This is a genomic window from Streptomyces sp. SCUT-3, from assembly GCF_014083985.1.
GTDB lineage: Bacteria > Actinomycetota > Actinomycetes > Streptomycetales > Streptomycetaceae > Streptomyces_H > Streptomyces_H thermolineatus.
The window spans coordinates 3262501-3716398 of record NZ_CP046907.1; the positions used below are offsets into that span (position 1 = coordinate 3262501).

418 protein-coding genes, 7 tRNA genes, 2 rRNA genes and 8 pseudogenes (1 of these 435 cut by a window edge) are annotated in these 453898 nt (G+C 73.4%); 291 read left to right on the plus strand and 144 right to left on the minus strand.

The annotated features are described in order from the left end of the window. The 8 genes from GQS52_RS14350 to GQS52_RS14385 all read left to right on the plus strand — a co-directional run. Positions 1-2901: ribosomal RNA gene (locus GQS52_RS14350) — 23S ribosomal RNA — on the plus strand (it extends 214 nt beyond the left edge of the window). 92 nt (positions 2902-2993) lie between these two features. Next, positions 2994-3110, plus strand: a 5S ribosomal RNA gene (gene rrf / locus GQS52_RS14355). A gap of 205 nt (positions 3111-3315) precedes the next feature. Next, on the plus strand, positions 3316-4488 hold the full coding sequence (locus GQS52_RS14360; RefSeq protein WP_182313817.1) for an acetoin utilization protein AcuC: 1173 nt from the start codon (positions 3316-3318) through the stop codon (positions 4486-4488). 169 nt (positions 4489-4657) lie between these two features. Then, positions 4658-5563 carry a phosphatase gene (locus tag GQS52_RS14365; RefSeq protein WP_259370778.1) on the plus strand — a complete coding sequence of 302 codons (906 nt, stop codon included), beginning with the start codon at positions 4658-4660 and terminating at the stop codon, positions 5561-5563. A gap of 129 nt (positions 5564-5692) precedes the next feature. Beyond that, positions 5693-5902, plus strand: coding sequence for a helix-turn-helix domain-containing protein (locus GQS52_RS14370; protein WP_182313818.1), 210 nt, complete (start codon positions 5693-5695; stop codon positions 5900-5902). 108 nt (positions 5903-6010) lie between these two features. Beyond that, positions 6011-6109 (plus strand): AURKAIP1/COX24 domain-containing protein, encoded by a 99-nt coding sequence (locus GQS52_RS14375; RefSeq protein ID WP_003948845.1) that lies wholly within the window; start codon positions 6011-6013, stop codon positions 6107-6109. 200 nt (positions 6110-6309) lie between these two features. Further along, entirely contained in the window at positions 6310-7359 is a 1050-nt protein-coding gene (locus GQS52_RS14380) for an NAD-dependent epimerase/dehydratase family protein (RefSeq protein ID WP_182313819.1), read from the plus strand. An 11-nt stretch (positions 7360-7370) separates the two neighbouring features. Beyond that, positions 7371-8603: a lysophospholipid acyltransferase family protein gene (locus GQS52_RS14385; RefSeq protein WP_182313820.1), complete on the plus strand. Its 1233-nt coding sequence runs from the start codon at positions 7371-7373 to the stop codon at positions 8601-8603. A gap of 53 nt (positions 8604-8656) precedes the next feature. On the opposite strand, the gene GQS52_RS14390 is transcribed toward GQS52_RS14385, so the two are convergent. The 3 genes from GQS52_RS14390 to GQS52_RS14400 form a co-directional block, all read right to left on the minus strand. Beyond that, positions 8657-9892: a DUF5667 domain-containing protein gene (locus GQS52_RS14390; RefSeq protein WP_182313821.1), complete on the minus strand. Its 1236-nt coding sequence runs from the start codon at positions 9890-9892 to the stop codon at positions 8657-8659. A gap of 231 nt (positions 9893-10123) precedes the next feature. After that, a complete protein-coding gene (locus GQS52_RS14395; RefSeq protein WP_182313822.1) occupies positions 10124-10927 on the minus strand; it encodes an ECF subfamily RNA polymerase sigma factor, BldN family in 804 nt (267 codons plus the stop codon). 285 nt (positions 10928-11212) lie between these two features. Then, the gene (locus GQS52_RS14400) at positions 11213-12115 is read right to left on the minus strand and encodes an HAD-IB family hydrolase (RefSeq protein ID WP_182313823.1); all 903 of its coding nucleotides are present in this window, start codon (positions 12113-12115) and stop codon (positions 11213-11215) included. Between the two features lie 182 nt (positions 12116-12297). Between GQS52_RS14400 and GQS52_RS14405 the strand changes: the two genes are divergently transcribed. From GQS52_RS14405 to hemB, 7 genes are all read left to right on the plus strand, one after another. Continuing rightward, positions 12298-12585, plus strand: a complete 288-nt coding sequence (locus GQS52_RS14405; RefSeq protein WP_182313824.1) for a glutaredoxin family protein — start codon at positions 12298-12300, stop codon at positions 12583-12585. Between the two features lie 150 nt (positions 12586-12735). Further along, the gene (locus GQS52_RS14410) at positions 12736-13503 is read left to right on the plus strand and encodes a 3'-5' exonuclease (RefSeq protein ID WP_259370779.1); all 768 of its coding nucleotides are present in this window, start codon (positions 12736-12738) and stop codon (positions 13501-13503) included. Positions 13504-13631: 128 nt separating this feature from the next. Beyond that, the gene (locus GQS52_RS14415) at positions 13632-14483 is read left to right on the plus strand and encodes a redox-sensing transcriptional repressor Rex (protein ID WP_182313825.1); all 852 of its coding nucleotides are present in this window, start codon (positions 13632-13634) and stop codon (positions 14481-14483) included. A gap of 103 nt (positions 14484-14586) precedes the next feature. Then, entirely contained in the window at positions 14587-15936 is a 1350-nt protein-coding gene (locus tag GQS52_RS14420; protein ID WP_182313826.1) for a glutamyl-tRNA reductase, read from the plus strand. Beyond that, entirely contained in the window at positions 15933-16913 is a 981-nt protein-coding gene (hemC, locus tag GQS52_RS14425; RefSeq protein WP_182313827.1) for a hydroxymethylbilane synthase, read from the plus strand. The genes GQS52_RS14420 and hemC overlap by 4 nt, the downstream gene beginning before the upstream one ends. A gap of 11 nt (positions 16914-16924) precedes the next feature. After that, positions 16925-18568, plus strand: coding sequence for a bifunctional uroporphyrinogen-III C-methyltransferase/uroporphyrinogen-III synthase (locus GQS52_RS14430; RefSeq protein ID WP_259370780.1), 1644 nt, complete (start codon positions 16925-16927; stop codon positions 18566-18568). Next, a complete protein-coding gene (gene hemB / locus GQS52_RS14435; protein ID WP_182313829.1) occupies positions 18565-19614 on the plus strand; it encodes a porphobilinogen synthase in 1050 nt (349 codons plus the stop codon). Before GQS52_RS14430 ends, hemB begins: the two co-directional genes overlap by 4 nt. Positions 19615-19801: 187 nt before the next feature. Here the strand turns inward: hemB and GQS52_RS14440 are convergent, their stop codons facing one another. Then, positions 19802-20494 carry a hypothetical protein gene (locus GQS52_RS14440; protein WP_182313830.1) on the minus strand — a complete coding sequence of 231 codons (693 nt, stop codon included), beginning with the start codon at positions 20492-20494 and terminating at the stop codon, positions 19802-19804. An 85-nt stretch (positions 20495-20579) separates the two neighbouring features. Continuing rightward, positions 20580-21437, minus strand: coding sequence for a hypothetical protein (locus tag GQS52_RS14445; protein ID WP_182313831.1), 858 nt, complete (start codon positions 21435-21437; stop codon positions 20580-20582). 111 nt (positions 21438-21548) lie between these two features. Here GQS52_RS14445 and GQS52_RS14450 point away from each other — a divergent pair, with 111 nt between their 5' ends. Next, a complete protein-coding gene (locus tag GQS52_RS14450) occupies positions 21549-22742 on the plus strand; it encodes an RtcB family protein (protein ID WP_182313832.1) in 1194 nt (397 codons plus the stop codon). An 84-nt stretch (positions 22743-22826) separates the two neighbouring features. Here GQS52_RS14450 and GQS52_RS14455 read toward each other — a convergent pair whose 3' ends face one another. Together GQS52_RS14455 and GQS52_RS14460 are read right to left on the minus strand one after the other, a co-directional pair. Then, positions 22827-23585: an SDR family oxidoreductase gene (locus tag GQS52_RS14455; protein WP_182313833.1), complete on the minus strand. Its 759-nt coding sequence runs from the start codon at positions 23583-23585 to the stop codon at positions 22827-22829. Positions 23586-23814: 229 nt separating this feature from the next. Next, complete coding sequence (locus tag GQS52_RS14460; RefSeq protein ID WP_182313834.1) at positions 23815-24459, minus strand: hypothetical protein; 645 nt, start codon at positions 24457-24459, stop codon at positions 23815-23817. Between the two features lie 398 nt (positions 24460-24857). On the opposite strand from GQS52_RS14460, the pseudogene GQS52_RS14465 reads away from it, so the two are divergent. Then, positions 24858-26068 (plus strand): annotated as a pseudogene (locus tag GQS52_RS14465) (dihydrofolate reductase family protein). Positions 26069-26147: 79 nt separating this feature from the next. Here GQS52_RS14465 and GQS52_RS14470 read toward each other — a convergent pair. After that, positions 26148-26582, minus strand: a complete 435-nt coding sequence (locus GQS52_RS14470; RefSeq protein WP_182313835.1) for a hypothetical protein — start codon at positions 26580-26582, stop codon at positions 26148-26150. Between the two features lie 312 nt (positions 26583-26894). Between GQS52_RS14470 and hemL the strand changes: the two genes are divergently transcribed. The 8 genes from hemL to GQS52_RS14510 all read left to right on the plus strand — a co-directional run bounded on the left by hemL (position 26895) and on the right by GQS52_RS14510 (position 34728). Then, a complete protein-coding gene (gene hemL / locus GQS52_RS14475; protein WP_182313836.1) occupies positions 26895-28202 on the plus strand; it encodes a glutamate-1-semialdehyde 2,1-aminomutase in 1308 nt (435 codons plus the stop codon). A gap of 169 nt (positions 28203-28371) precedes the next feature. After that, positions 28372-29019 carry a histidine phosphatase family protein gene (locus GQS52_RS14480; protein WP_182316450.1) on the plus strand — a complete coding sequence of 216 codons (648 nt, stop codon included), beginning with the start codon at positions 28372-28374 and terminating at the stop codon, positions 29017-29019. Positions 29020-29157: 138 nt separating this feature from the next. Next, the gene (locus GQS52_RS14485; protein ID WP_275946474.1) at positions 29158-29730 is read left to right on the plus strand and encodes a type 1 glutamine amidotransferase domain-containing protein; all 573 of its coding nucleotides are present in this window, start codon (positions 29158-29160) and stop codon (positions 29728-29730) included. A gap of 141 nt (positions 29731-29871) precedes the next feature. After that, positions 29872-30498, plus strand: coding sequence for a TlpA disulfide reductase family protein (locus GQS52_RS14490; protein WP_182313838.1), 627 nt, complete (start codon positions 29872-29874; stop codon positions 30496-30498). Beyond that, positions 30495-31265, plus strand: coding sequence for a cytochrome c biogenesis protein CcdA (locus tag GQS52_RS14495; RefSeq protein ID WP_182313839.1), 771 nt, complete (start codon positions 30495-30497; stop codon positions 31263-31265). The genes GQS52_RS14490 and GQS52_RS14495 overlap by 4 nt, the downstream gene beginning before the upstream one ends. A 4-nt stretch (positions 31266-31269) precedes the next feature. Continuing rightward, positions 31270-32952: a cytochrome c biogenesis protein ResB gene (locus GQS52_RS14500; RefSeq protein ID WP_182313840.1), complete on the plus strand. Its 1683-nt coding sequence runs from the start codon at positions 31270-31272 to the stop codon at positions 32950-32952. Beyond that, positions 32949-34034, plus strand: a complete 1086-nt coding sequence (gene ccsB / locus GQS52_RS14505) for a c-type cytochrome biogenesis protein CcsB (protein WP_259370781.1) — start codon at positions 32949-32951, stop codon at positions 34032-34034. The genes GQS52_RS14500 and ccsB overlap by 4 nt, the downstream gene beginning before the upstream one ends. A gap of 94 nt (positions 34035-34128) precedes the next feature. After that, positions 34129-34728 (plus strand): SRPBCC family protein, encoded by a 600-nt coding sequence (locus tag GQS52_RS14510; protein WP_182313841.1) that lies wholly within the window; start codon positions 34129-34131, stop codon positions 34726-34728. 64 nt (positions 34729-34792) lie between these two features. Here GQS52_RS14510 and GQS52_RS14515 read toward each other — a convergent pair whose 3' ends face one another. Continuing rightward, on the minus strand, positions 34793-35143 hold the full coding sequence (locus GQS52_RS14515) for a PLD nuclease N-terminal domain-containing protein (RefSeq protein WP_182313842.1): 351 nt from the start codon (positions 35141-35143) through the stop codon (positions 34793-34795). Between the two features lie 88 nt (positions 35144-35231). On the opposite strand from GQS52_RS14515, the gene GQS52_RS14520 reads away from it, so the two are divergent. Continuing rightward, positions 35232-36689, plus strand: coding sequence for a menaquinone biosynthesis decarboxylase (locus GQS52_RS14520; RefSeq protein WP_182313843.1), 1458 nt, complete (start codon positions 35232-35234; stop codon positions 36687-36689). Continuing rightward, on the plus strand, positions 36686-37654 hold the full coding sequence (gene mqnP, locus GQS52_RS14525) for a menaquinone biosynthesis prenyltransferase MqnP (RefSeq protein WP_182313844.1): 969 nt from the start codon (positions 36686-36688) through the stop codon (positions 37652-37654). Before GQS52_RS14520 ends, mqnP begins: the two co-directional genes overlap by 4 nt. 92 nt (positions 37655-37746) lie before the next feature. On the opposite strand, the gene GQS52_RS14530 is transcribed toward mqnP, so the two are convergent. Next, positions 37747-38298: a rhomboid family intramembrane serine protease gene (locus GQS52_RS14530; protein ID WP_182316452.1), complete on the minus strand. Its 552-nt coding sequence runs from the start codon at positions 38296-38298 to the stop codon at positions 37747-37749. 171 nt (positions 38299-38469) lie between these two features. Between GQS52_RS14530 and GQS52_RS14535 the strand changes: the two genes are divergently transcribed. From GQS52_RS14535 to GQS52_RS14560, 6 genes are all read left to right on the plus strand, one after another. Further along, complete coding sequence (locus GQS52_RS14535; RefSeq protein ID WP_182313845.1) at positions 38470-39222, plus strand: UbiX family flavin prenyltransferase; 753 nt, start codon at positions 38470-38472, stop codon at positions 39220-39222. Between the two features lie 94 nt (positions 39223-39316). Beyond that, the gene (locus GQS52_RS14540; RefSeq protein WP_182313846.1) at positions 39317-39772 is read left to right on the plus strand and encodes an Lrp/AsnC family transcriptional regulator; all 456 of its coding nucleotides are present in this window, start codon (positions 39317-39319) and stop codon (positions 39770-39772) included. A gap of 125 nt (positions 39773-39897) precedes the next feature. Next, positions 39898-41061 (plus strand): aminofutalosine synthase MqnE, encoded by a 1164-nt coding sequence (gene mqnE, locus GQS52_RS14545; protein WP_182313847.1) that lies wholly within the window; start codon positions 39898-39900, stop codon positions 41059-41061. A gap of 144 nt (positions 41062-41205) precedes the next feature. Next, positions 41206-41520 (plus strand): DUF4229 domain-containing protein, encoded by a 315-nt coding sequence (locus GQS52_RS14550; RefSeq protein ID WP_259370782.1) that lies wholly within the window; start codon positions 41206-41208, stop codon positions 41518-41520. Between the two features lie 235 nt (positions 41521-41755). Continuing rightward, positions 41756-43033, plus strand: a complete 1278-nt coding sequence (locus GQS52_RS14555) for a dicarboxylate/amino acid:cation symporter (RefSeq protein ID WP_182313848.1) — start codon at positions 41756-41758, stop codon at positions 43031-43033. A 187-nt stretch (positions 43034-43220) separates the two neighbouring features. Further along, positions 43221-43871, plus strand: coding sequence for a TetR/AcrR family transcriptional regulator (locus GQS52_RS14560; RefSeq protein WP_182316454.1), 651 nt, complete (start codon positions 43221-43223; stop codon positions 43869-43871). A gap of 158 nt (positions 43872-44029) precedes the next feature. On the opposite strand, the gene GQS52_RS14565 is transcribed toward GQS52_RS14560, so the two are convergent. Beyond that, the gene (locus GQS52_RS14565; RefSeq protein WP_182313849.1) at positions 44030-44233 is read right to left on the minus strand and encodes a cold-shock protein; all 204 of its coding nucleotides are present in this window, start codon (positions 44231-44233) and stop codon (positions 44030-44032) included. A 410-nt stretch (positions 44234-44643) separates the two neighbouring features. Between GQS52_RS14565 and GQS52_RS14570 the strand changes: the two genes are divergently transcribed. From GQS52_RS14570 to GQS52_RS14600, 7 genes are all read left to right on the plus strand, one after another. Then, complete coding sequence (locus tag GQS52_RS14570; protein WP_182313850.1) at positions 44644-45486, plus strand: menaquinone biosynthesis protein; 843 nt, start codon at positions 44644-44646, stop codon at positions 45484-45486. A 105-nt stretch (positions 45487-45591) separates the two neighbouring features. After that, positions 45592-46788: a cyclic dehypoxanthinyl futalosine synthase gene (mqnC, locus tag GQS52_RS14575; RefSeq protein WP_182313851.1), complete on the plus strand. Its 1197-nt coding sequence runs from the start codon at positions 45592-45594 to the stop codon at positions 46786-46788. A gap of 19 nt (positions 46789-46807) precedes the next feature. Then, complete coding sequence (locus tag GQS52_RS14580; protein WP_182313852.1) at positions 46808-47536, plus strand: hypothetical protein; 729 nt, start codon at positions 46808-46810, stop codon at positions 47534-47536. A gap of 111 nt (positions 47537-47647) precedes the next feature. Next, positions 47648-48340: a demethylmenaquinone methyltransferase gene (locus GQS52_RS14585; protein WP_182313853.1), complete on the plus strand. Its 693-nt coding sequence runs from the start codon at positions 47648-47650 to the stop codon at positions 48338-48340. 275 nt (positions 48341-48615) lie between these two features. Then, the gene (locus tag GQS52_RS14590) at positions 48616-49902 is read left to right on the plus strand and encodes a geranylgeranyl reductase family protein (protein WP_182313854.1); all 1287 of its coding nucleotides are present in this window, start codon (positions 48616-48618) and stop codon (positions 49900-49902) included. A 176-nt stretch (positions 49903-50078) separates the two neighbouring features. Beyond that, positions 50079-50651 carry a hypothetical protein gene (locus GQS52_RS14595; protein WP_182313855.1) on the plus strand — a complete coding sequence of 191 codons (573 nt, stop codon included), beginning with the start codon at positions 50079-50081 and terminating at the stop codon, positions 50649-50651. A 155-nt stretch (positions 50652-50806) separates the two neighbouring features. After that, positions 50807-52009, plus strand: a complete 1203-nt coding sequence (locus tag GQS52_RS14600; protein ID WP_182313856.1) for a PLP-dependent aminotransferase family protein — start codon at positions 50807-50809, stop codon at positions 52007-52009. Between the two features lie 281 nt (positions 52010-52290). Here GQS52_RS14600 and GQS52_RS14605 read toward each other — a convergent pair whose 3' ends face one another. Together GQS52_RS14605 and GQS52_RS14610 are read right to left on the minus strand one after the other, a co-directional pair. Continuing rightward, on the minus strand, positions 52291-52512 hold the full coding sequence (locus GQS52_RS14605) for a ferredoxin (RefSeq protein WP_182313857.1): 222 nt from the start codon (positions 52510-52512) through the stop codon (positions 52291-52293). Next, positions 52509-53708 carry a cytochrome P450 gene (locus tag GQS52_RS14610; protein WP_182313858.1) on the minus strand — a complete coding sequence of 400 codons (1200 nt, stop codon included), beginning with the start codon at positions 53706-53708 and terminating at the stop codon, positions 52509-52511. Before GQS52_RS14610 ends, GQS52_RS14605 begins: the two co-directional genes overlap by 4 nt. A 198-nt stretch (positions 53709-53906) precedes the next feature. Here GQS52_RS14610 and GQS52_RS14615 point away from each other — a divergent pair, with 198 nt between their 5' ends. Next, positions 53907-54584, plus strand: coding sequence for a helix-turn-helix domain-containing protein (locus tag GQS52_RS14615; protein WP_346268242.1), 678 nt, complete (start codon positions 53907-53909; stop codon positions 54582-54584). A gap of 229 nt (positions 54585-54813) precedes the next feature. Here GQS52_RS14615 and GQS52_RS14620 read toward each other — a convergent pair whose 3' ends face one another. Together GQS52_RS14620 and yidD are read right to left on the minus strand one after the other, a co-directional pair. Further along, positions 54814-55620, minus strand: a complete 807-nt coding sequence (locus GQS52_RS14620; protein WP_182313860.1) for a C40 family peptidase — start codon at positions 55618-55620, stop codon at positions 54814-54816. A 120-nt stretch (positions 55621-55740) separates the two neighbouring features. Then, positions 55741-56385: a membrane protein insertion efficiency factor YidD gene (yidD, locus tag GQS52_RS27080; protein WP_220472768.1), complete on the minus strand. Its 645-nt coding sequence runs from the start codon at positions 56383-56385 to the stop codon at positions 55741-55743. 406 nt (positions 56386-56791) lie between these two features. Here yidD and GQS52_RS14630 point away from each other — a divergent pair, with 406 nt between their 5' ends. From GQS52_RS14630 to nuoN, 14 genes are read left to right on the plus strand one after another with little or no spacing between them, the layout of a single operon-like run. After that, entirely contained in the window at positions 56792-57151 is a 360-nt protein-coding gene (locus tag GQS52_RS14630; RefSeq protein ID WP_182313861.1) for an NADH-quinone oxidoreductase subunit A, read from the plus strand. A 15-nt stretch (positions 57152-57166) separates the two neighbouring features. Then, positions 57167-57721 (plus strand): NADH-quinone oxidoreductase subunit B, encoded by a 555-nt coding sequence (locus GQS52_RS14635; protein ID WP_182313862.1) that lies wholly within the window; start codon positions 57167-57169, stop codon positions 57719-57721. Next, on the plus strand, positions 57718-58452 hold the full coding sequence (locus GQS52_RS14640; RefSeq protein WP_182313863.1) for an NADH-quinone oxidoreductase subunit C: 735 nt from the start codon (positions 57718-57720) through the stop codon (positions 58450-58452). The genes GQS52_RS14635 and GQS52_RS14640 overlap by 4 nt, the downstream gene beginning before the upstream one ends. Then, positions 58449-59783, plus strand: a complete 1335-nt coding sequence (locus GQS52_RS14645) for an NADH-quinone oxidoreductase subunit D (RefSeq protein WP_182313864.1) — start codon at positions 58449-58451, stop codon at positions 59781-59783. Before GQS52_RS14640 ends, GQS52_RS14645 begins: the two co-directional genes overlap by 4 nt. A gap of 17 nt (positions 59784-59800) precedes the next feature. Then, positions 59801-60679, plus strand: coding sequence for an NADH-quinone oxidoreductase subunit NuoE (gene nuoE / locus GQS52_RS14650; protein ID WP_182316456.1), 879 nt, complete (start codon positions 59801-59803; stop codon positions 60677-60679). Then, on the plus strand, positions 60676-62022 hold the full coding sequence (gene nuoF, locus GQS52_RS14655) for an NADH-quinone oxidoreductase subunit NuoF (RefSeq protein WP_182313865.1): 1347 nt from the start codon (positions 60676-60678) through the stop codon (positions 62020-62022). The genes nuoE and nuoF overlap by 4 nt, the downstream gene beginning before the upstream one ends. A gap of 2 nt (positions 62023-62024) precedes the next feature. Next, the gene (locus GQS52_RS14660) at positions 62025-64574 is read left to right on the plus strand and encodes an NADH-quinone oxidoreductase subunit G (protein WP_182313866.1); all 2550 of its coding nucleotides are present in this window, start codon (positions 62025-62027) and stop codon (positions 64572-64574) included. Next, on the plus strand, positions 64571-65926 hold the full coding sequence (gene nuoH, locus GQS52_RS14665) for an NADH-quinone oxidoreductase subunit NuoH (protein ID WP_182313867.1): 1356 nt from the start codon (positions 64571-64573) through the stop codon (positions 65924-65926). Before GQS52_RS14660 ends, nuoH begins: the two co-directional genes overlap by 4 nt. Further along, positions 65919-66536 (plus strand): NADH-quinone oxidoreductase subunit NuoI, encoded by a 618-nt coding sequence (gene nuoI, locus GQS52_RS14670; protein ID WP_182313868.1) that lies wholly within the window; start codon positions 65919-65921, stop codon positions 66534-66536. Before nuoH ends, nuoI begins: the two co-directional genes overlap by 8 nt. Before the next feature lie 47 nt (positions 66537-66583). Next, a complete protein-coding gene (locus GQS52_RS14675; RefSeq protein WP_182316457.1) occupies positions 66584-67510 on the plus strand; it encodes an NADH-quinone oxidoreductase subunit J in 927 nt (308 codons plus the stop codon). Next, complete coding sequence (gene nuoK, locus GQS52_RS14680) at positions 67507-67806, plus strand: NADH-quinone oxidoreductase subunit NuoK (RefSeq protein ID WP_182313869.1); 300 nt, start codon at positions 67507-67509, stop codon at positions 67804-67806. Before GQS52_RS14675 ends, nuoK (GQS52_RS14680) begins: the two co-directional genes overlap by 4 nt. 9 nt (positions 67807-67815) lie before the next feature. Next, positions 67816-69699, plus strand: a complete 1884-nt coding sequence (nuoL, locus tag GQS52_RS14685) for an NADH-quinone oxidoreductase subunit L (RefSeq protein WP_182313870.1) — start codon at positions 67816-67818, stop codon at positions 69697-69699. A 5-nt stretch (positions 69700-69704) separates the two neighbouring features. After that, positions 69705-71303: an NADH-quinone oxidoreductase subunit M gene (locus tag GQS52_RS14690; protein WP_182313871.1), complete on the plus strand. Its 1599-nt coding sequence runs from the start codon at positions 69705-69707 to the stop codon at positions 71301-71303. Next, entirely contained in the window at positions 71300-72958 is a 1659-nt protein-coding gene (gene nuoN, locus GQS52_RS14695) for an NADH-quinone oxidoreductase subunit NuoN (protein WP_182313872.1), read from the plus strand. The genes GQS52_RS14690 and nuoN overlap by 4 nt, the downstream gene beginning before the upstream one ends. A gap of 140 nt (positions 72959-73098) precedes the next feature. Here the strand turns inward: nuoN and GQS52_RS14700 are convergent, their stop codons facing one another. Beyond that, positions 73099-73512 carry a helix-turn-helix domain-containing protein gene (locus GQS52_RS14700; protein WP_182313873.1) on the minus strand — a complete coding sequence of 138 codons (414 nt, stop codon included), beginning with the start codon at positions 73510-73512 and terminating at the stop codon, positions 73099-73101. Between the two features lie 76 nt (positions 73513-73588). Between GQS52_RS14700 and GQS52_RS14705 the strand changes: the two genes are divergently transcribed. Further along, a complete protein-coding gene (locus tag GQS52_RS14705; protein WP_259370783.1) occupies positions 73589-74473 on the plus strand; it encodes an NAD(P)-binding domain-containing protein in 885 nt (294 codons plus the stop codon). A 181-nt stretch (positions 74474-74654) separates the two neighbouring features. On the opposite strand, the gene GQS52_RS14710 is transcribed toward GQS52_RS14705, so the two are convergent. Beyond that, positions 74655-75785 (minus strand): methyltransferase domain-containing protein, encoded by a 1131-nt coding sequence (locus GQS52_RS14710; RefSeq protein WP_182313875.1) that lies wholly within the window; start codon positions 75783-75785, stop codon positions 74655-74657. Beyond that, positions 75782-75961: a hypothetical protein gene (locus GQS52_RS14715; RefSeq protein ID WP_182313876.1), complete on the minus strand. Its 180-nt coding sequence runs from the start codon at positions 75959-75961 to the stop codon at positions 75782-75784. The genes GQS52_RS14710 and GQS52_RS14715 overlap by 4 nt, the downstream gene beginning before the upstream one ends. A 454-nt stretch (positions 75962-76415) precedes the next feature. On the opposite strand from GQS52_RS14715, the gene GQS52_RS14720 reads away from it, so the two are divergent. The 6 genes from GQS52_RS14720 to GQS52_RS14745 all read left to right on the plus strand — a co-directional run bounded on the left by GQS52_RS14720 (position 76416) and on the right by GQS52_RS14745 (position 82966). Continuing rightward, the gene (locus GQS52_RS14720) at positions 76416-77423 is read left to right on the plus strand and encodes a polyprenyl synthetase family protein (RefSeq protein WP_182316458.1); all 1008 of its coding nucleotides are present in this window, start codon (positions 76416-76418) and stop codon (positions 77421-77423) included. Positions 77424-77713: 290 nt separating this feature from the next. Then, positions 77714-79054 carry a DUF2092 domain-containing protein gene (locus GQS52_RS14725; protein ID WP_182313877.1) on the plus strand — a complete coding sequence of 447 codons (1341 nt, stop codon included), beginning with the start codon at positions 77714-77716 and terminating at the stop codon, positions 79052-79054. Between the two features lie 141 nt (positions 79055-79195). Continuing rightward, complete coding sequence (locus GQS52_RS14730) at positions 79196-79558, plus strand: type II toxin-antitoxin system RelE/ParE family toxin (RefSeq protein WP_182313878.1); 363 nt, start codon at positions 79196-79198, stop codon at positions 79556-79558. Then, positions 79555-79908 (plus strand): helix-turn-helix domain-containing protein, encoded by a 354-nt coding sequence (locus tag GQS52_RS14735; RefSeq protein WP_182313879.1) that lies wholly within the window; start codon positions 79555-79557, stop codon positions 79906-79908. Before GQS52_RS14730 ends, GQS52_RS14735 begins: the two co-directional genes overlap by 4 nt. A 279-nt stretch (positions 79909-80187) precedes the next feature. Next, positions 80188-81951 carry an ABC-F family ATP-binding cassette domain-containing protein gene (locus tag GQS52_RS14740; RefSeq protein ID WP_182313880.1) on the plus strand — a complete coding sequence of 588 codons (1764 nt, stop codon included), beginning with the start codon at positions 80188-80190 and terminating at the stop codon, positions 81949-81951. Between the two features lie 109 nt (positions 81952-82060). Then, entirely contained in the window at positions 82061-82966 is a 906-nt protein-coding gene (locus GQS52_RS14745; RefSeq protein ID WP_182313881.1) for a virginiamycin B lyase, read from the plus strand. A 92-nt stretch (positions 82967-83058) separates the two neighbouring features. Here GQS52_RS14745 and rarD read toward each other — a convergent pair whose 3' ends face one another. From rarD to GQS52_RS14765, 4 genes are all read right to left on the minus strand, one after another. Further along, positions 83059-84063 carry an EamA family transporter RarD gene (gene rarD / locus GQS52_RS14750; RefSeq protein WP_182313882.1) on the minus strand — a complete coding sequence of 335 codons (1005 nt, stop codon included), beginning with the start codon at positions 84061-84063 and terminating at the stop codon, positions 83059-83061. Between the two features lie 283 nt (positions 84064-84346). Further along, positions 84347-85450, minus strand: a complete 1104-nt coding sequence (locus GQS52_RS14755; RefSeq protein WP_182313883.1) for a 2-oxoacid:ferredoxin oxidoreductase subunit beta — start codon at positions 85448-85450, stop codon at positions 84347-84349. Then, positions 85443-87362 carry a 2-oxoacid:acceptor oxidoreductase subunit alpha gene (locus GQS52_RS14760; RefSeq protein ID WP_259370784.1) on the minus strand — a complete coding sequence of 640 codons (1920 nt, stop codon included), beginning with the start codon at positions 87360-87362 and terminating at the stop codon, positions 85443-85445. The genes GQS52_RS14755 and GQS52_RS14760 overlap by 8 nt, the downstream gene beginning before the upstream one ends. A 198-nt stretch (positions 87363-87560) precedes the next feature. Then, the gene (locus tag GQS52_RS14765; protein WP_182313884.1) at positions 87561-87998 is read right to left on the minus strand and encodes a hypothetical protein; all 438 of its coding nucleotides are present in this window, start codon (positions 87996-87998) and stop codon (positions 87561-87563) included. A gap of 404 nt (positions 87999-88402) precedes the next feature. Between GQS52_RS14765 and GQS52_RS14770 the strand changes: the two genes are divergently transcribed. The 12 genes from GQS52_RS14770 (at position 88403) to GQS52_RS14825 (ending at position 99792) form a co-directional block, all read left to right on the plus strand. Continuing rightward, positions 88403-88774, plus strand: a complete 372-nt coding sequence (locus GQS52_RS14770) for an NADH-quinone oxidoreductase subunit A (protein ID WP_182313885.1) — start codon at positions 88403-88405, stop codon at positions 88772-88774. Further along, positions 88765-89394 (plus strand): NADH-quinone oxidoreductase subunit B, encoded by a 630-nt coding sequence (locus GQS52_RS14775; RefSeq protein ID WP_182313886.1) that lies wholly within the window; start codon positions 88765-88767, stop codon positions 89392-89394. Before GQS52_RS14770 ends, GQS52_RS14775 begins: the two co-directional genes overlap by 10 nt. A 74-nt stretch (positions 89395-89468) precedes the next feature. Further along, positions 89469-90461, plus strand: coding sequence for an NADH-quinone oxidoreductase subunit C (locus GQS52_RS14780; RefSeq protein ID WP_182316460.1), 993 nt, complete (start codon positions 89469-89471; stop codon positions 90459-90461). After that, positions 90458-91420, plus strand: a complete 963-nt coding sequence (locus GQS52_RS14785; protein ID WP_182313887.1) for a complex I subunit 1 family protein — start codon at positions 90458-90460, stop codon at positions 91418-91420. The genes GQS52_RS14780 and GQS52_RS14785 overlap by 4 nt, the downstream gene beginning before the upstream one ends. A gap of 50 nt (positions 91421-91470) precedes the next feature. Then, positions 91471-92055: an NADH-quinone oxidoreductase subunit I gene (locus GQS52_RS14790; RefSeq protein ID WP_182316461.1), complete on the plus strand. Its 585-nt coding sequence runs from the start codon at positions 91471-91473 to the stop codon at positions 92053-92055. Further along, positions 92052-92642: an NADH-quinone oxidoreductase subunit J gene (locus tag GQS52_RS14795; RefSeq protein ID WP_182313888.1), complete on the plus strand. Its 591-nt coding sequence runs from the start codon at positions 92052-92054 to the stop codon at positions 92640-92642. The genes GQS52_RS14790 and GQS52_RS14795 overlap by 4 nt, the downstream gene beginning before the upstream one ends. Beyond that, on the plus strand, positions 92642-93037 hold the full coding sequence (gene nuoK, locus GQS52_RS14800) for an NADH-quinone oxidoreductase subunit NuoK (protein ID WP_182313889.1): 396 nt from the start codon (positions 92642-92644) through the stop codon (positions 93035-93037). Before GQS52_RS14795 ends, nuoK (GQS52_RS14800) begins: the two co-directional genes overlap by 1 nt. A gap of 5 nt (positions 93038-93042) precedes the next feature. Continuing rightward, complete coding sequence (locus GQS52_RS14805; protein WP_182316462.1) at positions 93043-95049, plus strand: NADH-quinone oxidoreductase subunit L; 2007 nt, start codon at positions 93043-93045, stop codon at positions 95047-95049. Between the two features lie 3 nt (positions 95050-95052). After that, entirely contained in the window at positions 95053-96777 is a 1725-nt protein-coding gene (locus tag GQS52_RS14810; protein ID WP_182313890.1) for an NADH-quinone oxidoreductase subunit M, read from the plus strand. Beyond that, positions 96777-98339 carry an NADH-quinone oxidoreductase subunit N gene (locus tag GQS52_RS14815; RefSeq protein ID WP_182313891.1) on the plus strand — a complete coding sequence of 521 codons (1563 nt, stop codon included), beginning with the start codon at positions 96777-96779 and terminating at the stop codon, positions 98337-98339. The genes GQS52_RS14810 and GQS52_RS14815 overlap by 1 nt, the downstream gene beginning before the upstream one ends. Positions 98340-98539: 200 nt before the next feature. Further along, a complete protein-coding gene (gene htpX, locus GQS52_RS14820) occupies positions 98540-99397 on the plus strand; it encodes a zinc metalloprotease HtpX (protein ID WP_182313892.1) in 858 nt (285 codons plus the stop codon). A 2-nt stretch (positions 99398-99399) separates the two neighbouring features. After that, positions 99400-99792, plus strand: a complete 393-nt coding sequence (locus tag GQS52_RS14825) for a YccF domain-containing protein (protein WP_182313893.1) — start codon at positions 99400-99402, stop codon at positions 99790-99792. A gap of 91 nt (positions 99793-99883) precedes the next feature. On the opposite strand, the gene GQS52_RS14830 is transcribed toward GQS52_RS14825, so the two are convergent. Both GQS52_RS14830 and GQS52_RS28410 read right to left on the minus strand, forming a co-directional pair. Then, on the minus strand, positions 99884-100198 hold the full coding sequence (locus GQS52_RS14830; protein WP_182313894.1) for a hypothetical protein: 315 nt from the start codon (positions 100196-100198) through the stop codon (positions 99884-99886). 152 nt (positions 100199-100350) lie between these two features. Continuing rightward, entirely contained in the window at positions 100351-100674 is a 324-nt protein-coding gene (locus GQS52_RS28410) for a hypothetical protein (RefSeq protein ID WP_182316767.1), read from the minus strand. 127 nt (positions 100675-100801) lie between these two features. Here GQS52_RS28410 and GQS52_RS14840 point away from each other — a divergent pair, with 127 nt between their 5' ends. After that, on the plus strand, positions 100802-101746 hold the full coding sequence (locus tag GQS52_RS14840) for a helix-turn-helix transcriptional regulator (RefSeq protein ID WP_182313895.1): 945 nt from the start codon (positions 100802-100804) through the stop codon (positions 101744-101746). Continuing rightward, a pseudogene (locus GQS52_RS27840) lies at positions 101718-101837 on the plus strand (DUF397 domain-containing protein); the annotation flags it as partial. The gene GQS52_RS14840 and the pseudogene GQS52_RS27840, both read left to right, overlap by 29 nt. Before the next feature lie 73 nt (positions 101838-101910). Here the strand turns inward: GQS52_RS27840 and GQS52_RS14845 are convergent. From GQS52_RS14845 to GQS52_RS14860, 4 genes are all read right to left on the minus strand, one after another. Then, on the minus strand, positions 101911-102837 hold the full coding sequence (locus tag GQS52_RS14845; protein WP_182313896.1) for a hypothetical protein: 927 nt from the start codon (positions 102835-102837) through the stop codon (positions 101911-101913). Continuing rightward, the gene (locus GQS52_RS14850; protein WP_182313897.1) at positions 102834-103181 is read right to left on the minus strand and encodes a PadR family transcriptional regulator; all 348 of its coding nucleotides are present in this window, start codon (positions 103179-103181) and stop codon (positions 102834-102836) included. The genes GQS52_RS14845 and GQS52_RS14850 overlap by 4 nt, the downstream gene beginning before the upstream one ends. Before the next feature lie 111 nt (positions 103182-103292). After that, a complete protein-coding gene (locus GQS52_RS14855; RefSeq protein WP_182313898.1) occupies positions 103293-103601 on the minus strand; it encodes a hypothetical protein in 309 nt (102 codons plus the stop codon). 170 nt (positions 103602-103771) lie between these two features. Continuing rightward, the gene (locus GQS52_RS14860; RefSeq protein WP_182313899.1) at positions 103772-104260 is read right to left on the minus strand and encodes a YajQ family cyclic di-GMP-binding protein; all 489 of its coding nucleotides are present in this window, start codon (positions 104258-104260) and stop codon (positions 103772-103774) included. Between the two features lie 177 nt (positions 104261-104437). Here GQS52_RS14860 and GQS52_RS14865 point away from each other — a divergent pair. The 3 genes from GQS52_RS14865 to GQS52_RS14875 all read left to right on the plus strand — a co-directional run bounded on the left by GQS52_RS14865 (position 104438) and on the right by GQS52_RS14875 (position 106385). Continuing rightward, positions 104438-104520: transfer RNA gene (locus GQS52_RS14865), tRNA-Tyr, on the plus strand. Positions 104521-104914: 394 nt separating this feature from the next. Beyond that, on the plus strand, positions 104915-105136 hold the full coding sequence (locus tag GQS52_RS14870; protein ID WP_182313900.1) for a hypothetical protein: 222 nt from the start codon (positions 104915-104917) through the stop codon (positions 105134-105136). A 553-nt stretch (positions 105137-105689) separates the two neighbouring features. Further along, a complete protein-coding gene (locus GQS52_RS14875; protein WP_182313901.1) occupies positions 105690-106385 on the plus strand; it encodes an ester cyclase in 696 nt (231 codons plus the stop codon). Here GQS52_RS14875 and GQS52_RS14880 read toward each other — a convergent pair. Beyond that, complete coding sequence (locus GQS52_RS14880; protein ID WP_182313902.1) at positions 106382-106693, minus strand: hypothetical protein; 312 nt, start codon at positions 106691-106693, stop codon at positions 106382-106384. The two genes, GQS52_RS14875 and GQS52_RS14880, sit on opposite strands and share 4 nt — an antisense overlap. A 227-nt stretch (positions 106694-106920) precedes the next feature. Between GQS52_RS14880 and GQS52_RS14885 the strand changes: the two genes are divergently transcribed. The 3 genes from GQS52_RS14885 to GQS52_RS14895 all read left to right on the plus strand — a co-directional run bounded on the left by GQS52_RS14885 (position 106921) and on the right by GQS52_RS14895 (position 109674). Then, entirely contained in the window at positions 106921-107490 is a 570-nt protein-coding gene (locus GQS52_RS14885) for a hypothetical protein (protein WP_182313903.1), read from the plus strand. 62 nt (positions 107491-107552) lie between these two features. After that, positions 107553-108041, plus strand: a complete 489-nt coding sequence (locus tag GQS52_RS14890; RefSeq protein WP_182313904.1) for an MSMEG_6728 family protein — start codon at positions 107553-107555, stop codon at positions 108039-108041. A gap of 121 nt (positions 108042-108162) precedes the next feature. Further along, positions 108163-109674: a substrate-binding domain-containing protein gene (locus GQS52_RS14895; RefSeq protein ID WP_182313905.1), complete on the plus strand. Its 1512-nt coding sequence runs from the start codon at positions 108163-108165 to the stop codon at positions 109672-109674. A 175-nt stretch (positions 109675-109849) separates the two neighbouring features. Here GQS52_RS14895 and GQS52_RS14900 read toward each other — a convergent pair whose 3' ends face one another. Together GQS52_RS14900 and GQS52_RS14905 are read right to left on the minus strand one after the other, a co-directional pair. Then, positions 109850-110521 (minus strand): NAD(P)H-binding protein, encoded by a 672-nt coding sequence (locus GQS52_RS14900; RefSeq protein ID WP_182313906.1) that lies wholly within the window; start codon positions 110519-110521, stop codon positions 109850-109852. 86 nt (positions 110522-110607) lie between these two features. After that, the gene (locus GQS52_RS14905) at positions 110608-111870 is read right to left on the minus strand and encodes a hydrolase (RefSeq protein WP_182313907.1); all 1263 of its coding nucleotides are present in this window, start codon (positions 111868-111870) and stop codon (positions 110608-110610) included. A 228-nt stretch (positions 111871-112098) separates the two neighbouring features. Here GQS52_RS14905 and GQS52_RS14910 point away from each other — a divergent pair. The 6 genes from GQS52_RS14910 (at position 112099) to GQS52_RS14935 (ending at position 114840) form a co-directional block, all read left to right on the plus strand. Next, positions 112099-112171, plus strand: a tRNA-Thr gene (locus GQS52_RS14910). Positions 112172-112216: 45 nt separating this feature from the next. After that, positions 112217-112289 (plus strand) — tRNA-Met (locus GQS52_RS14915). Between the two features lie 82 nt (positions 112290-112371). Continuing rightward, positions 112372-112536: a 50S ribosomal protein L33 gene (gene rpmG / locus GQS52_RS14920; RefSeq protein ID WP_006604855.1), complete on the plus strand. Its 165-nt coding sequence runs from the start codon at positions 112372-112374 to the stop codon at positions 112534-112536. 166 nt (positions 112537-112702) lie between these two features. Then, entirely contained in the window at positions 112703-113155 is a 453-nt protein-coding gene (locus tag GQS52_RS14925; protein ID WP_182313908.1) for a MaoC family dehydratase N-terminal domain-containing protein, read from the plus strand. A 2-nt stretch (positions 113156-113157) separates the two neighbouring features. After that, the gene (locus GQS52_RS14930) at positions 113158-113586 is read left to right on the plus strand and encodes a MaoC family dehydratase (protein WP_182313909.1); all 429 of its coding nucleotides are present in this window, start codon (positions 113158-113160) and stop codon (positions 113584-113586) included. Between the two features lie 144 nt (positions 113587-113730). Beyond that, positions 113731-114840: a UDP-N-acetylmuramate dehydrogenase gene (locus GQS52_RS14935; RefSeq protein WP_275946475.1), complete on the plus strand. Its 1110-nt coding sequence runs from the start codon at positions 113731-113733 to the stop codon at positions 114838-114840. Between the two features lie 164 nt (positions 114841-115004). Here GQS52_RS14935 and GQS52_RS14940 read toward each other — a convergent pair whose 3' ends face one another. Both GQS52_RS14940 and GQS52_RS14945 read right to left on the minus strand, forming a co-directional pair. Beyond that, positions 115005-116177, minus strand: coding sequence for an adenosine deaminase (locus GQS52_RS14940; protein WP_182313911.1), 1173 nt, complete (start codon positions 116175-116177; stop codon positions 115005-115007). 258 nt (positions 116178-116435) lie between these two features. Further along, the gene (locus tag GQS52_RS14945; RefSeq protein WP_182313912.1) at positions 116436-117674 is read right to left on the minus strand and encodes a pyridoxal phosphate-dependent aminotransferase; all 1239 of its coding nucleotides are present in this window, start codon (positions 117672-117674) and stop codon (positions 116436-116438) included. A 294-nt stretch (positions 117675-117968) separates the two neighbouring features. On the opposite strand from GQS52_RS14945, the gene GQS52_RS14950 reads away from it, so the two are divergent. From GQS52_RS14950 to panD, 15 genes are all read left to right on the plus strand, one after another. Further along, a tRNA-Trp gene (locus tag GQS52_RS14950) sits at positions 117969-118041 on the plus strand. A 104-nt stretch (positions 118042-118145) separates the two neighbouring features. After that, positions 118146-118445 carry a preprotein translocase subunit SecE gene (gene secE, locus GQS52_RS14955; RefSeq protein ID WP_182313913.1) on the plus strand — a complete coding sequence of 100 codons (300 nt, stop codon included), beginning with the start codon at positions 118146-118148 and terminating at the stop codon, positions 118443-118445. A gap of 43 nt (positions 118446-118488) precedes the next feature. Continuing rightward, complete coding sequence (nusG, locus tag GQS52_RS14960) at positions 118489-119301, plus strand: transcription termination/antitermination protein NusG (RefSeq protein WP_182313914.1); 813 nt, start codon at positions 118489-118491, stop codon at positions 119299-119301. A 164-nt stretch (positions 119302-119465) separates the two neighbouring features. Then, a complete protein-coding gene (rplK, locus tag GQS52_RS14965; protein WP_182313915.1) occupies positions 119466-119900 on the plus strand; it encodes a 50S ribosomal protein L11 in 435 nt (144 codons plus the stop codon). Between the two features lie 79 nt (positions 119901-119979). Continuing rightward, complete coding sequence (gene rplA / locus GQS52_RS14970) at positions 119980-120699, plus strand: 50S ribosomal protein L1 (protein ID WP_182313916.1); 720 nt, start codon at positions 119980-119982, stop codon at positions 120697-120699. Positions 120700-121228: 529 nt separating this feature from the next. Then, the gene (gene rplJ / locus GQS52_RS14975) at positions 121229-121789 is read left to right on the plus strand and encodes a 50S ribosomal protein L10 (protein ID WP_182313917.1); all 561 of its coding nucleotides are present in this window, start codon (positions 121229-121231) and stop codon (positions 121787-121789) included. An 87-nt stretch (positions 121790-121876) separates the two neighbouring features. Continuing rightward, the gene (gene rplL, locus GQS52_RS14980) at positions 121877-122266 is read left to right on the plus strand and encodes a 50S ribosomal protein L7/L12 (protein ID WP_182313918.1); all 390 of its coding nucleotides are present in this window, start codon (positions 121877-121879) and stop codon (positions 122264-122266) included. 574 nt (positions 122267-122840) lie between these two features. Then, a complete protein-coding gene (gene rpoB, locus GQS52_RS14985) occupies positions 122841-126323 on the plus strand; it encodes a DNA-directed RNA polymerase subunit beta (RefSeq protein WP_182313919.1) in 3483 nt (1160 codons plus the stop codon). 105 nt (positions 126324-126428) lie between these two features. Next, on the plus strand, positions 126429-130328 hold the full coding sequence (locus GQS52_RS14990; protein ID WP_182313920.1) for a DNA-directed RNA polymerase subunit beta': 3900 nt from the start codon (positions 126429-126431) through the stop codon (positions 130326-130328). 177 nt (positions 130329-130505) lie between these two features. Next, positions 130506-131021, plus strand: a complete 516-nt coding sequence (locus GQS52_RS14995; protein ID WP_259370785.1) for a DUF1707 and DUF4190 domain-containing protein — start codon at positions 130506-130508, stop codon at positions 131019-131021. Positions 131022-131281: 260 nt separating this feature from the next. Further along, entirely contained in the window at positions 131282-131653 is a 372-nt protein-coding gene (gene rpsL, locus GQS52_RS15000; protein ID WP_014144289.1) for a 30S ribosomal protein S12, read from the plus strand. Positions 131654-131655: 2 nt separating this feature from the next. Then, positions 131656-132126, plus strand: coding sequence for a 30S ribosomal protein S7 (gene rpsG / locus GQS52_RS15005; protein ID WP_182313921.1), 471 nt, complete (start codon positions 131656-131658; stop codon positions 132124-132126). Between the two features lie 42 nt (positions 132127-132168). Next, positions 132169-134292 (plus strand): elongation factor G, encoded by a 2124-nt coding sequence (gene fusA / locus GQS52_RS15010; protein WP_182313922.1) that lies wholly within the window; start codon positions 132169-132171, stop codon positions 134290-134292. 205 nt (positions 134293-134497) lie between these two features. After that, a complete protein-coding gene (gene tuf, locus GQS52_RS15015) occupies positions 134498-135691 on the plus strand; it encodes an elongation factor Tu (protein WP_182313923.1) in 1194 nt (397 codons plus the stop codon). A gap of 420 nt (positions 135692-136111) precedes the next feature. Next, positions 136112-136552 carry an aspartate 1-decarboxylase gene (panD, locus tag GQS52_RS15020; protein ID WP_182313924.1) on the plus strand — a complete coding sequence of 147 codons (441 nt, stop codon included), beginning with the start codon at positions 136112-136114 and terminating at the stop codon, positions 136550-136552. A 39-nt stretch (positions 136553-136591) separates the two neighbouring features. Here panD and GQS52_RS15025 read toward each other — a convergent pair whose 3' ends face one another. Then, complete coding sequence (locus GQS52_RS15025; RefSeq protein WP_182313925.1) at positions 136592-138520, minus strand: hypothetical protein; 1929 nt, start codon at positions 138518-138520, stop codon at positions 136592-136594. Between the two features lie 66 nt (positions 138521-138586). Beyond that, the gene (locus GQS52_RS15030; RefSeq protein WP_182313926.1) at positions 138587-140422 is read right to left on the minus strand and encodes a hypothetical protein; all 1836 of its coding nucleotides are present in this window, start codon (positions 140420-140422) and stop codon (positions 138587-138589) included. 438 nt (positions 140423-140860) lie between these two features. Between GQS52_RS15030 and rpsJ the strand changes: the two genes are divergently transcribed. From rpsJ to truA, 31 genes are all read left to right on the plus strand, one after another. Continuing rightward, on the plus strand, positions 140861-141169 hold the full coding sequence (gene rpsJ, locus GQS52_RS15035; RefSeq protein WP_182313927.1) for a 30S ribosomal protein S10: 309 nt from the start codon (positions 140861-140863) through the stop codon (positions 141167-141169). A 13-nt stretch (positions 141170-141182) separates the two neighbouring features. After that, on the plus strand, positions 141183-141827 hold the full coding sequence (gene rplC / locus GQS52_RS15040; protein WP_182313928.1) for a 50S ribosomal protein L3: 645 nt from the start codon (positions 141183-141185) through the stop codon (positions 141825-141827). Positions 141828-141831: 4 nt separating this feature from the next. Next, positions 141832-142503 carry a 50S ribosomal protein L4 gene (rplD, locus tag GQS52_RS15045; RefSeq protein ID WP_182313929.1) on the plus strand — a complete coding sequence of 224 codons (672 nt, stop codon included), beginning with the start codon at positions 141832-141834 and terminating at the stop codon, positions 142501-142503. Beyond that, positions 142503-142826, plus strand: coding sequence for a 50S ribosomal protein L23 (gene rplW / locus GQS52_RS15050; RefSeq protein WP_182313930.1), 324 nt, complete (start codon positions 142503-142505; stop codon positions 142824-142826). Before rplD ends, rplW begins: the two co-directional genes overlap by 1 nt. 39 nt (positions 142827-142865) lie before the next feature. Next, positions 142866-143702 carry a 50S ribosomal protein L2 gene (gene rplB, locus GQS52_RS15055; RefSeq protein ID WP_182313931.1) on the plus strand — a complete coding sequence of 279 codons (837 nt, stop codon included), beginning with the start codon at positions 142866-142868 and terminating at the stop codon, positions 143700-143702. A 12-nt stretch (positions 143703-143714) separates the two neighbouring features. Continuing rightward, complete coding sequence (gene rpsS / locus GQS52_RS15060) at positions 143715-143996, plus strand: 30S ribosomal protein S19 (protein WP_182313932.1); 282 nt, start codon at positions 143715-143717, stop codon at positions 143994-143996. 46 nt (positions 143997-144042) lie between these two features. Further along, positions 144043-144390, plus strand: coding sequence for a 50S ribosomal protein L22 (rplV, locus tag GQS52_RS15065; protein ID WP_182316464.1), 348 nt, complete (start codon positions 144043-144045; stop codon positions 144388-144390). After that, on the plus strand, positions 144390-145217 hold the full coding sequence (gene rpsC, locus GQS52_RS15070) for a 30S ribosomal protein S3 (RefSeq protein ID WP_182313933.1): 828 nt from the start codon (positions 144390-144392) through the stop codon (positions 145215-145217). The genes rplV and rpsC overlap by 1 nt, the downstream gene beginning before the upstream one ends. Positions 145218-145223: 6 nt before the next feature. Further along, positions 145224-145643: a 50S ribosomal protein L16 gene (rplP, locus tag GQS52_RS15075; protein ID WP_182313934.1), complete on the plus strand. Its 420-nt coding sequence runs from the start codon at positions 145224-145226 to the stop codon at positions 145641-145643. Further along, positions 145643-145867, plus strand: coding sequence for a 50S ribosomal protein L29 (rpmC, locus tag GQS52_RS15080; RefSeq protein ID WP_182313935.1), 225 nt, complete (start codon positions 145643-145645; stop codon positions 145865-145867). Before rplP ends, rpmC begins: the two co-directional genes overlap by 1 nt. After that, positions 145867-146151 (plus strand): 30S ribosomal protein S17, encoded by a 285-nt coding sequence (gene rpsQ, locus GQS52_RS15085; protein WP_182313936.1) that lies wholly within the window; start codon positions 145867-145869, stop codon positions 146149-146151. The genes rpmC and rpsQ overlap by 1 nt, the downstream gene beginning before the upstream one ends. 98 nt (positions 146152-146249) lie before the next feature. Next, positions 146250-146618 (plus strand): 50S ribosomal protein L14, encoded by a 369-nt coding sequence (rplN, locus tag GQS52_RS15090; protein WP_055718836.1) that lies wholly within the window; start codon positions 146250-146252, stop codon positions 146616-146618. Between the two features lie 3 nt (positions 146619-146621). After that, positions 146622-146945 carry a 50S ribosomal protein L24 gene (gene rplX, locus GQS52_RS15095; RefSeq protein WP_182313937.1) on the plus strand — a complete coding sequence of 108 codons (324 nt, stop codon included), beginning with the start codon at positions 146622-146624 and terminating at the stop codon, positions 146943-146945. Beyond that, positions 146945-147505 (plus strand): 50S ribosomal protein L5, encoded by a 561-nt coding sequence (gene rplE / locus GQS52_RS15100; protein WP_182313938.1) that lies wholly within the window; start codon positions 146945-146947, stop codon positions 147503-147505. Before rplX ends, rplE begins: the two co-directional genes overlap by 1 nt. Before the next feature lie 2 nt (positions 147506-147507). Then, positions 147508-147693 (plus strand): type Z 30S ribosomal protein S14, encoded by a 186-nt coding sequence (locus GQS52_RS15105; RefSeq protein WP_030368403.1) that lies wholly within the window; start codon positions 147508-147510, stop codon positions 147691-147693. A 207-nt stretch (positions 147694-147900) separates the two neighbouring features. Beyond that, entirely contained in the window at positions 147901-148299 is a 399-nt protein-coding gene (gene rpsH / locus GQS52_RS15110) for a 30S ribosomal protein S8 (protein WP_182313939.1), read from the plus strand. A 20-nt stretch (positions 148300-148319) separates the two neighbouring features. Continuing rightward, positions 148320-148859: a 50S ribosomal protein L6 gene (gene rplF, locus GQS52_RS15115; RefSeq protein WP_182313940.1), complete on the plus strand. Its 540-nt coding sequence runs from the start codon at positions 148320-148322 to the stop codon at positions 148857-148859. Between the two features lie 3 nt (positions 148860-148862). Next, positions 148863-149246, plus strand: coding sequence for a 50S ribosomal protein L18 (gene rplR / locus GQS52_RS15120; protein WP_182313941.1), 384 nt, complete (start codon positions 148863-148865; stop codon positions 149244-149246). A gap of 41 nt (positions 149247-149287) precedes the next feature. Further along, positions 149288-149893, plus strand: a complete 606-nt coding sequence (gene rpsE / locus GQS52_RS15125) for a 30S ribosomal protein S5 (protein ID WP_182313942.1) — start codon at positions 149288-149290, stop codon at positions 149891-149893. Beyond that, complete coding sequence (rpmD, locus tag GQS52_RS15130; RefSeq protein WP_182313943.1) at positions 149893-150075, plus strand: 50S ribosomal protein L30; 183 nt, start codon at positions 149893-149895, stop codon at positions 150073-150075. The genes rpsE and rpmD overlap by 1 nt, the downstream gene beginning before the upstream one ends. Before the next feature lie 2 nt (positions 150076-150077). Then, on the plus strand, positions 150078-150533 hold the full coding sequence (gene rplO, locus GQS52_RS15135; RefSeq protein WP_182313944.1) for a 50S ribosomal protein L15: 456 nt from the start codon (positions 150078-150080) through the stop codon (positions 150531-150533). Positions 150534-150851: 318 nt separating this feature from the next. Beyond that, positions 150852-152165: a preprotein translocase subunit SecY gene (gene secY, locus GQS52_RS15140; protein ID WP_182316465.1), complete on the plus strand. Its 1314-nt coding sequence runs from the start codon at positions 150852-150854 to the stop codon at positions 152163-152165. Next, positions 152165-152821, plus strand: coding sequence for an adenylate kinase (locus GQS52_RS15145; protein WP_182313945.1), 657 nt, complete (start codon positions 152165-152167; stop codon positions 152819-152821). The genes secY and GQS52_RS15145 overlap by 1 nt, the downstream gene beginning before the upstream one ends. Positions 152822-152942: 121 nt before the next feature. Beyond that, positions 152943-153776 carry a type I methionyl aminopeptidase gene (gene map, locus GQS52_RS15150; protein WP_182313946.1) on the plus strand — a complete coding sequence of 278 codons (834 nt, stop codon included), beginning with the start codon at positions 152943-152945 and terminating at the stop codon, positions 153774-153776. 190 nt (positions 153777-153966) lie between these two features. Next, a complete protein-coding gene (gene infA / locus GQS52_RS15155) occupies positions 153967-154188 on the plus strand; it encodes a translation initiation factor IF-1 (protein ID WP_003956442.1) in 222 nt (73 codons plus the stop codon). 59 nt (positions 154189-154247) lie between these two features. Continuing rightward, positions 154248-154361, plus strand: a complete 114-nt coding sequence (rpmJ, locus tag GQS52_RS15160; protein WP_003956441.1) for a 50S ribosomal protein L36 — start codon at positions 154248-154250, stop codon at positions 154359-154361. A 191-nt stretch (positions 154362-154552) separates the two neighbouring features. Further along, on the plus strand, positions 154553-154933 hold the full coding sequence (gene rpsM / locus GQS52_RS15165) for a 30S ribosomal protein S13 (RefSeq protein WP_182313947.1): 381 nt from the start codon (positions 154553-154555) through the stop codon (positions 154931-154933). A 65-nt stretch (positions 154934-154998) separates the two neighbouring features. Further along, the gene (gene rpsK, locus GQS52_RS15170; protein WP_014144338.1) at positions 154999-155403 is read left to right on the plus strand and encodes a 30S ribosomal protein S11; all 405 of its coding nucleotides are present in this window, start codon (positions 154999-155001) and stop codon (positions 155401-155403) included. A 132-nt stretch (positions 155404-155535) separates the two neighbouring features. After that, entirely contained in the window at positions 155536-156558 is a 1023-nt protein-coding gene (locus GQS52_RS15175) for a DNA-directed RNA polymerase subunit alpha (protein WP_182313948.1), read from the plus strand. 95 nt (positions 156559-156653) lie between these two features. Further along, positions 156654-157181 (plus strand): 50S ribosomal protein L17, encoded by a 528-nt coding sequence (gene rplQ, locus GQS52_RS15180; RefSeq protein WP_182313949.1) that lies wholly within the window; start codon positions 156654-156656, stop codon positions 157179-157181. Between the two features lie 101 nt (positions 157182-157282). Next, entirely contained in the window at positions 157283-158197 is a 915-nt protein-coding gene (gene truA / locus GQS52_RS15185; protein ID WP_182313950.1) for a tRNA pseudouridine(38-40) synthase TruA, read from the plus strand. Positions 158198-158266: 69 nt separating this feature from the next. Here the strand turns inward: truA and GQS52_RS15190 are convergent, their stop codons facing one another. The 3 genes from GQS52_RS15190 to GQS52_RS15200 all read right to left on the minus strand — a co-directional run bounded on the left by GQS52_RS15190 (position 158267) and on the right by GQS52_RS15200 (position 162511). Continuing rightward, a complete protein-coding gene (locus GQS52_RS15190; protein WP_182313951.1) occupies positions 158267-160333 on the minus strand; it encodes a neutral/alkaline ceramidase in 2067 nt (688 codons plus the stop codon). A gap of 254 nt (positions 160334-160587) precedes the next feature. Continuing rightward, positions 160588-161265: a TetR/AcrR family transcriptional regulator gene (locus GQS52_RS15195; RefSeq protein WP_182313952.1), complete on the minus strand. Its 678-nt coding sequence runs from the start codon at positions 161263-161265 to the stop codon at positions 160588-160590. Between the two features lie 109 nt (positions 161266-161374). Next, a complete protein-coding gene (locus tag GQS52_RS15200; protein WP_259370786.1) occupies positions 161375-162511 on the minus strand; it encodes a hypothetical protein in 1137 nt (378 codons plus the stop codon). Between the two features lie 87 nt (positions 162512-162598). On the opposite strand from GQS52_RS15200, the gene GQS52_RS15205 reads away from it, so the two are divergent. The 4 genes from GQS52_RS15205 (at position 162599) to glmM (ending at position 166972) form a co-directional block, all read left to right on the plus strand. After that, on the plus strand, positions 162599-164221 hold the full coding sequence (locus tag GQS52_RS15205; RefSeq protein WP_182313953.1) for an ATP-binding cassette domain-containing protein: 1623 nt from the start codon (positions 162599-162601) through the stop codon (positions 164219-164221). A 292-nt stretch (positions 164222-164513) separates the two neighbouring features. Next, complete coding sequence (rplM, locus tag GQS52_RS15210; RefSeq protein WP_182313954.1) at positions 164514-164957, plus strand: 50S ribosomal protein L13; 444 nt, start codon at positions 164514-164516, stop codon at positions 164955-164957. A 40-nt stretch (positions 164958-164997) separates the two neighbouring features. Continuing rightward, a complete protein-coding gene (gene rpsI, locus GQS52_RS15215; RefSeq protein ID WP_182313955.1) occupies positions 164998-165492 on the plus strand; it encodes a 30S ribosomal protein S9 in 495 nt (164 codons plus the stop codon). 124 nt (positions 165493-165616) lie between these two features. Continuing rightward, positions 165617-166972: a phosphoglucosamine mutase gene (glmM, locus tag GQS52_RS15220; protein ID WP_182313956.1), complete on the plus strand. Its 1356-nt coding sequence runs from the start codon at positions 165617-165619 to the stop codon at positions 166970-166972. 172 nt (positions 166973-167144) lie between these two features. Here glmM and GQS52_RS15225 read toward each other — a convergent pair whose 3' ends face one another. Together GQS52_RS15225 and GQS52_RS15230 are read right to left on the minus strand one after the other, a co-directional pair. Then, a complete protein-coding gene (locus GQS52_RS15225; protein WP_182313957.1) occupies positions 167145-168089 on the minus strand; it encodes a DUF389 domain-containing protein in 945 nt (314 codons plus the stop codon). 266 nt (positions 168090-168355) lie between these two features. Next, entirely contained in the window at positions 168356-169285 is a 930-nt protein-coding gene (locus GQS52_RS15230) for a DUF389 domain-containing protein (protein WP_182313958.1), read from the minus strand. A 70-nt stretch (positions 169286-169355) separates the two neighbouring features. Between GQS52_RS15230 and GQS52_RS15235 the strand changes: the two genes are divergently transcribed. Further along, entirely contained in the window at positions 169356-169937 is a 582-nt protein-coding gene (locus GQS52_RS15235; protein ID WP_182313959.1) for a hypothetical protein, read from the plus strand. A 67-nt stretch (positions 169938-170004) separates the two neighbouring features. On the opposite strand, the gene coaA is transcribed toward GQS52_RS15235, so the two are convergent. Next, on the minus strand, positions 170005-170991 hold the full coding sequence (gene coaA / locus GQS52_RS15240; protein WP_182316467.1) for a type I pantothenate kinase: 987 nt from the start codon (positions 170989-170991) through the stop codon (positions 170005-170007). Positions 170992-171172: 181 nt separating this feature from the next. On the opposite strand from coaA, the gene GQS52_RS15245 reads away from it, so the two are divergent. The 8 genes from GQS52_RS15245 to GQS52_RS15280 all read left to right on the plus strand — a co-directional run bounded on the left by GQS52_RS15245 (position 171173) and on the right by GQS52_RS15280 (position 179184). After that, positions 171173-171406 carry a hypothetical protein gene (locus GQS52_RS15245; RefSeq protein WP_182313960.1) on the plus strand — a complete coding sequence of 78 codons (234 nt, stop codon included), beginning with the start codon at positions 171173-171175 and terminating at the stop codon, positions 171404-171406. 140 nt (positions 171407-171546) lie between these two features. Continuing rightward, positions 171547-173394 (plus strand): glutamine--fructose-6-phosphate transaminase (isomerizing), encoded by a 1848-nt coding sequence (gene glmS, locus GQS52_RS15250; protein WP_182313961.1) that lies wholly within the window; start codon positions 171547-171549, stop codon positions 173392-173394. Beyond that, a complete protein-coding gene (locus GQS52_RS15255) occupies positions 173391-173759 on the plus strand; it encodes a holo-ACP synthase (RefSeq protein ID WP_182313962.1) in 369 nt (122 codons plus the stop codon). The genes glmS and GQS52_RS15255 overlap by 4 nt, the downstream gene beginning before the upstream one ends. A gap of 139 nt (positions 173760-173898) precedes the next feature. Then, positions 173899-175377, plus strand: coding sequence for an NAD(P)H-hydrate dehydratase (locus GQS52_RS15260; protein WP_182313963.1), 1479 nt, complete (start codon positions 173899-173901; stop codon positions 175375-175377). A 263-nt stretch (positions 175378-175640) separates the two neighbouring features. Further along, positions 175641-176813 carry an alanine racemase gene (gene alr / locus GQS52_RS15265; RefSeq protein ID WP_259370787.1) on the plus strand — a complete coding sequence of 391 codons (1173 nt, stop codon included), beginning with the start codon at positions 175641-175643 and terminating at the stop codon, positions 176811-176813. Next, entirely contained in the window at positions 176810-178114 is a 1305-nt protein-coding gene (locus GQS52_RS15270) for an alpha/beta hydrolase (RefSeq protein WP_182313964.1), read from the plus strand. Before alr ends, GQS52_RS15270 begins: the two co-directional genes overlap by 4 nt. A gap of 158 nt (positions 178115-178272) precedes the next feature. Then, positions 178273-178761 (plus strand): tRNA (adenosine(37)-N6)-threonylcarbamoyltransferase complex ATPase subunit type 1 TsaE, encoded by a 489-nt coding sequence (gene tsaE, locus GQS52_RS15275; protein WP_259371123.1) that lies wholly within the window; start codon positions 178273-178275, stop codon positions 178759-178761. A gap of 198 nt (positions 178762-178959) precedes the next feature. Beyond that, complete coding sequence (locus tag GQS52_RS15280; RefSeq protein WP_182313966.1) at positions 178960-179184, plus strand: hypothetical protein; 225 nt, start codon at positions 178960-178962, stop codon at positions 179182-179184. Between the two features lie 196 nt (positions 179185-179380). Here GQS52_RS15280 and GQS52_RS15285 read toward each other — a convergent pair whose 3' ends face one another. Then, complete coding sequence (locus GQS52_RS15285; protein ID WP_259370788.1) at positions 179381-179980, minus strand: L,D-transpeptidase; 600 nt, start codon at positions 179978-179980, stop codon at positions 179381-179383. Positions 179981-180086: 106 nt separating this feature from the next. Here GQS52_RS15285 and tsaB point away from each other — a divergent pair, with 106 nt between their 5' ends. The 4 genes from tsaB (at position 180087) to GQS52_RS15305 (ending at position 182740) form a co-directional block, all read left to right on the plus strand. Beyond that, positions 180087-180758: a tRNA (adenosine(37)-N6)-threonylcarbamoyltransferase complex dimerization subunit type 1 TsaB gene (tsaB, locus tag GQS52_RS15290; RefSeq protein WP_182313967.1), complete on the plus strand. Its 672-nt coding sequence runs from the start codon at positions 180087-180089 to the stop codon at positions 180756-180758. A gap of 62 nt (positions 180759-180820) precedes the next feature. Then, entirely contained in the window at positions 180821-181303 is a 483-nt protein-coding gene (gene rimI / locus GQS52_RS15295) for a ribosomal protein S18-alanine N-acetyltransferase (RefSeq protein WP_182316470.1), read from the plus strand. After that, complete coding sequence (tsaD, locus tag GQS52_RS15300) at positions 181296-182486, plus strand: tRNA (adenosine(37)-N6)-threonylcarbamoyltransferase complex transferase subunit TsaD (protein WP_182313968.1); 1191 nt, start codon at positions 181296-181298, stop codon at positions 182484-182486. The genes rimI and tsaD overlap by 8 nt, the downstream gene beginning before the upstream one ends. After that, on the plus strand, positions 182483-182740 hold the full coding sequence (locus tag GQS52_RS15305) for a hypothetical protein (RefSeq protein WP_182313969.1): 258 nt from the start codon (positions 182483-182485) through the stop codon (positions 182738-182740). Before tsaD ends, GQS52_RS15305 begins: the two co-directional genes overlap by 4 nt. A gap of 4 nt (positions 182741-182744) precedes the next feature. Here the strand turns inward: GQS52_RS15305 and GQS52_RS15310 are convergent, their stop codons facing one another. Further along, entirely contained in the window at positions 182745-184004 is a 1260-nt protein-coding gene (locus GQS52_RS15310) for a methyltransferase domain-containing protein (RefSeq protein WP_182313970.1), read from the minus strand. Between the two features lie 218 nt (positions 184005-184222). On the opposite strand from GQS52_RS15310, the gene groES reads away from it, so the two are divergent. Then, complete coding sequence (groES, locus tag GQS52_RS15315) at positions 184223-184531, plus strand: co-chaperone GroES (protein ID WP_182313971.1); 309 nt, start codon at positions 184223-184225, stop codon at positions 184529-184531. 112 nt (positions 184532-184643) lie between these two features. Next, positions 184644-186269, plus strand: coding sequence for a chaperonin GroEL (gene groL, locus GQS52_RS15320; RefSeq protein WP_182313972.1), 1626 nt, complete (start codon positions 184644-184646; stop codon positions 186267-186269). 162 nt (positions 186270-186431) lie between these two features. On the opposite strand, the gene GQS52_RS15325 is transcribed toward groL, so the two are convergent. Then, positions 186432-187082: an MOSC domain-containing protein gene (locus GQS52_RS15325; protein WP_182313973.1), complete on the minus strand. Its 651-nt coding sequence runs from the start codon at positions 187080-187082 to the stop codon at positions 186432-186434. Between the two features lie 242 nt (positions 187083-187324). After that, positions 187325-187633, minus strand: a complete 309-nt coding sequence (locus tag GQS52_RS15330; RefSeq protein ID WP_182313974.1) for a WhiB family transcriptional regulator — start codon at positions 187631-187633, stop codon at positions 187325-187327. 412 nt (positions 187634-188045) lie between these two features. On the opposite strand from GQS52_RS15330, the gene GQS52_RS15335 reads away from it, so the two are divergent. From GQS52_RS15335 to GQS52_RS15350, 4 genes are all read left to right on the plus strand, one after another. After that, the gene (locus GQS52_RS15335; protein WP_182313975.1) at positions 188046-188657 is read left to right on the plus strand and encodes a response regulator transcription factor; all 612 of its coding nucleotides are present in this window, start codon (positions 188046-188048) and stop codon (positions 188655-188657) included. Between the two features lie 272 nt (positions 188658-188929). Continuing rightward, on the plus strand, positions 188930-189538 hold the full coding sequence (locus GQS52_RS15340) for a sigma-70 family RNA polymerase sigma factor (protein ID WP_275946476.1): 609 nt from the start codon (positions 188930-188932) through the stop codon (positions 189536-189538). A gap of 237 nt (positions 189539-189775) precedes the next feature. After that, complete coding sequence (guaB, locus tag GQS52_RS15345) at positions 189776-191278, plus strand: IMP dehydrogenase (RefSeq protein ID WP_182313977.1); 1503 nt, start codon at positions 189776-189778, stop codon at positions 191276-191278. A 152-nt stretch (positions 191279-191430) separates the two neighbouring features. Then, complete coding sequence (locus GQS52_RS15350) at positions 191431-192555, plus strand: GuaB3 family IMP dehydrogenase-related protein (protein ID WP_182313978.1); 1125 nt, start codon at positions 191431-191433, stop codon at positions 192553-192555. A gap of 99 nt (positions 192556-192654) precedes the next feature. Here GQS52_RS15350 and GQS52_RS15355 read toward each other — a convergent pair whose 3' ends face one another. Further along, the gene (locus tag GQS52_RS15355; protein ID WP_182313979.1) at positions 192655-193911 is read right to left on the minus strand and encodes a nucleotide sugar dehydrogenase; all 1257 of its coding nucleotides are present in this window, start codon (positions 193909-193911) and stop codon (positions 192655-192657) included. Positions 193912-194159: 248 nt separating this feature from the next. Here GQS52_RS15355 and GQS52_RS15360 point away from each other — a divergent pair, with 248 nt between their 5' ends. From GQS52_RS15360 to GQS52_RS15390, 7 genes are all read left to right on the plus strand, one after another. Next, positions 194160-195866, plus strand: a complete 1707-nt coding sequence (locus GQS52_RS15360) for a glycerol-3-phosphate dehydrogenase/oxidase (RefSeq protein ID WP_182313980.1) — start codon at positions 194160-194162, stop codon at positions 195864-195866. An 89-nt stretch (positions 195867-195955) separates the two neighbouring features. Further along, positions 195956-197854, plus strand: a complete 1899-nt coding sequence (locus tag GQS52_RS15365; RefSeq protein WP_182313981.1) for a serine/threonine-protein kinase — start codon at positions 195956-195958, stop codon at positions 197852-197854. Positions 197855-198057: 203 nt separating this feature from the next. Then, positions 198058-200115 (plus strand): protein kinase, encoded by a 2058-nt coding sequence (locus GQS52_RS15370; RefSeq protein ID WP_182313982.1) that lies wholly within the window; start codon positions 198058-198060, stop codon positions 200113-200115. 110 nt (positions 200116-200225) lie between these two features. Next, positions 200226-201902, plus strand: a complete 1677-nt coding sequence (locus GQS52_RS15375; protein WP_182313983.1) for a serine/threonine-protein kinase — start codon at positions 200226-200228, stop codon at positions 201900-201902. Between the two features lie 166 nt (positions 201903-202068). Next, on the plus strand, positions 202069-203562 hold the full coding sequence (locus tag GQS52_RS15380; RefSeq protein ID WP_182313984.1) for an NAD(P)/FAD-dependent oxidoreductase: 1494 nt from the start codon (positions 202069-202071) through the stop codon (positions 203560-203562). Positions 203563-203696: 134 nt separating this feature from the next. Further along, on the plus strand, positions 203697-205322 hold the full coding sequence (locus tag GQS52_RS15385; protein ID WP_182313985.1) for a succinic semialdehyde dehydrogenase: 1626 nt from the start codon (positions 203697-203699) through the stop codon (positions 205320-205322). A gap of 159 nt (positions 205323-205481) precedes the next feature. Beyond that, the gene (locus GQS52_RS15390; RefSeq protein WP_182313986.1) at positions 205482-207329 is read left to right on the plus strand and encodes a GMC family oxidoreductase; all 1848 of its coding nucleotides are present in this window, start codon (positions 205482-205484) and stop codon (positions 207327-207329) included. Positions 207330-207528: 199 nt separating this feature from the next. Here GQS52_RS15390 and GQS52_RS15395 read toward each other — a convergent pair whose 3' ends face one another. Next, positions 207529-208584: a hypothetical protein gene (locus GQS52_RS15395; RefSeq protein WP_182313987.1), complete on the minus strand. Its 1056-nt coding sequence runs from the start codon at positions 208582-208584 to the stop codon at positions 207529-207531. 419 nt (positions 208585-209003) lie between these two features. Here GQS52_RS15395 and GQS52_RS15400 point away from each other — a divergent pair, with 419 nt between their 5' ends. Further along, positions 209004-209543 carry an NUDIX hydrolase gene (locus GQS52_RS15400; protein WP_182313988.1) on the plus strand — a complete coding sequence of 180 codons (540 nt, stop codon included), beginning with the start codon at positions 209004-209006 and terminating at the stop codon, positions 209541-209543. Here GQS52_RS15400 and GQS52_RS15405 read toward each other — a convergent pair. Continuing rightward, complete coding sequence (locus GQS52_RS15405) at positions 209540-210847, minus strand: hypothetical protein (protein WP_182313989.1); 1308 nt, start codon at positions 210845-210847, stop codon at positions 209540-209542. The two genes, GQS52_RS15400 and GQS52_RS15405, sit on opposite strands and share 4 nt — an antisense overlap. Before the next feature lie 327 nt (positions 210848-211174). Between GQS52_RS15405 and GQS52_RS15410 the strand changes: the two genes are divergently transcribed. The 3 genes from GQS52_RS15410 to GQS52_RS15420 all read left to right on the plus strand — a co-directional run bounded on the left by GQS52_RS15410 (position 211175) and on the right by GQS52_RS15420 (position 212622). After that, the gene (locus GQS52_RS15410) at positions 211175-211597 is read left to right on the plus strand and encodes an ATP-binding protein (protein WP_259370789.1); all 423 of its coding nucleotides are present in this window, start codon (positions 211175-211177) and stop codon (positions 211595-211597) included. Positions 211598-211946: 349 nt separating this feature from the next. Next, positions 211947-212225, plus strand: coding sequence for a type II toxin-antitoxin system prevent-host-death family antitoxin (locus GQS52_RS15415; RefSeq protein ID WP_182313990.1), 279 nt, complete (start codon positions 211947-211949; stop codon positions 212223-212225). After that, a complete protein-coding gene (locus GQS52_RS15420; RefSeq protein ID WP_259370790.1) occupies positions 212218-212622 on the plus strand; it encodes a type II toxin-antitoxin system VapC family toxin in 405 nt (134 codons plus the stop codon). The genes GQS52_RS15415 and GQS52_RS15420 overlap by 8 nt, the downstream gene beginning before the upstream one ends. An 80-nt stretch (positions 212623-212702) precedes the next feature. Here the strand turns inward: GQS52_RS15420 and GQS52_RS15425 are convergent, their stop codons facing one another. From GQS52_RS15425 to GQS52_RS15440, 4 genes are all read right to left on the minus strand, one after another. Then, a complete protein-coding gene (locus tag GQS52_RS15425; protein WP_182313991.1) occupies positions 212703-213695 on the minus strand; it encodes an iron-siderophore ABC transporter substrate-binding protein in 993 nt (330 codons plus the stop codon). A gap of 103 nt (positions 213696-213798) precedes the next feature. Next, positions 213799-214632, minus strand: coding sequence for an ABC transporter ATP-binding protein (locus tag GQS52_RS15430; RefSeq protein WP_182316473.1), 834 nt, complete (start codon positions 214630-214632; stop codon positions 213799-213801). A gap of 167 nt (positions 214633-214799) precedes the next feature. After that, positions 214800-215873, minus strand: a complete 1074-nt coding sequence (locus GQS52_RS15435) for an iron ABC transporter permease (protein ID WP_259371124.1) — start codon at positions 215871-215873, stop codon at positions 214800-214802. 92 nt (positions 215874-215965) lie between these two features. Next, positions 215966-217117: an iron ABC transporter permease gene (locus GQS52_RS15440; RefSeq protein ID WP_259370791.1), complete on the minus strand. Its 1152-nt coding sequence runs from the start codon at positions 217115-217117 to the stop codon at positions 215966-215968. Positions 217118-217262: 145 nt separating this feature from the next. On the opposite strand from GQS52_RS15440, the gene GQS52_RS15445 reads away from it, so the two are divergent. After that, the gene (locus GQS52_RS15445) at positions 217263-217916 is read left to right on the plus strand and encodes an HAD family hydrolase (RefSeq protein WP_182313993.1); all 654 of its coding nucleotides are present in this window, start codon (positions 217263-217265) and stop codon (positions 217914-217916) included. A gap of 18 nt (positions 217917-217934) precedes the next feature. On the opposite strand, the gene GQS52_RS15450 is transcribed toward GQS52_RS15445, so the two are convergent. Further along, a complete protein-coding gene (locus GQS52_RS15450) occupies positions 217935-218171 on the minus strand; it encodes a hypothetical protein (RefSeq protein ID WP_182313994.1) in 237 nt (78 codons plus the stop codon). A 153-nt stretch (positions 218172-218324) separates the two neighbouring features. Between GQS52_RS15450 and GQS52_RS28235 the strand changes: the two genes are divergently transcribed. Continuing rightward, a complete protein-coding gene (locus GQS52_RS28235; RefSeq protein WP_182313995.1) occupies positions 218325-218708 on the plus strand; it encodes a cold-shock protein in 384 nt (127 codons plus the stop codon). A gap of 114 nt (positions 218709-218822) precedes the next feature. Here the strand turns inward: GQS52_RS28235 and GQS52_RS15460 are convergent, their stop codons facing one another. Genes GQS52_RS15460 through GQS52_RS27850 form a run of 5 tightly spaced genes read right to left on the minus strand, consistent with a single transcriptional unit; the run spans position 218823 to position 223112 of the window. Further along, on the minus strand, positions 218823-219707 hold the full coding sequence (locus GQS52_RS15460) for a 1,4-dihydroxy-6-naphthoate synthase (protein WP_182313996.1): 885 nt from the start codon (positions 219705-219707) through the stop codon (positions 218823-218825). Beyond that, complete coding sequence (mqnB, locus tag GQS52_RS15465; protein ID WP_182313997.1) at positions 219704-220633, minus strand: futalosine hydrolase; 930 nt, start codon at positions 220631-220633, stop codon at positions 219704-219706. Before mqnB ends, GQS52_RS15460 begins: the two co-directional genes overlap by 4 nt. Before the next feature lie 26 nt (positions 220634-220659). Beyond that, positions 220660-221130, minus strand: coding sequence for a DUF2771 domain-containing protein (locus GQS52_RS15470; protein ID WP_182313998.1), 471 nt, complete (start codon positions 221128-221130; stop codon positions 220660-220662). A 27-nt stretch (positions 221131-221157) separates the two neighbouring features. Next, positions 221158-221616, minus strand: coding sequence for a hypothetical protein (locus tag GQS52_RS15475; RefSeq protein ID WP_259370792.1), 459 nt, complete (start codon positions 221614-221616; stop codon positions 221158-221160). Positions 221617-221624: 8 nt separating this feature from the next. Beyond that, positions 221625-223112, minus strand: coding sequence for an MFS transporter (locus GQS52_RS27850; RefSeq protein ID WP_259370793.1), 1488 nt, complete (start codon positions 223110-223112; stop codon positions 221625-221627). Between the two features lie 425 nt (positions 223113-223537). Between GQS52_RS27850 and GQS52_RS15485 the strand changes: the two genes are divergently transcribed. Together GQS52_RS15485 and GQS52_RS15490 are read left to right on the plus strand one after the other, a co-directional pair. Beyond that, positions 223538-224446, plus strand: coding sequence for a DUF3027 domain-containing protein (locus tag GQS52_RS15485; protein WP_182313999.1), 909 nt, complete (start codon positions 223538-223540; stop codon positions 224444-224446). Positions 224447-224710: 264 nt separating this feature from the next. Then, on the plus strand, positions 224711-227950 hold the full coding sequence (locus GQS52_RS15490; protein ID WP_182316475.1) for a molecular chaperone Hsp90: 3240 nt from the start codon (positions 224711-224713) through the stop codon (positions 227948-227950). Positions 227951-228231: 281 nt separating this feature from the next. Here the strand turns inward: GQS52_RS15490 and GQS52_RS15495 are convergent, their stop codons facing one another. Beyond that, positions 228232-228582 carry a DUF2530 domain-containing protein gene (locus tag GQS52_RS15495; RefSeq protein WP_330166936.1) on the minus strand — a complete coding sequence of 117 codons (351 nt, stop codon included), beginning with the start codon at positions 228580-228582 and terminating at the stop codon, positions 228232-228234. Between the two features lie 213 nt (positions 228583-228795). On the opposite strand from GQS52_RS15495, the gene GQS52_RS15500 reads away from it, so the two are divergent. Then, complete coding sequence (locus GQS52_RS15500; RefSeq protein ID WP_182314000.1) at positions 228796-230262, plus strand: NCS2 family permease; 1467 nt, start codon at positions 228796-228798, stop codon at positions 230260-230262. Here the strand turns inward: GQS52_RS15500 and GQS52_RS15505 are convergent. Next, positions 230255-230503 (minus strand): hypothetical protein, encoded by a 249-nt coding sequence (locus GQS52_RS15505; RefSeq protein ID WP_182314001.1) that lies wholly within the window; start codon positions 230501-230503, stop codon positions 230255-230257. The genes GQS52_RS15500 and GQS52_RS15505 overlap by 8 nt on opposite strands. Positions 230504-230642: 139 nt before the next feature. Between GQS52_RS15505 and GQS52_RS15510 the strand changes: the two genes are divergently transcribed. The 5 genes from GQS52_RS15510 (at position 230643) to GQS52_RS15530 (ending at position 235642) form a co-directional block, all read left to right on the plus strand. Next, on the plus strand, positions 230643-231077 hold the full coding sequence (locus tag GQS52_RS15510) for a MarR family transcriptional regulator (RefSeq protein ID WP_182314002.1): 435 nt from the start codon (positions 230643-230645) through the stop codon (positions 231075-231077). An 85-nt stretch (positions 231078-231162) separates the two neighbouring features. Then, entirely contained in the window at positions 231163-232599 is a 1437-nt protein-coding gene (locus GQS52_RS15515; RefSeq protein ID WP_259370794.1) for an MFS transporter, read from the plus strand. Next, complete coding sequence (gene thpR / locus GQS52_RS27855) at positions 232596-233336, plus strand: RNA 2',3'-cyclic phosphodiesterase (RefSeq protein ID WP_182314004.1); 741 nt, start codon at positions 232596-232598, stop codon at positions 233334-233336. Before GQS52_RS15515 ends, thpR begins: the two co-directional genes overlap by 4 nt. A gap of 501 nt (positions 233337-233837) precedes the next feature. Next, positions 233838-234410 (plus strand): cysteine dioxygenase family protein, encoded by a 573-nt coding sequence (locus GQS52_RS15525; protein ID WP_182314005.1) that lies wholly within the window; start codon positions 233838-233840, stop codon positions 234408-234410. After that, on the plus strand, positions 234410-235642 hold the full coding sequence (locus GQS52_RS15530) for a putative sulfate exporter family transporter (protein WP_182314006.1): 1233 nt from the start codon (positions 234410-234412) through the stop codon (positions 235640-235642). The genes GQS52_RS15525 and GQS52_RS15530 overlap by 1 nt, the downstream gene beginning before the upstream one ends. 133 nt (positions 235643-235775) lie before the next feature. Here the strand turns inward: GQS52_RS15530 and GQS52_RS15535 are convergent, their stop codons facing one another. Then, on the minus strand, positions 235776-236681 hold the full coding sequence (locus tag GQS52_RS15535; RefSeq protein ID WP_182314007.1) for a LysR family transcriptional regulator: 906 nt from the start codon (positions 236679-236681) through the stop codon (positions 235776-235778). Between the two features lie 135 nt (positions 236682-236816). Between GQS52_RS15535 and GQS52_RS15540 the strand changes: the two genes are divergently transcribed. After that, entirely contained in the window at positions 236817-237806 is a 990-nt protein-coding gene (locus tag GQS52_RS15540) for an aldo/keto reductase (RefSeq protein WP_182314008.1), read from the plus strand. Positions 237807-237933: 127 nt separating this feature from the next. Here the strand turns inward: GQS52_RS15540 and GQS52_RS15545 are convergent, their stop codons facing one another. Continuing rightward, a complete protein-coding gene (locus GQS52_RS15545) occupies positions 237934-238629 on the minus strand; it encodes a GDSL-type esterase/lipase family protein (protein ID WP_259371125.1) in 696 nt (231 codons plus the stop codon). Between the two features lie 118 nt (positions 238630-238747). On the opposite strand from GQS52_RS15545, the gene GQS52_RS15550 reads away from it, so the two are divergent. Beyond that, entirely contained in the window at positions 238748-239701 is a 954-nt protein-coding gene (locus GQS52_RS15550) for a hypothetical protein (protein WP_182314009.1), read from the plus strand. Positions 239702-239875: 174 nt separating this feature from the next. On the opposite strand, the gene serC is transcribed toward GQS52_RS15550, so the two are convergent. Together serC and GQS52_RS15560 are read right to left on the minus strand one after the other, a co-directional pair. Then, entirely contained in the window at positions 239876-240994 is a 1119-nt protein-coding gene (gene serC, locus GQS52_RS15555) for a phosphoserine transaminase (protein WP_182314010.1), read from the minus strand. Positions 240995-241227: 233 nt separating this feature from the next. Continuing rightward, on the minus strand, positions 241228-242328 hold the full coding sequence (locus GQS52_RS15560) for a citrate synthase 2 (protein WP_182314011.1): 1101 nt from the start codon (positions 242326-242328) through the stop codon (positions 241228-241230). Positions 242329-242711: 383 nt separating this feature from the next. Here GQS52_RS15560 and pdxH point away from each other — a divergent pair, with 383 nt between their 5' ends. Then, a complete protein-coding gene (gene pdxH / locus GQS52_RS15565) occupies positions 242712-243356 on the plus strand; it encodes a pyridoxamine 5'-phosphate oxidase (protein WP_182316478.1) in 645 nt (214 codons plus the stop codon). A 473-nt stretch (positions 243357-243829) separates the two neighbouring features. Further along, positions 243830-245263: a PAS domain-containing protein gene (locus GQS52_RS15570; protein ID WP_259370795.1), complete on the plus strand. Its 1434-nt coding sequence runs from the start codon at positions 243830-243832 to the stop codon at positions 245261-245263. A 140-nt stretch (positions 245264-245403) separates the two neighbouring features. On the opposite strand, the gene GQS52_RS15575 is transcribed toward GQS52_RS15570, so the two are convergent. Then, positions 245404-246153: an SIS domain-containing protein gene (locus GQS52_RS15575; RefSeq protein WP_182314012.1), complete on the minus strand. Its 750-nt coding sequence runs from the start codon at positions 246151-246153 to the stop codon at positions 245404-245406. Between the two features lie 164 nt (positions 246154-246317). On the opposite strand from GQS52_RS15575, the gene GQS52_RS15580 reads away from it, so the two are divergent. Then, positions 246318-247010, plus strand: coding sequence for a metal-dependent transcriptional regulator (locus GQS52_RS15580; RefSeq protein WP_182314013.1), 693 nt, complete (start codon positions 246318-246320; stop codon positions 247008-247010). Between the two features lie 385 nt (positions 247011-247395). Then, positions 247396-248301, plus strand: a complete 906-nt coding sequence (locus GQS52_RS15585) for an alpha/beta hydrolase (RefSeq protein WP_182314014.1) — start codon at positions 247396-247398, stop codon at positions 248299-248301. Between the two features lie 76 nt (positions 248302-248377). Here GQS52_RS15585 and GQS52_RS15590 read toward each other — a convergent pair whose 3' ends face one another. Then, on the minus strand, positions 248378-249031 hold the full coding sequence (locus GQS52_RS15590) for a bifunctional DNA primase/polymerase (protein WP_346268243.1): 654 nt from the start codon (positions 249029-249031) through the stop codon (positions 248378-248380). A gap of 225 nt (positions 249032-249256) precedes the next feature. On the opposite strand from GQS52_RS15590, the gene GQS52_RS15595 reads away from it, so the two are divergent. Together GQS52_RS15595 and GQS52_RS15600 are read left to right on the plus strand one after the other, a co-directional pair. Further along, entirely contained in the window at positions 249257-250639 is a 1383-nt protein-coding gene (locus GQS52_RS15595; RefSeq protein WP_182314016.1) for a transcriptional regulator, read from the plus strand. A gap of 165 nt (positions 250640-250804) precedes the next feature. After that, a complete protein-coding gene (locus GQS52_RS15600; protein ID WP_259370796.1) occupies positions 250805-252442 on the plus strand; it encodes a hypothetical protein in 1638 nt (545 codons plus the stop codon). A 118-nt stretch (positions 252443-252560) separates the two neighbouring features. On the opposite strand, the gene GQS52_RS28415 is transcribed toward GQS52_RS15600, so the two are convergent. Beyond that, positions 252561-253259 (minus strand): hypothetical protein, encoded by a 699-nt coding sequence (locus GQS52_RS28415; protein ID WP_346268244.1) that lies wholly within the window; start codon positions 253257-253259, stop codon positions 252561-252563. A gap of 169 nt (positions 253260-253428) precedes the next feature. After that, positions 253429-253815, minus strand: a pseudogene (locus tag GQS52_RS28420) (ABC transporter substrate-binding protein); the annotation flags it as partial. A gap of 170 nt (positions 253816-253985) precedes the next feature. On the opposite strand from GQS52_RS28420, the gene GQS52_RS15610 reads away from it, so the two are divergent. After that, positions 253986-254423 carry a hypothetical protein gene (locus GQS52_RS15610; RefSeq protein WP_259370797.1) on the plus strand — a complete coding sequence of 146 codons (438 nt, stop codon included), beginning with the start codon at positions 253986-253988 and terminating at the stop codon, positions 254421-254423. Between the two features lie 208 nt (positions 254424-254631). Beyond that, complete coding sequence (purU, locus tag GQS52_RS15615; RefSeq protein ID WP_182316481.1) at positions 254632-255495, plus strand: formyltetrahydrofolate deformylase; 864 nt, start codon at positions 254632-254634, stop codon at positions 255493-255495. Between the two features lie 82 nt (positions 255496-255577). Here purU and GQS52_RS15620 read toward each other — a convergent pair whose 3' ends face one another. Then, positions 255578-256684, minus strand: a complete 1107-nt coding sequence (locus GQS52_RS15620) for a maleylpyruvate isomerase family mycothiol-dependent enzyme (protein ID WP_182314018.1) — start codon at positions 256682-256684, stop codon at positions 255578-255580. Then, positions 256681-257244, minus strand: coding sequence for a sigma-70 family RNA polymerase sigma factor (locus GQS52_RS15625; protein WP_182314019.1), 564 nt, complete (start codon positions 257242-257244; stop codon positions 256681-256683). The genes GQS52_RS15620 and GQS52_RS15625 overlap by 4 nt, the downstream gene beginning before the upstream one ends. A 354-nt stretch (positions 257245-257598) precedes the next feature. On the opposite strand from GQS52_RS15625, the gene GQS52_RS15630 reads away from it, so the two are divergent. Together GQS52_RS15630 and GQS52_RS15635 are read left to right on the plus strand one after the other, a co-directional pair. Further along, on the plus strand, positions 257599-257973 hold the full coding sequence (locus tag GQS52_RS15630) for an STAS domain-containing protein (RefSeq protein ID WP_182314020.1): 375 nt from the start codon (positions 257599-257601) through the stop codon (positions 257971-257973). 475 nt (positions 257974-258448) lie between these two features. Next, entirely contained in the window at positions 258449-258937 is a 489-nt protein-coding gene (locus GQS52_RS15635) for an ATP-binding protein (RefSeq protein WP_182314021.1), read from the plus strand. Positions 258938-259370: 433 nt separating this feature from the next. On the opposite strand, the gene GQS52_RS15640 is transcribed toward GQS52_RS15635, so the two are convergent. From GQS52_RS15640 to GQS52_RS15650, 3 genes are all read right to left on the minus strand, one after another. Then, entirely contained in the window at positions 259371-260252 is an 882-nt protein-coding gene (locus GQS52_RS15640) for a CoA ester lyase (protein ID WP_259370798.1), read from the minus strand. Positions 260253-260256: 4 nt separating this feature from the next. Continuing rightward, the gene (locus GQS52_RS15645) at positions 260257-261321 is read right to left on the minus strand and encodes a CoA ester lyase (RefSeq protein WP_182314022.1); all 1065 of its coding nucleotides are present in this window, start codon (positions 261319-261321) and stop codon (positions 260257-260259) included. Between the two features lie 174 nt (positions 261322-261495). Beyond that, positions 261496-262149, minus strand: a complete 654-nt coding sequence (locus GQS52_RS15650; RefSeq protein WP_182314023.1) for a TetR family transcriptional regulator — start codon at positions 262147-262149, stop codon at positions 261496-261498. Between the two features lie 151 nt (positions 262150-262300). On the opposite strand from GQS52_RS15650, the gene GQS52_RS15655 reads away from it, so the two are divergent. The 3 genes from GQS52_RS15655 to GQS52_RS15665 all read left to right on the plus strand — a co-directional run bounded on the left by GQS52_RS15655 (position 262301) and on the right by GQS52_RS15665 (position 266626). Further along, entirely contained in the window at positions 262301-263092 is a 792-nt protein-coding gene (locus tag GQS52_RS15655) for a VOC family protein (RefSeq protein ID WP_182314024.1), read from the plus strand. Positions 263093-263303: 211 nt separating this feature from the next. Then, positions 263304-265805, plus strand: a complete 2502-nt coding sequence (locus tag GQS52_RS15660; RefSeq protein ID WP_182314025.1) for a PQQ-binding-like beta-propeller repeat protein — start codon at positions 263304-263306, stop codon at positions 265803-265805. A gap of 305 nt (positions 265806-266110) precedes the next feature. Further along, positions 266111-266626, plus strand: a complete 516-nt coding sequence (locus tag GQS52_RS15665) for a hypothetical protein (RefSeq protein WP_182314026.1) — start codon at positions 266111-266113, stop codon at positions 266624-266626. A 212-nt stretch (positions 266627-266838) separates the two neighbouring features. Here GQS52_RS15665 and GQS52_RS15670 read toward each other — a convergent pair whose 3' ends face one another. Then, on the minus strand, positions 266839-267003 hold the full coding sequence (locus tag GQS52_RS15670; protein WP_182314027.1) for a hypothetical protein: 165 nt from the start codon (positions 267001-267003) through the stop codon (positions 266839-266841). Positions 267004-267074: 71 nt separating this feature from the next. After that, positions 267075-270050 carry a BTAD domain-containing putative transcriptional regulator gene (locus tag GQS52_RS15675; RefSeq protein WP_182314028.1) on the minus strand — a complete coding sequence of 992 codons (2976 nt, stop codon included), beginning with the start codon at positions 270048-270050 and terminating at the stop codon, positions 267075-267077. A gap of 342 nt (positions 270051-270392) precedes the next feature. On the opposite strand from GQS52_RS15675, the gene GQS52_RS15680 reads away from it, so the two are divergent. The 6 genes from GQS52_RS15680 to GQS52_RS15705 all read left to right on the plus strand — a co-directional run bounded on the left by GQS52_RS15680 (position 270393) and on the right by GQS52_RS15705 (position 279830). Next, positions 270393-271022 (plus strand): hypothetical protein, encoded by a 630-nt coding sequence (locus GQS52_RS15680; RefSeq protein ID WP_182314029.1) that lies wholly within the window; start codon positions 270393-270395, stop codon positions 271020-271022. Positions 271023-271422: 400 nt separating this feature from the next. Beyond that, the gene (locus GQS52_RS15685; protein WP_182314030.1) at positions 271423-273060 is read left to right on the plus strand and encodes an APC family permease; all 1638 of its coding nucleotides are present in this window, start codon (positions 271423-271425) and stop codon (positions 273058-273060) included. A gap of 273 nt (positions 273061-273333) precedes the next feature. After that, positions 273334-275964: a bifunctional FO biosynthesis protein CofGH gene (locus GQS52_RS15690; RefSeq protein ID WP_182314031.1), complete on the plus strand. Its 2631-nt coding sequence runs from the start codon at positions 273334-273336 to the stop codon at positions 275962-275964. 207 nt (positions 275965-276171) lie between these two features. Further along, positions 276172-277269 carry an ADP-ribosylglycohydrolase family protein gene (locus tag GQS52_RS15695; protein WP_182316483.1) on the plus strand — a complete coding sequence of 366 codons (1098 nt, stop codon included), beginning with the start codon at positions 276172-276174 and terminating at the stop codon, positions 277267-277269. Positions 277270-277503: 234 nt separating this feature from the next. Next, positions 277504-278013 carry an NfeD family protein gene (locus GQS52_RS15700; RefSeq protein ID WP_182314032.1) on the plus strand — a complete coding sequence of 170 codons (510 nt, stop codon included), beginning with the start codon at positions 277504-277506 and terminating at the stop codon, positions 278011-278013. A 314-nt stretch (positions 278014-278327) separates the two neighbouring features. Beyond that, on the plus strand, positions 278328-279830 hold the full coding sequence (locus tag GQS52_RS15705; protein WP_182314033.1) for a flotillin family protein: 1503 nt from the start codon (positions 278328-278330) through the stop codon (positions 279828-279830). Between the two features lie 225 nt (positions 279831-280055). Here the strand turns inward: GQS52_RS15705 and GQS52_RS15710 are convergent, their stop codons facing one another. The 6 genes from GQS52_RS15710 to GQS52_RS27865 form a co-directional block, all read right to left on the minus strand. After that, the gene (locus GQS52_RS15710) at positions 280056-281156 is read right to left on the minus strand and encodes a helix-turn-helix domain-containing protein (RefSeq protein ID WP_259370799.1); all 1101 of its coding nucleotides are present in this window, start codon (positions 281154-281156) and stop codon (positions 280056-280058) included. Positions 281157-281451: 295 nt separating this feature from the next. Beyond that, positions 281452-281670, minus strand: a complete 219-nt coding sequence (locus tag GQS52_RS15715; RefSeq protein ID WP_182316485.1) for a DUF397 domain-containing protein — start codon at positions 281668-281670, stop codon at positions 281452-281454. 5 nt (positions 281671-281675) lie between these two features. Further along, positions 281676-281801, minus strand: coding sequence for a hypothetical protein (locus tag GQS52_RS27860; RefSeq protein ID WP_259370800.1), 126 nt, complete (start codon positions 281799-281801; stop codon positions 281676-281678). Positions 281802-282146: 345 nt separating this feature from the next. Then, entirely contained in the window at positions 282147-283004 is an 858-nt protein-coding gene (locus tag GQS52_RS15720; RefSeq protein ID WP_182314034.1) for a helix-turn-helix transcriptional regulator, read from the minus strand. A gap of 320 nt (positions 283005-283324) precedes the next feature. Further along, positions 283325-284053 (minus strand): GPP34 family phosphoprotein, encoded by a 729-nt coding sequence (locus GQS52_RS15725; protein ID WP_182314035.1) that lies wholly within the window; start codon positions 284051-284053, stop codon positions 283325-283327. A gap of 40 nt (positions 284054-284093) precedes the next feature. After that, positions 284094-284222 (minus strand): hypothetical protein, encoded by a 129-nt coding sequence (locus tag GQS52_RS27865; RefSeq protein WP_259370801.1) that lies wholly within the window; start codon positions 284220-284222, stop codon positions 284094-284096. A 66-nt stretch (positions 284223-284288) separates the two neighbouring features. Between GQS52_RS27865 and GQS52_RS15730 the strand changes: the two genes are divergently transcribed. Continuing rightward, a complete protein-coding gene (locus GQS52_RS15730; RefSeq protein WP_259370802.1) occupies positions 284289-286940 on the plus strand; it encodes a D-alanyl-D-alanine carboxypeptidase in 2652 nt (883 codons plus the stop codon). 456 nt (positions 286941-287396) lie between these two features. Here the strand turns inward: GQS52_RS15730 and GQS52_RS15735 are convergent, their stop codons facing one another. From GQS52_RS15735 to GQS52_RS15745, 3 genes are read right to left on the minus strand one after another with little or no spacing between them, the layout of a single operon-like run. Then, positions 287397-287681, minus strand: a complete 285-nt coding sequence (locus GQS52_RS15735; protein ID WP_182314037.1) for a hypothetical protein — start codon at positions 287679-287681, stop codon at positions 287397-287399. Between the two features lie 21 nt (positions 287682-287702). Next, positions 287703-288836, minus strand: a complete 1134-nt coding sequence (locus GQS52_RS15740) for a type VII secretion target (protein WP_182314038.1) — start codon at positions 288834-288836, stop codon at positions 287703-287705. Positions 288837-288886: 50 nt separating this feature from the next. Further along, complete coding sequence (locus tag GQS52_RS15745) at positions 288887-289300, minus strand: hypothetical protein (RefSeq protein WP_259370803.1); 414 nt, start codon at positions 289298-289300, stop codon at positions 288887-288889. Between the two features lie 427 nt (positions 289301-289727). Between GQS52_RS15745 and GQS52_RS15750 the strand changes: the two genes are divergently transcribed. After that, positions 289728-289800, plus strand: a tRNA-Arg gene (locus GQS52_RS15750). A 78-nt stretch (positions 289801-289878) separates the two neighbouring features. Here GQS52_RS15750 and GQS52_RS15755 read toward each other — a convergent pair. From GQS52_RS15755 to GQS52_RS15805, 11 genes are all read right to left on the minus strand, one after another. Beyond that, complete coding sequence (locus tag GQS52_RS15755; RefSeq protein ID WP_182314039.1) at positions 289879-291021, minus strand: site-specific integrase; 1143 nt, start codon at positions 291019-291021, stop codon at positions 289879-289881. Continuing rightward, positions 291021-291203: a helix-turn-helix domain-containing protein gene (locus tag GQS52_RS15760; RefSeq protein WP_182314040.1), complete on the minus strand. Its 183-nt coding sequence runs from the start codon at positions 291201-291203 to the stop codon at positions 291021-291023. Before GQS52_RS15760 ends, GQS52_RS15755 begins: the two co-directional genes overlap by 1 nt. Continuing rightward, a complete protein-coding gene (locus tag GQS52_RS15765; RefSeq protein WP_182316487.1) occupies positions 291196-292512 on the minus strand; it encodes a replication initiator in 1317 nt (438 codons plus the stop codon). Before GQS52_RS15765 ends, GQS52_RS15760 begins: the two co-directional genes overlap by 8 nt. 155 nt (positions 292513-292667) lie before the next feature. Then, positions 292668-292970 carry a hypothetical protein gene (locus GQS52_RS15770; protein WP_259370804.1) on the minus strand — a complete coding sequence of 101 codons (303 nt, stop codon included), beginning with the start codon at positions 292968-292970 and terminating at the stop codon, positions 292668-292670. Between the two features lie 25 nt (positions 292971-292995). Next, the gene (locus GQS52_RS15775) at positions 292996-293190 is read right to left on the minus strand and encodes a hypothetical protein (RefSeq protein ID WP_182314041.1); all 195 of its coding nucleotides are present in this window, start codon (positions 293188-293190) and stop codon (positions 292996-292998) included. Positions 293191-293205: 15 nt separating this feature from the next. Next, positions 293206-293397: a mobile element transfer protein gene (locus GQS52_RS15780; RefSeq protein WP_182314042.1), complete on the minus strand. Its 192-nt coding sequence runs from the start codon at positions 293395-293397 to the stop codon at positions 293206-293208. Positions 293398-293412: 15 nt separating this feature from the next. Next, on the minus strand, positions 293413-294156 hold the full coding sequence (locus GQS52_RS15785) for a DUF2637 domain-containing protein (protein ID WP_182314043.1): 744 nt from the start codon (positions 294154-294156) through the stop codon (positions 293413-293415). 19 nt (positions 294157-294175) lie between these two features. Continuing rightward, positions 294176-294385 carry a hypothetical protein gene (locus GQS52_RS15790; protein WP_182314044.1) on the minus strand — a complete coding sequence of 70 codons (210 nt, stop codon included), beginning with the start codon at positions 294383-294385 and terminating at the stop codon, positions 294176-294178. A gap of 80 nt (positions 294386-294465) precedes the next feature. After that, the gene (locus tag GQS52_RS15795) at positions 294466-295842 is read right to left on the minus strand and encodes an FtsK/SpoIIIE domain-containing protein (protein ID WP_182314045.1); all 1377 of its coding nucleotides are present in this window, start codon (positions 295840-295842) and stop codon (positions 294466-294468) included. Next, positions 295842-296198, minus strand: coding sequence for a hypothetical protein (locus tag GQS52_RS15800; protein WP_182314046.1), 357 nt, complete (start codon positions 296196-296198; stop codon positions 295842-295844). Before GQS52_RS15800 ends, GQS52_RS15795 begins: the two co-directional genes overlap by 1 nt. A 207-nt stretch (positions 296199-296405) precedes the next feature. Beyond that, positions 296406-297194: a GntR family transcriptional regulator gene (locus GQS52_RS15805; protein ID WP_182314047.1), complete on the minus strand. Its 789-nt coding sequence runs from the start codon at positions 297192-297194 to the stop codon at positions 296406-296408. A 107-nt stretch (positions 297195-297301) separates the two neighbouring features. On the opposite strand from GQS52_RS15805, the gene GQS52_RS15810 reads away from it, so the two are divergent. Next, a complete protein-coding gene (locus tag GQS52_RS15810; protein ID WP_182316489.1) occupies positions 297302-297709 on the plus strand; it encodes an NUDIX hydrolase in 408 nt (135 codons plus the stop codon). 46 nt (positions 297710-297755) lie between these two features. Continuing rightward, positions 297756-298196, plus strand: a complete 441-nt coding sequence (locus tag GQS52_RS15815) for an ATP-binding protein (RefSeq protein ID WP_182314048.1) — start codon at positions 297756-297758, stop codon at positions 298194-298196. Between the two features lie 952 nt (positions 298197-299148). On the opposite strand, the gene GQS52_RS15820 is transcribed toward GQS52_RS15815, so the two are convergent. Continuing rightward, positions 299149-299586: a hypothetical protein gene (locus GQS52_RS15820; RefSeq protein WP_182314049.1), complete on the minus strand. Its 438-nt coding sequence runs from the start codon at positions 299584-299586 to the stop codon at positions 299149-299151. A gap of 284 nt (positions 299587-299870) precedes the next feature. Between GQS52_RS15820 and GQS52_RS15825 the strand changes: the two genes are divergently transcribed. Together GQS52_RS15825 and GQS52_RS15830 are read left to right on the plus strand one after the other, a co-directional pair. After that, positions 299871-300659: an HNH endonuclease signature motif containing protein gene (locus GQS52_RS15825; protein ID WP_259370805.1), complete on the plus strand. Its 789-nt coding sequence runs from the start codon at positions 299871-299873 to the stop codon at positions 300657-300659. 190 nt (positions 300660-300849) lie between these two features. After that, entirely contained in the window at positions 300850-301641 is a 792-nt protein-coding gene (locus GQS52_RS15830; protein WP_182314051.1) for a hypothetical protein, read from the plus strand. A 94-nt stretch (positions 301642-301735) separates the two neighbouring features. Here GQS52_RS15830 and GQS52_RS15835 read toward each other — a convergent pair whose 3' ends face one another. Then, positions 301736-302437 (minus strand): hypothetical protein, encoded by a 702-nt coding sequence (locus GQS52_RS15835; protein WP_182314052.1) that lies wholly within the window; start codon positions 302435-302437, stop codon positions 301736-301738. Positions 302438-302822: 385 nt separating this feature from the next. Here GQS52_RS15835 and GQS52_RS15840 point away from each other — a divergent pair, with 385 nt between their 5' ends. Next, a complete protein-coding gene (locus GQS52_RS15840; protein ID WP_259370806.1) occupies positions 302823-303215 on the plus strand; it encodes a GIY-YIG nuclease family protein in 393 nt (130 codons plus the stop codon). Between the two features lie 349 nt (positions 303216-303564). Here the strand turns inward: GQS52_RS15840 and GQS52_RS15845 are convergent. From GQS52_RS15845 to GQS52_RS15855, 3 genes and pseudogenes are all read right to left on the minus strand, one after another. Then, positions 303565-304090, minus strand: a pseudogene (locus tag GQS52_RS15845) (UTRA domain-containing protein); the annotation flags it as partial. Between the two features lie 175 nt (positions 304091-304265). Continuing rightward, a complete protein-coding gene (locus tag GQS52_RS15850) occupies positions 304266-305096 on the minus strand; it encodes a nucleotidyltransferase domain-containing protein (protein ID WP_182314054.1) in 831 nt (276 codons plus the stop codon). Positions 305097-305376: 280 nt separating this feature from the next. Continuing rightward, positions 305377-306021: a LysE family translocator gene (locus GQS52_RS15855; RefSeq protein WP_182314055.1), complete on the minus strand. Its 645-nt coding sequence runs from the start codon at positions 306019-306021 to the stop codon at positions 305377-305379. Positions 306022-306455: 434 nt separating this feature from the next. On the opposite strand from GQS52_RS15855, the gene GQS52_RS15860 reads away from it, so the two are divergent. The 3 genes from GQS52_RS15860 to GQS52_RS15870 all read left to right on the plus strand — a co-directional run bounded on the left by GQS52_RS15860 (position 306456) and on the right by GQS52_RS15870 (position 309758). Then, a complete protein-coding gene (locus tag GQS52_RS15860; protein ID WP_182314056.1) occupies positions 306456-307559 on the plus strand; it encodes a hypothetical protein in 1104 nt (367 codons plus the stop codon). A gap of 357 nt (positions 307560-307916) precedes the next feature. After that, positions 307917-308837, plus strand: coding sequence for a hypothetical protein (locus tag GQS52_RS15865; RefSeq protein ID WP_182314057.1), 921 nt, complete (start codon positions 307917-307919; stop codon positions 308835-308837). A gap of 420 nt (positions 308838-309257) precedes the next feature. Beyond that, complete coding sequence (locus tag GQS52_RS15870) at positions 309258-309758, plus strand: lamin tail domain-containing protein (protein ID WP_182314058.1); 501 nt, start codon at positions 309258-309260, stop codon at positions 309756-309758. Here the strand turns inward: GQS52_RS15870 and GQS52_RS15875 are convergent. Next, positions 309737-310114: a helix-turn-helix domain-containing protein gene (locus GQS52_RS15875; protein WP_182314059.1), complete on the minus strand. Its 378-nt coding sequence runs from the start codon at positions 310112-310114 to the stop codon at positions 309737-309739. The two genes, GQS52_RS15870 and GQS52_RS15875, sit on opposite strands and share 22 nt — an antisense overlap. Positions 310115-310169: 55 nt before the next feature. After that, positions 310170-310565, minus strand: coding sequence for a DUF302 domain-containing protein (locus GQS52_RS15880; RefSeq protein ID WP_259370807.1), 396 nt, complete (start codon positions 310563-310565; stop codon positions 310170-310172). 388 nt (positions 310566-310953) lie between these two features. Here GQS52_RS15880 and GQS52_RS15885 point away from each other — a divergent pair, with 388 nt between their 5' ends. Continuing rightward, positions 310954-312174 (plus strand): FAD/NAD(P)-binding oxidoreductase, encoded by a 1221-nt coding sequence (locus GQS52_RS15885; RefSeq protein ID WP_182314061.1) that lies wholly within the window; start codon positions 310954-310956, stop codon positions 312172-312174. Positions 312175-312318: 144 nt separating this feature from the next. Here the strand turns inward: GQS52_RS15885 and GQS52_RS15890 are convergent, their stop codons facing one another. Then, complete coding sequence (locus tag GQS52_RS15890) at positions 312319-314616, minus strand: MMPL family transporter (protein WP_182314062.1); 2298 nt, start codon at positions 314614-314616, stop codon at positions 312319-312321. 283 nt (positions 314617-314899) lie between these two features. Between GQS52_RS15890 and GQS52_RS15895 the strand changes: the two genes are divergently transcribed. The 5 genes from GQS52_RS15895 (at position 314900) to GQS52_RS15915 (ending at position 319369) form a co-directional block, all read left to right on the plus strand. Continuing rightward, positions 314900-315502, plus strand: coding sequence for a TetR/AcrR family transcriptional regulator (locus GQS52_RS15895; protein WP_182314063.1), 603 nt, complete (start codon positions 314900-314902; stop codon positions 315500-315502). 349 nt (positions 315503-315851) lie between these two features. Continuing rightward, positions 315852-317237 (plus strand): MBL fold metallo-hydrolase, encoded by a 1386-nt coding sequence (locus GQS52_RS15900; protein WP_182314064.1) that lies wholly within the window; start codon positions 315852-315854, stop codon positions 317235-317237. Between the two features lie 198 nt (positions 317238-317435). Beyond that, positions 317436-318119: a peroxiredoxin gene (locus GQS52_RS15905; RefSeq protein ID WP_182314065.1), complete on the plus strand. Its 684-nt coding sequence runs from the start codon at positions 317436-317438 to the stop codon at positions 318117-318119. A gap of 135 nt (positions 318120-318254) precedes the next feature. Further along, a complete protein-coding gene (gene trxA, locus GQS52_RS15910) occupies positions 318255-318623 on the plus strand; it encodes a thioredoxin (RefSeq protein ID WP_182314066.1) in 369 nt (122 codons plus the stop codon). 101 nt (positions 318624-318724) lie between these two features. After that, positions 318725-319369, plus strand: a complete 645-nt coding sequence (locus tag GQS52_RS15915; RefSeq protein WP_182314067.1) for a class I SAM-dependent methyltransferase — start codon at positions 318725-318727, stop codon at positions 319367-319369. Positions 319370-319617: 248 nt separating this feature from the next. On the opposite strand, the gene GQS52_RS15920 is transcribed toward GQS52_RS15915, so the two are convergent. Both GQS52_RS15920 and GQS52_RS15925 read right to left on the minus strand, forming a co-directional pair. Further along, positions 319618-322110, minus strand: coding sequence for a SpoIIE family protein phosphatase (locus tag GQS52_RS15920; protein ID WP_182314068.1), 2493 nt, complete (start codon positions 322108-322110; stop codon positions 319618-319620). A gap of 377 nt (positions 322111-322487) precedes the next feature. After that, positions 322488-322868 (minus strand): hypothetical protein, encoded by a 381-nt coding sequence (locus GQS52_RS15925; protein ID WP_182314069.1) that lies wholly within the window; start codon positions 322866-322868, stop codon positions 322488-322490. A gap of 289 nt (positions 322869-323157) precedes the next feature. Here GQS52_RS15925 and GQS52_RS15930 point away from each other — a divergent pair, with 289 nt between their 5' ends. Together GQS52_RS15930 and GQS52_RS15935 are read left to right on the plus strand one after the other, a co-directional pair. Continuing rightward, positions 323158-323430 (plus strand): DUF1876 domain-containing protein, encoded by a 273-nt coding sequence (locus GQS52_RS15930; RefSeq protein WP_182316490.1) that lies wholly within the window; start codon positions 323158-323160, stop codon positions 323428-323430. 198 nt (positions 323431-323628) lie between these two features. After that, positions 323629-325098, plus strand: a complete 1470-nt coding sequence (locus GQS52_RS15935; protein WP_182314070.1) for an NAD(P)/FAD-dependent oxidoreductase — start codon at positions 323629-323631, stop codon at positions 325096-325098. 35 nt (positions 325099-325133) lie between these two features. Here the strand turns inward: GQS52_RS15935 and GQS52_RS15940 are convergent, their stop codons facing one another. Further along, positions 325134-325640 (minus strand): MarR family transcriptional regulator, encoded by a 507-nt coding sequence (locus GQS52_RS15940; RefSeq protein ID WP_259370808.1) that lies wholly within the window; start codon positions 325638-325640, stop codon positions 325134-325136. 51 nt (positions 325641-325691) lie between these two features. Further along, positions 325692-327470, minus strand: coding sequence for an FUSC family protein (locus GQS52_RS15945; protein WP_259370809.1), 1779 nt, complete (start codon positions 327468-327470; stop codon positions 325692-325694). Between the two features lie 114 nt (positions 327471-327584). On the opposite strand from GQS52_RS15945, the gene GQS52_RS15950 reads away from it, so the two are divergent. The 3 genes from GQS52_RS15950 to GQS52_RS15960 all read left to right on the plus strand — a co-directional run bounded on the left by GQS52_RS15950 (position 327585) and on the right by GQS52_RS15960 (position 329608). After that, entirely contained in the window at positions 327585-327917 is a 333-nt protein-coding gene (locus tag GQS52_RS15950; protein ID WP_182314071.1) for a DUF3140 domain-containing protein, read from the plus strand. 285 nt (positions 327918-328202) lie between these two features. Then, positions 328203-329180 (plus strand): sigma-70 family RNA polymerase sigma factor, encoded by a 978-nt coding sequence (locus tag GQS52_RS15955; RefSeq protein ID WP_182314072.1) that lies wholly within the window; start codon positions 328203-328205, stop codon positions 329178-329180. A gap of 257 nt (positions 329181-329437) precedes the next feature. After that, the gene (locus tag GQS52_RS15960) at positions 329438-329608 is read left to right on the plus strand and encodes a hypothetical protein (RefSeq protein ID WP_182314073.1); all 171 of its coding nucleotides are present in this window, start codon (positions 329438-329440) and stop codon (positions 329606-329608) included. Between the two features lie 37 nt (positions 329609-329645). Here GQS52_RS15960 and mscL read toward each other — a convergent pair whose 3' ends face one another. The 6 genes from mscL to GQS52_RS15990 all read right to left on the minus strand — a co-directional run bounded on the left by mscL (position 329646) and on the right by GQS52_RS15990 (position 335942). After that, entirely contained in the window at positions 329646-330137 is a 492-nt protein-coding gene (mscL, locus tag GQS52_RS15965; RefSeq protein ID WP_182314074.1) for a large conductance mechanosensitive channel protein MscL, read from the minus strand. Positions 330138-330187: 50 nt separating this feature from the next. Beyond that, on the minus strand, positions 330188-330886 hold the full coding sequence (cpaB, locus tag GQS52_RS15970) for a Flp pilus assembly protein CpaB (RefSeq protein ID WP_259370810.1): 699 nt from the start codon (positions 330884-330886) through the stop codon (positions 330188-330190). Between the two features lie 479 nt (positions 330887-331365). Further along, on the minus strand, positions 331366-332214 hold the full coding sequence (locus GQS52_RS15975) for an S-methyl-5'-thioadenosine phosphorylase (protein ID WP_182314075.1): 849 nt from the start codon (positions 332212-332214) through the stop codon (positions 331366-331368). Positions 332215-332295: 81 nt separating this feature from the next. After that, entirely contained in the window at positions 332296-332622 is a 327-nt protein-coding gene (locus tag GQS52_RS15980; protein ID WP_182314076.1) for an FmdB family zinc ribbon protein, read from the minus strand. A gap of 89 nt (positions 332623-332711) precedes the next feature. Beyond that, complete coding sequence (locus GQS52_RS15985; RefSeq protein WP_259371127.1) at positions 332712-333887, minus strand: MFS transporter; 1176 nt, start codon at positions 333885-333887, stop codon at positions 332712-332714. Between the two features lie 549 nt (positions 333888-334436). Next, positions 334437-335942 (minus strand): potassium/proton antiporter, encoded by a 1506-nt coding sequence (locus GQS52_RS15990; RefSeq protein ID WP_259371128.1) that lies wholly within the window; start codon positions 335940-335942, stop codon positions 334437-334439. Positions 335943-336082: 140 nt separating this feature from the next. On the opposite strand from GQS52_RS15990, the gene GQS52_RS15995 reads away from it, so the two are divergent. Beyond that, positions 336083-338956, plus strand: a complete 2874-nt coding sequence (locus GQS52_RS15995) for a penicillin acylase family protein (RefSeq protein WP_182314077.1) — start codon at positions 336083-336085, stop codon at positions 338954-338956. A 158-nt stretch (positions 338957-339114) separates the two neighbouring features. Here the strand turns inward: GQS52_RS15995 and GQS52_RS16000 are convergent, their stop codons facing one another. Beyond that, the gene (locus GQS52_RS16000) at positions 339115-339774 is read right to left on the minus strand and encodes a 5-formyltetrahydrofolate cyclo-ligase (protein ID WP_182314078.1); all 660 of its coding nucleotides are present in this window, start codon (positions 339772-339774) and stop codon (positions 339115-339117) included. A 76-nt stretch (positions 339775-339850) separates the two neighbouring features. Here GQS52_RS16000 and galU point away from each other — a divergent pair, with 76 nt between their 5' ends. The 9 genes from galU to GQS52_RS16045 all read left to right on the plus strand — a co-directional run bounded on the left by galU (position 339851) and on the right by GQS52_RS16045 (position 347465). After that, positions 339851-340759 carry a UTP--glucose-1-phosphate uridylyltransferase GalU gene (gene galU, locus GQS52_RS16005; protein ID WP_182314079.1) on the plus strand — a complete coding sequence of 303 codons (909 nt, stop codon included), beginning with the start codon at positions 339851-339853 and terminating at the stop codon, positions 340757-340759. Beyond that, complete coding sequence (gene glp / locus GQS52_RS16010) at positions 340756-342102, plus strand: gephyrin-like molybdotransferase Glp (protein WP_182314080.1); 1347 nt, start codon at positions 340756-340758, stop codon at positions 342100-342102. The genes galU and glp overlap by 4 nt, the downstream gene beginning before the upstream one ends. Before the next feature lie 176 nt (positions 342103-342278). Next, on the plus strand, positions 342279-342785 hold the full coding sequence (gene moaC / locus GQS52_RS16015; RefSeq protein WP_182314081.1) for a cyclic pyranopterin monophosphate synthase MoaC: 507 nt from the start codon (positions 342279-342281) through the stop codon (positions 342783-342785). 13 nt (positions 342786-342798) lie between these two features. Then, on the plus strand, positions 342799-343440 hold the full coding sequence (locus tag GQS52_RS16020; RefSeq protein WP_182314082.1) for a MogA/MoaB family molybdenum cofactor biosynthesis protein: 642 nt from the start codon (positions 342799-342801) through the stop codon (positions 343438-343440). Then, the gene (locus tag GQS52_RS16025; RefSeq protein ID WP_182316496.1) at positions 343437-344057 is read left to right on the plus strand and encodes a GNAT family protein; all 621 of its coding nucleotides are present in this window, start codon (positions 343437-343439) and stop codon (positions 344055-344057) included. Before GQS52_RS16020 ends, GQS52_RS16025 begins: the two co-directional genes overlap by 4 nt. A 152-nt stretch (positions 344058-344209) precedes the next feature. Continuing rightward, complete coding sequence (locus GQS52_RS16030) at positions 344210-345325, plus strand: hypothetical protein (RefSeq protein ID WP_182314083.1); 1116 nt, start codon at positions 344210-344212, stop codon at positions 345323-345325. Positions 345326-345401: 76 nt separating this feature from the next. After that, a tRNA-Ala gene (locus GQS52_RS16035) sits at positions 345402-345475 on the plus strand. A 340-nt stretch (positions 345476-345815) separates the two neighbouring features. Further along, on the plus strand, positions 345816-346763 hold the full coding sequence (locus GQS52_RS16040) for an aldo/keto reductase (protein WP_182314084.1): 948 nt from the start codon (positions 345816-345818) through the stop codon (positions 346761-346763). Positions 346764-346820: 57 nt separating this feature from the next. Then, positions 346821-347465, plus strand: coding sequence for an HAD family hydrolase (locus GQS52_RS16045; protein ID WP_182314085.1), 645 nt, complete (start codon positions 346821-346823; stop codon positions 347463-347465). Between the two features lie 54 nt (positions 347466-347519). On the opposite strand, the gene gntD is transcribed toward GQS52_RS16045, so the two are convergent. The 4 genes from gntD to GQS52_RS16065 are packed head-to-tail and all read right to left on the minus strand — an operon-like array spanning position 347520 to position 351606. After that, the gene (gene gntD, locus GQS52_RS16050; RefSeq protein WP_182314086.1) at positions 347520-348545 is read right to left on the minus strand and encodes a guanitoxin biosynthesis L-enduracididine beta-hydroxylase GntD; all 1026 of its coding nucleotides are present in this window, start codon (positions 348543-348545) and stop codon (positions 347520-347522) included. A gap of 51 nt (positions 348546-348596) precedes the next feature. Then, positions 348597-349280, minus strand: a complete 684-nt coding sequence (locus GQS52_RS16055; protein ID WP_182314087.1) for a cyclase family protein — start codon at positions 349278-349280, stop codon at positions 348597-348599. Further along, on the minus strand, positions 349280-350482 hold the full coding sequence (locus GQS52_RS16060) for an argininosuccinate synthase domain-containing protein (protein ID WP_182314088.1): 1203 nt from the start codon (positions 350480-350482) through the stop codon (positions 349280-349282). Before GQS52_RS16060 ends, GQS52_RS16055 begins: the two co-directional genes overlap by 1 nt. Then, the gene (locus tag GQS52_RS16065; RefSeq protein WP_182314089.1) at positions 350479-351606 is read right to left on the minus strand and encodes a TauD/TfdA family dioxygenase; all 1128 of its coding nucleotides are present in this window, start codon (positions 351604-351606) and stop codon (positions 350479-350481) included. Before GQS52_RS16065 ends, GQS52_RS16060 begins: the two co-directional genes overlap by 4 nt. 991 nt (positions 351607-352597) lie before the next feature. Here GQS52_RS16065 and GQS52_RS16070 point away from each other — a divergent pair. From GQS52_RS16070 to GQS52_RS16145, 15 genes and pseudogenes are all read left to right on the plus strand, one after another. After that, positions 352598-355711, plus strand: a complete 3114-nt coding sequence (locus tag GQS52_RS16070) for a non-ribosomal peptide synthetase (RefSeq protein ID WP_182314090.1) — start codon at positions 352598-352600, stop codon at positions 355709-355711. 366 nt (positions 355712-356077) lie between these two features. Next, entirely contained in the window at positions 356078-356293 is a 216-nt protein-coding gene (locus GQS52_RS16080) for a hypothetical protein (RefSeq protein WP_182316768.1), read from the plus strand. 123 nt (positions 356294-356416) lie between these two features. Next, a complete protein-coding gene (locus GQS52_RS16085) occupies positions 356417-357103 on the plus strand; it encodes an AMP-binding protein (protein ID WP_259370811.1) in 687 nt (228 codons plus the stop codon). Between the two features lie 730 nt (positions 357104-357833). Continuing rightward, entirely contained in the window at positions 357834-358526 is a 693-nt protein-coding gene (locus GQS52_RS16095) for an NAD-dependent epimerase/dehydratase family protein (RefSeq protein WP_182314093.1), read from the plus strand. Positions 358527-358529: 3 nt separating this feature from the next. Continuing rightward, positions 358530-359543 carry a hypothetical protein gene (locus GQS52_RS16100; RefSeq protein WP_182314094.1) on the plus strand — a complete coding sequence of 338 codons (1014 nt, stop codon included), beginning with the start codon at positions 358530-358532 and terminating at the stop codon, positions 359541-359543. Positions 359544-359735: 192 nt separating this feature from the next. Then, a pseudogene (locus GQS52_RS27870) lies at positions 359736-360437 on the plus strand (MBL fold metallo-hydrolase); the annotation flags it as partial. Between the two features lie 149 nt (positions 360438-360586). Beyond that, positions 360587-360775: a hypothetical protein gene (locus GQS52_RS27875; RefSeq protein ID WP_259371218.1), complete on the plus strand. Its 189-nt coding sequence runs from the start codon at positions 360587-360589 to the stop codon at positions 360773-360775. Further along, on the plus strand, positions 360772-361134 hold the full coding sequence (locus GQS52_RS27880; RefSeq protein WP_259371219.1) for a hypothetical protein: 363 nt from the start codon (positions 360772-360774) through the stop codon (positions 361132-361134). Before GQS52_RS27875 ends, GQS52_RS27880 begins: the two co-directional genes overlap by 4 nt. Further along, entirely contained in the window at positions 361131-361868 is a 738-nt protein-coding gene (locus GQS52_RS16110) for a hypothetical protein (protein WP_182314095.1), read from the plus strand. Before GQS52_RS27880 ends, GQS52_RS16110 begins: the two co-directional genes overlap by 4 nt. 391 nt (positions 361869-362259) lie before the next feature. Then, positions 362260-362403, plus strand: a complete 144-nt coding sequence (locus GQS52_RS16115; RefSeq protein WP_182314096.1) for a hypothetical protein — start codon at positions 362260-362262, stop codon at positions 362401-362403. A 30-nt stretch (positions 362404-362433) separates the two neighbouring features. Beyond that, a pseudogene (locus GQS52_RS16120) lies at positions 362434-363251 on the plus strand (TauD/TfdA family dioxygenase). Further along, positions 363248-363780: pseudogene (cpt, locus tag GQS52_RS16130) on the plus strand (chloramphenicol phosphotransferase CPT). Before GQS52_RS16120 ends, cpt begins: the two co-directional pseudogenes overlap by 4 nt. A gap of 97 nt (positions 363781-363877) precedes the next feature. Beyond that, positions 363878-364339, plus strand: coding sequence for an MFS transporter (locus GQS52_RS16135; RefSeq protein ID WP_182314097.1), 462 nt, complete (start codon positions 363878-363880; stop codon positions 364337-364339). Then, a complete protein-coding gene (locus GQS52_RS16140) occupies positions 364336-365019 on the plus strand; it encodes an MFS transporter (protein ID WP_182314098.1) in 684 nt (227 codons plus the stop codon). Before GQS52_RS16135 ends, GQS52_RS16140 begins: the two co-directional genes overlap by 4 nt. Next, a complete protein-coding gene (locus GQS52_RS16145; RefSeq protein ID WP_182314099.1) occupies positions 365016-365159 on the plus strand; it encodes a hypothetical protein in 144 nt (47 codons plus the stop codon). Before GQS52_RS16140 ends, GQS52_RS16145 begins: the two co-directional genes overlap by 4 nt. A gap of 694 nt (positions 365160-365853) precedes the next feature. Here the strand turns inward: GQS52_RS16145 and GQS52_RS16155 are convergent. Continuing rightward, positions 365854-366147 carry an NAD(P)-dependent oxidoreductase gene (locus GQS52_RS16155; RefSeq protein ID WP_182314100.1) on the minus strand — a complete coding sequence of 98 codons (294 nt, stop codon included), beginning with the start codon at positions 366145-366147 and terminating at the stop codon, positions 365854-365856. 1318 nt (positions 366148-367465) lie between these two features. Between GQS52_RS16155 and GQS52_RS16160 the strand changes: the two genes are divergently transcribed. From GQS52_RS16160 to GQS52_RS16175, 4 genes are all read left to right on the plus strand, one after another. After that, positions 367466-368338 (plus strand): ATP-grasp domain-containing protein, encoded by an 873-nt coding sequence (locus GQS52_RS16160; RefSeq protein WP_182314101.1) that lies wholly within the window; start codon positions 367466-367468, stop codon positions 368336-368338. Between the two features lie 174 nt (positions 368339-368512). Beyond that, the gene (locus tag GQS52_RS16165) at positions 368513-368725 is read left to right on the plus strand and encodes a hypothetical protein (RefSeq protein ID WP_182314102.1); all 213 of its coding nucleotides are present in this window, start codon (positions 368513-368515) and stop codon (positions 368723-368725) included. Positions 368726-368767: 42 nt separating this feature from the next. Beyond that, the gene (locus GQS52_RS16170; RefSeq protein WP_346268245.1) at positions 368768-370126 is read left to right on the plus strand and encodes a PLP-dependent aminotransferase family protein; all 1359 of its coding nucleotides are present in this window, start codon (positions 368768-368770) and stop codon (positions 370124-370126) included. An 86-nt stretch (positions 370127-370212) separates the two neighbouring features. Continuing rightward, positions 370213-371775: an APC family permease gene (locus GQS52_RS16175; RefSeq protein ID WP_182314103.1), complete on the plus strand. Its 1563-nt coding sequence runs from the start codon at positions 370213-370215 to the stop codon at positions 371773-371775. Between the two features lie 136 nt (positions 371776-371911). Here the strand turns inward: GQS52_RS16175 and lanKC are convergent, their stop codons facing one another. The 9 genes from lanKC to GQS52_RS16220 all read right to left on the minus strand — a co-directional run bounded on the left by lanKC (position 371912) and on the right by GQS52_RS16220 (position 383512). Then, positions 371912-374482 (minus strand): class III lanthionine synthetase LanKC, encoded by a 2571-nt coding sequence (lanKC, locus tag GQS52_RS16180; protein ID WP_259370812.1) that lies wholly within the window; start codon positions 374480-374482, stop codon positions 371912-371914. 31 nt (positions 374483-374513) lie between these two features. Next, complete coding sequence (locus GQS52_RS16185) at positions 374514-375854, minus strand: MFS transporter (RefSeq protein ID WP_182314104.1); 1341 nt, start codon at positions 375852-375854, stop codon at positions 374514-374516. A 125-nt stretch (positions 375855-375979) separates the two neighbouring features. Beyond that, a complete protein-coding gene (locus GQS52_RS16190) occupies positions 375980-376138 on the minus strand; it encodes a hypothetical protein (RefSeq protein WP_182314105.1) in 159 nt (52 codons plus the stop codon). A gap of 298 nt (positions 376139-376436) precedes the next feature. Further along, complete coding sequence (locus GQS52_RS16195; protein WP_259371129.1) at positions 376437-377045, minus strand: GAF domain-containing protein; 609 nt, start codon at positions 377043-377045, stop codon at positions 376437-376439. A gap of 89 nt (positions 377046-377134) precedes the next feature. After that, a complete protein-coding gene (locus GQS52_RS16200; RefSeq protein ID WP_182314107.1) occupies positions 377135-377980 on the minus strand; it encodes a S8 family serine peptidase in 846 nt (281 codons plus the stop codon). Continuing rightward, positions 377977-381273 (minus strand): adenylate/guanylate cyclase domain-containing protein, encoded by a 3297-nt coding sequence (locus tag GQS52_RS16205; protein WP_182314108.1) that lies wholly within the window; start codon positions 381271-381273, stop codon positions 377977-377979. The genes GQS52_RS16200 and GQS52_RS16205 overlap by 4 nt, the downstream gene beginning before the upstream one ends. A gap of 84 nt (positions 381274-381357) precedes the next feature. Continuing rightward, positions 381358-381561 (minus strand): aroma-sacti cluster domain-containing protein, encoded by a 204-nt coding sequence (locus tag GQS52_RS16210; protein WP_182314109.1) that lies wholly within the window; start codon positions 381559-381561, stop codon positions 381358-381360. Further along, positions 381558-382256 carry an iron-containing redox enzyme family protein gene (locus GQS52_RS16215; RefSeq protein WP_259371130.1) on the minus strand — a complete coding sequence of 233 codons (699 nt, stop codon included), beginning with the start codon at positions 382254-382256 and terminating at the stop codon, positions 381558-381560. Before GQS52_RS16215 ends, GQS52_RS16210 begins: the two co-directional genes overlap by 4 nt. Positions 382257-382381: 125 nt before the next feature. Then, positions 382382-383512, minus strand: a complete 1131-nt coding sequence (locus tag GQS52_RS16220) for a radical SAM protein (RefSeq protein ID WP_182314110.1) — start codon at positions 383510-383512, stop codon at positions 382382-382384. Between the two features lie 816 nt (positions 383513-384328). Between GQS52_RS16220 and GQS52_RS16225 the strand changes: the two genes are divergently transcribed. After that, a complete protein-coding gene (locus tag GQS52_RS16225; RefSeq protein WP_259370813.1) occupies positions 384329-386146 on the plus strand; it encodes a BTAD domain-containing putative transcriptional regulator in 1818 nt (605 codons plus the stop codon). Positions 386147-386190: 44 nt separating this feature from the next. On the opposite strand, the gene GQS52_RS16230 is transcribed toward GQS52_RS16225, so the two are convergent. Then, positions 386191-387222: a LuxR C-terminal-related transcriptional regulator gene (locus GQS52_RS16230; protein ID WP_182314112.1), complete on the minus strand. Its 1032-nt coding sequence runs from the start codon at positions 387220-387222 to the stop codon at positions 386191-386193. Between the two features lie 218 nt (positions 387223-387440). On the opposite strand from GQS52_RS16230, the gene GQS52_RS16235 reads away from it, so the two are divergent. The 3 genes from GQS52_RS16235 (at position 387441) to GQS52_RS16245 (ending at position 389302) form a co-directional block, all read left to right on the plus strand. Then, positions 387441-387644: a hypothetical protein gene (locus GQS52_RS16235; RefSeq protein ID WP_182314113.1), complete on the plus strand. Its 204-nt coding sequence runs from the start codon at positions 387441-387443 to the stop codon at positions 387642-387644. A 290-nt stretch (positions 387645-387934) separates the two neighbouring features. Continuing rightward, positions 387935-388933 (plus strand): GNAT family N-acetyltransferase, encoded by a 999-nt coding sequence (locus GQS52_RS16240; protein ID WP_259370814.1) that lies wholly within the window; start codon positions 387935-387937, stop codon positions 388931-388933. Between the two features lie 63 nt (positions 388934-388996). Then, positions 388997-389302: a helix-turn-helix domain-containing protein gene (locus tag GQS52_RS16245; protein ID WP_259370815.1), complete on the plus strand. Its 306-nt coding sequence runs from the start codon at positions 388997-388999 to the stop codon at positions 389300-389302. Between the two features lie 64 nt (positions 389303-389366). Here GQS52_RS16245 and GQS52_RS16250 read toward each other — a convergent pair whose 3' ends face one another. From GQS52_RS16250 to GQS52_RS16265, 4 genes are all read right to left on the minus strand, one after another. Then, positions 389367-390065 (minus strand): DUF305 domain-containing protein, encoded by a 699-nt coding sequence (locus GQS52_RS16250; protein ID WP_259371131.1) that lies wholly within the window; start codon positions 390063-390065, stop codon positions 389367-389369. 155 nt (positions 390066-390220) lie between these two features. Beyond that, the gene (locus GQS52_RS16255) at positions 390221-390859 is read right to left on the minus strand and encodes a DUF3105 domain-containing protein (RefSeq protein WP_182314114.1); all 639 of its coding nucleotides are present in this window, start codon (positions 390857-390859) and stop codon (positions 390221-390223) included. Positions 390860-391014: 155 nt separating this feature from the next. After that, positions 391015-391467 carry a hypothetical protein gene (locus GQS52_RS16260; RefSeq protein WP_182314115.1) on the minus strand — a complete coding sequence of 151 codons (453 nt, stop codon included), beginning with the start codon at positions 391465-391467 and terminating at the stop codon, positions 391015-391017. 78 nt (positions 391468-391545) lie between these two features. Beyond that, complete coding sequence (locus GQS52_RS16265) at positions 391546-392412, minus strand: MerR family transcriptional regulator (RefSeq protein ID WP_259370816.1); 867 nt, start codon at positions 392410-392412, stop codon at positions 391546-391548. Positions 392413-392632: 220 nt separating this feature from the next. Here GQS52_RS16265 and GQS52_RS16270 point away from each other — a divergent pair, with 220 nt between their 5' ends. The 4 genes from GQS52_RS16270 to GQS52_RS16285 all read left to right on the plus strand — a co-directional run bounded on the left by GQS52_RS16270 (position 392633) and on the right by GQS52_RS16285 (position 396449). Beyond that, on the plus strand, positions 392633-394192 hold the full coding sequence (locus tag GQS52_RS16270; RefSeq protein ID WP_182314116.1) for an NAD(P)/FAD-dependent oxidoreductase: 1560 nt from the start codon (positions 392633-392635) through the stop codon (positions 394190-394192). Further along, a complete protein-coding gene (locus GQS52_RS16275) occupies positions 394189-395178 on the plus strand; it encodes an alpha/beta hydrolase (RefSeq protein WP_182314117.1) in 990 nt (329 codons plus the stop codon). The genes GQS52_RS16270 and GQS52_RS16275 overlap by 4 nt, the downstream gene beginning before the upstream one ends. After that, positions 395175-396092, plus strand: coding sequence for an SDR family oxidoreductase (locus tag GQS52_RS16280; RefSeq protein WP_182314118.1), 918 nt, complete (start codon positions 395175-395177; stop codon positions 396090-396092). The genes GQS52_RS16275 and GQS52_RS16280 overlap by 4 nt, the downstream gene beginning before the upstream one ends. Positions 396093-396230: 138 nt before the next feature. Then, complete coding sequence (locus GQS52_RS16285) at positions 396231-396449, plus strand: hypothetical protein (protein WP_182314119.1); 219 nt, start codon at positions 396231-396233, stop codon at positions 396447-396449. Between the two features lie 119 nt (positions 396450-396568). Here GQS52_RS16285 and GQS52_RS16290 read toward each other — a convergent pair whose 3' ends face one another. Beyond that, on the minus strand, positions 396569-400003 hold the full coding sequence (locus GQS52_RS16290) for a S41 family peptidase (protein ID WP_259370817.1): 3435 nt from the start codon (positions 400001-400003) through the stop codon (positions 396569-396571). A gap of 157 nt (positions 400004-400160) precedes the next feature. Between GQS52_RS16290 and GQS52_RS16295 the strand changes: the two are divergent. From GQS52_RS16295 to GQS52_RS16320, 6 genes and pseudogenes are all read left to right on the plus strand, one after another. Next, positions 400161-401316: pseudogene (locus GQS52_RS16295) on the plus strand (energy-coupling factor ABC transporter permease). A 1-nt stretch (position 401317) separates the two neighbouring features. After that, entirely contained in the window at positions 401318-402082 is a 765-nt protein-coding gene (cbiQ, locus tag GQS52_RS16300) for a cobalt ECF transporter T component CbiQ (protein ID WP_182314121.1), read from the plus strand. Then, complete coding sequence (locus GQS52_RS16305; RefSeq protein WP_182314122.1) at positions 402067-402858, plus strand: ABC transporter ATP-binding protein; 792 nt, start codon at positions 402067-402069, stop codon at positions 402856-402858. The genes cbiQ and GQS52_RS16305 overlap by 16 nt, the downstream gene beginning before the upstream one ends. Positions 402859-403124: 266 nt before the next feature. Continuing rightward, positions 403125-404435, plus strand: coding sequence for a serine hydrolase domain-containing protein (locus tag GQS52_RS16310; RefSeq protein ID WP_182314123.1), 1311 nt, complete (start codon positions 403125-403127; stop codon positions 404433-404435). Positions 404436-404540: 105 nt separating this feature from the next. Further along, complete coding sequence (locus GQS52_RS16315; protein WP_182314124.1) at positions 404541-405323, plus strand: SDR family oxidoreductase; 783 nt, start codon at positions 404541-404543, stop codon at positions 405321-405323. A 141-nt stretch (positions 405324-405464) separates the two neighbouring features. Beyond that, positions 405465-405965, plus strand: coding sequence for a VOC family protein (locus GQS52_RS16320; RefSeq protein ID WP_182314125.1), 501 nt, complete (start codon positions 405465-405467; stop codon positions 405963-405965). 155 nt (positions 405966-406120) lie between these two features. Here GQS52_RS16320 and GQS52_RS16325 read toward each other — a convergent pair whose 3' ends face one another. Next, the gene (locus GQS52_RS16325) at positions 406121-407725 is read right to left on the minus strand and encodes a penicillin-binding transpeptidase domain-containing protein (RefSeq protein ID WP_182314126.1); all 1605 of its coding nucleotides are present in this window, start codon (positions 407723-407725) and stop codon (positions 406121-406123) included. 157 nt (positions 407726-407882) lie between these two features. Next, a complete protein-coding gene (locus GQS52_RS16330) occupies positions 407883-409532 on the minus strand; it encodes a phospholipid carrier-dependent glycosyltransferase (RefSeq protein WP_259371132.1) in 1650 nt (549 codons plus the stop codon). Between the two features lie 210 nt (positions 409533-409742). On the opposite strand from GQS52_RS16330, the gene rsmI reads away from it, so the two are divergent. From rsmI to GQS52_RS16370, 8 genes are all read left to right on the plus strand, one after another. Then, positions 409743-410597 carry a 16S rRNA (cytidine(1402)-2'-O)-methyltransferase gene (gene rsmI, locus GQS52_RS16335; protein WP_182314128.1) on the plus strand — a complete coding sequence of 285 codons (855 nt, stop codon included), beginning with the start codon at positions 409743-409745 and terminating at the stop codon, positions 410595-410597. Between the two features lie 338 nt (positions 410598-410935). Further along, on the plus strand, positions 410936-411442 hold the full coding sequence (locus tag GQS52_RS16340) for a hypothetical protein (RefSeq protein WP_182314129.1): 507 nt from the start codon (positions 410936-410938) through the stop codon (positions 411440-411442). Between the two features lie 138 nt (positions 411443-411580). After that, complete coding sequence (gene metG, locus GQS52_RS16345; RefSeq protein WP_182314130.1) at positions 411581-413197, plus strand: methionine--tRNA ligase; 1617 nt, start codon at positions 411581-411583, stop codon at positions 413195-413197. Further along, positions 413194-414069, plus strand: coding sequence for a TatD family hydrolase (locus tag GQS52_RS16350; protein ID WP_182314131.1), 876 nt, complete (start codon positions 413194-413196; stop codon positions 414067-414069). The genes metG and GQS52_RS16350 overlap by 4 nt, the downstream gene beginning before the upstream one ends. A gap of 381 nt (positions 414070-414450) precedes the next feature. Further along, positions 414451-415260 (plus strand): 16S rRNA (adenine(1518)-N(6)/adenine(1519)-N(6))-dimethyltransferase RsmA, encoded by an 810-nt coding sequence (gene rsmA / locus GQS52_RS16355; RefSeq protein ID WP_182316504.1) that lies wholly within the window; start codon positions 414451-414453, stop codon positions 415258-415260. 205 nt (positions 415261-415465) lie between these two features. Further along, entirely contained in the window at positions 415466-416437 is a 972-nt protein-coding gene (locus tag GQS52_RS16360) for a 4-(cytidine 5'-diphospho)-2-C-methyl-D-erythritol kinase (RefSeq protein ID WP_182314132.1), read from the plus strand. Between the two features lie 113 nt (positions 416438-416550). Further along, positions 416551-416982, plus strand: a complete 432-nt coding sequence (locus GQS52_RS16365) for a prevent-host-death family protein (RefSeq protein ID WP_259370818.1) — start codon at positions 416551-416553, stop codon at positions 416980-416982. Further along, positions 416979-417335, plus strand: a complete 357-nt coding sequence (locus GQS52_RS16370; protein ID WP_182314134.1) for a hypothetical protein — start codon at positions 416979-416981, stop codon at positions 417333-417335. The genes GQS52_RS16365 and GQS52_RS16370 overlap by 4 nt, the downstream gene beginning before the upstream one ends. 74 nt (positions 417336-417409) lie before the next feature. Here GQS52_RS16370 and GQS52_RS16375 read toward each other — a convergent pair whose 3' ends face one another. Next, positions 417410-417811, minus strand: coding sequence for a hypothetical protein (locus GQS52_RS16375; RefSeq protein WP_182314135.1), 402 nt, complete (start codon positions 417809-417811; stop codon positions 417410-417412). Positions 417812-417979: 168 nt separating this feature from the next. Between GQS52_RS16375 and GQS52_RS16380 the strand changes: the two genes are divergently transcribed. From GQS52_RS16380 to GQS52_RS16400, 5 genes are all read left to right on the plus strand, one after another. Next, entirely contained in the window at positions 417980-419773 is a 1794-nt protein-coding gene (locus tag GQS52_RS16380; RefSeq protein WP_182314136.1) for an ABC-F family ATP-binding cassette domain-containing protein, read from the plus strand. Between the two features lie 103 nt (positions 419774-419876). After that, the gene (locus GQS52_RS16385) at positions 419877-421847 is read left to right on the plus strand and encodes a PQQ-binding-like beta-propeller repeat protein (RefSeq protein WP_182314137.1); all 1971 of its coding nucleotides are present in this window, start codon (positions 419877-419879) and stop codon (positions 421845-421847) included. A gap of 293 nt (positions 421848-422140) precedes the next feature. Continuing rightward, a complete protein-coding gene (locus tag GQS52_RS16390) occupies positions 422141-422830 on the plus strand; it encodes a response regulator transcription factor (protein ID WP_182314138.1) in 690 nt (229 codons plus the stop codon). Positions 422831-423050: 220 nt separating this feature from the next. After that, positions 423051-424034, plus strand: coding sequence for a UDP-glucose 4-epimerase GalE (galE, locus tag GQS52_RS16395; protein WP_182314139.1), 984 nt, complete (start codon positions 423051-423053; stop codon positions 424032-424034). A 336-nt stretch (positions 424035-424370) separates the two neighbouring features. Then, positions 424371-425186 carry a response regulator transcription factor gene (locus tag GQS52_RS16400; protein ID WP_182314140.1) on the plus strand — a complete coding sequence of 272 codons (816 nt, stop codon included), beginning with the start codon at positions 424371-424373 and terminating at the stop codon, positions 425184-425186. A 71-nt stretch (positions 425187-425257) separates the two neighbouring features. On the opposite strand, the gene GQS52_RS16405 is transcribed toward GQS52_RS16400, so the two are convergent. Next, positions 425258-425755 carry a MarR family transcriptional regulator gene (locus tag GQS52_RS16405; RefSeq protein WP_182314141.1) on the minus strand — a complete coding sequence of 166 codons (498 nt, stop codon included), beginning with the start codon at positions 425753-425755 and terminating at the stop codon, positions 425258-425260. Between the two features lie 122 nt (positions 425756-425877). Here GQS52_RS16405 and GQS52_RS16410 point away from each other — a divergent pair, with 122 nt between their 5' ends. Next, on the plus strand, positions 425878-426693 hold the full coding sequence (locus GQS52_RS16410) for a trans-aconitate 2-methyltransferase (protein WP_182314142.1): 816 nt from the start codon (positions 425878-425880) through the stop codon (positions 426691-426693). Positions 426694-426887: 194 nt separating this feature from the next. On the opposite strand, the gene GQS52_RS16415 is transcribed toward GQS52_RS16410, so the two are convergent. Both GQS52_RS16415 and GQS52_RS16420 read right to left on the minus strand, forming a co-directional pair. Further along, positions 426888-427586, minus strand: a complete 699-nt coding sequence (locus GQS52_RS16415; protein WP_182316505.1) for a TetR/AcrR family transcriptional regulator — start codon at positions 427584-427586, stop codon at positions 426888-426890. Beyond that, positions 427586-428596: a fatty acid desaturase gene (locus tag GQS52_RS16420; protein WP_182314143.1), complete on the minus strand. Its 1011-nt coding sequence runs from the start codon at positions 428594-428596 to the stop codon at positions 427586-427588. Before GQS52_RS16420 ends, GQS52_RS16415 begins: the two co-directional genes overlap by 1 nt. A gap of 306 nt (positions 428597-428902) precedes the next feature. On the opposite strand from GQS52_RS16420, the gene GQS52_RS16425 reads away from it, so the two are divergent. From GQS52_RS16425 to GQS52_RS27885, 7 genes are all read left to right on the plus strand, one after another. Further along, positions 428903-428973: transfer RNA gene (locus GQS52_RS16425), tRNA-Gln, on the plus strand. A 115-nt stretch (positions 428974-429088) separates the two neighbouring features. Then, positions 429089-430537: a bifunctional UDP-N-acetylglucosamine diphosphorylase/glucosamine-1-phosphate N-acetyltransferase GlmU gene (gene glmU, locus GQS52_RS16430; protein ID WP_182314144.1), complete on the plus strand. Its 1449-nt coding sequence runs from the start codon at positions 429089-429091 to the stop codon at positions 430535-430537. A gap of 133 nt (positions 430538-430670) precedes the next feature. After that, positions 430671-431648 (plus strand): ribose-phosphate diphosphokinase, encoded by a 978-nt coding sequence (locus GQS52_RS16435; protein WP_182314145.1) that lies wholly within the window; start codon positions 430671-430673, stop codon positions 431646-431648. A 254-nt stretch (positions 431649-431902) separates the two neighbouring features. After that, the gene (locus GQS52_RS16440) at positions 431903-432490 is read left to right on the plus strand and encodes a 50S ribosomal protein L25/general stress protein Ctc (RefSeq protein ID WP_182314146.1); all 588 of its coding nucleotides are present in this window, start codon (positions 431903-431905) and stop codon (positions 432488-432490) included. Between the two features lie 103 nt (positions 432491-432593). After that, positions 432594-433181 carry an aminoacyl-tRNA hydrolase gene (gene pth / locus GQS52_RS16445; RefSeq protein WP_182314147.1) on the plus strand — a complete coding sequence of 196 codons (588 nt, stop codon included), beginning with the start codon at positions 432594-432596 and terminating at the stop codon, positions 433179-433181. 69 nt (positions 433182-433250) lie between these two features. Then, complete coding sequence (locus GQS52_RS16450) at positions 433251-433760, plus strand: hypothetical protein (RefSeq protein ID WP_182314148.1); 510 nt, start codon at positions 433251-433253, stop codon at positions 433758-433760. 226 nt (positions 433761-433986) lie between these two features. Next, entirely contained in the window at positions 433987-434967 is a 981-nt protein-coding gene (locus GQS52_RS27885) for an LPXTG cell wall anchor domain-containing protein (protein WP_259370819.1), read from the plus strand. 102 nt (positions 434968-435069) lie between these two features. Here the strand turns inward: GQS52_RS27885 and ppc are convergent, their stop codons facing one another. Beyond that, complete coding sequence (gene ppc / locus GQS52_RS16460; protein ID WP_259371133.1) at positions 435070-437763, minus strand: phosphoenolpyruvate carboxylase; 2694 nt, start codon at positions 437761-437763, stop codon at positions 435070-435072. A 312-nt stretch (positions 437764-438075) separates the two neighbouring features. Here ppc and GQS52_RS16465 point away from each other — a divergent pair, with 312 nt between their 5' ends. From GQS52_RS16465 to GQS52_RS16475, 3 genes are all read left to right on the plus strand, one after another. Continuing rightward, positions 438076-439737 carry a sensor histidine kinase gene (locus GQS52_RS16465; protein WP_182314150.1) on the plus strand — a complete coding sequence of 554 codons (1662 nt, stop codon included), beginning with the start codon at positions 438076-438078 and terminating at the stop codon, positions 439735-439737. A gap of 106 nt (positions 439738-439843) precedes the next feature. Then, complete coding sequence (locus tag GQS52_RS16470; RefSeq protein WP_182314151.1) at positions 439844-440950, plus strand: XRE family transcriptional regulator; 1107 nt, start codon at positions 439844-439846, stop codon at positions 440948-440950. Then, the gene (locus GQS52_RS16475) at positions 440947-441504 is read left to right on the plus strand and encodes a hypothetical protein (RefSeq protein ID WP_182314152.1); all 558 of its coding nucleotides are present in this window, start codon (positions 440947-440949) and stop codon (positions 441502-441504) included. The genes GQS52_RS16470 and GQS52_RS16475 overlap by 4 nt, the downstream gene beginning before the upstream one ends. A 102-nt stretch (positions 441505-441606) precedes the next feature. Here GQS52_RS16475 and GQS52_RS16480 read toward each other — a convergent pair whose 3' ends face one another. After that, the gene (locus GQS52_RS16480) at positions 441607-442113 is read right to left on the minus strand and encodes an SUKH-3 domain-containing protein (RefSeq protein ID WP_182314153.1); all 507 of its coding nucleotides are present in this window, start codon (positions 442111-442113) and stop codon (positions 441607-441609) included. Continuing rightward, complete coding sequence (locus GQS52_RS16485) at positions 442110-442655, minus strand: YwqJ-related putative deaminase (protein ID WP_259370820.1); 546 nt, start codon at positions 442653-442655, stop codon at positions 442110-442112. Before GQS52_RS16485 ends, GQS52_RS16480 begins: the two co-directional genes overlap by 4 nt. Before the next feature lie 313 nt (positions 442656-442968). Here GQS52_RS16485 and GQS52_RS16490 point away from each other — a divergent pair, with 313 nt between their 5' ends. The 3 genes from GQS52_RS16490 to GQS52_RS16500 all read left to right on the plus strand — a co-directional run bounded on the left by GQS52_RS16490 (position 442969) and on the right by GQS52_RS16500 (position 447937). Then, positions 442969-443955, plus strand: a complete 987-nt coding sequence (locus GQS52_RS16490; RefSeq protein WP_182314154.1) for an SMI1/KNR4 family protein — start codon at positions 442969-442971, stop codon at positions 443953-443955. Between the two features lie 5 nt (positions 443956-443960). Then, complete coding sequence (locus GQS52_RS16495) at positions 443961-446669, plus strand: SUKH-4 family immunity protein (RefSeq protein ID WP_182314155.1); 2709 nt, start codon at positions 443961-443963, stop codon at positions 446667-446669. Positions 446670-447049: 380 nt separating this feature from the next. Continuing rightward, the gene (locus tag GQS52_RS16500; RefSeq protein ID WP_182314156.1) at positions 447050-447937 is read left to right on the plus strand and encodes a cellulose-binding protein; all 888 of its coding nucleotides are present in this window, start codon (positions 447050-447052) and stop codon (positions 447935-447937) included. 154 nt (positions 447938-448091) lie between these two features. Here the strand turns inward: GQS52_RS16500 and GQS52_RS16505 are convergent, their stop codons facing one another. Next, positions 448092-449936, minus strand: a complete 1845-nt coding sequence (locus GQS52_RS16505) for an MFS transporter (RefSeq protein ID WP_259370821.1) — start codon at positions 449934-449936, stop codon at positions 448092-448094. Positions 449937-450253: 317 nt separating this feature from the next. Between GQS52_RS16505 and mfd the strand changes: the two genes are divergently transcribed. Further along, positions 450254-453820 (plus strand): transcription-repair coupling factor, encoded by a 3567-nt coding sequence (gene mfd, locus GQS52_RS16510; protein WP_182314157.1) that lies wholly within the window; start codon positions 450254-450256, stop codon positions 453818-453820. Positions 453821-453898: the final 78 nt, after the last annotated feature.

Sequence of the window (453898 nt, forward strand, 5' to 3'; positions counted from 1 at the left end):
CAGGAAGAGAAAACAACCGTGATTCCGGGAGTAGTGGCGAGCGAAACCGGATGAGGCCAAACCCGTTACGTGTGATACCCGGCAGGGGTTGCGTGGCGGGGGTTGTGGGAGTGTTCTTCAGTCGTCTGCCGGCGGCTGGGAGAGTCAGAAACCGTTGGTGTAGTCGAAGGGCATGCGAAAGGCCCGGCGTAGAGGGTAAGACCCCCGTAGACGAAACATCAGCGGCTCTCTTGAACGCCACCCAAGTAGCACGGGGCCCGAGAAATCCCGTGTGAATCTGGCGGGACCACCCGCTAAGCCTAAATATTCCCTGGTGACCGATAGCGGATAGTACCGTGAGGGAATGGTGAAAAGTACCGCGGGAGCGGAGTGAAATAGTACCTGAAACCGTGTGCCTACAAGCCGTGGGAGCGTCGGGACGAGCTTGCTCGTCCTCGTGACTGCGTGCCTTTTGAAGAATGAGCCTGCGAGTTTGCGGTGTGTTGCGAGGTTAACCCGTGTGGGGAAGCCGTAGCGAAAGCGAGTCCGAACAGGGCGATTGAGTAGCGCGCCCAAGACCCGAAGCGGAGTGATCTAGCCATGGGCAGGTTGAAGCGCGGGTAAGACCGTGTGGAGGACCGAACCCACCAGGGTTGAAAACCTGGGGGATGACCTGTGGTTAGGGGTGAAAGGCCAATCAAACTCCGTGATAGCTGGTTCTCCCCGAAATGCATTTAGGTGCAGCGTCGTGTGTTTCTTGCCGGAGGTAGAGCACTGGATAGGCGATGGGCCCTACCGGGTTACTGACCTTAGCCAAACTCCGAATGCCGGTAAGTGAGAGCGCGGCAGTGAGACTGTGGGGGATAAGCTCCATGGTCGAGAGGGAAACAGCCCAGAGCATCGACTAAGGCCCCTAAGCGTACGCTAAGTGGGAAAGGATGTGGAGTCGCAGAGACAACCAGGAGGTTGGCTTAGAAGCAGCCACCCTTGAAAGAGTGCGTAATAGCTCACTGGTCAAGTGATTCCGCGCCGACAATGTAGCGGGGCTCAAGCGTACCGCCGAAGTCGTGTCATTGCAGTACGTACCCCCAACGGGGACTGTGATGGGTAGGGGAGCGTCGTGTGCCGGGTGAAGCAGCGCCGGAAGGCAGTTGTGGACGGTTCACGAGTGAGAATGCAGGCATGAGTAGCGATACAAGAGTGGGAAACTCTTGCGCCGATTGACTAAGGGTTCCTGGGTCAAGTTGATCTGCCCAGGGTAAGTCGGGACCTAAGGCGAGGCCGACAGGCGTAGTCGATGGACAACGGGTTGATATTCCCGTACCCGCTTCGAAGCGCCCACGCTGAACCCTCTGATGCTAAGGCCGTGAAGCCGCCGGTGGTCTTCGGACCGCTGGTTGGTGGAGCCGCCGGCCCGAGGGGGTAGTAGGTGAGCGATGGGGTGACGCAGGAAGGTAGTCCAGCCCGGGCGGTGGTTGTCCCGGGGTAAGGGTGTAGCCCGGAGGATAGGCAAATCCGTCCTCCATGCAGGGTGAGACCTGATGCCGAGCCGATTGTGGTGAAGTGGATGATCCTATGCTGTCGAGAAAAGCCTCTAGCGAGCAGCGAAGCGGCCCGTACCCTAAACCGACTCAGGTGGTCAGGTAGAGAATACCGAGGCGTTCGGGTGAACCGTGGTTAAGGAACTCGGCAAAATGCCCCCGTAACTTCGGGAGAAGGGGGGCCACGGCCGGTGACGGGCTTTGCGCCCTGAGCTGGTGGTGGCCGCAGAGACCAGCGAGAAGCGACTGTTTACTAAAAACACAGGTCCGTGCGAAGCCGTAAGGCGATGTATACGGACTGACGCCTGCCCGGTGCTGGAACGTTAAGGGGACCGGTTAGCTCGTCTTCGGACGGGCGAAGCTGAGAACTTAAGCGCCAGTAAACGGCGGTGGTAACTATAACCATCCTAAGGTAGCGAAATTCCTTGTCGGGTAAGTTCCGACCTGCACGAATGGCGTAACGACTTCTCGACTGTCTCAACCACGGGCCCGGTGAAATTGCACTACGAGTAAAGATGCTCGTTTCGCGCAGCAGGACGGAAAGACCCCGGGACCTTCACTACAGCTTGATATTGGTGTTCGGTTCGGCTTGTGTAGGATAGGTGGGAGCCGGTGAAGCATGCACGCCAGTGCGTGTGGAGGCGTCGTTGAAATACCACTCTGGTCGTGCTGGATGTCTAACCTGGGTCCGTGATCCGGATCAGGGACAGTGTCTGGTGGGTAGTTTAACTGGGGCGGTTGCCTCCTAAAGGGTAACGGAGGCGCCCAAAGGTTCCCTCAGCCTGGTTGGCAATCAGGTGTTGAGTGTAAGTGCACAAGGGAGCTTGACTGTGAGACCGACGGGTCGAGCAGGTACGAAAGTAGGGACTAGTGATCCGGCGGTGGCTTGTGGAAGCGCCGTCGCTCAACGGATAAAAGGTACCCCGGGGATAACAGGCTGATCTTCCCCAAGAGTCCATATCGACGGGATGGTTTGGCACCTCGATGTCGGCTCGTCGCATCCTGGGGCTGGAGTCGGTCCCAAGGGTTGGGCTGTTCGCCCATTAAAGCGGTACGCGAGCTGGGTTTAGAACGTCGTGAGACAGTTCGGTCCCTATCCGCTGTGCGCGTAGGAGTCTTGAGAAGGGCTGTCCCTAGTACGAGAGGACCGGGACGGACGAACCTCTGGTGTGCCAGTTGTCCTGCCAAGGGCATGGCTGGTTGGCTACGTTCGGGAGGGATAACCGCTGAAAGCATCTAAGCGGGAAGCCTGCTTCGAGATGAGGGCTCCCACCCCGTGAGGGGGTAAGGCTCCCAGTAGACGACTGGGTTGATAGGCCAGATGTGGAAGCCGGGCAACCGGTGGAGCTGACTGGTACTAATAGGCCGAGGACTTGTCCATAGCTGCTCGCGTTCACTGTGTGGTTCTGAAGTAACGGCCGCCGAGCCCACCCCCGTGCGGGGTTGGTGTTCCGGCCGGCAGCTTCACAGCGTTTCGGTGGTTATAGCGTTAGGGAAACGCCCGGTCACATTCCGAACCCGGAAGCTAAGCCTTTCAGCGCCGATGGTACTGCAGGGGGGACCCTGTGGGAGAGTAGGACACCGCCGAACAAATTGTGCGAGAAGCCCCGTGCGGGGCCCCGTCGAGGGGCCACCGCCCGGGGCTTCTCTGCGTTGTGCGTTCCGCGTTTCGCGTGATTTCCGCGGCACTCCCGCGGGGAACGCCGGTGGTGGGGAGCGGGTGAAGGATGCATACCGGTGACCCGGCTCGTGCCCTCCTCGTCCACGGAGAGGGGCGACAGATACGGTGGCCTGCATGAGCGGCGGCGCAAGGCTTATGTGGGACGAAGCGGTGACGGGCTACGACTTCGGGCCCGGGCACCCGATGGACCCCCTGCGTCTCGCGCTGACCATGCGCCTGGTGGAGGCGTTCGGACTGACCGGGCGGATGGAGGTCGTCGCGGCCCCGCCGGCCGGGGACTCCACACTGCGCCTGGTCCACCAGGCAGAGTACGTGGAGGCGGTTCGCAGGGCCTCCGAGGACCCGGCGTCGGCCGACACGTCCAGGGGCCTGGGCACCGAGGACGACCCGGCGTTCGAGGGAATGCACGCGGTGTCCGCGCTCATCGCGGGACAGTCGGTGACGGCGGCGGAATCGGTGTGGAGCGGCCGGGTGCTGCACGCGGTGAACTTCGCGGGCGGCCTGCACCACGCGATGCCGGGGGCGGCGGCAGGGTTCTGCGTGTACAACGACGCGGCGCTGGCGATCGCCCGACTGCTGGAACTCGGAGCGGAGCGGGTCGCCTACATCGACGTCGACGTGCACCACGGCGACGGGGTCCAGCAGGCGTTCTGGGACGACCCGCGGGTGATGACCGTCTCGGTGCACGAGCACCCGCGCACGCTCTTCCCGCAGACCGGCTGGCCCGAGGAGAGCGGCGGGCCGGGAGCCGAGGGGAGCGCGGTGAACGTAGCGCTGCCGGCGGGCACCGGGGACGCCGGATGGCTGCGGGCCTTCCACGCGGTGGTGCCGGAACTGGTGGAGGCTTTCCGGCCGCAGGTGATCGTGAGCCAGCACGGTGCGGACACGCACTTCGAGGACCCGCTGGCGCACCTGGCGGTGAGCCTGGACGCGCAGCGACTGGTGGCCGAGGCCTGCCACGACCTGGCGCACCGTCACTCCGAGGGACGCTGGCTGGCATTGGGCGGGGGCGGCTACTCGGTGGTCGAGGTGGTGCCGAGGGCATGGACGCACCTGGTGGCGATCGTGGCGGGAAGCCCGATCGACCCGACGGCCGACACCCCCGACGAGTGGCGGCACGAGGTGTACCGCAGGACCAGGCAGATGGCCCCGCTGCGGATGACCGACGGTCGCACCCCGCAGTGGCAGGACTTCCACACGGGGGGCTACGACCCGGCGGACCGGCTCGACCAGGCGGTCCTGGCGACCCGGCGTGCGGTGTTCCCCATGCACGGGCTGCTGCCGTAGGACCGGCAGGGCCGCGTGACGGGACCGGACCGGGTCCGGGCCTCCGGGAACACCCCCTGGCTGCACGGAAGGTGCCCTGAGTGCGTCGGGCGGGTTCTGGGGGCCTCGTGCGGGTGAAGCGCGCGCCGTTCGAGGCTCCGGCCGTCGGGACGGGGGCCAGGATCGTGGTGTGTCGGATCGTCCCTGCCCCTCCGGTGGCCCCTCCGCCCGCCTGCGCGAGGAGCTTCGCGGTCGGCTGGAGGCCTCCGGGCTCGCGGGAGCGGTGTCCGCGCGCCGGGAGAAGAGCCTGCTCCGGTACCGCATGTTCGCCGACCGGGATCCGCGGGTGCTGTTGGGGCTGGAGCCGGAGGGGGAGTGGACGTCGGCCGAACTGCTGCGGCTGATGGCCGAGAAGTGCGGAGTCTCCGCCGACCCGGGCTGTACGACGGGCCGCGAGACGATCGATCCGGACCGTACGCTGGCCGCTCTGGACCGCTTCGCCGACCGGTTGGGACGGGCCGCGGAGCGGCGCGAGCCGGTGCTGTTCGGCACGGGGCACCCCGGCAACCTCCTTCCCTTCTACAGGGGACTGGCGGCGGCTCTCTCGGCTGCGGGCTGCCCGGTACTCGCTCCCGTGCGGCGCGGGCACATCGACCTGCCGACGCGGTTCGGGGTACGTCCGCACCACGTGGGCCACACGGGCCGGGTGGCCGTGGTCCGTTCCGGCCCGGGAGAGACGGGAGAGACGGGGGGAACGAGAGGCCCGGAAGACCCGGAAGGCCCGGAAGACCCGGGAGGGGGCGCCGGGGAGGTGCACACCCATTCGCCCCTCCCGGTCCGAGCCGTCCTGGACGCCGCAGCCGGCACCGGGGGTCTCCTGCCCGAGCTGGTGGTGGGAGATCACGGCTGGGTCTGCGGTGCAGGCCAACTGGGCCTGGACGCGGTCGGGTTGGCCGACGCCGACGACCCGGCGGTGTTCGTCGCCGAGGAGGAGGGGCGGGTCCTCGTCGCCGTCCCGCTTGATGACGGGGTACGGGCCCCTTACTACCGGCCACTTACTCGCTATGTACTCAATCGAGCGTGTCTGTCATGGTAGACGGCCGATCGCAACTCCTCTTCCCCACTCGTATCACCCGCACCTACTCTGGAGCGGAGCGCACGTGCACGCCGAAGTCACCGGAGGGGAAGCCGGTGCCCGTCATGTGCGGAAGGTTCAGGTGTTGTCATGGCTTCTGGTGAGAGGCCTCTCAGTGAGGTCGTTTTCCTGACTGTGGCCGAGGTGGCCGCGGTGATGCGAGTGTCCAAGATGACCGTGTACCGGTTGGTGCACAGCGGTCATCTGCCGGCGATCCGGGTGGGGAGGTCGTTTCGGGTGCCGGAGCAGGCGGTCCACGACTATCTCCGGGAGTCCTACGTGGGGGTGGAGACGGCTTGAGGGCCTCCGGATTACAACCGTCCGACATTGGCGGGTAGGCTGGGCGACCGTAGGTCGTGTGGGCTCGGACGCCCCGCACCGAGTTGTCAACGTGAGCGAGGGTACGTCGTGGGCTCTGTGATCAAGAAGCGCCGCAAGCGGATGGCCAAGAAGAAGCACCGCAAGCTGCTGAAGCGTACGCGCGTCCAGCGTCGCAACAAGAAGTAGCCGAGCAGCGCTCCGCACTTCCCTGCCCTCCCTCCGCCGTCCTGGACGGCGGAGGGAGGGCAGTTCTGTTCCCGTGGGCCGTCCGGGGGGCCCGGGCACCGGGTGTGCCGTCGTGGCACCGTGGAACGGGGCCCACCGGATACGGTGCAGGAGGGGACCGGTCCCCGCACCGCTTCTGTGAGGGGAAGGAAGGCGCGGATTTGGGCAAGGTCGTACTCGTCACCGGCGCGGCACGGCGGCTCTCCGGCCTGCTGGTACGCAGGATCGTGCACGAGCCGCAGGTCGACCGGGTGGTCGGCGTCGACGTCGTTCCCCCCGAGGAGCCGGTGGACGGCGCGGAGTTCGTGCAGGCCGACATCAAGCACCCGATGATCGCGAGGGTGCTCGCCGAGCACCGGGTCGACACGGTCGTGCACATGGACGTCACCGGGACACCTCTGGGGCGCTCCGGGGGCGGCAGGTCGTCGGTGAAGGAGACCAACGTCATCGGCACCATGCAGCTCCTCGGTGCCTGCCAGAAGTCCCCGACGGTGCGGCGCCTGGTGGTGAAGTCCACGACCAGCGTCTACGGCTCCGCCCCGCGGGACCCGGCGGTCTTCACCGAGACGATGCAGGCCAAGTCGCTGCCCAGTGGCGGCTTCGCCAAGGACGCGGTCGAGGTCGAGGGCTACGTGCGCGGATTCGCCCGCCGCCGGCCCGACGTGGCGGTCTGCGTGCTGCGGTTCGCGAACATCCTCGGGCCGCGCGCGGACACGCCGCTCGCCGAGTACTTCTCCCTCCCCGTCCTGCCGACGGTGTTCGGCTACGACCCCCGTCTGCAGTTCGTCCACGAGGACGACGTGATCGAAGTGCTGCGGCTGGCCCTGTCGGACGCCCGGCGCGGCACCATCGACAGCGGGACGTTCAACGTGGCGGGGGACGGGGTGCTGCTGCTGTCCCAGGCCGCCAGGCGGCTGGGCAGGCCCACCGTGCCGGTGCTGCTGCCCGCCGTGACGTGGATCGGATCGGCATTGCGCACCATGGGAATGACGGACTTCTCCCCGGAGCAGATCCGGATGCTGACCCACGGGCGGGTGGTGGACACCACGCAGCTGCGCGAGACGTTCGGCTTCACACCGCGCCACGACACCGCCGGGACGTTCCGGGACTTCGTCGCGGGGCAGGGGCCGGGGCTCCTGGAACCCGAGAGGCTCGCCCGCGCCGTCGACCGGCTGTCCGAGGCCCTGCCCGCAGGGAGCGTGAAGGAATGAGGAGAGAGCCCATGGCCGACGCCGAGGTCGTCCCGCTCGACGACGACACGCGTTCGCGGCGCGGAGCGGGGGCGAAGGTGCCGAGGGGGCGCAGGGGGAGCGGCCGCAGGAACGATTCCGAACAGCGGACGCCGGCGGCGTCCCTGGCTCCCGTCCCGGACGCGGGACCGGCCGCGGAACCGGCCGCAGGGCCGGAGGCGGACCGGGAGGCCGGGGCGCCGGTGCCCGGGGAGGCGGAGGGGCCGGTGGCGGCGGAGGAGACCCCGGGACCGGTACGGGGCGGGGAAGGGCCGCAGGAGCGGCCGGAAGGGGCGGACCGGGACCTGCCCGGCCTGCCCGACCCGGCGGCGGTACTCGCGGCGCTGGGCGACGCCCTGGGGGGCGCGGCGGACCGGCTGCTCGGCGGTCCGTGGGAGCGGAAGGTCGCCAACGGGCTGGCGTTCCTGCGCCGTCGGATCACCGGGGAGTACGAGGTCGACGACTTCGGCTACGACCGGGAGCTCACCGACCAGGTGCTGATGTCCCTGCTGCGCCCGGTGTTCGCCAAGTACTTCCGGGTGGAGGTCCGGGGGATCGAGAACATCCCGGCCGAGGGCGGCGCGCTGGTCGTCGCCAATCATTCCGGGACCCTGCCGCTGGACGCGCTGATGACCCAGGTGGCGGTGCACGACCACCACCCGGCGCACCGGCGGCTGCGGCTGCTGGCCGCGGACCTGGTCTTCGTGCTGCCGGTGGTCAACGAGTTGGCGCGCAAGGCCGGCCACACCCTCGCCTGCGCCGAGGACGCCCGACTGCTGCTGGAGCGCGGCGAGGTGGTGGGCGTCATGCCGGAGGGGTTCAAGGGGCTGGGGAAGCCGTTCTCGGAGCGGTACAAGCTGCAGCGGTTCGGCCGGGGCGGGTTCGTCTCGACGGCGCTGCGCACCCGGGTGCCGATCGTGCCGTGCTCGATCGTCGGGGCCGAGGAGATCTACCCGATGGTGGGCAACTCCAGGACGGCGGCCCGACTGCTCGGGCTCCCGTACTTCCCGGTGACGCCCACCTTCCCCTGGCTCGGTCCGCTGGGCATGGTTCCGCTCCCCACGAAGTGGACCATCCAGTTCGGGGAGCCGATCGCGACGGACACCCACCCGCCGGAGGCGGCCGAGGACCCGATGCTCGTCTTCAACCTGACCGACCAGGTGCGGGAGACCATCCAGCACACGCTCTACCGGCTGCTGATGCAGCGGCGCTCGGTCTTCTTCTGAGGAGACCGAGCGCCGCCGCGCCCCCGCGGGGACGTACTGCCGTTCCCGCGGGGCTAGTCGTCGCCCCCGCCGATGCCGAGGCCGGGGAGGAGGCCGGGGAGCAGCGGGGGAAGGGTGATCTCGGCGTCGGGTTCCTCGGTGTTCCCCCCGTCGGAGGGCTCGTCGCCGTCCTCGCCGGTCCCGGGGAGGGCGGGCGGGTCGAGGAGACCGCCGCCGGTGCCGCCGTCCTCCCCGTCGGGGGCCGCGGAGCCGCTGCTGTCCCCGCCGTCCGGTTCCCCGGTGCCGCTGCCGTTCGGGCCGTTCCCGCCGGGCGTGCCGGAGGGGTCGGTGCCGCTCGGGGAGGGTGTGCCGGCGTCGGGCGACTGCGGGGCGCCGCCGGTGCGGGTCGACGACCCGTCACCGGTGGAGGAGGGGGTGGGCAGCAGGCTCTGCAGCGGTGCGACGTCCCGCTCTATGGCGTCGAGGACCGAACTGACCTGGTCGCGGACGGGGGCGAGCCGGTCGGGCAGCCTGTCGCGGAGGTCTGCCCAGGCCCCGGACTGGACGGTGGAGAAGGCGGAGAGCGACTCGATGGGCTTGAGCGAGCCGTCGCGCCGGTAGGCGTCGCTGAGCAGCCGGTGCCCCTCGGCGGCCTCGTCGTGCATGTTCGTCAGGGTCCTGCCGACCTCCTGGACCGACTCGTCGTCGAGCTCGCCGACCCGTGCCCGGTCCATGAGGCGGCGGGCCTCCTGCATCCGGGTGGAGGCGAGGTCCAGGTGGAGCCTGCCGCGGTCGGTGCCGTCGTCGGCGAGGTCCAGGCGCAGGTCCTCCATGCCCCGTTTGAGGCCGTAGAGGGTGTCGCCGGGGAGCGCGTCCGTGCTGGCGACGGCCATTCCGCCGAAGGCGCTCGCGGCGACGCCCACGGACAGTCCGCCTGCGGCCAGCCTGCGGCCCCAGCGGGTGCGGGGCCGGTACCGGTGCAGGCCGGCCGGGCGCCGGACGTCCCGGCCGCCGCGTTGTTCGGGCACGGTTCCGTCGGACTCGAAGGCGCCCTCGGCGAAGGCCGCCTCCATCGCGGCCACCAGCCGGGCGCGCTGGACGGTCTTCACCTCGGCGGCCAGTTCGGGGGCCGGCACGCTGCCGAGTGCCTCGGCCAGGGCGACCATCCTGTCCCGTTCCGCCTCGGGGCCGTCGGTCGCGGCACGGGCGGGCGGCTCGGCCGCCTTCTCCTCCGCCCGGTCCGCACCGCGGTCCTCGAGGGCCCGGGCGAAGGCGGCCGCCCGCCGGTGCGCCGTTGCGTTCGTGATCACGGGCTGCACCTCCTCTCGTCGTCAGCTTCGACACGCCGGCACGCCCGCGCCGTTCCACACCTTGAGGACTTCCACTCGATCGAGTGACTCGAGGCGGTGCGTGACCGGCCTGCGGCAGGTGGGGACGGAGCAGGCCGGCGTGCGGGCGCAAGGGCTTGCACAGCAGGGAACGAGCAGGATGCCGCTCGGGTTACGCGGGCACGCCGGTCGTGACGCCGGGCGCCCGGCCGGTCACCGCGCATCGTCGGGGAGGAGTCTGGCCAGGGTGCGCACCGCCCGGTACTGGAGGGTCTTGATCGCTCCTTCGTTCTTCCCCATGATCCGGGCGGTCTCGGCGACCGAGAGGCCTTGGAGGAAGCGGAGGGTGACGCACTCCTGCTGCTGGGGGTTGAGCCTGCGCACGGCCTGGAGGAGGGACTGGTTCGACAGCAGTTCCAGGACGGAGTCCTCGGGACTGCGCTCCACCTCGTTGGCGTCGAGCATCTCGCCGGTGGTCACCTCGAGCCGGAAGCGGCTCGACTTGAAGTGGTCGGCGACCAGGTTGCGGGCGATGGTGACCAGCCAGGCGCCGAAGTCGCGGCCCTGCCAGGTGAACGTCCCGATCCTGCGGAGGGCGCGCAGGAATGTTTCGCTGGTCAGGTCCTCGGCCGTGGCCCGGCCGCCGACCCGGTAGTAGACGTAGCGGTAGACGGTGTCGGAGTAGTGGTCGTAGAGCTGACCGAACGCCTCGGCCTCACCCGACTGGGCGCGCTCGACGAGGTCCATCATCCGGCGGCTGTCGTCGTCGGTGCGCTGCTGCCGGCCGGTTCGCGCGGCGGCCGGGGCGGTCTGTGTGCGGGTGGCGGGTCCGTACGCGGTGCGGCGGGGTGCTGTGCCTGCCATCGCGTAGAGCGGGCCTGCGGGGACTGGTGCGGCGTAGGCGGGCATGGGCACGGCGAGCGCAGCGGCGTTGGGGACGACGGAACGCAGGTGCTCGCACACCAGCGCCCGCAGCGCAGCCAGGCCTGAGGCCTCAACCCCGACGTGTGGGTACACGGGACTCCCAGAGGCAGAACTTCACATCACGTGCAGTACGGGACCGATCACCCGTCGTGACGACAAGTGGGTACCGGCGTGCGTCTGAGGAGAATAACGCTTAGTGCAGGCGGTGCTACGGCTTGTTGTCGAAACTGTCGATTAGGTCGACCAACTCATTGATTGAGGATCGGTCAATCACCGAATGACAGAAGCTTTCTGACCGTTTGTGTGCTGTTCCTGCACGGGGTGAGGGTGTGTTGTGACCGGGGAGGCCGCCGGGGGCCGTCGGGGCGCCGGGGGAGGTCAGCGCCGGCGGCGCTGGAGGGCGACGGCCGCGGCGGCGCCGCCGGCGACCGCCCCCACCCCGGCCGCGGCCGGGATGCCGATCTTCGCCGCCTTGCGCCCGGTGCGGTAGTCGCGCAGCCTCCAGTCGTGCTCCCTGGCGTGCCGACGCAGCGCCGAGTCGGGGTTGACCGCGTAGGGGTGGCCGACCAGGGACAGCATGGGGATGTCGTTGGCGGAGTCGCTGTAGGCGGCGCAGCGGGACAGGTCCAGCCCCTCCGCCTGGGCGAGCGCCTTGACCGCCTCGGCCTTCGCCGGGCCGTGCAGGGGCTCGCCGACGAGCCGGCCGGTGTAGACGCCGTCGACCGACTCGGCGACGGTGCCCAGCGCCCCGGTCAGGCCCATCCGGCGGGCGATGATCGAGGCGGTCTCCACCGGGGCCGCGGTGACCAGCCAGACCCGCTGCCCGGCGTCCAGGTGGGCCTGGGCCAGGGCCCGGGTGCCGGGCCAGATCCGCCCGGCCATGTACTCGTCGTAGACCTCCTCGCCGATCGCCAGCAGCTCCTCGACGCGGTGGCCCTTGACGATGGACAGGGCGCTCTCGCGGGCGTCCTGCATGTGGCCCGCGTGCTCGGAGCCGGCCAGCCGGAACCAGGCCTGCTGCCAGGCGAACCTGGCCAGTTCGCGCTTCTGGAAGAACTTGCGCTTGTAGAGCCCGCGGCCCAGGTGGAAGATGGCCGCGCCCTGCATGACGGTGTTGTCCAGGTCGAAGAAGGCGGCGGCGCGCGAGTCCCCGACGACCGGGAACTGCTCCTCGGGCTCGGGCGCGGCGGCGAGCGCCGCCTCGGCGGCAGCCTCGCCCGCCAGTACGGTCCGGGCGGTCACGGACCGCTTCCGGGAAGTGAGCCTTCTCAGCACGGCCATGCGGTGAGCATAACCACTGCCGGAGACGATCCGGTGACGGCGCGGTTCCCCCCTGTGCACCGTCCGCGTGAACTCCTGCGGTCCCCCGGCCCCCCGGCCCCGGCCGGTCCGCCCGCCCGGGGGCGGGAGCGCGCCGGGCCCGGTCCGGGGCCGCGCCGCACCCGGCCCGGGGGGGCGGCACAATGGGCCGGGTGAGCCCATTGATCGGACGCCGCACCCGCAAGGACCCCGCCCGGCACGAGGTCACCCTGATCACCAGGCCCGGCTGCCACCTGTGCCACCGGGCGCGCGCCGTGGTGGAGAAGGTCACCGCCGAACTCGGGGTCCCCTGGAAGGAACTGGACATCACCCGGGACGAGGCGCTGTACGCCGAGTACTGGGAGAAGATCCCGGTGACCCTGGTCGACGGCGAGCAGCACGGCGTCTGGCGGGTCGACGAGGAGAAGCTGCGGGCCGCACTGGAGCGGTGACGCTTCGTCGCCGGGTGGTGACGGTCCGCCCCGGAGCGGCGGCGGCCCGTCCTGCGGCGGTGCACGCGGACTTATGCCAACCTTCGCCGTTCGATTACCATCGAGACGTTTTGTGTTGTCAGGGGGCGCGTCGGTGAGGGCGGTGAGCACGTGCTCCCCTGCGGCTATGCGGTCGTCGACCTGGAGGCCACCGGGCCCAGTCCGCGACGGCACCGCGTCCTCGAGGTCGCCGTCGTGCTGCTGGACGCGCAGTGCCGGACCGAGCGGGAGACCAGCACCCTCCTCGACCCCGAGGGGCCGGTGGGCCCCACCCACATCCACGGCATAGTCCGCGGCGACACCGCCGGGGCGCCGCGCTTCGCGCAGATCGCCGCCCGGCTCCTGGCGCTGCTGGCCGGCCGGATCCTGGTGGGGCACAACGTCGGCTGCGACCGGTCTTTCCTGGCCGCGGAGTTCGCGCGGCTGGGAACGGCCTTCCCCCGGGGGCCCGAGCTGTGCACGATGCGGCTCGCCCAGACCTACCTGCCCGCACTGCCGGGCCGCTCGCTGAGGGCCTGCTGCGCGGCCGCCGGCCTGGCGGACTTCCCCGCCCACACCGCGCTGGGCGACGCCCGGGCGACCGCGGCGCTGCTGGCGCACTACGCGGGCCGGCACCCGGCGCGGACGGCGGACGGGGCGTGGGCCGCGGTGCTCGCCGAGGCCGTCGGTGCCGCCCGCGCGGCGGGGGCCGCCGGGGCAGGGGGCCCGGACGGAGCAGCCGTACCCGTGCCGACGGGGGCGGCGCAGGGGTGCGGGCAGGGGGCCCGGGAGGTTCCGGCCGGGGTCTCGTGGCGGCCCCGGACGCCTGTCGTGCGGCCGGTTCACGTGGACGGCTCCGGTGGGGGAATGGTTCCCCGTGCCCGGTATGGGGGTGCGTGATGCCTGTCACTTCGCACGGACAAAGCGGACACCATCTTTGTGCACACGTTCACAAACGCATAGCCTGGCGTGAACGGGGCGACTCTCGGGCGAGCCGCCCGCAGCCCAGCTCTACCGGCAGGAGCATCGTGGCATCTGGCCGTTCTCACCGACCGGCGACACGCAGCCGAGGGATCCCCGAGGCCACCGTCGCCAGGCTTCCCCTGTACCTGCGGGCACTGACCGCGCTCTCCGAACGCTCGGTGCCGACGGTCTCCTCGGAGGAGCTCGCCGCGGCAGCCGGAGTGAACTCCGCGAAGCTGCGCAAGGACTTCTCCTACCTCGGCTCGTACGGAACCCGCGGTGTCGGCTACGACGTCGAGTACCTCGTCTACCAGATCTCCCGGGAGCTGGGCCTCACCCAGGACTGGCCGGTCGTCATCGTCGGCATCGGAAACCTGGGTGCGGCGCTCGCCAACTACGGCGGCTTCGCCTCCCGCGGCTTCCGGGTCGCGGCGCTGATAGACGCCGACCACGCGCTCACCGGCCGGAACGTCGCCGGGCTGCCGGTGCGCCACACGGACGAGCTCGAGGACATCATCCGGGACAACCAGGTCTCCATCGGTGTCATCGCCACCCCGGCCGGGGCGGCCCAGGAGGTCTGCGACCGGCTGGTCGCGGCCGGGGTCACCAGCATCCTCAACTTCGCGCCCACCGTGCTCTCCGTCCCCGACGGGGTCGACGTGCGGAAGGTGGACCTGTCGATCGAGCTGCAGATCCTCGCCTTCCACGAGCAGCGCAAGGCCGGCGAGGACCTCGGCGAGGCGGTCGCGGCCGCCTCGGCCGGGGAGGAGAAGGGCGGGCTGGCCCCGCGCGCCAAGACCGCCGCGGCCAAGGCGGCCGCGGCCAGGACCGCCGCGGCCAAGGCCGTGGCGGCGGCCGCGGGCAAGACCAAGCGGCCCGGACCCGACGGGGACGTGCCCGCTGTGATGCCGGCGTGAACGAGCGGACGGACTCCCCGGCGGCGTGCCGGGGAGAGGGAGAAGCGACGATGAAGGGGCGCGTGATGGGCGAGGGCCTCCTCGTACTGGGCGGAGGGCACGCATGAGCCTGCTCGTCGTCGGCCTCAGCCACCGCACCGCCCCGGTCAGCGTGCTCGAGCGCGCGTCCCTGACGGCGGACACCAAGGCCAAGCTCCTGCAGGACGCCGTCGCCGCCGAGCCCGCCTCCGAGGCGGCGGCGCTGGCGACCTGCAACCGCATCGAGCTCTACGCCGACGTGGACAAGTTCCACGCCGGCGTCGCCGAGCTGTCCACCCTGCTGGCCCAGCACAGCGGAGTGGGCCTGGAGGAGCTCACCCCCCACCTGTACGTGCACTACGAGGACCGGGCCGTCCACCACCTGTTCTCGGTCGCCTGCGGGCTGGACTCCATGGTCGTCGGCGAGGGCCAGATCCTGGCCCAGATCAAGGACGCGCTCGGCGGCGCGCAGGAGCTGAACACCGCCGGCCGGCTGATCAACGACCTCTTCCAGCAGGCCCTGCGGGTGGGCAAGCGGGCCCACACCGAGACCGGCATCGACCGGGCCGGGCAGTCCCTCGTCACCTTCGGCCTCGACCGGCTCGCCGCCGCCGTGGCGGGCGGACCCGCCGACGGCTGGATCCCCGGCCGCCGCGCCCTGGTCGTCGGCGCCGGCTCCATGAGCTCCCTGGCCGCCGCCACCCTGGCCCGCGCCGGGGTCGGCGAGCTGGTCGTCGCCAACCGCACCCCCGAGCGCGCCGAACGCCTCGCGGCGGCCACCGGCGGCCGCGCCGTGCCCTTCGCGGCCGTCCCCCGCGAGCTGGCCCGCGCCGACGTCGTGATCTCCTGCACCGGCGCCACCGGCCTGGTCCTGGACGGCACGGTGATCGCCCGCGCGGCCGCCGCCCGCGCCGCGGACGGCGCGAGCACCCCGCTCGGCCTGCTCGACCTGGCCATGCCCCGCGACATCGACGCCTCCGCGCACGCGGTCGACGGAGTGCACCTGGTCGACCTGGAGACCATCTCCGAGGCCGCCGCGGACGCCCCCATGGCCACCGACGTCGACGCGGCCAAGCGCATCGTCGCCGACGAGGTCACCGCCTTCGGCGCCGCCCAGCGCGCCGCCCGCATCACCCCCACCGTGGTGGCCCTGCGCACCATGGCGGCCGACGTCGTGGCCGGCGAGCTCGCCCGCCTCGACGGCCGCCTGCCGGGCCTGGACGACAAGTCGCGCGCCGAGATCACCCAGACCGTGCGCCGCGTCGTCGACAAGCTCCTGCACGCGCCCACCGTGCGGGTCAAGCAGCTGGCGGGCGAGCCCGGCGGCGCCGGGTACGCGGACGCGCTGCGCGAACTCTTCGACCTCGACCCGCAGACGGTCGCCGCCGTCAGCAGGGCCGACACCGGCGACGACCCGAACAGAGGGCGGGCATGATGACCGAGACAACAACAACCACCACCACGGGGACGCTGAGGCTCGGCACCCGCCGCAGCAAGCTCGCCATGGCGCAGTCCGGCCTCGTCGCACAGGCGGTCCGGGACGTGACCGGGCGCCCCGTCGAGCTGGTCGAGATCACCACCTACGGCGACACCTCGCGCGAGTCGCTCGCCAGCATCGGCGGCACCGGCGTGTTCGTGTCCGCCCTGCGCGACGCGCTGCTCGACGGTGCCGTCGACTTCGCCGTGCACTCGCTCAAGGACCTGCCCACCTACGGCGCCGAGGGCCTCGTCCTGGCCGCAGTCCCCGAGCGGGAGGACCCGCGCGACGCCCTCGTGGCCCGCGACGGCCTCACCTTCGAGCAGCTCCCCGACGGGGCCCGCGTCGGCACCGGCTCGCCGCGCCGCGCGGCGCAGCTCAACGCCTGGGCCCGCGCGCTGGGCCGCCGCATCGAGACCGTGTCCATCCGCGGCAACGTCGACACCCGGATCGGCTTCGTCCGCTCCGGGGAGCTCGACGCCGTGGTCCTGGCCGCGGCAGGACTGAACCGGCTCGGCCGGATCGGCGAGGCCACCGAGCTGATCAGCCCCGACGCATGCCTGCCCGCCCCCGGCCAGGGGGCACTGGCGGTGGAGTGCCGCGCCGACGCGCCGGAACTCGCCGCCCAGCTCGCCGTGCTCGACGACCCCCACACCCGGGCCGCCGTGACCGCCGAGCGTTCCCTGCTCGCCGCTCTGGAAGCCGGCTGCTCCGCCCCCGTGGGCGCGCTCGCCGACGTCCTGGCCGGCGGGCCTGCCACCGAGCTGCGCCTGCGTGGCGTCGTCGGCACCGTCGACGGCACCTCGCTGGTGCAGCTGTCCACCACCGGCCCCGTCCCGGCAACCGGCGGGGAGGCCGCGGCCCTCGGCCGCGAACTCGCCGCGGACATGCTTGCCAAGGGCGCGGCCGGTCTGATGGGGGAGCGAGCACTTTGAGCCCCACCGCCGTGAACGCGAAGCCCGAGCCGACCGCCCCGACCAGCCGACGGAACGACAGGGGGAACGTCGTCTTCCTCGGCGCAGGACCAGGAGACCCCGGCCTGCTGACGCTGCGCGCCGTCGAGGCGCTCGCGGACGCGGACGTCCTGGTCGCCGACCCGCAGATCGCCGACACCCTCCGCACCCACACCCGGGCAGGTGTGGACGTGACGGAACTTCCCGCACCCGACGAGGTGTTGGGCGCGACTTCCGCCACCGCCAAGCTTGTCACGTCCTTCGCGGCGGCCGGCAAGCGGGTCGTCCGCGCGGTGGCCGGCGACCCCGGCATGGACGGGACGGCGGCCGACGAGATGCTCGCCTGCGCCAGGGCGGGCGTGGCGTTCGAGGTCGTCCCCGGAGTGGCCAACGCCGTCGGCGTGCCCGCCTACGCGGGCGTCCCGCTGTGCGCCGGGGGCAAGGGGGTGCGGTTCCTCGACGCCGCCACCGCCACCGACCGCTGCTGGCACGACGCCGGGACCGACGACGCCACCCTGGTCGTCAGCACCACCCTGGAGGACACCGCCGCCGTCTGCGCCTCCCTGGTCGCGGCCGGCCGCAGGGCCGACACCCCGCTGACGGTCACCATTGCCGGCACCACCACCCGCCAGCGCACCTGGTCGGCCACCCTGGCCACGATCGCCGCCGAGCTCAAGGCCACCAAGGCCCTCCCCTCGCCGGCCGGCCCGCAGCCCGCCATAGCCGTGGTCGGGGAGCAGGCCGCCGGCCGCGACCAGCTGTCCTGGTTCGAGACCAAGCCGCTCTTCGGCTGGAAGGTCCTGGTGCCCCGCACCAAGGAGCAGGCCGCCTCCCTGTCGGACCAGCTGCGCTCCTACGGCGCCGTGCCGCACGAGGTCCCCACCATCGCCGTGGAGCCCCCGCGCACCCCGCAGCAGATGGAGCGGGCCGTCAAGGGCCTGGTCACCGGCCGCTACGAGTGGATCGCCTTCACCTCGGTCAACGCCGTGCGCGCGGTCCGGGAGAAGTTCGAGGAGTACGGACTCGACGCCCGCGCCTTCGCCGGTATCAAGGTCGCGGCCGTCGGCGAGCAGACCGCCAAGGCGCTCGTCCGGTTCGGCGTCAAGCCCGACCTGATGCCCAGCGGCGAGCAGTCCGCGGCCGGCCTGCTGGAGGACTGGCCGCCCTACGACCCGGTCTTCGACCCGATCGACCGCGTCTTCCTGCCGCGCGCCGACATCGCCACCGAGACCCTGGTGGCCGGCCTGATCGAGCTGGGCTGGGAGGTCGACGACGTCACCGCCTACCGGACCGTGCGCGCCTCGCCGCCGCCCGCCGAGACCCGCGAGGCCATCAAGGGCGGCGGCTTCGACGCGGTGCTGTTCACCTCGTCCAGCACCGTCCGCAACCTGGTGGGCATCGCCGGCAAGCCGCACAACATCACGGTGATCGCGTGCATCGGCCCGGCCACCGCGAAGACCGCGGAGGAGCACGGCCTGCGCGTGGACGTGATGGCACCCGAGCCGTCCGTGCACGCCCTGGCCGAGGCGCTCGCCGAGTTCGGCGCAGCGCGCCGGGCCGCCGCCGTCGAGGCGGGCGACCCGGTCACCCGGCCCAGCGAGCGGCGCGCCGGATCCAGGAGGAGGGCACGCGGATGAACACCGCACACGGACAGCACGAGCGGTACGGACAGCACGGGCAGTACGAGCAGGGCGGGCAGTACGGACGGTTCCCGGGTGCGCGGCCGCGCCGGCTGCGCACCACCCCCGCCGTGCGCCGCCTGGTCGCCGAGACCCGGCTGCACCCGGCCGACCTGATCCTCCCCGCGTTCCTGCGCGAGGGGATCTCCGAGCCGGTGCCGATCTCCTCCATGCCGGGCGTGTACCAGCACACCCGCGACACCCTGAAGAAGGCCGCGGCCGAGGCGGTGGCCGCGGGAGTCGGCGGGATCATGCTGTTCGGCGTCCCCGAGCACAAGGACGCCGTCGGCTCGGCCGGCACCGACCCCGACGGCATCCTCCAGGTCGCGATCCGCGACGTGCTCTCCGAGGTCGGCGACGACCTGGTGGTCATGTCCGACCTGTGCCTGGACGAGTACACCGACCACGGCCACTGCGGCGTCCTGGACGCGCGGGGACGGGTGGACAACGACGCCACCCTGGAGCGCTACGCCGAGATGGCCGTCGTCCAGGCCGAGGCCGGCGTCCACGTGGTCGGCCCCAGCGGCATGATGGACGGCCAGGTCGGCGTCGTCCGCCGCGCCCTGGACGGCGCGGGCCACCAGGACGTGGCCGTCCTCGCCTACACCGCCAAGTACGCCTCGGCGTTCTTCGGGCCCTTCCGGGAGGCCGTGGACTCCTCCCTCGAGGGCGACCGCAAGACCTACCAGCAGGACCCGGCCAACGCCCGAGAGTCGATGCGCGAACTCGCCCTCGACCTCGCCGAGGGCGCCGACATGGTGATGGTCAAGCCGGCCCTGCCGTACCTGGACGTCCTGCGGCGGGTCGCCGACGCCGTCGACGTCCCCGTGGCCGCCTACCAGGTCTCCGGCGAGTACGCGATGGTCGAGGCCGCCGCGGCCAACGGCTGGGTGGAGCGCGAGCGCGTGATCATGGAGACCCTCACCGGCGTCCGCCGGGCCGGTGCCGGGAACATCCTCACCTACTGGGCCACCGAGGCCGCGGGCCTGCTCGCCCGCGGCTGAGGCCGGGGCCGAGCGGCCGGAAGGCGCCGCACGGGCCCGCAACGGCCCGTGCGGCCCCGCAGCGGCGCACATGCGGTGCCGTCACGGCCCGCACGGCGCACACGGCGCGTACGAAGGGCCCGGTCCGGCGGGCGGCACCCGTGCCGCCCGCCGGACCGGGCCCTTCGCGCGACCGGCCCCGCCGGTCCTACTTCTTCGCGGCCTTGTCCACCGCGGCCACGGCCTCCCCGGCCGCCTTCGCGGCACCGTCCTCGACGGTCTTCGCCTTGGGGGTCTTGCCGTCCTCGAAGCCCGCGCCGTTGTAGTTGACGATCACGACGACGTTCGCGGTCCGCGCCACCACGGTGGCCCTGCGGTACTCCTCGCCGTCGTCCTTGGCCTTCCAGCTCAGCCGGACCGCCTGGTCCCCGAGGTCCTTCAGGTCCTTGCGCGCGGCGTCCTTCGCCTCCCCGGCGGACTGCTTCAGCTGGGAGGCGAACCGCTCCTTCGCCTGCTCCTCGGCGCTGCCGATGCCCTCCACGGACTCGAACCGCTGGTAGGTGACGTCCAGCCAGCGGTACTGGTAGCCGTCCAGGCCGTTCCAGGAGCAGGTGCCGCGGCTGGAGGTGTCACTGGACTTGGAGGCCTTTCCCGCGGCCTTCTCGGCCTCGGGGACCAGGTCCTCGACCGTGCCCTTCGACAGAGCCTTGCAGGGGTCGGGGATCGTGCTGTACTTCGCCGCCGCGAGCTTCGGCGGGGCGGAGGCCGCCCCGGCCGACTCCTTGGCGTCCTGAGCCGTCCCGGAGCCGCTGTCCGAGCCGGAAGAACAACCGGCGATGAGCAGCACCGGCACGGCTGCCAGCGCCGCGAGGCGGGCGGGGCGTCGGGCTATTCGCTGCATGGGTCCTTCACTTGTCGTTCGTGGCGGCAACGGGTTCCTGCCGCAGACGTAAGCGGACAGAATACGTCGTTCCCCCGTCGGGGAGTCAGTCGTCGAACTGCTCGACGAGTTCGGCGGCCACGCTCCGGGCCCGCAGCTGGAGCGCCCCGCCGGCCGGGACCACGCTCCTGTCCAGCGGCCATTGCGAGTACTCCACCGTCACCAGGACGTTGGAGGTGCGGAAGACGAGAGTTACGTCACGGTGCGTTCCGGTGCCGCGGGCGGTGAGCCGGTCGTGGACGAACGCGGCGTCCCCGATGCCGCCCAGGAGGCGGGAGGAGGTGCCGGGCGCGCCGGTGCCGTCCGCGGCGGGGCCGGAGGCGGACGGGGCCGCGGGGGAGTCCTCGTCCGCGGGGGAGTCCTCGTCCGCGGGGGAGTCCTCGGCGTCCGGCGTCCCGTCGTCCGTCCCGTCGCCCCCGGCCTTCGCCTCGCCGCTCCGGCCGGCCGGAGCGGCGGAGGGGAGGTCCGGGATGCCGGCCCCGGTGGCCAGCGCGAGGAACTCCTGCTGCGCCTGGTCGTCGTCGCTGACCGCCGTGTCGTAGGAGACGACGCGCTCGAAGTCGACGCTCAGGTAGTGGTCCGCGGCGGAGTCCCGCCCCGACCACTTGCAGCCCGCCCGGCGGTCGGTGTCGTAGGTGAGACGGGCCTCGCCGTCGTAGTCCTCGGCCCCGGGGACCAGCCGCTTCAGCAGGGAGGGCGCCACCGAACCGCAGGGCTCGGGCAGGGTGCTGTGCCTTCCGGGCGGCGCGGGGGCGGCCGACCGGCCTGCCCCGGCCCCGGCCGGGTCGTCCGTCCCCGCGTCGTCCTCGGCGCCGGAGGTGCAGGCGGTGAGGGAGGCGGCGAGTACGGCGGCGGCCAGGAATGGAGCCGCGACCGCTCGGCGCACGCCCCTCGTCTGCAGCACTGGCCGGCCCCTTTCGTCGTGCGCCGGGCGAAAACCCGTTGCTGTCGTTGATGGCTCCGTGAGGACAATGTCTACCGCAATCAACGAGCAGCAGTTCCACGGGGGCACTCCATGACGTACACCGAGGTACCCGGCGCCCGGGTGCCGATCCGCATGTGGACCGACCCGGCCGCGGTCGAGGGCCAGGCGATGCAGCAGCTGTACAACGTCTCCTCGCTGCCGTGGATCAGCGGACTGGCCGTCATGCCCGACGTCCACTACGGCAAGGGCGCCACCGTCGGCTCGGTCATCGCGATGCGCGACGCGGTCTGCCCGGCCGCGGTGGGCGTGGACATCGGCTGCGGGATGAGCGCGGTGAAGACCTCGCTGACCGCCAACGACCTGCCCGGCGACCTGTCCCGGCTGCGGTCGAAGATCGAGCAGGCGATACCGGTGGGCCGCGGCATGCACGCCGAACCGGTCGACCCGGGCCGCTTCCACGGCTTCCCGACGGCCGGCTGGGACGACTTCTGGTCCCGCTTCGACGGCCTCGCCGAGGCGGTCAGGTTCCGCCGCGAACGGGCCATTGCGCAGATGGGGACGCTCGGATCGGGCAACCACTTCGTCGAGTTCTGCCTCGACGAGGAGGGCTCGGTCTGGCTGATGCTGCACTCCGGCTCCCGCAACATCGGCAAGGAACTGGCGGAGCACCACATCGGCGTCGCGCAGAAGCTCCCCCACAACCAGGGCCTGGTCGACCGGGACCTGGCGGTCTTCGTCGCACAGACCCCGCAGATGGCCGCCTACCGCGACGACCTGTTCTGGGCGCAGGAGTACGCCCGGCTCAACCGCGCCGTGATGATGGCGCTCTTCCAGGACGTGGTGCGGCGCGAGTTCAAGAAGGCCAAGGTCACCTTCGACCCGGTCATCTCCTGCCACCACAACTACGTGGCGGAGGAGACCTACGAGGGCGTGGAGATGCTGGTCACCCGCAAGGGCGCGATCCGCGCCGGCCGCGGGGACCTGGGCATCATCCCCGGCTCGATGGGCACCGGCTCCTACATCGTGCGGGGCCTCGGCAACGAGGCGGCCTTCAACTCCGCCTCGCACGGGGCCGGCAGGAGGATGAGCCGCAACGCCGCGAAGAAGCGCTTCACCACGCGGGACCTGGAGGAGCAGACCAGGGGCGTGGAGTGCCGCAAGGACTCCGGTGTCGTGGACGAGATCCCCGGCGCCTACAAGCCCATCGAGAAGGTCATCGACCAGCAGAAGGACCTGGTCGAGGTCGTCGCGAAGCTCAAGCAGGTCGTCTGCGTCAAGGGCTGACCCCGGCGGGAGGTCCGGCCGGGGCGGGGGCCGGCCGGTGCGGGCCCCGGCCGGTGCGTGCCGCCCGGCCCTCCCGCCGCACCGTCAGGAACCCGCGGTGCGGTGGACCTTGTGCTGGGCGGCCTGGGCGCGGGGGCGGACGACCAGCAGGTCGACGTTGACGTGGGAGGGCCGGGTGACCGCCCACTCCACCGTGTCCGCCACGTCCTCGGCGGTCAGCGGCTCGGCCACGCCCGCGTACACGTCCGCGGCCTTCGACGCGTCCCCGCGGTAGCGGTTCACCGCGAACTCGTCGGTGCGCACCATCCCGGGGGCGATCTCGATCACCCGCACCGGCTCCCCGCACAGCTCCAGCCGCAGGGTCGCGGCGAGCGCGTGGGCGCCGTGCTTGGCCGCCACGTACCCGCCGCCGCCCTCGTAGGCGAGGTGCCCGGCGGTGGAGGACAGCACGACCACCGTGCCGTCGCCGGAGGCGGTCAGTGCGGGCAGCAGCGCCTGGGTGACGTGCAGCACGCCCAGCACGTTCACCTCGTACATCGCCCGCCAGTCCGCCGGGTCGGCCTCGGCGACCGTTTCGGCGCCGATCGCGCCCCCGGCGTTGTTCACCAGCACGTGGCACGTCCCGAGCCACGCGGCGAAGGCGTCGACGGCGTCCCGGTCGGTGACGTCCAGGGCGTACGCGTCGGCCCGGTGGCCGGCGGCGGTCAGCTCGGCGGCCAGGGCGTCGATGCGCTCCTTGCGGCGGGCCGTCAGCACCACGCGGTAGCCGGCCTGCGCCAGCTTGCGTGCGGTCGCGGCACCGATGCCGCTGCTGGCTCCGGTGACGACGGCAGTGCGGGACATGCGGTGCCCTCCTGGCGGTGGTGCGGACGACCCTTCGTCAGAGCAGGATAGGCGCCCGCCCCGCCCCCCGGGCCGGGGGTGGCCCCCGTCCGGTACCGGTCCGCCCCGCGACGGAGGCCGGGGGCTGCGCGCGGGGCTGCGCACCGCGGCCGGGTGCGGCGGTCGCGCACCGCACCGCAGCACACCGCGCGGCCCGGTGGCGTGCAGTGCCGACGGGGTGCCGGCGGGGTCAGCGGCCGAACAGCCCGCCCAGCAGGTCTTCGAGGAGGTCGGTGATCCCGGTCAGCAGGCCCGTTCCCCCCGGCGCGGCCGGCGGTTGCGGGGTCTGCGCCGGAGGAGCCGGGGCCGCGGGCGGCGCCGGGGCCGCGGGGGTCGTCGGTGTGCCGGTGGAGGGGGGCCGGGGCGCCGTCCCGCCGGCGGGCGGGGCCGGTGCCCGTCCCCGGTCCGGGGCGGGGGGCCGGTCGGCCGGCCCGGGGGGACGAGGCTCCGTGTGCTGCCGGTCCGCCCGCGCGGCCGACTCCTTCCCCAGCCCGTCCGGCGCCGTGGCGTCCTCCCGCACGGCCTTGCCCCCCGCCCCCGCGCTCCTCCCCCCGCGGGCGTCCTCCCGGGAGGCGGTGTCCGCGGTCGCGCCGGGATTCGGCCCGCCCGGTCCGGCGTCCGCCGGCCCGCCCGTCGACGCGGGGGCCGGGAGGACGGAGGGGGCGGCCGCGGCCTGCGGCACCGTCCCGTCGGCCGCGGGACCGGGCGCGGTGACGAGGGCCCACGCGGCGACGCCGGCCCCCAGGGAGACGCCCGCCGCGGTGAGCGCGGTGAAGCGGGTGCGGCGTGCGGATGCGGACGGGGATACGGGTATGGAGCGGCGGTGCCTGCCCACGTGACTGCCTTTCCGGGAACGGTGCTCCGTGACGCGCACAGCGGTCACTGTGAAGAATCGGAAAGTAGCCGAGCGTGTGCGCCCCCGTGGTGCGCTCCCGGAATCCGGGGACGCGCCGCGCCCCGGCGTGGTAGGCCGGGCCGTCCGGCGGGGCCGGCGGGTACCGGGCGGCCCGGTCCGCCGCGGCCGGGCGCCCCGGGCGGGGGGCGGCCGCGGTGGCGTACGGTCGTACCGGGCGTCCGGAGCGGGGCGGCGCCGCGGGGCACGTCGCCCCGGCCGGCACCGCGGGGCCCGGCAGCCGACCGCACGACTGCGACCGCACGGCCGCGGCAGCACGACCGCGGCAGCACGACCGCGACCGCACGACCGACCGAGGAACGGAACCCCCGAGGACCAGAATGGCCGAGCGCCCGTACGTCCTGCTCAGCGTCGCCACGTCCATCGACGGCTGCATCGACGACACCTCCGCCGACCGCCTGCTGCTGTCCAACGCCGAGGACTTCGACCGCGTCGACCAGGTCCGGGCCGAGTCCGACGCGATCCTCGTCGGCGGCAACACCCTGCGCCGCGACAACCCCCGCCTGCTGGTCAACAGCCCCGCGCGCCGGGCGGCCCGGGTCGCGGCGGGCAGGCCCGAGTACCCGCTGAAGGCCACCGTCACCGCGAGCGGTGACCTCGACCCCGGGCTGAACTTCTGGCACCACGGCGGCGAGAAGGTCGTCTACACCACCGACGCCGCCGCCCCGAAGCTCCGCGAGGCCCTGGACGGGCTGGCCGACGTCGTCGCCACCGGGCCCGCCGTCGACTTCCCGGCCGTGCTCGACGACCTCGCCGTGCGGGGGGTGGGGCGCCTCATGGTCGAGGGCGGCGGCAGCGTCCACACCCAGTTCCTCGCCCAGGGCCTGGCGGACGAGGTCCACCTCGCCGTGGCACCCGTCCTGGTCGGGAGGGCGGACGCGCCCCGCTTCCTCGGCCCCGCCGACTACCCGGGCGGCCCAACCCGCCGCCTGACCCTCCTCGAAGCCCGCACCGTCGGCGACGTGGTGCTCCTGCGCTACGCGCCCAAGGAGTCCTCGGCATGACCGACCCCACCCCGGCCGCCGTCCCCGGCCCGGCCTCCGGTTCCGCAACCGTTCCCGCTCCCGGCCCGGTGCCCGGCTCCGCCGGCGCGGACCGCCACTGGCTCCGGCTCGCCGTCGACCTGGCCCGGCTCTGCCCGCCCTCCGACACCGCCTTCTCCGTCGGCGCCGTGATCGTGGCCGCCGACGGAACCGAGCTCGCCCGCGGCCACAGCCGGGAGGGCGACCCGCACTTCCACGCCGAGGAGGCCGCCCTCGCCAAGCTCCCGCCCGGCGACCCCCGCCTCGCCGGCGCCACCCTCTACAGCTCCCTCGAGCCCTGCGCCGAGCGCCGTTCCCGGCCCCGCACCTGCACCCGGCTCGTCCTCGACGCCGGGATCCCCCGCGTGGTGATCGCCTGGCGCGAGCCGGACCTCTTCGTCACCGGCTGCCAGGGCACCCGGCTGCTCACCGGCGCCGGTGTCGAGGTGATCGAGATCCCCGAACTCGCCGACGGGGCGCGGGAACCCAACGCCCACCTCGCCGTCTGACCGAACCCCGGGCCGGGCGTCGGCCGGGCCGATGGCGGCCGGGCCGGGCGGACGTCGGCCGGGCCGGACGGGGGCCGGGTCAGGGCCAGACCAGGCAGTACAGCTGGTGGCCGTTCTCCCGGAGGCGGTGGGCGAACTGCTGCCACTCGTGCAGCATCTGGTAGATCACGAAGGCGTCGCGCGGTCCGCGACGGTCGGGCACGGTGGACCAGATGAACGCGGCGGCACCCAGCTCCTCCTCGCCGGCCCTGCGCAGCGGCTCCACGACGCTCGGCGGGAGCTTCACCACGGCGTAGTCGGGGTGCAGCACGACGAGTTCCAGCGGCGGCACCCTGGACGGAGGTATCCCCTCTATGCCGGTGAGCACCATGGCGGCCATGGTCTCCGGCTTGACCTTGGTGTACATGCCCTGGCCCAGCTCGTCCCCGCCGAGCTCCTCGGGACGCATCGTGGTCGGGACACGAGCGGCGCTGGCCCCGTCGGGCGCGCCGAAGTACTTGTAGGTCACCCCCACGCGGCCACTCCTGCTCCCACCCTCTTCGGTCCTTCTGCGACCGGTCTGCCTGCGCCTGCGCCGGGTGCGTCCCGCACCGGGGACGTCGTCGAACGGATCTCCCGCAGCGGGTTTCCCGGGGTAACGGGGTAGTGCGCGTCCGGGCTCCGAGTCGCCCGCCCCTTCGCCCAGCTCGTCACCGCGCTGCATTCCACTACCCGACCATCCGCAGACCCAACCGCGCAACCCGATCATCGTCTCAGATGAAGCACTTTGCGGGGACTGCGCAACGCCCGTCCGCACATCACGTTCGGGCTTTGAGAACATGGCGGTGTGACTTACCCGTATGAGGCTCCAGCTTCGCAGATTCTCTTCGACCGCGCGGCGGCCGTGACCCCCGGTGGCGTGAACTCTCCGGTGCGCGCCTTCCGCGCCGTGGGCGGTACGCCCCGGTTCATGGTGTCCGGCACCGGTCCGTACCTCACCGACGCCGACGGGCGCGAGTACGTGGACCTGGTGTGCTCCTGGGGGCCGATGATCCTCGGCCACGCCCACCCGCAGGTCACCGAGGCAGTCCACGCGGCGGTCTCCCGCGGCACCTCCTTCGGCACGCCCGGGCAGGGCGAGGTGGAGCTGGCCGAGGAGATCGTCTCCCGGATCGACCCGGTGGAGCAGGTGCGCCTGGTCAGCTCGGGCACCGAGGCGACGATGTCCGCCATCCGCCTGGCCCGCGGCTTCACCGGCCGCGCCAAGATCGTCAAATTCGCCGGCTGCTACCACGGCCACGTGGACGCCCTGCTGGCCGCCGCCGGGTCCGGTGTGGCCACTTTCGGCCTCCCCGACACCCCCGGCGTCACCGGGGCGCAGGCCGGCGACACGATCGTCCTGCCCTACAACGACCTGGAGGCGGTCGCCGAGGCGTTCCGCGCCAACGAGGGGCAGATCGCCTGCGTGATCACCGAGGCGTCCCCGGGCAACATGGGAGTCGTCCCGCCGCTGCCGGGCTTCAACGCCGGCCTGAAGGAGCTGTGCGAGGCCAACGGCGCGCTGTTCGTCTCCGACGAGGTCATGACCGGCTTCCGCGTCAGCCGGGCCGGCTGGTACGGGCTGGAGGGCGTGCGCCCGGACCTGATGACCTTCGGCAAGGTCATGGGCGGCGGCTTCCCCGCCGCGGCCTTCGGCGGCCGCGCCGACGTCATGGCGCACCTGGCCCCGGCCGGCCCGGTCTACCAGGCGGGCACGCTCTCCGGGAACCCGGTGGCCACCGCCGCCGGCCTGGCCCAGCTGCGGCTGTGCGACGACGCCGTCTACGCGACCGTCGACCGCGTGGCGGCCGAGGTGTCCTCGCTGGTCTCCGAGGCGCTGGCCAAGGAGGGCGTGGCGCACCGCGTCCAGACGGCGGGCAACATGTTCTCGGTGTTCTTCACCGAGGACGCGGTCACCGACTACGACGGGGCGCGGACGCAGGAGGCGTTCCGCTTCACGGAGTTCTTCCACTCGATGCTGGCGCAGGGCGTCTACCTGCCGCCGTCGGCGTTCGAGTCGTGGTTCGTCTCGTCCGCGCACGACGACGCCGCGGTCGAGCGGATCGCGGCCGCCCTGCCCGCCGCGGCCCGCGCGGCGGCCGGGGCCTCCCGGTGACGTCCGCAGCAGCGGCGGGAGCGGGGACGGGAACTGCGGCAGGAGCGGGGACGGCGGCGCGGGTTCGCGCCGCCGTCCGGCCGGGCACGAGCACCGACACGGTCATGACCAGGCACGTAAGTGAGGAGAAGCCCGGGTGAGTGAGCAGGACATCACGGTCGTCCACCTGATGCGGCACGGAGAGGTCGCCAACCCCGACGGCATCCTGTACGGGCGGCTGCCGGGCTACCACCTGTCCGACCTCGGCCGGGAGATGGCCGAGCGGGTCGCGGAGCACCTGGCGGGCCGGGACGTCGCGCACGTCGTGGCGTCCCCGCTGGAGCGGGCCCAGGAGACGGCCGCACCCATAGCCAGGGTGCACGGCCTGGAGACGGCCTCGGACGAGCGCCTCATAGAGGCGGCCAACGTCTTCCAGGGCAAGACCTTCGGCGTCGGGGACGGCTCCCTGCGCAGGCCGTCGCACTGGCGGCACCTGACCAACCCCTTCAAGCCGTCCTGGGGCGAGCCGTACGCCGAGCAGGTGGCGCGGATGAAGGCGGCACTGGACACCGCGCGGGACGCCGCGCGCGGGCGCGAGGCGGTGTGCGTCAGCCACCAGCTGCCGATCTGGATCCTGCGCTGCGCCGTCGAGCAGCGGCGGCTGTGGCACGACCCGCGCAGGCGGCAGTGCACCCTGGCCAGCCTGACCTCCTTCACCTACCAGGGCGACCGGATCGTCTCGGTCGGATACAGCGAGCCGGCGCGGGACCTGGTGCCGCCGCACCTGCTGGCCGGGGCCAAGCCGGTCAAGGGGCAGGCCAAGGGCTTCGGCGCCTGACGCCGGGGAGGGCCCCGGCCCTCCCGCCCGCCGGCCCTCCCCCCGCCGCGGCCCGCCGTCCGCGGCGGGCGGTGTCCGTTTCGTCCCGGGCGGCAGGGGAAGACGCGCGGTCGGAAGACGTCTCCGACCGTGAGGAACGTGAGAAACGTGGCCACTTCCCTGCAAGGCAAGACCGTCGCCTTCCTCGTCGCGCCCGAGGGGGTCGAGCAGGTCGAGCTCACCGGCCCCTGGCAGGCGGTCCTGGGCGCCGGGGGCGAGCCGAAGCTGGTCTCCGGCAAGTCCGGGCGCATCCAGGCCTTCCACCACTTGGACAAGGCGGACACCTTCCCCGTCGACACCACGTGGGAGGACGCCCGCGCCGCCGACTTCGACGCACTCGTCCTGCCCGGCGGCGTCGCCAACCCCGACTTCCTGCGGACGGACGAGAAGGCCGTCGCCTTCGCCAGGGGCTTCTTCGAGGAGGGCAAGCCGGTCGCCGCGATCTGCCACGCCGCCTGGACGCTGATCGAGGCCGACGTGGTGCGCGGCCGCACCCTCACCTCCTGGCCGAGCCTGCGGACCGACCTGCGCAACGCGGGCGCGACGTGGGTCGACGAGGAGGTCGAGGTCTGCACCGGCGGACCCAACACCCTGATCACCAGCCGCAGGCCCGACGACCTCAAGGCGTTCCAGGAGACCTTCGTCACGCAGTTCGCCGCAGCCGGTTCCTGAACCGGCGCCCCGCCGGGCGGACGGCCCCCGGCGGGGCGCTCCCGAAGCTCTTCCGGAGCTTCTCCGGAGCTCTTCCGGAGCCTTTCCGGGATCGACGGGGGGCGCCAGAGATCCCGTACGGGCGCATGCGAAACTTTTCACATGAGTTGGACGCAGGCACTCAGCCCCCGGCCGTTCCGCAGCGCCGCCGCACTCGCCGGTGCGGCCGCGCTCGTCCTCGCCCTCGCGAGCTGCTCCACGCCCTCGGACGACTCCCCCTCGGGGAGCTCCGGCAGCGGCGCGAACTTCGTCGAGGGCACCGGGGCGGTCACCAAGGTGCCCGTGGCCGAGCGGAAGAAGGCCCCGGACATCTCCGGCGAGACCGTCGACGGCGGTGAGCTGAGCCTGTCCGACTACAGGGGCAAGGTGGTCGTCCTCAACGTGTGGGGCTCGTGGTGCGCGCCCTGCCGGGCCGAGGCCAAGCACCTGGCCAAGGTCTCCGAGGACACCAAGGCCCAAGGGGTGCAGTTCGTCGGGCTCAACACCCGCGACATGGACACCGCCCAGCCGCGCGCCTTCGAACGCACCTACGGCATCGAGTACCCCAGCCTGTACGACCCGTACGGCAAGCAGATGCTGAAGTTCCCGAAGAACGCCCTGCCGCCGCAGACCATCCCCACCACGCTGATCATCGACCGCGAGGGCAGGATCGCCGTGCGCCTGCTCAAGGAAGTGGGCGAGGAGGAGCTCCGCAAGGCGCTCGACCCGGTGATCGCGGAGAAGGCATGAACCTCGCCGTCGACCTCGCCGCCACCGACCCCAACCAGACGGTCCTGACCGGGGCGCTGCTGCTCGCCGTGCCCGTCGCCGTGCTCGGCGGCCTGGTCTCCTTCTTCTCGCCCTGCGTGCTGCCGCTCGTGCCCGGCTACCTCTCCTACGTCACCGGCGTCTCGGGGATGGACATGGCCGACGCCAGGCGGGGCCGGATGGCGGCGGGGGCGTCGCTGTTCGTCCTCGGCTTCACCGCGGTCTTCGTCTCCGGCGGCGCGCTCTTCGGCGGCTTCGGCTCCACCCTGCAGGCGTACCGGGAGCCCATCTCCAAGGTGATGGGCGTCCTGGTGATCCTCATGGGGCTGGCCTTCATGGGACTGCTGAACGGCTTCGCGCAGCGCGAGTTCCGCTTCCACAACAGGCCCACGATGGGCCTGGCCGGGGCGCCGCTGCTCGGAGTGCTGTTCGGCATCGGCTGGACGCCCTGCATCGGCCCCACTCTCGTCGCGGTGAACTCGCTGGCCTTCAACGAGGCCAGCGCCGGGCGCGGCGCGCTGCTGACCGTCGCCTACTGTCTGGGACTGGGCCTACCGTTCCTGGTGGCGGCCCTGGCCTTCCGGCGGGCGCTGGGCGCGTTCTCCTGGGTCAAGCGCCACTACGCATGGGTCATGCGGATCGGCGGCGGGATGCTCGTCGCGGTCGGTGTGCTCCTGCTCACCGGCGTCTGGGACCGGATCGTCTACCAGATGCAGCTGTGGTCCGCGGACTTCACGATCGGAATCTGAGGACATGAGCACGACCAAGACCGACGCCGCCGAGGTCATGAGCAGCGCCCCGGCCGACGACACCGGCACCGGCGAAGGCCCCGGCGGCCCGCAGCTCGGCCCGGTCGGCTGGCTGCGCTGGCTGTGGCGGCAGCTCACCTCGATGCGGGTGGCCCTCGTCCTGCTCTTCCTGCTGTCCCTGGCGGCCGTCCCCGGCTCCCTGGTCCCGCAGGAGGGCTCGGACCCGGTCAAGGTCCAGGACTTCGTCGATCGGCACGAGACCCTCGGCCCGCTCTACGAGAAGATCGGGATGTTCCACGTCTACAGCTCGACGTGGTTCTCCGCCGTCTACATCCTGCTGTTCGTCTCCCTGATCGGCTGCATCGTCCCGCGCACCTGGCAGTTCGTGGGCGTCCTGCGGGCGCGGCCGCCGGCCGCCCCGCGGCGGCTGGAGCGGATGCCCGCCCACGCCCGGTGGAGCACCGACGCCCCCGCCGACGAGGTCCTGGCCGCCGCCCGCCGGATCCTGGGACGCCGCCGCTTCCGCACCGGGGCCTCCGACGGCTCCGTGGCCGCGGAGAAGGGCTACCTGCGCGAGGCCGGGAACCTGGTCTTCCACATCGCGCTGATCGTGATGCTGGTGGGCTTCGCCGCCGGGCAGCTGTACATGTCCGAGGGCACCAAGCTGGTCGTCGAGGGCGACGGTTTCGCCAACAACCTCACCCAGTACGACGACTTCAAGGACGGCAACCTCTTCGACCGCGACGACCTCGGGGGCTTCGGCTTCACCCTCGACGAGTTCACCGGCACCTACGAGCGCTCCGGCCCGCAGCGCGGCAGCGCCCGCGACTTCCGGGCGGACATCACCTACTGGGAGGCCGGGGGCGAGGAGAAGAAGGCCGTCGTCTCCTCCAACCACCCGCTGGAGGTCGCCGGCTACAAGGCCTACCTGACGGGCCACGGCTACGCCCCAGTGGTGACCGTCCGGGACGGGCAGGGCGACGTCGCCTACCGCGGCCCGGCGCCCTTCCTGCCGATGGACGGCAACGTCACCTCGCAGGGCGTCGTCAAGGTCACCGACTACGTCGGCAAGGACGGCGAGCGCGACCAGCTGGGCTTCTCCGGCATCTTCGTGCCCACCTTCGAGGGCGCGTCGGCGACCCGCGGCATGGTCTCGGCCTTCCCCGCCCTGGACAACCCCGTGCTCTTCCTGACCGCCTACCGCGGCGACCTGGGCGTGGACTCCGGGATCGCCCAGAACGTCTACCAGCTCGACAACGAGCGCATGGAGCAGTTCACCGACGCCGACGGCACCCCGCTGGCGCAGATGATGAAGCCCGGGGACACCATGGAGCTCCCCGACGGGGCCGGGTCGCTCACCTTCGAGCGCATCGACGAGTGGGCCACCTTCCAGGTCACCAGCAAGCCCGGGACCGATCTCGCCCTGGCCGGCGCGATCGCCGCGATCGCGGGCCTGAGCGGCTCCCTGTTCATCCAGCGGCGCCGCGTGTGGGTGCGCGCGACGCCGGACGGGCACGGCCGCACCGTCGTGGAGACGGCCGCCCTGGGCCGCAGCGAGTCCGCCCGGGTGGCGGAGGAGCTGGGCGACATCGCCGCACTGCTGCACAACGAGGCACCCGCCGTACCGGAACAGCAGCCTGAACAGCGGCCGGACACCGACCCGGACACCGACAAGGAGCGCGCGTGAACATCGCCGCCGCGGCCAACGAGAACATGGCCCAACTCAGCAACTACCTCGTGTACTCGGCCCTGGCCGTCTACACGCTCGCCTTCCTCGCGCACATCGCCGAGTGGGCGTTCGGCAGCCGGAGCCGGATCGCCAAGCAGTCCGCGGCGCTGACCGCGCAGGAGCAGGAGGCGAAGGCGTCCGCGGCCGCGCCCGCGGTCACCGTGCGCGCCGCCGGCGGCACCGCGACCCTGGAGCGGCCGAAGGTCGTCACCCGCAACCGCGGCCGGGACGTCGCCGACGGCCTCGGCGCGGCCGGCGAGGACGAGAAGGGCGAGCTCCTCGGCCGGATCGCGATCTCGCTGACCACCCTGGCCTTCCTGATCCACCTCGCCGGCGTGGTCACCCGCGGCCTGTCGGTGGAGCGCGCCCCCTGGGCCAACATGTACGAGTTCTCCACCACCTTCTCGATGGTGGCGGTGGGCGTCTACCTGGGCCTGCTGGCGGCGGGGAAGAAGGTCCGCTGGATCGGCCTGTTCCTGATCACCACCGTGCTGCTCGACCTCGGGCTGGCGCTGACCGTGCTGTACACCGAGTCCGACCAGCTGGTTCCGGCCCTGCAGTCGCCGTGGCTGATCGTCCACGTCGCCTGCGCGATCATCTGCGGCGCGTCCTTCTACGTCGGCGCCGTCTCCAGCCTGGCCTACCTGGTGCGCGACTCCTACGAGTCCCGCCTGGAGGCCGGCCGCACGATGCGCCTGTCGACCGTGTGGCGCCGCCTGCCCTCCGCCGCGACGCTCGACAAGCTCGCCTACCGGGTGAACGCGATCGTCTTCCCGCTGTGGACCTTCACCATCATCGCGGGCGCGATCTGGGCCGAGGCCGCCTGGGGCCGCTACTGGGGCTGGGACCCCAAGGAGACCTGGTCCTTCATCACCTGGGTCGTCTACGCCGCCTACCTGCACGCCCGCGCCACCGCCGGCTGGAAGGGCCGCAAGGCCGCCTACCTGGCGCTGATCGCCTTCGCCTGCTGGATCTTCAACTACTACGGGGTCAACATGTTCGTCACCGGCAGCCTGCACTCCTACGCCGGGGTCGAGTGACCCCTCCCGCCCCGGCCGGCCCCTCCCGCCCGCCCCGGCCGGGGCGGGCCCGGACCGGTGTGCGGACCGTCGTGCCCCGGGCCACAGTGGAGGTATGAACACTCCCGCGCACGGCACCGGCCCCGTCGGACACGACTTCGCGCAGGCCCCCGGCCGGGGCCCCGACTACGGCCGCTACGAGACACGCCCCGGCGGGGTGCACGTGCTGGGCTACGAGCGCAGCTTCGAGCACCCCGTCGAGCGCGTCTGGGCGGCGGTCACCGATCCCGAGCTGATGGGGGACTGGCTGGCCGAGGCGGAGGTCGACCTCCAGGAGGGCGGCACGGTAGAGCTGCGCTGGCTGGACACCGACAGCGAGGGCAGGCACACCGTGGCCACCGGCCGGATCACCGCCCTGGTCCCGCAGCGCCTGGTCGAGTACACGGTCAGCGTGCACGGCGTACTGCGCTTCGAACTGCGGCCCGAGGACGGCGGCACCCGGCTGAGCTTCACCTGCGAGATGCCCGGCTCCGACAGCTACCTGCGGGAACGCCTGGCGGGCTGGCACATGCACCTGGACCTGCTGGCCGACGCCCTGGGCGGCGGCACCGCCAGGCGGGCCCACTGGTTCCCGCAGCGCCTGCAGAAGCTGTTCGAGGTCTACGGGGCCGCGGGCCCGGCGTTCGAGCACCCCCGCGACCGCCGCGACCGCTGAGCCGCGCCCGGGACCCCCGGGACCCCCGGGACCCCCGGGACCCCCGGGAACCCCAGGCCCCCGGTCAGCCCTTGGCGCCGCCGGCCCCTCCGGTGCCCCCGGTGCCGTCCTCGTCGCTCTCCTGCTCCTCGTCCTTCTCCTTGCCCAGGGAGCGCAGGAACTCGGGGTTGTCGTCCGGGGCGATCCACTGCCGCTGCTCGCGCGGCCGGGCCCCGTAGGCGCGGGAGGAGGAACGCGGACGGCCGACGGCCAACCAGGCGACCGGGCCGATCAGGACCTGGCCGAACAGCAGGATGATGAAGACCCAGGCGAGCTTGGGCAGCTTGCGCACCTGGTCCTCGGGCGTGTTCAGGCAGTCGATGAACGTGTAGATCCACAGCGCCAGCACCAGCAGGAACGGCAGATACCTGAGCATGGAGGAAGGTGCCCCTCGACTAGCGGCGGAGGGTCGTGCAGCAACCCTGTCTCCCTCACAGGTTAGTCGGTGGCGGATACTGTCCCTCATGGCATACGACGATCTCCGCTCGTTCCTGCGCGCACTCGAGAGGGACGGCGACCTCAAGCGGATCAAGGCCGAGGTGGACCCCTACCTGGAGGTCGGTGAGATCGTCGACCGGGTGAACAAGGCCGGCGGTCCGGCCCTGCTCTTCGAGAACGTCAAGGGCTCGGACATGCCCCTGGCGATGAACGTCTTCGGCACCGACCGCCGCACCCTCAAGGCGCTCGGCCTGAAGTCCTACGACGACATCGGCGAGAAGATCGGCGCGCTGCTGAAGCCGGAGCTGCCGCAGGGCTTCACCGGCATGCGGGAGGCGTTCGGCAAGCTCGCCGGCATGGCGCACGTGCCACCCAAGAAGGTCAAGGGCGACCAGGCGCCCGTGCAGGAGGTCGTGCTCACCGGGGACCAGGTGGACCTGGACCGGCTGCCCGCGCTGTTCACCTGGCCGCAGGACGGCGGCGCGTTCTTCAACCTCGGCCTGACGCACACCAGGCACCCCGAGACCGGGGCGCGCAACCTGGGCCTGTACCGGCTGCAGCGCCACGACCGCCGCACCATCGGCATGCACTGGCAGATCCACAAGAACTCGCACAACCACTACCAGGTCGCCGCCCGGCGCGGCGAGCGGCTGCCCGTGGCGATCGCCTTCGGCTGCTCGCCGTCCGTCACCTACTCCTCGACGGCCCCGCTGCCCGACGGCATCGACGAGTACCTGTTCGCCGGCTTCCTGCAGGGCAGGCGGGTGGAGATGGTCGACTGCAAGACCGTGCCGCTGCAGGTCCCGGCCAACGCCGAGGTGGTCCTGGAGGGCTGGCTGGAGCCGGGCAGGATGCTCCCCGAGGGCCCCTTCGGCGACCACACCGGCTTCTACACCCCGCAGGAGCCGTTCCCCGCGCTGACGATCGACTGCGTCACGATGCGCCGCCGGCCGCTGCTGCAGTCCATCGTGGTCGGCCGGCCGCCGACCGAGGACGGGCCGCTGGGGAAGGCCACCGAACGGTTCTTCCTGCCCCTGCTGAAGATCATCGTCCCGGACATCGTCGACTACGACCTGCCCGAGGCCGGCGGCTTCCACAACTGCGCGATCGTCTCGATCGACAAGAAGTACCCCAAGCACGCGCAGAAGGTCATGCACGCCATCTGGGGCGCCCACATGATGTCGCTGACCAAGCTGATCATCGTGGTGGACTCCGACTGCGACGTGCACGACTACCACGAGGTGGCCTGGCGGGCGTTCGGCAACACCGACTACAGCCGCGACCTGACCGTCGTGGAGGGCCCGGTCGACCACCTCGACCACGCCTCCTACCAGCAGTTCTGGGGCGGCAAGGCCGGTATCGACGCGACCCGGAAGCTGCCCGAGGAGGGCTACACCCGCGACGGCGGCTGGCCGGAGATGGTGGTGTCCGACCCGGAGACCGCCGAGCGGGTCACCCGGCGCTGGAAGGAATACGGACTGTGAGCGGCGAGGCGGGCACCGGGACCGGGGCCGCGCCCGGGGCCGCGTCCGGGGCCGCGTCCGGGACCGGGGCGGCGCCCGGCACGGGCCCGGCGCGGGGGAAGGTCAAGGGCTTCCTGCGGGTGGTGATGATCGAGCACTCGGTCTTCGCCCTGCCCTTCGCCTACATCGCGTCCCTGACCGCGATGTTCCTGGCCGACTCCCGGGTCCACTGGACCGAGCTGCTGCTGGTCACCGTCGCCATGGTGGGCATGCGGACCTTCGCGATGGCGGCGAACCGGATCATCGACCGGGAGATCGACGCCCGCAACCCGCGCACCGCCGGCCGCGAACTGGTCACCGGCGCGGTGTCGGTGCGCACCGCCTGGACCGGCGCCCTGGCGGCGCTGGCCGTCTTCCTGGCCGCCGCGGCGCTGCTCAACCCGCTGTGCCTGATGCTGGCACCGCTCGCCGTGGTGCCGATGGTGGTCTACCCCTACGGCAAGCGGTTCACGAACTTCCCGCACGCGATCCTGGGCCTGGCCCAGGCGATCGGCCCGGTCGGCGCCTGGCTGGCGGTGACCGGGGCCTGGTCGTGGGAGGCGGTGGTCCTGGGGCTGGCGGTCGGCGTCTGGATCGGCGGTTTCGACCTGATCTTCGCCTGCCAGGACGTGGCCGCCGACCGGGCGCACGGCGTGAAGTCGGTGCCGGCCCGGTTCGGCATCGCGGCCGCCCTGTACGGCGCACGGGCCTGCCACGCGGTGACCATGGGCCTGCTGGCCTGGTACGGGCTGCTCACCGGGGCCGGCGCCCTGTGGTGGGCCGGGCTCGCGGTGGCGGCGGCGGCCTTCGTCTACGAGCACTCCATCGTGCGGCCGGGGGACCTCTCCCGGCTCAACCGGGCGTTCTTCACGGTCAACGGCGTGATCGGGATCGTGCTGTTCGTGTTCGCCCTGCTGGACCTGGTGGTGCGCGGCCTCGGCGTGTGAGCCGCGCCGGGCCGGGGCGTGCCGGGTGTGCCGGGTGTGCCGGGCCCGGTGCGGTCCGGAACCGGGAGGGCCGGGCCCGGGGCGGATACGGCTCAGCCGGCCACCGGTGCGGACGCCGGAGCGCCGACCGCCCGGCGGCGGAAGACGAAGGCCGCGAGCACCCCGCCGGCCAGGCCGAACAGGTGCCCCTGCCAGGAGACGCCCTCCGCGCTGGGCAGCACCCCCCACAGGATCGACCCGTACAGGACCGCGACCACGGCGCCGATCGCCACGTCCGTCGGCCGGCGGTCCACGAAGCCCCGCACGACCAGGTAGCCGAACAGGCCGAAGACCAGGCCGGAGGCGCCGGCGGTGTTGGTGCCGGCCGGGGCGATCAGCCACACGCCCAGCCCGCTGACCACGACGACCAGGCCCGCGATGCCGACGAACCGGCCGATCCCGCGCAGGGCGGTCAGGAAGCCCAGGACGAGCAGCGGGAGGCTGTTGGCCGCCACGTGCTCGAAGCCGAAATGGGTGAAGGCGGCCGGGACGACGTCGGCGAGCTCGTCGACGCGGCGCGGCACGATGCCGTAGCCGTCGAGGGAGTGCCCGGAGGCGGTGTCCACGGCCTCCAGGATCCACAGCAGCGCCACCATGCCGAGCATCAGCAGCCCCGCGGCCTTCGCCCCGCCGGGCCTCGTCGTCGTTCGGTGTGCCACGGCCAGTCCCCCGGTTCCGAGCGGTCGGTGCGCGCCCGCGCACTTCCTTACACCGTAGAGAACGCCCGCGGCATCTGTCCGGGTTCCGTCGGACACCTGCCGGGATAGGCTCGCGGAGTGGAGCAGCACGACCGGTCCGGCCCCCGAGGCCGGCACGAGCAGCACGAGCAGTCCGGACGGCACGGGGATCCCGGACGGCAGGAGCGGGACGGCCGCGGCGGCCGGGTCCGCCGTCCGTGGGTCGTCGGGGTCTCCGGCGCGTCCGGCACCCCCTACGCGGCCGCGACGCTGCGCGCGCTGCTGGACGCCGGCGAGGCGGTGGACCTGGTGGTCAGCCGGGCGGCCCGGCTGACCGTCCTGGACGAGACGGGAATCTCCTTCCGGGACGGGCACTGGCGCGACGACCTCGCCGGCTGGCTCGCCCGCGGCGCCGACGGCAAGGACCACTTCGCCCCGGACCTGTCCGACGTGCGGTACTGGCCCGCCGGGGACCTGGCGGCCGGCCCCTCCAGCGGCTCGTACCCGGCCAAGGGCATGATCGTCGTCCCCGCCAGCACCGCGTCGGTGGCCGGGATCGCGCTGGGCCTGTCCAAGGACCTGCTGCAGCGCGCGGCGAGCGTGACGCTCAAGGAGCGCAGGGCGCTGGTGGTCGCGGTCCGCGAGACCCCGCTGTCCGGGCCGACGCTGCGGCAGATGGTGGCGCTGGACGAGGCGGGCGCGGTGGTGCTGCCGGTCTCGCCCGGCTTCTACGCCGGCGCCTCGCACATCCAGGACCTGGTGGACTTCGTGGCCGGCCGGATCCTGGACGCGGTGGGGGTGCCGCACGCGCTGTACCGCAGGTGGGAGGGCGAACTCGGCGCCCACGGCTGATCCGTGGGCAGGGGAATGGTGGGCGGGACGGCCCGCTTGCCTTAGATTCTCTATCGGAATCCGGATTCGTGGTGAGAACGAAAGGCTCCAGCTCATGGACGCGGTGGACAGGCAGCTCATCCAGGCCCTGCGCGAGAACGGCCGGGCCTCCTACGCGGAGCTGGGCCGTCTGGTGGGACTCTCCGGTCCCAGCGTGACGGACCGCATCAACCGCCTCGAACAGGCCGGGGTGATCACCGGCTACCGGGCCACCGTCGACCCCGCCTCCCTCGGACTGGGCGTGACCGCCCTGGTCGGCCTGCAGCTGTCGGACGCCGCCGACCACGAGGAGGTCGCCGAGCGGCTGCGCGACCTAGACGAGATCGAGGACTGCTGGTTCATCGCCGGGGACGACTCCTACATGCTCAAGGTCCGCGTGGCGAACGTGGACGGCCTGGAGAACACGATCCGCAGGCTCACCGGCACCAAGGGCGTCTCCCGCACCCGTACCACCGTCGTGCTCTCCGCCAAGTGGGAGAGCCGGGTCGGGCCGCTGCCGGAGAACGTCTGACGGGACCGCCGGGCGGGTGCAGGACGGCCGCCGGGCGGGTGCCCGGGTGGGTGCCCGGAGGCCCGGGGGCGGAGGAGTACGCTCAAGGCTGCTGTACGCAGGAGGACGATGTGGAGGACGGGCGCATGGACGCTGGGCTCAAGCGCGAGCTGGAGGCAAAGGTCTTCGCCGGTGAGCGGCTGACCCGTGAGGACGGCATCGCCCTCTACGAGTCCGACGACCTGGCCTGGCTCGGCGGTCTGGCGCACCACGTGCGGACGCAGAAGAACGGCGACGCCGTCTACTTCAACGTCAACCGCCACCTGAACATGACGAACGTGTGCACCGCCTCGTGCGCCTACTGCTCGTTCCAGCGCAAGCCGGGCGAGAAGGACGCGTACACGATGCGCATCGAGGAGGCCGTCCGCCTCGCCAAGGCGATGGAGAACGAGAACCTCACCGAGCTGCACATCGTCAACGGCCTGCACCCCACCCTGCCGTGGCGCTACTACCCGCGCTCCCTCAAGGCCCTCAAGGAGGCGCTGCCGAACGTCTCCCTCAAGGCGTTCACCGCCACCGAGATCCACCACTTCGAGACGATCTCCGGCCTGTCCGCCTCGGAGATCCTCGACGAGCTGATCGAGGCCGGCCTGGAGTCGCTGACCGGCGGCGGCGCGGAGATCTTCGACTGGGAGGTGCGGCAGCACATCGTCGACCACCGCACCCACTGGGAGGACTGGTCGCGCATCCACCGCCTGGCGCACTCCAAGGGCCTCAAGACTCCGAGCACCATGCTCTACGGCCACATCGAGGAGCCGCGCCACCGCGTGGACCACGTGCTGCGGCTGCGCGAGCTGCAGGACGAGACCGGCGGCTTCCAGGTCTTCATCCCGCTGCGCTACCAGCACGACTTCGTCGACATGAAGGACGGCAAGGTCCGCAACCGGCTCCAGGCCCGCACCACCATGGCGACCGGCGCCGAGGCGCTGAAGGTCTTCGCCGTCTCCCGGCTGCTCTTCGACAACGTGCCGCACGTCAAGGCGTTCTGGGTCATGCACGGCCTGTCCACCACGCAGCTGGCGCTCAACCACGGCGCCGACGACATGGACGGCTCGGTCGTCGAGTACAAGATCACCCACGACGCGGACAGCTACGGCACCCCCGACAAGCTCACCCGCGAGGACCTGCTGGGGCTCATTCGCGACGCCGGCTTCCGCCCGGTGGAGCGCAACACCCGCTACGAGACGGTGCGCGAGTACCCGGGGCCGGACCCCGACCGCCGGGAGTCGCCGCAGCCCATGCGGGTCTGAACCGCCGCCCCTCCGGGGGCGCGACGCCGGCGCCGAGGGGCCCCGGCGGGCCCGGCGGGCCCGGCGGGACCCTCGCGCCGGGTACGTCCGGGCCCGTGTTTCACTTGAAGTGCCGAACCGCATCCCCAGGACGGAAGAGTCGAAGTGAGCAGCAAGTCGCACGCCGCCCTCCGCTACACCGCGATGCGCCTGGGCGTCTTCGTCCTGTGCTTCTTCGCCGTGTGGGCCCTGACCGCCTTCGGGATCCTCCCGGCCGGTGTCGGCGAGTCCAATTTCCTGTGGGTGATCCTCCTCGCCCTGGTGATCTCCGCACCCCTCAGCTACGTGCTGCTGCGCAGGCAGCGCGAGGAGATGTCGGTGCAGATCGCGGAGCGGATGGAGAACACCAAGCAGCGCATCGCCGCCAACCGCAGCCAGGAGGACGAGGCCGACGACGCCGCCAGGAACACCCGCGGCTGAGACCCGCATCACAGCGCAACTGCGCCCCGCCGTGGAATGAACGTCCACGAGCGGGGCGTTGGTGCTTTCCCGAAGGTGTGAACCACAGTCGGCCTTCGAACGCATCGGATTTCGCTGTTGCCGTGACAGACACCCTCTTCAGCGGCACGTCGGCGGACCCCCGCCACCCCCTGGAGGACCCGTGACACCGACCGCTCCCGAGCCCGGTCCGTCCGTACCGCGGACGCGCACACGCATGCCCCGGGTGCCCTTCTGGGCGCAGATCGTCGCCGGCCTCGTCCTGGGCGTCCTGCTCGGCTGGATCGCCCGGAGCAGCGACACGGCCTGGCTGACCACCGCCCTGGAGAAGACCGGCGGCATCTTCGTCCAGCTGCTGAAACTGGTCGTGGCCCCCCTGGTCTTCGCCGCCATCGTGGTGAGCATCACCAACCTGCGCAACGTCACCGACGCGGCCCGCCTCGCCACCCGCACCCTCCTGTGGTTCCTGGTCACCTCGCTGATCGCCGTGCTCATCGGCATCGGCCTGGGCCTGGCCACCGACCCGGGCGCCGGCACCGGCCTGACCCCGGCCGACGGCTCGAAGCCCGAGACCACCGGCTCATGGCTGGACTTCCTCACCGGCATCGTCCCCACCGACGTGATCACGCCGTTCACCGAGCTGAAGGTGCTGCAGATCGTCTTCATGGCCGCCGTCACCGGCGCCGCCCTGCTGAAGATCGGCGAGAAGGCCCGCCCCCTGCTCATCCTGGGCGAGTCCGTGCTGGAACTGCTGCAGAAGGCCCTGTGGTGGGTCATCCGGCTCGCCCCGCTCGGCACCCTCGGCCTGATCGGCAACGCGGTGGCCACCTACGGCTGGGACCTCGTGCGGCCCTACGCGACCTTCACCGTCGACGTCTACGTCGGCTGCGCCCTGGTGATGTTCGTCGTCTACCCGCTGCTGCTGGCCGTGTTCGCCCGGGTCAGCCCGCTGCAGTTCTTCAAGGGGGCCTGGCCGGCCATCCAGCTCGCCTTCGTGTCCCGTTCCTCGGTCGGCACCATGCCGCTCACCAAGCGGGTCACCGAGCGCCTCGGCGTTCCGGCCGAGTACGCCTCCTTCGCCGTGCCGTTCGGCTCCACCACCAAGATGGACGGCTGCGCCGCCGTCTACCCGGCGCTCGCGGCGATCTTCGTGGCCGAGGTCTTCGGCATCGACCTCGGCGTCGCCGACTACGTGCTCATCGCCTTCGTCTCGGTCGTCGGGTCCGCGGCCACCGCCGGCCTCACCGGCGCCACCGTGATGCTCACCCTGACCCTGTCCACGCTGGGCCTGCCGCTGGAGGGCGTCGGCCTGCTGATGGCCGTCGACCCGATCCTGGACATGATGCGCACCGCGACCAACGTCGCCGGCCAAGCGGCCGTGCCGGTCGTCGTCGCGGCCCGCGAGGGGATCCTGGACCGCGAGGCGTACGGCAGCGCCCACACCTCCCCGCTGGACGACGAGCCCGCGGGCGCGCCCGCCCCGCAGGCCGCCTGACGGCCCCCGGGCACTCCCCGCCCGGTCCCGCCCGGGCCCGCCCGCCGGCCCCGGTCCGCCCCCGCCGCGGGAGCGGACCGGGGCCGGGCCGCGGGACCCGTAAGCTGACACGACGTTGGACCGGCCTGCGGAGGTTGCGGAGTTGGGCGGTAGGAAGCGGGTGCCCCGGCACGTGCGCGAGCAGCAGATGCTCGACGCGGCGGTGCGCACCTTCGCGGAACGCGGCTACCGGGCCGCCTCCATGGACGACATTGCCGAGGCCGCGGGCGTCTCCAAACCGCTGGTGTACCTGTACCTGAACTCCAAGGAAGACCTGTTCACCGCCTGCATCCGCCGGGAGTCCGACGCCCTGGAGGCGGCCGTGCGGGCGGCGGTCGAACCCGGCGCGGCCCCCGACCGGCAACTGTGGAAAGGACTGCACGGGTTCTTCTCCCACGTCGCCGATCACCCGTACGGGTGGGCCGTCCTCCACCGGCAGGCCCGCACCCACGGTGAGCCGTTCGCCGCGGAGGTCCAGCTGCTGCGGGACAAGCTGGTCGACCTGGTGACCGGCCTGATAGCGGACGCCTTCAGCCGCGCCGCGGTGCCCGCCGCCGATCCCGCCCCCGATCCCGACTCCGCCGCCGATCCCGCCTCCGGCTCCGCCCCCGGGGGGCTGCCCGAGGAGGAGGTCGCCGCGCTGGCGCACGCCCTGGTCGGGGCGGCGGAGTCCCTGGCGATCCGGGAGAACGGCAGGCCCGGCCGGTCGGCCGAGGACGCCACGTCGACGCTGATGAACTTCGCCTGGGCCGGCCTGGACGGCCTCATGAACGGACGGCGCTGGTCGCCGGACCGCTGAGGACGGGGGAAGGCCGGAAAGGGCGGTGGAGTACCGGGGCGGGCGGGGCGCCGGCCGGGCAGTGACCGCCGGAAGGGCGCCGGAAGGTCGCCGGAAGGGCAGGAGCCCCCGTGCCGACGAGCGGCGCGGGGGCTCCTTGGTGAAGCGGTGAGGCGCGATCAGGCAGGCGTGACGTTCTCGGCCTGCGGGCCCTTCGGGCCCTGCGTGACGTCGAAGGTCACGGGCTGGTTCTCCTCGAGCGAGCGGAAGCCCGACGCGTTGATCGCGGAGTAGTGGACGAAGACATCGGGACCGCCGCCGTCCTGGGCGATGAAGCCGAAGCCCTTTTCGGCGTTGAACCACTTGACGGTTCCGGTAGCCATAACATTCTCCTTGGCACAGGGACGCCGGATATTCACCCTGTGCGAATATCCGGTTCGCTGCTGTTTCCGCCCTGCTCCAGAACCCCCGGGAAGAGCCTGAAAACACAAAACCCTGCGGTCACATGCTCCGCAGGGTTTGAGTACTGCAAGGGAAAGCAAACTGCAACTTGCTTCGAGCGTAGCACGGGGGATGATCGCGTGGAAGGGGAAAAAATCCGGCGCGCCGCACCGCCCGCGCCACCGCTCCGCCGACCGCCCGCCGGCCCTGCGGACGGACCGCGAACAGGCCCTGCGGGCCGCGGGGGAACGGACTTGGGGACGGCCGCGGGCCGCGGGGCGGGAACGTCCCCGGGCCGGCCCGCCGCCACCCGGGCCGCGGTCCGGGCCCGGGCAGGACTAGCCTGCCGGACGTGGACATTTCCTCGCCGCGGCCCCGGGTCGGCCACATCCAGTTCCTCAACTGCCTGCCCCTCTACTGGGGCCTCGCCAGGACGGGCACCCTGCTCGACCTGGACCTGACGAAGGACACCCCGGAGAAACTCAGCGAACAGCTCGTGCGGGGGGAGCTGGACATCGGGCCGATCACCCTCGTGGAGTACCTGCGCAACGCCGACAGCCTGGTGGCGCTGCCCGACATCGCCGTCGGCTGCGACGGCCCGGTGATGTCCTGCGTCGTCGTCAGCCAGGTGCCGCTGGACCGGCTGGACGGGGAGAAGGTGGCCCTGGGCTCCACCAGCCGCACCTCGGTCCGCCTCGCCCAGCTGCTGCTGGCCGAGCAGTACGGCGTCCGGCCGGACTACTACCGCTGCCCGCCCGACCTGGGGCTGATGATGCAGGAGGCGCAGGCTGCCGTCCTGATCGGCGACGCGGCCCTGCGCGCGTCCCTGCACGACGCCCCCCGCCTCGGCCTGGAGGTGCACGACCTGGGGCTGATGTGGAAGGAGTGGACCGGCCTGCCGTTCGTCTTCGCCCTGTGGGCGGTGCGCAGGGACTTCCTGGCCCGCGAGCCGGAGATCGTGCACGCGGTGCACAAGGCGTTCCTGGCCTCGCGCGACCTGTCCCTGGTGGAGGTGGCCAAGGTCGCCGAGCAGGCCGCGCGCTGGGAGGCGTTCGACGCCGCGCTGCTGGAGAAGTACTTCACGACCCTCGACTTCTCCCTGGGGGCGGAGCAGCTCAGGGGCATCGAGGAGTTCGCCCGCAGGGTGGGGGCCACGACGGGGTTCTCCCCGGAGGCGAAGGTGGAACTCCTGTAGGCGGAACGGCCCCGCCGGGCCCCGCCGGGGACCCGGAGAGGCCGAACGGCCCCTGGCGTACGCTGGAGCGGTCGTTGCCCCCTGTCCGGAAGGGACCCTCCCACGGTGCCCGAGAACGCCGACCTGCAGCCTGTCCTCGACCGCGCCGCGGCGGGCGGCCGCATCACCCCGGACGAGGCACTGGAGCTGTACCGCTCCGCCCCCCTGCACGCCCTGGGCGCGGCGGCGGACGCGGCCCGGCGCCTCCGCTACGCCGGCACCGAGCACATCGCGACGTACATCATCGAGCGGAACATCAACTACACCAACGTCTGCGTGACCGCCTGCCGGTTCTGCGCCTTCTACGCCCCGCCGAAGAGCGACAAGGGCTGGACGCGCGACCTCGACGACATCCTGCGCCGCTGCGCGGAGACCGTCGAACTGGGCGGCACCCAGATCATGTTCCAGGGCGGCCACCACCCGGACTTCGGCGTCGAGTACTACGAGGAGCACTTCTCCGCGATCAAGGAGCGCTTCCCGCAGCTGGTCATCCACTCCCTCGGCGCCTCCGAGGTCGAGCACATGGCCCGCATCTCCAAGGTGTCGGTGGAGGAGGCGATCAGCCGGATCCACGCGGCCGGCCTGGACTCCTTCGCCGGGGCCGGCGCCGAACTCCTCCCGGAGCGGGCCCGCAGGGCCATCGCCCCGCTGAAGGAGTCCGGCGAGCGCTGGCTGGAGATCATGGAGACCGCCCACCGCCTGGGCGTGGAGTCCACCTCCACCATGCTCATGGGCACCGGCGAGACCAACGCCGAGCGGATCGAGCACCTGCGGATGATCCGCGACGTGCAGGACCGCACCGGCGGCTTCCGCGCCTTCATCCCGTACACCTACCAGCCGGAGAACAACCACCTGAAGGGGCAGACGCAGGCCACGCAGTTCGAGTACCTGCGGATGATCGCGATCGCCCGCCTCTTCCTGGACAACGTGGCCCACATCCAGGGCTCGTGGCTGACCACCGGCAAGGAGATCGGCCAGCTCTCCCTGCACTACGGCGCCGACGACCTCGGCTCGGTGATGCTGGAGGAGAACGTCGTCTCCTCGGCCGGCGCGAAGCACCGCTCCAACCGGCTGGAGCTGCTCCACCTCATCCGCACCGCCGGACGGGTCCCCGCCCAGCGCTCGACCACCTACGAGCACCTGGTCGTGCACGACGACCCGGCGCACGACCCGGTCGACGACAAGGTCGTCTCCCACCTGTCCTCCACCGCGATCGAGGGCGGCACGGCCCACCCCGAGCTGAAGCTCGTCGACGCCGACTGACCCGCGCGGGAGCCGCCGCATGCTGACCGTCCACGCCGCCCCCGTCGTCCAGGCCTCCGCCACCGCCCTGCCCCTGCCGGACGGTGCGGTGGCCGTCGAGGACGGCAGGGTCGTCTCCGTCGGGCCGCTCGCCGACCTGACGGACCAGTACCCCGGGGCGCGGGTGCGCCACTGGCCCGGGGTCCTGCTGCCCGGACTCGTCAACCGCAGCGGGCACGCCCTGCTGGAGGAGGCCTACCACCCGGACCCGCGCGAGGCCGACGAGCTCGGCACCCTTCCCCTGCGCGGGGAGGCGCTGGCGGCCCTGGGGATGACCGAGGAGCGCTGGGGCGCCGGTGCCCGGCGCGGGCTCCAGCGGATGATGAGCCACGGCGCCACCGCCGTCTCCGGGCCCTTCCACCGCCCCGCCGTGCGTACGGCGGTGGCCCGTTCCGGCCTCGTCGTCGTCCCCCGGGAGGCACCGCCCGGCGTCCCCGCCCGCCTCCCGGCCCCCGGGGAGGGGCCGGCCGAACTCGCGCCGCTGGCCATGGGCCACCCGCGCTCCGTGCTGGGCGGGGCGCTCGCGCCCGGCGCCCGCGCCGACCTGGCGGTCTTCGACGTCCCCGTCGACCGCGACGCCGTCGTGCGCGCCGCGGAGGAGGGCCTCAACGCCCTGTGGGACGTGCTGAGCGAGTACGGTTCCGGCGCCCCGGCCCGCGCCGCCACGGCCACGGTCCTGGGCGGCCGCCTCGTCCACCGCCTGCGGTGAACCCGCCGCGGCCCGCCCCCGGTGCGCCGCGTCCCCGCCGCGGCCCGGCCGCCGCGCCTCCCTCGGACCCCTGAGCCCCGCGGCGCCCCCCGACGGTGAACAATGGGCAGCGTGACCCGAGCCTCCCTGGACAAGCAGCCGCAGGAAGTCGCCCAGATGTTCGACGGCGTGGCGGCCAAGTACGACCTCACCAACGACGTGCTGTCCCTGGGGCAGGCCCGGTTGTGGCGCAGGGCCGTCGCCCGGGCCGTGGACGCCCGCCCGGGCATGCGCGTCCTCGACCTCGGGGCCGGCACCGGCACCTCCTCCCTGCCCTTCGCCGAGGCCGGGGCGGACGTCGTCCCCTGCGACTTCTCCCTCGGCATGCTGCGCGAGGGCAAGCGCCGCAACCCCTGGCTGCCGCTGACCGCCGGCGACGCCACCCGCCTGCCCTTCGCCGACGACGCCTTCGACGCCGTCACCATCTCCTTCGCCCTGCGCAACGTCCACGACCCGGACGCCGCCCTGCGCGAGATGCTGCGGGTGACCAGGCCCGGCGGCCGGGTCGTGGTCTGCGAGTTCAGCCACCCCACCTGGGCGCCGTTCCGCACCGTCTACACCGAGTACCTGATGCGGGCCCTGCCGCCGGTGGCCACCGCCGTCAGCAGCAACCCCGACGCCTACGTCTACCTCGCCGAGTCGATCCGGGCCTGGCCGGACCAGCCCGCCTTCGCCCGCCGCATGCAGCAGGCCGGCTGGGGCAAGGTCGCCTGGCGGAACCTCACCGGCGGCGTCGTCGCCCTCCACCGCGCCACCGCACCCTGAACGGCCCTGCCCTGAACGGCCCTGCCGGGGGCGGGTGGTGACGCGGGCCGGGGCATGACGCGGGACCGTCCGTGACGCGGCGGGAGGGCCGTTCCGCCGGCGCGCGGACGGCCCTCCCGCCTCCCGTACGCCGCGAACACCCGACCGCGCGCCGCGAACACCCGTTCCCGAAGCCCCCGGTGGCCGCCCGACCGCCTCTCGGCAGGGGGTCGGCGGCCTCATAGACTCGACCAGCCGAACCCTGAACAGCCGAACCGCCCGACGGGAGAACCGCCGTGTCCGAGTCCCTCGCCTCCGACCGCAGCGCCGATGTGATCGTCGTCGGGGCCGGCCCCGCCGGTTCGGCGACCGCCTACCACCTGGCCAGGGCAGGGCTCGACGTCCTCCTCCTGGAGAAGACCGCCTTCCCGCGCGAGAAGGTGTGCGGCGACGGCCTGACCCCGCGCGCCACCAAGCAGCTCGTCGGCATGGGCATCGACATCTCCGAGGAGGCCGGCTGGCTGCGCAACAAGGGCCTGCGGATCATCGGCGGCGGGCACCGCATCCAGTTGGACTGGCCCGAGCTGTCGGCCTACCCGAACTACGGACTGGTGCGCCGCCGCGAGGACTTCGACGAGATGCTGGCCCGCCAGGCCCAGAAGGCCGGCGCCCGCCTGTACGAGCGGTGCAACGTCGGGTCCCCCATCCTGGACGACCGCACCGGGCGGATCATCGGCGTCGAGGCCAAGCTCGGCGAGGAGAAGGCCCCCGCCTCCTTCCACGCCCCGATCGTGGTCGCCGCCGACGGCAACTCCACCCGGCTCTCCCTCGGCATGGGCCTGCACCGCCGCGAGGACCGCCCGATGGGCGTCGCCGTGCGCACCTACTTCACCTCGCCCCGGCACGACGACGACTACCTCGAGTCCTGGCTGGAACTGTGGGACCGGCGCGGCCCCCAGGACCGCCTGCTGCCCGGCTACGGCTGGATCTTCGGCATGGGCGACGGCACCTCCAACGTCGGCCTGGGCATCCTCAACAGCAGCAGCGCCTTCAAGGAGCTGGACTGGCGCGAGGTCCTCAAGGCCTGGTGCGCCTCCATGCCGGAGGAGTGGGGCTACTCCGAGGAGAACATGACCGGCCCCATCCGCGGCGCCGCCCTGCCGATGGCCTTCAACCGGCAGCCGCACTACACCCGCGGCCTGCTGCTCGTCGGCGACGCCGGCGGCATGGTCAACCCGTTCAACGGCGAGGGCATCGCCTACGCGATGGAGTCCGGTGAGATCGCCGCCCGGGTCATCGTCCAGGCACACGCCCGCGCCACCGCCGCCCAGCGCGAACTGGCCCTCCAGAGCTACCCGCGGGTCCTCAAGGACACCTACGGCGGCTACTACACGCTCGGCCGGGCGTTCGTGAAGCTCATCGGCAACCCGACGGTCATGAAGATCGCCGCCCAGCGCGGCCTCTCCCACCCCCTGCTGATGAAGTTCACCCTCAAGATGCTCGCCAACCTCACCGACCCCACCGGCGGCGACGCCATGGACCGCATCATCAACGGCCTGGCCAAGGTCGCCCCCCGCGCCTGACGCCCTTCCCCCTGCCCCCGCCCTCCCGCGGCGGATCGGCACGGCCGCACCCCGCCGACCGGTACGCGGATCCCGGCAGTCGTCCGGACCGGACGACTGCCGGGACCTGACATGACCGCGGCGGCCCGCCCGTCCTTACGGTGAACCCGCATCCGTGGAGCACCCGGGAGGGGGACATGGCGGGGAAACACCGGCGGAGGAAACCGTGGCTGCGGTGGCGGCCGGTCTGGGACGAGCGGCTCACGACTCCCCGGCAGGACTGGCCCACAGCCCGCCTCTGGGGCATACGCGTCTGCCTCGCCCTCGTCGGCGCGGCGATGGCGCTGCTGGGGGTCTGCCTCGCGGCCCTCGGGGCGGTCGGCCTCACCGTGCTCGCCGGGGCCGCGGGCACACCGGGGACGCTGGAGGTGGCCGAGTGCGGGGAGAGGCATGAGGGCAGGGGCGGCACTTACGAGTGGTGCACGGGTCGCTTTGTCCCCGACGGGGGCGGGGCGGTCGACGAGGACGCCGAGGTGAACGTGGGCGGCGTCCGTACCGGGGACGTCCTCGCCGTCCGTCGCACTCCCCACGGCGACCACCTGTTGCCGGGCCCCGCCGTCGTCGGCGAGCTCGTGGTCCTGATTCTCGCCGGGGCGGTCGGCGGGATCGTTCCCGGTGCGGGGGCCGTCCGGCGGGCCGTCCGGGTGGGGTTCCAGGACCAGTGGCTGCCCTACCGGGAGCGGGAGGGGGCCGGAGGAGCAGCGGCCTGACGGAGGTCCGGACGGGGGAACGTGACGTCTTCGGCGGCGGGGAAGGGCCGGCCCGGGCCGCTGCGCGCAGCGCGGACCGCCCGGGAGACGGGCCGGGCGTATCACATCGCGGAAAACTACGTGGGTCGTACATCTTCCTTTCGTAAGGTGGAGGCATGACCCGTGCCGCCCTGCCCCCGATCGCCGCCCGCGCCGCCTCCGTCGGCTCCTCGCCCGTGCGCGACATCCTGGCGCTCACCGCCCGCCCCGAGGTGGTCTCGTTCGCGGGCGGCCTGCCCGCGCCCGAACTGTTCGACGCCGAGGGCATCAGGGCCGCCTACGACCGCGTCCTGGCCGAGGCCCCGGCACGGGCCCTGCAGTACTCGACCACCGAGGGCGACCCGCAACTGCGCGCGGCCGTGGCGGCCCGGCTGAGCGGGCGCGGCCTGCCCACCGCCGCCGGCGACCTGCTCGTCACCACCGGCTCCCAGCAGGCGCTCACCCTGGTCGCCCACACGCTCCTGGAACCCGGGGACACGGTGCTCGTCGAGGACCCCGGCTACCTCGCCTCGCTCCAGTGCTTCGCCGCCGCGGGCGCACGGGTGGTCCCGGTGCCTACCGACGACGACGGCCTCGAACCGGCGGCCCTGGAGGAGATCGCGGCCCGGGAACGCCCCAAGCTGCTCTACCTCGTGCCGACCTTCCAGAACCCCACCGGCCGCACGCTCCCCGCCGCTCGCCGCCGGGCGGTCGCAAAGGCCGCCGCCCGGCACGGCTTCCGGATCGTCGAGGACGACCCGTACGGCGAACTGCGCTACGACGGCGAGCCCGTGCCGTGGATCGCCGCGCTGCCGGAGGCGTCGGACCGCACGGTCCTGCTCGGCTCGTTCTCCAAGATCATGGCCCCGGGGCTGCGGCTCGGCTTCCTGCGGGCCCCCGCCGGGCTGCTCCGGGCCTGCGCGGTCGCCAAGCAGTCGGCCGACCTGCACACCTCGACCGTCGACCAGGCCGCCGCCGCCCGCTACCTGCGCGACCGGGACCTCGACGCGCACGTGGCGCGCGTCCGCACCGCCTACCGCGAGCGCCGCGACGCGCTGCTCGACGGCCTGCCGGACGCCCTGCCGCCCGGCAGCCGCTGGAACCGGCCGGAGGGCGGCATGTTCGTCTGGGTGCGGCTCCCCGACGGCCACGACGCGACACGGCTGCTGCCGGCCGCGGTCGCCCACGACGTGGCGTACGTGCCGGGCGCCCCCTTCTACGCCGGCGAACCGGACCCGGCGACCCTGCGCATGTCCTTCACCGCACACCCGCCGGAGGAGATCCGCGAGGGCCTGCGCCGCCTGGCGAAGGCGTTCGCCGAAGGGCCCTCGGAGGACTGACCGGCCGGGACGGTGACGGAACGGGCCGGGGGAGCGGGGGGAAACACGGAGGCGGTGCGGCGGGGCGATCGGCTGCCCGTGCCGGCGGCCCGCGAACGTGACCGTCCGCGGGACCGTCCCTGCGCCCACCGGCCGGGAGGCGCGGCGCCGGCCCCGCGGGAGCGTGACGTGCTTCGCGGAACCGTGACGTGCCCCGCGGGAGCGTGACGTGCGCCGCGCACGCGGGAGCCCCCGCCGACGCACGGCGGGGGCCTCCCGCCCCGGGTGCGGCCGCCCCGGCGTCAGGAGCCGCCGGACTCCGGCTCGTGGAGGGTGATCGCCCCGGAGGGGCAGAGACCGGCGGCCGTCCGCGCGGCCGCGCGACGGGCGGTGGACGGCTCGGTGCGCAGCAGGAGCACGCGGCCGTCGTCGGGGTCCTGGTCGAAGACCTCGGGGGCGGTCAGAGCGCACATCCCGGCGCCGATGCAGCGCTCACGGTCGACGCGCAGGCGCGTCGGCCTCATGCGTCCTCCTCGCCCCAGGCGACCGGCAGGCTCTTCACCCCGTAGATGTCCGCGGTCTCCGGGCGCAGGCCGACCTCTTCGGCCGGCACGGCCAGGCGCAGCGTGGGGAAGCGGTCGATCAGCGCGCGGAACGCGACCCGCATCTCCACGCGGGCCAGTTGCTGACCCAGGCACTGGTGGATGCCGTGGCCGAAGGCCAGGTGCCCGCCCTGCCGCCTCCGGAGGTCGAGCACGTGGGGATCGGCGAAGCGCTCGGGGTCGCGGTTGGCGGTGTTGTACGACAGGACGACCGTCGTGCCGGCCTCGATGGTCCGGCCGTCCAGCTCGACGTCCACCAGTGCCGTCCGCATGAACGTCTTGGCGACGCTCAGGTACCGCAGCAGTTCCTCCACGGCCCCGTCGACGAGCGCGGGATCGGCGCGCAGCGCGGCCAGTTGCCCCGGGTTCTGCAGCAGGGCGAAGGTGCCGAGGGCGAGCATGTTCGCGGTGGTGTCGAACCCGGCCGCCAGCAGGATCAGGCTGATCCCCTTCAGCTCCTCGTCGGTCAGATCGCTGTGGGTGAGGTCGCTGAGCACGTCGTCGGTGGGGTTCGCGCGCTTGGCGGCCACCAAGTCCGCGAGGTACTCCTGGGTCGCGGTGTAGGCCGCGATCAGCTCCTCCTCGCCCGTCTCCCCGCCGAGGAACGTCTCGATCTGCTCCTGGAAGGAGCCCCGGTCCCCGTACGGCACGCCGAGGAGCTCGCAGATGACGATGGCGGGGACGGGCCTGGCGAACGCGGTCACCAGGTCCGTCGGCGGCCCGGCCTCCTCCATGGCGTCCAGGCAGTCCGCGGTGACCTGCTCGACGCGCTCTGTGAGCAGGCGCATCCGCCGCACGGTGAACCTGCCCGCCAGGGGTTTGCGGTAGCGCCCGTGCTGCGGCTCGTCCATGAGGAGGAACTCGCCGGGCGGGGCCGGAGGAAGCTCGTGGTCGACCACGTTCAGGAGCTCTTTGCGCGAGCTGAACCGCGGGTCGGCCAGGACCGACCTGACGAGGTCGTACCCGGTGATCAGCCAGCCGGGCTTTCCGCCGGGGTGGGTGAAGCGGCTGACGGGGCCGTGCCGGCGGGCGTCGAGCAGCTCGGCCGGAGGGTCGAAGGGGCAGCCGGGCCGACGCGCCGTCGGCAGCGTCGTGACGGCGTGGAGGGATTCACCCATGGCCATTCCTCGTCTCGCGGCAGCATCTGTTTAACATATTTCGAAAGCTACGGTGCATTCATAATTTCGTCAATTGACTTCATGTTGTTTTCCCAGTTCAAGGGCGTTAAATTGATGCAATGGCGCTGGGTGCGAATGCAATAGTTCGTTGCAATGGATGACGACGAAGGCAATACTGGAGGCATGCCAGGAGGACGATTGACCCAGCAGGAGCGCCGGCGCATCGCGGCCGGACTCGCCGAGGGGCTCCCCTATGCCGAGATCGCCCGGCGGCTCGGCCGGCCGACCTCGACGGTCAGCCGGGAGGTCGGACGCAACGGCGGCCCCGGCGGCTACCGGCCCCAGCAGGCGCACCAGGAGACGCTCCGGCGGGCGCGGCGCGGCACACCGGCGCCCCCGCGCGCGGCCGGAACGCCGGACGGTGCGACGGGCGGTGCGACGGAGACGGAGGAGGAGATCGTCGAACTGGCGGTCAGGTCGGGGATGCCGAGGATGACGGCGCGCGTGCACGTCGCCCTGCTGCTGTCCGAGGACGGCAGCTGCACCGCGGCCGAGTTGACCCGCAGGCTGAAGGTCAGCCCGGCCTCCGTCTCCGTGGCCGTGAACTTCCTGGTCCAGCAGGGGTATGTCCGGCGCGAGCGCGATCCGCGGCGGCGCCGCGACATCTACGTGATCGACGACGACGCCTGGTACCACTCGATCGTGGTCAGCTCGCGGCAGACGCTCGACTCGGCGCGGGCCGCGATCACGGCGGCGGAGGAGTTCGGGCCCGACAGCCCCGTGGGGCAGCGGCTGGCCAGGGCGGGGACCTTCCTGGAGCGGGTCGTCCTGGACATGAGGGCGTCGGCCGACCGCTGGCGCACCCTCCTGGCGTGACGGCCCCCGTGTCCCTACCCCCCGGACGAAGGCGTGAACGACGGCGTGCACACGCGCAACGCGGGCAGGGGCGCGGCACTGGACCGGGAGAAGCCCCCGCCGCGGGAGGACGGGGACGGGCACCGGTGACGCCGCGGCCCTCGCCGGACCCGTCGCGCCCTCGCCGGACCCGTCGCGCCCTCGTCGGCGCGGAGTGGCCGACGAGGACGCGGTGTGCGCGGGGTGCGGGTCAGACGCGGCCGGCGAAGTCCGGGGGCCAGTCGTTCAGGTTCTGCTCCACGACGCCCTTGGAGGGGTTGGCGGCGTCGATGTACTTGCCGCCCCCGACGTAGACGGCGACGTGGTACGCGCTGCCCTGTCCGCCCCAGAAGATCAGGTCGCCGGGCTGGAGGGAGCCCAGCGGGACGGGGGTGACGGCGGAGGACTGGGCCTGCGAGGTGCGCGGCAGGTTGACGCCGACGGTCCGGTAGGCGGCCTGGACGAGGCCGGAGCAGTCGTAGGCGCCGGGGCCGGTGGCGCCCATGACGTAGGCCTTGCCGAGCTGGGCGCGCAGGAAGCCGAGGACGCCCGAGCCGGTGCCGGGCGAGGAGGCGGTGGCCAGGTCGGCGCGCCCGGAGCTGCGGGAGGCGGCGGCCTCGGCGGCGCGTTCGGCGGCGGCCTTGCGGGCCTCCTCCGCCTTGCGCTTCTCCTCGGCCTTCTTGAAGGCGGCGGCCTCCTCGCGGGCGGCCCGGTCGGCCTCCTGCGCGGCCGCGTCGGTCTCCAGGTCCTGCGCGGTGCGGGCGGTGGCCTCTGCCGCCCGGTACAGGCCGGTGGAGTCGAGGTCGATGACCGGGACGGAGGTGGGGGTGGTGTCGGGGGCCTCGGAGGCCTCCCCGACCACGGGCAGGGAGCCGGTGGAGGCGAGGGCGGAGGTGGGGGCGAGCACCGTGCTCAGTGCGAGCGTGCCGATGGCACCGCCGGCGACGCGGGGACGGGTACGCGCGCGCCGGCGGGACCTATGGGACTCGGCGGTCGGCAGGCCATGACGTGAAGACATGGCCATCTGCCTACCAGGAAAAAAGACTTGATGACAAAAAGAGTGGGATCTGCCACATGGACGCTCTGCATGTGCATTGCCCGGATTGAGTGACCTTCTGCAGGTCAGGCCGGGGGCGGCTCACGGAACCGGATCCGCACCGGATTCCGAGCCGGGACGGCAGCGGGAGATCCGCCGGACCGTCAGCAGTCCGCCCTTCAGGGCCCCGTGGCGCCTCAGCGCGACGACCCCGTACTGGGAGCAAGTGGGCGAAAAGCGGCAACGCGCCCCGTACCTGGGGCTGATGCGGAGCTGGTAGTAGCGGACGGCGGCGTGCAGCCGGCCCGCCAGGGGGCCGGTGGGCGCGCCGGGCTCGTGCCGGACCCGGCGGACCGTCCGGCCGAGGCCGAGCGCGGAGAGCGCCAGGGCGGCCAGCACGCGGAGCGAGAAGAGGCCGATCAGGCAGGGGTTGTCGCAACCGCACCCGTCGCACCCGTCGCAGCCGCTGCTCTTGTTGCGGTTTCCTCCGCCGCAGCCGCAGTTGCCGTCCGAGGACGACGACTTCCCGCCGCCGGACCCGGACCCGGAGCCGGACCCGGACCCGGACCCGCCGGAACTGGAGCCGGACCCGCCGGTCCGGTCGAGCAGTGCCTCCGCGGGGTCCTGGGCCTCCTCCGCCGCATCCAGTGCGTTCTCGCGCCGTTCCTTCCGGCGCCGGCGCTCCTCCTCCCGCCGGCGCCGCTGCTCCTCGGACTCGCCGCGGTCTCCCCCCGGATGCCCGGTCATGATCGTTCCCCCTCGTGCGCGGTTTCACGGACTGCCCGGAGCGACAGCCGTGCCCGCTCGGTATCACAACATCATCCGCAGATCCAATTTGTTGTGAAACATATTTCCTTGATAAAGGGACCACCGTTTTGACCTGCGGCGATGCGACTGCTTGTGACGTTTGGTGATCATGCGCGCACTTCTTGTATGAAGATCATTGCTCATGTGGCTTCATGATCGTTCGTCAGGTGTCGGAGATCACAAATATGGTGGTGCACCCGTGTCGCAGATCACAGAGCGAGGGGCATAGGATGCAGGCGGCTCGGGCTTGTGAACTGCCTCACATGTGCACGATCTTCGTGACGCGCGGGGCACGCCCGGGTGCGGACCGTCATGCAGTCATCGTCGACTGGAAGGAGCCGGGACGGTGAACGCCTACGCGCCCATCCTCGTGCTCGGAGGCCTCGGTGCCGGATTCGCGGTGTTCTCCGTGGTGATGGCGACGCTCGTCGGCCCCAAACGGTACAACCGGGCCAAGCTGGAGGCCTACGAGTGCGGCATCGAGCCGACGCCCCAGCCGGCCGGCGGAGGCCGTTTCCCGATCAAGTACTACCTGACGGCGATGCTCTTCATCGTCTTCGACATCGAGATCGTCTTCCTCTACCCCTGGGCCGTCTCCTTCGACGCCCTGGGGCTCTTCGGGCTCGTGGAGATGCTCCTCTTCGTGCTCACCGTCTTCGTCGCCTACGCCTACGTGTGGCGCCGCGGCGGTCTGGAATGGGACTAGGGGCGTGAACAGCTGATGGGTATCGAAGAGAAGCTGCCGAGCGGTTTCCTGCTGACCACCGTGGAACAGGCGGCGGGCTGGGTGCGCAAGTCCTCGGTCTTCCCCGCCACCTTCGGACTGGCCTGCTGCGCCATCGAGATGATGACCACCGGCGCCGGCCGCTACGACCTGGCGCGCTTCGGCATGGAGGTCTTCCGCGGCTCGCCGCGCCAGGCCGACCTGATGATCGTGGCCGGGCGGGTGAGCCAGAAGATGGCCCCGGTCCTGCGCCAGGTCTACGACCAGATGCCGAACCCCAAGTGGGTCATCTCCATGGGCGTGTGCGCCTCCTCGGGCGGCATGTTCAACAACTACGCGATCGTGCAGGGCGTCGACCACATCGTGCCGGTCGACATCTACCTCCCCGGCTGCCCGCCGCGTCCCGAGATGCTGCTGGACGCGATCCTCAAGCTCCACCGGAAGATCCAGGACACCAAGCTCGGGGTCAACCAGCAGGAGGCGGCCCGCGAGGCGGAGGAAGCGGCCCTCAAGGCCCTGCCCACCATCGAGATGAAGGGGCTCCTGAGGTGAGCGAGAGCAACGGGGTCAACCCCGACGAGGAGCTCAACGCCTCCAACCTCCCCGGGCAGCGCGGCGACGGCGGCGAGGTCGTCGACGTGCGCCGCGGCATGTTCGGCGCCCACGACGGCGGGGACACCACCGGCTACGGCGGCCTGGTCCGCCCGATCCGGATGCCCGGCGGGAGCAGCCGCCCCTACGGCGGCTGGTTCGACGAGGTCGCCGACGAGCTCGAGGGAGCCCTGGAGGAGCAGGACCTCCTCCCGGGGAACGCGATCGAGAAGACGGTCGTCGACCGCGGCGAACTGACCTTCCACATCGCCCGCGAGCACCTGGAGCGCGTCGCCCGCACCCTGCGCGACGACCCGGCCCTGCGCTTCGAGCTGTGCACCGGGGTCAGCGGGGTGCACTTCCCCAACGACACCGGCCGCGAACTGCACGCCGTCTACCACCTGCGGTCGATCACCCACAACAGGGTGCTGCGGCTGGAGGTCTCCGTCCCCGACGCCGACCCGCACGTCCCCTCGCTGGTGAAGGTCTACCCGACCAACGACTGGCACGAGCGGGAGACCTACGACTTCTTCGGGATCGTCTTCGACGGCCACCCCGCGCTCACCCGGATCATGATGCCGGACGACTGGTCCGGCCATCCGCAGCGCAAGGACTACCCGCTCGGCGGCATCCCCGTCGAGTACAAGGGCGCCCGGATCCCGGCTCCCGACCAGCGGAGGTCGTACTCGTGAGCAACCACACAGCCCCGCAGCAGGCGGCCGGGCGCGAGACCACCGAGGGCCGCGTCTTCACCGTCACCGGCGGCGACTGGGACGAGCTCGCCGCCGCCGTCGGCAAGGCCGACGACGAGCGGATCATCGTCAACATGGGCCCGCAGCACCCGTCCACCCACGGCGTGCTGCGGCTGATCCTGGAGATCGACGGCGAGAACGTCGTCGAGGCCCGCTGCGGCATCGGCTACCTGCACACCGGTATCGAGAAGAACCTCGAGTACCGCACGTGGACCCAGGGCACCACGCTCGTGACGCGCATGGACTACCTGACGCCGCTGTTCAACGAGACGGCGTACTGCCTGGCGGTCGAGCGGCTCCTGGGCATCGAGGACGACGTCCCGGACCGGGCCAACGTCATCCGCGTCATGATGATGGAGCTCAACCGGATCGCCTCCCACCTGGTGGCCATCGCCACCGGCGGCATGGAGCTGGGCGCCACCACGATCATGATCTACGGCTTCCGGGACCGCGAACTGATCCTGGACGTCTTCGAGCTGATCACCGGCCTGCGGATGAACCACGCCTACATCCGCCCCGGCGGCCTCGCCCAGGACCTGCCCTCCGGCGCCGTCGACCAGATCCGCGAGGCGGTGAAGACCTTCCGCAAGCGGCTCCCGGAGTACGACAAGCTCGCCACCGGCAACCCGATCTTCAAAGCCCGCCTGCAGGACGTCGGCCACCTCGACCTGGCCGGCTGCATGGCCCTGGGCGCCACCGGCCCCATCCTGCGCGCCGCCGGCCTCCCGCACGACCTGCGCAAGGCCCAGCCCTACTGCGGCTACGAGGACTACGAGTTCGAGGTCCCCACCGCCGACACCTGCGACTCCTACGGGCGGTTCCTGGTCCGCCTGGAGGAGATGAGGGAGTCGCTGAGGATCGTCGAGCAGTGCCTGGACCGGCTCGAGCCCGGCCCGGTCATGGTCGCCGACAAGAAGATCGCCTGGCCGGCCCAGCTCGCCCTCGGCCCCGACGGCCTGGGCAACTCCCTCGACCACATCAAGAAGATCATGGGCACCTCCATGGAGGCCCTGATCCACCACTTCAAGCTGGTCACCGAGGGCTTCCGGGTCCCGCCCGGCCAGGTGTACGCGGCCGTGGAGTCGGCCAAGGGGGAACTGGGCGTGCACGCCGTCAGCGACGGCGGCACCCGGCCCTTCCGGGTCCACTTCCGCGACCCGTCCTTCACCAACCTGCAGACCATGGCGGCGATGTGCGAGGGCGGCCAGGTCGCCGACGTCATCGTCGCCGTCGCCAGCATCGACCCCGTGATGGGAGGTGTGGACCGGTGACCGACACGGATCTGGGGATGCCGCAGCTCCCGGCCCCCGACTACCCCGCCGACGTGCGGGCGCGGCTGGACGCCGACGCCGCCGCGATCGTCGCCCGCTACCCCGGCTCCCGCTCCGCGCTGCTGCCGCTGCTGCACCTGGTGCAGTCCGAGGAGGGCCACGTCACCCGCACCGGCATCCGGTTCTGCGCCGAGACCCTCGGCCTGACCACCGCCGAGGTCACCGCGGTCGCCACCTTCTACACCATGTACCGGCGCAGGCCCGGCGGCGACTACCAGGTCGGGGTGTGCACCAACACCCTGTGCGCGGTCATGGGCGGCGACGCCATCCTCGAGACCCTGCAGGAGCACCTGGGCGTCGGCAACGGGGAGACCACCGACGACGGCAAGGTCACCCTCGAGCACATCGAGTGCAACGCGGCCTGCGACTACGCCCCCGTGGTGATGGTCAACTGGGAGTTCTTCGACAACCAGACCCCCGGCTCGGCCAAGCGGCTCGTCGACGACCTGCGCGCCGGCCGGCCCGTCGAACCCACCCGCGGCGCACCGCTGTGCACCTTCAAGGAGACAGCCCGCATCCTGGCCGGCTTCCCCGACGAGCGCCCCGGCGCCGTGGAGGCCACGGGCGGGGCCGGGCCCGCCTCCCTGGCCGGGCTGCGCCTGGCCAAGGGCGAGACAGGGGCCCACCGGGTCGTCCCCCAGCGGGGTGCCGGCGCGCCGGAGGCCGCCCCCCACGACGCACCGCCCCCCGGAGCCCCCGGCGAGGCACCCGCGACCCGTCCGAGCTCGCACGACGCGCCGCGGGCCACCGCCGACTCCGACCCGGCCAACCCCGCGGGACGGTCCCGGACGGCCGGCGGGTCCGGCGGGTCCGGCGGAGAGGAAGGGAAGCGATGACCGTGCAGTCCCCCGAGAAGCTCTTCTCACCCGTCCTGACCGCCTTCTGGGACCAGCCCGAGTCCTGGACCCTGGAGACCTACCGCAAGCACGACGGCTACGAGGGCCTGCGCAAGGCGCTGGCCATGGACCCGGACGACGTGATCGCCCTGGTCAAGGACGCCGGGCTGCGCGGACGAGGCGGCGCCGGCTTCCCCACCGGCATGAAGTGGCAGTTCATCCCGCAGGGCGACGGCAAGCCGCACTACCTCGTCGTCAACGCCGACGAGTCCGAGCCGGGCACCTGCAAGGACATCCCGCTGCTGTTCGCCAACCCGCACAGCCTGCTCGAGGGCATCGCGATCGCCTGCCACGCGATCCGCTCCTCCCACGCCTTCGTCTACCTGCGCGGCGAGGTCGTCCCCGTCCTGCGCCGGCTGCACGAGGCGGTGCGCGAGGCGTACGCGGCCGGGCTGTTCGGCAAGGACGCCCTCGGCCCCGGCAAGGACCTCGAGGTCACCGTCCACGCCGGCGCGGGCGCCTACATCTGCGGCGAGGAGACCGCCCTGCTGGACTCCCTGGAGGGCCGGCGCGGCCAGCCCCGCCTGCGGCCCCCGTTCCCCGCGGTCGAGGGCCTGTACGCCTGCCCGACCGTGGTCAACAACGTGGAGTCCATCGCCTCGGTGCCGGCGATCCTGCACCGCGGCAAGGAGTGGTTCCGCTCCATGGGCAGCGAGAAGTCCCCCGGCTTCACGCTCTACTCCCTCTCCGGCCACGTCGCGGCCCCCGGCCAGTACGAGGCGCCGCTGGGCATCACCCTGCGGCAGCTGCTGGACGCCACCGGCGGCATGCGCCCCGGCCACCGGCTGAAGTTCTGGACCCCCGGCGGCTCCTCCACCCCGCTGTTCACCGCCGAGCACCTCGACGTCCCCCTGGACTACGAGGGCGTGGCCGCCGCCGGCTCCATGCTCGGCACCAAGGCCCTGCAGTGCTTCGACGAGACCACCTGCGTGGTGCGCGCCGTCACCCGCTGGACCGAGTTCTACGCCCACGAGTCCTGCGGCAAGTGCACCCCCTGCCGGGAGGGCACCTACTGGCTCGTCCAGCTGATGCGCGACATCGAGGCCGGCAAGGGCAGGCCGTCCGACCTCGACAAGCTCCTCGACATCGCCGACAACATCAACGGCAAGGCCTTCTGCGCCCTGGGCGACGGCGCGGCCAGCCCCATCTTCTCCTCGCTGAAGCACTTCCGCGACGAGTACGAGGAGCACGTCACCCGAGGCGGCTGCCCCTTCGACCCGGCCCGGTCCACCGTCTGGGCCGACGACCACAACGCCACCGCCACCGAGGGGGTGCTCGCTTAACCATGACCGTCACCACACAGCCCCCCGCCGGAGGGCAGGCGCCGGTACCGCCCGAGGACCTGGTCACCGTCACCATCGACGGCGTCGAGGTCAGCGTGCCCAAGGGAACGCTCGTCATCCGGGCCGCCGAGCTCGTCGGGATCGAGATCCCGCGCTTCTGCGACCACCCGCTGCTCGACCCCGCCGGCGCCTGCCGGCAGTGCATCGTCGAGGTCGAGGGGCAGCGCAAGCCCATGGCCTCGTGCACCATCACCTGCACCGACGGCATGGTGGTGCGCACCCAGCTCACCTCGCCGGTCGCCGAGAAGGCGCAGCGCGGCGTGATGGAGCTGCTGCTCATCAACCACCCGCTGGACTGCCCGGTCTGCGACAAGGGCGGCGAGTGCCCCCTGCAGAACCAGGCCCTCTCCCACGGGCAGGCCGACAGCCGCTTCGACGGCACCAAGCGCACCTACCCCAAGCCGGTGCCGATCTCCACCCAGGTCCTGCTGGACCGCGAACGCTGCGTGCTGTGCGCGCGCTGCACCCGCTTCTCCCAGCAGATCGCCGGCGACCCGTTCATCGACATGGTCGAGCGCGGCGCGCTCCAGCAGATCGGCACCGGGGAGGGCGACCCGTTCCGGTCCTACTTCTCCGGCAACACCATCCAGATCTGCCCGGTCGGCGCCCTGACCTCGGCCGCCTACCGGTTCCGCGCCCGCCCCTTCGACCTGGTCTCCACACCGGGCGTGTGCGAGCACTGCGCCGGCGGCTGCGCCACCCGCACCGACCACCGGCGCGGCAAGGTCATGCGGCGCCTGGCCGCGAACGACCCCCAGGTCAACGAGGAATGGATCTGCGACAAGGGCCGCTTCGCGTTCCGCTACGCGCAGCAGCACGACCGGATCACCGCCCCCCTGGTCCGCGACCCGGCCACCGGCGAGCTGGAACCGGCCTCCTGGCCCGAGGCGCTGGAGCTCGCGGCCCGCGGGCTGACCGGCGCCGTCGGCGGCGCCGCGGTCCTGACCGGCGGCCGGCTCACCCTCGAGGACGCCTACGCCTACGCCAAGTTCGCCCGCGTCGTCCTGCGCACCAACGACGTCGACTTCCGCGCCCGGGCGCACAGCGCCGAGGAGGCCGACTTCCTCGCCGCCCGCGTCGCCGGCCGCGGCGTCGGGATCGACGGGCAGGGCGTGACCTTCACCGACCTGGAGAACGCCCCCGCCGTCCTCCTCGTCGGGCTGGAGGCCGAGGAGGAGGCCCCCGGCGTCTTCCTGCGCCTGCGCAAGGCTCACCGGAAGAAGCGGCAGGCCGCCTTCGCGATCGCACCCTTCGCCACCCGGGGCCTGACCAAGGCCGGCGGCACCCTGCTGCCCGCCGCCCCCGGCACCGAGCCCGAGTGGCTGGACGCCCTCGCCTCCGGCTTCGGCCTGGAGGGCGAGGGGGTCCGGGCCCACGAGGCGCTGCACGCCGGCGGCGCGGTCGTCCTGGTCGGGGAGCGGCTCGCCGCCGTCCCCGGCGCGCTCACCGCCGTGCTGCGGTTCGCCACCGCCTCCGGCGCGCGGATCGCCTGGATCCCCCGCCGCGCCGGGGAGCGCGGCGCCGTCGAGGCCGGCGCCCTGCCCGGCCTGCTGCCCGGCGGCCGCCCGGCCACCGACCCGCAGGCCCGCGCCGAGACCGCCGCGGCCTGGGGGATCGGCGCACTGCCGGTGCGCACCGGCCGCGACACCGGCCAGATCCTCGACGCCGCCGCCCGCGGCGAGGTGGGCGCGCTGCTCGTCGGCGGCGTCGACCCCGACGACCTGCCGGACCCGGCCCGGGCCCTGGAGGCACTGGAGTCGGTCGGCTTCCTGGTCAGCCTGGAGCAGCGGCCCTCGGCCGTCACGGAGCGCGCCGACGTCGTCCTGCCGGTCGCCGCGGTCGCCGAGAAGCCCGGCACCTTCCTCAACTGGGAGGGCCGCCCCCGCCCGTTCGAGGCCGCGCTCGGGCCCGACCGGTCACCCGGCCGGTACGTCCAGCCCGACCTGCGGGTGCTCGACATGCTCGCCGACGCGGCCGACGCCCACCTGGGCCTGCCCGACACCGACGCCGCCCGCCGGGAGCTGGAACGCCTCGGCGCCTGGACGGGCGGCCGCTGCGCCGACCCGTCCGAGCAGACCCGCCCCGTGCCGCGCCCCGCCAAGGGCGAGGCGGTCCTCGCCGGCCACCGGCTGCTGCTGGACGACGGCCGGCTCCAGGACGGCGACCCGCACCTGGCCGGCACCCGCCACCCGGCGGTGGTCCGGCTCTCCGCCGCCACCGCCGCGGAGAACGGGCTGGCCGACGGCGCGCCGGTGCGCGTCACCGGGCCCGCCGGCGGGGCCGTGCGGCTGCCGCTGGAGGTCACGCCGATGCCGGACCGGGTGGTCTGGCTGCCCCTGCGCTCCACCGGGCGCGGGGCCGCGGCCGAACTCGGCGTCCTGCCCGGCCAGGTGGTCCGCCTCACCGCCGACACCGCCGACACCGCCGACACCGCCGACACCGGCACCGCCGGCACCGGCACCGTCACCACCGCCCCGGAGGTGCAGGCATGAACACCCTCGCCGCCGACCTTTCGCTGTTCGGCCGCGACCCCTGGTGGCTCGTGGCCGTCAAGGCGGTCTTCGTCTTCGCCTTCCTGATGCTGACGGTCCTGTTCTCCATCGTGTGGGAGCGCAAGGTCGTCGCCTGGATGCAGCTGCGCATCGGCCCCAACCGGCACGGCCCCTGGGGCATGCTCCAGTCGCTCGCCGACGGCGTGAAGCTGATGCTCAAGGAGGACGTGGTCGTCAAGGGCGCCGACAAGGCGGTCTACGTCCTGGCGCCGATCGTCGCCGCGATCCCCGCCTTCATGGCCTTCGCCGTCATCCCGTTCGGCCCGGCCGGCCACGAGGTGTCGATCTTCGGCACCCGCACCACGATGCAGCTCACCGACCTGCCGGTGGGCATCCTGTACATCCTGGCCACCGCCTCGGTCGGCATCTACGGCATCGTGCTGGCCGGCTGGTCCTCCGGGTCCACCTACCCGCTGCTGGGCGGCCTGCGCTCCACCGCGCAGATGATCTCCTACGAGATCGCGATGGGCCTGTCCTTCGCCGCCGTCTTCCTCTACTCCGGCTCGATGTCCACCTCGGCCATCGTGGAGTCGCAGACCGACCGCTGGTACGTGCTGCTGCTTCCGGTGTCCTTCCTGGTCTACATCGTCGCCATGGTCGGCGAGACCAACCGGGCGCCCTTCGACCTCCCCGAGGCCGAGGGCGAGCTGGTCGGCGGCTTCAACACCGAGTACTCGTCGATCAAGTTCGCGATGTTCATGCTCGCCGAGTACGTCAACATGGTCACCGTCTCCGCGGTGGCCGTCACCCTCTTCCTCGGCGGCTGGCGGGCCCCCTGGCCGATCAGCGGGGTGTGGGAGGGCGCCAACCACGGCTGGTGGCCGATGCTGTGGTTCACCCTCAAGCTCCACCTGCTGCTGTTCTTCTTCATCTGGCTGCGCGGCACGCTCCCGCGCATGCGCTACGACCAGTTCATGAAGCTGGGGTGGAAGGTCCTCATCCCGGTCTCCATGGTCTGGCTGATGCTGGTCGCCACCGTGCGGGCCCTGCGCAACGCGAACCACGCCCTGCCGACCGTCGCCTTCTACGTCCTCGGGGGAGCGGCCGCGGTGCTGCTGCTCGCCGCCGTCGTGGACGTCTTCCGCGACCGGGCGGAGAAGCGGGCCGAGGCGGAGCGCGGAGCCGGACCGGAGCCGGAGTTCGATCCGATGGCCGGCGGCTTCCCCGTGCCGCCGCTGCCCGGGCAGAGCCTGCCACCGGTGCCCCGCCGGCGGTCCCGTTCGGAGCGGCAGCTGGTCGGCACGGCCGGCGACGCCGACACCACCGAAGGCAAGGAGAGCGACGATGCCTGAGTTCCTCGACCCGGTCGCGGGCTTCGGCGTGACCTTCAAGGCCATGTTCAAGAAGCGGCTGACCGAGCAGTACCCGGAGGAGAAGAAGCCCACCGCGCCCCGCTTCCACGGGCGCCACCAGCTCAACCGGCACCCCGACGGGCTGGAGAAGTGCGTCGGCTGCGAACTGTGCGCCTGGGCCTGCCCGGCGGACGCCATCTACGTCGAGGGCGCCGACAACACCGACGAGGAGCGCTACTCGCCCGGTGAGCGCTACGGCCGCGTCTACCAGATCAACTACCTGCGCTGCATCCTGTGCGGGCTGTGCGTCGAGGCCTGCCCGACCCGCGCGCTGACCATGACCAACGAGTACGAACTGGCCGACCGCACCCGCGAGTCGCTCATCTACACCAAGGAGGAGCTGCTCGTCGGCCTGGAGGACGGCATGGTCGCCGCGCCGCACGCGATGCACCCCGGCACCGACGAGACCGACTACTACCGGGGCCTGGTCACCGCGGCCGCCCCCGGCACGGTCACCCAGCCGCGCACCACGGGCGGGGAGCCCGAGGCCGAGGACGACGCCGTCGCCGCCCCGGTCCGCCCCGGAGCCGACGCGGAGGTGCACAAGTGAGCGCCCTCGCCACGGCCCACCTGGCCGCCGCGGGCCCCGCGGCCGACCTGGCCGCCGCGGCCTCCACCGGCGAGGCCGTCCAGTTCTGGGTCCTGGGCACCGTCGCCGTGATCGGCGCGCTGGGCACCGTGCTGATGAAGCGGTCCGTGCACAGCGCCCTGTGCCTGGCCGCCACGATGATCGTCCTGGCCGTCTTCTACCTGGCCCAGGGCGCCTACTTCCTCGGCATCGTGCAGATCGTCGTCTACACCGGCGCCGTGATGATGCTCTTCCTCTTCGTGCTGATGCTGGTCGGCGTCACCGCCGCCGACTCGCTGAAGGAGACGCTCAAGGGGCAGCGGTGGATGGCCGCGGCGTGCGGCCTCGGCTTCGGCGTCCTGCTGGTCGCCGGCATCGGCAACGCCTCCCTGGACACCTTCACCGGCCTCGGGGAGGCCAACGCCGGCGGCAACGTCGAGGGACTGGCCGCGCTGCTGTTCACCCGCTACGTCTGGGCGTTCGAGCTCACCGGCGCGCTGCTGATCACCGCGGCGGTCGGCGCGATGGTGCTCACCCACCGCGAGCGGACCGCCCCGCGGGCCACCCAGCGCGAGATGTCCGAGCGCCGCGTGCGCGAGGGCCTCCAGGTCACCCCGCTGCCCGCGCCCGGCGTCTACGCCCGGCACAACGCGGTCGACGTCCCCGGCCTGCTGCCCGACGGCTCGGTCTCCGAACTGACCGTCAACCCCACGCTGCGCGCCCGCGGCCAGATGCGCGACGTCTCCCGGGAGGCGGGCGCCGTCGCCGAGCTCGAGCGCCGCACCGAGACGGCGCTGGGGCACCGTCCCCGCGGCCCGGTGGGCCCCGCCGGGGCACCGCGCCCGGGAACGGCCCGCACCGCCGAGGTCGCCCGCACCGAGCCGGACCGCACCCAGGTCGCCGGCGCCGAGACGGCCCGCACCGGTGCCGAGCACGCAGAGGAGGGGGCCGAGTGAACCCGGTCAACTACCTGTACCTGTCCGCCCTGCTCTTCACCATCGGCGCCGCCGGGGTGCTGGTGCGGCGGAACGCCATCGTCGTCTTCATGTGCGTGGAGCTGATGCTCAACGCCTGCAACCTGGCGTTCGTCACCTTCTCCCGGATGCACGGCAACCTCGACGGCCAGGTCGTCGCCTTCTTCACCATGGTCGTCGCCGCCGCGGAGGTCGTCGTCGGCCTGGCGATCATCGTGGCCGTCTTCCGCACCCGCCACTCGGCCTCGGTCGACGACGCAAGCCTGATGAAGAGTTGAGGGGCTGACGTGAACAACCTCATCGGACTCCTGGTCGCGGCGCCGCTGCTGGGCGCGGCCGTGCTCCTGACCGGCGGCCGGCGGCTCGACCGCGTCGGCCACTGGATCGGCACGGCCCTGGCCGCCGCGTCCTTCGTCGTCGGAGCCGTCCTCTTCGCCGAGCTCCTCGGGCGCGACGGGGACGACCGGACGATGATCCAGCACCTGTACAGCTGGGTCCCGGTCGGCGGCTTCCAGGCCGACGTGGCGTTCCGGCTGGACCAGCTGTCGATCGTCTTCGTGCTGCTGATCACCGGGGTGGGCACGCTCATCCACCTCTACTCGGTCGGCTACATGGAGCACGACGAGCGCCGCCGCCGCTTCTTCGGCTACCTCAACCTCTTCCTCGCGGCCATGCTGCTGCTGGTCCTGGCCGACAACTACCTGCTGCTGTACTTCGGCTGGGAGGGCGTCGGCCTCGCCTCCTACCTGCTCATCGGCTTCTGGCAGCACAAGCCGAGCGCGGCCACCGCAGCGAAGAAGGCGTTCCTGGTCAACCGGGTCGGCGACATGGGCCTGGCCATCGGCATCTTCCTGATGTTCACCACCTTCGGGACCTTCGCCTTCGGCCCGGTCCTCGGCGGGGCGGAAGCCGCCTCCGAGGGCACGCTGACCGCGATCTCCCTGATGCTGCTGCTGGCCGCCTGCGGCAAGTCCGCCCAGGTGCCGCTGCAGTCCTGGCTCGGCGACGCCATGGAGGGCCCGACCCCGGTCTCCGCCCTCATCCACGCCGCCACCATGGTCACCGCCGGCGTCTACCTGATCGTCCGCTCCGGCGCGATCTTCAACGGCGCGCCCGACGCCCAGACGGTGGTCGCCGTCGTCGGCGCGGTCACCCTGCTGTTCGGTGCGATCGTCGGTTGCGCCAAGGACGACATCAAGAAGGCCCTGGCCGGCTCCACGATGTCGCAGATCGGCTACATGGTGATGGCCGCCGGCCTCGGCCCGGTCGGCTACGCCTTCGCGATCATGCACCTGGTCACCCACGGCTTCTTCAAGGCCGGCCTCTTCCTCGGCGCGGGCTCGGTCATGCACGGCATGAACGACGAGGTCGACATGCGCCGCTACGGCGGGCTGCGCAAGCTGATGCCGGTCACCTTCGCCACCTTCGGCCTCGGCTACCTGGCGATCATCGGCTTCCCCGGCCTGTCCGGCTTCTGGTCCAAGGACCGCATCATCGAGGCGGCCTTCGCCAAGGGCGGCACCGAGGGCTGGATCCTGGGCGCGGTCGCCCTCCTCGGCGCCGGCATCACCGCCTTCTACATGACCCGCGTGATGCTGATGACCTTCTTCGGCGAGAAGCGCTGGGACCCGGCCGAGGTCCACCCGCACGAGTCCCCGCGCACCATGACCGTGCCGATGGTCGTCCTGGCCTTCGGCTCGGTGTTCGCCGGCGGCCTGTTCAGCCTGAACTCCTCCTTCGTGAACTGGCTGGAGCCGGTCACCTCCTACGAGCACGGCCACCCGCCGGTCAGCGCCGCCGTCGTCACCGGCGCCACCGTCGTCGTCCTGTTGGTGGGCGTCGCACTGGCCTGGGCGGCCTACGGGCGCCGCCCCGTGCCCGTCACCGCGCCGCGCGGCTCGCTGCTCACCCGGGCCGCCCGCCGCGACCTGCTCCAGGACGACTTCAACCACGCGGTGCTGGTCAAGCCCGGCGAGTACCTCACCCGCGGCCTGGTCTACCTCGACCACACGGTCGTCGACGGCGCGGTCAACGGAACGGCGGCCGCGGTCGGCGGGCTGTCGGGCCGGATGCGCCGCCTGCAGAACGGCTACGTCCGCAGTTACGCGGTCTCGATGTTCGGCGGCACAGCGGTGCTGGTCGCCGCGACCCTGCTGATGAGGGCGGTCTGACAACGATGAGCTTCCCCCTGCTGACAGCGACCGCCCTGGTTCCGGCGGTCGGCGCGGTGGCCACGGCGGCCGTGCCCGCCGCCCGGCGCACCGCCGCCAAGTGGCTCGCCCTGGCCTTCTCCCTGGCCACCCTGGTCCTGGCCGGCGCGGTCCTGGCCCGCTTCGACCCGGGCGGCGACCGCTACCAGCTCACCGAGTCGCACGCCTGGATCAGCTCCTTCGGGGTGCGCTACGAACTGGGCGTCGACGGCATCGGCGCGGTCATGGTCGCCCTGACCGCCCTGCTGGTCCCGTTCGTGATGCTCGCCGGCTGGCACGACGCCGACCCCCTGGAGGAGCCCGAGCCCAACCGGCGCTGGCGCCCCACCCAGGGCTTCTTCGCCCTGGTCCTGCTGGTCGAGGCGATGGTGGTGATCTCCTTCGAGGCCACCGACGTCTTCCTCTTCTACGTCTTCTTCGAAGCCATGCTGATCCCGATGTACTTCCTCATCGGCGGCTTCGGGGACCGGGCCGGGGAGCGCGGGGAGGACGAGGCCGCCAAGCAGCGCAGCTACGCGGCGGTCAAGTTCCTGCTGTACAACCTCGCGGGCGGACTGGTCATGCTGGCCGCCGTCGTCGGCCTCTACGCCGTCACCGCCGGCCAGCTCGGCGAGGGCACCTTCTCCCTGGCACGGATCGCCGAGGCCCGCGCCGCCGGCGACCTGGCCTTCGACCCGACGGTGGAGAAGCTGCTGTTCCTCGGCTTCTTCCTCGCCTTCGCGGTGAAGGCCCCCCTGTGGCCGCTGCACACCTGGCTGCCCAACGCGATGGGGGAGTCCACCGCCCCGGTGGCCGTGCTGATCACCGCGGTGGTCGACAAGGTGGGCACCTTCGCGATGCTCCGCTTCTGCCTCCAGCTCTTCCCCGGGGCCAGCGAGTGGGCCACCCCGGTGGTCCTGGTGCTCGCCGTGGTCAGCATCCTCTACGGCGCCCTGCTGGCGGTCGGCCAGCGCGACATCAAGCGCCTGATCGCCTACGCCTCCGTCTCGCACTTCGGCTTCATCGTCCTGGGCATCTTCGCGATGACCAGCCAGGGCCAGACCGGCGCCACCCTCTACATGGTCAACCACGGCATCTCCACCGCCGCGCTGATGCTGGTGGCGGGCTTCCTGATCTCGCGGCGCGGCTCCCGGCTGATCGCCGACTTCGGCGGGGTGCAGAAGGTCGCCCCGGTCCTGGCCGGCACCTTCCTGATCGGCGGCCTGGCCACCCTGTCGCTGCCCGGACTCGCCCCGTTCGTCAGCGAGTTCCTCGTGCTGGTGGGCACCTTCAGCCGCTACCCGGTCCTGGGGATCGTCGCCACCTTCGGCATCGTCCTGGCCGCCCTGTACGTCCTGGTGCTCTACCAGCGCACCATGACCGGGCCGGTGCGGGACGGGGTGCGGGGCATGCCCGACCTGAGGGCCCGTGAACTGGCGGTGGTCGCCCCGCTGATCGCCCTGCTGCTGTTCCTCGGCGTCTTCCCCCGCCCGGTCACCGACATCGTCGACCCGGCCGTGCGGCAGACCCTGAGCGACGTCCACAAGACCGACCCGAAGCCCGATCTGACGGAGGCTGCCAAGTGAGCACGACGGCTGACGTCCACAGCCTGTGGACAGCGGCGGCGGACATCCACCTCGCCGCGGACGCCATCCAGGCCCCGAAGATCGAGTACGCCCAGCTGTCGCCGACGCTGATCGTCCTCGCCGCCGCGATCATCGGCGTCCTCGTCGAGGCGTTCGTGCCCCGCCGGGCCCGCCACGGCACCCAGCTCGCCCTGTCGGTGACCGGCCTGGCCGCGGCGTTCGCCGCCGTGGTCACCCTCGCCGCCGGCGGCCACGCCACCACGAAGGCGCAGCTCGCCGCCATGGGGGCCGTCGCCGTCGACGGCCCGGCGCTCTTCCTGCAGGGCACGATCCTGCTGGTCGGCATCCTCGGCGTCCTCACCTTCGCCGAACGCCGCCTGGAGCCCGCGGAGAAGGGCGGGACGCTCGACAGCTTCACCGCACAGGGCGCGGCCGTGCCCGGCAGCGAGGACGAGAAGCAGGCCGTGCGGGCCGGGTTCACCACCACCGAGGTCTTCCCCCTCGTCCTCTTCGCGATCGCGGGCATGCTGGTCTTCCCCGCCGCGGCCGACCTGCTGACCCTCTTCGTGGCCCTGGAGATCCTCTCCCTCCCGCTGTACCTGCTGTGCGCGCTGGCCCGGCGCCGCCGCCTCCTCTCCCAGGAGGCCGCGGTCAAGTACTTCCTGCTGGGCGCCTTCTCCTCCGCCTTCTTCCTGTTCGGCGTCGCCCTGCTCTACGGCTACGCCGGCACCCTCAACCTCGGCGGCATCGCCTCGGTGATCGAGGGCGGCGCGCAGCTGACCCCGGCCCTGGCCGACACCACCGGCAACGACGCGCTGCTGCTCATCGGCGGCGCCATGGTCGTCACCGGCCTGCTGTTCAAGGTCGGCGCCGTGCCGTTCCACTCCTGGACCCCGGACGTCTACCAGGGCGCCCCCACCCCGGTCACCGGCTTCATGGCCGCGGCCACCAAGGTCGCCGCGTTCGGCGCCCTGCTGCGCCTGCTGTACGTGGCCCTGCCCGGGCTGCGCTGGGACTGGCGGCCGGTGATGTGGGGCGTGGCCATCCTGACCATGGTCGTCGGCGCGGTCGTCGCGGTCACCCAGACCGACGTCAAGCGGCTGCTGGCCTACTCCTCCATCGCCCACGCCGGTTTCATCCTGGCCGGTGTCGTCGCCACCTCCCCCGAGGGCGTCTCCTCCGTCCTGTTCTACCTGGCGGCCTACTCCTTCGTGACGGTCGGCGCCTTCGCCGTGGTCACCCTGGTCAGGGACGCCGGCGGGGAGTCCACGCACCTGTCCGGCTGGGCCGGCCTGGGACGCCGCTCGCCGCTGGTGGCCGCGGTCTTCGCGGTGTTCCTCCTGGCCTTCGCGGGCATCCCGCTGACCTCCGGCTTCGCGGGCAAGTTCGCCGTCTTCAAGGCCGCCGCCGAGGGCGGCGCGGGCGTCCTGGTCGTGGTCGGCGTGATCGCCAGCGCGGTCGCCGCGTTCTTCTACATCCGCGTCATCGTGCTGATGTTCTTCAGCGAGCCGAAGGCCGAGGGCCCCACGGTGGCGGTGCCCAGCGTGCTGACCTCGACGGTCATCGCGGCCGGCGTCGTGGTGACCGTGGTCCTGGGGATCCTGCCGCAGTACTTCCTCGACCTGGCCGGCCAGGCGGGGGTCTTCGTCCGCTGACCGTGCCGGCCGCCCCGCCCGCGAAGGCGGGGGACAGCGGCCACCGACGTACGACCCCGGAGCGGGCGAGGGCCTTCCGGCCCGGTGCGGACAGTGACATCCGCGCCGGACCGGAAGGCCCTCGCCCGTCCCGGCCGCGCTCAGCGCGGGCGGCCGAGCGCCTCGTCGTGCCCGCCGCGCCCGTCGTGCCCGTCGTGCTCGTTGCGCCCGTCGTGCCCGCTCCGCCCGCCTTGCCTGCCGAGGAGGTGCTCCCTGCCCCACGCGCCCAGGGGGGCCAGCGCCTCGTTGAGGGAGACGCCCAGCGGGGTGAGGGCGTAGGTGACGCGGCGCACCGCTCCCTCGAGGGCCTCCTCCCGGGAGACGATGCCGTCGGCCTCCAGCTCGCGCAGGTGCGAGGTGAGGACCTTCTCGGTGACGCCGGGGATGCCGCGCCTCAACTCACCGAAGCGGCGGGGGCCTCCGCCCAGTTCCCACAGGACGAGCACCTTCCACTTGCCGCCGACCACGTCGATCGCCGCGTCGATGCCGCACACGTACGTGTCACGCCTGGTCATCCGCTCACCTTAGGGTAACCACCCACAAAACAGTGCGTAATTGATCATGGCTCGGTCCCGTACGAGCCTGATCGGCATGAACATTCCTTCCAAGACTCACGTCACCCTCCTCGGCCTCGGCGACATGGGCACCGCACTCGCCCGCGCCTGGCTCGCCGCAGAACACCCGCTGACCGTCTGGAACCGCACCCCGGAGAAGACCGGACCGCTGAGGGGCGAGGGCGCCCGCGCGGCGGCCACCCCGGCCGAGGCCGTGGCGTCGGCCACCGGCCCCGTCGTCCTCTGCCTGCTCGACGACGCCTCCGTGGGCGAGGTCCTGGACGGCGCCGACCTGAACGGCAAGGACGTGGTCAACCTGACCACGAGCACCCCCGCACAGGCCCGGCTGCGCGCCCGCTGGGCCGAGGAGCGCGGGGCCCGTTTCCTCGACGGCGGAATCATGGCCGTCCCCCCGATGATCGGCCGGCCCGGGACCGGCGGCTACGTCTTCTACAGCGGCGACCGCGAACTGTTCGAACGCCACCGCGGAGTACTGGAGGCCCCCGCCGGGGCGGAGTTCGTCGGCGAGGACCCCGGCCACGCGGCCCTGCACGACATCGCCCTGCTCAGCGCGATGACCGGCATGTTCGCCGGCATCACCCACGCCTTCGCCCTGGTGCGCCCGGAGAAGGACCTCGACCGGACCCGGTTCGCCACCCTCCTCGCCGAATGGCTCGGCGCCATGGCCGGCACCGCCCGTCAGATGGCCGCCCAACTGGTCAGCGGCGACTACACCGAGGGGGTCACCTCCAACCTCGCCATGATGACGGCGGCCAACGACGCCTTCCTGGCCACGGCGGAGGAGCAGTCCGTCGACCCCCGACTCCTCGCCCCCTACATGGAACTGATGAGCCGCCGGGTGGCCCAGGGCCACGGCGACGAGGGCCTGGCGGGCACGGTCGCGCTGCTCGGAGGCGAGTGACGCCCCACGCCCCGCCCGCACTCCCGCACGACGGCTCCCGCCCCACCGGGGACGGGAACCCGTCCCGCAGCGACGGGGAAGCCACTGCGCGGCCGGCGCTGCCGCTTCCCGGCCGCCGCACAGCCCCGGACACCACGCACGGGAAGCCCCTGGTGATCGGGGCCGATGCGGGACGCAGCCGTTACGGCAGACGCAAGGACGCGCCGGTGGGCTTGTCCAGCCACAGGGTCCGCTCGCCGTCCGGGGAGATGGTCAGCCCGTACCGTTCGGGCCCGGGCCGACCGTTCTCGGACCAGTGGGTGAGCATCGGCTCCCGCTCGTCCCACAGGTTCCGCGGGCCCTTGTGCTCCAGGTGGGCGGTGCCGTCCGGCCGGGGGCTGATGCAGGCCCACGAGTCGGTGACCGGGTCGACCAGGCCGTAGGTGTACTCCCCGGCGCCCTGGGTGAAGCAGACCTGGAGAACGTCCGGCTGCACGAGGAAGGTGAAGAACGGCACCATGGGGTCGGCGAGGTCGACCGGGAGCGTGATGCTGCGGGTGCGGCCGATGGCGGTGGCCAGGGTGCCGGCGTATTGGCAGGCTCGGGTCATCACCTGGCCGGGGGAGTGCCGGGCGCGCATGAACGCGGCCAGGGTCGGCATGAAGCGGCCGGTGGCGCTGCGGTCGGCGTGCACGGTCAGCCGGGCCAGGCCGCAGCCGACGTTGGAGACGATGACGCCGCCCGGCTCGACCTGGTGGCGCCAGGCGTCGGGGACGCCGATGCCGCAGGTCGCCAGGATCCTGTCGTAGGGGCCGTGCTCAGGGCACCCGGCGGTTCCGTCGCCGGTCACGAGGGTCGGCGTGTGGCCCAGGCCGTTCAGCCGGGCCCGGGCGGTGTCGACCAGGGCGGGGTCGATGTCCACCGAGACGACTTGGCCGCTGCCCAGTCGGTGGGAGAGGAGCGCGGCGTTGTACCCGGTGCCGACGCCGATCTCCAGCACCCGGTGCCCGTCGGCGACGTCCAGGGCCTCGAGCATGCGGGCCATCAGCCCGGGCTCGGTCGAGGAACTGGTGGCCGTGCCGCCCTCGTCCCACTGGGTGAGGAGGGCGCGGTCGCTGTAGACCGCGGGCAGCCAGTCGTCGTCACCGCAGCGAACCCGGCGCATGCTGTCGGGGCCGCGCACGTCGAACTCGGGGACGAACGCCTCCCGCGGCACCGCGGTGAACGCCTCGATCCACGAGGGGGTGCGCAGGGCGCCCGCGGTGGTGAGCCGGTCGACCATCTGCCGCCGCAGTTCCTCGGCCGGCGGGTGGGGTGGTGCTGTGGTGCTCATCGGCTTCTTCCTTCCAGCAGGTCGGCCAGTGCACGGGTGACGGGCTCTTGCAGGTCCGGGACGAAACCGAACTGCCCGTTGGGGTTCACGTCGACCAGGAACCACTCCCCGTCACCGTCAACGAGGAAGTCCAGCGCGGCGTAATGGAGTTTGAAGGTGTCCGCGAGACCGCGCACGCCTTGCGCGATCTTGTCCGGGACCCGGCACACCTTGTAGGTGAGCGAGTCGTAGTCGGCGCGGAAGCCGTTCCGGGACGCTTCGGACCCGGCGTGGACCCTGTCGGCGGTGCGGGGTCCTGGTGCCCGCCGGCCACCGACCGGCAGCCGCCCGGCCGCCGTACCCGTGACGGCTCCTGCCCGGTGCGCGCCCTTCGCGGGCGTGCGCCGGGGGGCGCGGCGCGGGCGGCGTGCGACCCTCCGGGGGTGCCGTAAGGTCTGAACTGATCCTGTACCTGTCAGAACGCCGGAGCCGTACGCCCACGTGGGAGGGGATGCGGCTCCTCCTCGGAGGCGGCCGGCCCGCCGCGGGGGCCGCGGACGCCCCCGCCGTGATCGACGAGCGACCGGATACCCTGCAACCGAGAAAGCACCACGCCGAGGCCGCGTGATCGAGCAGCGACAGGAGAACCCCGTGACCGTCGTCGGGCCCTTCGGGCTGAGCGTTCGGGACGAGTCCCTCGAGGCCGACGTGCGGGCCGGGATGGCCGCCGTCGAACAGGGGCTCCTCGAGGCCACGAAGAGCGACGTACCGTTCGTCACCGAGGCCGCCCGCCACCTGATGGCCGCCGGTGGCAAGCGGTTCCGCCCGCTGCTGGTACTGCTGGCCGCCCAGTTCGGCGACCCCGACGCCCCCGGCGTCGTCCCCTCGGCGGTGGTCGTGGAACTCACCCACCTGGCGACGCTCTACCACGACGACGTCATGGACGAGGCCGCCGTCCGCCGCGGGGTGCCCAGCGCCAACGCCCGCTGGGACAACTCGGTCGCCGTACTGACCGGCGACTTCCTGTTCTCCCGCGCCTCCAGCATCCTGGCCGGGCTGGGCCCCGACGCCGTCCGCGTGCAGGCCGACGCGTTCGAGCGACTGGTCACCGGGCAGATCCTGGAGACCGTCGGCCCGCAGGACGGCACCGACGCGATCGACCACTACCTCGACGTCATCGCGGGCAAGACCGGGTCGCTGATCGCCGTCTCCGGGCGCTTCGGCGCGATAATGGCCGGCGCCGACGGGAAGATCGTCGACACCCTCACCCAGTACGGCGAGCGGATCGGCACCGCCTTCCAGCTTGCCGACGACTACCTGGACATCGCCAGCGACAGCCACGAGTCGGGCAAGACCCCCGGCACCGACCTGCGCGAGGGCGTCGCCACCCTGCCGGTGCTCCACGTCCTGGCCTCCGAGGACCGCGGCGCCGACGACCGCCGCCTGCGTGAACTCCTCACCGGCCCGCCCCTGACCGACGACGCCCTGCACGCCGAGGCCCTGGCCCTGCTGCGGGTCCACCCGGCCATGGAGCAGGCCCGCCGCGACACCCTCCGCTTCGCCGACGAGGCCCGCGCCATCCTGGCACCCCTCCCCGACTGCCCGGCGAAGGAGGCCCTCGCGGGCCTGTGCGACTCCGTCGTCCACCGCGCCGGCTGACCCGGCGCCGCCGGTACCGCCCGGGCCTCCCCGCGCAGCCGGGGCCGTCCGGCCGGTTCGGCCGGTTCGGGTGGCCCGGCCGGTCCGGGCCCCCGCGCTCCTGGGGCAGGGGGCGTCTCGGGGTCGGTCATCCCCTGGTCGTACACGGAGTTGATGCCGCGGGCTGACGCCCCGGGCGGGTCCTGCTGATGGGATGGGAGACACCACCGGGAGAGCGTTCGGCATCGGACGCCCCCTCCCGGTGGGCCAGTTCACCCATGATGCCCGTCGCCCGACCCGGAGGTACCGCAATGGCTCCGACCCGACCGACCCGAGACCGGGAGCAGGCCCAGGACGGCGCACCGCGCCGCCGCGCCGCCCGCTACGCGGTCCCCGTCGCCCTCGCCGGAGTGGTGGCGGCGACCGTCGGCCTCGTCCCGGCGCTCGCCGCCGGTGACCCCGAACTCCCCGACATCACCGCGGAGAAGCTGCTCGCCAAGATGGCCGGCGCCGACGTGGAGACCGGCTCCGGCACGGTGCGCGTCACCGTCGACCTCGGCCTGCCCGCCGCCTTCGGCGGACTGGCCGGCTCGGCGGGCCCGTCCGCCGGGACGGACGGCGAGGGCGGCTCCGGGAGCACCCCCGGACCGGGGGAGAAGATCGGCGGGCTGCTGTCCGGCTCGCACACCCTGCGGGTGGCCGCCGACGGCCCCGAGCGGCAGCGGCTGACGATCGTCGAGGACGGCACCGAGTACAGCGTGATACGCAACGCCGACGACGTGTGGGCCCACGACGGCCGCAGCGGTCAGGCACTCCACACCACCCTCCCCGAGCACGAGCACGAGCACGAGCACGGCGCCGGCAAGGACGGCAAGGGCGGCAAGGACGGTGCCGGCAAGGGCGGCAGCGGGGAGGACGGCCTCCCCGGGGACCTCCCGGTCACCCCCGACGCCGCGGTGAAGAAGGCGCTGGAGGCCGTCGGCGACACCACCTCGGTCACCGTCGACGGCACCACCACGGTCGCCGACCGGGACGCCTACCAGCTGGTGGTCGAGCCGAAGCAGAAGAACTCCACCGTCGACTCGATCCGCGTCGCGGTCGACGCGGAGACCGGCGTGCCGCTCAACTTCCGCCTGATGCCCTCCGACGGAGGGAAGGCCGCGGTCGACATCGCCTTCACCAAGGTCTCCTTCGAGCGGCCCGCCGCCTCGCTCTTCGAGTTCGCCCCGCCGAAGGGCACGAAGGTCGAGGAGGCCGACCCCGAGAGCTTCGACGGGGACGCCCTGCTCCCGGACCTCGCCCCCGAGGAGCTCCTCCCCGGCCTCGGCTCCGCCGACGGTCCCGCGCCCGGCGCCGGGCCGAAGGTGCGGGGCGAGGGCTGGACGCAGATCGCCGAGCTGAAGCTCCCCGGCGGCCTGCCCGGCTCCTCCGCCGGGGACGGCGGGAAGAACACCGGTGCCCCCGGTGCCCCGGGCGGCTTCGACCCGCAGGCCCTGCTGGACAGCCTCGGCGAGAAGGTGAAGGGCGACTTCGGCACCGGCACGCTCTTCGGCAGCCGCCTGGTCAACGCCCTCGTCACCGAGGACGGCACCGTCTACGTCGGCGCCGTCACCCCCGCCGGCCTCACCGCCGCCGCGAACGCCGCCCACTGACCCCACCCGCCCCGCCCGGACCGGACCCGATCCGGCCCGGGCGGGGCTCTCTCCGCCTCACTGGCGCATCACCTCACTCTTTTCGGTGACGGTGCGAAGAGCCGACTCCGGATATACCCTGTGGGTTATACGTTGCCGGTTATGAGCTGGGAGATCATCCTCACGTCCGAGGTCCACGACTGGTTTCTCGGGCTTTCCGATCCCAGCGCGTCTCTTGTGAGGGACTCCGTCGAGTTGCTCGCGAGACAGGGGCCCGCGCTGGGACGGCCGGCTGTCGACCGGATCCACGGATCGCAACTTCACAACCTCAAGGAACTCAGGCCGGGATCGTCGGGGCGCAGCGAGATCCGCATCCTGTTCGTTTTCGACCCGACTCGCCGGGCAATTCTGCTCGTGGCGGGGGACAAAGCGGGGAACTGGCAGAGTTGGTACACCGAGGCCGTCAAACTCGCCGAAGAACGTTACGCCCGTTACCTCGACAGCCGGCCGGAGGAGATCGAATGAGCAAGCACTACCGGTGGCAGACGACGTTGGACGCACGCCGGGCCGCGGATCCCGGCATCGACGCTCCCGAACGGATCGCCGCCGCACGCGAGACGCGCGAGAAGGCGGTGCTGGGGCACCTGCTGGGCGAACTCCGCAAGGAGAGGGGACTCACCCAGGCGGACGTCGCAGCGGCCATGGGTGTCTCGCAGGTCCGAGTGTCCCGCATGGAAAACGGTGAGATCGACCGCATGCAGGTCGACTCGATCGCCTCCTACATTGCCGCGCTCGGCGGTCACCTCCGTCTGGTGGCCGACTTCGGCCCCACCAGCACGACCTTCGCCGACTACACGGACCGGCTCAGCGCCTGACCCGCCTCCACCGGACCGCTTCCCGCCCCGCCCGGACCGGACCCGATCCGGCCCGGGCGGGGCTCCGGCGTGTCGTGCCCTCGCGTGTCGTGACTGCGGGCGGTGCGCCGCGAATCCGGCGGTGTGCCGGAAAACCGGTTGCCCGTGCGGGCGCCCCGTGCCACCGTTCTTAGTGCAACTGTTGTCGCACCAAGGAGTGGCCGATGCTCTTCCGACGTGTTCCCCAGGCTCTGCGGCCCCAGACGGCCGCCCCGTCCTCGAACACCTCGGAGCGCCCGCATGCCCACTCAGATCACCGCACTCGACGTCACCAAGGCCTATGACGGCCGTCCCGTCCTCGAAGGGGTGACGTGCTCGCTCGCCGTCGGCGGGCGCACCGGCGTCATCGGCGAGAACGGATCCGGCAAGACCACCCTGCTGCGCCTGCTGGCCGGCCGCGAACGGCCCGACCACGGGCAGGTCGTCCTCACGGCCGAGGGCGGCACCGGCTACCTCGCCCAGGACGCGCACCTGCCGCCGCACGCCACCGTGCAGGAGGTCCTCGACGACGCCCTGGCCGACCTGCGGGCGATCGAAGCCCGGATGCGCCTCCTGGAGTCCGCGATGGCCGACGGGCCGGGCGGAGCCGATCGAGCGGGCAGGGCCGATGTGGCGGGCAGGACCGACGGGCCGGGCGGGTCCGGCGGGGGCGAGGCCGTCCTGTCCGAGTACGGCGACCTGCTGACGCTCTTCGAACTCCGCGGCGGCTACGACGCCGACGCCCGCACCGAACGCGCCCTGCACGGCCTCGGCCTGGCCGGGCTGCGCCGCGACCGCGCCGCGGGCACCCTCTCCGGCGGCGAGCAGGCCCGGCTGCGCCTGGCCGCCGTGCTCGTCGCGGCCCCCGAGGTGCTGCTGCTCGACGAGCCCACCAACCACCTCGACGACACCGCCCTGACCTGGCTGGAGGACCACCTGCGCTCCCGGCGCGGCACGACGGCGGTGGTCTCCCACGACCGGGTCTTCCTCGAACGCGTCGCCACCGACCTGCTGGAGGTCGACGCCGACCGCCGCCGGGTCGTCCGGTACGGCAACGGCTACGCGGGCTACCTCGCCGAGCGGGCGGCCGCCCGGCGCCGCCGGGTGCAGGAGTACGAGCGGTGGCGGGACGACGTCGACGCGGTTCGCGAGGCCGCGGCCACCACCGCCCGCCGGGTCGCTCCCGGCCGGGAGATGAAGGACCGCAACAAGATGGCCTACGGCCGGGCCGCGGGCCGGGTGCAGCAGTCCCTCGCGAGCCGGGTCCGCAACGCCGAGGAGCGTCTGCGCCGCCTGCTCGCGGACCCGGTGCCGCCCCCGCCCGAGCCGCTGCGCTTCGCCCCGCCCCTGCGCGCGGGAAGCGCGGCCCGTGCGGGCGGCGGGGACGGCGCGGACGGCGCGGTCCGCGCGGGTGGCGGGGTGCGGGGTGCGCTGCTCGACGCCGGCGGTGTCGCCGTCGCGGGCCGGCTCGCCCCCGTGAGCCTGACCGTCGCGGCGGGGGAGCGGCTGCTCGTCACCGGGCCGAACGGGGCCGGCAAGAGCACCCTGCTGCACGTCCTCGCCGGGGAGCTCGCCCCCGACGCCGGGACGGTCGCCCGCCGCGGGCGGATCGCCCACCTGCGCCAGGAGACCGCGCCCGGCCGGCCGGGGCAGACCCTGCTGGAGGCGTTCGCGCACGGCCGTCCCGGGCCGCCGCAGGAGCACGCCGAACGGCTGCTGTCCCTCGGGCTGTTCGACCGCGGACGGCTCGACGTGCCCGTGCGGGCCCTGTCCACCGGGCAGCGGCAGCGCCTCGCCCTGGCCCGGCTGGTCGACGAACCGGCCGACGTCCTGCTGCTGGACGAGCCGACCAACCACCTCTCCCTCGCCCTCGCCGAGGAACTGGAGGAGGCGCTGGAGCACTACGACGGCGCGCTCGTCCTCGTCAGCCACGACCGCCGCACCCTGCAGCGGTGGAAGGGCTCCCGCCTCGACCTGCGCGCCCCCGCCGGCTCCCCCGCGGAATCCCCCGCCGGGGGCCGGTGACCGGGTGCCCCGGCCCTCGCTCCGCCGTCCCACCGTCCTGCCGTCCCACCGTCCCACCGCCGGACTGCCGGGCCGCCGTGTCCGCCCGTCCGAACAGGAAGGAGACCCTGTGCACCGCACTTCGGCCCGAGAGGTCGGGCAGACCGTCGTCGCCGGCCCGGGGGAGGGGCCGTACTCCCTGACCGCCGGTCCCGACGGGGCCCTGTGGATCACCCTGGTCCACGCCGGGGAGATCGCCCGGCTGGCTCCCGGCGGCCGGCTCGACCGGTACCGGCTCGATTCCGCCGACTGCGGTCCGTCGGTGATCACCGCCGGCCCCGACGGGGCCCTGTGGTTCACCCGGGCCCGTGACCACCGCATCGGGCGGATCACCACCGACGGGCGGGCCGGGTCGTTCCCCCTGCCCACCCCGGGGTGCGGCCCGTTCGGGATCGCGCCCGGTCCCGACGGGGCCCTGTGGTTCACCCAGATGCACGCCGACCGGGTGGGCCGCATCACCACGGACGGCACGGTGACGGAGTTCCCGCTGCCCACGAGCGGCGCCTTGCCGTCGTTCGTCGCCGCGGGGCCCGACGGCGCGTTGTGGTTCACCCTGAACAGGGGCGGCGCGATCGGCCGGATCGCGCTCGACGGCGAGGTCGCCCTCCATCCCCTGCCCACCGCGGACGCGGCCCCGGTGGGCATCGCCTGCGGCGGGGACGGGGCCCTGTGGTTCGTCGAGATCGGGGCCGGTCAGGTCGGCCGCATCACGACGGACGGGCGTGTCGAGGAGTTCCCCCTCCCGGACCGGGCCTGCCGGCCCCACGCGATCGCAGCCGACGCCTCCGACGCCTCCGGCACCTGCTGGTTCACCGAGTGGGGCGGCAACCGGGTCGGCTCCGTCACGCCCGGCGGCCGCATTAAGGAGTACGACCTGCCGGCCTCCTCCTCGGAGCCGCACGGCGTCGTGGTGGGCCCGGACGGGACCGTCCATGTCGCGATGGAGAGCGGGGCGGTCGCGCACCTGCGGCCGTGAGGCGTCCCGCCCGGCCGTGTGGCGTCCCGCCCGGCCGTGCGGCGGCCGGTGCGAACCGCCCGCGCGGAGGCCGCTCCGGCGGGGTGTGCGGGTCAGCCGGTCCGGGGAGCCGGGCCGGCCTCGGCCCGCGCCTCGGCGGCGGTGGCGTCGGGCAGGAGCGCGGCGGCGGCCTCCGCCTCGGCCGCGGCGGCCTCCGCGCGGGCGGTGCGCAGGGCCGCCCGGCTGCGGCGGCCGGTGCGCAGCGCGTCCCAGGTCAGCAGGGCCAGGGCCAGCCACACCAGGGCGAAGCCGGCCCAGCGCTCGGGCGGCATGGCCTCGTGGAAGAGCAGGATTCCCAGCAGGAACTGGAACATCGGGGCGAGGTACTGCAGCAGTCCGATGGTGGTCAGCGGCACCCGCACGGCGGCCATGCCGAAGCAGACCAGGGGGATCGCGGTGACCAGGCCGCAGAGGACGAGCAGCAGGGTGTGCCCGGTGCCCTCGGTGGTGAACGTGCCGCTGCCGCGGGAGGAGAGCAGCAGCAGGAAGCCCAGGGCGGGCAGGAACTGGATCGCGGTCTCGGCGGCCAGGGACTCCAGCCCGCCCAGGTCGACCTTCTTCTTCACCAGCCCGTAGACGGCGAAGGAGAAGGCGAGGGTGAGGGCGATCCACGGCAGGCGCCCGTATCCGACGGTCAGGACCACGACGGCCGCCGCGCCGGTGCCGACCGCGGCCCACTGGGCGGGGCGGAGCCGCTCCCGCAGCAGCAGCACGCCGAAGGCGATGGTGACCAGGGGGTTGATGAAGTAGCCGAGCGAGGTCTCCACGACGTGCCCGCTGTTGACGCCCCAGATGTACAGGCCCCAGTTGACGGATATCACCGTGGCGGCGAGCGCGACGAGCCCCAGCCGCTTCGGCTGCCGCACCAGCTCGCGCACCCACGCCCAGCGGCGCAGCACCAGCAGGATGGCGGTGACGGCGGCGAGCGACCACACCATGCGGTGGGCGAGGATCTCGGCGGCGCCGGCGGGTTCGAGGAGCGGCCAGTAGAGGGGGAAGAGCCCCCACATGCCGTAGGCGGCGAAACCGAACCAGAAGCCCGAGCGCTGCTCGTTCAACGGACCCTCCCAGGTACGGCCCCCGCGCGGCGGCCTCGAATGCGGCTGGTGGCTGGTGCGGCTTCGGTGGCGACGGCCGCGGACCGTCCGAAGGTAACGCCCGGCGGCCCGTAAGTCATTCCCGTCCCCGGTTACGGTCCTGACTCGTGGGGGCGTGCGGGGTCGTACGGCCGCTCCGCGTCGCGGGGGCGCGCGGCCGCACGCCCCCGCGACGCGGAGCGGCCCGGGCGCCGCCCGGAGGCGGGGCCCGGGCCGCTCGGCGCGTTCCGGGAGGGGTCGGGCGTCAGCCGACGACCGTCCACGTGTCGTTGCCGGCGAGCAGGGCGCCCAGGTCGCCCTTGCCGCGCTGCTCCACGGCCCGCTCCAGCTGGTCGGCCATGTCCGCGTCGTACACCGGGCGCTCCACGTCGCGGAACACGCCGATCGGGGTGCGGTGCAGGGTGTCGGCGTCGGCGAGCCGGGACAGGGCGAACGCGGTGATCGGGGAGGCGGCGTGCGCGTCGTGCACCAGCACGCCGTCGGTGCCCTCCGCCGCCACGTCGACGACCTTCAGTTCGCCGGTGGCGGCGTCCCGCACCACGCCCTTGGAGCCCAGGCCGTCCTCGGCGGGGGCGCCGAAGCGGATCGGCTGCCCGTGCTCGAGGCGGATGACGGCCTCCTGGGCCTTCTCCTTGTCCTTGAGCGCGTCGAAGGCGCCGTCGTTGAAGATGTTGCAGTTCTGGTAGATCTCCACCAGCGCGGTGCCCGGGTGCTCGGCCGCCGCCCGCAGCACCGAGGTGAGGTGCTTGCGGTCGGAGTCCACCGTCCGCGCCACGAAGGACGCCTCGGCGCCCAGCGCCAGCGACACCGGGTTGAACGGCGCGTCCAGCGAGCCCATCGGCGTCGACTTGGTGATCTTGCCGACCTCGGAGGTCGGCGAGTACTGCCCCTTGGTCAGGCCGTAGATCCGGTTGTTGAACAGCAGGATCTTCAGGTTGACGTTGCGCCGCAGGGCGTGGATGAGGTGGTTGCCGCCGATGGACAGCGCGTCGCCGTCACCGGTGACCACCCACACCGACAGGTCCCGGCGGGAGGTGGACAGGCCCGTGGCGATCGCCGGGGCGCGTCCGTGGATCGAGTGCATCCCGTAGGTGTTCATGTAGTACGGGAAGCGGGAGGAGCAGCCGATCCCGGAGACGAAGACGATGTTCTCCTTCGCCAGCCCCAGCTCCGGCATGAAGCCCTGCACGGCGGCGAGGACCGCGTAGTCGCCGCACCCGGGGCACCAGCGCACCTCCTGGTCGGTCTTGAAGTCCTTCATCGACTGCTTGGAGCCGGACTTCGGGACCAGGGAGAGGGAGGGGAACCCTCCTGGCTGGGGGTGGTCGACGACGGGTGCCTCAGACATCGGCGCTCTCCTCGAGGATGGCGGCAGCGAGCTGCTCGGCCTTGAACGGCAGGCCGGTGACCTGCGTGTGGGAACGGGCGTCCACCAGGTACTTCGCCCGGAGCAGGGTGGCCAGCTGCCCCAGGTTCATCTCCGGCACGACCACCCGGTCGTAACGTGCCAGGACCTCGCCCAGATTCCCGGGGAAGGGGTTGAGGTGCCGCAGGTGGGCCTGGGCGACGGACCGGCCGGCGGCCCGCAGGCGGCGCACCGCGGCGGTGATCGGGCCGTAGGTCGAGCCCCAGCCGATCACCAGCACCTTCGCGTCGCCGTCGGGGTCGTCCACGGCCACGTCCGGCACCCGGACGCCGTCGATCTTGGCCTGGCGGGTGCGGACCATGAAGTCGTGGTTGGCCGGGTCGTAGGAGATGTTGCCGGTGCCGTCCTGCTTCTCGATGCCGCCGATCCGGTGCTCCAGGCCCGGGGTGCCGGGCACGGCCCACGGCCGCGCCAGGGTCTGCGGGTCGCGCAGGTAGGGCAGGAAGGACTCGGTGCCGTCGTCGGCGGTGTGGTTCGGGCCGGTGGCGAACTGCACCCGCAGGTCGGGCAGGTCGGCCGTCTCCGGGACCCGCCACGGCTCGGAGCCGTTGGCCAGGTAGCCGTCGGAGAGCAGGAAGACGGGGGTGCGGTGGGTGAGGGCGATCCGGGCCGCCTCCAGTGCCGCGTCGAAGCAGTCCGCCGGGGTGGACGGTGCCACGATCGGCACCGGGGCCTCGCCGTTGCGCCCGTACATCGCCTGCAGCAGGTCGGCCTGCTCGGTCTTGGTGGGCAGGCCGGTCGACGGCCCGCCGCGCTGGATGTCCACGATCAGCAGCGGGAGCTCCAGGGAGACCGCGAGCCCGATCGTCTCCGACTTCAGCGCCACGCCGGGGCCGGAGGTCGTGGTCACGGCCAGGGCGCCGCCGAAGGCCGCGCCCAGGGCCGCGCCGATGCCGGCGATCTCGTCCTCGGCCTGGAAGGTGCGCACGCCGAAGTTCTTGTGGCGGCTCAGCTCGTGCAGGATGTCCGAGGCCGGGGTGATCGGGTACGAGCCCAGGTACAGCGGCAGCTCCGCCTGGTGGGCGGCGGCGATCAGCCCGTAGGACAGGGCCAGGTTGCCGGAGATGTTGCGGTAGGTGCCGGCCGGGAACGCCTTGGCGGCCGGGGCGACCTCGTAGGAGACGGCGAAGTCCTCCGTCGTCTCGCCGAAGTTCCAGCCGGCCCGGAAGGCGGTCACGTTCGCCTCGGCGATCTCGGGCTTCTTGGCGAACTTCTTCCGCAGGAACTTCTCGGTGTTCTCGGTCGGCCGGTGGTACATCCACGACAGCAGTCCGAGGGCGAACATGTTCTTCGCCCGCTCGGCGTCGCGCCGCGCCAGCCCGGTGTCCTTGAGCGCCTCGATCGTCATCGAGGTCAGCGGCACCTTGTGGAGCCGGTAGGCCTCGAGCGAGTCGTCCTCCAGCGGGTTGGCCGCGTAGCCGACCTTGGCCAGCGCCCGCTTGGTGAACTCGTCGGTGTTGACGATGATCTCCGCGCCCCGCGGCAGGTCGGGCAGGTTGGCCTTGAGCGCCGCCGGGTTCATCGCCACCAGCACGTTGGGCGCGTCGCCGGGGGTGAGGATGTCGTGGTCGGCGAAGTGGAGCTGGAAGCTGGAGACGCCCGGCAGCGTCCCTGCGGGGGCGCGGATCTCGGCCGGGAAGTTGGGCAGCGTCGACAGGTCGTTGCCGAACGAGGCCGTCTCCGAGGTGAAGCGGTCTCCTGTCAGCTGCATGCCGTCACCCGAGTCCCCCGCGAACCGGATGATGACTCTGTCGAGCCGCTTCGTCTCCTTGACCGCGGCGCGCGTGCCTGCCTCCGCGGTCTGCGGCTCGGCGCTGTTGACCTGGCTGGTCACTGAACGGACCTCCCTCGACGGCGTGTCCCTCACTGCATCGTACGTTGGTGAGGGTGCCCTACTTGAGAGATCTCGTATGGTGGACCCGGATATGGACGCCTGTCGCCGGGGCCGCTCCGCGGGGGACGACGGCGGAGGGCCCGGGGACCGTTGCGGTCCCCGGGCCCCTCACAGTGCAGACGGCTCCGTCGCTCTTCCTCAGAAGTTGATGAAGATGCCGTCGAGGCGGTAGCCGAAGCTGCTGAAGTCGTACTTGTTGTAGTCGTACTTGTTCACGTCGTACTTGTCGACGTCGTAGTGGCGCTTGTCGTTCCGGTGACCCTCGTTCTTGTGGTCGTCCCTCCTGTCGTGCTTCTTGTAGTCGTCCTTGCCGTAGCCCTTGTCGTGGTCCCTGCCGTGGTCCCTGCCGTGGTCCTTGTGGTCGTAGCCCTTGTCGTGGTCCCTCTTGTGACCGTGGTGCCTGTGGTGGCCCTTGCACTTCTTGCCGTGCTTGTCGTGGTCCTTGTGGCCCCAGTCCTTGTCGTAGGAGCCGGAGTAGGAGGACGGCGAGGCTGCGGCGGTGCCGGCCAGCGGGGCGACGGCCGCGGCGGCGGCCAGGGAAGCGACGGCGACGGCCTGCGCGATGCGCTTGGACATGGGTGTTTCACCTCGTGTTCGAGCGGGTCCCCCCTGCGGCTCAAACGCTAGGAACGCCCCCTGCACCCCGCACTTCCGGCGGACCGCCGCCGGGCTCCCGGCGGGCGGCCGTTCGGACGCGTCCGCCCGTGCGCGGACCCCGTGCCGACGCCCCTCCGCGGCCGGGCTGACACACCGGCGGGTGAATCGCCTTCCGTGCACCCGTGTGTACCCCCGGTGAGGTCCGCGGACCCCGCGAGGGAGCCGGCACCGGGACGCCCGCGGGAGCCGGCACAGGGCCGCCCGCGCGGCGGGGGACCGGACGGGGCTGGTCCCGGGGGAGGGGGCAGGGCCTAGACTCCCCGGGTACAGATCGCACGGGGAACAGTGGGAAGACGTGCGAGCCGAGTGATCGAGGGGCTGACGTGCCTGAGTACTTCGACGGATACTCCGTCGTCGGCCTGGTCGCGGTGGTGGGCGTGCTCTTCGTCGCCGCCGCCTTCGCCGGCGGCCGGCTGCTGCGTCCGATGGTCCCCACCCCCGAGAAACTGCTGACCTACGAGTGCGGCGTGGACCCTGTGGGGGAAGGCTGGGCGCACACTCAGATCCGCTACTACGTCTACTCCTTCCTGTACGTGATCTTCGCGGTCGACGCGATCTTCCTCTTCCCCTGGGCGACGGTCTTCGCCGCCGACGGGTTCGGCGGGACGACACTGGCCGAGATGTTCGTCTTCATCGGCTTCCTCGCCGTCGGCCTGCTCTACGCCTGGAAGAAGGGTGTCCTGGAATGGACGTGAACCGGACCCCGCAGGCCGCCGGGGAGGCGGCCGAACCCCTGCTCCTGCCCGAGCCCCGCCGACTGGGCGCCCTGTCCCGGCTCGCCCCGGAACCGATGAAGGTGGTCCTCAACTGGGGCCGCCGCTACAGCCTGTGGGTCTTCAACTTCGGGCTCGCCTGCTGCGCCATCGAGTTCATCGCGGCCTCCATGTCCCGCCACGACTTCATGCGGCTCGGCGTCATCCCGTTCGCGCCGGGGCCGCGGCAGGCCGACCTGATGGTCGTCTCGGGCACCGTGACGGACAAGATGGCCCCGGCGGTCAAGAGGCTCTACGAGCAGATGCCCGAGCCGAAGTACGTCATCTCCTTCGGCGCCTGCTCCAACTGCGGCGGCCCCTACTGGGACTCCTACGCCGTCACCAAGGGCGTAGACCAGATCATCCCCGTCGACGTCTACGTCCCCGGCTGCCCGCCGCGCCCCGAGGCGCTGCTGCAGGGCATCCTCAAACTCCAGGACCGGATCGCCCGCGAATCCCTCGGCGACCGCTACGGCCGCGCGACGGGCCCCGCGCCCTCCCCGGCCGCGCTGCGCAGCGGGCTCGTCGCCGGCCCCGGGACACCGGAGGCGGAGAAGAAGTGACCGGCACCCCGCCCCCCTCGTCCTCCCCCTCTCCCTCCCCCGACCGGTTCCTCCTGCTGCCCGACGGCGCCGCGATGCTCTTCGGCGAGGGCGCCACCGCGACCGAGGCGTACGACCTGCTGACCGTCGACGTCCCCGCCGCGACGTGGACCGACGCCCTGCGCACCGCCCGCGACGAACTGGGCTGCACCTTCTTCGACTGGCTCAGCGCCGTCGACGAGCCCGGCGAGGGCTTCAAGGTCGCCGCCCACCTCGTCGCCCTGGGCGGGCCCGGGGCCGGGACGGCCGCGGGCCCCGCCGCCCCGCGGCGCCTGCTGCTGCGCACCACGGTCCCGCACGACGCCCCGTCCCTGCCGAGCGCGGTCGGCGTCTACGCCGGGGCGGCCTGGCACGAGCGCGAGACCCACGAGATGTTCGGCATCGGCTTCACCGGCCACCCCGGCCTCGCCCCGCTGCTGCTCCCCGAGGAGTTCGAGGGCCACCCGCTGCGCAAGGACTTCGTCCTGGCCGCCCGGGTGGCCAAGGCGTGGCCGGGCGCGAAGGAGCCGGGGGAGTCCGAGCACGCCGGGCCGAAGCGGCGCCAGATGCTGCCGCCGGGCGTCCCCGACCCCAACGAGTGGGGGCCGCTCAAGGGACAGCTCCCGCCGGCCCCGACGCGTGAGCGCGCCGCCCGAGGCACCCGCACGGCGGGTGCCGCCGGGGAACGGCCTCCCCGCCGCACCCGCAGCGCGAGTGAGGGCTCCGCGAGCCAGGCCGCGCCCGGCGGTGCGGCCCCGGCACGCCGCACCCGCAGCGCGAGTGAGGGCTCCGCGAGCCAGGCCGCGCCCGGCGGTGCGGCGGCCCCGGCCGAGCCCCCCGCCGCCCCGCGCAGGCGCGCCTCCGACGCCCCCTGGGCACAGCCCGCGGAGCCCGCCAAGTCCGCGGAGCCCGCCGAGCCCGCGGAACCCGCCGAGCCCGCCGAGCCCGCGGAACCCGCACAGCCCGCGGAGCCTGCCGAACCCGCACAGCCCGCCGACGGCCGGGCCGCCGGCGGGACCACCGACGAAACCCCGGAGGACGACGCGTGAACGACGTGCTCGACGTCGCCCTGCGCCTGGCCGCCGTCCTCGTGGCGTTCCTCGTCCTGCCGCTGGTCGTCGGCCAGGCCGAGCACAAGACCATGGCCCACATGCAGGGCCGGCTCGGCCCCATGCACGCGGGCGGCTTCCACGGCTGGGCGCAGCTCGTCGCCGACGGCGTGAAGTTCGCGCAGAAGGAGGACGTGGTCCCGGCCGGCGCCGACCGCAGGATCTTCCGGCTCGCGCCCGCCGTCGCGCTCCTGCCGTACCTGGTCGTGATGCTCGTCATCCCGGTCGGGCCCGGCGGCTTCGTCGGGCAGGTCGTGGACGCGGGCCTGTTCTTCGTCCTGGCCGTGATGGGTGTGGGCGTCCTCGGTTCGCTGATGGGCGGCTGGGCCTCGGCGAACAAGTACTCCCTCCTCGGCGGCCTCCGCACCGCGGCCCAGCTGATGTCGTACGAGCTGCCGATGCTGCTGGCCGCCGCCTCGGTGGCGATGGCCGCCGGCACGCTGTCGCTGCCCGGCATCGTGGAGGCGTACCAGTGGTGGTGGACGCCGTGGCAGCTCGTCGGCGGCCTGGTCTTCTTCACCGCCGGCCTCGCCGAGCTGCAGCGCCCGCCGTTCGACATGCCGGTGGCCGACTCCGAGATCATCTTCGGCGCGTACACCGAGTACACCGGGCTGCGGTTCGCGTTCTTCCTGCTCGCCGAGTACGCGGGCATCGTCGTCCTGTGCGGTCTGACCACCGTGCTGTTCCTCGGCGGCTGGCACGGCCCGTTCGCCGACACCCTCGGCTGGGTGTGGACGCTGCTCAAGACCGCGGCCCTGGCCTTCGTGGTCATCTGGCTGCGGGTCACCTACCCCCGGATGCGGGAGGACCAGCTGATGAAGCTCGCCTGGACCGTCCTGATCCCCCTCGCTCTCGCACAGATCGCGCTCACCGGCGTCGTCAAGGTGGTGTTCCTGTGAGCCTTCCCGGCCGCGGCCTGGCCAAGGGCCTGGCCGTCACCCTGCGCACGATGACCAGGAGGACGGTCACCCAGCAGTACCCGGAGACCCCGCCCGAACTGGTCCCGCGCTCGCGCGGGGTGATCGCGCTGTTCGAGGAGAACTGCACGGTCTGCATGCTGTGCGCCCGCGAGTGCCCGGACTGGTGCATCTACATCGACTCCCACAAGGAGACGGTGCCGGCGGCCGCCCCCGGCGGGCGGGAGCGCAGCCGCAACGTCCTGGACCGCTTCGCCATCGACTTCTCGCTGTGCATGTACTGCGGGATCTGCGTCGAGGTGTGCCCGTTCGACGCGCTGTTCTGGTCCCCGGAGTTCGAGTACGCCGAGGAGGACATCCGCGACCTCGTCCACGAGCGCGACAGGCTGCGCGAGTGGATGTGGACGGTGCCCGCCCCGCCGGCCCTCGACCCGCGGGCCGAGGAGCCCAAGGAGGTCGCCGCGGCCCGCAGGACCGCGGACAAGCTCGCCGCAGCCCAGGCCGCGGAGGCCGCGGAGGCCGCCCAGGCTGCCCAGGCCGAACGGACCGCGCAGGAGCAGGCCGCGCAGGGGCGGGACGCCGCCGGGCGGCCCCGTGACGGGGAGGCCGGCGCATGACGACCCCTCACGCCGCCGTCCTCGCCGCGTCCTCCGCGCCCGGGTTCCTCTCCCCCACCGGGGTGGAGGTCGTCTTCGTCCTCGTCGGCCTGGTCACCCTCGGCGCGGCCGTGGTCGCCGTGACCACCCGCCAGCTGGTGCACGCCGCCATGTGGCTGGTCCTCGCGCTCGGCGGCCTGGCCGTGGAGTACCTGCTGCTGACCGCGGAGTTCATCGCCTGGGTGCAGGTGCTGATCTACGTCGGCTCGGTCGTCGTCCTCATCCTGTTCGGCCTGATGCTCACGAAGGCGCCCATCGGCCGGTCCCCGGACGCCGACTCCGGCAACCGCCCGGCCGCCCTGGTCGCGGCGCTCGCCGCGGCCGCCGCCCTGGTCGCCCTCGTGGTCGACGCCTTCCGCACGGCCTGGATCGACCTGGAGGAGGTGCAGGGCTCCACCGAGGTGACCGGCGAGATCCTCTTCCGCCACTGGGTGCTGCCCTTCGAGGCCCTGTCGGTCCTGCTCCTGGCGGCCCTCGTCGGCGCCGTCGTCCTCTCCCGCCTCCGCCGGGCCGCCGCCGGCGACCGGCCCGACCGCCAGGGGGACTGATGCACCTCGCCTACCCCGCGGTGCTGGCAGCGCTGCTGTTCTGCACCGGCCTGTACGGGGTCCTGGCCCGCCGCAACGCGATCCTCGTCCTGATGTCGGTCGAGCTGATGCTCAACGCGGTCAACCTCAACCTCGTCGCCTTCGACGTGTGGCTGCGCGACACCCTCCACGCGGGCCAGGCGCTCACCCTGTTCACCGTCGCGATCGCCGCCGCCGAGATCGGCATCGGACTGTCCGTCGTGCTGCTGGTGTACCGCAACCGCGGCTTCGCCGACATCGACCGGCTGACCGACCTGGCCGACGACGACGCCCGCGCCCGCACCGGCGCCCCCGCATCCGTACCCGCCCCCGCCCCCGCCGCCGAGCGCCAGACCACGGGAGACGCCGCCGCGTGACCACCGTGAGCACCGTGACCCTCGCAGCCCTCGTCCCCCTGCTGCCGTTCCTCGGCGCGGTCGCCGGGCTGCTGCTCGGCCGCCGCGCCCCCGGGTTCGTCCGCCCGCTGGCCGTGCTGCCCACCGCGGCCGCCGCGCTCCTGGCGGCGGCCGTCGCCGTCCGCCAGGGCACCGGCGACCCCACCGACGCCGCCACCCGGCTCACCCCCACCGGCTCGGTGCCGGTCGACCTCGCCCTGCACCTGGACGGCTTCGCCGTCCTGATCGCCGCCGTCGTCGGCCTGGTCGCCACCTGCGTGCAGGTCTACTCCACCGGCTACCTGCGGGACGACCCCCGCTACCCCTCCTACGCGGCCCTGGTCTCCCTCTTCACCGCCGCCATGTTCCTGGTCGTCTACTCCGGCGACCTGATGGTGCTGCTGGTGGGCTGGGAGGTCATGGGCATCTGCTCGTACTTCCTGGTGGGCCACTACTGGGAGACCGAGCGGGCCCGCTCCGCCTCCCTCAAGGCGTTCCTGGTCACCAAGCTCGGCGACGTGCCGTTCCTCATCGGCATCCTCGCCCTCGCGGACGCCGCCGGGACCTTCCGCATCAACGGCATCCTCACCGCCGCGGGCAACGGCGACATCGCGCACCCCACCGTCGTCGGCCTGCTGCTGCTCGCCGGCGTCGCCGGCAAGTCCGCCCAGTTCCCGCTGCACACCTGGCTGCCCGACGCCATGGCCGGCCCCACCCCCGTCTCGGCGCTGATCCACGCCGCCACCATGGTCGCCGCCGGCATCTACGTCGTCGCCCGGCTGCTGCCGGTCTTCGCCCTCTCCGGCGCCGTCCTGGCCGTCCTGGCGACCATGGCCGCCGTCACCATGGTCGGCTCGGCCCTGTCCGCCCTCGCCCAGGACGACATCAAGCGGGTCCTCGCCTGGTCCACGATCGGCCAGCTCGGCTACATGGCCGGCGCCCTGGCCGTCACCGACCGCGGCGCCGCCGTCTTCCACCTCCTCAGCCACGCCGCCTTCAAGGCCCTGCTCTTCCTCGGCGCCGGCGTCCTCATCCACGCGGCCGGCACGAACTCCCTGGCAGCCATGTCCCGCATGTCCGGCCTGGGGAAGCGCGTCCCCGACGCCGCGTGGACGACGACCGTCGCCCTGGCGGCGCTGGCCGCCCTGCCGCCCTTCTCCGGCTTCTTCTCCAAGGAGTCCGTCCTGGCCGCCGCCGAGCACGCCGCCGGCGGCCGCACCGACGGCGTCCCGGTGCCCGTCGGCTGGACCGTCCTGGTCGCCGGCCTGGCCACCGCCCTGCTGACCGCCGGCTACGCCACCCGCCTGTGGCTGCTCGCCCTGCGCGGCTCCGGCCCCGCCGCCCCCGACCGCGGCCCGCAGCCGGCGTCCATGAACGCCGTCCTGTGGGTGCTGTTCGTGCCCACCGTCGGCCTCGGCGCCGCCGTCGGCCTGCTCCCCGGCTGGTTCGACGGCGACCCCCTCGCCCCGACCTGGACCACCTCGATCCTCGGCACCGGCCTCGTCCTCGTCGGGGCCCTCGTCACCTACGGCGCCTGGCAGACCGTGCGGGCCCGCGCCCGCCTCACCCCCCTCGGCGCGGTGGCCGTCCCCGGCATACCGGTCGCGGGCGCCGCCCGCGAAGACGAGCCGGCCGCCACGGAGATCACCGCCGTCGCCACCCACGAGCAGGTCTACGGCGACGCCGTCTCCGCCCCGGACCCGGCCGACCCCGGCCGCCTCCTCCTCGGCCCCCTGCACGGCCCGGCGTCCCACGGCTTCCACCTCGACGCCGCCTACCGCGCCCTGTTCGTCCGCCCCGTCCTCGCCGCCGCCGGCCTCGTCCGCTTCCTCGACCGCGAGGTCGTCGAGACCTACGTGCGCGGCGCCGGAGGCGGCCCGCGTCTGCTGGGCGCGGCCGTGCGCCGCGCCCAGACCGGCAACGTGCAGACCTACCTGACGGTGCTTCTGGCCGGAGCCGTCGCCCTCGCCGTCCTCGTCGCCGTCGGAGCCTGAGCCGTGAACGACACACTCCTGCAGTACGCCCTGATCGGCGCCGTCGTCCTCCCGCTGCTCGGGGCCGGGGCGGCCCTGCTGCCCGCACCCCCCGGGCTGCGCGGCCGCGACCCCGAGCAGGCCGTCCTGCGGCACGGCGTCACCGTCACCGGCGCCGTCCTGGCCCTGACCCTCCTCCTGGCCGCCGGCTTCGACCACGACGACCCCGCCCGCATGCAGGCCGTCACCGACGCCGACTGGATCCCCGCGCTGGGCGTCCGCCTCCACCTGGGCGTCGACGGCATCTCCCTGCCGCTGCTGGTGATGACCGCGCTGCTCACCTTCCTGTGCGCGCTGTACAGCTACTTCCGGATGCCCGCCGGGCCCAGCACCGCCGGCTTCGTCGCGCTGCTGCTCCTCCTGGAGGCCGGCACGCTGGCCACCTTCGCCGTGCTCGACCTGGTGCTGTTCTTCCTCGCCTTCGAGACGGTCCTGGTCCCGATGTACTTCCTGATCGCCCGCTGGGGCGAGAAGGGACGCGAGCGGGCGGCCTGGCGGTTCGTCCTGTTCACCGTCGCCGGCTCCGTGGTGATGCTCCTCGGCCTGCTGCTGGTCGGCGTCGAGGCCGGCACCTTCGACATGGTCCGCCTCGCCGAGCAGCACGGCGACGGGCTCAGCCGCACCGTGCAGGTCGTCGCGGTCGCGGCCATCGGCATCGGCCTGGCCGTCAAGGCCCCCATGTGGCCGCTGCACAGCTGGCTGCCCGACGCGCACACCGCCGCCCCCACGGTCGGCTCGGTGCTGCTGGCCGGCGTGCTGCTGAAGATGGGCACCTACGGCCTGGTCCGCATCGCCCTGCCGATCGCCCCCGACGGCGCCCACGTCCTCGCCCCCTACCTGGCGGCCTTCGCCACCGTCGGCATCGTCTACGGGTCGCTGGCCTGCCTGGCCCTGGCGCGCCCCGGCGCCCGCGGCGACCTCAAGAGGCTGATCGCCTACTCCTCCGTCGGCCACATGGGCTTCGTCCTCCTCGGCATTGCCACCCTCACCCCGACGGGCGTCAACGGCGCCCTGTTCGCCAACATCGCCCACGGACTCATCACCGGCCTGCTGTTCTTCCTGGTCGGCGCGGTCAAGGGCCGCCTGGGCACCGCCGACCTCGACGCCCTGGCCGGCACCACCGGCGCCGCCCTCTACGCCCGCGCCCCGCGCCTGGGCGCCCTGCTGGCCTTCGCCGCCGTCGCCTCCCTCGGCCTGCCCGGCCTGGCCGGCTTCTGGGGCGAGATGCTCGCCCTCTTCGGCGCCTTCGCCCCCGCGGAGGGGCTGCACCGCGGCGCCTACCTGACCTTCATGGCCCTCGCCGCCCTCGGCACCCTGCTGACCGCCGCCTACCTGCTGACGGTCGTCCGCCGCGTCTGCATGGGCGACCCCGCCGAACGGGCCGCCGAAGGGCGGCCGGCGGGCGGCGCGGGCACCCCCCACGGCGCGGGCACCGCCCACGGCGGAGGTGCCGCCGCGCCCGCCGGGACCCGGCCCGCGGCGGCCGCCGCCACCGCGCTCGCCCTCCCGCCCGCCGGCGGGCCCGCCCCCGGGACGGCGGTCGGCGCCGCCGCCCTCCCCGACGTGCGCGGGTACGAGTTCGCCGCCTGGGTCCCGCTGGTCGTCCTCACCGTCCTCGCGGGCCTGTGGCCCGCAGTGCTGCTGGGCCTGACCGACCCCGCCGTGCGCACCCTCCTCGGAGGCAGCTGATGACCCCGCTCGTCCAGTCCGTCGACTGGGTGGCGATCGCCCCGCCCACGATCACCGCGCTGGCCGGCCTCGCCGCCCTCGTCGCCGACCTGTTCCTCCCCGAGAGACGCAAGCCGCTCCTCGGCGGCATCGCGATCACCGGCCTGCTCCTGGCCGGCCTGGCCCTCCTGCCCCTCGCCGACGGCGACCGCTCCACCTTCTGCCTCACCACCGGCAGCGGGGCCTGCTCCTACGAGGCCGACGCCTTCACCCTGGTCATGCAGCTCCTCGTCCTCGGCGGAGCCCTGCTGACCGCGGTCCTGTCCCTGCACGCCACGCCCGCCCTGCCCGCGGGCGAGTACTGGTTCCTGCTGCTCTCCTCGGCGGCCGGCGCCGCACTGCTGCCCGCCTCCCGCGACCTGGCCACCCTCGTCGTCGCCCTCGAGGTCGTCTCGCTCCCGGCCTTCGCCCTGGTCGGGCTGCGCCGCGGGGACCGGCTGTCCTCCGAGGCGGCCCTGAAGTTCTTCCTCTCCTCGGTCACCGCGACCGCCGTCATGCTCCTCGGCATCAGCTTCGTCTACGCCGCCACCGGCAGCATGCACCTGACCGACGTCGCCGACGGGCTGCGGGAGACCCCCGGACAGCTGGCCGCCGTCGCCCGCACCGGCGTCGCCCTGACCCTGGTCGGCTTCGCCTTCAAGATCGCGGCTGTCCCGTTCCACTTCTGGGTCCCGGAGACCTACGTCGGGGCCCCGCTCCCGGTCGCCGCCTACCTGTCCGTGGTCGGCAAGGCCGCGGGGCTCTCCGGCCTGGCCGTCGTCACCGTGGTCGCCTTCCCGGCCCACTCGCACGTGTGGGGCCCGGTCCTGGCCGTGCTCGCCGCACTCACCATGACCGCCGGCAACGTCGCCGCGCTGCGCCAGGACCCCACCGGCGCGCACAGCGCGGTGCGGCTCCTCGCCTGGTCCTCGGTGGGCCAGGCCGGCTACCTGCTCGTCCCGCTCGCCGCAGCCGCGTACACCGGGACCGCCGGGGTGACGGTGGGCGCCGCCGTCGCCTACGCGCTGATGTACGCCGCCGTGAACCTGGGCGCCTTCGCCGTCGCCGCCGTCGTGGGCCGGGAGAGCACCGAGAACCGGATCACCGACTACCGCGCCCTGTACGCCCGCCGCCCGTTCGCCGCCCTGGCCCTGGGCTTCTTCCTGCTCTGCCTGGCCGGCCTGCCGCCGGGCGTGATCGGCCTGTTCGCCAAGGTCGTCGTCTTCTCCAGCGCCGTGGACGCGGGCCTGGGCTGGCTGGCCGCGGTGATGGCGCTCAACGTCGCCGTCGCCCTCGTCTACTACCTGAAGTGGACGGCCCTGCTCTTCGCCCGCCCGGCCGAGGCCGAGGGTGCTCCCGGGACACCCGGGGCGGCGCCCGCGGACCGGCCCGCCGCCCCGTCCCCGGTTCCGGCTCCGTCCCCGGTTCCGTCCCCGGTTCCGGTGAGCCTCACCGCGGCCGTCGCCCTCGCCGCAGTGGCTGCCGTCGCCCTCTCCGGCGCGCCCCAGGCCGTCATGCGCTTCGCCTCCGCCGCCCTCCTGTGAACCCGCGGGCCCCGGCCCGGCCCCGCGGCCGCCCGGGAGCCCGCCCGCGGCCCGCACCCGCGCCCGGCACGGGCCGCCCCCGCCCGCCCGGCCGCGCCGGCCCCTCCGGGGAACCCGCCCGCCCCGCACCGCGTTGACCCCAGCAGGAGGGTCCACCGGAAACGAGGGTTCCCCTGCACGTCAGTCATGGAGGGCGCACCGTGCACCGCCGGCACAACGGGCTCAGGACCGCCGTACTCCTCGGGGGACTGTCCGCAATCGTCATGGTCATCGGCAGTTTCTTCGGCCGGACCGGTCTGCTCGTGGCACTCGTGGCCGCCGTCGGCACCAACGCCTACGCGTACTGGTACAGCGACCGCATCGCGCTACGCGCGATGCGTGCCCGCCCGGTCGGCGAGTTCGAGGCCCCGGTGCTCTACCGGATCGTCCGCGAGCTCTCCACCGCCGCCCGCCGCCCCATGCCCCGCCTGTACATCTCGCCCACCGCCGCGCCCAACGCCTTCGCCACCGGCCGCAACGCGCGCAACGCCGCCGTGTGCTGCACCGAGGGCATCATGCGGCTGCTGGACGAGCGGGAGCTGCGCGGCGTCATCGGCCACGAGCTGGCCCACGTCCACAACCGCGACATCCTCGTCTCCTCCGTCGCCGGCGCCCTCGCCTCCGTGGTGATGTTCCTGGTGAACTTCGCCTGGCTGGTCCCCTTCGGCCGCTCGGACGACGACGACGGCCCCGGCCTGTTCGGCATGCTGCTGATCATGATCCTCGGCCCGCTCGCCGCCGCCCTCGTCCGGCTGGCCGTCAGCCGCTCCCGCGAGTACCGGGCCGACGCCGACGGGGCCCGGCTCACGGGCGACCCGCTCGCCCTGGCCGACGCCCTGCGCAAACTGGAGTACGGCACGCAGCGCGCGCCCCTGCCGCCCGAGCCCAGACTGGAGACGGCGAGCCACATGATGATCGCCAACCCCTTCCGGCAGGGCGACGGCACGACCCGGCTCTTCTCCACCCACCCGCCCATGGCCGAGCGCATAGCCCGGCTCCACGAAATGGCAGGTCGCTGACGATGAAGACCCTCCTGAACATCATCTGGCTCCTGCTCAGCGGCCTGTGGCTGGCCATCGGCTACGTGATCGCCGGGATCGTCTGCTGCGTCCTGGTCGTCACGATCCCGTGGGGCATCGCGAGCTTCCGCATCGCCTCCTACGCCCTGTGGCCCTTCGGGCGCACCACCGTCGTCCGCCGGGACGCCGGCACGGGCTCCCTGCTCGGCAACGTCGTCTGGATCGTCGTCGCCGGGATCTGGCTCGCGCTGGCCCACATCACCACCGGCATCGCCCTGTGCCTGACGATCATCGGCATCCCCCTGGGCATCGCCAACTTCAAGCTGGTCCCGGTCTCCCTGATGCCCCTCGGCCGCGAGATCGTCCCCACCGACGCCCCCTTCGCCACCCGCTGACCGCCCCCGCCACGCGGGCGCTTCCGCCTGGACCGCGCCACGCAACAGAGCCGACCGTGGTGGCAAAGCGTAGAAAACCTGTCCGTTTTGTTCATTTCTCTTTGCGGTTTGCCGCCGCGGTTCGTCTGCTCCGGAGGAGGGCGGGCGGGGGATGCGGTGTTCGTGGGAGGGGGCGGGGGGTGGGGGTGGGGGTGGGGGTAGCCCGCGGCACGTAGAGGGGGCGGGCGGTGACCGCGTACCGCACGCCGTCGTCCCCCACCGAGAACCGGTACCGCTCACCGCCGAGCAGCCGCTGCACGGCCTCCGCGCCCGCGCCCGCATCGCCCCGCCACGCCCGCACCGCCCGCCGGCAGGCCGGGTGCAGCTGCTCGGCCAGTTCGACGGCCCGGCCGTGCAGCCACGCCACCGCCGACCGCGCGGTCCGCTCCCGCCCCCACCCGAGCCACCACACACATCCGGCCCCCGGCGCGCGGGCGGTGCTCGTGCACCAGAATCCGCACGGCTCCGGCAGCGTCCCCGCCCCCGCGCAGGCGACGAGGAGCACCCTGCCCGCGCGGCTCACCGACCCCGCCGGCTTTCGGCGTTGGCCTCCCGCACCCGCGCCCGCAGCTCGTCCGCCCGGTCCGCGGGCCGGACCCTCCCCGGGTTCGCGTCCCACTCGCGTCCGCCGCCGAGGGGCCGCAGGTTCACCCTGCCGCCCACGTGGTCCATCACCACCCCCACGCGGTCCCGGGCCGTGTCCACGGCGAGGGTTCCGACCGGGAGCCGCCCCGCGCCGCCGGGCGCCGGGAGGCGCTCCCCGGCTTCCGTTCCGCGCCCCCGCGCCGCGCCCTCCGCCCCCTCCCGGGGGTCCGCTCCCGCGCCGTCCGTGATTCGTTCCATGTGGTGCCCGCCCTGGTCGTGCGACTGCTTCAATGACCTTCCGTGTCCACATGATTTCCCTCCGGAGTCGACTCCGGGAGGGGGAGACGGCTTACCGCGAGAGCCGTAAGCCGGAGGAAGTGAACCCTTGGCCAGCGAAATCGACCCCTCGGCATCGACGGCCGCCCTGTTCGGGGCCAGGCTCCGGCGGCTGCGCACGGCCGCAGGGCTGACGCAGGCGGAACTGGGGCGGGCCGTGCACGTGGTCAGCACCCGCATTACCCAGATCGAGCGCGCATCGGGCCACCGGCCGACCCGCGAACTCGCCCGGGCACTGGACGACGCCCTGGGCGCGGACAACCTGCTCGTGGACCTGTGGCCCCACGTCCACCGCGAGACGTTCCCGGACTGGTCGCGCGCGTTCATGGAACGCGAGGCGCGAGCCGTCGCCATCCGGTCCTACATGGCGCACACGGTTCACGGTCTCCTGCAGACCCCGGACTACGCCCGCTCTCTTCTGCGCCTCGGCCGCTCGCTCAAGGGCGAGGAGCAGCTGGAGGAACGCCTGGCGGCCCGCATGGCGCGGCAGGAGCGGCTCGGCTCACCGGACGGCCCCGCCCTGTGGGTCGTCCTGGACGAGGCGGTCCTCATGCGCCCGGTCGGCGGTGCGGCCGTCATGCGCGCCCAACTGGCCCGTCTGCTGCGCACGGCGACGGAACCGCGGATCACTGTCCAGGTCATGCCGTTCCGCCAGGGAGAGCATCGCGCCATGGGCGGCTCCCTCACCGTCCTGACGCTGCCGGACGGCTCGGAAGCGGCCTACACCGAGGGCGCGGACTCTGGTCAACTCGTAGAGGAACCAGGGGAGGTGAAGGCATATGCGGAAACGTACGATCTCCTGCGGTCCCACGCTCTTCCCCCTGACATGTCTCTCGACATGATCCGAACCGCGATGGAGGGAACCCACCGTGCCGCGCGTGTCCCGTCCCGTTCCGAACGCCGTCGTCTGGCGCAAGAGCAGCTACAGCAACCAGGAGGGTGGCGAGTGCGTCGAGGTCGCCCAGGGCCTCCCCGGCGTCGTCCCCGTCCGTGACAGCAAGGACCCTCAGGGCCCGGCCCTGCGCTTCTCCGCCGAAGCCTGGTCCGCGTTCGTGGCCGAGGTGAAGTCCGGCCGCCTGGGCTGACACGCCAGGGCCCGCGCCCCGACCGGCCGATGACAGGCCGGGCGGGGCGCGGGCCCGGGGCGTGAACCGTGCCTCAGCGCCGCACGGCCCGGTCCTCCGCCGCCGCGCCGGTCCGCGTACGGAATCGACGGACCGTGACCGCTGCGAGCGCGGCCGCGCCGCACAGCACTGCGGCCACCACGGCGAGGTCGTACGCGTACGCCTCGGCCGCGACGCGCCCCAGGTGCAGCGCCACCGCCACCAGCACGCCGGCCGCCCGGAAGCGGGCCGCGGCCCCCTCCTGGCGGAGTACTGCGAACAGGGCGGCCGCCAGCACCACCAGGGCCCACCACCCGCGGTCGGCGCCCGGCAGTCCGGGCACCCCGGCGTACATCGCCGCCCCGGGCACGAACATCGCCGTCGCCACGGCCGCAGTCGCCGCACGGTCCCGCCGGCCGGTCGGCGGGAGGTCGGGCGGGCAGCCCAGGACCACCAGCGCGACGGCCACGACCGCCGGCACCCGGAGCGCCCCGTTCACGTAGAGGTCGAGCGCCGCCAGGTGGTGGACGAGCAGCGCGACGGCGCCGGCCAGGAACAGCGCCCTGCCGCTCCGCCACCGTCCCGCCGCCGCGCAGACCGCCGCCACGGCCGTCGCGGCACCTGCGATCAGCAGGAGCAGCCGCGCTGGGTCCAGGAGCGGAACGGCCGCCCCGCCCCAGCCGCCGCGCGACTCCGCGGCGATCCGGACGACCGCGAGCGCCGCCCAGGCCGCGGAGCCGGCCACGGCGTAGGGCGCGGCGGCGGCCAGCAGCCGCCCGGCCGGGTCCGTGGACGTGACGCGCAGCCGCACCCGCAGGGCGTGCGCGGCGACGTCCGCGTCCTCCCGCAGACGGCCGACGGGCCCGGCCCCGGCGGTGGCCTCGGCGTGGATCGCGGCGATCTCGTCGCCGTGCGCCTGCCGGTACGCCGCCGGGTACAGCCGCAGCAACCGTGCGGTCCGTCCCCCGTCGGTGGAGGTCATGCCAGGGCTCCCTTCGGGTTCGGGACGAGGAGGGCGAGCCGGCGCTCGGCCTCTGCGGCGGTGGCGCGCAGCCGCTCGGCCTCCGCCGCCAGGACGGTGCGCCCGTCACAGGTCAGGGCGTAGCTGCGTCGCAGGCGGCCGTCGACGACCTCCTCCCGGTGGACTTCGATCAACCCCTGCTGCACCAGGCGTTCCAGCGCGCCGTAGAGGGTGCCGGTGCGCATCCGGACGCGGCCGCCGGAGATGGCGTCCACCTCCTGGACGATCGCGTAGCCGTGGCGCGGCCGGTCCGCCAGCGCGGTCAGGAGCAGCAGGGTCGGTTCCTGCAGAGGGCGTTCCGTCATGCCGGAACCATAGGACGCTGGGCGACATATGTCGAGCGACGACCTATGAGGGTGGAGAGAGCCGCGGCGGGGGAGCGGCACCCGCCTGCGGGCAAGGGGAAGGAGTGCGCCCTACCGGCCCTCGGCGGCGCCCCCGGAGGAGGTCCTGGCTGCGGCGCCGGCTGCCCGGCGACGATGCCCGGCCAGTTCGAACCCGGCGAGACACCAGCCGGCCAGGTTCAGGGGGAAGGCGAACCACTCCGCCGGCCAGGTGATACCGACCGACCGCAGCAGACTCAGCGCGGCCGCCGTCGCGAACAGGCATGCGGGCAGGGCCCTGCGGAACGCCGGCAGCCCGGCGATCCGCCACACCAGCACGGACAGCCGGACGTCGAGTGCGACCAGCCCCAGTAGCAGGACTGCGACCAGCAGGATCTCCACGGCACACCTCACAGGCCCGGGCGGGCCCCGATCGGCCGGTGGTGATCGTACCGGGGCGCCGGGCGGAGTGCCGGAACGGCCGGGGCCGGGGCGGGGGCGGGGTGCGGGGGAAACCCCGCCCCCGCCCCGGCGGGACTCGCCGTCGGCCGCCGGCCGCCGGCCGCCGAAGGTCAGCGGTAGTTGACGAACTGCACCGCGAAGTCGAGGTCCTTGCCCTTGAGCAGGGCGATGACGGCCTGGAGGTCGTCACGGCTCTTGGAGCTCACCCGGAGCTCCTCGCCCTGGATCTGCGCCTTGACGCCCTTGGGGCCCTCGTCGCGGATGATCTTCGAGACCTTCTTGGCGTTCTCCTGGGAGATGCCCTCCTGGATCGACGCGAAGATCTTGTACTCCTTGCCGGAGGCCTGCGGCTCCCCGGTGTCCAGCGCCTTCAGCGAGATCCCGCGCTTGACCAGCTTGGTCTCGAAGACGTCCAGGACGGCCTTGACCCGCTCCTCGGAGTTGGCCCGCATCTCGATCTTCTCGCCCGACCAGGCGATGGAGGCGCCCACGTTCTTGAAGTCGTAGCGCTGGGAGATCTCTCGCGCCGCCTGGTTGAGGGCGTTGTCGACCTCCTGCCGCTCGACCTTCGAGACGATGTCGAAACTGGAGTCGGCCATGTGAACTTGGCTCCTCGCTCGTAGTAGTCAGGGGCGGCCCGGGACACGGGACGCCGGAGCAAGCCTAGCCATCGCGGTCATGATCGACCTGTGATCAACAGGGTGGCGGAGCACCCCCCGGGATCGGGTATCGTTTACGTCGTTGCCACGGAGCACCACGCACCGAGCAGCGTCCCCGGCGGGTTGCCCGAGCGGCCAAAGGGAGCAGACTGTAAATCTGTCGGCTTACGCCTACGCAGGTTCGAACCCTGCACCCGCCACACCAGGGAAGCGCCCCTGACCAGCAGAAATGCGGTCAGGGGTGTTTCTTTTCGTGCCCGCGGGAGGGGTGGTCGCGCCCGCGTCGTCCCATCCGCGTCGTCCCACCCGGTGCCGCCCGGATCGAGGTCCGGAACGGCCTGCCGTCCGGCGCCGCGCCGTACCGTCCGGCTCGCCCCGTGCTTCCGGCCCGCGCCGGTCCTCGGCCGTGTCTCCCGCAGCCGCAGTCGCGGCACGCCCCGGCTCCGGCGGGTCGCGTCGCAGTCCCGGACCTGAGGCCGGATTTCGCCTCACCGGGTCTCGAAACACCAGGTCAGTGACGTGATTTGGTTGTTCCCGTCCCGATCTGTGCCGACGGCCACAGCGAATGCGGTACGCATGGGCTCATACTGAGCCATGACAAAGCCCGCGGCACCGAAGCGTCATCTGCCCACCAGCCCCTTCAAAGCCCCGGTCGCGCCGGCTCCCAAGCACTTCGCCGTGGGCGACCAGGTCACCCATGACGTGCACGGCCTCGGCCGGGTGATCGGCATCGAAGACGGAGTCGCGGTGCTTGTGGATTTCGGCCCGGCACAGATGCGGATCCTGAGCCCGTACGCCAAGATGACCAAGCTGTAGGACCGCTGTGCCCGGTCACGGCACACCAGGTCCCGTCAGGGACCTGTGACGAAAGGCAGACCCCTCATCGACTCGACGTCGCTGTTCTCCGCCCTGGAAGGGCAACCCCGCCGTTCCGCCGCGGTGTCACCGCCTCCGACGACGCAACCCTTCCGGGCCCCGGACTTCGGAGAGGACGAGTTCCTCTGGTCCGAGGACGAACAGGTACCCGCCCCGAGCGCGCGTGCGACGCGGCACAGGGCCGCCTAGCGCGGGTTCGAACCCGCCCCCGCCATGCTGGGGCAACGGCCCCTGACCGGTGCAAACGGTCAGGGGCCGTTCGCATGCCCGACAACCCCGGCGCCCCGGGATACCCCGGTGTTCCCCGCGGGACCGGGCACGATTCCCGGTAGGCCGGCGGAGCGGCTCCGGCCGCCGTGCCGTGCCGCGTGCGCGGGCCGCATGCGCGGGCCGCATGCGGGCCGGGCGGACGGCACCGGCCACCGGGACACGCCGCCCTTGCCGGGCATAGCCTGAAAGTGTCCTTTATTGCCCGGATTCTTCGGGAGGCGTCATGACGTTCGTCCAAGTCATCGACTGCAGGACCAACAAGGTCGACGAGTTGAACAAGCTGATGGACCACTGGGTCGAAGCGACCCGGGGCAAGCGGACGGCCACCCACTCCATGGTGGGCCGGGACCGCTCCGACCCCACGCACGTCGTCGAGATCGTGGAATTCCCCTCGTACGAGGAGGCGATGAGGAACTCGCACCTGCCTGAGACCGACCGGATCTTCCAGGAGCTGGTGGCGGCCTGCGACGAGGCGCCCAGGTTCACCGACCTCGAAGTCCTCCGCGACGAGCAGCTGAACAAGGCCGTGGTCCGTCGCTTCTTCGAGAAGGTCGCCAACGAGCGGGACCTCGACGCGGTGGACGACCTGTGCACCGCCGACTACAGGCACCACGACCCCTCCATGTCCTCGTACGACCTCGGGGCCGAGCAGGCCAAGCAGGAGTACCGGGAGTTCCTGGAGGCGTTCGAGCAGACCTTCACCGTCGAGAGCCTGACGGCCGAGGGGGACACGGTGTGCGCGCGGCTGACCTACGAGGGCCGCCACGTCGGGGCGTACCGGGGCATGCAGCCCACCGAGCGGGAGATCTCCAGCACCTGCCAGGCCACCTTCCGCCTCGAGGGAGGCAGGATCGCGGAGAGCTGGTGGAACTCGGACGACCTGGGTGTGATCAAGCAGTTGGGCGTCTACGCGAGCTAGCCCCGCGGCCCGGCGGTCCGGCAGGCGAGCCGCCGGACCGCCGGGTCGTCCGCGGCCGCCCGGAGCAGGTCGCGCGGTGACGCGTCGGGCGGGACGACGAGGCCGAAGGGCAGGTGGGCGTCGTCCGGACGGTCCGTCACCTGTCCGGCGCAGGCCAGCGGGTCGTGGGCGATGTGGGCGGCGGTCCGCAGGCAGTTCCACTCCAGCGGGCCGGCCCGGACCCGCCGGTCCCGGGAGGCGAGCGGGCCGAGTACCCGCAGCGACTCGGCCACTGCCCGGCCGACGTCCCGGTGGTCCACGGAAGGCATGCGAGAACTCTTCCGGCGGCGCGGGCCGTCGGCAACCCCGCCCGCGGGCACGCGCCTTGCCGCCGGGCGGCCCCTCGGGCACGCGCCGGACCGTCGGGGGAGTAGTCCGAATGGTTCCCTTTGATCAGCTGTGCAAGGGTTTGGGCGAGGCGGTGCGGAACGGGCGACGGCGGCCCGTCCGCAGCGGGCCCCGGGAACAACTTCTTGTCACCGTTCGGAGGATGGACATGAGTCGGAACACGGTTGCACGGGCGATGCACGACGTGGGGCTGGCCGCGTGGTTCGGCGGCTCGCTGATGGGCGCGGTCGGGCTGAACGGCGCCGCGGCGCGCGTGGGCGACCCCGAGCAGCGCGCGGGGATCGCCGCCGACGGCTGGGCGTGCTGGACACCGTGGAGCGCGGTCGCGATCGCCGTCCACCTGGTGGGCGCGAGCGGGCTGACGGGGGCCAACCGGCACCGGATCGTCGGGCAGCGGGGCGTGGCCGCCAACACCGCGGCCAAGGGCGCGCTGACGGCGGCCGCGCTGGTGGCCACGGCCGTCAGCAGGGTCAAGGGCAAGGTGGTCGAGAAGGGCGCCGAGGAGGGCGGAGGCTTCCCCGCCGAGGGCGTGACCGAGCCGGACGCGCTGACGCCCCGCCCGCAGGCCCAGTCGCAGCAGGCGCTGAAGGTGCTGCAGTGGACCGTGCCCGCGCTGACCGGCGGGCTGCTGGTGCTCTCGGCCCTCCACGGCGAGCAGCAGCGCCCCTCCGAGGTGGTGCGCGGCATGGCCCGCCGGGCGACGCACGTCCTGCACTGAGGCGCCGGGCGGAACGGTCCCGGACGACGACGGCGGCAGCGGGGGAGAAGGGGAGGCCGGGCGTGCAGACGTTCCTGCCGTACGCGGACTTCGCCGAGACGGCCCGGGTGCTCGACCCCGGGCGCCTGGGCAAGCAGCGCGTGGAGGCGCTGCAGGTGCTGCGCGGCCTGGTCGTCCCCGGCTACGGGTGGCGCCGCCACCCGGCGGTGCTGATGTGGACCGGGTACGAGGAGGCGCTGGTGCGCTACGGCCTGGACATCTGCGCCCGCTGGTGCGAGGAGGGGCGGCGGGACACCTGCGCCGCCACCCTGCGCGCCGACCTCGCCGCGCACGTCGGCCTCACCGAGGTGCGCGGCCGGGCCGCCCTCGCCCGCGCCGGCGAACTGCCGCCGTGGCTGGGGGACCCCGGCTTCCACCTCAGCCACCGGTCGTCGCTGGTCCGCAAGGCCCCGGAGCACTACCGCCGGTTCTTCCCCGACGTGCCGGACTCCCTGCCGTACGTGTGGCCCGTCTCCGACCGCCCGGGGCGCGTCCGGCCGAACGGGCGGTGAACTCCCGGCGCCTTCGATGAACCTTCAATTGCCGGTGGGCGAAGGGGGCTCCGCCCCGCGCCGGCCGCCGCTACCTTCCTCGCACCGAGCATCCGTTCGAGAAGTGGGGTCGGCCGCCGCAGTGGACACCGCCAACACGCTCCTGTCCTTCCTCACCGGGCTGGTGGGCCTCCTCACGGCCCTCCAGGCGTACGGGGGGCTGCGCAAGAAGATCGCCTTCCGGGTGCAGCTGGACGCACCCGTCGTCCCCCACGAGGCCCGCGGCCTGGTGAAGCTGTCGCTGCTGCAGGACGGCCAGGAACTGCCCCGCGTCTCGCAGGTCCTGCTCCGGGTGGAGAACACCAGCCTCTTCGACATCGAGCGGGGCGACTTCCAGGAGCGGCTGGGCTTCACCTTCCCCGGCCGGACGGTCGTCGGCGTCAGCGTGACGGAGGGAGCCTCCAGGGAAAGGGTCGGCCGGGAGCTGCACTTCTCCGGGGACCAGCTGTGGCTGCCCGAGATGCAGCTCAACCGGCGCGACCACATCAAGCTCCTCGTCCTCGTCACCGGCGAGGGGAACGAGGTGGAGGCCAGGGGCCACATCGCCGGGGGCACGGTGGTCCGTGACAACCGGCGCCGCGACTCGCGGCGCCGCTGGCCGCTGGCGGTCGGCGCCTGCCTGGTGGTCCTGTCCGTGGTGGCGCTGTTCGTGCCGGGGCTCGGCCGCGGCCGGACGGCGGAGGCGGCCGGGCCGTGCGCCGCGGGCCGCCTCAAGATCACCGGTTCCAGCGCGTTCAGCCAGGTGGCCGAGGAACTCGCCGAGGAGTACCGGGCCGTCTGCCCGGAGGCGCAGGTCGAGATCGAGCCCACCGGCAGCCTGGACGGGCTGCGCGGGCTCGAGGAGCTCGGCGGTTCGGACGCCGACCCCTCCGGCCGGATCTCCGTCTCCGACGGCCCGGCGGCATCCGGATTCCACCTCAACGGCCACCCGGTCGGGGTGGCCATCTTCAGCGTCGTGGTGAACCAGGGGACGGGCGTCCACGACCTCACCCTGGACCAGATACGGGGCGTCTACTCGGGGAAGTGGACGAACTGGAACCAGCTCGGCGGCAACAACCAGCGGATCTCGGTCGTCAGCCGGGGCTCGGAGTCGGGGACCCGCCGGGTGTTCGAGAACAAGGTGCTCGGCGGGGTGGAGCCCGCCGTCTCCTCGGACGACTGCGACCGGCGGGACCGCAGCCCGCGGGCCGCGGTGCTGCGCTGCGAGCGCGGCGGGACCGGGAAACTGCTCACGGAGATCAACGGCAACCCCGGGGCCGTCGGCTACACCGAGATGTCCTCCGCCCACCGGTACCCCAACGTCTCCCCGGTGCAGATCGAGGGCCGCGACCCGGCGATCGAGCCGATCAGGCAGGGCGCCTACCCCTACTGGACGGTGGAGTACTTCTACACCTACGGCACCCCGGAGGAGGACTCCCGGGCCGGGGCGTTCCTCGCCTGGACGAACACCGACACGGCCAAGAACATCCTGCGCAGCTACGGCTACGTCCCCTGCGTCGACCGCGACACCGACCTGACGGAGAGCCTGTGCCGGCCGGAGAGCGAGAAGCCCGACCCTGGACAGGAGGCGCAGGGGGCGCAGGGGGAGGAGTAGGCGCCGCGAAGGAGCAGCGCAGCGGTGCGCCCCGGCTGCACCGCCCCCGGCCCCCGGCGCGCCCCGGCCCCCGGCGCGCCCCGGCCCCCGGCGCGCCCCGGCCCCCGGCGCGCCCCGGCCCCCGGAGCGCCCCGGGTGCCGGCGGGGGCCGGCGTCCGGGGCGCTCCGCAGCGGGTCAGCCGCGTCCGGAGCCCGCGGCGGCCACGGCATCGGCCACCGGGACGTCGCCGCCGACCAGTTCCAGCGTCAGGCCCGCCGAGGCGCCCCCGTCGGCGAGCAGCGCGGCGAGCACCGCGGCCACGTCGTCGCGCGTGACCTCGCCGTACCCGGTGTGCCCGGCCAGCGCCACGCGGCCCGTCCCGGGGTCGTCGGTGAGCCGCCCCGGCCGCAGCACGGTCCAGTCCAGGCCCTCGCGGGCCCGCACGTCGGCGTCGGCCTCGCCCTTGGCCCGCAGGTAGGCGGCGAAGACGGCGTCGGTGCCGGCCGACGGGTCGGTGTCCGCTCCCATGGAGGAGACGATCACGTACCGCCGCACCCCGGCGCGTTCCGCCGCGTCGGCGAAGAGCACCGCCGCGCCGCGGTCCACGGTCTGCTTGCGTTCCGCCCCGCTGCCGGGCCCGGCCCCCGCGGCGAAGACGACGGCGTCCGCGCCCTCCAGGTGGCCGGCCACCTCCTCCACGGAGGCCTTCTCCAGGTCGCACACCACCGGTTCCGCACCGGCGGCGCGCAGGTCGTCGGCCTGGTCCGGGTTGCGGATGATCCCGGCCGCCTCGTCCCCGCGCCCGGCGAGCAGCCGCTCCAGCCGAAGCGCGATCTGTCCGTGTCCTCCAGCGATCACAATGCGCATGCTTCCGACGGTACGTGACGGTGCGTCCCGGGCGCGTGCCGAGACGTGGCGGGCCCCGCCCGGGCGGCGCCCGGCCGGGGCCGGCCTCAGTCGGCGGGCTCCTCTCCGGTGCGGACCTGCCTCGGCAGGTCCAGGCCGGTGGTGTCGGTGTACTCCCGGACCGCGCTGGTACGGCTGACCACCCGCCCCCGGTGGACGACGACCCTGCTGTACGCGGGCGCGAGAGCCTCCCCCAGGCCGGTGGCCCGGACGGCGAGCAGCTCCGCCGGGAAGCCCGCCTCCACCCGCACCCGCGGCAGTCCCATGACCTCCCTGGCGCGGGTCGACACCGCCTCGTAGGCCCGCGCGGGGTCCAGCCCGCCCCAGGAGGCCAGCAGGAACGCCGCCTCCAGCGGGTCGCCGCGCCCCACCGGGTTGGCCGGGTCGCGCACCGCGCCGCTGCCGGCCGCCACCCGCACGCCCGCCGCGTGCAGCAGCCGCACCGGCAGCAGCGGGCCGCCCACCCCGTGCTCGGTGCCGCCGCAGCCGCCCTGCGGAAGGCAGACGACCGAGACGCCCGCCGCGGCCAGCGCGTCCGCGGCCCGGGCCGCCTGCTCGCCCGTCATGCGGCCCAGCCCCCCGCACGGCCCCACCGTCACCCCGGGGCGCAGGCCGCCGGCCATCGCCGCCAGGCGGGAGAGGCGCCCGGGCTCCCCGGCGTCGGTGTGCAGGTCCACCGGGCAGCCGAACTCCGCCGCCACGCCCAGGACGGCCTCGGTGTACCCGGAGGGGTCGGGGTCCACGTCGGGGCAGCCGCCGACCACCGTCGCGCCCATCTTCAGCGCGTCGCGGAGCAGGGCCAGGCCCTCGGCGCCGGCCGAGCCGGTGAGCAGCCTGGGGACGGCCACGGCGGTGAGGTCGACCAGGCCGTGCAGCTTCCGCCGGGCCTGCAGGACGGCCTCCATGGTTCGCAGCCCCTTGACGTCGCCGATGCGCACGTGGGTGCGGACGGCGGTGGCGCCGTGGCCGAGCTGGAGCAGCGCGGCCTCGGTGACCCGCCGCTGCACGGCCGTGGCCGTCTCGGACGGCGGGCCGTCCCCGTGGGCGGTGAAGGCGCTGTCGAGGTGGGCGTGGGGCTCGGCCGGTGCGGGCAGGAGCAGGTAGCCCCGCAGCCCGACGAGTGCCTGCCGCCCCTCGGCGGCCAGGCTGCCGGCCGTGCCCACGGCTTCGATCCGGCCGCCCCCCAGCCGCACGTCGACGGTCCGCCCGTCGGCGAGCCGGGCGCCGGAGAGCACCAGGGTCCCGGTCTCGGGAAGGTCCTGCCCCGGGCTGCGTTCCGAGGGGTCGTCGGACCGCCGGCTGTCGGGCATCGCGCTCCTCCGGGTCGGTTCGTCGGGCGGCGCGCGGTGTCGCGCGTGATCACGCTGAGTGAGCCTAGGGCGCGGCGGCCCGGTCGGCGCGCAGGAGCCGATTAGTCGTACCAACGTGGTCCGGGGGCGGGCCGGGCGGCCCCGCCGGGCCCCTGCCGGGGAGCGGGCGGGGAGCGGGCGGAACGGATTTCACGTTCGGCGGGGAACCGTGTAATGTCTTCCTCGCTCGCCCCAATAGCTCAGTCGGCAGAGCGTCTCCATGGTAAGGAGAAGGTCTACGGTTCGATTCCGTATTGGGGCTCTGGTGGATCGTGATCCCGCCGAAAGGCGGGGGATCGCCCACCGTGGCGGTGTAGCTCAGTCGGTAGAGCAAGCGGCTCATAATCGCTGTGTCACCGGTTCAAGTCCGGTCACCGCTACCCCGCGTAGCCGATTGTGGGGTTACACTCCCGATCGGCTACTCTTGTCTGCGTTCATCGTCTTTTCCAGGAAGGCACTCCAGTGGCTGCCACCGACGTTCGCCCCAAGATCACGCTGGCCTGCGTGGAGTGCAAGGAGCGGAACTACATCACCAAGAAGAACCGGCGCAACGACCCGGACCGTCTTGAGATGAAGAAGCACTGCCCGCGCTGCAACTCGCACACGGCGCACCGCGAAACGCGCTGATCCAGGCCCTACTGTGAGGCCGTCCCCGTACCGGGGGCGGCCTTGCGGTGTTGCTCCGGCTCCGGATTCGCGCCGCGGCCCCGGGCCCGACCGCGCCGAGCCGCCCCCGCCACCCGCCGTCAGTACCCGCCGGTGACGAGCACCGGCCACGTCGAGGAGCGCAGCCATGCCGCTGGACCAGTCCTTCGTGGGGCGGAGCTACCCGCCCACCGCCCCCTACGAGGTGGGCCGGGAGAAGATCCGGGAGTTCGCCGAGGCCGTGGGGGATGCCAACCCCGCGTACACCGACGCGGAGGCGGCCAAGGCCCTCGGCCACCCGGACGTGATCGCCCCGCCCACCTTCCCGTTCGTCATCACCTACCGCGCCGCCGGACAGGTCGTCGCCGACCCCGAGCTGGGGCTGGACTACAGCCGGGTGGTGCACGGGGACCAGAGGTTCGCGTACACCCGCCCGGTGCGGGCCGGCGACCGCCTGTCGGTGACGGTGACCATCGACTCCATCAAGTCCCTGGCGGGCAACGACGTCCTCTCCGTCCGCGGGGAGGTCCACGACGACTCGGGCGAGCACGTGGTGACCGCGTACATGACGCTGGTCTCCCGCGCGCCGGAAGGGGAGTGACCATGGCCGCGAGGATCGCCTTCGACGACGTCGAGGTCGGCACCGAACTGCCCGCGCAGACGTTCCCGGTGACCCGCGCCGCACTGGTGCGGTACGCGGGCGCGTCCGGGGACTTCAACCCCATCCACTGGAACGAGCGGTTCGCCCGGCAGGTCGGACTGCCCGACGTGATCGCCCACGGCATGTTCACCATGGCCGAGGCGGTCCGCGTGGTCACCGACTGGACCGGCGACCCGGGCGCGGTCGTCGAGTACGGGGTGCGCTTCACCAAGCCGGTCGTGGTCCCGGACGACGACGCCGGCACCGCGGTCGAGGTCTCCGCCAAGGTCGCCGCCAAGCTGGAGGACGGCCTGGTCCGCGTGGACCTCCTGGCCACCTGCGGCGGGCAGAAGGTCCTGGGGATGTCCCGCGCCGTCGTCCGGCTGGCCTGACCCCGCCTGCCGAGGCCGCCGACCTGCCGAGGCCGCCGACCTGCCGAGGCCGCCGACCCGCCGAGGCCGCCGACCCGCCGAGGCCGCCGACCCGCCGAGGCCGGCGAGCCCGCGAGGCCGACGATCCGCCCCGCTGCCCGTCCGGTGCCGCGCACCGGGCGGGTAGCGCGGTGTGAGGGGGCCCGTACTCTTGAGCGCGTGCAGGAACTCCACGACGCCCCGCTCGCCCCGCTGACCACCTTCCGGCTCGGCGGCCCGGCCGCCCGCCTGATCACCGCCACCACCGACGACGAGGTCGTCGCCGCAGTCCGCGAGGCGGACGCGGCGGGCACCCCGCTGCTGGTCGTCGGCGGCGGCAGCAACCTCGTCGTCGGGGACGACGGCTTCCCCGGCACCGTCCTCAAGGTCGCCACCACCGGCTTCGAGCTCGACGGCACCTCCCTCGAGCTCGCCGCCGGCGAGGTGTGGACCGACGCCGTCGCCCGCACCGTCGAGGCCGGACTGGCCGGCGTCGAGTGCCTGTCCGGCATCCCTGGGTCGGCCGGCGCCACCCCGATCCAGAACGTGGGCGCCTACGGCCAGGAGGTCTCCTCCACCGTCACCGAGGTCGTCGCCTGGGACCGCAGGGAGGGCGAGAAGGTCGTCGTCGCCGGGGCCGACTGCGGCTTCGCCTACCGCCACAGCCGCTTCAAGGCCGACCCCTCCCGCTACGTCGTGCTGCGGGTCCGCTTCGGGCTGGAGGACGCCGACGGGATGTCCGCCCCGGTCCGGTACGCCGAGGTGGCGCGCGTCCTCGGCGTGGAGCCCGGCGACCGCGTCCCGGTCGCCACCGCCCGCGACACCGTCCTGAAGCTGCGCGCCGGCAAGGGCATGGTGCTCGACCCCCACGACCACGACACCTGGTCGGCCGGCTCCTTCTTCACCAACCCGATCCTCGAACCGGAGCAGTACGAGGCGTTCCTCGCCCGCGTCCGGGACCGCCTCGGCCCCGGGACGGTGCCGCCCGCCTACCCGGCGGGCGACGGCCGGACGAAGACCTCCGCGGCCTGGCTCATCGACCGGGCCGGCTTCACCCGGGGGTACGGCACCGGGCCGGCCCGCATCTCCACCAAGCACACCCTGGCGCTGACCAACCGCGGCGGCGCGACCACCGCGGACCTGCTGGCACTCGCCCGCGAGGTCCGCGACGGCGTCCGCGCCGCCTTCGGCGTGACCCTGGTCAACGAACCGGTGATGGTCGGCGTCACCCTGTGACGGAGCCCACCGGCCGCACCCCCCGATGACCCGCCCCCGGCGACCCGCTCCCGGCGACCGGCGTCCCCGTATGCAGGGCCGCCGGGAGGCCGGGCCGCCGGGAGGCCGGGCCCGGGTCCGTAGGGAGACGGAGCCCACCGGGGCGGGTCACTCGGGAGGGCGGGTCACAGGGAGGTGCCGTCCGCCGCCGTCACCCGGCCCGCGCGCGGGCCGCCGGTACGGCCGTCCGCGCGCTGCCCGGGCACCGGCTCCCCCGCGGACGCACCGGAGGCACCGCGCGCACCGGACGCCCCGGGCTCCCGTGCCAGCCAGTCGTCGATCCCGGTCAGCAGCCGGTCCCGCACGTCCTGCGGCGCCCTGGAGGCGCGCACCGACTGCCGCGCCAGCTCCGCCAGCTCCTCGTCGGTGAAGGCGTGGTGCTCCCGCGCCAGCCCGTACTGGGCGGCCAGGCGCGACCCGAACAGCAGCGGGTCGTCCGCGCCCAGGGCCATCGGCACCCCGGCGTCCCACAGGGTCCGCAGCGGCACGTCCCCCGGCTTCTCGTAGACGCCCAGGGCGACGTTGGAGGCCGGGCACACCTCGCAGGTGACCTGCGCCTCGGCCAGCCGCTCCAGCAGCCGCGGGTCCTCCGCCGCCCGCACGCCGTGCCCGATCCGGTCGGCGCCCAGGTCGTCCAGGCAGTCGTGCACGCTCGGCGCCCCCGCCAGCTCCCCGCCGTGCGGGGCGGCCAACAGCCCGGCGTCCCGGGCGATCGCGAACGCCCGGTCGAAGTCCCGCGCCATCCCGCGGCGCTCGTCGTTCGACAGCCCGAAGCCGATCACGCCGCGGTCGGCGTAGCGTGCCGCCAGGCGTGCCAGGGTGCGCGCCTCCAGCGGGTGCTTGGTCCGGTTCGCCGCGACCACCACGCCGATCCCCACCCCGGTGGCCCGCGAGGCGTCCTCCACCGCCTCCAGGACGGTCTCCAGCGCCGGGATCAGCCCGCCCAGCCGGGGCGCGTACGAGGTCGGGTCCACCTGGATCTCCAGCCAGCCCGAGCCGTCCGCCGCGTCCTCCTGGGCGGCCTCCAGCACCAGCCGCCGGATGTCCTCGGGGGTGCGCAGCACGGACCGCGCGACGTCGTACAGCCGCTGGAAGCGGAACCAGCCGCGCTCGTCGGTGGCCCGCAGCCGGGGGGGTTCCCCGGACGAGAGGGCCTCCGGCAGGTGCACGCCGTGGTGGTCGGCCAGCTCCAGCAGGGTGCCCGGGCGCATGGAGCCGGTGAAGTGCAGGTGAAGGTGGGCCTTGGGCAGCAGCCTCACATCGCGGTGGGGTCGTTCCATGAACGGATACTGCCGCATGCCGGCGGCGCGCGGGTACCGGCATGCCGTGCGGCGCCCGGTCCGCGGGCGGGCTCGGGGCCCCGGACCCCGGGTCCGGCGCCTTCCGGCGCGCCCGCCGCCCGCCGGGGCGGTGCCCGGCCCGCGGACGCGGCCCGGCGCGCCCGGCGCGTCCCCCCGGCGCGCGGCGCGCGGAACGGACGCGGAGGAGCCCCCGGCCGCGGCGGCCGGGGGCTCCCCGTGCGGCCCCCGGTCCCGGGGGCGGGGCGGACGGCGGGGTCAGTCCCGCGCCTCGCCCAGCAGCTTCTGCAGCCGCGACACGCCCTCGACCAGGTCCTCGTCGCCCAGCGCGTAGGACAGCCGCAGGTATCCCGGGGTGCCGAAGGCCTCGCCGGGCACCACCGCGACCTCGGCCTCCTCCAGGATCAGCTCGGCCAGCTCCACCGAGGTGGCCGGGCGGCGGCCCCGGATCTCCTTGCCCAGCAGGCCCTTCACCGACGGGTACGCGTAGAAGGCGCCCTCCGGCTCGGGGCACTGCACGCCGGGGATCTCGTTGAGCATCCGCACGATCGTCTTCCGCCGCCGGTCGAACGCGGTGCGCATCTCCGCGACCGCCTCCAGGTCCCCGGAGACCGCCGCGAGCGCCGCGGCCTGCGCCACGTTGCTGACGTTGGAGGTGGCGTGGGACTGCAGGTTGGTGGCGGCCTTGACCACGTCCTTGGGGCCGATCACCCAGCCCACCCGCCAGCCGGTCATCGCGTAGGTCTTGGCCACGCCGTTGACCACGATGCACTTGTCGGCCAGCTCGGGCACGAGCACCGGCATCGAGTGGAACGAGGCGTCGCCGTAGACCAGGTGCTCGTAGATCTCGTCGGTGAGCACCCACAGGCCGTGCTCGGCGGCCCAGCGGCCAACGGCCTCGATCTGCTCCCTGGAGTAGACCGCGCCGGTCGGGTTGGACGGGGAGACGAACAGCAGCACCTTGGTGTTCTCGGTGCGCGCGGCCTCCAGCTGCTCCACGGAGACGCGGTAGCCGGTGGTCTCGTCGGCGACCACCTCGACCGGCACGCCGCCGGCCAGCCGGATCGACTCCGGGTAGGTGGTCCAGTACGGGGCGGGCACGATGACCTCGTCGCCCGGGTCCAGGATCGCGGCGAAGGCCTCGTAGATGGCCTGCTTGCCGCCGTTGGTCACCAGCACCTGGGACGGCTCGATCTCGTAGCCGGAGTCGCGCCGGGTCTTCTCGACGATGGCGGCCTTCAGCTCGGGCAGGCCGCCGGCGGGGGTGTAGCGGTGGAACTTCGGGTTGCGGCACGCCTCGACCGCCGCCTCGACGATGTAGCCGGGGGTCGGGAAGTCCGGCTCGCCGGCACCGAAGCCGATGACGGGACGGCCGGCCGCCTTGAGCGCCTTCGCCTTGGCGTCCACGGCGAGCGTCGCGGACTCGGAGATGGCGCCGATGCGGGCCGAGACCCGGCGGTCGGTGGCTGACTTGGGGGAGGGGGTAGCAGCGCTCATGACTGCATCGTCCCAGACCCGGGCCCGCACGGCCGCAGGGGTTTGCGAAGAGTCCGGGGAAGGGCGGCGGGGGACCTCGGGGAGGCGGCGGAGGGAGGCTCCGGGGGCCTCCGGAGGGGCTTCCCGGGAGTCCTCCCGAGGGTCCTTCGGAGGGCTCGGGGAGATCTTGTGCAGCAACCTGTTCGACGGGCGGGCCCGGAACCACGTACACTCACACGTCGTTGGCCCCGACCAACAGCGTGGTGCCCGCGTACGGCGTGCGAGGGTGCGGATGCGGTAGGTTGGGGAAAGCAAAGGGTCGTAGCTCAATTGGTAGAGCACCGGTCTCCAAAACCGGCGGTTGGGGGTTCGAGTCCCTCCGGCCCTGCTACACGCATCTTCACCAGGGTGCGTGCACGTGTTCGACATGCACACCGCCGTGCGGCTGCCCCGGGCGCGGCACGGTCACGACCCGGATTCAGGTGAGGACGAGTGACGGAAGCCACGGGCTCCACCGCGACGCCTGAGAGTGGTCGGCCCGACGACGACCTCGAGCCGGACGCGCCCAGGAAGGCCCGCCGCGGCGGCAAGCGCAAGAAGAAGGGCCCGATGGCCCGCCTTGCCACCTTCTACCGCCAGATCGTCGCCGAGCTCCGCAAGGTCGTCTGGCCCACGCGCAGTGATCTGGTCACGTACACCACCGTGGTGATCGTCTTCGTTGTGATCATGATCGGCCTCGTGACTGTGATTGACTTGGGATTCAGCAAGGTCGTTTCGTACGTATTCGGCTGATCCCACTCGTTCCACCCCTTGAAGCCAGGAAGAAGCAGCCACCGTGTCTGACCCGAACCTGTACGACGACGCCGAGACCGTCGAGCAGACGGCCGAGGCCGCGGACGAGCAGGCGGCGGCTGTGGAGCCGGCGCAGGAGTCCCTCTCCACCGACGAGACCGGTCCGGAAGCGGCCGAGGACGTCGAGCAGGACGAGGACGCAGAGCAGGCCGAGGACGAGGGCGAGCAGGAAGAGGCGCCCGCCGCCGACCCGGTCGCGGAGTTCCGCGAGTCGCTGCGCAACAAGCCCGGCGAGTGGTACGTGATCCACACCTACGCCGGCTACGAGAACCGCGTGAAGTCCAACCTGGAGTCGCGCGCCGTCTCGCTCAACGTCGAGGACTACATCTTCCAGGCCGAGGTGCCGCAGGAGGAGGTCGTCCAGATCAAGAACGGCGACCGCCGCACCGTCCGCCAGAACAAGCTCCCCGGCTACGTGCTGGTCCGCATGGACCTGACGAACGAGTCCTGGGGCGTGGTGCGCAACACCCCCGGCGTCACCGGCTTCGTGGGCAACGCCTACGACCCGTACCCGCTGACCCTGGACGAGGTCGTCCGGATGCTCGCGCCCGAGGTCGAGGAGCAGGCCGCGGCCGCCGGCGAGGGCGGCGAGGCCGCACCGAAGCGCAAGGTCGAGGTCCAGGTACTGGACTTCGAGGTCGGCGACTCGGTCACCGTCACCGACGGCCCCTTCGCCACCCTCCAGGCGACGATCAACGAGATCAACGCCGACTCCAAGAAGGTCAAGGGTCTCGTGGAGATCTTCGGCCGGGAGACGCCGGTGGAGCTCTCCTTCGACCAGATCCAGAAGAACTGATCGAACCCCCTCTTCCGTCCAGGTCAGACAGGCTCCCGAGCCCTGTCTGACCTGCTCGGTTTCTGGCCGCACCGGTATACCCGTTATCGTTGTGCGGTATGCCTTCGTCCGGGAGAAATCCGGCGAGGGCGGAACACCTCTCGACACAGGACCCGGAGAGAGTCATGCCTCCCAAGAAGAAGAAGGTCACGGGGCTCATCAAGCTCCAGATCAACGCCGGCGCGGCCAACCCGGCCCCGCCGGTCGGCCCGGCGCTGGGCCAGCACGGCGTCAACATCATGGAGTTCTGCAAGGCCTACAACGCCGCGACCGAGTCGCAGCGCGGCATGGTCGTGCCGGTGGAGATCACGGTCTACGAGGACCGCTCCTTCACCTTCGTGACGAAGACCCCGCCGGCCGCCAAGCTGATCCTCAAGGCCGCGGGCGTGGACAAGGGCTCCGGCGAGCCGCACACCAAGAAGGTCGCGAAGATCACCCGCGACCAGGTGCGCGAGATCGCCACCACCAAGATGCCCGACCTGAACGCCAACGACCTGGACGCCGCGGAGAAGATCATCGCGGGTACCGCCCGGTCCATGGGCGTCACCGTCGAGGGCTGAACCAGCCCCGCAGGCATCCCGTGGCAGGGCCATGCGCGGCCCGGACCACGACTCCGACACGAAAAAACCTGGAGCAGTTGTGAAGCGCAGCAAGAGCCTCCGCGCCGCGGACGCCAAGATCGACCGGGCGCGTCTGTACGCCCCGCTCGAGGCCGTCCGCCTGGCCAAGGAGACCGCCACCACCAAGTTCGACTCCACCGTCGAGGTCGCCATGCGTCTGGGTGTGGACCCGCGCAAGGCCGACCAGATGGTCCGCGGCACCGTGAACCTCCCGCACGGCACCGGCAAGACCGCCCGGGTCCTGGTCTTCGCGACCGGTGACCGTGCTGCGGCCGCGGAGGCCGCCGGAGCCGACATCGTCGGCTCGGACGAACTGATCGACGAGGTCGCCAAGGGCCGTCTCGACTTCGACGCCGTCGTCGCGACCCCGGACCTCATGGGCAAGGTCGGCCGCCTGGGCCGCGTGCTCGGTCCGCGTGGCCTGATGCCGAACCCGAAGACCGGCACCGTGACCCCGGACGTGGCCAAGGCCGTGACCGAGATCAAGGGCGGCAAGATCGAGTTCCGCGTCGACAAGCACTCGAACCTGCACTTCATCGTGGGCAAGGTGTCCTTCGGTGAGCAGCAGCTCGTCGAGAACTACGCGGCGGCGCTGGAGGAGATCCTCCGTCTGAAGCCGTCCGCCGCCAAGGGCCGCTACATCAAGAAGGCCGTCATCTCCACCACGATGGGTCCGGGCGTGCAGATCGACCCGAACCGCACCCGCAACCTCCTCGTCGAGGAGGAGGCCGGCGTCTGACGACGCCGTCCCGCCGCAGGCATCACGGGCCGGGCTCGACTCCCCCAGGGGAGCCGGGCCCGGCCCCTTGCGTGTCCCCGGGGCGTTCCCGGCGCCCTCGTGCGCCCGACCGGCAGTCGGGTGCCCTTCCCGGGCCTTCCCGGGGACCCCGCGAAGGCCTCCCGAGGGCCTTCCGGGGCGCCGGGGGGCGGGCCGGGGACGGCCCGGCACGGGCGGATTTGCCTGTTCGCGGGTCGTCCGCCTACTCTTGCCGACGAAGCCAAAGACCGCTGGTCGTTGCTGGGTGCCCTCGGGCGCACAGTGGCCGAAGGATCCGTTTTACGCGGGCGACCTGCGCAGGTTCACAGAGGCACCTCCCGGAGCGCGTCCATCCAGGACGTTCCGGTCGAGCTCCAGCCCCGTGCGCCTGCGCCGGGGCGTTTCGTTTTTCCCGGCCCCTTCCTTGCGTGCCCGACGTGGGCGGTCCGGCGCACGCGGCCGATCGAAAGTTCGGTCGAGGATCGCATCACCCGGAAGGAGGCCGAGGCTCATGGCGAGGCCCGACAAGGCTACCGCGGTTGCCGAGCTGACGGACAAGTTCCGCAGCTCCAATGCCGCCGTGCTGACCGAGTACCGCGGTCTCACCGTGGCGCAGCTGAAGCAGCTGCGACGCTCGCTCGGTGAGAACGCCCAGTACGCCGTGGTGAAGAACACGCTGACCAAGATTGCGGCCAACGAGGCCGGGATCAACGAGCTCGACGACCTGTTCCAGGGTCCGTCGGCCGTCGCCTTCGTCACCGGTGACCCGGTCGAGGCGGCGAAGGGTCTGCGCGACTTCGCCAGGGAGAACCCGAATCTCGTCATCAAGGGCGGTGTCCTTGAGGGCAAGGCGCTGTCCGCCGACGAGATCAAGAAGCTCGCGGACCTCGAGTCCCGCGAGGTGCTGCTCGCCAAGCTGGCCGGTGGCATGAAGGCGTCCATGGCCAAGGCCGCGGCGACCTTCCAGGCCCCGCTCTCGAAGTTCGTCCGCACCGCGGACGCCCTTCGCAGCAAGGTCGAGCAGGGCGGTGCCGGTACGCCGGCTCCCGCCGAGGCCGAGTCCGCCGAGTAGTTCCCGCTCGCGCACCGGTCGCAGCGGGCCCGTACGCCCGCCGACATGTACATCCGGCACCAGCCGACTTAGTGGAAGGACGCCATCATGGCGAAGCTCAGCAACGACGAGCTGCTCGAGGTCTTCGGTGAGATGACCCTCATCGAGCTCTCCGAGTTCGTGAAGGCCTTCGAGGAGAAGTTCGACGTCGAGGCCGCCGCCCCCGTCGCCGTCGCCGCCGCCGGTGGCGCCGCCGGTGGCGCTGCCGCCGAGGCCGTCGAGGAGAAGGACGAGTTCGACGTCATCCTCACCGGCGCCGGCGAGAAGAAGATCCAGGTCATCAAGGAGGTCCGCGCGCTGACCTCCCTCGGCCTGAAGGAGGCCAAGGACCTGGTGGACAACACCCCGAAGCCGGTCCTGGAGAAGGTCAACAAGGAGGCCGCGGACAAGGCCAAGGCCGCCCTCGAGGGCGCCGGCGCCTCCGTCGAGGTCAAGTGACCCCTGCGCCGTCCACGGCGCACTGAGTCGCTGTGCGCCTCCTCAAGGCGCGCACACGGCCGAAGGCGGCCACCCTCAGGGGTGGCCGCCTTCGGCCGTTCGTGGGGGGCGTGGAGGCGCGTTGACGCATCCTTTGGGTATGGTGATCAGCGCCCGTCCGACGGCCGGCGGCTGCCGGCTGTGAGCTTCTCCCGCAGACGGGCCCTTGACGAACGGGACGCAGCGCGCAATTCTCAGGACGCGTCGTTACATCGGTTCACCGCCCCAGGCATGGATCGAGGCGGAAGTGGGAATGCCCACGTCAGCAACGCAGGCTCGGAACCGAGGCCCGGGCCGACAACAGGTAGAGGGGATGACGATTCGGACTCCGAATCCTTCATCTGGACATCAGTGTGCCGAGTGGCTACACTGACCCTTTGCGCTGCCTGTTAGCTGCTTCCAGGCCCGTCACCGGAAGCAAGCCCGAGCTCGGTTCATGGTCGGAAACCACCCCTCATCAGGGGATTTCCCTCTCCGTGTGCAGGGCGGGACCGGTACGCGCGTAGTGAGTCCGAGCCCTCGGAAGGACCCCCTCTTGGCCGCCTCGCGCAACGCCTCGACTGCCAATACGAACACCGGCGCAAGCACCGCCCCGCTGCGCATCTCCTTTGCGAAGATCAAGGAGCCCCTCGAGGTTCCGAACCTCCTCGCGCTGCAGACCGAGAGCTTCGACTGGCTGCTCGGCAACGACGCCTGGAAGAGCAGGGTCGAGTCGGCCCTGGAGAGCGGGCAGGACGTACCCACCAAGTCCGGCCTCGAGGAGATCTTCGAGGAGATCTCCCCGATCGAGGACTTCTCCGGGTCGATGTCGCTGACCTTCCGCGACCACCGCTTCGAGCCGCCCAAGAACTCCCTCGAGGAGTGCAAGGAGCGCGACTTCACCTACGCCGCGCCGCTCTTCGTCACGGCGGAGTTCACCAACAACGAGACCGGCGAGATCAAGTCCCAGACGGTCTTCATGGGCGACTTCCCGCTCATGACCAACAAGGGCACCTTCTGCATCAACGGCACCGAGCGCGTCGTCGTCTCGCAGCTGGTGCGCTCGCCGGGCGTCTACTTCGACAGCTCCATCGACAAGACCTCGGACAAGGACATCTTCTCCGCCAAGGTCATCCCCTCCCGGGGTGCCTGGCTGGAGCTCGAGGTCGACAAGCGCGACATGGTCGGCGTCCGCATCGACCGCAAGCGCAAGCAGTCCGTCACCGTCCTGCTCAAGGCGCTCGGCTGGACCACCGAGCAGATCCTCGAGGAGTTCGGCGAGTACGAGTCCATGCGCGCCACCCTGGAGAAGGACCACACCCAGGGCCAGGACGACGCGCTGCTCGACATCTACCGCAAGCTGCGCCCGGGCGAGCCCCCCACGCGCGAGGCCGCGCAGACGCTGCTGGAGAACCTCTACTTCAACCCCAAGCGCTACGACCTGGCCAAGGTCGGACGCTACAAGGTGAACAAGAAGCTCGGCATCGACATGCCGCTCGACTCGGGCGTGCTCACCGAGCCGGACATCATCGCCACCATCAAGTACCTGGTGCAGCTGCACGCCGGCGAGACCGAGGCGGTCTCCGCCGACGGCCAGCAGATCGTGGTCGAGGTCGACGACATCGACCACTTCGGCAACCGCCGCCTGCGCAACGTCGGCGAGCTCATCCAGAACCAGGTCCGCACCGGCCTGGCCCGCATGGAGCGCGTCGTCCGCGAGCGGATGACCACCCAGGACGTCGAGGCGATCACGCCGCAGACCCTGATCAACATCCGGCCGGTCGTCGCCTCCATCAAGGAGTTCTTCGGCACCAGCCAGCTGTCCCAGTTCATGGACCAGACCAACCCGCTGTCGGGTCTGACCCACAAGCGCCGCCTGTCGGCGCTGGGCCCGGGCGGTCTGAGCCGTGAGCGGGCCGGCTTCGAGGTCCGCGACGTCCACCCCTCGCACTACGGCCGCATGTGCCCGATCGAGACCCCCGAGGGTCCGAACATCGGTCTGATCGGCTCCCTGGCCTCCTACGGCCGGGTCAACGCGTTCGGCTTCGTCGAGACCCCGTACCGCAAGGTCGTCGACGGCGTCGTCACCGACCAGGTGGACTTCCTCACCGCCGACGAGGAGGACCGCTTCGTCATCGCGCAGGCCAACGCCCCGCTGACGGACGAGAGCACCTTCGAGGAGGACCGCGTCCTGGTCCGCCGCCGCGGCGGCGAGGTCGACTACGTCCCCGGCAGCGAGATCGACTACATGGACGTCTCGCCGCGCCAGATGGTGTCGGTCGCCACCGCCATGATCCCGTTCCTCGAGCACGACGACGCCAACCGCGCGCTCATGGGGTCGAACATGATGCGCCAGGCCGTTCCGCTGATCAAGGCGGAGGCCCCGCTGGTCGGCACCGGCATGGAGTACCGCTGCGCGGTCGACGCCGGCGACGTCATCAAGGCCGAGAAGGACGGCGTGGTCCAGGAGGTCTCCGCGGACTACATCACCGTCGCCAACGACGACGCCACCTACACCACGTACCGCGTCGCCAAGTTCTCCCGCTCCAACCAGGGCACCTCCTTCAACCAGAAGGTCGTCGTGGACGAGGGCGCCCGCGTGGTGGCCGGCCAGGTGCTCGCCGACGGCCCGTCCACAGAAGAGGGCGAGATGGCCCTCGGCAAGAACCTCCTGGTGGCGTTCATGCCGTGGGAGGGCCACAACTACGAGGACGCGATCATCCTGTCGCAGCGCCTCGTGCAGGACGACGTCCTCTCCTCGATCCACATCGAGGAGCACGAGGTCGACGCCCGCGACACCAAGCTGGGCCCCGAGGAGATCACCCGGGACATCCCGAACGTCTCCGAGGAGGTCCTCGCCGACCTCGACGAGCGCGGCATCATCCGCATCGGTGCCGAGGTCGTCGCCGGCGACATCCTGGTCGGCAAGGTCACCCCCAAGGGCGAGACCGAGCTGACCCCGGAGGAGCGCCTGCTGCGCGCGATCTTCGGCGAGAAGGCCCGCGAGGTCCGCGACACCTCCCTGAAGGTGCCGCACGGCGAGACCGGCAAGGTCATCGGCGTGCGCGTCTTCGACCGCGAGGAGGGCGACGAGCTTCCCCCGGGCGTGAACCAGCTGGTCCGCGTCTACGTCGCCCAGAAGCGCAAGATCACCGACGGTGACAAGCTCGCCGGCCGCCACGGCAACAAGGGCGTCATCTCCAAGATCCTGCCGGTCGAGGACATGCCGTTCCTGGAGGACGGCACCCCGGTCGACATCATCCTCAACCCGCTCGGCGTCCCGTCCCGCATGAACCCGGGACAGGTCCTGGAGATCCACCTCGGCTGGCTCGCCAGCCAGGGCTGGAAGGTCGAGGGCGACGAGGACTGGATGAAGCGCCTGCAGGCCATCGGCGCCGACGAGGTCGCCCCCGGCACCAACGTCGCCACCCCGGTGTTCGACGGCGCCCGCGAGGACGAGATCGCCGGCCTCTTCGAGGCCACGATCCCCAACCGCGACGGCGAGCGCATGGTCAAGTCGTCCGGCAAGGCGCAGCTGTTCGACGGCCGCTCCGGCGAGCCGTTCCCGGACCCGATCTCCGTCGGGTACATGTACATCCTCAAGCTGCACCACCTGGTCGACGACAAGCTCCACGCCCGCTCGACCGGCCCGTACTCGATGATCACCCAGCAGCCGCTCGGTGGTAAGGCGCAGTTCGGCGGCCAGCGCTTCGGCGAGATGGAGGTGTGGGCCCTCGAGGCCTACGGCGCCGCGTACGCCCTCCAGGAGCTGCTGACCATCAAGTCCGACGACGTCCTCGGCCGCGTGAAGGTCTACGAGGCCATCGTCAAGGGCGAGAACATCCCCGAGCCCGGCATCCCCGAGTCCTTCAAGGTGCTCATCAAGGAGATGCAGTCGCTCTGCCTGAACGTGGAGGTGCTGTCCAGCGACGGCATGTCCATCGAGATGCGCGACACCGACGAGGACGTCTTCCGTGCCGCGGAGGAACTCGGTATCGACCTGTCCCGGCGAGAGCCGAGCAGCGTCGAAGAGGTCTGACGGGTCGGCCCGGCCGGCCGCCCTCCCCGGGCGCCGGCCGGCCATCCCAGGACCCCACTCAGACCACTGATGTAGACACGAATTCCGAAAGGGATTGACGACATAGTGCTCGACGTCAACTTCTTCGACGAGCTGCGGATCGGCCTCGCCACCGCCGACGACATCCGCACCTGGTCGCACGGCGAGGTCAAGAAGCCGGAGACCATCAACTACCGCACCCTGAAGCCGGAAAAGGACGGGCTCTTCTGCGAGAAGATCTTCGGCCCCACCCGGGACTGGGAGTGCTACTGCGGCAAGTACAAGCGCGTCCGCTTCAAGGGCATCATCTGTGAGCGCTGCGGCGTCGAGGTGACCCGCGCCAAGGTGCGCCGCGAGCGGATGGGCCACATCGAGCTCGCCGCCCCGGTCACCCACATCTGGTACTTCAAGGGCGTCCCCTCGCGCCTGGGCTACCTGCTGGACCTGGCGCCCAAGGACCTCGAGAAGGTCATCTACTTCGCCGCCTACATGATCACGTGGGTGGACGAGGAGCGCCGCACCCGCGACCTGCCGTCCCTGGAGGCCCACGTCTCCGTGGAGCGCCAGCAGATCGAGCAGCGCCGCGACGCCGACCTCGAGGCCCGGGCCAAGAAGCTCGAGTCCGACCTGGGCGAGCTGGAGGCCGAGGGCGCCAAGGCCGACGTGCGCCGCAAGGTGCGCGAGGGCGCCGAGCGCGAGATGAAGCAGCTGCGCGACCGCGCCCAGCGCGAGCTGGACCGCCTCGACGAGGTGTGGAGCCGCTTCAAGAACCTCAAGGTCCAGGACCTCGAGGGCGACGAGCTGCTCTACCGCGAGCTGCGCGACCGCTTCGGCACCTACTTCTCGGGCGGCATGGGCGCCGCGGCGCTGCAGAAGCGCCTGGAGTCCTTCGACCTCGGGGAGGAGGCCGAGCGCCTCCGCGAGATCATCCGCACCGGCAAGGGCCAGAAGAAGACCCGCGCGCTCAAGCGCCTCAAGGTCGTCTCCGCCTTCCTGCAGACCCGCAACAGCCCCAACGGCATGGTGCTGGACTGCGTCCCGGTGATCCCGCCGGACCTGCGTCCGATGGTGCAGCTGGACGGTGGCCGCTTCGCGACCTCCGACCTGAACGACCTGTACCGCCGCGTCATCAACCGCAACAACCGCCTCAAGCGGCTCCTCGACCTCGGCGCGCCCGAGATCATCGTGAACAACGAGAAGAGGATGCTGCAGGAGGCCGTCGACGCCCTGTTCGACAACGGCCGCCGCGGCCGTCCGGTCACCGGACCGGGCAACCGCCCGCTGAAGTCGCTGTCCGACATGCTCAAGGGCAAGCAGGGCCGCTTCCGCCAGAACCTGCTGGGCAAGCGCGTCGACTACTCGGCCCGTTCCGTGATCGTCGTCGGCCCGCAGCTGAAGCTGCACCAGTGCGGTCTGCCGAAGGCCATGGCGCTGGAGCTCTTCAAGCCGTTCGTGATGAAGCGCCTGGTGGACCTCAACCACGCGCAGAACATCAAGTCGGCCAAGCGCATGGTCGAGCGCGCCCGCCCGGTGGTGTGGGACGTCCTCGAAGAGGTCATCGCCGAGCACCCCGTGCTGCTCAACCGCGCGCCCACCCTGCACCGCCTGGGCATCCAGGCCTTCGAGCCGCAGCTGGTCGAGGGCAAGGCCATCCAGATCCACCCGCTGGTCTGCACCGCGTTCAACGCGGACTTCGACGGCGACCAGATGGCCGTGCACCTGCCGCTGTCCGCGGAGGCCCAGGCCGAGGCCCGCATCCTGATGCTGTCCTCGAACAACATCCTCAAGCCGGCCGACGGCCGTCCGGTGACCATGCCGACCCAGGACATGGTGCTCGGCCTGTTCTTCCTGACGACCGAGCCGGAGGAGCGCGAGGTCAAGGGCGCCGGCCGTGTCTTCGGCTCGGTGGCCGAGGCCATCATGGCCTTCGACAACCGGGAGCTGTCGCTCCAGGCCAAGGTCGAGATCCGGTTCCCGGCGGGCACCGTGCCGCCGCGCGGCTGGACCCCGCCGGCCCCCGACGAGGACGGCGACGGCTGGCAGCCGGGCGACGCGTTCCGCCTGACCACCTCGCTGGGCCGGGCGCTCTTCAACGAGCTGCTGCCCGCGGACTACCCGTTCGTGGACTACTCGGTCGGCAAGAAGCAGCTCTCGGAGATCGTCAACGACCTCGCCGAGCGCTACCCGAAGGTCGTCGTGGCGGCCACGCTGGACAACCTCAAGGCGGCCGGCTTCCACTGGGCCACCCGCTCCGGCGTGACCGTGGCCGTCTCGGACATCGTCGTGCCCGAGGCCAAGAAGGGCATCATCGCCGGCTTCGAGGCCCAGGACGAGAAGGTCCAGAAGCAGTACGAGCGCGGCCTGATCACCAAGGACGAGCGTCAGCAGGAGCTCATCGCCATCTGGACCAAGGCGACCAACGAGGTCGCCGAGGCGATGAACGCCAACTTCCCGAAGACCAACCCCATCTTCATGATGGTGGACTCCGGTGCTCGCGGAAACATGATGCAGATGCGCCAGATCGCCGGTATGCGCGGCCTGGTGTCCAACGCCAAGAACGAGACCATCCCGCGTCCGATCAAGGCGTCGTTCCGCGAGGGCCTGTCCGTGCTGGAGTACTTCATCTCCACCCACGGCGCCCGCAAGGGTCTGGCGGACACCGCCCTGCGCACCGCGGACTCGGGTTACCTCACCCGTCGTCTGGTCGACGTCTCCCAGGACGTGATCATCCGCGAGGAGGACTGCGGCACCGACCGCGGCCTCAAGCTGGACATCGCGACCCGGGGCGCCGACGGCGTGCTGCGCAAGGCCGACGACGTCGAGACGAGCGTCTACGCCCGCATGCTGGCCGAGGACGTCGTCGTCGACGGCAAGGTCATCGCGCCGGCCAACGTCGACCTCGGCGACGTGCTCATCGACGAGCTGGTCCGCAACGGCGTCTCCCAGGTCAAGACCCGCTCGATCCTGACCTGCGAGTCCGCCGTCGGCACCTGCGCCATGTGCTACGGCCGCTCCCTGGCCACCGGCAAGCTGGTGGACATCGGCGAGGCCGTCGGCATCATCGCGGCCCAGTCCATCGGTGAGCCCGGCACCCAGCTGACGATGCGCACCTTCCACACCGGTGGTGTGGCCGGTGACGACATCACCCAGGGTCTGCCGCGTGTCGTCGAGCTCTTCGAGGCCCGCACCCCCAAGGGCGTGGCGCCGATCTCGGAGGCCGCGGGCCGGGTCCGCATCGAGGAGACCGAGAAGACCAAGAAGATCGTCGTCACCCCCGACGACGGTTCCGACGAGGTCTCCTACGCGATCTCCAAGCGCGCCCGCCTGCTGGTCGGCGAGGGCGACCACGTCGAGGTCGGCCAGAAGCTGACCGTGGGTGCGACCAACCCGCACGACGTGCTCCGCATCCTCGGCCAGCGCGCGGTCCAGGTCCACCTGGTCGGCGAGGTCCAGAAGGTCTACAACTCGCAGGGCGTGTCGATCCACGACAAGCACATCGAGATCATCATCCGGCAGATGCTCCGCCGCGTGACGATCATCGAGTCCGGCGACGCCGAGCTGCTGCCCGGCGAGCTGGTCGAGCGGGGCCGCTTCGAGAGCGAGAACCGTCGTGTGGTCGCCGAGGGCGGGCACCCCGCCTCCGGCCGTCCGCAGCTGATGGGTATCACCAAGGCCTCGCTGGCGACCGAGTCGTGGCTGTCGGCGGCGTCCTTCCAGGAGACCACCCGGGTGCTCACCGACGCGGCGATCCACGCCAAGTCGGACCCGCTGCTGGGCCTCAAGGAGAACGTCATCCTCGGTAAGCTCATCCCGGCCGGTACGGGTCTGCCCCGCTACCGCAACATCCGGGTGGAGCCCACCGAGGAGGCGAAGGCCGCGATGTACTCGGCCGTCGGCTACGACGACATCGACTACTCGCCCTTCGGTGCCGGCTCCGGCCAGGCGGTCCCGCTGGAGGACTACGACTACGGCCCGTACAACGGCTGACGTCGCAGGCCCGGCCCGAGGCCGCGGTGCAACGCAGGGCGGCCGCTCCCCGAGGGGAGCGGCCGCCCTGCGGCGTTCGCACACGGGCGGTGCCGATGGCGCGGCAACCGCCCTGCGGGCGGGCTGCGTCCAGCAGTATGGGAACACGCGGTTCTTTCACAGCGGGAGGTGCGCGGGATGTCGCTGCAGCCGTGGCAGGGCGGCCAGCCGGCCGGGATGAGAGCCGGACACATGGACCGCGAGCGGGCGGTGGACGTCCTCAAGGCCGCATACGCGGAGGGGCGGCTGTCGCCCCAGGAGTACGAGCAGCGGATCGGGCTGGCCTACGGGGCCACCACCTACGGGGATCTGGCACGCCTGGTGGCCGACGTGCCGCAGGGGCCCGTGCCGATGATGACGGGCTTCCCCCAGCAGCACCCCCTGGTGCCCCCGACCTTCCTGCCCGCCCCCAAGCCGCCCACCAACGGCATGGCCGTGGGGGCCCTGGTGTGCGGGGTGGCGACCTTCGTGACCTGGGGTGTCGCCGGCGTCCCCGCGGTGGTCCTGGGGCACATGGCCAAGGCGCAGGTCCGGCGCACGGGGGAGGAGGGGGAAGGCATGGCCACGGCCGGCCTGGTGCTCGGCTACCTCTCCTTCGCCTTCTGGGCGGTGGTGTTGTTCTTCGTCACGGTGGTCGCCGTCGGCAGCAGCTGAGGCCGCCGCCCGGGGTGTCCCCACGCGTGTGCATTTGTTTTGACCGCAGCCCATGCGCTAGGTACGCTCTGTCCTTGTGCCTGGGGTGTCCCCGGGTCTTCGCGCGTGCCTTTTACCGCGCGGGAATCCGACAATCCGCACTCTTCCGCTCGCCGGGAGTGAACCGGGACTCGCGACACGCCCGACCTCGGGGGTCGGAGTCGGCGGGGGACGCAGCAGGTTAGCTTTATCGAGATCGGCACACAGAAACCGGAGAAACGGTGCCTACGATCCAGCAGCTGGTCCGAAAGGGCCGGCAGGACAAGGTCGAGAAGAACAAGACGCCCGCACTGAAGGGGTCCCCCCAGCGTCGCGGCGTCTGCACGCGTGTGTACACCACCACCCCGAAGAAGCCGAACTCGGCCCTGCGCAAGGTGGCACGTGTCCGCCTGACCAGCGGGATCGAGGTCACCGCCTACATTCCGGGTGAGGGCCACAACCTGCAGGAGCACTCCATCGTGCTCGTGCGCGGCGGCCGTGTGAAGGACCTGCCGGGTGTTCGCTACAAGATCATCCGTGGTTCGCTCGACACCCAGGGTGTCAAGAACCGCAAGCAGGCCCGCAGCCGTTACGGCGCCAAGAAGGAGAAGTAAGAATGCCTCGTAAGGGCCCCGCCCCGAAGCGCCCGGTCATCATCGACCCGGTCTACAACTCCCCCCTGGTGACCTCGCTGGTCAACAAGATCCTGCTCAACGGCAAGCGCTCCACCGCCGAGCGGATCGTCTACGGCGCCCTCGAGGGCCTGCGCGAGAAGACGGGCAACGACCCGGTCGTCGTCCTCAAGCGCGCGCTCGAGAACGTGAAGCCGACCCTCGAGGTCCGCTCCCGCCGTGTCGGTGGCGCCACCTACCAGGTGCCGGTCGAGGTCCGCCCCGGCCGCTCCTCCACCCTCGCGCTGCGCTGGATCGTGGGCTACTCCCGCGCCCGCCGCGAGAAGACCATGACCGAGCGCCTGATGAACGAGCTGCTGGACGCCAGCAACGGTCTCGGTGCCTCCGTCAAGCGTCGCGAGGACACCCACAAGATGGCCGAGTCCAACAAGGCCTTCGCGCACTACCGCTGGTAGTCGAAGAAACCGCCGACGAGAACCGAGAGAAGACTGAGCCTTATGGCCACCACTTCGCTTGACCTGGCCAGGGTCCGCAACATCGGGATCATGGCCCACATCGACGCGGGCAAGACGACCACCACCGAGCGGATCCTGTTCTACACCGGCGTGAGCTACAAGATCGGTGAGACGCACGAGGGCTCCGCCACGATGGACTGGATGGAGCAGGAGCAGGAGCGCGGCATCACCATCACGTCCGCCGCGACGACCTGCCACTGGCCGCTCGAGAACGTCGACCACACCATCAACATCATCGACACCCCGGGGCACGTCGACTTCACCGTCGAGGTGGAGCGCTCCCTGCGCGTGCTCGACGGTGCCGTGACGGTGTTCGACGGCGTTGCCGGCGTGGAGCCGCAGTCCGAGACGGTGTGGCGTCAGGCCGACCGCTACGGCGTTCCGCGCATCTGCTTCGTCAACAAGCTCGACCGCACCGGTGCGGACTTCTTCCGCTGCGTCGACATGATCGTGGACCGCCTCGGCGCGACCCCGCTGGTCATGCAGCTGCCGATCGGCGCCGAGTCCGACTTCCAGGGCGTGGTCGACCTCGTCCGGATGAAGGCCCTCATCTGGTCCGCCGAGGCCGTCAAGGGCGAGATGTACGACATCGTCGACATCCCGGCCGACCTCGCCGAGACCGCCGAGGAATGGCGCGGCAAGCTCGTCGAGGCCGTCGCCGAGAACGACGAGGCCATGATGGAGCTGTACCTCGAGGGCGGCGAGCCCACCGAGGAGCAGCTGTACGAGGCCATCCGCCGCATCACCATCGCCTCCACCGGCGGCGAGGGCAACCCCACCGTCACCCCGGTCTTCTGCGGCACCGCGTTCAAGAACAAGGGCGTCCAGCCCCTGCTCGACGCGGTCGTGCGGTACCTGCCGTCGCCGCTGGACATCGAGGCGATCGAGGGTCACTCCCCGTCCGACGCCGAGCAGGTCGTCCGGCGCAAGCCGTCCGAGGACGAGCCGTTCGCGGGCCTCGCGTTCAAGATCATGAGCGACCCCCACCTGGGCAAGCTCACCTTCGTCCGCGTGTACTCCGGCCGCATGGACGCCGGCACCCAGGTGCTGAACTCCGTGAAGGGCAAGAAGGAGCGCATCGGCAAGATCTACCGGATGCACGCGAACAAGCGTGAGGAGATCGACAGCGTGGGCGCCGGCGACATCGTCGCCGTCATGGGTCTGAAGCAGACCACCACGGGCGAGACCCTCTGCGACTCCGCGTCCCCGGTGATCCTGGAGTCGATGGACTTCCCGGCCCCGGTGATCCAGGTCGCCATCGAGCCGAAGTCCAAGGGCGACCAGGAGAAGCTGGGTGTCGCCATCCAGCGCCTCTCCGAGGAGGACCCGTCCTTCCAGGTCCACACGGACGAGGAGACCGGCCAGACCATCATCGCGGGTATGGGCGAGCTGCACCTCGACGTGCTGGTCGACCGCATGAAGCGCGAGTTCAAGGTCGAGGCCAACGTCGGTAAGCCGCAGGTGGCCTACCGCGAGACGATCCGCAAGGCCGTCGAGCGCATCGACTACACGCACAAGAAGCAGACTGGTGGTTCCGGCCAGTTCGCCAAGGTGCAGATCGCGATCGAGCCCCTCGAGGGCGACGGCTACGAGTTCGAGAACAAGGTCACCGGTGGCCGTGTCCCGCGGGAGTACATCCCGTCCGTGGACGCCGGCTGCCAGGAGGCCATGGAGTTCGGCGTGCTGGCCGGCTACCCGCTGACCGGTGTCAAGGTGACGCTGCTCGACGGCGCCTACCACGAGGTCGACTCCTCCGAGCTCGCCTTCAAGATCGCCGGTTCGATGGCGTTCAAGGAGGGTGCTCGCAAGGCCAGCCCGGCTCTGCTCGAGCCGATGATGGCCGTCGAGGTCACCACGCCCGAGGACTACATGGGCGATGTCATCGGTGACATCAACTCCCGCCGTGGCCAGATCCAGGCCATGGAGGAGCGCAGCGGCGCCCGGGTCGTCAAGGGCCTGGTCCCGCTGTCGGAGATGTTCGGCTACGTCGGCGACCTGCGCAGCAAGACCTCCGGCCGGGCGAGCTACTCCATGCAGTTCGACTCCTACGCCGAGGTTCCGCGGAACGTCGCCGAGGAGATCATCGCCAAGGCCAAGGGCGAGTAACCCCGCGTTGCGGACCCCTTAGGCTTGACCGCAGGCAGCGGGGTGTCCCGCCGCTCCCGGCAAGGGAGTGGCGGGCCCCCGGGCCGGCACCCAATCCGCGGGTTGGACAGGTACGACACGTACAAGGCCCTTCGGGGTCCTCACCAACCCGGCAAGACCACCTGACGTCGCACGGCGTACAGATCCACTCCACAGGAGGACCCCAGTGGCGAAGGCGAAGTTCGAGCGGACTAAGCCGCACGTCAACATCGGCACCATCGGTCACATCGACCACGGTAAGACGACGCTCACGGCGGCGATCACCAAGGTGCTGCACGACAAGTACCCGGACCTGAACGAGGCCTCGGCCTTCGACCAGATCGACAAGGCTCCCGAGGAGCGTCAGCGCGGTATCACCATCTCGATCGCGCACGTCGAGTACCAGACGGAGAACCGTCACTACGCCCACGTCGACTGCCCGGGTCACGCGGACTACATCAAGAACATGATCACCGGTGCCGCCCAGATGGACGGCGCGATCCTCGTGGTCGCCGCGACCGACGGTCCGATGCCGCAGACCAAGGAGCACGTGCTCCTGGCCCGCCAGGTCGGCGTGCCGTACATCGTCGTCGCCCTGAACAAGGCCGACATGGTGGACGACGAGGAGATCCTGGAGCTCGTCGAGCTCGAGGTCCGTGAGCTCCTCTCCGAGTACGAGTTCCCGGGCGACGACGTTCCGGTCGTCAAGGTCTCCGCGCTCAAGGCTCTCGAGGGCGACCCGGAGTGGGCCGAGTCGGTCCTGAACCTGATGAACGCCGTCGACGAGGCGATCCCGACCCCGGAGCGCGACGTCGACAAGCCGTTCCTCATGCCGATCGAGGACGTCTTCACCATCACCGGTCGCGGTACGGTCGTCACCGGCCGCATCGAGCGTGGTGTCCTCAAGGTCAACGAGACCGTCGACATCATCGGCATCAAGACCGAGAAGACCACCACCACGGTCACCGGCATCGAGATGTTCCGCAAGCTCCTCGACGAGGGCCAGGCCGGTGAGAACGTCGGTCTGCTCCTCCGCGGCATCAAGCGCGAGGACGTGGAGCGCGGCCAGGTCATCATCAAGCCGGGCACCGTGACCCCGCACACCGAGTTCGAGGCCACGGCCTACATCCTGTCGAAGGACGAGGGTGGCCGCCACACCCCGTTCTTCAACAACTACCGTCCGCAGTTCTACTTCCGGACCACCGACGTGACCGGCGTCGTGACCCTCCCCGAGGGCACCGAGATGGTCATGCCGGGCGACAACACCCCCATGACCGTCCAGCTGATCCAGCCGGTCGCCATGGAGGAGGGCCTGAAGTTCGCCATCCGCGAGGGTGGCCGTACCGTGGGCGCCGGCCAGGTCACCAAGATCATCAAGTGATCTGAGCTCCTCGGAGCACCCGGTCCGGGGGCCCCGCGCCCCGTCCGCAAGGACGGCGGCGCGGGGCCCCCGGCTTTTTCCGTCCACGGGCGCCGTTCGCGGCGGGCCGGGGGAGCGTCCCGGACGTCAACGGCGTGCGGACGTCAACGGCGCGTGACCGTTCCACCCCTTCGTGGCGATCTTCGGCGTACCGGCGCGTTACCGTGGGTGCACGGTCGAGAATCTCGTCCATGGGAGACCGCCTCAAGCTCTCGGTGCCCTTCACCGTCGACATCGACCTGACGGAGATCGACCACCTCTGAGGAGCGGCCGGCGGCCTCCGAAGGAGGCTGTCCTCCTCGGGAGTGGTCCCTCTACCATGGTGCGGACGGCGCGTACCCCGACCGGGGGCGCGACCCTTTTCCCCGCAGGAGTGACGCCGTGCTGCGCACCATGTTCAAGTCCAAGATCCACCGTGCCACCGTGACCCAGGCCGACCTGCACTACGTCGGGTCCGTGACGGTCGACGCCGATCTGATGGACGCCGCCGACCTGCTGCCCGGCGAGCTGGTCCACATCGTCGACATCACCAACGGCGCCCGCCTGGAGACCTACGTCATCGAGGGCGAGCGCGGCTCCGGCGTCATCGGCATCAACGGCGCGGCCGCCCACCTGGTGCACCCCGGCGACCTGGTCATCCTGATCAGCTACGCGCAGGTCGACGACGCCGAGGCGCGCGCCCTCAGGCCCAGCGTGGTGCACGTGGACGCGGACAACCGGATCGTCGCCCTCGGCACCGACGCCTCCGAGCCGGTCCCCGGCAGCGACACCGAGCGCAGCCCCCAGGCCGTCGGGGCGGCCGCCGCGGCACCCGTCGGCTGACCCCTCTTCCGGCACGCCGACCCCCGGGCCGCTGCCCGCTCACAGCAGCAGCAGGGCCGCCGCCCACAGGACGTGGGGGACGCACAGGAGCGGGCCCAGGGGCATGCCGTGTTCGTGCGGACGGCTCTCCTCCGTGGGGCGCAGCCGCGGGCGGGCCCGCATCGCGTTGATCTGCCCGGCCGCCCGCACGTACGGGGGCTGCCGCCCCGGCCGGCTCCCGGACCGGGGGAGCACGAAGAGCCTCAGCACCCAGCGGGTGCCGTCGGTCCGGAGGATCCGCAGGCCGCCGTCGGCACGGGTGACGGCCCGCAACTGCTCCCAGGGCAGGTGCCGCACCCGCCAGGCGCCGGTCAGCCACAAGCCGGAGCGGTCGGCGGTGACGCGCCGGCCGAGGAGGGCGGCGGCAACGGTGATGAGGACGGGCAGGAGGAGGATCCCCAGGAGCTGCCGGCCGGGGCTCTCCGCCGCCGGGTCCTCGCACAGCGCCGTGGTCAGGAACCCCGAGCCCGCGAGGGGGAGCAGGGCCGCGCAGCGGGTGAGCCCGCCCGGCCCCCAGCGCACCGGGCCGGCCCCTCGGTCCGCAGGGGCGGTTCCGGACTCCGCGTGCTCCGCCGGGCCGGTGGGGGATTCCGGGGTCCGGCCGTCCGCGTCCGGTCCGGGAGCCGGGACGTGGCCGGGGTCGGGAGCGGGAGCGGGACCGGGGTCGGGGTCGGGGTCGGGGAGGAGTACCGGTTCGTCGCCCTCGGACGCGGGGCGGACGGGGCTGCCGGTGCGCGCCACGAGCGGCGCGCCGTCGGGACCTGTGGTGAGCAGGAGCAGTTCGCCGCCCTCGTGGGGGACGCCGTGGAGCACGGCCTCGCGCAGCCGGGTGTCCGTCGGCTCCTCGTTCTTCCTCGTCTCCCCCTCTTCTCCCTCCTCCTGGCCCGCGTCGCCGTCCGCGGGCACGGCGGTGCAGGAGAACAGGGGAGTGAGCCCTGCGGCGTCGTCGGCCGGGTGGATCCAGGTGTCGCCGTGGAGGTCGGTGCGCTGCAGCACCCGCAGCGCCGGGACCCGCGCGCCGTCCGGCACCGCGGCCCGGCGGCGGGCCAGGGCCCCCGCCGCGACGAGGGTCGCCCCCGGCACGCCTGCGGCGAGTGCGGACAACTGCAGGCCGAAGGAGCCGAAGACCCCGGCGAACAGGTCGTCCTCCGCTTCCCCCTCGGCCACGACGATCACCGCGACGTCCCTCGGCGCCGTTTCGAAGCCGCCGGCGGGGAACGGGTGGTAGCCGTCCCCGAACTCCGGGACAGGAAGGGGCGCGTGGGCGCCGGTTGTCAGGTCCGGTACCGCCGGCGCTGCTTCCTCCCGCTCCGCGGCGACGGTCAGGCCGGCGCCGGTCGCGGCGGCGGCGACCGCGCACAGGACGAGCCCGGCCCGCAGGGAACGGGCCCCGCGCCGCATCCGGTCCGGGGCGGTCTCCGGCAGGGGGTGCCGCGCATCGGCGCAGAGCCGCTCCACCAGGCGCCGCTGCCGTCGTCGTGCCACCAGGCGGCGGAGCGCCGCCGCCCAGCCGAGGGCGAGGGCGGCCACCACGGCCAGGGCGGCGAGGGACGCGGGCCGGGAGGCGTCGCCGTCCGGCCGGACCTGCTGCCAGGCGACGAGCGCGGCCAGTGCGGGCACCGACAGGAGGGTGAGCTCCGGCAGCAGGAAGTACCAGAGGAACTGGCCCAGGAGCAGGCCGAGCCGTGCCGTGTCGAGCCAGTCGGGCCCGCAGGGGGCGTAGGGCCCGTGGGCGTAGTCGTGGCAGGGCCCGGGCGGCTCCGCCGCGACCGTCCAGCAAAGGGCCGCGGACAGGGCCAGGATTGACCAGAGCGGCCGGGTCCACCGGGGCGGGCGCTCCCGGGTCCAGCGGCCGGCCTCCGAGGAGATCCAGGAGGGGACGCCGTCGGGTGCACGGCCGGGCGGCAGCGGGACGGGTGACTCGCTCACCGCAGGAGTATGACGCCGTGAAGGGCGGCGCGGCACCTCGGTCCGCCGCCGGGGCTCTCGTCGGGGTCAGACGAAGAACAGTGCCGCACCCCACAGGACGCAGGCGCCGAGCAGGAGCGGGCCGAGGGGCATGCCGTGGTCGAGCGGCGGGCTCTCCTCGGTGGGGCGCAGGTGCGGGTGGTCCCGCATCGCGTTGATCTCCGCCGCCGCCCGCGCGTGCGACGAATCCCTCCTCAACCGCCTGTCCAACCAGGGGATTCCGATGTCCGCCAGCCGCCAGTGGGAGCCGTCGGTCCGGTGGGCTTCGAGGCTTCCGTCGATGTGGGTGACGGCCCGGAGATCCTTCCAGGGCAGGTGCTCGACCTTCCAGGCGCCGGTCAGCCACAGCCCGGAACGGTCGGCGGTGACGCGCCAGCCGAGGAAGAGCGCGGCGGCGGTGAGCGCGGCGGGCAGCAGGAGCACCTGCGCGAGGTGCCACCCGAACCCGTCCGAGGCCAGGCGGCGGACGATGTTGGCGACCAGGAAGCCCGCGCCCGTGAGAGGCAGCAGCGCCAGGTACCTGGTGTGCCTCTCCGGTCCCCAGCGCACCGGGTGCGTGCCCGGCGGCATGGCGGCGGCGGCGCGGTCGGCGGCCTCCCGGTCCACGGACGGGCCGGGGCCGGCCCCCGCCCCTGCCTCGCCCTCGCTCCCGGGGCCGCGGACGAACACGGGCACGTCGTCCTCGTCCGCGAGGCGTATGCGGCTGTCGGTGCGGGCCACGAGCGGTTCGCCGTCCGGGCCGGCGACGACCACGGCCAGCTCGCCGCCCTCGTGGGGGGCGCCGTGGAGCAGGGCCTCGTGCATCCGGGTGTCGGGCTCCGCGTCCTTCCCGGGACCGGCGGGTTTGCAGGGGTCGACGGTGCAGGAGAACAGGGGGGTGAGCCCTTCGGCGTCACCGGCGGAGTAGACCCAGGTGTCGCCGTCGAGGTCCGTGCGCAGGAGGACGCGCAGCACCGGGACCTCCGTGTTCTCGAGCGCCCCGGCCCGGTGGCGGGCCAGGGCGCTCGCCGCCACGAGCGTCAGCCCCGGGAGGGCCGCGGCGAGCGCGAGCAGTTGCCGGCCGAAGGCGTCGTACGGCTCGGCGGCCAGTCGGCTCCAGTCGCCGTCGACGAGGACGGTCACCGTGCTGCCGACGGGGTGCTCCTCCGGGTAGGGGCTCGCGACGGTGAGCTCGCCGTCCGTCGTGCGCAGCCGCAGCGACTCCTCCCCGGAGCCGGTCACCTCCCCGCGCACCGCCGTGGCCGCCGCGGCCCGTTCGGCGTCGGCGGCGGTGCCGTTCAGGCCGGCGCCGACCGCGGCGGCGGCGACCGCGCAGAGCACGAGTCCGGTCCGGAGGCCGGCGGTTCCGCGTGGGAGCCGGCCCGGGGCGCCCTTCGGCAGCCGGTGCCGGGCGCCGGAGCAGAGGAGCTCCACCAGGTGCCGCTGCCGCTGCCGTGCCGCGAGCCGCTGCTGTGCCGCCGTCCAGCCGAGGGCGAGGGCCGCGACCACGGCGGAATTGGCGGTCCGTGAGGCGGTGCCGGGAGCGGTCAGGAGTTCGTTCCAGGTGACCAGCGCGGCCAGGAGCGGGGCCGAGACGAGGGTGGCCTCCGGCAGCCGGAAGTACCACAGCAACTGCGCCACGACCAGGCCGATCTGGACGGCGCCGAGCCAGTCCGGCCCGCAGGGGGCGTCGTCGCTGCAGGGTACGAGCGGCTCCGCGGCGACCGCCCAGGCGACGCTCAGCAGCAGGGCCAGGGCCGACCAGCCCGGCCGTGCCCACCCCGGCGGGCGCTCGCGGGCCCAGCGGGCGGCTTCGGGCCAGGTCCACGAGGGGGTGTCGTCGGGCGTGCGGCCGGGCGGCAACGGAACGGGTGTCTCGCTCACGCAAGGATTATGACGAGGCGAAGGACGGCGGGGTGCCCCCGACCGGTGTACGATCTCCGGCCGCCGATTGGCGTGGCCTCTGCCCCATATGGCACACTAGCCAAGTTGCTCGGTCGAGTGCCGATGCTGCGCGTCTCCCGTCGGGGGAACTGGAAGCGAGTCCCGCAGTACTCGTCACCTCTCATCAGGGGTGGAAGTACGGGAATCTTCCGGGAAGCGTACGCACGGGCCCGGCCAGGCGCCCGGTGGGTGTTTTCCCCCGATCCCCTGCGAGTAATCGCAACCGCGGTCACGTGTGCCGCACCCCCTCCCAGAGGGTTCCTCCTTGCGGAGAACTGTTGGAAGGGATGCGACACGCCCGACCTCGGGGGTCGGAGAAAAGCAGCCCCCACACGGGTACCAGAGCGTATTCACTACAGACAGGACTACGAAGTAGCCATGGCGGGACAGAAGATCCGCATCCGGCTCAAGGCCTACGACCACGAGGTGATCGACACCTCGGCGAAGAAGATCGTCGAGACCGTCACCCGTACTGGTGCGCAGGTCGCGGGCCCGGTGCCGCTGCCCACAGAGAAGAACGTGTACTGCGTCATCCGCTCGCCGCACAAGTACAAGGACTCGCGCGAGCACTTCGAGATGCGTACGCACAAGCGCCTCATCGACATCCTCGACCCCACGCCGAAGACGGTCGACTCGCTCATGCGTCTCGACCTGCCGGCCGGCGTCGACATCGAGATCAAGCTCTGAGGTGACGCGCGAGATGGCTAAGCAGATCAAGGGCGTCCTGGGCGAGAAGCTCGGCATGACCCAGGTGTGGGACGAGAACAACCGCGTCGTCCCGGTCACCGTGGTCAAGGCCGGTCCGTGCATCGTGACCCAGGTCCGCACCGCAGACACCGACGGCTACGAGGCCGTCCAGATCGCGTTCGGCGAGATCGACCCGCGCAAGGTGAACAAGCCCCTCAAGGGCCACTTCGCCAAGGCGGACGTCACCCCCCGCCGTCACCTGGTCGAGATCCGCACCGCGGACGCCAGCGAGTACACGCTGGGCCAGGAGATCACCGCCGAGGTGTTCGAGTCCGGTGTCAAGGTCGACGTGACCGGCACCAGCAAGGGCAAGGGCTTCGCCGGTGTGATGAAGCGCCACAACTTCCGCGGTCTGGGCGCCGGTCACGGCACCCAGCGCAAGCACCGCTCGCCGGGCTCCATCGGTGGCTGCGCCACCCCCGGCCGCGTGTTCAAGGGCCTCCGCATGGCTGGCCGCATGGGCAACGAGCGCGTGTCCGTCCAGAACCTGACCGTCCACGCCGTTGACGCGGACAAGGGCCTGCTGCTCATCAAGGGCGCCGTCCCCGGTCCGAACGGCGGCCTCGTCCTGGTCCGCACCGCGGCCAAGGGGGCTTGAGGTAATGAGCACCATTGACATCCTGTCGCCGGCCGGTGACAAGACCGGGACCGTCGAGCTCCCCGCGGAGATCTTCGACGTGCAGGTCAGCGTTCCGCTGATCCACCAGGTCGTCGTCGCCCAGCTGGCCGCTGCCCGCCAGGGCACGCACAAGACGAAGACCCGCGGCGAGGTCCGTGGCGGCGGCAAGAAGCCGTACCGCCAGAAGGGCACCGGCCGCGCCCGCCAGGGTTCGACCCGCGCCCCGCAGTTCGCCGGTGGTGGCGTCGTGCACGGTCCCGTGCCGCGCGACTACTCGCAGCGGACCCCGAAGAAGATGAAGGCCGCCGCCCTGCGCGGTGCCCTCTCGGACCGGGCCCGCCACAACCGCATCCACGTCGTCACCGGCGTGGTCGAGGGCGAGGTCTCCACCAAGGCCGCCAAGACCCTGTTCGGCAGGATCAGCGAGCGCAAGAACCTGCTCCTGGTCGCCGAGCGGACCGACGAGGCCGCGTGGCTGTCCGCCCGCAACCTGCCCCAGATCCACATCCTGGAGCCGGGACAGCTGAACACGTACGACGTGCTCGTCTCCGACGACGTGGTCTTCACCCAGGCCGCCCTCGAGCGCTTCGTGGCCGGACCGGCCGCGTCCGCCAAGGCCGTCGCCGAGGTTGAGCTCGAAGGGAGCGACGCCTGATGGCCACCGAGACGCTCACCAGCAAGACGATCACGGACCCCCGTGACATCCTGCTCAAGCCGGTGATCTCCGAGAAGAGCTACGCGCTTCTGGACGAGAACAAGTACACGTTCATCGTCGACCCGCGTGCCAACAAGACCCAGATCAAGCAGTCCGTCGAGGCGGTCTTCTCGGTCAAGGTCGTCGGTGTCAACACCATCAACCGCCAGGGCAAGCGCAAGCGCACCCGGACCGGTTTCGGTAAGCGCAAGGACACCAAGCGCGCCATCGTGACCCTCGCCGAGGGCGACCGTATCGACATCTTCGGCGGCCCGGTCTCCTGACGGAGGTCGAGTCGTCCGATATCGGACGAGGACTGAGAAATGGGTATCCGCAAGTACAAGCCGACGACCCCGGGCCGTCGTGGCTCCAGCGTCGCCGACTTCGTCGAGATCACGCGGTCCACGCCGGAGAAGTCGCTGGTCCGCCCGCTGCACAGCAAGGGCGGTCGTAACAACGCCGGTCGCGTGACCGTTCGCCACCAGGGTGGCGGGCACAAGCGCGCGTACCGCGTGATCGACTTCCGCCGTCACGACAAGGACGGCGTCCCGGCCAAGGTCGCTCACATCGAGTACGACCCGAACCGCACCGCACGCATCGCGCTGCTGCACTACGCGGACGGCGAGAAGCGTTACATCATCGCTCCGGCCAAGCTCTCCCAGGGCGACCGGGTCGAGAACGGCCCCGGCGCCGACATCAAGCCGGGCAACAACCTCCCGCTGCGCAACATCCCGGTGGGTACGGTCATCCACGCCATCGAGATGCGTCCCGGCGGCGGCGCGAAGATCGCCCGTTCCGCGGGCTCCTCCGTGCAGCTGCTGGCGAAGGAGGGCGCCTACGCCCACCTGCGCATGCCCTCCGGCGAGGTCCGTCTGGTCGACATCCGCTGCCGCGCCACCGTTGGCGAGGTCGGCAACGCCGAGCAGTCGAACATCAACTGGGGCAAGGCCGGCCGTATGCGCTGGAAGGGCGTTCGCCCGACCGTCCGCGGTGTCGCGATGAACCCTGTCGACCACCCGCACGGTGGTGGTGAGGGCAAGACCTCCGGTGGTCGCCACCCGGTTTCGCCGTGGGGCCAGAAGGAGGGCCGTACTCGCTCGCCGAAGAAGGCCAGCAACAAGTACATCGTCCGCCGCCGCAAGACGAACAAGAAGCGCTAGGAGCAGGTTTAGATGCCGCGCAGTCTCAAGAAGGGACCCTTCGTCGACGACCACCTGATCAAGAAGGTGGACACGCAGAACGAAGCCGGTACCCACAACGTCATCAAGACCTGGTCCCGCCGCTCCATGATCGTCCCGGCCATGCTCGGCCACACGATCGCGGTGCACGACGGCCGCAAGCACGTCCCGGTGTTCGTCACCGAGTCGATGGTCGGCCACAAGCTCGGCGAGTTCGCGCCGACCCGCACCTTCCGCGGCCACGAGAAGGACGACCGCAAGTCGCGTCGTCGCTGATCTGCGGAAATAGCGAAGACCTATGACTGACACCGAAGGGACAACCATGGAAGCCAGGGCCCAGGCGCGGTACATCCGCGTCACGCCCATGAAGGCCCGCCGCGTGGTGGACCTCATCCGTGGCATGAGCGCCACGGAGGCTCAGGCGGTCCTGCGATTCGCTCCGCAGGCCGCGAGCCAGCCGGTCGGCAAGGTGCTGGACAGCGCCATCGCCAACGCCGCGCACAACTACGACCACACCGACGTGGACTCGCTCTACGTCAGCGAGGCGTACGTCGACGAGGGCCCGACCCTGAAGCGGTTCCAGCCGCGCGCCCAGGGCCGTGCGTACCGGATCCGCAAGCGCACCAGCCACATCACCGTGGTCGTCGCCAGCAAGGAAGGGACCCGGTAATGGGCCAGAAGGTTAACCCGCACGGGTTCCGGCTCGGCATCACCACGGACTTCAAGTCCCGGTGGTACGCCGACAAGCTGTACAAGGACTACGTCAAGGAAGACGTCGCCATCCGCCGGATGATGACGACGGGCATGGAGCGGGCCGGCATCTCCAAGGTGGAGATCGAGCGCACCCGCGACCGCGTCCGCGTCGACATCCACACCGCCCGGCCGGGCATCGTCATCGGCCGTCGCGGCGCGGAGGCCGACCGCATCCGCGGCGACCTGGAGAAGCTCACCGGCAAGCAGGTGCAGCTGAACATCCTCGAGGTCAAGAACCCCGAGATGGACGCCCAGCTCGTGGCGCAGGCCGTCGCCGAGCAGCTCTCCTCCCGCGTCTCCTTCCGTCGTGCGATGCGCAAGTCGATGCAGAGCACGATGAAGGCCGGCGCCAAGGGCATCAAGATCCAGTGCGGCGGCCGTCTCGGCGGCGCCGAGATGTCCCGCTCGGAGTTCTACCGCGAGGGCCGTGTGCCGCTGCACACCCTGCGCGCGAACGTCGAGTACGGCTTCTTCGAGGCCAAGACCACCTTCGGCCGCATCGGCGTGAAGGTCTGGATCTACAAGGGCGACGTGAAGAACATCGCCGAGGTCCGCGCGGAGAACGCGGCTGCCCGTGCGGGCAACCGTCCCTCCCGCGGTGGCAGTGACCGTCCGCAGCGCCGTGGTGGCGAGCGCGGCGGCCGCGGCCGCAAGCCGCAGCAGGAGCGGACCGAGGCCCCCAAGGCCGAGGCCCCCGCCGCTGAGGCTCCGGCCGCTGCCGAGAGCACCGGAACGGAGGCCTGACCCGTCATGCTGATCCCCCGTAGGGTCAAGCACCGCAAGCAGCACCACCCCAAGCGCTCCGGCATGGCCAAGGGCGGCACCGAGGTGGCGTTCGGCGAGTACGGCATCCAGGCGGTGACCCCGGCGTACGTGACCAACCGCCAGATCGAGGCGGCGCGTATCGCCATCACCCGTCACATCCGCCGTGGCGGCAAGGTCTGGATCAACATCTACCCGGACCGCCCGCTGACCAAGAAGCCGGCCGAGACCCGCATGGGTTCCGGTAAGGGTTCCCCGGAGTGGTGGGTGGCCAACGTCAAGCCCGGACGCGTGATGTTCGAGCTGTCCTACCCGAACGAGAAGGTTGCCAAGGAGGCGCTGACCCGCGCCGCCCACAAGCTTCCGATGAAGTGCCGGATCGTCCGGCGCGAGGCAGGTGAGTCGTGATGGCGGCCGGTACCAAGGCGACCGAGCTGCGCGCACTCGGTGACGAGGAGCTCGTCGCCAAGCTGCGTGAGGCCAAGGAGGAGCTGTTCAACCTCCGCTTCCAGGCGGCGACCGGACAGCTCGAGAACCACGGCCGGCTGAAGGCCGTCCGCAAGGACATCGCCCGGATCTACACCCTGATGCGCGAGCGCGAGCTCGGCATCGAGACGGTGGAGAGCGCCTGATGAGCGAGAAGAATGTGACTGCAGCCAACAACGAGCGCGGCTTCCGCAAGACCCGCGAGGGCCTCGTCGTCAGCGACAAGATGGACAAGACCGTTGTGGTCGCCGTCGAGGACCGCGTCAAGCACGCCCTCTACGGCAAGGTCATCCGTCGCACCAACAAGCTCAAGGCGCACGACGAGCAGAACGCCGCGGGTGTCGGCGACCGCGTCCTCCTCATGGAGACCCGGCCGCTGTCCGCGACGAAGCGCTGGCGCGTCGTCGAGATCCTCGAGAAGGCCAAGTAACCACCTGAGGTTCCTCCTCAGGACTAGTTCCGCCAGGCTCGGCCGGGACGCACCGAGTGCGTCCCGGCCGGGAACCGGCAGACGATCAGGAGACAGACGTGATCCAGCAGGAGTCGCGACTTCGCGTCGCCGACAACACGGGTGCCAAGGAGATTCTCTGCATCCGTGTTCTCGGTGGCTCGGGTCGCCGCTACGCGGGCATCGGTGACGTCATCGTCGCCACCGTCAAGGACGCGATCCCCGGTGGCAACGTGAAGAAGGGCGACGTCGTCAAGGCGGTCGTCGTGCGCACCGTCAAGGAGCGCCGCCGCCCGGACGGCTCGTACATCCGCTTCGACGAGAACGCCGCCGTCATCCTCAAGAACGACGGCGACCCCCGCGGCACCCGTATCTTCGGCCCGGTGGGCCGCGAGCTGCGCGAGAAGAAGTTCATGAAGATCATCTCGCTCGCGCCGGAGGTGCTGTAACCGATGAAGATCAAGAAGGGCGACCTGGTCCAGGTCATCACCGGCAAGGACAAGGGCAAGCAGGGCAAGGTCATCCAGGCCTTCCCCGCCGACGACCGCGTCCTGGTCGAGGGTGTCAACCGGGTCAAGAAGCACACCAAGGCCGGCCAGTCCGCGGGTGGTTCCAAGACCGGCGGCATCGTGACCACCGAGGCCCCCATCCACGTGAGCAATGTTCAGCTCGTCGTGGAGAAGGACGGCAAGAAGGTCGTGACCCGCGTCGGCTACCGCTTCGACGACGAGGGCAACAAGATCCGCGTTGCCAAGCGGACCGGTGAGGACATCTGATGACTGCCACCACCACTTCGCCGCGGCTGAAGACCCGCTACCGCGAGGAGATCGCCGGCAAGCTGCGTGACGAGTTCGCCTACGAGAACGTCATGCAGATCCCCGGCCTGACCAAGATCGTGGTCAACATGGGTGTGGGCGACGCCGCCCGCGACTCCAAGCTGATCGAGGGCGCCATCCGCGACCTCGCCACGATCACCGGCCAGAAGCCGGCCGTGACCAAGGCCCGCAAGTCCATCGCGCAGTTCAAGCTGCGCGAGGGCCAGCCGATCGGTGCCCACGTCACCCTCCGCGGTGACCGCATGTGGGAGTTCCTGGACCGCCTGCTGTCGCTCGCGCTTCCGCGCATCCGCGACTTCCGCGGCCTGTCGCCGAAGCAGTTCGACGGCCGGGGCAACTACACCTTCGGTCTCACGGAGCAGGTCATGTTCCACGAGATCGACCAGGACAAGATCGACCGGGTCCGGGGCATGGACATCACCGTGGTCACCACGGCGACCAACGACGACGAGGGCCGCGCCCTCCTGCGTCACCTCGGCTTCCCGTTCAAGGAGAACTGACCGTGGCGAAGAAGTCTCTGATCGCTAAGGCTGCCCGCAAGCCCAAGTTCGGCGTGCGTGCGTACACGCGCTGCCAGCGCTGCGGCCGCCCGCACTCCGTCTACCGCAAGTTCGGCCTGTGCCGTGTGTGCCTCCGTGAGATGGCCCACCGCGGCGAGCTGCCGGGCGTGACCAAGAGCTCCTGGTAATCCTCCTCCCGGAGGACCCCAGGAACTCTCGGTAAGCAACTGGTCGGCGGGACCCGGCTCTTCTCTCGCGTAGAGTAGAAGGGTTGGGCCCCGCCGCCCATGACCGTCTTACTACGCCGTAGGTCCCCGCTTCGCACCTGCTCCGACTCTGCTCGGGGAGAGGGACGTCGCACCGGAAACCCCGGCGAGAGAGGCCCGAAGGCCATCATGACCATGACCGACCCGATCGCAGACATGCTCACGCGTCTGCGAAACGCCAACTCGGCTTACCACGACTCTGCCGTGATGCCGTTCAGCAAGATCAAGTCGCACATCGCGGAGATCCTCCAGCAGGAGGGCTACATCGCCGGCTGGAAGGTCGAGGACGCCGAGGTGGGCAAGAACCTCGTCATCGACCTGAAGTTCGGCCCGAACCGCGAGCGCTCGATCGCCGGTATCAAGCGCATCTCCAAGCCGGGCCTGCGGGTCTACGCAAAGTCCACCAACCTGCCGAAGGTGCTCGGCGGCCTGGGCGTGGCGATCATCTCCACGTCGCACGGTCTGCTCACCGACAAGCAGGCGAACAAGAAGGGCGTGGGCGGCGAAGTCCTCGCCTACGTCTGGTAACGGGAAACGGAGGTTTAGCCATGTCGCGTATTGGACGGCTGCCCATCACGGTTCCCGCCGGCGTGGACGTCACCATCGATGGCCGGACGGTTCAGGTGAAGGGCCCCAAGGGCACCCTCTCCCACACCGTTGCCGCGCCGATCGAGATCGCCAAGGGCGAGGACGGCACCCTGCAGGTGTCGCGCCCCAACGACGAGCGTCAGTCCAAGGCCCTGCACGGCCTGTCGCGGACGCTGGTGGCGAACATGATCACCGGCGTGACCACGGGCTACAGCAAGGCGCTCGAGATCAGCGGTGTCGGCTACCGCGTCCAGGCCAAGGGTTCCGCCCTTGAGTTCTCCCTGGGCTACAGCCACCCCGTGCTCGTCGAGGCCCCGGAGGGCATCACCTTCAAGGTCGACACCCCCACCAAGTTCAGCGTCGAGGGCATCGACAAGCAGAAGGTCGGCGAGGTCGCCGCGAACATCCGCAAGCTGCGCAAGCCCGACCCGTACAAGGCCAAGGGCGTGAAGTACGCGGGCGAGGTCATCCGCCGCAAGGTCGGAAAGGCTGGTAAGTAAGCCATGGCAGTCGGTGTGAAGATCGGCAAGGGCCACGCCTACAAGGCGAACGCCCGCAAGCGCCGTGCCATCCGCGTCCGCAAGCGGGTCTCCGGTACGCCGGTGCGTCCGCGTCTGGTCGTGACCCGCTCCAACCGTCACATGGTGGCGCAGGTCATCGACGACATCGCGGGCCACACGCTCGCCTCCGCCTCCACGCTGGACACGTCCATCCGTGGTGGCGAGGCCGACAAGACCGGGCAGGCCAAGGCGGTCGGCGCCCTGGTTGCCGAGCGGGCCAAGGCCGCCGGCATCGAGGCCGTCGTGTTCGACCGCGGGGGCAACCAGTACGCCGGGCGCATCGCCGCCCTGGCGGACGCCGCCCGCGAGGCCGGGCTCAAGTTCTGAGCCGCCGTAGCTAGCGGACGCAAACGAGAGAGGTAATTCCAATGGCTGGACCCCAGCGCCGCGGTGGCGGCGCCGGTGGCGGCGAGCGGCGGGACCGGAAGGACCGGCGGGACGGCGGCGCAGCTGCCGAGAAGACCGCTTACGTCGAGCGCGTTGTCGCGATCAACCGTGTCGCCAAGGTCGTGAAGGGTGGTCGTCGCTTCAGCTTCACCGCCCTGGTCGTCGTCGGTGACGGAGACGGCACCGTCGGTGTCGGTTACGGCAAGGCCAAGGAGGTGCCGGCCGCCATCGCCAAGGGTGTGGAGGAGGCCAAGAAGCACTTCTTCAAGGTCCCCCGTATCCAGGGCACCATTCCCCACCCGATCCAGGGTGAGGAGGCGGCCGGTGTCGTGCTGCTCAAGCCGGCTTCCCCCGGTACCGGTGTGATCGCCGGTGGCCCGGTGCGCGCCGTGCTCGAGTGCGCCGGCATCCACGACGTGCTCAGCAAGTCGCTCGGCTCGTCGAACCCGATCAACATCGTGCACGCCACGGTGGCGGCTCTCCGCGGGCTCCAGCGCCCGGAGGAGATCGCGGCCCGCCGCGGCCTGCCGCTCGAGGACGTCGCCCCGGCGGCTCTGCTCCGTGCGCGTGCAGGGGTGGGTGCGTAATGGCCCGCCTGAAGATCACGCAGACGAAGTCGTACATCGGCAGCAAGCAGAACCACCGTGACACCCTGCGTTCGCTCGGGCTCAAGCGCCTGAACGACGTGGTGGTCAAGGAGGACCGTCCCGAGATCCGCGGGATGGCCCAGACCGTGCGCCACCTCGTCACGGTCGAGGAGGTCGACTGATCATGGGTGCTGACAACCCGCTGAAGGTCCACAACCTCCGTCCGGCCCCGGGTGCCAAGACCGCCAAGACCCGTGTGGGTCGTGGTGAGGCGTCCAAGGGCAAGACGGCCGGCCGTGGTACCAAGGGCACCAAGGCCCGCTACCAGGTTCCGGAGCGCTTCGAGGGCGGGCAGATGCCCCTCCACATGCGCCTCCCGAAGCTCAAGGGCTTCAAGAACCCGTTCCGCACCGAGTACCAGGTCGTGAACCTGGACAAGCTCGCGGCCCTGTACCCCGAGGGTGGCGAGGTCACCGTCGCGGACCTGGTCGCCAAGGGCGCGGTGCGCAAGAACGAGCTCGTCAAGGTGCTCGGCACCGGCGAGATCTCCGTGGCGCTGCAGGTGACGGTCGACGCCGTCTCCGGCTCCGCCAAGGAGAAGATCACCGCCGCCGGCGGTTCGGTCACCGAGCTCGTCTGAGCCCCGGTGCCCGTCTGATCGCGAAGATCGCGAAGAGGGCCGGGAACCCCCGTTCAGGGGGTTCCCGGCCCTCTTCGTTCCCTCCTGGGGCGGCTGTCCGGCCGCAGGTGCACAGTTGAACGCTCCTTGACCCCGGTGGAGCACTCAGAAGCTTCTTACCGGTGGGCAGGCACTGTTAGAGTCCGTGGAGTCCACTTGTACGCTGGCGCGTCCTGTGCGCGGCGGCGGACGAGCGGAGTCCTTTATTCGTCCGGCCTACTGAGGGCCTTTGTCACACGACCAGCCCTCCCGCGCGCTGTGGGGGGCGCAGGAGGCACCGTGCTCACCGCGTTCGCCCGGGCGTTCAAAACGCCCGACCTGCGCAAGAAGCTGCTGTTCACGCTGGGCATCATGGTGCTGTTCCGGCTGGGAGCGCACATCCCCGTGCCCGGAGTCAGCTGGAGCGCCGTCAACGCGTGCGTGGAAGCAGCCAACACCTCCGGCCTCTTCGGCCTGGTGAACCTCTTCAGCGGCGGAGCCCTGCTCCAGCTGACGATCTTCGCCCTGGGCATCATGCCCTACATCACGGCCAGCATCATCCTCCAGCTGCTGACGGTGGTGATCCCGCGGCTGGAGGCCCTCAAGAAGGAGGGCCAGGCCGGCACCGCGAAGATCACCCAGTACACCCGCTACCTGACGGTCGCGCTCGCCGTGCTCCAGGCCACCGGCCTGGTGGCCACCGCCCGCAGCGGCACCCTCTTCCCGGGGTGCGCGCAGGCGTCGATGATCGTGCCCGACCAGTCGATCTTCACCACCATGGTCATGGTCGTCACCATGACCGCCGGCGCCGCCTGCCTGATGTGGCTGGGCGAGCTGATCACCGACCGCGGCATCGGCAACGGCATGTCGATCCTGATGTTCCTGTCCATCGCGGCCGGCTTCCCCGGCGCCCTGTGGGCCATCAAGCAGCAGGGCAAGATCATGGACGGCTGGTTCGACTTCGGCACCGTGATCGTCGTGGGCCTCGCCATGGTGGGCCTGGTGGTCTTCGTGGAGCAGGCCCAGCGCCGGGTTCCCGTCCAGTACGCGAAGAGGATGGTCGGACGCCGTTCCTACGGCGGTACGTCCACGTACATCCCGCTCAAGGTGAATCAGGCGGGTGTGATTCCCGTCATCTTCGCTTCTTCGCTGCTCTACATCCCGGCCTTGATCATCCAGTTCAGCGGGTCCCAGGAGTCCGGATGGGCGCAGTGGATTCAGGCTAATTTGGTACAGCCCAGCAGCCCGATTTACATCATTACGTACTTCCTGTTGATCGTTTTCTTCGCCTTCTTCTACGTGGCGATCTCGTTCAACCCCGAGGAAGTCGCGGACAACATGAAGAAGTATGGTGGTTTCATCCCGGGCATCCGGGCGGGTCGCCCCACTGCGGAGTACCTCAGCTACGTGCTCAACCGAATCACCTGGCCGGGGTCGCTGTACCTGGGACTGATTGCGCTCGTGCCCACGGTGGCGCTGGTGCTGTTCAACGCGGACCAGAACTTCCCGTTCGGTGGGACCAGCATCCTCATCATCGTGGGTGTCGGCCTGGAGACCGTGAAGCAGATCGAGAGTCAGCTCCAGCAGCGCAACTACGAAGGGTTCCTCCGCTGATGCGAATTGTCCTCGTCGGACCTCCTGGAGCAGGAAAGGGCACCCAGGCCCAGTTCCTCGCCAAGAACCTGTCGATCCCGCACATCTCCACAGGCGACCTCTTCCGCGCGAACATCAGCCAGGGCACCCCCCTCGGCCTGGAGGCGCAGAAGTACATCAAGGCGGGCGACCTGGTCCCCGACGAGGTCACCATCGGGATGGTCAAGGACCGCCTGGCCCGCCCCGACGCGCAGGAGGGCTTCCTCCTGGACGGCTTCCCGCGCAACATCGCGCAGGCACAGGTTCTGGACGCCATGCTCACCGAGCTCGGCGGCGGCCTGGACGCCGTCCTGGACCTGGAGGTCCCGGAGGACGAAGTCGTCAAGCGGATCGCCGGCCGGCGCACCTGCCGCAAGGACAGCAGCCACACCTTCCACGTCGTCTACACCCCCTCCAAGGTCGAGGACGTGTGCGACGTGTGCGGCGGCGAGCTGTACCAGCGCGAGGACGACAGCGAGGACACCGTCCGCAAGCGGCTGGAGGTCTACCACAACCTCACCGAGCCGCTGGTGGGCTACTACGAGAAGCAGGGCCTCCTGGTGACCGTCCCCGCCCTGGGGAAGGTCGACGAGGTGACCGCGCGGGCGATGGACGCACTGAGGTCCAAGAAGGCCTGACGGCGGACACGCGAAGCAAGCAGTGACGGCCGCGGCGCTCAGCGAGAGCGCCGCGGCCGTCACGTGCGGGGGGCCCGGACCGTTACGGTTGAGGCCGGGCCGCAAGAGATTGGGAAGAACGATGGTGGAGATCAAGACCCCCGAACAGATCGCCAGGATGCGCGAGGCCGGCCTCGTGGTGGCGCGGGCGCTCCAGGCCTGCCGCGAGGCGGTCGAGCCCGGGGTCACCACCAAGGACCTGGACGAGATCGCGGCGCGGGTGATCCGCGAGCACGGGGCGAAGTCCAACTTCCTCGGCTACGGCGGCTTCCCCGCGACGATCTGCACCTCGGTGAACGACGTGGTGGTGCACGGCATCCCCGGCGGTCAGGAGCTGCGGGACGGCGACATCGTCTCCATCGACTGCGGGGCGATCGTCGACGGCTGGCACGGCGACTCCGCGATCACCGTCTTCGTGGGCGAGGGCCACCCGCAGGAGCTGCACGACCTGAGCCGGGTCACCGAGGAGTCCATGTGGGCCGGCATCGCCGCGGTCCGCAAGGGCAACCGGCTGGTCGACATCAGCAAGGCGATCGAGGGCTACGTCCGCCGCCAGCCCCGGCCGGCGAACGGCCGCTACGGCATCGTCGAGGACTACGGGGGCCACGGCATCGGCAGCGCGATGCACATGGACCCGCACCTGCTGAACTACGTGGACCGCCGGCGCGGCCGCGGCCCGAAGCTGGTGCCCGGCTTCTGCATCGCCATCGAGCCCATGCTCAGCCTGGGCACCCCCCGCACCCACGTCCTCGAGGACGACTGGACGGTCAAGACCGACGACGGCACCTGGGCCAGCCACTGGGAGCACTCGGTCGCGCTGACCGAGGAGGGCCCCCTGGTGCTGACCGCCTTCGACGGCGGCCGGGCGAAGCTCGCCGAGTACGGGGTGCAGGCCGCCCCCGACCCCCTGGCGTGATCCACTCCACGACGGCCCCGCGCGACCGGCTCCGCGGGGCCGCGGGGCCGCACGCATGACGATCTTCCCTCTTGGGCATAACCTCCCGGATTCGTTTTTTCGGACGGGCTGACGTAGACTGACGCGTCGGTGCGCTCATGCCTGCGTGTGTGTGCGAACCGATCCAGGTAGCCGATTCGGAAGGCGAAGCGTGGCCAAGAAGCAAGGTGCCATCGAAATTGAGGGCACCGTGATCGAGTCTCTGCCGAACGCCATGTTCAAGGTGGAGCTCCAGAACGGTCACAAGGTCCTCGCGCACATCAGCGGCAAGATGCGTATGCACTACATCCGCATCCTTCCCGACGACCGGGTCGTGGTGGAGCTGTCTCCCTACGACCTCACGCGCGGCCGGATCGTCTACCGCTACAAGTAGATCTCGCTGTCGCACCGCCCCGGCGGTGTGCCGGCACGACCCGGAGAACCTCACATCCCATGAAGGTCAAGCCGAGCGTCAAGAAGATCTGCGACAAGTGCAAGGTGATCCGCCGCCACGGCCGGGTCATGGTCATCTGCGACAACCTGCGCCACAAGCAGCGCCAGGGCTGACGCACACCGACCTGCACTCCGCAGTTCTCCGCGCGACGCACCACACGTTCATACGCAGTCACCCGTCCCCCTGAGGGGGACGACACCCCCGGCGGAGGCCGGGGACCCGTCGGGACCCGGCCGCGCGGCCACCGGTCCCTGCGGGGGAGGTGCTGCGGAAGACCTCCGTACAGCCATCAGGAGCCACGTCAATGGCACGCATCGAAGGCGTTGATCTCCCGCGCGAGAAGCGCGTCGAGGTCGCCCTCACCTACGTCTTCGGCATCGGTCGCACCCGTGCTCAGGAGACCCTGAAGAACACCGGTGTGAACCCCGACACCCGCGTCCGCGACCTTGCCGAGGAAGACCTCGTCAAGATCCGCGAGTGGGTCAGCGCCAACTACAAGACCGAGGGTGACCTCCGTCGCGAGGTCCAGGCCGACATCCGCCGCAAGGTGGAGATCGGCTGCTACGCGGGTCTGCGGCACCGTCGCGGCCTGCCGGTCCGCGGCCAGCGCACCCACACCAACGCCCGCACCCGCAAGGGTCCGCGTCGCGCCATCGCCGGCAAGAAGAAGCCGGGCAAGAAGTAGTCCTCACCGGACGCTGCTAGCGGTCCGAGTTGCAGGACCGACCACCTCCACGGGAGTTTTCACATATGCCTCCGAAGGGCCGTCAGGCCGGCGCCAAGAAGGTGCGCCGCAAGGAGAAGAAGAACGTCGCTCACGGGCACGCCCACATCAAGAGCACGTTCAACAACACCATCGTCTCGATCACCGACCCCACGGGCAACGTGATCTCCTGGGCCTCGGCCGGACACGTGGGCTTCAAGGGCTCGCGCAAGTCCACGCCGTTCGCCGCGCAGATGGCCGCCGAGTCGGCCGCCCGCCGCGCGCAGGAGCACGGCATGCGCAAGGTCGACGTCTTCGTCAAGGGCCCCGGCTCCGGCCGCGAGACCGCGATCCGCTCCCTCCAGGCCACCGGCCTCGAGGTCGGCTCGATCCAGGACGTCACCCCGACGCCGCACAACGGCTGCCGTCCGCCGAAGCGCCGCCGCGTCTGATCCACCCGGACCCCGCCCCCGTTAGTACGGGCGGGGACCGTCACGGGCGGTCCGTGCCGCGAGGCCCGGGCCGCCCGTACCCTTGAATCCTCGGCGTCAAATAGCGGGCGTCGAAGAACCTGGAGGAACACCATGCTGATCGCTCAGCGTCCGTCGCTGACCGAAGAGGTCGTCGACGAATACCGCTCGCGGTTCGTCATCGAGCCGCTGGAGCCGGGCTTCGGCTACACCCTCGGCAACTCCCTGCGCCGCACCCTGCTGTCCTCGATCCCCGGTGCCGCCGTCACCAGCATCCGGATCGACGGCGTCCTGCACGAGTTCACCACCGTGCCGGGCGTCAAGGAGGACGTCACCGACCTCATCCTCAACATCAAGCAGCTGGTCGTCTCCTCGGAGCACGACGAGCCGGTCGTGATGTACCTGCGCAAGCAGGGCCCGGGTGTGGTCACCGCCGCCGACATCGCCCCGCCGGCCGGTGTCGAGGTGCACAACCCCGACCTCGTGCTCGCCACGCTGAACGCCAAGGGCAAGCTGGAGATGGAGCTGACCGTCGAGCGCGGTCGCGGCTACGTCTCCGCCGTCCAGAACAAGCAGCAGGGCCAGGAGATCGGCCGCATCCCGGTCGACTCCATCTACAGCCCGGTGCTCAAGGTCACCTACAAGGTCGAGGCGACCCGTGTCGAGCAGCGCACGGACTTCGACAAGCTGATCGTGGACGTCGAGACCAAGCAGGCCATGCGGCCCCGCGACGCCATGGCGTCCGCGGGCAAGACCCTGGTCGAGCTGTTCGGTCTGGCGCGCGAGCTCAACATCGACGCCGAGGGCATCGACATGGGCCCGTCCCCGACGGACGCCGCCCTGGCCGCCGACCTCGCGCTGCCGATCGAGGAGCTCGAGCTCACCGTCCGCTCCTACAACTGCCTCAAGCGCGAGGGCATCCACTCCGTGGGCGAGCTCGTGGCGCGCTCCGAGGCCGACCTGCTCGACATCCGCAACTTCGGTGCGAAGTCGATCGACGAGGTCAAGGCGAAGCTGGCCGGCATGGGCCTGGCCCTCAAGGACAGCCCGCCCGGATTCGACCCGACCGCCGCCGCCGACGCCTTCGGCGCCGACGACGACTCCGACTCCGGCTTCGTGGAGACCGAGCAGTACTGAGCCGGCAGGCTCGCACCATCTCCGGCAGGGCGCCCGCCCTGCCGGACTGACACCGGTACCTGACACGGCCGGTGCAGACACGGAGGAGAAACACCATGCCGAAGCCCACCAAGGGCGCCCGTCTGGGCGGCAGCGCCGCGCACGAGCGGCACATGCTGGCGAACCTCGCCAGGTCGCTGTTCGAGCACGGCCGGATCACCACCACCGAGGCCAAGGCGCGCCGTCTGCGCCCGGTCGCGGAGCGGCTGATCACCAAGGCGAAGAAGGGCGACATCCACAACCGTCGCCAGGTGCTGCAGACGATCACCGACAAGAGCATCGTCCACACGCTCTTCACGGAGATCGCCCCGCGGTACGAGAACCGCCCCGGCGGTTACACCCGCATCACCAAGATCGGCAACCGTCGTGGCGACAACGCCCCGATGGCGGTCATCGAGCTGGTCGAGGCCCTGACCGTGCAGCAGACCGCTGTCGGCGAGGCCGAGGCCGCCACCAAGCGCTCCGCCAAGGACGCCGAGGCCGCCAAGGCCGAGGAGACCGCGGAGGAGACGAAGGCCGAGGAGACCCCGGCCGAGGACGCCAAGGCCGAGGAGACCCCGGCCGAGGAGTCGAAGGACGCCTGAGCAGGCATTCCGGCTCACGGACGGGCCCGCCCCCAGACCTCTGGGAGCGGGCCCGTTCCGCATGACGCGGCACGGTGCCGTACGACGAGAGAGGTTCAACGGTGAGTGACGAGGTGGAGCCCGGCTTCGTGCGGGTCCGGCTGGACCTGTCCTACGACGGCACGGACTTCTCGGGGTGGGCGCGGCAGCGCGAGCGCCGCACGGTGCAGGGGGAGCTGGAGAGCGCCCTGCAGACGGTGATGAGGATGCCGGACCCGGTGGAGCTGACGGTCGCCGGCCGCACGGACGCCGGCGTGCACGCCCGGGGCCAGGTGGCCCACCTCGACCTGCCCGAGGAGGTCTGGGCGGCCCAGGAGGAGAAGCTGGTCCGCCGGCTGGCCGGCCGGCTGCCCCGGGACGTGCGGGTGTGGAAGGCGGAACGGGCCCCTGCGGGCTTCGACGCGCGCTTCTCCGCGGTGTGGCGCCGCTACGCCTACCGGGTCTGCGACCACCCCGGCGGCGTCGACCCGCTGCTGCGCGCCCACGTGCTGTGGGCCGACCGCCCCCTCGACCTGGACCTGATGAACCTGGCCGCCGCCGAGCTGCTGGGCGAGCACGACTTCGCCGCCTACTGCAAGAAGCGGGAGGGCGCGACCACCATCCGCACCCTGCTGGACCTGTACTGGGAGCGCACCGCGGACGGGGTCGCGGTGGCCACCGTGCGGGCCGACGCCTTCTGCCACAACATGGTCCGCGCCCTGGTCGGGGCGATGCTGCTGGTGGGCTACGGCAAGCGGCCGCCGGGGTTCCCCGGCGAGGTGCTGGCCGGCCGGGTGCGGAACTCCGCGGTCAACGTGGTGCGCCCGCACGGCCTGACCCTGGAGGAGGTCGGCTACCCGGCCGACGAGCTGCTGGCCGCCCGCAGCAGGGAGGCGCGCAACCGGCGCACCCTGCCCTGCCGCCCGGACCTGCCCCTCGCCCCGGACGCTGCCCCGGCCCCGGACAGGGCGCCGGCCCCGGGCACGGACGCCGGCTGACCGGCGGGGCGGGCACCGGGCCCGTCCCGCCGGTCAGCCGTTCCGCCGTCCCGTCGGCCGTCCCGCCGGTCAGCCGACCGTGAACGTCCGGCTGGTGCCGGTGAAGGCGGTGACGCGGCCGAGCAGGTCCTTGGCGTCGCCGTGGTGGACGATGCGGTAGGTGCCCGGTGCCGTGTCCTCGGGGACCGTCCAGGTGACGGTGGCCGTGGAGACGGCCGCGTACTCGCGCTTCCAGCGGTAGACGGTGGACCAGTCGTTGTCGGTGGCCACGGTCCGCCAGGCGCCGCCGGCGTACCGCTGGACCTCCAGGAACGTGTTCTCGGTGCGGAGGTTGTTCCGGGGGTGCCCGGTGTAGAAGACCGCCTCGGCCCGCTCGCCGCGCGCGTAGGACCCGGCGGGCTGGGTCTTGAGGTCGCCGAACTCCTTGCCCACCGGGGGCGCGTCCAGGACGACGCCGGGCTGCACGGTGAACTGCCGCCCGCCGAGCCGGGGCGGCTGCACGGCGCTGGGCGTCGGGGCGCCCTCCCGCAGTGCGGCGGCCAGGCGGCCGAGCTCCTGCTGGTAGGCGGGGAGGGTGTGGCGGCCGAAGTGGGTGGAGGCGCCCTCGTAGTGCTGGGCGTCGTACTCCTCGGGAGTGGTGACGTAGCCGGAGTAGGCGTTGGAGTAGCCGGCGAGGACGTGGTGGCGGGCGAGGCCGCCGAGTTCGCCGGCGACGGTGTCCAGGACCCGGTGGCCGGAGGCCGCGGTGAACTCGGCCGGGACGGCGGTGAGGGCGAGGGAGCCGATCCGCACGACCTGCAGCGGCAGGACCTGCGGGGACCAGGCCGGCTGCTGGCTGCCGGTGGCCAGGAAGACGGGCTTGGGCGCCTGGCAGCGGCGGACCTCGGCGGGTACGGGCGTGACCACGGCCCCGGCCACCAGGAGCAGGGGGTTGGCCTCCAGTTCGCCCTCGTCCACGATGTCCGGTCCGGGGCCGTCCTCGGCGCCCGCGGTGAAGCCCTGGCCGAGGGCGGCGGGGCAGGTGCGGTGCACGGCCCCGTCGGGGGTGTACCGGCCGGAGACCTCGACGCCGGAGAAGTCGACGTAGCGCTGCCGGGCGTCGATGGGCCCGGTGAGCACCTCGGTGGCGCCCTCGAAGAGCTCGCGGGCCTTGTCGGCCTGGAGGCCGCCGATGATCTCGGTGTTCCGGAACTCGTCGTCGGTGGGGCCGTGGGCGCCGCCGTCGCGCAGGTTCGGCGACATGTCGCCGGCGTTGGTCTGGGCGAAGGCGGCGACGAAGTCGCCCCGGTCCTTCCACTCGACGCCGTGCAGGTCGTGCTCGGTGCGGTACTGCGCGTAGCCCTTGTTGTCCGGGCTGATCAGGGTGTTCTCCGGGTTCATCGAGGTGGCGTGGCTGGCGAACCAGCTGACCATGCCGACGGGCCGGTCGCCCTGCTCGAAGCGCAGCACGGTCATGGCCGGGTCGACCGCGCCGGGGAAGCGGGCCTGCTCCTCGGCGGGGTTGCGCCGGAACGCCTCCGGCGAGCGGTTGACGCTGGCCCCGGTCAGCTCCCCGGTGGCGATCTTCACCGTGCCGGGCGCGAGGTCGGCGTCGGCCTCGGCGACGGCGTCGACGATGCCGGAGACGATCGCCTCGAAGGTCTTCTCCTGGTGGCCGAGGACCGTGAGGTTGTACAGCAGGTGGTGGGAGAAGCCGCCCGGCCCCGCGTGGGTGTGGGTGGCCGACAGGATGACGTTGGACGCGTCGTAGCGGGAGCCGAACCGGGCGGCGAGCCGGTCCATGACCTCCTGGTGGACGCCCTGCATGACCATGCCGAGGTCGGTGTTGACGAACACCGCCCGGCCGCCACCGGGCTGGGCCACGGCGAAGGCCCGGGCCCACTGGCGGGAGTGGATCCCGGAGGTCTTCTGCTCCAGGCGGGCATAGCCCATCATGCCGATCTCGGCGGCCTCGCCGGTGATGTCGGCGATCCCGGTGCCCACCAGGTAGCCGCCGCCCGCGGCGGGGGCGCCGTCGGCCGGGGTCTGGGCCCGGGCCGGGCCCAGGGGGAGGAGGGGGAGGAGGAGGCAGGCCAGCAGGGCCGTCCTGCCCGCGCGCCGGGCGCGGCGCTTCGTGGATCCGGTCGTGCGCAGCATGAGCAGCCCCAGGCGCGTCGAGGGCGGGAGGTGGCGGCCGGCGCGGGGAGGGCCGCGTCGGCCGCCCCAGCATGGGGCGGGGCCCGCGGCAGGGTCAATGGTCCCGACACCGGAAACCGAAAAGTGATTTCGGATCAGGAGCGCTGCGCGGCAAAGGAGTCGGGCGGCAGGACCGGCCCGGGCCCGGCCCCCGTGCCGGGTCCGCCGTGTTCGGACCCGCCGTGCCCAGGTCCCCGCGCCGGGTCCTCCGTGCTTCAGGCCCCCGCGCCGCGCGCGAGGATGCCCTGGGCCACCTGTCGCGCCTCCGCCAGCACGGCCGGGTCCCCCCGCTCGGGGTCGAGCTCGAACGCCAGCCTGACCAGGGCGTCCACCGCGGCCACCGCCACCAGCAGGGAGGTGCGCATCCGCTCGTCGGGTTCCGCGCCGAAGTGCCGGACGACCAGGTGGACGATGCGCTCGACGACGACCTCGTCGTTGCGGCGCCCGCCGGCGAGCAGCCGGTCGTCGGCCACGTCGCCGAAGCGCAGGGCGCGGAAGCCGGGTTCGGCCCGGGACATCCGCACGTACTCGTCGAAGCCGGCCGCGGCCGCCTCCCACCAGTGGTCGAACCGGGCGCCGGACAGCAGCCGGTCCAGCCGGTCCAGGAAGGCGTCCAGGTTGCGCACCGACGCGGCCCGGTAGACGGCGCGGCGGTCGGCGAAGAAGCTGTACAGGGTGGCCAGGCCGACCCCGGCCCGTCCGGCGATGCGCGTGGTCGTGGCCGCCTGGTAGCCCTCCTCGACGAGCAGGTCCACCGCCGCGTCCAGGATCCGCTCCACCCGCTCGACGCTGCGCCGCTGCTGCGGGGTGCGCCGCAGCGGGAGCGGGAGCCGGTCCCCGTCCGGCCGCCCGGCCCGCCCGGGCCCGGCCTCCCGGGGGTGTGGTGCGTTCAATCGCCCGTCCTCGTGCGCGGTTCCTGCGGAGGCGCTCCGCAGCGGTGGCCCGAAAGGCCTTTTCGGGTTTCCCGCTCCCGGCCCGCTCAGCTTTCCGCTCCCGGCCCGCTCAGCCCGTGCCGGCGTCGGCCGCGGCGGCGTCCCGGCCGCGCTGGACGATGCGGTTGAAGGTGAAGGTGTTGATGTCGGCGGCGGTCTGCCTGGCCCTGGTGTCGGAGGCCGGGACCGCCTGGCCGTCGGTGTAGCCGGAGACCGTGAAGTAGGCGTAGCGGCCGACCGCGTTGGTGGTCAGCCGGCAGGCGACGGCGCGGCAGAAGGTGGGGACGCCGCCCCCGGGCAGCGACTGGATGTTGCCCTTGGCCTGCGCCTTCACCTTCTGCGCGTCCGCCGCGCTGTCGAAGACGGCGACGCCGATCGTCACCGCGGTGCCGTTCGCGGTGTAGGTGGCGCGCAGCACCTGCTTGCAGCCGTTGTTCGCCAGGACCGCGCCGAGCGTCCCGGAGGCCGCGGAGGCGCAGCTGCCGGTGCTGCTCGTGGCGCCCTTGGCGTAGGGCCGGTCGCCCAGGGTGAGCTTCCTGCCCGGGAAGAGGGTCTCGGGGGTGAGGGGGGCGGTGTCCTTCGCGGCGCTGGAGATGAACTCCAGCGGGTCGGCCGGGGGCGGCGGGGTCACCGTGGGGAACTCGGGATCGGGCGGCAGGGACGCGCCGGGGAGGTCGGCGGGGGCGGAGGCCGACGGCTTCGCCTTCGGCTTCCCGTCGGTCTTGGAGGCCACCACGGCGGTGGCGACGATGCCGGCGATCGCGCCCGCCGCCAGGACGCCGCCGCAGACCATCAGCAGCGTGCGGCGCTTGCGGGCGCCCGCCTCGTTCTCCTCCGCCAGCGCGGACCAGTCCGGCTCGCCGGCCCCGGCACCGGTCCCGGGCAGGTCCGGCTGCTGCGACTGCTGCGGCTGCGGCTGCGGTGCCTGCGGCGGCGCCCAGCTGGGGTCGGGGGAGACCGGCTGCTGCGGCACGAAGGGCTGCTGGGAGGGGTCCTGACGCGCCGACGGGATGACCTGGCCGTGCAGCACGGGACGCTCGTGGCCGCCGCCCTGCCCGGGGTTCTGCGCCGGGCCCTGCGCGGGCACGGTCCCGTCGGGGCTCCACGCGGGCCCCTGGCCCTGCGCCTGCCCGTGCCACTGACCCTGACCCTGCCACTGCCCCTGGCCGGACCCGGGGGCGTGGGGCTGCTGCGGACCGTCGTTCATGGGCCGAATCCTATGGGAGGGAAGGGGGTTGCGGGACGGGGAAAACCGGTTGGGCGCAGGTCCGGGGAGGGGGGAGAATTCCGCGGCATGGGACATGTCGAGGTCGCGCATCTGGATTACTGCCTGCCGGACGGGCGGATGCTGCTCGCCGACGTCTCCTTCCGGGTGGGCGAGGGCGCGGTAGCGGCCCTGGTGGGCGCCAACGGCGCGGGCAAGTCGACGCTGATGCGCCTGGTCGCGGGCGAGCTGGCGCCGGACGCCGGCTCGGTGACCGTCGGCGGCGGGCTCGGCGTGATGTCGCAGCTGGTCGGGACGGTGCGGGGCGAGGCGTCGGTGCGCGACCTGCTGGTCTCGGTCGCCCCGCCGCGCGTTCGCGAGGCGGCGAAGGCCGTCGACGAGGCCGAGCTGATGATGATGGCCTCCGACGACGAGCCGGCCCAGCTCGCCTACGCGCAGGCCCTGTCCGACTGGGCGGAGGCCGGCGGCTACGAGGCCGAGACCCTGTGGGACAAGTGCACCACCGCGGCCCTGGGCGTCCCCTTCGAACGCGCGCAGTGGCGCGACCTGACCACGCTCTCCGGCGGCGAGCAGAAGCGGCTGGTGCTCGAGGCGCTGCTGCGCGGCCCGGACGAGGTCCTGCTGCTGGACGAGCCGGACAACTACCTGGACGTGCCCGGCAAGCGCTGGCTGGAGGAGCAGCTGCGGGCCACCCGCAAGACCGTGCTCCTGGTCTCCCACGACCGGGAGCTGCTGTCCCGCGCGGCGGAGCGGATCGTCAGCGTCGAGGCGGGCCCGGCCGGCTCCGACGTATGGGTGCACGGCGAGGGCTTCGCCACCTACCACCGGGCGCGCAGGGAGCGGTTCGCCCGCTTCGAGGAGCTGCGCCGCCGCTGGGACGAGGAGCACGCCCGACTGAAGAAGCTGGTGCTGACGCTGCGCCAGCAGGCCTCGATCAGCCCCGACATGGCCTCCCGCTACCGGGCCGCGCAGACCCGGCTGAAGCGGTTCGAGGACGCCGGGCCGCCCCCGGAGCCGCCGCGCGAGCAGGAGATCACCATGCGGCTGCGCGGCGGCCGCACCGGGATGCGCGCGGTGGTCTGCGAGGGCCTGGAGCTGACCGGGCTGATGAAGCCGTTCGACCTGGAGGTCTTCTACGGCGAGCGGGTCGCGGTGCTCGGCTCCAACGGCTCCGGCAAGTCGCACTTCCTGCGCCTCCTCGCCGGCGACCCCTCCGTCGCGCACGCCGGGCGGTGGAAGCTGGGCGCCCGGGTGGTGCCCGGCCACTTCGCGCAGACCCACGCCCACCCGGAGCTGGTCGGCCGGCCGCTGGTGGAGATCCTGTGGGCCGAGCACGCCAAGGACCGCGGCGCGGCGATGAGCGTGCTGCGCCGCTACGAGCTGGAGCGCCAGGGCGACCAGCCGTTCGAGAAGCTCTCGGGCGGCCAGCAGGCCCGCTTCCAGATCCTGCGGCTGGAGCTGGAGGGCGCCACCGCCCTGCTGCTGGACGAGCCCACCGACAACCTCGACCTGGAGAGCGCGGAGGCGCTGCAGGAGGGGCTGGAGCGGTTCGACGGGACGGTGCTCGCCGTCACCCACGACCGCTGGTTCGCCCGCTCCTTCGACCGCTTCCTGGTCTTCGGGCAGGACGGCACGGTCCGCGAGACCCCCGAGCCGGTCTGGGACGAGGGCCGCGTCGAGCGGCGCCGCTGACCGCTGACCACGGGTGGAGGGCGGCGGGCGGCGGGCGGCGGCGGAGCGGCTGCGGCAGTGGCCGCCGCCCCGGCGACGGGGCGTTTTGACCCCCGGAGCGCGCGGCGGGTATCCTGCGGGTTCGTTATGCGTATTGGCTTGCTCGTTCTCACGTGAGAGGCCGTTACGCCGGTCCACCGGGCCGATGACCAGCGGCGGGCACGGGTTGCGTCCCCGTGTGCCGCCTCGGCTGTCGTGATCGTCCGGGTGGCCTTGTCAGGACCCACTCACTGAAGAAGCGAAGGCTACGACCGTGCGTACGTACAGCCCCAAGCCCGGCGACGTCCAGCGCCAGTGGCACGTCATCGACGCGCAGGACGTTGTCCTGGGCCGCCTGGCCAGCCAGGCCGCGTCCCTCCTCCGGGGCAAGCACAAGCCGGTGTACGCGCCCCACGTCGACACTGGTGACTTCGTCATTGTCATCAACGCCGACAAGGTGCACCTGTCCGGCAACAAGCGGACCCAGAAGATGGCCTACCGCCACTCGGGCTACCCGGGTGGTCTGCGGTCCGTCCGCTACGACGACCTGCTGGCCAACAACCCGGAGAAGGCCATCGAGAAGGCCGTCAAGGGGATGCTCCCGAAGAACACCCTGGGCCGGCAGATGCTCTCCAAGCTGAAGGTGTACCGCGGTGCCGAGCACCCGCACGCCGCTCAGCAGCCGGTCCCGTTCGAGATCACCCAGGTCGCGCAGTAGTCCCGGCCGCACCCCAGAAGAAAAGGAACTGAGGAGAATCGTGGCCGAGACCACCGCTGAGACCCCCGTCGAGGTCGAGGAGACCTACGAAGAAGAGGGCCAGGAGAGCTACACCACCGAGTCGCTGATCGGCCGCTTCGGCGAGCCGCAGCCGGCCGCCGGCACCGGCCGCCGCAAGCGCTCCGTGGCGCGCGTCCGCATCGTGCCGGGCACCGGCAAGTGGAAGATCAACGGGCGCACGCTCGAGGACTACTTCCCGAACAAGGTGCACCAGCAGGAAGTCAACGAGCCCTTCAAGGTGCTCGAGCTCGACGGCCGCTACGACGTCATCGCCCGCATCGCGGGCGGCGGCGTCTCCGGCCAGGCCGGCGCCCTGCGCCTCGGCGTGGCCCGCGCCCTGAACGAGGCCGACGTGGACAACAACCGCGGCGCCCTCAAGAAGGCGGGCTTCCTGACCCGCGACGCCCGTGAGATCGAGCGCAAGAAGGCCGGTCTCAAGAAGGCCCGCAAGGCCCCGCAGTACAGCAAGCGCTAAATTACTGCTGCTGCACGCGCGTACGCCCCGGAGGCACTGTCTGTGCCCCCGGGGCGTTCGCTTTCCGGAACGGATTCCGCTCGGATTCACACGGTTTCCCAGGCACAACCTCGGAGGAAGCACAGTGGCACGACTCTTCGGAACGGACGGGGTGCGCGGCGTCGCCAACGCCGACCTGACCGCCGAGATGGCGCTCGGCCTCTCGGTCGCGGCGGCGCACGTACTCGGCGACGCGGGCACCGTGGGCCACCGGCCGGTCGCCGTGGTCGGACGCGATCCGCGGGCCTCGGGCGAGTTCCTCGAGGCCGCCGTGGTGGCGGGCCTGGCCAGTTCCGGGGTGGACGTCCTGCGGGTCGGTGTGCTGCCCACTCCGGCGGTGGCGTATCTCACCGGCGCGCTGGGCGCCGACCTCGGCGTGATGCTCTCCGCGAGCCACAACCCGATGCCCGACAACGGCATCAAGTTCATCGCCCGCGGAGGCCACAAGCTCGCCGACGACATCGAGGACCGCATCGAGGCGATGTACCGCGCCCACGCCTCCGGCGAGCCGTGGGAGCGCCCGACCGGCGCCGGCGTGGGCCGGGTCCGAGAGCACGACGAGGGCTTCGACCAGTACGTCGCCCACCTCGTCGGGGTGCTGCCGAACCGCCTCGACGGGCTGAAGGTCGTGATCGACGGGGCGCACGGCGCCGCCGCCCGGGTCTCCCCGGAGGCGTTCTCCCGGGCCGGCGCCGAGGTGGTCACGATCGGCACGTCCCCCGACGGGCTGAACATCAACGACGGCATAGGGTCCACCCACCTGGAGCAGCTCAAGGCGGCCGTCGTCGCGCACGGCGCCGACCTGGGCGTGGCCCACGACGGCGACGCGGACCGCTGCCTGGCCGTGGACGCCGAGGGCAACGAGGTCGACGGCGACCAGATCCTGGCCGTCCTGGCGCTGGGCATGCGCGAGGCCGGCGCGCTGCGCCGGAACACCGTGGTCGCCACCGTCATGTCCAACCTGGGCTTCAGGCTGGCGCTCGAGCGCGAGGGCATCGACCTGGTGCAGACCGCGGTCGGCGACCGCTACGTGCTGGAGGAGATGAAGGCCGGCGGCTACGCCCTCGGCGGCGAGCAGTCCGGCCACGTGATCATCCTCGACCACGCCACCACCGGCGACGGCACGCTCACCGGCCTGATGCTGGCCGCCCGGGTCGCCGCGACCGGCCGGTCCCTGAAGGACCTGGCGTCGGTGATGACCCGGCTGCCGCAGATACTCGTCAACGTCCGCGACGTCGACAAGAGCCGGGTGGCCGACTGCCGCGCCCTGGGCGAGGCGGTGGCCGAGGCCGAGCGCGAGCTCGGCTCCACCGGACGGGTGCTGCTGCGCTCCTCCGGCACCGAGCCGCTGGTGCGGGTCATGGTCGAGGCGGCCGACGCCGACCAGGCCCGCTCGGTCGCCGAGCGGCTCGCCGACGTGGTCAAGTCCGAACTGGGCTGACCGGGCCGGTGCGGCGGGCCCGCCCGGCCCGCCGCACCGCTGCCTGCGCTGCCAAACCGCTGCCCGTGCTGCCGCCCGCCCCGCCGTCTGTGCCTCGCGGCGGCGCAGGCCCGCCGTGGGGCTCGGCCTCCGTGGGGACTCGGCAGTTGTGGGGACTCGGCCGCCGTGGGGTTCAGCCGCCGTGGGGCCAGGCGGGCCCGCGCCGCCTCGTCAGGAGCCGCCTCCCGACGCCCAGGGTCAGCGTGCCCGCGGCCACGATGCCGGCCACGTTCACGAACAGCTGGAGCAGGGAGCCGCCCACCTGCTGGAGGTTGCCGAAGGCCAGCGCCACGGCCGTGTTGGCCGCGGCCGGCACGGTGGTCACCGAGATCGCCACTCCCGTCAGCGCCTCGGACTTCGACGAGGTCAGCGACAGCATCCCGGCGACGCCCGCGAGCAGGGCCACGGTGAGGGCGAGGTGGCCCGGTTCCCAGATGAAGGCGGTGCTGGTCCGTTCCGCCGTGCTCTCCGCCGCGGTGAACTGGCCGGTCGCCCGCATCAGCAGGCTGAAGAGGGTCGTCAGCAGCATCGCCGCGGGGAAGCCGACCGCCAGGGTGGCCAGGGACTGCCGGGCCAGCCGGCGGTCGCGCCCCGTCAGGCCCACGCACAGTCCGGCCAGCGGGCCGAAGTCCGGGCCGACCACCATGGCGCCCACGATCAGGGTGTCGCTCTGCAGCACGACGCCGCAGGCCCCCAGCATGACGGCCACCGCCATGAAGACGAGGAACACCGGGGTGAGGGCGGCCTTGTCCCGGACGCCCTCGACCACGGCCTCCCACACCACCGTGTCGGCGTTCTCGCCCGGCGCCTCCCTCTCGGCCTCCCGCGCGCTCCGGGACAGCACCAGCTCCAGGGTGTCGCCCGTGACGGCGCCCCGCTCGTCCACGCCGAGGCCGCGCAGGCCCTCCAGGAGCCCGTCGGCGACGCTGCGGGCCACGTCGCACATGACCACGTCGCCGGCCGGGTCGCGGGCCGCCCCGGGCAGCACGACCAGGTGGGCGGTGCCCGGCCGGCCCTCCAGCAGGGCGCACACCTCACCGGTGCGGTCGGCGGGCACGATCAGGCGCAGGTGCAGCATCCGGAGCCTCCCGGGCGTGCGGGGAACGGCCGCCGGGCCGGGCGTGGCCGACGGCTGTTCGTTCCGCGCCCGGTCCGGAGGGGACGGCGGGGCGGGCGCCCGCCCCGTACGGCCATCCTGGGCGCCCGTCCGCGGGACCGCGCGCGGGGCCGTCCGGCCGGACGCCCGGCAGCACCCGCCGGCCGTCGGGCCGGGGCGGCCGTCGGGCCGGGGCGGCCGTCGGGCCGGGGCGGCCGTGGGGGCCGCGGGGGGCCGCCCGCCGGGGGTCAGGCGTGCACGCGGCGCCTCGTCCAGAAGAACCTCTGGACGAGCAGTGTCAGCGTGCCCGCGATCACGATGCCGGCCAGGTTCACGGCGAGCTGGAGCGAGGAGCCCCACATCTGCCGGTGGTCGCCGAGGGTCAGCGCCACGGCGGCGTTCGCCGCGGCCGGGACGGTGGTCACCGAGATCGCCACCCCCACCAGGGCGCCGGACTTCGAGGAGGTCAGCGACAGCATCCCGGCGACGCCGGCGAGGAGTGCCACGACGAAGGAGAACGGGTCCGGGTCCCAGATGAACGAGGTGTTGGGCCGGTCCGCGTGGACCCGGGCGTCGGTGAACAGGTCCAGCCCGCCCATGAGCCAGCTGAAGGCGACCGTCAGGAGCATCGCCACGGGGAAGCCGACCAGCAGGGCCAGCACCGAGCGCCAGGCCAGGTCGGCGCGCCGCCGCACCAGGGCCACGCACAGTCCCGCCACCGGGCCGAACTCGGGGCCCACCACCATGGCGCCCACGATCAGGATCGCGCTGTCCAGCACCACGCCGCAGGCCGCCAGCATGGTGGCCACCGTGAGGAAGGCCAGGAACGTGGCGGTGAGGGTGGACTCCTCGTGGGTCTCCTCGACCAGGGACTCCCACACCACCGCGTCGGCGCCCTCCCCGGGCGCCTCGTCCTTCGCCTGCTCGGCCTGCCGGGAGAGCGAGAGGTCCACGCTGTCCACCGAGATGGAGCCGTGCTCGTCGAGGCCGAGGCCGCGCAGGTCGTCCAGCAGTTCGTCGGCGGCCTCGCGGGCGACGTCGCACGTGACCACGTCGCCGGGCGGGGTGCGGGCCGCCCCGGGCAGCACGACCAGGTGCGCGGTGCCCGCCCTCTCCTCCAGGAGGGCGCACACCTCCTCCGTGCGGGCGGAGGGCACGATCAGGCGCAGATGCAGCATCAAGGTCCTTCTGGTGCAAAGGAGATGAGGATGCCGGGCGAGCGCGGCCGGTGCAGCATAATCCAGTCGCATGACGAACACCGCGCAGCCAGGAGAAGGCGGATTCGGCCCGCCCGGGCCGGGACACCCCGGCGGAGGACCGGCTGCCTACGGCTACCCCGGCCCCTCGTACGGCTACCCCCAGCAGCCGCCCGCGGGGACTCCGGGGCCGGTGCACGGAGGCGCGTTCCCCCCGGGCGCACCGGCAGGCGCGGGAATGCCGACCGGTGGCGGAATGCCGGCCGGCGCGGGAATGCCGCTCGGCGGGGGCGTGCCGCTGATGACGATCGGGGACATCGCGGTGACGGCCGACACTGTCCTCACCCCGGCGGGCCCGATGCCGCTCAAGGGCGCGGTGTGGACCGCGACCGACATGTCCCGCACCGAGCAGAGCATGCCGGCCTACGCCGTGGTGCTCGCCATTGTCTTCTTCCTCTTCTGCCTGCTCGGCCTGTTCTTCCTGCTCATCAAGGAGACGAGGACCACCGGCCACGTCCAGGTGACGGTCAACAGCGGGGGCCGATTCCACTCGACGATGGTGCCGGTCAACTCGCCCTTCGCCGTCGCGGACGTGATGAACCGCGTCAACCACGTCCGCGCGATGAGCTTCTGACCCAGGCGCCGTCGGGCCGCCGGGCCACTTGACCGCCCGGCCGCCCGGCCGCCGGGCCGGCCCCGCGTCAAAGCTTGCGCAGGCTGAGCCGCCGCACCTTGTGGTCGGGGCCCTTGCGCAGGACCAGCCCGGCCCGGCCCCGGGTGGGCAGCACGTTCTCCACGAGGTTGGGCCGGTTGACGGTGCGCCACATCAGCCGCGCGTACTCCAGGGCCTCCTCCTCGGAGACCTGGGTGTGCCGGCGGAAGTAGGAGGAGGGGTCCTGGAAGGCGGTCTCGCGCAGCTTGCGGAACCGCGCCAGGTACCACTGCTCGATGTCCTCGGTGCGGGCGTCGACGTAGACGCTGAAGTCGAAGTAGTCGGCCAGTGCCACGCGGGTGCGGCCGTCCTTGCCGGGCAGGGCGGGCTGGAGGACGTTGAGCCCCTCGACGATCAGGACGTCGGGGCGGCGGACCACCAGGCGCTCGCCGGGCACGATGTCGTAGACCAGGTGCGAGTAGACCGGGGCGCTCACCTCGTCCTTGCCGGACTTGACGTCCGCGACGAACCGGGTCAGCGCCCGCCGGTCGTAGGACTCGGGGAAGCCCTTGCGGGACATCAGGCCGCGGCGTTCCAGTTCGGCGTTGGGCAGCAGGAAGCCGTCGGTGGTGACCAGTTCGACCCGCGGGTGCTCGGGCCAGCGGGCGAGCAGCGCCTGCAGCAGGCGGGCGGTGGTGGACTTGCCGACCGCGACGCTGCCCGCGACGCCTATGACGAACGGGGTGCCGGGCTGCGGACCCCGGCCCCGCCCGGTGTCGCCGAGGAAGGTGTTGAGCGCGCCGCGCAGGCCCGAGGACGCCCCCACGTAGAGGTTGAGCAGGCGCGACAGCGGCAGGTAGATGTCGCGGACCTCGTCCAGGTCGACGACGTCGCCCAGGCCCCGCAGCCGCTCGACCTCCTCGGCGGTCAGCGGCAGCGGGGTGCGTTCGCGCAGCGCGCTCCACTGGGCACGGGACAGGTCCACGTAGGGGGAGGCGGTCGCGGGCTCGGCGCGGCGGCGCGGCTCGGTCGTCATCGGCACGTGCCCATTGTGCGCATCCGTCCCGGTGCGGCCGGGTCCCGGGGCGCCGGGGGAGCCGGGGGCGGGGAGGGGCGGTTCGGCGACCGGGGCGTGCACGACCCTGTCCCCGGGCCGGGGGACGGGGCTACTGTCCGCCGGGGGGACCGCAGACGAGGAGTGCCACAAGGGGGTCCGCATGTCTTTCCTTACGGGATTGTTACGGAGAAGAGGACGGTTCTCCGCCTCCGACGAGGAGTTCGCGGGGCAGGTGTGCGGCGATCTCAGCGAGGACCTCCCGGACGACGACTTCGGCGAGAACCTCGACGACTGGCTGGAGATGTACCACGCCGGGAGCAAACCGCGCTGTGAGGAAATCGAGTACCTCAACCTGTTGCGCGAGGCCGCGGAACGCATAGCGCGAGGCCGCTGACCCCTTGCCGGAACCCGTCCGGCCGCCGGCTCCGCAAGGTCCGCCGGAGCGTTCTCCCCGGGTTTCCGGGGGGCTTTCGGGGTGCTTTCGGCCCTCATGGGTGGACAACGGCGGTCCCGGGGCCGCATAAGCTGGCACGCATGTGCGGAATCGTTGGTTACGTGGGCGCCCAGTCCGCCCTGGACGTCGTCATCGCCGGTCTGAAGCGGCTGGAGTACCGCGGCTACGACTCGGCGGGGGTCGCGGTGCTCGCGGACAGCGGGCTGGCCTCGGAGAAGAAGGCCGGCAAGCTGGCCAACCTGGAGAAGGCGCTGTCGGAGCGCCCGCTGCCGGCCGGCACCTGCGGCATCGGCCACACCCGGTGGGCCACCCACGGCGGGCCGACGGACGCCAACGCCCACCCCCACCTGGACAACGCGGGCCGGGTGGCGGTCGTGCACAACGGCATCATCGAGAACTTCGCGGCCCTGCGCGCCGAGCTCGCCGAGCGCGGCCACGAGCTCGCCTCGGAGACCGACACCGAGGTCGTCTCCCACCTGCTCGCCGAGAACTTCTCGGCCTGCGGGGACCTGGCCGAGGCCATGCGGCAGGTCTGCCGCCGCCTGGACGGCGCCTTCACCCTGGTGGCCGTGCACGCGGACGAGCCCGACGTGGTCGTCGGCGCCCGCCGCAACTCCCCCCTGGTCGTCGGCCGCGGCGAGGGGGAGAACTTCCTCGCCTCCGACGTCGCCGCCTTCATCGCCCACACCCGCGAGGCGATCGAGCTGGGCCAGGACCAGGTCGTCGAACTGCGCCGCGACGGCGTCACGGTGACCAACTTCGACGGCACCCCGGCGGACGTGCGCGAGTTCCACGTCGACTGGGACGCCTCGGCCGCCGAGAAGGGCGGCTACGACTACTTCATGCTCAAGGAGATCGCCGAGCAGCCCAAGGCGGTCGCCGACACCCTGCTCGGCCGGATCGACGCGAACGGCCGGCTCACCCTGGACGAGGTGCGCATCCCCGACGCGGTGCTGCGCGAGACCGACAAGATCGTCATCGTGGCCTGCGGCACGGCCTTCCACGCCGGCATGATCGCCAAGTACGCGATCGAGCACTGGACCCGCATCCCCTGCGAGGTCGAGCTGGCCAGCGAGTTCCGCTACCGGGACCCGATCCTCAACCCGCGCACCCTGGTCGTGGCCATCTCCCAGTCCGGCGAGACGATGGACACGCTGATGGCGCTGCGGCACGCCCGCGAGCAGGGCTCCAAGGTCCTCGCCATCTGCAACACCAACGGCTCCACCATCCCGCGCGAGTCGGACGCCGTGCTCTACACGCACGCCGGCCCCGAGGTCGCCGTCGCCTCCACCAAGGCGTTCCTGACCCAGCTGGTCGCCTGCTACCTGGTCGCCCTCTACCTCGGGCAGGTCCGCGGCACCAAGTGGGGCGACGAGATCACCTCCGTGATCCAGGAGCTGGCCGACATCTCCCGGCAGGTCGACCAGGTCCTGGAGACCATGGAGCCGGTGCGCGAGCTGGCCCGCTCCCTCAAGGACAAGAACACCGTCCTGTTCCTGGGCCGGCACGTCGGCTACCCGGTGGCGCTGGAGGGCGCGCTCAAGCTCAAGGAGCTCGCCTACATGCACGCCGAGGGCTTCGCCGCCGGCGAGCTCAAGCACGGCCCGATCGCGCTCATCGAGGACGACCTGCCGGTCGTCGTCGTGGTGCCCTCGCCGCGCGGCCGCTCCGTGCTGCACGACAAGATCGTCTCCAACATCCAGGAGATCCGGGCCCGCGGCGCCCGCACCATCGTGATCGCCGAGGAGGGCGACGAGGCGGTCGTCCCCTACGCCGACCACCTGATCCGCATCCCGGCCACCCCGGTGCTGCTCCAGCCGCTGGTCTCCACCGTCCCGCTGCAGGTCTTCGCCTGCGAACTGGCCACCGCCCGCGGCAACGAGGTGGACCAGCCGCGCAACCTCGCCAAGTCGGTGACGGTGGAGTGATCGTCGGGGTCGGCATCGACGTCGCGGAGACGGACCGCTTCGGCCTGTCCCTGGAACGCACCCCCGGGCTGGCCGAGCGGCTCTTCACCCACGACGAGCTGCACCTGCCCGGCGGCGCCCGGCGCGGCACCGCCTCGCTGGCCGCCCGGTTCGCCGCCAAGGAGGCCCTGGCCAAGGCGCTCGGCGCGCCCGCCGGCCTGCACTGGAAGGACGCCGAGGTCGTCACCGAGGACTCGGGCCGCCCCCGGCTCGAGGTGACCGGTACGGTGGCCGCGCGCGCGGCCGAACTCGGCGTGCGCACCTGGCACGTGTCGCTCAGTCACGACGCCGGCGTGGCCTCGGCCGTGGTGATCGCCGAGGGCTGACCGCCCGGGACGCACGGCCCGCCGGACCGCCCCGCCTGACCGCCCCGCGGCGCCGGGGCGGCCCGGCGGGCCGGGGCCGACCGGGCGGCAGCGGGTCGGGCGAGGGCTGATCCGCCGTCGGCGGGGGCAGGAGGAGTGCATGCGCAGCGCACACACGGTCCACGACGTCCGCGCCGCCGAGGCCGCGCTGATGGCCCGCCTGCCCGAGGGCGCGCTGATGCAGCGCGCCGCCACGGGGCTGGCCGCCGTCTGCGCCGGGGTGCTCGGCGGCGCCTACGGGACGCGGGTGGTGCTGCTCGTCGGCAGCGGCGCGAACGGCGGTGACGCCCTGTACGCCGGGGCCCGCCTCGCCCGGCGCGGGGCCTCGGTGACCGCCGTCCTGCTCTCCCCGGGCAAGGCGTACCCCGACGGGCTGGCCGCGCTGCGGTCGGCCGGCGGCCGTACGACCGGCGACCCGGCCGCCGGGGAGGAACTGGTGCGCCGGGCGGACCTGGTGGTCGACGGGATCGTCGGCATCGGCGGGCGCGGGGGGCTGCGTGGCGCGGCCGTGCCCCTGGCCCGCGCCGCGGCCGGCTCGGGCGCGGCGGTGGTCGCCGTCGACCTGCCCAGCGGGGTGGACGCCGACACCGGCGAGGTGGCAGGGGAGGCGGTGCGGGCCGACGTCACGGTCACCTTCGGCACCCACAAGCCGGGCCTGCTCGTCGACCCGGCTGCCGGGTTCGCCGGAACGGTCCACCTGGTCGACATCGGGCTGGGCCCCGACCTGCCCGGCCCCGCGGTGCAGGCGCTGCAGCACGCGGACGTGGCGGCCCTGCTGCCCGTCCCCGGCGCGCGCAGCGACAAGTACCGGCGCGGGGTGCTCGGCGTGGCGGCCGGGTCGGCCCGCTACCCCGGGGCGGCGGTGCTCGCCGTCGCGGGCGCGCTGCACGGCGGGGCCGGCGCCGTGCGCTACGCCGGGTCCGCCGCCCGGGAGGTGATCGCCCGCTTCCCCGAGACCCTGGTCAGCACGGGACGGCCCTCGCAGGCCGGCCGGGTGCAGGCGTGGGCGGTCGGACCGGGGGCGGGGGAGGACGCGTCGGCGCGGGTGGCGCTGGAGGACGCACTGGCCTCGGACGTGCCCGTGCTGGTCGACGCGGACGGACTCAGGCACCTGAAGGGGCTGGGACGCCCCGCGCGCGGGGCGCTCGCCGGGCGCACCGCCGAGGTACTGCTGACCCCGCACGCCGGGGAGGCGGCGGCGCTGCTGGACGTCGCCCGCGAGGACGTCGAGGCCCGGCGGCTGGAGCACGTGCGCCGACTGGCCGACGCCTACGGGGCGACGGTGCTGCTCAAGGGCTCGACCACACTGGTCGCCGCGCCGGGCGGCGGCCCGGTGCGGGCCAACCCGACCGGAACCGGCTGGCTGGCCACCGCCGGCAGCGGCGACGTGCTGTCGGGGCTGGCGGGCTCGCTGCTGGCGAGCGGACTGAGCGCGTTCGACGCCGGTTCGGCCGCCGCCTACCTGCACGGACTGGCCGGACGGCGGGCGGCCGGCCGCGACGGCGCCCCCTTCGGCGCCCACGAACTGGCCGGTGAACTCCCCGCCGCCTGGCGCGACGTGCGCGGCGCCGCGCACTGACCCCGCGCCCGCCCGGGCCTTCCGCCGCCCCGGACGGCCCGTGCAGCCTGTCGGCCCGACGGCCCCGTGCAGCCTGTCGGCCCGACGGCCCGTGCAGCCTGTCGGCCCGACGGCCCCGTGCAGCCCCGTGCGGCCCCGCGTCGCGACACGCCCCGGCGGCCCGTACCGGTGGCGGGAGGGGGGAGGGGCCGGCCGGCCCGGCGCGGCTTCCTGCCGGGCTCCCCTCCCGGGGCCCGCCGGGCCCCGGTGAGACACTGGCGGGGATGGAGACTTCGATGCGCGCCCGGGCCGAGGTGGATCTGGCCGCGGTACGGGACAACGTCCGGGCCCTGCGGGCCCGCGCCGGGAACGCCCAGCTCATGGCAGTGGTCAAGTCCGACGCCTACGGCCACGGCATGGTGCCCTGCGCGAGGGCCGCGGTGCAGGCCGGGGCCACCTGGCTGGGCACGGCCCTGCCCGAGGAGGCGCTGGCGCTGCGCGCCGCCGGCATCGGCCCCGGGCAGGCCCGAGTGCTGTGCTGGGTGTGGACCCCGGGCGGCCCGTGGCAGGAGGCGGTCGAGGCGGACGTCGACGTCTCGGTCAGCGCCCCATGGGCGCTGGAGGAGGCCGCCGCCGCGGCCCGCGCCGCGGGCCGGACGGCCAGGGTGCACCTCAAGGCCGACACCGGCCTGGGCCGGGCGGGCTGCCAGCCCGCCGACTGGCCCGAGCTGGTCGCGGCCGCCCGCGCCGCCGAGGCCGAGGGCACCGTGAAGGTGACCGGCCTGTGGTCCCACTTCGCCTGCGCCGACGAGCCCGGGCACCCCTCGATCGCCGCCCAGCTGGCGTCCTTCCGGGAGGCCGTGGAGCACGCGGAGCGGGCCGGGATCGACCCCGAGGTGCGCCACCACGCCAACTCCCCGGCCCTGCTGACCCTTCCCGAGTCGCACTTCGACCTGGTCCGCAGCGGCGTCTCGGTCTACGGCATCTCGCCGGTGCCGCAGATCGCCGGGCCGGCCGAGTTCGGGCTCCGCCCGGCCATGACGCTCAGCGCCTCCCTCTCCCTGGTCAAGAAGGTGCCCGGCGGGCACGGCGTCAGCTACGGACACCACTACACCACCCCGGGGGAGACGACCTTGGCGCTCGTGCCCGTCGGGTACGCCGACGGCGTCCCGCGCCACGCCTCCGGCACCGGCCCCGTGCTGGTGGCCGGGAAGTGGCGCACGGTCGCGGGGCGGGTGGCCATGGACCAGTTCGTGGTGGACCTGGGCGGGGACACCGCCGGGGCTGGCGAGCGGGCGGTGCTGTTCGGGCCCGGCGACGCGGGGGAGCCGACGGCCGAGGACTGGGCCCGCGCGGCGGGCACCATCGCCTACGAGATCGTCACCCGGATCGGCCGGCGGGTGCCCCGGGTGTACCTGGGGGAGCTCCCCGCGGACGGGGAAGCCCGGCCCCGATGACCGACCACGCAGCACGGGCAGCCGCAGGCGGCGCGGGCCGCCGCGCCGCCGACGCGGTGGGCCGCCGGTCCCGGGCGGGCGGCCTGGGCCCGGTCGTGGGCGTGGCGGCCGCGGGCGCCGCCGTCGGGGTGGCCCTGGAGCGCATGACGGTCGGCCGGTCGGTGCGCCGCAGGGCCCGGCTGGCACTGGACACAGCGGGGCCCTTCGGCACGTTGCGCGGCACGCCCGTGACGGTGACCGCCGAGGACGGCACCGAGCTGTACTGCGAGACGGAACCGGGCCCTGAACAGCGGGAGCGCCCGCGCCGCCGGTACCGCGACGGCCGGTGGCGCACGGGCCCGCTCCGCCCCCGCCGGCGGGCGGTCCCCGCCCCGCTGACCGTGGTGTTCTGCCACGGCTACTGCCTCACCCAGGACTCCTGGCACTTCCAGCGCGCCGCGCTGCGCGGCCGCGTGCGCGCCGTCTACTGGGACCAGCGCAGCCACGGCCGGTCCGGCCTGGGACGTGCCGGGGCCGCGGGCGAGCCGGTCGGCATCGACCGGCTGGGGCGCGACCTGAAGGCGGTCCTGGACGCGCTCGTCCCCGAGGGGCCCGTGGTCCTCGCCGGGCACTCCATGGGCGGCATGACGGTGATGGCGTTCGCCGACCAGTACCCGCAGTACGTGCGGGAGCGGGTCGCGGGCGTGATGCTGGTGGGCACCTCGGCGGGCAGGCTGGGCACGGTGACGCTGGGCCTGCCGGCCGTTGGCGCCCGCGCCCTGCACCGGGTCGTCCCCGGCCTCCTGCGGGCCCTGAGCACCCAGGTGGACCTGGTGGAGCGGGGCCGACGGGCGACCGCCGACCTGTTCGCGACCGTGGTCAAGCGCTACGCCTTCGGCTCGTACGTCGACCCGGTGGTGGCCCGGTTCGCCGAGCGGATGCTGGAGTCCACGCCCATCGACGTGGTCGCCGAGTTCTTCCCAGCCTTCACCCAGCACGAGAAGGCGGAGGCGCTGGCCGCCCTGGAGGGCGTGCCCACCCTGGTGCTGGCCGGCGACGGCGACCTGCTCACCCCGGCCGACCACAGCGCGGCGATAGCCGAGGCGCTGCCGGACGCCGTCCTGGTCGTGGTGGAGGACGCGGGGCACCTGGTGATGATGGAGCACCCCGGGACGGTCAACCGCGAGATGGCCGCCCTGCTGGTGCGGGCCGCCGAACGCGCCGGGGCGCCCCTGCCCGACGCCGTGCGCGAGTCGGCCCGCGGCCCGGAGGACGGGCCCGCCCGGCGGCCGAAGGGCGGTCCGCCGCCCGGCGCCGCGTAACATCCGAGGACATGGAACGACCGACCGGCCCCGCCGCCCCCGCCGCCGACCCGGCGGCCGACCGCCCCGTCACCGGTCCCACCGGCACCGGCCCCGCCGTCACCCGCCCGACAGGCACCGGGCCCACCGTCACCGTCACCGCGGACACCCCCGAGCGGATGCGCGAGCTGGGCCGCCGCACGGCCGCCCTGCTGCGCGCCGGCGACCTGGTGCTGCTCTCCGGCCACCTGGGTGCGGGCAAGACCACGTTCACCCGCGGCCTGGGCGAGGGCCTCGGCGTGCGCGGCGCAGTGACCTCCCCGACGTTCGTCATCGCCCGGGTCCACCCCTCCCTGCGGCAGGGTCCCCCGCTCGTGCACGTCGACGCCTACCGCCTCGGCGGCGGGCTGGAGGAGATGGAGGACCTCGACCTGGACGTCTCCCTGCCGGAGTCGGTGGTCGTCGTGGAGTGGGGCGAGGGCAAGGTCGAGGAGCTCTCCGAGGCGCGGCTGCAGATCGTCGTCGAGCGGCAGCTCGGAGGCGCCGACGGGGACGGGGACGCGGGCGCGGGTGAGGACGGGGACGACCCGCGACGGGTGACGTTCACCGGGATCGGCCCCCGCTGGGCGGACGTCCGCCTGGAGGACCTCGCGCCGGAAGGCGTGTAGCCCGTCCGGCCGCCGGCGCCGGGGCCGCCGCGAGCCGGGGCCGCCGGGCGGGACCGCGCCCGGTGCGCCGGGGGCCGGACGGCCCCCGCGCCCGGTTTTCCGACACGGTGTCGGAACGATGTTGCGTCCGGTGTGTCCGGCGTGTTCACATGGAGGCGAGTGTCAGGGAGACCCGACCCCCTGCGCCAGGAGGCACTCATGTCGGACCGGAACACGAACGACGCGGCCGGCGACCGGGCGCGCCACGAACGGTCCGAGGCCCCGGCGCCGCAGCGGCGCCCCGGGGACGACGGCCGCCCCCACCCGCATCCGTACGCCGACCCGCACGCGGCCTCCATGGAGGAGCTGCTGGCGTCCTGCGCCGCCGCGAACGCGGTCTCCACGCCCCCCGAAGCCCCCGACGACACCCACCGCGCCGCCTGAGGCCCTGCCCGGGGCCCTGCCCTGGGTCCGCTGTCGCGCCGCCCGGGAACGCGGGCGTCCGCGGGCCCGTCGGCACACTGGGGAGGGCGCACGCCGCGTGGCGCGCGCCCCTTCTGTGAAGGCCCGCTCCGGCCGGTGCCGGACCACCACGGCCGGCGTCGGACCACGGCGGCCGGTGCCGGACCGGACGGCCGCGTCAGACCACGACGACCGGCGTGCCGACCTCGGCGAACTCCCACAACGCCTTGCCGTCCGTGCGCTTCTCGCGGATCCCGCCGGTCTGCTGGCCGGGCGTCGGCGTGGGCAGCGAGCCGTCCACGGCCGCCGAGAAGCCGACGGCGGCCCCGTCCACCACGGCGAACCGGACGATGTGCTCCACCGGCACGCCGTCCGACCCCTGCACCTGCCCGCCGGGCGGGGACATCGAGGTCACGCGGTACTCGCCCGGGGCGGGGGTCAGCGGCGCCGGCACCACCGTGAACGTGCGCAGGGCCTTGTCGTCCGCGCCGACCAGCCAGACCCGGCCGTCGGCCGGCGAGTAGACGACCCGCTTCCCGGACCCGGACTGCGCGGGGACGGCGGGCGAGGCGGCCCCCGGCTCCCCGGAGCCGTCGCCGCCGGCCTCCGCGGTGGGCCGCGCCGACGCCGTGGGCGAGGCCGACGGCGACGCCGTGGCCTGCGGCTGCGCGGCCGCCTCCGGGGCGTTTTCCGCGGCCTGGACGGCCAGCGCGCCGACCCCCACCAGCGCCGCCACGGTGAGCGCCGCCACCTGCACCCCGGGCCTGATCCCTGCCACGTCCGCGCCACCCTCCGCCTGCGTCAGCTGTCGATGCCGCCCATCGTGCCAGGCCCGCGGGGGTCGTCCGGCACAGGGAGGCCCGGGCGGGTCGTAGGCTTGGCCCGTGCTGCTCCTCGCTTTCGACACCGCAACCCCGGCCGTCACCGTGGCCGTGCACGACGGAGAGCGGGTGCTCGCCCGGTCGACCGAGGTGGACGCCCGCCGCCACGGCGAACTGCTGCTGCCCGCCGTCGACCGGGTGCTCGCCGAGGCCGGTGCCGCGATCGCCGACGTCACCGGCGTGGTGGTCGGGGTCGGCCCCGGGCCGTACACCGGCCTGCGGGTGGGCCTGGTCACCGCAGCGGCCTTCGGCGACGCGCTGGACGTGCCCGTCCACGGCCTGTGCACGCTGGACGGCATCGCCCACGAGGCCGTGCGCTCCGGGCTCGTCGACGGCCCCTTCGCGGTCGCGACCGACGCCCGCCGCAAGGAGGTCTACTGGGCCCGGTACGCCGGGCCGGGCGCCCGCGAGGGCGAGCCGTCGGTCGACCGGCCCGCGGACGTCGCCGAGCGGGTCGCCGGCCTGCCGGCCGTCGGCGCGGGGGCGGCCCTGTACCCGGAGGTGTTCACCGGCCTGCTGCCCTCCGGCCCCGAGCACGTCTCCGCCGCCGCCCTGGCCTCGCTGGCCGCCGAACGGATCGCGTCCGGCGGGGAGTTCCTCCCCGTGCAGCCGATGTACCTGCGGCGGCCCGACGCGCAGGTCCCGGCCGGCTACAAGACGGTCCTGCCCCGGTGAGCACGGTGGGCACCACGACGGCGCCGGGCACGGCGCGCCCCCGGGACCCGGTGCTGCGCGAGATGCGCTGGTGGGACGTCGAGCCGGTGACGGAGCTGGAGCACGACCTCTTCCCCGACGACGCCTGGTCGCCGGGGATGTTCTGGTCCGAGCTGGCCGACGCCCGGCACCCGCGCGCCACCCGCCACTACGTCGTCGCCGAGGACCCGTCGACGGGCCGCGTCGTCGGCTACGCCGGGCTGGCCGTCGCCGGCGACACCGGTGACGTGCAGACCATCGCCGCCGCCCGCGACCGGTGGGGCACCGGACTGGGCCCCCGGCTCCTGAAGGAGCTGATCGCGGCGGCCACCGCCTTCGAGTGCGCCGAGGTGATGCTGGAGGTGCGGGTGGACAACCTCCGCGCCCAGCGCCTCTACGAGCGCTTCGGCTTCGAACCGATCGGCTTCCGCCGCGGCTACTACCAACCGGGCAACGTCGACGCACTCGTCATGCGCCTGGCAGACCCCGCCTCCGCACCCGTCCAAGGAACCACCACCCATGGCTGACGAACCCCTGGTCCTCGGCATCGAGACCTCCTGCGACGAGACCGGCGTGGGCATCGTGCGCGGTCACACCCTGCTGGCCGACGCCGTCGCCTCCAGCGTCGACGAGCACGCCCGCTTCGGCGGCGTGGTCCCGGAGGTCGCCAGCCGCGCCCACCTGGAGGCGATGGTCCCCACGATCCGGCGGGCCCTGAAGGAGGCCGGGGTCGCCGCCTCCGACCTGGACGGCATCGCGGTCACCGCGGGCCCCGGGCTCGCCGGGGCGCTGCTGGTCGGCGTGGCCGCCGCCAAGGCGTACGCCTACGCCCTCGGCAAGCCCCTCTACGGCGTCAACCACCTGGCCTCGCACATCTGCGTGGACCAGCTGGAGCACGGCGCGCTGCCCGAGCCGACGATGGCCCTGCTGGTCTCCGGCGGCCACTCCTCGCTGCTGCTCGCCCCCGACATCACCTCCGACGTCCGCCCGCTCGGCTCGACCATCGACGACGCCGCCGGGGAGGCGTTCGACAAGGTCGCCCGGGTCCTCGGCCTCGGGTTCCCCGGCGGCCCGGCGATCGACCGGCACGCCCGCGAGGGCGACCCGGACGCCATCCGCTTCCCCCGCGGCCTGACCGGCCCGAGGGACGCCGCCTACGACTTCTCCTTCTCCGGGCTGAAGACCGCCGTCGCCCGGTGGATCGAGGCCCGCCGCCGCGACGGGCAGGACGTGCCGGTCGCCGACGTCGCCGCCTCGTTCCAGGAGGCGGTGGCCGACGTGCTCACCCGCAAGGCGGTCAGGGCCTGCAAGGACAACGGCGTCGACCACCTGATGATCGGCGGCGGGGTGGCGGCCAACACCCGCCTGCGCGCGCTGGCCGAGGAGCGCTGCGCCGCCGCCGGCATCCGGCTGCGGGTGCCGCGGCCGAAGCTGTGCACCGACAACGGGGCGATGGTGGCGGCCCTCGGCGCGGAGATGGTCGCCCGCAACCGGCCCGCCTCCACCCTCGACCTGCCCGCCGACTCCTCCCTCCCGGTCACCGAGGTCTCCGTGCCCGGGCACACCCACGGCGCCGACGACACCCACGGCACCCCCGGCTCCCGCCCCCACGGCCAGGTCCGCCTGCCCGGGCACGGCCACGGGGGCCGCGGGCACACCCACGACCACGACCACGTCCACGAGCTGAGCAGGGAGAACCTGTACCCGTGACCGTCGCGCTGATGTGGGAGGCCCGGGCCGCGGAGGGCCGGGGCGGCGAGCTGCTCTCCTGGGCCCGGGCGCAGCGGCTGCCGCGCGAGCCCCTGCGCCGGGAGACCTTCGCCGCCCCCGCCGACCGGGTCCTCGTCGTCACCTGGTGGGACGGCGGCCACGACGCCGACGTCCCCGAACTGCCCGACGCCCCGGCCGGGCTGCTGCGCCGCCCGCCCCACCGCTGGCGCTTCGAGTCCGTCGCGGTGGACTGACCCCTCAGTCCGCCCCGGCGGGCCGGCCGACGAGCATCGTGGGGGCCCCCGCGACGCGGGTCAGCAGCACGGTCGCCGCGTTCGGCCCCTGCGGGCGCACCCGCCGCCGGACCTCCTCCGGCTCCACGGCCGAGCCGCGCTTCTTCACCGTCAGCACCCCGACGCCGCGCTCGCGCAGCAGGGCCTTGAGCCGCTTGAGGTTGAACGGCAGCACGTCGGTGATCTCGTACGCGCTCGCGTACGGGGTCGGCACCAGGGAGTCGGCCGTGACGTAGGCGATGGTCGGGTCGATCAGCCGGCCGCCGACCTGCCGGGCGACGTCGGCGACCAGGTGGGCGCGGACGACCGCGCCGTCCGGCTCGTACAGCCAGCGGCCGACCGGGCCCGGCTCGGGGTCGGGCAGGCCGGCGCCCAGCAGCGAGTGCCCGGCGCCCGGCAGTGGGTGCCCGGCGCCCGGCAGCGAGTGCCCGGCGTCCGGCAGTGGGTGCGCGGCGGGCAGGAGCGTGGCGCGGCGCGCCCCGGGGGCGGTGCCGAACCACAGCACGGCCTCCTTCACGTCCCCGCCGCAGGAGACCCACTCCGCCTCGGCCTCCTCGGGCACCGCCTCGTGCGGGATGCCCGGCGCGACCTTCAGCGCGGCGAACGGCGTCCTGCGGGCGGCCTCCACCGCCCAGGACAGCGGCGGCGAGTACGCCTCGGGGTCGAAGATCCTGCCCCGGCCGCCCCGCCCGCCGCGGCGCGCCGGGTCGACGAAGACCGCGTCGAAGCCGGAGGTGTCGACCTCGGTCACGTCCGCGCGGCGCACCTCGACCAGGCCGGACAGGCCCAGCGCGGCGGCGTTGGCCCGGGCCGCGGCGCAGGCCGCCGGGTCGCGGTCGACCGCCAGCACCTCGATCCCGGCGCGGGCCAGGGCGAGCGCGTCCCCGCCTATCCCGCCGCACAGGTCGGCCACCCGCCGCACCCCCAGCGCGGCGAACCGGCGGGCCCGGTACTCGGCCACGGCCGCGCGGGTGGACTGCTCTACGCCGTTCGGGGTGAAGTACATGCGCCGCGCGTCCTCGCCGAACTTCGCAGCGGCGCGCTGCCGCAGCCGGGCCTGGGCCAGCGCCGCGGAGACCAGGGGCGCCGGGTGGTCCCGGCGCAGCCGGGTGGCCAGGGCCAGCTCCTGCGCGGGGTCGTGGTCGCGCAGGACCTCCAGCAGTGCCTGCCCCTCCTCGGTCAGCAGGGCGGCGAGGTCGTCGGGGGAGTCGGCTGTCGCGGTCACCGGGCCATTCTCCCAGGGGCCGCGGGGCGCGTGCGCCGCGCCGACATTGGCACTCTAGTTGACGGAGTGCTAACGCCGTCCTAGTCTCGGCGTTGGCACTCGACACAGGGGAGTGCCAAAGAGCGACGGGGCGGATCCGGCACCCGCGACGACGGATCCACCAGGTCGCCACCCCTAATCAGACACCCCGTGAGCTCTCCGAAGGGGGAGGTCGGATCGTGACGACCGCCAGCACCAAGGTTGCCATCAAGCCGCTCGAGGACCGCATCGTGGTCCAGGCGCTCGAGGCCGAGCAGACCACGGCCTCCGGCCTGGTCATCCCGGACACCGCGAAGGAGAAGCCCCAGGAGGGCGTCGTCCTCGCCGTGGGCCCGGGCCGCTACGAGGACGGCCAGCGCCTGCCGCTCGACGTCTCCGTCGGCGACGTCGTGCTCTACAGCAAGTACGGCGGCACCGAGGTGAAGTACAACGGCGAGGAGTACCTCGTCCTCTCGGCTCGCGACGTCCTCGCGATCGTCGAGAAGTAATCCGGTACAGCACCGGAGATTTTTCTGACCGCGCCCCGGCGAGCCGTGTCGTTCCGACCCGGGGACCCGGGGCGCGGCCTGTTGAGGAAACCGACGAGGTAGGACTGCAGTCATGGCCAAGATCCTGAAGTTCGACGAGGACGCCCGCCGCGCGCTCGAGCGCGGCGTCAACAAGCTTGCCGACACCGTGAAGGTGACGATCGGCCCCAAGGGCCGCAACGTCGTCATCGACAAGAAGTTCGGCGCCCCCACCATCACCAACGACGGTGTGACCATCGCCCGCGAGGTCGAGATCGAGGACCCGTACGAGAACCTCGGCGCCCAGCTGGTGAAGGAGGTGGCGACCAAGACCAACGACATCGCGGGCGACGGCACCACCACCGCCACCGTGCTCGCCCAGGCGCTCGTGCGCGAGGGCCTGCGCAACGTCGCCGCCGGCGCCTCCCCGGCCGCCCTGAAGAAGGGCATCGACGCCGCGGTCGCCGCGGTCTCCGAGGACCTGCTGAAGACCGCCCGTCCGATCGACTCCAAGGAGGACATCGCCGCCGTCGCCGCGCTGTCCGCCCAGGACAAGCAGGTCGGCGAGCTGATCGCCGAGGCCATGGACAAGGTGGGCAAGGACGGCGTCATCTCCGTCGAGGAGTCCAACACCTTCGGCCTGGAGCTGGACTTCACCGAGGGCATGGCCTTCGACAAGGGCTACCTGTCCCCGTACATGGTGACCGACCAGGAGCGCATGGAGGCCGTCCTCGACGACCCCTACATCCTGATCCACCAGGGCAAGATCTCCTCGATCCAGGACATGCTGCCGCTGCTCGAGAAGATCATCCAGGGCGGCAGCAGCAAGCCGCTGCTGATCATCGCCGAGGACGTCGAGGGCGAGGCCCTGTCCACCCTCGTGGTCAACAAGATCCGCGGCACCTTCAACGCCGTCGCGGTGAAGGCCCCGGGCTTCGGCGACCGCCGCAAGGCCATGCTGGGCGACATCGCCACCCTCACCGGCGGCACCGTCGTCGCCGAGGAGGTCGGCCTCAAGCTCGACCAGGTCGGCCTGGACGTGCTCGGCACCGCCCGCCGCGTGACCGTCACCAAGGACGACACCACCATCGTCGACGGCAGCGGCGACAAGGCCGAGATCGAGGGCCGCGTCTCCCAGATCAAGGCCGAGATCGCCGCGACCGACTCCGACTGGGACCGCGAGAAGCTCCAGGAGCGCCTCGCCAAGCTGGCCGGCGGCGTGTGCGTCATCCGCGTCGGCGCCGCCACCGAGGTGGAGCTCAAGGAGCGCAAGCACCGCCTGGAGGACGCCATCTCCGCGACCCGCGCCGCGGTCGAGGAGGGCATCGTCTCCGGTGGCGGCTCCGCCCTGGTGCACGCCTCCAAGGTCCTCGCCGACAACCTGGGCAAGGAGGGCGACGAGGCCACCGGTGTCGCCGTCGTCCGCCGCGCGGTCGTCGAGCCGCTGCGCTGGATCGCCGAGAACGCCGGCCTGGAGGGCTACGTCATCACCTCCAAGGTCGCGGAGCTCGAGGTCGGCAACGGCTTCAACGCCGCCACCGGCGAGTACGGCGACCTGGTCAAGGCCGGCGTCATCGACCCGGTGAAGGTCACCCGCTCCGCCCTGGAGAACGCCGCCTCCATCGCCTCCCTGCTGCTCACCACCGAGACCCTGGTGGTCGAGAAGCCGGCCGAGGAGGAGCCCGCGGCCGCCGGCCACGGTCACGGCCACTCCCACTGACGCACCCCGTCGGTCTCCCGGGCCCGGAGCCCCCGAGCACCGGCCGCCGCCCGCACCCGTGCGGGCGGCGGCCGGTGCCGGAGGGCCCCGGGCCCGTCCCGTTCCCGGCGCCTTTCCCGGCCCCGCCGGCCCTCCCGGCCCCGCCGACGGACCGGGGGCCTGTCAGGAGGCCCGGCGCCGCACCCGGTCGGCGAGCCTGTCCGGCAGGGCGGACCCGGCCGCGGGCAGCAGGGGCAGCAGCTGCGGTTCCAGGGTGATCGCCCGGAAGGCCAGGGCCACGCTCACCCGGTGGTCCGGGCGGTGCTCGACCACCACCGGGTCGCCCGCGCGTATCTCGCCGGGCTCGACCACGCGCAGGTAGGCCCCCGGCGCCGCGGCCCGGGTGAACCGCCTGACCCACCCCTGCTCGCCCAGCCACCCCTGGAAGGTGCCGCAGGGGGTGCGGGGGCCGGAGACCTCCAGCAGGACCGAGTCCCCCACCCGCCAGCGTTCGCCGACGAGGGCGCCGTTGACGTCGACCCCCTCGGTCGTCAGGTTCTCCCCGAAGACCCCGTCGGGCAGATCCCGGTCCAGTTCCCGCTCCCAGCGGTCCAGGTCCTCGCGCGCATAGGCGTAGACGGCCTGGTCCCGGCCGCCGTGGTGCCTGGTGTCGTACGCCCGGTCGCCGGCCAGCCCGACCGCCCCGGCGTCCTCCGGGCCCGGGGCGGCCACCGCGACGGGGCCGTCCACCGGCTGCTTGTCGATCCCGGTGGCCGCCCGCCTCTGCCAGGGGTTCAGACGGGGCCTGCCGACATTGACCGAGAGCAGCTTCATCACGACTCCTCCTGCGCTGCGCGGACGCCCCGGTGCTGTCCGGGGAGGGCGTCCGGGGCCCGGGGGTGCGGGCCCCGGACGCCGGCGGGGACACCGCTGCGCCTGCCCCGCGTGCCGGGGCGGTAACGTCCGGGGCCCGGCGCGACGACGCCCGCGAGGCCCGGCCACCGTGTCGGGGCCGTCCTCCCGGGCGTCCGCACAGGAAGAAGAAACGTTTTTTCTCAGTGGTTACGGCAGCCGGGTCACGGCTGCCCGCCGGTGCCGACCAGCCGGTGCCGGGCCCGGCCGTACATCTCCTCGCGCTCGTCCTCCGTCATTCCGCCCCAGACTCCGTACGGCTCGCGCACCGCCAGTGCGTGGGCCGCACACTCGGCCCTCACGGGGCAGCGCATGCAGACCTCCTTGGCGGCGGCCTCGCGCGAACTCCGGGCGGCCCCGCGTTCTCCCTCGGGGTGGAAGAACAGCGAGCTGTCCACACCGCGGCAGGCCGCGATCAGTTGCCAGTCCCACAGGTCGGCGTTGGGCCCCGGGAGCCGGGAGAAGTCGGCCATCGCTCATCCCCTCGTAGTTGCCGAACTCGATAGAAATACTGTCTAAGCAGCTGTAAATATGACTCATTACCCCTCCATGGATCAACACCCCTCTCCACCACATACCGGGTCCAAACGGCTAAAAACAGACAAAAGCTTCACTTGTGAAGGGGTTCGTCGCAGAGGGTTGCCGGCGAGTGACGCGGCCCGGCGCGCGGCGAATCCGTTCCGTATCGGGACAATCACGTAGAGTGCTGGAGACGGCTGCCGTACCCGTAACTCTTTCGAGTGACCGTCGTTGAAGGTGCATGGGCGGCTGGCAGAACGAGCCCCGGGCACATGCCTGCCGGGTGTTCGCCGGGCCACCGCCGAGACGACGATTCGTAACAGCCAGGAGGCTCAACGTGACGCGGATCAGCTGCGGAGGGCGGTCATGACTTCCGTCCTCGTCTGCGACGACTCCCCGCTTGCCCGAGAGGCGCTCCGGCGCGCGGTCGCCACCGTGCCCGGCGTCGAGCGTGTGACGACCGCGACCAACGGCGAGGAAGTCCTCCGCCGCTGGAGCGCCGACAGGTCCGACCTGGTCCTGATGGACGTGCGCATGCCGGGCCTCGGAGGGGTCGAGACCGTCCGGCGGCTGCTGTCCGCCGACCCGGGCGCACGCATCATCATGCTCACCGTCGCCGAGGACCTGGACGGCGTCGCGCTGGCCGTGGCCGCCGGCGCCCGCGGTTACCTGCACAAGGACGCCTCGCGCGCCGAACTGCGGGCCACCGTCACCCAGGCCCTCGCCGACCCGACCTGGCGGCTGGCCCCGCGCCGGCTCCGGTCCGCCGAGATGGGCGCCGCCCCGACCCTGACCGCCCGCGAGATCCAGGTCCTGGAGGGGATGAGCCACGGCCGCAGCAACGCGGAGATCGGCCGCGAACTGTTCCTCTCCGAGGACACGGTCAAGACCCACGCCCGCCGGCTGTTCAAGAAGCTGGGAGCCTCGGACCGGGCGCACGCCGTGGCGCTCGGATTCCGCTGGGGCCTGGTCCGCTGAGGACGTGACCGCCCGCCGCGCGGTGCCCCGCGCCTCCCGCGGATCGCCGTCCCGCACCACCCGGTGCGGGCGGCGGTCGAACGGGGCTGCCCCCGGTTTCCGGCGCGAGGACGCATCCTTGATGCATGGATTACCTCGGGGACCGGCGGGCGGGGCGGACGGTGCATGACACGACGGCGGGGGAGGCCCCGCGCCGGCCTCCGCATAACGCTTCGGTGCACAAGTGCGCGAACGGTGGCGCGGACACCGGCGGGACAAGGCACCATGGACCGGTGCGCGACGACGAGAAACCGGCCATCGGCGCCCTGGTACGTCGCGCGGCCGACGGCGACGAGCAGGCCACCCACGACCTGCTCGCGCACGTCCACCCGCTGGCACTGCGGTACTGCCGCACCAGGCTCTCCCGGCTCCCGGGGGACGCCCGGCACTTCGTGGACGACCTGGCCCAGGAGGTCTGCCTGGCCGTCCTGTGCGCGCTGCCGCGCTACCGCGACGAGGGCCGCCCCTTCGACGCGTTCGTCCTCGCCATCGCCTCCCACAAGGTCGCCGACCTGCAGCGGGCCGCGATGCGCGGGGCCGGCACCGCCCTCCCGGCGGACGACCTGCCCGAGCAGCCGGACGACTCCCTCGGCCCCGAGGAGCGTGCCGTGCTCAGCAGCGACACGGCCTGGGCCAAGACGCTGCTCGCCAACCTCTCCGAGCACCAGCGCGAACTCGTGCTGCTGCGGGTGGCCGTCGGCCTGTCCGCGGAGGAGACCGGCCAGATGCTGGGGATGTCCCCCGGGGCGGTGCGGGTCGCCCAGCACCGCGCGCTCAACAGGCTGCGCGCACTGGCCGAGGGGACGGGAAGGGACTCCGGCCCCACCGACCTGACGGCCTGACCCCGTACCCGTACCCCGTGCCGGGCACCCGTACCGGGCCCCGCCCCGGAACCCGGGGACGGGAGCCCCGAACACGCCCCCGGGGAGCCGCGGACCGGACGGGCCCGCGCAGGACCGCTCAGGACCGCAGCGGGGCGGGGCGGGGTGGGACGCACGCCACCGGCCGAGCGTCCGGGTGTCTCCCGCAGGGCCAGTACCATGGACAAACCCGGCCGGGCAAGACCACATGGGAGTGTCATGACTGTCCACGCTGACGGAGTACCCGAGAAGTTCGCGATGCTCGGGCTCACCTACGACGACGTCCTGCTGCTGCCGGGCGCCTCCGAGGTGGTCCCGAACGCCGTGGACACCTCTTCACGGGTGTCGCGCAACGTGAGGGTCAACATCCCGCTGCTGTCCGCGGCCATGGACAAGGTCACCGAGGCGCGGATGGCCATCGCCATGGCCCGCCAGGGCGGCGTCGGCGTGCTGCACCGCAACCTGTCGATCGAGGACCAGGTCAACCAGGTCGACCTGGTCAAGCGGTCCGAGTCCGGCATGGTGACCGACCCGATCACCGTCCGCCCCGACGCGTCCCTCGCCGACGCCGACGCGCTGTGCGCCAAGTTCCGCATCAGCGGCGTCCCCGTCACCGACGGGACGGGGAAGCTGCTGGGCATCGTCACCAACCGCGACATGGCGTTCGAGCACGACCGCAGCCGCCGGGTGCGCGAGGTCATGACCCCGATGCCGCTGGTCACCGGCAAGGTCGGCATCTCCCGCGACGACGCGATGGAGCTGCTGCGCCGCCACAAGATCGAGAAGCTCCCGCTGGTCGACGACGAGGGCCGCCTCAAGGGCCTGATCACGGTCAAGGACTTCGTCAAGGCCGAGCAGTACCCCAACGCCGCCAAGGACGCCGAGGGCCGCCTGCTGGTCGGCGCCGCGGTCGGCGTCGGCGACGAGGCGTTCGAGCGCGCCCAGGCCCTGGTGGGGGCGGGCGTGGACTTCCTCGTGGTGGACAGCGCGCACGGCCACAGCCGCGGCATCCTCGACATGATCGCCAAGATCAAGGCCAACGCCAAGGTCGACGTGGTCGGCGGCAACGTCGCCACCCGCGACGGCGCCCAGGCCCTGATCGACGCGGGTGCGGACGGCGTCAAGGTCGGCGTCGGCCCGGGCTCGATCTGCACCACCCGGGTGGTCGCGGGCGTCGGCGCCCCGCAGGTCACCGCCATCTACGAGGCCGCGCAGGCGGCCGCCGCGGCGGGCGTCCCGGTGATCGGCGACGGCGGCCTGCAGTACTCCGGCGACATCGCCAAGGCCATCGCGGCCGGCGCGGACACCGTGATGCTCGGCAGCCTGCTGGCCGGCTGCGAGGAGAGCCCCGGGGAGCTGCTGCTGATCAACGGCAAGCAGTTCAAGAGCTACCGCGGCATGGGTTCGCTGGGCGCCATGCAGTCCCGCGGCCAGGGCAGGTCCTTCTCCAAGGACCGCTACTTCCAGGACAACGTGCTCTCCGAGGACAAGCTCGTCCCCGAGGGCATCGAGGGCCAGGTGCCCTACCGCGGCCCGCTGGCCGCCGTCGCCCACCAGCTCGTCGGCGGCCTGCGGTCGTCCATGGGCTACGTCGGCGCCGCCACCGTGGAGGAGCTGAAGGTCAAGGGCCGCTTCGTGCGCATCACCGCGGCGGGCCTGAAGGAGAGCCACCCGCACGACATCCAGGTGACCGTCGAGGCGCCGAACTACCAGGTGCGCTGAGGGACCGGCGCGCAGGTTCCGGTGCGGCCGCTGCCGCCCGGCGGGCCGTCCGGCACCGGACCCGGTGCGGGCGGGCCCGCCGGGCGGCAGCGGCGTGCCGGGACACGGTCGGGGATAATCGACGGCGAGCAGACCACGAAGAAGGGCCAACAGTGACTGAGATCGAGATCGGGCGGGGCAAGCGGGGGCGCAGGGCGTACGCGTTCGACGACATCGCCGTCGTCCCCAGCCGGCGGACCCGGGACCCCAAGGAGGTCTCGATCGCCTGGCAGATCGACGCCTACCGTTTCGAGCTGCCCTTCCTCGCCGCGCCGATGGACTCCGTGGTCTCCCCGGCCACCGCGATCGCCGTCGGCGAGCTGGGCGGCCTGGGCGTGCTCAACCTCGAGGGCCTGTGGACCCGGTACGAGGACCCCGAGCCGCTGCTCGCCGAGATCGCCGAGCTGGACGACGCGGCGGCCACCCGCCGCCTGCAGGAGATCTACTCCGCCCCGATCCAGGAGGAGCTGATCGGGCAGCGGATCAAGGAGGTGCGCGACGCGGGAGTGGTCACCGCGGCCGCCCTGTCGCCCCAGCGCACCGCCCAGTTCTCGAAGGCCGTGGTGGACGCCGGGGTGGACATCTTCGTCATCCGCGGCACCACCGTCTCCGCCGAGCACGTCTCCTCGGCCGCCGAGCCGCTCAACCTCAAGCAGTTCATCTACGAGCTGGACGTCCCGGTCATCGTCGGCGGCTGCGCCACCTACACCGCGGCGCTGCACCTGATGCGCACCGGCGCGGCCGGCGTGCTGGTGGGCTTCGGCGGCGGCGCCGCGCACACCACCCGCAACGTGCTGGGCATCCAGGTCCCGATGGCCACCGCGGTGGCCGACGTGGCCGCGGCGCGCCGCGACTACATGGACGAGTCTGGCGGCCGGTACGTGCACGTCATCGCGGACGGCGGTGTCGGCAACAGCGGCGACCTGGCCAAGGCGGTCGCCTGCGGTGCCGACGCGGTGATGATGGGCTCCCCGCTGGCCCGCGCGGAGGACGCGCCCGGCCGCGGCTTCCACTGGGGCATGGAGGCGGTGCACGAGGAGCTGCCGCGCGGCAAGCGCGTCAACCTGGGCACGGTCGGCACCACCGAGGAGGTGCTGCTCGGCCCCTCCCGCACCCCGGACGGCTCGATGAACCTCTTCGGCGCCCTGCGCCGGGCCATGGCGACCACCGGCTACTCCGAGCTCAAGGAGTTCCAGCGGGTCGAGGTCACCGTGGCGCCGGGCCGCCACAACGGCTGACGGCACCCGCCGCACCACGACAGGAGCCCCGGGGGGCGCCGGCGGGTACGCAGGCGCCCCCCGGGGCTCCTTCGCGCGGTGCGGGAACGCGGCGCGGGCTCACAGGCGGTGGGCGGCACCGGCCGGGGTGGCCCCGCGGGTGTCCAGCAGCAGGCGCGCCTTGGCGGCCAGGCCCTGGAGGTCGTAGGTGCGGTGGTGCTGCAGGAGGACGGTCAGGTCGGCCGCGGCGACGGCCTCGTGGAGGCTGTCGGCGCGGGGGACCGGCTGCCCCCGCAGGTGCCACTGCGGCACGTGGGGGTCGTGGTAGCTCAGGTGGGCGCCGAGCTCGGCGAGCCGGGTGCCGACGTCCACGGCGGGGGAGCGGTGCCGGTCGGGGTGGTCGGCCTTGTAGGTCACCCCGAGCAGGAGGATCCGGGCCCCGCGCACGGACTTGCCGTCCTCGTTCAGCAGGGCCGCGCTGCGCTGCACGACGTAGCGCGGCATCCGCTCGTTGACCTCCTGCGCCACCCCGACCATGCGCAGCGGGTGGCCGAGGGTGCGCACCCGGGGGGCGAGGTAGTCGGGGTCGACGGCGACGCCGTGGCCGCCGACGCCGGGGCCGGGGCGGAACGACTGGAAGCCGAACGGCTTGGTCTCGGCGCACCGGACCACGTCCCACAGGTCCACGCCGATGTCGTGGCAGAGCACGGCCATCTCGTTGACCAGGGCGATGTTGACGTGGCGGAAGTTGTTCTCCAGCAGGGTGACCGTCTCGGCCTCCCGGGTGCCGCGGGCGCGCACCACCTTCTCCACGAACCTGCCGTAGGCGGCCGCGGCGGCCTCGGTGCAGGCCGGGGTGGCCCCGCCGATCACCTTGGGGGTGTTGGCGACGTCGTACCGGCGGTTGCCGGGGTCCACCCGGCTGGGCGAGTAGGCCAGGTGGAACCCGCTTCCGCAGCGCAGCCCGGAGGTCTCCAGGAGCGGGCGCAGGAATTCCTCGGTCGTCCCCGGGTAGACGGGGGACTCCAGGACCACGGTGGTCCTGGGGCTCAGGTGCGCCGCCAGGGTGCGCGCGGCGGCCTCCAGCCGCCCGAGGTCGAGGACCCTGTCCTCGCCGGGAGGAGTGGGTACGCAGATGACGACGGTGCGCACCTTGCCGAGGACGGCCGGGTCGGTGGTGGCCCGGAAGCCGCCGGCCAGCATCCGGCGGACCTCGGCGCGGTCCAGGACGCCGGAGGGGGCGCGGCCGGAGTTGAGTTCGTCGACCGTGGCCCTGTCGGTGTCGTGGCCGATAACGTGGATGCCGCGGGCGGCGGCGGCCCGGGCGATCGGAAGTCCGGCGTGGCCGAGTCCCACGACGGCGAGGTCTGCAGGCACGGGCAGTGTCCTTCCTGCGTGTGCACGGGAGCGGACCGGGGTGCGGGGAGGCCCCGGGCGGCGCCATGTCAGGCTATCCGGACATAAGACTGATATGGAGTATTGAACCGCTACTGGGAAAGGGTGATCTTCATACCCTCTGCCCGGCCGATGGCCGACGTCCGACGGCCGGCCCGGGGGCGGGGTGGTTGCCCGCCCGGATCGCGGTCACCATCGGGGAGGGGAACGCAACTCTTCAGGAGGCACTCGTGAGGACGGCAACCCTGGGACCGGCCGAGCGCGGCACCGCGCTCGCCCGCATGGCGGAGCAGGAACTCGACATCCTCGTCGTGGGCGGCGGAGTCGTCGGCGCCGGGACGGCACTGGACGCGGCCACCCGCGGCCTGTCCACGGGCCTGGTGGAGGCCCGGGACTGGGCGTCGGGCACGTCCAGCCGGTCCAGCAAACTGATCCACGGCGGTCTCCGCTACCTGGAGATGCTGGACTTCGCCCTGGTGCGAGAGGCCCTCAAGGAACGCGGCCTGCTCGTCCAGCGGCTCGCCCCGCACCTGGTCAAACCGGTGCCCTTCCTCTACCCGCTGACCCACCGGGGCTGGGAGCGGTTCTACGTCGGCGCGGGCGTCACCCTCTACGACACGATGGGCCTGGCCGGCGGCAGTGCCCGCGGACTGCCCCACCACCGCCACCTGTCCCGTTCCCGCGCCCTCCAGGCGGCGCCCTGCCTGCGCAAGGACGCCATGGTCGGCGCGATCCAGTACTACGACGCGCAGGTCGACGACGCCCGCTTCGTCACCGAACTGGTGCGCACCGCCGCCTCCTACGGGGCGCACGCCGCCAACCGGGCGCGGGTCGTGGAGTTCCTCCGCGAGGGCGAACGGGTCGTCGGCGCCCGGGTGCAGGACCTCGAGCAGGGCGGCCTGACCGAGATCCGCGCCCGCCAGGTGGTCAACGCCACCGGGGTGTGGACCGACGACACCCAGAGCCTGATCGCCGAGCGCGGCCAGTTCCACGTGCGCGCGTCCAAGGGCATCCACCTGGTCGTCCCCAAGGACCGGATCCACTCCACCACCGGCCTGATCCTGCGCACCGAGAAGAGCGTCCTGTTCGTCATCCCCTGGGGGCGGCACTGGATCGTCGGCACCACCGACACCGACTGGAACCTGGACAAGGCCCACCCGGCGGCCTCCAGCGCCGACATCGACTACCTCCTCGACCACGTCAACTCCGTGCTCGCGGTGCCCCTGACGAGGGACGACGTGGAGGGCGTCTACGCCGGCCTGCGGCCCCTGCTGGCGGGCGAGTCCGACGCCACCTCCAAGCTCTCCCGCGAGCACACCGTGGCCCACCCCGTCCCGGGGATGGTCGTCGTCGCGGGCGGCAAGTACACCACCTACCGGGTGATGGCCAAGGACGCCGTCGACGAGGCCGTCCACGGCCTCGACCGCCGGGTCGCCGCCTGCTGCACCGAGAACGTCCCCCTGGCCGGGGCCGAGGGCTACCACGCCCTGTGGAACGCCCGCGCACGGATCGCCGCCCGCGCCGGACTGCACGTCGCACGCGTGGAGCACCTCCTCAACCGCTACGGCTCCGCCACCGAGGAGGTCCTCGAACTGATCGCCGCGGACCCGGGGTTGGGCGAGCCGCTGACCGGGGCCGACGACTACCTGCGGGCCGAGGCCGTCTACGCCGCCTCCCACGAGGGGGCCCGGCACCTCGACGACACGCTGACCCGCCGCACCCGCATCTCCATCGAGACCTTCGACCGCGGCACCCGCTGCGCCCGGGAGGTCGCCGAACTCATGGCGCCCGTCCTGGGCTGGGACGCGGGCCAGGTCGACAAGGAGGTCGAGCACTACAACAAGCGGGTGGAGGCCGAACGCGAGTCCCAGCGGCAGCCCGACGACCTGACCGCGGACGCGGCCAGGCTCGGCGCTCCGGATATCGTTCCTCTGTAACGGGCCGCCCGTCAGGGACCGCGCGGAGGGAAGCCGACGCGGCGTCATGTCGCGGTGCACGGCCGATTGCAGAGGGGCATAGGGGACTTATGGGCCAGGTGCAAGGCACGACCGGTCGGTTGCTCGCCGGGCGGTACCGGCTCGGCGAGGTCCTCGGCCGGGGCGGTATGGGAACGGTGTGGCGGGCGACCGACGAGGTCCTCGGACGGACCGTCGCCGTCAAGGAGTTGCGCTTCCCCGGCAACATCGACGAGGACGAGAAGCGCCGGCTGATCACCCGCACCCTGCGGGAGGCCAAGGCCACCGCGCGCATCCGCAGCGCCGGAGCGGTGACCGTGTTCGACGTGGTCGAGGAGGACGACCGGCCCTGGATCGTCATGGAGCTGGTCGAGGGCCGCTCGCTCTCCGACGCCATCCGCGAGGACGGCCCCGTCGGCCCGAAGCGGGCCGCCGAGATCGGCCTCGCCGTCCTCGACGTGCTGCGCGCCGCGCACGCCGAGGGCATCCTGCACCGCGACGTCAAACCCTCCAACGTGCTGATCGCCGACGACGGCCGGGTCGTCCTCACCGACTTCGGCATCGCCCAGGTCGAGGGCGACCCCTCGGTCACCTCCACCGGCATGCTGGTCGGCGCGCCCTCCTACATCTCCCCCGAGCGGGCCCGCGGCCGCAAACCCGGACCGCCCAGCGACCTGTGGTCCCTGGGCGCGCTGCTGTACGCCACCGTCGAGGGCCGGCCGCCCTACGACAAGGGCTCGGCCATCGCCACCCTGACCGCGGTGATGACCGAGCCGCTCGACCCGCCGAAGAACGCCGGCCCCCTCGCCGACGTCGTCGCCGGCCTGCTGATCAAGGATCCGGAGCAGCGCCTGGACGACACCGGGGTGCGCAAGCTGCTCACCGACGTGGCCACCGGCGTCGTGCCGGAGAAGGAGGCCGCCGAACCGACCCGGACGATGGTGCTGCCCCCGCAGAGGGACGCGGGCACGAAGCCCTCCGCCGCGGCCGCCGGGGCAGCGGCCGCCGGGGCCGGGGCTGCCGCCGGGGCGGCGGCCCGGGAGGGGGCGGAGCCGGGGGCGGGCGGGCGGCCGCAGTCCGCGGAGTCCCGGGAACGCCTGCGCAAGGCGCTCGCCTCGGTGCGCAGCGCGGCGTCCGCGCCCGCCGAGAACCCCGACGGCACCCTGCCGCCGGTCAGGGTCCGCGCGCCGCTGACCGACGTCGTCCCGCCGAAGGTGCTGGCGGCGGTCGCCGCCGTCCTGGTGCTCGCGCTGATCGGCGTGGTGGTGGCCGTCGCCGCGAGCGGTGACGACACCGCCGACAAGGGCGCCGCGCCCTCCGCCTCCGCCCCCGCGGACGGGAACGCGGCGGACGGGAAGGAGGACGGGACCTCCCCGTCCGGCGCCTCCCCCTCGGGCGGGGAGGCCTCGCCGAAGCCCGACGACTCCGCCGGTGGCAAGGACAAGGACGACGACGGCGGCAAGGACGACGGCGACGACAAGGACGGCGGGAACAGGGGCAAGGAGGGCGGCGGACTCCCCGACGGCTGGAAGAAGACGACCAACAGCCGGTTCAAGTTCTCCATCGCCATGCCGAAGGACTACAAGGAGCTGCGGATAGCGGGCCGGGGGTCCGGGCAGATCTACAGCCCCGACGGCCGCACCAAGCTCCAGGTCGACCACACCTCCACCCCGGGCGACGACGCCGAGGCGGCCTGGCGGTCCGGCGAGCGGGCGGTGGCGGCCTCCCGGAGCAACTACGACCGGCTGTTCATCAAGACCGTGGAGTGGCGCGGGTACCGGACCGTCGCCGACTGGGCGTTCACCTACACCGACGGCGGCACCACCTACCGGGTGCTCAACCGCGGTTTCGTCGTGGACGACAGCCACGGATACGCCGTCATGATCACCGCTCCGGCGTCCGAGTGGGACAGCAAGGAGAACAAGGAGGCGAGGAAGACGTTCTTCGCCACCTTCCAGGTCGCGGACTGACCGGCGGCTCCCCTCGGGCCCGTCCGGCGGATCCCCTCGGGCCCGGCCGGCGAAGCCTCCCGGGCCCGACCGGCAAAGCCCCTCACAACAGGGGCCCGGGCCACGTATCGTGGAACGTCGAGGACCGTCCGCGAACCGGCGGTCCGTCCGACCGACGGGCGGCGCAGCGGTCACGCAGGGGACCGGGCGCATGGGGAGGCGCTGTGGACGAGTACGCGGGGCGGGTGCTGGCCGGCCGTTACCGCCTGCCGCGACCTCCTTCGGACGGGTACGAGTTGGCGGAGACGCCGGCGTTCGACACCTACAGCGGCCAGGAGGTGATGGCCCGCCAGGTGCCGCTGCCCGAGGTCGTTCAGGCCGAACTGGTCGGCGCGGGCGCACCGGGCCGCGGCCCCTCCGCAGGCTCGGACGGCCCGGCCCGCCGGGCCCTGGAGGCGGCCGTGGCCGCCGCCCGCATACCCGACCACCCGCGCCTGGTACAGGTCTTCGACGTCTTCCTCGACGACGCGGGCCCCGGGGGCGGAAGCCTGTGGATCGTCTCCGAACTGGTCCGTGCCCGCCCGCTCGCCGCGTTCCTGGGCGCCGACCGGCTCTCCCCCTACCGCGCCGCCGAGATCGCGGCCGACGTCCTCACCGCCGCCCGCGTCCTGCACGCGCACGGCTGGACCCACCGCAACATCACCACCCGCACGGTGCTGGTCTGCGACGACGGCCGCGCCATGCTCGGCGGACTGGCCGAGAGCGCCGCCGAGGAGGCGCTGTGCGGCTTCGACCCCGTGCCCGAGGAGGTCCCGGCCGGCGGGCTGCCCGCGGACGGGACGGCGGCCGACGGGACGGCGGCGGACGGGCACCCCGAGGGGGCGTCCGTCGCACCCCGCGGCGGGCCGGACTCCGCCGCGGCCCACGAACGCGCCCGGCAGGCGCGGATCGGCGTGGTCGGCGCGGTCACCGAGCGCTGGGCCCCCGAGCAGGCCGGACCGATGCACGACAGCTGGCAGCTGGCCCCGCCCGTCGGTCCCGCGGCCGACCTGTGGGCACTGGGGGCCCTGCTCTTCCGCAGCGTCCAGGGCCACCCGCCCTTCCCGGAGCACAGCGCCGCGGAACTGGTGCAGGCCGTCTGCTCCGAGCCGCCCGCCTACGCCGAGGAGTGCGGGCCGCTGCGGCCTGTGGTGGAGTCCCTGCTGCGCGCCGACCCGGAGGAGCGCCCGGAGCCGGAGGAGCTCAGCGGCTGGCTGCGCTCCCTGATCCGCTCCGCCCCCGAACCCGACCTGGGGACGGCGCCCGTCTCGGTGCCCACCGACCCGCGCAGGCTGCCCGAGGTGCGCAGGCGCGGCGAACTGGTGCGCCGCCGACGGCTGTTCTCCCGGGGGGCGGGGACCGCGCAGCAGGGGCGGACCGGGCGGGAGCAGGAGCGGCACGACCGTCCCGCGGCCGTGTCCGCAGCCGCGGCCGCGGCCGCGCCGCCGCCCGCGGGCGTCCCCGACCTCGGGGTGGTGGGGGCCGTGCCCTCCGGGCAGGGCCGCCACGGCGGCCGGCACAGGAACTCCGGGCGGAACCCGAAGTCCCTCGGCCTGGTCCTGGTGTCCCTGGTCTTCCTGCTGGTCGCGGGCGCGCTGCTGGCCGCGGTGCTCTTCCTGCCCGGCAACGGGGGGACCGGCGCCGAGGCCGGGCCGTCCGTCTCGCAGAGCTCGGTGCCCGCCGCGGTCGAACCGCCCGCGGGCCGGGCCCCCTCCGGCGAGGAGGAGCAGGACGGCCGGGAGTCCTCCGGCGGCGGGACGCCGACGCGGACCGCCGACGCGGGCCCCGGAGCGGCCGACGGCTTCGCCTCGCACAAGGACCCCGAGGGCTTCGCCGTGGCCGTCCCCGACGGCTGGCGCCGCAGCGAGGCCGGCGGGGGACGGGTCCGGTTCGCCGACGGCGAGTACGAGATGCTCGTCGTCCCCGGCCGCGACAGCGCCGCCTCGTTCGGCGAGGACCCGCTGGCCTACCAGGTGGACAAGGAGAAGGAACTGGCCGCCTTCCGCTCGTCCTCCTGGTCCTCGGCCTCCGGGCTGCGGCGGCTGACCGTCGCCGGCGACCCGGCGGCCACGGGCACCTTCACCTGGCACGCCTCCGGCCGCGGGGAGCTGTACGTCCGCAACCTGGCGGTGCTCAGCGGCGGCAGGTACCACGTCGTCCTGGTGACCGGGCCGTCGGACCGGGGCGCCGAGGTCGACCGCTTCTTCGACGAGGCCGTCCGCACCTTCCGCCCCTCCGCCTGACGGGCCGCCTGCCTGACAGGCCGTCCGACGGCCCGCCGTCCGGTGCCCGCCCCCGGTGGTGCGGCGGACGGCCCGTCGGGCCCCGTCCCCGCGGTGACATGATGTGGCGCATGGCGAATGATGGGGGACGAACGGACCTGCCGACCAGTTACGGGCTCCAGCCGCCGCGCAGATCGCCGGAGGACCGGGCGGAGGCCGCCGCCGCAGCGGATCCCGCCGGGCCCGCGGCCGGCGCACCGGCCGCACCGCCCGCACCACCCGCCACGGCACCGCCCGCCGCCGCACGGCCCGCCGCCGCACGGCCCGCCGACGGCCGGGCCGGTGGCACCGGCCGGCTGGTCGGCGGCCGGTACCTGCTGCAGGAGCAGCTCGGGGCCGGCGGCATGGGCACCGTGTGGAAGGCACACGACCGGGTCGTGGACCGGCCGGTGGCGGTCAAGGAGCCGCGGGTCCCTGAGCACCTGGGCGAACGCGAGCGCGCCACCGCCTACCGGCGGATGCTGCGCGAGGCGCGGGCCGCCGCCCGCATCGACCACCCCGGCGTCGTCACCATCCACGACGTGGTCCTCGAGGACGGCCGGCCGTGGATCGTGATGGAACTGGTCCGCGGCCGCTCCCTGGCCGACGTGCTGGACGAGGGCACCCTCCCGCCGCAGGAGGCCGCCCGCATCGGCCTCGCCGTGCTGAACGCGCTCGCCGCCGCCCACGACGCCGGCGTCCTGCACCGGGACGTCAAACCGGCCAACGTGCTGATCGGCCGCCACGACCGCGTGGTGCTCACCGACTTCGGCATCGCGCAGGTCGAGGGCGAGGCGCCGCTCACCGAGACCGGGTCGTTCGTCGGCTCGCCGGAGTTCATCGCGCCCGAGCGGGTGCTGGGGCAGCGGCCGGGACCGGAGTCCGACCTGTGGTCGCTGGGCGTGGTGCTCTACGCGGCGGTCGAGGGCATGTCGCCGTTCCGCCGCCAGACCACCCCCGGCACCCTGCAGGCGGTGCTGTCGGCCGAGCCGCAGACCTCCGCCCACGCCGGCACGCTGGGGCTGCTGATCAACCGCATGCTCCACAAGAACCCGCAGTCCAGGCCCACCGTGATCGAGGTCCGGGCCGCGCTGAAGGCCGTCGCGCACCCCGAGCCGGCGGCCCCGGCCCCGGCCGCGGGGCGGGGCTCCGGGCCGGCCGCCGACCCCGGCCGCCCGGCCGTGCCGCGCCTCGGCCGCGGCGCACGCCTCGGCGTCCTGGGCGCGGCGGTCACCGCGGCCCTCGCCCTCGTCCTGGTGCTGGCCGACCCCTTCTCCGGCGTCCCCGACGGCTGGACGGAGCGCGACGAGACGAAGCTGGTCAACGCCGTCCTGGCGGTTCCGGCCGGGTACGAGCGCAACGCGGACAAGGCGAAGGTGACCTACACCGACCCCGACGGGGTCTTCGCCGTCTCCCTCGCACGCTCCGAGGGCGAGAAGCGAAGCCCGCTGGAGACCGCCAACGCCGACCTCACCTGGTACGAGGAGGGCGGTGAGACCGACTACCGGGACACGATGGAGGACGCCGAGGGCACGGTCGACAACCCCGTCTTCCAGGAGCGCGACGCGGCCCTGCTGGACGTCGCCTACACCAGCCGCGAGGAGGAGGACGAGGGCACCCGGTACCGGGAGCTGGCGCTGATCGTGGTCAACGGCAAGGGCGTCCAGTACCGGCTCGAGGTGTGGATGCCCGCGGCGAAGGACCAGGCCGCCGAGGGCGAGAGGATCTTCGAGACCGTCAAGGAGCACCTGGCCGTCCACGACCTGTGAGTTGCGGCCCGCGAGCCGCGGCCCGCGAGCCGTCCGGCCGTTCCGGCGCCTTCGGCGCCCGGTGTCCCCGCCCGGCGTCCCCGCCCTGCGTGCCTGCCCGGTGTCCCCGGCCCTCCGCGCGAGTACGGTGGAAGTACTGCCGTCGCCACCCGCACAGGGGGTCGCCATGACCGCGCAGACGCTCGTGGACGCAGTCGTCGTCGGGCTGGGGCCGGGCGGTGAGGAGACCGCCGGGCTGCTGGGCGAGGCGGGCTGGGACGTGGCCGGGGTCGAGGCGGGGCTGGTCGGCGGGGAGTGCCCGTACTGGGGGTGCGTGCCCTCCAAGACCATGGTCAGGGCGGCCGGGCTGCTGGCCGAGGGCCGCCGTATCCCCGGCATGGCCGGCACCGCGATGGTCCACCCCGAGTACGGGCCGGTGGCCCGAGCCGTCCGCAGGGCGACGGCCGGCTGGGACGACGCGGCGGCGGTGGAGCGCCTGACCGTCCGCGGTGTCCGCGTCCTGCGCGGCACGGGGCGGCTGACCGGCCGGGACGAGGTCACGGTGACCGGCCCCGACGGGCGCGAGAGCGTGCTGCGGGCCTCGCGGGCGATCGTGCTGGCGGTCGGCGGCGAGCCGGTCGTGCCCGCTGTGCCCGGCCTGACCGCGACGCCGTTCTGGACCAGTCGGGAGGCAGTGGAGGCGACCGCCGCCCCCGAGTCGCTGCTGGTGCTGGGCGGCGGGTCGGTCGGCCTGGAGATCGGGCAGGCGTTCGGCCGTTTCGGGACCGCGGTGGCCGTGGTCGAGGGCGCGCCCCGGCTGCTGCCGCGAGAGGAACCGGAGGCGGGCGACCTGCTGATGAGGGTGCTCACCGAGGACGGCCTGGAGGTGCACGCCGGGAACCCGCTCACGGGGGTCGACCACGGCCCGAAGGGCTTCACCGCCTGGTGCGAGCGGGGCGAGCGGCTGACCGCCGAGCGGCTGCTGGTGGCCGTCGGCCGGCGGGTGGACCCGAGCCGCCTGGGCGTGGGCGTGCTGGACGTCGACCCGGACGTCCCGGCGCTGCCGGTGGACGACCGGATGCGGGTGGTGCCGCCCGCACGGGGGGTCCCCGGGGTGTGGGCGGTGGGCGACGCCACGGGCCGGGGCGCCTACACGCACCTGGCCCTCCGCCAGGCGTCCGTGGCGGTCGGCGACATCCTGGGCGCCGCGGGCAGGGGCGCGGCCGACGACGAGGCCGGGGGCGCTCACGGGGAGGTCCCGGAAGCAATCCCGGGGACGGTTCCGGGGGCGGTCCCGGCTGCCGGGAGGAGCCGTGCCGAGTACCACGCCGTGCCGCGGGTGACCTTCACCGACCCCGAGATCGGCGCGGTCGGCCGGACCGAGGCGGAGGCGCGGGAGCGCGGCCTGCCGGTGCGCACGGGCTTCGCGGACGTGGCGACGAGCGCCCGCGGCCGGATCCACCGGGTCGGCAACGCCGGGTTCGTCAAGCTCGTCGCCGACACCGACGAGGGGGTGCTGGTGGGCGCGACCGCGGCCGGGCCGTGCGGCGGGGAGGTGCTGGGGGCGCTGACGGTCGCCGTGCACGCCCGCGTGCCGCTGGAGACGCTGCGCGCGACGGTGTGGGCCTACCCGACCTTCCATCGGGTGATCGGGGCCGCCCTGGAGGACCTCGGCCCCTGAGGCACCGCACTGACCTGGAGTTACCTCCGGTAGAACGAATGTGCCACTGATCACTGGCTGAATTGTGCCCGAGGCGTGAAAAGTAGTTACCGTCGGGTACCCAAGGACGGGGGCGCGGGCTTACCCTCCTCGGCATGACGGACTCGCCGGTCACCACCGCCCCGCCCACAGCCGACCCCGCCGCCGGCAACCCGGTCGCGCCCGCCGGCGCCCGCGGCCCCGCCGACGTGGTCACCCCCGAGCTGGTCGCACGGCTGGCCCGCGGCGTCACCGGCAGCGGCAGCACAGTGAGCCACTGCCCGTTCACCGGCGAGCGGCTGGCCGAGCTGCCCTCCTCGACCGCGGAGGACGTCGAGGAGGCGTTCCGCCGCGCCCGCGCGGCCCAGAAGGCGTGGGCGCGGGTGCCGGTGCGCCGCCGCGCCGCCGTCCTGCTGCGCTACCACGACCTGCTGCTGAAGCGGCAGGACGAGATCCTGGACCTCGTCCAGCTGGAGACCGGCAAGACCCGCCTGCACGCGCACGAGGAGGTCCTGGCCGTCGCCGTCGCCGCCCGGCACTACGGCCGCAAGGCCCCCGCCTACCTGCGGCCGCGCACCCTCACCGGCGCCGTCCCCGGCCTCACCAAGGCCCTCGTGCTGCGCCGCCCGCGCGGCGTCGTCGGACAGGTCGCCCCCTGGAACTACCCGCTGGAGCTGTCCGTCGGCGACGCCCTGCCCGCCTTCGCGGCCGGCAACGCCGTCGTCATGAAGCCCGACACCGAGACCGCCCTGACCGCCCTGTGGGCGCGCGAGCTCATGATCGAGGCCGGGCTCCCGGCGGACCTGTGGCAGATCGTCCTCGGCGACGGCCCGGCCGTCGGCCCCGAGGTCGTCGACCGCGGCGACTTCGTCTCCTTCACCGGCTCCACCCGCACCGGCCGCGACGTCGCGGTCCGCGCCGCCTCCCGCCTGGTCGGCGTCTCCCTCGAACTCGGCGGCAAGAACGCCATGCTGGTCCTCGCCGACGCCGACCTCGACCGCGCCGCCGAGGGCGCCGTCCGCGCCTGCTTCTCCTCCGCCGGCCAGCTGTGCATCTCCATCGAGCGGCTGTACGTCCACGAGTCGGTCGCCGACGCCTTCCTGGAGAAGTTCGTCGCCCGCACCCGGGCCATGAAGCTGGGCACCGCCCTCGCCTACGGCGCCGACCTCGGCTCCCTGGCCTCGCAGCGCCAGTTCGACGCCGTCGTCCGGCACGTGGAGGACGCCCGCGCCAAGGGCGCCACCGTCCTCACCGGCGGCCGCCCCCGCCCCGACGTCGGCCCGTACTTCTACGAGCCCACCGTCCTGGACGGCGTGCAGCCGGAGATGGACGTGTGCGCCCAGGAGACCTTCGGCCCGGTCGTCTCCGTCTACCGCTTCACCGACGAGGACGAGGCGGTCGAGCGCGCCAACGCCACCCCCTACGGCCTCAACTCCAGCGTGTGGACGAAGAACACCCGCCGCGGCCGCGCCGTCGCCGCCCGTCTGGACACCGGCACCGTCAACGTCAACGAGGGCTACGCCGCCGCCTACGGCAGCGCCGCCGCCCCCATGGGCGGCATGGGCGAGTCCGGCCTCGGCCGCCGCCACGGCTCCGAGGGCATCCTCAAGTACACCGAGGCCCAGAACGTCGCCACCCAGCGACTGCTGCCCATGGCCCCGTCCCTCGGCATGAGCCAGGACCAGTACACCGCCTTCATGAACACCGGCCTGCGCCTGATGAAGGCGATGCGCCTGCGCTGAGGCGCCCCGGCCCGGAACGGCAGGCCCCGGCACCGCCGGCCCGGAGTCCCTCCGCCCCGTCAACCCGGCACTACAGCGCCGCAGCACCACAGCGCCGCGGCACCACAGCACCACAGCGCCACCGTCCACGAGCACCCCGAAGGGGAGGGCTGGTCCACCGTGTCCCAGGACGCCTACGACTACGACGTGATCGTCATCGGTTCCGGTTTCGGAGGGTCCGTCTCGGCCCTCCGCCTGACGGAGAAGGGGTACCGGGTCGGTGTGCTCGAAGCGGGCCGGCGGTTCACCCGCGAAACCCTGCCGAAGAGCTCGTGGGACCTGCGCAACTACCTGTGGGCGCCGGCACTGGGCCTGTACGGCATCCAGCGCATCCACATGCTCAGCAACGTGATGGTGCTGGCCGGGGCCGGCGTCGGCGGCGGGTCGCTCAACTACGCCAACACCCTGTACGTGCCGCCGAAGCCGTTCTTCGAGGACCGGCAGTGGAAGGACATCACCGACTGGCAGGAGGAGCTGAAGCCCTTCTACGACCAGGCGCAGCGGATGCTGGGGGTGCGGCTCAACCCGACCCTCACCCCCTCCGACGTCCACCTCAGGGCCGCGGCCGAGAAGATGGGCGTGGGGGACACCTTCCACATGGCACCGGTGGGCGTGTTCTTCGGCGACGGCAAGGACGCCGACGGCGGCTGCCGGGCCGAACCCGGGACGGAGGCGGCCGACCCGTACTTCGGCGGCGCGGGCCCGGCCCGCCGCGCCTGCACCGAGTGCGGCGAGTGCATGACCGGCTGCCGCCACGGGGCGAAGAACACGCTCGTCGAGAACTACCTGTACCTGGCGGAGAAGGCCGGGGCGGTCATCCACCCCATGACCACCGTCCGCGGCCTGTCGGAGGACCCCGAGGGGGGCTACCGCGTCGAGACCGTGCCCACCGACAGGCGGCGCTCGGCGAAGCCGGCCGTGCTGCGCGCCCGGCAGGTCGTCGTGGCCGCGGGCACCTACGGCACGCAGACCCTGCTGCACACCATGCGCGACACCGGCCGCCTGCCCCGCATCTCCGCGAAGCTGGGCTTCCTCACCCGCACCAACTCCGAGGGCCTGGTCGGCGCCCAGACCACGGACCGCCGCTACGCCAGGAAGCACCCGGGGCAGAAGCCGGACTTCACCCGGGGCGTGGCGATCACGTCCTCGATCCACCCGGACGAGAACACCCACATCGAGCCGGTCCGCTACGGCAAGGGCTCCAACGCCATGGGCGCGCTGTCCGTCCTCCAGGTGCCCGGCGGCGGCCGGGCCCCCCGCTGGCTGGCCTTCCTCGGCACCTGCGTGCGCCACCCGGTGATGTTCGCCCGGTCGCTGTCCAACCGGCGCTGGTCGGAACGCACCATCATCGGACTGGTGATGCAGTCCCTGGACAACTCCCTGACCACCTACCGCAAGCCGAAGGGCCTGGGGAAGGGCCTGCTGACCTCCCGCCAGGGCCACGGCGCACCCAACCCCGACTGGATCCCCGAGGGCGCCGAGGGCGCCCGGCTGATGGCCGAGGACATCAACGGCTTCCCCGGCAGCAACGTCGGCGAGATCATCGGCACCCCGCTGACCGCGCACTTCCTGGGCGGATGCCCGATCGGCGCCACCGCCGACGAGGGCGTCATCGACCCCTACCACCGGCTGTACGGGCACCCCGGCATCCACGTCGTGGACGGCGCCGCCGTCTCGGCCAACCTCGGCGTCAACCCGTCCCTGACCATCACCGCGCAGGCCGAGCGCGCCATGTCGATGTGGCCGAACAAGGGCGAGGCCGACCCGCGCCCCGCCCAGAGCGAGGGCTACGTCCGCATCCCCGCGGTCGCCCCGCAGGCGCCGGTCGTGCCCGCGGGCGCCTTCGGCGAACTGCGCCTGCCCGTTGTCCTGCCCGTCCCGTCTGTGCCCCCGAAGACGGACGCCGTCCCGAAGGCGGACGCCGCCCCGGCGTCCGGTGCCGCCCCGGAGGCGGCCGCCACGGACTGACCGGCACCCGCTCGTGCGGCGGCCCAGCCGTACGAGCGGCCCGCTCCCCGGGAACCGGCCGGCCCCTGAGCCGTCCGGCTCCGGAACCGGATTGCCGTACGGGGCCGTGCCGGAGGGGGGGAAGGCCCCACCCGGCGTGACGCCCGTCCTTCCGGTACGGGACCGTCCAGGGCGTCGAACCGCGCGGGCCCGTTCTTCCTCACGGTGTGCGGGGGTGCGTGGCCTGCCAGTGGGCGGCCCGTGCGTCCAGGGCTTGAGCTGCGGCGGGGCCGCGGTGGCGGAAGACCGCGAGCCGTGAACGCATATCCTCCACCGCCTTGCGGGTGCGCGCGGAGTCGACGCCCTCCATCCGGTCGAGGGCCCCGCCCCAGTTCTCGCACGCCTCCTCGACGAGACCCCGTGCCGACTGCACCACGGCGAGGTCGGCCAGGGTCAGGGCGTGGATGCGCGGGTAGGCAACGGGGTCCCAGCAGCGGGCCGAACGCTGGAACTGCGCCTCGGCGGCGCGCAGGTCCCCGAGGGCCTGCAACGCCTTGCCCGCCTGGTTGGTCAACCGCGCCTCCGCCGGGCCGCCGAGGCCGGCCCACCGGGGCGCCCGGTCGGGGCGGGCCCTGTCCAGGAGGCGCTCCGCCCGGGCGATCGCCGCCACGGCGGGCCGCGTTTCGCCCCGGTGGGCGTGGGCGCGGGCGAGCGTGAGGTGCACCAGCGTCTCGGTTTCCGGGCCGACGCGGCCCCGCATCCGCCGATGGGCGGCTTCCGCCAGGGGGACGCACTCCGCGGCGCCGCCGTGGCCCGTGTCGAAGGCCTGATGGGCCAGGATGCGCAGCACGTACCCGGCGTGCGCGTCGGGGTCCGCGACCTCGGCGAGCCGGTAGGAGCGCAGGTAATAGCGCTGGGCAAGGCCGTCCTGTCCGGCGTCGTGCGCCTTCCACCCGGCCAGGTAGGCCAGCTCCGCCGCCGCACCGAACATGCTCCGGCGGGTGCCGGAGTCCGCGAACCTCCCCCGGCAGTAGGAGGCCACGTCGGACACGAGGTACTGGACGACGGCGGCCCTGCCGGTGGAGCCGCCGAGGCGTTCGTCCGCGCGGGAGAAGGCCGAGGTGACGTCCCGGACCACCTCGATCTCCGCGGCGCCGACCAGCGCGCCCCGGGCCGCACGGGAGGCACGCTCGGCCGCTTCCGCCCTCCGCTCGGGCGGAAGGGCCAGTGCGCCGACGGAGTAGGCGGCGGTGGTGAGGAAGCGGCGGCGTTCCAACTCGTCCCTCCTCCAGGTCAGGTACCGGGGCGGGGCCCGGACGCCGGTTCCGGTCGACGTCCTCGTGCGAGAGCGCGGACGTCGCGCACGAGAGTGAAGGCCGTGCTCAGAAAGATCATGGATCCCAGCCCGACCCAGAGGACAGATGCCCCGTCCCTGTACTCGAGAACGGCGAGAGCGAGGAACGCTGCACCGGTGAGGGCTCCGAAAGCTGAGATCAGGGCACTGATGAGGTTGGCCATTCGGACATCGTCAACGATTCCTGCGCCCGAGGGGGCGATTCGCGTGAGACGGCCCGGCTCCTGCTCCGCGGACGGCGGACGGACGCCGTGTCGCACACCTGCCGCAAACTGTTCGGGGCGGCCCGCGGGGATGCACGAACTGCCATGCTGAGTCCACGCGGAGAGGGGCTGAGCGACATGCGGTGGCAGGTTCACGGAGAGCGGCCGATCTACACCAACCCCTGGGTCAACCTGTGGCTCGTCGACATCCAGCAGCCGGACGGGCGCCGCTGGGAGCACCACGTCGTACGCATGCGGCACCTCGCGGTGGCGGCGGTCGTGGACGACCGGAAACGGGTGCTCATGATGTGGCGGCACCGATTCATCACGGACACGTGGGGCTGGGAACTGCCCATGGGCCTGATCGAGGCGGACGAGACGCCCGAGCAGGCTGCGGTCCGCGAGGTGGAGGAGGAGACGGGCTGGCGCGTCGAAAGCGTCAGGCCGCTGGTGTACGCGCAGCCGGCCAACGGGATCACGGACTCCGAGCACCACGTCTTCCGGGCGGACGCCGCCACGTACGTCGGTCCGCCGACGGAACAGAACGAGTCGGACAGGATCGAGTGGATTCCCCTGGCCGAGGTCCGGAACATGATCGACCGCAAGGAGATCGTCAGCAGCGGCTCGCTCGTGGGGCTGCTCTACCTGCTGCTCGACGAGGCGACCGGGGGAAGTTAGGCGAACACCTCCCGCATGCGGGCCTCGAACGCGATGACGGACGCCTCCCGCGCGTACGGTCGCAGGCGCCTGCCGAAGTCATGGACGTGCGCCGCCACCCGGGGCGAGTCCACGGTGGCTGTCAGGTCCAGCGCGAGTCCCGCGGTGGCGCAGGCCTGTTCGACCGCTCCCTGCTGGAGCTGGGTGGCGGCCAGCCAGAACGCATGGAAGGCGCGCCCGCGTTGCCTGGCCCGGCATTCCCGGTGCAGGCCCTGGGCGATGAGTGGTTCCGCCTTACGGTGTTCCCCGAGACGGGCGAGGGCGATTCCGGTGTCGACAACGAGTTTGGTCTCGTCGAAATAGCGAACCCACTCAGGTGCCCTTTCGCTGTCGGCCCTTTCGAAACAGCGGTGTGAACGGTCGACGGCCCGGTGGCAGGCGGCGGCGTCCTGCAGGGCGGCTTGGGCGAACGCCTCGCGCATGTGCAGCATGGCCATGATCAGGAGGGAGGAACCCGTCCCGCGCACGATGTCCTGTGCGGCACAGGCCAGTGCGGTGGCTTGCCGGGCGTCTCCTTCGTACGTCGCCAGGAGACTCATGCACGACAGGACGTTGGCGACGAACTGCCGGTCCCCCACCTCCTGCGCCAGGTGAAGGGACTGGGTGAAGTAGCTTCGGGCCGTGGAGTACTGACAGGAGTCGAAGTAGGCCCAGCCCGCGAGGCGCGCCAGTTCCGCGGCGATGCGCTCCAAGCCGGACCTGAGGCTTTCCGAGGTGGTGCGGGCGGCGAGATTTCGAACGTGGCGCAGATGGCCGACGACAGCGGGACGCAGACTTGCTCCGCCGTGCTCGTCGTCGCGACGCCAGTAGTCCTCGATGCACGACTGGACGGCGACCAGTGCGGAACGAGTGACAGGGCCGTCGTCCGCGTGGTTCAAGATCTCGTCCAGTTCCGCGGACCAGGTGTGGCCACGAGGCGGGACAGGGAAAGTTCCCCGGAATGAATCGTGTCCGGTCGGTGCGGAGCGGACCGGGGCCTCCCACGGACGCTGTGCCAGACCGAGCATCGCCCCGGGAATCCGCAGCCCGTCCGAGACGCGTTCGATGACATCGATGTGCAACAGGCGTCGCTGACCGGCCATGACCTCACCCACCCGACTGGGGGTCAGCTCGCACAGGGCGGCGATGCGCGACGGATAGATGCCCGCCTTTCGGCGCACGAGGGCGAAGACCTTGCCGAAGTCGCGGGTCCGGCACGCCTCGACCATTTCCGGGTCCTGCAGAAGAGCAACAGGCAGTTCACGGGGCACGTTCGGCCCGGGCACGGGGTGTCCCCCCTTCCACAAAACGCGCGTGAGGCAGACCGGCCGGTCGAACCGGGTCAAAGGTTACCCACGTTGGGTAATCACCTGGGCCTGAAATCAGCACCCCGGAGCACCGCATGCTGCTGGGCGTGCCGGTGTTGTCCGAACGCCGGCGCACCGACTCAGGCGCGAGGTGAGGACCTGCCGAGGGGCGGAGCGGCATTCCGTGCTTGTTCTGCCCCTTCGTGTCCGCACTTCATGGACGAGACCGAAAGGCGTGCCGTGAACACCATGGGCGAATTCCCCGGACAGGAGTTACCGGCTGCATGGCCGGGGCCGGGAGTCGACGTGGGACGAGCAGTGATGGAAGCAGGCCCGTTCCGGGGTTTCCTGCTGTCGTTCTCGGCGGCGCCCTCGGCTGTCCCTCCCGTGCGGGAGGCGGTGCGGGCCGTCGCGGAGACCTGGGGTCTCGGTGGTCTGGCCGACGCCGCGCAGTTGGCGGTGACCGAACTGGTGGCGAACGTGGCCCGGCACGCGGCGTCGCCCGACTGCTCCGTCCTGCTCCGGCCCGTGCGGGACGGGCTCTACGCCGAGGTGGGCGACACCGACCCGCGCCCGCCGGTGGTCCGCGAGCCGGACTGGGACAGCGAGAGCGGGCGGGGGATGTTCCTCCTCGCCCACACCGTGGACGCGTGGGGAGTCGTGCCGCGCCGACCGGTCGGCAAGTCGGTCTGGTTCGTGCTGCGGGGCCTTTCCGGGGAGGCGCGGTGAGTGTCGTGTCCCCGGTCCCCGGAGCCGGAGGAACCGGGCCCGGCTGGGTGCGGGGGGACTGTGCGTGGCGGTGCGGGCGCCCGGACGTTCCCGTCCTGTGGGTCGGCGACGTCGCCTCGTCCGGGATGCACGCACCGCTCCACATCTGCGGCGACTGCCTGCGGCAGCTCGACGCGATGGTGTGGGCCTGGGCCCGCCGCCGGGACGGCGTCCGCTGACGGGCGGGAGGGTGGCGGGGCTTCCCGCCGGGCCGTGTCGACCCTTCCGCCCGACAGTCCGTCCGGGAGCTTTCTCTCCGATTCCGTGCATTGATGTAGCACAATGAGACACGCGAGGCTACGCTGGATATATGAAGACCATCACCCAGCGCGAGTTCCGCAACAACTCCGCAGCTGTCATGGACGCGGTCGAAGCGGGTGAGACCTACCACATCACTCGCAACGGTGCTGAGGTGGCCGAACTGCGTCCCATAAGGCGCAGGCGTCGCCTGAGTGCGGAAGAACTGGTGGCGCGGCACCGCAGGATGCCCCGTGTGGACCACGCCGTCATGCGGCAGGAGGCGGACGATTTCTTCGGCGCGGACGACCGCGTCGGCGACGACGACCCCTGGGAGCGCAGCCGTGGCTGATCGCTGCCCGAGCGGTGTGCTCGACACCTGCGCATACATCGACCTGGACCTGCTCGACCCTGCGGTCCTGCCGATGGTCCCCGAGCTCACCGCCGTCACACTGGCCGAACTGCACCAAGGTGTCGCCATGGCCAAGGACCCTGCGGTCCGGGCCGCACGCATGGAGAAACTGGGCGCCGCCGTCGCCGATTTCGACCCTCTGCCGTTCGACGGTGAAGCGGCGGCCCGTTACGGAACACTCGTGACGCTTGTCCTCGCCGCGCAACGCGATCCCCGCCCGCGCAAGATGGACCTCATGATCGCGGCTGTCGCCTCCGTCAGGGGACTGCCCCTGTTCACCCGCAACGCCGATGATTTCAAGGGGCTGGAGAGCGCCGTGGTGGTCGTCGCGGTTTGACCGTGGCTGTCCCGGTCGGTCTTCGGGGAGGGGCGGCCGACCGGGGCAGCCGGGACGGGTGGGACGGGCCGGGCGGGCGGTCAGCCGGTGAGGTTGGCCTTGAGGCCGTCGAGGATCTTGTCGGCGGCGGTGTAGCCGATGCCCTGGTACCACAGCTCGTCCTCGACCTTGAAGACGTTGCCCTTCTTCACCGCGTCGAGGTCCTTCCACAGCGAACTGCCGACGGTCTCGGACTCCTTGGCCTTCTTCGCGTCGCCGTAGGTGGCGTAGAAGACGGCGTCGCCGTCGGCCTTGTCGATCTGCTCGGGGCTGACGTCGACCGAGAAGGTGTCCTTGTCGGCGATCGCGGGCCGGCCGACGCCGATGTCCTTCAGGATCGTGCCGATGTAGGTCTGGTTCGCGTACAGGCGGATGTCGGCGCCCTCGACGAAGCGCACCATGCTGACCTCGGTCTCCTTCGCCTTCTCCGGGCCCCCGAGGGCCTCGGTGACCCGGGCGGCGTGCTCGTCGTAGGCGGCGGCGACCTTCTTCGCCTCGGCGGTCTTCCCCAGCGCCTGCGCGTGGACCTGGAAGTTCTCCTTCCAGGGGTGGCCGGTGGTCTCGGTGAGCACGGTCGGGGCGATCGCGGACAGCTCGTCGTAGCGGTCGGCGTCGCGGGTCTCGTTGCTGAGGATCAGGTCGGGTTCGAGGGCGGCGACCGCCTCCAGGTCGGGGTTGGCTATCTCGCCGACGTTCTCGATGCCCTTGGTCTGCTGCGGCGTCAGGTAGCTCAGGAAACCGGACTCGGTGCCCGCGCCGGTGGCACCGACCGGCTTCACGCCCAGGGTGATCGCGGAGTCCAGTTCGGCGGTGTCCAGGACCACGACCCGCTTCGGGTTCTCGGGGACCTTCACCTCGCCCATGGCGGTCCTGACGGTGCGGGTGGCGGAGGAGCCGGCCCCGGAGTTCTCGCCGCCGGACGCGCCGGACGTGGAGCCGGATCCGCCGCCGCACGCGGTGGCGGTCAGGGCCACGACGGCCGCCAGGGCGACCTGGGCGGCGGCGAGGCGGCGGCGGGAACGGTGGGCGGTCATGGAGGACCTCCGTGGTCGGTGGGACGGTACGGGCGGTTCAGGCGGTACGTGCAGTACGGGGACGGAGCAGGGCGGAGGCGGAGCGGGGAGGGGTACGGGGCGGTCAGTCCGGCCCGGTCCGGGCGGAGCCGTCGCCGCCCGGGCCGTCCGGGCCGGCCGGGTGCTGCCAGGGGGCGCCGGGGACGACCATCGGGCCGCCGGTGACCGGGTCGGGGACGACCACGGACTCCAGGCCGAAGACCTCGCGCACCAGTTCCGCGGTGACGACGTCGCCGGGCGGGCCCTCGGCCACGATCCGCCCGCCCCTCATGGCCACCAGGTGGTCGGCGTACCGGGCGGCCTGGTTGAGGTCGTGCAGGACCGCGACGACGGTGCGGCCGCGCTCACGGTTGAGGCGGCGCACCAGGTCCAGGACCTCCACCTGGTGGGCGATGTCCAGGTAGGTGGTGGGCTCGTCGAGCAGCAGCAGGTCGGTCTCCTGGGCCAGGGCCATGGCGATCCAGACCCGCTGCCGCTGCCCGCCGGACAGTTCGTCGACCGGGCGGTCGGCCAGCTCCGCGGTGGCGGTGCGTTCCATGGCGTCGGCCACCGCGGCCTCGTCCGCCCCGGACCACTGCTGCCACCAGCGCTGGTGCGGCTGCCGCCCGCGCGCGACAAGGTCGGCCACGGTGATCCCGTCCGGTGCCACCGGGGCCTGCGGCAGCAGCCCGAGCGTCCGGGCGATCCGGCGCGTGGGCAGGCGCGCCAGTTCCTCGCCGTCCAGCAGGACCGCGCCGGAGACCGGCCTGAGGAGCCTGCCGAGGGCGCGCAGCAGTGTCGACTTGCCGCAGGCGTTGGGGCCGACGATCACGGTGACCCCGCCGTCCGGGACCCGCAGGTCCAGGCCGTCGACGACCGTGCGGTCCTCGTAGGCGAGGGTCAGGGAGCGCGCAGCCAGGCGGGTGTCCGCGGCAGGGGAGGGACGGACGGCGGGGCGGCCGCCCGCCCGGGACGCGCCCGTGCCGGGCGGCGTGCCCGTGCCGGGCGGCGTGCCCGTGCCGGGCCGGGCGTCCGTGCCGGGCCGGGCGTCCGTGCCGGGGGTGTCCGGGCGGGAGGGGACGGGGTTCACGAGGTGCCTCCGGTACGGCCGGTACGGCTGCCGCGTCCGCCGCGTCCGCCGCGTCCGCCGCGTCCGCCGCGTCCGCCGCGGACGATCAGCCACATCAGGTAAGGGGCGCCCACGGCGGCGGTGAGCACGCCGACCGGCAGCTCTGTCGGGGCGAACAGTGTGCGGGCCAGGGCGTCCGCGACGATCACGACCAGGGCGCCCGTCAGGGCCGAGCACAGCAGCGGGATCCCGGCGGTCCGGGTCAGGCGCCGGGCGACCTGCGGGGCGACCAGGGCCACGAAGTCCACCGGGCCGGCCGCGCCCGTGGCCGTGGAGGCCAGGACCACGCCGAGCAGCACCAGTCCGAGCCGCACCCGGTTCAGCCGCACGCCGAGGGCGGTGGCCGTGAGGTCGTCCAGGGCCACCGTGCGCTGCGCCCGCGCCGCCCACAGCAGGAACGGGAGGAGGGCCAGGAGGGTCCACAGCAGGGGCAGGGACTGCTCCCAGCCGCGGCCGTTGAGCGAGCCGGTCAGCCACACCTTCGCCTGTTGGGCGGTCAGCTGGTCGCCCTTGGTGAGGAACAGCTGGGTCAGTGAGGCGAGCGCCACCGAGAAGCCGATGCCGACCAGGACGAGGCGTGCGGCGTGCAGCCCGTCGCGCCAGGCGAAGACGTGGACCAGGGCGGCGGCCAGCAGCCCGCCCGCCACCGACAGCCACGGCAGCACCTGCCAGGAGCCGATGCCGAACGTGATCGCCGCGACCGTCACCGCGCCCGCGCCGTGGGAGATGCCGATGACGTCGGGGCTGGCCAGCGGGTTGCGGGCCACGGTCTGGATCAGCGCGCCGGCCGCGCCGAAGGCCAGGCCCACCAGCAGGCCGGTCACCAGGCGGGGCAGGCGCAGCGTGCCCACCACCAGCTCGTGCGGGCCCGGGCGGCCCGCCACGGCCGCGAGGACGTCGCCGGGAGGGATCCAGGTCCGGCCCGTGCCCAGCGCCACCACGCACGCGGCGGCCAGCAGCACCGCCAGCACCGCGGCCACCGCGGCCGACCGGCGGTGCACCAGGAAGGACGCCCCCGGCCCGCGGAACAGGGCGTACCCGGCGGGGCGGACCGCACGCGGCCCGCCTGCCGCGGCAGCCGCAGCGGGGGCGGGGGAGGCGGTGGGGGCGGGGGACGGGGTGCTCACGCCGCGACCACCGCCCTGCGCCGCACCGTCGCCACCAGGAACGGGACGCCGACGAGGGCGGTCATCACCCCGGCCGGGACCTCCGAGGGCGGGAAGACGATCCGCCCCACCACGTCGGACAGCAGCAGCATCACGGGCCCGAGGAGGAGGCAGGCGGCCAGCAGCCGCCGGTGGTCGGCGCCCACCAGGGCCCGGGCGACGTGCGGCACGGCCAGGCCGACGAAGGCGACCGGCCCGGCCGCGGCCACCGCGGCCCCGGTCAGCACCGTCGCCCCGGCCGCACCGGTGACCCGCACCACCGCCACGTTCTGCCCCAGCCCCCTGGCCGTGTCGTCGCCGAGCGCCAGCGCGTCCAGGCCGCGGGCCGCCACGAGCACCAGCACCGCCCCGGCGGCCAGGAACGGCAGGACCTGCGAGGCGACGTCCGTGCCGCGCCCGGAGAGCGCGCCGACCTGCCAGAAGCGGAACTCGTCGTTGACGGTGGCGTCGGTCGTCACGACGGCCGAGATCACGGCCACCGCGAACGCGTTGACCGCCGCGCCCGCCAGCGCCAGCTTCACCGGCGTCGCGCCGCCGCGCCCGCCGCGCCCGCCCGCCGCCACCGCGTACGCCACCACCGCGGCGGCCGCGGCACCGGCGAAGGCGAACCACACGTAGCCGGACAGGGTGTGCACCCCGAACAGGGCGATGGCCAGGACCACGCCGCACGAGGCGCCCTGGCCGAGGCCGAGGACGCCGGGCTCGGCGATCGGGTTGCGGGTGAGGCCCTGCAGCACCGCGCCGGCCAGGCCGAGCGCCGCGCCGACCATCAGGCCGATCACCGTGCGGGGCAGCCGCATCTCCAGCACGACCCGGGCCTCGGCACCGTCTCCGCCGTGCAGCAGGGCCCGCAGCACCTCGGCCGGCGGAATCGGCCGGCTCCCGACCGCGAGGCTGAGCAGCAGTGTGAGCAGCAGGGCGAGCAGCAGCACCGCCCATGCCGCGCCCGCCCGGAGGGGGCGGCGCCCGCGGGCACGGTCGTCGCCGGACGGTCTGCCGGGTGGGGCGCCGGACGGTCTGCCGGACGGGGTGCCCGGCGGGTCGGCGTGCGGACCGTCGTGCGAACGGCCGGACGGGCCGCCGTCGGACTCCGGGAGCATCGCGTCCATTTCCGTCGAGTGGCAGGGGCAGGGGCAGGCGGCAGGGGGCGGCGGCAGCCGTTCCACCGGCACCCGGTCAGCTTAGGCTTCCCTAATTATGCAGATGCGACGGAGGCGGGGGAGCGCGGATGCCGCACAAGGGACAATGGATGCCATGGCCAACGAATCAGTGACCCTCGGCGGTGCCCCGTTCACCGTCGGTTTCGACCTCGACATGACCCTCATCGACTCCCGCCCCGGCATCAGGGCGGTGTACGAGCGGCTGTCGCAGGAGTGCGGCCACTGGATCGACTGCGACCTCGTGGTCAGCCGCCTGGGGCCGCCGCTGGAGGACGAGCTGGCCAACTGGGTGCCGGCCGAGAAGGTCGCCCCGCTCGCCGACCGCTTCCGCGAGCTCTACCCGGACCTGGCGATAGCCCCCGCCCGGGCGCTGCCCGGCGCGGCCGAGGCGCTGGAGGCGGTGCGCTCGCACGGCGGCCGCGCCGTCGTGGTCACCGCGAAGTACGAGCCCAACGCCCGGCTGCACCTCAAGCACTTGGGCCTGGCCGCCGACGCGGTGCGCGGCTGGCTGTGGGCGGAGGCCAAGGGCGAGGCGCTGATCGAGTACGGCGCCTCCGTGTACGTCGGCGACCACGCGGGCGACGTCCGGGGCGCACGGATCGCGGGGGCGTACAGCGTCGCCGTCGCCACCGGACCGCTGGACGCCCACGGGCTGCGCGCGGCCGGCGCCGACGTGGTGCTGGAGGACCTGACGGCCTTCCCGGCCTGGCTGGACGGTCACGTGGCAGGCGGCGCCCTCGCGCGGTAGTGCGGTCGTGAGGCCGGGTCAGGACTCGCGGGCCCGGCGCCGCTGCACGTGCGCGGAACGCAGCAGCCCGGCCATGGCCATGGCGAAGCCCACGCCCATCAGCATGGAGACTAGGTAGGCCGCGGTCGGCAGCGGTTTCCAGCCCAGGAACAGGGGGGCCACGGTGACCACGGTGGCCACGGCGCCGACGAGGAAGACGACGGCGCCGGCCCTGACGAGGCCGTCGCCCGCATGTGCGGTGGTTTCGTTGCTCACCGCTCCAGGGTAGGCCGATGCACAGGGGCTGTCGGATCCGGCCAGGGCGCATCGCCACCGGTCCTCGGACCATTAGCCTGGTGGCAGCGGGTCACGGTGGCCCGCTGCAGTGTTGTTCAGAGCTGTTTTTCGATGACGAGGACGGGTCGGACGGTGCCTACCGGCAAGGTCAAGTGGTTCAACAGCGAGAAGGGCTTCGGCTTTCTCTCCCGCGACGACGGCGGTGACGTCTTCGTGCACTCGTCCGTTCTCCCGGCCGGCGTCGACGCGCTCAAGCCGGGCCAGCGCGTGGAGTTCGGGGTGGTCGCCGGCCAGCGCGGCGACCAGGCCCTGTCGGTTGTTTTGCTCGAGCCCACCCCGTCGGTCGCGGCCGCCCAGCGGGTCAAGCCGGACCAACTGGCCACGGTCACTCAGGACCTGACAACCCTCCTGGAGGGGTTGACGCCCATGCTCCAGCGCGGGCGCTACCCCGACCGGGCGCAGGGCAAGAAGATCGCCACGGCCCTGCGCTACGTCGCCGACCAGCTGGACGTCTGACCCCGGACACCCGGACACCCGGACGCCCCGGGCCGGATCCCCGCCCCGGGGCGTCCGGCCCGGGTTCCGGCGTGCCCGGGCCCGGACGCCCGGGTCCGCGCGTCCGCGGGGCCGCTATTCCGCCCCGGGGAAGGCCAGCGCGTCCCGGCCGAGCGCCGGGACCAGGCCCTCGGCCGCCGCACGGGTGAGCAGGCCGCGGACCGCCGCGTACCCCTCCTCGCCCAGGTCGGCCGTGAACTCGTTGACGTACAGGCCGATGTGCTGGTCGGCGACGGCCGGGTCCATCTCCTGGGCGTGCTCCAGCACGTAGGCGCGGGACGCCTCGGGGTCCGCCCACGCCTGCCGCACGGACTCGCGGATCGAGTCGGCGAGCAGCCGCAGCCGTTCCTCGCCCAGGGACCGCTTGGCGATGATCGCCCCCAGCGGGATCGGCAGGCCGGTCGCCTCCTCCCACGCCTCGCCCATGTCGGCCAGGCTGTGCAGGCCGTAGGAGGGGTAGGTGAACCGTGCCTCGTGGATGACCAGCCCGGCGTCCACCCGGCCGTCCCGCACGGCCGGCATGATCTCGTGGAACGGCAGGACCAGTATCCGGCCGACCCCGCCCGGCACCGCCTTCGCCGCCCACAGCCGGAAGAGGAGGTAGGCGGTGGAGCGTTCGCTCGGCACCGCCACCGTCGCCCCCGACAGGCTCTCGGCGGACCGCTCGTCCCGGGTCAGCACCAGGGGGCCGCAGCCGCGCCCCAGCGCCCCGCCGCACGGCAGCAGCGCGTACTCCCGCAGCACCCACGGCAGCACCGCGTACGAGACCTTCAGCACGTCGGACTCGCCGCGCTCCGCCATGCCGTTGGTGACGTCGATGTCCGCGAAGGTGACGGCCGGCTCCGGTGCGCCCGGCACCCGGCCGTGGGCCCACGCGTGGAAGACGAACGTGTCGTTGGGGCAGGGGGAGTAGGCGATCCGCAGGGGGGAGGGGGAGGGGGCGGGTACGGGGCTGCTCATGGAGCTGGGGCCTCCAGGGAGTCGAGAACGGACGAGAGCCCGCCGAAGGCGCCGGACAGGGCGGTCAGCGCGTCGCCGATCCGCCAGGCGGCGCGGTCCCGCGGGCCCACCGGGTTGGAGACCGCACGCACCTCCAGCACCGGGACGCCGTGCGCGGCGGCGGCCTCGGCCACGCCGAAGCCCTCCATGCCCTCCGCCGCGGCGCCGGGGTGACGCGCCGCCAGTTCGGCGGCCCGCTCGGCGGTCCCGGTGACCGTGGAGACGGTCAGCACCGGCCCGCACACGGCGCCCAGCGCCCCGGCGACGGCGGCCCGCAGTCCGGGCGGCGGGACGTGGGAGGACGTGCCGAAGCCCAGCTCGGACACGGGGACGAAGCCGGGGCCGGGAAGGGGCTCGGCAGGAGGCCCGGGAACGGGCGGGACCGGCACGGCGGCCTCCGGCACGGCGGCCTCCGGTGAGGGAGCCGGCAGGTCCGGGGTGTTCAGAGCGTCCGGGGCGTCCGGGCTGTCCGGCGCGGGAGCTGGGGCGCCGGTCCGGGCGGCGGGCGGAGGAGCCTGCGGGGGCGGGACTCGGGCGGGCGGGGTCTGCGCGCCCAGGTCGGCGGCGACGATCTCGTCCGCCACGACGACGGAGCCCAGGGGCGCGACGGGCAGGAAGCCCCCGGCGATCCCGGAGGCCACCACCAGGTCGTAGGGGTGCCCGGCCAGCTCCGCCGCGGTCAGCGCGGCGGAGGTCCCGGCCGCGGCGGCGGCCGGGCCGACCCCGGCCGCCAGCAGGTCCGCGCGGTGCCGCCCGTCCCTCAGGACCAGCAGGGAACGGCGGCCGGGCAGGGCCTCCTCCTCCGGAGCGTCCCGGAACCGGGCAGCCAGACCGGTGGCGGCGGAGTCGCGCTCCACCGCCACCGCGGTCACCACGAGCAGTCGCATCGTCGGGCAGGCCGTGGGTGAGGAGGTCAGTCCGTCTGCTTCAGCTTGAAGTTCCACACACCGCTGGTGGTGCCGGGCTTCTCACCCTGGGCGATGATGCTGACCGTTGCGGTCTTCGCACCCTGGCCGCCCTGTGCGGCCGCCTGGAAGAACGACTGCCCGGTGAAGTAGGTGTAGGTCTTCTCGATCGGCTTGTTGATGGCGGGCTGGTTGTTGATCGCGATGATCCAGCCCTGCTCGGCGATCTTCGGGTCGACGCCGAACCGCACCTCGGTCTCCGGGGAGACCTCGATGGTCTTGGCCGACCCGGCGTTCTGGCACTTCTTCTGCTCGTTGGTCCCGAGAGCCTCGCCCTCGTTGTAGCAGCTGGCTTCGAAGCTGATGGAGTCGGAGCCTGCGGTCACCGTGGTAATCGGGGACGGCTTCTCGCAGGCGGCGAGCGCGAACAGCCCGAGGGTCACGGCGCCGATGGCGGCAGCACGGCGGCGAATGGTCATGGACCCGAGGCTACCGGGCGGCCCGGCTCAGGCTGCGCGGGGGTACGGCGCGCCGCGCCGCGCGGCACGGACCAGGCCCCTGGTCGTCGCGGCCGCGGCCACCGCCACCAGGGCCGCGGCCACCGCCAGGCCCAGCGTCCCGTTCAGCGGCAGCACGATGCCCAGCCCGCCGCCGACCACCCAGGACAGCTGCAGAGCCGTCTCGGACCGGGCGAAGGCGGAGGTGCGGACCTCCTCCGGGACGTCCCGCTGGATCAGCGCGTCCAGGGAGAGCTTGGCCAGCGCCTGGGCGAGCCCGGCGACCGCCGCGACCACCGCCAGCGTCACCGCCCCGTAGAGGGCCGCCGCGGGCAGTGCGGCGGCCAGGGCCAGGCCGAGGACCGCGGTGATGATCGTCTCGGGGCCGCGGGCCCTCAGCCAGGCGCCCAGGGTCGTCCCCAGCGCGTTGCCCGCGGCGGCCGCGACGGCCACCAGGCCCAGCGCCACCGCGGCGCTCAGCCCCTCCGGCGGGCGCTCGCGCAGGAGGAAGGCCAGGAAGAGGGTGAGGAGGCCGGAGAAGGCGCGCAGGGCTGCGTTCGCCCGCAGCGCGTGCAGGACGGACGGGCCGACGGTCCGCAGCCCCGGCCGCCTCCGGGCCCGCCCGGAGACGGCGCCCGCCCCCGGGCCGCCCGCGACTCCGGCCCCCGCTGCCGGCCCGGCCGCGGCGGCGATCCCGGCGGCCGGAGGAAGGGGACAGAAAAAGGGGAGTGCCGATGCTCCGACCGGGGAACCGAGGGGGCCGGGGAGGCCGGGTGCGCGGCGTCGGTCCGAGGTGCCGGGTCGGCCGGGACGGTCGGGGTGGTCGGGTCGGTCGGAGTGGTCGAGGTGGCCAGGGCGGTCGGGTGTGCCGCCCCGGCGCCTCGGACCGTAGGACCGGCGCCGCCTTCGACGCCCTCGGCGCGGCCGGCACCGGTGGCGGCACCTGCGGCACCGCCGGCGGCGGCCGGAGACGTGTCCGGTGCCGTGCCCGCGGGCACGCACGCAGACGGTTTCGCAGCCTGCACCGGAGACGCCCCCGCCCCCGCCCCCGCGCCCGCCGCAGTGGCGGGTGCTGCGTCCGGGGAGCAGGACCCGGAGCCGGGTTCGGGATCGGAGCCGGGTTCGGGATCGGAACCGGGATCGGGCTCGGGGTCGGGATCGGGCTCGGGGTCGGAGCGGAGCAGGGCGCGTTCCTCGCCGCGTGCGGAGTCCACCGCGTGGGGGAGGGAGAACGCCAGCAGCGCCCCCGCCGAGAAGACGGCGAGAGCGCCGTACAGCGGCCAGGCCGGCCCCAGCAGGTGCAGCAGCGCGCCCACCGGTGCGGCCAGTCCCGTCGCCACCAGCCCGGCGAGCGTGACCCGGGAGTTCGCCCGCACCAGGGTGACCGCGGACGGCAGCAGGCGGGGCACCACGGCGCTGCGCACCACCCCGTACCCCTTGGACGCCACCAGGACGCCCAGCGCGGCCGGGTACAGCTCCAGTCCGGCGTCCTCGACGCTGCCCGCCATCGCCCAGGCCAGGACCGCCCTGGCCAGCATCGACACCGCCACTGCCGCCCGCCGGCCGTGCGGCAGCCGGTCCAGCAGCGGGCCGATCACCGGGGCGAGCAGGACGAACGGCGCCATGGTGACCACCAGGTACAGGGCCACCCTGCCCCGTGCCTCGCCGACCGGTACGGAGAAGAAGATGGTCCCCGCGAGTGCGGCGGCGATCAGCATGTCGCCCGCGGAGTTCACCGCGTGCAGTTCGATCAGCTTGCCCAGTCCGGACTCGCCCGCGCCCTGCGCGTGGGTCGCCCGTCTGATCCGGGAGCCGGTCGCCCGCAGGGGGAGGACGGCGGCCCGGCCCGCGCCCCGCACGGCGCCGCGGGCCGCGCGGGAGACCGCGCGGCCCGCCCTGCGCAGTGGCCCGGGGGCGTCGTCATCGCCCTTGCGGGACGTCGGGTCGGCTGCCACGCCGCCCATCCTGCCCCAGCTTGTGGTGATCGATGCGGATGGCGACCGGTACGGGTGGCGGGTCGTCACCCGCCGCGCGGCGAACGGGGTACGGGCGGACACCGGGCCGCGGGGCGGCGGGCCCGCGGGGAACCCGGGCGGGAGACGCACGGGGAGGGCGGGCCGGGCGCGGGCGGCACGCATGCGGCACGCGGGCGGCACGGGGTGTGCTGGGACACGGGCGCGGAAGGGCGAGCTTTCGCAGGCCCGGACGCGACGGGTAGCGTGCCAACCGCGCATCCCTGGAGACGTGCCCCCGTTCCTTCGCGCAGAATGGAGCCCATGAGGCGTGTCCCGCCTCCGGGTGTCGACGCGGTCCCGAGGTCCGCTCCACCCGCCGGGTGGGCGCGTCCGCGACACGGCGTAGGAGAGAATCGATTCTTGTGAGTGCTGCGATGCGAAGCCGTACCCCTGACCGCCTGTGCGCCGAGGCGGTCGACCTGGCCCGGTCGGTCGCGGAGGAGGCCGCGGGCCCCGAGGCCGTCGGCGAGCACCTCGGGGCGGTGGCCGAGGGAGACCGCGTCGTCACGCACTCCTTCGCCAGCAACGAGCCCGCGTACCGGGGATGGCGCTGGGCCGTGACCCTGACCCGTGCCTCGCGGGCGCGCCTGGTCACCGTCGACGAGGTCGTGCTCCTGCCGGGCTCCGGCGCCCTCCTGGCTCCCGAGTGGGTGCCGTGGAGCGAGCGGCTGCGCCCGGGGGACATGGGCCCCGGCGACCTGCTGCCCACCGACGCCGACGACCCGCGCCTGGAACCGGGGTGGACCGGCGAGGACGAGCCGCCCCCGAACTCCGCGCTCTCCGCCGCGGTCCCGGCCCCCGCGACCGGCACCGAGGACGAGGGCGCGGCCGAGGGCGAGGGCGAGCGGATCACCCCGCCCCCGGCCACCGGCAGCATCACCGCGGTCGCCCGGGAGATCGGCATGGACCGCCCGCGGGTGCTCTCCCGCTACGGCCTGGGCGTCGCGGCGGACCGCTGGGAGGAGGCGTACGGCCCGCGCACGCCCATGGCGCAGGCGGCCCCCGCCCAGTGCATCACCTGCGGCTTCCTCGTCCCGACCGCGGGATCGCTGCGGCAGGCGTTCGGAGTGTGCGCCAACGAGTTCTCGCCGGCCGACGGCCGCGTGGTCTCCCTGTCGTACGGGTGCGGAGGCCACTCCGAGGCCGCGGTCATGCCCAGGCCGCCGCAGCCGGCCCCGCCGGTGCTCGACGAGATGACGTCCGAGCCGATGCCGCTGCACCCCGAGCGGTCCGGCGGGTCGGTCGAGGACAGCACCCCGGCCGAGGAGCTCGGCCACAGCTGACCGTCCCGGGCCCCGTCCCGGGCCTCGCGCCGGGCCCCGCGCCGGGCCCCGCGCCGAGTGCGCTCCCGGCCGGGCCGGCTCCCGGGCCGGGAGCCGCGCCGACGGCCTTCCGGGGTTCCGGGGCCCGTCCGGGCGGTGCCCGCACGCCGGGTGCGCCCCCGGCCCGTTCCGCCGCGCCCCCGGCCCGCATCGGGTGCCCCCGTGTGGCGGTACCTTCGCCGGGCAGGGTTCCTTGGCGAGGGAGTGACGGCAGTGGGTGCGTCGATGGTGCGGGAGACGACCGGCGGAGCGGATCCGTTCGGCACGGCGAGGTTGCGCCGCGGGGTGCTGGACGCCTGGGCGGCCTCGCCCGCGCGGTTCCGCGAGGACGCCAACGCGGAGGAGGACCTGGCGCTCGGCGGCTACCGGGACCGGCTGGTGGTCGAGCTGGCCCAGAACGCGGCCGACGCCGCCGCCCGCGCGGGCGTGCCGGGCCGGCTGCGCCTGACGCTGCACCCTGCGGGGGACGGCACCCCCGCAGTCCTGGCGGCCGCCAACACCGGTGCCCCGCTGGACGCCGCGGGCGTCGAGTCGCTGTCCACCCTGCGCGCCTCCGCCAAGCGGGAGGAGCCGGACGCGGCCGTCGGCCGCTTCGGCGTCGGGTTCGCCGCCGTCCTGGCGGTCAGCGACGAGCCCGCGGTGGTCGGCCGTTCCGGCGGCGTGCGCTGGTCGCTCACCGAGGCCCGCGACCTCGCCGTGGAGGCGGCCGGGGCGACCGGGGCGGCAGGGGCGGCCGGGGCCGCTCCCGCGGCGCCCGGGGCGCCCGGGGCCTCCTCCGCCGGCCTCGCCGACGAGATCCGCCGCAGGGACGGCCACGTCCCGCTGCTGCGCCTGCCGCTGCCCGCCGAGGGCACGGCCCCGGACGGCTACGACACCGTGGTGGTCCTGCCGCTGCGCGACGCCGCCGCCGAGGACCTGACCGCGCGCCTGCTGGGCGAGGTGGACGACGCGCTGCTGCTGACCCTGCCCGGGCTGGCCGAGGTGGTCGTCGAGACCCCCGGCGCGGTCCGCGTGCTGACCCGGCGTGAGGAGGACGGCCTGGTCGTGGTCGAGGACAGCGCCGGCGCCGCGACGCGCTGGCGCGTCCGCACGGACGGCGGGCGTCTGGACGCGGCCCTGCTCGCCGACCGCCCCGTCGAGGAGCGCCTGCGCCCGGGGTGGTCGGTGACCTGGGCGGTGCCCGTCGAGGAGGGCACCGGCAGGCCCGGGCGCACCGCCACCGCGCCCGTCGTCCACGCGCCCACGCCGACCGACGAGCCGCTGGGCCTGCCCGCCCTGCTCGTCGCCTCCTTCCCGCTGGACACCACCCGGCGCCACGTGGCACCCGGCCCGCTGACCGACTTCCTCGTCGAGCGGGCCGCCGACGCCTACGCCGCCCTGCTGCGCGACTGGCGCCCCGTCACCACCGGCACGGTCGACCTGGTGCCCGGCCCCCTCGGCCGCGGTGAACTGGACGGGGCGCTGCGCCGGGCGGTGCTGGACCGCCTGCCGCGCGTGCCGTTCCTGGCGGGTGCGGCCCGCGCGCCCGAGGGCGAGGAGCCGGTCGCGCTGCGCCCCCGGGACGCCGAACTGGTCGAGGGCGCCTCGGACGCGACCGTGCGGGTGCTGGCGGAGGTCTTCCCCGGCCTGGTCCCCGGCGGCCTGGAGCGCCGGGCGGAGCTGCGCACGCTGGGCGTGGCCCGGGTGTCCCTGGGCGACGTGGTCGACCGCCTGGCCGGGACCGAGCGGTCCCCCGAGTGGTGGTACCGGCTCTACGAGGCCCTGGCCGGCACCGCGCCCGACCTGCTCGGCGGGCTGCCCGTGCCGCTGGCCGACGGGCGCACCGCGACCGGCCCGCGGCAGGTGCTGCTGCCGCTGCCGTTCGGCGGCGTGGACGGTACCGAGGGCATCGGCGCCCCGTCCCCGGCGGACCTGGCCCGGCTCGGCCTGAAGGTGGCGCACCCGGACGCGGTGCACCCGCTGCTGGAGAAGCTGGGCGCCGTCCCCGCCACGCCCCGCGCGGTGCTGACGACCCCGCAGGTGCGGGCCGCGGTCGCCGCGTCGCTCGACGACGACGAGGCCTGGTACGACGACGGGGACGAGGGCGGCCCCCTCGGCGCGGAGGAGCTGGCCGACCTGGTGCTGGGCCTGGTGCGCGCCGCGGGCCTGGCCCCCGGGGACGAGCCGTGGCTGGCCGCCCTGGCCCTGCCGGACGACGAGGGCGAGCTCGCGCCCGCCGGCGAGCTGCTGCTGCCGGGCAGCCCGTTCGAGCAGGTGGTGCGCGAGGGCGAGCTGGCCGCCTGCGACCCGGAACTGGTCGGGCGGTGGGGCGAGCAGCCCCTGACCGCGGTGGGCGTGATGGCCACCTTCGCCCTGGTGCGGGCGACCGACGTGGTGCTGGACCCGGACGACCTGGAGCCGCGCGAGGGCGACTGGGCCGAGCCCGACGACGTCGGGCTGCTGGACGCGGTCGACGTGTGGTGCGAGGACGTCCTCGACCAGCTCCCCGAGACCGACGTGCCGCCGGTGGCCACCGAGATCACGGCCGTGCGCGACCTGGACCTGGTCGACGACGACCGCTGGCCGCAGGCCCTGGCGCTGCTGGCGCAGCCGCCGCTGAGGGACGCCCTGGTCACCCCGGTGCGGGTGCTCCTCCCGGACGGCACCACCCGCTCCGTCCGCCCGTACACCGCGTGGTGGCTGCGCGACCACCCGGTGCTGGACGGCCGGCGCCCGGTCGGACTGCGCGCGGCCGGCGGCGACCCGAGGCTGGCCGGCCTCTACGACGAGGCGGGCGCGGACGCCGAGGTGCCGCTGCCGGACGAGCAGGTGCTGCGCTGCCTGGGCGTGCGCACCTCGGTGGAGGCGCTGCTGGACGAGCCGGGCGGCGCGGCCGAGCTGCTGGGCCGCCTCGCCGACCCCGGCCGCCCGGTGACCCCGGACCGGCTGCACGCCCTGTACGCGGCCCTGGCGGAACTGGACCCGCAGAAGGTGACGCTGCCGGACGAGCTGCGCGCGGTGGTGGACGGGCGGGCCGTGGTGGTGGACGCGGGCGAGGCGCTGCTCGCCGACGCCCCCGACCTGCTGCCGCTGGCCGGCGGCCGGCCGCTGCTGCCGGCGCCGCCCCGGCTGGCCGCGGAGCTGGCCGACCTGCTGCAGGTGCGCCGGCTGAGCGAGGAGTTCCCGGCCCGGGTGCTGGGCGACGGCGACGTGCACGAGGTGCCGGAGGCCGTGCGCGGCCTGCTGCCCGGGGCGCCGGAGACCTACACCGAGCACGAGGAGCTGCTGGTGGAGGACGGCGAGGGGGGCGAGGCGGAGCTGGACTGGCGGGTGGACGGTGCGGCGGTGCACGCGGCCACCCACGAGGGGGTCGCGGCGGGGCTGGCCTGGGCGGCGGGGCAGTGGCACCGGCGCTTCGAGGTGGCCGCGCTGCTCGCGGAGCCGGACCGGGCCGAGGAGCTGGCCCGGGCCCGCTGGTTCGACTGAGGCCGGGAGGCGGCCCCCCGGGGCGGAGAGGCCGGCCCGAACCCGGGAGGCCGGCCCGGGGTGCGGGAGGCGGTCCTGGGGCCGGGAGGGGCGGCCCGCGGAGCGTTCGAGAAGCCCCCTGTGGGCGCCTTGTGAAGATCCGGTAAAGGCCCTAAGGTCATCTTCCAGCGAACGATCCTGTGGGGGGATTGCACGCGGTAACGGCCCGAGGGCCGTCGGCACCGTCACGGCGCCGACGGCCCTCGCGTCGTTCCCGGCCCGTTCCCCGTCTTCCGGGGCGCTCAGGCGTTCCGTTCCCCCGGGGTCCCGTCAGTCGTCTTCGTCACGTCCGCGGGGGCTGCCGCGGCGGCCGGCCCGGCCGGGTCCGCGGGGGCGGGGCCGCGGTGGCGCAGGAGGGCGGCGCGGCGGTTGCGCGTGTACTTGATGCCGATCAGGCCGAGGCCGGCACCGGCCAGGCAGGTCCACACCCACCAGGTGTACCCGTGTTCCTGGAACCAGCCGTAGAAGGGGAGTTGGGCCAGGAACAGCAGGAACCACAAGACGGTGCCCCCGGTGACGACGGCGACGTCGTTCGCCTCCAGGGGCGGCGGGGCGGGGCGCTCGGGAGTGGTCAGCCGGGTCAGGTTCAGCACGCTCAAAGGGTACGACCACCGCCGGTCCGGCCGGCGGTCGCCCGGGCGGGGAGCCCTATACCGTCTACGCGCGGAGATAGGAGAAACGCCTTCGGCGTGTTCATACTGAATCTGTCCGGATCCACTCCACAGGCAGCCGAAAAGAGCCGCTGGAGTCGGTCCGATGTGCTGTTTCCGTCCGGCGATCCGTCGCCCGCACCACCGAGGAAACCCATGTCCACCTCGGCCACCGCCACGGTCGATTCCAAGCAGCCAGCGAAGATTCCGCCCAGGAACGGGCTGGACCGTTTCTTCAAGATCTCCGAACGGGGCTCCACCGTATCGCGGGAGATCCGCGGCGGTCTCGCCACGTTCTTCGCCATGGCGTACATCGTCGTGCTGAACCCGATCATCCTCAGCAGCGGGGTGGACAAGTACGGGCAGCAGCTGGACACCGGGCAGCTGATCACCGCCACCGCCCTGACCGCGGGCGTGAGCACGCTGCTCATGGGCGTCATAGGCAACGTGCCGATCGCCCTGGCGGCCGGCCTGGGCATCAACGCCGTCGTGTCGCTCCAGCTCGCCCCGAAGATGACCTGGCCGGACGCGATGGGCATGGTCGTCCTCGCCGGTCTGATCATCATGCTGCTGGTGGCCAGTGGTCTGCGCGAGCGCGTGATGGACGCGATCCCCAAGGGGCTGCGCAAGGCCATCGCCATCGGCATCGGCCTGTTCATCGCCCTGATCGGACTGGTGGACGCCGGATTCATCACCCGCAACCCGGACGCCGCGCACACCACCGTGCCCGTCACCCTCGGCACGGGCGGCCAGCTGGCCGGCTGGCCGGTGCTGGTCTTCGTGCTCGGCCTGGCCCTGACCTTCGTGCTCATCGTGCGCCGGGCGCGCGGGGCGATCCTGCTGAGCATCGTGGTGATGACGGTCGCGGCGATCGTGATCAACACGATCGTGTCCGTCCCCGACAAGAACTGGGGCCTGACCGTCCCGGAGATCCCGGAGAAGGTCGTCGGCGCCCCGGACTTCGGGCTCATCGGCAACGTGAGCCTGTTCGGCGGCTTCGCCGAGGTCGGCGTCGTGACCGGCTGCCTGTTCGTCTTCACCGTCCTGCTGTCCGGCTTCTTCGACGCCATGGGCACGATCATCGGCGTCAGCGACGAGGCCGAGCTGCTCGACGAGAAGGGCAAGCTGCCCGCCATGGGCCGGGTCCTGATGGTCGACGGCGCGGCGGTCGCCATGGGCGGCGCCGGCTCCTGCTCGGCCAACACCGTCTTCGTGGAGTCCACCGCGGGCGTCGGCGAGGGCGCCCGCACCGGCCTGGCCAACGTGGTCACCGGCGGCCTGTTCCTGCTCGCCCTGGTCTTCACCCCGCTCGCCCTGGTCGTCCCCTCCCAGGCGGCGACCCCGGCACTGGTCTGCGTGGGCTTCCTGATCATGGCCTCGAACGTCCGCGACATCGAGTGGGACGACTTCACCGTCGCGGTCCCGGCGTTCCTGACCCTGCTGATGATGCCCTTCACCTACAGCATCACCAACGGCATCGGCATCGGCGTGCTGGCCTTCGTCCTGCTCAAGACGGCCTCCGGCCGGGTGCGCGAGGTGCCGCCGCTGCTGCACGCGGTCGCCGTGCTGTTCCTCGTCTACTTCCTGCTCGACCCGATCCAGCAGGCGCTGGGCGTCAAGTAGCCGCAGCGCGGGGCGCGTCCCCGGCGGCCGTCCCGGCGGGGGGCTGCCGGGGCCGGCCCGGAGGGGTGGAGTGGAAGCGCTCCGCCCGCTCCACCGCCGCCCTGAACCGTTCGTCGAAGTCGTCGCGGGTGAGCGTCCGGACCACGTAGTCCTGGACGCTCATTCCGCGTTTCGCGGCATGCCCGTGCAGCCGGTCCAGCAGGTCGCCGTCGATGCGCAGACTGAGCACTCTCGATCCCATGCCGTCCACGGTCGCGCCCGCCGCGTGCGATCACCGGGATTCCTCCGACCTCTGTCACCCGTCCGGGGGAAACTGCCCACACGGGTGGACGCCCCCCGCCCATTTTTATTAGCCAGAGTAATGAGTTAGGCTAAGGAACATGTCGGAACTCTCCGAGGACGACCTCGACGCGGTGAACTGCCTGCGGTCCGCCGTCATGCGCCTGTCGCGCCGGTTGAAGCACCAGAGGGTCGACGAGTCCCTCAGCCCGACCGAGATGTCGGTGCTGTCCACCCTCGCCGGCTGCGGATCCGCCACACCCGGCGAACTCGCCCGGCGCGAGCACGTCCAGCCGCCGTCGATGACCCGCATCGTCGCGATGCTCGAGTCCAAGGACCTGGTCCGCCGGGATCCCCACCCCGAGGACCGCCGGCAGGTCGTCGTCAGCCAGACCGAGCAGGCCGAGGCCATCCTCGAGGAGAGCCGGCGGAAGAGGAACGCGTGGCTCGCCGAAAGCGTCGGCGGGCTGGACGATGACGAATGGGAGCTCCTCCGCCGGGCAGCACCCGTGCTGGAGAAGCTCGCCGAGTCCTGAACGGGAAACCGGAAGGGAAAGGAGAGGAGAGAGCCTCTTGAGTCCGGCCCCAGGAAGTGACGCCGTACCCGGACCCGAACCCGCCGTGCCGACCCGGGAACCCGCGCCGACCCGGAACCGCAACCGGACCTTCAGCTCGCTCGGGGTCCGCAACTACCGCCTCTTCGCCACCGGCTCCGTGATATCCAACACCGGCACCTGGATGTCGCGCATCACCCAGGACTGGCTGGTCCTCGGCCTCACCGGCTCCGCCACAGCGGTCGGCGTCACCACCGCCCTGCAGTTCCTGCCGATGATGCTGCTCGGCCTCTACGGCGGCGTCATCGCGGACCGCTACCCCAAGCGCCGCCTGCTGATGATCACCCAGGCCTCGATGGGCGTCCTCGGCCTGGCGCTCGCCGCGCTCACCCTGAGCGGGACCGTGCAGGTCTGGCACGTCTACCTGATCGCCCTCCTCCACGGAATGGTCACCGTGGTCGACAACCCGGCCCGGCAGACCTTCGTCGCCGAGATGGTCGGCACCCGCGACGTGCGCAACGCGGTCAGCCTCAACGCCGCCAACTTCCAGACCGCGCGCCTCGTCGGCCCCGCCGTCGCCGGCGTGATGATCAGCGCGGTGGGCAGCGGATGGGCCTTCCTCGCCAACGGGCTCTCCTTCGCCGCGCCCCTGGCCGGGCTGCTGATGATGCGCGACTCCGAACTGCACCGGGTGCCCCGCGTCCCGCGCAGCAAGGGCCAGCTCCGCGAGGGCCTTGCCCACGTAGCCGGGCGCCCCGAACTGCTCTGGCCGATAGTCCTGGTCGGCTTCGTCGGCACCTTCGGCTACAACTTCCCCATCTGGCTCTCCGCCTTCGCCGACGGGGTCTTCCATGCCGGCGCCGGCACCTTCGGCCTGCTCAACAGCGTCATGGCGGCCGGAGCCCTGCTCGGCGCACTGCTCTCGGCCCGTCGCACCACCAGCCGGCTGCGGATGCTCGTCGGCGCGGCCCTGCTCTTCGGACTGCTGGAGACGGCCGCCGCCCTCAGCCCCTCGCTGTGGCTGTTCGCCCTCCTGCTGGTGCCGATCGGCATGCTCGGCATGACCTTCAACACCACGGCCAACGCCAGCGTCCAGCTCGCCGCGGACCCGGCCATGCGCGGCCGCGTGATGAGCCTCTACATGATGGTCTTCATGGGTGGCACGCCCATCGGCGGCCCGCTGGTCGGCTGGGTCACCGACACCTACGGGGCCAGGGCGGGCTTCCTGGCCGGCGGACTGGTCGCGGCCCTGGCCGCCGCGGTCGTCGGCCTGGTCCTCGTCCGCGTCGGCGGCCTGCGCGTCGAGGTCGGCCTCCGGAAGGGGGCGGGGCGCTCCCTCGTGCGGTTCGTGCCCAAAGGGACCGGAGAATCCGGAGAGCCCGGAGAGCCCGGAGGGGGCACCGGGAGCCCGCCGGCGGCGGAACCGAGCACGGAACCGCGGGACGGGACGCCCGCGGCGCGGGACGGCGCGGACGAGGGGCTCGCGGGCAGACTGAAGGGATGAGACTCTTCGTGGCCGTCACGCCCCCGGCCCCCGTCCTCGACGAGCTGGCGCGCCGGGTCGGACACCTGCGGGAACTGCCCGGCGCGGACGGACTGAGGTGGTTCCCGAGGGAGAACTGGCACCTGACCACCACCTTCCTCGGCGAGGTCGCCGACCCGGAGCGCGAGGAGCTCGAGGCGGCACTCGCCGCCGCGGCGGGCCGGTACGGCCCCTTCGGGATCGCCCTCGCCGGCGGGGGCCGGTTCGGCGACCGCACCCTGTGGACGGACGTGGAGGGCGACCGGGAGGTGCTCGTCGAACTGGCCGGGGCCATGGACGACGCGGCCCGCGCCTGCGGCGTGCGGATCGACGACCGCCCCTACCGCCCCCACCTGACGCTGGCCCGCGGCCCCCGGCCGCACGGCCGCCGCCACGGGCACGGGGACGGGAGCGGCGACGGAGGCGACGGGAGCGGGGGCGGCGGGGGCCGGGCCGGGCACGGCAGACACGGCCGGTCCCGGGCCCGCGGCGGGTACCGGGGACCCGGCCCCGGGTACGGCGACCCCTGGGCGGAGGAGCGGGAACGCGTCAGGGCGCCGTCGCTGGCCCCGTTCGCGGACGCGCTCGCCGACTACCGCAGCCGGCCGTGGACGGTGGACGCGGTGGAACTGGTAAGCAGCACCCTCCGTGCGGGCCCCGGCGGCAGCTCCCGCTACGAGACGGTCCGCACCTGGCCGCTGACGGCCGCCGGGGGCTAGCCCCCGGGCCTCTCCGGACCCCGGCCGCCCCCCGCCCCGGGCCCCCCGGCCGGGTGCCTGGCGGGAGCGGTACTTTTGAGGGGTGGATCCCAAGACCCGTACCCGCGTCGTGACCGCGACCCTCTTCGTGCTGCTGATCGCGGCCGTCGTCGGAGCCGTACTGCAGTAGCCGGCGCCGCACTGCGGCAGCAGCGGCGGGGGCGGGGCAGGGACCCGCGGACGCCCCGCGTCCCCTCACCCGAGCCCCCGAGCCCCCGCACTGCGCACGCCGCCTCCCGGGCCCCCCTCGCCGACGGCCCTCCGGGGCGGTCCTTCGGGCGGCCCTTCGGCGACCGGGACGGGCGGGGCGGGCGGCTCCGCGGCCCCTGGGGGGCAGCGGCCGGGGCCGGTCGGGAGGGACGCGCGGAAGCGCGGGCGTCCGCCGTTCCATAAGCCCGTGTAATGGAGTGGCGAAGAAACCGTCGTTGGACCTGATCCGAACGGCGGCGTGACGCTGTCCGTATGACTTCCCCGCCCGAATCACCCGCCGTCGGCCCGCGCACGACCGACCGCCTGGCCGCCCTCGTGGACGACATACGCAAGGCCGTGGAACGCGGCCTCCCCCCGGACGCCACCGCGCACCTGGTCGGCGAGAGACTGGCCCCCCACCTCGGGGCCCCCGACCTGCTCGCGCCCGAGCAGTGCGAGGGCGACGCCGCGCGCTACCGCCAGCACCTGCTGCACGCGGAGGCCGACGGCAGCTTCTCCCTCGTCTCCCTCGTCTGGCTGCCGGGGCAGAGCACCTCCGTGCACGACCACGTCTCCTGGTGCGTCACCGGGGTCCACCGGGGCGAGGAGCACGAGCGCCGCTACCGGCTGGTGCCCGCCTCCGACGGCGCACCGGCGCGGCTGGCCGCCACCGAGGACGCGGTGAACCCCGTGGGCGCGGTGTGCGGCTTCGCCCCGCCCGGCGACATCCACCGCGTGTGGAACGGCTGCTCGCACAAGGCCGTGTCCCTCCACGTCTACGGGGCGGACGTCTCCCGGCTGGGCTCCAGCGTCCGCCGGGTGTACGACCTGCCCGCCGACCACTGATGGGCCGACTCCGGCAGTCCCTGCCCCGGCAGCACCGCCCGGCGCACCCGCCCGCCCCCGGCCCGGCGGAGCAGCGGCAGCCCGTGCCGCCCCCTACCGGCCGGGCCGGTCCTACCGGCCCGGCGCCGTCCCTCCCCGCACCGCCCGCGCCGCCCGCGTCAGCTGCCCCGCCCGCACCGCCCGCGCCGCCCGACCCGGCCTCCGCCGGGCCCCGGCGCCTGCCGGGGGCGGCCGGGGCGCTGCCTGGCCTCGCGCTGGCCGCCTGCGGCGTCGCCGCGGCCTGGACCGTGCACCGGCTGCTGCCGGCCGTGCCGATGCTCACCGCGGCCGTCGTGCTGGGCGTCGTCGCCGCCCACCTGCCCGGTGTGCGCGGGCTCGTGCGCGGTGCCGCGTCGCGCGGCCTCTCCGTGGCCGGCAGGCGGCTGATGAGGACCGGCGTGGTCCTCCTCGGGCTCGAACTGGGCCTGGCCGACGTGCTCGGCCTGGGCTGGGCCACGGTCGGGATGGTGCTCGTGGTGGTGGCGGCGACCTTCTTCGGCACCCTGTGGGCGGGGCGCAGGCTCGGCCTCCCCGGCGACCAGCCGCTGCTCGTCGCCGCGGGCTCCTCGATCTGCGGGGCCTCCGCGATCGGCGCCGTCGGCGACGCGCGGGGCAGCGACGAGCGGGACGTGGCGGCCTGCGCCGCGCTGGTCACGCTGTGCGGCACCCTCGCGATCCTCGTCCTTCCCCTGCTGCAGGGCCCGCTCGGCCTGGACGCGGTCCGGTTCGGGCGCTGGGTCGGTGCCGGCGTGCACGACGTGGGGCAGGTGGTGGCGGCCGCGCAGACCGCGGGCCCGACGGCGCTGGGCGAGGCGGTGCTGGTCAAGCTGATGCGCGTCGCGCTGCTGGCGCCGCTCGTCACCGCGGTGGCCGTGACGGCGGCCCGCGGGCGGCGCGGGGGCCGGGACGCGCGGCCGGGCGGCGGCACCCGCCGGCCGGCCCCGGTGCCGCTGTTCGTCGCCGGCTTCCTGGCGATGATCGCCCTGCGCACCACCGGCGTGCTCCCCGACGCCGTGCTCGGTGCCGCGGCGACGGTCCGGGAGTTCCTGCTCGCCGCCGCGCTCTTCGGGCTCGGCAGCGCCGTCCACGTCCCCTCCATGGCCCGCACCGGCGGGCGGACGGCGCTGCTCGGCCTCGGTTCGTGGGCGGTCGTCGCCGGGGTCTCCTACGCCGGCGTGCTCCTGGTCGCCTGACCGGGACCCGCCCCTTGTGCCCGCCCCCTCCGGGCCCGCCCCTCCACGCCTGCTCCCTCCGGGCCCGCCCCTGCCCGGAAGGCGTCCCTGTCCGGGACGCGTCCCCGGAAGGGGCGGGCCCGGGCCGGTGCGGTCAGCAGCCGACGCGGTTCGAGGCGGCCTCCCGCAGCCGCTCCAGCACCAGCGCGGTGGCCGGCACCTCCAGGTGCTCGCGCAGAACGTACGCGGAGACCTGGCGGCGCGCGGCCGGCTCCAGGGGACGCCCGACGACCCCCCGCCGGACCAGGAAGGGCAGCACCAGCGCGGGCGTCATGGCGACGCCGAGCCCCTCGGCGACCAGGCTCTGCACGACGAGGTTGTCGTCGGTGGTGAAGGCGATGTCCGGGACGAATCCCAGCTCGGCGCACTCGTGCAGGAGGTTCGTGCGGCAGCGCGGGCAGCCGGCTATCCACCGCTCGTCGGCCAGTTCCGTGAGCCGCACCGCCCGCCGCCGCGCCAGCGGGTGGCCGGTCGGCAGCAGGACGGTGAGCTGGTCCTCCATCAGGGGGATGCGGACCAGCCCGTCCGGCACCTGCTCGCGCAGCCCGGGGTAGGTGAAGGCGAGCGTGATGTCGCAGGTGCCCTGCGCCACGCGCTGCAGCGACTCCGGCGGCTCCCCCTCCTGGAGCACGACCCGCACGCCGGGGTGCCCGGCGGCCAGCTGCGCCAGTGCCTCGGGCACCAGCGTGGCACCGGCGCTGGGGAAGGCGCACATCCGCACCCGGCCCGCGTGCAGCCGCGTGAACGCCGCCATCTGCTGCTGGGCGGCGTCCATGCCGTCCAGGATCGCCGAGGCGTGCCGGGCGAACGCCTCACCCGCCTCGGTGAGCCGCATCCGCCGCCCGGACCTCAGGAACAGCGGGGTGCCCACCGTCCGCTCCAGCGCCTTCATCTGCTGCGTGATCGCCGGCTGCGTGTACCCCAGGGCCCGGGCTGCCGCCGAGTACGAACCGGTGCGCACCACCTCGTGGAAGGTCCTGATGTGCCGCGATTCGAACATGGCCGAACGATAAACGGATTTTAGGATTACTGCGGGTTCCTCTGCGGAGTCCGGTGCCGGGCGGGCGCGCGGGGCGCGGTCCCGTCGGCCGGTCCCCTTGCACGGAGCGGACTCCAAGGCGTTGGCTTGGGCCCCATGAAGTACACGCAGCTCGGACGCACCGGACTCAAGGTCAGCCGCCTCGTGCTGGGCACGATGAACTTCGGCCCCCAGACGGACGAGACCACCAGCCACGCCATCATGGACGCCGCGCTCGACGCGGGCCTGAACTTCTTCGACACCGCCAACGTCTACGGGTGGGGCGAGAACAAGGGCCGGACCGAGAAGATCATCGGCTCCTGGTTCGCCAAGGGGGGCGACCGCCGGGACAAGACCGTCCTGGCGACGAAGGTGTACGGGAACATGGGCCCCGACGGGGAGCCGTGGCCCAACCACGACCGCCTGTCCGCCCTGAACATCCGCCGGGCCGTGGACGCGTCGCTCAAGCGCCTCCGCACCGACCGCATCGACCTCTACCAGTTCCACCACGTCGACCGCCGGACCCCCTTCGAGGAGATCTGGCAGGCCGTCGACGTGCTGATCCAGCAGGGCAAGATCCTCTACGCGGGCTCGTCGAACTTCCCCGGCTACAAGATCGCCCAGGCGAACGAGACGGCCGCGAGGCGCGGCATGCTCGGCCTCGTCTCCGAGCAGTGCCTGTACAACCTCGCCGAACGGCGGGCCGAGATGGAGGTCGTCCCGGCCGCGCAGGAGTACGGCCTCGGCGTGATCCCCTGGTCCCCGCTGCACGGCGGGCTGCTCGGGGGCGTCATCAGGAAGGAGGCCGAGGGCGGGCGGCGGACGGAGGGCCGGTCCGCCGCCGCCCTCGCCAACACCGCCGTGCGCGCACAGGTCCAGGCCTACGAGGACCTGTGCGCCAAGCACGGGACCGAACCCGGCGAGACGGCGCTGGCCTGGCTGCTGACCCGGCCGGGCGTGACCGGTCCGATCGTCGGGCCGCGCACCGCCGAGCAGCTGGAATCGGCGCTGCGCGCCGTGGAGCTGGAGCTCGACGAGGAGGTGCTGGCGGAGCTGGACGGGATCTTCCCCGGCCCCGGCCCGACCCCCGAGGCGTTCGCCTGGTGAGGTGACCCGGCCCCGGCCCCCTCCGCCCGGAGGGGGCCGGGGCCGGGTCACCTCCGCCCGCCCGGGGCCGGCACCGGCCGCCCAGGGGACACCGGCCGCCCGGGGGAGGGCCCGGCGGGCCGCGGTGTCAGGAGGAGTCCCGGGGGTGCCGGTACGGCCCCCCGATGCCCCACGCCCGGTGCACGGCGTCGGCGAACGCGCCCGCGATGCGGTGCTCGCCGGAGGCGTTGGGATGGGTGCCGTCGTAGGTGTCCAGCCGCGGGTCCCAGCCGGCCGGGGGGCCGGTGAGCAGCAGCGGCGAGGCGGGGGTGTCCAGTTCGGCGACGGCCTCGGCCGTCAGCGCGTTCAGCTCCGCGCACTGCTCGGCGAACTGCGCGTCGAAGCCGGCCCGGATGTTGGGGACGACCGGGAGCAGCACGGCGTGCACCGAGGGGTTGGCGGCACGGGCCGCCAGGAGGGTGGCCCGCACGTTCTGCGCGGTCTGCCCGGGCAGGGTGTAGAAGCCCAGGTCGATCAGGCCCAGGGAGACCAGCAGCACGTCGGGCCGGTGCCGGGCCACCTCGGCCCCGATCGCCGGGGCCATGTGGTACCAGCCCTCGCCCCAGCCGGCGAAGTGGCGGCGGGCGGAGGCGGGGAAGTCCGGGGCGCCGTAGTCGTGCGAGGTGGCGGCGTCGGTGGCCCGGTCGTACAGGGCGGTGCGGGAGCCGACGAACCGGAACGGCCCGCCGACGGTCCCGCGCAGGTGCTGCCACATTCGGTAGCGCCAGGTGATGTCGCCCGCGCTCCCGACGGTCATGGAGTCCCCGACGAACATCAACCGCAGCACCGCGCACCCTCCCGGGGATCCGTCGACCGCCGGGACCCCGCGCCGGCGGTGAACGGGGGTGCGGTGAACAACATTTCTCATGAACCGGCGGCCCCCATCATGACAGGCTGGGCCCATGCCTCCGCCGCCGCGCCGTACGGGCGCCGCCCCGCTGTGCTCCGCCGCCGTCCTGCTGTGCTCCGCGCTCCTGGCAGCCTGCCAGCCGCCCCCGGACGGCGCCGGCTCCGCCGCCCCCTCCGGGTCCCCCGCGTCCCCCTCCGCCGTGCAGTCCGGGGCACCGTCCGCGCGGGACGGCGCGCCGGAGGTCGCCTTCACCCTCGCCGACGAGCGGATCACCGAGTCCAGCGGCCTCGCCGCGAGCCCGCGCCACAAGGGCGTGCACTGGACGGTCAACGACAGCGACGACGGCCCCCACGTGTACGCCGTGGACTCCTCCGACGGACGCACCGTGGCCAGGATCACGATGCGCGGCATCGCCCCGCGCGACGTCGAGGCGGTCTCCGTCGGCCCCGGCGGCCGGATCTGGGTCGGCGACGTCGGCGACAACCTCGGCGGCACCTGGAACGAGGTGTACCTCTACAGCTTCGAGGAGCCCGCACGGCTCGCCGACCGGACGGTGGACGTCGTCCGCTACCGCGTGCGGTACGCGGGCGGCCCGCGCGACGCCGAGGCGGTGATGGTCCACCCGGTGACCGGCCGGGTGTACATCGCGGACAAGGTCAGGAGCGGCGGCGCCCTCCACGCCGGCCCGCGGGAGCTCTCGCCCTCCGGGGTGAACACCTTCACCGAGGTCGCCGACGGCCTGGGCTGGATCACCGACGGGGCCTTCTCCCCGGACGGCAGCCGCCTGGTGCTGCGCGGCTACTTCTCCGCCGACGTCTTCCGCTGGGAGGACGGCCGGCCCGAGCACCTGGCCCGTACGACCGTCCCCTTCCAGCGGCAGGGCGAGTCGGTCTCCTTCACCGCCGACGGCCGGGCGCTGCTGTACGGCAGCGAGGGGGTGCGCAGCCAGGTGTGGCGGGTCGACCTCGCCGGCGACCGGCTCCCGGACTCCGCCCGCCCCCGCTGACCCCTGACCTCCGCCGGCCCGGTCCCGCCCGTCCCGCCGGTCCCGCCGCCCGCGGGAGCGCGGGGCGCGGGGCGCGCGGGCAGCGCGAGGGCCCGCAGCCGTGTCGGCTGCGGGCCCTCGCCCGGTGGTGCTCCGCGGGGCCGCGCGCCGCGCGTCCGCCCGCGTCCGCGCCGGTTACAGCTTGCCGACGACGTGGTCGATGCAGGCGGTCAGCGCCTCGACGTCCGACGGCTCGACCGCCGGGAACATCGCCACGCGCAGCTGGTTGCGGCCCAGCTTGCGGTAGGGCTCGGTGTCCACGATGCCGTTGGCGCGCAGCACCTTGGCCACGGCCGCGGCGTCCACCGACTCGTCGAAGTCGATGGTGCCGATGACCTGCGAGCGCTTGGCCGGGTCGGTGACGAACGGGGTCGCCACGTCCGACTTGTCCGCCCAGCCGTACAGCCGCGAGGACGAGTCGGCGGTCCGGGACACCGCCCAGTCCAGGCCGCCCTGCCCGTTGATCCAGTCCAGCTGGTCGGCGAGGAGGAAGAGCGTGGCCAGGGCCGGGGTGTTGTAGGTCTGGTTCTTGACCGAGTTGTCGATCGCGGTCGGCAGGTCGAAGAACGCCGGGACGTGCCGGTCGGAGGCGGCGATCCGCGCGGCGCGCTCCAGCGCTGCCGGGGAGAACACCGCGATCCACAGGCCGCCGTCCGCCGCGAAGCACTTCTGCGGGGCGAAGTAGTAGACGTCGGTCTCGGCGATGTCGACGGGCAGGCCGCCGGCGCCGGAGGTGGCGTCGACCAGGACCAGCGAGCCCTCGTCCGCACCGGCCGGGCGCTCGATCGGCATGGCGACGCCGGTGGAGGTCTCGTTGTGGGTGAGGGCGTACACGTCCACGCCGGCCTCGGCGACGGCCTGCGGGTGGGTGCCCGGGTCGGAGGAGATCACCGACGGGTCGGCCAGCCACGGGGCGAGCTTGGCGGCCTTGGCGAACTTGGAGGAGAACTCGCCGAAGGACAGGTGCTGCGACTTCTCCTCGATCAGGCCGTGGGTCGCGATGTCCCAGAACGCGGTCGAGCCGCCGTTGCCGAGCACGACCTCGTAGCCGTCGGGGAGGGAGAACAGCTCCTTGACCCCCTGGCGCACCCGGCCGACCAGGTTCTTCACCGGGGCCTGGCGGTGCGAGGTGCCCATGAGGGAGGTGCCGGTGGCAGCCAGGGCGCTCAGCGCCTCCGGTCGCACCTTGGACGGGCCGGCGCCGAAACGGCCGTCGGCGGGTTTGATGTCAGAGGGAATCTGGATCTCAGCCACGCTCCGAAGCCTAATCCGTCGCCTTCCCGCAGCGGCCCGCGGTCCACCCGATGAGACGCGCCGCGGACCGCCGTACGGGCGCGGGACGGCTCCGGCCGGCCCACCGCGCCGGGCGCCGCGCCCGGGAGGAGCGGTCTCCGGGAGACACCGCGTCCGGGAGGCGCAGCACCCCCGGGAAACGCCGCACCCGGCCGCCGGGCGTGGAGCCGGGCGGCCGGGGGCGGGGGAGCGGGTCAGACGGTCAGGCCGTCGTAGCCCTCGATCGTGTCCAGGCCGCGCGGGCCGGGGCCGATGTAGCGGGCCGAGGGGCGGACCAGGCGGCCGGTGCGCTTCTGCTCCAGGATGTGCGCGCTCCAGCCCGCGGTGCGGGCGCAGGTGAACATCGAGGTGAACATGTGCGCGGGCACCTCGGCGAAGTCCAGGACGATGGCCGCCCAGAACTCCACGTTGGTGGCCAGGACCCGGTCGGGGCGGCGGTTGTGCAGCTCCTCCAGGGCGGCCTTCTCCAGGGCCTCGGCGACCTCGAAGCGCGGCGCGCCCAGCTCCTTGGCAGTGCGGCGCAGCACGCGGGCGCGCGGGTCCTCGGCGCGGTAGACGCGGTGGCCGAAGCCCATCAGCCGCTCGCCGCGGTCCAGGGCGCCCTTGACGTACGCGGTGGCGTCGCCGGTGCGCTCGATCTCCTCGATCATGCCGAGGACGCGGGAGGGCGCGCCGCCGTGCAGGGGGCCGGACATGGCGCCCACCGCGCCGGAGAGCGCGGCCGCCACGTCGGCGCCGGTGGAGGCGATGACGCGGGCGGTGAAGGTGGAGGCGTTCATGCCGTGCTCGGCGGCGGAGGTCCAGTAGGCGTCGACCGCGGCGACGTGCTTGGGGTCGGGCTCGCCGCGCCAGCGGACCATGAACCGCTCGACGATCGTCTTCGCCTTGTCGATCTCGCTCTGCGGGACCATCGGCTTGTCCAGTCCGCGCGCGGACTGGGCGACGTAGGACAGTGCCATGACCGCGGCGCGCGCCAGGTCCTCGCGGGCCTGGGCGTCGTCGATGTCCAGGAGCGGTTTCAGGCCCCAGACGGGGGCGAGCATCGCCAGTGCCGCCTGCACGTCCACGCGGATGTCGCCGGAGTGGATCGGAATGGGGAAGGGCTCGGCCGGGGGGAGGCCGGGGTTGAACTTGCCGTCCACCAGAAGGCCCCACGTGTGGCCGAAGGAGACGTTCCCCACGAGGTCCTCGATGTCGACGCCTCGGTAGCGGAGGGAACCGCCCTCCTTGTCGGGTTCGGCGATCTCCGTCTCGAACGCGACGACTCCCTCGAGGCCGGGTACGAAGTCGGACATCAGGCGGCTCCTCATGATGTGATCGGCAGGCGACGTGTGGCCCTGTGCCGGGCCGGCCACCGGTGTGCGGGCTGCTGTCCCGCCGCCGGTCGCCCCGGTGCTGCCCCGCTCGGGTGCTGGTCACCCTGGTGCGGACGGCGCGGTCCCCATGGGTGCGGGGTCTGCCTCCGTCGGCACTACGGGTCGTTCCCGACGCCACGATATCTCTCGATGTCAAGAGGTCGGGAAGGGTCCGGACCCGGTGTTCTCTCCACTGTGGCGCAGTTCACGCCGAGTGCGCCCGCCGGGCGGCCGCGGGCCCCGTCCCCGCCGCTGCGCGGCCCGGGGTGATGCGGCAGGATGAGCGCGTGCATCTCCCCGACCCCGTGCCCGACCCCGCCGTCATGCGCAAGCAGTACCGAGCCCACGGACTCGCCGAGGAGGAACTGCCCGCCGACCCGCTGACGCAGTTCGCCCAGTGGTTCGCCCAGGCCGCCGCGGGCGGGGTGCCCGAGCCCAACGCCATGGTCGTCTCGACCGCGGACGCGGACGGCAGGCCCAGCTCGCGCACCGTGCTGCTCAAGCAGTACGACGAGCGCGGCTTCGTCTTCTTCACCAACTACGAGTCCCGCAAGGGCCGGGACCTGGCCGCCAACCCGTGGGCCTCGCTGCTCTTCCCCTGGCACCCGGTCGCCCGCCAGGTGATCGTCGAGGGCCCGGTGACCCGCGTCGGGCGGGACGAGACCGCCGCCTACTTCCGCACCCGGCCGCACGGCTCCCAGCTGGGCGCGTGGGCCAGTGAGCAGTCGCGGCCGGTGGCCTCCCGGGCCGAGCTGGAACGGCGCTACGCCGAACTGGCCGACCGCTACCCGGAGGAGGGGCTGGAGGAGAACGGCGGGGGCGTGCCGGTGCCGCCGTTCTGGGGCGGCTTCCGGGTGCGGCCGCGGACCGTGGAGTTCTGGCAGGGCCGGCCCGACCGGCTGCACGACCGGCTGCGGTACGTGCGCGGCGCCGACGACGACTGGACCGTCGAGCGCCTGTGCCCCTGAGCGTCGGGCGCCCGTGCTCCTGAGCGTTCGGGCCCTGTGCCACTGACCGTCCGGGGCCCGTGCTCCTGAGCGTCCGGGCCGGGGTCCGCCGGCGAGCGGACGCTTCCCGCAACGCGGACGACCCGCGGGCCTTCTCCCGGGGCTTGCGCCCCGGGCGCCGGACGGACGTGCCGGCGGGCCCGCGGGTCGGGTGACTGCTGGGAATTGAGCCCGCCGCGCACGGTTGCCGTGCGGCGCGCTCCCCGTACGGTGACGAGAAGACGGCGGGCGAGGCGCGCGGCTAGCCCGCAGCCACCTCACGCGTCCGATAGTCACTCATTCTCCGGACCACCTCCCTTCTCGTGTACGCCCCACGATAAGAACCGCTTCCGGACGGAGCAAGCGTTTTTTCCGGGTTCCGGAGCAGGCCCTGGGCACGCCCTTTTCCCCGATTCCCAAGTGCGCCGGGTCGCACGTGAGTTCAATGGTCCGACGTGCACACGCATAGAACCGTGCCGCCTGCCGGCGACACCGACCTGCTGGCCGCCCTGCTCGACGGGATGGACGCCGCCCTGTGCGCGTTCGACCCCGACGGGACGGTGACCCACTGGAACCGCGAGGCCGAGCGACTCCTCGGCTGGACCGGCCGGGAGGCCGTGGGCCGCCGGTTCCTGACCGGCTGGGCGCTGCGCGCGGCCGACGCCGAAGAGGTGCACGACCGGGTCATGGGAGCCCTGGACGGCCCCGGCCCCCGGGCGGCCGAGTTCGCCATGGTCACCAAGGAGGGCTCCCGGCTGCTGGTGCGCGCCCGGTCCTGCGCGGTGCGCGACCACCGCGGCCGCCCGGCCGGGGTCTACTGCTCGTTCTCCGAGGCCCACCGGCAGGCAGGCCCGGAACGCTCCCTGTCCGTGGCCGAGGCGCTGTTCACCGGAGCACCCTGGGGCGCGGTCCTGGTCGACGCCGACCTGCGGGCCGCGCTGGTCGGCCCGGTCGCCGCACGGATGCTGCGCCGCGACGGGGACGCGCTGCCCGGCCTCCCGGTCGCGGACCTGCCCCGCACGGGGGGAGGGGAGCTGGAGGCCGTGGTCCGGCACGTACGGGACGAGGGCGGGCCCGCCGCGCCGGTCGACCTGTGGGTCGGCACGGAGGACGGCACCGGCGGCGGCGACGCCGGCACTGCCGCCGGCACCGGCTCCGGCGGCTCCGGCGGCCGCCGCTGCTGGCGCAGCGCGTTCCTGCGCCTGGACGCCCCGTCCGCCGGCGGGACGGCACCGCCGGGCGTGCTGTGGCTCTTCGAGGACGTGACGGACGCCCGGCTCGCCGAGCAGGAGGCCGCGCAACTGCGCACGCGCGGCAGCCGGCTGCACCGCGCGGCCCTGGCCGCCGCGGAGTGCGAGGACCCGATGGAGGCCGCGGCGGTCCACCTGGACTCCTCGCTGGCCGGCTTCGCCGAGCACGCCGTCCTGGACCTGCTGGTGGGGGAGCGCAGGCTGGTGCGGCGGCTCGTCGCGCCGTGCGGGGCGTCCGGGCCGCAGCCCTGCCTGCCCGCGGAGCCGGCCGGCATCCCGGTGCGCTACGACGACGGGCACCCGGCGCTGCAGGCGGTGGAGCGCTGCGGGCCGGTCCGGGCCAGCTTCGGCCCGGTGGACCCCCTGGACGAGGCGGTCCGCCCGCGGATCCGGGAGTGGGCGGCCGCCCGCCGCTGGCCGGCCGACACCGCGCACGGGCTGTGCGCGGCCCTGCGCAGCCGGGGCAGGACCCTGGGCACCGTCACCTTCCTGCGCGGCGCGGGGCGGCGGCACTTCACCCGGGAGGACACCGTGTACGCGGAGGAGGTCGCGGTCCGGGTCGCGGCCTCGGTCGACCAGTCGCTGCTCGCCGCACGCCCTCCCCGTCCGGAACGGCACCGGCGCCCGGGAGCGGGCTGACCCGCCGCAGCCGCACCGGCCTGCCGCAGCCGCACCGGCCCGCCGCAACCGCCGGGCCCGCCGCGGCCGCCGGGCCCGCAGCCGCCGACAGCGGCCCCGGCCCCGGTGCGGCCCGGCGCCGGCGCCGGCCCGCACCCCGCTCAGTACTGGTAGAAGATCCGGTCGCCGTACTCGGCCATCAGTCGCTCGTTCCAGTCGTGCCCGCCGTCGACGTTCCCGGAGCGCAGCATCGGCGGGACGGCGCCCCGCTCGGCGAGCAGTCCCACCGCCTGCGCCACCACGGCCTGGACGATGGCGGCGGCCACCACGGTCGACGCCGAGCCGAAGCGGACGGGCACCCCGTCGGCCTCCAGCTCCGCGTCGCCCGCGGCGACCTTGCTGTCCACGACGACGTCGCAGTGGTCCTTCAGGAAGGTCCCCGAGGAGTGCCGGGAGGAGGTGTCCCGCGTGTAGGCGAGCGAGGTCACCCCGATCACCTTCATCCCGGCGGCGCGGGCGGTCTCCGCCATCTCCACCGGCAGCGCGTTGCGGCCGGAGAGGGAGACCACCAGCAGTACGTCCCCGGCGCGGGCCGGGCTGCTGCCGAGCACCGCCGCGGCCAGTCCGTCCACCCGTTCCAGGGCACTGCCCAGGGGAGCGGGCACCGTGTCCACGCCGACCGCGCCGGGGACGGCGAGGAAGTTCACCAGGGCGAGCCCGCCGGCCCGGTAGACGACGTCCTGGGCCGGGAGCGCCGAGTGCCCGGCGCCGGTGGCGAAGAGCCGGCCGCCCGCGGTGACGGCGTCGGCGATCAGCCCGGCGGCGGCGCGGATGCTGCCGGACTCCTCCTCCCCGACCCGCCGCAGCAGGCCGACGGCCGCGTCCAGGTACTGTGCTGCGAGATCCTCCACGGCCGGCTGCCTTTCCCTCGTCCTCGTGGCGGCCAACGGTGGCCGTCCGGCCGCGCGCCTGTCAACAGGGCCGACCGAGGGGCGGACGGCGGCCCCGGTGCCCGGGCGATGCGTCAGAATTGGACGAGGGCCATGCACGGCCGTCAGACGGATCGAGAGGCGCCATGTCCGGACTCATCGACACCACGGAGATGTATCTCCGCACCATCCTGGAGCTCGAGGAGGAGGGCGTGGTCCCCATGCGCGCCCGCATCGCGGAGCGCCTGGACCAGAGCGGCCCCACGGTCAGCCAGACCGTGGCCCGCATGGAGCGGGACGGTCTGGTACGGGTCGCCGGGGACCGACACCTGGAACTGACCGAGGAGGGCCGCAGGATCGCGACGCGGGTCATGCGCAAGCACCGGCTCGCCGAGTGCCTGCTCGTGGACGTGATCGGCCTGGAGTGGGAGCAGGTGCACGCCGAGGCCTGCCGCTGGGAGCACGTGATGAGCGAGGCGGTCGAGCGCCGCGTCCTCGAACTGCTGCGCCACCCCACGGAGTCGCCGTACGGCAACCCGATCCCGGGCCTGGAGGAGCTGGGGGAGTCGGGGGAGGCCGATCCGTTCCTCGACGACGGAATGGTGAGCCTGACCGACCTGCGCCCCGGCCCGGACGGCAAGAACGTGGTGGTGCGCCGGATCGGCGAGCCCATCCAGACCGACGCCCAGCTGATGTACACGCTGCGGCGCGCGGGCGTGCAGCCCGGCGCGGTGGTGAGCGTCCACGGCTCCCCGGGGGGCGTGCTGGTCGGCAGCGGCGGCGAGGCGGCCGAGCTGGGCCCGGACGTCGCGTCCCACGTCTTCGTCGCCAAGCAGTAGCCGCCCGGCGGCCGTCCCGGACCGGGCACCGGTCCCGGACCGGGCACCGCCCCGGACGTGCAGCGGCCCCGGCGCCTCGCCGCGCCGGGGCCGCTGCTTCCCCGAGACCCCCCAGGGATTCCCGGAACCCCGAGCCGTCCGGGTACTCCCTGTGGCTCCGGAACGGCGCGTTCCCCGAGGATCCGCGCAGCTCCGGGGCCTCCCGCGACCCGTCTTCCCCGAGCGGGCCGCCTCCTGTGGGAAGTAATCCCCTGGGATGAGACGGGCAACCCTTGAGCGCTGTCACTCGTACGAGCGATCTTGTGCGCCGGAGCAGCAGCTTCGAACGAGGATTCGATAGCGTGGGCCTGCCCGGACGTCCGTGCGGGCGGAGGGAGTACGGCTGATGGTCCGGCACATCGAGGTCATCGGGGCACAGGGGACACGGCTCGCCGCATGGGACTTCACCGGGTCCACCGCGTCCACCGAGTCCGCCGGGCCCGTCGCGTCCGCCGGGCCCGTTCCGTCCCCACCGGGCGTCCTCCTGCTGCACGGCCTGCTGGGCCGCGCGAGCACCTGGGCCCCCGCCGCGCGGTTCCTCGCGCCGCACCACCGCACGGTCGCCCTGGACCAGCGCGGCCACGGGGACAGCGACAGGCCCGCGGAGCCCTCCGCCTACTCCCTGGAGGCGCACGTCGGCGACGCCGAGGCGGCCCTGGAGCAGCTGGGCGCGGGACCGGCCGTGCTCGTCGGCCACGGCATGGGCGCCCTGACGGCCTGGCGGCTCGCGGCCCGAAGACCCGACCTCGTCCGGGCCCTGGTCGTCTGCGACACCAGGGCCGCGGCACTCGGCGGGGCCGCCCGCGAGGAGCAGCGCCGGTGGCTGGACTCCTGGCCGCTGCCCTTCGCCTCGCCCGACGCGGCCCGCCGCTGGTTCGGCGAGCAGGACCCGTCCCTGGAGCGGCCCTGCCCGGCCCGCGGGGACTTCCACGCCGAACTGCTCGAACGGCGCCCCGACGGCTGGTGGCCCGGCTTCTCCCCCGACCACGTCATGGCCACCCTCGACGCGTGGGTGTACGACGCGCACTGGGACGACCTCGCCCAGGTGCCCTGCCCCGCCCTCGTGGTGCGCGGCGTCGACGGCCAACTGGGGCGCGCCGAGGCCCAGGAGATGGTCCGCGTCCTGCCGCGGGGCCGCTACGCGGAGGTCCCCGGGGCCGGGCCCCTCCTCCACTACGGGCAGCCCGACGCCTGGTACGCCGCCGTCGCGCCCTTCCTCGCCGAGCACTCCCTCCCCGCCCCCTCGCACTGACCGCCGCCCCCCTGCGCCCGGGACGCCCCGTGCGCCCCGCCGCCCCGTGCGCTCCGCCGCTCCCTGCGCCCGGGCCTCAGCGGGCGCGGGCGGCCGCGGCCTCGCGGCCGCAGGCGTAGGCCAGCGGGCCGAGGAGTTCCCCGACGTCCGGCAGCCAGCGGTTGCTGGCCGTGGGCGGGCGCGCCCACTGCACCGGCCCGGAGGTGCCCACCCGGGTCGGCGGCGCCGGGACGTAGTCGCCCTCGCCCCGCACCACCAGGTCCAGCGAGGAGGCGGACCGGCCCAGGGCCCGGAGCAGGGCGGGCACCCTGGCGGTCGCGCCGGGCAGCACCAGGAACACCAGCCGCCGCTTCGGGGAGCACAGCACCGGCCCCGCGGGCAGTTCCGTCCGCTCCATCCGGGCCAGGGCCAGGAAGCCGGCGGCCTCCGGTACGTCGACGGCGTCGAAGGAGCGCCCGGCCGGGAGGAGGACGGAGCTCCCCGGCCGCTCGCGCCACATCCGGTGGACCTCGACCGTGCTCCCGCTCGCCCGGTCCGCCCAGCCGGGCTCCACGGGGTGCGCGCCGGGCGCGGGACAGGGGACCCGGCCGCACGAGCAGCGCAGCGTCCCCCCGTCCTCGACCAGCCGTGCGCCCGCGAGCACGTCCCAGTGCCGTTCGTCCGCGTACCGGAGGGCTGCTTCCAGCATCGGGTCCGTGACCTGCCGCCGGACTCCCACGGTGTTCTCCACGACCATCACAACTGCCGGACCGCACCGGGGTTACGGGCCCGCACCGGCGTTTCGCGCGGGCGCAGGGGCGGCTCGCGGGGCGCACCGGTGCAAGGGCGGGGGCGCGTGGGAGGGGCCCGGTCCCGGCGTGGGTATGCAGTCCCCCGGCACGTCGGCGGGCGAACGGCAGGACGGCCCGCACATCCGCACATCCGAAGGACGTACGACGGTGCAAGGGGGAGAGGGATGGCCGCCAGACCGCTCGTGGCCCGACAGCCGAACGAGAGGCTGCAGTCACTGATCCAGGAGGCGGGCTGCTCGAACGCGGGCCTGGCCCGCAGGGTGAACGTCTGCGGGGCCGAGCACGGCCTCGACCTGCGCTACGACAAGACCTCGGTGGCGCGCTGGCTGCGCGGGCAGCAGCCGCGGGGCCGGGCCCCCGCGGTCATCGCCGAGGCGCTGGGCCGGAAGCTGGGCCGCACCGTGACGGTCGACGAGATCGGCATGGCCGGCGGGCGCAACCTCGCCTCCGGGGTGGGGCTGCAGTTCTCCCCGACCGTCGGAGGGGCCATCGAGCAGGTCTGCGAACTGTGGCGCAGCGACGTCGGCCGCAGGGACTTCCTGACCGGCTCCCAGGTCGCCTCCTCCGCGCTGGTCGAGCCCAGCCGGGACTGGCTGATCACCGGGCCCGACCCGCAGGTCGCCCGGTCCGCCGGCCCCCGGGTCGGCCGGGCCGACGTGGACGTCGTCGTCGCCACGACGCGGGCGCTGACCGAACTCGACCACCGCTTCGGCAGCGGCCACGTCCGGCCGGTGCTCGTGCACTACCTCAACAGCGTGGTCTCCGGCCTGCTGGCGGGCTCCTACCGGGAGGAGACCGGCCGCCTGCTCTTCTCCGCCGTCGCCCGGCTGACCGAGCTGGCCGGCTACACGGCGGTCGACACCGGGCAGCCCGGGCTCGCGCAGCGCTACTACATCCAGGCACTGCGCCTGGCCCAGGCGGCGGGGGACCGCGCCTACGGCGGCTACGTGCTGGCCGCGGGCATGAGCCACCTGGCCGCGCAGCTGGGGACGCCGCGAGAGGTGGCGCAGTTGGCACGGGCCGCGCAGGAGGGCGTGCGCGGCCGGGCGTCGGCGACCGCGCAGGCCATGTTCTGCGCGGCGGAGGCCCGCGGCCACGCCCTGACCGGCGACACCGCCGCGTTCGAGGACGCAGCCGGGCGCGCGGTGGACGCGATGGAGCGCAGCCGCCCGGACGAGGACCCCGACTGGATCGCGCACTTCGACCACGCCTACCTGGCCGACGAACTGGCGCACTGCCACCGCGACCTCGGCCGCCCGGAAGCGGCCGCCCGGTACGCCGAGGAGGCCCTGGCCGGGCACCCGGAGAAGCGGGCCCGCCGCCGCGCGGTGGACCTGCTGCTCCTGGCCGGCGCGCAGCTGGACCGGCGGGAGCTGGAGCAGGCCTGCGACACCGGCGCACGGGCCGTCGGGCTGCTGGCCGGGCTGCGGTCGGGCCGCGGCTCGGAGTACCTGGAGGACTTCCGGGACCGGCTCGGGCCGTTCGCCGGCGAGCCCGCGGTGCAGGAGTTCGAGGCGAGGCGGGAGGAGACCGCGTCCGCCGCCTGAGCCGCCGCCTGAGCCGCCGCCTGAGCCGCCGCCCGAGCCGCTGCGGTGGCGGGAGCCGCGGGGACGATCAGGGCTCTTGGCCGCCCGGTGCCCTCACCCGGTAGCGTGGGCCGACGATCGTGTCGATGTGATTTTCTGAATCAGGTTCAGGCAGGAGCTCCGGTGATGAACGGCGGGCTGGGAGACGAGGCGGCGGGCGCCGGGCGCCGGCGGGCACGTCCTGACGAGCTGACTCCGGACGACCTGTACCGGCCGCTGCCGCCCCAGCAGGCGCACGGGGGCGCCGCACCGGCCCCCGGCGGAGCCCCGTGGGGCGGCGGGCAGGACGACGGCAACGGCACCCCCTGGACCCCGCAGCCCGCCCCGCCGTACGGGAACGCCCCCTCGTACGGGAACGCCCCCTCGTACGGGAACGCCCCCTCGTACGGCGGCGTCCCGGCCCACGGCGTCCCGGCCCACGGCGGCCCGGCCCACGGCGGCCCGGCCCACGGCGGCCCGTCCCAGTACGGGGACGCGCCCTCCTACGGGGACGCCCCCTCGTACGGCGGGGCCCCGGCCCACGGCGGGGCACAGGGCGCCCACGCCGCGTACGCCCCCCATGCCGCCCACGACCCCTACGGCGCCCCGCACGGCTCCTACGGCGGCTCCCACGACCCCTACGGCGCCTCCCACGGCGCCGGTTCGGCGCCGCTGCCGCCCCCGGCGGGGGAGGCGGCCGAGCAGACGACGGTCCTGCCGCCGTACCCGCAGGGCCCGCCGCCCGGGCAGCCGTTCCACGACGCCGGCCAGGACGAGGCGGAGCGCACCACGGTGCTGCGCCCGTACCGCGACGAGGCACCAAAGGCCCCGGCCCCCGACGCCGAGGCGACGCAGCTGATCCAGCCCTACCGGGAGGAGCAGGAGCTGCGCGCCCCGCTGCCGCCGGAGGCGGCCCCGGCGGCGCAGGGCGTGCCGCCGGTGCCCGCGGCGCAGCCCGGACCCGTCCAGGAGGCGGGCGCCACCCAGCAGATGCCGCGCTTCGAGGAGCCGCCCTCCGACCGGCGCCCGGCGCCCTCGCGTGCCGCCGCCCCGCACGGGGGGCCGCCCGCCGGGCCGCGCGCCGCGCGCCGGGCCGCGGGCGGGAGCCCGGGCGGCCGGTCCTCCGGCGGGCGGAGGTTCAGCAGCCGCGACCTGTCGCCGGCGGCCCTGGCCGGCATCGTCATCGGCGGCTGCGCCCTGGCCGGGCTGAGCGCCGGCGCCGCGCTCAGCAGCGACGACGAGGAGGACCGGAAGCCGGTGGCGGCCGAGAGCGCGCAGCCGTCGCAGTCCGCCGCCGTGAAGAACGCCTCGCCCGAGGCGTCCGCCGACCCGGTGAAGGAGCAGGCCGTCGCGCTGGACGCGCTGCTCGCCGACAGCAACGACAGCCGCGAGTCGGTGATCCGCTCGGTCGCGAACATCACCGCCTGCAAGGACCTGTCCCGGGCGGCGGCCGACCTGCGCGCGGCCGCCGGCCAGCGCAACGACCTCGTCACCAGGCTGTCGAAGCTGTCGGTGGACAAGCTGCCGCAGCACCAGCAGCTCACCGCGCAGCTCAACAGCGCGTGGAAGGCGTCCGCCTCCGCCGACAACCACTACGCGGCCTGGGCCGACCAGGTGGCCGGGAAGAAGGGCTGCAAGGGCGGCAGGGCCCGGCAGACCGGGCAGGCCGCGGCCGGGAACAGGGCCAGCGGGGAGGCGACGGCCGCCAAGCAGCAGGCCGCGGCGCTGTGGAACGCCATCGCCAAGAAGTACGAGCTCACCGAGCGCAGCGCGACCCAGCTCTGACGGCCCGCCCGGCGGCCCCCGGAACCGGGGCTCGGCCGAACGGCGCCGCCGGGGCCGGACGGGCCACCGGGACAGTCCGGCGCCGCCGGGGCGACCGGACGGCGCCGCCGGGGCGGGGTCAGGCCGGGTCGTCGGCGCCCTCGAGCATCACCCGCACGTCGACCAGCCGGTCGCGCATGGCGGTCAGCCGGCCGTTCCGCACGACCTGGAAGGTCACCGAGGTGTTGACGATCCGCGGGTAGTCGTGGACGGCGAGCAGGTCGCTGTAGCGCCAGCTCAGCCGCTGGGTCAGCCCGCCGGTGCCGATGCCCTCGCCGTTGTCGAGCTCCCGGGCGATCGTGCGGGCCGTGACCGGCTTGTCGCCCAGTGCCCGGGCCGCGGAGGTGAAGACCGTGTACGCGATCCAGGTGGTCTGCGCCCCCGGGTCGCTGATGTCGATGCGGTTGTCGCCGAAGGCGTGGGTGCGCACCACCTTGCGCATGCCGTCCCAGCGGGGGTCGTCGGCCGGCGGGTACCAGCCGGTGGCCCAGGCTCCCTCCAGGGGGCCGTCGGCGCCGCCGGTCCGGTCGACCAGGGACTGGTCGATGCTGCCGAGCACCGAGGCGATCCGCGTGTTGTCCGGCTTGAGCCGCCGGAAGGAGTCGAAGAAGGTGTCGGTGCGCTCGCCGAGCACCGCGGAGACGCAGGAGGAGGGCAGGTCGTCGCCGATGGCGGCGTGGGCCTGCGAGGTGTAGTCGGTGGAGTCGTGGGCCACCATGATGTCCCGCGCGGTGCCGCGGCCGCCGGCCGTCAGCCCGGAGCTGAGGAAGTCCGGCATCGGGTCGCCGGCGATGCTGTCCGGGCGGACCAGGGAGACGCGTTCGCAGCTGTCGGCGAGCTGCCGGCCGTTGCCCGCGAGCAGGGCCGGGGCCGCCGTTGACCGGGTAGGACGAGGCGCTGGTGAACTCCTCGGAGGCTATGCCGTACCCGCCGACGTAGGGGATGCCGGCGGCCTCGAGGGTGGGCATGAAGCTGCGGCCGTGCTCGCTGTAGGAGCCGACGACGGCGACCGCGCCCTCGGTGACGGCGCGGCGCGCGCACCGCGCGGCCTTGACGCTGTTGTGGCCCTCGTTGCAGGTGACGACCTTCAGTTCCCGCCCGTTGATCCCGCCGTTGGCGTTGACGTACCTGCTGTACGCCTGCGCCATGGCGGGCATGCCGGACATGTTGTTGGCCCTGGTGCCCTCGGGGGCCCAGGTCATCACGACGACGGGCTCGGTGGACGTGGAGGGTGCGCCCGGGAGCGAGGCGCAGCCGCCGATCAGGGAGACGGCCGCCGCGGAGGCGGCGGTTGCTCTGAGGCGGAGGGCGGGGGGGCGACGCCGGTCTGTCATGGCCCCCTACGCTGCCGCCCGGTGTGAAACTCCTGTGCGTGCGACAGGTAACGGAGGGTGGAGAACGGGTGAACAGGCGGGGCCCGGTTGTGGGGAACGTATGATCGGAGATCGTGCACGCTACGGACAAGCCTTCCCGACGGGGTACCCGCTCCACCACTATGGCCGGTATGCCGATCAACGACATGCCCTGGTGGCGGTGGCGGGCCAACGTGCGTTCCGCCCTCCACATGCTCGGGGACCCGGTCTTCCAGCAGGAGTGCTGGCTGGCGGGGCGTCCCGGTTACGGTGACGTGACCGACGCCGTCTACCGCCTGGTCGAGGACACCTGGCTCGACAACTGGTCCGCCGAGAAGTACGTGGGGACGATCTTCCGCGACCAGCAGGAGGCGGCCCTCGTCGACGCGGCCGTCCTGCGGGTGCTGAGGGTGCTGCACGAGGTGGGGGCGGACGCCCCCGTGCAGACCTACCTGGGGCACCCGGTCTGGCCCGAGGTGCTCGGCGCCGCCCGCGAGGCGCACACGCTCCTGGCGTCCAACGACGGCGAGGACCCGGCCGCCCCGCCGTGCTCCCTGGACGTCCTGGCCGCCGTGGTCGCCGCCCGCTGACCGCACCGGCCCTCGCCCGCTGACCGCCGGCCGCACCGGCCCTCGCCCGCTGACCGCCGGCCGCACCGGCCCTCGCCCGCTGACCGACGGCCGCACCGGCCCGCGCCCGTCCGCGGGACCGCGCCTTCTTGCGGACCGGACGTCCCGGCCGGACGGGGGGCGGATGTGCCACGCTAGGAGGTCTGTCGTGGAGGAAGAGGGATACCTGGTGAACGAGCCGCAGCCTGCGCAGTACGTCCTCACGCTGTCCTGCCCGGACAAGCAGGGCATCGTGCACGCCGTGTCGAGCTACCTGTTCATGACCGGCTGCAACATCGAGGACAGCCGCCAGTTCGGCGACCACGACACCGGCCTGTTCTTCATGCGGGTGCACTTCTCCGCCGACAGCCCGGTCACCGTGGAGAAGCTGCGGGCCAGCTTCGCGGCGATCGCGGACTCCTTCCGGATGGACTGGCAGCTGCACCGGGCGGACAGCCGCATGCGGGTCGTGCTGATGGTCAGCAAGTTCGGGCACTGCCTGAACGACCTGCTCTTCCGCACCCGGATCGGGGCGCTCCCGGTGGAGATCGCCGCCGTGGTCTCCAACCACACCGACTTCCAGGAGCTGGTCGCCTCCTACGGCATCCCCTTCCGCCACATCCCGGTCACCAAGGACAACAAGGCCGAGGCCGAGGCGGAACTGCTGGAGCTGGTCGAGGCCGAGAACGTCGAACTCGTGGTGCTCGCCCGCTACATGCAGGTGCTCTCCGACGATCTGTGCAAGGCGCTGGCCGGCCGCATCATCAACATCCACCACTCCTTCCTGCCGAGCTTCAAGGGCGCCAAGCCCTACCACCAGGCGCACGCCCGCGGTGTGAAGCTGATCGGCGCGACCGCCCACTACGTCACCGCCGACCTCGACGAGGGCCCGATCATCGAGCAGGAGGTCGAGCGGGTCGGCCACGAGGTCACCCCCGAGCAGCTGGTCGCCGTCGGCCGGGACGTGGAGTGCCAGGCGCTGGCGCGCGCGGTGAAGTGGCACAGCGAGCACCGGGTGCTGCTCAACGGGCACCGCACCGTCGTCTTCGCCTGACGGCCGCGCCCGCGCCGCGCCCGCCCCGCCCCCGCGCCCGCCTCGCCCCTGTTCCCGCTCCTGCCCCGCCCCCCGGGGCCGGTCAGAGCCGGGACAGTGCCGCGGTGGCGTGCAGCACCTCGTGCACCGCGGCGGCGTCCCCCTCGACGCCCGCGGCGACCCGCCCCGGGTCCGCGTGGCCCGCGGCCAGCCGGCAGAACTCCAGCCCGTCCAGGGCCAGGCGGGCCACGCTGGACTCCCCCGACACCGCCGCGCCGGGGGAGTCCAGGGGCACCAGCCAGGTGCCGCCGCCGTCGCCCCCGATCTCCAGCCGCACCGCCCGGCCCGGCCGCCCCGCCTCGGTGAGGCGGCCGGGCAGGGCCGCCCGCCCCGCCCGGCGGCGCAGGGCCAGGGACTCCGGCAGCATCCGCGCGGCGAGGTCGATCAGCTGGTTGAGGTGGTCTGCGGCCGGCGGGCCGTACGGGTAGTCGACGGCCTCCGCGACGTCCTGGGCGTGGACCCAGCACTCGAAGGCCCGGTACCGCAGGGCGTCGGGCAGCGGCAGGGCGAACTCCGCGAAGTCCACCGGCGGGGCGCCGCCCCCGGCCGGGGCGAGGGCGGCGGCGCGCACGATCCCGCGGGTCTGGGAGCGCCACTTCTCCCGGACGAACGGCGGACCGTGCGCGCGGCAGCGCTCCTCGGCCAGGTCGGTGCGCTCCGCGCGGGTGCGCGGGGCCCCGGGCCCCAGCGGGTCGGGCAGGCCGAGGGCGGTGGACACGAGGCCGTCCACCGAGCCCAGGTGCGCCAGCACCCCGCACAGGGTGAGCCGGCGCGCCCCCGAGGACCAGGACAGGGTGACCGGCGTCTCCCACTCGGCGTCGCCCAGGTCGCGCAGCAGCGCGTCCAGCCTGGCGGTCTCCGCGTCGTACGGGGCCGCCCACGGCGGGACGGCGACGCCGGCCGGCCTGCGGTCCAGGCACTCCCGGAGCACCTCGGTGCGCAGCAGCGGATCCGGGTCGAGGGGCTCCTCGGGCGAGAGGAAGCGGACCGCGCCGCGCAGCCGCACGGCCTCCTCGGCGCAGGACCCGCAGTCGTTCAGATGGGCCTCGACGGCACCGGCCTCCTGGCCGGAGCAGGCGTCGAGGGCCCAGGCGCCCAGCAGGGAGCGGAAGAGGGCGTGGGCGGCCCGGCCGCCGTCGGCGCCGCTCACGACGGCCGCTCCGGCGGTGCCCCGGCCGTGGACAGCAGTTGCAGTCCCAGCCGCAGCCTGCGGCGGGCCTCCTCCTCCGTCACGCCCAGCTCCGCCGCGACCTGCCGGTAGTCGTACTTCCTGCGGCAGGCCAGGTCGAGGGCGCGGCGCAGCGGCGCCGGCATGGAGGTGAGGATGTAGTCGGCCCGGGCGGCCGCCGACGCCTCCCGGACCCCCGCCTCGACCCCTCCGGGGTCTCCGGCGCTCCCCGGCCCCGCGTTTCCCGGCCCGGCGCTCCCGGACTCGCGCAGCCGCCGCACGGCCTCCTGCCGGGCGAGGCCGGCGATCCAGGAGCGCAGCGTGCCGTCCCGGGGGTCGTGGGCGGCGGGGTCCTGCCAGACGCGGGCGAAGACCTCCAGGGTGACCTGCTCCGCGGCGCCGGTGTCGTCGGTGATGCGGGTGGCCAGGGAGTGCACGAGGGGGGCGAAGCGGTCGTAGAGCTCCCGGAGGGCGGCCTCCTCGCCGCGCACCAGGCGCTGCCGCATCCGCAGGTCCCCGTCGGCCGGTGCGGGTGTCGCCATGGGGCCGTCCCGTTGTGTGGTCGTCGTCGCCGTCGGCGTGCTCCGGCTGCCGGAGCTGCCGGGAGCTGCCGGGGGCCGCCGCGTCGAATGTATCGGGGGCGCGTGGCACTGTGTGCCCCTTCGCCGGAACCATGGTGGTCCGGGCACGTTCCGCGATCTGCCGCGGACGATGTGTTACGAGGGCGTGACCGATTTTCCGTTCCGTCGGCCCCCGGGGTAGGGCATAGGGTCGGACGCGTGCCCGGCCGCGGGGGGCGGGGTTCCGTTTGGGGACGGGATGTGTGCGTCCCGGACGGGGCCGCGGGCGACCGGGCGGAGGGCGAGGCACAGCCGACGACGAGGGGTTGCGGACGCGTGGCACTGCGGGTGAGGGAGGACGAGCGGAGCGGCTGGGCGGTCGTCCGGGTCTCCGGCGAGATGGACCTGCTGACGTCTCCGGCGGTCCGGCAGCAGGTGCACGAGGCCGTCGCCGAGGGGCGCCGCCGCGTGGTGCTCGACCTCGGCGACGTGCGGTTCTGCGACTCCAGCGGGGTGGGGGTGCTCGTCGCGGCCCGTCGGCTGATGCGGTCGTGCGCGGGCGAGCTGCGGCTGATCCTGCCCGCGCAGGGCGCGGTCGACGGCTCGCACGTCAATCGTGTCCTCGCCGCCCTCGGCGTCCGCCGGCTCTTCGAGGTCTACCCCGACCTGGACGCCGCCACGGACGACTCCGCCCGGCCCCTGTCGGCCTGACCGGACCCGTCCCGGCCGGGCCGGTCCGTACCGGCCCGGCCCGCGGCGTTCCGCCCGCGGCGTCCCGACCCGTCCCGTTCTGCTTCGGCCGGGACCGGCACGTCGCCCTTTGTCCCCGCAGGGTGTCCCTCGGTGACCGATATCGGGTCGTGTCCTGAGTGTGACCCGTCACGGCCCGGAGTCGCCGTCCTCCTCGGGTACTCTCCATCGGGTGCGAGTGGTACGACGGCGCGACGACCACCCCCGGACCCGCGGAGCGGGTGCGCGGGAGGCTCTCGCGAGCCGTCGGCGCTGGTCCTCGCCCCGCAGCAGCCGGTCCTCCTCCCTCCCCGACGCCCGGGGCCCGCGCGGGAACGCGCACGGAGTGCTCGTGACGGCGGCTGCGTGTCAGGCATCCTGCCCCCCGTTCCGGTCACCGAGGGTGACGGCGCGGGGGCTCGCGGCGACGTGTGCGCCGGTTCGGACGGTGTGAGCGGTGCAGGCTCTCCAGGTGCAGTTGGAAGTCGGACCCGACCCCGCGGAGGTGGGGCGGGCGCGCAGGTGGGCCCGGTCCCGGCTCTCGGGTTCGGGCATCGACGCGGACGAGCCGTTGCACGAGGTCCTCGTCCTGCTGATCTCGGAGCTGGTCACCAACGCGGTGGTCCACACCGGCTGCCCGGCCGTCCTGCGGATGCGGCTGCCGCGCGAGGCGCCGGGGGGACGGGCCGGCTGCCGGGCGCGGGGAACGGTCCGCGTGGAGGTCGCCGACGCCAGCGGCCTGCCGCCGCGGCCGAGGCAGGCCCGCAAGGAGGACACCGGGGGCCGCGGCCTGGAACTGGTCGACGGGCTCGCCGACCGCTGGGGCTGGCACCGCGAGGGCGCCGGGAAGCGGATCTGGTGCGAGATCGACCGGACCCGCCCGCTGCCGGCGGCCCCGCCCGCGGCCCCGATCCCCGTGGTGCCGCTCTCGGTCCTCGCGGGCTGACGCGCCCGGACCGCTCTGACGGCCCGCGCCGCCCGTACTGCTCGGACCGCCCGCGCCGCCGTGCGGCCGCGGGCCCGCCGTGCCCGGCCCCGGACCGCCGGACGTCCGACTGCGGGCCGTCGCACTGTTGACGCCGAGTGGTCCGATGATCACCCTTGTGGCAGCGATCCGCGGCGAGGGGACGCCGAGGCCGGCCCGAGGGCACGTCCTCGGCGAGTGTGGATCGCGGCCCGGTGGCGCCCGGGAGCCCGGCTCCCGGGGGCGACGGGTGGCGGCCCGCGGTGCCTCGCCCGGGGAGCGCACGGCGTCCCGCCACCCACCGGGTCCGACAGCGCTCCCCGCGCCGGGACCCGGCCGTGCGCCGTGTGCCGTGCGCAGGGGGGCCCGGTTGCGGTCCGGCCGCGACACGGCCGCGGCCGGACCGCCCGGCGGATCAGCCCCGGGCCCGCTCGATCGCCTCGACGGTGGCCAGCACCTGGCGGGCCATGTCCACGTGCAGGTTCTCGATCAGGCGGCCGTCCACGGTGGCCACGCCGCGGCCCTCGCGGCGGGCCTCCTCGAAGGCGTCGATGACCCGGCGGGACCGCTCCACCTCCTCCTCGGAGGGGGCGAAGACGCGGTTGGCCGCCTCCAGCTGCCCGGGGTGGATCAGCGTCTTGCCGTCGAAGCCCATCTGCCGGCCCTGCAGGCACTCCGCCTCGAAGCCCTCGGGGTCCTTCACATCGTTGTAGACGCCGTCCAGGATCACCTTGCCCGCGGCGCGGGCGCCCAGCAGGGCCAGGCCGAGGCCGGGCAGCAGCGGGGCGCGGCCCGGCACGAACTGCGCGTGCAGCTCCTTGACCAGGTCGTTGGTGCCCATGACCAGCACGGTCAGCCGCTCGCTCGCGGAGGCGATCTCCTCGGCGTGCAGCATGGCGACCGGGGTCTCCAGCATCGCCCAGATCTTCGTGTGCTCCGGTGCGCCCGCCGCGACCAGGGCCTCCTCGACCTCCCGCACGGTCCGCGCGGAGTCGACCTTGGGCACCACGACGGCGTCCGGGCCGGCCTGGGCGGCGGCCCGCAGGTCGTCCCCGTGCCAGGGGGTGCCGGGGCCGTTGACCCGGATCGTCAGCTCGCGGCTGCCGTACTCGCCGGAGGCGGCCGCGGCGCACACCCGCTCGCGGGCGTCCTCCTTGGCCTCGGGGGAGACCGCGTCCTCCAGGTCGAGGATCAGGGCGTCGGCGGCCAGGGTCTTGGCCTTCTCCAGGGCCCGCTCGTTGGCGCCGGGCATGTAGAGCACGGAGCGGCGCGGGCGCAGGGCGTCGGTGTTCGCCACGGTGTCAGGCCTCCTTGCTCGCGGCGGCGTAGGCCGCGGCCAGGTCGGCGTCGCGGGCGGCGAGGGAGTCGGCCAGTTCGGCGACCACCCTGCACTGCTTGACGGTCGCGTCGTCCTGCATCTTGCCGTCGATCATCACCGCGCCGGTGCCGTCGCCCATGGCGTCGATGACCTTGCGGGCCCACGCGACGTCGGCCGGCTCGGGGGAGAAGACCCGCTTGGCGATGTCGATCTGCACCGGGTGCAGGCTCCAGGCGCCCACGCAGCCCAGCAGGAAGGCGTTGCGGAACTGGTCCTCGCAGGCGGTGGTGTCGCGGATGTCGCCGAACGGCCCGTAGAAGGGGAGCAGCCCGTGCGCGACGCAGGCGTCGACCATGCGGGCCAGGGTGTAGTGCCACAGGTCCTGCTGGTAGGTGGCGCGGGGGGCCTCCGGGTTCGCGGCGTCCGGGTCCTGGCGGACCAGGTAGCCGGGGTGGCCGCCGCCCACGCGGGTGGTCTTCATCCGGCGGCTGGCCGCCAGGTCGGCCGGGCCCAGCGACATGCCCTGCATGCGCGGGCTGGCGCCGGCGATCTCCTCGACGTTGGCCACGCCGGTCGCGGTCTCCAGGATGGCGTGCACCAGGATCGGCCGCTCCAGGCCGGCCTTGGCCTCGAGCTGGGCCAGCAGCCGGTCCACGTAGTGGATGTCCTCGGCGCCCTCGACCTTCGGGACCATGATCACGTCGAGCTTGTGGCCCACGGCCGGCACCAGGGTGAGCAGGTCGTCCAGGCCCCAGGGGGAGTCCAGGCTGTTGACCCGGGTCCACAGCTGGGTGTCGCCGAAGTCGGTGGCCGAGGCGATCTCCACCAGGCCGTTGCGGGCGGCCTCCTTGCGGTCCGCCTGGACCGCGTCCTCGAGGTTGCCCAGCAGGATGTCCACCTTGGGCGCGATGGACGGCACCTTCGCCGCCATCTTCTCGTTGGAGGGGTCGAAGAAGTGGATCATCCGGGACGGCCGGAACGGGATCTCCCGGACGGGGTCCGGGGCGCCCACGGCCAGGGGGCGGAAGAAGTCCTTCGGAGAGCGCATGGAGAGTCTCCAGGGTGAGGGTTCGGGTGACGTGCTGTCGGCTCTGGGCCACGTACCGCGATCACCCTACGCGCGCTCCCCGCGCAGGTTACCGGCCGGTTGCTGTGCGGTTGGTAACAGCCGTGGCCCCGTCCCGGGAGCCGGTCCGGCCGGGAGGGGCGGCGTGCGGGGGGCCTACTTGGACGCGGAGGGCTTGCGGCCGGTGACACCCAGGTGCACCAGCAGGGCGAGGTTGGGTTTGAGGTCGGCCTGCTTGGCCCCCCAGCTCTGGAACCCCTTCTGGTGGGACGAGATCCCCGCCAGCATCACGACCAGGGCCCCGGCGATCGCACCGGGGTTCACCGACGCGTCCACCTTGCGCTTGGACTGCAGCTGCTTGACCGTTTCCTGCAAGGGGGAGACGACGGCGTTGAGCACCTTCATGCGGATCTTGCCGAACCGCTTGTCGCCCTCCGCCGCGCCGAGTTCCACGACGCGCAGAATGGCGTCGTTCTTCCGCCAGAAGGCGAGGAAACCCTCCACGAGGTCCTCCGCCGCGCTCATGCCGGACTTACCCGCCCAGGAACGGCCCGCGACGATGTCGGTGAGCCCCGAAGCCTCCTTGGCCATCTCGTCGGCGATCTCGAGAACGGCCCCCTCGACATCGGGGAAGTACTGGTAGAACGTGGCGGGGGAGGTACCCGCCATCCGGGCCACGTCGATTACCTTGACGTCCCGGTACGGCGAAGTGGCGAGCATTTCCGCGAGGCAGTCGAGCAGCTTCTGCCGCGTCGCCTGTCCGCGTCGCCCGGCAACACGGCCGTCGACGGTGCGAACTTGTGCTGTCATGCCGTCAGCTTACCGGCGGGTGATCCTGGCGCGATTCGGCGGGATGCAAATGGGGAAGGGACTTCTCCGCCGCGCGCACCGCACTCCCTGTCGCTAGCGTGGACGGCGCGTCACATTACGCTGCTTTCGCGCGCGAGAGGAATCCGCGAACATGCCCGGACACGCATTGGGGGAGCCCTGCTGGGTCGATGCCATGCTCCCCGACCTGGAGGCCGGCAAGCGTTTCTACGGGGAACTCTTCGGCTGGACCTTCGGCGGCGGACGGGCCGAGTACGGTCACTACACGCAGGCATTCCGCGACGGAGAGAATGTGGCGGCGCTCGTTCCCAAGCGCGACGGGCGCATGCCCACGGTCTGGAACGTGTATTTCTGCTCGCCCGATCTCCGGGAGACCGGGGAAGCGATCCGGAGGGCCGGCGGGCACGTACTGATCGGCCCCGCCGAGGTGGACGGATTCGGCACGATGATGACGGCTCAGGATCCCGGCGGGGCCGTATTCGGGGTCTGGCGGGGAAAGGACTGCGCCGGGTTCGGCAGGAAGGGCGAACCCGGTTCGTTCTGCCGGACCGAACTGCTCACCCGGGCGCCCGAGGCGGTCGACCGTTTCTACGGGGAGGTCTTCGGGTTCGAAACGAAACGGCCGGAGGGCGCCGGGGAGTTCGACTTCGCCGAATGGTCCCTGCCCGGGACGGGCGGGGAACCCGTCGCCGGACGCGTGCGCATGGGTTCCGGATTCCCCGCCGAGCTGCCGCCGCACTTCGTCACCTACTTCGCCGTCACCGACTGCGACGCGGCGCTGGAGACCCTGGTCCGGCTCGGCGGCCGGGTCCACCACGGCCCGCTGGACACCCCCTCCGGCCGGTACGCCTCCGTCTCCGACGACCAGGGAGCCGGCTTCGCGGTGGTCGACACCTCCCGCCGCACCGGGGCGGGGCCCTCCTGAGGCGCCGTTCCCCGTCCCGCCGCACCCCGGCCCGCCGTGCCCTGTGCCGTCCCGGGCCGGTTGTCGATTAGCGTTTCCCCAGTAGGCAGCGGTCTCCCCCGCCCCGGGTTCGCACCACGTACTCCCGCCAGGAAGAATCGGTTCACGTACCCCGGAAGTCGGTAGGCGGTGAGACGCTGCACGGGGGACCCGACGCGGAGGTGGCAGGGAAGTGGAGCAGCTGACGCAGCACGACCCGAGACGGATCGGCCCTTTCGAGGTGCTGGGACGTCTCGGCGCCGGCGGCATGGGGCTGGTCTATCTCGCCAGGTCCGCCTCCGGGCGGCGCGTGGCGATCAAGACGGTGCGGGCCGAGCTCGCGGAGGACCAGCTCTTCCGGGTGCGCTTCACCCGCGAGGTGGAGGCGGCCCGCGCGGTCAGCGGCTTCTACACCGCGGCCGTCGTCGACGCCGACCCCCGCGCGGCCGTGCCCTGGCTCGCCACGGCCTACGTGCCCGCGCCCTCCCTCGAGGAGATCGTCAACGAGTCCGGCCCGCTGCCCGCGCAGGCGGTGCGCTGGCTGGCCGCCGGCGTCGCCGAGGCGCTGCAGTCCATCCACAACGCCGGCCTGGTCCACCGCGACCTCAAGCCGTCCAACGTCCTCGTGGTCGAGGACGGCCCCCGGGTCATCGACTTCGGCATCGCCAGCGGCGTGTCCAACACCCGGCTGACGATGACCAACGTCGCCGTCGGCACCCCCGCCTACATGTCGCCGGAACAGGCGCGCGACTCCCGCAGCGTCACCGGCGCCAGCGACATCTTCTCCCTCGCCTCCACCCTGGTCTTCGCCGCGACCGGCCACGCCCCCTACCGGGGCGCCAATCCGGTCGAGACCGTCTTCATGCTGCTGCGCGAGGAACCGGACCTGGCCGGGCTGCCCGGTGAACTGCGCCCGCTGATCGAGTCGTGCATGCAGAAGGAGGCCGACCGGCGGCCCAGCCCGGCCGACCTCCAGGCCACCCTCGCCCCGCACCTGTTCGCCTCGGGCGGCGACGACAGCGGCACGGCCTCCGCCTGGCTGCCCGCCTCCGCCGTCGCGCTGATCGAGGCCCGCAGCGGGCGGCGCGCCCCGGCGGGCGCCGGCCCGGCGGGCCCCCCGCCGCAGCCGCCGCCCCCCGTACCGCCCCGCCCGAACCGGCCCCCGCAGGCCCCGCCGGTGCCGCAGCACGAACCGCACCGGCCGCCGGTGCCGGTCGGCGCGCCGCCGCGGGCCCCGCAGGAGGCCGAGGGCCCGCGCCACGGCCGCCCCCCGCAGACCGCCGCGCACGGCCCGACGGGTGCGCACGGCCCGTCGATCGCGCACGGCCACGGCCCGACGGGTGCGCACGGTTCTGCCGGGGTTGTCCAGTTGACCGGGGCCCACGTGCCGATCGGCCCCGGCCCCCGCGCCGCCGAGAACCCCGCCGACGCCCCCGCCCTCGACGGCGTGGGCTGGGTGCGCCGGGCCGACCTCCAGGCCGGGCCCGCCGCGGCGCCGCCCGCGCCGCACGCGGCCCCCCAGGTGCCGCCGCCCCCGCAGGCGCAGCCCGCGCAGGCGTCCCGTCCGGCCGAGCCGCCCGCCCGCTGGCGCCCGTGGCGCTTCCGCATGTCCAACGACGTGTGGGGCACACCGATCGTCGCCGGGGGACGGCTGTACGTCTCCTCGTTCGAGGTCCACGCCCTGGACGTGGCGACCGGGCGGCGGCAGTTCAAGACCCGCGAGGTCGCCTGGACGATGGCGGTCGAGGCCGGCCGCATCCACGCGTCCGACGGCCCCACCCTGTACGCCCTGGACGCCGCGGACGGGGGCGAGCACTGGCGCGCCGCCGCCGAGGGCTGGGTCTACTCGGTCCAGGTCGCCGACGGCACCGTGTGCACCGGCACCCGCGGCGGCGGGGTCCAGGCGTGGGACGCCGCCACCGGCGAGCTGCGCTGGAGCAGGGGCGGCGCCCAGACCGAGTTCGAGACCCAGGAGTCCGGGCCGTACGCCGTCGGCGGCACCGTCTACTACCGCGGGGGCGGACGGCTGTACGCCGTCGACGCCGTCTCCGGCCGGGACAAGTGGTCGTACCACGTGGGCGAGGAGGGCGCGTCCCGCCCCGTCCTGGCCGACGGCGCCCTCTACGTGACGGCGGGCGCGCGCGTCCTGGCGCTGGACGCGGCCGAGGGCCGGGAGCGCTGGCGCTTCGACGCGCCCGCCGTGGTCTTCTGCCCGCCCGCCCACCGGCCGGGCCCCGGGGTCACCGGCGGCGGCGTCTACTTCGCCGACTACCTCGGCACCGTGTACGCCCTCGACCCGGACACCGGCCGGGACCGCTGGCGGGTGGCCACCGAGAGCCGCCAGAGCATCGAGCCGGTCCTGGTCCACGGCGGCTCCGTGCACCTGGGCTCCGGCCGGGCGCTCTACACGCTGGACGCGGTGACCGGCGCGCCCAAGTGGCGGTTCGCCGCCCAGGGCGAGGTGGTCGGCTCGCCCGTGGTCGCCGACGGGCGCATCCACTTCGGCTCCACGGACCACTGCCTGTACACGGTGGACGCGGCGGGCGGCCAGCTGCGCTGGAAGCTGGAGACCGGCGGGGAGATCACCGGCTCCCCGGTGGCCTCCCACGGCGTCGTCTACGCGTGCAGCAAGGACCGCTGCGTCTACGCGCTCGACGCCGCCAAGGGCACCGGTACCGGCCGCCCCGCGGCCTGACCGCGCAGAGGCGGGCCGCCCGCTCCGGGCCGCCGTTCCCGCCGGGCCCGCCGCCGTTCCTGCGCCGGGGGCCCGAGCCGTCCGAGAGGCTGTCACGGGGCCGTCACGGCCCTGTGACAGCCCCGTGAGAGGCCGGATCACGATCCACCCCCGCTGTTAGCCTGACGCGGTCCTGCCAACAAGCAGCCGTCCCGGGGGTACTTCGGTGATGCACCGTCAACGTCGTCGTCAGCGTCACCGCACGTGCGCGGCCGCCGTTCCCGCGGTCCGGGCCGGGTCCTGAGGCCGGCGGACGGGGCAGGGACGTGAACAAGCACCGGGTCAAGGTCCTCGCGGTCACCGCGGTCGTCATGCTCGCCCTGACCGGCGGGCGCGGCGGAGGGGGCGGGAGCAGCAGCGGCGGCGGCAGCGGGGTGTCCAAGTCCGACGACTCGGACGGCGGAGGCGGCTGCAGCCGCCAGTCCGGCAGCTCCGGCAGCCACCACGACAGCGACGACGACTACGACAGCGACGACTACAACTACGACGACAGTTCCTCGGAGCAGTACGCCGACGCGGAGGCGGAACTGGTCTCCTGCGTCACGAGCGACCAGCCGGCCGCCGGGCGCAGTGCCACGGTCGACGTCCACAATCCCGGCAGCGGCACGCAGACCTACACGGTGGAGGTCGACTTCCTCGCGCCCTCCGACGGCAGGGAGCTGGACACCAACGAGGTCACGGTCGTGGTCGCCGGCGGCGGGACCGAGACGGTCCGGGTCCCCATGGACGACCCTGACGCCTATGTGCCGGGCACGACCTGCGAACTGGACTCGGTGTACTGAGCCGGCACCGGCCGGAACGCGCGACGGCCGCGGTGGCGCCCCCTGCGCCGCCGCGGCCGTCGTGGACCGGCTCCCCCGAGCCGGCCCTCCCCCCTGGCTTTTCCACTCCTGCTCCCCCGAGCAGGCCTGTTCCCCCGAGCAGGCCGTTCCCCCGAACCGGCCTGTTCCCCCGGCCGGCCCGTCCCCCTGGCCGGCTCCGGTGAAGCGGCTCGTTACGGCGTCTCGCCGGTGGCGTGCCAGTCGGCCGGCTTGATGTCGCTGCCGGTGGCGTGCCAGTCCATCGGCTTGATGCCGTCCTCGCCGGTGGTCTCCTGCGCGGGGAGCTCGAGGTCGCCGGTCTCGGGGTCCGGGGTCGTGGTCGTGCTCTTGGTGCTCATGCGTTCCCTCCCGTGGTTCGCCGGGTGCGGCGGTGCAACCCTGGCGAGACTGGTGTGTGATCGTCAACGGATTATGAACGTCCGCTGGACGCGCAGGTCGGACCGGGAGGCGGGGGGTTTCGGACCGCGGTTGTCGACTCCAGCAGCCGGCGCACTTCGCCGACCTCCGGCGCCGAGGTGCGTTCGAGGAGTTCCAGGGCGTCCGTCCAGCAGGCGCGGGCGCGGTCGTGCTGGCCTACGGCGCGCAGGGCGCGGCCGAGGATGACCTGCACGGTTCCCCGGCGCCAGTCGCCCCCGATGTCGCGCAGCAGTTTGAGTGCCTGTTCGGCGTGCGCGGCCGCCTGCCGGGGACGGCCGGCCGCCAGTTGGGAGTGGGCGAGCCGGTAGAAGGTCATGCCCTCCCACAACCGCTGCCGGTTGGCCCGGAAGATGGCGAGCGCCTCGGACTGGCGGTCGACGGCCTCCTCCAGTCGCCCCGCCTCGGCCAGGGCGATGCCCAGGGCGTACAGGCCGTTGCCGAGCCGCAGGGTCACCCCCTGCCGCTGGTAGATGGCCACGCCGGCCTCGGCGGCGGCGACCGCCCTGTCCTTCTGCCCGAGGGAGAGGAGGGCCCGGGACAGGTTGCTCAGGGCGGCCGCCTCGCCGGGCTCGTTGCCGTCGTCGCGGAAGGCGGACAGTGCCCGGTCGAAGTAGTCGGCGGCCTCCTGGTAGCGGCTGCGGTACAGGGCGATGATCCCGCGCAGGTTCGGGGCGTAGGAGCAGGTCACCGGGTCCGTGACGGCCGTCCCGAGGGTCATGGCGTACCGTGCTTCGGCGTCGGCGCCGTCGAACTGGCCGCTCATGCCGAGCGCCTGACCGAGCAGCGACCGGGCCCTGCCCTCCACGAGGCGGTCCCCGGCCGCGTGGGCGGCCTCGACCACGGCGCGCGTGACGTCCTCGTACGCGCGGGCGTGGATTCCCGACTCCATCAGGTCCTGGGCCATCAGGAGCAGGTCGGCCGCCGGCCGCAGCATCGCCCGGTTCTCCGGGGCGGCGGCCTGGCGGGCGGCGGCGAGGAGCCCGGGGGCCTCGGCGAACAGCCAGTCGAGCGCCGAGTCCCGGCAGTCCAGGGGCAGCCCGGGCCGCGACACGGCGGTCAGGTGGTGCGGTGCCCGGTCGCCGGGGCGTTCCAGTTCGTAGGCGCGGGCGGCGGTGGCGAGGCAGAAGTCGAGGAGGCGGGCGAGGGCGGCGGGGGCGGTGCCGGGCGGGTCGTCGCTCTCGGCGCGGCTGCGCGCGTAGAGCCGCACGAGGTCGTGGTAGCGGTAGCGGCCGGGGGCGGCGGACTCCAGGAGGCTGGCGTCGACCAGGGACTCCAGCAGGTCCTCGGCGTCGTCCGGGTCCATGTCGAGGACGGCGGCCGCGGCCGGCAGGGAGATGTCGGGGCCGTCGGGCAGGGACAGCAGCCGGAAGGCGCGGGCCTGGTGCGGTTCCAGCTGCCCGTAGCCGAGCTCGAAGGTGGCGGCGACCGCCAGGTCGCCCACGCGCAGTTCGTCCAGCCGCCGTTTGCCGTCGGCGAGTTTGCGGGCGAGGAAGGAGACCGTCCAGGTGCGGCGGGTGGCCAGCCGGGAGGCGGCGATCCGGATGGCCAGCGGCAGGAAGCCGCAGGCGCCGACGACGTCGAGGGCCGCCTCGCGCTCGCTGGCCACCCGTTCCTCGCCGACGATCCGGGTGAACAGGTCCAGGGCCTCCTCGGGGCTCATCACGTCGAGGTCGACCAGGTGGGCGCTGGCCAGGTCCACCATCCGCACCCGGCTGGTGACCAGCACCGCGCACCCGGCGGCGCCGGGCAGCAGCGGCCGGATCTGGGCCGCGTCGCGGGCGTTGTCGAGGACGGTGAGGACCCGGCGGCCGGCGAGTGCGGAGCGGAACAGCGCCGCGCGGTCCTCCAGGCTGTCGGGGACGGCGGAGTCGGGGGTGCCCAGGGCCCGCAGGAAGGAGGCGAGGACGACCTCCGGCTCGGCCGGCCGCGGGCTGGAGCCCTGCAGGTCGACGTAGAGCTGGCCGTCGGGGAAGTGCTCGCTCGCCTCGTGCGCGACGTGCACCGCCAGCGTCGTCTTGCCCACGCCGCCTATGCCGGCCAGCGCGGAGACGGCCATCACCCGGCCGCCGGCCGTGGACAGCTGCTGCCCCAGCTCGGCGACGAACGCCGCCCGGCCGGTGAAGTCGGCCACGGTGGCGGGCAGCTGGGCGGGGCGCACCCAGGCCGGTCCGCCGCCCTCCGGGGCCTCGGCCGCCGGTGCCTCCTGCGCGGCCAGGGCCGGGTCGGCGCGCAGGATGCGCTGGTGCAGTTCGGTCAGCTCCGGGCCGGGGTCCACGCCGAGCTCGTCGGCGAGCAGCCGGCGGGTGTCGGCGTACAGGCCCAGGGCCTCGGCCTGCCGGCCGCCCCGGTACAGGGCCAGCATCAGCAGGGAGCGCAGCCTCTCGCGCAGCGGGTACTCGGCGGACAGGGCGGTCAGTTCGGAGACCGCCTCGGTGTGGCCGCCCAGTTCCAGGTCCAGCTCCAGGCGGCTCTCCAGCAGTGCCAGGCGCCACTCCGTCAGCCTGCTGCGCTGCCCCTCCATGTAGGGGCCGGGCGTGCCGGCCAGTGCCTCGCCGTCCCACAGGCCCAGTGCTTCCGTCAGCAGTTCGCGGGCGCGGCGGGGGTCCCCGGCGGCCCGGCGCTTCTCCGCCTCCGACGCCAGCACCTCCGCCCGGGCGAGGTCGAGGGCCCCGGGGGCGACGCGCAGCGCGTAGCCGCCCGCCTCGGTGACCAGGGCGGAGGCGCCCAGCACCTTCCTGAGTCTGGAGGCGTAGGTGCGCAGGGTGGCTGTCGCCTGCGACGGCGGTTCCTCGCCCCACATCGCGTCGATCAGCTCCGGGGCGGTGGCCGTCCGCCCTCGGCGCAGCAGCAGCACGGCCAGCATGGCGCGCTGCTGCGGCGAACCCGCGTTGAGCGGGTTCTCGCCGTCCCAGACCCGTACCGGGCCGAGCAGGGCGAAGCGCAGATCCGACGCCGATCCGTCGTTCATCGCAGCCCCCGAGAGTCGCTGGTGCCCTGGACGCCGGGAAATGGTTCGTCCATCAATCGTTCATCGTGTACCGGAACAGTGACGCCTCAGCGCGCGCAGTCAGTTGCGAGCCTGCGCGAGCAGCCTCCCTCTGCTCCTCGCCGACCGTCCAACTCTCACGGAAGACTTCACCGAAAAGCAATGCGTTCCATGCCTCTCATGCCTCGTCGGGCCCGGGCGGCGACCACCGGACGCACGCTCGGCGCACTTCTGCGCCGACGCGCGGCGGAGTCGCCGGACGCGCCCCTTTCCGCCGCCGGCCCGGTTGCCGGCCCCACGGGTGGTGCCGCCACCGGTCCCACCATGATCACCTACGGCGCGCTGGACCTGCGCGCGCGTGCCGTTGCCGCGTTCCTGGGCGCCGTGGTCCCGCCGGGCAGCCGGGTGCTGCTGGCGCACGTGCCCGGGTCCGGGGCCGACTTCGCCGGCGCGCTGTTCGGCTGCTGGTACGCGGGGATGACCGCGGTGCCGCTGCCCGCCGGGGCGCTGGCCGGCGGGGCGCAGCTGCGCGACGCGGTCCGGCGGGCGGCCCCCGAGGCCGTCCTGGCCGCGCCGGCGCTCGCCGCCGTCGTGCGGCACCGGTTCCGCGGGGGCGAGGTGTTCGCCGCCTCCGACGGCAGTGCCGTCGACGGCGAGCCGGTCGGGAGCCTCGCGCGGCGCTGGCTGCCGCTCGGGGTGCTGCCGTCCGCCGACGCCCTCGTGTGCCACACGCCGGAGGGGGACTGCGAGGCGCCCTTCACCCACGCCGACGTCCTGCGGTCGCTGTCCGTGCTGGCGCACACGGCGCGGCAGGGCATGGACCGGGAGCAGACGGACTGGCTGGCGCACGTGCACGGTCTGGGCCTGGTCTGGGAGGCCCTGCTGGCCGTCCACCAGGGGCACGGGCACGGCGGGCCGGTCCGCCCCGCCGCGCCGTGGTGGCCGCCGCGCTGACCGCCCCGGTGGCCGCCGGTGCGGTGGCAGGTGCGGCGGCAGGTCCGCGCCGGCCCGCACAGGCCTGTGCGGGCGGGCCCTGCGGGGCTCCGCGGTCCGCCCGTGCGGGGGGCGGGCGGTGCCCCCGGGGCGGGTGCTTCGTGCCGTTCTGCCGGTGAAAGAGATGTCTTCGGCCATGGGCGCAGAGTGACGGCGGGAAAGTTTCCGAGGGCCTGCGGAGGGGGTTCCTGCGGTTCCCGCACAGGGGGGTTGCCGCGCAGCAGGTCTGTATCCGAAGGTTTACTCTCCGGTTACCCTTGTCTTTCAAGGGGAAATCCGCGAAAGTTCACCTGAACTTAAGGTTTACCGATTGTAGATCGGTCTGATTGATGCGGATATAGCATCACTTAACCTCCGTTCCATGGTTCAGCTCGGCATGCGCCCCAGTGGCGAGTCCGTCCGTACGGGCGGTGACATCAGGTCCAAAGGTCTGGGCGGCAACTCCGTCGGCCTCACCGGCAGCACGGTCATCGGCATCTCCACCGTGGCCCCCGTCTACTGCCTCACCTCCACCCTCGGGCCGACCACTGGCGAGGTGGGCCTTCAGATGCCCGCCGTCTTCATCGCCGGCTTCCTGCCGATGCTCCTCGTGGCCTTCGCCTACCGGGAACTGAACAAGGCGGTCCCGGACTGCGGCACCTCGTTCACCTGGACGGTCAAGGCGTTCGGGCCCCGACTCGGCTGGATGTGCGGCTGGGGTCTGGTCATCGCCACGATCATCGTGCTGTCCAACCTCGCGGGCGTGGCCACGTCCTTCTTCTACCTGATGCTCGGCGAGATCACCGGCAGTGACGCGGTGGCGGCCCTCGACGGCAACAAGGCCGTGCACATCGCCACCACCCTGGTGTTCATCGCCGTCGCCACGGCCATCAGCTACCGCGGCATGACCGCCACCAAGGGCGTCCAGTACGCGCTGGTCGGGCTCCAGCTCGCCGTCCTCGTCCTGTTCGCCGTGATGGCCGTCATGAAGGCCGGCAGCGGGGCGACGACGGGATCGGTCGACTTCTCCTGGACCTGGCTGAACCCGTTCTCCGTGCAGTCCTTCGCGGCCTTCACCGCCGGCCTGTCCCTGTCGATCTTCATGTACTGGGGCTGGGACGCCTGTCTGACGGTCAACGAGGAGACCAGCGGCAGCAGCCGTACGCCGGGCCTGGCCGCGCTGCTGTCCATGCTCGTGATCGTCGGCTCCTACCTGCTGGTCGCCGTCGGCGCCCAGATGTTCGCGGGCCCCGGCGACGAGGGCCTCGGCCTGGCCAACGAGGCCACCGCGGACAACGTCTTCGCCGCGCTGGCCGGCCCGGTGATGGGCCCCGGCCTGGGCGTGCTGCTCTTCCTCGCCGTCGTGTCCAGCGCCGCCGCGAGCCTGCAGACCACCTTCATCCCGGTCGCCCGCACGGTGCTGGCGATGAGCACCTACCGCGCGCTGCCCGCCTCCTACGGCAAGGTCCACCCGAAGTTCCGCACCCCCGGCCGGGCCACCGTCATGGCCGGCGTCGCCACCGGCCTGTTCTACAGCGTGATGACGCTGCTCAGCGAGAACGTCCTCGTCGACACCATCTACGCCCTCGGGCTGATGATCTGCTTCTACTACTCGATCACGGCCTTCGCCTGCGTCTGGTACTTCCGCCACGACCTGCGCCGCTCGGCACGCGACGCGGTCTTCAAGGGCCTCCTCCCGCTGCTCGGCGGCATCCTGCTGGCCGCCGTCTTCGCCAAGACCCTGGTCGACATGTGGGACCCCGCCTACGGCACCGGCAGCTCGGTGTTCGGCATGGGCAGCGTCTTCGTCATCGGCGTCGGGCTGCTCCTGCTCGGCGTGGTGCTGATGCTGGTGATGACCCGCCACAGCCCCGAGTTCTTCCGCGGCGAGGTCCTCACCCGCGACACCCCCGCCCTCGCCGAGTCCGCCCTCACGGAGTCCGCCCTCACGGAGTCCGCCCTCACCGGGACCGTCCCAGCCGGGTCCGCCGCCGAGCCCGTCGCCGCCGACCCGCGCTGAGCCCGCCGCCGGCCCGCCCCCGGGCGAGCGGCGGTGAGGAGGAGCGGCGGTGCGCCCCCCGCACCGCCGCTCCTCCTCGTTCCCGGACACCCGCCGGCAGGCGACGGACGCGCGGCGCGGACGGGCGGCACGGACGCGTGGTGACGACCGGCCCGCCGGCCCGGCGCACCCGTCGGCCCGGCGCACCCGCCGGGCCGGGCGCCCGCCGCCCGTGCGTCCCGCACACCGGAAGGCGCTCCTGACGCTCCCGCGGCCCCCGCATATGCTCGGACGATGGACACCAGCCTGCAGCGACCGGAGGAGCCGGCCCCCACCGCCAACGCGATGCGGCGCGCACTGCGCCGCGCACGGGACGGCGTGGCGCTGGACACCGCGGAGGCGGCCGTGCTGCTGCAGGCCCGCGGCGACGACCTGGCAGACCTGTGCGCCTCCGCCGCCAGGGTCCGCGACGCGGGACTGGAGGCGGCCGGCCGCCCCGGCGTGATCACGTACTCCCGCAAGGTGTTCGTCCCCCTGACCCGGCTGTGCCGGGACCGGTGCCACTACTGCACCTTCGTCACCGTCCCCGGGAAGCTGCGACGGGACGGCCACGGCATGTACCTGTCCCCCGACGAGGTCCTCGACATCGCCCGGCGCGGAGCCGGGGCGGGCTGCAAGGAGGCCCTGTTCACCCTCGGGGACCGCCCCGAGGACCGCTGGCCCGAGGCCCGCGAGTGGCTGGACGCGCACGGCTACGACGACACCCTCGCCTACGTGCGCGCCATGGCCGTCCGGGTCCTGGAGGAGACCGGCCTGCTGCCGCACCTCAACCCCGGCGTGATGACCTGGACCGACCTGCAGCGCCTCAAGCCCGTCTCCCCGTCGATGGGCATGATGCTCGAGACCACCGCGACCCGCCTGTGGTCCGAGCCCGGGGGTCCCCACCACGGCTCCCCGGACAAGGACCCCGCGGTGCGGCTGCGCGTCCTCCAGGACGCCGGCCGGTCCAACGTGCCCTTCACCACCGGCATCCTCATCGGCATCGGCGAGACGTACACCGAGCGGGCCGAGTCGCTGTTCGCGATCCGCAAGGTCGCCCGGCAGTACCACGGCATCCAGGAGGTGATCGTCCAGAACTTCCGGGCCAAGCCCGGCACCGCCATGCGCTCCGTGCCCGACGCCGACCTCGGGGAGCTGGCCGCCGCCGTCGCCGTCGCCCGCCTGCTCCTGGGCCCCTCGGCCCGCGTCCAGGCCCCGCCCAACCTCGTCGGCGACGAGCACGCGCTGATGATCGGCGCCGGCATCGACGACTGGGGCGGCGTCTCCCCGCTCACCCCCGACCACGTCAACCCCGAGCGCCCCTGGCCGCACATCGACGAACTCGCCGACCGCACCGCCCGGTCCGGCTTCGCGCTGCGCGAGCGCCTCACCGTCTACCCGGAGTTCGTCAAGCGCGGCGAACCCTGGCTGGACCCCCGGCTGCTGCCGCACGTGACCGCTCTCGCCGACCCGGAGACCGGGCTGGCCCGCGAGGGCGCCAGGCCCACCGGGCTGCCCTGGCAGGAGCCGGACGAGGTCTTCGCCCCCACCGGCCGCACCGACCTGCACCGCACCGTCGACACCACCGGCCGCACCGCCGACCGCCGCGACGACTTCGACGACGTCTACGGAGACTGGGACGCCCTGCGCGAAGAGGCCGCCGAAGGCTCCGGCACGGGCACCGCCGCCGGCCCCCGGGGCGCGTCCGCCCCGGAACGCCTCGACGCCGACGTGCGCTCCGCCCTCGCCACCGCCGCCGACGACCCGGAACGGCTCACCGACGACCAGGCGCTGGCCCTGCTGCACGCCGACGGCACCGCCCTGGACGAGCTGTGCCGGATCGCCGACGACGTCCGCCGCGACACGGTCGGCGACGAGGTCACCTACATCGTCACCCGCAACATCAACTTCACCAACGTCTGCTACACCGGCTGCCGGTTCTGCGCCTTCGCGCAGCGCCGCACCGACGCCGACGCCTACACCCTGTCCCTGGAGCAGGTCGCCGACCGCGCCCGGCAGGCGTGGGACGTCGGCGCCGTCGAGGTGTGCATGCAGGGCGGCATCCACCCCGACCTGCCCGGCACCGCCTACTTCGACATCGCCCGCGCGGTGAAGGAACGCGTGCCCGGGATGCACGTCCACGCCTTCTCGCCCATGGAGGTCGTCAACGGCGCCACCCGCACCGGCCTGTCGGTCCGCGACTGGCTCCAGCAGGCCAAGGAGGCCGGCCTGGACACCATCCCCGGCACCGCCGCCGAGATCCTCGACGACGAGGTCCGCTGGATCCTCACCAAGGGCAAGCTGCCCGCGGCCACCTGGGTCGAGGTGGTCACCGAGGCCCACCGGCTCGGCATCCGCTCCTCCTCCACGATGATGTACGGCCACGTCGACCGGCCCCACCACTGGCTGGGCCACCTCCGCCTCCTGGACCGCATCCAGCGGGAGACGGGCGGCTTCACCGAGTTCGTCACCCTGCCCTTCGTCCACACCAACGCGCCCGTCTACCTGGCCGGCATCGCCCGCCCCGGGCCGACCGTGCGGGACAACCGCGCCGTGACCGCCATGGCCCGCCTGCTGCTCCACCCGCGCATCCCCAACATCCAGACCAGCTGGGTCAAGCTCGGCACCGAGGGCGCCGCCGAGATGCTCCGCTCGGGCGCCAACGACCTCGGCGGCACCCTGATGGAGGAGACCATCTCCCGGATGGCCGGCTCCTCCTACGGCAGCCACCGCTCGATCCGCGGCCTGGAGGCCGTCGCGGAGGCCGCCGGCCGCCCGTCCCGGCCGCGCACCACCACCTACGGGCAGGTCCCCGCCGAGCGCGTCGCCACGGCCCGCGCCTTCGACGGGCAGCTGCCCGAACTCCTCCCCGTCCTGGACACCTGACCGCCGCCCGCAGGGAGGACGGCCGCCCGCGGGGGCCCGCAGGGGAGGTGGGAGGACAGTCACCCGCAGGGGGGAACGGTCGTCCACAGGGGGGCCGGCTGTCCACAGGTGGAGCGGCCGTTCACCCCGCCGACGGACGCCTCCACTACAGTGCTGGGCACTTGTGGTGAAAGACCGTACGCCGACGAGGGGGACGCCGACGTGACAATGGTGTGGGGCAGGGCGGAGCAGCAGGACTTCCGCAGCCGGGTGCGCGGCTGCATCGTCGGCGGTGCCGTCGGCGACGCGCTGGGCGCCGGCATCGAGTTCGACTCGCTGGACAGGATCCGGGCCGCGCACGGCCCGGCCGGCGTCACCGACTACGTGACCGCCTTCGGCCGCCGCGGCGCGGTCACCGACGACACCCAGATGACGATGTTCACCGTCGAGGGCCTCGTCCGCGCCCATGTCCGCAGGGACACCGGAGACTGGCACCCGCCCACCGACGTGCACCGCGCCTACCTGCGCTGGTACGCCACCCAGAACCACTGGGGCCCCGACGAGCGCACCCCGGACAGCGGATGGCTGGCCCGGGAGGAGTGGCTCTACAGCCGCCGCGCCCCCGGCGGTGCCTGCCTGAGCGGCCTCGAGGACGACCGGATGGGCACCCTCGACGCCCCGAAGAACCCCGGGTCCAAGGGCTGCGGCACGGTCATGCGCTCCGCGCCCTTCGGCCTCCTGGTGGGCTGGGAACCGGCCCTGGTGTTCCAGTTGGCCTCCGAGTGCGCCGTGCTGACGCACGGACACCCCACCGGGCGCCTGGCGGCCGCCGCGTTCGCCGTGATCGTCCACGGCGTGGCCCGCGGCGAGGACCTGGAGACCGCCACCCGGGGCGCACTGGCCCTCGTGGCCGGCCACACCGGCCACGAGGAGACCACCGCGGCCCTGGAGGGCGCCCTGGCCGCCGCCCGTTCCGGACCGCCCACCGCGGAGCGGGTCGAGTCGCTCGGCCTGGGCTGGGTCGCGGAGGAGGCCCTCGCCATCGGCCTGTACTGCGCCCTGGTGGCCGAGGACGTCCGGCACGGGCTGCTGCTCGCGGTGAACCACTCCGGCGACAGCGACTCCACCGGCTCCGTCTGCGGCAACCTGCTGGGCGCCCTCCACGGCGAGACGGCCCTGCCGCCCGCTTGGGTCGCCGAGCTGGAGGGCCGGGGCGCCCTGCTGCAGCTCGCCGACGACTTCGCCATGGAGATGACCCAGGGTGGGGAACTGCACGGCCCCGGAGCCGTCTCGGACGCCTGGACCGCCCGCTACCCCCGATCCTGACCCCGGCGACCCCGGCGGCTTCAGCTCGTCGGCGCCGGACCCCGGCTCCTGCGGGCCGTTCCGGTTCCCGCTCGCGCATTTCGGTCCGCGAGGGAGGGAACCGTTCCGGGCGCTCCGGATGTCCGACATGAGGAAGGCGTAAAGACTGCCGGTTCCCGGCAGTGCGGAACTCCCTCCGGAGCTGCGAGGATCCGCTCCGGCAGGGAAACGCGCGACGAGGGGAGGGGGGTCGGGGTGACACTGTTTCTCGGACTCGGCATCGCCGGGCTCGTCCTGCTGGCACTCGCCCTGGTGTTCGACGGATTCCTCGAAGGCGTCCTGGGCGGGGCCGCGGAGGGAGCCTTCGGCGGTCTGGTGTCGCTGCCCGCGATCGCCGGCTTCGTGTCCATGCTCGGTTTCTGCGCGGCGGCGGTCCAGGGCGCGACCGGCCTCGGCACGACCGCGGCGGTCCTGTCCGGAGTCGTGGCCGGCGTGGTCACGGCCTGGCTGGTCGTGCGGCTCAGCCGGCTGCTGATGCGGGACCAGACCGATCCGGTGCTGCGCAGCGACGACCTCGTGGGCGCGGCCGGCTCGGTGGTCACGCCGATCCCGGCCGGAGGATACGGCGAGGTGATGCTCCACCTCACCGGGCAGCCGGTGAAGTACGCGGCCCGCAGCGCGGAACCGGTGCCCCGGGGCGCGGAGGTGTGGGTCGCGGAGGTGCTGTCCACCACCTCGGTGGAAGTCCGCCCCGTCGAACGCTGAACCGGGGCTGCGCCGCCCCGTCCGCGGCACCGGCCCGGTCCCTCCGCCCGGCCCGGTCCCTCCGCCCGGCCCGGTCCCTCCGCCCGGCCCGGTCCCTCCGTCCGGCCCGTCCGGTCCGCCCGGCCTGTTCGGCCCGTCCGCACAGGCACCCCACCGCGCCGCTCGCCCCGCCCCCACCGCCCGCACCGCCCGACCGTCCCGTTCCTGCTCCAGCCGACAGTCCAACCCCGGCCGGCGGCCCAGCCCCGGCCCGGTACTCCGAATCACCGCAACCAGCCGTCCGCAACGGACGCGCGAGGGGGGACGTGCCCATCATGAGCCCGGTAGCCGCAGCAGTCACCGGAGTCGTCGTACTCCTGGTACTCCTGGCCCTGGTCGTCATCACCCGCTACAAGGTCGCCGGTCCCAGCGAGGCCTTCGTCATCACCGGCCGCCGTGGGAAGCGGACCGTCGACCCGGCCACCGGCCGGGCCACCACCGACAACAGCGGTCAGAAGGTCGTCGTCGGCGGCGGTGTCTTCGTCGTGCCGTTCGTCCAGCAGCGGCACGTGATGGACCTGTCCAGCCGCCACATCCCGGTCGCGGTGCGCGGCGCGGTCACCCTGCGCGGCGTCAAGGTCAACCTGGACGGCGTCGCCATCGTCAAGGTCGGGGGCAACGAGGACTCCATCCGCGCGGCCGCCCAGCGCTTCCTGCAGCAGCAGGAGGGCATCGTCGGATTCACCCAGGAGGTCCTCTCCGGCGCCCTGCGCGCCATCGTCGGCCGCATGTCGGTGGAGGACGTCATCCGCGACCGGGCCGCCTTCGCCAGCCAGGTCGCCGAGGAGGCCGAGGCCAGCCTCTCCGGCCAGGGCCTGGTCCTCGACGCCTTCCAGATCCAGGACATCACCACCGAGGGCAGCTACCTGGAGGACCTGGGCCGCCCCGAGGCCGCCCGCGCCCGCCAGGAGGCGGACATCGCCGAGGCCGTCGCCCGCCGCGCCTCCGAGCAGGCCCGGCTGAAGGCCGAGGAGGAGATCGCGGTCGCCGAGCGGACCCTCTACCTGCGCCAGGCCGAGATCAAGGCGGAGACCGACGCGGCGGCCGCCAAGGCCAACGCGGCCGGCCCGCTGGCCGACGCCGCCCGCCAGCAGGAGGTCCTCGCCGAGCAGGAGAAGGTCGCCCAGCGGCAGGCCGCCCTGACCGACCGCCAGCTCGACACGCAGGTCCGCAAGCCCGCCGACGCCGAGCGCTACCGCGCCGAGCAGGAGGCCGAGGCCCGTCGCATCGCCCTGGTCAAGCAGGCCGAGGCCGAGGCCGAGCGCGACCGGCTCACCGGTGAGGGCGAGAAGCAGCGCCGCGCCGCCCTCGCCGACGCCGTGCGCATCGAGGGAGAGGCGGAGGCGTCCGCCATCGCCGCACGCGGCCGCGCCGAGGCCGAGGCCATGCAGAAGAAGGCCGACGCCTTCGCCCAGTACGGTGACGCGGCCGTCCTGCAGATGCTCACCGAGGTGCTGCCGCAGGTCGTCGCCAAGGCTGCCGAGCCGCTGTCGGCCATCGACAAGCTGACGGTGATCTCCACCGACGGCGCGGGGCGCCTGCCCAAGGCCGTGGCCGACAACGTCACCCAGGGCATGGAGCTGCTCGGCTCCGTCACCGGGGTGGACCTGGCGGACCTGCTCTCCCGCTTCACCGCGCGCGACGGCGCGGGGGAGAGGAACCGCCCGGCGGCCGGCGGCCCCGGGGCCGTCAGCGCCTCCCCGTCCGACTCCGCGGACCCGGACCAGGAGCAGGCACCGCACTCCGGCTCCGGCGGGCGGGTGGAGATCACGGGCTGACCCTGCCGTGACGCCCCCGGGACTGCCCGGGGGCGCTGCCGGAAAGTGCGGCCCGGGCCGCAGGCCAGGGAAACGGGGGAGGGAACGGGGGAACGGGGGACCAGGGCGGGGCGGGCCGGCTACGGGGGTGTCGGCGCGCCCCGCCCTGCCGTACCACCACTGCCGCACCGGCCGTCCCGGCCCGCCGGGACATTCGCCGTCGCGGCCCGCCGGAACAGCGCTCCCTCACAGCTCCTTGGTCGGCCAGTCCAGCAGACGGGCCCCTATCACCGCGGTCTGCAGCGTGTAACGCTGCATCGAGTCCCCCGGATCCGCACCGGTGAGCCGGTGCACCCGCTCCAGCCGGTAGGTCAGGGCCCGGACGCTCAGACCGATCCGGCGGGCGGCCTCGGCCGACACGCATCCCGAGGCGAAGTAGGCGTCCAGGGTGTCCAGCAGCGGCCCGGCCCCGCCCCGCGCCTGGGCCAACGGCCCCAGCACGGTGCGCACCAGGTCGGCCAGGGCCTCCCGGTCCCGGCTCAGCACGGGGAAGACCAGCAGGTCGGACGCCCACAGCACCGGCGTGTCCAGGCCCATGGTCCGGGCCAGTTCCAGGGCGCCCAGCGCCTCCTCGTAGCTGTGCACGACACCGCCCGGGCCCGGATGCGGCCGGCCGACGGCCACCCGGCAGTCCGCGCCGCCCGTCGCGGCCCGCACCTGCTCGGCGAAGTACCGCACGACGTCGTCCTGGTCGTCGGGGGCGATGCACACCAGCCGGCCGCCCTTGGTGGTCAGCAGCACCCGCCGCTCGCCGAACCGGCCGGTCAGCGCGCTCTCCACCCTGCGGGTCACCGGATGGATGTCGTCGAAGAGCTCGGGGCCCCGGGCCACGGCCGCCACGTGGGACCGGGCCAGCCTCAGCCCGAACCGCACCGCGCGGGCGGACAGATGGCCCAGGTCGCTGCGCCCGTACAGCAGGTCGTCGATGAACTCCCGGCGGTCCGCCGCTTCCTGGCGCACCGCAAGGAGCTGTGCCCGCTCGTAGCCGGCGGCCACGGCGTCCACCACCTGTTCCACGGCCCGCAGCACGCTCTCCCCGGCCGCCCGCACCTCCCGCGCCCCCGCCGCACCCGACATGCCGGGCAGGTCCGGCCACGCGGAGCGGGTCTGCTCCAGGATGCGGCCGACGAGCGGGCGCAGCCCGTACCCCCGCCGTGCGGCGTCCTCCCCCAGGTCCTTGCGGGCCTCCAGTTCCTCGCGCCGCGGGAGACGCCCGGTCGTGGAGACCTCGGCGAGCATCTCCACGTAGCCGTCCAGGTATTCCTCGGGTATCGGCTGCCGGCCCACGTACCGCTCCCTCACTGTCTCGTGTGCGGTACAAGGTACTCAGACGTTCCGCGCGGCCCGGCCCCGCCTGCCGCACCGGCCCCGTTCGTCGCACCGGCCCCGTTCGTCGCACCGGCCCCGTTCGTCGCACCGGCTCCACCTGTCGCACCGGCCTCCTGCCGGTCTGCCCCGGTGCGCCCGTGCGCGGACACGAAAGAGCCCCCTCGGCAGGGACGGCGTATCCCGACGAGAGGGCTCTGGACCTGGTGGTCCGGGCCGGTGCGCGGCCTTCCGGATTCCGGGAGGGGGACGGGGCTCAGACGTTCCCGAAAGCACCGCCGGTCACGTCCGCGACGAACGCGGACCATGCTTCGGCGGAGAAGCTGAGCGCCGGGCCGCCGGGGTTCTTGGAGTCCCGGACGGCGATCGACGTCGGGGAGGGCGTCGCCACCTCGACGCACTGCCCGTTGGCGCCCGAGTAGGACGACTTCTTCCACGCCAGTCCGCCGAACCCTGCGGAGTCCTGCCTGGTCATCATGATCACTCCGACTTCTGCGCGAGTCCGCACGATGTGCTCCGCGGCACCCGGAGGGACAGCGCCGTCTCCGCACCGACCTGCTGCATCGTGCTGTCGTGGGCCGCAACGTGCTGCGGTCCTATGGTCATGACGTTACTCGTCAACTTCACGCTGGAGAGCGGATGTTCACCCGTCTGACTGGCATATTCCAGAAATACGGACAGCGGTGGGGGCAAGGGGTGTACGGTGTCCCGCCCCTGCCCCCGGCCTCTCGGCCCGTACCGCTCCGACAGGCCCCCGCGCCGGCTCCTCATGGCGCCGACGCCCCGCGGCACCGGCCCCTCGCGCCCCCGCACCGACTGCCGTCCCCGAACCGGCCGCCGCCCCGCGTCGACCACCGCGCGGAACCGGCCGTCGCACGGCACAGGAAGGGCGCCTTCCCGTTCTCGCCGGGAAGGCGCCCTCGGAAACCGGGGGACAGCGACGCCGGGACGTCAGCGCGCGTACTCCTTGGCGACCTGGACGATCTTCTCCCTCGTCTGCTCCGGGCTCAGCGCCAGGGCCCGCAGGTGCTCGTACATCACCGTGTACAGCCGGACGTCCGGCTCCTTCTCCAGGTAGAGGTCGCTGGTGACGCCCTCCAGGTACACCACGCTGGAGTCGGCGTCGTCGTGGAACTCCAGGATCGAGAAGGTCCCGGACATCCCCGGGTGCGCGCCGATCTCGTACGGCAGCACCTGGACGGTCACGTGCGGCCAGGTGCTCAGCTCCGCCAGGTGGTCCAGCTGCTCGCGCATTATCGCCCGGTTCCCCACCACCCGGCGCAGCGCGGACTCGTCGATGACGGCCCAGAAGCGCAGCGGCGACTCGGCGTCGGATATGCGCACCTGGCGCTTGAGCCGCACCTCCGTCCGCTTCTCCACCTCGGCAGGGGTGGCCTCCGGCTGCCCGCCGGAGATCGCGGCCTCCGCGTAGGCGCGGGTCTGCAGCAGCCCCGGGATGATCAGCGACTCGTAGTTGCGGACCGAGGCGGCCTCCGCCTCCAGTCCGATGTAGACGCTGTACGGGATGTCGCCGAAGGCGTGCCACCAGCCGCGCTGCCGGGACTCCTTGGCCATCGTCATCAGCGACTCGACGACCCGCTCGTCCTGCACCTCGTAGACCTGGCACAGGTCGCGCACGTCGCGCTGGCTGATGCTGCGCCGGCCGTTCTCCAGCCGGCTGATCTTGGACTGCGAGACCAGGAGCCGCGTGGCCACCTCTTCGGCGGTCATGCCCTTCGCCTCGCGCAGTTTGCGCAACTCCGAGCCGAGTCGACGGCGTCTGACGGTCGGATTGACATTGGCGGCCACGGGAAGCGCACCTCCGGATTCCAGTGTTCCAGCACATTTCCGCTGGCTTGCAGCCTCCCACCGACGATCGGTCCTCCGCCGGGAAACCGCCGGACAGCAACCGACCAGCGGCCCGCAGGGCCCGGCCGTGGCGGCCCGCGGGCCCGGCCGTCCGGCCGTCCGTCCGGCCGTCCGTCCGGCCACGACGGTGCCGGCCCGGCGGCCGCGGCGGACGTCCCGCGGCAGGCGTGCAGGGACAGCTGCGCGGGGTGGGGCACCGGTGTCGGCCGGTGCCCCACCCCGCGCAGACTCGCTGTGGGCCCTGGCCCACGGTCCAGCTTCTAGCTCGCCGCGACCCGGGCCATTCCGCGACCCGTGGACCGCGGCGGGGCGGTCCGCGAGGGCGCGGTCCGCCCTCCGCCGGCATGCCGGCCGCGCGGCGCGGCCGCCGCGCCGTTCTGCACGTCCATGACGGCGTGCGCCACCATCCCGCCCATCGGGTCGTACCTGATGAGGTCGCGCAACCTGGAGCGGGACGACCGCCCTTCGTTGCCCGGGTACAGGTGCTTGCCGAGTCCCACCGAGTGGGCGAGCGCGGCGAGCGCCGCGGTCCGCGGGTCCGGCGGTACGCCGGTGCGGATCGCACTGTCCAGCCTGGTCTTGATCTCGCGGCTGACCGAACTGTCCGACGCCTGGTACCTGGTCGTCGGCAGCACCCCGCACATCTGGCTCTCCACGGCATGCACCATGCCGCAGCGCTCCAGGTGCGCGAGGTAGGTCTGGCGCAGGCCCAGCCTGGGCCCGCCGATCCAGTGGACCGCGCGTACTGCACTGCCGCGTCGGCGCAGCAGTTCCAATGCGGTGTCCAAGGTCGGATCACCGGTCGGCCGTGGTACCACCACGGCGATACGATCCCCGTCTGGGGCTATTCGCCCGGCCAGCGCCAACTCGACGAGTTGTGCGCCGGCCAGGCCGAGGTCGAGCGACTGCGGCTGTGCCGTGGTACCCGTGGCCGGGTCCAAGGCCAGCAGCAGAAGCTCCTCCGGAATTGATCTGCGGCTCCTGCCCATCCATGCCTCCCCGCGTGGATGCATGACAGGGTGACCCCTCTCACACCCGGCTGTCGAGAGTGCCTAGGTTCTTTGTGAGGGAACCAACAGGTATGTCGTTCTCGTCCAGCAGGTGGGTGAGGTGTCGGCGCGGGTCGGCGGAGACACCGGTCAGGCCCTCACGGGACACTGGACAGCAGCGGGGCGACGCAGACGCGCGTCCCGTCCGATGTGCGCATTTCTGCAGGAGGTTTGGGTGGCGGGCAAGTCCCCCGGCAGGGCGGATCAGCAGAAGTCGTCGGGGGAGACGGCGGAGGAGCCGAAGGATCCCCGACTCGAGGCCTTCCGCGAGCCGGACGAGGGTGAGGAAGCGACCGGCACGGCGACCCTCCACCTGAGGGCCTCGGCCCCGGACGGGGCGGCGCCCGCGGACACGGTGCCGGCGCAGGCGTCGTCCGCGGACGACGAGGCGGACCGGGGAACGGGCCGCGGGGCCGACGACGAGACCTCCGGCGTCGACGCCCCGTCCGGAAAACCCGCGCCGGGCGACGCGGACCCGTCGGACGCCGCGGACGGAGAGCGCGCGGCCGACGTGCCGGACGAACCCGAGCCGGACACGACCGGGTCGGATGCCGCTGAGTCGGACGCCGCCCCGACGGCCGGTGCCGACGAGACCGGGGCCGACGAGACCGGGGCCGACGACGAGAGCGAGCCGGGGGCCGCAGCGGAGGCCAAGGGCGACAGCGGTACCGCCGATGCCGCCCCCGCGCCGTCACCGGCGCACCAGAAGGCCACAGGCGGCCCGGAGAAGGCCTTGAAGGGCGAAGACGCACCCGAGGTCGGGGAGGGCGCCAAAAGGGCCTCAGAAGGCGACGGAGGCTCCTCGGAGGGCAGGTCGACCGCCGATGCGGACGACGCCGAGGAGAAGCCTGTCCCCGCGGCTCCCGCAACGATGCAGTTGAGGATCCCGCCCCGGGAGGAGTCTGCCTCCGGGAGCCCCCGAGATGCCTCTGCCTCCGACGCGGAGGGAGCTGCGGACCCGGAGACGGACGCGGACGACCCGGCCCCGGCCCCGGCTCCGGCCGCGACCGGTCCGGACGAGGTGGAGGCCGAGAAGGCCGCCGTCGAGACGGATGACGCGGACACCTTCACGGCCTCCCCGTCCGGTTCGGCCAACAAGTCCGACAAGGCCGACAATTCAGGCAAGGTAGAGGAGGGTGCTGCCGACGAGTCGTCGGCCAAGGCTGCGGCCACCTCCGCCGAGAAGCCTGCAGTTGCCGAAAAGGCAAAATCCGGATCGAAAGCCGACAAGGCCGACGAACCCTCTGGTGACCCCGAGGCGAAGGACGCTCCCGCGAAGGGCGAGTCCGACCCCGTCTCGGACAGGTCCGGCCCGGGCCAGACGAAGCCTGCCCCGACGTGGGCCAAGGCTGCCGCCGCTCCGGCCGGGACCAAGGCCGGACCCGGCGCCGAGGCCAAGACCGGCACCAAGGGCGGCACCGAAGCCAAGGGCGGTCCCGAGGCCAAGGGCGGTGCCGGGGCGGCCCCGGCCATCGTCCACCCCGCGCCGAGGGCGTCGGAGCCCCCGCCCGTGGAGCGCACCAGGCAGCAGCCGCTGCCGCCCGTTCCCGGTGCGCCCCTGCAGTTGCTGGCCGAGCTGACCAACACTCCGCCGCCGCCGGAGACCCCGCTGCGCACGTTCGTGCGCCGGGTCAAGATCTGGACTCCGCTGGTCCTGCTGCTCGTGCTGCTCATCGGCGTGGCCCAGATGCTCCGCCCGCTGCCGCAGCCCGCCCTGACGCTCACCGCCGCCGACTCCTACACCTTCGAGGGCGGAAAACCGTCGATCCCCTGGCCGGACTCCGGCCAGGCGGCGCTCGACGTCGAGGGGCTGGGCACTTTCGGCAGCAGCGGTGAGCAGAAGCCGGTGCCGATCGCCAGTGTGGCGAAGACGATGACGGCCTACGTCATCCTCAAGGACCGCCCGATCAAGCCCGGTTCCAAGGGTGCGATGCTCACCATGGACAAGCAGGCGGCAGAGGACTCCGGCCTGAGCTCCGAGGGCGAGTCGACGATCAACGTCACCGAGGGTCAGAAGATCAGCCAGTACGAGGCACTGGAAGACCTGATGATCGCCTCGGCCAACAACATCGCCCGTTACCTGGCGCGTTGGGACGCCGGTTCCGAGGAGGCCTTCGTCAAGAAGATGAACGAGGCGGCCGCGGAAATCGGCATGGAGGACACGACCTACACGGACCCGAGCGGCCTGAAGTCGACGACCGTCAGCACGGCCGTCGACCAGGTGAAGCTGGCCAAGAAGGTCATGGACTTCCCCGTCTTCCGGGAGATCGTGGACAAGGGCTCCTACACCCCGTCCGGCTACAACTCCGTCCAGTACAACTGGAACACCCTGATCAACGACCCGGGTGTGAACGGCATCAAGACCGGCTCCAGCACCGCCGCCGGCGGAAACCTCCTGTTCTCGGCGAAGCAGCCGGTCGACGGGACCGAGCAGCTGATCGTGGGTGCGGTCCTCGGCCAGTACGACACCCCGATCCTCGGCTCGGCGATCAACGCCAGCCGTGAGCTGATCAAGACCGGCCAGGAGGCCCTGACCTCCGCCGCGATCCTGAAGAAGGGCGACGTCGTCGGCTACGTCGACGACGGCCTCGGCGGACGGACGCCCGTCGTGGTGACGAAGGACGTCAGCGCGGTCGGCTGGCCGGGCCTGGAGGTGAAGATCGCCGCCGAGGAGTCCGAGAAGGGCGTGCCGGGCACGGCGAAGGCCGGCACGAAGGTCGGCACGCTCACGGTCGGCGACGGCCCCGGACAGGTCAAGGTCCCCGTGGCCCTGGAGACGGCCTTGGAGGAGCCCTCCATCGGCGCCCGTCTGACCCGGATCCTCTGACCGGTTCCCGTTCGGTCGACCTGCGGCCCCGGCGCTCCACGAGCGCCGGGGCCGCCCCGTTCCTGGCCCGCCCACCGCCCGTCATCCGTTCCGGCAGGCGTCCCGCCGGACCCGGTCCCCCCGGAACCGATTCCACGATTTCGTGGCGGTCGGGTCCGTATCGGCGATATTGAGCGTGGGAGTTCATTGAGTCGGTGCTGCGGCGACGGGTGGCCCGTCCAGAGGAGCGGGCGCCGACCGCAGAGCCTTGCGAGCCGGTCGGCGAGGTCCTCCGGGGCCACGCCCGGCTCCGGAGGCTCCACCGCAACTACGAGAAACTGTTTGGGCTGTCACGGTTGACGATCCGACAGGCCATGGTGGACTCGAACACCCTGCCTGGCGTCGGCTCGGACGGAACCGGGCATTACCTCCGCTCGAAACCGCTCGCGGCAGCCTGAACCGGCACCGAGCACCCTCTCAGAAGCCCTCGACAGCCGTCAGCGCGAACGTCAAGGGCAGAGTGACGCCGGCGAGTGCGGCTGCCGTCGCAGACATTCCCGCACGGATCTCCCGCTTGCCCCGGAAGCCCAAATAAGCAGCGACCAAAGGAAAGATGCAGCACACAAGGAAGCTGAAGTGCCAGCCTTCTTCCTTGATGAAGAAAACCATGCCGGCCAAGCAGACTGGAACCGACCCGAGGCTCAGGGCACGGCAACGAGTGAGGAAGAGATCGAGCTGGTCGATCCCGTCGAAGAATCCCATTGATTCGGACCGCCTTTTTCTCTATACCGCTTGGTGGTCGTAGCCGCCGGTGCCTACCTCGGGGAATCCGTCCGCCGCCGAGAAGCCGTTGACAGCGGCGGACATGGTCAAGCCGAGCGCGCTGAGTGCCGCCGCAACCATGTCGAATGCCTTGGCCGCCTCGCCCCACATCTGCATGATCCGGATGGCTTGTGCCGCGGCCAGGGCGAACAAGGCCACCGATGCAGCCTGCCCCCCGACGGGAATCACGTTGACGGCCTGCGCCGCGGCCAGGTTGATCAACCAGATGACGAGCCAGTCGCAGAACATCACCAGGAACGATTTGAGGAACTCGGCGAACTGGAAAGCCAGTTGTGCCGCCTGTGCGTAACACTCCTGCAATGATTCGAATGTTTTTTTGATTTCACTCAGCTTATTGCTGAATTCATCGAAATACACGGCGGCTGCATCGGCGGCGTTGCCGCGCCAGGTGAGACCGATGTTCCGGTTGCCTTTATTTAAATTAGCAGCCGCTGTATCGCAGAATGATGCGAGGTTCCCCCATGTTTCGGCGCATTCATTGTACTTGTTCCAGTCTCCGAAAACCCAATTCGTCACGGTGGCGAAGGGGTCGAAGCCGAACAGCAGCTTGGATGCCTCTACTGCCATTGCCGAGGGGCTGCCCAGGTCGAGGGCGCTGCCGAGCGTTTTCTGTACCGGATTCATTCCGTACTCGTCCGCATGGCCCGACGCGTAATTTGCGAAGGGGTTATTACTATCCCCGTCCGGCTTCTTCAGATGGTTCGTCGCGTCGCTGTTGTCGGAGAAATCTTGCGGGTCGCCCTCGGGGCTGCTGGCTGGCGCCTTGGAGCCCTGGTGCAAGGAATCAATTCTGGCAGCCTCGTTCCTGTCCGTCTCCCGGTAATAATCGGCTGAGCGCTCCAGTTCCTTCTTGGATGACTCCAGAACTTTCTGAACCTTCTCCAGGGATTTCTTGGCCTCGTGCACGTAACTGTCATGATCACCCGCGACGAGGTCCCACAGATCTCCACCCCCTGACTTCTCGATCTGTGCGTAATTATTTGTGTACGAGATGGCCTGCGCGCTGCCGTCCGCCGCGCGTCCCACCAACTTCGAAAAGCTGTCGATCGCACCGGGTTCTACGCGGAAATTCAAATTCTCCCCCGAATGAACTCATTCCTCAGCCGCCCGGCCGGTGGGGCTGTTCAGTACAAGGACCAGTCGCGGCCGTCGTGACGTGTCTTTTCGCCCGGACGGTTTGGAGCATCTGCGCGCCGCTCATCATCGAGTTGCTGTTGCTCCTTCGCGAGCAGGTGTTCCCCCTCTGCAGCGAGTGCGTCGCGCTCACTGTCGGACATGGAGGCCCACTTCTCGGCGAGCGGGGCCGACTGCTCCACCGCCTGTTCGGCGTAAGCCGACACGTTGGCTGCATCACGCAGTCCCGTGCGTCCGGAGAGCACACCCTGTGCCATCTCCTTGAGCGCGTCTCCCCCCAAGCCCGAGGCGAGGTGCTCCAAGGACCGTCGCAGGATTTTTGCCTGGGCCGGGTCATGCTGGGTCATTTCCAGGAACTCGGAGTCGTCCACCGGCTTGTGAGGGTGCTTGGAGGTGCTGCCCACGGGTACCCCTTCAAGTAGGTCTGACCTGTTTGGCCCAGCGTCAGCCTACTGACCGTCCGGGTCCTGCCGGCGCCATTACCGGCAAGATGCGCCTCACCGCGTCGGTCCGGGAGTCGCCCCGTGTGTCGAAGCGGGCTACGACGGGAGCCTTGTCAGGAGGGTGCCGTCCGTCATGCGCGACCCCGCCGTGCCGCATAGCGCTGCCGGTCGGCACATCCACAGGCAATGCCGTCACTGATCACTCCAGCACGTCCCCACTCCCATCCGCTATTCTGTCCTCGGCACCTCTCCCAGCCGTACCCAGGAGGAGTCGGGGACAGTACATGCAACCCCGCCGTCTGAGGCCGAGAGTCGGGCGCCACCGACGTGCAGTGATCTTTGGAAGAGGCTCCCGGCGGAGGTTCCTCCAAGGTTCTCCACACGTCCCGCCTCAGTAGCTCAGGGGATAGAGCACCGCTCTCCTAAAGCGGGTGTCGCAGGTTCGAATCCTGCCTGGGGCACACAGTCCGACCAGCACGAAGCCCCGGCCCGATCAGGGTCCGGGGCTTTTCCGTGCCGCCTGACATCCACAGGTGACATCAACGGCGGCGTCTGAGCAGCCGGTCCATGTGGCTGATCGCCTCCCGCTGCGTGTCCTGGACCACGTGCGTGTACACGTCCATGGTGATGCTGATCTGGCTGTGGCCCAGGATCTCCATCACCACCCGGGGTGCCACCCCGGCAGCGGTCAGCAGCGTCGCGCAGCCGTGCCGGGCGTCGTGCAGCCGGATGACCCGAAGGCCGGCGTTCTCGGCGACCCGGGTGAACGAGCGGTACAGGTTCCGCGGCTCGACCGGACGGCCGGTGCGGGTGGTGAACACGTATCCCGACTCCTGCCAGGCCGCCCCCGCGCGCTCACGAGCAGCCGCCTGCCGCATCCGGTGCCACCGCAGGGGAGCGACGCACATCGCCGGGAGGGGCACCACTCGGCGGCGCCGGCCTTTCGGGTCGTCGTCGTAGAGCACGCCCCGACGGCGCTGCGTCTGACCCTGCACGGCCAGGACGCGGTTCTCCAGGTCGATGTTCTCCCAGCGCAGGCCCACGATCTCCCCGCGCCGCAGTCCCATGGCGATGGCCAGGACGAACGCCGCGTACAGCGGATCGGTCCGGGCGGCGGCGAGGAACGTCAGCGTCTCGTCCAGGGACCAGGGCGACAGCTCCCTGGAACGGGGTCGGGGAGGCTCCACCAGCTTCGCCACGTTGCGGGTGATCAGCTCTTCCCGGCAGGCGGCCGAGAGCGCGGTGCGCAGCACGCGGTGGGACTCCTTGGCAGTGGCCGGCGTCGTCCGCTTCTCCACGGCGGTGAGGAAGCGGCGCACGTCGGCCACGCCCAGCGACTCCAGCCGCTTGGAGCCGAGCAGCGGCACGAGGTAGAGCCGCACGTGCGATTCGTACTTGTCGTAGGTGCTCAGCTTCCGCCGTGGCCGTACGACCTGCTCCAGCCAGTACGGCAGCCACTCGGAGAGCTTGGCCGAGCGGGTGGGGGTGGGGATGCCGTTGCGGTCGCGGGCGAGCAGTTCGTGGCGCTTGCGGTCGCACTCGTCCCAGGTCTTGCCGTAGGCGAACTTGCGGGCGCGGGTGCCGTCGGGCTGGAGGACGTACACGGCGGCCTGGTAGCGGCCGTCGGCGCGCTTGGTGATGGTGCCGGCGCCGTTGGGGTTGCGCTTGCGCTTGGGGGCCATCAGGCAGCCGCCTCCAGTTCTCGGGAGATGTATTCGCGCACGGCCCGGGCCGGGATGCGGCGACAGCGGCCGATGGTGATCGAGGGCAGGCGGTGGGAGCGGATCAGGTCGTAGACGGTGGAGCGGCCCAGGCGCAGACGGGCCATCACCTCCGGCACGGTCAGCAGCTCGTCGTCATGCACGGGTGGGCTCTCCTTCGGTTCCGGGTGCGGGTGCGGTGGAGGCGGCGAGCCAGGCTTCGCCGGGGGTCAGGCCGGTGCCGGCGAAGACCCAGTGCGCCAGGACGTAGGTGGTCTCCTCGTCCTCCTCGGCCGGGCGCTGTGTGCCGTCGAGGGCGGCGAGGGCCTGGGCGCGGCGCCATTGGGCGCGGGCGTCGCGGAGGGCGCCGAGGGTGGTGGAGTAGCGGCGGGTCTTGGTGGAGAAGTGGCCGCGGAAGCCGAGCATGTGGGCCCAGGCCCGCAGGCGGAGGTGTTCGAGGTCCTTGCGGGCGCCGAGGGCCCAGGCGGTGCGGATCATCCGCCGGGCGTGGTCGGTGATCTCTGCCTGTGCGAGTTCGGCGAGGAGCTTCAGCGGCCGGTCCAGGGTGCCGGTCGCCGTCTCGGCGCCCTTGGTGGCGTACTTGGCGATGTAGGCGGCAACGGCCCGGTCGGTCAGGTCGGCCGCGCCGTCGAGGTCGGTGCCCCGGATGGTGCGTACGTCCAGCTGGCGGCCGAAGGCGAAGGTGTGGGCGCGGCCGTCGACGACCGGGCCGGGTACTTCGGCGGTTGCGGCGGCGGCGCGGACGGCGTCGGTCAGCAGCTCGGCGGTGGCCCAGGCCGGGGGCGGTGCGTCGCCGCCGGAGGGGCCGTCGAGGCGGATCACGGCGTGGAAGTGGACCGCGCCGCGCTTTTGGTACTCGGCGACCTTGGCGAACGAGACGCGGGCGTGTTCGGCGAACTCCCGCTGCGGCAGGCCGGCCCGCTTGGCGACCTCCCGGCGCAGGTAGATGGAGAACCGGCGCCACAGCGCTCCGGCGTGCGCGTTCCACAGCACCGCGGCTTCGTAGTCGTAGGTGTTCGGGTCCAGGGGTGTGCCGAGGACGTCGTCCTCCTGGCCGTGGAGGACGCCGCAGCGGCAGCGGCGGACGGTGCAGCCCGGGCCGGTGGGCCGGTTGTGGACCGGGCCGAAGCCGGGGGCGGTGAAGGTGGCGAACACTCGAGGGTGGGCCGCCACGGTTTCGGGGATGCCTTTGCCGCCGCGCAGTCCGGCGGTGACCAGGTGGAAGGTGTCGCGGCGGTAGACCTCCGCGCAGGCCGGGCAGCGGGTGGCCCGGCGGTTGTTGCAGCGCACCAGCAGGTGGCCGGCGGGAAGGTCGGTGGCCTGGAGGTGGTGCAGGATGCGGCCGATCTCTCCGGTGCGGGTGTTCACCGCGTGCTCGGTGCGGTGGCCGTCCAGCCGCACGGGACGGGTGCAGCCGCCGAGGCCGGACAGTTGCCGCAGCAGTGCGGGCATGGTGCCGAGCGAGGCCAGCATGCCGAGTTCGGGCAGCGGGGGAGGGGTGGTGCGGGTGATGATGGCTTCCTCCTTTTCGGCTTAGGTCGAGAGGGAGTGCGCTCCCGGGGCGGCGGATGCTTGGCGGTATCGAGGCCGCCCCGGGAGCGATCTGTTCAGTGGTGGTGGCGCTGGTCGCGCAGCGGCGAGCGCAGGACCACGGCGGCGACCGCGACGGAGACGGCCGTGGCGGCGACGGCGGTCAGCAGTGCGGTGAGGACCACGCCGCCCGCTATCACGGCAATCACCGCGCCGGCCCCCACGCCCAGCGACGGAGTCAGGCGGCGTACGGGAGTGGGCGGGGCGTCGTGTCGGCAGGAGCAGGTCGGGGCGGGGCCGTGCTGGACCGGCAGGGCCGGAACCGTGGGGTGGTGGACGGTCGAGGGCGAGGGCATTTCCGGGAGCTTGGGACGGAACACGAGCGGTCTCCTCTCAGCTACTCGTCTAGTCGTGTGTGCCGTTGACGATCTCGACTCCGGACCGGGTGCCGGATTCGATCGCCGGGGCGAGGAAGGTGTGGGAGAGCCAGAAGCCGAAGAGAGCGATCACGACGGCGACCCACATGCGGACGCCGAGGAACTTGGTTGCGGCCCAGGCGACGATGCCCAGGACCAGGACGAGCGGCAGGCTGACGGTCACGGGGAGCAGGTCCTCTCAGCGGACGGGGCAACGGTGGGTGCGGGCGGCCAGCTCGGCCGCGGCGCGGGAGTCGTACTCGGCGGAGAAGCCGCAGCGCGGGGCGGTACAGGCGGCCGTGTGCCTCTCCCGGCCCCGGCCGTCGTAGGCAGTGCCGACCTGGACGGGACCGATGCGCAGCAGCCGGCGGAAGCGACGGAAGACGGACATGGGCAGTTCTCCTTGTCAGATCTGGGCGGCGATGGCTTCGGCGAGCGGTTCCGGGACGCCGAGGCGAGCGCGCAGGGTCGGGGTGTCGATGGGCGAGCCGGTCCGGGCGCGGTGGCCGTCAGCCACCTTCCGGGCGTGCTCGACCAGGGCGACCGGAACCCGCACCGCCGGGCGGGAGGGCTCAGGGGTCGGTTCCGGGACCGCTTCCGGTTCGGCCGTCTGCGGTTCGGGCTCGGGTAATTCGGGCGCCGGAGGCCCGGCGGCCTTCGAGGCCAGTACTGGGACGGGCTCCCGGACCGGGTGGGCCGACTCGACCGGGGCCGGCTCCGGCACCGGGGCGGGGAGCACGGGGGCCGACGGGATGGGCTGTGATGCGGACTTGGCGAGTGCGGGAGCGGTCGCGCTGTGGGCGAGGAGGCTGCCGCCGAGGAAGGCCAGGGCGGGCCATCCGGCGACCAGGATCCGCAGCCAGGCCGGGACGTGGTTCAGGTCGAGCAGCCCGGCGGTGGCCACGTTGGCGCCCAGGGAGGCCGCGAGGGCGATGAGGAACCAGCACCAGGCGGCGGCCCGGTCGGTGCCCGAGCGCAGCCGCCGCCAGGCGGCGACCATGAGCAGGTCGACCGAGACCGGGTAGGCCCAGGCCTTCCAGCCTTCCTGCCCGGCCGCGTGGGCGAGGTCGTGCAGGTGGGCGAAGGACAGCGCGGCGGCGATGGCCGCTTGGACGAGCACCGCGTCGACGCGGGCCAGGAGAGCGCGCATGGCTGGGGTGTCCTTCCTGTCAGTCGGCGCTCTTGAGCGCGTCGGCCCGGGCGCGGGCGTCGGCGGCGACCTCGGCCGCTTCGGTGTCGTCGGGCCGGTCGGCGGCGATGCGCTCCAGCAAGTCCGCCTTGCGGTTCATCAGTTCGGTCCGGTCGCCGATCCCGCGGCGGCGGTGGGCGGCCAGGTCGGCGAGGAAGGCGGACACCTCGGAGAGGGAGGGGCGGGACATGGCAGTCCTTCCGTGATCAGGCATGGCGGGGGTAGGGACGTGGCGCGAGGCGGTCGCGCCGACCGTGGAACGGGAAGGGCTCAGCCGGTCGCCGGGCGCGGCACCAGCACCGGTGCGGGGTCGTCGACTGGAGCGGCGGACGCGGCGGGCCGGAAGGGGGCGAGGGCGGGCAGGTCGGGGACGAGGCCGGCGGTTTCCTGGCAGACGGCGGCGGCGTCGGCCAGGGACAGGTAGGGGGTGCGGATGCGGGACCAGCCGCCGGAGGTGTCCCCGGCGACGGCCAGGCCGGGACGTTCGGGCGCGATGGCGCAGGCCGCGTCCACCGCTTCGGGGGCGATGTCGCCGAGCGCCATCTTGGCCGAGGCTTCGTCGTTGACCCGGTGGCAGACCCGCCCGGTGAGCTGGGCGCGGAGCATGGTGGCGCCCTTGCCCAGTTCGGCGCCGAAGCGCTGCCCGCACACCTCCAGGTAGATGCCGGCGGCCCGGCCGAGCTGGGCGAGGCGGACGAGCTGGGTGACCATCTCGTCCCGCCGTTCCTCGTCCTTCTTCGTGGCGACGAGGAAGAGTTCGGCCACCTCGTCGACGAACAGCACCACCGGGACGGGTCGCTCGTCCTCGGGCAGGCCCCAGATGTCGGAGGTGATCTCCTCGTCGGGGACGGTGGGCGCGATGCCCTGCCGGGTCTTGATCAGGTCGTAGCGGTCCTCCATCTCCTTGACCAGTACGGGCAGCAGTTCCGCTGCCTGTTGCGGGTCGGTGGCCAGTGCGGACAGGCGTGGGGCGAACGGGGCCAGTTCCACCCCGCGCTTGCAGTCGATGCCCACCAGGGCCACCGGTTGCGGGGCGAGCCCGGCGACCAAGTGGCGCAGGTACATGGACTTGCCCGACAGGGTGGCGCCGAGGGTGAGTTGGTGCGGGACGGCCCGGTAGTCGCGGACGAACGCGGTGGTGTCCTCCCGCAGGGCCACCGGCACTTTGAGGAAGCCGCCGCCGGTCTTCCGGGGCATCCGTACCGTCCGCAGCACGTCGAAGCCGATCAGGCGCAGCTCGACCACGCCGGGCTTGACCTCGGTCACGTACACCGCGTGGACACCCCAGGCGTGCCGCAGCCGCTCCGCCGAGGCCGCCACGTCCGCCGGCTCCTGCCCCGGGGCCAGCCGCAGCCGCAACCGCAGCCCGGTCGTGGTGGGACGGATGACGCCCCGGCGGGGCGGAACCGGCCGCACCTCCCGGCGAGTGGCCGCCCGCACCGCCAGGGCCCGCAGCCGGGACGGGGCCACAGTCAGCCCGCACGCCTCCATGACCGAGCCGTACGAGCCGAGCAGCCGGGCGGTGGCCACCGGCAGGCCGAGCGTGGACCAGTAGGCCGCCGGATGCCTGGCCCGGAGGTAGGCGGCCCCACCACCGATCGCGACGACCGGGCCGCCCACCTCCAACAGCGTCGTCAGCTCCGACATCAGGCCGACGCCCCCACCGGGACGGGGAAGGCGCCCGGGGCCACTGCGGCCGCCCGGAAGGCGATGCCGTGCCGCTGCTGGCCGTTGAAGACGTTCTCCCACGGCCGGGCCACCAGGCCGACCAGCGAGACCGGGGCCCCGAGCGTCAGGCCCTCGGTCACGCCGCTCTCGGGCACGGTGACCTGGAGGAGCGAGGATTCGCCCCCGTCGATGTAGACCACGCCGATCTTCATCAGCGTCTCGCCGGTCACGGCGTCGGTGGCGACCTCTCCGGTCTGCCGGTCCCTGATCTTCTTCTCCGGAGCCTCGGTGAGCAGGATCGTCGCCGACGAGGTCTCGACTCGGATGGAACGCAAGTGGACTTCTCCTCCTGTGCTGCCGAAACCACCGCACACTTCACCTAGTCGTCTAGACAAGATGCGGCGCAGTGGTCCCGGACGGGCGGGAACGCGGACCACTGTGCCACAGGAGACAACTACTCGTCTATACGAGTTTGGGTATTGGCGTGTACGAGTCCGAAGTCCGGGGCCCCCGGAGCCGTGGCGCACGCCCGCCACCGGCGTTCAGGTCGCCGGGAGCTGGTAGGCCAGGACGTAGGCGTCGGCGGCCATCACCGTGTCGCAGACCTCCACTGCGCGGCCGGTGGTGTCGTGGGCGGTGCGGATCAGGTGGATGACGGGGACGCCCGCGGCGAGCCGGAGCGTCTTGATCTCGTCGGGGGAGGGCATCCGGGCGCGGATCTCCTCGTCGAAGTGGTCCAGGCGGTGGCCCAGCTCCTCCAGGCGTGCGTAGATGCCGCCGGGGCCGGGGTTGGGCTCGGCGATCGGGGTGCCCCGGGCGATGTCGAGCGGGAGGTAGGAGACGGCGAACTCCACCGGCCGGTTGTCCAGCAGATACCGACGGCGCCGGGCCAGCACGCGGCGCGGGGAACCGAGCCGGGCGGCGATGTCCTGCGTGGGCCGCTCCTCGCGCACCTCCAGACTGTCCACCTCCGGGCGGGAGCCCGCGGCGTCCGCCTCCACGATGAACGCCGACTTGCCCTGCTCGCGGTGGCGGCGGGCGAACCGGTCGGAGGCCAGCCGGCGGACCGGCGGGCGCGGCCGGACGTACACGCCCCTGCCGTGCTCCGACACCACCAGCCCTTCCGTCTGGAGCAGGGAGAGGGAGTTGCGCACGGTCATCCGCGAGACGCCGTAATGCTCGACCAGCTCCGATTCCGACGGGAGCTTGTCGCCCTCCTTGAAACGGCCCTTGTCGATCGCCTCGCGGAGCTGGTCGGCGATCTGCCGGAACACCGCACGATCACTGGTCGGATCCAACGCCCCGAGAACGCCGGAAGAGATAGGAGGCACGAGTACTCCTTTAGGTATCTAGACGAGCTACCAAATTTTGTTGCTACCGTGGGCAGCCTAGCCAGCCGAGGAGACCAGGGACTGTGAGCACCGAGCGCCCCCACTCCGTGAGCGTCGCCGGAGTCATCGTCGACGACCAGGGCCGAGCCCTGCTGATCAAGCGACGCGACAACGGCCACTGGGAGCCCCCGGGCGGTGTCCTGGAAGCCGGCGAGACCATTCCCGACGCTCTGCAGCGCGAGGTCCTGGAAGAGACCGGGATCAAGATCGCTCTCCCGGCCGCCCTCACCGGCGTCTACAAGAACATGACCGGGCTGATCGTCTCCCTCGTCTTCCGCTGCGAGGCGGTCGACGGAAGCCCGACCACCGGCGAGGAGACCCGCGCCCTGCGCTGGGCCACCCGCGACGAGGTCATAGAGCTCACCGACGAGGCCTACGCCGTGCGCGTCCTGGACGCGTTGGACGCGGCCTCCCCGCCGGCGGTCCGCGCCCATGACGGCGTGCGACTCGTCTAGCTGAATCCCACTGCCCATGGCGGCCTACCAGCACGAAGGAACTTGTATGGACGAGTATATGAGTACGGTGCGGGTCTGGGGACTCACTTGCCCAGGTTTCCCCGAAGAGGTGGGCCGCGCTCGGCGCTGGACCCGCGACATCCTGCGTGAATGTCCGTGCGCGGACGACGCCGCCCTGATCGTCACCGAACTGGGAGCCAACGCCCTCGTCCACACCGCCAGCGGCGATAAGAACGGCAGCTTCCACATCACCCTCGCCCTGTCCGATCAGGCGGTCGTTATCGCCGTCAGCGACTCCGGAAGCGCCGGCACCACCCCGCGCATCAAGCGCCCCGACCAGGACGCCACCTGCGGCCGCGGACTCGGCATGGTCGAAATCCTCGCCACCCGCCTGGACATCCACGGCAGCGACCACGGCCGCACCATCACCGCCGAACTTCGCATGAGCAAGGACTGCGGAACCGCCCCCGGAGAACGCACATGCTGACCCTGGACGAACTCCACGCCTTACAGGGCCCCGCGCTCCGGCACGGCTACTGGTGCGAGGCCATCGCCCACACCCACCAGGACGGCTGCGTCTTCTGGCTCGGCTCCCACCTGACAGCCACCCCGCGTCTCGCCCTGCGCTGGCTCCGCTCCCGCGTCCGCGACGTGGCAGACCAACTCGACCCGGCCCCAGCCCACCCCGCCCGTTGCTGGCTCGACGACCAGACCGAGCACGAACGAGCCTTGGCCGCTCTCGTAGGCGGCGAGTTGTACGCCCTCACTCTCGCCGACGACACCACCCGCTACCTCCTGTCGGCCCGCCCTAATCCAATGGACTGTGCAACCGGTCAGCTTCCTGATGCTGGCGCATCGTCAGGCCAGCAAGCTCCCACCTGCGCAGAACAGTTCACCAGATACATGACATGGGGCGAGTAACAACTTTCTCTACGGGTTCAAGGCGGCTCGCTCCGCTCGCCGCGCGCGGCCCGCGGGGCGGACCGCCGCTCCTGTCTCCGCCCCGCTCCGGCCCGCCCCGCCGCCCGCGCGCCAACGACAGCCGCCTCATGGGGGTCGAGCACCATCACGACCCGGTCGTCATCGAGCGACGACCACAGCGCCACGTCCCGGGGCGCCGGCCAGGCTTCGAGTTCAGGTCAGCAGCCCGCACCGGGAGGGCGGCATCGGTGGACTGGCTTACATGGCGGGTGCACTGCCGGGTGCGGGATGCCCGTTGTGCGCGTAGAGAGGCTGGCTACAAGGGAGGGCGCCTGTGGGGCCTGGGCGCCATCGCCAGCGACTCCCGTCACTGATGCAGGCCGGTGAAGTCAGCTGCTGCCGCGCCGTGGCAGGCCGCCGTCCTCAGCGATACCCAAAGACGGGGCCGGCCTTCCTACGACCTGACAGTGTGGGCGACTCGGCCGACTCCTCCGAGGTGAAGCAGTCGGCAACGGGGATCAGTGCTCGTAGAGGTGACCTCGCACCAGCGGGTCGGCCTCCAGGACGAAGTCGACCACCGACCAGAACTCTGCCAAGCGAGGGTGCCGGAGTCCGGCCTCGCGATCGAGCTTCTGGCCGAAGAGGGGGCCGTCCGGGTAGATCGTGCCCGCATCGACGAGGGTGGCAGCGGGCGTCGTCTGGCCGACCACCGGGCCGACACGGCAGCCGAAGGAGACATGGCCGCTCATGGCTTCCACGCCCTGGCCCCACGTTCCGAAGATCACGTCTATCCATGCGTCGTGGTCGCGGTCGGTGTGGTGGTAGCAGTTCGCGTAGTACAGCGCGTGCGGAGTGCCGTCCGCGTGGACGAGACACCAAGAACGCTCGATCGGAGCGCTGCAGCACTCGCAGGTGAACGAACGTGTCTGACGGTCGGGACCGAGGGTCAGCAACATGGCGTACATACTGACGCAGGCGCCGGCAGGGCATGCTCTGGCCGTGCCCGCCACGTGCCCGATGCCACGGGGAACACCGGTGAGCCGCGGGGCGACACAGTCGCTGGACAAGCGAACGGCCCTTGACCGTTTTTCTTGGTCAGAGGCCGTCCCTTTGGTGTGGCGGGTGCGGGGTCCGAACCTGCGTAGGCGTAAGCCGACAGATTCCCCATCTGCTAGACCGGGAGCTGTGAAGCAGGAGACCATGAGCCAGTAGTCGCGTAGGACTTGGAGGAGGAATACATATGGCTGAGCGGTCGCCAATTCCGGAGGGTACTAAGCGAGTAGTCAGAAGAAGATGCGGATTTGGGTGTGTACTGTGTGGCGCCCCGATCTACCAGTATGACCATATGCATGACTGGGCACTTGGTGGTGCTGATGACGCCGAAAACTTGACTCTACTTTGCGCCAGTCATCATGAGGAGAAGACGAAGAAGCTAATCCCCCTAGAAAAGGTAAGGCGAGCCAACAAGGACCCATTCAATCGCTCTCGGGAATCATCTCCTGCTCACATATTGCATTACTTTGGAGACAGCTTCGAAGTTATTCTGGGGTCACTCAGGTTCACCCAAAAGCTTGACGCCGAAGGGGCCTGTAAACTGGTTAGTATTAATTCTGAAACCCTCCTCAAGTTGAGACTTGAGGAGGGCAATCTGCTGATTACCCTAAAGCTTTACGATGTCAGAGGTGAACCCCTGGTTACGATCATTGACAACGAACTCACCTATAAGATGGCAAGCTGGGACGTTGAATTTATCGGACGGGCTTTGACCATCAGGGAGGGAAAGAAAAAGATTCAAGCTAGGCTAGCTTTCGGCCCTCCGCGTCTACTAAATCTTCAGCGTGGCCTTTTTGTGCATCGAGGACTGAGGGTAGAGGTGACCCCTGATGGAGTTCGCGTACCGAATCATGGCATTTCACTGCAAGGGGGAGCATGGACTGGTGTGTATGGGCGCGGGATCGTCGCCTACGACAAACACCACAGCGGTGAAAATTTTGATGACGCATTCTTGATTATTCCGGTAGATGAATAACTCAATAATGGATGGCTCGCGCTTTGTTGTTCCCCAGGGCGGTTATTGGAATCCCCCGGCGCAAGTCATAGGTGAGCTTGGAGTCCTGTCTATATTTTTGCCTTTCTGTCGACTGATATTAGTTGTTGGCATTGAGGATAGAATAATGCAGTGATCTCAATGGAGAGAACAGATTAGAAGGGGGAAAGTTTTGGCAGGGTTCGACGCAACATTTGTCTTCCGTCCTGAGAATCTCGGAGTGGTGCGAGCCATGAACGCTGCTGCTCAGCGTCGGGCTCGCGAAATGAATATCCGTTGGAAAAGTCGCACAACAGAGGATGGCGTCGGCTACACGGCCATGGACGGCTGGAGTTATGGTTTGGATGTTCTCTTGGAAAGATTGCGCCGCGACCTACCTACCATTGCTGAGGCGACCCCAGGTTGGCGGAGTGCATCTTACCGCCGCAGGCTTGGAAATGGTTATGTTGATATCCTCACCAAATATCGATGCGATTGGTACGATCGTTACTACAAAACGAACGATTCGTACGTTCCCACTCTACGTGCAATCAGATCATCCTCTGTCTGGCCAATCCACTCTCTGTGGCCTGGAAGCGGCGATCAAGAGCTGGGGATGCGGTTAGTGGTAGCGCAAACAGTGATGGCAGCTTGGTGCATCCAAGAGGTCGAACCGGAGGTAGTAATAGAGGAGCTTCACACGGCCGCCGAATTGATGCTAAAGCGTATTACGCAAATGCCAGATCGAACGAAGTTTCCTGATTTGATCAGGGAAGCTCGTCGCAAGCGCGTGTTTTCTGCCGAACCCATGACGTTCGTCTACGCAGACCCCAAGCGAGCTCTTACAGTGCAGCAACTCCTGAAGTCGCTCCTACGGGAGCGGAACGAAAGTAAGCATGGCGGGAGATCGCAGGCTGAGAGCTGGCTCGAAGAGAATTTCTGGCCGATTGCTGACCTATTGGAGTCATTGTCGGCACAGGTCTAAGGGGCGCGTCATAACGGCACCATAGGTCAAGGAAAAGCGGTACAGCAACTCGTTTGACAAGGCGTGCCATCGAATATAACTGCAGATGCTGATTTCATCTCGTGCGGTAAATTCTGGGCGAAGAATACTCTCTTACCTTTGCTTTTTGAGCCACAATAAGGAAATTGTCGTATGAGCGGATCAGCTCGCCGCGTGCCGAGTTAACTTTATTGACAGCTTGGTCATAAAGGTCGGGGCTTGCAAACTCGTGCCGATCTGGCATCTGCAGGACTCGTCTTCCATTTGCATAGTCAGAGGTCAGTTCGTGTGCGGTTGTGGTAATGAATTCGTCTAGAGTTCGAACGAATTCCTGGTAAGCATGGTTGAGTTGCTGATCGTCGAATCCTCGTGGATCTAGCTCGCACTGCGTGAGAAGTGCGAGAAGCGGGTCTACATCCCCACCCTCGAAGCGTGAGGGGATGAACCCCGTTTTGAGCCATTGGATCGTATAGCTGTCCGGGGGAATGGTTGCGATGACTTTCTGGAAACGGGATATGTCGTGGCTGCTAGGTTCCTGTAGCTGCTCCTGTAGCTGAGTAATTTTGTCGAGCTGTCTTAGGTGGTTGTTCATCAAGTAGATCAGCATGGATAGAAGAACGATCGACACTATTGTCGGTATCCACCAGTGGGTCTTCAGCCAGCGGCGGAAGCTTTCGGATGTCAGAAGAGGAACGACTGCGCTGACATCAGCGATCAGGCCAACCGCGAGCACGGCGGTGGAACTTGATACTCGGTCGGTCAGTGTTCTAGCGGTCATGTGCACAGCGTATTCGGATGCGTCGGCGTGAGCGGTGACCATAGGAAGAACTACGTGATCTCGTCAGCTGATGCAGCCGCGGTCACGGACGTTCAGACGAGACCCTAAGCCATCTCCTCACCGGCAACCAGCCACTCATGAACGCAGGTGAACGCCCCTGCAGGCAGCCCATGACCCCACCAACGCAGTTGGATAGCGTGCGGTGGCGTACGTTGTCGGCTTTGGAGGCCCCATGCACGCCACTGCACTCACCAGACCGAGTCGACTCTGGTCGGCGGACGAGGTTCTGACGCGTCCCAGCTCTGTGCCCGCTGCTCCCGGCGTGTACGGATGGCACTTCACGGAGGCTCCGTGTTCGGACCTGGCTGCTGGACAGCTCCTCTACGTGGGCATCGCTCCGCGGCACATGGCGAACCGGAAGAGTACCCAGAACCTGCGGACGCGGGTGCGGTACCACTTCCGGGGTAACGCGGCCGGCTCCACGCTGCGGCTCACCCTGGGCTGCCTGCTCGGCCTGGAGCTGCGCCGGGTCGGCAGCGGCCGGCGCATGACCTTCGGCCAGGCTGGGGAAGCCGCGCTCAGTCAGTGGATGGCGGAGCACGCACGCGTGTGCTGGGTGGAACACCCGGAGCCGTGGACCGCGGAGTCCGACCTGATCACCCGGCTGGATTTGCCCCTGAACCTTGACCAGAACCGGCACAACGGCTTCCACGCCCGTCTCACCGAGATACGTGCCCAAGCCCGCCAGCAAGCCAGGGAGCTGCCCATCAGTGCCTGATTAGTCTTCGAACGGCTGACATCACCAGGTGACATCAACGTCCCCGGACGACAGCAGACTGAGGCAGCTGCACGAGGACCAGGAGCTGTCAGGGACACGAGAGTAAGGCAGGCCGCGCAGCCTGGTGATCGAACTCCTAAAGCGGGTGTCGCAGGTTCGAATCCTGCCTGGGGCACACAGTCCGACCAGCACGAAGCCCCGGCCCGATCAGGGTCCGGGGCTTTTCCGTGCCGTTCGGCGTTCACCGTGGTGCCCCGGAGTGGCCGGTTCCGTGCGGCTTCGAGGACCGGCGTGCACGAAGCCGAGGTTTGGGGTTCCCGGAGCCGTGGTGCACGTCCGCCGCCGGTGTTCAGGTCGCCGGGAGGCGGTAGGCCAGGACGTAGGCGTCGGCCGCCATCACCGTGTCGCAGACCTCCACCGCGCGGCCGGCGGTGTCGTGGGCGGTGCGGATCAGGTGGATGACCGGGACGCCCGCGGCGAGCCGGAGCGTCTTGACCTCGTCGGGGGAGGGCATGCGGGCGCGGATCTCCTCGTCGAAGTGGTCCAGGCGGTGGCCCAGTTCCTCGAGGCGGGCGTAGATGCCGCCGGGGCCGGGGTTGGGCTCGGCGATCGGGGTGCCCCGGGCGATGTCGAGCGGGAGGTAGGAGACGGCGAACTCCACCGGCCGGTCGTCCAGCAGGTACCGGCGCCGCCGGGCCAGCACGCGGCGCGGGGAGCCGAGCCGGGCGGAGATGTCCTGTGTGGGGCGTTCCTCGCGCACCTGAAGGCTGTCCACCTCCGGGCGGGAGCCCGCGGCGTCCGCCTCCACTATGAACGCCGACTTGCCCTGCTCGCGGTGGCGGCGGGCGAACCGGGTCGGAGGCCAGCCGGCGGACCACAGTCAGGTCGGCAAGCTCCCACCTGCGCACAACGGTTCACCAGACACGTGACACAGGGCGAGTAATACCTTTCTCCACAGGCTCATGGCGGCTCGCTCCACTGGCGTCGTGCGGTGTCCGGGCCGCCGGGCTGGGGCCGCTGGATGATTCCGGTGGCCCCAGCCGGATGTGGTCAGCGAGGGTCGTTCAGGAGGCTGCTGATCTGTTCGTGGAGTTCGTGCGGCAGGTGGACGGTCCAGCGGTCGGCGGCCTCGGCGGCCAGGTCGCGGCTCCAGCGCCAGCTGTTGCGTGCCGCTGTGCGCACGTCCTGGTCGCGGACGGTGGCCGTGGTGGAGGCGTAGCGATGGCGGTCGGTCTCGGGCAGGTCCTGTTCGAGTGCGCGGCTGGGGGTGAGCCAGTGGGCCGTGCTGTTGCGCAACAGGCGGCAGAGCTGAAGTTGCTGGGGCGCGATGACGGTGTGCAACAGGGCGTGGGCGCGGGCGATCTCGCCGCGGGCCAGGACGTGGGCGAGCATGAGCGTCCAGTTGGTCAGCTCGTCGGTGAGCTGCTGGGCGGTGGTCACCGGCTCGGGCGGCTGGAAGGTGGCCAGCTGCCGGGCGGCCCGGGTGAGCCGGCCGGTGCGGTCGAGCAGGACGGCTTCGTCGGGGCGGGGCAGGTGCACCATGCCTTGCCAGGTGGGGACTTCGTCGATGCCGGGACCGGCCGGGGCGAGGTGGAACTCGCCGCGCATCAGGTCGTCGAAGACGACGGCGAGGATGCCGTACATGTTGGTGTAGGCGAGCTGAAGCGGTGCGAGTTGTGCCAGGAAGCCGGGGCCGTCGAAGTCGGAGAGGCGGTCGTCCTGGATGTAGAGATATGCCTCGATGTCGGAATGGGCGTCGGCCTCCCCCACGGTCCACGAGCCGTAGAGCAGTACGCCCTCCAGTCGGGTGTCGGCGTGGGCGAGCTGTCGCAGGCGTGCGATGCGGTCGTCCAGGGCGGAACGGGCAGAGCGAACGGACATGGTGTGGTCGTGTCTCCTGAGGTGGGCGTGCGGGCACGCTGACGGAGCCCGGCACCTGCCGGGCGGATGTCTGTGAACCGTCGCGGTCCGCTCAGGAGAAGTTGCCCATGGCCGAGATCATAGGAGACGGCTCGACCGCCGAGCCGGGGGCAGCAGATCAGGGTGGCTGCGATACCGGCGAAGGCCAGGGAATGCTCGGTCTTGTGCCAGTACGGGTGCCGTCGACGTCCCCGTGCCGGCGCTCGCAGCAGGACCGGTGTCGCATGCACTTGGGCCTGACTCAGGTGGAGACAGGGGTGCGGGACAGGGCGGTGCGCAGAGCGAAGGCGCCGAGCAGGCCGCCTGCCGTGAACCGCTGGACGGCCATGGCGCGGGGCCGGGCGGCCAGAAACCCCGACACGCGTGCTGCTCCCAGCATGATCAGGGCGTTCACGGAAACCCCCACGACGATCTGCACGCCACCGAGTTGGAGCAGCTGCCCTCGGGCCGGACCTGCCTGCGGATCCAGGAACTGGGGCAGGAGGGCGGCATACACAAGAGCGATCTTGGGGTTGAGCAGGTTGGTCAGCAGCCCCGTCGAGAACAGGCGGGCGTCGGGGACCGGAGGCAGGTCCCGGGCCGGGGAGAAGGGCGAGCGGCCTCCGGGCTTGAGCATGTCCCAGGCGAGGTAGGCCAGGTAGGCGGCCCCGGCGAGCTTGACCACCGTGAACGCCACCGGCACGGCGGCGAACAACGCGGACAGGCCCGCAGCCGCGGCCAACAGGTAGCACACGAACCCCACGGCGGTCCCGCTGAGGCTGACCAGGCCCGCCCTGCGGCCCTGGGTGATCGCGCGGGAGGCAAGGTGGATCATGTTCGGTCCCGGGGTCAGGGCCATGCCCAGTTCGACCAGGGCCACTCCTCCGGCTGCGGCCAGAGTGATCACCGGTCAACCTCCTGGTTGTTCGCCGGGTACCCGGTACCCGGAGTGGGGAGTCGCCCGGCTGCAACGGACGGCTGCGACGCATCAGCAGCGCCTGCCTTGCCTGCGGCAGGATACGGCCTTGCCGCTCGGTACCTCCGTGCATTCCCGACCCCGGTCCCGTTCCCGGCCCGCCGGCGACATCAGCGACAGCCGAAACCTCTGTCCCGGTGCATGACGTCAACAGGTATCAACGGCAGCGGACAGCGACGGGCAGCAGCGGGCAGCGGCGGCACCGTGCGGTTCCGGGGGCCGGGGCGGATGTGGTCGAGGTCCGGACTCCCTGGTCCGGGGCCGCGGCGGCGGCGATCATGCAGCCGAGTCGAACTGTGTGATGATGCGCGGAAATTGACCGGCTCCGGGGTGGGGTCGGGTGTGAAAGAGGGGCGGGGCCCATCGTGGGCAGGGACGGGGAGTCGTCCATACCGGACGAGGAGTGGGAGCGCTTCCTCCGTGAAGCGGAGGCCGGGATCGAGGACGCGCCCGAGGAGCCGTCGGCGCGGGCCCGGATGGTGGCGCGGCGGCTGCGGGAGGAGGCCGGCCGGCCGGGGCCGTGGCGGAGTCACCGACCGGCCCGACGGCGGCGGGACAAGGGCTGGTACGTGATCGGCCTGCCGGCTGCGGCCGCCCTGCTGGCCGTGGCGCTGTATCCGGGGCCGGTGGCCGGCTGGTTCGACGGCGGGGGCGGCGGCGGGGGTGCGCCGCTCGCGGTGGAGTCGGAACGTCCGGACCAGGCGCCGCCCACGGAAGCGGCAGCCCTGCGTCCGACCGTGGAGCAGCCTTTCAGGGGGTCGCCCGCGGCGCGGTGGGGCGACGGGACCGCCGGGATCGGCATGCCCTCGGCGCGGGCGACCGGCTGGATGGACAAGGAGCAGGTCGCGCAGGCGCTCGAGAAGAGCCGGGACTTCCTTGCCGCGTCCGGTCTGGAGCCCGGTGTGCTGCGCGGGGAGCGGCCGCGGAAGGCGATCGCGTTGATCAATCCCCACCAGCGGGACGTCCAGGACTACCTGGCGGCCGCGTTCCGCGAGCCCGGCCGGGAGAACGATCCGCTGCTGCTGTTCAGCCGGTTCGACGAGGAGGAGGTCCGGCTCGTCGGGGACGTGGTCAAAACGCGGGGGCGGATCACGTACCGGGAGGGTGAGCGCGGCGCGGTCGAGGTGACCGCCGACGTCACCTACGTGTACCCGGTCGTGCGCGCCGCGGCGGGAAGCGACGAAGTCGCGCGCACGATCGTGCGCCGCGAGATCGTGATGAGCTGGGACGACCCGGCGAAGGTCGTCGTCGAGCCGGGCACGTTCTCCCTCGTCTCCTACAAGGCGGACACCACCAACGGCGGCTGCGGCACCCCCACCGGCTACTTCACCCCCAGCTTCGGCGCGGAGCGCGCGACCACGCGCCCGGGGGACGGCCCCGAGGTCGACCCGTACGACCGGAGCACGTCGATGGAAACGCGTATGCGGGAGGCCGGCGACGCGGAGTGCGGGACCGCCACGCGGTCGTGAACGGCAGGTGCAGGTGCAGGTGCAGGTGCGGGGGCGAGGAGGCCTGCTCCTGCTCCGCGGTGCCCGGCTGCGGGTCCGGCGGACTCCGGCGGCGGGCTCTCGGACGGCACTGGGACGGGATCCCCGCGCTTGCCGGGGCGGGGGCCGGCCGTCGGCGGCGTGCGCGGGGGTTCTACGACGGAGCGGTGGAGGCGGGTGGCTGTCAGTAGCGGTTGTTAGGTTCCCGCACGTGCTGCCGAGGAGATCACTCGCCGCCCCCTCGGGCTCGATTTGATCAGCACCTGACATTCGGTGGCCGTGTGAGTGACCCAGCCCGGTCCGTCGGGACCGGGACCGCTCCCGTGAAGGAGAAACCTGATGAGAAGCAGCGCGCCGGTCCGCGGCCTGGTCCGCACGGCGGCCGTCCTCGTGGCCGCCCTGGCCGCGACGGTGACGGCGGCCCCGCTGACGGGTACGGCGGAGGCACACGAGGCGGTGACGGGATCGCTCAGCTTCAGCGGCGAGCCGGGCGAGTACATCTCCGGCGGCCAGTCCTACACCTACACCCCCGAGACCACCGAGATGTTCGACATCTCCGGGCCGGTCTCCCAGTCCGCCGTTGGCGCCACGGTCGTCACACCCGAGGGCAAGCGCTGGAGCCTGCACATGGAGGCCCCCTACGGGCAGAAGCTGACCTCCGGCGTCACCTACACCAACACCTCCAGCTGGCCCGACGCCCGGCCGGAGGACCCCCAGTTGCAGTTCAGCGAGACCGACCGCTACTGCGAGAGCGGCACCGGTTCTTTCACCGTCTCCCACATCGCCTACGGCCCCTACGGTTACATCCGCGAGATCGACGCCACCTTCGAGCGGTACTGCAGCGGCTCCACGCTGCCCGTGCGAGGTGAGCTCCACGCCCGCATGCCCGAGCCGCCGGCGGAGCTCGCCGTCGGCATGGACCTGGACACCACGGGCACGGTCGACACCCGCACCGGAGAGATCACCGTCGGCGGTGAGGTGACCTGCAACAAGCCGGCCCGCATCACTCTCACCGCCAGCGCCTACCAGACACAGAAGCGCGGGACCGCGTCCGGCAGCCAGGAGGACCTGGTCGTCCTCTGCGAGCCCGGGGCCCCGGTCCCGTGGACCGCCTCCTTCACCAGCAACATCGACCCCACCGCCTCCTTCCAGCCCGGTGCCGCCGTGCTCCGGGGCATCGGCAGGGCGGACGACCGCGACTACCCGGCGAGCGTCGACACCGGGTTCCAGAGCGCCGACATCACTCTCGTCAGGTCCTGACCGGCCCGGGCGGGCCCGACGGCGCGCGGCCCCGGCGCCTCGTACTGCGGGCGTCGGCCCGCCGCCGTGCTCGGCCTCTCCGTGCGACGGGCTCGGGCGCCCGGACGTCCCGCCGAGCCGAAGTGTTCGAACCTGATCGAGTCTGTGGGGCGGGCCCTCCGGAGGGCCCGCCCCACAGGCCGAGCCGACCGGTCCCCGGGGGGTGCCGGCGGTACACGCCGCTGCCCGCGCGGGCGGAGGCGGAGCCCGCGTTGCCGGAGCGGCGTGCCAAGGGATCCGTGCGGTCGCACCGTCGATGTCTGTGTTTCGCAACGGATGATGACGATCTGATGTACGGATCAAAGCAAGTGTTTGTAAGCTTAGTTTTCCGCCGCGCACAGGGGAGAGGCGCGGCACTGTCCCGAACAGGGGGGACCCTCGATGAACAAGCGTGCCCGCACCACCGTCGCGGCTGCCGTCGTGGCGTGCGCCGCCGCCGTCCTGACGCCGGCCCAGGCCCAGGCCGCCGAGTACACCTCGGCGTTGAAGATCCGCGGAGCCCAGTACGACGCGCCCGGCCGGGACTCCAACAGCTGCTCCTCCGGCAACACCGACGAGGAGTACCTGACGATCAAGAACTACTCCTCCTCGGCGACCGTCAACCTCAGGGGCTATGTCGTCAAGGACGCCGCCGGCAACCGCTTCGCCTTCACCGCCGACCACTACCTCCAGCCCGGTGACTACGTGAAGCTGCGCGGCGGCAACGGCGCCGACTCCGACAAGTACAACGTGGTCTACCGCGACAACTGCAACTTCCTGTGGAACAACGACAGCGACACGATCTACCTGTACAAGCCCTCCGGCAGCCGCTCCGACGTCCACTCCTACACCAGGAGCGGATCCGACCCCGACGGCAACGGCTACATACGCTTCCACAGCTGAACCACGGGTCCGGCGCCCGTCTCCGTCGCGGAGGCGGGCGCCGGCCGCGGTCCGGCCGTGGCGGGGCCCGACGGCGCCGGCCGGCCCCGCAGGCCGAGCCGGCCGGCCTCCGGGGAGCGCCGGTGGTACACGCTGCTGCCCGACCGGGTGCGGGTCGCCAGTCCCGCGCGGTGCAGCAGGGCCAGGTGGTAGGACACCGTGGACGGGCTCAGGTGGCGGAGGGCCGCGAGTTCGGTGGTCGTGCGGGGTTGCGCGAGACCGGCCGGCAGGGCCGTCCGGGTGTGGCCCAGTACGTTGCCCAGGGGCCCTGCGTCCTTCGCCGGGGTGGTGGGGGACAGGTGCAACTGGCCGCTCAAGGGCCGGTCGGTCGGGGCCGTCCCGGACTGGGCCGGCCAATCCGGGGCGGTCGGGTCAGGTGAGGGAGTCCAGGGCGGCTTCGAGGCGGCGGGCCGCCTCCTCGGCCACCGGCTGCAGTGCGGGCAGCCCGGTCAGCTCGACCATGGTGTGCGGGTCGAGGGCCTGGACGGCCGATCCGCCGTCGGCGGTGCCGCGGACCACCACGTTGCAGGGGAGCAGGAGTCCGACGGAGCGGTCGGTCTCCAGGGCCCGGTGGGCGAGTGCCGGGTTGCAGGCGCCCCAGATCAGGTAGGGCTCCATCTCCTCGCCGAGCTTGGCCTTGAGGGTCGCCCGCACGTCGATCTCGGTGAGGATGCCGAAGCCCTGTCCGGCCAGTGCCTCCCGGGCCAGGGTCACCGCCCTGTCGAAGGGGACGTCCAGTTCGACCGTGCGTCCGTAGTCCTTGCTCACGTTTCCTCGTTCCTCCCGGGTGCGGGGGTGCCCGGGTGCCCGGGTGCGCGGGTGTGCGGGTGGTGCTTCGTACGTTCCCTGCAGGTGCTGCTGCCCGGATGCGGGGCGGGGGATGCGGGTGTCTCCTGGTGGGGTCCGGACCGGTCCGACAGGGCCGTTCGGGCACATCGAAAGGGCCGTTCGGGGTGTTTCTCTCCGGCGCCCAGAGGTTTACCTTCAGAAGTGCGTATACCCCTAGGGGTATCTCTGGGAGGTTGGGCAAGGCTCGGGGCGATGATCCTCCGGGCCGGTTCCCGCGGCGGCGCAGTCCGTGTGCCGCGGCGGGGTCCGTGCTCCGCCTCCCGCAGCCCGTGCCCGTGCCCGTGCGCCGGGCGAGGAAGGAGCTCCCGTGTCCCCCACCTCCGGTTCCGCTCCGGACCGCCACCGTGTGCTGATCGTCGGCGGCGGAACGGGCGGCATCACCGTCGCGGCCCGTCTGCAGCGCGCCGGCGTCACCGACGTGGCCGTGATCGAACCGTCCGAGTCCCACTGGTACCAGCCCCTGTGGACCCTGGTCGGCGGCGGCCAGGCGCCGCTGGACATCACACGCCGCCCCGAGGCCTCGGTAATGCCCGAGAAGGTGACCTGGATCCGTGAGGCCGCCACGGGCGTCGACCCCGAGGCGCAGACCGTCACCACCTCCACCGGCCGCGCCGTCGGCTACGACTACCTCGTGATGGCCACCGGCCTGCAACTGGACTGGGACATGATCCCCGGGCTGGAGAAGGCCGTCGGCCACGACGGCGTGTCCAGCAACTACGCCGCCGAGTACGCACCGCGCACCTGGGAACTCATCCGGAACATGCGCTCGGGAACCGCGGTGTTCACCCAGCCGGCCGGCCCGATCAAGTGCGGCGGCGCACCGCAGAAGATCGCCTACCTGGCCGCCGACCACTGGCGCAAGAAGGGCGTGCTGGACCGCATCCGGGTCGTGCTCGTCATGCCCACCGAGACCATGTTCGGCGTACCGGTCTGGCGGCAGGTGCTGGAGGGCGTCGCCGAGCGCTACGGCATCGAGGTCCGGCTCAGCACCGAGATGACCGCGGTCGACGGCTCGGCGGGCCACCTGACCCTGACCGACCACGCGGCCGGCACCGAGGAGAGCCTGGCCTTCGACATGCTCCACGCGGTCCCGCCGCAGAGCGCCCCGGACTGGGTCAAGGCCAGCCCCCTCGCCGACCCGGACAGCCCCTTCGGGTACGTGGCGGCCGACCGGCACTCCCTCCAGCACCCCCGCTGGCCCAACGTCTTCTCCGTCGGGGACGTCGCCAACCTGCCCACCGGAAAGACCGGGGCGGCCGTGCGCAAGCAGGCGCCCGTACTGGTGGCCAACCTGCTGGCCGAGATGAGGGGGCCGCACCTTCCCCGGCGCAGCTACGACGGCTACTCCTCCTGCCCGCTGGTCACCGCCCGGGACAAGATGCTCCTCGCCGAGTTCGACTACGAGCAGCAGCCGGCCCCCAGCATCCCGGTGATCGACACCACCAAGGAGCGCCGCGACATGTGGCTGTTCAAGCGCTACGGCCTGCCCGCCATGTACTGGCACGGCATGCTCAAGGGCCGCGTCTGAGCGGTCCGCTCCTTCCTGCGCCGTCCGGCCGCAGAAGGGGCGGGGCCCGTGGGCCTGCGGGTCCACGGGCCCGCAGGCCCGCAGTACGGTCCGGGGCGCTCCGGAGGCGGCACAGCCTCCGGAGCGCCCCGGTGTGTTGCCCGGTCACCGCCTCGCGGTGTCGGGCTCCCCGCCCTGCGGGGGGACCGGCTGCTTTCCGGCCCCGGCCCCGGCCGCTGTCCCTTCTCCGTCACCGGTTCCGGCGTCGGTCCCGGCCCCGGCATCGGTGCCGGTCGTCCTCCCCGCCCCGGCGGGTTCTCCGGGCAGGTGCGGCAGCAGCCGCTCCAGTGGGCGCGGCAGCCACCAGGCGCTCCTGCCCAGGACCGCCATGACCGCGGGGACGAGGACGAGACGGACCAGGGTGGCGTCGACGGCGATGGCCACCGCGAGCCCGAAGCCGAAGAGGTTGACCACCCTCTGGTCGTTGAGCTGGAAGCTGCCGAACACCACGACCATGACCGATGCGGCGGCGGTGATGACGCGGGCGGTGGCGGCGATGCCGCCGCGGACGGAGGCCGCGCTGTCACCGGAACGCAGGTACTCCTCCCGGACGCGGCTGAGCAGGAAGACCTCGTAGTCCATCGACAGGCCGAACAGGACGGCGAACAGCATGATCGGCGCGAACGACTCGATCGGCCCCGGCTCGGCGCCGAGCAGCCCGGCGCCCCAGCCCCACTGGAAGACCGCGACCACGGCGCCGTAGGCCGCTCCGACGGAGAGCAGGTTCATCAGCGCGGCCTTGACGGGCACGACGATCGAGCGGAACTCGACCATGAGCAGCAGGAAGCTCAGCCCGACGACGAAGCCCACGAACCACGGCATCCTGGCGCCGAGCCGGTCGGCGAGGTCGACGGCTGCGGCGGTGGAGCCCCCGACGTGCGTCTCGGCGTCGTCCGCGGCCGCGGGCAGCACGTCGTCGCGCAGGTGGTGGACCAGGCGCTCGGTGGACTCGTCGTCCGGCGAGCCCTGGGGGACGACGGTGAACACCGCCGTGGTGCCGGTGCTGTCGAGCTGCGGCGGACGTACCTCCCGCACCCCTTCCACGGCCTGCAGTTCGGCGCGCAGCGCGGCGGCTCGCCGTTGCGCGTCCGCCGCCGGGCCGTCCGCCGCCGGGCCGTCCGCCGCCGCGTCGTCGAACTGCGCGGTCACCAGCAGGGGACCGGTCCATCCGGCGCCGAAGTCCTCGGAGACCAGTTCGTAGGCGCGGCGCTCGGTGGTTCCCTCGGGGGCCGAGCCGCCGTCCGCCGTGCCGAGGTGCATCGAGAACAGGGGGAGCGCCATGACGACCAGGGCGGCGGTGGCCGCGAGGAGGTAGGGCCACGGGCGGCGCTGGACGCGGCCGGTCCACCGGTGCCAGCCGCTCGTGTGCCCCGGTGCGTGGTCGGCCCGGGGCCGCCGCACCCGGAAGCGGTCCAGCCGGTCGCCGAGGACGGCCAGCAGGGCGGGCAGCAGGGTGACCGCCGCGAGCAGGGTCGCGGCCACGGTGAGGGCACTGGCCAGGCCTAGGGCGGAGACGAAGGGGATGCCGACGAGGTAGAGGCTGAGGATCGCCACGATCACCGTGAGACCCGCCACCAGTACGGAGCGGCCCGCCGTCGACAGGGCGATCGGGATCGACTCGTGCGGGCTGTGCCCGGCCCTCATGCCCTCCCGGTGCCGGGTGACGACGAGCAGCGCGTAGTCGATCCCCACGCCCAGGCCGATCATGGCCGCCACGACGGGGCCGGAGGTGCCGATGGTGGTGAACCCGGCGACGAGGTTGACGGCCGACATGCCCAGGGCGAGGGCGAACAGGGCGGTCACCAGGGGCACGGCCATGGCGAAGACCGAGCCGAAGGCCACCAGGAGTACGAGCACGGCGGCCGCCAGGCCGATCGCCTCGCTCCCGGACGGGCCGCTCTCGGTCCGGAGCGCCGCGCCGCCGAACTCCACCCGGACCCCGTCCCCGGCGTCGCGCACCGGGGCGAAGGCCTCCTGGGCGGCTCGTACCGACTCCTCGGGCACGTCCTTGGCCCGGCCGGTGAACTGCACGGTGGCCACGGCGGTGCGTCCGTCGTCGGAGACCATGTCCGGCCCGGGGCCGTACGGCGACCGGGCCGCCGCCACGCCGTCGAGGCCGCGCACGTCGGCCACCGCGGCGCGGACCGCCCGGCGCACCTGCGGGGTGTCCGCCCCGGAGTCGCTGTGGACGACCACCTGCATTCCGTCGCCGGACAGCTCCGGGTAGCGCTCTCTCAGGGTGTCGTGGGCGGCCTGGGAGTCGGTGCCGCTCAGAGTGAGGTCGTTGCTGAACGATCCTCCGGCCTGTTGGGCGGCCAGGCCGGCGCCGAGTACGGCCAGCAGCCACAACGCGATCACCGGCCACCGGTGCCGCACCGAGAAACGGGCCAGGGCAGCGAGCAAGACGGCCTCCACGGGGCACGGGAGCGGGGCGAACCGCTCGGGAACACTTGTTGCGACGGAAGTGTAGACACGTGTCTACACATGAAGCAAGCTCTTGCCGTCCGCCCCTCCGCCCGCCCCTCCGCCCGTCCGCCCGTCCCGTCGGGGGAGGGGCGGTTGCGGCGGCCTGCTTTGTGGAAAGGGGGTGGGGCCGAGGAAGATCGGGGGTGACCTCCGGGCGGCCCGGCCCGGCGGCCCGGCCCGGCAAGCCCGGCCCAGCAGCCCGACCCAGCAGGAGGACGCGATGACCGTACGGCCGCCCGGATTCGGCCGGACCGGGGCCGATCGGCGCGAGAAGGCCCGGGACCTCCTGGTGGAGACGGCGCTGGGCCTGTTCGCGGAACGCGGCTACATCGGCGTGCGGGTGGAGGACATCGCCAAGGCGGCGGGCATCTCGCGCGCCACGTTCTACAAGTACTTCTCCGAGCGCGAGGAGATCCTCGCCGAGCTCTTCGCCCGGCTCCTCGGGCGGGATCCCGTGCCCCCGCCCGAGGGGAGCGTCGAGGAGACCCCGGAGCGCATCGAGCGGCTCCTCGTCGGAACGGCGGAGCGGATGCTCCGGGACGAGGTGCTGGCCCGCTTCGTCTACACCCTTCCCATCCGGCACGCCGCCCTGCTCGGGGAGGGTGCGCGTCCGCCGGCCCTCGACACGGTGGAGGGGATGCTCGCCGAGGCGTCCGCGGCAGGGGTGGTGCGGTCCGACGTGCCCAGTGCCCTGCTCGCCGCGCACGTGGGGCGGGCCTACGAGGCGGCCATGCGGGACTGGGCGGAGGGGCGGAGCGACGACGCGCCGGCCCAGGTCCGGCTCCTCCTCGACCTGGCCTTCCGCGGCATCTCCGGCGGCTGACGGGCTCGGGGCCCTGGCGAGTTCGGGGGCCCCGGCGGGCTCGGAAGGCCTCGGCGGGCCCGGCGGTGCCCCGTGGTGCCGGCCGGGCGGAGGCCCGGCTCCGCGCCGCCTGTGCCGTTCCGCGGGTGGCGGAGAAACGGGATTTTTCGTGGTGAACAGGGTGAGGGATCGGCAGGTCCCTGGGTAGGCATGCCCGGGGGAGGTGGCGGGCGGCGTGCTGCCGTCCTCCCGTGCGGCCGTGCCGCAGGGTCCCTGGTCCCGCGGGGCGGGACCATCGGCCCCCTCGGAATCAATACCCCCGGGGGTATGTTGGAACCGCTGCCACCCCCTTGCAGCAAGGAGGCCCACCGTGTTCTTCGCCCAGTACTACCTCGACTGCCTGTCCCAGGCCGCCTACATGATCGCCGACGAGACCACGGGCAGGGCCGTGGTCGTCGACCCGCGCCGGGACGTCTCCGAGTACCTCGCCGACGCCGAGGCCCACGGCTTCACCGTCGAGGGCGTCATCAACACCCACTTCCACGCAGACTTCCTCGCCGGCCACCTGGAACTGGCCGCCCGCACGGGCGCCTGGATCGGCTACGGCCGCCGCGCCGAGGCCGAGTACCCGATCCGCAAGCTGGCCGACGGCGAGCGCATCAGCCTCGGCGACGTCACGCTGGAGATCATGGAGACCCCCGGGCACACCCCGGAGTCCATCAGCGTCCTGGTGTACGAGCACGCGGACGACGCCGTCCCGTACGGCGTGCTGACCGGCGACGCGCTCTTCATCGGCGACGTCGGCCGCCCCGACCTGCTCGCCTCCCTCGGCGTGACCGCCGACGAGCTCGGGAAGATGCTCTACGACAGCGTGCAGAACAAGCTGATGTCCCTGCCGGACGAGGTGCGCGTCTTCCCTGCCCACGGCGCCGGCTCGGCCTGCGGCAAGAACCTGTCCACCGAGCGCCAGTCCACCATCGGGCAGCAGCGCGCCACCAACTACGCCTGCGCGCCGATGAGCGAGGAGGACTTCGTCGCCATCGTCACCGAGGGGCAGCCCTCCGCCCCCGGCTACTTCGTCTACGACGCGGTCCTCAACCGCAAGGAGCACGAGCTCTTCGACCCGGCCGCGGTGGCCCCGCCGCTGTCCGCGGCCGACTTCCTCGCACGCCGCGGGGCGGGGGCCGTGGTCGTGGACACCCGCGACCCGCTGGAGTTCGCCGCCGGCCACCTGCGCGGATCGGTCAACGTGCCCGCCGACGGCCGCTTCGCCGAGCAGGCCGGCACCGTCGTCACCCCGGACCAGGACATCCTGGTCGTCGCGCCCCAGGACCGCGAGGAGGAGATCGTCACCCGGCTGGCCCGCATCGGCTTCGACCGCGTCGTCGGCTACCTGCGCGAGCCCGAGGGCGCCTTCGTCACCGTCCCGGACGAGATGGAGCACGCCTCCCGGCTGACCGTCGCCGACCTGCGCCAGGCCCTGAACGGCACCGAGCCGCCGACCGTGGTCGACGTGCGCAACCCCTCCGAGCGCCAGGAGGGGCACATCCCCGGCTCGGTGAACATCCCGCTGGCCGAGCTGCCCGGCCGCCTGTCCGAGATCCCCGCCGACCGTCCCGTCGTCGTGCACTGCGCCGGCGGCCACCGGTCCTCCATCGCCGCGAGCCTGCTGCGCCACCACGGCCACGGCGACGTCTCCGACCTGCTCGGCGGCTACGGCGCCTGGCTGGCGGCCGAGCAGCCGGTGCAGGTCTGACCGGACCGGACCGGATCCGGACCGGATCCGACCGGACCGGGTGCCGGGGCGGGGCGCGTGCGCAGCCGCACCGCCCCGCACCGCCCGCCGAGCCGCCCGCCGCACAGCCCGCCGCACCGCCCGCCGCCCCGGCGCCGCCCGGGGGCGGGCGGCGCCCGGCACCGTCCGACCACCCTTCCGACCGTCAGGAGCCAGAACATGACCACGCAGAACGCACCCGCCGCCACCGAGGGCACCGCCGCGTCCCGCCTGCCGCTCATCGGCGACAAGGCGCCGCGCTTCGAGGCCGACAGCACCCACGGGCCGGTCAAGCTGGAGGACTACGCCGGCCGCTGGCTGCTGCTCTTCAGCCACCCCGCCGACTTCACCCCGGTGTGCACCACCGAGTTCATCGCCTTCACCGAGCTCGCGGACGAGTTCGCCGCCCGCAACGTGGCCCTCCTCGGCAACTCGGTGGACTCCGTCCACAGCCACATCGCGTGGGTCCGCTCCATCGAGGAGAAGCAGGGGGTGCGCATCCCCTTCCCGATCATCGCGGACCTGGACACCGCGGTCTCCCGCGCCTACGGCATGCTCCATCCGAACACCTCGGGCACGGCCGCCGTCCGCGCCGTCTTCGTCATCGACCCCGAGCAGACCGTGCGGGCCGTCCTGTACTACCCGATGAACGCAGGCCGCATGATCCCCGAGATCCTGCGCCTGATCGACGCGCTGCAGACCTCCGACCGCGACGGCGTCTCCTGCCCCGCCAACTGGAAGCCCGGCGACGACGTCGTCCTCGGCGCGCCCCGCACCCAGGAGGAGCTCGACGCACGGCTCTCCGACTCCTCGGTCAAGCTCGCCGACTGGTACCTGGCGTTCAAGTCCGGCAACCCCGCCTGACCCGACCTGCCCCGAACCGGGCCGGCCCGGCCCGCCCGACCCGAGCCGGCCCGCCCGTCCCGGAGGGGCGCCGGGCGGGAACATCCTGACACCGCGCCCCGTTATACCCCCACGGGTATACGACGAGGAGGAACCGTGGCCACTGTGGAACTGACCAAGGACAACTTCGACGAGGTCGTGACGGGCGGAGGCATCGTGCTCGTCGACTTCTGGGCCGCCTGGTGCGGGCCGTGCCGGATGTTCGCGCCGGTGTTCGAGCGGGTCTCGGAGCGGCACGAGGACGTCGTGTTCGGCAAGGTCGACACCGAGGCGCAGCCGGAACTGGCCGGTGCGTTCCAGATCTCCTCCATCCCCACGCTGATGGTGGTCCGGGACAAGGTGGTCCTGTACTCCCAGCCCGGCGCGCTGCCGGAGCAGGCACTGGAGGAGCTCGTCACCAAGGCCCGCGAACTCGACATGGACGAGGTGCGCCGCCAGCTGGCCGAGCAGGGCTCCCGGGCGTGAGCGCACCGGGACCGGAAGGCCCGGTCGGCACGGGCCCGGTCGGCACGGGCACGGACGGCGACCCCCGGCCGCGCGCCGGGGGCGGGGAAGGAGCGGTGGACGTGGACAGCCGGGAGTGGGACGAGCGCTACGCCTCCCGCGAGCTCGTGTGGGGCGCGGAGCCCAACCGGTGGCTGGTGCGGGAGGTTGAAGACCTTGCGCCGGGACGTGCGCTCGACCTGGCCGCGGGCGAGGGGCGCAACGCCCTCTGGCTCGCGGACCGCGGCTGGCGCGTGACGGCGGTCGACTTCTCGCGGACCGCCCTCGACCGCGGCCGCCGGCTCGCGGCCGGACTGCCCGCGGAGGCGGCCGGCCGCATCGACTGGGTGCACGCGGACGTGTGCGACCACGAGCCGGAGGACCGCGCGTTCGACCTGGTCGCCGTCGTCTACCTGCACCTGCCGGCCGACCGGCGGCGCGTGGTGCTGCGGCGCGCCGCCGGGGCGGTCGCTCCCGGCGGGGTCCTGCTCGTCGTCGGGCACGACACCACCAACCTCACCGAGGGCGTGGGCGGGCCGCAGGACCCGGACGTGCTGTTCACGCCGGACGACGTCCTCGCCGACCTCGCGGACTCCGGGCTCGAGGCCGTGCGCGCCGAACGCGTCCGCCGCCCCGTCGAGACCGCCGACGGCGGCACGGCCCGCGCGGTCGACGCCCTGGTGCGGCTGCGCCGCCCGCGGCAGGAGCCGGACCCGGCCTCGCCGTGACCCGCCGGGCGGGGCGCCCGCCGCGCCTCCGCCCCACGGCCCTTCCGCCCCACGGCCTTTCCGCGCCACCGCCCTTCCGGGCTTCCGGCACGGGGAGCTCCCGGGGCGGGGGCTTCCGAGACGCCCGGTGCCGGGCGCGGTTCACCCCGGGCCGCCCCGGCGCCGGGCCGCTGCCGCTCCGGTGCCGGGCCGGTGCCGCTCCGGTGCCGCTCCGGTGCCGGGCCGTCGTGCCCGTGCGGAGGGGGCCTTCAGCTCCAGGGGGCGGGGCCGGGCAGGGCGATCTCCGCCCAGATGGTCTTGCCTCCCTGGGTGTGGCGGGTGCCCCACCGCTGGGCGAACTGGGCGACCAGGAGCAGGCCGCGCCCGCCCTCGTCGTAGGTGCGGGCCCGGCGCAGGTGCGGGGCGGTGCTGCTGCCGTCGGACACCTCGCAGACGAGGACCCCGTCACGGATCAGGCGCAGCCGGACGGGCGGGCTCCCGTAGCGGATGGCGTTGGTGACCAGCTCGCTGACCACCAGTTCGGTGGTGAAGGCAGCGTCCTCCAGCCCCCAGGCCGTCAGCCGTTCCGAGGCCATGGAGCGTGCCCGGGACACGGCGGCGGGGTCGGAGGGCAGCTCCCAGGAGGCGACCTGGTCGGCGTCGAGGGCCCGGGTGCGGGCGACGAGCAGGGCCACGTCGTCGGTGGTCCGCTCGGGCAGCAGGGCCCGGGTCAGGGTCGAGCAGGCGTCCTCCAGGGAGGGGGCGGGCCCGGCCAGGACCCGCAGCAGTTCGTCGGTCCCGGTGTCGATGTCGCGGCCGCCGGCCTCGACGAGGCCGTCGGTGTAGAGGACGAGGATGCTGCCCTCGGGCAGTTTCCGCTCGACGGACTCGAAGGGCAGGCCGCCCACCCCCAGCGGGGGCCCCGGGGACAGGTCGACCAGGCCCACGGCGCCGTCGGGGGTGACCAGGGCGGGCGGCGGGTGACCGGCGCTGGAGACGCAGCACAGGCGCGAGACCGGGTCGTAGACCACGTACAGGCAGGTGGCGACGAGGTCGGTGACGACCTCCAACTCCGGTTCGGTGCCGGTGTTCTCCTCGGCCGCCAGGTGGGCGACCAGGTCGTCGAGGTGGACGAGGAGCTCGTCGGGGGGCAGGTCGACGTCGGCCAGGGTGCGCACCGCGGTCCTCAGCCGGCCCATGGTCGCGGAGGCGCGGAGCCCGTGCCCCACCACGTCGCCGACGACCAGGGCGACCCGGGCGCCGGAGAGCGGGATCACGTCGAACCAGTCCCCGCCCACTCCGGCCCGGGAGCTGGCCGGGAGGTAGCAGGAGGCCACGGACACCGCCTCCTGCACGGCGGGCCGCTGCGGGAGGAGGCTGCGCTGCAGGGCCAGGGCCGTGGCGCGCTCCCGGGTGTAGCGGCGCGCGTTGTCCACGGACACGGCGGCGCGGGCCGCGATCTCCCCGGCGAGGCGCAGGTCGTCGTCGTCGAAGGGCTCCGGGTGCCGGTGGCGGACGAGCACCGCGACGCCCAGGGTGATGCCGCGGGCCCGCAACGGCACCGCCATGATCGAGTGCACCCCGAACCGGTGGACGGTCCCCATCCGCGAGGGGTCGCGGGCGCCCCACTTCACGACGGCCTCGTCCAGGACGCTGTGCTGCGAGGGCCGGCCCGTGGCGAGGCAGACGGCCGGCGGCGAGTCCTCCGGGTAGTAGTCCAACTCGCCGGGCTCGGTGACCGCTTCGGGAACGCCGGGGAAGATCGACGCCTGCGCGGCGCGGCGCAGCGGGACGGTGCCCGCGAACGGCTTCGGCTCGCTGCCCCGGAACAGCGGGTCCAGCAGGTCGACGGTGACGAAGTCGGCGAGCCGGCCCACCGCCACGTCGGCCATCTCCTGGGCGGTGCGGGTCACGTCCAGGGTGCTGCCGACCTGCGTGCTGACGTCGTTGAGCAGCGCGAGGCGCTCCCTGGCCCAGTACTCCTCGGTGGTGTCGAGCACGGTGAGCTCCACCCGGTGGACCCGGCCGGCCGGGTTCCTGAGCGGGGACAGGGAGACGGACCAGACCCGCTCGCGGGAGCCGGCCGGGGTGCCGACGTGCACCTCCAGGCGTCCGGGCTCGCCCGTCTCCAGCACCCGGAGCATGCCGGCCTCGACCTCCCGCCGCACGGGGGTCGGCAGCAGGTCGGTGACGGGCAGGCCGCGCATCCGCTCCTCGGCCAGGCCGGCCTCCCGGGCCAGCCCGTCGCTCGCCCGCAGGATCCTCAGGCGCTCGTCGCAGACCGCCACGGGCAGGCGGCACTGCAGGAAGGCCTCCTCGGCCGTCCGCCGGTCCGCCTCCCGCTCGTCGGCGGTCCTGGTCTCCTCCGCCGGGCCGCCGGGCCGGCCCTCCTGCCGCGACGCGGTCACCCGGTCCGCCGGAAGGGCCACGACGAGCCACTGGAGTGCGCCCTCGTCGTTCAGGGACGGGTGCACCTCCAGCCACACCGGCAGCGTGCGGCCGTCCCGGTGCCGCAGCTCCGCCGTTCCGCTCCACCCGGCGGACCTCGCGAGCAGGCGCCCGGTGGCCCGCGGCACGTCCGGGCCGAGCAGGCGGTCGACGGGACTGCTCACGGCCTCCTCGCGCGAGTGGCCCAGCAGCCGCTCGGCCCCCTCGCTCCACCCGACGACGATCCCCCGGGCGTCGACGACCGCGGTGGCCGAGAACGCCGGGAACGGGGGGCCGCCGGGGCCGTCGCCGAGGGTGGCATCGTGCATGTCCATCCGTCGCCCATCCTGCTCCCGCAGATTCCGTGCACGGGGACCGCCTGCGAGGACGCGGTTCGGCAGGAGGCGTCAGGGCCCGCCGCGTTGACACCTTTCCTCACTCTAACCACGCTTTGCGCGCCCCCGCAGTTCGGCGGCGGGCCCGCCGCGGCGGGCCCGCGGAGGCGTCCGGCGCCGGTCGGAGGAGGCGTCCGGACCGGGGCGGGAGAGGCGTCCGGTGCCGGTCCGGAGAGGCGGACGGCCCCTGCCCGCACCGCTCCCGCCGGCACACTTCGAGGTGTGCCGGCGGGAGCGGTGGCGCACAGGGGCCGGACGGCGGGAACGGGAAGGCCGGTGCCGCGGGGGCCGGGCCTCGAACGGGGTGGGGGGCGGACTCAGCGGTCCGAGTAACTCAGCTCCCCGACCGTCCAACTGCTCACTTCGTCCAGGGCGATGCGGTACATGCCTCCGGTGTCGGGGAGGCCGAAACTCCCCTGCAGGATCCGGGCGAGGTGCAGGTGCAGGTGGGTGGGCCGCCCGTCGCCGGAGGAGGACGGGGGCCCGTCCGCCCCGGCGGGGGTGAAGAGGGTGGCGAACGACTTGAGGCGCTCCGAGTCGCCGAGCACCTCGGCCACCCGGGCCCTCCACACCGCCTCCGGTGCCAGCCGGCCGGTGATGACGGCACCGGGGACGACGACGGTGAGGGGCATCTGGTTGCTCTGTTCCGACTCCACCAGGGCGGCGATGTCGACGAGCAGCGTGTCTGGCTTGGCCATGCGGGCAGAGTAACGCGCCCGTCCACCCCGCGCCGGGCCGTTCCGGGCGCAGTTCGGGCTTTCCGCCCGCCCCTGTCCCGCCCTGTCCCGTCCCGGCCCCTGCCCCGTCCCCGGCGCGGGGGTCGGTGCCGGCGCCTCCGCCGGCACCGTGCCCCGGGAGCCCTGAACGCGTACCGCCGGGGGCACCGGGCGAGGGGTTTCGGCGGGAGGCCCCGCGGTGCCGCCGGCGACTGGCGGAGAGAGCCGGTGGGGGCGCACGCTGGAGGGAGAGGGCGTGGAGGTGAACGACATGACCATGAACGTCGTCGGGCAGCACATCGAGATGGAGTTCCAGGAGGACAGCCAGCGCACCAGGGCGGCCGCCCTGCTCCGCCTCCCGGACGGAACGGAACTGAGGGCGCACGGGCAGGCCAAGCGCAACCCGATCGACCCCGCGCAGCCACGGGTCGGGGAGGAGATCGCCGCGGCCAGGGCACTGACGGACCTGGCCCACCAGCTGATGGAGAAGGCGGCCGTGGAGATTGAGGACAGCACGCACAAACCCGTGCGCTCGCTCGTCTGACCGTCCGCGGGATCCGCCCGGGCCCCCGCAGGCGGCCCGGGCGGCGCCGTGCCCCCCACCCCGCCCTCTCCCTCCGCCCCCGAGCCCTCCCGCCCGGAGCCCCGCGTGCCTTCCGGCGCGTCGGCGTACCGCCGCCGGGCGGCCCGGCGCGGGCCGATAGCCTGGCGAGGACGGATGCGCGCGGAACGGGGGCGGGACATGGCCGATGCGGTGATCGTCGGGACCGGGCCCAACGGCCTGGCCGCCGCGGTGGTGATGGCCCGGGCGGGCCTGGAGGTCGAACTGCGCGAACGCGCCGACGAGATCGGCGGCGGACTGCGCACCGTCCCCCTCTTCGACGACGACGTCGTCCACGACATCTGCTCCGCCGTCCACCCCATGGCCGCGGCCTCCCCCTTCTTCCGCGAGTTCGACCTCGCCGCCCGCGGCGTGGAGCTGCTCAGCCCGGAGATCAGCTACGCCCACCCGCTCGACGGCGGACGCTCCGCCCTCGCCCACCGCGACCTCGACGCCGCCTGCGAGGCCCTGGGGCCGGACGGCCCGCGGTGGCGCCGGCTGATGGAGCCCCTGCTGCGCCACGGCGATGGCGTCGTGGACTTCCTCATGGCCGGTCAGCGCAGCCTCCCCGCCGACCCGGTGGTGCCGCTCCTGCTGGCCGGCCGCATCCTGCGGCACGGAACCCCGCTCGCCGCGCGCAGCTTCACGGGCGACCGGGCGCCCGCGCTGCTCACCGGCGTGGCCGCGCACGCCGTCGGCCGGCTCCCCACCCCGGAATCGGCCGCGGTCGCCCTCCTCCTGGGGCACCTGGCCCACACCCCGGCGGGATGGCCGCTGCCGAGGGGCGGCAGCGCGCGCATCGCGGAGGCCATGGCCGCCGACATCACCGCACACGGCGGGGTGTTCCGCACCGGAAGCCCCGTCACCGACCTGCGCGAGGTGCGCGGCGCACGGGCGGTCCTGCTGGACACCGCGCCCAAGGGGTTCCTGGCGATGGCCCGCCCGCTGCTGCCGCCCCGCTACGCCCGCGCCCTGGAGCGCTTCCGGTACGGGCCGGCCGCGGCCAAGGTCGACTTCCTGGTCTCCGAGCCGATCCCGTGGGCCGACCCCGAGGTCGGCCGGGCGGGCACCGTGCACCTCGGCGGCACCCAGGCCGAGATGTTCCGGCAGGAGACCCTGACCGCCGGGGGCACGGTCACGCCCGACCCCTTCGTGCTGCTGGTCGACCCCGCCGTGGCCGACCCCGGGCGGGCCCGGCCCGGCCGGCGCCCGGTGTGGGCCTACGCCCACGTGCCCAACGGCTCGGACGTCGACCCGGTCGCCCTCGTCCGGTCCCGCATCGAACGCTGGGCCCCCGGCTTCGGCGACACGGTCCTCGCCGAGCGGGCGATCGGCCCGGCCGAGTACGAGGAGTACAACCCCAACTACGTGGGCGGCGACATCGGTGCGGGCGCGGTCACCCTGGCGCAGGCCCTGCTGCGCCCGGTGCCGCAGGTCGACCCGCACCGCACCCCGCTGCGCGGCGTGTACCTGTGCTCGGCCTCCACCCCGCCGGGCCCCGGTGTCCACGGCATGTCCGGGTACCTCGCCGCCCGGTCCGCGCTGCGCCGCGAGTTCGGGATCCGCGACCTGCCGTCGCTGGCCCCGGCGGACAGCCGCGCGGGGGCCTGAACCGGGCCTGTCCGGGTGGGGGCGGGGAGCCGGGCCTACAGGGGCATGCGGCTGCCGAGGCGGCCCTCGAGGTGGAGGAGGAGCTCGCCGAGCAGCCGGGCGAGTTCGTCCTGGCCGGAGCGGCCCATACCGGCCAGCAGCGCCGCCTCGTAAGCGAGTTGCTCGGGCAGCAGCCGGTCGACCAGTTCCAGGCCGGTGTCGGTGAGGGAGACGTGGGCGACGCGGCGGTCGCGTTCGTCGGCGCGCCGGGCGATCAGGCCGCGCTCCTCCAGTTGCCGCAGCCGTTTGGTGACGGCGGCACCGGAGGCGAAGGTCTCGCGGGCGAGACGGCTGGGAGTGAGGTCGCGGCCCGTGCGGCGGAGGGTGCCCAGGATGTCGAACTCGGCGCGGCTCAGGCCCTCGTCGGCGAGCGGGGCGTCGGCGGCCTGCTGCAGCAGGGCGGAGCAGCGGTTGAGCCGGCCGATGAGCGCCATCGGGGCGGTGTCGAGGTCGGGCCGGACGTGCTGCCACTGGCGCAGCACCCCTGCGACGATGTCCTCCACGGCCCTGCGCCCCTTCCTCGGCCCGCGCCGTCCGGGCGGGTGCCGTCGATCCTATGCGGCCGGGGCCGCCCGGTCGGCGGTCAGCCGCCGGACGAGGGCCGCGAGGACCTGGTGGCCGCTCCGTTCGGCGAGGGCGACGCGCTCGGCGGGCAGGGCCCGCTGCCACCACTCGCCGGAGGCGACGTCGTAGGCCTCGCGCAGCTCGATGAGGGCGACGGCGAGACGGTCCCGGGCCCAGGCGGTCTCGTCGTCCCCGGCCCGGACGCCCCCGCCGTCGGCCCCGCCCCCGGCCGCTTCGCCCCTGCCCGCGGCCGCTTCTTCCCGGCCGGGCCCGGTGCGCAGCAGCCGCTCGGCCTCCCGCTGCGCGTCGGCCGCGCGGTCCAGGGCGGCGTCGATCCGGTTCGCGGCCCGCCGGTTGGTGACCAGGACGGCGGCGAGGAGCCCCGCCGCGACACCGATGACGGTGTCGATCAGCCGGTCGGTGACCAGCTCGCGGGCGGGCTGGTACCCGGCGAACTCCACGAGCAGCAGCGCCATCTGCGTCACGCACACCGACCCCAGCCAGTAGTTGCGGGTGATCAGTGCCTCGGCGCCGAACTGGCACAGCAGGGTGACGGCCACCAGGGTGACCACGCCGGACCGGGTGACCGGCAGCAGTGCGACGAAGGCCGCCAGCCCGAGGAGGGTTCCGACCGCGCGCTGCAGGCCGCGGCTCCAGGACAGGGTGACGTTGGCCTGGAAGACGGAGGCCGCGGTCACGACCGCCCAGTACGGGCGGCCGACCCCCAGGGCCATGGAGGCCCAGCCCGCGGCGGCCGAGCCGACCAGCAGCCGGGCGCCGACCGGCAGCAGGGGGGAGCCCGGGCCCAGCGCGCGGGCCAGGGCGCGCATGCCGCGGGGCTTGCCGGGGTCGGGGCTGCGCAGCTTCCTGCGCCCCGCTTCGCGGTCCGCGGCGACGCCGGCCGGTTCGGTGCGCCCGGCACGGGCGGGCAGCGGGCGGTTGCGGCGCAGGTCGTGGGCGAGGGCGAGGAGTCGCCCGGCCTCCGCGGCGGAGTCGGCCGGGGTGCGGGCGAGGACGGACTCGGCGCGGACGAGGATCCGTTCGAGGGTGGCGCGGGACCCGGCCCCGGCCGGGGTGCGGGCGGGGACGAGGAAGAGGGTGTGCCAGGCGGCGGTCACCGCGGACGCGGTGGTGTGCCGCAGGCGTGGCAGGTCCTGCCGGTCACCGGTCAGCAGCCGGGCGGCCGCCTCCAGGGCGCGGGCCACGGCGAGGCGCTGCGGCCCCTGCGGGCGTACGAGGCCGGGCGCCATGACGACGATCCAGGCGCACGCGGCGCCGCCGGCGGTCAGCAGCAGGTGGAAGGGGACGTCGCCGAGGCGCTGGGGCGTGAAGGCGCAGCTGGACGCGATGAAGGTGAAGATCAGGTTGCCGGGCGGCCCGATGCGGGTGGCGTCGCAGACCAGCTTGTGGGCCGCGGCCAGTGCCGCGCAGACGGCGACCAGCACTGCGGTGGAGGAGACCACCGCCGCGGCCGTCAGGGCGACGGCGACACTGGCGATCATGCCCAGGCAGACCCAGGCCGTCGCGCGGGCCCGGGCGGCGTAGGGCAGCCCGTGGGCGTAGAGGGCGCAGAGGCTGCCGCCGGAGGTGTACAGGACGAGGTCGAGCCGGTCGAGGGGGAAGAGGAACAGCAGGGGGACGACCGAGGCGGCGACCACGCTGAGGGCCGGCTTGTGCCAGATGTCACCGGGCCGGTTCAGGCGCAGCGCGCTCCGGAGCGGCAGCGGGTGGATCCGCTTCCGCCGGTTCGGTTCGTCCGTTGTTGCCACGACGCAACCTTAACAGGTGTTTTACTCGTGAAATGATTCCTGGTTGTCCGAAAGGGTCCACCGGACAGGCGTACCACTCAGGACACCTGTCGGACACCCGGAGGAGATGGCGCCATGACCGGCCCTTCCGCGCTGGAGCTCGACGCCCTGTGGCAGGAGTTCCACGAAGTCGTCAACATGACCTCCCAGGAGCTGGCCCACTGGCTGGAATCCCGTCCGGCCGGGGAGCGCACCGCCGTCGGCGAGGGAGTGCTCGCGCTGCTCCAGAAGTCCCGCGCCGAGCTGCGCGAGGAGGACCTGCAGGTGATGTACGCCGTCGTGGACACCGTGGAGCACGAGGGCGCCGACGGACTCGACGGCCCCGGCGGGCGGGAGAAGAGGCACCGCCTGATGGCGGTCGGCCACGACCCGCTGCGGCCCACCGGCCCGCCGTCGTCCCTGCTGTGATCCGCTGCCGCCCCTCCTGCGGCCCACTGCCGGAGGACCGGCCGGAGCACCTGCCGGAAGAAGGGGTCTCCACGGGTGTCCCCACGAGGGTCTCCGCGGCGGAAGCGCGGAGGCGGACGGGGCGCGCGGGGCGAAAAGGGGCGCAGGATACTGCACCGTTTCCGGAACCCGTGATCAACATGGGAATTCTGTCCGGATTGCAGTCGTTGTCTCCTTCGGAGTGGGAAAGCGAAGCCCCGTGACCCACTCGTTCAGAGCGACCGTTATCTTCGCAAGGGAGCACGCATGGCAACCCGTGCCGTCGCCCGTCGTCGATCAGACGGGGTCAGCAACGTCCGCAGCAGGAGCGGCGAGACGGCGGACCGCGACCTGGTCGGCATGTACCTCGACGAGATCGCACGTACCCCGTTGCTGGATGCGGCGCAGGAGGTCGACCTCTCCAAGGACCTCGAAGCGGGCCTCTACGCCGAGCAGCTGCTCGCCGAGGGCAAGACGTCCGAATCGGGAGCGACCGAGGACGAGCTCAAGGCCCTGGTCGCCGCAGGGGAGCGGGCCAAGGACATCTTCATCCGCTCCAACCTGCGGCTCGTGGTGGCCGTCGCCCGCCGGTACCCGCGCAGCGGACTGCCCCTGCTGGACCTGATCCAGGAGGGCAACGCCGGCCTGGTCCGGGCCGTGGAGAAGTTCGACTACCGCAAGGGCTTCAAGTTCTCCACCTACGCGACCTGGTGGATCCGGCAGGCCATCACGCGGTCCATCGCCGACCAGTCCCGCACCATCCGCCTCCCCGTCCACCTGGTGGAGGAACTGGGACGCATCCGCCGGGTCCAGCGCGAGTTCAACAAGGAGCACGGGCGCGAGCCCGAGCCCGCCGAGATCGCCGGCGAACTGGACACCACCCCCGAGCGCGTCGTCGACGTGCTCGACTGGGCCCGCGACCCGGTCAGCCTCAACATGTCCGTCGACGACGAGGGCGAGACGCAGTTCGGGGACCTCGTCGAGGACACCTCCGCCGCCTCCCCCGAGGAGTCGGTGCTGGTGATGCTGCGCCGCGAGGAACTGGAAGACCTGATCGGCCGCCTCGACGACCGCACCGCCTCGATCATCCGCTCCCGGTACGGGATCGAGGACGGCCGTGAGCGCACCCTCACCGAGGTGGGCAAGCAGCACGGCCTGACCCGTGAGCGGATCCGCCAGATAGAGAAGCACGCACTCGTGGAACTGAAGAGGATGGCCCGCGCCACCGGTTTCGAAGCGGCCTGACCCCTTCTCCTGCCCCTCGACGGAGCGGGGCGGGCACCACGGTCACGACAGCAGGACCGACAACCCGAACAGCACGGCGGTGCGCCCCGTACGGCGGACGCACCCGCAGGAGCCGGCCCCGGTGCGCCCCCAGAGCGCCGGGGCTCCTGCATGCCGGGGCACCGCCCCTCCGCCGACGGCCCGCAGGCCCCGCCTGCGGCCCGCGGCCCGCAGGCTCCGCCGCGGCCCGCCGTTCCGGGAGCCGTACGCTGGAGGGCATGAGCAGCAGCACGTCCGAACCCGCCCGTCCGCGTCCCGCCCTCGTCTTCGACGACCCGCTGGAGCGGCAGAGCACGGACGACACCGACCTCGGATGGGGCGAGCGGGCGAACCGGGCGGACGACGACCTGGCCCGCTTCCTCGACGAGAAGCCGCCGCACCACCTGTAGGCCGGGCCGTCACCCGCGGGCCGGACGGCCCCGCGCCCTACTGGCGGGGGAGTTTGCCGACGGCCCGGTCGTCGCGGCCGTGGACACCGGCGTTGCGCTGCTCGAGCAGCAGGTCGCGGATCTCGCCGAGCAGCTGGATCTCGGTCACCTCGACCGGCGTTGCCTCCACCGGGGCCTTGGCGGCCATGCGCTCCTTGTACTTGTTCATCGGCAGGATCATCAGGAAGTAGACGACCGCCGCGGTCATGAGGAAGGTCAGCGCCGCGCTGATCACCGAGCCCCACAGGATGTAGACGCCCGTCACGTCACCGGTGGCACTGACCTCGCACGGCCCCTTGAGGCAGGACCGGTAGTGGTCGAGGTTCGAGGTGCCGAAGGCGCCGACTATCGGGTTGATGACGCCCTTCACCACCGCGTTGACGATGCTGGTGAAGGCCGCACCGATGACGACCGCGACGGCCAGTTCGACCACGTTGCCGCGCATCAGGAACGCCTTGAAGCCGGCGAGCACGCCGTTGTCCTTGCTCATCTGCCAGAGTCTCTTTCGTCAGCCGGGGACCGGGGGACCGGTCCGCAAAGTTACGGCACCCCGGGCGGTGGCTGTCCAACCCGCTCGGCGGGCCCCGGGGCGCGGGCGACGACCAGGGACAGGGAGGACCCGGCGGCGGCACCGGCCAGTTCGGCGGCCGTCGTGCGCGGCACGGCGATCACCACCAGTGCTCCCCCGGCCGTTCCCCCGCCGCGGTCCTCCTCCTCGGGCACGGCCACCACCCGCGCCCCCGAGGCCACGACCCGGGCCCGGACGGCGGCGGGACCCGCCGCGTCCCGGTCCCGGAACACGGTGCCGCCCGGGGCGGGGCCGGCCAGGACGTCGATCCGGTCGCCGGGGCGCACCAGCCGCACGGCCGAGGCGTCGGCGATCCGCACGGGCGCGGCGACGACGTCCCGGCCCGCAGCCCGGGCGGAGGACCCGCCCGGGGCGGGGGAGGCCGCGCGGAGGAGCTGCGAACCGACCAGGTCGCGGACGGTCAGCGGGGCACCCCTGCGCAGCGGGCCGGTCAGCGTCCGGCCCTCGGCCTGCGCCGCCCGGTGCACCGCGTCGTCGGGGGCCCGGTCGAGCGGCATCCGCGCCACCTCGAGGTCGCCGCGGTCCACCCGCGATCCGGCGGGCAGGTCACGGGCCGCCACCAGCACCGGCCGGGTTCGCGGCGCAGTCGAGGACCCCGCCGAGGTCGCGGCCAGGGCCGCCGCGGCGGCGGCCAGGACCACGACCGTCATCAGCGGTGCCCGGGACCGCCGCCGTGGTGATCGACGCGGCCACCGCCGGCCGCCGCCCGCCCTGATGGGCTCGAACGCGGGGACCGGTACGGCGGGCGGGACCCGCCGCAGGGGCAGCGTCCCGGGCACCCCGCCGGGATGCCCGGGCTCGGAAGCGGGCGGATGCGCGGACGGATGTGCGGACCGGGGAGAGGACGGGTGCGCGGGCACGGCGGTCACCGCCTGACGGGTCGGGGCTGTCGGCTCCGCACACTGTGGCCCGGGACGCGGCCCGGCGGGCCGCAGGTGCCCGGAGCTGTGGATCCGTCCACAGGTTGTGGACGGATCCGCCGCCCGGGAGAGTGATGCGGGGCGAGGGGCAAGGGACGGGGAGGGGCGGGGGACGGGACTGCCCGTCGCAGCCGTCCGCGCCCGCGCACCCACCCGTCCGCGCGCCGCCGCCCGTGCCGTCCGCGCGTCGCCGGTGCCGCCGCGTCCGGCTACGGCAGGGGGATGCCGGGGTCCATGCTGCCGCGGGCGTGCGGGCACAGCGTGCAGTCCTGCTCCACGGGCAGCTTGCCGACGACGTCGAAGAGCGTCGTGCGCAGCCGGTCGACGTTGGCGGCGAAGACCTCCATGACCTCCTCGTGGGAGACGCCCTCTCCCGCCGCCGCGCCCGCGTCCAGGTCGGTGACCAGGGCCAGCGAGGTGTAGCACAGGCCCAGCTCGCGGGCGAGGACGGCTTCGGGGTGGCCGGTCATGCCGACCACCGACCAGCCCTGGGCGGCGTGCCAGCGGGACTCGGCGCGGGTGGAGAAGCGCGGGCCCTCGATCACCACCATGGTGCCGCCGTCCACGGCGTCCCAGCCGGCGCCGCGGGCGGCGGTCACCGCGGTCTCCCGGCCGACGGGGCAGTAGGGGTCGGCGAAGGCGGTGTGCACCACGCGGGGCACGAGGCCGTCGGGACGCGGCTCTCCGTCGAAGTAGCTCTGCGTCCGGGACTTGGTGCGGTCCACCAGCTGGTCGGGGACGAGGAGCGTGCCGGGCCCGTGCTCGGGGTGCAGTCCGCCGACCGCGCACGGCCCCAGGACCTGCCGGGCGCCCACGGAGGCGAGCGCCCACAGGTTGGCGCGGTAGTTGATGCCGCTCGGCGGCAGGTGGTGCCCGCGACCGTGCCGGGGCAGGAAGGCGACCCGCCGCCCGGCGACCTCGCCGAGGAAGAGGGAGTCGCTGGGCGGGCCGTAGGGGGTCTCGACGGTGACTTCCGTCACGTCGTCGAGGAAGGAGTAGAAGCCGGATCCTCCGATGACGCCGATGTCCGCCCGGTCGCCGTTGCTCTCTCGCACCATGCCGGTCACCCTAACGGCAGCCCGGCACGCCGCGGGCCCCGCGCCGGAGAACCGGTGACGGGGCCCGAGGGACGCCGCGCGTCAGGCGGCGGAGGTGCTGCCGGCCGTGCTCGTGGAGCTGCTGCCCGAGCCGGACGACGAGGACGACGAGGAGGATGCGGACGCGCTCGACCCGCTGCTCGACGAGCTGTCGCTGCTGCTCTTCGCCGCGGGCGTGGAGCTCGACGAGCTGCCGCGGCTGTCGGTCCGGTAGAAACCGGACCCCTTGAAGACCACGCCGACCGCGGAGAAGACCTTGCGCAGGCGCCCGCTGCAGGCGGGGCACTCCGTCAGCGCGTCGTCGCTGAACTTCTGCACCACCTCGAGGCCCTCGCCGCATTCGGTGCACTGGTACTGGTACGTCGGCACTTGCTCCTCCTGGCACTCTCACCTATTGAGTGCTAACGATGGTCCATGGTGCAGCATTCCCCGGGGTTTAGTCCACTGGCGTCCGTCCTTCAGGTACGTGGCGTCGGTCGCAGCAGCCTGCGCGCCATGAGCAGCAGCACGAACGCGCAGCCCGTACCGACGGCCGGGACGGCCAGGCCGGCCCGGGCCCCCACCAGGTCCGCCAGCTGCCCGGCGACCGTGCTGCCGGCCGCCAGGCCCAGCCCGACGGCGCCGGTCAGCCAGGTGAACGCCTCGGTCTTCGCGTTGTCCGGCACCACGACCTCGGCCAAGGTGAAGCCGGTGATCAGGGTGGGGGCGACGGCCAGGCCGCACAGCAGGGCGACCGCGCCCAGCGGCAGCGCCGAGCGGGCCGTCCACAGGGGGGCCGCCGCCAGCACCAGCAGTGCGTAGGTCACCAGCAGCTGCCGGTCCAGCGCGCTGCGGCGGCGGACCGCCCCGTACAGCACGCCGGCGGCCATGCTGCCGCCGGCGAAGACCGCGTACAGCCAGCCGGCCAGCCCCGGGTCGCCGGTCTCCCGGGCGAACGCCGCCAGCGACACCTGGAGCGAGCCGAACACCGTCCCGATGCCCAGGAAGGCGACGACCAGCAGCCGCAGCCCGGGGGCCGACATGGCCCCGGCGTGCCGGGTGCCCGGACGGGCGCGGCCGGTCGCGGGCGGGGCGCCGGTGCGCTGCGCGGCGAACAGCAGCCCGCCGGCCAGGACTAGGGCCGCGGTGGCGGCGAGCCCCGCCGCCGGGTGCACGGCCGTGCACAGCGCGGTGGTGACCACCGGGCCGACGACGAAGGTGAACTCGTCGGTGACCGACTCGAAGGCGAAGGCGGTGCCGGTCAGCGGCGACGGCCCCAGGCGCGTCATCCAGCGGGAGCGGATCATCGGGCCGATCTGCGGGGTGGTCCCGCCCGCCGCGAGCGCCGCGGCGAACAGCGCCCACAGCGGGGCCCCGGCCAGGGCCAGGGCGGTGAGGGCCGACACGGACAGGGCGTGCGCGACGGACGCGGGCACGACGACCGCGGCCTGCCCGCGGCGGTCGGCCAGCCGGCCGACGTGCGGGCCGGCCAGCGCCTGCGCGATCGCCGCGGCGGCGGCCACCGCGCCGGCCGTCCCGTAGGAACCGGTGGTGTGCTCGAGCAGCAGCACGATGCCCAGGCCGAGCATGGCGTAGGGCAGGCGGGCAGCGAACCCGGGGACCAGGAAGCGCCAGGCCCCGGGGGTGCTCAGCAGCGCCCGGTAGCCGTGGGAGCCCGCGGACGCGCCGCCGGGGGCGGCCTGCGGGGCGGGCGGGGCCGTGAGGGCCTTTGCCGTTGCCGTCGCCGTCGCCTCCGTCGCCGCCGGTCCGGGCGGCGCCGTGCCGCCGGGGGAGGGGTCGTGCTCGTTCGGGGGGACCGTAGGGCTGGACGCCACGGTCGGGTCCTTCCTGCCGCCTGGTAGCGGGCCCGGCGTGTGGGGCCGGGTCCGCCGAGAGCCGTCCTCTTCGCGTCAACCGGGGTAGATACCGGGTCCTGCGCCCCGGTGCACGGGGGGACCGCGGCCGCCGATCGGTCGCGCCGGCCCTGCCTCAGGCAGAGTGCGTGTTGCGTACCCGCCCAGGATAGGGGTCCGTCCGCCGCGTGCCCGCCCGGGGCCGGACCGGTTCGTCACGGTCCGGTGGCGTTCGGCCGCACTCGGGACCGATCAGGACCGTTCATTCGCGCCCGGTCGTGTTCGGTCGTGTGCGGATGTGTTCGTGCACGTCCGCACCGGCCCGGGCGGACGGGATCGGGCCCGGGCCTCTCAGGCGCCGAGCCAGCCGGCCAGCTTGCCGCCGCGGCCGACGGCGCGCAGCCGCTCCTCGGTGCGGTCGCGCACCGCGTCGGTGGTCACGACCAGCAGGTCGTCCCCGCGCCGCAGCATGGTGCTCGGCGCGGGCACGAAGCTCTCGCCGTCGCGGACGACCAGGGTGACGGAGGCCCCGGCCGGCAGCCGCAGCTCGCCCACCTCGACGCCGTGCATCCGCGACCGGGAGGGGACCGACACCGACAGCAGGTGGCCCCGCAGCCGCTCCAGCGGCGCGGACTCGATGTCCAGCTCCCGGGCCGACTCGTCGTCGCCGAGCCGCAGCTTCCCCGCCACCCACGGCAGGGTGGGCCCCTGGATCAGGGTGAAGACGATGACCAGGACGAAGACGATGTTGAACACCCGGGAGGCGTCCTGCACCCCGGCCACCATCGGGATGGTGGCCAGCACGATCGGCACCGCGCCGCGCAGACCCGCCCACGACAGCAGCACGTGCTCCCGCCACGGCCGCCGGAACGGCAGCAGGCTGACCAGTACCGACACGGGGCGGGCCACCAGTGTCAGGACCAGGCCGATCACGATCGCCGGGACGATGTCGTCGAGGAGGTCGTGCGGGGTGACCAGCAGGCCGAGCAGGACGAACATGCCGATCTGGGCGATCCAGGCCAGGCCCTCGGCGAAGCCGCGCACGGCGGGCCGGTACGGCACCTGGGCGTTCCCCAGGATCAGCGAGGCGATGTAGACGGCGAGGAAGCCGCTGCCGTGCAGCAGGGCCCCGCCCGCGTAGGCGAGGACGGCCAGCGCCGTCACGGCGATCGGGTACAGGCCGGAGGAGGGCAGGGCGAGCCGCTTCAGGCCCAGCACGCCCGCCTTGCCGACGGCGATGCCCACGACGAGGCCGATGGCCAGCTCGGCCGCTATCACGGCGGCCAGCACGTACCAGTGCTCGACCGGGCCGGCGGTGGAGAAGGCGACGACGAGGATGACCACCGGGGCGTCGTTGAATCCGGACTCGGCCTCCAGGAGGCCGTTCAGCCGGGCGGGCAGGGGGACCCGGCGCAGCACGGAGAAGACCGCGGCCGCGTCCGTCGAGGAGACCACCGCGCCCATCAGCAGCGACGACTGCCAGTCCAGGCCGACCAGGAAGTGCGCGGCCGACGCGGTGACCAGGACGCTGACCACCACGCCGACGGTCGACAGCACCGCCGCGGCCGGCACCGCCGGCCTGATCTCCTGCCACTTCGTGCCCAGGCCGCCCTCCGCCAGGATCACCACGAGGGCGGCGTAGCCGATGACCTGGGTCAGTTCGACGTTGTCGAAGGAGATCCCGAGGCCGTCCTGCCCCATGGCCACGCCGATCCCGAGGTAGACCAGCAGACTGGGCAGTCCGCTGCGGGTCGACAGGCGTACGGCGACGACGGCCACCAGCAGGACGGCGGCCGAGACCAGCAGGAGTTCGTTGAGGTGGTCGACAGTCAGGATCCCGCCCCTTCTCGCATGAATTTCGTTGCCCGAACTAACATTTTACCCGCTCTTGGTGCCTCCTCTCTGCCACGGATTGAGACTCCGCGTAAAGCCGCCGTCCGGGTTGCGCCTAGTGTTGCTCCAGCACATCGGACCACCCTGGCCCTCGAAGGACAGCGATGCCCGCGAAGAAGAAACCCCGCCGCGCACGGCTCCTCGTGATCGCGGTCGTCGTCCTGTTGGTGGCAGCCATCGGCGGCGGATCGTTCTGGAGTGTCAGCACGGTGCGGGCTTCCTTCCCGCAGACCGCCGGCACGGTGAAGATCGACGGACTGTCGGGGGAGGTGCAGGTCAAGCGGGACGCCAACGGCATCCCGCAGGTCTACGCGGACAGCACCGACGACCTCTTCCGCGCCCAGGGCTACGTCCACGCCCAGGACCGCTTCTGGGAGATGGACGTGCGCCGCCACCTCACCGGCGGCCGGCTGTCGGAGATGTTCGGGGAGGACCAGGTCGAGACCGACGCCTTCCTGCGCACCCTCGGTTGGCGCCGCGTCGCGCAGCAGGAGTACGAGACCAAGCTGTCGGCGCGCACCAAGGACCACCTCAAGGCCTACTCGGCCGGCGTCAACGCCTACCTGAAGGAGCGTTCGGGCGCCGAACTCTCCCTGGAGTACGCGGTCCTGGGGATCACCACCGACTACGAGCCCGAGCCGTGGACCCCGGTCGACTCCGTCGCCTGGCTCAAGGCCATGGCCTGGGACCTGCGCGGCAACATGCAGGACGAGATCGACCGGGCGCTGATGACCAGCCGGCTCTCCGACAAGCAGGTGGCCGACCTCTACCCGTCCTACCCGTACCGGCGCAACAAGCCGATCGTCGAGGGCGGTTCGGTCGACCAGCTGAGCAAGGAGTACGTGCCGGCCGCCGAGGAGGACGAGGGCGCCGGGGGCACGGCCGGACAGCCCGGAGCCGTGGGCGGCACCGGTGACGGCACCGGCACCGGCGGCACCGGAGCGGTCGGCGGCGCCGGCGGCACCGGAGCGGTCGGCGGAACCGGGGCGGTCGGCGGCACCGGAGCCGTGGGCGGCACCGGCGGCACCACCGGCACCACCGGCACCGGTGCGGGCACCTCCTCCCAGGCCTCCCCGTACGTGCAGAGCCAGCTCTCCGGGCTCGCCGACGCCATGGACGCCGTCCCGGCGCTCCTCGGCGCCAGCGGCAGCGGCGTCGGCTCCAACTCCTGGGTGGTCTCCGGCGCGCACACCACCACCGGCAAGCCGATGCTGGCCAACGACCCGCACCTGTCGCCGCAGCTGCCCTCGCTCTGGTACCAGATGGGCCTGCACTGCCGCACCGTCTCCGCCGAGTGCCCCTACGACGTGGCCGGCTACACCTTCTCCGGCATGCCGGGCGTGGTCATCGGTCACAACCAGTCGATCTCCTGGGGCTTCACCAACCTCGGGGCCGACGTGACCGACCTCTACCTCGAGAAGGTCACCGCCGGCACCTACCTGTACAACGGCCGTCAGGTGCCGTTCACGACCCGGCAGGAGACCATCGAGGTCGCCGGCGGGAAGAGCCGGAAGATCACCGTCCGCAGCACCAGGAACGGGCCGATCGTCTCCGACCGCAGCGACGAGCTCAAGAACGTCGGCAAGGACGCGCCGGTCGGCGACTCCGCCCCGGACCGCAAGGACGGCTACGCGGTCTCGCTGCGCTGGACCGCGCTGACCCCGGGCAACACCATGGACGCGGTCTTCGAGATGAACGCGGCCACCGACTTCGCCGGCTTCCGCAAGGCGGCCCGCAACTTCGCCGTCCCCGCCCAGAACCTGGTCTACGCCGACGTCAAGGGCAACATCGGCTACCAGGCCCCCGGGCGCGTCCCCGTGCGCGCCGAGGGCCACGACGGCAGCTGGCCGGCCCCCGGCTGGGACCCGAAGTACCGCTGGGTGAGCTACATACCCTTCAAGTCGCTGCCGTGGGAGTACAACCCGAAGCGCGGCTACATCGTCACCGCCAACCAGGCCGTGGTCGACCGCGACTACCCGTACCCGCTGACCACCGACTGGGGCTACGGCGCCCGCAGCCAGCGGATAAACGACCTGATCGAGTCGAAGATCGAGGACGGCGGGAAGATCTCCATGGGCGACATGCAGTCCATGCAGACCGACAACAGCAGCGAGATGGCCAAGCTCCTCGTGCCGTACCTGCTCAAGATCGACGTCAAGGACAAGTACGTCCGCGACGCCCAGGACCTGCTCCAGGGCTGGGACTTCGACCAGGACGCCGACTCGGCGGCGGCCGCCTACTTCAACGCCGTCTGGCGCAACGTCCTCAAGCTGGCCTTCGGCAACAAGATGCCCAAGGAGCTGCGGGTCAAGGGCCAGTGCCTGCGGGTGCTGCCGGCCGACGCCTCCGCGCCGGTGGACGACCTCGACGGCGGCGACGGGCTGGTGCGCGAGTGCGGCATGCGCTCCGGCGACCAGGCCCAGCCCGACGGCGGCGACCGCTGGTTCGAGACGGTCCGCAAGATCCTCCCCGACGAGGACAACGAGTGGTGGAACACCTCCCTGGAGGAGGGTGTGACCACCGACCGCGACCACGTCCTCGCCCAGGCGCTGGAGAACGCCCGCTACGAGCTGACCTCCAAGCTCGGCAAGGACATCACCACCTGGAGCTGGGGCCGCCTGCACCGCCTGGAGCTGGAGAACCAGACCCTGGGCAAGGGCGCGCCCGACCTCGTGCAGCGCCTGTTCAACCGCGGCCCGTACGAGCTCGGCGGCGGCGAGGCGACGGTCAACGCCACCGGCTGGAACGCGGCCGGCGGCTACCGGGTGGTGTGGGTGCCCTCGATGCGGATGGTCGTCAACCTGGACGACTTCGACAAGTCCCGGTGGATCAACCTCACCGGCGCCTCCGGGCACGCCTTCGACAGCACCTACACCGACCAGACCGAGAAGTGGGTCAAGGGCGAGCTGCTGCCGTGGCGGTTCACGAAGGAGGCCGTCGCGGAGCGGACCGAGAACACCCTGACGCTGAAGCCGTAGGCGTACGGCGCGGCACGGCGGCACGGCGGGAGCCGCGGCGGCCCTCCGGCACCACGGGTGCCCGGCGGCCGCCGCGGCTCCCGCGCGTCGGGGCCGCCCCCGCCGCGGGGGCGGCCCCGCGCCGGGGAGCCCCGGCCGCGGCTCCCCGGCCGGCCGTCTCAGTGCGGACGGAAGCGGTGCACCGCGGAGGGCGTCACGGCCGCGTGCACGGCCCGGTCGTGCTCCTCGGCCGGCACGGACTCCAGGACCTCGCCGTCGTACAGCACCACCACCAGGGCGGGGTCGGTCCCGGCCCGCTCCAGCCGGTCCAGCACCCGGTCGTAGGACCCGCCGCCGCGCCCCAGGCGCACCCCGCGCCGGTCCACCGCCAGCCCGGGCAGCAGCACGGCGTCGGCGGCGAGGACCGCCTCCGGGCCCAGCCGGGGCCCGATCGGCTCCAGCAGGCCCCGGCCGGCCTCCGCCAGCGTGTGGCCCCCGCCCTCGTACTCCGCCCAGTCCAGGTCGTTGTCCGGCAGCAGAACGGGCAGGAGCACCCGTGTGCCGCGCTCCCTCAGCACGTCGATCACCTCGCGGGTGTCCGGCTCCCGGCCCACGGAGACGTACGCCGCCACGGTGGTCGTGCCCGTGTGCCCCCGCCGCCCTGGCCCGGCACCGGCCCCGTCGGGGCCGGGCGCCGCCCCGGTCAGCTCCGGCAGCTCCAGGGCGTGCTCGGCCAGACGACGGCCTGCGGTCAGGACTTCACCCGGAGTCAACCCCGCCCTCACGTCCAGGAGTCTGCGACGCAACTCCGCCTTCGTAATGTCACTTCCGCGCAACATGCGGTCAAAGCCTCCACTCGGGGCAAACCAACCGGAACTTCATTTTCTCCCCATACCGAACGGCTAAGGTGCGTGCATGACTCAAGCCCGTCCCCGGATCAGCAAGGCTGTCATCCCCGCAGCCGGCCTCGGCACCCGGTTCCTGCCGGCCACGAAGGCCACGCCCAAGGAGATGCTGCCGGTCGTCGACAAACCCGCGATCCAGTACGTGGTCGAGGAGGCCGTCGCGGCCGGACTGCCCGACGTGCTGATGGTCACCGGCCGCAACAAGCGGCCGCTGGAGGACCACTTCGACCGCAACTACGAGCTCGAGGAGGCCCTCTCCCGCAAGGGCGACGAGAGCCGCCTCGCCCGGGTCCGGGAGTCCAGCGACCTCGCCACCATGCACTACGTCCGCCAGGGGACTCCCAAGGGGCTGGGCCACGCCGTCCTGTGCGCGGAGCCGCACGTCGGCGACGAGCCGTTCGCCGTCCTCCTCGGCGACGACCTCATCGACCCGCGCGACCCGCTGCTGGAGCGCATGATCGACGTCCGGGCGGAGCTCGGCGGCAGCGTCGTCGCCCTCATCGAGGTCGAGCCGGAGCAGATCCACCTCTACGGCTGCGCCGCGGTCGAGCCGACCGGGGAGGACGGCGTGGTGCGGGTCACCGACCTGGTGGAGAAGCCGGACGCGGCCGACGCGCCGAGCAACCTCGCGGTCATCGGCCGCTACGTGCTCGACCCGGCCGTCTTCGAGGTGCTGCGCAAGACCGAGCCCGGGCGCGGCGGCGAGATCCAGCTCACCGACGCCCTGCGCGAGCTCGCCACCGGCCGCAGCGACGGCGGCCCCGTCCACGGCGTGCTGTTCACCGGCCGCCGCTACGACACCGGCGACCGCGGCGACTATCTGCGTGCGATCGTGCGACTCGCGTGCGAACGTGAAGACCTGGGGCCCGACTTCCGGTCCTGGCTCAAACGTTTCGTCACCGAGGAGATGCAGCATTGACCAGTCCCGCGCGCAGCGGACACCACGGCCCGTCCACGGGCCGCCCGCCGGCGGACCAGGAGCGCCCCGCGCGCGTCTGGTCCGTCGACGAGCACCTCGAGGACGTCCTCGGCCGCATCCGGCCGATGGACCCCATAGAGGTGCCGATCCTCGACGCCCAGGGCTGCGTCCTGGCCGAGGACGTCACCGTGGCCGTCGCCCTGCCGCCCTTCGACAACAGCTCCATGGACGGCTACGCGGTGCGCGCGGCCGACGTCGCCGAGGCGGACGCGGACCGCCCGGTGATCCTCGAGGTCGTCGGCGACATCGCCGCCGGCGCGGGCACCCTGCCGCACGTCGGGGCCGGCAGCTGCGCCCGCATCATGACCGGCGCCCCCCTGCCACCCGGCGCCGACGCAGTCGTCCCCGTCGAGTGGACCGACGGCGGGACCGGCGAGGGCCCGGTGGACGGCATGCGCGCCCACAGCGACGACCCGGCCGGCTCCGGCGGGCTGGTGCAGGTCTACCGGCCCGCGAAGCCCGGCGCCCACGTCCGTACCCGGGGCGGCGACGCCCGCGCGGGGGAGCTCGCCCTGGCCCTGGGCACCGTGCTGGGGCCGCCGCAGATCGGCCTGCTGGCCGCGGTCGGCCGGCCCACCGTCAAGGTCCGCCCGCGCCCGCGCGTGGTGGTGCTGTCCACCGGCAGCGAGCTCGTCCAGCCCGGCGAGGAGCCGGGCGACGGCCGGATCAACGACTCCAACAGCTTCGCGCTGACCGCCGCCGCCCGCGCGGCCGGCGCCGTCGCCTACCGGGTCGGCTCCGTCGCCGACGACGCCGACACCCTGCGCGCCACGGTCGAGGACCACCTGGTCCGCGCCGACCTGGTCGTCACCAGCGGAGGTGTCAGCGTCGGCGCCTACGACGTGGTCAAGGAGGCGCTGGAGGGCGTGGAGTTCCGCAGGCTGGCCATGCAGCCCGGGAAGCCCCAGGGCTTCGGGCTGGTCGGCCCGGACCGCGTCCCGCTGTGCGCGCTGCCCGGCAACCCGGTCAGCGCCTACGTCTCCTTCGAGGTCTTCGTCCGGCCGGTCATAAGGGCCCTGATGGGGATCGAGCCGGCGCGGCGGGAGACCGTCCGCGCCGTCGTCGACACCGACCTGGCCTCCCTGCCGGGCAAGCGCCAGTTCCTGCGGGCCCGCCACACCCCGCCCGCGCCGGGGGAGTGCACGGGCACCGTCACCCCGGTCGGCGGCCACGGCTCGCACCTGGTCAAGGCGCTGGCCCACGCCGACGCACTGGTCGTCGTCCCCGAGGAGACGACCGAGGTGCCCGCCGGCACCGAGGTGGACGTCCTCCTGCTGGGCTGATCCCTCCCGGGCGGGGCGCCGCGGGCCGCCCGCGGCGCCCCGCCCGGGGCGGCCCGCGGCGCCGGTCCGTCTCCCGAAGGGGCGGCCCGGTGCCCGAGGGGGCGGCCCGGGAGGCCCGCCCCGCCCGGCTGGCGGTAGCGTGTCTGCCCGACCCACCGCCCCGGGAGACGGCCGACATGACCACCGACAACGCCCGTTCGCACCTGACGCACATCGACGAGTCGGGCGCGGCCCGCATGGTCGACGTCTCGGACAAGCAGGTGACGGCCCGCACCGCCAGAGCAACCGGCCGCGTCCTGGTCTCTCCGCGCGTGGTGGAACTCCTGCGGGGGGAGGGCATGCCCAAGGGGGACGCCCTCGCCACCGCCCGCATCGCCGGGATCATGGGCGCCAAGCGCACCCCTGACCTCGTCCCCCTGTGCCACCCCCTCGCCCTGTCGGGGGTCCGCGTCGAGCTGTCCGTCACCGACGAGGCAGTCGAGATCGAAGCCGTCGTGCGGACCACCGACCGCACCGGCGTCGAGATGGAGGCCCTCACCGCGGTCACCGTGGCCGCCCTCACCGTGGTCGACATGGTCAAGGCGGTCGACAAGGCGGCGGTGATCACCGACGTCGGGGTCGAGGAGAAGACCGGCGGGAAGTCCGGCGACTGGCACCGAGCCCCGTCCTCCGGGACCCTGTGAACGAGGAGACGCCGTGACCCTTCCCGACCCCTCGGCCCCCGCCGGCCCGGCCCGCCCCGCGGACGCACCGGGCGGCTCCGCCGCGCCCGCAGCCACCGCCGACGCCCCCGCCCCCGCCGACGTGCCCGCGGCCCCCGCCGCCCGCCGGGCCCTGGCCGTGACCGTCTCCAACCGCGCCTTCGCCGGCGTCTACGAGGACCGCGGAGGCCCCCTGCTCGTCGAGGGCCTGACCGCCATGGGCTTCGCGGCCGACGGACCCCGGGTGGTGCCCGACGGCGACCCGGTCGAGGAGGCGCTGCGCGACGCCGTGGCCGCCGGCTACGACGTGGTGCTCACCACCGGCGGCACCGGGATCTCGCCCACCGACCGCACCCCGGAGGCCACCCGCAGGGTGCTCGACCGGGAGATCCCCGGGATCGCCGAGGCGATCAGGGCCGAGGGGCGGGCCGCGGTGCCCACCGCGGCCCTCTCGCGCGGCACGGCGGGCGTCGCCGGGACCACCCTCGTGGTGAACCTCCCCGGCTCCACCGGCGGCGTCAGGGACGGCCTGGCCGTGCTGCGGCCCCTGCTGGCGCACGCCGTCGACCAGATCAACGGCGGGGACCATCCGCAGCCTCCGGCCGCGGCCCCGCCCCGGCACGGGAGACCGAGCTGAACGCTTCCTGGCCCGTCGAGCTGACGGAGGGGGACGTCGCCCTCCGTCCGTTGAGGATGCGCGACCAGCACGCCTGGCGGGAGGTCAACCTGCGCAACCGCGACTGGCTGCGCCCCTGGGAGGCCACGCTTCCCCCCGCCCCGCCGGGCCACTTCGTGCAGCGCCCGTCCTACCGGCAGATGGTCCGCCACCTGCGGGCCGAGGCGTCCGCGGGCCGGATGCTCCCCTTCGTGGTGGACTACCGGGGCCGGCTGGCCGGGCAGTTGACCGTCGCCGGCATCACCTGGGGGTCGATGTGCTCGGCGCACGTCGGCTACTGGGTGGACCGGGCGGTCGCCGGCCGCGGCGTGACGCCGACGGCCGTCGCCCTCGCGGTGGACCACTGCTTCTTCACCCTCGGCCTGCACCGCGTCGAGGTGTGCATCCGGCCGGAGAACATGCCGAGCCGCCGGGTGGTGGAGAAGCTCGGTTTCCGCGAGGAGGGGCTGCGCCCCCGCTACCTCCACATCGACGGGGGCTGGCGCGACCACCTGGTCTACGCCCTCACCGTTGAGGACGTGCCCGGGGGCCTCGTGCAGCGGTGGCGGAACGCGCGTCCGGGCAGCACCTTGAAATGAAATAAACGTTCGAATTAAAAGACTCATTCAGGGCCGGTATGAATCTTCCGGTCTCGGAAATCGTAAAAAAAGTTCGAAGAATCAACCAGATCGTGCGACACACCGTCCGAAATTGCGGATGAGCCACCCCCGGGAGTCCTACCGTGTTCGCTGTGAGCAGCAGCGGCCTCATCTACGCAGTCATCGTGGGGGCCTGGGCTGCCTACTTGGTGCCGATGTGGCTCCGTAGGCAGGACGAACTCAACGAGGCTCGTCCGACGGAACGCTTCAGCACCGCCATCCGGCTGCTCTCCGGAAGGGCGGGGCTGGAGCGCCGTTACGCCAAGGCGCTCGACGAAGAACACGGTTCCGGGGACGAGGCGGAGAACGCCCTCCCGGAAGAACCGGACGCCACGGCCTCCGCCGATCACGCGGAGGCGCCCGTGGACGTCCGGGCCCTCGCCGTGCCCGCGACCGAACCGGGCCGCAGGCGCACCGCGCAGGAGCAGCCCCCGGCCGCCCGCCCCGCCGCCCCGTCCCCCCAGAACGCCCGGGCCCGCGTGCTCGCCCGCAGGCGGCGGACCACCACCGTCCTCTTCCTCGCCTTCACCGCGGGCGCGATCATCGCCGCGGTCGGCGGACTCGCCTTCCTCTGGGCGCCCCTGGCGCCCGGAGCCCTGCTCACCTCCTACATCGTCTACCTGCGGGGGCAGGAACGGCGCCGCTTCGAGTTCACCATGGACCAGCGCCGCGCCGTCGAAGCCGCCCGGACACTGCGCGAGGCGCGCACCGTCCGGCAGCCGCGCCCCCCGCTCGCGGCCCCGTCCCCGGCGGACCGGCCCCGCGCCCACTCCCACCCCCGCCCGAAGGGCAGGGCGGAGACGGCGGCAGTGGCGGAGGGGTCCGCGGGGCCCGAGCCGGCCGCGCCCGCCGCGCCCGCCCCCACCCCCCGCGAGACCGCGGAGCGCCGCGCGCTGGTGGAGGAGACCGACCACGCGGAGTGGGTCGACCAGCAGCGCGAGCGCACCGAGGACGGCTGGGAGCCGGTGCCGGTGCCCCTGCCGACCTACGTCACCGCGCCGGTCGCCCCCCGCACCCACGACGGGGTGGACCTGAGCGCCCCGGACGCCTGGAGCTCGGCGCGCTCCGCCCCGGCCGAGTCGGCCGAGGCCGCGCCCGAGGCGCCCGTGCAGGCGGTCTCCCACCCTCTGCACGGCCCCGACCGCTCCCGCACCCCCCTGTTCGACCAGTACGCCGACGAGGACCGCCCCCGCGCCGCCAACGAGTGACCGGGGCGTGATCCACTCCGGCCGGAACGGATTCACGACCACGACCTCCGGGATGCTAGAGTCTTCCTCGTTGCAAGGGCCTGTGGCGCAGTCCGGTAGCGCACCTCGTTCGCATCGAGGGGGTCAGGGGTTCGAATCCCCTCAGGTCCACAACAACGGTCCTTCACGAGTCGCCTCGTGAAGGACCACCGGATCCCGTCCGGCTCGTCGAGCCGGGCGGGATTCTCTGTTTCCGGGGCCCGCTCCGGCGCGGCTGCCGCATGCCGGGTGAACCGATCGGGACGCCCCGCCCCCCGCCCCCCGGCCCGGCGAAAAATACGGCCAGGAAATCCGCGGTTCCGCCGGGGGCGCCGGCTGCCCTTTTCCGAAGGGGTTGTCGCGCTGCGCCGGCGGATTCTATGCTGCTCCGGACGACGGCGACGTGACGGATCGTCGATTACCGGGGCAACGGTAATGCCGTGTGCCGGGCCCCATCCGAAAGGAATATTCCGTGCGTACCACCACGCTGGGTTCCGGAGGGCCGGTCGTCGGTCGTATAGGCCTGGGAACGATGGGGATGTCCTTTGCCTACGACCCGCAGAACAGGGACGACGGGACTTCCGTTTCCGTCGTGCGCCGGGCGCTCGATCTGGGGATCGACCTGATCGACACGGCGGACGTGTACGGGCCGTTCACCAACGAGGAACTGGTCGGGCGCGCGCTGCTCGGCAGGCGCGACGAGGCCGTGCTGTCCACCAAGGGCGGGGTCCGGTACGACGGGACCGACTTCACCCTCGACGGGCGCCCCGAGTACCTCCGTTCCGCCCTGGAGGCCAGCCTGCGGCGCCTCCGCACCGACTGCGTCGACATCTACTTCCTGCACCGCGTCGACCCGAAGGTTCCGGTGGAGGAGAGCTGGGGCGCGCTCGCGGAGCTGGCGGCCGAGGGGAAGGTGCGCGCCCTCGGCATCTCCGAGGCGTCCGCCGACGAGGTGCGCCGGGCCCGGAGCGTTCACCCGGTGGCCGCCGTGCAGTCCGAATTCTCGCTGTTCACGCGGGACTTCCAGGGGGACGTGGTTCCGTTCTGCCGTGAGAACGGCATCGCCTTCCTGTGCCACTCGCCGCTCGGCAGCGGGCTCCTCGGCGGCCGCTACAGCACCCCGGCGGATCTCGGCGACGGCGACTTCCGCGCCGAAATGCCCCGGTTCACGGCGGACTCCATGGCCGCCAACGCCAAGCTGGTGGACGTCGTCCGCTCGGTCGGTGAGCGCCTGGGCGCCACCCCCGCCCAGGTGGCGCTCGCCTGGCTGCTCGCGCAGGGGGAGCACGTCGTCCCGATCCCGGGCACCAAGACCCCGCGCTACCTGGAGCAGAACGCCCGGGCCGCCGACCTCGTCCTCTCCGCGGCCGATCTCGCCGAGCTGGACGCGCTGCCGGCCCCGGTGGGCGCCCGCGAATAGCGGTCGCCGCTCTCCCCCTTTTTCTTGCCGTCCGTACCGCAGAGTGATTGGCCGCATGTGAACAGGTTTGTCATATTCGACCTCGACGACACGCTGGTGGACAGTACCGGGGCAGTGGACCGGTGGTTCGTCGAATTGGCCGAGCAGCGCAATCTCGGAGCGGAAGGGCTGCAGTTCCTCCGGGAGGAGCAGCAGCGGCCGGTTTCCCCCCAGGAATCATTCCAGGCCATTGTCGACCGATTCGGATTCGCCGAGTCCCACGAAGAACTCCGGAGCATTTTCCTGGAGCGGGTCCCGCTTCTCTCCCTGGCGTTCGACGGCGCTCTGGACAGCCTTCGGACCCTGCGCGGGCGCGGGTGGCGGACCGCGCTGCTCACCAACGGCACCGAGCTGGACCAGCAGCCGAAGATGCGGGACGGCATGGCGGACCTCTTCGACGTGGTGTGCTTCGCCGACGACGAGGTGGCGCGCAAGCCGGAGCCGGAGGTCTTCCGGCTGGTCGCCGAGCGTGCGGACACCGTCCTCGACGGCGCGTGGATGGTCGGCGATTCCCTGGAGCACGACATCGCGGGCGCCGCCGCCGTGGGCATGTCGACGATATGGGTCTCGGGCGGCCGGCCCCTGCCGCCCGGAGGACCTGTCCCCGGCCGGGTCGTGACGGCGGTCGCCGAGGCCTTCCCGATCCTGCTGGCGGCCGGATGAGCGTGTGCCGCCTGCGGCCGGGCCGCAGGCGGCACACGCTCATCCGGACACCTCCTACCGGACGACCCGGTCGTCGGCCGAGAGCCTGCGGGCCCGCGAGCGGCGGAGGTCGCGCGTGATGTTCATCCGCTTCAGCCACCGGTCCGAGCCGTCGAAGCGCGCCTTGAACGGCCGGCGTCCGTGGATCGCCCTGTAGTTGTCGAGGAAGAGGATGTCGCCGGGGGTGAGCGCGACGTCCTGGATCTTCCGGTTGATCTCGGCGCACAGCCGCCGCAGCGCCCCGTCCGCCTCCTCGGTCAGCGGGGTCATGCAGTCGGGGTCGACGCACAGGTAGGGGTCGGCGTCGTCACCGAAGAGGACGCTCACCGCCGGCGGGTTGCGGTGCAGTTCCTCGATCCGGTCGAAGCTCTCGCGCGCGCGGACGTGCCGGTGCTCCGGCAGGTGGGTGGTGTAGGCGTTCCGCTCCGCGGAGTGCGAGCCGCTCGGCCTGGCGGCGAAGAGCGGCCGGCGGAGGATCTCGGCGTCCGCCCCGTCGATGTCGAGGTCGGAGATCTCGGCGTAGGTGGTCGGGGCCCCGTACGGATTGCGCAGGCACATCAGCGCGGTGTAGTCCGACCGGTAGGGGTGGAACGCCTCCTCGGTGTGCCACTCCAGGAGCTCCTCGGAACCGGAGGATATCTGCTCCTTCTCGTGCCCCTTGATGGGCACGATGTTGTGCATCAGCAGCCCGTTGTGCAGGGTCGCGTAGCCGAAGGGGTCGCCGAGGAGCTGCGCGCAGAGGGTGAAGAAGGCCTCCTCCCTCAGCGTCGGCGAGACCTCCCCCTCGGGCTGGTGCCAGTGGCCGGGGGTGGGCCCGATCCCGTCACCGATCCGGATGCCGGACAGCAGGAACCCCCCCGACGGCTCGGTGAGCCGGAACCCGACGAGCGCCTCCCGGAGGTCCCGCGGAAGCTCGTGCGCGAGCACCGCGGCCTTCTTGTGGAACGCGGCGTCGTGCACGCTCGCCGGGCCACGGGTCAGCTCCCGCACCAGGTCGTCGATGTCCGCGTTGGCCCTGGCGTCCAGGTGGTACTTCTCCATGTCCACGACCTTCGTAGAAGTAGTTGGGTGTCCTGCTCCCGCGGGCCCCGCTCACCCCTGCCCGTCGACGAGGGCGTAGGCGCGCACCGGGAACGTCCCCATTCCGGCGACGGGGATCGGTGCGGCGTGGAAGCGGAACCGCCGGCCCGCCACCTGCTCCAGGCCCGTCATGTGCTCGACCACCGGGATGCCGGCGGCGAGCAGCCCGGTGTGGGCGGGCCTTTCCAGGTCGGCCATGTCGTCGATGTTGACCGAGTCGATGCCCACCAGCGCGGGGCGCCGGGCCACCAGCCATTCGACGGCCGCCGCGGTGAGGAACGGGTGGTCCGCGTCGCCGTACGACGGGGTGGCCCAGTGCCGGTCCCAGCCGGTGTGGACGAGCACGGCCCGGTCGGTCACCTCCAGCCCCTCGAACACCTCGGGGCCGATGCCGCTCGGGGAACCGGCCGGCACGCTGACGGCCACCCCCTCCAGGTCGACGAACCGGGACAGCGGCACCTCGGAGAGGTCGGCCCCGCCGTCGAAGCGGTGGAAGGGGACGTCGGCGTACGTTCCCGTGTTCGCCACGAGGGTGATGCGCCCGATCTGGAACTCGGTCCCGGGGGAGTACCGGTCGCGGGAGTCCGCCCGGGACATGTGGTCCTCGATCACCGGCCCCGGCAGCCCGGGGTAGGTGGTCATGCCTTCGCGCACCACGTGCGACAGGTCTACGAGTTCCCTCTTGCTGCTGGTCATCACGGAGCTCCGAATCGTCGCAGTCGGCTGGGCAGTGTGGCCAGCGACAGCCATGGCGTGTACGAGTACTCGGACATCGACGCGTGGAACGCCTTGCCGAGACGGGTGTAGTAGAGGCCGTTCGGCGAGGTCACGCCGAGCACGGTGAGCGAACCCCGGTGGAGGCGCAGCCGGACGGAACCCTCCAGCGGGCGGTCCAGGTCGGCCAGGCACCTCGCCAGGCTCTCGCCGAGGTGGCTGAACCATCCGCCCTGGACCACGGTGGTGGTCCACTCGCGGGCGATGGCCCCGCGCACCGCGTGCTCCTGGGCGGTGAGGACCGCGTTGGCCAGGACCTGGTGCGCCTTGATGACGACCGTCGCGGCGGGCGCCTCGCGGACCTCGTGGTTCTTCACCCCGAACGGGGTGTCCTCCAGGCCGGAGGACCGTCCCACACCGTGCTCGCCGGCGAGCGTGTTGAGGTGCTCCACCAGGTCGCCGAAGGCGATCGGCCGGTCGTCGAGGGCCACGGGCAGGCCGTGCTCGAAGGTGAGGAGGACCTCGACGGGGTCGGCGGCGGAGTCGGCCACGTCCCGGGTCCACCGGAAGACGCTCTCGTCCAGCCGGTTCTCCGGGCTCTCCAGGGAGCCGCACTCAATGACGCGCGCCCACGGGTTGGCGTCGATGCTGTGGATGCCCTCGGGGAAGGAGAGGCCGGCGTCCTGGAGGGCGGCCATCTTGGCCTCCCGCGGCAGGTCGGAGCCGAGGAACGGCGCGGCGACGCCGATCTCCGGGGCGAGGGCGGCGATCGAGCCGCTGAGCCTGATCGAACTGTTCTGCATGTAGGTCGCGGTGTGGCCGATCACGTCGCAGCCGTGCTCCTGCGCCACCCGGACGGCGGTCTGCGCCATGAGCGGCCTGGTGAGCGTCGAGCCGACCGGGAACTGGTCCTGGTACAGGGCGTCCGCGTGCACGGCGGCGGGGGCGAACTCGCCGAAGAACCGGTCCGTCACGTCGACGTCCACGAACTCCGCGCCGAACTTCCGGGCCTGGGCGGCGGCCGTGGCCGAGGGCTCCCGGTCGCCGATGCGCACGTTCAGCGCCGTCACCCTGGTGCCCAGGGACTGGAGCTGCTGCAGGAGGTACGTCCCGTCGAGCCCGCCGGAGTACAGCAGCAGCATGTGCTGCGGCGGCTGTTCGGTCAGTTCTTCCAGACTCGTCATGAACCTGTGCACGCCGGGTCCTCGATTCGCAGGATGGGGGCGGGGGAGGCGTCGGGGACGAAGAGGCCGATGGTCCGGAGGGAGTCGCAGACGCGCGAGCCGGGTGGACGGACCGCCCGTGAGCGGCGGATGTCCGTGACGGCGAAGCACCGCCGCAGCCAGCGGTCCGTCCCGTCGAAACGCGCGGCGAACTCCGAACGCCCGTGGATCGCGGTGCGGTTGTCGACGACGAGGAGGTCGCCCTCCTCGAGGACGCCGCCCCGCAGGGTCGACAGGAAAGCGGACTTGAGCTCCTCCAGGGCCGCCGCCGCGTCCTCGCGGAGCGGCTCCATGGCGTGGAAGTCGGCGAGGAGGTCCGGGGCGGCGGCCGTCCCGGAGAGCACGGGCAGCGGATCGGTGCGCAGGCCGGTGGAACCGTCCCCGAACGAGCTGCTCACCTTGAGGCGGAAGAGCGGTTCGCGCAGGACGGCCGTGCTCCGCGCGGACAGGAGGGGCAGCGCCCGGGCCGCCGCGCCGACGACGGTGTGCGCCTTGCGCCCGTGGTCGGGGCGCACGCACATCAAGGTGATGAAGTCGGGCTTGTGCGGGTGGAATCCGTCCTCGGTGTGGAGTTCGAGGTAGACCGTCCCGGAGTTCTCCTGGCGTCTCTCGGCACCCTCGACGGGAACGACGTCCTGGACGATCCGGCCGGCCTTCTCGTCGGCGTAGGCGATGACGTCGCCCACGGTGGACGCCACCGCGAGCTGCCCGAAGGTGGCGACCGGGAGGTCGCTCCAGCGGGGCAGGAACCCGTCGGCCGGGGTCGCGGGGGCCGCTGCGTCGGTGGGCATGTTCCGGATGAGGACCGCGCCGGCGTCGTTCCCGTGCCGGCGGAACCTGCGGAGGGCCTCCAGGACCCGTCTCGGCAGCCGCAGGCCGGTGAGTTCGGCTTCCGTCAGCAGCTCCTCGTCGTCCAGCGGCCGGCCCTCCAGCGCGCGGGCGGACGAGGCGAGGGCCTCGCCGGCCGCTTCGCGTTCGGCGTCGGTGAGCGTGAGGGTCACGTCGTCGAGCGAGGTGACCGTGCCGTGGACGGGATGAACACCCGCTGCGTCCGGCAGCAGTGTCGGTTCGCGTACCTGAATCACAGGACCCTCCCTTGCGTCGAGAATGATTCCGAGGTTCGGCCGTCCGAATCGGCACAGTTGGTCCGGCATGCGCGGACCGCGCACGGGCCAGTCGGAGTGCACCGGATTCGACCGTTCTTCTCGCCGGTGCGGCGGAAAATGCATCGGGGCGGCCGGAGATAAACATCCTCCGGCAGCTGGTGGGGCGGCGACTTCGGAGGGTCTGGTCACTTCCGGAGCGGCCGGAGCAGCGGCCGGACCTGCGCCACGACTTCTTTGGCTGCGGGTCTGTTCACCAGCGGCTCCGGTGCCGGCGGCGCCTGAATGTGCGACACCGCGCATTTGAATGGCGCATCCGGGCGCAGTGCGGTGTGTCGCTCAAGAAGACGCCCCCGTGTCAAGGCCTTCGCCTCATGCGTTTGCCATTGAAGCAGAGAGGTTTGGTGGGCGCAAGAGGCCTCTTTCTGCGGGGAGTTGGTCCTCAAGATTGCCTCTTGCCTCCCCTCCGGGGCCAACCTACAGTGTCTCTCGCGGCTCACGAGGCTGGCCGATCAGAGCGTTGACGGGGGATATTCCGTGAGGTCCAGAACGGATACGTCGGGCGGGGAGTGCTTACCCGTCGGTATTGCGTTTCCCCGGTTCACGGCTCCGGCTCCGGGAAGACGGTCCCGGGCATTCTCCGGATACGGCCCCCGGGAGTGGTGCGCACGTTTGCGCACGCTCCCGCCGGTCGGCCGCCGGCCGGAGGGGCGCACATTACGCGCCCCGGTCCCCCCTGTCCATACAGGGGTGGCACCCTTTCGGCTCTTGCTGTGCGCGCACAGGTCGCGCCGACGTGGTTTTCCAGTCCTGACCTTCACCGGAACGCCATTATGTCCGGATCCGGAAGATTTCACTGGAATGAGCGGCATTCATATCCGCTCGTAATTCCTTCCGTTGCGCCCGAGGTCGCACGATCTGCGGCGGAAGCATTGCGCATGGCAGAGGAAAAAAGACCCGTGGATTTTTGCAAATGAGCCGCCCCACCATTCACGGCCTGATAACCGCGCAGGCCCGGGTGAATCCTGACCTCCCGGCCGTCGAGGACGGCACCGAGTGCATCGACTTCCGTGAACTGGAGCGCCGGTCCGACGCGGCGGCGCGGCGGTTGAGGGAGCACGGGGTCGAGCCCGGCGTGTTCGTCGCCGTGTCACTGGAACGCTCCGTCGCCATGGTGGTGACCCTCCTGGGCGTCCTGAAGGCCGGCGGCAGCTACGTCGCACTCGACGTCGCGCACCCGGAGGCCCGGCTGCGCTGGATCGTCGAGGACGTCGCCCCGCGGCTGGCGGTGGCGAGCCGGACGCTGCGGGACGCGGTGCCGGCCACCGGCATTCCGCTCCTGGCGGCCGAGGACGTGGCCGGTGCGCCGGAGTCGTGCGCGCCGGGCACTGCCCCCGCGCCGCCCGGGAACGCGGCGGAGCTGCCCGACGGCGATCCCGAGCGGCTCGCGTTCATCACCTACACCTCGGGCACCACCGGCCGCCCCAAGGGCGTCATGGCCGTGCACGACTCCGTCGCCTACTTCATGGGCATGATCGGCCCCTATCTGGGCCTGGGGCCCGGCACCCGGTTCCTCCAGTTCTACCCGCTGACCTGGGAGACCCAGGCGCTGGACATCTACGCGGTCCTCGCCGCCGGCGGCACCGTGGTCGTCCCTCCCGCCGGGACCGAGACGGCCGGGCCCGGCCTGGTGCAGTTCCTCCGGGACGCCCGCGTCACCGGGGCGATGCTGCCCCCCGCGCTGCTCGCCGAGCTCACCGAGGAACCGCCGGTGCCCACCCTGCACACGCTCGCCTACATCGGTGAGCGGTGCCGGCCGCAGGCCGCCGAGCGCTGGGGGCGCGGCCGGCGCCTGGTCAACCTCTACGGACCCACCGAGGTGACCGTCGCGGCCAGTGCCTCGGACGAGCGCCGGCCCGGTGAGGCGCCCCCCATCGGCAAGCCCCTGCCCGGCCGCGAACTGCACGTCCTCGACGAGCGGATGCGGCCCGTGGCGGACGGGGAGCCCGGCGAGCTCTACGTCGGCGGCCGGGGCCTGGCACGCGGCTACTGGGGACTTCCCGAGCTCACGGCACGGCAGTTCCCCCCGGACCCGTTCAGCGGCCGGCCGGGCGCCCGCCTCTACCGCACCGGCGACCGGGTGCGCCTCCTGCCCGACGGCAACCTGGACTTCCTGGGCCGGGTGGACGGACAGCTCAACGTCCGGGGCCAGCGCGTGGAACGCGGCGAGGTCGAGGCGGCGATGGCGGCCCACCCGGGTGTGCAGTCGTGCGCGGTGGTCGTCCAGGGCGACGGCCCGGACGCCAGGCTCGTCGGCTTCGTCGTCGGCACTCCCGGGATCGAGGAGGAACTGCCCGGGCGGCTCGCCGAGGAGCTGCCGCCGGTCATGGTCCCGTCGTTCGTCGTGCGCCTGGAGCGCCTTCCGCTCAACCAGCACGGCAAGGTGGACCTGGCGGCGCTCCGCGCGCACCGGGTGCACGGGGCGGGCCCCCGCACCGCCGGCCCGGCGCCCGGGACGGTGCCGGAGAAGGAACTGGCCCGCATCTGGGAGGACGTGCTGGGCGTGGAAGGGGTCGGCACCGCCGACGGCTTCCGTGCCCTGGGCGGCACCTCGCTCCAGGCCATCAGGGTCCAGAACCGGGTCCGCGAGCACTTCGGCGTTCCGCTGACCGTCCGCGAACTGCTGGGCACCCGCACGCTGGGCGAGCTGGCGGCGGTCCTGGCAGCCGGGGGCGGGGAACGGGCCGCGCTGCCCCCGCTCACCCGGACGGACGACGCCGGCGCCTCCCACCCCGCCTCCCTGCACCAGCGGCGGCTGTGGGCGCAGGCCCGGATGAAGCAGGCGGCGTCCGTCGCCTACAACGAGACGTCCGCCCTCCACGTGACCGGCCCGCTGGACGTGCCCGCCCTGCGCCGGGCCGTACAGGACCTGGCGGACCGCCACGAGGCCTTCCGCAGCAGCCTGCACCTGGACGGCGCCGACCTCCGCGTCGACGTCGCCCCGCAGGTGACGGTGGAAATGGCCGAGGAGGACCTGACGGGGTCCCCCGACCCCCGCGCGGAGGCCGCCCGGCGGGCCGCGGAACTGGGCGCCGAACCCTTCGACCTGGAGCGCGCACCGCTGTTCAGGGCGGCCCTGCTCACCGTGGCGGCCGAGGAGCGGGTGCTGGTCCTCGTCACCCACCACACCGTCGCGGACGGCCTCTCGCAGGACGTGCTCGACCTCGACCTGGCGACGTGCTACGCCGCACGGCGGGAGGGCGGGCAGCCGGCCCCGCGGCCCCGGGACGGGCTGCGGCCGCGCGACCACGCGCTCTGGCAGCGCGCCACGGCCGGGCACCCCGCCCTCGCGGCGGGGCTGGACCACTGGCGAGCCCTGCTCGACGGGGCGCCCACCGAGGCGAACCTGCCCACCGCGGCGCCCAGGCCGGCCTCGTTCAGCCACCGCGGCGGACGGGTCGAGCACGCCACCGGCCCCGGGTTGCGCGCCGCGGTGGAAGGACTGGCGAGGGAGGCCGGCACCACCCCGTACGGGGTGTGCCTCCTCGCGCTCGCCCTCCTGGTGTCGCGGCTCACCGGCCGGCGCGACGTACTCGTGGCGTCCCCGTTCTCGGGGCGCCCGAGCCGGGAGGCCGAGGACGTGATCGGCTTCTTCACCAACACCGTGGTGATGCGGGTGACGCTGGACGACGCGCCGGAACCGCTCTCTCTGCTGGGCACGGTGGAGGAGCGGATCCAGGAGGCGCTGGAGCACCAGTACGTCCCGTTCAACGACGTGGTGCGGGCGGTCGGGGCACGGGCCGGCGTGTCGGGCCAGCCCCTCGTCCAGGTGGTCCTGGCCCATCAGGGCCCGCTGCGCCCCCGTGCCGCGCTCGCCGGCACCCGTGTCGTGCCGTGGCTCGTCGACAACGGCACGGCCAAGGCCGACCTGACCGTCGAGATCAACGAGGTCGGGGACGAGCTGGTGGTGGTGCTGCCGTACAGCGCCGATGTCATGGACCTGCCGTCGGCGGAACGGGTGCTGGCCGACTACATCGGCATCCTGCGCGAACTGACGGCCGGCCGGACGGACGCCGGGGAGCCCTGAGCCGCCGGCCGGTACGCACCGTTCCTCCTGCCCGTCCGCCCAGCGGCGGGCCCCCAACCGACAAGCCAACCAGAGGGGAAGTCCAGTGGACCTTTCCACGCTCCTTGCTCACCAGCTGGGCGGACGGGGCAGCCGGGTCGCCCTGGAGTCCGGCGCGCGAACCTGGTCGTACGCCGACCTCGACCGGGTCACCCGGGACCGCGCCGCGCAGCTGCGCGCGCTGTACCCGGAAGCCGTACGGGTCGTGTTGGCCGGAGAGCACACCGCGGAAGCGCTCGTCTGGGCGCTGGCGGTGATGCGTGCGGGGCTGGTGTACACCCCGCTCAACCCGGACTGCCCCCGGAACGGGTCCGCGAGGCCGTACGGGTGGCCGGACCCGACCTGGTGGTCTGCTGCACGCCCGGCGCCCTGCGCGAGCAGGACATCGGGCGGCCGGTGATCACCGCGGACCGGCCGGCCGACGAGGCGCCCGAGGCGCCCGAGGCGTCCGGGGAGCCCGGCGAGAAGCCGGCCTCGTGGCCCGTGCAGGAGGTGGCCTACTCGGTGTTCACCTCGGGTCGAGCGGGCTGCCCAAACTGGTGAACGTCGGCCACCGCGGGATCGAGCAGCTCTGCCGGGCGCAGGCCCGCCTGTTCGGCATCGAGCCGGGCGTCCGGGCTGCAGTTCTCCTCGCTGGCCTTCGACGCCTCCCTCTCCGAACTGCTGGTGACGCTGTACGCGGGCGGCACGCTGGTGGTGCCCGAGTGGGACGGCGGCTCGTGGGTGAACGCCGTGGGCCGGTACCTGGCCGAACACGGCTGCGACGTGGTCACGCTGCCGCCGTCGGTGTACGCGCGGCTGAACGACGAGGCGCGCAAGGCGATCGGTACGGTCGTCTTCGCCGGGGAGGCCCTGACCGAGGTGGAGTTCCGGGCCGCGGCCCGGTTCAGCCGGGTGCTCAACGCCTACGGCCCCACCGAGGGCACCGTGTGCTTCTCCGTGGCGGAGCCGAACCGGTTCACCACCTCGGTCGGCCGTCCCATCGACGGGTACGCGGCGCGCGTCCACGACCGTGAGCGGAACGTGTACGCCCCGGCCGGACGCGGTGAGCTGGTGATCGTCGGCGACGGGGTCGCGCTGGGCTACGAGGGCGCGGAGCGGGCGGACGGGCCGTTCACCACGGTGGAGGGCAGCCCCGCGTACCACACCGGCGACGAGGTGGAACTGCGCGACGGCGAGGTGTTCTACCTCGGCCGCCTCGACGACCAGGTCAAGCGGCTCGGCCACCGGATCGCCCTGACCGGCCTGGAGGGCAGGCTCTCCAGGCTGTTCGGGTCGCGGGTCGCGGTCCTGGAGCAGGACGGCTCCCTGGTCCTCGCGCACACCGCGACCGGCCGGCCGAGCCGGAGCTGAAGGCGTGGCTGCGCGAGCTGCTCCCCAAGTGGGAGGTGCCGGACGTCCTGCTGGAGGTCCCCGAGATCCCGGTCACCCACACCGGCAAGGTCGACAAGGACGCGCTGCGGGACCTCGCGCGCCGCGCCGGCGCCGAACCGCGGCCCGAGGCGGCCGGACCGCTGCCCGGGGCGGACGACCGGGCGTTCGTGAGCGGCCTGGTCGAGGAGGTGCTCGGCACCGCGATCGACCCCGGCACCTCCTTCTTCGACGCGGGGGGCGACTCCTTCGGACTGGTGCAGCTGCAGGTGAAACTCTCCCGGACGTACGGGGAGGCGCGTGCAGAAGGCCTTCGACCTGCTCAACTACGACTTCACCGTCGAGGGCTTCACCGCCGCCCTGGGCGACCGGCCGCAGCCCGCGCCGTCCCCGGTGGCCCCGGTGTTCCGCGAGGTCTCCGCCGAACTGGCGGAACTGCCCGCGGCCCTCGCCCGGTTGCGCCCGGAGGCCGGCGGCGACCCGCAGGCGGTCACCGTCACCGGGGCCGGCGGATTCATCGGCGGGCACGTGCTGGACCGGCTGCTCGGCACGGGCCGCCCGCTCACCGTCGTCACCACCAGCAACCCCGGGCGGCTCGTCGAGCGCCACTGCGCGCGCTTCGGGCGGCGGCAGGCCGACTTCGCGGACGTCCGTTCCTGGGCTACGGCGACCTGGAGACGGCCGCGGGGACACCGGCGGCTGGGGGGCCGTCGTGCACTGCGGCTACGAGGTGAACCACGTGCTGCCGCTGGAACGGCAGCTCAAGGGCAGCGTCGCCACCACCGCGGCCCTGGTGCGGGCGGCGGCCGCCCGGGGCGCGCACCGCTTCGTGTTCGTCTCCGCCGCGTCCGTCGGCCAGGAGTTCCTGCCGTTCACCGAGGAGAACCTCGCGGCCGTCGGCGACCCGTACTCCCAGTCGAAGTTCCTGGCCGAGGCCTACGTCGGAGCGCTGGACGGCGACGCGTGCCGGGTCGACCTGCTGCGCGCCGGACTGGTGTACGGGCACACGCCGGGCGACGCCGCCTTCCTGGACGACGTCTTCGCCAACCTGCTGCGGATCTCCGGGAAGGAGGGCGTCCTGCCGCGGCTGACCGGCCTGGTACCGGTCTGCCACGTCGCCGACGTCGCCGACGCCGCGCTGGCCGCGGCCGCGGGAAGGACGCAGGAGCGGCGCTCCGTCATGGTGCAGCGCACGTACGACGTCGAGGAACTGCGCGCGGAGCTCGGGGACGTCCGCCCGGTGGACCCGCAGGAATGGCTCGCGGCGGTGACCGGGTCGGGCAGCGCGGACCCCCGCGTACTGGCGGCCCTCCGGCTCTGGCTGAACGAGCCGGGCTGGACCGGGCCGGTGCGCACCACGTGCCGGCCGATCGTCCGGGAACTCATCCAGACCTTGGAGATCTGACGCATGAATTCTGATGTGGCCACCACCACGGCCCCCGAGCAGCGCTGGGATCCGGGTGACCCGCTCGACACGGCCTTCGTCGACGACGAGGTCCGCATCCGCGAGGAACTCCGCCGGGGCGACTTCACCCGCTGGCGGCAGCCCGGCGGCCACGTGCTGCACGAGGAGCTGACCGGCCTCCCCGAGCGACTGTTCCTCTTCGAGGCCGACGGCCGCTGGTACGCCGGCTGCAAGACGATCTCCGACTACGTGCTGGACAAGGGCATGCCGGGGGTCTTCTGCAGCCGGGTGTACTGGTACAACGTGGTCGGCACGGTGGAGTCCGTGCGGACGTCCGTCACGGACGCGCGGATCGTCTTCCGGCCGCTGGACGAAGCCGGGCGCCGCGCCGCGTTCGAGGCGGTCACCCCGCTCACCGAGATCGTCCACCCCTTCGCCAAGCAGCGCGAGCCGGGCCGGGAGAAGACCAGCCCCGCCGACGGCTGGCTGGTCACCGAGGAGCGGGCCGCCTTCCTCGGCCTGGGGGAGGAGCACATCCGCAGGTACACCCGGGAGCGGTTCGGCCCGTGGCTCGAGACCGCCGCCGAGGAGGTCCTCGCCTACGACCCGGCCTGCTCGACGGGCCAGTTCCTGTCCGAGTTCGCCGCCGCGGACCCGGCCCGGATCCGCACGGTGGGCCAGGACCTGAGCCGGCAGATGACCGAGTTCGCCGCCTCCCGCCTCGACCGGGTGGCTGCGGCGACGCCATGCGCCCCGCGGTCGCGCCGGGCAGCGTGGACATCCTGTTCAGCAGGTTCCTCAACTCCGAGGTCGTCTCCACCGCCAGGCCCGGGCGATCCTGCCGGGGCTGGCCGCCACGCTGCGCCCGGGCGGCACCATGGTCCTGCTCGGGCACAGCCCCGTCCTGCTCGACGCCCCGGACCTGGAGGGCGCCGGACTGCGCGTGCTGCAGACGGTCGCCCGCCAGGACGACTGCCTCTTCCAGTACTACGTGTGCGAGTACGGAGGCTGACGTGACCCTTTCCCTGAAGAAGAACGTCATCGCGGAGCCGGCCGTCGCCGGGTGGTACGCCTGGTCGTACCTGATCCCGCCCAGACCCTGGCGAAGTACCTGAAGAACCACTACCGGAACATCGTCGAGTCCTACCTCGCCGACCGGAGACCCACCGCACGGCACTGAAGCAGGCCCGCTTCCAGGGCGGCCCCTTCGTGCACGAGCAGGAGGGCTCGTACGACCGGATCCGGCTCTGGTACGAGGCCGCGCGCGAACGGCAGGCACCGCTCCTCGAACTCGCCGACGCCGTCGACGAGCTGGAGCAGAAGATCCTGCCCGCGCAGACCGGGGCGTCGATGGAGCAGGTGTACAAGCAGCTGCCCGAGCCGCTGGCCGGCCGGGTGGAGCTGTTCTACAACCGGGACAACCGCACGCCCGACTACCGGTTCATCGAACCGTTCCTGTACGCGTCCCCGTACTTCGACCGCGCGCTGCAGCAGGTCAGGTTCTCCGAGATCCACCGGGACGCCCGCGAGTTCGCCCTGACCACCCCGGTGCTGGAGTACACCCCCGAGCAGGTGCTGGTGGACCTGCCGCTGGACTCGGAGCTGCTGGACACGGTCTTCCGCGGCGGACTCGCCCCGGAGGAGCTGGACCGGGTGGTCGCGGACCTCGGCCTGGCCGGGGAACGCGCCGCGACGTTCCGGGGCTTCTTCGAGGAGGACCGGGAGGCGGCCCCCGGACCGCGGGACGGCGGCGAGGACGTCGTCGAGTACGTCGGCCACGCCTGCGTGTTCGTCCGCCACCGGGGCACCACGTTCCTGGTCGACCCGGTGGTCAGCTACAGCGGCTACTCGCGGGAGAGCGACGGCAGGTTCACCTTCGACGACCTGCCCGAGCGCATCGACTACGTGATGATCACGCACAACCACCAGGACCACATGCTCCTGGAGACCCTGCTCAGGATCCGCCACCGGGTGGGGCGCGTCGTCATCGCCAAGTCCGCCAACTCCAGCCTCGTCGACCCCGACCTCAAACGGATCCTGACGCTGCTCGGCTTCCGGACGTGGTGGAGCTCGACGACCTGGAGACGCTCGGCACCCCCGGCGGCACCATCACCGCGGTGCCCTTCCTCGGGGAGCACGGCGACATCCGGATCCGCACCAAGTGCGGCTGGATGCTGGACCTGGACGGCACCCGGGTGCTGTTCGCCGCGGACTCCACCAACGTCTCGCCGCAGCTGTACCCCCTGTGACGGCCGCGCTGGGCCGGGTGCACACCGTGTTCATCGGCATGGAGAGCGTGGGCGCGCCGGTCAGCTGGCTCTACGGCCCGCTCTTCCCGGAGAAGCTGGAGCGCCGGACCGACGCGGGCCGGCGGCTCAGGGGCAGCAACTTCGAGCAGGCGGCGGCGATCGTCGACGCGCTCGGCGCCGACTCCGTCTACGTGTACGCGATGGGGCAGGAGCCGTGGCTCGGCGCGGTGATGTGCGTCGAGTACGACGAGACGCACCCGGCGATGATCGACAGCGACCGGCTGGTCGCGTACGTCAGGGAGCGGGGCGGCACCGCGAAGCGGCTGTTCCTGCACGAGTCGATGGCGGTGCGCCCGTGAGCCCCGGCAAGCAGCACGTCGTCCACATCGGGTTCCACGCCTCCGAGGCGCACACGGTGGACTTCGACGCGGACCACGTGACCGTGGTGATGTCCCGGTCGAGCGCGGCCCGGCTGCCCGCCGAGCTGGCGTCGAGGTTCGCCCGGATCGCCGTGCTGGACCTGCCGGACTCGGACGACCTGGACACCTACGACCGGGCCGTGGACCGCATGCGCGAACTCGTCGCCGGGCTGGCGGCCGAGTTCGGCCCGCCCGCGGCGATCGTCGCCCTCTACGAGCACACGACCCTCCCCGCGGCCCGGCTGCGCGAGCACTTCGGGGTGCCGGGCACGGACGTGCGGACCGCGCTCCTGTGCCGGGACAAGGTCCCGATGAAGGAGGCGCTGGCGGGCACGGGCATCCGCGTACCGCGGTTCCTCGCCGTGGGGGCCCGGAGACCGGCCCCGCGGAACTGGCCGAGTTCGCCCGCCGGACGCCCGGCCGGATCGTCCTCAAGCCGCGCAGCCAGGGCGCGAGCATCGGCGTGCGCATCCTCGACGACGCCGCGGCGCTCCTCGCGCTCGCCGAGGCCGGGGGCATCGAGGAGGGCCACGAGGTCGAGGAGTTCGTGGAAGGCTCGATCCACCACATCGACGGTGTCGTCCGGGACGGGGAGATGCGCTGGTTCTGCGCCTCCCGCTACCTCGACACCTGCTTCGACTTCCAGTACGGCAACGTCCCGCTGGCGGCGGTGACCCCCGACGACCCCGGGCTGGTGGCGCGGATGCGGGAGTTCACCGGCACCGTACTGCGCAGCCTGGGGCTCACCGACAGCACGTTCCACCTGGAGCTGTTCCACACCCCGGACGACGAGCTGGTCTTCCTCGAGATCGGGAACCGCTTCGGCGGGGCCGGCATCAGCTGGCACCAGCGCACGGTCTACGGCGTCGACCTGGCCCGCGAGGCGGCCCTGGCCTGCCTGGGCCGGCCGTCGGAACTGGCCGGGAGCACGACCATGCTGGACCACCGGGAGGTGGGGGCCTCCGGCTGGCTGTACATGCCGGCGGTGGCCGGACCCGCCCGGGTCGTCGGGATCACCGGACTCGACACGCTGCCCGACTCGGTGGTGGGCATCGACACCCGGCGGTGGGCGACGTGCTCGACGCCGGCGGCGACGTCTGGCCCACGGCGGGACGGTTCCTGCTCAGCGGGGAGTCCGCGGTCTCGGTCGAACGGGACATGGAGCGGATCGTCAACACCTACACACTCACAACGAAGGCAGGGGACTAGTGGCCCGCAAGAAGCTCGGCACACATCGGGGTGGTCGTCGACGACTACCGGCTGGACCCGGCCGACCCCGGGCTCCGCGACTTCGTCACCGAGCTGCTCCTGCAGCACAAGGCGGTCTTCTTCAAGAGCCAGCACCTCGACCGCCACACCTTCATGGAGGTCGCGAAGCGGCTCGGCAGGACCGAGGTGCACCCCTTCATCTCCGAGGACGAGCCGGTGGTGCACGGCATCTCGCCGTTCCAGCCCTACCACGAGTACCCCGAGATCACCGGCATCTACCACGACGAGAAGCACACCGGGAACCTCAACGCCTGGCACAGCGACCTCAACTGGCGGGAGGTCCCGACCTTCGGCTCGATCCTCCGCGCCGTGCAGATCCCGCCCCGCGGGGGCGACACCCTCTGGGCCAACATGGCGGCGGCCTACGCGTCGCTGAGCGACGAGGTCAAGGAGCAGCTGGACGGACTGCGGGTCGTCCACGACTGGATGCAGATCTATTTCCCCGCGTTCGACGGGAACGACGAGGCGCTGAGCCGGATGCGGGAGAAGTATCCGGCGCAGTCCCACCCGCTGGTCCTCACCCATCCTTTCACCGGTGAGAAGTCCTCTTCTCGAACAAGGTCTCCGGTGTCCGCATCGAAGGCCTCGAAGAGGCGGAGAGCCGGCGGATTCTGGATATGGTGCACCAGTTGGCATGGCGGCCGGAATTCCAGTGCCGCTTCTCGTGGGAGGAGGGCGACGTGGCGATCTGGGACAACCTGGCGAGCCAGCATTACGCCGTCTCCGACTACTGGCCGCACGTCCGCAAAATGGAACGCATTACTCTCGAAGGCGAGCCGATCAAGTGAGTACTCAAGTCATTGTCCTGAACGGCGGGTCCAGCTCCGGCAAGACCGGGATCACCCGCTGCCTGAAGGCGATCCTCCCGAACCCGTGGATCAACCTCGGCGTGGACGACCTGATCGACCGGCTGCCGCCGTCGCTGGTCGAGTCGGGTTCCGGCGTCGCGTTCGGGCAGCAGGGCGAGGTCGTGCTCGGGGACGGCTTCCGCGAGATGGAGGCGGCCTGGACGGAGGGCGTCGCCGCGATGGCGCGGGCCGGGGCCCGGATCATCATCGACGACGTGTTCCTCGGCGGGGCGGCCTCCCAGGAGCGCCTGCGCGGCCACCTCAAGGGCCTCGAGGTGCTCTGGGTCGGCGTGCACTGCGACCCCGAGATCGCGGCCGGCCGCGAGATCGCCCGCGGCGACCGGGTCGCCGGCATGGCGGCTCGCAGGCGGAGATCGTGCACAAGGGCGTCGTCTACGACGTCGAGGTCGACACCACCCGCACCGAGTCCCTGGACTGCGCCCGGGCCATCGCCGCCCACGTGAGCTGAGGCACCCCGGTGGGCACGCCCGCGCGCGCGGGCGTGCCCACCGCTGCCGTCCTGCACGGGGCTGCCGTCCCGCACGGAGAAGGAGAGAGCAGAGAGCATGGACAGTACGGATTCCGACGGGTCCGGGGCGGCCCCGGCCGTGAGCCGCCCGCCGGGGCGGCCGCCCTCGCAGAAGACGTGGCACAAGTTCTGGCTGCTGACCTCCGCGGCGTCGGCCTCCGAGCTGGGCAACACCTTCCTGCACCTGGCGATGCCGTGGACCATCCTGGCCAGTACCGGCTCGCCCCTGATGGCCGCGCTCAGCCTCGGCGTGCAGTACCTGCCGTTCGTCGCGTCGCCCCTCCTGGGCGCCCTGATCGACGGCTACGAGCGGCGCGCGGTCTTCATGGTCTCGGAGCTGGTGCAGGGCGTGCTCGTCGCGCTGACACCGTTCCTGCTCATGGCGGACCAGGTCGAACTCGTCCTGCTGGTCCTGCTGGTCGCCGGGTGCGGAACCGTGACCTCCAACCTGACGAGCGACTTCAGCCTGCTGCCCATGCTCGCGCCGAGGACCGCGTGACCGAGGCGTACAGCAGGTTCGGGGCCGCCACGGAACTGGCCCGGTGCGCCGGGCCCGCGGTCGCCGGTGTGGTGCTGGCGGCCGTCGGCGGGTACTGGGCGCTGTGGATCGACGCCGCGACCTTCCTCCTCACCGCACTGGTCGCGCTCGCACTGCCGCGGGGGGAGAAGCCGGTCGTCGAACGCGGCTTCCTGCGCATGCAGGCCGAGGGCTTCCGGAGCTTCCGGCGGATCAAGGGCGTGCCGCGGCTCACCCTGGTGCTCTCGGTGTACAACCTCGGCGCGGGGGCCGTGCCCACCGTCATCCTGGTCCTCGCCGCCGGCACGTGGGGCTGGTCCAGCGGCTGGGTGGGCGTGGTGCTCGCCACGGGGGCCGCCGGCAGCGCGCTCGGGTCGTGGCTCGGCGGCCGGGTCTGGGCGGACGCGCCGTCGGAGCGCCGCATCGGGCTCTGGTTCGCGGTCTGCGCGGTCGCCTGCGTCGCCCTGCTGGCCCCGTGGGAGGCAGTGGTGGTCCTCGGCTTCTGCGCCCTGATGGCCGGCGAGGGGGGCATGAACGTCACGACGAGCGAGTACCGCTTCCGGGCCATACCCGAGAAGGTGTCGGGCCGGGTCAACGCCGTGATGCGGGCCTTCATCCTGGGCGGCGCCGCCCTGTCCTCCTGCTCCTCGGCTGGTCGGTGACGCTGCCGGAGAACGTGCTGCGGTTCGCCCCGGCACTGGTCACCTCGGCCGTGGCGGTCCTGCTCTGGGCCGGTGTGCGCAGCGCCCGCGGGGCCTCCCGGGCCGGGCGGGAAGTCCCGGAACAGGCCCAGGGGGCCTAGGAGAGGGCCCGGCGGGGCCCGAGAAGCGGTGGCCCGGCGGGTGCCGCGCCACCGTCCCAACCGCACTCTGCGAGAGGAATCCGAATGCTCTACATGTTCGCCTTCGACAAGGTCGGCATCGTGGTGGGGGACCTGTACTTCGTCGACCCCGAACCCCTCAAGGGCCAGGAGAGCCCCGAGCACGGGGTCCGCCTGGAGCTGAGGGTGGTCGAGCAGGGCACGCTCGTGGACTCCGTCTACGCGGCCTATCCGATCACCGTGGGCCGGCCGTGTGGCGCGCCGACTTCCTGGAGTCGGTCGACGGAAGGCCCGGGAGCTTCGACCGCACCCACCACCACCCGTGTTCACCGGCTGGGACCCGGGCGACCGGGTGTTCGTCCGCGAGCTGTCCGCGGACCCGCTGGGCTGGCTGGGGGAGGGCTGGCCGACCTCGACGGCCTGCTGAAGACGGCCGGCTTCCCCGCCGACACGGCGGGCCCGGCCGACGCCGAGGAGCTGCGCAGGGCGGCGCCCGAGATCGTGGACGCGACCCGCAGGCTGCTCGACGGGTCCGCGCGGGCGAGCTCGGCAACCCGCCGGAGGGCCGGCCGCCCGCCCCCGTGGAGGGACAGCTGCAGGCGCTGGTCCGCTCCGGCTGGCTGTGAGCCGCGCGGGTGCCGGCCCCCGTGCCGGAGGGGGCGGCACCCGCGGTCCGTCAGTAGCCCTCCCCGCCGATCACGTTGACCAGCGGCTCACCGGCCGCGTAGCGGACCAGCTGGGCCTTGGCCAGGGCCATCGCCCTGGCCGGCGGCGTGCCGTTTCGACCCGGCGGTGTGCGGGTCAGCAGGAGCCCGGGGGCGGACCACAGCGGATGGCCGGCGGGCAGCGGCTCCGGCGCGGTCACGTCGAGCGCCGCGTACAGCCGGCCCCCGCGCAGTTCGGCGACCAGGTCCTCGGTGACGACGAGGCCTCCCCGGCCGGCGTTCACCAGCAGGGCGCCGTCCCGCATCCTCCCCAGAACGAGGCGTCCACCAGGCCGGCGGTGGCCGGGGTCAGCGGCAGGAGGAGGACCACGATGTCCGCCTCGGGCAGCAGCCCGGGCAGCTCTCCACGCCGTGCACGACTCGCGCGGCCGCCGGGCCACGGCCGTGATCCGGGCGCCGAACCCGGCCAGCGCCGGGGACACCGCGGCGCCGAGCGAGCCGTGCCCCACGAGCAGGACGCGCTTGCCCTCGAGGCTGTCCGTCTGCGTGTAGTCCCCCGCTCGTCGCGCCGGGCCTGCTCGAAACGGGGCAGCCGCAGCAGGTGGGCCAGGACGACACCGGTGACCCCTCGGCGACCGCCCGGTCGTACGCTCCCCGGGCGTTGCACAGCACGACGCCGTCCGGCACGTGCGGCCTGATCCACTCCACGCCAGCGGACTCCAGCTGCACCAGCCGCAGCCGGGGGAGTTTCCGCGAGCCGGGACAGCCCCGCGTCCGTGAGGCCGTAGGGCGGGACGACCACCTCCACCGTGTCCGCCGACGCGGGGAGCTCGGGCCCCCCGGTCCACACGTCGGCCGGAAGCCGGCCGGAAGCCCGCCCATGAGCGCCTCCGACTCCGCGGTGGGCAGCCATACGGTGATCACGCCCCGCCTCCCCGGCCGGGCCGCCCCGCCGTGCCCGCCCGGCACGGGCCGGAGCGTTTCGCGGGGTGGAATGCAGAGTTCCCCCGATTTTTCGTCGCACGAAGATCCATGCGGCGCACATTAGCGTCCGGGCCGCTCGCGGTCACACGGCCGGACGGTGAAGATGTTTTCCCGGTCCCCGCGCGGATCCGCGATTCCGGACGGCGGGACGGAATGCGCCGGCCGGACAGCCGATTTCGGTCCGGAGGGACGCCGAACGGATTCCTGGCAACTCCCTGCCGGAATTCCGAATTGGTCCCGTAACCCATTGACACCCGTTCGGGGGGCCGTAAGAATCAGGCCCGTTCGAAATCCTGTCCGGCGGGGCAGTCGCCAACTGTTCGCCGGTCCGCCTGCACCGTCTTTCGCCCGGTCGTGGCGTTGATCCCGCCACTTCGCCCGGCGGCGGCCGAAATCCGTGAACGGCGCTGCTGCTTCTCCCCGGACCCGGTCGGGGATTCCCGGCGCGCCGTTCGTCCCCGGCTGCTGCACGGCTGCTGCCGCACGGCAGCCGCACAAAGCCGGTGACCCCTCCACGGGATCCACCCGTTGCCGCCCGTACCGCCCGTGCGAACCCGCCCCGCGGGGCGCGGGCCGGCCACCGGTCGCGCCGGGAGCCCGTGACCGCAGCTCGTCCCCGCACAGACCGAAGGAACCGTCATGACCGACCTGGCCGTTCACACCCCGGGCCGCCCGCAGGACGCGCCGGTCCTCCTGCTCGTCGGCAGCGGGTACCGCCCCTACCGCGAGTACATCCTGGCCGCGGTCTCGAAGCACTACCGGCTCTGGCTCCTCGACTCGGCCGAGGCGACCTGGCAGCTGGCGTACTGCGCGGGCGCCACGCGCGTCGACACCCGGGACGCGGAGGCGGTGCGCGAGGCGGCGGCTGGCCGTCGCGGACTCCCTGCCGGTCGTGGGCGTCTTCACCTACGACGAGACGCAGGTCGTCTTCTGCGCCCGCCTCGCGCAGGACCTCGGGCTGCCGGGCAGCCCGCCCGAGGCCGTCACCAACTGCCGCGACAAGGCGGCCACCGCGCCGCGCTCGCCGCCGCCGGCGTGCCCCAGCCCGCCTCCCGCACCGTCGCCACCGCGGAGGAGGCACTCGCCGCGGCGGAGGAGATCGGGTACCCGGTGATCGTCAAGGCGCGCGCCATGGCCGCCAGCTTCGGCGTCGTCCGCGCCGACGGCCCCGGGGACGTCGCCGCCGCGTTCGCCACTGCGGACGGCACCGAGTTCATGAACCTCCCCCGCTACCCGGAGAACGTGCTGGTGGAGGAGTTCCTCACCGGCCCGGAGATCAGCGTCGACGCGTCGTCCACGACGGCCGGTCATGCCGACCGTCATCGCGCACAAGCGGCTCGGCCCGGAACCGTACTTCGAGGAGACCGGGCACGACGTGGACGCCCGCGACCCGCTCCTCGCCGACGAGGAACTGCTCGACCAGCTCGGCCGGATCCACCGCGCACTCGGCTTCGTCAGCGGCGCCACCCACTCCGAGTTCAAGCTGACCCCCGCCGGCCCGCGCCTGGTTGAGGTCAACGCCCGGCTCGGCGGGGACCTCATCCCCTACCTCGGCCTGCTGGCCACGGGGGTCGCCCCACCGTCGCCGCCGCGCACGTCGCGGCCGGCCGCGAGCCCGACCTCACCCCGAAGCACCGCAGGGCCGCGGCCGTCCGCTTCCTCCTGCCCGAGGGGCGCTGCCGGACCGTGGAGGTCGTCGTCCACCGGGACCGCTTCGGGCCGACGATCCACGAGACGGGCACCACCGCGGAGCCGGGCGACGAACTGGCCCTCCCCCCGGCCGCGTTCCTCACCCGCTACGCCCACGTCATCGCGGTGGGGGACCCTGGACCAGGTCGTGGCCGACCTCCGGGAGCCCGAGCGCCTGTGGAACTCCGCGCCGACGTCCTGCCCGGCTGAAGCCGGCCCGCCGCGATCCCGGAGACGAGAACAGGACCCCGCATGACCAGTGTTTCCGAGGACGTCGGCAGCGCTCCGGCGGACCCGGCCGGGGCGCCCCCCGGCGTCCGGCTGGACGCCGCCGAACTGCACGCGTCGGTGAGCGACCCGGTCCTCACGTCCATGACCCTGCTCAACGAGATCGCCGGGCGCTACCCGGACGCCGTTCCTTCGCCGCCGGCCGCCCGTACGAAGGGTTCTACGAAGTCGCACGCTCGGCGGCCACCTGCAGACCTTCGAACGGCACCTGAGGGACGACCTCGGCCTCGCCCCGAGACGTGCGGCGGACCTTCTTCCGTACGGCCGCACCAAGGGTTCATCCACCACCTGATCGCCCGCCACCTCGGGAACGACGAACGGACCGTGGTGGACCCCGAGGCGGTGGTGGTGACCACCGGGTGCCAGGAGGCCATGGTCCTGGTGCTCCGGGCGCTGCGCCGCGACGACCGCGACGTCGTCCTCGCGGCGTACCCCGCGTACGTCGGCTTCCTCGGCGCGAACCCGGATCGTCGACATGCCGGTGCGCCCGGTGGCCGAAGGGCCGGGCGGCATCGACCTGGCCGACCTGGCCGTGCAGATCCGCCGCGCCCGGGCCGAGGGGCTGCGCCCGCGCGCTGCTACGTGGTCCCCGACTTCGCCAACCCCAGCGGCGTCAGCATGTCGGCGGCCGACCGCCGAAGCCTGCTCGACCTGGCCGAACGGGAGGACATCCTCGTACTGGAGGACAACCCGTACTCGATGTTCCACTCGGGCGGGGACCGGCTGCCCACCGTGAAGTCCATGGACACCGGACGGCGCGTGGTCTACTTCGGGTCCTTCGCGAAGACGGCCCGCCGGGGCGAGGGTGGCTACGTGGTGGCGGACCAGCCCATGGCGGACGGCGCGCTGTTCGCCGACGAGCTCGCCAAGCTCAAGAGCATGCTCACGCTCAACACCTCCACGGTCGCCCAGGCCGTCGTGGGCGGCTTCCTCCTGGAGAACGACTGCAGCGTGGAGCGCGCCACCGTGCGGGAGGCGCAGGTCTACCGCAGGAACCTGCGGGCCGTGCTCACCGGGCTCCGGGAGCGGTTCGGCGACCACGGCCCGGTGCCGGGCTCCGGGGTCTCGTGGAACGTCCCGCAAGGGGGCATGTTCGTCGTCGTCACCCTGCCCTTCCGCGCGGACGACGCCGTGCTCGAGTACTCCGCGGACCGCTTCGGGGTGCTGTGGACGCCCATGCACCACTTCTACGCGGGGGACGGCGGATCGCACCAGATCCGGCTGTCCTTCAGCGTCCTGTCCGCCGAACGGATCGGCCTGGGGCTCGACCGGCTGGCCGCCCTCGTCGCCGACCGCGTCCGGCCCGGAACACGTACCACCTGACCGCACCAGACCGGGACACCGCATGGAACTGACAACACGTCGACCCGCCGTACCCACCGTCGGAGAACGAACCGTGGAGGTACAGCGTGACGACCACCGCGACGGGGCCCGAGACCCCGCCGAAGCCGGGACAGGACCAGCGCCTCCGGCGCGAACTCGGCTTCTGGAGCCTCACCGGCGTGGCCTTCGGCGGCATCATCGGCTCGGGCTGGCTGTTCGGCTCGTTCTACGGCGCGCAGGCGGCGGGCCCGGCGGCCGCCCTCTCCTGGCTGATCGGCGGTGCCGCGCTCACCCTGGTCGCGCTGGTCCTCATCGAACTGGGCGCCGGCACGCCGGAGGCCGGCGGCATGGTGCGGTGGCCGCGGCTGGCCAACGGGCCGCTCGCGGGCACCCTCATCGGCTGGACCATGCTCCTCGCCGTCGCCAGCACGATGGCCGCCCAGGCCTCGGCCATCGTGCAGTACGCCAACCGCTACCTGCCGGGCATGTACGAGGACGAGGCCCTGACCACCGCGGGCCGGTTCGCCGCAGCGGGCCTGCTCCTGCTGCTGGTCGTGCTGAACTGGTTCGGGGTCAAGCTGTTCGCCCGGCTGAACCTGCTCGTCACCGTGGTGAAGGTGCTGGTCCCGGTGCTCACCGTGGTGGCGCTGCTCATGTCGAGCTTCCACCCCGGCAACATCTCCGCGGGCGGCGGCGTCGCCCCCTACGGGTGGTCGGCCGCGCTGACCGCGATCGCGAGCGCGGGCATCATCTACGCCATCGACGGCTTCGCCTCCCCGATCGAGCTGTCCGCCGAGGCCAAGAACCCCCGGCGGGACATACCCCGCGCGGTGCTGACCGCCATCGGGCTCTCGGTCGCCCTGCACGTGGTGCTCCAGCTGACCTTCATCCTCGCCGTGCCGACGGAACAGCTCGACTCGGGATGGCGCGGGCTGAACTTCGCCTCGCCCTTCGGCGAACTCGCGCTCCTGCTCAACCTCAGCTGGCTGGCCGCCGTCGTCTACGCCGACGCCGTGTTCTCACCCGGCGGATCGACGTACGTCGCGGTGGCGGCCGGCAGCCGGGAGACCTACGCGGTCGCCAAGAACGCCGCACTGCCGCGGCTGTTCTCCGTCGTGTCGGAGCGCGCGGGCGTGCCGCGGAACGCCATGGCACTGAACTACGTCCTGAGCGTGATCATCCTGTTCCCCTCCAGCGGGTGGCGCGACATCATCACGATGGTCGGCGCGCTCGCCCTGCTGACCTACTCGCTGTGCTCGGTGGCGGCCGGCACGTTCCGCGCCGCCGCCCCCGAACGGCTGGCGGGCTGGGTCCGGGGCCTGGGCTGGATAGCACCCGCCGGCTTCGTGGTCGCCTCGGAACTCGTGTACTGGTCGGCCTGGGAGAACCTGCGCATCGCGCTGCCCGAACTGCTGGCCGCCGTGCTCCTGTTCTCCGTGCTGCGCCGCCGGACGGACCTCCGGGCCGAACTCCGCACCGGTGCCTGGCTCCTCGGCTACCTCGGGTGGATGCTGGTGCTGTCCGGGCTCGGCAGCTTCGGAGGCGCCGGGGTGATCCCCGCGCCCTGGGACACGGTGGTGGTGGCCCTGTGCGCCCTGGCCACCTACCGGTGGGGCGTCCGCTCGGGCGTGGAGTACCTGCGGCGCTGACCGTGCCGCCTGCCGGCCCCGCACTCCCGCCGGCCCCGTACGGGGCCGGCGGGAGTGCGGGGCCGGCGCGGGTCGTTCGCCGGTCATCAGCCGGTCATGAGGGGCAGGAAGTGCCTCCGGTCGCCGAGGACGGAGTTCAGGGCGAGCAGGACGCCGGCCGAGCCGGTGGCGAGGTCGGCGGAGAACCGGCGCAGGCCGGCGCCGGGAAGTACAGCCCGCCGTCCGGCCGGGCCACCGCGTGCCAGGCCAGCCGGCGCACCTGGGCCAGGACCTCGGGGCGGCCGTCGGAGCGCCCGTCGGGGCGGCCGTCGGGGCCGGGGAAGCGGTCCAGCATGGCGAGGAGGCCGGAGCGTCCCCGGAACAGGCCCGGCTCCCGCACGAACTCGTTGGCGCAGCCGTGGCCCACGGCGGAGACGAAGCCGGCGAGCTCCGGATCGTCGGCGTGGGCGAGGTAGTGCCGGGCGACGAGGGCCGGGCCGCCGCTGCCGCCGTCCAGGTAGAGGGTGTGCCGGCGGCCGTTCTTCACCTGGCGGGTGCCGTCCGGCATGGTCACGCAGTGGCCGGTCTCCCAGCGCAGCGCCTCGCGGGCGGCGCGCAGGTACCGCTTGTCGCCGACGGTCTCGTACAGCCGCAGGTGGAGCAGGGCCGCTCCGCTCATGCCGTGGATCAGGCCGGCGGTCCCGGGCAGCACGGGGGCGGGCTGCGCGCCGTCCGCGGTGCCGTCCGAGGTTCCCCCCGGGGCGCCGTCCGGGTCGAGCAGGGCGGCGAGGCGGTCGGCGGTGCGGACGGCCTCGTCGAGGAGGGCGCCGTCGCCGGTGACGGCGGAGAAGTGGAGCAGGGCCAGGGCCGTGCCGACCTGCCCGGAGAACATGCCGACGGCGGCGGGCCGCCGGGCGGCGCGGGCCCGCTCCAGGACCTCCAGGGCCTCCTGGGTGCGGCCGAGTTCGTGGAGGACCACCGCGGTGCCGGACAGTCCGTCGTACAGGCCGGGTGCGGGCGCGGCCCGCCGGGCGGCGTCGACCAGCCAGTCGGTGTACTCGGCGGGGACGGGGACCTGCGCGCGGTGCAGCGCGAACAGGACGCCGGCCGCGCCGTGGGCCAGGCCTGCGCCGCCGGAGCGGAACACCTCCGGGTCGGCGGGGAACAGGCGGTCCGTGCGCTCGGGGGTCGCGCCGGCGCGGATGCCGGCCGCCAGCCGGTCCCGCAGGGACGGCCAGTCGAGGCGGTCGGCCCCGAACAGCTCCCGCACGACGGCCTCGCCCCCGGCGGACGGCGCGGGCGCCCCGGCCGCCGCACGCCCGGCCGGGGCGGCGGGCAGGCGGGGGCCGGCGTCGGCCGGGAGGCCGAAGCGCTCGCGGACGAACGCCTCCATGGCCCCGACCTTGCCCGGTTCGCGGTCCGCCAGCTCCGGCATCGGCATGAGCATCATCCGCCAGGCGGCGCGCAGGGCGTGCCGGTCGGCGTCGGCCCGGGACAGCCCGGCGGGGGCGGCGAAACCGGGGGCGCCCATCACCGGGCCGGCGGCCTCGTCCAGGTCCGCGGCGTACTCGAAGTCGATCAGGACGACCGAGCCGTCGGGGCGCAGCAGGATGTTGCCGGGGTGCAGGTCGCCGAAGGCGAGGCCGCGGCCGTGCACGGCGTCCAGCGCCTCCTCCAGGCGCTCGGTCACCCCGGACACCCACCGCAGGTACTCGGCGACCGCCTCGTCCGTGACGTTCCGGTGCACCAGCGGGTACCGGGCCACCACGGCCTCGAGCAGCCGCTTCCCCTCGATGTACTCCTCGACCAGGAAGTGGTGCTCCCACACGGTGCGCACCTCGTGCACCCGGGGCACGCAGTCCAGCCCCTCCAGCCGCCGCAGTGCCCGGTACTCGCGGTGCAGGCGTTCCACGGCGTCGGTGCCGGTGCCGTCGAGGCCGCTGTGGGGGCGGGCCTCGCGCAGCACCACTTTCTCCCCGGTGTCGCGGTGCTCGGCCAGGTAGATGCCGCCGGCGTTGGAGAAGTGCAGCGCTTCGACGACCGTGTACGGGAAGTCGTCGTCGCGGGCTTCCCGGCGGGCCTCCAGGTGGGGTTCCAGGACGTCCGGCACGTCCACCCACTCGGGGGTGCGGAACACCGGGCCCCGGAGGTCGGGGACCAGTTCGCCCGAGGGCGCCCGCAGCGCCGGGACGGGCGTGCCGTCCTCGCCGGTGCACCAGCGTTCCACGAAAGCGCCGTAGCGCACGAAGACGGGGCCGGCGCCGATCCGCAGGTCGCTGAGGACGTAGGGGCCCCGCTGTCCGTCCAGGGCCCGCACCAGTTCGGGGAGCAGCTCACGGAACTGCTGCTCGTCGGCCGGGTAGACGGTGACGAACTTCCCGCTGCTCGAACGGCTCATGTACTTGTCGGCGGCCAGCAGCAGGGCGGTGCGGCTGCGCAGGAACTTGAACGGGACACGGCGCTCCGTGCAGATCCGGGCGGCGGTGTCGAGGGTCTTCCCGGCGTCCTCGGGGACGGCCGACAGGTGGATCTTCCAGCCCTGCTCGGCCGGCTGCGTCCCGGTGGGCACCATCGAGACCCACAGCCCCCGGGAGGAGCGCCGCCAGCCCGGCGGGACGGCGGCCTCGGCCAGGGGGTAGCGGGTGTCCTCGTCGCGCATGCGGTCCGGGGTGTCGTAGTACAGCCGGTCGGCGACGCAGTACAGCTGGGTGCTCTGGGGGTCCGGCATCGTGCTTCTCCCTGTGTGCGGGGCTGCGGGGCTACGGGGTCTCGGGGGTGGCGGCAGCGGCGGGCTGTTCCTGCGGGGGCCGCCGGCTCCCGGGCACCCCGGAGGTGCCGGGGGCATCGGGCACGCCGGGGGTGTCGGGCGCGCCGGGGGCGTCGGCCCGGGCCCCGGCGGCGGGGAGCGGGCGGCGCATGGACGGCGCCACGGTGATCACCACCGCGCACAGGGCGAACACCGCGGTGACGGCGCCGAAGCCGGCGGCCGGCCCCCACAGGGTCAGCGCGGTCCCGGCGGCGAGCGGGCCCAGCGGAACGACCAGGGAGGAGACGAAGGACGCCGCGCTCTGGACCCGGCCGACCAGGTCCTCGGGAGTGGCCGTGAGCAGGCTGGTGAGGAAGCCGATGTTGGCCACGGCGGCCACCGCCAGGCAGGCCGCGACCAGGAGCCCCATGAGCAGGACGCTGCGGTGGAACAGCAGGACGCCCGCGGCCGCGGTGCAGGCCCAGCAGGTGGCGGCGATCATCGCGCCCGGGGGGACCTTGGGGGCCACGCGGGGGGCCAGCAGGGCGCCCAGCAGCGAGCCGACGGAGGTGAGCGAGACGACGAGGCCCGCGTCGACACCGGAGCTCCCCCCGTCGGAGGCGACGGTGAGCGCGGTGAACATCATGGCGCTGAAGGCCGCGTTCATGCCCAGGCCGAAGACGAGCAGGGCGGTGCGCAGGTAGGGCCGGCCCAGGACGAAGACGACACCGGCGGTGAGTTCCCGCCGGCTGAAGGGGGCCCTGCGGCGGGCGGGGACGGACCGCGCCCGGACCAGGGCCAGGCAGCCGACCGACAGCAGCAGCCCCACGGCCTCCGCGGCGAACGGCAGGGCCGGGTGCCACGCGAACAGCGCGCCCCCGACCGCCGGTCCGGCCAGTCGGGTGGCGGCGGACCGCGCCTGGATCCGGGAGGAGGCGGTGGCCAGCTGCTCCTCGGGCACGACGGTCCGCAGCAGGCCGAGGGCGGCCGGCCCGCACAGGCTGGTGAGCACGGCACCCGACGCGGTGACCGCCAGGATCAGCGGCAGAGGCGCGCCGCCGAGCAGCACGGCGCCCGCGAGGACGGCGGCGGCCAGGGCGATCGCGCTCTCGCAGAGGATCACCAGCCGGCGTCGCTCGACGGCGTCGGCCAGCGCACCGCCGGGCAGCATGGTCACCAGCAGGGCGCCGACCGAGACGGTGCCGACGGCTCCCGCGACCACCGCGGAACCCGTCTGCCGCAGCACCAGCAGGGGCAGGGCGATCGAGGACAGCTGCGCGCCCAGGGTGGTCAGCAGGCCGCTGATCCACAGCAGTCGGAAGTCCCTGTTCCGGCTGAGAGGGGAGTTCTTCATCGCACCTACCCAGTGCTCCGGGATCTGACGGGCCGGTACCGCGGGGGAGGCCCTGGGGAAAAGGTCCGCGAACGCCGCGGGGCGGCTCCCCCCGAAGAGGGAGCCACCCCGGCCGCGGGTCGGAATTACTTCGCCGACTCGACCACGCTCAGCAGGCTGATGCAGTTGCCGTCGGCGGCGGAGTCGCCGGCGACGGAGCCGGTGCCCTGCATGTCGAGGACGGAAGCGCTGTGGGCCTCGACCTCGGCCTCGTCCTCGCGGGGGGTCTCGATGTTCTCGGCCATGGTGACCTCCTGTGTGTGATGCGTGATTTCGGCCGTCCGCCGGACGATGACCCCGTGTCCGGGGCCCTGTGGCGGGGGCCGGCCGGCGGTGCCCGCCGACATGCAGAACGTTATGGAGCGAGGGTTCGAAAGGGCCCCGGAGCCGGTATGGGAGCGGTATTTCACCAGCTCACGCAGGGGTTCCCGCCCGCGCGCGGGGCGCTGGAGGAGATGCCGGAACGGCGGACGGCCGGCACCCGGGAGGGTGCCGGCCGTCCGCCGTGGCTCGGTGCGCGAACAGGGGCCGGGAGCGGGCCGTTCAGTCGCCGCCCGGTGTTTCGAGCAGCTCCCTGAGCGCGTCGAGGAGTTCCAGCCCCCGGGCGCGGCCGGAGGCGCCGAGAGCACCGGCCGCGGCCGGGGCCCCGTCCGCGGGCAGGCGCGCCCCGCCCGCCGCCGCGCCGGCCATGGCCGCGGCGACGGTCTCGTCGCGCCGGTCCACCGCCACCCGCAGCGCGGCGGCCGCCTGCCGGGCGAACAGGGCGAGCAGGTCGAGCTCGCCCAGGCTGGACCTGGACTGCGGCACGGGGTCGAGCACCTCCAGGACGCCCAGCACCCGGGTCCGGTGGATCAGCGGCGCGGCCATCAGCGACTCGGGGACGTACCGGGTGGACTCGGCCAGGTCACGGGCGAAGGACTCCTCCCGGGCGAGATCGTCCACGATCATGGGTTCGCCGGACACGGCGACCCATCCCGCGATGCCGCGCCCCGCCGGGAAGCGGGTGCCGACCAGGAACTCCTCCCCCCGGCCGGAGACCGCCTGGAAGACCAGCTCGTCGGTCTCCTCGTCGAGCAGGAAGATCGAGCTGGCCTGGGCGCCGAAGATGGCCCGGGCCGTTTCGACGATCGACTGCAGGAGCTCCCGCTCCACGGTGGTGTCCTGGACGCCCGGCGCGGTCGACGGGGCCGGTGCGGCCGGTGCGGCCGACGGGGCCGGCGGGGGGAAGGAGTCGGTCGGCTTCAAGAGTCACCTCGGTTGTCTGTCCGGACGTTGGCCGCGGAGAGGTAGAGCATGGTCTTGACCTGGAAGGGCGTCAGGTTCGGGTGCTTGCTCATGACGCGTGCGCACAGGCCGGTGATGAAGGGGGTCGCGAAGCTGTTGCCGGTGGTGCGGATCGTGGTGCCGCCGAGCCAGGGCACGGTCACGTTCTGCCCGGGGGCGAAGAACTCGACGGGCGGGGAGGGGTTGTACAGGTACAGGTCCGGGGCGTCCTCCTCGTGGCTGCCCACCGAGACGACGGAGGAGAAGCGCCAGGGGAAGCTCTCCACCGGGGTGTTGTGGGCGGACGCCACGACGACCGTCCGGCCGAAGTACGCCTCGTCGGCGAGGACGCGCAGCTCGTCGACGAAGCGGGACCGGGTGGTGGACAGGCTGAGGTTGATCACGTCGAACCGCTGCTCCACCGCCCAGCGCAGTCCGGCCAGGAGCACGTCGCCGGTCCCGGAGAACCTCTCCCCCAGGACGCGGACGCTGTACAGCTCGCAGTCGGGCGCGGCGCGGCGGATGATCCCGGCGCACGCGGTGCCGTGGCCGCAGGTGTCCCCGGTGTCGGTCTCCTCGATCCGCACGCCGTCCCCGTCCTTGACGGCGACGTAGGAGCCGTCGACGGTCCCGATCGCCGGATGGTCGCGTTCCACGCCGGTGTCCACGACGCAGACCCGCACCCCGGCGCCGGTGGATCCGCCCCAGGCCGCTTCGGGGGTGATCCGGCCGCCGCCGGCGACCAGCCGGATGTCCTCGGGGCCGCGGCCCCGCAGGCTCCAGGTCAGGGCGGAGCCGGCCGGGGGCGCGGATACGGTGCTCATCGGTTCGTCAGGCCTTCCTTCTGCGGTGCCGCGGCGTGCGGCGGGTTCCCGTGCGGCGGGTCTGCGGGCGGCGGGTCTGCGGGCGGGCGCTCTTCGAGCAGCCGGTCCCGGAGCGCGCGGGCCCGGGCGGCGCCGGCCCGGTACCCCTTGGCGTCGAACAGGAGGGCGGCCCCGGCGGCCGAGCCGGCGGCCTCCGCGGGCCGGCCCAGAGCGGCCAGCACGTGCGCGCGGTCGAGGGCGGCGACGGCCTGCACGAGCGGGGAGTCGGTAGCGGCGGCGGAGGCCACGGCCCGGTCCGCCAGGGCGGCGGCGGGCCCGGTGGAGCCGGCCGACGCGGCGGTCCGGGCGCGCAGCCCGTCGAGGTCGGCGGACTCCGAGCACGACAGCCCCCCGTCCGGTGCGAGGGCCCGCCCGTCCGCCTCCGCCCGCCCGTCCGCCTCCGCCTCCGGCTGCCCGTGGTCCAGGGCGAGCCGGGTCAGGTCCCGGGAGATGCTGCCCAGCAGGCCGGCGTCCCCCAGCGCGTGGCACGCCTCCTCGGCCTTCAGGAGCAGCGTCCGGGCACGGTGGTGCCGGCCGGTGAGCGAGGCCGCGGAGGCGGCGAACAGCGGCACGAAGACGGCGGCCTCGGCGTAGCCGAGTTCCCCGGCGAGGCGCTCGGCCTCGGCCAGGCGGGCGGAGGCGTCCTCCCACTGCCCGTCCAGCGCGAGGAGCACGGCGAGCGGGCAGTTGAGGGTGACGCGCACGATGCGGCGCCCGGGGCCGTGCGCGTCGAGCAGCTCGCGGCAGCGGGCCACCGCCTCGGGCACCGGGGTCGGGCCGCGCCACAGGGAGATGCCCGTCGCGCCCAGGGCGGCGGCGCGTTCGGGTTCGGCGTCGGCCCGCACCGCGTGCTCCAGGGCCTCTTCCAGGAGCAGGCCCGCCGCGGCGTGCCGGCCGTCCAGCTGGTGCTGCTGGGCGAGTCTGAGGCAGGCCCTGGCCACGCCGAGGTCGTCCCCCGCGGCGCGGAAGACGGGCAGGGCCGTGCGCGCGGCGTCGGCGGCCGGGACCGCTCCGGGCCGGTCGTCGTGGACGGCCAGGGCGATCCGGGCGTGCGCCGCGTTGACTGCGTCCCCTGTGCTCTCCGCCGCCTCCAGGGCGTCCCGCAGCAGTGACCGACCCTGTTCGGCCCGGCCCGCCGCCAGCCGGGCCTCGCCGAGCCGGCGGGCCGCCTCCGCCCGGGCCGGCTCGCCCGGCCGGGACAGGGCCAGGGCGCGTTCCAGCAGGTCGGCGGCCCAGGCCAGGTCGGCCCTGGCCAGGGCCCGGGCGCCCGCCGCCGTGAGCCGCTCGCAGGCGTGCAGGCGCAGCCGGTCGGTGTGCGGGTCCGCCAGGCCCAGTTCGGCCCGGTACCGGTGGGCGCGTTCCAGGTGGCCGCCCACGGTCCCGTTCTCGGCGCCGTGCCGCTGCAGGACGAGGGCGGCCTGCTCGTGCCGTTCGGCCCGTGCCCGCTTGGCCATGCGCCGGTAGGCGACCTCCTGGACGAGGCCGCTGCTGAAGCGGAAGGGGGCCCGGCCGCCGAGGGCGCGGCGCGGGGGTTCGACCAGCCGGCGCCGGGTCAGGCTCCGCAGGACGGACGGCACCGCCGTGCCGCCGCGGGGTCCCCGCCGGCCGGACGCCGGGTCCGCGGCGCCCGCGGCGCCCGCTCCGGCCGCGGCCGCGGTCAGGTCGGCCAGTTCGTCGAGGTGGAACTCCCTGCCCAGGACGGCGGCCAGGTCCAGGGCGGTGCGCTCGGCGCGGTCCAGCGTGTCGAGCCGGGCGCCGATCAGCGCGTGGACGGTGGGCGGCAGGGCGTCCGCGGGGCACGCCTCGCCCGGTTCCCCCTCCGCCATCATCGACAGCAGCTGCTCCAGGTGGAGCGGGTTGCCCTCGGCCCGTTCCACGGCGAGGGCGGAGCCGGCCCGGTGGGCGGCCACCTCGTCCAGCCCGACCGCCAGCAGGGCGGACTCCTCCGGGGACAGGCCGGAGAGCATGAGCGCGGCCGAGCGCAGCCGTCCGCTGCCCCAGCCCGGGCGCAGGTCCGGCAGTTCGGGCCGCGCGACGCACACGACGAGCACCGCGGCCTGCTCCAGCTCCTCCAGGAGCCGGTCCAGCACGTCGAAGAGGACCGGGGAGGCCCAGTGGCAGTCGTCGACGGCCAGCACCACCGCGCGTTCCTGCGCCAGGACGGCCAGGACGTCGACGAGCGCCGCGCACGTGTCGTCCAGCGAGGGGTTGGGCGTGCCGTCGCGCAGCAGCCCCGACTCCAGGACGGCCAGCGCGGCCCGCATCTCCGAGCGGGCCGCGGCGTCGTCCTCCCCGGGCGGGAGCGCGGCCGCCAGGGCCTGGCGGAGCGCGTCGGCCAGCGGGGCGAGGCTGCCCGCGTCACCGTAGGGGCGGCAGCGCCCGGTGCCCTCCGTGACCGGCTCCCGGGCGCGGGTGCGGTCGAGCCACTCCCGCACCAGCCGGGTCTTGCCCATGCCCGCCTCGCCGTAGACGGTGACGAGGTGGGACGCCTGCTGGACGAGGGTCCGGCGCAGGAGGAGGTCCAGTTCGGCGAGTTCCGTCTCCCGGCCGACGAACGGGGTGTCGAACCTGCGGAGGGTCTCGGGGCCGTCGTCCCGCACGGCCAGCAGCCGGCGCGCGGCGACCGGTTCCGCCTTGCCCTTGAGCAGCAGCGGCCCCACCGGTTCGGTGACGGCGGCGGAGCCGGCCGCCCGCACGGTGGTGGGGCCGACCAGCACCTGCCCGGCGGCCGCGTTCTGCTCCAGGCGGGCCGCGACGTTCACCACCTCGCCGGAGACCAGGGCCTGGCGGGCCGAGGCGTCGGTGCCGGTGACGACCTCGCCGGTGTTGACGCCGATCCGCACGTCCAGCCGGACGCCGAGGTCCGCGGTCAGCTCCTCGTTCAGCTCCTCCAGCGCGGCCACCATCTGCAGGGCCGCGGCCAGGGCCCGGCGGGCGTCGTCCTCGTGCGTCACCGGCACGCCGAAGACGGCCATCACCGCGTCGCCGATGAACTTCTCCACCGTCCCGCCGTGGGCCTCCAGCCGGTCGCGCATCAGCGCGAAGTAGCGCAGGGTGACGGAGCGCAGGGCCTCCGGGTCCAGGCGCCCGGACAGCGCGGTGGAACCGACGAGGTCGCAGAAGACGACGGTGACCATCCTGCGCTCCTCGACGGAGCCGGGGCCGGGGCCGGCGGGGGAGGTGCGGGGGGCGCCGCAGTGCGGGCAGAACGACGCCTCGGCCGGAGTCGGACGTGCGCACGAGGTGCAGACCATGGTTTCGGTTTCCTCGGGTCGGGTGGGGCCGTGCGCCCGGGCGCGCCGTCCGGGCGGGTGTCCGCGGGGCGTCGGGGCGGGGCGTCAGAAGAGCGCGCCGCCGGCGATCTCGCCGTGCGCCTGCACCTCCGGCTCGGCCTCGTCCAGCCGTGCCTTGATCTCCAGCAGCAGTTCCAGTTCGGCAGGGGCGAGGTCGCGGAAGACCTGCTGCTGCTCCTCGGGCAGGGAGCTCACGGTGAATCCGGCGGCCTCCAGGGCGGAGAGCACGCGGTCGTCGCGGGGGTTCACGGGTTTCCTTCTCCTTCCGGCGGGTGGGCGGGCGCTCCCGGCGGGTGGGCGGGCGCGGTGCCGCCGAGCCGGGCGAACAGGGCGGCCAGGGCGTCCGCGGTGTGCAGCGCGCTGACGGCGACCGCGCTCTCCTGCGCGGGGGTCAGGTCCAGCCGGTCGAGCAGCGCGTCCAGTTCGGCGCGGTGGCCGGTGTCGAGGACGGCGTGCTCGCGGACGGTCCGGAAGGCCGCCCGGGGCAGGCCGGTGGCCCCGGCCAGCCGGTCCGCCAGCCAGGGCGCGGGCGCGTTGCCCTCCAGTACCGCGATGTAGCCGAGCAGGCCGACGGGGTGGTGGTGCGCGACCCAGTAGTACTGGGCGCCGACCAGCCGGGCGACGGCCGGCGGCGGGAGGGCGCGGGCGACCTCCCCGGGGTCGGCCCCGGCCCGGGCGGCGTCCTCCAGGAGCCAGCGGTCGTGCCCGCGCTCCTCCTCCGCGTGCTCGCGCAGGTAGGCGCCCAGCGGGGCGGCCACCGGGTCCCGGGGCATGGTGGAGCAGCGCTGCGCGGCCAGCTCCATGAGCGGCACGGAGGCGCGGACGACACCGTGCATGGCCCGCAGGTAAGCGGTGTACCGGGCGGTCAGGCCGCGGTCGTCCCGCCACAGGCGGGCCGTGGCCGCGGCCAGCGCGGGCGCGGCCGGGGCCAGCTTGAGGCGCAGGACGGCGCTGCGGCGGCCGCCCCGGGCCGCGGCGGCGGGCTGCGCGGCGCCCCGGGCCGCGGCCCGCGGCGCACCCGGGGGCGTGTCGTCCACCGGGGCCGGCGGCGCGGCCGGCCGGGGCGGGGTCACGATGCGGCCCGGGGCGTCGGGGCCAGGGAGACCAGGTCCGCGTAGGGCGCGCAGCCGTAGCGGCGCAGCAGCGCGGCCGGTCCCGCCTCGGCCTGCAGCCGCGCCGTCTCCCGGTCCAGCAGGGCGCCGACCGGCCCGGAGCCGGCGCGGCCGGCCGCCTCGGCCGCGGCCGGGTGCTCGGGGAGCGCCCGGCAGGCCGCGCACGGCCCGCCGGGGAGGGCGTGGGCGGCGGACGGGGCGGGGGAGGCGGACGAGACGCGGTCCGCCTCGGCCCCGTGCCGGGCCCGGGCGTACGGGTGGGACGGGCCGGTGGTGCGGATCGTGCGCAGCAGGGGGGAGTCGAGGAGCCTGCGGCGGATCTGCGGCCAGCCGTCCTCGGCGACGTGCCCGAGGCGCAGGTGCCGCGGCACCGGCCGCCGGTCGACGACGTCCTGGTTGCAGCAGGCGACCACGGTGCCGTCGAAGGCGACGACGGGCCAGGCGGCCATCGGGCAGGGGCGTACCCGGCCGCCGTCCACCACCGCGGTGCGCGGGGCGGCCCAGGCCGCGGCCCGCCCCACGGGCCGGGTCTCGTTGACGAGCATGGGCACCCGGTCGTCGAACTCGCGGCGCACGGCCGCGGTCGCCTCGGCCAGGTACGGGTCGTCGGGCCCGGTCCCGGTGATGTGGAAGCTCGCCGCGGTTCCGGCGTCGAGGACGCGGTGCACCGCCCGGAAGACGCCGGCGCGCGGCACCTCCCGCTCGTGGAACGCGTCGAGGCTCGCGGAGAAGTGGTCGACGGCGGTGACCGCCTCCATGATGCGCGCCGGGACCGTTCCGTTCCGGGCGAAGAACATCCCGCTGAGCACGGCGCTGCGGGTGCCGGCGCGCCGCGCCTCCCGGGCCAGGGCGGTGACGGCCGCGGGCAGCAGGAGGGGCTCCCCGCCGGTGAACAGCACGACCCCGGGCCGGTCCGCGGGGGTGAAGGAGCGGACGAAGCCGGTCAGCGGTCCGACGCCGGTGTCCTCCCCGTCCGGTGTGGAGGAGGTGGAGCAGTGCGCGCAGCGCAGCGGGCAGCGCCGGGTGAGGGTCATCAGCAGGCCGCCGCCCGGGACCGGGCGCCGGCCGACCAGGTCGGCCAGTTCCATGGGAACACCTCCGCGGATGTCCGGGTCGGTCCTGGTGGAGCCGGTGTCACCACCTTCGCCCCGGCGGGTTCGGTACCGGTTGGCCGACGGTTGGTTTCCGGTATGCGAGCCGGGCGCCGGGACCGGAACCGGGCCGGGTGGTGGGACCGGAACCGGGCCGGTGAGGGGGCGGGAACGGGCCGGCTGCGGGGCGGAGGGCGGCGCGGGGACGGCGTGGGGACGACGGGACGGATGCCCGGTATGCGCGCGAAGGCGGCCGATGCCCTCTTTCCGGTTTTTGCACCGGGAGGGAATTGGTGCATGCAGCATGGTGCAGCGCGCGCGCTCTACTCCGGCCGCCCTCCCGTGGGCAGCATGGGCGGTGGAAGGGGAATTCAGAAGGTGCGGGGGCCTTCGAACATTCATGGGAGGACTGCGTGAAGCACATCCACGGCTCTTTTCCCCGCTGTCTTTCGGCGATCGGGTCCGGGGCCTTCGGGGTTTTTCCGAAGCGTTTCGGTCCGGCCGGGGCGGGGACGGTTGCGGCCTCCGAGCACGACGACACGGCCTGGGGAGGGCAGTGACCGGCCGGTGAGACCGGCCGGAACGGCCCGGAGGAATCGGTTCCGGAATTTCCCGGACGGATCCCTCCGGACTCCCGGACCGTTCCGTCGGGGGAGTTTTCATCCGGGTTCTCCGCCGTCCGGGGGGACGGCGGCCGGAATTCCTCCGGACGGTTCCTCGTGTGCCGCCACTGCCGGATTCTCCGGCGGTGGCGGCTGCCATTCGGACCGCAAACTAACGCTGGAGCGTCGGATGCCAGGGGAGAACCCGGTGTTGAGATTCTCGGTCCTCGGCCCGCTGGTGGTCGAAAGCGGTGGCCGGCCCAGGGAGCTGGGCCCGCTCAAGCAGCGCCTCGTCCTGGCGGTGCTGCTGACCCGGCCCAACACCCCGGTGCCGGTGGAGATGTTGTCCGAGGCGCTCTGGGAGGGCGAACCGCCCCGGACCGCCCGCAAGAACCTGCACGTTTACGTGTCGGCCCTGCGCAAGCTCCTGGGCGGGGCGGCCGGCTCCGACCGGATCCTCCACGGCCCCGGCGGGTACGTGCTGCGCGTCGGGGCGGGCGAGTCGGACGCGCTCCGCTTCGAGGAGCTCGCCCGCGCGGGCCGGGAGGCGCTGCGGACCGGCTCCCTGGGGCAGGCGGCGGGACTGTTCCGCGAGGCGCTCGACCTGTGGCGGGGCCCGGCACTGGCCGACCTGACCTGCTCGGACCTGCTCCGCCGGGAGGCGGACCGGTGGGGGGAGCGGTGGCTGGACGTCTACGAGGCGTGGGCCGAGACCGCGCTGCAGCTCGGCGAGGCGGAGGCGGTGGCCGACTCCGTCGGCGAGGCCGTCGAGCGCCATCCGCTCCGCGAACGGCTCCGGGCCGCGCAGATCGCGGCGCTGGAGCGCTGCGGCCGGCGCACGGAGGCGCTGGCGGCCTACGACGACCTGCGGCAGCTGCTCTCGCGCGAGCTGGGGCTGGAGCCCAGCCCCGCCCTGAAGGCGGTGTACGGGGAACTCCTCGGGGGCGGGCCGCACGCCGCGGGGCCCTCCGGGGCGTCACCGGCCGGACGCGTCCTGCTGCCCCGGGACCTGCCGGACCTGACCGGCCGGAAGGAGCAGGTGCGGGAGCTGCTCGCCGTCCTGGGCGGCGGAGACGGCGGACTGGTCGTGCTGGCCGGTCCGACGGGGGCCGGCAAGACGGCCCTCGCGGTGCACGTGGCGCACCGGCTGGAGCGGGAGTTCCCGGACGGCCGGGTGCTGGTGAGGATGCGCGCGGAGGACGGGTCGCCCCGCCCCCGGTCCTCGGTGCTGGCGGAGCTGGCCAGGCTCTTCGGGTTCGTCGCCCGCCTCCCGCACGATCCGGAGGAGGCCGGGGCGGCCTGGCGGTCCTGGGCCGCGGGCCGCCGGGTGCTGCTGCTCCTGGACGACGCCCCCGACGAGGCCGCGGTGCAGTGCCTGCTGCCCGGGGCGGGCCGGAACTCGGTCCTGGTCACGGCCCGCAGCAGGCTGGCCGGGCTGGAGGCCGCGCACCGCGTGGAGGTGCCGCCGTTCACCGTGCCGGAGGCGCTCGAACTGCTCGGGCGCATCATCGGACGCCGGCGGCTGCTGTCGGACCCGGACGCCGCCGGCCGCGTCGTGGAGGAGGCCGGACTGCTCCCGCTGGGGATCAGGGTGGCCGGGACGAAGCTGTCGATGCTGGCCCACCTGCCGCTGGGCGAGTTCGCCGAGCGGCTCGGCCGCAACGACACGCTGCTGGACGAGCTGGCCTCGGGCGGCCTGGCCGTCCGGTCCCGGCTGGCGGGCGCGTGGCGGGACCTCGCCGGGCCGTCCCGTTCCGTCCTGCAGGCCCTCGGGGCCCTGCCAGCGCCGCGGTTCACCCTCGACGAGGCGATGGCCGCGCTCGGCCTGGGCAGGGAGGACACCCAGCGGGCTCTGGAGTCGCTGATGGAGTCGTGCACCGTCTCCGCGGCCCCGGACGCCTCCGCGGCGCACCCGGTGCGCTTCGAACTGCCCAGGGTGGTTCACCTCTTCGCCAGGGAGCGTGCGTCGGAGGCGGTGCCGGGGGGATCCCGCGGTGTCGTCGCGGTGCTGCCCAGGGCGGCGGGGTGACGGGCCTTCGGGGGCGGCGCGGGGACGCGGCGGGGCCGGCCGGCTCACGCGTCCGGGGCAGGGGTGCGTGCGCGGGTCAGGAAACCGGCCTGGAAACGGCTGGCGGCGCCGAGCCCCTCCATGATCTCGGCGATGTGCTTGCGGCAGGTGCGCAGGGACATGCCGAGCCTGCGGGCGATCATCTCGTCCTTCATGCCCTCCGAGAGGAGGCGGACGATGGCCTGCTTGATCTCGTCGAGGGACGAGTCGTCCGGCCGCGCCGGGCTGTACGGCTCGGCCAGCGACCAGGCGTGGTCGAAGACGGAGCACAGGTAGGAGACCGTGGAGGGGTCGCGGACGACGACGGCGCCGTCGCGCGCCTCCCGGTGCGGCACGAAGACCACCTCGCCGTCGAAGGCGATCATCCTCCCGAACAGCTCGCTGAGCGTGCGCACCTGGGCTCCCGCGTCCGTGATCCGTCGGACGTACTCCTGGGTCGGCGCGTGGTGCCGGGCGGTGTGCTGGTAGAGCGTGCGCATGCGCACGCCGCGCTGGAGCATGGCGTAGTCGCGCGCGAACGCCTGCTCCAGGAGGCTCGGGGACCGCCCGCCGCCGGGCTGGCAGGTGAGGACCTCGTCCTGGCACCGGGCGGCCGCGTCCGCGATCAGGCCGATGACGGTGTCCAGCTCCAGCACCTGGCTGAGTGGTTCCGAGGAACGCTGCCGGCGCTGCCCCCTGGCGTACAGGGGGGACAGCATCGTCAGTTCGCCGCGTAAGCGTTCGATGTCGGCCAACTGCCTCCGCAGGGAGGCCTCCAGCGGTGACACGAGGCTGGCCGCGGCGGCTTCGGGCACCACGGGGACCACCTGGCCCCGGGGGCCGGGCAGGCGGCGGAGCAGGTGCAGGGAGAGCAGGTCCGAGACCGCCGCGCCGATCCGGTCGTCCGGCAGTCCGAGTTCCGCGCCCGCCTCCTCGGCGTCGAGCTCCCCGCGGTGCGCGACCCACTCGAAGAGGCGGACGGCGTCGTCGTCCAGGCGCGGCAGGCTGCCGGCGTCGTCGGTCGGCGCCCAGGTCGCGGCTTCGGCGTCCTGGCTCATGCGTGCTCCCAGCCCGTGGTTCCGGCGTTTCCGTCAGGGAACCGGAGTCTCGATCGTGCGAAGAGAAGGAAAGTATTCAGTATGTATTTCGTGAAAGTAAAGGACGGGATGAGAGCGGATCACAGGGGCGGACAGCCCTCGTCCCGGCCGGCGCTCCCGCGCCGGCCGGCGCCCCGGTACCGCAGGAGCGGGCAGTCCCGGGCACGGCGGCCGTGGGCGTGAAGAACGGAATCGGACCGGTCGCGGCGGCGGCCGGCGCCGTGGCGACGACCGCCCGTGCGACCGCGGTCCTCCTCGGGGTCCTCCTCGGGACCCTGACAGGGCGCGAACGCCGCCGCAGACGGCAGCTGGCCAACGCCCGCGAAGTCCTCACCGGCGCGTCCGACGGCACGGCGCGCCGCCCGGAGCTGCCCCGCTGGTGAACCCCGCCGGACGGCGCCCCGCCCGGCCCGGCCCGGCAGCGCGTGCCGTCACCGCCCGCGGCGGTGACGGCACGCCGTCCGTGCGGGCCGGCGAGAAGACGGAAAACCGGTTGCCGGGGACCTCGGGCGCCGGTAGAACGGGGCGGGACCTCCGCCCGGTGGGGGCGGGGGCCGTGAGACGGAGAGGAGGGACGAGCGATGTCCGCAGCATTGACCGCGCCCGTCGCCTCCCGGGGCGCGGAACGCATCTGACCCCGGAACGGGCGGGCGCACCCTCGACGGAGAGTGCCTTGACCGCAGTACCGAACGACCTGACGAACAACCTGACGATCCGCCCGATCACCGGGCGCGAGGAGCTCGACCTCTTCCGCCGGTTCCCCTACGTGCTGAACGAGGAACTGGCAGGAGACCTGGAGGCGGGCCGCCGGCGGCCCGAATGGATGTGGGTGGCCCTGCGCGGCGGCCGCCTCGTGGCCCGCGCCGGCTGGTGGGGGAGGGACGGCGACACCGAGCCGTTCCTGCTCAACGTCTTCGACGTCGACGACACCGACCCGGAGCGGGTCGCGATCGGCGTGCGGCTCCTGGAGGCCGCGGCGGCCGAGGTCGTCCCGCGGGGCGCCCGCATGCCGGAGTACGACCGGATGCTGCCGCCCGACTGGCGGGAGGACGCGGCGGTCCGGAGGGCCGTCGAGGACCGGGTGACGGTCCTGGAACGGACCGGGGCGCGGCTCCTCGTGGAACGGCTGCGCCTGGAGTGGCGGCCGGGGACGCCGCTGGCCGCCCCGAGCGGGCGGCTGCGGTTCCGGCCCGTGCGCGACCGCGAGGAACTGGTCGGGCTGATGGCCCGGGCCCTGGAGGGCACACTCGACGCCCACAGCATCGACGACCTGGCGAGGACGGCCACCGCCGAGGAGGCCGCCACCGCCCACTACGAGGACGAGATCCGGGGTTACGAGCGGTGGCGCGACCGGTGGCGCGTCGCCACCCTCCCCGACGGCACGCCGGTGGGCTTCGTCGCCCCCGGCCGCAACAGCTACAACGCGACCATCGGCTACCTGGCCGTACTCCCGGAGCACCGGGGCAACGGCTACGTCGACGACATCCTCGCCGAGGGCACCCGGACCGTCGCGGCACAGGACGTCCCCAGGATCAGGGCGTCCACGGACGTCGGGAACGCGCCGATGGCGGCGGCCTTCCGGCGGGCCGGCTACGTCGTCTTCGAACGCATGATCAACATGGTCTGGGACCGACCGCCCGAAGCATCCGGAACGATCCCGGCATCGTCCTGAGCCCGCGGGCGGACGCGGTGAGGAACTGGAGGTCCGACGATCCGGTACAGCAAGTGGTCCGAAGTGAAGCAGCGGCTGCGCGAAAGCAGTCCGGAACTCTCCGATGCGGAATGGGAGTCCCGGAAGCAGGCGGCGCGCACGGCCACCGAGGCGTACGTCCTGGGGCACCATCTGCGCGAGCTGCGCAAGGAGCAGGGGCTCACTCAGGCACAGGCGGGTGCTTCTCTGGGCATCTCCCAGGCGCGGGTCTCGCAGATCGAGAACGGCGAGATCCACAACCTCGAAACCATGCGCACCTATGCTGCTGCGCTCGGGGCACGGATCACGGTGTCGATCGAGTACGGCGACCGGATCATCGGGGCGGCCTGACGGCCGTGCCCGGGAGGGGGAAGCGCTCGTCGCCTCCCTCCCGGGCACGGCACGCGGGGCGCCGTCAGCCGGTGGCGGCGCCGCGTTCGGCGAGCATGCGGGCCATGAGGTTGATCTCGGACGCCTGGCCCTCGACCATGCCGGCGGCGAGGTCCCTGATCTCCTCGGTGCCGGCCATCTCCTCGCCCGCCTCGGCCATGTCGACGCCGGCGCGGTGGTGCTCGGTCATCAGCCGCAGGTAGAGCACCTCGGCCTCCTCGCCCTCGGCCTCGCGCAGCTGCTCCAGCTCGGCCTCGGTGGCCATGCCGGGCATGAGCGCGCCGCCGCCGGAGCCGGCCGGGGCGTCCCGGCCGTCCGGGGCGGCGGAGCCGTGCTGCCCGCCGTGCTGCCCGCCGGATCCGCCGGATCCGCCGGACCGGCCGTGCTCCATCCACTGCATCGGCGGGGTGTTGGAGCCGATCGTCACGCCCCAGGAGTCCAGCCAGCCGAGCATCATGCCGCGCTGGTTGGCCTGGGTGTTGATGACGTCGTAGGCGAACCGGCGCACGTCCTCGTCGTCGGTGCGGTCCCGGACGATGAACGACATCTCCACCGCCTGCTGGTGGTGGATCGCCATGTCGCGGGCGAAGCCGACGTCCGCGGAGTCCTCGCCGGGCACGGAAGGGCCGTCGGAGCCGGTGAGGGCGAGCGTCAGCAGGGCGCCCGCCAGGGCGGCGGCCAGGACGCCGGCCACGGCGCCGACGGAGAGGAGGGGCCGGGACAGACGCCCGCCCCGGCCCCCGGGCGGGGACTCGGGCAGGTCGTCCGGCAGGTCGTCCGGCAGGGTCTCCTCCAGGGGCTCGCCCCCGGGCGTGCCCCTGGTGTCCCCGGCGGCGGGGGAGTCCGCGCCGGTGTGTCCGCCGGTGCGTCCGTCGCCGGTCACGCTCCGACCCCGCCGGTGCAGGCGGCGCCGGGCTCGGGGGTCTGCGGGCCCTGGACGTACTGCTTGAAGAAGCGGTCGATGCGCGGGTCGGAGGCGTCCTTCACCTCGAGCCGGTGTCCCCAGGCGCTGAGGGCGATGGGGGACTCCTGGTCCTTGTAGGGGCTCATCAGGCTGTAGGGGGTGGCCGAGACCTTGTCGGAGAGCTTCTCCACGTCGGCCTCGGCGGCCTTGCTGTTGTAGGTGACCCAGACGGCGCCGTGCTCGAGCGAGTGGACGGCGTTCTCGTTCGGTATCTCCTTGTCGTAGACGTCGGCGTTGCAGTTCATCCAGGCCGGGCTGTGGTCCCCGCCGGCGGGCGGCGCCATCTTGTAGGAGACGGCCTTGTCGACGTGCTCGCGGCCCAGGTCCTTCCAGGTCCGCACGCCCTCGACCGGGGCGGCGTCGGCCTTCTGCTTCTCCTCGGCGGCGGTGAACAGGTAGGTGCCCCCGACGACCAGGGCGGCGACGACCGCGACGGAGGCCGTGACGGTGATGATCCGGTTGCGTCGGTCGCGCGCCCGCGCCTGGCGGCGCATCTCGTCGAGCCTGGCCCGGCGGTCGTTGGGGAGCGGCTTGTTCTGCTTTGCGGAACCCATGAGGTGTGTCCTCGTCCCCGCCGCGCCCGGGGCGCGGCGGCAGGAAGAAAGGGATGGGGGAGTGGGGGTGTCGCGGTGATGCGGTGCTCCCGCGCCGCGGGGCGGCGCGGAGGTACGCAGGGGCGCCGGAGGGCGCCGGGCGCGGACGCTCTCCTCTAGGTCCGCTGGACCTGCAGCCGGTGCAGGTCGACCGAGGGCGCGGCGTCGTGGGAGGGGCCGCGGATGCCCTCGCCGCCGGCCGTCCGGTCGGTGGCGGGTGAAGGGGCGGTGACGGCCTGGACCGCGGGGGCGGGCGGGAGCAGCACCTGTACCGTGCGGTGCTTCTCGCCGTGGCAGGTGCTGCCGTCCCGGTCGGCGTCGGCGGGGCCGTGGTCGCCGGCGGGACGATCGCGGTGGCTCTCGGGACCGTGCACGGGGCGGCCGTCCCGGTCCGCGGTGCCGGCGCGGTCGGCGGTGCCGGTACGGTCCGCGGCGATCGCGTCCGGGGACGGTGCGGAGCCGGTCGAGGCCCAGGAGCAGCAGAACAGGGACACTGCGGCGAGCAGGCAGCACAGCAGGGCGGTGCGTGCCGCCGCACCGCTCCGTCCGTGGTTCCGTCGCCCGTTCACAGCCGCCCATCGTAAAGGCGGGAGTGCGCCGGTGGGCAGGGGTGACGGGCGCGGATTCGGACTGCGCGGGCCCGGACGTCAGCCGCCGACGGGCTCATGCCCCGGGTCCGTCCCCGCCTGTCCCGTCCCCGTCCCCGCCTGTCCCGGGGCAGGTCCCGGGCCCGGGTCGAGGCCGGGCCCGGCCTCGGGAGCGGCCCCGGGGCCGGGGCGCAGGAGGGTGTCGATCTCGGCCCGGATGCGCCGGTCCATGGCCATGGCCAGTTCGGCCTGGACGACCTCGCCCGCCACCGGGCGCAGCCGTTCCAGCGCCTCGGCCAGGCGGGCGGCCTCGCCGGGGAGGAGTTTGGCCTCGTCGAGGTTGAGGACGTGGGTGCGGAACAGTTCGACGAACCGTTCGGCCATGGCGTCCACGTGCTCGCGCACGTGGCGGCCCGCGTCGAGGACGGCGGTCAGGGGCACGCCCTCGCCCATCAGGGTGGTGGTGGCGTCGAGGAGGCGGCGGCTGACGTGGGTGGCGCCCTCCTCGTCGAGGGCCACGTAGCCGAGGCCGACGGCTGCGTCGAGGGCCTCGTCGGTGAGCTGTTCGCCGAAGGTCTCTGCGGCCTCGTCCCAGGTCAGCCGCACCGGTGTCTCGTCGGACCAGCGGGTGGTGATCGCGGCCTCCAGGCCGAGGAGCTCGGCGACGTCGCGGCCCTCCTCCCAGGCGCCGAGGAGTTCGGCTATGCCGCCGAGGGTGTGGCCGCGGTCCAGCAGGGCGGCTATCACCTTGAGCCGGGCCAGGTGCTCCTCCGAGTACCAGGCCACGCGGCCCTCGCGGCGCGGGGCCGGCAGCAGCCTGCGCTCGCGGTAGAAGCGCAGTGTGCGCACCGTTATGCCGGCCGCCTCGGCCAGCTCCTCCACGCGGTACTCGCGCCGGGACCTGGGCGCTTCTGGGTCTTCAGCCACGCCGGTCAGCTTAGTTGGGGCCGGACGGGGCGGCCCGGCGTCGCGGGGGGAGCGGGACGGGAAGGGAAGGGGGCAGCGCGGGGAGGGACGGGGGAGGGGGAGTGCGGTGGCGGAGCAGATTGCCCGCCGCAGACCCCTACCGCCGGTAACGCCAGTGCTCTACCCTCCGAGAAACGTGCCAGTGATTGCTGGCAGAGTCGTGAGTGCGGGAGGCGACGGCATGGCAGCACAAGCGGCCGGAGGAAAGGCCGAGCACGTCCGGGTGGCGGTGATCGGCTCCGGGTTCGGCGGGCTCGGCGCCGGGGTGAGGCTGCGCCGCGAGGGCGTCACGGACTTCGTGATCCTCGAGCGCGCGGACGCGGTCGGCGGGACCTGGCGCGACAACACCTATCCCGGGTGCGCGTGCGACGTGCCCTCCCACCTGTACTCGTTCTCCTTCGCCCGCAACGCCGAGTGGCCGCGCAGCTTCTCCGGGCAGCCGGACATCCGCGCCTACCTGGAGAAGGTCACCGACACCTTCGGCCTGCGCCCGCACCTGCGGTTCGGCGCCGAGGTGCGCGGCGCCCGCTGGAACGGCGAGGAGTCCCACTGGGAGCTGGACACGGCCGCCGGCCGCTGGACCGCCGACATGGTCGTCTCCGCCACCGGCCCGCTGTCCGACCCGCAGATCCCCGACGTCCCCGGGCTGGCGGACTTCCCCGGCAAGGTCTTCCACTCCTCCCGCTGGGACCACGACTACGACCTGGCCGGCAAGCGGGTCGCGATGGTCGGCACCGGGGCCTCGGCCATCCAGATTGTCCCCTCGATCCAGCCGCTGGTGAAGCGGCTGACCGTCCTGCAGCGCACGCCCGCCTGGGTGATGCCGCGGATGGACCGCCCGGTCACCGGGCTCGAGAGGAAGCTGCACGGCGTCCTGCCGGCCACCTCGGCCGCGCGCCGCGCGCTGCTGTGGATCGTCCGGGAGATGCAGGTCGGCGCCTTCGTCAAGCGCCCGGTGATGATGAAGACCGTCGAGCAGCTGGCCAAGAACCACCTGTACCGCGCGGTCAAGGACAAGGAGCTGCGGGCCAAGCTGCTGCCGGACTACACCATCGGCTGCAAGCGGATCCTGCTGTCCAACACCTACTACCCGGCGCTGACGCGGCCCAACTGCGAGGTCGTCGCCTCCGGGCTGAAGGAGGTCCGCGGCAGCAGCGTCGTCGCCTCCGACGGCACCGAGCGCGAGGTCGACGCGATCGTCTTCGGCACCGGCTTCCACGTCACCGACATGCCGATCGCCCACCGGGTCACCGGCGCGCGCGGCACCACCCTCGCCGAGGAGTGGAAGGAGGACGGGATGCGGGCGCTGCGCGGCACCACGGTCGACGGCTTCCCCAACTTCCTGATGATCATCGGCCCCAACACGGGTCTGGGCAACAGCTCGATGATCCTGATGATCGAGTCCCAGCTGAACTACATGGCCGACTACCTGCGGACCCTGGACCGCACCGGCCACAAGGCGCTGCAGCCCACGGCCGCAGCCGTGAAGGAGTGGACCGACGGCGTGCAGAAGGCCATGGAGACCACCGTGTGGAAGACCGGAGGCTGCAACAGTTGGTACCTCGACGACAAGGGCCGCAACACCACCGCCTGGCCGGGCACCACCGGCGCCTTCCGCAGGGCCACCCGCAACGTCACCCTGTCGGAGTACGAGCCGGTGCCGGCCGGCACCTCCGCCGCCCCCGCTCCCGCCCGCGCCGGCCTGCCGGTGCCCGCCGCCGCAGGGGAGGGCGCCGCGTGAACCGCTTCGCACCCGTGACCCCGGCCCGGGAGTTCCGCGTCGTCTCCTCCGCGGGGACCCCCCTGCACGTCGAGGTCCACGGCCCCGAGGGCGCCCCGACCGTGGTGCTCAGCCACGGCTGGACCTGCTCCACCGTCTTCTGGGCGCCGGTCGTGCGCGACCTGGCCGCCGACCACCGCGTGGTCCTGTACGACCAGCGAGGCCACGGCCGCAGTGCGGCACCGGGCAGGGACGGGTACAGCACCACGGCCCTGGCCGACGACCTCGAGGCCGTCCTGGACGCCGCCGTCGACCGCGGTGAACGCGTCCTGCTCGCCGGGCACAGCATGGGCGGCATGACGATCATGGCCGCCGCCGACCGGCCCGCGGTGCGCGACCGCGCCGCGGCCGTGCTGCTGGCCAACACCGGCGCGGGCAGCCTGGTGGCCGAGGCCACGGTGCTGCCGCTGCGCGCCGGGGCGCTGCGCCACGCCCTGCAGAAGGCGGTGCTGTCGTCCGCGCTTCCGCTCGGACCGATCAGCGCGGTCAGCCGTGCGGCCCTGAAGTACGGGACCATGGGCCCGGACTCGGCGAAGGACGCGGTGCAGGCCTGCGCGCGGCTGGTGCACGCCTGCCCGCGCAGGGTCCGCGCCGGCTGGGGGCGGATGCTGGCAGCCCTGGAGGTGGAGGCCAACCTCGTCCACCTGACCGCGCCCACCGCCGTGCTGACGTCCACCGTGGACAGGCTGACCCCGCCCGTGCTGGCCCGGCGCATCGCCGACGCGCTGCCGAACTGCGTCGGCGTGACCGAGCTTCCCGGCCTGGGGCACATGACCCCGCTGGAGGACCCGGACGCCGTCGTCGGCCTCCTGCGCAAACTGTCCGCCGACCACCTGTCCGCCGGCCGTCCGTCCGACGACCGCCCGCGCGGCGCCGCCGTCCCCCGCGCCGCCGCTTCCGAGCCCGTCACCGCCACCGCGCCCGTCGCCGAAGGAGAGAACGCGTGAAGAAGGACCTGAACGGACAGGTGGTCGTCATCACCGGCGCGGCCCGCGGCGTCGGCGCGATGCTGGCGCGCAAGCTCGCCCGGCGCGGCGCGAAGCTCGCGCTGGTCGGCCTGGAGCCGGTGGAGCTGAAGCAGGTCGCCGAGAGCTGCGGGCCCGACGCGGGCGCCTGGGAGGCGAACGTCACCGACCGCGCCGCGATGGCGGAGGCGGCCGGGCAGATCCTCGCCCGCTACGGCCGGGTCGACGTCGTGGTCGCCAACGCGGGCATCGCCACCGGGGGCCCGTTCCTGGACAGCGACGCGGACGCCTTCGACCGCGTCATCGAGGTGAACCTGCTGGGCAGCGTCGCCACCGCCCGGGCCTTCCTGCCCGCACTGGTGGCCAGCAGGGGCTACTACCTGCAGATCGCCTCCCTGGCCGCGCTGACACCGGCGCCGATGATGGCCGCCTACTGCGCCAGCAAGTCCGGCGTGGAGGCGTTCGCGCACAGCCTGCGCACGGAGGTCGCGCACAAGGGCGTGCGGGTCGGCGTCGGCTACCTGAGCTGGACCGACACCGACATGGTGCGCGGGGCCGACGAGGACGACGTGCTGCGCGAGCTGCGGTCGCGGCTGCCCTGGCCGACCAACCGCACCTACCCGCTGGAGCCGGCCGTCGACCGGATCGTCGCCGGGATCGGGCGCCGCTCGGTGCACGTCTACGCCCAGTGGTGGCTGCGCGGCATGCAGTCGGTGCGCGGGTACGTCCCCTCGGTCGTGGCCACCGTCGGGAAGAAGGAGATGAAGCGCTTCGAGCCGAGGCTGCGGGCCACGGTCGGCACGCGCGGCAAGCTCGTCGGGCGGGGCGGCCAGGCCGACGCGCAGGCCGGTGCACGGGCCGGCGCACGGACCGGCGGGGCCGGCGGGCCGGCGTGACGGCGTGACGGCGTGACGCGGGGCCGCGCACCCGGCGGGGGACCGGGGAGGAACCGGGACGGAAAGCCCGAAATGCGCCGTGTGTTCGCCTGTGCAAGCCTGGTTGGGCCCGAACAACCGTCCCCTCAGGGAGTGATCATGGGCATCGGCGACCAGTTCAAGCACAAGGCCCAGGAGATGGCCGAAGAGGCCAAGAGGCGCATGGCCGAGCGCAAGGGCGAGCACGGGGGCGAGCACAAGGGCACCTCGCGCGGCACCGAGGGCGAGGGCCAGGAGGGCATGCAGGGCAAGATGCAGGACCTCCGGGAAAAGGGCGAGCAGAGGACGGACGAGGGCCGGGAGCGGTTCGACCGCTGAGGCACGCTCCGCGGGGAGGGGCGCACCCCGGGAGGGGCGCACCCCGGGCGGGGCGCGCCCCTCCCCGCACGCTCTCCTCCCGAGCCCGGCCGCCGCTCCCGCCCCGCCCGGCCCCCGGGTCAGGGTGCGGGCCGGGGCGGGAGCGGCGGCCGACTGCGGTCCGGGAGGCCGGACAGTCCGGGCGGGCCGGACACCGGGTGTTCCTCCAGCAGCTCCAGCGCCGTGCGGACCGCCGCCGACAGCTGCGAGTTCCTGCCCTCGGCCCAGTCCACGGGGGTGCGCAGCACCTCGATGTCCGGCTCCACCCCGTGGTTCTCGACCGACCAGCCGTAGGCGTCGAACCAGGCGGCGTTCATGGGCACGGTGATGACCGTGCCGTCGCCCAGGCGGTGCCGCCCGGTCGTCCCGACCACCCCGCCCCAGGTGCGGACGCCCACCACGGGCCCCAGGCCCAGGAGCTTGAACGCGGCGGTGATCATGTCCCCGTCGGAGGAGGTGGCCTCGTCCGCCAGCGCCACCACCGGGCCGCGCGGGGCGTTCGAGGCGTACGAGACGGGCTCGGCGTCGCGGGTGTGGTCCCAGCCGAGGATCGTGCGGGTCAGCTTGTCCACCACCAGCTCGCTGATGTGGCCGCCCGCGTTGCCGCGCACGTCCACGATCAGCGCGGGCAGGGAGACCTCGGTCCGCAGGTCCCGGTTGAACTGGGCCCAGCCGGAACCGCCCATGTCCGGGATGTGCAGGTAGCCGCAGCGCCCCCCGCTCGTCTCCCGCACCACCCGGCGCCGGTGGGCCACCCAGTCCTGGTAGCGCAGGGCCCGGTCGTCGACCAGCGGGACCACCGCGACGCGGCGCGGCGGACGCGGCGGGCGCGGCGGGTCGGAGGGGGCGGGGGCGAACGTCAGCTCCACGGTGGTCCCGCCCGCACCGGACAGCAGCGGCCAGGGGCCGGCCGACGGGTCGACCGGGCGGCCGTCGACGCGGACCAGCAGGTCGCCCTCGCGGACGCCGGTGCCGGCGAGCGGGGAACGGGCCCGCGGGTCCGACGACTCCCCCGGCAGGATCCGCGCGACGGCCCACGAACCGTCGGGGGTGCGGCGGAAGTCGGCGCCGAGCAGACCGATGGGCCGCTGGTAGTGCGGCGGCCCCTCGCTGCGCCGGGACGGGGTGACGTAGGCGTGCGAGGTGCCCAGCTCGCCCATGACCTCGCGCAGCAGGTCGGCGAACTCGCCGGGCGAGGCGACCCGTTCGACCAGCGGCCGGTACTGCTCCAGCACGGCCGGCCAGTCGATTCCGCCCATTCCCGGGTCCCAGAAGTGGTCCCGCACGATCCGGCCGGCCTCCGCGTACGCCTGCCGCCACTCCGCCGCCGGGTCGGCCTCGTGCAGGATCCGCCGCAGGTCGACCACGACCTCCGCGGAGGCGTCCCGCTCGGTCGCCGGCACCACCCGCAGCTCGCCCGCGTCCTCCACCACCAGGTGCATGCCGTCCCCGCCGACCCGGAACCGGTCGACGTGCGCGGCCAGCTCGGTGCGCACGCCCTTGGCCGGGTCGAAGTGCTCCAGGGCCGGACGCCCCGAGGTGTCCGCCGGGTTGGCGAAGGTCTCGCCCAGCACGCCGGAGAGCGGCCACCGCAGCCAGACCAGCCCGCCGTGGACCGGCGCCAGCGAGGAGTACTTCGAGGCGGACACCGGGAACGGCACCACCCGGCTCGCCAGCCCCTCCGGCTCCACCACCACCCGGCCGTCCCCGCCAGACCCGCCGGGGACCGCCCCGGCGCCGCCCGGCCTGCCGTCCACCGGCAGCGCGAACGGCGACGGGACGTCCGCGGACAGCGGCACCAGGTAAGGACGGCACCCGAGCGGGAACGACAGGTCGCCGGTGTGCACGTCGTAGACCGGGTCGAACCCCCGCCAGGACAGGAACGCCAGGTACTTGCCGTCCCGGGTGAACACCGGCTGCTCGTCCTCGAACCGGTCGTCCGTCACGTCGACCAGGCGGCGCTCCCCGGACAGCTCCGCCATCCTGATCCGGCGCAGGGAGCGCCCGACCCCGGGATGGGACCAGGCCAGCCAGCCGGAGTCGGGCGCGAACGCCAGGTGGCGGACGGGCCCGTTGGACGCCCGGACCAGCTCGGTGACCTCGCCCGTCGCGGCGGAGACCAGCAGCAGGCGCCCGTCGTGGGCGGCGACGGCCAGGGTGCGGCCGTCGGGGGAGGAGACCAGTTCGCGCACCCTGCCCAGCCGCCCGGCGGCCAGCCGCACCGCTGCACCGCGGGACGCGCCGGACGGCGTGCCGCGGGACGCGCCGCCCGCTGAGCCGCCCGCCGCGTCGCCCGGGGTGCCGCCCGCCGTGTCGCGGGAGCCGGGGGAGGTGCCGGGCTCCGGGGGTTCGGCCGCGCCGGCCTGGTCGGCGAAGAGTTCCGCCGGGACTGCGGGGGCCTCCTGCCCGGGCAGGTCGGCGGTCTCGATCGCGTCCTCCCCCTCCGCGTCGGTGACCCAGGCGACGCGGCCGGAGGTGCCGAGCATCTCCGGCAGCCGGACCCGGACCCCCGGCACGTCGGAGAGCACCCGCGCCGGACCGTCGCGGTGGGTGATCCAGTACAGGCTGCCGCGCACGCACACCGCGCTCGCGCGGCCCGCGGTGTCGCAGGCGAAGTCGTCCAGGTTGGCGGCGGCCGGCACCTGGTGGGCGCGGCGGCCGGTGCGCGGCCCGCCGAGGCGGACGTCGAGGCGGCGGGGCACGGCCGCCGGGTCCTCGAGGTCGTCGGCCAGCCACAGGCCGCCCGCGCACTGGTAGACCACCCGGCGGCCGTCGGTGGAGGCGTGGCGGGCGTAGAACGCGTCGTGGTCGGTGTGCCGCCGCAGGTCGCTGCCGTCGGCCCGGCAGGAGTAGAGGTTGCCGATGCCCTCGTGGTCGGAGAGGAAGGCGACGCGGCCGGCGACGATCATCGGGTCGGAGACGCTCCCGCGCAGTCCGGGCAGCAGCCGGGTGCCCTGCAGCCACAGCCGTCCCGTCGCCCCGCCGCGGTACCGCTTCCACGATGCCGGTTCGTGGGGCGGGCGGCCGGTGAGCAGCAGCGTCTGCCGCCGGCCCTCCAGGGTGCCGACGGCGATGTCCGAGACCGGCCCCCACGGCTGCCGGGCGCCCGGGCCGCCCTCGGGCGGCACCGCGTAGGCCCAGGAGAAGTGGGGGAACGGCTGGGCGTGCGAGGAGACGGCCAGCACCTGGTCCCGCGTCCCCTCCCCGGTGCGGTGCAGCCACCCGCACACCCGGGCGTCGACGCTGCCCCAGTGGGTCAGGCGGCGGGCCGGGCCCCCGCCGACCGGGACGAGGTGGATCTCCGGGTCGAGACTGCGCCAGTGCGTGCAGGCGATGGAGGAGCCGTCCGGGGAGAAGCGCGGGGGGCCCGTGCGGGTCCGGTCCGCGGTCAGCCGCCAGGCCCTCGCGGTGCCGCCGCCGGGAGCCAGGGGGGCCAGCCACAGGTCGTCCTCGGCGACGAAGCAGAGCAGGTCGCCGTGGAGGTGCGGGAACCTCAGGTACGCCTCGTCGCTCACCCACCCATGGTTCGCGGCCCGCCGGGAGCGGGCAACTCGGTGCGCGGAGAGCACGCGGCTGCGGCGAGAAGCACGGAAGAGCGGTGCGGAAGCTCTTGCAACAGGGTTGCAACAGGGCATTACCATCGTATGGTCCAACAACCTGGAGAGGCCGGCGATGCACGTACCCGACGGATTCATCGACGCACCCGTCTCCGTGGCCACGGGGGTCGTCGCCGCGGCCGGCGTGGCCGTGGCCCTGCGAGGCTCCCGCCGCGAGCTGGACGACCGGACCGCGCCGCTGGCCGGCCTGGTGGCGGCGTTCGTCTTCGCCGCCCAGATGCTCAACTTCCCCGTGGCGGCCGGCACCAGCGGGCACCTGCTGGGCGGTGCGCTGGCCGCGATCCTGGTGGGGCCGTGGACGGGCATCCTGTGCGTGTCCGTGGTGCTGCTGATGCAGGCGGTCCTGTTCGCCGACGGCGGGCTGACCGCGCTCGGCGTCAACATCACGGACATGGCCCTGGTCACCGTCGTCGTCGCCTACGGGCTCTTCCGGCTGCTGGTGAAGACCCTGCCGCGGACCCGGGCGAGCGTCACCGCGGCCTCGTTCGTCGCCGCCCTGGTCTCCGTGCCGGCCTCGGCCCTGGCGTTCACCGGCTTCTACGCCCTCGGCGGCACCACCGACGTGCCGATGGGCACGGTCGCCGGCGCGATGGTCGGCGTGCACGTCCTGATCGGCCTGGGCGAGGCGGCGATCACCGCGCTGACCGTCGGCGCGGTCGTGGCCGTGCGGCCGGACCTGGTGTACGGCGCGCGTGACCTCGTGGCCCCCCTGGAACTGCGCACCGCCCCTGCCGGGAACGGCACCGAGACGAAGGCGGCCTGACACCGTGGACACCAACGCCAACGCCAACGCCAACGCCAGTGCCGGCACCGGGACCGCCGTCGGTGCCGGAACCGCCGTCGGCAACGGCGGGCGGAGCGCGCGGACCCTGTGGGTCGTCGGCGTCGTGCTCGCGCTCGTCCTGGCCGGTTTCGTGAGCTTCTACGCCTCCTCGTCCCCCGACGGGCTGGAGAAGGTCGCGGCCGACCACGGCATCGACGAGAAGGCCGAGGAGCACGCCCTCGGGAACTCCCCGCTGGCGGACTACCGAACCGAGGACGTCGACGACGCGCGCCTGTCCGGCGGCCTCGCCGGAGTGGTCGGCGTCGGCGCGACGCTGGCCGTCGGCACCGGTGTCTTCTGGCTGGTCCGCCGCCGCCCGGCAGCCCCGGCCGCCCGGAACGCCTCCTCCGCCCCGGCCCCGGCCGCCGACACGCGCCCGAAGGTCTGACGTGGGAGCCGGGCACGCGCACAGGCTCTACCGCGAGGGCTCCTCGCCGGTGCACCGGCTGCCGCCGCACTGCAAGATCGCCGCGACGTTCCTCTTCGTGCTGGTCGTCGTCTCCACGCCGCGCGAGGCGTTCGCGGCGTTCGCGGGCCACGCGGTGCTCCTGGGCACGGTGGCGGTGCTGGCCCGCGTCCCGGCGGGCTTCCTGCTGAAGCGGCTGCTGATCGAGGTGCCCTTCGTGGGCTTCGCGGTGCTGCTGCCGTTCGTCGCCCGGGGCGAGCAGATCGAGGTGCTGGGGCTGTCGCTGAGCGTCTCCGGCCTGTGGGGGGCGTGGAACATCCTGGTCAAGGGCACCCTGGGCGTCGCCGCGTCCGTCCTGCTGGCGTCCACCACCGAACTGCGCGAGCTGCTGCTGGGCCTGCAGCGGCTGCGGATGCCCCCGACCCTGGTGCAGATCGCCTCGTTCATGATCCGCTACATGGACGTGGTCTCCGGGGAGATGCGGCGGATGCGGATCGCCCGCGAGTCCCGGGGCTTCGAGACCCGCGGGATCCGGCAGTGGAGCGTGCTCGCCAAGTCCGCGGGAGCCCTGTTCATCCGCTCCTACGAGCGGGGAGAGCGGGTCCACCTGGCCATGGTCAGCCGCGGCTACGCGGGGACGATGCCGGTGATCGACGCGGCCGTCGCGAGCCGCGCCCAGTGGGCGCGGGCCTGTGCGCTGCCGGCCGCCGCGCTCGGCGTGTGCCTGATGGGATGGTTGGTCCCGTGAACGCTTCCTCCTCCCCCTCCGCTTCCCCCGTCCCCTCGCTGGAGGTCACCGGGCTCGCGTACGCCTACCCCGACGGGCACCAGGCCCTCTTCGGCGTCGACCTGACCGTCGGCGCGGGCGAGCGGGTCGCCCTGCTGGGTCCGAACGGGGCGGGCAAGACCACCCTGGTCCTCCACCTCAACGGCATCCTCACCGGTGGCCTGGGCGGGGTGCGGGTCGGCGGGCTGCCGGTGGAGAAGAAGAACCTCGCGGAGATCCGCCGGCGGGTCGGGATCGTCTTCCAGGATCCGGACGACCAGCTCTTCATGCCCACCGTCCGGGAGGACGTGGCCTTCGGCCCGGCCGCCTCCGGGCTGCGCGGACCGGAGCTGGAGGCCCGGGTCCGGCGGGCGCTGGAGCAGGTCGGCATGGAGGAGTTCGCCGACCGGCCGCCGCACCACCTGTCCTTCGGGCAGCGGCGGCGGGTGGCGGTGGCGACGGTGCTCGCCATGGAGCCGCAGATCCTCGTCCTGGACGAGCCCTCGTCCAACCTCGACCCGGCGTCCCGCCGGGAGCTCGCCGACATCCTGCGGTCCCTGGACGTGACGGTGCTCATGGTCACGCACGACCTGCCGTACGCGCTGGAGCTGTGCCCGCGCTCGGTGGTGCTCTCGGGCGGGGTGATCGCCGCCGACGGGCCCACCCGGGACCTGCTGTGCGACGAGGAGCTGATGCGCCGGCACCGGCTGGAGCTGCCCTTCGGCTTCGACCCGAGGACGGTCACCGTCCCGGCGTGACGGCGCTCCCGCCGGGGCGGGGGACGCGGACAGCACGAAGCACGGGGCGCTTCCGCCCCCCACGGTGGAAGCGCCCCGGTCCGTACCGCCCTGTGAGGCAGGCAACAGAACTGTCCCACGTTCAACGTCTCTCAGGGAAGAGGCAGGATGTGGTGAAGAGACCCGGTGCGTGCCCGCCGACGCACGCGTGCACCATGGAGGGGTGAGCGACGGCCGCCCCCGGGCGGCCGTCGCCGTGCGGACAGCCGACCAGGAGAGCAGGAACAGTGGAGCAGGTCCGGATCCACGGAGCCGTGGACGACGGCTACGAGGCCGTCCGTGAGGCGTTCGCCGCCAACTTCGCGGAGCGCGGCGAGCGCGGTGCGGCGTTCGCCCTCTACCGCGACGGGCGCAAGGTCGTGGACCTGTGGGGCGGCACCGCCGACGCCGCAGCCGACGCAGGCACCGACGCCGCAGCCGGAACCGACGCCGGAACCGACGCCGGAACCGGCGTTGACGCAGGCGGGGCGGCCGGCGCCGAGCCCTGGCGGGCGGGAACGGCGCAGATCGTGCGCTCCGCCACCAAGGGCCCCGCGGCCGCCTGCCTGCTCCTGCTGTCCCAGCGGGGCCTGCTGGACCTGGACGCCCCGGTGGGCACCTACTGGCCCGAGTTCAAGGCGGCCGGCAAGGACCGCCTCCCGGTGCGCCACCTGCTGTCCCACCGGGCCGGCCTGCCGGCCCTGGACACCCCGCTCACCCCCGCGCAGGCCGTCGACGGCGTCAGCGGACCCGCGGCGGTCGCCGCGCAGCGCCCGCAGTGGGAACCCGGCACCGCGCACGGCTACCACGCGCACACCTTCGGCTGGCTGGTCGGCGAACTGGTGCTGCGCGTCACCGGGCGCACCCTGGGGCGCTGGCTGGCCGAGGAGATCGCGGGCCCGCTGGGCCTGGACCTGTGGGTCGGCCTGCCCGAGGAGATGCGGCACCGGGCCGGCCGGGTCGCCGAGACCGCTCCCCCCGCACCGCGGACCGGCACGGGCCGGGGCTTCGACCCCGCCCTGCGGATGCGGCCCAAGAGGTCCGTCACCGAGGCGTGGTCCGACCCGGATTCGCTCACCCGCCGCGCGTTCGCCGCGATCACCCCGTCCCCCGACGAGAACGACCCCGCCTACCGGGCGGCCGAACTCCCCTCCTCCAACGGCATCGCCACCGCCCGCGCGCTGGCCCGCTTCTACGCCGCCCTCCTGGGGGACGTCGAGGGCGAGGGGGAGGGGTCGGCCGCGTCCGGCGGCGCCCGGCGGCTGTTCGCCCCGGCCACGCTCACCGCGATGCGGACCGAGGAGTCGGCCGGCCCGGACCGCGTGCTGGTGGTCGGCACCCGCTTCGGCCTGGGCTGCATGCTGCACGGCCCGGCGTCGCCGATGTCCTCCCCGGCGGCCTTCGGCCACCCGGGCCGCGGCGGCTCCCTCGGCTTCGCCGACCCGGACCTCGGCATCGGCTTCGGCTACGTCACCAACGGACTGCAGCCCACCGTGACCGCCGACCCGCGCGCCCAGGCGCTGGTGCGGGCCGTCCGCAAGTCCCTCCGGGAACACTGACCCCGGAGGGCCGGTCCACTCCGTCCGGGCCGGTCCGCTCCGTCTGATCCGCGACGGGGCGGGGAACAACCGGTGGAGGACTCACCGACCGGACGGAGACGGACAGTGGCGCGGTTCGACGGACACGGAGTACTGGTCACCGGCGCGGGCCGGGGCATCGGCGAGGCGACGGCGCACCGCCTGGCCGCCGAGGGGGCCCGGGTGCTGGTCACCGACCTCGACCCGGAGCGCGCGCGCCGGACCGCCGCCGCGGTCGCCGCGGCCGGCGGACGTGCGCACGCGCGGCAGTGCGACGTCACCGACCGCGCGTCCGTCGCCGGGGCGGTGGAGGAGGCGGTGGAGCGTTTCGGCGGCCTCGACGTCCTGGTCAACAACGCCTACGCCAACCACCCCGACCCCGTGTACGGCACGCCCGAGGAGCAGGTCGAGCGGGAGTGGGAGGAGATCGTCGGGGCCACGCTGACCGGCGCCCACCGCTGCACGCGGGCCGCCCTGCCGCACCTGGCCGCCTCCGGGCGCGGCGCTGTGGTGAGCATCGGCTCGGTCAACGGCATGCTCGGCCTGGGCGGGCACGCCTACAGCGCGGCCAAGGCGGGGCTGGCGAGCCTGACCCGCACCATGGCGGTCGAGCACGCCGAACGCGGCGTGCGGGTCAACCTGGTGGCCCCCGGGACGGTCGCCACCCCGGTGTGGGAGGGGAGGCCGCAGGTGCTGGAACGCGCGGCCGGCCACTACCCGCTGGGCAGGGTGGGCCGCCCGCAGGACATCGCCGCCGCCGTCGCCTTCCTCGCCTCCTCCGACGCCTCCTGGATCACCGGGGTCGTCCTCCCCGTCGACGGAGGCCTCACCGCGAGCAACCTCGGCCTGAACCGCGCCATGCAGGACTGACAACCGTCCCGCTCGCAGCCCCCCGCACCCCGCGATCCGTCCCGGAGGCCGCGTCCGCCCCGGGCCGGATTGCCCAACCCCCGCCCCGGATGTATCTTTCTGGTAAGAGGTTCAAATTCGACCAATCATCCGGAGGGCACCGTGCCCGTACGCCGCCTCAACCACGCAGTGCTCTACGTCCGCGACGCGTCCCGCTCCGCCGCCTTCTACGGCGAGGTCTTCGACTTCAAGGTCGACATGGAGATCCCCGGGCGCGCCGTCTTCCTCAGCGCCGCGGACACCCTCAACGACCACGACCTGGGGCTGTTCACGGTCGGCGAGGGAGCCCCCGCACAGCCGCGCGGCGGTGTCGGCCTCTACCACCTGGCCTGGGAGGTCGGCACGCTCCGCGAACTCCACGAGATCGCCGGGCGGCTGCAGAAGGCCGGCGCGCTGGCCGGCGCCAGCGACCACCTCGTCTCCAAGTCCCTGTACGGCAAGGACCCCGACGGCATCGAGTTCGAGGTCATGTGGCGGGTCCCGCGCGAGGACTGGCCGAAGGAGGACGGCGGCGCCGCCGTCCTCCCCCTCGACCTCCAGGCCGCCCTCGACACCTGGGGTCCCGACCTGGCCACCGGAGCCGCAGCCGGCTCACCCACCTGACCCGCCCCGCTGCCGTCCTGGGGAAACCGGGGTGGCAAAACGCAGAAAACCTGTCCGTTTCGCCTCTTTCGTTCTGCGGTTTGCCGCCCCGGTCCGGTTGAACCGCCGCGCCCCGCCGCGCCCCGCCGCGCCCCGCCGTGCCCCGCCGCGGCGGGTCAGCCTGCGGCGAGGACGGCTCTGACCAGCGGGCCGGCCGAGTCCACGCCGTGGCCGCCCCGCTCCACGACGGCCGCCACCGCCACGTCCCCCCGGTAGGCGATCAGCCACCCGTTGGCGGTGTCCTGCCCGTCCACCTCGGCCGATCCCGTCTTCGCCCCCACGTCCCCGCCGAGGCCGGCCAGGGCCGACGCGGCCGTTCCGCTGGTCGCGGTGAGCCGCATCATGGAGCGCAGCTGGTCGAGCACGCCGGGGGAGAGGGTGCGCGCCGCCGCGACCTGCTCCTGGCCGGGCACCAGCACGGGCTGGCGGAACCGGCCGCTGCGCACCGTCGCCGCGACCGACGCCATGGCCAGCGGATTGGCCTGCACCCTGCCCTGGCCGATCATCGTCGCGGCCTTCTCCACCGGGTCGCCGCCCGGCGGCGGCACCGAGGCGTCCCGGGACTCCACGCCCGTGTGCCACTCCAGGCCCAGGCCGAAGACGTCGCGTGCGGTGGAGGTCAGGGCGTCGTCGGGCAGGCGGTCGCGCAGCGAGATGAAGGCGGTGTTGCACGAGGCGGCGAAGTCCTGGGCGAGGGTGGCCCGCGCGGCACTGCCGCCCTCGGAGTTGTGGAACTCCTTGCCGTTCACGTACAGCTGCGCCGGGCAGGGGAGCGACGTGCCGGAGGAGGCGCCCCGCTCCAGCAGGGCGGCCGCGGTGACCACCTTGAAGGTCGAGCCGGGCGCCCAGCTCCCGGAGAACGCGCCGTTGAACCCGCCCGCCGGATTGTTGGCGACGGCCAGGACGCCCCCGGTGGCGGAGTCGACCGCCACCAGGGAGGAGGTCTCCCGCCGCGAGGCCACGGCCTCCTCCGCCGCCCGCTGCAGGTCCGCGTCGATCGTCGTCCTCAGCGGCTTCCCGGGCTTCCCCTTCGCGAGGGTGTGCAGGGTGCGGACCGTCTCGCCGGAGCCGTCCCGGACCACGCGGACCTCGGTCCCCGGCGTGCCCTCCGGCCCGTCGCCGGCCTGCGCCCGCAGCCGCGGGAGGATCCCGGACAGCGACGGGAGCTCCTGGAGGTCCAGGGCCCGCCCGTCGCGGTCGTGCACCACTCCCGGCGGGGCGTCCGAGGGGCCGGCGGCCAGGTGCTGCCCGCTCTCCAGGGACGGGTGCAGCACTGCGGGGGCCCAGGAGACCACGGCCCGGCCGTCGGCCCCGTCGCGCACCACGGTCAGCGAGGACTCGTACGACCACTCGGCCTTCCCGTCCCCGGCCGGCAGCGACACCTTCACGGTGAAGGGCACCCGGGTGCCGGACGGGCGGCGGACGGTCGTCCTCATCGAGCCGGCGTCCAGGACGTCCCAGTACTCGGCCACCGCCTGCTGCGCGCGGGACGGCGCGTCGGTCAGCGCCGCGGCGCCCGCCGCGTCCTCCCCGGCCCACGCCTTCAGGAAGCCGCGCGCCGCGTCCCGGACCTCCTGCGCGTCCGGCGGACCGGTGCGGGCCGGCGCCGGCCCGGCGTCCGGGCCGCCCGCGCCCGCGAACTCGTACACCCCGTACCCGGCGGCGCCCACCATCGCGGCGAACACCACCGACACCACGGCGATCCCGGCCCCTCGGCCCACGGCCACCACCCCCCCGTCGGCGACTCTAGGACAGGTGTCCGAACGAGGGGGCTTCTTTCCGGAACGCCCCGGCCCCCGGAACGCCCCGGCCCCCGGCGGGTACGGCCCCCGGCGGGTACGGCCCCCGGTGGGCCCGCCCTCCGGTCCGGGCCGGGTGTCAGATCCAGGTGTCGAACCACATGCGGGCCCGCCACTCCGCCATGGGGATCGTCTCGCCGGTGTAGATCGGGAAGAAGTAGGCGAAGTTCCAGGCGATCAGCAGCCCCAGCGCGCCCGCCGCCGCCGCGCCCCACAGCCGCCGCCGCTCGGACGCGCCCGCCGGGCCGAGGAGCGCGCCCAGCATCATCGCCACGGCCAGGCACAGGAAGGGGACGAAGACGACCGCGTAGAACAGGAAGATCGTCCGCTCCTGGAAGAAGAACCACGGCACCAGGCCCGCGGCGGTCCCGCACAGGATCGCCCCGGACCGCCAGTCCCGCCGGAAGAACCACCGGTACAGCATGTACAGCAGGGCGAAACACGCCGTCCACCACAGCAGCGGCGTGCCCATCCCCAGGACCTCGCGGGCGCACTCGGAGGCCTCGCAGCCGTCCTCGCCGCGCCGGGGGGACTCGTAGAAGTACGACACCGGCCGGCCCAGCACCAGCCAGCTCCACGGGTTCGACTCGTAGTTGTGCGGGGTGGAGAGGCTGGTGTGGAACTTCAGCATCTGCGCGTGGTAGTCCCACAGGCTGCGCAGCGCGTTCCACGGGCCGGCCCCGCCCCAGTCGCGGTGGTAGCCGTCGTCGGTGGCGAACCAGCCGGCCCAGGAGGCGACGTAGACCCCGGCCGCCACCGGCACCGTGGAGGCGAACGCCGGGCCCGCGTCGCGCAGCAGCATCGAGGCGAAGGGGGAGCGGGACCCGGCCAGGCGGCGCGACCCCATGTCCCACAGGACCGTCATGACGCCGAACGCGGCCAGCACGTAGGCGCCGTTCCACTTGGTGGCGCAGGCCAGGCCCAGGAACAGCCCGGCGGCGAGCCGCCACGGGCGGGCGCCCAGGGACAGGCGGGAGGCGACCGCGTCGTCGGGCCGCCCGCCGGGCAGGGCCGCGGCCAGCCGGGCCCGGGCGCGGTCCCGGTCGACCAGCAGGCAGCCGAAGGCCGCCACGATCCAGAACATCACGATCAGGTCGAGCAGCGCGGTGCGGCTCATGACGAAGTGCAGGCCGTCGACCGCCAGCAGCGCCCCGGCCACGCACCCCAGGGCGGTCGAGCGGAACAGCCGCCGCCCGATCCGGCAGAGCATCAGGACCGACAGGGTGCCCAGCAGCGCGGTCATGAACCGCCACCCCAGAGGCTCCAGGCCGAACAGCTGCTCGCCCAGGCCGATCACCCACTTGCCCACCGGCGGATGCACGATGTACGAGGGGTCGGGGGACAGCGGGATCACCTGGGGGTCGGCGAGGATCTTCGCGTTGGCGTCGTCCGGCCAGGTGCCCTCGTAGCCGAGGCGCCACAGCGACCAGGCGTCCTTGGCGTAGTACGTCTCGTCGAATATCACCGCCCGGGGACTGCCCAGGTGCCGGAACCGGAGCACCCCGGCGACGAGCGCCACGAGCACCGGGCCGATCCACCCCCACCAGCGGGCCGGCACGGCGGCCAGGGCCCGGACCGCCCCCGCCGCCAGGGACCGCAGCCCGTGGGAGGGCAGCGACGCCCCGACGGCCTTCAGTGTCCGCACCCCGTCGGCCGGGTCCGGGAACGGCGGCACCAGCCGTTCGTGCAGCGGCGTGCGGGCCGGGGCCCGGTACCCGAAGCGCAGCAGGCCGCGCCGCCACGCGGCGGCGCCGGGGCTCTCGCCCGGTGCGCCGGGCCGGCCCCCGTCGGCGGCCTGGTCCTGCCGGTCCCCTGTCGCGGTCTCACTGGTCACCGGGCCATCGTAGGGAAACGGCGCGGAGGAGTCGTGGGGTGCGGGCCCGGGGCGGGTCCCGGCCGCGTTTCGCCCCGGGCGCCCCCGGACTGCGAGGATGGCCGGGTGAACGGTGTGCTGGTACTCGCAGGGACCCCCATCGGCGACGTCGCGGACGCCCCGCCGCGGCTGGCGCAGGAGCTGGCGTCGGCCGACGTCGTGGCCGCGGAGGACACCCGGCGGCTGCGCCGCCTGACGGCCGCGCTCGGGGTCGTCCCCACCGGGCGGATCGTCTCCTACTTCGAGGGCAACGAGGCGGCCCGCACCCCCGAGCTGGTCGACGCGCTGACCGGCGGCGCACGTGTGCTGCTGGTCACCGACGCCGGGATGCCCTCGGTCTCCGACCCCGGATACCGGCTGGTCGCCGCGGCCGTGGAGAAGGACGTGCGCGTCACCGCCGTGCCGGGGCCGTCCGCGGTGCTCACCGCGCTCGCCCTGTCCGGGCTGCCCGTGGACCGCTTCTGCTTCGAGGGGTTCCTGCCCCGCAAGGCGGGCGAGCGGATGTCCCGGCTGAAGGAGGTCGCGGACGAGCGGCGCACCCTCGTCTACTTCGAGGCGCCGCACCGGCTGGACGACACCCTCGCCGCGATGGCCGCGGCGTTCGGCGACGGGCGGCGGGCGGCGGTGTGCCGGGAGCTGACCAAGACCTACGAGGAGGTCCGCCGCGGGACGCTGGGCGAACTGGCCGCCTGGGCGGCCGAGGGCGTGCGCGGCGAGATCACCGTGGTGGTGGAGGGCGCCGAGCCGCCCGGGCCGCAGGACCTGGGCCCCGGGGAGCTGGCCCGCAGGGTCGCGCTGCGCGAGGAGGCCGGGGAGCGGCGCAAGGAGGCGATCGCGGCGGTGGCGGCGGAGGCCGGGCTGCCCAAGCGGGAGGTCTTCGACGCCGTCGTCGCGGCGAAGAACGCCGCGGCGGGCGGATGACGGGCGCGGCTGCGGGCACGGTGCGGAGGTCTGCGGGGGCGGCCGCGGGCACGGCGTGTCGCCCGGCGGGGGCGGCTCGGCCGGGGCGGCCCGTTCGCGGGTAAAGGTCTACCCTGGGAAGGCAAAACGCCCCGGTCCGTTCCCTCCCGGAAGGGCCAACGGGGCCCCAAGAACCTCCTAGAACATGGAAATCCCGGCATCCTTGCCCGGCCGCGAGGCATCACCCTTTCAGCGTATTAATCGGACCGGATTCCGCATCCGGTGGTCGAATGGCCGAGCGGCCCGGCGGTCGGACCGACCGTGCGGCCGAGCGGCCGGAGTGGCTGAGGGGAGCTGATATGACCGACATCCCGGTGTCCTCGGACGAGAGCGTGCACGAGTCCTACTCGTTCGCCTGCATGAGGTGCGGCTACGGCTGGGAGCAGGAGTACGACATCAAGCACCACCCCGGTGCCGGCGGGCGCACCGTGTACGTCTACTACACCGACGGAGTGCCGGTCCCCTCACCGCTCACCCGGCCGATGTGCGTCAACTGCGGCAGCCAGAAGGTGCGCATCCTGCAGGCCGGCTCCGTCGCCAAGGTCCCCCCGGACTGGCCGGGGCCCGAGCCGGCCCGGGGACGCCCGCGCAGCGACGGCGCCGCGAGCGACCGGGTGGTGCGCGGGCCGGGCGGAACCGGCGCCCCGCCCCCCGGCGTGCGGGCCTCCGCCGCCCGGGAGGCCGCGCAGGAGACCGGCGCCCACGCGGCCGGCGCTCCGGAGAGCGGGGGCCGGGAGGAGGAGGGGCACGGGGAGCACCGCCGGCACTTCCCGCACTTCCACCTCCCCCACCTCTTCCGCCGCTGAGTCACCGCCGGGCCGCCGGGTCACCGCCGGGCCGCCGGGAGGGGTGTCCGCCCTCCGCACCGTTTCGCCACGCGGACGCGCGTCCGCGTGGCGAAACGGTGCGGAGGGCATCCCCGCGCGGCCGATAGGATTTCGACCATGGCGGCCACTGGAACCGAGCAGCAGGGGACGAAGGCGTTCTACGTCACGACCCCCATCTACTACGTCAACGACGCTCCCCACCTGGGCCACGCCTACACGACCGTCGCAGGCGACGTGCTCACCCGCTGGCACCGTCAGCGCGGCGAGAAGGTGTGGTACCTCACCGGCACGGACGAGCACGGTCAGAAAGTCATGCGCACCGCGGACGCGAACGGGGTGACCCCGCAGGAGTGGTGCGACAAGCTCGTCGAGGAGGCGTGGAAGCCCCTCTGGGAGCACCTGGAGATCGCGAACGACGACTTCATCCGCACCACGCAGGAGCGGCACACCGCCCGCGTCCAGGAGTTCGTGCAGGACCTGTACGACAAGGGCGAGATCTACAAGGGCGGCTACGAGGGCCCGTACTGCGTCGGCTGCGAGGAGTTCAAGGCGCCCGGGGACCTGCTGGACGGCGAGGGCGACCTCGCGGGCCAGAAGCTGTGCCCGGTGCACAAGAAGCCAGTGGAGATGCTCCAGGAGGAGAACTACTTCTTCAAGCTCTCCGAGTACGGCCCGAAGCTGCTGGAGTTCTACGCGGCCAACCCCGACTTCGTCCAGCCGGAGTCGGCGCGCAACGAGGTCGTGCGGTTCGTCGAGCAGGGCCTGCAGGACCTGTCGATCTCCCGCTCCGCCTTCGACTGGGGCGTGCCGGTCCCGTGGGACGACAAGCACGTCATCTACGTGTGGGTCGACGCGCTGCTCAACTACGCCAGCGCCGTCGGCTACGGCACGGACCAGGCGAGGTTCGACGCCACCTTCCCGGCCGACGTCCACCTGGTCGGCAAGGACATCCTGCGCTTCCACGCCGTCATCTGGCCCGCCATGCTCATGGCCCAGGGGCTGCCGCTGCCGGGCAAGGTCTTCGCCCACGGCTGGCTGATGGTCGGCGGCGAGAAGATGAGCAAGTCCAACCTGACCGGCATCAAGCCGCAGGACCTCACCTCGCACTTCGGCGTCGACGCCTACCGCTGGTACTTCCTGCGCGGCATCCAGTTCGGCCAGGACGGCTCGTTCTCCTGGGAGGACTTCACCGCCCGCTACACCAGCGAGCTGGCCAACGACTTCGGCAACCTCGCCTCCCGGGTCGCCGCCATGGTCGGCAAGTACTTCGGCGGCACCCTGCCGGAGGCCACCGCGCACGGCGACGCCGAGCAGGCCCTCGCCGACGCCCTCGCCGAGGCCGCGGCCGCGGCGGACGAGCGGATCGGCGAGCACCTGGACTTCGCCGGCGGCATCGCGGCCGTCTTCGACTTCATCAAGAAGGTCAACGGCTACCTGACCGAGCAGGCCCCCTGGAAGGTCGCCAAGGACGACTCCCCCGAGGCGCAGGCCCGGCTGGCGACAATCCTCTACACCGCCGCCGAGTCGCTGCGCGCCTGCGCGGTGCTGCTCAACCCGGTGATGCCGTCCACCGCCGAGAAGCTGTGGGCCTCGCTCGGCGCCGAGGAGCACCTGGGCGGCCTCGCCGACCAGCGCATCGGCACCGTCGCGCGCTGGGGCACCCTGCCGGCCGGCGTCACCGTCACCAAGGGCGAGATCCTCTTCCCCCGGCTGGAGGAGCCCAAGTCCGCGTGAGCAGCAAGAAGGACGCGTCGGGTCCGCCTCCGCCGCCCCGGCCGCTGGGCGTGGCGGTGGCGGACTCGCACACCCATCTCGACATGCAGGAGGGCTCCGTCGAGGAGGCCCTCGCCAAGGCCGCCTCGGTCGGCGTCACCACCGTGGTCCAGGTCGGCTGCGACGTGCCCGGCTCCCGCTGGGCGGCCGAGACCGCCGCCGCGCACGACGCCGTGTGGGCGGCCGTCGCCCTGCACCCCAACGAGGCCCCGCGCCTCGTCCACGGCGACCCGGACGGCTGGTCCGGGCAGCGCCGCGCGCCCGGCGGCCGCGCGGCCCTCGACGAAGCACTGGAGCAGATCGACGCCCTCGCGGCCCTCCCGCAGGTCCGCGCCGTCGGCGAGACCGGCCTGGACTACTTCCGCACCGGCCCCGAGGGCGTGGAGGAGCAGCAGTACTCCTTCCGCCGCCACATCGGCATCGCCAAGGAGCGCGGGAAGGCGCTGGTGATCCACGACCGCGACGCCCACGAGGACGTCCTGCGGGTCCTGGACGAGGAGGGCGCCCCCGCCCGGGTCGTCTTCCACTGCTACTCCGGCGACGCCGCGATGGCGAAGACCTGCGCCGACAAGGGCTACTACATGTCCTTCGCCGGCAACGTCACCTTCAAGAACGCGCAGCCGCTGCGCGACGCCCTCGCCGTCGCCCCGCCCGAACTGATCCTGGTGGAGACCGACGCCCCGTTCCTCACCCCCGCCCCCTACCGGGGCCGCCCCAACGCGCCCTACCTCGTCCCCTACACCCTGCGGGCGATGGCGCAGGTCAAGGGCATGGACGAGGACGAACTGGCGGCCGCCGTCGCCGCCAACACCGCCCGCGCCTTCGACTACTGACGGCCGCCGGGGCGGCGGCCGGGGCCGGCCGCCCCGGTCCGTCGCCCCGGTCCCGTCGTCGCACCGCCGGAACCGGGGCGGCAAAGCGCAGAAAACCTGTCCGTTCCGTCCCATTCGTGCTGCGGTTCGCCACCGCGGTCCGGCTGCTCCGCCGTCCGGCCCGCGGGCGTACGTGCGGGGCGGGCGGCGGGCACGCCGCGGACGGTCCCGTGCCGTGCGTCCGGAGGCTTCCGGCGCCCGTAGGCTTTCGGTGTGAGCACCACAGGTCCCTCCTCCGAGTCCACCGAGACCACCTCCGCGTCCTCCGGCCCCGCCGGGGCCCCGGACGCCGGCGCACCCGCCGCCCGGGACTCCCTCCTCGGCCCCGCCGACGTCCGGGAGCTGGCGGCGGCGCTCGGCGTGCGTCCCACCAAGACCCTCGGCCAGAACTTCGTCATTGACGCCAACACCGTCCGCCGCATCGTGCGCACCGCCGGGGTCGGCCCGGACGACACGGCGGTCGAGGTCGGCCCCGGTCTCGGCTCGCTGACCCTGGCCCTGCTGGAGACCGCGAAGAGCGTGGTCGCGGTCGAGATCGACCCGGTGCTCGCCGCCGCACTGCCGGCCACGGTCGCCGCCCGGCTGCCCGGGCGCGCCGACCGCTTCTCCCTCGTCCACTCCGACGCCATGGCGGTCACCGAACTCCCCGGCCCGCCGCCCACCGCCCTGGTGGCCAACCTGCCCTACAACGTCGCCGTCCCCGTGCTCCTGCACATGCTCGAGACCTTCCCGAGCATCGAGCGGACCCTGGTCATGGTCCAGTCCGAGGTCGCCGACCGGCTCGCCGCCGCCCCCGGCAGCAAGGTCTACGGCGTCCCCTCGGTCAAGGCCAACTGGTACGCCGCAGTCAAGCGGGCCGGGGCCATCGGGCGCAACGTCTTCTGGCCCGCGCCCAACGTCGACTCCGGCCTGGTCTCCCTGGTGCGCCGCGACCCGCCGGCCACCACGGCCACCCGCAAGGAGGTCTTCGCCGTCGTCGACGCCGCCTTCGCCCAGCGCCGCAAGACCCTGCGCGCCGCACTGGCCGGCTGGGCCGGCTCGGCGGCCGCTGCCGAGGCCGCGCTGGTCGCGGCCGGGGTCTCCCCGCAGGCCCGCGGCGAGGCACTGACCGTCGAGCAGTTCGCCGCGATCGCCGAGCACAAGCCGGACTGACCGTCCGGCGTCCGGTGCCTCGCGTCCGGCGCCCGGTGTCCGGTGCCCGCGCCGACGGCCGGGAGGGCCCGGTCCCGGCCCCGGCCCCGGTCCCGTCCCGGTACCCGCCGGCCGCCCGCGCCCGTGCGGGTGTCCGCCCCGGCGCCCCGCCCAGCCCCGCCCCGCCCCGCCCTTCCGTCGCCACACGTCCAGGAGTCCCGCAGCCGTGCCCGCCGCATCCGCCCCCGCACCCGCGTCCGCCGCCGTCACCGTCCGCGTCCCCGCGAAGGTCAACGCCCAGCTCGCGGTCGGCGGGCTGCGCCCGGACGGCTTCCACGACCTGGCCAACGTCTTCCTCGCCGTCGGCCTGTACGACGAGGTGACCGCCGCCCCCGCCGACGGGCTGCGGATCACCGTCTCCGGCCCCGACGCGGCACACGTCCCCGCCGACGACTCCAACCTGGCCGCCCGCGCCGCCCGGGCGCTCGCCGAACGGCGCGGCCTGCGCCCCGACGTCCACCTGCACATCGCCAAGGACATCCCCGTCGCGGGCGGCATGGCCGGCGGCAGCGCCGACGCCGCGGCCGCCCTCCTGGCCTGCGACACCCTGTGGGGCGGGGGGACCTCCCGCGAGGAACTGCTCGCGATCTGCGCCGAACTGGGCAGCGACGTGCCCTTCAACCTGGTCGGCGGCGCCGCCCTGGGCCGGGGCAGGGGCGAGCTGCTCGAACCCCTGGAGGTCGGCGGCACCTTCCACTGGGTCTTCGCCGTGGCCGAGGGCGGCCTGTCCACCCCGGCCGTCTACCGCGAGTGCGACCGGCTGCGCGTGGCCGCGGGCGGCGGCGCCACGACCGCCGACGTCCCCGACCCCCAGCCCGACCCCGCCCTCCTGGAGGCCCTGCGCACCGGGGACACCGCGGCCCTGGCCGCGGCGCTCACCGCGGGCGGTTCCTCCAACGACCTGCAGGCCGCCGCCGTCTCCCTGCGCCCCTCCCTCGCAGGCACCCTCGCCGCCGGCACGGAAGCCGGGGCCCTGGCCGCCCTCGTCTCCGGCTCCGGCCCCACCTGCGCCTTCCTGGTCGGGGACGAGGCGGCCGCCGTCGCCGTCGCCGACGCCCTGACCGCCTCCGGCACCTGCCGCACCGCCCGCCCCACCACCGCCCCCGCCCCCGGCGCCCACGTCGTCCGCCGCGGCTGACCCGCGCCGGTGGGGGCGGCCCCGGTGGCGCGGGCAGTCGTTCACCCTTGACTTCGGATCGTATTCCGAACTAGTGTCATTTCATGTCCGTTCCTACTGTTTCGTTCTCGGACTTGTCGAAGAGTTCCAAGAAGGTCGCCGAAGTCGTGGAGCGGGCCCAACGTGTCCACGTCACGCGGCGCGACGGTGAGGACCTCTACCTCACCACGGAGCACCACGACCGTCAGCGGGAGGAGACCGCCGATGTCACGGCGCGCCTGTTCGCCGCATTGATCAGCAGCGACGAAGGCGCACGGGCCGTCCTGCTCGCGCTGCCCGAGGTCTTCCCCTGGACCCGGCACCTGTCGGCCGAGGAAGTGCGCGAGTTCGTCGTGGATCTCGTCGACGCCACTCGCGACGCAGTGGAACTGGACGTGCACTCCACCCTGCACCGGGTCGTGGTCGAGTGGCGTGCCACTGCCAGGATCCTCGCCGACCCCGAGTTGGCGGCGCAGCTGACGACCCCCCTGCCGGACGAGGACCACGGTGAGGTGCTCGCTCCGTGAGTCCCAAACGCGGCGACGACGTGCCCGCTCCGCCCGTCGGTGACGAATGGAGGCTCAAATTCGCCACGAACGAAGCAGCCAAGGGTTGGGGAGATCTGTGCGCGGAGGCCCCCGGCAACACCCGGCGCTGCTACGAGGCGCTGCGCAGCGACCCGCTCTCCACACGTGAGCCTGACCGGCAGCACCGGCTGCGCGGACGTCTGGCAACCAGTCGGCTGGGCGGGGCGGACTACCCGCAGTGGGAGTACGAGGTGACTGCCGGCGGCCGCGTGCGCTACCTCGTCGACGAGCCCCGCCGCACCGTGCACCTCGTCCACGCCTCCACCCGGCACCCGAAGGACACCGAGGGCTGAGCCCCCGCCGGCCGGCCGGGCCCCGGCCTGCACCATGTCGTTCCACCCCCGGGCGTCGGGCCCGGTCGTCGCAGTCAGTCCGCGATGCTGCCGACCACGACCCACGGGACGACCAGCAGCAGCATCGCCATCGGCCACAGCAGGCCCCGGCCGGGCCTGCGGGAGAGCGCCCCGTAGGTGCCCAGGCAGGCCGCGAGCAGGGCGACCCCCATGGGGAAGTGGACCGCGAAGCCGGCGAACCAGTCCGTGCACACGGTGCGGGCGCGGTTCTCCTCGAAGTCGCAGTCGCCCGTGGCCATGGAGCCGCCCAGCGCGACGGCGAACCAGGTGAACCAGGAGGCGCCGAGGAGCACCAGCACCCCCGCGACGCGCACCGCCCAGCCCGCTGCGCCGCGGGGCTCGCGGGCCCCGGGGGCCCCGGGGGTCCCGGGAGCGGGGGAGGGCCGGGGGCCGGGGGCGTTCTGCGGGAAGGTCATGGCCGGGAAGCTACCGGCCCGGCGGTGGCGTGTCCTCCGTACGGGTACTCGGGCGCGTACCCGCGCGTCCGCCCGCCCGGCCCCGGCGGGCGCCCCGGCCGGCCGTCCCGGGAGGGGGCGCGGGGAGACTACGCTGGGGTGCGCAACGTTCCGCACGACAGGAGTGAGATGGCGGCCAACCTCGTCAACCTCGAATCGGTCGGCAAGGTCTACGGCACCCGTTCCTTGCTCGACAGCGTGTCCCTCGGCGTCTCCGAGGGGGACAGGATCGGCGTCGTCGGCCGCAACGGCGACGGCAAGACCACCCTGATCCGCATCCTGGCGAAGCTGGAGGACGCAGACACCGGCCGCGTCACCCACGCCGGCGACCTGCGCATCGGCGTGCTGACCCAGCACGACTCCCTGGACCCGGCCGCCACCGTGCGGCACGAGGTCGTCGGCGACCGGGCCGACCACCAGTGGGCCGGCGACGCCCGCATCCGCGACGTGCTCACCGGCCTGTTCGGCGGGCTCGACCTGCCCGGTTTTTCGCAGGGCCTGGACACCGTGATCGGCCCGCTGTCCGGCGGCGAGCGCCGCCGCATCGCGCTCGCCAAGCTGCTCATCGCCGAGCAGGACCTGATCGTCCTGGACGAGCCCACCAACCACCTCGACGTCGAGGGCATCGCCTGGCTCGCCGGGCACCTGCAGGCCCGCCGCTCCGCGCTCGTCGTCGTCACCCACGACCGCTGGTTCCTCGACCAGGTCGCCACCCGCATGTGGGACGTGCAGCGCGGCGCCGTCTACGAGTACGAGGGCGGCTACTCGGACTACGTCTTCGCCCGCGCCGAGCGGGAGCGCATCGCGGCCACCGAGGAGGCCAAGCGGCAGAACCTGATGCGCAAGGAGCTGGCCTGGCTGCGCCGCGGGGCCCCCGCGCGCACCTCCAAGCCGCGCTACCGCATCGAGGCCGCCAACGCGCTGATCGCCGACGTGCCGCCGCCGCGCGACCGCGTCGAGCTGATGAAGTTCGCCAACTCCCGCCTGGGCAAGACCGTCTTCGACCTGGAGGACGTCACCGTCCAGGCCGGGCCGAAGGTGCTGCTGGAGCACCTCACCTGGCAGCTCGGCCCCGGCGACCGGATCGGCCTGGTCGGGGTCAACGGCGCCGGCAAGACCTCCCTGCTGCGCGTTCTGCGGGCCGCTGCCGAGTCCGGCGGCGAGACGCAGCCGCCCCGCGGGCGGGTCGTCGTCGGAAAGACCGTCAGGCTCGCCTACCTCTCCCAGGAGGTCGCCGAACTCGACCCCGCCTGGCGGGTCCTGCAGGCCGTCGAGCAGGTCCGCCAGCGGGTGGACCTGGGCAAGGGCCGGGAGATGACGGCCTCCCAGCTGTGCGAGAGGTTCGGCTTCACCAAGGAGAAGCAGTGGACGCCGGTCGGCGACCTCTCCGGCGGCGAGCGCCGGCGGCTGCAGCTCCTGCGCCTGCTCATGGACGAGCCCAACGTCCTGCTGTTCGACGAGCCGACCAACGACCTCGACATCGAGACCCTCACCCAGCTCGAGGACCTGCTCGACGGCTGGCCCGGCTCGATGATCGTCATCAGCCACGACCGCTACTTCGTCGAGCGCACCACGGACACCGTGATGGCGCTGCTGGGCGACCGCACCCTGCGGATGCTGCCGGGCGGCATCGACGAGTACCTCGAGCGGCGCCGCCGGGCGGCCGAGGCGCCGGCGCCCGTGCCGGCCCAGGCCGCGCCGAAGCCCAAGGGCGGCGGTGACAACCGGGCCGCGAAGAAGGACATGCAGCGCATCGAGCGCCGGCTGGACCGGATCGAGGAGGAGGAGTCCAAGCTGCACGGCCAAATGGCCGAGTGCGCAACGGACTTCGGGAAGGTCGCCGAACTGGACGCGAAGCTCCGGGCGTTGAAGGACGAGCGCGAGGAGCTGGAAATGCGCTGGCTGGAGCTCGCCGAGGCGTAACGGCGATGTCTCAACTCCTCTCCCGCCTTGTACCGAAAGGCCGGAGGAGTACAACCGGGTGATACAAAGAGGGGTCTTTAACTCCCCTTTACGAGGTACGCCGATGTCGCAGCCGCCCACGCCGCCCCAGGGCGGTTCTCCGCACGACATGCCGACGCAGATGGCCGGGCCGGTCGTCCCGCCGTCGTCACCGTCCCCGGCCGGACCGCCTCCGCCGCCCCCGCCGCCCGGTGCCCCGAAGGGGCCCGAGGCGGCCAAGGCGGCCGGGGCCCCGGAAGCCCCCCGGCCGGACCGGACGCCCTCCGCCCCGCCGCAGCAGCCCGGGGGCTACGGCTACCCGCAGGCGCCGCAGCAGGGCGGCGGCTACGGCTACCCCCAGCCGGCGCAGCCCCAGCCGCAGGCCGGGGGTTACGGCTACCCGCAGCAGCCCCAGTCCCAGCCGCAGGCCGGAGGCTACGGCTCCCCGCAGCAGGTGCCCCCGCAGCAGGTGTCCCCGCAGGCCCCGCCGCAGTCCCCGTACGGCTACCCGCAGCAGCCGCAGGCCGGGCAGGCACCGCAGTACGGGCAGGCACCGCAGGCCGGGCAGGCGCCGCAGTACGGCTACCCGCAGCAGGCCCCCGGCGCGCAGCCGCAGCAGGGCTGGGGGGCGCCGAACCCCTACGGTCAGCCGCAGCAGCAGGGCTGGGGCGGGCAGGGGCAGTTCCCGCAGGGGCCCGCGTCCGGCGGAAGCGGCGGCGGGGGCGGCAGGGCGGCCGTGATCATCGGCGTGGTGGTCGCGGTGGTCCTGGCCGTGGGCGGCGGCGTCTGGGCGCTGGCGGCGCTCGGCGGCGACGAGGGGAACACCCAGGGGCAGGGGAGCAGCGGCGGCAGTGGCGGCACCGGCGGCGACGGTGACGGCGGCAGCCCGGGGCTGCTGTGGAAGCTCGACGTGCCCCCGGTGCAGCAGGACATCCAGCCGACACCCGGCACCTGGTTCGTCGGCGACAACCTGGTCAAGGCCGAACCGCGGCAGATCAACGCCTACGACCAGGCCACGGGCGAGAAGGCGTGGAGCCTGGACCTCCCCGGCGAGCTGTGCACCTCGGCCATCACCCCGGCCAAGAACAGGACGGCGGTGCTGTACGAGAAGAACGGCGCCTGCAACAACCTGATGACGGTCGACCTGGCCTCCGGCAAGAAGATATGGGCGACGGAGGGGCTCAAGGCGTCCGAGTACAGCTCGGCGAAGAACACCTACCAGTACGCCGAGGTCGCGGTCAGCGGGGACGTCGTCGCGGTCTCCTCGACGGCGCCCTCGGTCGCCTACCGGATCAGCTCGGGCAAGAAGCTGTGGAGCTTCAAGAAGGACTCCGAGTGCAAGGACGAGGGGTTCGCGGGCGGTGAGACGATGCTGAGCATCGTCCGCTGCGACTACGAGGACTACTACCTGCAGAAGATCGACCCGGTCACCGGCAAGGGCAGTTGGACCTGGCAGGCCCCGGACAACACCAGGATCACCAACATCGTCTCCTCGGAGCCCGCGATCGTGGCCCTGGACACCGGCGAGTACAAGGTCTCCGACCTGATCACCCTGGACTCCTCGGGCAAGACCAAGGCGCGCATCGGCCTCGGCGACAAGTACGCGCCCGGGTGCAGCGTCGACGTGACGGCCGTCTGCAACCGCATGGTCGTCGAGGGCGACACCGCCTACGTGGCCACCAAGGAGCACGAGAGCACCAACTCCGACTACACCAACGAGATCACCGCGTTCGACGTGAACACCGGCAAGGCCAAGTGGAACGCCAGCGCCGGCAGCGACCGCATCGTGATGCCGGTCGCCGTCGAGGACGGCAAGCTCGTCGGCTACGCCCGCGCCGACTTCAGGACCGGCGGGCAGCTGCTGAAGTTCGGCCTCTCCGACGGCAAGGGCAAGGTCTACCAGAAGCACCCCGACTCGCTGAGCGACGACGAGTACTCGCACGGGCTCCAGAGCTACATGACCCCGTACCTGCACGACGGGCGGCTCTTCCTGGTCTCCGGGCAGATCTACAAGTCCACCTCCTCGGGGAAGTACCTGATCCTCACCTTCGGCTGACACCGGCCCCGCCGGTCCCGCCCGGGCCGCCGGCCGCCACGGACACGGGTGCGCACGCACCCGGCGCCCGCGGCGGCCGGCGGTTTCCGTGTTTCCGGGGCGGCCCGGTCCCCGGCACCGGGGAGGACTTCTTCCCGGTAAGGGCCGCAGGGCGTCGAACGAGCGTGTAGCTTCCGGTGCCAGAAACCGGCCGTGGCCCGGGCGGGGCGTCGCCGCCGACGGCGCGGCGCGGCGGGGAGCGGCCGGTGCGCGGGCCGCCCCCGTCGCCGGCGAGGGGGGGGAGGGGCCCGGCGATGGGCGTGAGACTGGTGGTGGCCGACGACCACCGGCTGCTCGCGGAGGCGCTCGCCTCCGCGCTGACGCTGCGCGGCCACCAGGTGCTGGCCGCCGGGGCGCCGAGCACGGGCGCGGCGGACCTGGTGGCCGGCCGGTCGCCGGAGGTGTGCCTGCTGGGCACGAGCGCACAGGACCCGGCGGCCCTGGAGACGGTGGCGCGGATCGCGCGCGAGCGGCCGCAGGTGGCGGTGGTCGTGCTCGGCCCGGTGACCGACCCCCGCGCGGTGGCGGCGGCGTTCGCCGCCGGAGCCTCGGGGTACGTGCGGCACGACGAGCGCATCGAGGGCGTGGAGAGGGCGATGGCCAGGGCACGGGCCGGGGAGGCCGCGGTCGCCCCGCAGCTGCTGCGGTCGGCGTTCGCCTCCCTGCTCGCCCCCGCCCCCGAGAGGGACGACGAGGGTGCGCGGCTGCTGCGGCTGCTGACCCCGCGCGAGGCGGAGGTGCTGCTGAGGGTGGCCGACGGCGAGGACACCCGCTCGATCGCGGCGGGGATGCGGATCGCGCCGAGCACCGCGCGCACCCACGTGCAGCGGGTGCTGATGAAGCTGGGCGTGGGCTCCCGCCTGGAGGCCGCGGCGGTCGCCGCCCGCACCGGCCTGCTGGACCGGGCCGCGCCGGACCGCGCAGGCGGACCGGGACCGGACTGACGGGTCTCCCGCCGGGCGGCCGCCGGACGCGGGGTCCCGACGTCGGGTCCCGACCTGGGGTCCCGACGCGGGGTTCCGCCGCGCGCCTCGAGCTTTTCACCGGCCGACGCACTTCCGGCAAGCTGGAGTTCCCCGCGGGTTCCGGATCCGGCATGAACGTGTTCACCGACGACGTGCCGCCGGAGACCGCGGCACGCAGACTGCGAGAGGTTGCGGACGAGTGAGCGTGAGCGGCAAGCGGTATCTGGTGACCGGGGGCGCGGGCTACGTGGGCGGTGCGGTCGCCGCCCACCTGCTGGAGGCGGGCCACCGGGTGACGGTGCTGGACGACCTGTCCACCGGGTTCGCCGAGGGCGTCCCCGAGGGCGCGGAGTTCGTCCGGGGGAGGGTCCAGGACGCCGCGCGGGTCCTGGACCCCTCCTACGACGCCGTGCTGCACTTCGCGGCGTTCTCCCAGGTGGGGGAGTCGGTCGCCGACCCGGAGAAGTACTGGCGCAACAACGTGGGCGGCAGCATGGACCTGCTGGCGGCCATGCGCGGGGCCGGGGTGCGCCGCCTGGTGTTCTCCTCCACCGCCGCGACCTACGGCGAGCCGTCCTCGGTGCCGATCACCGAGGACGCGCCCACGGCGCCGACCTCGCCCTACGGCGCCTCGAAGCTGGCGGTGGACCACATGATCGCCGGGGAGTGCGCCGCGCACGGCCTGGCCGCCGTCTCCCTGCGGTACTTCAACGTGGCCGGCGCCCACGGGCGGTTCGGGGAGCGGCACGACCCCGAGTCGCACCTGATCCCCCTGGTCCTCCAGGTCGCCCTGGGGCGCAGGGAGGCGATCTCCGTCTACGGGGACGACTACCCCACCCCGGACGGCACCTGCGTGCGCGACTACATCCACGTCTCCGACCTGGCCGAGGCGCACCTGCTGGCGGTCGAGAAGGCCGTCCCCGGCGAGCACCTGGTGTGCAACCTGGGCAACGGCGCCGGATTCTCGGTGCGCGAGGTGATCGACACCGTCCGGAAGGTGACCGGGCACCCGGTGCCCGAGGTCGTCGCGCCGCGCCGCGGCGGGGACCCCGCGGTGCTGGTCGCCTCGGCCGACCGCGCCCGGGAGCGGCTGGGCTGGAAGCCGGCCCGCACGGACCTGGCCGCCATCGTCGCCGACGCGTGGGACTTCGCCCGGCAGCGCGAGGACCACCGCCGCGGCTGAGCGGCTCCGCCCGCCCCTTTCCCCCGCCTCTTTCCGCCCCCGCCCCTTCCGTCCCCTTCCGCCCCCCGCCCCGCCCCGGCGCCCGTGCCGCGGCGGGGGCGGGGCGGTTTTCCGCAAACGCTCCCCCCGCGGCGGGCGCCGGTCGTACTCTGATTGCGGTGCCGGTGGGGGCCGGCACTGCAGGGGGCGAGACAAGCAGGTACGGCACCCGGGGTGGGGTGGGCGTAGATGCGGGACCGCGGCGGCGGCCCCCGCAACCAACATCTCCGCCGTTCGCACCGCATCCCGGGGCCGCACCTGTGGGAACCGCTCCCCGACCCTGGGAGAGAGCCGACGATGGGGCGGATCCGCGTCCTGGTGGCCGACGGCCACCGCATCTTCGCCGAGTCGCTCGCGGCCGCGCTGGCCGCCGAGCCCGGTGTCGAGGTGTCCGCCGCGGGCAGCGGCGCAGCCGCTCAGCGCTGCCTGGACCGGGCCGCCGTCGACGGCCGCCGCTACGACGTCCTGCTCGTGGACGCCGACCTCGGTGCAGGGGCCCCCGGCGCAGGGGCTCCGGCCCCGGCGGCCACCGCGGCCGCGGCGGGCGCTCCCACCGCGGCGGGTGCTTTCGCGCGGCCCTCCTCCGCGCCCTCCTCCGCATCCTCCGCACCCTCCGTCCGGCAGGCGGAGCGGCCCGCGCCCGACGGCATGGGGCTGCTCCTGCGTGTCCGCGCCGACCACCCGGGCACCCGCGCCGTCGTCCTGGCCGAGCGGGACGATCCCCGCCGCGCCACGCAGGCGCTCCAGGCCGGTGCCCTCGGCTGGGTGGCCAAGGACTGCTCCCTCGACCGCCTGCTCGCCGTGGTGCGCGGCGTCCTGCGGGACGAGACGCACCTGCCGCCCGCCCTGCTCACCGGCGTCCTGCGGGAGCTCACCGCGACCCGCCGCCACCGCACGGAGAGCGAGCGGCTGGTGGAGTCCCTCACCCCGCGGGAGCAGGAAGTGCTGCGGTGCATGGTGGCCGGCCTGGGGCGCCAGGCGGTCGCCGAGCGCCTCTACCTCTCCCCGCACACCGTGCGCACCCACATGCAGAACGTCCTGGGGAAGCTGGGCGTGCACTCCACCCTCGCGGCGGTGGCCCTGGCCCGCCGGGCCGGGGTCGAGCCCGTCTGACCCGCACGGCCGTCCGCCGGTCCTGCCCCGCCAGTTCTGCCGGTCCTGCCGGTCCTGCTGCGTCGGCCGTGTCAGCCGGGGACGTTGTCGAACGGGGCGGTCAGCTGCCGCAGCAGCCCGGCCAGCACCTCCCGCTGCTCCGGCGACAGCTCGCCGAGGATGGCGCGTTCCTGGGCCAGCAGTCCGGCCAGCGCCTGGTCCGCCCGGTCCCGGCCCAGGCCGGTGAGCCGGACGAGGACCCCGCGCCGGTCGGTGGGGTCGGGCAGCCGCTCCACCAGGCCCTTCTTGGCCAGCCGGTCGATGCGGTTGGTCATGGTGCCCGAGGTCACCAGGGTCTGGGTCAGCAACTGGCCGGGGGAGAGCTGGTAGGGGTCGCCCGCGCGGCGCAGTGCGGTGAGGACATCGAACTCCCACGGCTCCAGGCAGTGCTCGGAGAACGCCAGCCGCCGGGCGCGGTCCAGGTGCCGGGCCAGCCGGCTGACCCGGCTGAGTACCTCGAGCGGCTCCACGTCGAGGTCCGGGCGCTCACGGCGCCACGCAGCCACCAGGCGGTCGACCTCGTCCTCCATGGCGATCAGTGTAGTGGTTCTGTCGATGTGAAGTCTCTTGACGTCGAGATACCTTGCGCGGTGCAATGACGGTGGCCCCGGCAGTACCGCGAAGCGCCGGAACGACCCGGAAAGAGGCAGCGATGTCCGACACCACCTGGGACCCCGAACAGTACCTCCGCCACGCCGACCACCGGACCCGCGCGCTCCGCGACCTCCTGGCCCGCGTCCCGGCCCTCCCCGGCGACCCGCCCCGCATCACCGACGTCGGCTGCGGCCCCGGCAACACCACGGCCCTCCTCACCGACCGGTGGCCCACCGCCCTCGTCACCGGCCTGGACAACTCGGCCGAGATGCTCGCCGCCGCCCGCCGGTACGCCGGCCCCACCCCGGGCGGCGGCCGCATCGACTTCCGGCCCGCCGACGCCACCGAGTGGTCCCCGTCCCCGGACGAGCCCTGCGACCTGATCGTCACCAACGCCGCGCTCCAGTGGGTCCCCGGCCACCCCGACCGCTTCCCCGACTGGATCGCCGGCCTCGCGCCCGGCGGCGTCCTCGCCCTCCAGGTCCCCGACAACTTCGACGCCCCCACCCACACCCTCCTCGCCGAGCTCCTCTCCTCGCCCCGCTGGAAGGCCCGCCTGGGCCGGCTCGCCCACCGCCCCGTGCACATCCTCGACCCCGCCGGATACCTGGACCGGCTCGTCGCGCTCGGCTGCACCGCCGACGTCTGGCAGACCACCTACCTCCAGTTGCTCCACGGGGAGGACGCCGTCCTCGAATGGACCAAGGGCACGGCCCTCCGACCCGCCCTCACCGCCCTGGCCGACGACCCGGCGGCCCGCGAGGAACTCGTCGGCCAGTACCGCGACCTGCTCCGCGACGCCTACCCGCCCGGCCCCGCGGGCACCGTCCTGCCCTTCCGCCGCACCTTCGCCGTCGCCCGCAAGGAGGCGTGACGCGGCAGGCCCTCGGCCCCGCACTTCCCCGGCCCCGCACTTCCCCGGCCCCGCACTTCCCCGGCCCCGTGCGGCCCCGGTCCCGTACGGCCCACGTTCGGGCCCGGGTACGCGAACGGGGAGCCGCAGCGTGGTGCTGCGGCTCCCCGGACGGTGGCGGCGGTGCGGGCGGTGCGCCCGCCCCGCGGCTCGGCTCAGCTCTTGCGGTGCCCTATCAGGCGCGGCTTGGGCTCCATGCCGTCGAGGCCGTGCCACGCCAGGTTCACCAGGTGCGCGGCGACCTCGGCCTTCTTCGGCTTGCGCACGTCCAGCCACCACTGGCCGGTCAGCGCCACCATGCCCACCAGCATCTGCGCGTACATGGGTGCCAGCTTCGGGTCGAAGCCCCGGTTCTTGAACTCCATCCCCAGGATGTCCTCCACCTGGGTGGCGATGTCGCTGATCAGCGAGGCGAACGTGCCGGTCGACTGTGCGACGGGGGAGTCGCGGACCAGGATCCGGAAGCCGTCCGTCGACTGCTCGATGTAGTCCAGCAGCGCGAACGCCGCCTGCTCCAGCAGCTCCCGGGGGTGCCCCCCGGTCAGAGCGCCCGTCACCATGTCCAACAGCATCCGCATCTCCCTGTCCACCACGACGGCGTACAGGCCCTCCTTGCCGCCGAAGTGCTCGTACACCACCGGTTTGGAGACTCCCGCCTTCGAGGCGATCTCCTCCACCGACGTGCCCTCGAAGCCGCGCTCGGCGAACAGGGCCCGGCCGACGTCCAGGAGCTGCTCGCGGCGCTCCTTGCCCGTCATCCGCACCCGGGCACGACCCGCGGGCCGGGTGCGCCGGCCGTTCGTCCTGCTCTCGGTGCTTCCGTTGCCGCTGTCGTCGATCGCCACGACAACCATCATGCCGCCTTGGCGGGCGTCTCCTCCCGGAGGACCGCCCCCTGGCGGCGGGCGGCGATCCGGTCCGCGTCCGGCCAGCGCACGTGCGACGCCCAGCCCAGCTGCTCGAACCAGCGGATCAGCCGGGCGCTGGAGTCGACCTGCCCCCTCAGCACGCCGTGCCGTGCGCTGGTCGGGTCCGCGTGGTGCAGGTTGTGCCAGGACTCGCCGCACGACAGGACCGCGAGCCACCACACGTTCCCGGAGCGGTCGCGGGACCGGAACGGGCGCTTGCCCACCGCGTGGCAGATGGAGTTGATCGACCAGGTCACGTGGTGCAGCAGCGCCACCCGGACCAGGGAGCCCCAGAAGAACGCCGTCAGCGCGCCCGTCCACGACATGGTCACCAGGCCGCCCACCAGCGGCGGGATCGCCAGGGAGACGACGGTCCACAGGGCGAACTGCCGGGAGATCCGGCGGATCGCCGGGTCCTTGATCAGGTCCGGTGCGTACTTGTGCTGCGGCGTCCGCTCCTCGTCGAACATCCAGCCCATGTGGGCCCACCACAGGCCCTTCAGCAGCGCGGGAACCGTCTCCCCGTACCGCCACGGGGAGTGGGGGTCGCCCTCGGCGTCGGAGAACTTGTGGTGCTTGCGGTGGTCGGCGACCCAGCGCACGACCGGTCCCTCGACGGCCAGCGAGCCGGCGATCGCCAGGGCGATCCGCAGCGGCCGCTTGGCCCGGAACGAGCCGTGGGTGAAGTAGCGGTGGAAGCCGACGGTGATGCCGTGGCAGCCGATGAAGTACATGACGACCATCAGGGTGAGGTCCAGCCAGCTCACCCCCCACCCCCAGGCCAGCGGCACCGCCGCGACCAGTGCGAGGAACGGCACTGCGATGAACAGTCCCAGGGTGATCTGTTCGAGCGATCCCTTGCGGTCCCCGCCGAGGGTGGCGCTGGGGAGGGGGGTGACGGTGGTGTCGGGGCTCCGTCCGGGAGCGTCGTCGATCACGTTGGGGGGTGGGGTCATGTGGGGGTCCTGCCTGGGGGGTCGGTACGTGCCTACGGAACCGTAAGTTACGGCAACGTAAGTATGCAGGTCTCAGGCTCGCCGGGACAGCCCCGTGCAATCCCTTCGTCGGACGGGAGGGTCGCGGGGAGGGATGCGGGGAGGGGTGCGGGGAGGGGTGCGGGGAGGGAAACCGGGCCTGTTCGGCCGTCCGGGTGACCCGAAGTGCCGGGCCGTATCGTCGCGTGGAGGGGCGGCGGTGCGGCATAGTAGGTTCCGCGCGAGGCGCGCCGCCCGGAGAACGGGCACGGCGTCCTTTTTTGTCCATCCCGGGTCGTCCAAGGGCAGGACCGCTGATTTTGGTTCAGCAGATGGGGGTTCGAGTCCTCCCCCGGGAGCAGGGGACGCAACCGGGTCCCGGCCGCACGGCCGGGACCCGGCCGTGTGTCGGGAGCGGGGCACCCCGGTATCCTGCGGATGTCCAGCACCCGAAAGCGCCGAGGAGCCACTGCAGTGAGCCCCACCCGTCCGGCTGCCGTCGTCGTCCTCGCCGCGGGTGAGGGCACCCGCATGAAGTCGGCCACCCCCAAGGTCCTGCACACCCTGTGCGGACGGTCCCTCCTGGGCCACGTCGTGGCGTCGGCGTCGGCGCTGGAGCCCGAACACGTCGTCGTGGTCGTCGGCCACCGGCGCGAGCTGGTCGCCGGGCACCTGGCCGAGATCGCCCCCGGCGTGCGCACCGCGGTGCAGGAGGAGCAGAACGGCACCGGCCACGCCGTGCGCACGGCGCTGGAGTCGCTGGCCGCCGAGGGCCTGACGTTCGACGGCACGGTCGTGGTCACCTGCGGCGACACCCCGCTGCTGACGCCGGCCACCCTCCGGGCGCTGGCCGACGCGCACGCCGCCGAGGGCAACGCGGTCACCGTGCTCAGCGCGAAGCTCCCCGACCCCACCGGCTACGGCCGGATCGTGCGCGAGAGCGACGGCTCGGTCTCGGGGATCGTGGAGCACAAGGACGCCACCCACGAGCAGCGGACGGTCGACGAGATCAACTCCGGCGTCTACGCCTTCGACGGCCGCCTGCTGGGCGAGGCGCTCTCGCGGGTGACCACGGACAACGTCCAGGGCGAGGAGTACCTCACCGACACCCTGGCGATCCTGCGCGCGGCCGGCCACCGGGTCGGCGCGGTGGTCGCCGCCGACCACCGGGAGATCCTGGGCATCAACGACCGGGTCCAACTGGCGGCCGCCCGGCGGATCCTGAACGACCGCCTGCTCGAGGACGCGATGCGGGCCGGGGTGACGGTGGTCGACCCGGCGTCCACCTGGCTGGACGTCACCGTCACCGTCGAGCAGGACGTGCTGGTGCACCCCAACACCCGCCTGTACGGGGCGACGCACCTGGCGACGGGGTGCGAGGTCGGCCCGGACTGCACGCTGACCGACACCTCGGTGGGCGCGGGCGCGCGGGTGCAGAGCACGGTGGCGGACGGCGCGGAGATCGGCGAGGAGGCGGGCGTCGGCCCGTTCGCCTACCTGCGCCCCGGAACCAGGCTCGGCCGGAAGGCCAAGGCGGGCGCGTACGTGGAGATGAAGAACGCCGAGGTCGGCGAGGGCTCCAAGGTGCCGCACCTGTCCTACGTGGGCGACGCCACGATCGGCGAGTACAGCAACATCGGCGCGGCGAGCGTGTTCGTCAACTACGACGGGGTCGAGAAGCACCGCACCACGATCGGCAGCCACTGCCGGACCGGCTCGGACAACATGTTCGTGGCCCCGGTCGCAGTCGGGGACGGCGCGTACACCGCGGCGGGCTCCGTGATCACCAGGAACGTCCCGCCCGGTGCGCTGGCGGTCGCCCGCGGCCAGCAGCGCAACATCGAGGGGTGGGTGGCCCGCAAGCGCCCCGGCACCGCCGCGGCGAAGGCGGCCGAGGAAGCCGCAGGACCGGAAGAAGCGTGACGCGGAGCACGGTACCGGGAGGCCCGCCCGGCGTCCGTCACGGCCCGGCGGGGCTTACCGTATTTAGTGCACATATATCCACAGGCGGGCATCGTGGGGGCGCCGCCGCAGTGAACACCGAGGAGCCTGTGCTGTGACCGGGATCAAGACGACCGGTGAGAAGAAGCTGATGCTCTTCTCCGGCCGCGCCCACCCCGAACTGGCGGAGGAGGTGGCACGGCGGCTGGGTATCAACCTGGTGCCGACCAAGGCCTTCGACTTCGCCAACGGCGAGATCTACGTCCGCTTCATGGAGTCGGCGCGAGGCAGCGACGCCTTCGTCATCCAGAGCCACACCGCTCCGATCAACAAGTGGATCATGGAGCAGCTGATCATGGTCGACGCGCTCAAGCGGGCCTCCGCCAAGCGCATCACCGTGATCGTCCCGTTCTACGGCTACGCCCGCCAGGACAAGAAGCACCGCGGACGCGAGCCGATCTCGGCCCGCCTGATGGCCGACCTGTTCAAGACCGCGGGCGCCGACCGCCTGCTCGCGGTGGACCTGCACACCTCGCAGATCCAGGGCTTCTTCGACGGCCCCGTGGACCACATGTTCGCGCTGCCGCTGCTGGCCGACTACGTCGGCACCAAGGTGGACCGGTCGAAGCTGACCGTGGTCTCCCCGGACGCCGGCCGGGTGCGCGTGGCGGACCAGTGGTGCGACCGCCTCGGCGCGCCGCTGGCGATCGTGCACAAGCGCCGCGACCCGGACGTGGCCAACCAGGTGTCGGTGCACGAGGTCGTCGGTGACGTGAAGGGCCGCGTCTGCGTCCTCGTGGACGACATGATCGACACCGGCGGCACGATCTGCGCCGCCGCGGACGCCCTGTTCGCCAACGGCGCCGAGGACGTCATCGTGGCCGCGACCCACGGCGTGCTCTCCGGCCCGGCCGCGGACCGGCTGAAGAACTCCAAGGTGAGCGAGTTCATCTTCACCGACACCCTGCCGACGCCGGGCGAGCTGGAGCTGGACAAGATCACGGTCCTGTCGATGGCCCCGACGATCGCCAACGCGATCCGCGAGGTCTTCGAGGACGGCTCGGTGACCAGCCTCTTCGAGGGCGCCCACTGACCCGGTACCCCTGACCCGGTACCACTGACCCGGACCGCCCGTGCGGCCCCGTCGGTCCTGTCCGCCCCGGCCCCGGCCCCCCGGTGCCGGGGCGGTCCGATTTCGTCCGTTGCCTCCCCGCCGGGTAGACTCACCGGGTTGCTCGGCGAGGGAGGCCGCGCCCGTTCGCGGCACTCCGTTATCGACGCGCCATTCGTACGCCCGTCGCGGGCCCGAGCGACTGTGTCCCATCCGGTTGTCTCGTAGGAGTTCCCGTGTCCGAGGTCCGTATCGTCGCAGAGTCCCGCACCGAGTTCGGCAAGGGTGCCGCCCGCCGCGCCCGCCGTGAGGGCAAGGTCCCCGGTGTCGTCTACGGGCACGGCGCCGAGCCGCAGCACGTCAACCTTCCGGGCCACGAGCTGATGCTCGCCCTGAAGACCCCCAACGTCCTGATCGCCCTCGAGGTGGACGGCAAGACCGAGCTGGTCCTGCCGAAGGCCGTGCAGCGCGAGGCCATCCGCGGCTTCCTGCGCCACGTCGACCTGCTCCAGGTCAAGCGCGGCGAGAAGGTCACCGTCGAGATCCCGGTGCACGTCGAGGGCGACCTGGCCCCGGGTGCCTTCCTGGTCGAGAACGTGCTGAGCACCCTGCCGGTCGAGGCCGAGGCCACCCACCTGCCGGAGTCGGTCACCGTCTCCGTCGAGGGCCTGGCAGCCGGCGACTCGATCGCCGCCAAGGACGTCGTGCTGCCCAAGGGCACCACGCTGGCCGTCGACGAGGACGCCGTGGTCGTCCAGATCCTGGCCGCGCAGGCCGAGGAGCCCGCGGGCGAGGGTGCCGAGGCCGAGGGCGCCGAGGCCTGATCCCCGCAGCACCACGCACCGGCCGCCGCCCCTCCGCGCACCCACGTGCGCGGAGCAGGGCGGCGGTCGCGCACGGCACACCCGGAGCAGGAGGACCGAACGGATGAGTACGCCGGTGGACGCGGCCGAGGGGCCGTGGCTGGTGGTGGGCCTGGGCAACCCCGGACCCGAGTACGCGGGCAACCGCCACAACGTGGGCTTCATGGTCGTGGACCTGCTGGCCGAGCGGATCGGCGGCCGGTTCAAGAGCCACAAGAGCCGGGCGCAGGTGCTGGAGGGCCGCCTGGCCGGACGGCGCGTGGTGCTGGCGAAGCCGATGTCGTTCATGAACGTCTCGGGCGGCCCGGTCACCGCGCTGCGCGACTTCTACAAGGTGCCCCTCGGCAACATCGTGGTGGTCCACGACGAGCTGGACATCGACTACGGGACGCTGCGCCTGAAGACCGGGGGCGGCGACAACGGGCACAACGGACTGAAGTCGATCACGAAGTCGCTGGGCCCCGACTACGGGCGCGTGCGGTTCGGCATCGGCCGCCCGCCGGGCCGGATGGACGTGGCGGCCTTCGTGCTCAAGGACTTCTCGGCGACCGAGCGCAAGGAACTGGACTACTTCGTGGACCGGGCCGCCGACGCGGTGGAGGCGTTCGTGGAGCACGGGCTGGAGCGGGCGCAGAGCGCCTACAACTCCTGACCGGCCGGAACCCGCGGACACCCGTTCGGATATTGACTCGCCGGTAGCTTGTGGCCAAGGATCTCCGGCATGCCGAAGCCGAAGCCGAAGCCGAAGAGGAGCCGGGCACGACGGGTCGGGGAGAGCGCGTTCGGACTGCTGCTGCTCCTGGGCCGGGCGGTGGCGGCCGTCGTGGTCCTGGTGCTGCTCGCGGCCGGGGTGCGGACCTCCTGGGGCACGGCGCAGCACGTACTGCTCAACGGCCGCGAGCAGGGCACCGTGACGGCGGCCTCCTGCGGGGAGGACGTCTGCCGCGGCCGGTTCGTCCCGGAACTGGAGGGCGGGCGGGAGCGCACCGTGCGGATCGACGCCTCCCAGGTGCGCCGTGACGGCGGTGAAGTGGACGTCGCCGTGGTGCCGGGCTCGGACGAGGTGGTGCGCACCGGGTGGGGCGGCGGCCTGCACGCCTGGACGCCGCTGGGCGGCGCGCTGCTGCTGGCGTCACCGGTGATGGCCGGCGGACTCGGCCTGCGCCGCACCGCATGGGCCGCCGCGGGTGCCGGACTGGCACTGCTGGGAGCCGCGTTCCTCCTGCTGTGAGTCGTTCCTCCCGTTGTGAACCGGTCGGCGGAGCGGTGGCCGTGAGGCGATCGTCACGGGATCATTCCGGAAACTGTCGGACAATCACCTCGTAAGATGACGCACCCCCCTTGACGGCGCGTAGTAGCAGGCTGGACTCTGTGGCTTCCTCCTGACGACTCGGAGGAACCACCAACTTCTCCGGCGGCGGGCCGGTCCTGCCGCCCTGCCCAATAAGGTGTCAGCCTTGGCCAGACCCCGTACCGCTGCGGCTCTCCGCGCCGCGGCGGCGCTCCCGATAGCCGTCTCCCTGCTCGCCGCCGCCCCCGCGGCGTACGCCAAGAACGGCGGCAACCCTCCCGGCGACAACGGCACCGTGAAGATTCACGACGCCGAGACCGGCGAGGACCTGAAGCACAACGAGCCGCACGTGTGCTCCTTCTACCTCACCTCCTTCAAGTTCGACAGCGCGCAGGACATCTCCTGGGAGATCAAGGAGATCCCGCCGACCGTCGAGAAGGAGGACAAGGACAAGGCCGTCCTGAGCGGCGACCTGATCCTGGACGCCGAGGGCCACGGCCGTACCAACGACCTGAACCTGCCCGACGGCCACTACAAGCTGTTCTGGAACTTCGCCGGCGAGCACGGCAAGGCCAAGCACAAGGCGTTCTGGGTCGACTGCGAGAACGACCCCGCCACCCCGCCGGCCGAGACCTCCGGCGGCTCCACCGGCGAGACGGGCTCCACGGGCGAGACCGGCTCGACCGGTGAGACCGGGTCGACCGGCGAGACGGGTTCCACGGGCGAGACCGGCTCCACGGGTGAGACGGGTTCCACCGGTGAGACCGGGTCGACCGGTGAGACGGGTTCCACGGGCGAGACCGGCTCCACGGGCGAGACCGGCTCCACGGGCGAGACCGGCTCCACGGGCGAGACCGGTTCCACGGGTGGGACGGGCTCCACGGGCGAGACCGGCTCCACGGGCGAGACCGGCTCCACGGGCGAGACCGGTTCCACGGGTGGGACGGGCTCCACGGGCGAGACCGGGTCGACCGGTGAGACGGGTTCCACGGGCGAGACCGGCTCCACCGGCAGTGCCGGGGAGGACGAGGACGGCAACCTGGCGGAGACCGGTGCGTCGGTGGGCCTGATCGCGGCCTTCGCCGCCGCGCTGCTGGGCGCCGGCGCCTTCCTGGTGCGCCGCCGCTCCGCCCGCGGCAACGGCTGACACGAAGCGACGCGCCGGGGCCCGGCGGCAGTGGAGACCACTGCCGCCGGGCCCCGGTCCGTTTCCGGACGTGCCGGCCGGTGCCGCGCCGGCGACCGCGCGTCAGCCGGTGTTGCGCAGGCCGGCGGCGACGCCGTTGACGGTGAGCAGCAGGGCGCGGGCCAGGGTGGGGTCCGGCTCCTCGCCGCGCTCGGCGGCCTCCCGCTGGCGGGCGAGCAGGGAGACCTGGAGGTAGGAGATCGGGTCCAGGTAGGCGTCGCGGACGTGGAAGGTCTGGCGGAGCACCGGGTTGGAGTCGAGCAGTTCGGACTCCCCGGTCACCCGCAGCACCTCCTTCATGGTCAGGGCGTGCTCGGCCTCGATGAGGTCGAAGACGTGCCGCAGCTCCTGCGGGACCAGGGTCTCCACGTAGTGCCGGGCGATCCGCAGGTCGGTCTTGGCCAGCGTCATGGTGACGTTGGACAGGAAGTTGCGGAAGAAGTGCCAGCGCTCGTGCATCTCGTCGAGCACCGGGTCCAGGCCGGCCTCGCGGGCCGCGGCCAGGCCGGACCCGACGCCGTACCAGCCGGGGACGATCTGCCGGGACTGGGTCCAGCCGAACACCCACGGGATGGCCCGCAGGCCGTCCAGTCCCGCGCCGGAGTCGGGCCTCCGGGAGGGGCGCGAGCCCAGGTGCAGCGCGGCCAGCTGGTCCACGGGGGTGGAGGCGAAGAAGTACGCCGGCAGGTCGGGGTCCTCGACCAGGCGACGGTAGGCGGTGTGGGCCGCCTCGGAGACCTTGTCCATGGCGGCGTCCCAGCGGGCCAGGGCCTCGTCGGACTGGCGCGGGGCGGTGTGCAGGGCGGACGCCTGGAGGGTGGCCGCCACGGTCAGCTCCAGGTTCTCCCGGGCGAGGGAGGGGACCAGGTACTTGTCGGAGATGACCTCGCCCTGCTCGGTCACCTTGATCTCGCCCTCCAGGGTGCCCCAGGGCTGGGCGAGGATGGCGTCGTGGGCGGGGCCGCCGCCGCGGCCCACGGTGCCGCCGCGGCCGTGGAACAGGCGCAGCCGCACACCGTGCCGGTGGGCGACGTCGCGCAGCCTGCGCTGGGCGCGGTGGATCTCCCACTGGGAGGTGGTGATGCCGCCGAACTTCGAGGAGTCGGAGTAGCCGAGCATGACCTCCTGGACGTCGTCCCGCAGGGAGACCATGCGGCGGTAGGAGGGGTCGGACAGCATCTCCTCGAGGATGCGGTCGGCCTCCCTCAGCTCCTCGGTGGTCTCCAGCAGCGGCACGATGCCGATGCGGGCGACGCCGGCGTGCAGGTCGACCAGCCCGGCCTCGCGGGCGAGGACGGCCGCGGCGAAGACGTCGTCGGCGCCCTGGCACATCGAGATGATGTAGCTCTCGACGATCTCGTCGCCGAACCGCTCGAAGGCCTCCTTGACGGTGGTGAAGACCCCGAAGGTCTTCTGCCCGGCCGCGTCCAGCGGCGGCGGGGTGGGCGCCAGCGGCCGGCGCGAGCGCAGCTCCTTGGCGAGGAGCCTGCGGCGGTAGTCGCGCGGCATGTCGGTGTACCGCCAGGACTCCTCGCCGAGGCGGTCGAAGAGCTGGCCCAGGGCGTGGTGGTGCGCGTCGGCGTGCTCGCGCACGTCCATCGTGGCCAGCTGGAGGCCGAACGCGGACAGGGTGCGGATGGCGCGGGCCAGCCGGCCGTCGGCGACGAGGGTGCCGCGGTAGGCGCGCAGCGATTCCTGGATCAGCTTCAGGTCCTCGATCAGCCCGGTGGTGCCCAGGTAGTCGCGGGCCGGGTTGTGCGGGGTGCCCTTGGCGAGCCGCTCGCGCGTGTTGAGCAGCTTCTGCCGGATGCAGGTGGCCTTGAGCCGGTAGGGCTCCTCGGCGTTGAGCCGCTTGTACCGGGGGCTTATTTCGGGCAGGGCCCGCAGGTCGTCCGTGAGGGAGTCCAGCAGTTCCTGGGTGGCGCCGCAGTTGCGGATGGAGTTCGACAGGGCGCCGCGCAGGTCGTCGGCGACCTCGAGGGCGTCGGTGATGCCGTGCTCGTGCTGCAGGATCAGCACGTCCAGGGTGACCTGCGGGGTGACGTTGGGGTTGCCGTCGCGGTCGCCGCCGATCCAGGTGCCGAAGGTCAGCGGCCTGGCCTCCTCGGGGATCCGCACGCCGATGCGCTCCAGCTCGGCGGCCAGCTCCTCCAGGACGTCGCCGACCGCGCCCTTGTGCAGCTCGTCGAGGTAGTAGATGGCGTTGCGGGCCTCGTCGGCCGGCTCGGGGCGGGCCACGCGCAGCTCGTCGGTCTGCCAGATCAGGTCGATGCTCTCGGCCAGCCGCAGGTCGGTCGCGCGGCGGTCGTACGCCGCCTCGGCGGAGTCCAGGAGCTCGGCGATCCGGCGGAGCTTGGTGAGCACGCTGCGCCGGGCGGCCTCGGTGGGGTGGGCGGTGAACACCGGGCGGACGGCGAGGTTCTTGACCGTGGTGCGCAGGTGCTCGGGGTCGGCGTGGGCGGCGAGCTGGTCGGCGGTGCGCGCCAGCAGGCCGCCCTCGGCGGTGCGGCGGGCGCGCAGCTCGCGCCCGCGGTGCACCTGCTCGGTGACGTTGGCCAGGTGGAAGTAGGTGGAGAAGGCCCGCACCAGCTTGGCGGCGGTCTCCAGGTCGGTGTTGCTGAGCAGTTCGGCGGCGGCCTCGCCGTCGGTGCGGGTCAGGGCCCGGACCTTCTCGACGAGGTCGAGCAGTTCCCGGCCCTCCTGGCGGACCAGGGTCTCGCCGAGCAGGTCGCCCAGGCGCCTGATGTCGGCGCGCAGGGCGGCGTTGTCGGCCGCGTGCTCGGCGGTGCTGCCCGGGGCAGTACCGCCGGGGCGGCTCTGGGTGGTGTCCGGTACGGCCGTGGACCGGTCCTTCGCGTGGTCGGCGCTGCTCACAGGTGCGGCTCCTTGCGTGAGTTCTCGGCGACTGGCGGGTGCGGACCGCGCTGTCCGACGGCTCAAGAATATGCGGCAGGGGGCCCCGGGAGGGGGCGTGTCCGACTGGCGGTCCGGAGGCGGAACGGGGCGTTCCACCGCTGGTGGGGGCATACCGGCCGAACGGCGGCGGGCCCGGCGCTTAGGGTGGCTGTCATGACGACGACGGGGGCCGCGGGCGAGGGCGGGGGCGCGGAAGCGGCGGGGCGCAGGGATGAGGACTCCGGGGCCGGACGGCGGGACGGCCCGCGGAAGGGCACCGGACCGCTGTGGTGGCCGCGCACGCGCGGCCTCGTCCTGGACGCGGTGCTGGCCGCGGCGTCCGCGGCCGAATGCGTGGCCGAGGGGATCGACTTCGCCGACCGGACCGGGATGCCGGCGCTCCCGGTGGCGCTGCTGGGGCTGATGGCCGGCGCGACACTGCTGCTGCGGCGGCGTTGGCCCGTCGTGGTGGTCCTGGTCGCCCTGGCGGTGGCGCCCGCCCAGATGGGCTCCCTGCTGGCCGTGGTCGGCCTCTACACGGTGGCCGCCTCCGACGTGCCGCGGCGGGTCACCGCCGTACTGGCCGGGCTGACCGTCGTCGGCACCCTGCTGGTGGCGATCTTCGAACTCCAGCGGGACTTCGCCGGCGACGGCTACCGCCCCTCGATGCTGCTGATCCTGTTCATCTCCTCGCTGATGGCCCTCGGGATGACCGCGCCCCCGGTGCTGCTGGGCCTGTACGTCGGGGCCCGCCGCCGCCTGGTGGAGAGCCTGCGGGAGCGGGCGGACGGCCTGGAACGGGAACTGCTGCTGCTGGCCGACAAGGCGACGGAACGGGCCGAACGGGCGCGGATCGAGGAGCGCACGCGCATCGCCCGCGAGATGCACGACGTCGTCGCGCACCGCGTCAGCCTGATGGTGGTCCACGCCGGGGCCCTGCAGTCGGTGGCGCTGCGCGACCCGGAGAAGGCGGTGCGCAGCGCGCAACTGCTCGGCGACATGGGCCGGCAGGCCCTCGACGAACTGCGGGAGATGCTCGGGGTGCTCCGCACCTACGAGCCGGCCGCCCCCGGAACCCCGGGCGCGGCGCCCGGCGGCGCGGAGACTCCCGCGCGCCCCGGCCTTTCCGGCGAATCCGGCGTGTCCGGGGCTTCCGTCACATCTGTTGCAGCCGGGGCGCCCGGGGCCGTCGGGACCGCCGGGAAGGCCGGAAAGGTCGGGCCCCCCGGGGTCCCCGGGGCGGAGGACCTGGTGGCGGTGGGCCGAGCACTACGCGCGTCGCCGCGCCGGGACGCACCGGCCGCGGAGGGGCGTGCGGCCCGCACGGCGGCCCCCGGCCGCCCCGGCTCCGGCCCTGGCGGCTCCGGCCCTGCTCCCGGCCCCGGCGGTCCCGGTCCTGCCCCCGGTCCCGGCGCCGCCGGCACCGGAGCGGGCGCGGGCATGGCCGACATCCCCACCCTCGTCGAGGAGTCCCGGGCGGCGGGGATGCGCATCGAGGTCTCCTGGGAGGGGGAGGAGCGCGTCGTCGGCGGCCCGGTGGGGCGCACGGCCTACCGGGTGGTGCAGGAGGCGCTGACCAACGTGCACAAGCACGCGGCCGGGGCCGATGCCCTGGTGCGGGTGGCCTACCGGGCCGAGGAGGTCGCGGTGCTGGTGCAGAACGGCCCCTCCGACGGCAGCCCGGACGCGGGCCTGCCCAGCGGGGGCAACGGCCTGGTGGGCATGCGCGAGCGCGTCGCCGCACTGGGCGGCGGCTTCGTCGCCGGCCCGACGCAGGACGGCGGCTTCCGCGTCTCCGCCGTCATCCCCGACCGCACCCCGCACCCCGGCCCCTGACCCGGCCCGCGTCGCCCCGACGGAGCGCCGCACACCCCGTGGCCCGACGGCTCCGGCTGGGTGTTCCACACGGCGCGGAACTCCGAGGTGTGCGAAACTCGCACACATGGAGACCGTGCAGAGCTGGGCCGAGATCGGTGAGCGGATCGCCGAGGTTCGGGAGGCCGCAGGACTGAGTCAGGGAGGGCTGGCCGCGCGCATGGGCCTCGACCGCACCGCGCTGGTGCGCATGGAGGCGGGCGACCGGCGCGTCACGGCTCTGGAGCTCTTCCGCCTTGCGGAAATACTGGGAGTCCCCCCTGCTCATTTCATGTCACGGCCTCCCGCCGCCCTCGTCTCGCGGCGCAGCGCGCTCGAGACGGACGCGGATGTGCCGTCGCGTGACCGGTACAGACTGGACGCCAGGCTGGAAGAGCACGCGCGCAACGCCCAGTGGCTGGTCGGAAACGGCTTTCTCCTACCGCCGCCACCGGATTCCCGGGCCGGTCGCGGGGCCGGGACGGAGGACCCCGTCTCCATGGCGCAGGCTGCCCGATCCGCAGCCGAGGTTTCCGCCGGGCCGCTCGGGGCGCTCGGGGGCGTGCTCGAGCGGCTGGGCCTGTATCTGACGGTGGTCGACGAGCCCGCGGAAGGTGCTTCCCTCCTGCTGGACGGGTACGGCGTCGCCGTCATCAGCGGCCGGGTTCCGCCGGGGCGCCGCCGCTGGACCGCGGTGCACGAGCTGGGCCACCACCTCCTGCAGGACGAGTACCACAGCGATGCCGGGGTCGCGGCGAGCCGGGACGAACGAGAGCAGCGCATCGACCGGTTCGTCGAGGAATTCCTGCTGCCGGAGGCGGCCTTCCGCCGATCGTGGGACGAGGCCGTCCGAAGCGCCGGGGCACCGCGTGCGGCACTCGTCGGTATTGCCGCCTCCTACCGGGTCTCGTGGTCCGCGACCGTGGCACGCGCCCGTCGGCTGGGCCTCGTCGGCGACACGGACGCCCGGCGTCTCAAGGCGGACACCCCCACCAGGGGCGACTTCCTGGCGTTGTGCGGCAGCGAACCGGAACCCGACCTCGCTCCGGGGACGACGGGCCCGCAGTGGCGCCGCGCCGCGCTCTCCGCGTGGAGCACGGGAGCAATCACGGCGCCCCGTGTCGTTGAACTGCTCTACGGGGCCATCACGGAGGACGACCTTCCCGGTCAGGACCTGGCGGAGTGCCTGCCGTGACCACGGACACCGAAGCGACGGTCCCGCAGGGGCAGACCCTGGTCTGGGACACTTCACCGCTCCTCCATGCCGCCAGGGCGGACAAGGTCGACATTCTGGCCGACATCGCGGCCCAGTGGCGCGGAGTGCCGCGGCGGCACGTCACGACGGCCGCCGTCCTGGACGAGATCGAGCACCACCGACTGCCCGTGGCCGGACTGGACTGGCTGGAAGTGGTGCACGTCGACGGTCTGGACGAACTCACCGCACTCGTCGAGTGGATGGCCCGGGTCTCCGGACAGAAGTCGAACCAGGGTGAGGCGACCGTCCTGGCGTGGGCCGAGGTCCACGGTGCGGTGGCCGTCGTCGACGACCTCGACGCGCGACGCGCGGCACGCAAGGCGGGCCTGGAGGTGTGGGGTGCGTTACGGGTCGTCGCCGAGTCGGTCAAGGACGGGCGGACGACCGAGTACGCCGCAACGGTTTTCGTGGACGCCCTCATCGACACCGGCGCGCGTTACCCGTGTCCGCGCGGCGGCTTCGTGGCGTGGGCCAAGCAGAACTCCCTTCTCTGACCTGCGCGGCCGCACAGCGACCGCGCCCGACGCACGGCCCGGGCGCCGCCCGGGCCGTGCCGGGTCGGCCGGGGCGTGCCGGGTCGGCCGGGCCGTGCAGGGTCAGCCGGGGGTGAGGCGGGTGGGGCGGAGGCCGGTGAGGAGGGTGCACAGGGCGCGGTCGAGGGTGGGGCCCAGGTACCAGTCGCCGGCGTGGTCGAGGACGTGGACCCGGCCGTGGGCGTCGACCGCCAGCAGTCCGCGGCCGCCCTCCTCCTCACCGAGCGGGGCCACCTGGGTGCCCAGGGCCCGGCCGAGGTCGGACAGGGTGCGGGCCGAGTGCAGCCCGCGCATCGGGTCGACGGTGAAAGGGGTGCGCGCCACCTCCTTGCCCGGCCCCTCGGAGCCGATGTCCAGGCCGCCGAACTCCGCCCACGCCTCGACCGCGGCGGGGAAGACGGCGTGCCGGTGGCCGCCGGGGGAGACGTGGGCGCGCAGCGTGTCCGCCCACACCTCGGCCTGCCGGATGTCCCACCGGCCCGGCAGCCAGCCCGCCTCGCGCAGCGCGACGTCGACGGAGACGGGGAAGCGCGTGGTGTCCGTCCGTGCGGACGGCGGCGCGGCGTTCACCGGGCCTCCCGGTCCGGGTCGACGGCGCGCACGCCGAAGTGCGCCAGCAGCGGGGTGCAGGAGCGGCACGGCGGCGCGTACGCGCCGTGCTCGGGGTCGCCGTCCTCGCGGATCCGCCGGGCAGTCAGCTTGGCGTGCTTGAGGGCTTTCCTGGCCTCGCCGTGGCTCATCGGCCTGCGTGACGCCCGCTTGCTGCGCCTGCCGTCGACGACCAGGAGGAACTGCGACAGCAGCACGGCCTCCGGGCAGCGCCCGGTCCACCGCTCGCGCTGCCCGGGCGGGAGAGCGGCGAGGAAGTCGTCGACCAGCGGGTGCAGGCGCGGGGGCGTCTCGGCCTTGGTGCCGGCGCAGGTCGTCGTCTCGCCGCGCACCGACAGGGCGGCGGCCACTGCGGGCAGGATGCCGTCGCGCCGGTGCAGCAGCACCGGCGCGGTGCCCGGCCCCTCGCCGGGGCCGGGCGGCCCGGGCCGGGGGCCGGGGCCCGCGCCCTGTGCCGGTACCGCGGCCGCCACCCGGGGCGTCGTCCTGTCTGTGCTGTGCACGTGCCGTCCTTCCGCGCTTCCCCCGTTGCCCGTCAAGCCTGCCAAACGATCACGACGGCACGGAAGGCGGGTGAGCGCAACTGCACCTCAAGTGCGACAGAGTCGACCATTCGGCCGAATCAGTGTCGATTGTCGGACCGGTGTTTCCCGGCCCCCCGGGGGACCCTCCGCGTACTCCCGGCGGGTGACGGGGCACATGACGGGGCGCGGGCGGGACCGCCCCCGCCCGCACCCCATAGGCTGTTCGGCGCTCACTCCTCGCCCACCGACGGGCAGGAGGTGCCCAACCAACAGCCAGCAGGGGGCAACCGCAATGACGACAGGTCGGCCCGGCGCGCCGGTCGATGTCGGCGAACCGCCGAACGCGGCGTACGCCGGACAGGTCGTGTACTTCCCGGACCCGGTCCGCTCCGCGCGCCACCCCGACGGTGTGCAGGTCGACGAGGACGGATACCCGGACTTCACCCCGTACGCGCGGGCCGCCGCGGAGGTGGCCGCACCGCCGGACGGTTTCGGCATCGACGAACTGCGGCTGACCGACTACGTGTCGGCGAACGCCGCGTGCGCGCGGGACGGGAACCGGCTGTGGGCCGGCCTGCCCGCCGTCGCCACCCCGCACGGGTGGACCTGGCACCACGTCGCCGGCACGCGCCGCATGGAACTGATCCCCTGCGAGGTGAAGAGCCTGCTGCGCCACCACGCGGGGCTCGCCACCTCCGCCGCCGACCACGGCAAGCGCGGCACCCGGCCGCTGCAGGAGACCCGGCCCGTCCACTTCCGGCTGTCCGGGGAACCGGTCGCGGTCACCGAGGAGCAGGTGTGCGCGGTCGAGGAGAGCCTCGGCCACCGCCTGCCCGGCGCGTACCGCACCTTCCTGAAGGCGGCGGGCGGCCGGGCGCCGGCCGGGGTCGCCCTCGACCCCGGGCTGGGCCTGCTGCTGGACCAGCCGTTCTTCACCGTGCGCCGCGAACCGGCCGTCGACGACCTCGTCTACGCCAACAAGTGCCTGCGCGACCACCTCACCAAGGACTACCTCGGCGTCTGCCACGTCCAGGGCGGGCTGCTGGCCCTCAAGGTCAAGGGCCGGGACACCGGCACCGTCTGGTTCTGCCCCCACGACGACGCCCGCGACCGGGACGGCATGCCGCTGCAGGAGCGGATGGAAGCCCTGCTGCTGCCGTGCGGCGCCGACTTCGACGAGTTCCTGCTGCGGCTCACGGGCAACCCGCCCGAGCTGGACACGGTGGCGAACCTGATGGTGGACGGCGGTTTCGCCCGCTCCGTCCCGACGGGAGTGTGAAGCCCATGGTCACCTTCGAGCAGGCGCGGGAACGCGCCGAGCAGTGGGTCAACGGCGGTGTGCCCGAGCACCTGCGCCGCGAGGTCCGGGTGCAGGAGTTCGAACTCGGCTTCGTGGCCTGGGCCGTGGACCGCGAGGACGGCCACACCACCGGCGACGGCCGGACGCGCATGGTCGTCGCCCGCGAGGACGGGCAGGCCACGCTGTGGCCCGGACTCGAGGTCGACGAGGTGGTCCGGCGGTTCGAGGAGCAGTACCGGACCGGCACCGCGCCCGCCCCGGCCCCCGAGCCCCCCCGCACGACGAACCTCGAGGCGACGTCGTTCCTGCTCAGCCCGCCGCAGTGGCTCCAGGACGCGGCGGACGCCATGGGCATCCCCGACCGGCGCGGCGACTCCGCCGCCGGCGGCCCCGCCCCTGCGGGCGACCCCGCGGCGCCGTCCGCACCGGTGGCCCCGCCCGCGCCGGTGACGCCCTCCGCGCCGGTGACGCCCTCCGCGCCGGTGACGCCCTCCGCCCCCGTGACGCCCTCCGCGCCGGTTGCGCCGCCCGCTCCCGTGGCACCGGAACCGGTGAGCCCCACGCCGTGGGCGGGCACCGACACCAACACCCCCGGCGACGACACCGGATCGGTCACCCCGCCGGCCACGGTCCTCGCCCCGCAGCTCCCGGAATCCGGCGACGCCGGCGGCCGGCCGCCGCAGGGAGCGGACTCCGAGGCCAGGACCCAGCTGATGCAGGGCGGTTCCACGCCGCCCCCGCCGTCCCCCGACGCCCGCGTCTCCGGCCCGGCCGCCCCTCCGCCGCCCCCCGGCTACACCCCGCCGGGCGGTGTCGCGTACCCCGGCCCGCAGGGCTTCGACGTTCCGCAGCAGGGAACCCCGGCCGCCGGCGTGCCGACGCCCCCCGGGCCCCCCGGGAACCCCGGCCCGCAGACCTCTCCGGAAGCAGGTGCGACCGGCCCCGGCACCGGTCCCGGCCCCGGCGCACCCGGTGGCGGGTACATCCCGACCCAGCTCGTCTCCCAGCTCTCCCACGAGGACCTGCAGTCCGGCGGCTCCTCCGGCGGCCCCGGCCCCGGTCGTCCCCCGTCGCCTCCGCAGGGTCCTCCGCCTCCTCCGTCGCAGGGGACGCCGCCCGGGGGTACGCCGGGGGCCCAGGCGGGTGCGCCGACGATGCTGGCGCGTCCGCCCGCGGGTCCGTCCGGGCCGGGGGTGCCGCCTCCGCCGCCCCCGCCGCCGGGCGTGCCCGGCCAGGGAACGCCCCCTGCGGGCGTGCCGGCCCCGCCCCCGCCTCCGCAGGGTCCTCCGCCTCCTCCGTCGCAGGGGACGCCGCCCGGGGGTACGCCGGGGGCCCAGGCGGGTGCGCCGACGATGCTGGCGCGTCCGCCCGCGGGTCCGTCCGGGCCGGGGGTGCCGCCTCCGCCGCCCCCGCCGCCGGGCGTGCCCGGCCAGGGAACGCCCCCTGCCGGCGTGCCAACGCCGCCCCCGCCGCACCCGGGCATGCCCGCAGGCCCGGGCGCCGGTCCCGGCATGCCGCCGTCCGGTACGGGCGGCGGCGGGTACGCCTTCCCGCAGGGCGGCCCCGGGCCTGCCCCCGGCATGCCGTTCCCGCACGCCCCGCACGCCGGTGGGCCGGTGCCTCAGCCGCCTCCGCCCCCGCCCCCGCACCAGCAGCCGGGCCACGGCTTCCAGCCGGGTCCGCACGTGCCACCCGGGCAGCAGGGCCTGCCCACGGTGGGCCCGGGGTACATGGCGGTGCTGAGCTACCGCGGCCCCGACGGGTCGGAGCAGCAGCTCATCCGCCGCTCCGCGCCGGGCACCCCGCACCCGGAGTGGCAGATGATGCACGAGCTGCGCGCGATGAACGTGCCGCCGCACGCCGTGCTGGAGCTGTACACGGAACTGGAGTCGTGCGACCTGCCGGGTGGCTACTGCACGCGCATGGTCAAGGAGACCTGGCCGTCCGTCAGGATCAACTACTCCTCGCCCTACGGCCGCGACCACGCCTCCCGGCGCCAGGGCATGGAGAACCTCCTGGAGCACCTGGGCGAGCTGCACCAGATCGCGGGCGGCCCGCTGCACCCGAGGCCGCAGCGGGTGCCGCTGCCCGAACCGCACCAGGTGCAGCGCGCGCAGCCCGTCCCGCCGGAGGGCATCGCGCACGAGCTGGCCCAGGCGTTCGGCCCGCAGGGGGTGTTCCGCTTCGACCAGCAGGCGGTGTCCCGCCAGGGTGTGCCGGAGATCGTCGCCCGGACCCTGGTGTGGGCGGGACTTCCGGTGGACGTCGCGCCGTTCTTCTGGGCGCAGGCGCGCCCCGGCCACCCGGTGCCCACGCTCGCCGAGCTGGCGCAGGAGCGCGGGGTGCGCCCCGGGCCCGACGCGGGCTCGTACCTGGTGATGGGCAACGACTACGGCCGCCAGCTATGCGTGCAGTACGGAACGGCGGCGATCCTGGCCGTGCCCCTGGAGGGCGAGCCGGACGGCCGGCCGGGCAGCCCGCAGTTCGTCAACAGCAGCCTGCCCGAGTTCGCCCGCTGCCTGGCCCTGCTGGGCCGCATGTGGCGGCTGCGGCTGGGCCTGACGCCGGAACAGGCGGGGCGCTGGACGGTGGACTTCCAGGCCCAGCTCGCCGCGCTCGACCCGGCGGCGCTCTCCTCGCCGGAGAACTGGTGGGCGGTGCTGCTCGAGCAGATGTGGGACGGGCTGCTGTAGCCGGACGGACCGTCCGGCCGGGCCGTCGGGCACCCGTCCGGCGGCCCGGTCCGGCCCGGCGCGGACCCGGTCCGGCCCGGCGCGGACCCGGTCCGGGGGAGTCGGCCCCGCGGCCGAATTCGATGGTCGGCCCCGTGTGCGGCACGATGGTCCCTGCGGGCCGCTGTTCCCCAACTGTCGCCCCGCAAACGGAATGTGGGATTCCCCACAGTGTCGCGGCGCCATGACCGGGTATGGGAGGGCGTGACCTGTCGCCCTCCGGGCCGCAGCGTGGTGCCGGACATGCGGAAGCCCCGTCCCGGAGCAGGTCCCGGATGCAACCGGGGGCCCGGGTGCGAGGGCGCGACAGGTGTGCAGGGCGCAACGACAAGGGGCACGGCATGAGTGGTACGACCGTCTCGTCCCACGGTTTCGACATCGGGCGAGGCCGCGGGTACAGCATGGAGCAGGTGGACCGGTATCTCGCCGAGCTGTCCGCGGAACGCGACGCCTCGTGGGCGCGGGCCGGCGAGCTGACCGTGGTGCTCGGCGAGATGGAGGGCGACCTCGGCCGTCTGAGGGCGCGGGTCGAGGCCGTCGGCCCGCAGACCTACGAGAGCCTGAGCAGCCGGGCCGGGAGCCTGCTGGCCGTGGTCGAGGAGGAGGCCGGAGCCGTGCGCGAGCAGGCGCGGGCCGACGGCGACGAGGAGGTCCGGGCGGCACAGCGCGCCGGCGAGGAACTCCAGGAGCAGGCGCGCGAGGAGGGCCGGCAGCGGCGCGAGGCGGCCGAGGAGGAGGCCGCCGGCATCATCGGCCGGGCGCAGGAGCAGGCCGACGGGCTGCTCGACGAGGCGCGCCGGGAGGCCGACCGGGTCCGGGGCGAGGCCGAGAGCACGATGGAGGAGACCCGCCGGAACGCGGCGCGCACGGTGCGCGAGCAGGAGGAGAACCACCGCCGCCGCAAGGAGGAGGCCGACCGCGGGATCGCGGCCCGCGAGGCCAAGGTCACCGCCGCGGTGGAGGAGACCGACTCCCGGGCCGACCGGACGCTCGCCGAGACCAGGGCGTACCTGGCGGACACGGAGGAGCAGGCCCGCCACCGGCAGGAGGACGCGGAGGCGCAGGCCGACGAACTCCTCGCCCAGGCGCGGCTGAAGGCGGACCGGACCACCCGCGAGAGCGAGCGCGAGCAGCGCGAGCACGACGAGCGGTGCGAGGAGATCAACATGCACCTGGCCCACGTGCGCACCAGCCTCGCCGCGCTGACGGGCAGGGTCGTGGAGGTCTGACCCGCAGCCCCGAGGTCCGCCGCCCCGGGGCCCGCAGCCCCGGGCCGTGTCCGTGACGGAACGCGTCCGCGGCGGGCCGGATCCGGAACCAGGACCGGGCCCGGCTCAGGCTCCGGCTCCGGAGGGGCCGAGGGGCTCGGGGCGCCGGGGCGGTTCAGCCCCGGGGCTCCCGGTGCCCCCGACGCTCCCGGTGCCCCCGACGCTCCCGGTGTTCCGGGCTCCCGGGGGTGCCGGAGCGGCCCGGGGCGCCGCTGCCGTCCCCCGTGCCGCCGTCGGCGTTCCCGGGGCCCGGTACGTCCGCAGGGCCCGGTACGTCCCCGGCGTCCGGCGTCTCCCCGGCGGCCGGTACCTCACCGGTGTCCGGCAGCTCCCCGGCGTCCGGTGCCTCCTCGGTGCTCCGGGGGTCCGGGGGGTGCGGGGCGAAGCGGCGGGGGGTGACGAACAGCAGCACCAGCACCGCCGTGACGCAGGCCGCCATGGTGCCCAGGTAGACGGCGTGGGTGGCGGACGCCAGGGTCCGGTGCAGGTAGTCGGCCGCTTCGCCGGTCAGGCCCGCACCGCCGCCCAGACCGTCGCCGATGTCGTCGATGCGTTCCGGCAGCACGCCCCGCAGTTCCCGGGGGGCGTCCGCGATGCCGGCGGCCAGCACCGCGTTGGAGATCGCGCCGAGCACCGCGGCGCCCACGCTCTGCCCCAGGTTGCGGGAGAACACCACGGCGCCGGTCACCGTGCCGCGCTCCCACTTGCCCACCACCGACTGGGCGCCGACGACCAGCGTCGGCGAGAGGAGCCCCAGCCCCAGGCCGAGCAGGAACGTCGCGCAGACGAGGGGCCACACCGCGGGCCGCGGGGGCAGGACCAGCACCCAGGCCGCCGCCGCGCAGGCCGTCAGCGCGCCGATCAGCGCCGTGTCGCGGAAGCCGATCCGCAGGTACAGCCGGTTGCACAGGGCGGCGGCCAGCGGCCATCCCATCGTCATGGTCGCGACCACGAAACCCGCCGCGATCGGCCCGAGGTCCAGCACCTCCTGGGCGTAGACCGGCAGGAAGGCCATGGGGCCGATCATGATGACGCCGATGCACAGCTGGGTGATGCTCGATCCGGCCAGTGCCCGGCGGGTCCACAGCCACATCGGCATCACCGGGTCCGCGGCCCGCCGCTCGACCACGACCACCGCCACCACCCCGACGGCCGCCGCCGCGAACAGCGCCAGGCCCGGCCCGGACAGCCAGGGCCAGACCACCCCGCCCTGGATCAGGGCCAGGATCAGTGCGAAACCGGTGCACAGCATCAGCAGCGCGCCCGCCCAGTCCACCCGGACCCGCCCCTCCCGGCGGCCCCGTCCTTCCCGCCCGTCCTGCCCGCCCTGCCCGGCCTGGGGCCGCCGGGGCTCGTGCAGCTCCCGCACGAGCAGCCACAGGGCGACCGCGCCGACCGGCAGGTTCGCCAGGAAGATCCACCGCCAGGAGAGGTAGTCGGCGAAGAAGCCGCCCATCAGCGGCCCGGTCACCGCCGCGGCACCCCAGACCGTGGAGAAGGCGGCCTGGATGCGGCCGCGCTCCTCCACCGGGTACAGGTCGGCGGAGACGGTCAGCACGGTCGCCTGGATCGCGCCCGCGCCGAGCCCCTGGACGGCCCGGAAGGCGATCAGGCTCGGCATGTCCCACGCCGCCGCGCACAGCGCCGAGCCGGCGAGGAAGACCGCGACGCCGCCCAGCAGCACCGGTCTGCGCCCCACGGTGTCGGCGAGCTTGCCGTACACGGGGATGGTCACGGTCTGGGCCAGCAGGTAGGCCGAGAAGACCCAGGCGAACGCGGTGTAGCCGCCGAGGTCGCCGACGATCTGCGGGACGGCGGTCGCCACGATCGTGGTGTCCATGGCGGCCAGGGCCATGGTCAGCATGAGCGCCGCGACGATGCGCCCCCTGCGCAGCGGCGGGTGGTCGTGCGCCGCCCGTGCAAGGGCGCTTTCCGACGAGGACTCCACTGCCCGGCCCACCGGTCTCCTCCCGCCGCGCATACATGTATCCCCCACCTTGTCACCCGCGCCTCTCGCGGGCGACCCCCCGTGGGCGACCCCCTCACGTGCGGCCCCGTGGGCGGCTCCTCGCCCCGCCGTGTCCGGGGCCGGAGCCGCGCCCTGCCCGGCTTCGCGCCCCGTGCCGGGTGGCCGCCCGGGATGCGGCGTAGGCTGGGAGCACCCCGCCCCGCCTCGCGCTGCGGGTGTTTTGTGTTGTGCCGTGTTCGCGTCTCGCGTTCCGCGTCCGTGGCGTTCCGCGTCCGTCGCGTTCGCTCTCACCCAGGGGACTTGGCTGAATGAGTCTGACCGGTCTGCTCGACATCGTCGTCCGGGACGAGGCCCTCGCCGAGGCGGTGAAGGCCGCCGCCGACGGGAACCGCCCGCACCTGGACCTGGTCGGCCCGCCGGCCGCCCGCCCGTTCGCGGTCGCCGCGATCGCCCGCGGGCTGGCCGCGCGTGCCTCCGGCGGCGTCGGCCGCCCCGTCCTCGCCGTGACCGCCACCGGCCGCGAGGCCGAGGACCTGGCCGCGGCGCTGGGCTCCCTCCTGCCGCCGGACTCGGTGGTGGAGTTCCCCGCCTGGGAGACCCTGCCGCACGAGCGGCTCTCGCCCCGGTCGGACACCGTCGGCCGCCGCCTCGCCGTGCTGCGCCGCCTGGTGCACCCGCTGGCCGACGACCCGTCGGCCGGTCCGGTGCAGGTGATCGTGGCGCCGGTGCGGTCGGTGCTCCAGCCGCAGGTCAAGGGCCTGGGCGACCTGGTGCCGGTCTCCCTGCGCACCGGGCAGAGCGCCGACCTGCGGGAGGTCACGGAGGCCCTGGCCGCGGCCGCCTACGCCCGCGTGGAGCTGGTCGAGAAGCGCGGCGAGTTCGCGGTCCGCGGCGGCATCCTGGACGTCTTCCCGCCCACCGAGGAGCACCCCCTCCGGGTGGAGTTCTGGGGCGACGACGTCGAGGAGATCCGCTACTTCAAGGTCGCCGACCAGCGGTCGCTGGAGGTGGCCGAGCACGGCCTGTGGGCGCCGCCGTGCCGCGAGCTGCTGCTCACCGACGACGTCCGCGCCCGCGCCGCGGAGCTCGCCGCCGAGCACCCCGAGCTGATCGACATCCTCGGGAAGATCGCCGAGGGCATCGCAGTGGAGGGCATGGAGTCCCTCGCCCCGGTGCTGGTCGACGACATGGAGCTGCTGCTGGACGTGCTGCCGGCCGGCTCGGTGGCGGTGGTGTGCGACCCCGAGCGGGTGCGCACCCGCGCCGCCGACCTGGTGGCCACCTCGCAGGAGTTCCTCCAGGCGTCCTGGGCGGCCTCCGCCACCGGCGGCGAGGCCCCGATCGACCTGGGCGCGGCCTCCCTGCGGACCCTGGCCGAGGTGCGCGAGCGCGCCGGGGCGCTGTCCCTGCCGTGGTGGTCGGTCAGCCAGTTCGCGGCCGGAGAGGAGGAGGCCGGAGCGGACGTCCTGCAGCTGTCCATGCGCGCCCCCGAGACCTACCGCGGCGACACCGCCCGCGCCCTCGCCGACGCCAAGGGCTGGACGGCCGACGGCTGGTGCACGGTGTTCGTCACCGAGGGCCACGGCCCGGCCTCCCGCATGGTCGAGGTCCTGGGCAACGAAGGGGTCCCCGCCCGCTTCGACGCCGACCTGGCGACCGCGCCGCAGCCGTCCCTCGTCCACGTCTCCTGCGGCTCGATCGAGCACGGCTTCCTCGACGAGAACCTCAAACTCGCCGTCCTCACCGAGACCGACCTGACCGGCGCCCGCTCGTCCACCAAGGACATGGGCCGGATGCCGTCGCGGCGCCGCAAGACCATCGACCCGCTCACCCTCCGGACCGGCGACTACATCGTGCACGAGCAGCACGGCGTGGGCCGCTACATCGAGATGGTGCAGCGCACCGTGCAGGGCGCCACCCGCGAGTACCTGGTCGTCGAGTACGCCCCCGCCAAGCGCGGCCAGCCCGGCGACCGGCTGTTCGTCCCCACCGACCAGCTGGAGCAGATCACCAAGTACGTCGGCGGCGAGGCCCCCTCCCTGCACCGGCTCGGCGGCGCCGACTGGACGAAGACCAAGGCGCGGGCGAAGAAGGCCGTCAAGGAGATCGCCGCCGACCTGATCAAGCTGTACTCGGCGCGCATGGCCGCCCCCGGCCACGCCTTCGGCCCCGACACCCCCTGGCAGCGCGAGCTCGAGGACGCCTTCCCCTACGCCGAGACCCCCGACCAGCTGTCCACCATCGCCGAGGTGAAGGAGGACATGGAGAAGTCGGTCCCCATGGACCGCCTGATCTGCGGCGACGTCGGCTACGGCAAGACCGAGATCGCGGTGCGCGCCGCCTTCAAGGCCGTCCAGGACGGCAAGCAGGTCGCCGTGCTGGTGCCCACCACGCTGCTGGTCCAGCAGCACTTCTCCACCTTCTCCGAGCGCTACGCGCAGTTCCCCGTCAACGTCCGCGCCCTGTCCCGCTTCCAGAGCGAGACCGAGGCGAAGGCCGTCCTGGAGGGGCTGAAGGACGGCTCGGTCGACCTGGTCATCGGCACCCACCGCCTGTTCTCCTCCGAGACCCGCTTCAAGGACCTGGGCCTGGTCATCGTCGACGAGGAGCAGCGCTTCGGCGTCGAGCACAAGGAGCAGCTGAAGAAGCTGCGGGCCAACGTCGACGTGCTGACCATGTCCGCCACCCCCATCCCGCGCACCCTGGAGATGGCGGTCACCGGCATCCGCGAGATGTCCACGATCACCACCCCGCCGGAGGAGCGGCACCCGGTGCTGACCTTCGTCGGCCCCTACGAGGAGAAGCAGATCGCCGCCGCGATCCGCCGCGAGCTGCTGCGCGAGGGCCAGGTCTTCTACATCCACAACCGGGTGGACTCCATCGACCGGGCCGCGGCCCGGCTGCGCGAGATGGTCCCCGAGGCGCGGATCGCCACCGCCCACGGGCAGATGGGCGAGACCGCCCTGGAGAAGGTCGTCGTCGACTTCTGGGAGAAGCGGTTCGACGTGCTGGTCTCCACCACGATCGTGGAGTCCGGCATCGACATCTCCAACGCCAACACCCTCATCGTCGAGCGCGGCGACAACTTCGGCCTCTCCCAGCTGCACCAGCTGCGCGGCCGGGTCGGCCGCGGACGCGAGCGCGGCTACGCCTACTTCCTGTACCCGCCGGAGAAGCCGCTCACCGAGACCGCGCACGAGCGCCTCGCCACCATCGCCCAGCACACCGAGATGGGCGCGGGCATGTACGTCGCCATGAAGGACCTGGAGATCCGCGGCGCGGGCAACCTCCTCGGCGGCGAGCAGTCCGGCCACATCGTCGGCGTCGGCTTCGACCTGTACGTGCGCATGGTCGGCGAGGCCGTCGCCGACTACCGGGCCTCCCTGGAGGCCGGGGGCGGCGAGCAGGAGGAGGCGCCGCTCGAGGTCAAGATCGAGCTTCCGGTCGACGCGCACGTCCCCCACGACTACGCGCCGGGGGAGCGGCTGCGCCTCCAGGCCTACCGCGCCATCGCCGAGGCGAACTCCGCCGAGGACATCGAGGCCGTGCGCGAGGAACTCGCCGACCGCTACGGCAAGCTCCCCGAGCCGGTGGAGAACCTGCTGCTGGTGGCCGGCCTGCGCCTGCTGGCCCGCAAGGTCGGCGTCACCGACATCACCCTCCAGGGCGCCAACGTGCGCTTCGGCCCGGTGGAACTGCGCGAGTCCCAGGAACTGCGCCTGAAGCGGCTGCACCCGCGGGCGCTGGTCAAGGGCGCCGCCAAGCAGGTCATGGTGCCCCGCCCGACCACCGGCCGGATCGGCGGCAAGCCGGTCGTCGGCCGCGAACTCCTGGCCTGGACGAGCGAGTTCCTCACCACCATCCTCGACACCTGACGGCCCCGCGCCCCGGCCGCCGACGCCCCCGCCGGCGGCCGGTGCGGGGCGAGGTGGGGCGGTGCGGGGCGGTGCGGG

What these genes read in the sequence shown, in the direction of transcription:
- GQS52_RS14360 (WP_182313817.1), top strand. Translation starts at nt 3,316, where the DNA reads ATGAGCGGCGGCGCAAGGCTTATGTGGGACGAAGCGGTGACGGGCTAC.
- GQS52_RS14370 (WP_182313818.1), top strand. Translation starts at nt 5,693, where the DNA reads ATGGCTTCTGGTGAGAGGCCTCTCAGTGAGGTCGTTTTCCTGACTGTG.
- GQS52_RS14385 (WP_182313820.1), top strand. Translation starts at nt 7,371, where the DNA reads ATGGCCGACGCCGAGGTCGTCCCGCTCGACGACGACACGCGTTCGCGG.
- GQS52_RS14400 (WP_182313823.1), bottom strand. Translation starts at nt 12,115, where the DNA reads ATGGCCGTGCTGAGAAGGCTCACTTCCCGGAAGCGGTCCGTGACCGCC.
- GQS52_RS14405 (WP_182313824.1), top strand. Translation starts at nt 12,298, where the DNA reads ATGGGCCGGGTGAGCCCATTGATCGGACGCCGCACCCGCAAGGACCCC.
- GQS52_RS14420 (WP_182313826.1), top strand. Translation starts at nt 14,587, where the DNA reads ATGAGCCTGCTCGTCGTCGGCCTCAGCCACCGCACCGCCCCGGTCAGC.
- hemC (WP_182313827.1), top strand. Translation starts at nt 15,933, where the DNA reads ATGATGACCGAGACAACAACAACCACCACCACGGGGACGCTGAGGCTC.
- hemB (WP_182313829.1), top strand. Translation starts at nt 18,565, where the DNA reads ATGAACACCGCACACGGACAGCACGAGCGGTACGGACAGCACGGGCAG.
- GQS52_RS14440 (WP_182313830.1), bottom strand. Translation starts at nt 20,494, where the DNA reads ATGCAGCGAATAGCCCGACGCCCCGCCCGCCTCGCGGCGCTGGCAGCC.
- GQS52_RS14450 (WP_182313832.1), top strand. Translation starts at nt 21,549, where the DNA reads ATGACGTACACCGAGGTACCCGGCGCCCGGGTGCCGATCCGCATGTGG.
- GQS52_RS14455 (WP_182313833.1), bottom strand. Translation starts at nt 23,585, where the DNA reads ATGTCCCGCACTGCCGTCGTCACCGGAGCCAGCAGCGGCATCGGTGCC.
- GQS52_RS14480 (WP_182316450.1), top strand. Translation starts at nt 28,372, where the DNA reads ATGCGGCACGGAGAGGTCGCCAACCCCGACGGCATCCTGTACGGGCGG.
- GQS52_RS14490 (WP_182313838.1), top strand. Translation starts at nt 29,872, where the DNA reads ATGAGTTGGACGCAGGCACTCAGCCCCCGGCCGTTCCGCAGCGCCGCC.
- GQS52_RS14495 (WP_182313839.1), top strand. Translation starts at nt 30,495, where the DNA reads ATGAACCTCGCCGTCGACCTCGCCGCCACCGACCCCAACCAGACGGTC.
- GQS52_RS14500 (WP_182313840.1), top strand. Translation starts at nt 31,270, where the DNA reads ATGAGCACGACCAAGACCGACGCCGCCGAGGTCATGAGCAGCGCCCCG.
- GQS52_RS14510 (WP_182313841.1), top strand. Translation starts at nt 34,129, where the DNA reads ATGAACACTCCCGCGCACGGCACCGGCCCCGTCGGACACGACTTCGCG.
- GQS52_RS14515 (WP_182313842.1), bottom strand. Translation starts at nt 35,143, where the DNA reads ATGCTCAGGTATCTGCCGTTCCTGCTGGTGCTGGCGCTGTGGATCTAC.
- GQS52_RS14520 (WP_182313843.1), top strand. Translation starts at nt 35,232, where the DNA reads ATGGCATACGACGATCTCCGCTCGTTCCTGCGCGCACTCGAGAGGGAC.
- GQS52_RS14530 (WP_182316452.1), bottom strand. Translation starts at nt 38,298, where the DNA reads ATGCTCGGCATGGTGGCGCTGCTGTGGATCCTGGAGGCCGTGGACACC.
- GQS52_RS14540 (WP_182313846.1), top strand. Translation starts at nt 39,317, where the DNA reads ATGGACGCGGTGGACAGGCAGCTCATCCAGGCCCTGCGCGAGAACGGC.
- mqnE (WP_182313847.1), top strand. Translation starts at nt 39,898, where the DNA reads ATGGACGCTGGGCTCAAGCGCGAGCTGGAGGCAAAGGTCTTCGCCGGT.
- GQS52_RS14555 (WP_182313848.1), top strand. Translation starts at nt 41,756, where the DNA reads ATGCCCCGGGTGCCCTTCTGGGCGCAGATCGTCGCCGGCCTCGTCCTG.
- GQS52_RS14560 (WP_182316454.1), top strand. Translation starts at nt 43,221, where the DNA reads ATGCTCGACGCGGCGGTGCGCACCTTCGCGGAACGCGGCTACCGGGCC.
- GQS52_RS14565 (WP_182313849.1), bottom strand. Translation starts at nt 44,233, where the DNA reads ATGGCTACCGGAACCGTCAAGTGGTTCAACGCCGAAAAGGGCTTCGGC.
- GQS52_RS14580 (WP_182313852.1), top strand. Translation starts at nt 46,808, where the DNA reads ATGCTGACCGTCCACGCCGCCCCCGTCGTCCAGGCCTCCGCCACCGCC.
- GQS52_RS14595 (WP_182313855.1), top strand. Translation starts at nt 50,079, where the DNA reads ATGGCGGGGAAACACCGGCGGAGGAAACCGTGGCTGCGGTGGCGGCCG.
- GQS52_RS14600 (WP_182313856.1), top strand. Translation starts at nt 50,807, where the DNA reads ATGACCCGTGCCGCCCTGCCCCCGATCGCCGCCCGCGCCGCCTCCGTC.
- GQS52_RS14605 (WP_182313857.1), bottom strand. Translation starts at nt 52,512, where the DNA reads ATGAGGCCGACGCGCCTGCGCGTCGACCGTGAGCGCTGCATCGGCGCC.
- GQS52_RS14610 (WP_182313858.1), bottom strand. Translation starts at nt 53,708, where the DNA reads ATGGGTGAATCCCTCCACGCCGTCACGACGCTGCCGACGGCGCGTCGG.
- GQS52_RS14620 (WP_182313860.1), bottom strand. Translation starts at nt 55,620, where the DNA reads ATGTCTTCACGTCATGGCCTGCCGACCGCCGAGTCCCATAGGTCCCGC.
- yidD (WP_220472768.1), bottom strand. Translation starts at nt 56,385, where the DNA reads ATGACCGGGCATCCGGGGGGAGACCGCGGCGAGTCCGAGGAGCAGCGG.
- GQS52_RS14635 (WP_182313862.1), top strand. Translation starts at nt 57,167, where the DNA reads ATGGGTATCGAAGAGAAGCTGCCGAGCGGTTTCCTGCTGACCACCGTG.
- nuoE (WP_182316456.1), top strand. Translation starts at nt 59,801, where the DNA reads ATGCCGCAGCTCCCGGCCCCCGACTACCCCGCCGACGTGCGGGCGCGG.
- nuoF (WP_182313865.1), top strand. Translation starts at nt 60,676, where the DNA reads ATGACCGTGCAGTCCCCCGAGAAGCTCTTCTCACCCGTCCTGACCGCC.
- GQS52_RS14660 (WP_182313866.1), top strand. Translation starts at nt 62,025, where the DNA reads ATGACCGTCACCACACAGCCCCCCGCCGGAGGGCAGGCGCCGGTACCG.
- nuoH (WP_182313867.1), top strand. Translation starts at nt 64,571, where the DNA reads ATGAACACCCTCGCCGCCGACCTTTCGCTGTTCGGCCGCGACCCCTGG.
- nuoI (WP_182313868.1), top strand. Translation starts at nt 65,919, where the DNA reads ATGCCTGAGTTCCTCGACCCGGTCGCGGGCTTCGGCGTGACCTTCAAG.
- GQS52_RS14690 (WP_182313871.1), top strand. Translation starts at nt 69,705, where the DNA reads ATGAGCTTCCCCCTGCTGACAGCGACCGCCCTGGTTCCGGCGGTCGGC.
- GQS52_RS14700 (WP_182313873.1), bottom strand. Translation starts at nt 73,512, where the DNA reads ATGACCAGGCGTGACACGTACGTGTGCGGCATCGACGCGGCGATCGAC.
- GQS52_RS14705 (WP_259370783.1), top strand. Translation starts at nt 73,589, where the DNA reads ATGAACATTCCTTCCAAGACTCACGTCACCCTCCTCGGCCTCGGCGAC.
- GQS52_RS14710 (WP_182313875.1), bottom strand. Translation starts at nt 75,785, where the DNA reads ATGAGCACCACAGCACCACCCCACCCGCCGGCCGAGGAACTGCGGCGG.
- GQS52_RS14725 (WP_182313877.1), top strand. Translation starts at nt 77,714, where the DNA reads ATGGCTCCGACCCGACCGACCCGAGACCGGGAGCAGGCCCAGGACGGC.
- GQS52_RS14730 (WP_182313878.1), top strand. Translation starts at nt 79,196, where the DNA reads ATGAGCTGGGAGATCATCCTCACGTCCGAGGTCCACGACTGGTTTCTC.
- GQS52_RS14735 (WP_182313879.1), top strand. Translation starts at nt 79,555, where the DNA reads ATGAGCAAGCACTACCGGTGGCAGACGACGTTGGACGCACGCCGGGCC.
- GQS52_RS14740 (WP_182313880.1), top strand. Translation starts at nt 80,188, where the DNA reads ATGCCCACTCAGATCACCGCACTCGACGTCACCAAGGCCTATGACGGC.
- GQS52_RS14755 (WP_182313883.1), bottom strand. Translation starts at nt 85,450, where the DNA reads ATGTCTGAGGCACCCGTCGTCGACCACCCCCAGCCAGGAGGGTTCCCC.
- GQS52_RS14765 (WP_182313884.1), bottom strand. Translation starts at nt 87,998, where the DNA reads ATGTCCAAGCGCATCGCGCAGGCCGTCGCCGTCGCTTCCCTGGCCGCC.
- GQS52_RS14775 (WP_182313886.1), top strand. Translation starts at nt 88,765, where the DNA reads ATGGACGTGAACCGGACCCCGCAGGCCGCCGGGGAGGCGGCCGAACCC.
- GQS52_RS14780 (WP_182316460.1), top strand. Translation starts at nt 89,469, where the DNA reads ATGCTCTTCGGCGAGGGCGCCACCGCGACCGAGGCGTACGACCTGCTG.
- GQS52_RS14790 (WP_182316461.1), top strand. Translation starts at nt 91,471, where the DNA reads ATGACCAGGAGGACGGTCACCCAGCAGTACCCGGAGACCCCGCCCGAA.
- GQS52_RS14795 (WP_182313888.1), top strand. Translation starts at nt 92,052, where the DNA reads ATGACGACCCCTCACGCCGCCGTCCTCGCCGCGTCCTCCGCGCCCGGG.
- nuoK (WP_182313889.1), top strand. Translation starts at nt 92,642, where the DNA reads ATGCACCTCGCCTACCCCGCGGTGCTGGCAGCGCTGCTGTTCTGCACC.
- GQS52_RS14815 (WP_182313891.1), top strand. Translation starts at nt 96,777, where the DNA reads ATGACCCCGCTCGTCCAGTCCGTCGACTGGGTGGCGATCGCCCCGCCC.
- GQS52_RS14825 (WP_182313893.1), top strand. Translation starts at nt 99,400, where the DNA reads ATGAAGACCCTCCTGAACATCATCTGGCTCCTGCTCAGCGGCCTGTGG.
- GQS52_RS28410 (WP_182316767.1), bottom strand. Translation starts at nt 100,674, where the DNA reads ATGGAACGAATCACGGACGGCGCGGGAGCGGACCCCCGGGAGGGGGCG.
- GQS52_RS14845 (WP_182313896.1), bottom strand. Translation starts at nt 102,837, where the DNA reads ATGACCTCCACCGACGGGGGACGGACCGCACGGTTGCTGCGGCTGTAC.
- GQS52_RS14850 (WP_182313897.1), bottom strand. Translation starts at nt 103,181, where the DNA reads ATGACGGAACGCCCTCTGCAGGAACCGACCCTGCTGCTCCTGACCGCG.
- GQS52_RS14860 (WP_182313899.1), bottom strand. Translation starts at nt 104,260, where the DNA reads ATGGCCGACTCCAGTTTCGACATCGTCTCGAAGGTCGAGCGGCAGGAG.
- GQS52_RS14870 (WP_182313900.1), top strand. Translation starts at nt 104,915, where the DNA reads ATGACAAAGCCCGCGGCACCGAAGCGTCATCTGCCCACCAGCCCCTTC.
- GQS52_RS14875 (WP_182313901.1), top strand. Translation starts at nt 105,690, where the DNA reads ATGACGTTCGTCCAAGTCATCGACTGCAGGACCAACAAGGTCGACGAG.
- GQS52_RS14880 (WP_182313902.1), bottom strand. Translation starts at nt 106,693, where the DNA reads ATGCCTTCCGTGGACCACCGGGACGTCGGCCGGGCAGTGGCCGAGTCG.
- GQS52_RS14885 (WP_182313903.1), top strand. Translation starts at nt 106,921, where the DNA reads ATGAGTCGGAACACGGTTGCACGGGCGATGCACGACGTGGGGCTGGCC.
- GQS52_RS14900 (WP_182313906.1), bottom strand. Translation starts at nt 110,521, where the DNA reads ATGCGCATTGTGATCGCTGGAGGACACGGACAGATCGCGCTTCGGCTG.
- GQS52_RS14905 (WP_182313907.1), bottom strand. Translation starts at nt 111,870, where the DNA reads ATGCCCGACAGCCGGCGGTCCGACGACCCCTCGGAACGCAGCCCGGGG.
- GQS52_RS14925 (WP_182313908.1), top strand. Translation starts at nt 112,703, where the DNA reads ATGCCGCTGGACCAGTCCTTCGTGGGGCGGAGCTACCCGCCCACCGCC.
- GQS52_RS14930 (WP_182313909.1), top strand. Translation starts at nt 113,158, where the DNA reads ATGGCCGCGAGGATCGCCTTCGACGACGTCGAGGTCGGCACCGAACTG.
- GQS52_RS14940 (WP_182313911.1), bottom strand. Translation starts at nt 116,177, where the DNA reads ATGCGGCAGTATCCGTTCATGGAACGACCCCACCGCGATGTGAGGCTG.
- GQS52_RS14945 (WP_182313912.1), bottom strand. Translation starts at nt 117,674, where the DNA reads ATGAGCGCTGCTACCCCCTCCCCCAAGTCAGCCACCGACCGCCGGGTC.
- rplK (WP_182313915.1), top strand. Translation starts at nt 119,466, where the DNA reads ATGCCTCCCAAGAAGAAGAAGGTCACGGGGCTCATCAAGCTCCAGATC.
- rplJ (WP_182313917.1), top strand. Translation starts at nt 121,229, where the DNA reads ATGGCGAGGCCCGACAAGGCTACCGCGGTTGCCGAGCTGACGGACAAG.
- rplL (WP_182313918.1), top strand. Translation starts at nt 121,877, where the DNA reads ATGGCGAAGCTCAGCAACGACGAGCTGCTCGAGGTCTTCGGTGAGATG.
- GQS52_RS14995 (WP_259370785.1), top strand. Translation starts at nt 130,506, where the DNA reads ATGTCGCTGCAGCCGTGGCAGGGCGGCCAGCCGGCCGGGATGAGAGCC.
- rpsG (WP_182313921.1), top strand. Translation starts at nt 131,656, where the DNA reads ATGCCTCGTAAGGGCCCCGCCCCGAAGCGCCCGGTCATCATCGACCCG.
- fusA (WP_182313922.1), top strand. Translation starts at nt 132,169, where the DNA reads ATGGCCACCACTTCGCTTGACCTGGCCAGGGTCCGCAACATCGGGATC.
- rpsJ (WP_182313927.1), top strand. Translation starts at nt 140,861, where the DNA reads ATGGCGGGACAGAAGATCCGCATCCGGCTCAAGGCCTACGACCACGAG.
- rplC (WP_182313928.1), top strand. Translation starts at nt 141,183, where the DNA reads ATGGCTAAGCAGATCAAGGGCGTCCTGGGCGAGAAGCTCGGCATGACC.
- rplD (WP_182313929.1), top strand. Translation starts at nt 141,832, where the DNA reads ATGAGCACCATTGACATCCTGTCGCCGGCCGGTGACAAGACCGGGACC.
- rplW (WP_182313930.1), top strand. Translation starts at nt 142,503, where the DNA reads ATGGCCACCGAGACGCTCACCAGCAAGACGATCACGGACCCCCGTGAC.
- rplB (WP_182313931.1), top strand. Translation starts at nt 142,866, where the DNA reads ATGGGTATCCGCAAGTACAAGCCGACGACCCCGGGCCGTCGTGGCTCC.
- rpsS (WP_182313932.1), top strand. Translation starts at nt 143,715, where the DNA reads ATGCCGCGCAGTCTCAAGAAGGGACCCTTCGTCGACGACCACCTGATC.
- rplV (WP_182316464.1), top strand. Translation starts at nt 144,043, where the DNA reads ATGGAAGCCAGGGCCCAGGCGCGGTACATCCGCGTCACGCCCATGAAG.
- rpsC (WP_182313933.1), top strand. Translation starts at nt 144,390, where the DNA reads ATGGGCCAGAAGGTTAACCCGCACGGGTTCCGGCTCGGCATCACCACG.
- rplP (WP_182313934.1), top strand. Translation starts at nt 145,224, where the DNA reads ATGCTGATCCCCCGTAGGGTCAAGCACCGCAAGCAGCACCACCCCAAG.
- rpmC (WP_182313935.1), top strand. Translation starts at nt 145,643, where the DNA reads ATGGCGGCCGGTACCAAGGCGACCGAGCTGCGCGCACTCGGTGACGAG.
- rpsQ (WP_182313936.1), top strand. Translation starts at nt 145,867, where the DNA reads ATGAGCGAGAAGAATGTGACTGCAGCCAACAACGAGCGCGGCTTCCGC.
- rplX (WP_182313937.1), top strand. Translation starts at nt 146,622, where the DNA reads ATGAAGATCAAGAAGGGCGACCTGGTCCAGGTCATCACCGGCAAGGAC.
- rplE (WP_182313938.1), top strand. Translation starts at nt 146,945, where the DNA reads ATGACTGCCACCACCACTTCGCCGCGGCTGAAGACCCGCTACCGCGAG.
- rpsH (WP_182313939.1), top strand. Translation starts at nt 147,901, where the DNA reads ATGACCATGACCGACCCGATCGCAGACATGCTCACGCGTCTGCGAAAC.
- rplF (WP_182313940.1), top strand. Translation starts at nt 148,320, where the DNA reads ATGTCGCGTATTGGACGGCTGCCCATCACGGTTCCCGCCGGCGTGGAC.
- rplR (WP_182313941.1), top strand. Translation starts at nt 148,863, where the DNA reads ATGGCAGTCGGTGTGAAGATCGGCAAGGGCCACGCCTACAAGGCGAAC.
- rpsE (WP_182313942.1), top strand. Translation starts at nt 149,288, where the DNA reads ATGGCTGGACCCCAGCGCCGCGGTGGCGGCGCCGGTGGCGGCGAGCGG.
- rpmD (WP_182313943.1), top strand. Translation starts at nt 149,893, where the DNA reads ATGGCCCGCCTGAAGATCACGCAGACGAAGTCGTACATCGGCAGCAAG.
- rplO (WP_182313944.1), top strand. Translation starts at nt 150,078, where the DNA reads ATGGGTGCTGACAACCCGCTGAAGGTCCACAACCTCCGTCCGGCCCCG.
- GQS52_RS15145 (WP_182313945.1), top strand. Translation starts at nt 152,165, where the DNA reads ATGCGAATTGTCCTCGTCGGACCTCCTGGAGCAGGAAAGGGCACCCAG.
- map (WP_182313946.1), top strand. Translation starts at nt 152,943, where the DNA reads ATGGTGGAGATCAAGACCCCCGAACAGATCGCCAGGATGCGCGAGGCC.
- rpmJ (WP_003956441.1), top strand. Translation starts at nt 154,248, where the DNA reads ATGAAGGTCAAGCCGAGCGTCAAGAAGATCTGCGACAAGTGCAAGGTG.
- rpsM (WP_182313947.1), top strand. Translation starts at nt 154,553, where the DNA reads ATGGCACGCATCGAAGGCGTTGATCTCCCGCGCGAGAAGCGCGTCGAG.
- rpsK (WP_014144338.1), top strand. Translation starts at nt 154,999, where the DNA reads ATGCCTCCGAAGGGCCGTCAGGCCGGCGCCAAGAAGGTGCGCCGCAAG.
- GQS52_RS15175 (WP_182313948.1), top strand. Translation starts at nt 155,536, where the DNA reads ATGCTGATCGCTCAGCGTCCGTCGCTGACCGAAGAGGTCGTCGACGAA.
- rplQ (WP_182313949.1), top strand. Translation starts at nt 156,654, where the DNA reads ATGCCGAAGCCCACCAAGGGCGCCCGTCTGGGCGGCAGCGCCGCGCAC.
- GQS52_RS15190 (WP_182313951.1), bottom strand. Translation starts at nt 160,333, where the DNA reads ATGCTGCGCACGACCGGATCCACGAAGCGCCGCGCCCGGCGCGCGGGC.
- GQS52_RS15200 (WP_259370786.1), bottom strand. Translation starts at nt 162,511, where the DNA reads ATGAACGACGGTCCGCAGCAGCCCCACGCCCCCGGGTCCGGCCAGGGG.
- GQS52_RS15205 (WP_182313953.1), top strand. Translation starts at nt 162,599, where the DNA reads ATGGGACATGTCGAGGTCGCGCATCTGGATTACTGCCTGCCGGACGGG.
- GQS52_RS15225 (WP_182313957.1), bottom strand. Translation starts at nt 168,089, where the DNA reads ATGCTGCACCTGCGCCTGATCGTGCCCGCCGACCGCACCGGTGAGGTG.
- GQS52_RS15230 (WP_182313958.1), bottom strand. Translation starts at nt 169,285, where the DNA reads ATGCTGCATCTGCGCCTGATCGTGCCCTCCGCCCGCACGGAGGAGGTG.
- GQS52_RS15235 (WP_182313959.1), top strand. Translation starts at nt 169,356, where the DNA reads ATGACGAACACCGCGCAGCCAGGAGAAGGCGGATTCGGCCCGCCCGGG.
- coaA (WP_182316467.1), bottom strand. Translation starts at nt 170,991, where the DNA reads ATGACGACCGAGCCGCGCCGCCGCGCCGAGCCCGCGACCGCCTCCCCC.
- GQS52_RS15245 (WP_182313960.1), top strand. Translation starts at nt 171,173, where the DNA reads ATGTCTTTCCTTACGGGATTGTTACGGAGAAGAGGACGGTTCTCCGCC.
- glmS (WP_182313961.1), top strand. Translation starts at nt 171,547, where the DNA reads ATGTGCGGAATCGTTGGTTACGTGGGCGCCCAGTCCGCCCTGGACGTC.
- GQS52_RS15260 (WP_182313963.1), top strand. Translation starts at nt 173,899, where the DNA reads ATGCGCAGCGCACACACGGTCCACGACGTCCGCGCCGCCGAGGCCGCG.
- alr (WP_259370787.1), top strand. Translation starts at nt 175,641, where the DNA reads ATGGAGACTTCGATGCGCGCCCGGGCCGAGGTGGATCTGGCCGCGGTA.
- GQS52_RS15270 (WP_182313964.1), top strand. Translation starts at nt 176,810, where the DNA reads ATGACCGACCACGCAGCACGGGCAGCCGCAGGCGGCGCGGGCCGCCGC.
- tsaE (WP_259371123.1), top strand. Translation starts at nt 178,273, where the DNA reads ATGCGCGAGCTGGGCCGCCGCACGGCCGCCCTGCTGCGCGCCGGCGAC.
- GQS52_RS15280 (WP_182313966.1), top strand. Translation starts at nt 178,960, where the DNA reads ATGTCGGACCGGAACACGAACGACGCGGCCGGCGACCGGGCGCGCCAC.
- rimI (WP_182316470.1), top strand. Translation starts at nt 180,821, where the DNA reads ATGCGCTGGTGGGACGTCGAGCCGGTGACGGAGCTGGAGCACGACCTC.
- tsaD (WP_182313968.1), top strand. Translation starts at nt 181,296, where the DNA reads ATGGCTGACGAACCCCTGGTCCTCGGCATCGAGACCTCCTGCGACGAG.
- groL (WP_182313972.1), top strand. Translation starts at nt 184,644, where the DNA reads ATGGCCAAGATCCTGAAGTTCGACGAGGACGCCCGCCGCGCGCTCGAG.
- GQS52_RS15325 (WP_182313973.1), bottom strand. Translation starts at nt 187,082, where the DNA reads ATGAAGCTGCTCTCGGTCAATGTCGGCAGGCCCCGTCTGAACCCCTGG.
- GQS52_RS15330 (WP_182313974.1), bottom strand. Translation starts at nt 187,633, where the DNA reads ATGGCCGACTTCTCCCGGCTCCCGGGGCCCAACGCCGACCTGTGGGAC.
- GQS52_RS15335 (WP_182313975.1), top strand. Translation starts at nt 188,046, where the DNA reads ATGACTTCCGTCCTCGTCTGCGACGACTCCCCGCTTGCCCGAGAGGCG.
- guaB (WP_182313977.1), top strand. Translation starts at nt 189,776, where the DNA reads ATGACTGTCCACGCTGACGGAGTACCCGAGAAGTTCGCGATGCTCGGG.
- GQS52_RS15365 (WP_182313981.1), top strand. Translation starts at nt 195,956, where the DNA reads ATGGGCCAGGTGCAAGGCACGACCGGTCGGTTGCTCGCCGGGCGGTAC.
- GQS52_RS15375 (WP_182313983.1), top strand. Translation starts at nt 200,226, where the DNA reads ATGGCGAATGATGGGGGACGAACGGACCTGCCGACCAGTTACGGGCTC.
- GQS52_RS15380 (WP_182313984.1), top strand. Translation starts at nt 202,069, where the DNA reads ATGACCGCGCAGACGCTCGTGGACGCAGTCGTCGTCGGGCTGGGGCCG.
- GQS52_RS15385 (WP_182313985.1), top strand. Translation starts at nt 203,697, where the DNA reads ATGACGGACTCGCCGGTCACCACCGCCCCGCCCACAGCCGACCCCGCC.
- GQS52_RS15400 (WP_182313988.1), top strand. Translation starts at nt 209,004, where the DNA reads ATGCGGTGGCAGGTTCACGGAGAGCGGCCGATCTACACCAACCCCTGG.
- GQS52_RS15415 (WP_182313990.1), top strand. Translation starts at nt 211,947, where the DNA reads ATGAAGACCATCACCCAGCGCGAGTTCCGCAACAACTCCGCAGCTGTC.
- GQS52_RS15425 (WP_182313991.1), bottom strand. Translation starts at nt 213,695, where the DNA reads ATGACCGCCCACCGTTCCCGCCGCCGCCTCGCCGCCGCCCAGGTCGCC.
- GQS52_RS15440 (WP_259370791.1), bottom strand. Translation starts at nt 217,117, where the DNA reads ATGGACGCGATGCTCCCGGAGTCCGACGGCGGCCCGTCCGGCCGTTCG.
- GQS52_RS15445 (WP_182313993.1), top strand. Translation starts at nt 217,263, where the DNA reads ATGGCCAACGAATCAGTGACCCTCGGCGGTGCCCCGTTCACCGTCGGT.
- GQS52_RS15460 (WP_182313996.1), bottom strand. Translation starts at nt 219,707, where the DNA reads ATGAGCAGCCCCGTACCCGCCCCCTCCCCCTCCCCCCTGCGGATCGCC.
- mqnB (WP_182313997.1), bottom strand. Translation starts at nt 220,633, where the DNA reads ATGCGACTGCTCGTGGTGACCGCGGTGGCGGTGGAGCGCGACTCCGCC.
- GQS52_RS15470 (WP_182313998.1), bottom strand. Translation starts at nt 221,130, where the DNA reads ATGACCATTCGCCGCCGTGCTGCCGCCATCGGCGCCGTGACCCTCGGG.
- GQS52_RS27850 (WP_259370793.1), bottom strand. Translation starts at nt 223,112, where the DNA reads ATGGGCGGCGTGGCAGCCGACCCGACGTCCCGCAAGGGCGATGACGAC.
- GQS52_RS15485 (WP_182313999.1), top strand. Translation starts at nt 223,538, where the DNA reads ATGCGAAGCCGTACCCCTGACCGCCTGTGCGCCGAGGCGGTCGACCTG.
- GQS52_RS15490 (WP_182316475.1), top strand. Translation starts at nt 224,711, where the DNA reads ATGGTGCGGGAGACGACCGGCGGAGCGGATCCGTTCGGCACGGCGAGG.
- GQS52_RS15500 (WP_182314000.1), top strand. Translation starts at nt 228,796, where the DNA reads ATGTCCACCTCGGCCACCGCCACGGTCGATTCCAAGCAGCCAGCGAAG.
- GQS52_RS15505 (WP_182314001.1), bottom strand. Translation starts at nt 230,503, where the DNA reads ATGGGATCGAGAGTGCTCAGTCTGCGCATCGACGGCGACCTGCTGGAC.
- GQS52_RS15510 (WP_182314002.1), top strand. Translation starts at nt 230,643, where the DNA reads ATGTCGGAACTCTCCGAGGACGACCTCGACGCGGTGAACTGCCTGCGG.
- thpR (WP_182314004.1), top strand. Translation starts at nt 232,596, where the DNA reads ATGAGACTCTTCGTGGCCGTCACGCCCCCGGCCCCCGTCCTCGACGAG.
- GQS52_RS15525 (WP_182314005.1), top strand. Translation starts at nt 233,838, where the DNA reads ATGACTTCCCCGCCCGAATCACCCGCCGTCGGCCCGCGCACGACCGAC.
- GQS52_RS15530 (WP_182314006.1), top strand. Translation starts at nt 234,410, where the DNA reads ATGGGCCGACTCCGGCAGTCCCTGCCCCGGCAGCACCGCCCGGCGCAC.
- GQS52_RS15535 (WP_182314007.1), bottom strand. Translation starts at nt 236,681, where the DNA reads ATGTTCGAATCGCGGCACATCAGGACCTTCCACGAGGTGGTGCGCACC.
- GQS52_RS15540 (WP_182314008.1), top strand. Translation starts at nt 236,817, where the DNA reads ATGAAGTACACGCAGCTCGGACGCACCGGACTCAAGGTCAGCCGCCTC.
- GQS52_RS15550 (WP_182314009.1), top strand. Translation starts at nt 238,748, where the DNA reads ATGCCTCCGCCGCCGCGCCGTACGGGCGCCGCCCCGCTGTGCTCCGCC.
- GQS52_RS15560 (WP_182314011.1), bottom strand. Translation starts at nt 242,328, where the DNA reads ATGTCCGACTTCGTACCCGGCCTCGAGGGAGTCGTCGCGTTCGAGACG.
- pdxH (WP_182316478.1), top strand. Translation starts at nt 242,712, where the DNA reads ATGCGCAAGCAGTACCGAGCCCACGGACTCGCCGAGGAGGAACTGCCC.
- GQS52_RS15580 (WP_182314013.1), top strand. Translation starts at nt 246,318, where the DNA reads ATGTCCGGACTCATCGACACCACGGAGATGTATCTCCGCACCATCCTG.
- GQS52_RS15585 (WP_182314014.1), top strand. Translation starts at nt 247,396, where the DNA reads ATGGTCCGGCACATCGAGGTCATCGGGGCACAGGGGACACGGCTCGCC.
- GQS52_RS15595 (WP_182314016.1), top strand. Translation starts at nt 249,257, where the DNA reads ATGGCCGCCAGACCGCTCGTGGCCCGACAGCCGAACGAGAGGCTGCAG.
- GQS52_RS15600 (WP_259370796.1), top strand. Translation starts at nt 250,805, where the DNA reads ATGAACGGCGGGCTGGGAGACGAGGCGGCGGGCGCCGGGCGCCGGCGG.
- GQS52_RS28415 (WP_346268244.1), bottom strand. Translation starts at nt 253,259, where the DNA reads ATGCCGGACTTCCTCAGCTCCGGGCTGACGGCCGGCGGCCGCGGCACC.
- GQS52_RS15610 (WP_259370797.1), top strand. Translation starts at nt 253,986, where the DNA reads ATGCCGATCAACGACATGCCCTGGTGGCGGTGGCGGGCCAACGTGCGT.
- GQS52_RS15625 (WP_182314019.1), bottom strand. Translation starts at nt 257,244, where the DNA reads ATGGCGACACCCGCACCGGCCGACGGGGACCTGCGGATGCGGCAGCGC.
- GQS52_RS15645 (WP_182314022.1), bottom strand. Translation starts at nt 261,321, where the DNA reads ATGCGCTCTCCGAAGGACTTCTTCCGCCCCCTGGCCGTGGGCGCCCCG.
- GQS52_RS15650 (WP_182314023.1), bottom strand. Translation starts at nt 262,149, where the DNA reads ATGACAGCACAAGTTCGCACCGTCGACGGCCGTGTTGCCGGGCGACGC.
- GQS52_RS15655 (WP_182314024.1), top strand. Translation starts at nt 262,301, where the DNA reads ATGCCCGGACACGCATTGGGGGAGCCCTGCTGGGTCGATGCCATGCTC.
- GQS52_RS15670 (WP_182314027.1), bottom strand. Translation starts at nt 267,003, where the DNA reads ATGAGCACCAAGAGCACGACCACGACCCCGGACCCCGAGACCGGCGAC.
- GQS52_RS15675 (WP_182314028.1), bottom strand. Translation starts at nt 270,050, where the DNA reads ATGAACGACGGATCGGCGTCGGATCTGCGCTTCGCCCTGCTCGGCCCG.
- GQS52_RS15680 (WP_182314029.1), top strand. Translation starts at nt 270,393, where the DNA reads ATGATCACCTACGGCGCGCTGGACCTGCGCGCGCGTGCCGTTGCCGCG.
- GQS52_RS15685 (WP_182314030.1), top strand. Translation starts at nt 271,423, where the DNA reads ATGGTTCAGCTCGGCATGCGCCCCAGTGGCGAGTCCGTCCGTACGGGC.
- GQS52_RS15690 (WP_182314031.1), top strand. Translation starts at nt 273,334, where the DNA reads ATGGACACCAGCCTGCAGCGACCGGAGGAGCCGGCCCCCACCGCCAAC.
- GQS52_RS15695 (WP_182316483.1), top strand. Translation starts at nt 276,172, where the DNA reads ATGGTGTGGGGCAGGGCGGAGCAGCAGGACTTCCGCAGCCGGGTGCGC.
- GQS52_RS15705 (WP_182314033.1), top strand. Translation starts at nt 278,328, where the DNA reads ATGAGCCCGGTAGCCGCAGCAGTCACCGGAGTCGTCGTACTCCTGGTA.
- GQS52_RS15715 (WP_182316485.1), bottom strand. Translation starts at nt 281,670, where the DNA reads ATGACCAGGCAGGACTCCGCAGGGTTCGGCGGACTGGCGTGGAAGAAG.
- GQS52_RS27860 (WP_259370800.1), bottom strand. Translation starts at nt 281,801, where the DNA reads ATGACCATAGGACCGCAGCACGTTGCGGCCCACGACAGCACGATGCAG.
- GQS52_RS15725 (WP_182314035.1), bottom strand. Translation starts at nt 284,053, where the DNA reads ATGGGCAGGAGCCGCAGATCAATTCCGGAGGAGCTTCTGCTGCTGGCC.
- GQS52_RS15735 (WP_182314037.1), bottom strand. Translation starts at nt 287,681, where the DNA reads ATGGGATTCTTCGACGGGATCGACCAGCTCGATCTCTTCCTCACTCGT.
- GQS52_RS15755 (WP_182314039.1), bottom strand. Translation starts at nt 291,021, where the DNA reads ATGGCCCCCAAGCGCAAGCGCAACCCCAACGGCGCCGGCACCATCACC.
- GQS52_RS15765 (WP_182316487.1), bottom strand. Translation starts at nt 292,512, where the DNA reads ATGCCCGCACTGCTGCGGCAACTGTCCGGCCTCGGCGGCTGCACCCGT.
- GQS52_RS15780 (WP_182314042.1), bottom strand. Translation starts at nt 293,397, where the DNA reads ATGTCCGTCTTCCGTCGCTTCCGCCGGCTGCTGCGCATCGGTCCCGTC.
- GQS52_RS15785 (WP_182314043.1), bottom strand. Translation starts at nt 294,156, where the DNA reads ATGCGCGCTCTCCTGGCCCGCGTCGACGCGGTGCTCGTCCAAGCGGCC.
- GQS52_RS15790 (WP_182314044.1), bottom strand. Translation starts at nt 294,385, where the DNA reads ATGTCCCGCCCCTCCCTCTCCGAGGTGTCCGCCTTCCTCGCCGACCTG.
- GQS52_RS15795 (WP_182314045.1), bottom strand. Translation starts at nt 295,842, where the DNA reads ATGTCGGAGCTGACGACGCTGTTGGAGGTGGGCGGCCCGGTCGTCGCG.
- GQS52_RS15815 (WP_182314048.1), top strand. Translation starts at nt 297,756, where the DNA reads ATGGACGAGTATATGAGTACGGTGCGGGTCTGGGGACTCACTTGCCCA.
- GQS52_RS15820 (WP_182314049.1), bottom strand. Translation starts at nt 299,586, where the DNA reads ATGTTGCTGACCCTCGGTCCCGACCGTCAGACACGTTCGTTCACCTGC.
- GQS52_RS15825 (WP_259370805.1), top strand. Translation starts at nt 299,871, where the DNA reads ATGGCTGAGCGGTCGCCAATTCCGGAGGGTACTAAGCGAGTAGTCAGA.
- GQS52_RS15835 (WP_182314052.1), bottom strand. Translation starts at nt 302,437, where the DNA reads ATGACCGCTAGAACACTGACCGACCGAGTATCAAGTTCCACCGCCGTG.
- GQS52_RS15850 (WP_182314054.1), bottom strand. Translation starts at nt 305,096, where the DNA reads ATGTCCGTTCGCTCTGCCCGTTCCGCCCTGGACGACCGCATCGCACGC.
- GQS52_RS15865 (WP_182314057.1), top strand. Translation starts at nt 307,917, where the DNA reads ATGAGAAGCAGCGCGCCGGTCCGCGGCCTGGTCCGCACGGCGGCCGTC.
- GQS52_RS15870 (WP_182314058.1), top strand. Translation starts at nt 309,258, where the DNA reads ATGAACAAGCGTGCCCGCACCACCGTCGCGGCTGCCGTCGTGGCGTGC.
- GQS52_RS15895 (WP_182314063.1), top strand. Translation starts at nt 314,900, where the DNA reads ATGACCGTACGGCCGCCCGGATTCGGCCGGACCGGGGCCGATCGGCGC.
- GQS52_RS15905 (WP_182314065.1), top strand. Translation starts at nt 317,436, where the DNA reads ATGACCACGCAGAACGCACCCGCCGCCACCGAGGGCACCGCCGCGTCC.
- GQS52_RS15920 (WP_182314068.1), bottom strand. Translation starts at nt 322,110, where the DNA reads ATGGACATGCACGATGCCACCCTCGGCGACGGCCCCGGCGGCCCCCCG.
- GQS52_RS15925 (WP_182314069.1), bottom strand. Translation starts at nt 322,868, where the DNA reads ATGGCCAAGCCAGACACGCTGCTCGTCGACATCGCCGCCCTGGTGGAG.
- GQS52_RS15930 (WP_182316490.1), top strand. Translation starts at nt 323,158, where the DNA reads ATGACCATGAACGTCGTCGGGCAGCACATCGAGATGGAGTTCCAGGAG.
- GQS52_RS15935 (WP_182314070.1), top strand. Translation starts at nt 323,629, where the DNA reads ATGGCCGATGCGGTGATCGTCGGGACCGGGCCCAACGGCCTGGCCGCC.
- GQS52_RS15950 (WP_182314071.1), top strand. Translation starts at nt 327,585, where the DNA reads ATGACCGGCCCTTCCGCGCTGGAGCTCGACGCCCTGTGGCAGGAGTTC.
- GQS52_RS15955 (WP_182314072.1), top strand. Translation starts at nt 328,203, where the DNA reads ATGGCAACCCGTGCCGTCGCCCGTCGTCGATCAGACGGGGTCAGCAAC.
- GQS52_RS15960 (WP_182314073.1), top strand. Translation starts at nt 329,438, where the DNA reads ATGAGCAGCAGCACGTCCGAACCCGCCCGTCCGCGTCCCGCCCTCGTC.
- mscL (WP_182314074.1), bottom strand. Translation starts at nt 330,137, where the DNA reads ATGAGCAAGGACAACGGCGTGCTCGCCGGCTTCAAGGCGTTCCTGATG.
- cpaB (WP_259370810.1), bottom strand. Translation starts at nt 330,886, where the DNA reads ATGACGGTCGTGGTCCTGGCCGCCGCCGCGGCGGCCCTGGCCGCGACC.
- GQS52_RS15975 (WP_182314075.1), bottom strand. Translation starts at nt 332,214, where the DNA reads ATGGTGCGAGAGAGCAACGGCGACCGGGCGGACATCGGCGTCATCGGA.
- GQS52_RS15995 (WP_182314077.1), top strand. Translation starts at nt 336,083, where the DNA reads ATGCCCGCGAAGAAGAAACCCCGCCGCGCACGGCTCCTCGTGATCGCG.
- GQS52_RS16000 (WP_182314078.1), bottom strand. Translation starts at nt 339,774, where the DNA reads ATGTTGCGCGGAAGTGACATTACGAAGGCGGAGTTGCGTCGCAGACTC.
- galU (WP_182314079.1), top strand. Translation starts at nt 339,851, where the DNA reads ATGACTCAAGCCCGTCCCCGGATCAGCAAGGCTGTCATCCCCGCAGCC.
- moaC (WP_182314081.1), top strand. Translation starts at nt 342,279, where the DNA reads ATGACCACCGACAACGCCCGTTCGCACCTGACGCACATCGACGAGTCG.
- gntD (WP_182314086.1), bottom strand. Translation starts at nt 348,545, where the DNA reads ATGGAGAAGTACCACCTGGACGCCAGGGCCAACGCGGACATCGACGAC.
- GQS52_RS16055 (WP_182314087.1), bottom strand. Translation starts at nt 349,280, where the DNA reads ATGACCAGCAGCAAGAGGGAACTCGTAGACCTGTCGCACGTGGTGCGC.
- GQS52_RS16060 (WP_182314088.1), bottom strand. Translation starts at nt 350,482, where the DNA reads ATGACGAGTCTGGAAGAACTGACCGAACAGCCGCCGCAGCACATGCTG.
- GQS52_RS16070 (WP_182314090.1), top strand. Translation starts at nt 352,598, where the DNA reads ATGAGCCGCCCCACCATTCACGGCCTGATAACCGCGCAGGCCCGGGTG.
- GQS52_RS16100 (WP_182314094.1), top strand. Translation starts at nt 358,530, where the DNA reads ATGAATTCTGATGTGGCCACCACCACGGCCCCCGAGCAGCGCTGGGAT.
- GQS52_RS16135 (WP_182314097.1), top strand. Translation starts at nt 363,878, where the DNA reads ATGGACAGTACGGATTCCGACGGGTCCGGGGCGGCCCCGGCCGTGAGC.
- GQS52_RS16155 (WP_182314100.1), bottom strand. Translation starts at nt 366,147, where the DNA reads ATGCGGGACGGCGCCCTGCTGGTGAACGCCGGCCGGGGAGGCCTCGTC.
- GQS52_RS16160 (WP_182314101.1), top strand. Translation starts at nt 367,466, where the DNA reads ATGACCGACCTGGCCGTTCACACCCCGGGCCGCCCGCAGGACGCGCCG.
- GQS52_RS16170 (WP_346268245.1), top strand. Translation starts at nt 368,768, where the DNA reads ATGACCAGTGTTTCCGAGGACGTCGGCAGCGCTCCGGCGGACCCGGCC.
- lanKC (WP_259370812.1), bottom strand. Translation starts at nt 374,482, where the DNA reads ATGCCGGACCCCCAGAGCACCCAGCTGTACTGCGTCGCCGACCGGCTG.
- GQS52_RS16185 (WP_182314104.1), bottom strand. Translation starts at nt 375,854, where the DNA reads ATGAAGAACTCCCCTCTCAGCCGGAACAGGGACTTCCGACTGCTGTGG.
- GQS52_RS16190 (WP_182314105.1), bottom strand. Translation starts at nt 376,138, where the DNA reads ATGGCCGAGAACATCGAGACCCCCCGCGAGGACGAGGCCGAGGTCGAG.
- GQS52_RS16200 (WP_182314107.1), bottom strand. Translation starts at nt 377,980, where the DNA reads ATGAGCACCGTATCCGCGCCCCCGGCCGGCTCCGCCCTGACCTGGAGC.
- GQS52_RS16205 (WP_182314108.1), bottom strand. Translation starts at nt 381,273, where the DNA reads ATGGTCTGCACCTCGTGCGCACGTCCGACTCCGGCCGAGGCGTCGTTC.
- GQS52_RS16220 (WP_182314110.1), bottom strand. Translation starts at nt 383,512, where the DNA reads ATGGAACTGGCCGACCTGGTCGGCCGGCGCCCGGTCCCGGGCGGCGGC.
- GQS52_RS16230 (WP_182314112.1), bottom strand. Translation starts at nt 387,222, where the DNA reads ATGAGCCAGGACGCCGAAGCCGCGACCTGGGCGCCGACCGACGACGCC.
- GQS52_RS16255 (WP_182314114.1), bottom strand. Translation starts at nt 390,859, where the DNA reads ATGGGTTCCGCAAAGCAGAACAAGCCGCTCCCCAACGACCGCCGGGCC.
- GQS52_RS16270 (WP_182314116.1), top strand. Translation starts at nt 392,633, where the DNA reads ATGGCAGCACAAGCGGCCGGAGGAAAGGCCGAGCACGTCCGGGTGGCG.
- GQS52_RS16285 (WP_182314119.1), top strand. Translation starts at nt 396,231, where the DNA reads ATGGGCATCGGCGACCAGTTCAAGCACAAGGCCCAGGAGATGGCCGAA.
- GQS52_RS16305 (WP_182314122.1), top strand. Translation starts at nt 402,067, where the DNA reads ATGGTTGGTCCCGTGAACGCTTCCTCCTCCCCCTCCGCTTCCCCCGTC.
- GQS52_RS16340 (WP_182314129.1), top strand. Translation starts at nt 410,936, where the DNA reads ATGACCGACATCCCGGTGTCCTCGGACGAGAGCGTGCACGAGTCCTAC.
- metG (WP_182314130.1), top strand. Translation starts at nt 411,581, where the DNA reads ATGGCGGCCACTGGAACCGAGCAGCAGGGGACGAAGGCGTTCTACGTC.
- GQS52_RS16375 (WP_182314135.1), bottom strand. Translation starts at nt 417,811, where the DNA reads ATGACCTTCCCGCAGAACGCCCCCGGCCCCCGGCCCTCCCCCGCTCCC.
- GQS52_RS16380 (WP_182314136.1), top strand. Translation starts at nt 417,980, where the DNA reads ATGGCGGCCAACCTCGTCAACCTCGAATCGGTCGGCAAGGTCTACGGC.
- GQS52_RS16385 (WP_182314137.1), top strand. Translation starts at nt 419,877, where the DNA reads ATGTCGCAGCCGCCCACGCCGCCCCAGGGCGGTTCTCCGCACGACATG.
- GQS52_RS16390 (WP_182314138.1), top strand. Translation starts at nt 422,141, where the DNA reads ATGGGCGTGAGACTGGTGGTGGCCGACGACCACCGGCTGCTCGCGGAG.
- GQS52_RS16400 (WP_182314140.1), top strand. Translation starts at nt 424,371, where the DNA reads ATGGGGCGGATCCGCGTCCTGGTGGCCGACGGCCACCGCATCTTCGCC.
- GQS52_RS16405 (WP_182314141.1), bottom strand. Translation starts at nt 425,755, where the DNA reads ATGGAGGACGAGGTCGACCGCCTGGTGGCTGCGTGGCGCCGTGAGCGC.
- GQS52_RS16410 (WP_182314142.1), top strand. Translation starts at nt 425,878, where the DNA reads ATGTCCGACACCACCTGGGACCCCGAACAGTACCTCCGCCACGCCGAC.
- GQS52_RS16415 (WP_182316505.1), bottom strand. Translation starts at nt 427,586, where the DNA reads ATGGTTGTCGTGGCGATCGACGACAGCGGCAACGGAAGCACCGAGAGC.
- GQS52_RS16420 (WP_182314143.1), bottom strand. Translation starts at nt 428,596, where the DNA reads ATGACCCCACCCCCCAACGTGATCGACGACGCTCCCGGACGGAGCCCC.
- pth (WP_182314147.1), top strand. Translation starts at nt 432,594, where the DNA reads ATGAGTACGCCGGTGGACGCGGCCGAGGGGCCGTGGCTGGTGGTGGGC.
- GQS52_RS16450 (WP_182314148.1), top strand. Translation starts at nt 433,251, where the DNA reads ATGCCGAAGCCGAAGCCGAAGCCGAAGAGGAGCCGGGCACGACGGGTC.
- GQS52_RS16465 (WP_182314150.1), top strand. Translation starts at nt 438,076, where the DNA reads ATGACGACGACGGGGGCCGCGGGCGAGGGCGGGGGCGCGGAAGCGGCG.
- GQS52_RS16470 (WP_182314151.1), top strand. Translation starts at nt 439,844, where the DNA reads ATGGAGACCGTGCAGAGCTGGGCCGAGATCGGTGAGCGGATCGCCGAG.
- GQS52_RS16490 (WP_182314154.1), top strand. Translation starts at nt 442,969, where the DNA reads ATGACGACAGGTCGGCCCGGCGCGCCGGTCGATGTCGGCGAACCGCCG.
- GQS52_RS16495 (WP_182314155.1), top strand. Translation starts at nt 443,961, where the DNA reads ATGGTCACCTTCGAGCAGGCGCGGGAACGCGCCGAGCAGTGGGTCAAC.
- GQS52_RS16500 (WP_182314156.1), top strand. Translation starts at nt 447,050, where the DNA reads ATGAGTGGTACGACCGTCTCGTCCCACGGTTTCGACATCGGGCGAGGC.
- mfd (WP_182314157.1), top strand. Translation starts at nt 450,254, where the DNA reads ATGAGTCTGACCGGTCTGCTCGACATCGTCGTCCGGGACGAGGCCCTC.